This window comes from Devosia sp. Root685 (assembly GCF_001427875.1).
GTDB lineage: Bacteria > Pseudomonadota > Alphaproteobacteria > Rhizobiales > Devosiaceae > Devosia.
Map to the genome: position 1 here is coordinate 563,647 of NZ_LMHK01000001.1, position 457,579 is coordinate 1,021,225.

Here is a 457,579-nt window from a genome sequence, read left to right on the forward strand (position 1 = left end):
GCGGCTGACGGCTTCTGCGCCATCGGAAATGCCGCGAAGGCCGAGGAGCGGCACGCCGAACATCTGGCAGGCGCGCTTGACCGCATGGGTTTCCATATCGACCATATCCTCGGCGATCGCAGCATAGGCCTTGCCAGTCACGACATTGCCGCCGGTCGATAGGGTCGCCGGGGCGAGGCCGGCGATGGGCGGCACCAGATCGAGCGTTGGCGGCAGGTCCGTCAGCGGTGTCACGCCGCGCGGAAAACCGAGGGCCGAGGCGTCCATGTCGCGATAGGCGACGGAAATCGCCTGATAGACGCCGAGTTGTTCAAGCCGGTTGGACCCGGCCGAGCCGAGGCAGACGACCAGTCCTGGCAGGTCGTCGCGCCGTTCCATCAGGGCTCTCGTCGTTGAAACGGCCGCTTCGACCGGGCCGATGCCGATCATGACGGGCTGGATGCGCGCGGCCAGATGCGGGCCGAATTCGGCCTTGGCGGCCATCAGGTACAGAATAGTCATGTCTCACCCTAACATGGCTGCCATGCCGCTCAAGCGCTGGTCGTTACCGGTTATGTAACGGAATGATGACATATTGAACCATGCTCCCGGTGTTTTGGGGAGCGGGAAGGCAGGCGTATCGTGCGTTTCGCAGTCATCAGTGGGTCGAGAGAGTGGACAGAAGCGGCGCCTGAACGGGCCATGCCGCAGCGGGCCGTGGAAATCGAAGACGTGCAATACGAAGCGCGCCGCCGTCTCAGGGCGCTGAAGATCGAAGAATGGCGCGTCCGGGAATTCGTCACTGGAACGCCGGTGCCCGACAATATCCGGCACGTCGCCATGCAGATCGAATATGCCGCCCAGGCCATCGGCCGGCTTTCGCCGATCCCGGCCGATTATGCCGACGACGTCTATTGGCCGCGCGTCTGGTAGCAGACAAAGCAGGAGCGGCGGATGGCCACTCCTGCGACTATTCTCATCCCAAAAACCTGACGGCGCTCAAGCAGCGATCTTTTTGGCGCGTGGCGCGGCGCGTTTGCGCGCAGGCTTGATGGTTTTGGCTGCATCGGCGGCAATTTCGGCCACAGCCTTGAACCAATAGCTCTGATCCTGCCCCTCGGGACGCCCATCGGCCTCCCACAACTGATAGGCGCGGTTCTGGATGTCGTCCTGCATGGTGCTCTCCACTTCAAGCGTAACCAGAAGCGAGCGTGACGCGATAGGGTTAATTCCCTGTTACGGGTCCTAAGCACCTGAGGCGGCTAGAGGACTATCCGGCAATCGAGAGGAATCGCGCTCGCGCCTGGCGCCGGAAAACTGGTGATCTCGACGGGATTCGAACCCATGACCCCCGGATTAGGAATCCGGTGCTCTATCCTGCTGAGCTACGAGACCAGCCGGGATTGGACCTACCAGCGGAGGCCGCAACATGCAAGATGGGGCCCCGCGAGGACGCTGACGTGACCAAGATCGACCCCTTTATTTTCTATCCAGACGCGCGGTTCAACGAGGCAGCGGTCGCCCGGCCGGGCGATGCGGCTCTGCTCGATATCGGGCGGCGCCTGCTGGCCGCGGCGGCGGAGGCGCGGGCCTATGGGCTTGCGGCGGCCCATATCGGGGTGGTGGCGCCGGTTGCGGTGATCAGCCTCGGCAATCCTGCGGTGCGGGACTATCGCCTGCTCTACAATCCGCGGGTTCTTTCGATTGCTGGCCCAGAGGAGACTGGCCCGGAAGGCTCGGTGTCCATGCCCGGTATCGAGGTCGAGGTGTTGCGCGCCCAATGGGCGGTGATCGCTTTTGACGATGCAGCGGGGCAGGGGCAGGAACTGGCCTTGTCGGGCTTTGCTGCCCGCGTGGCGCAGCACGAGATCGACCAGGTGAATGGCGTGTTCTTTCTCATAAAGATCTCGCGGCTGAAGCGCGAGGCAGCCATTCGGCGGTTTGCCAAGCTTGGCCGCCGCTGAAGATCAATCCCATCGCAAAGGTTGATCCCTGATCGTGGCTCCGCTAAACGGAGCGCACAAACCAAGGAACAGACATGCGCGCGGAAATTGAAAAAGCCGTTGCCGAAATCGAGCAGGTTCTGACCCTGCTGAGGAGGCATCTTTGACTGGGATACTGCACAACTTCGCCTCGACGCGCTAACCGCGCAGACTGAATCCCCCGACTTCTGGAACGATCCGGAAAAAGCCCGCGTGACCATGCGCGAGCGCGACGAACTCGATGTCGCGGTGAAAGCCGTGCGCGAATTCGAAACCGGTATTGCCGACAATGTCGAACTGATCGAACTCGGTGAAGCCGAGGGCGACGCCGATATCGTGCGCGACGCGGAAAACGCGCTGCTTGAGCTCAAGCAGTCAGCGCGCCGCCAGCAGATCGAAACGCTGCTTTCGGGCGAAGTCGATTCCAACGACTGCTATGTCGAAATCCACTCCGGCGCCGGTGGCACCGAGAGCCAGGATTGGGCCAACATGCTGTTGCGCATGTATACCCGCTGGGCCGAGCGCCGGAAGTTCAAGGTCGATGTGCTGGAAATGCACGACGGCGAAGAAGCCGGCATCAAGTCCGCGACCATCCAGATCAAGGGCCACAATGCCTATGGCTGGCTCAAGACCGAAAGCGGCGTGCATCGCCTCGTTCGCATCAGCCCCTATGACTCGGCCGCGCGCCGGCACACCAGCTTTTCGAGCTGCTGGGTTTATCCGGTGGTCGATGATTCCATCGAAATCGAAATTCGCGAAGCCGACCTCAAGGTCGACACCTATCGCGCCTCGGGCGCTGGCGGCCAGCACGTCAACACCACGGACTCGGCCATCCGCATCACCCACGTGCCCTCGGGCATCATCGTGGCGTGCCAGCAGGAACGCAGCCAGCATAAGAACCGTGCGACGGCCATGGCCATGCTGAAATCGCGTCTCTACGAGATGGAATTGCAGAAGCGCGAAGAGGCGGCCAACGCCCAGTCGGCCAGCAAGACCGATATCGGCTGGGGCCACCAGATCCGCTCCTACGTGCTGCAACCCTATCAGATGGTGAAGGACCTGCGGACCGGCGTCGAAAGCGGCCAGCCTTCGGTCGTGCTCGATGGCGATCTCGACGAGTTCATGGAAGCCGCCCTGGCGCAGCGCGTCGGCGTGGCTACGGACGTGGCGGGCGACTAAGCGTCTCCCCACCGCGCTCGCTAACACCCCCTCCCAACCTCCTCCCTCAAATCGCTCCACTGGAGCGATTTGCCCTGCGGGACGGGTCGGAGCCCATCAAGGGGGAGGTGCCATATCGAGTTTGGGTAAACTATCTGCCAGACACTCAATCCCTTCACCTCCCCCTTGATGGGGGAGGCTGGGAGGGGGTGGAGCGGCAAACTCGAAATACGAAATTACCCCAGCACCGCCACCAATCTCTTCCCAGCATCCAGAAACGCCTTGGGATTGATCGCCTCGTCGGCCTTGCGGATTTCAAAGTGCAGATGCGGCCCGGTCGAGCGGCCGGTCGAGCCGACCTTGGCGATCGGCGTGCCGGTGTTCACCGCCTGACCCTCGCGGGTCAGATAGCCGCTCAAATGCGCGTAGCGGGTGACGAGTCCATTGTCGTGGGTGACTTCCACCACCATGCCATAGCCCGATCTGGTGCCGACATAGGTGACGATACCAGCCGCCGCGCTCATCACGGTCGTGCCGCTCGGCGCGGCAAAGTCCATGCCCGAGTGGAAGGCGCGGGAGCCGGTGAACGGGTCCTTGCGATTGCCGAAATTGGAGCTCTGACGGAAATTGCCCGATATCGGCATATGGACCGGCGCGGTGTCGAGACTTTCGCGCGCTGCCTTGTAGCGCAGCAGCGCCGACATGACGGCGTTGGCATCGTCGAGCATGGGCGTGCCGTTGAGTTCGTCGGTCGCCGGCAATAACGGGCCGCCCATGGCGTCAGCGTCAGGGTCGGGGAGGGCGAAGGGAATACCCAGCCCGCGCATTTCCGTAGCGATTTCGTCGGCGCGGGTCGAGGCGACCGCGGCAATGCCGTGCATGGCCATCTGCGTCTCGCCCATCATGCGCTCAAGGCTGAGGGCCGTGGCATCGACATCGGGATTGCCCGTCATGCTGGCAAGAGGCGTCGTACCGGTGATTTCGGCTGTGGGCAGGTCGGCGGCGGCGATCCCCAGGGAATCGGCCTTGTCGACCAGGACTTTTACCAGCTGGTGCTGTTCGAACAGCATTTCCTGCTGCTGGGACAATTCCTGCAATTGCAGGTTGATGTCGCCCGTCTGAGCAAAACTGCGCGAATGCAGCCGGTCGATTTCGACCCGCATCTGCGCGATCCGATCCTCGTAGGCGCCAATGACTTCGTCGGTGCGGCCGTTGAGCAGGCGGGCAATGTCGGGTGAGAGATAGAGTGCCGTGCCGGTAAAGACATTGCCGGCAAAGAGGAGGGCGAACATGCCGTAGAAAATGCCGGGGTGAATGCCCCGCATCGGCGGCTTGCCCTGGCGCTTCCGGTCTCTGACCCCAGCCGTGGTGACCACCTTGCTTTCCTCACGCTGCGAACACTTATGGTAAGCAGACTATGAGCGAGCATGGTTAAGAAAAACCGAAAGCCCGCAGAGGTTTCAGGTGGCTTCCAGTTCCGCGAGCGCCGCGAGCATCTTGGCGGCGTGGCCCTTGATGCGCGTTGCCCGGATGATGCGCTCGACCTTGCCATCGGCGCCGATGATGAAACTGGTGCGGATCAGCCCCATGAATTCGCGGCCATAGAGCTTTTTGAGCTGCCAGAGCCCAAAGCCCTCGATCGCCAGATGATCGGGATCGGCAGCGAGCGGCACTTTGAGCCCATATTTGGCGCGGAATTTCTGGTGGCTCGGTATCTCATCGGGCGAAATGCCGACGAGCACGGCGCCATGGGCCGCGAATTCCGGCGAGAGGTCGGAAAACTCGATGTTTTCGTCGGTGCAGCCGCCCGAATCGTCTTCCGGATAGAAGTAGAGTACGACCCGCTGGCCACGCTGGGCGGACAGGGTGAAGCTGCTGCCATCGTCGCGGGAGAGGGTGAAGTCGGGGGCAGGGTCGCCCTGTTTCAAATGCGCCATGATCCACTCGCCTTTGGAAGCCGACCAATAGAGGGTGTCAGCGCCACAATCCAGCCGGTATCATTGGGCATTGCAGCCGGCGGGCGGATGATTCTTGGATGAATTAGCACTGTTTAAGATGTGTTGAGGTACATATCTGAACGAGCCGAATAAACCGCGATGCGCAGGCCGTCTTCTTTTGCATCTCAATGCACCTTTGGGTGACCCTGATCTGGATAGACGTGAGCGAGTGACAATTTCGGCAGATCAGCCCGCGCCATCGCCGCCGCCTGCTCCTCCCGTTGCACCGCGGCGCCGGAAACGGCGAATCCTCGGCTGGGTCCTCGGCGTTCCCGCTGCCATTCTGCTGGTGCTTTATCTCGTTCTGCTCATAACCCCAATCCGCCTGCCGTTTTCCGGCGATGCGACGCGGGGATTCGTGCAGTCCATGCTGCCGGCCACCTCCACGCTTGAAATGGGCGATCTGGCCATTGCCGTTGAAAATGGCGTCTGGCCCGTCGTGCGATTTTCGCCCGTCGTGCTCACCGATACGCTGTCGGGCTCGCGGATCGCCATGGAAGCGCTGGAGGTCGGCTTTTCGCCCCTGCGCGCGCTGATGGGGCAGCCGGGCGCCTCGATCACGGTGGTGGGGCCGCATCTGCAGGTTGTGCAGGATTTGCATGGCCCGCGCCTCGCGCGCATGGAGATCGTCGAAGATCCGGAAGGCGGCGTACCGACGCTGCGGGTGCTCGAGGGCGATCAGGCCTATTCCCCGGTTGGTATCGGCACCGAGGGACTGCACCTGGGTGCAGACGGCACCAAGCTGCGCTCGGACAATGACTGGCTCGTCTACAATCTCGAAGCCATGGAAGTGGCGATCGACGATTTCGTCGAACTGACCGAGCAGGGGCGTTTTTCCAAGCTCATCGTGCGCGACGCCACCATAGACATGACCGATTCCGTCTATGGCCTTTATCGCCGGTTTGACGATGTCGAACTCGAAGTCGGACCTTCCCCCGATGGACGGCAGACGACGGGCGAATTTTCGGCGCGGATCGGTGGGCGGACTGTCACCGGCACGATCGATCGCCTGGTGGAGGAAGACGGCACCTCGCGGCTCAAGGTCGATGCCACCAATATCGACTTTGCCGCCATGCTGCCCTTCATCGACGATGCGACCAGCATGGCCGCGATGCGCGGCACCGGTGCGCTTTCCATCGATATCGGCTTCGATCCGGCCGGCGGCAAACTGGTCGATGGCACTTTCCGCATCGATTTGACCGGCATCGATCTGCGCATCGGCAAGGACTATTTCCCGGTTGTCGGTTCGATCATGGAAATCGACTGGAATCCCGATCTTGGGCAGTTCCGGCTTGCCGATTCCGCCATCCAGATCGGGCAGAGCAAAGCCCGCATTTCCGGCATTTTCGCCATGGGGCTCGATCAGAAATATGGGCCGACCATCGGCATATCGGTGCACGCCACCGATGTGGCGCTGCAACCCAATGACATGGCAGCGCCCGAGCAGCCGTTCGACACCATGGATTTTTCCGGCTGGTCCGCACCGCTCTATGGCGCGGTCGGCATAGACCGGTTCGTCGCCAAAAAGGGCGATGCCGTCATCGAAACCGCCGGGCGCATGGATATGCTGCAGTCCGGCTTCGGCGTCGATATGACCGTGGCCGGCAAGGGTGTAACGGCCGACGATATCAAGCGCATCTGGCCCTATTTCATGGGCGGGGAGAGCCGCGACTGGTTCGTGGCCAATGTCACCGGCGGGCATGTGGTCGAGGGGCGGCTGGAGTTCGATTTCCCTGTCGGCACGCTGTCGGCCGACGGCACTGCCAAAGCGATGCCGAAAGACGCGATGGATATCAACATCGTCGGCGAAGGTGTCGTCGTCCGGGCGACCGAGGCGATGGATCCGATCGCGCTCGATGGCCTGACGCGCTTGCAGGTCAACGGCACCAAGACCACGATCTCTGCCGATGGCGGCAATATCGACACCGATCAAGGCACCATCGCCGTCCGGCGCCCGGCCATGATCTTTGACAGTTCGGATCCCGAGGAGAGCATTTTCGAGGTGTCCGGCAGTCTCGGCGCGCCGATTCCGGCTTTGCTCTCGCTGGGCACCCAGCTTCAGCCGGGAGCGCTCGCCCAGCTGGGCCTACCAATCGACCTCGCCGCCATTACCGGCAATATCGACTTTGGCCTCGTTGCGACCATCGGCCTGCCCGCTGAAGAAACGGGCAAGGAGATGGACATCGACTATGCGGCCAACGGAACCATCAGCAATTTCGCCAGCAGCGCACCGATCCAGGAGCGCACGATCGGCAATGGGCAGCTGACCTTTTCGGCGACGCAGGACAGCTATCAGCTCGGCGGCACCGCCGAGATCGACGGCATGGCCGCCGACCTTGCCGTCACCGGCACGCCGACGACCGCACCGCTATTCCAACTGGGTTCGACCGTTGAGGTTGCCGATCTCGCCAAGCTCGGCTTCGATGCCTCCCAGTTCCTCTCGGGCAAGGTGCGTTTCGTGGCCGAGCCGGCGGCAAACGGCACGATGAAAATGTCCGTGGACCTCGTGGATGCTGGCCTCACGATCAAGGATCTCGGGCTCCGCAAGGCGGCGGGCACGCCGGGCAGCCTCACGGCCACCGTGAAAATGGACGGCGAGGTGACCCATCTCACCGATATCAGCCTCGGTTTTGGCGCGGTGCAGCTATCGGGCAAGCTCGATTATCACGCGACCGATGGTCTGGTGATGGCAGAATTCGACAAGGTGGCCCTTAGCGCCGGTGATAGCGCGCAGCTAATCTTAAAACCCAATGGCAGCGGCTTTGACGTGCAAATCCGCGGGGCGCAGCTGGACCTCAAACCCTTGCTCAGCCGCTTCTTCAGCCTCGGGGAAGGCAGTGGCGGGGTGCAGACGACGCAGATCAACCAGGCGATCAACCTCGACGTACAGCTCGACCGCGCCATCGGCTTTTATGCGACCACCGCCTTCAACGTCGATCTCGACCTGAGCCTCCGCGGTTCCGACCTGCGGCGCGCGACGGTTTCGGCGCAGTTCGGCGAGGGCAATGGGCTATCGGTTACGACCAATCCCGCGCCCAACGGCAGAACCCTCTCGGTCGCCTTCAACGATGCCGGCACGGTCCTGCGTTTCGTTGGTGTTTATTCCCAGCTGGCCGGGGGTAGCGGCAGTCTGGTGCTGACCACCGACCGCGAGGCGAATGCGGAAGGCGGGCGCTTGTTGATGCACAATTTCGCTATCGTCGATGAAGCCAATGTCGCGCAGATCCTGGGCAATCATTCGGATTCGCGCGCCGCCATCGCCCGTAGTAATCGCCTCGATTTCGACGCCGCCGAGGCCGATTTCATCCGCCGCAGCGATCGCGTTGAGGTCACGCGCGGCGTGCTTTCAGGCAGCACGGTCGGCGGCACGATGCGCGGCTTCATCTACACCAACAATCGCCAATACGACCTGACCGGCACCTATGTGCCGCTCTTCGGCCTCAACAACGCCTTCCAGCAAATCCCGCTTCTCGGGCCATTGCTGGGTGGTCGCGACGGCGAGGGCCTGGTCGGCGTCACCTTCGCGGTGCGTGGGCCGCTCGATAATCCGCAGTTCCAGATCAACCCGCTGTCCCTGCTGGTGCCGGGCGCGTTCCGCGAGCTGTTCGAGTTCCGCGCACGGGAATTGCCCCCGGAATGAATCGCTCCGGTGCGCATGGCGCACCCCCACCTAACCTCCCCCCTCATAGGGGGAGGGATCTGCCGGTGGCGCTCCGATATTGAGGCAAAAACCGCTGCGTTCCTCCCCCTTGTCAGGGGGAGGCTAGGTGGGGGTAGCGGCAATAGCTGAGAGTGGAGATCAGATCGGCTTGATCAGCGCATGGCGCTTCTTGCCGACCGAGAGTTTTATCACCCCCTCGGGCAGCAGCGCGTTTTCGCCCAAATTCAGCTTGTCATCGTCAACGCTCGCATCGTTGACCTTCACGGCCCCCGAAGCGATGTGGCGGCGCGCTTCGCCGTTCGAAGCGGCCAGACCGGCCGTCACCAGCGCATTGAGAATGCCGATCCCCGAATTCAGTTCGGCATGCGTCACTTCCGCCGTCGGCAGCGACAGGTCGATGGCGCCGGATTCGAAGGTCGCCAGGGCCGTTGCCGCCGCCTGAATGGCCGCATCGCGGCCGTGGACGATCGCCGTCACTTCCGTCGCCAAGATCTTCTTGGCTTCGTTGATCTCGTTGCCACCGAGCGCGCCGATGCGTTCGATTTCCGAAATCGGCAGACGCGTGAAAATTTTCAGGAATTTTACGACGTCGGCGTCTTCGGTGTTCCTGAAATACTGCCAGAAATCATAGGGCGAGAACAGGTCGCCATTGAGCCAGACGGCGCCAGAAGCCGATTTTCCCATTTTCTCACCAGATGACTTAGTGAGCAGTGGGGTGGTCAATGCATAAAGCTGCGGCCCGCCCATGCGATGGCTGAGGTCCACACCATTGATAATGTTGCCCCACTGGTCCGACCCACCCATCTGCAACACGGTACCATAGCGCCGGTTGAGTTCTGTGAAGTCATAACCTTGCATGATCATGTAGTTGAATTCGAGGAAGCTCAGCGACTGCTCGCGGTCGAGGCGCAGCTTTACTGAATCGAACGAGAGCATGCGGTTGACCGAGAAGTGGCGGCCAACGTCGCGCAGGAATTCGATGTAGTTCAGCTTCAAGAGCCAATCGGCATTGTTCACCATCATGGCGGGGTTAGAACCGCCATAGTTGAGAATATTGCCGTAGACGCGCTTGATGCTCTCGATGTTCTCGGCGATCTGCTCGACGGTGAGCAGCTTGCGCTGATCATCGCGGAAGGACGGATCGCCCACCATGGAGGTGCCGCCGCCCATCAGGCTGATCGCCTGGTGACCGGTTTCCTGCAGCCAGTAGAGCATGGTGACGGTGATCAGATTGCCGATATGGATCGACGTCGCCGTCGCGTCATAGCCGACATAGCCGGTGATCTTGGAGGTCAGCGCAAGCTTGTCGAGACCCTCGGGATCGGAAATCTGGTGGATGAAGCCGCGCTCGTCGAGGACGCGGAGGAAATCGGATTTGTACTTGGTCATTTTGCGATCCAGAAATGTCTTCTTCTTCGCCGCGTCATTCCATCCTTCCCCGCGTCATCCCCGCCCCGGATCAAGTCCGGGGTAAACTAGCGGGGATCTCCGGCATATGCCGAAAGGGGGATTCCCGCTTGCGCGGGAATGACGTCGTGAATGCAAATGTCGCGGTGCTGGGAATGACCGCAGGTAGAATGCGCCCTGAAGAGTTTGTTTGAGAACTCGCTGGGGCGAGTCAGGTGGCGTGGTTTTCGAGAACCGGAGCGCAGCGTACATATGGTACGTGAGCACCGGAAGCGGAGAAAATCGCGTCAGATGGCCGACCCAGTAGAGTTCCCAAACGGGCTCTAGCGCCCGCCGCCGTCCGCGATCTCCTGACGGCGACGGTCGAGATATTGCGCACACCGTGTCGTCAGTTCGTCGATTTTGCCTTCGTAGAAGTGGTTGGCACCCTCGACGATCTGTTGATCGATGGTGATGCCCTTCTGGGTCTTGAGCTTGTCCACGAGCTTTTGGACCGAGGTGGGCGGCGCCACGCGGTCCTTGTCGCCATGAATGATCAGGCCAGAAGACGGGCAGGGGGCCAGGAACGAGAAATCGTAGAGGTTTTCCGGCGGCGACACCGAGATGAAGCCTTCGACTTCCGGACGGCGCATAAGAAGCTGCATGCCGATCCAGGCGCCGAACGAGAAGCCGGCGATCCAGCAGCCGCGCGATTCGCGGTTGATGATCTGCAGCCAGTCGAGCGCTGCGGCGGCGTCCGAGAGTTCGCCGATGCCGTGGTCGAACACGCCCTGCGAGCGGCCGACGCCACGCGAGTTGAAGCGCAGGACCGAAAAGCCGCGTTCGGCGAACATGTAGAACAGGTTATAGACGATCTGATTGTTCATCGTCCCGCCGAACTGCGGATGCGGATGCAAAACGATCGCTATGGGCGCGTTCGGTTCCTTGCCCGGCTGGTAGCGGCCTTCGAGGCGGCCCTCGGGGCCATTGAAGATAACTTCAGGCATGGTGTCTTTTCCGGCCTTTTTCGGCTCTGTCACTAAGTTGATCCGAGTGTTCAGGATTACTTCCCGCGCGGCTTGACTAAGCGCGGGAGCCTCCCTAAAACATGGGTCGAAAAAACCAGTTTAGAATGGTTCGAAATTCGGTTTTTGGCCGCAAGCGGCCGTGTTGAGCGCCCCTTGTAATGAAGTTGGGCGGCAAATTTCAAGAAGTGTTTGGTTTGCGGGATGCTTCGGCGTCCCGTTCCGGGCATGGAAGGCATGTTGGGGGCGCAACCCCAAGAAGGCAAATGGCGAAAGAGAGCATCTATCTCGATCACAATGCCACCGCTCCGCTTCGTCTGGAAGCGCGCGCGGCGCTCCTTGCTGCGCTCGATTTGACGGGCAATCCGTCCTCCGTTCACGCCCATGGCCGCAAGCTGCGCGATCTCATCGAGACCGGTCGCCAGCAGGTCGCGCGCCTTGCCGGCGCCGAAACCCGTCAGGTCGTCTTTACCGGCTCGGCCACCGAAGCCCTCACGCAAGCCATCGTCGGCGGCGCGCGCACCTTCTCAGCAGGCGCCGTGGCGATCAGTGCGGGGGAGCATGCTGCGGTCGCCAAGGCGGCCGACGCCACGGGCCTGCCGGTGTGGACAATCCCGCTTCTGGCCGATGGGCGTATTGATCTCGATCAACTTCGCGCCGCTTTGCAGCGCGCGGACGACGAGGGCATCACGCTCCTCGTCGCGGTCCATTGGGTGAACAACGAAACCGGCGTCATCCAGCCGATCGGCCCGATTTCCGCTCTCGTCGGTCCCACCCGCCATACCCTCGTCATTGATGCGGTGCAGGCTCTGGGCAAGCTCGATCTGGATTTTGCGGCTTCCGCTGCCGATATGATGGCAATCAGCGGCCACAAGATCGGTGCGCCGGCCGGCATCGGCGCGCTGTTGGTAAAAGGTCACGCCGATACGGTGCGGCTCATTCCCGGTGGCGGGCAAGAGCAGGGGCGCCGTGGCGGCACGGAATCGGCGGCACTGATCAGCGCTTTCGGTGCTGCGGCTGCGGCCGAACGTTTGAATATGGAAGCTGTCTCCGCGCTGACCGGGTGTGTTGAAGACGGGTTGAAGGCTTTGGCGCCCGATGTGGTGATCTTCGGCGAAAGCGCCGAACGCGTTGGCAATGTCGTCAATTTCGCCGTCCCGGGCATCCGGAATGCCACGGCGATGATGGCGCTGGACTTGGCTGGCCTGTCGGTTTCCGCCGGCTCGGCCTGTTCGTCGGGCAAGGTCGGCGCAAGCCATGTGCTTCTGGCCATGGGCGTCGAGCGCGACCTTGCCGATTGCGCCTTGCGCGTGAGTTTCGGCTGGAACTCCAAGGCAGAAGATGCCGAGGCGTTCCTGGCCGGTTTTGAAACGATCCTTGCCCGCCACAAGCGGACGGGACAAGCGGCTTAGGCTGCTGGGAATAAAAATGTTCGCGGCGGCCTTGAACCGCCGAGGGACGAAAAGGAGAGCCTGATGGCGGACTACGGTATTCCAACGTTGAAGGAAGAGATCGATCGGGAAACGGTCGAACAGGTGCTGGCGCTCGACGTCGACAAATACAAGTACGGCTTCGAAACCGATATCGAATCCGACGTGTTGCCGCCCGGCCTCACCGAGGAAACGGTCCGCTTTATCTCTGCCAAGAAGGACGAGCCGGAATGGATGCTCGAATGGCGTCTAGACGCGTTCCGGCGTTTCCAGACCCTCGAAGAGCCGACCTGGGCCAAACTGCACTATCCCAAGATCGACCTTCAGGCGATCAGCTTCTATGCGGCTCCAAAGTCCTTCAAGGGCCCCAAAAGCCTTGATGAAGTCGATCCCGAACTCCTCAAGACCTATGCCAAGCTCGGTATTCCACTGAAGGAACAGGCGATTCTCGCCGGCGTCGAAGGCGCCGCTGAATCCGTCGGCACGCCCTTTGGCGCCAATGTGGCCGTCGATGCCGTGTTCGACTCCGTTTCGGTCGTCACCACGTTCCGCGAAGAGCTGGCCAAGGTCGGCATCATCTTCTGTTCGATCTCGGAGGCCGTGCGCGAGCACCCCGAGCTCGTCAAGCAGTACCTCGGCTCGGTGGTCCCGGTTTCGGACAACTACTATGCGACGCTGAATTCCGCCGTCTTTACCGATGGGTCCTTCGTCTACATCCCCAAGGGCGTTCGCTGCCCGATGGAGCTGTCGACCTATTTCCGCATCAACGAAAGGAATACCGGCCAGTTCGAGCGCACGCTGATCATCGCCGACGATGACAGCTACGTCTCCTATCTCGAAGGCTGCACCGCACCCTCGCGCGACGAAAACCAGCTCCATGCTGCCGTCGTCGAGCTGGTCGCCCTCGACAATGCCGAAATCAAATACTCCACCGTCCAGAACTGGTATCCGGGCGACAAGGACGGCAAGGGCGGCATCTACAATTTCGTCACCAAGCGTGGCGATTGCCGTGGCGTCAATTCGCACATTTCCTGGACGCAGGTCGAAACCGGTTCGGCCATCACCTGGAAATATCCGAGCTGCATTCTGCGCGGCGACGGTTCGCGCGGCGAATTCTATTCCATCGCCATTTCGAACGGCTACCAGCAGGTCGATAGCGGCACCAAGATGATCCATCTGGGCAAGAACACGTCGAGCCGCATCATCTCCAAGGGTATCGCCGCCGGCTTCTCGGACAATACCTATCGCGGCCAGGTCTCGGCCCACGCCAAGGCGAAAAACGCCCGCAACTTCACCCAGTGCGACTCGCTGCTCATCGGCGACAAGTGCGGCGCCCACACGGTTCCCTATATCGAGAGCCGCAACGGCACCGCCGTCTTCGAGCACGAAGCGACGACGTCGAAAATTTCCGACGACCAGATGTTCTATTGCCTGCAGCGCGGCCTCAACGAGGAAGAAGCTGTGGCGCTGATCGTCAATGGCTTCGTCCGCGATGTGCTTCAGCACCTACCGATGGAGTTCATGGTCGAAACGCAGAAGCTGATTTCGATCAGCCTCGAAGGCAGTGTTGGATGAGCCAGGCCACCCGTCCAGTTGTAAGCCTTTCGGAGCTCTCTCTCGAACCGTTCGAGCAGGGAACTCTATATAAAGGCGCCGACGCCTCTGTTGCGCAGCAACTGGGGCTGAAGGCACTGGGCGCACGGTACAACGAGATTCCGCCCGGCAAGTCGAGCTGCCCCTTCCACAACCACCACGTCGAAGAAGAGCTCTTCATCGTGCTGGAAGGCGAGGGGACCTATCGCTTCGGCACCGAGCGCTATTCGTTTAAAGCTGGCGACGTGCTTGGCGCGCCGACCGGCGGCCCGGACACGGCACACCAGATCCTCAATACCGGATCGGTGACGCTGAAATATCTGGGCGTGGCCAACAATGCCGATACCGAAGTCTGCGAATACCCTGACTCGGGGAAATTCCAGGTGACGAGCCGCTCTTCGGCCGATCGTCGCCTGCGCCACTGCGGCCGCGAAGGCCAGCATCACCTTGATTATTGGGATGGCGAGCCGGGCGCCTGAGGCGCTGCCAGCAATCCCTTCCGCAATTGGAGAAGAAATATGACCACTCCCGTTCTTGAAATCCGCAACCTGCACGCTCGTATCGAGGAACGCGAAATCCTCAAGGGTGTGAACCTCGTCATCCCGCAGGGTCAGGTCCATGCCATCATGGGCCGCAACGGCTCGGGCAAGTCGACGCTGAGCTATGTGCTCGCCGGCAAGGAAGACTATGAGGTCACCGAGGGCGAGATTCTGCTCAACGGTGAAAATATCCTCGAGATGGAACCGCATGAGCGCGCCGCAGCAGGCCTGTTCCTCGCCTTCCAATACCCGATCGAAATCCCGGGTGTTGCGACCATGACCTTCCTCAAGGCCGCCATCAATGCCCAGCGCAAGGCGCGCGGCGAAGGTGAACTGACGACGCCGGAATTCATGCGCGCCGTCAAGGAGGCCGGCGCCCAGCTCAACGTCGATAGCGACATGCTCAAGCGCCCGCTCAATGTCGGTTTCTCGGGCGGCGAAAAGAAGCGCGCCGAGATCATGCAGATGGCACTCCTCAAGCCATCGCTAGCCGTGCTCGACGAAACCGATTCCGGCCTCGACATCGACGCGCTGCAGGTCGTGTCCAAGGGCGTCAACGCGCTCCGCGACGGCAAGCGTTCCATGCTCGTCATCACCCACTACCAGCGCCTCCTGAACCACATCGTGCCCGACGTGGTGCATGTGTTCGCGGATGGCAAGATCGTCGAAAGCGGCGATAAGGACCTGGCGCTGCAGCTCGAAGCCAAGGGCTATGCCGACTATGACGGTCAGGCGGCGTAACACACCATGCGTCAGACCTTTCCTGTCCGCCTCGGCGCTGCCGAGGAATCCCTGATCGCCCAGCTCAAGGCTGCCGGAGCCGATCAGGCCGCCGAGCGCGTCACCGTGGCTGGTCTGCCGACCCGTCGCGTCGAGAGCTATCACTATACCGATCTCAAAACCCTGCTGCGGGCCATCCCGCCGCTGGCACAGGCGGCCAACGAGGCCACGGGGACCGCTCTGCGCGTTCCGGGCGCCTATGCCCTCTCGATCGTCAACGGCGCGGTCCAGCACGCTGCTACGGCGCCGGAAGGCGTCAAAGTGGGCAAGACCCACGGCGGCGTTCTCACCAACCGCGATGACGTCATTGTCAGCGTCAGCAATGCGCTGACAAAAGACACGCTCAGCCTCGACCTCAAGGGCGCCATCGAACAGGTGGTCCAGATCGACCATCGCATCGAAGGCGAAGCCGGCCATGTCGCCGACGCCACGAAGATTTTCGTTGCCGACGACTCCTCTGCCGTCATCCTCGAAACTTTTTCGGGCTCCGATGCCGCCCACGTAGGCAACCACGCGACCTACCTCGCGCTCGGCAAGAATGCCGTCGTCACCCACGTCACCATCGACCTCAGTGGCCGCGCCACCTCGCATTTCGCGACCAATGAGTATCATCTCGCCGATGGCGCGCAGCTGCGCACGCTGATCATCCATGCCGGTTCGGGCCTTGCCCGCACCCACCTCTTCCCGAAGATGGAAGGCGAGGGCGCGCATGCCGACGTGACCGGGCTCAACCTCGTGTCGGACGGTCAACACTCTGATATCACGATGGAAACGCTGCACGCCGTGCCGCACACGTCCTCCCAGCCACTGTTCAAGTCCATCACCCGCGGCCGCTCCAAGTCCGTGGTGCAGGGCAAGCTGATCGTCGCCCGCGACGCGCAGAAGACCGACGCAAAGTTCATGCATCAGGGCCTGATGCTCTCGGACGATGCGGAAATCCTCTCCAAGCCCGAACTCGAAATCTATGCCGACGACGTCGTCTGCGGCCATGGTTCGACCTGCGGCAAGCTCGATGAAGATAGCCTGTTCTACCTCCTCAGCCGCGGTATTCCCAAGGCCGAGGCAGAGACCATGCTGGTCCGCGGTTTCATCGCCGAACTCATTGATCCGGTTGAAGACGAAGCGCTGAACGAGGCCTTGCAGGGCATCGTCGACGGCTGGCTGCTGGGCGAAAAATAGACATTGGTGGCGCTCGATTGCGCCACGACCACAGCACAGCACCTCCCCCTTGATGGGCTCCGATCCGTCCCGAAGGGAAAACTGCTCCAGTGGAGCAGTTTTAGGTGAGGAGGTTGGGAGGGGGTGGCGAGAGCCACGATATCGGGGCTTCATACCCCCACCCTTGATCCCTCCCCACAAGGGGGAGGGTGACGGCTGAAACACCGCGGTTCACTAGGACCAATAAGATGACCCTCGACCTCGAAAAAGTGCGCGCCGATTTTCCGATCCTGTCGGAAGTGATCCACGGCCATCGCCTGGTCTATCTCGACAGCGGCGCTTCGGCGCAGAAGCCGGTGCAGGTGCTCGACCGGATGGATTATGCCTTCCGGCACGAATATGCCAATGTTCACCGTGGCTTGCACACGCTCGCCAATCGCGCTACCGACGCCTATGAAGCTGGCCGCGAGAGCGTCAGGCGCTTCCTCAATGCCGGCCGCGTCGAAGAGATCATCTTTACCCGTTCGGCGACCGAGGCGATCAACCTTGTCGCGCAGTCCTTTGCCGGGCCGCGCATCGGGGCAGGGGACGAGATCGTCACCACGATCATGGAGCACCACTCCAATATCGTGCCCTGGCATTTTCACCGCGAGCGCAAGGGCGCCGTCATCAAGTGGGTCGACGTTCGCGACGACGGCAGTTTCGATATCGACGCCTTCGAAGCCGCGCTGTCCGACAAAACGCGTATCGTCGCCGTTACGCACATGTCCAACGTCCTGGGCACGGTGACGCCCATTAAGACGATCGTTGAAATCGCTCACGCTCGCGGCATTCCCGTGCTGGTCGATGGCTCGCAGGGCGCGGTGCACACCAAGGTAGACGTGCGCGATCTCGACGCCGATTTCTACATCATGACCGGCCACAAGCTCTACGGCCCGACCGGCATCGGCGTTCTCTATGGCAAATACGACCTCCTCGCCGAAATGCAGCCCTATCAGGGCGGCGGCGAGATGATCGATACGGTGACCCTCGACACCGTCACCTATAACGAGCCCCCCCACCGCTTCGAGGCCGGCACGCCGCCCATCGTTCAGGCGATCGGCCTTGGCGCGGCGCTGACCTATATGGAAACGCTCGGCCGCGAGAACATCGCCGCGCATGAGCATGACGTGGCGGAATACGCCCACGAAAAACTCAGCCGCATCAATTCGCTGCGCCTTATCGGCACGGCGCCGGGCAAGGGCGGCATTTTCTCCTTCGAGATCGCGGGCGCCCATGCCCACGATGTCGCCACCATTCTCGACCGTTACGGCATCGCCGTCCGTGCCGGCACCCATTGCGCGCAGCCGCTGCTGAAACGATTTGGCGTCACCTCTACCTGCCGGGCCTCCCTCGCCCTATATAACGGCAAGGACGATGTTGACGCGCTGGTCGATGGCATTGAGCGCGCCCGTAAATTTTTCGCCTGAGCGAGACCGAAATGAGCGAAGACACAACGACTGAAATCGACACGCGGGTCCAGCCGACCATGCCGGAAAACCTCGGCGACTCGGAAGTGACGCGCATCACCACCGATCTCATCGGCGCGCTGAAGACCGTCTATGATCCGGAAATCCCCGTGGATATCTATGAGCTGGGCCTGATCTACAAGGTCGATCTCGACGACGACCGCAACCTGACCATCGACATGACGCTGACGGCGCCGGGCTGCCCGGTCGCGGGCGAAATGCCCGCCTGGGTCGAAAACGCCGCCCGCGGCGTCGAAGGCATTCAGGACGTCAAGGTCAACATGGTCTTCGATCCCCCGTGGGACGCGAGCCGCATGAGCGAAGAAGCGCAAGTTGCGTTGAACTGGTGGTGAGATGGACCGGCCGCCGCTAGAGGGGCTGGTCGAGACAGCGCTTTACGTCACCGACGTGCAGCGCAGCCGCGACTTCTATGTCCGGATTTTTGGTTTCGAGCCCATGGGTGGCGACGAGCGCATCCAGCCGCTGGTGGTGAAGGAGGGGCAGGTGCTGCTTCTCTTCAAGCAGGGCGCGACGCTGAAGCCGATTCCTATCGGCGGCGGTTTCATTCCGCCTCACGACGGCGGCGGGGAACAGCATTTCGCCTTCGGCATTGAGTTGGAAGCCTATGACGATTGGAAAACCTTCCTTCAAGGCTTACATATAGAGTTAGAGAGCGAGGTTGCCTGGCCCAATGGCGGGCGCAGCCTTTACTTCCGTGATCCGGATCGTCTCGTGGTCGAACTTGTCACCCGCGGCGTCTGGAAGAATTTTTAGGAACCAACCATGGCCTTCAAGATCATGTCGCTGTCCGATGCGGCAGCCGAGCGCATCAAGGAAATCATGGAAGATTCCGACAAGCCGGTTATCGGCCTGCGTGTTGGCATCAAGAATGCGGGCTGTGCTGGCGTGGCCTATACGATGGACTATGTCAGCGAGCCGCTGAAGGGTGACGATCACGTCACCGATCGCGGCGTCGATGTCTGGGTCGATCCCAAGGCGACCATGTACCTCCTTGGCACGGTGATGGATTTTGAAGAGAGCAAGATGTCTTCTGGCTTCACCTTCAAGAACCCCAACCAGACCGGCGCCTGCGGCTGCGGCGAGAGCGTCACGCTCAAGGCTGCGGACCTGAAGGCCATCGCCGACGCGCGCGCTACGGCCTAACGCCGCAGTCGCATATTGCAGCAGTAGACCTCACCATGAGGACGACTTGAGCATCGGCGATTGCCTAGATCGAGCGTTTGTCCTAACACCACGGCATCATGCCCAAAACGCTCCCATCTGCTTACACCATCATCCCTCCCGGCCGCCCGCTTTCGGGGCGCGTTTCGCCTCCGGGCAGCAAGTCCATCACCAATCGCGCCTTGCTGCTGGCGGCTCTCGCCAAGGGCACGAGCCGGCTGACGGGCGCGCTGAAAAGCAAGGACACGGTGCTGATGGCCGAGGCCCTGCGCCAGATGGGCGTTGGGGTCGAAGAGCCTGATGCCACAAGCTTTTTGGTGACGAGCAGCGGCACGCTGACGGCGCCGGGCGCCCCACTTTTTCTCGGTAATGCCGGCACGGCGACGCGCTTTCTTACCGCCGCTGTCGCGACCATTGACGGCACCGTTGTCGTCGATGGCGACGAGGACATGCGCCTCCGCCCGATCAAACCGCTGGTCGATGCGCTGCGCTCGCTCGGTATCGATGCCGAAGCGCCGACCGGCTGCCCGCCGGTGACCATTCGTGGCACAGGCAGTTTCGGCAAAGGTAGAGTGGAGATCGATGCTTCGCTCTCCAGCCAATACGTTTCGGCGCTCTTGATGGCCGCACCCTTTGGCGATGGGCCTATCGAAGTCGCCCTGGCCGGACAGGATATCGGCGCCCGTGGCTATGTGGATTTGACGCTCGCGGCCATGCGCGCTTTCGGCGCCAGGGTCGAGGAGACTTCGCCGGGCACCTGGCAGGTCGAGCCGACCGGCTATGCCGCGACCGATTTCCACGTCGAGCCCGACGCTTCGGCCGCCACCTATCTCTGGGGCATCGAAGCGCTGACTGGCGGCAAGATCGATCTCGGCGTTGTCGCCGATGCCTTCACCCAGCCCGATGCCGCCGCGCAGGCTGTCATCGCCCAGTTCCCGAATATGCCCGCTGTCATCGATGGCTCGCAGATGCAGGACGCGGTGCCCACCATGGCGGTCGTTGCCGCTTTCAACAATCAGCCCGTCCGCTTCGTCGGTATCGCCAATCTGCGCGTCAAGGAAACCGACCGCATTCGCGCCGTTGCCAACGAACTCAACCGCATCCGGCCCGGTCTCGCCAAAGAAGAAGGCGACGATCTGCTCGTTGCCTCCGATCCGGCTCTGCTGGAAGCGTCCCAACGCAACGTCACCTCGCGCATCGAGACCTATCACGATCACCGCATCGCCATGAGTTTTGCGCTCGCGGCGCTGCGCATCGGCGGCGTGACCATTTTGGATCCGGCCTGCACCGGCAAAACCTATCCGGACTATTGGGAAATGCTGGCTTCGCTCGGCGTCGAACTGGTTCCAACCGCCTGACCGCAGTCAACGTCACCCACAGCGTTATTCCCGCTTTCGCGCGAATGACATCGTGGGTGGGCGATGGTGCGGGGGATGCGCCGCTTAGGCGGCGGTGACGCCGCCCCGGTTTTCGCCGTTGATTTCAGCAAGGCTCTCTTCGGTCAGGACGCGATTGCGGCCGGCATGCTTGGCCGCATAGAGGCAGCGATCCGCGCGCTCGATGAGCGAACCAGCCGTATCCGAAGCGTGGAAGGCCGCGATGCCAAAGGACGCGGTGATGCGGCCCAGCTTCTCATTGGTCGAACGCTTGAGCAATTCCTTGCCATGAATGGCCTGGCGCACGTTCTCGGCAACGATGGTCGCGCCCTTGAGATCGGTATTGGGCAGGATGGCGACGAATTCCTCGCCGCCATAGCGCGCAGCCAGATCGCGGCCCTTGATATTGGACTTGATGGTCATGGCCACAAGCCGCAGCACCTGGTCGCCGGTCTGGTGGCCATAGGTGTCGTTAAAGCTCTTAAAATGGTCGATATCCATCAGGATCAGGCAGAGTGGATTGCCGGTCTGCCGCGCTTCGGCAATGGCGGTGCGCAGACCCTCGTCAAAGCTCTTGCGGTTGGCAATCTTGGTCAGCGGATCGAGCAGGGACTCGCGGCGCACGTCGTCGAGATCGCGCTGCAAGGCGGCAATGTCGTCGCGCGATGCCTCGAGCTTTTGCTCCAGCAGGCGGTTCGTATCCTGCATGCGACGGGTTTCGGTCAACAGGCGCGCCGCCAGAGCTTTGAGATCCTGCGGTTCGATGTCCCGTTCAAGATCGCCTTGGGCCGACTGTAGCGAACCCGAATAGGCATTGGCCGTCGTCATGGCGTGGTCGATGGCCACATGGACCGCCTCGATGCGCACCTGCATGCGCTCGGACACGGTCGACATGCGGTCGTTCACGTCGGACTTCAGGAATTCGTTGTAGAGCGTTTCGGCAAGGCTTGCCGAAGGGGATTCACCGGACGCGAAAATGGCGTTGATCCGGTGGTTCAACGTGGGGTTGACGCCGGTCGCATAGGTATAAAGCAGCTCATAGAACTGCGGGTAGGGCGGGATACTGCTCTTCTTGAGAAGATCGAGCGCTGAATTGGCATAGCCCAGCGCTCGCTTAAATTCGTGATCCGACACAGACTACCCCGCGCCCCGTTACGCCGACCACCGGCCCTGAACTCTACCTTAAAGTCATCCACAAGTCATAACGGCTGGTAACACACCGTGTCGACCAACAATTTTTCGAAAACTGACAGTATTTTACTCAGATTCCTGTTCGGCAGTGCGCGTTGGCCGAAGCAAGAAGGCCGGAATAGGACCCGCATCGCCAAAGGGCGAATCGGTCAAGGCATTGGAAACGGGAGCGGGAACGTCTTTCGGACGCCGACGGGAGTTCCGTGCCGGCGCCTTTTCGGGCACCGTCGCGGGCGCTGGCGCTGGCGCTGGATCGGAGACTTCCGTCTGGCTGGTGCGGGTCGCCGCCTTGCGACGGGATGGACGAGCCGAACGCGCCGGCGCTTCTTCTTCTTCGTTCTGGCTCGATGCAACAGGCGCTACGTCGAGCCATTCGATCGGCTTTTGAATCAACTTGAGAATAGCATCGAGATGCTTCTCGTCGCCCGGGCCGACGAAAGTATAGGCGGTACCCGCGCGGCCGGCGCGGCCAGTGCGGCCGATGCGGTGCACATAGTCCTCGGCGTGCACCGGCACGTCAAAATTGAACACATGGCTCACCGCGGGAATATCGAGACCGCGTGCGGCAACGTCGCTGGCGACCAGCAATTTCAGATTGCCGCCCTTGAAAGCGTCGAGCGTTTCGGTACGGCTCTTCTGGTCCATGTCGCCATGCAGACCCCCGGCGCTATAACCATGGCGCTCCAGCGAGCGGGCGAGGGTCGCCACGTCGCGCTTGCGATTGCAGAAGATAATCGCGTTGGTCAGGCCTTCGGCAGCATCGACACGGGCGCGCAGCATGGCGCGCTTCTGGTCGGGGCGCGAGGACACTTTCACCAGCTTCTGGTCGATGGTGTCGGCCGTAGACGCCGTGCGGGAGACCTGCACATGCACCGGGTCCTTGAGGAAACGCTTGGTCAGCCGCTCGATCTGCGGGTCCATGGTCGCCGAGAACAGCATGGTCTGGCGACGCGGCGGCAGGCGCGAACAGATTTTTTCGATGTCGTCGATAAAGCCCATGTCGAGCATGCGGTCGGCTTCGTCGATGACGAGGATTTCGACGCCGGTAAGCAGGATCTTGCCGCGATCGAATTGATCGAGCAGGCGGCCGGGGGTGGCGATCAGCACGTCCACGCCGCGATCGAGCTTCTTGTTCTGATCTTCGAAGGACACGCCGCCGATGATCAGCGCCATCGAGAGGCGATGGTTCTTGCCGTACTTTTCAAAATTCTCGGAAACCTGCGCCGCGAGTTCGCGCGTCGGTTCGAGAATGAGCGTGCGGGGCATGCGGGCGCGGGCGCGTCCGGCTTCAAGTAGCGTGAGCATGGGCAGCACGAAGGATGCCGTCTTGCCGGTGCCGGTCTGAGCGATGCCGATCAGGTCCTTCTTCTGGAGAAGGTGCGGAATGGCTTGCGACTGGATTTCAGTGGGTCGCGTATAGCCGGCCGCTGCAACAGCGTCGGTAACTTTGCTCGAAAGGCCAAGGCCAGAAAAATCGTCGGTCAACGTCAGAGATTCCACTCGCGGGTCGTCCGGGTGGCCGTGCGAACCGAAATGTTCGGTACGGCGCACCGCGGAAATCATATGCAAGGCCCGTGCGTTGGTTCTGTGGCCCTAGACCCAATGTCGAATGGAGCGTCAGATACTTGTTTTTCTGCGCGGGCCCGTTGCCGGGCAGAGAAGATGCAAAAAAGAAAAAACAGGCAATCCGGCAAACCTTGCGGCGCGGACCATAGCGCAAAGCCCTTGCGTGTCAACGGTGTTGGCCGGTTTTCGGCTAAGCGCGGACGCTTAGCTCACCTTTGCCGAGCTGGCCCGCGCCACTACACGCGGTGTAACCACGAAGTGTTCGGAATGAGAACGGCCATCAATACGCTCGATGAGCAGGCGCGTTGCTTGCAAACCTAGCACTTCGCCGGACTGATCAATGCTGGTGAGCCGGTTTTGCGAAAATTCACAAAAGACCGTGTTGTCGTAGCCAACGATGGCAATGTCCTCGGGGATCGACAGGCCGAGTTCGGTCGCGACGCTGATCGCTTCGAATGCCATGAGGTCGGTCCAGCAGAAGATGGCATCTGGCCGGTCCTTGCCTTCGAGCAGGCGGCGGAGGATCAACTGCACCTCGCGCAGCACCTGCGGCGCGCGGACGATATTGATGGAGCCGCCCAGGCCCTGCTCGGTCAGCTCCAGCCGATAGCCCAGTTCGCGCTGATTGATCACCGTCGAAACGGGCGCCGCGAGGCTGAGCATGGCGATCTTCTTGTGGCCATTCTGGCAGAGGTGCCGAACGGCCAGCCGCCCCCCGAGCTGATCGTCGTTATTGACCGTGTCGAAGCGGGCATCCTCAAGGTCATGGTGCCCGATGGCGACCAGTGGAACGCGGTCGGCAATGTCGTTCAGCCGCTCATTCGTCTCATTGGGCCCAATCAGAACCAGGCCATCCATCTGGCGGTCGATCATTGCTTCAACCAGAGATGAAGCCGAGACGCTAACCCCTTGCATGGCCTGATATCGCGTGCGCTCCAGCGCCGAATTCACGCCCGCAAAAATGTCGGCGAAAAACGGGTTGCGCAGATCGGGAAAGACGAGGCCCAGCGTGTAGGTGCGCCCGCGCAAACCACGCGCTGAAGCCAGCGGGCGATAATTGAGCTTGTCCATCGACGCCTGCACCTTGGCGCGCAGGGCGTCGCTGACGCCATAGGCATCGCGCAGAACCTTCGACACTGCGGCCACCGATACCCCGGCATCGCTGGCAACTTCGCGAATGGTAATGCGCGGCGTTCTCGCCGGGCTCTTATTGGTCATGACGTCCTCCGCCTCACTCTTCGCACCTAATCCAAAAAAAGCCTATTGCGAAGTTCGCAAAAATGTAGAACGCTACACGTAGAACAGTTTACAGTCGCGCCAAGCGGCTTGAGGAGACGACCACGTGCTGAATGAAACCACGGCAGAGCTGGCTTCCAGCTCACGAGCTTCCACACGCGCATGGACTGCAAAGATGGTCCGTCCGCTCGTTGACAAAGGTGTCGGCACCCCGGCGAGCTTCGTTGCCAAGACCTTCACGCTCGACACAGTCTCCGGCGCTGAAATCCTCGATATCACCGCGCTCGGCCTCTACGTCGCCTTCCTCAATGGCAAGCGTGTCGGCAACGATGTGCTGACGCCGGGCTGGACGGCCTATGACGCGCGTTTGAGCTACCAGACCTACGATGTCGGCTCGCTGCTCGTTGCCGGTGAAAACCGTATCGAGATCTGGCTCGGCGATGGCTGGCTGCGTTCGCAGCTGATGTGGGGCAAGCACCCGATCTACAACACCTGGGGCAGCGAGATTGCCGCTCTGGTTGAGCTGCGCGGCCGGGCAGGGGATGCCGATCCGATCCTCGTCACCGACGCCTCCTGGGAAAGCGGCGAATTGCCGATCCGCAAGTCCGGCATCTATTTCGGCGAGACGTTTGACGCCCGTATTGCCCCGACTGTGTCTGGCGCGACCGCCGCGATCGATTTCGACCATGCGCGCCTCGTCGCCCATGAAACCACCCCAGTGCGCGAACTCGACGCGCTGACCGCGGTCAAGACCTGGACCGATGCCGAAGGCCGTATTGTTTTCGACTTCGCCCAGAACGTTGGCGGCTATGTCGCCATCTCGGTTGCTGGCGCTGCCGGCGCCACGGTCGTCATCGAGCACGCCGAAGTGCTCGATAAGGACGGCAATTTCTACAACGTCAATTACCGCACCGCGGAAGCAACGATCACCTATGTCCTCAAGGGGCAGGGGACCGAAACCTATCGTCCGCACTTCACCTTCCAGGGTTTCCGTTACGCCCGCGTCGCCATCACCGGCGATGCAAAGCTCGTCGACATCAAGTCGCTCCCGATCAGCTCGGTGACCGAGCAGAAGGCGACCTTCACCTCCGGCAATAAGCTGGTGAACCGCCTCTTCCTCAACACGCTCTGGAGCCAGCGCGGCAACTTCATCGAAGTGCCGACCGACTGCCCCCAGCGCGACGAGCGTCTGGGCTGGACCGGCGATGCGCAGGTTTTTGCCGGCACGGCCGCCTATCTCGGCGATGTGCAGACCTTCTTCCACAAGTGGGTGCGCGACCTGATGGTCGATCAGCGCGAAGACGGCGCCGTTCCGCACGTCTGCCCCGATCCGACCCGCATGCAGCCCGAATTCTATCCCGGCTTCTACGGTTCGACCGGCTGGGGCGACGCCATTTATCAGGTGCCGTGGCAGCTTTATCTCCACTATGGCGACACCGCGTTCCTCAAGGAAACGCTGCCGTCCATGATCAAGTGGGTGGATTTCGTCTGGTCGATCAGCGATGGCCCGATCGTGTCGCCGCCGCGCGAATGGGGCGCCCGTGGCTTCTCGTTCGGCGATTGGCTGCAGCCCAAGGGCCCGAGCGCCAAGCCGCTGCCGACCATCGGCGACGATGCCGCCGCAACGATCTATCTCCACATCGCCGCCAAGCAGGTTGCCGAGATCGCCACTATTGTCGGCGACACCGCGAGTGCTGCGCGCCTCGGCAAGATGGCCGATGCGGTAAAGACCGCCTTTGCCAGCGAGTTCATCACGGTTTCCGGCCGTCTCGCTTATGACGACCAGACCTCCTACGCTCTGGCCATCGTCCACGACCTGATCCCGGCCGACAAATACGAAGCGGCCAAGGGCTATTTCAAGAACACCATCGACCGCGCCGATCGCCGCATCGGTACCGGTTTTATCGGCACCCCGGCGCTGCTGCCGGCGCTGATCAAGATCGGCGAATGGGCCCTCGCCAGCGAAGTCTTCCTCCAGGAAGAAGTTCCCGGCTGGCTCTACCAGGTGAAGATGGGCGCGACGACGATCTGGGAACGCTGGGATGCGATCCAGGAAGATGGCTCGATCTACAATCCGCAGATGAATTCCTACAATCACTATGCCTATGGCGCCGTCTGCCAGTGGCTGCTGGAAGGTGTTGCGGGCTTCCGTCCCGACGAGAAGGATCCGGCGTTCAAGACCGTGGTGTTCGAACCGCGGATCCTGCCCGAATTGTCGCCGGTCAATGCCGAGCACGATAGCCCCGCCGGCACGATCCGCGCCGCCTGGACCATCAGCGGCGAAGCGGTTCGCTACGAGATCGAAGTGCCGGCGGCGAGCCGCGGCGTGCTTCGTCTTGCGGCCGCCTATCGCGATGCGACGCTCGATGGCCAGGCCATCGCCACGGGCCAGGACGCTGCTCTTTCGTCCGGCAAGCACGTCGTGACCTTCAACTATGCAGCACCGAAGCGCGAGGAGCGCCAGAAGTCGCTGGTCAACGCCAACACGCCGTAAGGCGCGTCTCTGAGTTAACTAATGCCCACAAAGTGTGGGCCTTTGGGAGGTAGACTATGACCAAGACCAAACTTTTCGCCCTGACCGGCGCCAGCCTGCTCGGCCTGATGATGACGGCAAATGCCGTCAACGCTCAGCAGTCCGGCTATCTGTCGTTCCTCATCGATAACGGCCCGCAGTCGGTTGCGGTCGCTGAAGCATGGGTGGCTGCCTTTACCGAGCAGAACCCCGATGTCACCATCGACATCGAAGTGCGCCCCGGTGGCGGCGAAGGCGACAACATCGTCAAGACCCGCCTCGCGACCGGCGCCATGGCCGATGTGTTCTTCTACAATTCGGGTTCGCTTTTCCAGGCGATCAACCCGGTGCAGAACCTCCTGCCGCTGACCAACGAGCCCTTCCAGGCCGCGATCCAGGACAGCTTCAAGTCCGTGGTTTCCGCTGGCGGCGAAGTCTACGGCGCGCCTTTCGCTCCCGCCATGGGCGGCGGCATCTTCTACAACAAGCCGATCTATGAAGAGCTTGGCCTCGAAATTCCCAAGACCTGGGACGAGTTCATGGCCAACAACGAAAAGATCAAGGCTGCCGGCAAGACTGCCGTCATCCAGACCTATGGCGAAACCTGGACCTCCCAGCTCTTCGTTCTGGCCGACTTCTACAACGTCCTCACCGAAGTGCCTGACTTTGCCGAAAAGTTCACTGCGGGCGAAGCCAAGTTCGCCACCACTCCGGCAGCAGTCCGTGGCTTTGAAAAGCTGCAGGCCGTCTATGACGGCGGCTATCTCAACGCCGACTTCGGCGCTGCCACCTATCCCGATGGCCTGCGCATGGTTGCCACGGGCGAGGGCGCTCACTATCCGATGCTGACCTTCGGCATTGGCGCGATCGCCGAAACCGTGCCGGATCACTTGGCTGACGTCGGCTTCTTCGCCCAGCCGGGCGACAATGCCGAAACCAACGGCCTGACCACCTGGATGCCGGACTCGATCTACGTTGCCAAGTCGACCACCAGCCCGGATCTGGCCAAGGCATTCGTTGCTTTCGTCGCTTCGCCTGAAGGCTGCGATATCCGCAACGAAGCTGTCGGCGCCACCGGTCCATACATGATCGACGGCTGCACCCTGCCTGCCGACGTGCCGCCTGCCGTGTCCGACATGCTGCCCTACTTCCAGGAAGGCGGCCATAACGGTCCGGCTCTCGAGTTCCTCTCGCCCATCAAGGGCCCGGCGCTCGAGCAGATCACCGTCGAAGTCGGCTCGGGCATCCGCCAGGCCGCTGACGGCGCTGCGCTCTACGACGAAGACGTGCGCAAGCAGGCACAGCAGCTCGGCCTTGCCGGCTGGTAATCGTCTCTGACCCTGCTCAGGCTCCGGAAGGGTTTCCCCTCCGGAGCCTCGGCGCATTGCGAGGTTCCTCCATGACAGCATCAGCTGTTCCTGCGCTGAAAATACAGCGTAGGTCCCTTTACCCCGGCTGGTTCTATGCACCGGCTGCGGTAGTCTATTCCGTGCTGTTCCTGGCGCCGACCCTTGCGTCGCTCTATTTCAGCCTGACGCGCTGGACGCTGTTCGATGCCACCTTCATCGGCTTCGACAATTTCGCGCAGTTCTTCCGCGAGCCGTTCCTTATCCAGGGTCTCGTCAACACGGTGATCTACGCCGTGATCACATCGGGCCTCAAGGTTGTGGTCGGCATGATGCTGGCCGTGATGCTGACGAGCCAGATCATGGCGCGCGGCTATCTGCGCTCGGTGATCTTCTTTCCCGTGCTGGTGTCCACCATCGGCGTCGGCATGACCTTTACGGTGCTGATGCATCCGACCCTGGGCATGATCAACCAGTCACTGGCGTTGATCGGCATCAAGGGGCCGGGCTGGCTCGTCGATCCCAAGCTGGCGCTGTTCTCGGTTGCTCTGGTTGACGTCTGGAAGGGCGTCGGCCTTGCCACCGTCATCTATATCGCCGGTCTCGTCGCCATCCCCAAGGATTACTACGAAGCCGCCCGCATCGATGGCGCGACCAAGCTGCAGAACTTCTTCTATGTGACCCTGCCGCTCAGCCGTCCGGCGACCGCCACGGTGATCACTCTCTCCTTTATCGGCGGTCTCCGCACCTTCGACCTGATCTGGGCCATGACCAAGGGCGGGCCGGGCTTTGCCTCCGATACCGTCGCTTCGGTGATCTACAAGCAGTATCAGGCGGGCTTTTATGGCCTCTCGACGGCAGGCAATGTGGTGCTCTTCATCCTCATCGCCGTACTCGTCGTACCGCTGACCATGTTCCTCAATCGCAAGCAGGGCTTCGAATGAGATCGCGCGCTTCCCTCTTCGGCGGCATTGCCGCCATCGCCGCAACGTTCGTGGTCTTCGTGATCCCGTTCCTGTTCATCATCCTGATGGCCTTCAAGGACAAGCAGCAGTCCGCGCTGCGCGACTTCTCCTGGCCCAACGGGTTCCATCTCTTTGAAAACCTCTATGAGGTGATCAAGACCCGCAACTGGATGATGATTACGGCCTTCATCAACTCCTCGCTGATCACCGTCGTCAGCGTCACCCTTCTTATTGTCCTCGCGGCCATGGTTGGCTTCGTCCTGGCCCGCCGCAAGACGAAGTGGAACGGGTTGATCGAGTTTCTTATTCTCGCCGGACTGATGATCCCCCCGGCTGTGGTGCCGACGATCTGGCTGCTGCAAGGTCTAAAACTCTTCGGCACGCTGCACGGCATGATCCTGATCCAGGTAGCCTATAATCTGCCGTTCTCGATCATTTTGTACCGCGCCTTCATCGCCACCATTCCGCGTGAGCTGGACGAGGCCGCCGTGATCGACGGGGCACGGCCCTTGGACGTGTTCTTCCGCATCATCCTGCCGCTCCTCTGGCCGGTGACGGTGACCAATATCGTGGTGCAGTCGGTCGGCATTTTTAACGACTTCACCAACCCGCTCTACTACCTGCCGGGCAACCAGAACGCGACCGTGCAGCTGACGCTCTATAATTTCCAGAGCCAGTTCAGCACGGCCTACAACCTGCTTTTCACCAATATCCTGCTCATCACCATTCCGCCGCTCATCGTCTTCATGTTCTTCAACCGGCAGATCGTCGCCGGCATGACGGCCGGCGCGGTCAAGGGGTAGGGCGATGACAATTCTCAACGGGGAGATCTGACCATGGCCGGTTTGGAACTCAAGAATATCCAGAAGACCTACGGCAAGGTCGAGGTCATCAAGGGTGTGGACCTGACCATCAAAGACGGCGAATTCGTCGTCTTCGTCGGCCCCTCGGGCTGCGGCAAGTCCACCTTGCTGCGCATGATCGCGGGCCTTGAAGACATCACCGGTGGTGAACTCTATATCGGTGACAAGCTCTGCAATGATGTCGAGCCGCGCGACCGTTCCATCGCCATGGTCTTCCAGTCCTATGCGCTCTATCCGCATATGACCGTCTACGACAATGTCGGCTTCGGCCTCAAACTCGCCAAGACGCCGAAAGACGTCCGCGATCAGAAAATCCGCGAAGCCGCGCGCATCCTCAAAATGGAACACCTGCTTGATCGCAAGCCCGGCCAGCTCTCCGGCGGTCAGCGCCAGCGCGTCGCCATCGGCCGCGCCATCGTCCGCAAGCCCGAAGTCTTCCTCTTCGACGAACCGCTCTCCAATCTCGACGCCGCGCTCCGCGTCGATACCCGCATGGAGATCGCAAAGCTCCACGCCGATCTCGGCGCCACCATGGTCTACGTCACCCACGATCAGGTGGAAGCCATGACCCTCGCCGACAAGATCGTCGTGCTCGATGCCGGCGTCGTCCAGCAGGTCGGCAGCCCGATCGAACTCTACCAGCGCCCGACCAATCTCTTCGTCGCCGGCTTCATCGGCTCGCCGAAAATGAACTTCGTTGAAGTCACCGTTGAGGCCGTCGATGCGGACAGCATCACGGTCACCAGCAAGGATGTCGCAAGTCTTCGCGTTCCGGCGCGAACGGAGGGTGTCGATGTTAACAGTCTGCTAACATTAGGTATCCGTCCGCACGACCTATTGCCCGCCAATAGTGGTGCCATTGTCGGCCGCGTCAGCCTTGTCGAACGGCTCGGCAATGAGACGATTGTCAATATTGAACTGGCCTCCGGCGCCCCCTGGCTCGCCGTCCTCGATGGCGATCAGGCCCTCCGCGTCGGCGAAAGTCTCGCCCTCGCCGCAGAGCCAGCCAAGGCAATTCTCTTCGACAAGGACGGCAAGGCGCTGCTGGCGCCGATCGCCTAAACAATTCAACCACTTACCTTCTCAAAAGGGCTCCGGCAATGCCGGGGCCCTTTTTGCATTGGCCTGTCGAAATCGCGAAACATCAAACGTCGTCAGTCTGTTAGCGCAACGATCCGCTGACACATCCTGTCACGGAATGAGGCTAGATCGTTCCCACTTGCCGCCACGGCCCCTAGGGAGGAAAGTGCTCCGCCCGGCCGAAATGACCTGAAATTTCAGAGGACTAAGCAATGCGTCCCTTTCATCATCTTCTGGCGAATAACCTCGTGGCCAATGTCACGAATTACACCGTCTGGTTCGCCGTAACCTTTTGGGTTTTCATCGAAACCCAGTCGGTCTTCGCCACCGGCATGATCGCCGGCATCTATCTCGTCTTCACCGCCGCCTTCGGCTTCTGGTTCGGCTCGATCGTCGATCACAATTCGAAAAGGCTCGCCATGCTGGGCTCGAGCGTGGCCTCGGGCCTTTGCTATGTCGCCGGGCTCGCAATGGTACTGGCCGCACCGGCCGGGGCTTTCGAAAACCCATACGGACCCTATCTCTGGCTCTTCATCCTCACCGTGATGCTCGGGGTCATTGCCGGCAATATCCGCTCCATAGCGCTGCCGACGCTCGTCACCATCCTCATCCCCGAAGACAGCCGCGACAAGGCCAATGGCCTCGTAGGCATGGTGGGTGGCATCGGTTTCCTCACCACTTCTGTCATCTCCGGTTTCCTTGTTGCCTTCACCGGCATGCTGGGCGTGATGATCCTCGCGCTGGCTGCGACCGTCCTCGCTTTCGTGCACCTATCCTTCGTCAAGGTGGACGAGGGCAGGGCGCCCGTCGATCCGGATGTGCCCGCCGAACCCAAGCGCGTTGACATCGCCGGCACCATTGCCGTCATCGCCGCCGTTCCCGGCCTTTTTGCCCTTATCTTCTTCGCTACGTTCAACAATTTCCTCGGCGGCATCTTCATGGCGCTGCTCGATGCCTATGGATTGTCGCTGGTCTCGGTGGAAGTCTGGGGCCTGTTGTTCGGCGTTCTTTCGACCGCGTTCATCGCCAGCGGCATCATCATTGCCAAAACCGGGCTCGGCAAAAATCCGCTGCGCACGCTGCTGATGGTCAATGTCATCACCTGGTCCGTGTGCTGCGTTTTCACGCTGCAATCGTCCATCTGGCTCCTGGCGGTCGGGTGTTTCGTCTGGATGCTGCTGGGCCCCTATGCCGAAGCTGCCGAGCACACGACCCTCCAAAAGGTGGTGCCGCTCGAACGCCAGGGCCGCGTTTTCGGCTTTGCGCAATCGGTCGAACAGGCAGCCTCGCCGCTGACGGCATTTCTCATCGGACCGCTGACGCAGTTCGTGGTTATTCCATTCATGACGGATGGGGCAGGGGCCCAGTCCATCGGTTCCTGGTTCGGCACCGGCCCGGCCCGCGGCATTGCCCTGGTGTTCACCGTCGCCGGGTTTATCGGCCTCGCCGTCACCATCCTCGCCTTCAATTCGCGATATTATCGACAATTGTCCGCGGCCTATGCCAATAACAAGGACGATGACGACAATGGCGGAGCGGCCGTCGCCAACCCCGCCTGATCGTCGCGTTTACGCCGGCAGCGCGTCTGCCGGCGTTTCCTTCGTGGTCTTCGGCGGGAAGGCCAAAGCCAAGGCGGCCGCGGCGAGCCCGACAGCGGCCGAAGCCACATAGAGCCAGTGGTAATCACCAAAAGTATCGAACAGCCAGCCGCCGCCGAGGGGCCCAAAAGCCATGCCGATCGACGAGGTCATGGTGATACCGCCGAGCACCGTGCCCATGACATTGGGACCGAAATAGTCGCGCGCCAGCACCGAATAAAGCGGCATCACGCCGCCATAGACCAGCCCCAGCACCACGGCCAGCATATAAAAATGCGGCAACTCGCTGACATAGATATAGCTATAAATTCCAATGGCTTGCAGCGCCAGGCCAGCGACGATAACCCGCTTGACGCCAATCCTGTCAGCCAGGACACCGAAAATGAGGCGGCCAAAAAGTCCCGCGAAACCTTCCACGCTATAGATGCTGGCCGCCGCCAGCGCCGAGGCGCCGCAGAGCATGGCATAGCTTACCGTGTGAAAGATCGGGCCCGAATGGGCGGCACAGCAGAGAAAAAACACGCCGGCCAGGATGAAGAATTGCGGCGTGCGGAAAATGGCGGCCATATTGGTCGGCTGAGGTTCGGCCGGTGCAATGTCACTGCCCGGCGACGGCGCCTCGGCCATCACCGCGGGTGCACGGCGGATCAGGAAAGCGGCCGGAATAATGAGTGCCGCTGCGGCAACCGCCGTCATCATCATGGCATTGCGCCAGCCGTAATTGGCGATCAACACAGTCGCCAGCGGCGTAATGGTCATCGGTGCAATACCGCCGCCGAGCGAGACAAGTGAGACCGCCAGGCTGCGATGCTTATCGAACCAGCCGAGCGTCGTCGCGATCAAGGGCGCAAAGAAGGCGCCGCCGGACGCGCCGACCAGCCCGCCATAGGCAAACTGAAACACCAGAAGATCATTGGCACGACTGGCAATAAAGAGACCGAGTCCCAAGAGGACTGCCGCGACCAGGACCACGGGACGCGCACCGATCCGGTCGGTCAGCGTGCCCCACAGAAAGCCGGCAACGCCCATGACGATGAAACCCACCGTCATGGCGCCGGAAATGCCCGCTCGGGTCCAGCCGGTTTCTTCCGCGATTGGCTGCAAATAGACAGGCAGGGCGAACATGGCGCCCATCGCCAGACAAGTGATCACCGCGCCGGCGGCGACGATGACCCAACCATAGTTCCGTTCCATTCCGAAGGTCCTCCACAAGGAATATGCCTTCGCGACGAATGAGGCGCCGAGATTTCAACACGCACAAGGAAAAATCGCAGGAATGAGCCGCGATCAGCGCCCAGACTTATCCACGCCGTCGTCGCAGCTGGTATTGTGGCAGCTCAAAAAAGCCCGGTTTCTCGCGCTTGCGTATACAAATAAGTTCCATAATATATATTATGCGAACTATGGACATACCCCTGTCCGTTTCCACTTGTGTCTATTTGATGAGAACGCAGCAAAAGCTCATTTGGCCTTGGAGCCTACGGGACGACGGCTTGTTGCTAATTCACCGATGCCGCCGCCGCGCTCTCATGCCAGTCTGTAGCGAGGCGTGAATGCTACGCTCGCGATCTTTGGCAAATTGCGCGGGCCGCCGCAGATGAATCGGTGGGGCTTGAGATTGGTGGCGTTCGACCTGGTACGTCGCGTCTCGAGACGTGCTCGATCGTTGGGACAAAACTGGAGACACTCCTGCAGCAGTCTGCCGGCGCCTTGTTCGTCACGGCACCAGACGCTGTTGGCTGGCCCCTGCCCCAGCGACTTCCACATGGACCATTGGCGCGACAACACCTGTGACGACGCTTGCATTGCTAGCCTCGCTATTTCTTTGCCGCTTCGATTGCCGTCATTGTTCATATTAGGTAGCTTCTGGCATGACCAATTTCGCGCTCAAGCCTGCCCGTAAGGAACGTCTCGCCGATACTGTCTACGGCCAGATTTTGGCCGAGATTACCTCGGGCAGATTTGCTTCGGGTGACAAGCTGCCCTCCGAGGCGGAGCTGTCGTTCAGCTTTGCGGTGTCCCGCCCGGTCGTGCGCGAGGCGCTGCTGCGGCTGACAACTGATGGCCTCATTCAGTCGCGCCGCGGGGTCGGCACCTTTGTATCGACGCAGCCCTCGACGCGCTTGACCGAGCTGGCCAACACAACCGAGATTTCAAGTTTTCTGCGCTCGTTCGAGCCGCGCATCGTGCTCGAAGTCGAAGCCGCGCGCCTTGCCGCGCAGCGGCGCACGCGTGCCGACCTTGATCGCGGCCGCCAGGCCATCGAGGCCTTGCGCGATGCCATTGCCGCCGGAAAGCTGGGGCAAGAGCAGGACATCGAGTTTCACGATGCCGTGGCGCGTGCGGCTGGCAATGACTATTTCTGTGACCTGTTGAATGATCTGCGCCAGCCGGTGACCGAGACGATGAATATCGGGCTGGAACTGGCGCGCGAGCGCTCGGCCGGGCGGCGGCTGCGCATTATCGAAGAACATACCCGCATTCTCGACGCGATTGCCGCCGAAGACAGCGACGCCGCCGGAAGCTACATGAAATATCATCTCATGCAGGCTCGGGCGGCGGTGCTAGATGCACGGCATCTGGAAAACAGCCAGGCGCTGGACAACGCCCAAGGCTGAGAAGTCAGTGCAGGATTTGCGCCAAAAACTCGCGGGCGCGGTCCGTTTCGGGCTTGGCAAAGAAGGTTTCGGGGGCCCCTGACTCGATGATGTTGCCTTTATCCATGAAGATGACCCGATCGGCGACCTGACGGGCGAAGTTCATTTCATGGGTGACGCAGATCATGGTGGCGCCTTCCCTCGCCAATTCTACCATAGTATCAAGCACTTCGCGCACCATTTCGGGATCGAGCGCCGAGGTCGGTTCGTCGAACAGCATGACATCTGGGTTCATCGACAGGGCGCGGGCAATGGCGACGCGCTGCTGCTGGCCACCAGAAAGCTGGGCGGGATATTTGTCCGCCTGTTCGGGGATATGCACACGCTTGAGGAAGCGTTCGGCCGTCGCCCGCGCTTCGTCGCGCGACATGCCTTTGACCTTCATCGGGGCGATCATGCAATTCTCGATGACTGTCATATGCGGGAACAGGTTGAAATTCTGGAACACCATGCCGGTCCGCCGCCGCACGGCGTCGATGGACTGACGCGCGGCGGTCAGTTCGATGCCGCAGACCACCAGTTCGCCGGACTGATGCTGTTCCAGTGCGTTGAGGCACCGGATCAGCGTCGATTTGCCCGAGCCCGAGGGTCCGCACACCACAATGGTTTCGCCCTTGACGACATCAAGGTCGATATCCCTGAGCGCCTGGAAGCCGGCAAAGAACTTGCTGACTTTCCGGGCGCTGACCACGCTATCGCTTGCACTCATCGTAAAATTCCAACCTGTCGCAGTCGTTACTGGATTTTGGGATCAAGCTGGCCCGACGCGTAGCGCTGCGCCATATCGGCCATGGTGATGACCTTGATCTTGCTGGCGTGACCGGCCGTGCCGAACTCTTCGAGGCGCTGGCGGCAGAGCGCGGTAATAGCGTCCATGCCGGGCTTCATCATGTTGCGGATGTCGAATTCCTTGGGGTCTTCATGCAAAACCCTGCGGATCTGGCCAACAAGCGCCATGCGGTTGTCGGTGTCGATATTGACCTTGCGCACACCATGCTTGATGCCGCGCTGGATTTCCTCGATCGGCACGCCCCAGGTCTGTTTGATGTCGGCACCGTACTTGTTCATGATGTCCTGCAGCTCCTGGGGAACCGAGGACGAGCCATGCATCACCAAATGGGTGTCCGGCAGGCGCCGGTGGATTTCCTCCAGCCGGTCCATGGCCAACACATCGCCGTCGGGTTTGCGGCTGAACTTGTAGGCGCCATGGGAGGTGCCCATGGCGATGGCCAGCGCATCGACCTTGGTGGCCTTGACGAAGGCAACGGCCTGATCCGGATCGGTCAGCAGGCGCTCGTCATTGCGGCTCTCCAGCTTGCCCAAGACGCCAATTTCGCCTTCGACCGACGCACCCATGAAATGGGCCATATTGGATACCGAGGCCGTGACACGGACGTTGTAGTCGTAGTCCGACGGGGTCTTGGCGTCGGCCAGGAGCGAGCCATCCATCATGACCGAGCTGAACTTGTGCTGCAAAGCGGTGGCACAAGTGGCTTCGCTATTGCCGTGATCCTGATGCACGACCATCGGAATATGGGGGTAGAGCTTTTCAAGCGCGGCGAACAGATGCTCGATCATGACGTCGCCAGCATAGGCACGCGCCTTGGTGCCGACCTGCAAGATAACCGGCGCGTCGACCGCATCGGCGGCAGCCAAAACGGCCAGCATCTGCTCCATGCTGGTGACGCTGAATGCGGGAACGCCATACAGGTGTTCAGCGGCATGATCGAGAAGCTGGCGAAGAGTGATGCGGGACATGATTTCAGCCTTGTTGGGATTGTGGCCCCGCATCAGCGACGCGGGACCGAAAGGGATTAGAAGCGGGGCAGTTCGTCATTGGTGATGCCGAGCCATTGCTGCTGGGCAGCCTGGATTTCGCCCGAGTTCCACAGCAGCATGATCTCGGTATTCAGCCACTGGTGCAGGTCGGCATCGCCACGGCGTACGCCGATACCCATTGGCGACTGGCGCACTGCGAACTTGCGCTGGAACTGGTCAGTCTCGGCGTTGATGGCATTGGCAGCGGCGACACCGGAAACGATGGCATCGACCTGACCGGCAAACAGCGCCTGGTTGGTGGCGGCGTCATCGTCGAAGCGCTGGATATTGGTGCCTTCCACGGCCTTTTCGGTGATGATCGTGTCATTGGTGGTCGAGCGGGTTACGCCGACGCGCTTGCCTACGAGATCGTTCAGCGTGGCAATTTCTGCAGAGGTCGGCGCGATCACCATCTGCTCATCGACATAGATGGCATTGGTATACATGATCGCCTTGGCGCGCTCGGCGGTGATCCCCAGCGAGGATACAACGATATCAACCTTGTTGCTGGTCAGGTTCGGAATGCGCGACTGGGACACCTGATCGAGGATTTCCAGTTCGACGCCCAGATCGCGGGCGATCAGGTTGGCGATGGCGACGTCGAAGCCAGCCGGCTTGAGGTCGGCATCGGTCATGCCATAGGGCGGGGTCGACAGCGAAATGCCGACCACGATCTTGCCACGCGCCACGATCTCATCGAGCGTATTGGTGGCCTGCGCCATGACGGCGCTCGACATGACCATGGTTGCGGCGGCAGCTAAGGCAAGGTTACGAGCTATGCGGATCATCAGGTTTCTCCTCCGGTGATGATGGTTCAAGCGCTCAGCCGTCTTTCGAGACTGCGGCTGAAGAGCGTGATGGGGAAGCAGACGAGGAAGTAGAACAGCGCGGCCGTCAGATAGACCTCGAGCGGCTTGAAGGTGGCATTGCTGACGATCTGCGAGGTGCGCGTCAGTTCCACAATGCCGACCACCGAGGCCAGCGAGGTGTTCTTGATGAGCTGCACGAAGAAGCCGACCGTCGGCGGCGTGGCGATGCGAATGGCCTGCGGCACGATGATGTAGCGCATGGCATGGGCCCGGCTGAGGCCCAGGGCGTGGGCGCCCTCGCGCTGGCCGACCGGCACGGACTGAATGGCGCCGCGCCAGATATCGCCCAGAAATGCCGCCGCGTAGAACGAGAAGGCCACGGCAATGGCGGTCAGCGGCGCAATCGAAAAGCCGAGATAGGTCGTTCCGAAATAGGCGATGAACAGAGTGACCAGCAGCGGTGTGCCCTGGACGACAAAAATATAGAACTGCGCGATGCGGCTCAGCACCGGATTGCTCGACACCCGCATCAGGGTCAGCACCGAGCCCGCGATCGAGCCGCCCACCAGGGCAATGGCAGCCAATCCGATGGTCCAGCCGAGGCCGGTGAGCATGAACAGGACGTGGTTGAAGCTGAACTGTTGAAACATGGCTCAGCGCCTCAGGAACTTGAAGGGAAAGAGGACACGTTCCAGCACCGTCATGCCGCCCTTGAGTGCGGCGACGAGGCCGACATAGATCACCGCGATAACGAGGTAGATTTCCATGTTGCGCAGGGTGAGGCCCTGGATGTCATTGCCGGTGCCGGTCAGTTCAGGCACCGAAATGGCCGAAACCACGCTCGATGACAGCAACAGTAGGATGAACTGGGCCACCAGCGAGGGGAACACCGAGGACAAAGCTGGCTTGAGCACGACGTAACGGAAGATGGTGAGCGGGGACATGCCAAGCGCCCTGCCCGCTTCGATCTGACCCTTGCCGATCGACTGGATGCCGGCCCGGATGATCTCGCTGGTATAGGCGCCGCCATAGATCGACATGGCGAGGATTGCCGCGCTGATGGGTTCGAGTCGCAGGCCCAGCGCCGGCAGACCGAAATAGATCAGGAAGACCTGAACGATGAAGGGCGTGTTGCGGATGACTTCGACATAGGCCAGCACGGGCCAGCGCAAAAACTTGTTGCCGGCTAAGGTCAGCACCGCGGCCAGAACGCCGATGATCAGTGCGAAGACCATGGCCGCCAGCGAAATCTGCGCGGTCAGCCATACGCCTTTGATCAGCAGATCGCTGCGGGCAATGACGCCACTGAAATCGAGAGCGTTCACAATGCCACCAATGACCCTGTCTGGGCAAAGCGCCCATAAGCGGGCGCGAACTGTTCGCCGGCCGGCATCATGGTGACGCCATCCTGCCAAGCCGCATGCCCGGTCCAGGCCGTCGCGTGGGCATCCGTGAGGGCATTGAGTTCGTCCATCAGTGCCGGGGCCTCGTTGACGAGCGCGGCCTCCATGGCATCGAGATCGGGGAAGCGCGAGAAAGCTGCGGCCCAGATGGCGCGGCCGGCAAGATAACCGCTGGCGCCGGACCGGAAGGCATAGGTCAGCAGATGGATGAAGTCGCGCGGCGTCGCGCCGGCGCTGAGCAGCACCCAGGGGCGATGAATACCCGCCGCCATGCTGTCGAACCGTGCCTGCACCGCCGCTGCGCCCGGACCATGGGGATCAGGCACATTCACGACCTCGGTGGGCGGCTCGAGCTTATAAAGCTCGACACCATCGGGATTCATCACATCGGCATCGCCCAGGGCTTGCAGCACCAGCGCAACGCGACGGGCGGCAAAAGCCTCAGGTGTTTCCGAAGGAAAGGGATAGACTAAAAATTCCAACACGAAGGGAATGTCGTTGTCGCGGCAGGCCTGCTTGACGCTATCGAGATAGTCTAGCTGGTGCGCCTTGACGTCATCGCTGACATCGGAGCGATACCAGAGGTTGACCTTTACGGCATCGCCGCCGATGCGGCGGATGACCGATGGATCCCAGAAGGGAATATTGGAGGATTTGCGGCCAGTTTCGGTCACTTCCCAGGTTGCCCATTCGGTGGCTACGAGGAGACCCTTACGCGGCGAAAGACCATCGACCGCGGCGGCATAGCCGAGCGGCGGATCGATCAGAACGGCCGAAGCCTTGGGAGCCAGATGTTTGCCCAGCAGGCGCTTGACCGCGGACACATCGGCATAGGGGGCGTGATCGAGACCGAGCGCAGCCTTGATCGGATTGACGATGGGGCCGGTCTGGTCCATCGCCAGCATCTTGAAACGGCCTTGGTCATCGGCCAGCCGACGCAGACCCCAGAGCTTGCCGGGCGTGATATTCATGAATTGCTCCCGTTCAGCAGGGCGTTGACGGCGGCGCGATCCGGGATGCTTTCCCAGCCGCTGCCGCGTGCGCATTTTAGGGCTGCAGTGGCGCCGGCGAAGCGCGCGGCGCGTTCGACATCGAGTCCCTCGGCAAGGCCGAGAGTATAGGCGCCGTGGAAAATATCGCCTGCGCCATTGGTATCAATAGCGACGACCGGAAAGGCCGGGACGTTGCGCACCACATCGCCGTCGAGCCAGAAAAATCCGTGTTCACCATCGGTCACGGCCACAACGCCGCGGCAATGAGCACTGGCGTAACGCAGGCCAGCCTCGATATCGGCGGTATCGGCCAGCCGGGCCAGACAGGCGGACGAAAAGACAACGTGGTCAGGCAGATTGAGCAAGCGCCGCACCGCGTCCATGTCGCCAACATCGGCATCGAGCACACTGACAATGCCACGCGCCCGCGCCGCCTCGAACACCGCTGCGGCACCCTCCCACCAGCTATAGTCGGCAAGGACGCCGTGCACGCCCTCGAGCTGCTCCAAGGGAAGCCAATCGGCCTCGTCGCCAAGATCGCGGCCGATAAAGCCAAAGGCCATGCGGTCCCCGCCGGGCGATACAAGAACGGTACCGATCGGGCTGACGCCGCCTTCGACGCGACGCACCGCTTCCGTCTGGACGCCGACAGCGTTGAGACGCGTCAATATCTGGTCGCCCGTTTCATCCTGGCCCAGACGGCCCCAATAGATGGTTTCGGCACCAAGAACGGCTGTTGTATAGGCGGCGGTTGCCGCGATACCACCACCAGTGCGACGCACATCGGTGGCGCGGATTTTGGTTGGCGCGGTCGGCAAGACGGGCAGGTACACAATCGTGTCGAGGAAGGCATTACCCAATGTCACGATACGACGGCTCGACATAATCACGTCTCCATGACCCTGCGGTCATTTCACAATTGGGCAAGCCGAAAGCGCTTCCGCGCCAGGCGATGGCGCGACTTGAGCAGGGCTGGCTTTGTGCAATCCTCAGCAGGCTCCTTGTGGCCCGCTCGCTATTTGTCCGGACCTTAGACGTCGCTTGACATGTAGTCAATAAAATTTACAAGCTATCGAAAGAGCCGCAATCAGGCTCATTTTTCTCAGCAGGAGCCTATGCATGACAACGCTGAACCGGGCCATTGCGCGGGTGACGAGGCGCATCGAGGAGCGGTCCGCCGAGTCGCGGGGCGCCTACCTCGATCAGGTCGCGGTGAGCCTTGAGAACGGACCGCGACGCAATCACCTGAGTTGCGGCAACATCGCTCATATAGCAGCCGCCTGCGTTCCGGGTGAGAAGCGTGCACTGCTCGCGCCGAAGGCCATCAATGTGGGCATCGTCACGTCTTACAATGATATGGTTTCGGCCCATCAGCCCTTCGAGGCCTATCCCGCGCTGATCAAAAGTGCCGTGCGCGAGGTTGGTGCAGTGGCGCAAGTGGCGGGCGGCGTCCCGGCCATGTGCGACGGCATCACCCAGGGGCAGGACGGCATGGAGCTTTCGCTGTTCTCACGCGATGTCATTGCCATGTCGACGGCCATTGCCCTGAGCCACGACGCCTTCGACGCCGCGCTCTATCTTGGGGTCTGCGACAAGATCGTGCCGGGCCTCGTCATCGGCGCCCTCACCTTCGGGCATCTGCCGGCTGTATTCGTGCCCGCAGGGCCTATGCCGTCCGGCCTGCCCAACAAGGAAAAGGTGCGGGTGCGCCAGCTTTATGCCGAAGGCAAGGTCGGCCGCGCGGACCTGCTTGAGGCCGAGGCGAAGTCCTACCATTCGGCGGGCACCTGCACCTTTTACGGCACTGCCAATTCCAATCAAATGCTGATGGAAATCATGGGTATGCACCTGCCCGGCTCAAGCTTCGTCAATCCCAACACCCCTTTGCGCGATGCGCTGACCAAGGCCGCCGCGCTGCGCGCAGTGACCCTGGCCGAACCCGGGCATGGGCACACCCCGATCGCGCAAATCCTCGACATACCAGCCTTCGTCAACGGCATTGTCGGGTTGCTGGCCACCGGCGGATCGACCAATCATACCATGCACCTGATCGCCATGGCGCGCGCGGCCGGCATCATCCTGACCTGGGACGATTTCTCTGATCTTTCAGACATCGTGCCATTGCTGGTGCGCGCCTATCCCAATGGCTCGGCCGATATCAACCATTTCCACGCCGCCGGTGGCATGGGCTTCCTGATGCGAACACTGCGCGATGCGGGCTTGTTGCATGACGATGTCACCACGATACTGGGTGAGGGACTGGCGGCCTATACGCAGGAGCCTTTCCTCGAAGACGGCGAACTGGTCTGGCGCGACGCCGCCACCGAAAGCGGCGACGACGGCGTGCTGCGCCCGGCCGTCAATCCGTTCGATCCGAGCGGCGGATTGAAGCTGCTCGACGGGGCGCTGGGCCGCGCCGTCATCAAGGTGTCGGCCGTCGCGCCAGAGCATCAGCGCGTCGAGGCCCCTGCCCGCGTCTTCCATTCTCAGGCCGCCCTGCTCGACGCCTTCAAGGCCGGTGAGTTGACCGAAGATTTCATTGCCGTCCTGCCCTATCAGGGGCCCAAGGCCTGCGGCATGCCCGAATTGCACAAGCTGACGCCGGCCCTTGGCGTGTTGCAGGACCGCGGCCTCAAGGTCGCCCTCGTTACCGATGGGCGAATGTCCGGCGCTTCGGGCAAGGTTCCCGCCGCCATTCACGTCACCCCCGAAGCGGCCGACGGGGGCCCTATCGCGCTTTTGCGCGACGGCGACATGCTGCGCCTCGACGCCACCAGTGGGCGTCTCGACGTGCTGGTCGATCCGGCGGAGTTCGCCAGCCGCACCACACCGCCGCCGCCCTATCGCAACCAGCGAGGTGCCGGCCGCGAACTTTTCACCAAGCTGCGCGGCATGGCCAGCGGCGCTGAGACAGGAGCCAGCATTGTCGCATAGCACCATCCTGAAGATCGTTCTGGGCAATATCGACGGCCAGGCCGTCGAGGCCTATCGCCTGTCGGCGGGCGGTACCAGCATCGAGGTCATGACCTTCGGGGCCATCCTGACCCGGCTGACCCGGCCCGACCGCACCGGCAAAATCGACGATATCGTGCTCGGCTATGACGATCCGGCCGACTATGTGACCAAGCCGGGCAATTCCGGCGCCATTTGCGGCCGCCATTCCAACCGAATGGCAGACGGCCGCTTTGTGCTCGATGGCAGACCCTATGACTTGCCCCGCAACAACGGCGCCCACCACCTGCATGGCGGCATGCCCGGCTTTGGCAAGCGCTTCTGGAGTGCCCACCCTCATCCCGAGAACAACAGCGTCGAATTCCGGCTCCACAGTCCGGACGGCGACCAGGGCTATCCCGGCGCGCTGGATGCCAGCACCACCTATCGCCTCTCAGAAGAGGGCACGCTTTCGATAACAATGCGCGCGACAAGCGATCGCACCACCGTGGTCAACCTGATCTATCACGGCTATTGGAATCTGGGCGGGCATCGAAGCGGCAGCGTCGAGGGACAGATGCTGCGGATCGCCGCGGATCGCTATACGCCGGTCACGCCGGACAAGATTCCGACCGGAGAAATTGTCGCGGTCGCCGGCACGCCTTTCGACTTCACCACGGCAAAGCCGATCGGCCGCGATATCGCCGCGGCCTGGCCAGGCGGCGGCTATGACCACAATCTATGCCATACCGATTTCGATGGCACGATGCGGCTTTCGGCCGAAGCCCATGACCCCGCGAGTGGCCGCGCCCTGAGCATCCGCTCGAACCAGCCGGGCGTGCAGCTCTATACGGCCAATCACTTTGCCGATGCGCCCACGCCGGGCAAGGGCGGCGCGCTCTATCAACGCTATGCAGGCTTTGCGCTGGAGACGCAGAACTTCCCTAATGCCCCAAACGTGCCGGCCTTCCCCTCCTCTGTGCTGCGCCCCGGCGAAATCTATGAGCACCGCATGGACATTGCCTTTTCAACGGTCGCGCTATGAGCCTCCGCTGGGCGCTGCTCGGCGCCTCGACAATTGCCCGGCAGCGCATGGTTTCGGCCATTCGCGCTGTCGGAGGCACGATCGTTGCGGTGCAGTCGGGCGACCTTGACCGCGCCAGCGCTTTTGCCGCCGACTTCGCCCTGCCACTGGCCGTGACCGACATCAGGCACGCGCTGTCGGGCGCCGATGCCGTTTATATTTCCAGCACCAATGACCGCCATTGTACTCAGGCTCTGACGGCGCTGGCTGCCGGCTGCCATGTGCTTTGTGAAAAGCCGGTCGCCACCAGTATCGAGGATGCACGCGCCATGGTAGCGGCAGCCGAGACAGCGCGGCGGGTGCTGGCGGTCAACCACCACCTGCGGCACAATGGGGTAAACCGGGCCATACGCGAACAAATGCGCGCGGGCGCGGTCGGCCAGGTTCGCGCCATCATCGTCAGCAATGGCGGCTGGCTGCCCGAAGAGCTGCGCCGCTGGCGGTTGAGTGGCGAAGGGTCGGGCATAGCGCTCGACAAGACCGTGCACGACGTCGACTTATTGCGCTTCCTGCTGGGCACCGAGCCGATAGCCGTCAATGCCTCGACCAGCGGTCCGCCAGACCAGCCGGCACAAGCCATCATGGGCGTGCTGGAATTTGACGGTGGTGTCCTGGCGCAGTTCTATGACGACTTCAACGCCCCTCATGGCCAGACGCGCATCGAGGTCATCGGCGACCGAGGGCGTCTCATTGCCGAGGACTGCCTCTCGGGCCGGCCAGCCGGCACGCTCGGCATTTCGGACGCCAACGGCACGCGGCCACTGCCTGTCGATCACGAAAACCCCTATGCCGAAGTGATCCGCGACCTGCATCGCGCCATTGCGGCAGGCACTCCCCCTGCGGCCTCAGGCCGCGACGGCGCCATAGCCCTATCCGCGGCTCTCTCCGCTATCCGCTCGGCTCGAACCAGCGGCCGCCTCGCCATCGAAAGCATCGCATGACCCAATACACCACCACTCTCGAGGTCTGGTTGGCCCAGCATTCCGAGGAACGCCTTGCCTCCGTCATCGCCACTATTGCCAGGGCAGGCGCGGAGATTGCCACGCTGATCCGTGGGGGCGCATTGACCGGCGCCCTGGGCAGCGCAGGTGCCGTCAACGTTCAGGGCGAAACGCAGAAGCGCCTGGACGTGCTCGCCAACGACATCTGCAAGGCGCACCTTGCGGCCAATGCACCGGTTGCCGCCATCGCCTCGGAGGAGGAAGACCACGCCGTGGTTTTCGAGCATCCCGATGCGGGCTTTCTGGTCGCCTTCGACCCCCTCGACGGATCGAGCAATATCGACGTCAATGTGACCGTCGGAACGATCTTTTCCATTCTGCCAGCGTCACCATCAGCCTCAGGCGACGCCACCTTCCTGCAGCCGGGAACACGGCAGCTCGCGGCTGGATATATCGCCTATGGACCACAGGTCGTGCTGGTGCTCGCGCTGGCTGGAAGGGCCGTTCAGTTCACCGCGGACGCCGAGAGCGGCGCGTTCGTCCTCACCCACGAAAGCCTCAAAATCCCGCCCGGCAACCGGACGATCGGCGCCAATGTCTCGAATTTGTCGCGCTGGTCACCCGCGCTTGCCAAAGCGCTTACCAAGCGCCTCGACAGCGGCGACTATAACATGCGCTGGGTCGGCTCGATGGTCGCCGATATTCACCGCGTCCTGCATCAGGGCGGGATGTTTCTCTATCCCGAGCAGTCAGACCGCCCCAATGGCAAGCTGCGGCTGCTTTACGAATGCAACCCCATCGCCTTGATCATCGAGAGTGCCGGAGGCGCTGCCGGCGATACCTTGCAGCTGACCCCGCAACACCTGCATCAACGTGTCGGGTTCATGGCAGGCGACACGAATGAGCTTACATCGTTGATTTCGGCGCCGGAAAACTGTGATCCCTGAGCAATCGGATCACCTGGTTGCCCAAGTGATCTACAGCCCTGACTGGATCATGTCGCGGATTTTGGCTGCTTTCTCGAAGTGGTCCAGTTCGTGGGTCTTGATCCACCACTCGGCGGCTTCCATGAGCAGATCGGGATCGTCATTCCGGTTCGCGAAGAAGGCGTAGAAAGACAGTCCGACGCCCTCGCCCTTCCTGGCGATCTTGTCGGTGCAAACGGCAATGGCTTTTTGCCTGAGGCTGGCGCGCATGGTTGGTCCTTTCTGTGGTGCTCAGACATGGCGCAACGCCGGCCAGAACCTGTCAGTGGGAATCTGCATTGCTGGCGCTTTCCACAGGAGCCCTTGTCGCGCGCCGCCCTCTATGATGGCCGAAACGATTCTCCGGATATTCGCCCATGCAGCCCTCTCGCGACATTTCCCGCCTCATCGAAATCATGGCCGCGCTGCGCGATCCCGAGAGTGGTTGCCCGTGGGATCTCGAACAGGATTTTTCCACGATCCGCCACTATACGATCGAGGAAGCCTACGAGGTGGCTGATGCCATCGAGCGGCAGGATTTTCATGATCTCAAGGAAGAGCTTGGCGATCTGCTGCTACAGCCCGTTTTCCATGCGCAGATGGCCAAGGAAGCCGGACATTTCGATATTGGCGATGTCGTCTACGCCATCACCGAAAAGCTGATCCGCCGGCATCCGCATGTCTTTGGCGATATCATCGCGGACAGTGCCGCCGGCGCCCAGGTCAATTGGGAGGCGATCAAGACGCAGGAACGCGCCGCCAAAGCTGCCCGGCGCGGCGATGAGGTTACCTCGGTGCTCGATGATGTGCCGCAGGTGCTCCCTGCCCTGGCCCGCGCCGAAAAGCTGACCAAGAAGGCCGCCAAGGTTGGCTTCGATTGGCCGGATTTTGCTTCTGTCATGGCCAAGGTCGAGGAGGAAGTCGCCGAGGTGGCCGAGGCGCAGCAGGCGGACGACAATGCAGCCGTGCATGAGGAGATCGGCGACCTGCTCTTTGCCGTCGCCAATCTGGCGCGCCATGCTGGCGTCGATGCTGAAGCGGCGCTTCGAGACGCCAATGCCAAGTTCACGCGCCGGTTTCACTATGTCGAAGCGCGCTGCCGCGAAGATGACATCGAGCCCGGCGCTGCCGGACTCGATCGTCTCGACGGCTACTGGAACGAAGTCCGCGCCGCCGACAAAGCTAAGTAGCTCTTAGAGGTCCGACAGTGCGATCCGGCCGTTGAAGCGCTCAAGAAACGCCGTCTTGTGCCGCGGATCGACGCGGACGACGTAGTCCATGCCCTTTTCGGTCGGTTCGTCGCGCGAAACGACTTCCACATGCGAGTGGAGCCAGCCGATATCGCTGCCGGCGCTATGGGGTATGTGGACGTGATAGGTGCGGCTCTGCTCGCCCAGCGAGCGCTCGATCAGCTTGAGCAGTTCCTCGATGCCCTGCCCGGTATGGGCCGACACCGGCATGCTGGTCAGCACCTTGCCCGCGGGCGCAGCGGCCGCTAGAGCCAGCGCGGGTTCTTCGAGCAAATCGATCTTGTTCCAGACCTCGATGATCGGCGTTGATTCCGAGGAAACGCCGAGCTCGTCAAGGACGGTTAGAACATCCTGCGCCTGGCCCGAGTGATCGGGATTGGCGATATCGCGCACATGGAGAATAATGTCGGCATCAACCACTTCTTCGAGCGTCGCCCGGAAGGCGGCGACGAGATCGTGCGGCAGGTCGGCGACGAAACCAACGGTATCGCTGAGCATGACTTCGCGACCGTGTGGCAGTTCGATTTTTCGGACTGTCGTATCGAGGGTCGCAAAGAGCAGGTCTTCCGCAAACACCCCTGCCCCGGTTAACCGGTTGAACAGCGTCGACTTGCCCGCATTGGTGTAGCCTACCAGTGCAACGACGGGAATGGCGGCACGAAGACGCTGTTGACGCTGTTGGGTGCGCGTCTTCTTCACCTTGTCGAGGCGATCTTCCAGAAGCACGATACGGTCGGTGATCTGCCGGCGATCGCTTTCGATCTGGGTTTCGCCGGGGCCGCCCATAAAGCCCGTACCGCCGCTGCCGCGCTGGCGTTCAAGGTGGGTCCAGGAGCGCACGAGGCGCCCCTTCTGGTAATTGAGATGGGCAAGCTCGACCTGCAACACACCTTCGCGGGTCGCGGCACGTTCGCCGAAAATTTCGAGGATCAGCGCGGTGCGGTCGAGGACCTTGGTATGGGTCTCGCGCTCGAGATTGCGCTGCTGGATGGGCGACAAAGCCGCGTCAACCAGCAGGAGTTCGATGTCTTCGGCCTTCACCTTGGCGGCAATGGATTCGACGTGCCCGGCCCCCAGATAGGTGGCCGGACGAATTTCGCGGACTTTCACGACATCTGAGAAAATGACGTCGAGCCGGATCGCCCCAGCCAGGCCCTCGAACTCGGCCTGGCGCGCTTCAAGGCTATGATAGGACGACTTTCCACGCACATCGGGACAGACTAGCCCCACTCGTGTCGGCTGTTCCTGCCGGTCGATATAGGGCTTCGGGCCGCCCGGAAGGCGGCCATCCTCGTCGTCAAAATCGTCCATATGGTCCGTCAGTCGTGGTCGTTGTTCTGCTCGGGATCGAACAGCTGGATCGGCGCGCCCGGCATGATCGTCGAGATGGCGTGCTTATAGACCAGTTGCGACTGTGCGTCACGACGCAGCAACAGGCAGAAATTGTCGAACCAGGTGATCACGCCCTGCAGCTTGACGCCATTCACGAGAAATATCGTGACCGGCACCTTTTGCTTGCGAACGTGATTGAGAAAGGAATCCTGCAGGTTTTGCTGCTTTTCACTAGCCATTTTAGGCCTCTTACCGCGGCATTTATTGTCGCTGTTGTTTCGCAATCGCTTGCGCCCGGGCCTCTGAAGACTGCCGCCCAGTCTCCATCCCCCGGAATTATCATACATTTCTAACTATGCCACAAATCGGTTGTCCTGCCTACCCGCGGCAAGTGCATGGCACACCGCCATTTTCATATCAGTGTCAAAGCCCCAGCGATTTGATCTTGCGATGCAGGGCGCTGCGTTCCATGCCGACAAATTCGGCGGTCTTTGAAATATTGCCGCCGAATCGCTCGATCTGAGCCAAAAGATATTGCCGTTCAAAGACTTCGCGAGCATCGCGCAGTGGCAAGCTCATCAGGTGCGCCGAAGCATCGGTGTCGCCAACGGTCGGCAGAACCTCACCGATATCCGAAGGCAGCATGCTGGCCGTGATCACGCCATCCTCGGGCTGCTGATCCTTCATCAGGATGAGCAGGCGCTCGATGGAATTGCGCAATTGCCGCGCATTGCCCGGCCAATCCTGCGCCTGCAAGACGGCAATGGCATCCTCGCCGATGGTCATGCGCTGCAGATTGTGCATACGGCAGATCTGCTCGATGAAAACGCTGACCAGTGGCGGAATGTCTTCGCGGCGCTCTTTCAGCGGCACCAATTGCACCGGCACGATTGCGAGGCGATGGAAGAGGTCCGAACGGAATTCGCCACTTTCGGTCAGCGCCGAGACGTTCTGCGAGCTCGAAGAGATGATCCGCACATCGATAGGCACGGCCTGGGCCCCGCCGACGCGGTTGAAGCGATTCTCGACCAGCGTCCGAAGGAGAGCCGTCTGCACCTGGGCCGGCAGCGTCGTGACTTCCGAGAGATAGAGCGTGCCGCCATGGGCACGTTCGAGCGCACCGACTTCGACCTGCAACAGGCCGGACTTGTCACGAGCCTCGCGACCGAAGAGGACCACCGACACTTCATCGGGCGCATAGAGAGAGGCGTTGATCTCGACAAAGGGCGCGTCATTCCGCGGACTGCGCTGATGGATCAGGCGCGCCACGAGCCCCTTGCCTGCGCCTGAAGGGCCAGCAATGAAGATACGCGAATTGGTCGGCGCCGACTTGTCGATAAGACCGCGCACGTGCTGCAGCGAGGGCGAGCCGCCGACCATGTCGGCGCTCTTGGACGCCGAGCGTTCCTTGAGTTCGGCCACTTCGCTGCGCAGGCGCGTTGCTTCCATGGCCCGCTGGGTCACATGCAGCAGCCGGTCGATCTTGAAGGGCTTCTCGATATAATCGTAAGCGCCGCGGCGGATGGCCGAAACAGCGGTTTCGACATTGCCGTGACCGGAGATCATTACCACGGGCATGTCGGGGTGCTGGCTCTGGAAAACGTCCAGAAGCTGCAACCCGTCGAGCCGCGAACCCTGCATCCAGATATCGAGGAAAATCAGGCTCGGCCGCCGGCGGGCGATCTCGTTGAGGCCGCTATCCGCGTCATGCGCCTGGCGCGCCTCGAAACCTTCGTCTTCGAGAATGCCGGCAATAAGTTCGCGGATATCGTCTTCGTCGTCGATGATGAGAATATCTAGAGCCATCTACTTCTGGACAATCGCTGGCACCAGCGACTCCTCCTCTTGGGTCAATTCGGGCTCGACTTGGACCGAATCGTCCTTTTCATTTGTCTTTTGCGGGGCGCGCAGGGGTAGCGTGAAGGTCACGCAGGCACCCACCCTGCCCTGTTCGTCGGGTTCGGCGTCGATCAGTTCCACGATCCCGCCATGTTGCTCGATGATCCTTGCAACGATGGCGAGACCCAGTCCGGTTCCCTTTTCCCGTGTCGTCATATAGGGCTCAAGCAACCGTTGCCGGTTTTCCTTGGGCCAACCCTTGCCGTTGTCGGAAACCGACACGCGGGCATGATTGCCCTCGTAATGCGCTTCGACCCTGATACCCGGCTGCCAACCCGAGCCCACGTCCAGCCCCTCGAATGCCTCTACGGCATTCTTGATCAGGTTGGTCAGCGACTGCGATACCAGCCGCGTGTCGAACCAGGCATAGATCGCTTCATCGGGCAATTCTGTGGCAATGGCAACTTCGGGCAAGCGTACGCTCTCGAGAAAAACAGCTTGGCGGATCGTGTCGGACAGGTCCGCGCGCTCCGGCGCCGCCTCCGGCATGCGGGCAAAGGCAGAAAATTCATCCACCATGCGGCCAATATCGCCCACCTGACGGACGATCGTATTGATGCATTTATCGAAGACTTCCCGGTCATCCTCAAGCTTGGAGCCATAGCGGCGGCGCAGGCGCTCGGCCGATAGCTGAATCGGGGTCAGCGGGTTTTTGATTTCGTGGGCAATACGACGCGCCACATCGGCCCAGGCGCTGGTGCGCTGCGCCGATTCGAGGTCGGTAATATCGTCGAAGGTCAGCACATAGCCCTTTGACTCGGTTATCGAGCCCTCGCGGGTGAGCTGGATCTGATAGATGCGCCGGTTGGTCTCATTGCCGAGCTGGATCTGATCGCGGACCTGCCCGCGCCGGGCGGAACGCGCTTTTTCGATAGTCGGGGCGATTTCGGGCAGGATGTCTTCCATCTTCTCGCCCATCATCTCGATTTCGGTCTTGTCGAGCATCTGGCAGGCCCGCGCATTGACGAGCGTCACCGCGCCAAAGGGATCGAGACCGACGATGCCGGCCGACACGCCTTCCACCACAGCCTCGGTAAACTGACGGCGCTTCTCGTTGACCTCGTTGGCCATCAGCAGCTCTTCACGCTGCGTCTTGAGCTGCTCCGTCATGCGGTTGAAGCCGTTGGAGAGGTCGCGCAGATCGCCCCGGCCCTGTTGAACCGGCACACGCACATCGAGGTCGCCGCCGCTGACCCGCCGCGACGCAATCATGAGGTTCCGGATCGGATCGACGAAGCGATTGGCGAGCGCGATACCGATCCAGAGCGCCGCCAGAAGCAGCACCACGACCAGGCCCACATACATGATGGTAAAGGTGATCTGGAAGACGAGGCGATTGGATGCGTACTGACGATATTCCGTGATATTATCGTCAGTTAGACGCATATATTGAAGTACTTCCGCATCCACCGGGCGCGCCACGAAGAGGAAAACGTCGTCATAGCCGCGCAGCTTGATGACCGAACCGACAAGGTTGGTGCTGCCCGGCGAAACCTCCGTGGGTATGCCTTCGACGACGCCATGGGCGATGTCCGCCGGCAGTCGGGGATAGCCTCCAGAGACATTGATCTGCGCACGCAAGATCGTGTTACCCTCCCCGTCTATCAACGAGGTGAAGGGCAGCGATCTGGTTACGGCCAAAGCTCTCAGGATGCGCTCAAACCGGGAAGGATCGGCCACGAAGGTCTCGTGGGATTGCTCCAGCTCCGTCGCGACCCAGATGATGTCGTCGCGCAGCACCTGAGCATGCTCGAGCATATAGGAGCGAGCCACGAGCCGGCTGCTTTCCACCATGGAGCGGGTGCGTTCGGAGAACCATTGGTCGAGGCCCTGGTTGAGGGCGATTGTCGCAACGATAGCCACCAGAATAGCGGGAATGCCGGCGACCAGCGCAAACATGGCGACCATGCGCATCTGCAAGGCCGAGCCCGGCACGCGCTGCAATCTTGCCTGCACGAGCAGGACTGCCTCCGTCACCACCAGCGCCAGAACCAGCAAGACCAGAATGCCGGTGACCACCCAGATCACCGTCCAGATTTCGGCCGAAGGCTCGATATTGGTCGTGCCGGAGAGGATGAGGAACGACACGGAGGACAGGAGCACCGAGGCGGACACGACAACAAAGCCAAGCACGCGCAAGGGACCATTCCCCTCGGCGGAGAACATTGAACGTCCCAGGGTCGTCCTCGCCGCGGATTTGGCGGGGGCGTCGATGTCTCGGCTAACCGCCTCAGTCATGCAATACTCAGAGTTCTCCGGCTTTCCTGTTCCAGCAAAGACACCACGGCGCAACGCAAAATGAGCGTGAATGCTGCTTTAGGCCGCAAAGCCTGACCCAATTCGGCGGACCCTTCAAGATAATTGTTGCCGAAATGTGACAGTGCGCCTCAGGATGGGCAGAAGTTCGCCACTGGACAACGGTATCGGGCAAGGGCAAAGAGGGCGAAATCCCCCGCGAGCCAATCGTGACCGCCCCTTCCTTCACCAGTACCGATACGGCCAGCCTCAAGGGCATGGCCATGGGCATTTTTGCCTATACGCTGTTCGCCGTGCATGACGCCTTTATCAAGGGCATCATCCACGCGCTGCCGGCTGTCCAGATTCTCTTCGTGCGCGGCGTGATCATCGTCATCCTGTGCATGGTCATCGGGCGCAGCTTCATGTTCGGAAGGCTCTGGGCATCGGCCAATCGCGGCATGATCCTGGGCCGTGGTCTTCTCACGCTTGCCGCCTGGGTCATGTATTACAGCGCCGGCCGCGATCTCCAACTCGCCGAGATGACGACGCTTTACTATTTCGCGCCCGTGCTCACCACCGTTCTGGCCGCCATTTTCCTCAAGGAGCGGCTGACGCTGGCCCGTGTCGGCGCTGCGTCGATCGGCTTTTTCGGCGTTATCGTGGCGGCCAATCCCGGCGGCTTTACCCTGAGCTTGCCGGTTGTCATGGTGCTGCTTGCGGCGCTGAGCTGGTCTATCGCTATGATCCTGATGCGGACGATTTCGAAGTCCGACAGCGCGCTGGTGCAGGTTTTTGCGCAAAACCTCATCCATGCCGTCGTCATGGGGATCGTCAGCATCCCCTTCTGGCAGGGTATGGCACCTTCGGAGTTTCTTTTCGTTCTCGCGGCGGGCCTGATCGGCGGCGCGGCTCAGTTCATCCTCGTCGAATCCGCCAAACTCGTCCCCGCCAGCGTTCTCGGCACGGTGGAATATGGCGCGCTGATCTGGGCTTTCGTGTTCGGCTATCTCTTCTGGGGCGAAACGCCCCTGCCCTCAGTCTATGCCGGCGCGGCTCTGGTCATCGCGGCTGGGTTCGTGCTCGCCTGGACCGAGCATCGCACCCGCCGCGAGCAGATGCGGCGCTAGTTTTAATTGCGCCGGCTATGCTTGACGATTTCGATCGAGTGCGTGCGGATTTTCTTGCGCAGCGTATTGCGGTTGAGGCCCAAAAGGTCCGCCGCCTTGATCTGGTTGCCGCCACAGGCATTGAGCGCCATGGCGATGAGCGGGGCTTCCACCCGGTCAATCACGCGCTGATAGAGCCCGGCCGGCGGCAGGTTCGGCTCATATTCGCGCAGCAACTGCCCGACATGGCTTTCCACAGCCGTTGAGACATCCACCGGCCCCGAAGCGGCCGTGACGCTCGGGCGATCGGCGATATTGAGTTCGTTCTGCACGATCTCAGCCGAAATGCTCTCGTCGGCATATAGGGCCGACAGGCGACGCACGAGGTTTTCGAGTTCGCGAATGTTTCCGGGCCAGGAATAGTTCTGCATCAGCCGAATGGCTTCGGACGACAGCGTCTTGGGCGCCTCGCCCTCGCGTTCCGCGGCGCGCAGGAAGTGCTGCACGAGGTCGGAAATGTCGTCGATGCGCTCGCGCAGCGGCGGCAGGCGGATCGGCACGACATTGAGGCGATAGTAAAGATCTTCGCGGAACAGGCCCTGCCGGATCATCTGGCTGAGGTCGCGGTGCGTCGCCGCGACGATGCGCACATTGGTCTTGATGGCGTTGCGGCCACCGACCATGGTGTATTCGCCCTCTTGCAACACACGCAGCAGACGCGTCTGGGCGTCCATCGGCATATCGCCGATTTCGTCGAGAAACAGCGTGCCACCCTCGGCCTGCTCGAAGCGGCCGGATGAGCGCGTATTGGCGCCGGTAAACGCGCCCTTCTCGTGACCGAACAGTTCGGCCTCGATCAGGTCGCGGGGAATAGCCGCCATGTTGATGGCAACGAACGGCCCGTTGCGGCGCTTGCCGAAGTCGTGGAGCGCCCGCGCCACCAATTCCTTGCCCGTGCCGCTTTCGCCGGTGATCATCACCGTAAGGTCGGTCTGCATCAGCCGCGCGAGGGCGCGATAGATGTCCTGCATCGCGGGCGAACGGCCGACGAGTGGCATCGTATCGCCGGCTTCCTCGACCTTGCGCTCGGCATTGACCGGCTTTTTGGCATCGGCCAGTGCCCGCGACACGACCGATAGCACTTCGGTAATATCGAAGGGTTTCGGCAGGTACTCATAGGCGCCGACTTCCGACGCCCGGATCGCCGTCATGAAGGTGTTTTGGGCGGACATCACGATCATCGGCAGATCGGGGCGCAGCTTCTTGATCTTTGGCATCACCTCGAAGGCATTGCCGTCGGGCATGGCGACGTCGGTGATGAGGACATCGCCCTCGCCGCGGCTCACCCAGTTCCACATAGTGGAAATATTGCCGGTCGGGCGCACTTCGTAGCCGGCGCGAGTCAGCGCCTGGTTGAGCACCATGCGGATGGCGGCATCGTCGTCAGCGAGCAAAACGACATGGCTCATTTCGTCGATACCTCATACGAACTTTGTTGGAAGGCGCCGCTGGCAACGGGCAGCAAAATGCGAAAACGCGTCCGGCCCGGACGGCTATCGCAATCGATCACCCCGCCATGGTCGCCCACGATTTTTGCTACGAGCGCGAGGCCCAGGCCCGAACCGTTGGTCTTGGTGGTCACGAAGGGGTCGAAGAGGAATGGCAGCGTATCGGGCGACACGCCTGGCCCATTGTCCTCGATGACGATTTCGAGCGGCAGCGAAATGCGCTCCGCCACGCCAGCCACGCTGATACGGATGCCAGGCCGAAAAGCGGTCGATAGTCGAATTTCCGGTTTCTGTGTTCTTTCAAGCGCTTCCGAAGCGTTCTTAACGAGGTTCAGGAAGACCTGGATAAGCTGGTCGCGATTGCCGAACACGGGCGGCAGTGACGGATCATACTCTTCGTAAAAGGTAATGCCCCGCGCCACGCCATTGCGCGCCAGCAGTTTCACCCGGTCGAGCACGACGTGAATATTGATCGGCTCACGCTCCATCGGGCGCTCGTCGCCGAACACTTCCACGCGGTCGATCAGACCGACAATGCGGTCCGTCTCTTCGCGGATCAGGCGAGCAAGCGGTACCTCGTCGCTCGAAACCGTCTGCTCCAGCAGCTGAGCAGCGCCGCGGATGCCCGACAGCGGATTCTTGATCTCATGCGCCAACATGGCCGCAAGGCCGGTCACCGAACGCGCCGCGCCGCGCGACACCATCTGCCGGTCGATCTTGTCCGCCATGGTCCGTTCCTGGATCAGAAGGGCCACGCGGCCGTCCACATCCGAGAGGGGACTGGCGAAGACATCGGCGACACGCTCGTCCCCGAAACGGGAAGAGCCGATGCGCACACGATATTCCGTCATGGGCGCGCGGCGCTGCACGACCGTTTCGACCAGCGAAATGATCGGCGAGCCGAAGGCGATAAGGTCATCGAGCTTCTGCCGCGTCAGCACGCTCAGCGAGGCGCCAAAGAAGGCCTCCGCTGCATAGTTCACGAACTGGATCTGGTGCTGCTCATCGAGAACGATGATCGGCTGCGGCAGGGCCTGCAGGACCGCGCGGGACGGAAGCGTATCGGGGGCCGATATGGCAGCACTCATGCGGCCACTCTCCATTCAGGCGAAAAGACCCGGCCGATAAGGTCGAGGACCGCGGCGGGTTGATCATTGTTCAAAAGGGCATTGCGGGTTGGTTTGTCGAGTTCGAGATTGGCCGCCTCGGCATACCAGTCGAGATGTTTTCGCGCGGCGCGCGAGCCGACTTCGGTGCCGTATTCGACCAGCATGTCTTCATAGTGAGACTGGATCAGGGCGATCAGCGCCGCGCCCTGCGGCGCCTCCTGTGGCGTCTCGCCGGCAAGGACGGCGCCAATCTGGCCGACGCGCCAGGGCTGTCCCTGCGCCCCGCGCCCAAGCATCACCGCTGCCGCGCCGGACTGCTCCAAAGCAATCGCCGCGCTTTCTGCATCGACGATGTCGCCATTGACGATGACAGGCACGGGAATCGCTTCAACAACGGCCCGCACCAATTCCCAGCGAGCCGTGCCCTTGTAGAACTGCTGCCGGGTCCGGCCATGGACGGTTATCATCTGCGCGCCTGCATCGACGGCCATGCGCGCGATCTGCGGCGCGTTGAGGCTCTCGTCGTCCCAGCCAAGGCGCATTTTCACCGTGACCGGCAGACTGGTGGCCCCCGCAACCGCCTCGACGATGGCCAGCGCCTGGTCCGGCACCCGCATCAGCGCCGAACCGGCATAACCATTGGTCACGCGCTTGGCGGGGCAGCCGAAATTGATATCGACGATATCCGCCCCCGCTCCTTCGGCGATGCGGGCACCCTCGGCCATCCAGCCGGCCTCGCAGCCGGCCAGTTGTACCATGTGCGGCAGGTCGCCGGCGCGGCGGAGCTTTCGCACCATATCGGCATGGCCGGTGCCCAGCGCGGCACTGGCGATCATTTCGGACACGACCATGCCCGCCCCATGCCGCTCCGCAATTTCGCGGAAGGGACGGTCGGTGATTCCGGCCATCGGGGCAAGGAAGGCGCGGTTTCGGACAGCATGCCCGCCAATGCTCAATGTAAAGGCATTACCCGACAATGATTGCCCCAGAAATGGTCAATTTAGGGAAGGTGCCCGCACAATAATCATTTTGCGGCCGTGCGCAACTGTTAAGGCCCCTTCATGGGGTGGGAACCAGCGCTGCTCTTGCCGCATGCCAAGGCGGAGGCTAGACCAATCAGACACATGACGGTCCGAGTTCCCCTGCCTATATGTCTACACGCCCAAAATTCATAGCCGCCATTATTGTTGCCGCCGGAAAAGGCGAGCGTGCGCAAACAGGGGATTTTTCCGAACCCAAGCAATATCGCCGCCTCGGCGGACGCCCGGTTCTGGCGCGTACCATCGACGCTTTCCTCGCACACCCTGGCATTTCGGCTGTGGTTCCGGTCATTCATCCCGACCACACGGCCCTCTATGAGGCTCTGGGGCTCGAAAACGAGCGGTTGCGCGAGCCTGTTCCGGGCGGGGCCAGCCGCCAGGCGTCGGTTCTCGAAGGGCTCAAGTCTATTGCCGCGGCCCGGCCCGATCTCGTGTTGATTCAGGATGCGGCTCGGCCTTTCGTCACCGTCGAACAGATCGACGCCGTGATATCGGCCCTCGCCTCTCATGACGGCGCTCTGCCGACGCTGCCGCTGACGGACACGATCAAGCGCGCTCCAGACGGCCAATTGGTACTGACTACCGAAGACCGCCGCACGCTCTTTGCCGCCCAGACCCCGCAGGGGTTCCGCTTTGGGCAGATGTTCTCCGCCCATATGCGCGCCGCCAGTGTGCGCCGCGATTTCACCGATGACGCCGAGATCGCCGAATGGGCCGGCCTTCGCGTCGCCATGACCACGGGCGACCGCAACAATTTCAAGATCACGCATCCGGAAGACTTTCGTCGGGCAGAGCGGCATATTTCAGGAGACAAGGCCATGGAAACCCGCGTCGGCACCGGCTTTGACGTTCATCCATTCGAGCCCGGCGATGCCGTCTGGCTCGGCGGTGTGCGGATCGAGCATACGGCCAAGCTGGTTGGTCACTCAGATGCCGACGTTGCCCTTCACGCCCTTACCGATGCCATTCTGGGCTCGATCGGGGAAGGCGATATCGGCGTGCACTTCCCGCCCACCGACATGCAATGGCGCGGTGCCGCGTCTACGGTTTTCCTCAAACATGCCGGCGACCTCGTCGCAAAGCGCGGCGGACGAATTGTCAATCTCGATGTGACGATCGTTTGCGAGGCACCGAGGATTGCCAAACACGTTCCGGCGATGTGCACTGTCATTGCCCAGACTCTGGGGATTACTCCGGATCGGGTGGCGATCAAGGCGACAACGAGTGAGCGGCTCGGCTTTACCGGGCGGGAGGAAGGTATCGTGGCCATGGCAAGTGCAAGCGTCGAAGTGCCGAGGGATGCATAAATGGCAAAATCCCCCGAACCCAGCATAGGCAAACGCATCATCGACCTGCTGCGTGACAGCGACAAGACCATCGTCACGGCCGAGAGCTGCACCGGCGGCCTCATCGCCGCCGCTCTCACCGATGTCCCCGGCGCTTCTGCGGCGCTTTATGGCGGTTTCATCACCTATTCCAACTCTGCCAAGTCCCGCATGATCCAGGTGCCGCAGCGCCTGATCCATGACTACGGCGCCGTGAGCAATCAGGTCGCCCGCGCCATGGCCGATGGCGCCCGCAACACCGCTCGTGTCGATGTCGCCGTGTCGGCCACCGGCATTGCCGGCCCCGACGGCGGCAGCGAGAAAAAACCGATTGGCCTTGTCTATGTGGCCGTTTCGACCGATCTCGCCACCGTCGTCATCGAGCATCGTTTCGGCGATATCGGCCGCGACGAGGTGCGCAAGGCAACGGTTGCAGCGGCGCTGGACCTGGTATTGCAGGTGCTCACGAGCGACGAAGACTAGCGGCCGCAGGTGCTGTCGAGACGTGGCACCAGCCATTCCAGGGCCGGCACGATGGCTTGTTGCCAACTATCCCAATAGTGGCGCCCGGGTCCGACCCGCAGGCTGCTATCTGCCTTGGTGGTCACGAGCAGATTGTGGAAAGCCGCATTGGCTTCGATGAGATCGGGGAAATCATTGTCCCCTATAGCGAGATAAAAATCTGGTTTCTCCGCCATGGACCTCACGCTGTTCGCTCGCGTGAACACATTGGCGGCATTGAACCGCGCTGTGTCGAACGGCGTCCCGAACACATTTCCATAGAGATCAGGAATCCAGCGGCGCGGATCGTTGGTCTGCATGGGCCGGTGCAGTGCTCCCGAAAAGCTCATTGCCGCCACATAGGTCTGCGGATGGTTGATCGCCTGCAGCAGCGCGCCCGCGCCGCCCATGGATACACCACCGATCGCCCTGCCCTCGCGACAAGCCGCCGTCGGCACACTCGCATCGATTGCCGCGACCAGATCGGTGGCAAAAGCGGTATCGATCAGGCCGAGCCCGCCGGGGTCGGGATTATCGACATACCAGCTGTCGCCCGCGCCCGGCGCCACGACCACCATCGGCGGAATGTGTCCATCGGCGATCGCCCGATCGAGAATCGGCCCGAGATTGCCCCAGGTAAACCAATCTCCATCCGCGCCGGTCAGGCCATGCAGGAGATAGACCACCGGCCAGCGCTCGCCTTCCGCCGGAAACGGAAAGGGCTTGTAGAGCGCGTAGGGTATCGTCCGTCCCAAAGTCGGGCTCGGCGCCTCCAAATCATATTCAACAATTCCGGCAGCATTCGCCGGCACGGCAAAGGCCAGCAGCGCCGCAAAAGGGGCACACAACTCCATTCGCATATCTTTCCCCCGAAATTGCGAAAAGGTTTTCTCAATTCCAGTACGATGCCGCCGGCTCGCGTTAAGTGCAAGAGCCAGCGGCTGGGAAACTTTTGGGAAAATGCGCCCGGCGCTTAGGCGCCGTAGCGCTGATCGGCCTCATCGACAAAGGCCTGCATGATCTCGTCCTGCTTTGCCGCAAAAGCCGGCTCGGCAACAGCCGCGATCAGCGGGTTGGAGATCTTGAAGTCGATCTCGAAGCGCACGCGCGTGCCCTGCCCTTCAGGCTCGAAGCTCCAGATGCTGTCGAGATAGGCGAAGGGACCATCGACTGCCTTGGCCGCGATAGTCAGCGCCTCAGGATCGACCGTCACACGGCTCGTATAAGCTTGCGTAATCGGCCCAAAACTCAGCGTCATCCGGGCCAGGCGCACATCCCGTCCCCGCGCCGCCGGGTCAGGACGCACGTCCATCGCCTTGCAATTCGCGATGAACTCCGGGTAGCGCGCCAGGTCGGCCACGATGTCAAACATCGCGCGCGGCAAATGCGGCACGTGCCGCTCGAAGAAGCGCTTCATCAATGCCCCAGCTTGGCCAGACGTGCGGCCTTCAGTTCAGCGAAGTCTTCGCCGGCGTGGTGCGACGAACGCGTCAGTGGGCTCGACGACACGAGCAGGAAACCCTTGGCATTGGCGACGGTGGCGTAGGATTTGAATTCTTCCGGCGTCACGAAGCGCTGCAACGGATAGTGCTTCTTGGTCGGCTGCAGGTATTGGCCGATGGTCAGGAAATCGACTTCGGCCGAGCGCAGGTCGTCCATAAGCTGCAAAACTTCGTTCCGCTCTTCGCCAAGGCCGACCATGATGCCGGATTTGGTGAAGATCGACGGATCGAGTTCCTTCACCCGCTGCAGCAGGCGGATCGAATGGAAGTAGCGGGCGCCGGGACGCACCTTGAGATACTTCGACGGCACGGTTTCGAGATTGTGGTTGAAGACGTCGGGCCTGGCCGCGACGACGATCTCCAGCGCGCCATCCTTGCGCAAAAAGTCCGGCGTCAGGATTTCGATCGTGGTTTTTGGCGTCGCTGCACGAATGGCGCGGATGACGTCGGCAAAGTGCTGTGCACCGCCATCGGCGAGGTCGTCGCGGTCCACCGAGGTGATCACGACGTGCTCAAGCCCGAGCTTGGCCACGGCCTTGGCGACGTTTTCCGGCTCATGGGGATCGAGCGCGGTCGGCATGCCGGTGCGCACATTGCAGAAGGCGCAGGCGCGGGTGCAAATCTCGCCCATGATCATCATGGTCGCGTGCTTCTTGCTCCAGCACTCGCCGATATTGGGGCAGCCGGCTTCCTCGCACACCGTGACGAGATTGTTCTCGCGCACGATCTGCTGGGTTTCCTTGTAGATCGGCGAGCCGGGCGCCTTCACCCTGATCCAGTCGGGCTTGCGCAGCACGATGCTGTCGGGCCGATTGGCCTTTTCCGGGTGGCGCGGTTTGGCGACCGAATTGTCGATGAGCGTGACCATGATAGTCCTGTCTGGGGCTTTCCCCTATATCGCTCCCAAGAGCGGCCGGTTCAACCCGGCCTTAGTGATAAGCAGGCTTGCACGAAAGCTAGCCTAAGACCTCTGAAATCTCGGTCCAGTCGCCCCCACGCGACGCCGAGAGAATGCTGGTTTGCACCAGCGCCAGCGAGCCGAGATTGTCCTGGCCGGAGCTGAAACCGACCGGCACAATGCCACTCTCGATCACCGAGGCAATGGCATTGAGCGTGCCGGTGCGATCAGGAAATTTCACCGCGTCGAGCGGTATCGGCGCGGGCTTCTCGTCGAGCTTTTGCAGCGTGACGACATCAGGCCCAGCCACATTGCGGAAATGATCGCGCGAGCTCCAACGGATCTGTCCCTCCGCCGCGTCCATCACCCATTCGCCGGCCCAAGGCGTCACCGGGCCTGAATTCATCCAGCTGGCGCGATAGGAAACCATCGTACCCCTGGAGAATTCGATCAGCGCGACGCCGCTCGGATGGAAATGGAACGGGCTGCCCGGCGGGTTCCAGGTGCGGCAGGAGAGCCGGACCGGTTCGTCGTTGAGCACATAGCGCATCAGGTCGAAGTGGTGGATCGACATGTCCGCAAGCAGCGGGTCGGGCATGTCCCAATAACGATAGCCCTGGCTCGGCCCGTGCCGGCGGAAATCGAGCGACACCATGTTCATGGCGCCAAAGGTGTTCCTGGCAATCAGCTCTGCGGCCGCAATCGGTGCCGGCTGATGGCGATAGTTCTGGCTGACCATCAGCACCCTGTCCTGAGCCTTGGCGAGAGCCACCAGTTCCTTGCCCTGGGCAATCGTGGTGGTGAAGGGCTTTTCGACGATGACGTTATAGCCGAGTTCAAGACAGCGCTTGACCACCGGATAATGCGCCTCGGTGCGCAGCGTACAGATCGCCAGCACCGCGTCCGTGCGCTTGGCAGCCTCATCAAGGCTCGAGAAACACAGTTTCGGGTCGATCCCCAGCTCGGTCTGTACCCGGGCCGTGGCATCGAGGCTGGTGTCCACATAGCCCACCATCTCAATAGTGGGAACTTTGGGGATAACTTCCTTGGTCCAGCTAAAACCCCAGTGTCCGAGGCCGATCTGAATTGCTTTCACCATGTGGATAACTCCTCTGGTTTTTCGAACCCGCCGTCCTATCACCGGGTCATTCCCGCGAAAGCGGGAATCCCTCTTGTGGCTCTCCGCGGAGATTCCCGCTTTCGCGGGAATGACACCGTGAAGGAAGCGAACAATCAGATGTTCAGCGCGCGCCCGTAAGCGTCGAGCACGCTTTCCTTCATCGTTTCGCTCAGCGTGGGATGGGGAAAGATGGTGTGGATGAGGTCTTCTTCGGTGGTTTCAAGGTTCATCGCGATGACGAAACCCTGGATGAGTTCGGTCACCTCAGCACCAATCATGTGGGCGCCAAGGAGTTCCCCAGTTTTCGCATCGAAAATGGTCTTAACGAGGCCATCGGGCTCGCCCAGCGCGATCGCCTTGCCATTGCCCACGAAGGGGAAACGGCCAACCTTGATCTCGCGGCCGGCTTCCTTGGCCTTGGCTTCGGTCAAGCCCACGCTCGCCACCTGCGGCTCGCAATAGGTGCAACCCGGCACCTTCAGCTTTTCAAGCCCATGCACCTTCATCCCGGCGATTTTCTCGACCGTGATGACGGCTTCATGCTCGGCCTTGTGCGCCAGCATCGGCGGGCCGGCGACGTCGCCGATGGCCCAGATGCCGTCCACATTGGTCTTGCCATAGGCGTCGATGACGATGGCGCCGCGCTCGGTCTTCACGCCGACCGTTTCGAGGCCCAGGCCTTCGATATTGCACATGACGCCAACAGCCGAGATCAGCTTGTCGCCGGCGATCTGCTGGGTTTTTCCATCTTTGGTTTCGACGTGAGCGACGACGCCGTCCTTGGTCTTCTCGACCTTGGCGACCTTGGCTTCGGTGAGAATCTTGATGCCGCGCTTTTCCAAGCGCTTGCGGGCCAGAGCCGAAATCTCGGCATCTTCCACCGGCAGGATCTGCGGCAGCAGCTCGATCACGGTCACCTCAGCGCCGAACGAGCGGTAGAACGAGGCGAATTCGATACCGATGGCACCCGAGCCCATGACCACCAGCGATTTCGGCATTTCGGCCGGCTTCAGCGCCTCGAAATAGGTCCAGATCTTGTCGCCATCAGGCTCGATGCCGGGCAGCACGCGCGGACGCGCGCCGGTCGCGACGATGATGTTCTTGGCCTTGTAAGTGCCCTCGCCGAGCGCATTCTTCGGCACGGGACCCTGCGGCTGCACGATCGGCTTCTTGGATGGCGCAACCTTGATCTCACCTGGCTTGGTGATCGTCGCCTCGCCCCAGATGATGTCGATCTTGTTCTTCTTCATCAGGAACTGCACGCCATTGTTCATCTGCGCTGCAATAGCGCGCGAACGTTTGACGATGCCGTCGATATCGAAGCCGAACTTTTCGGCGCTCAGGCCATAGTCCTTGGCATGGCCCATATGGCCGTAGATTTCGGCAGAGCGCAGCAGCGCCTTGGTCGGGATACAGCCCCAGTTGGAGCAGATGCCGGCCATGTGCTCACGCTCGACAATGGCCACCTTCATGCCAAGCTGCGCGCCACGGATGGCAGCAACGTAACCGCCGGGACCGGCGCCGATGACGAGAAGATCGTATTGGTCAGCCATAAGGGCCTCCGAGATATTTAGGGCGGGTCAGAGACCCAGCATTGATTTAACGACCGGAACCAGCCCTGTGCCGATGGCGCGGGTATTGGCAGGATCGAGATGAACCCCGTCGAGCGGATCGGCATGGGCCACTTCGGCGGCGTCGAAGAATTCAGCGCCATATTCGGCGGCGCGCGTTCGGTAATAGCCGGCCATCAGCTTTGACTCGGCAATGGCAGCGTCTCCGCCAAAATGCACGCCCATTTCGGCATGCTTTGTCGGCACCAGATGCGGCGGGCTGACGATCAGCAGTTTTGGCATGATATCGCCGGGCTGCACGAAATGGCCCCGCACCACCTGCATCAACTTGCGAATGCCATAGGAAGCGGTGATCGCCCGTCCATGGATCGCAGGCTTGAGGTCATTGGACCCCAGCATGATGATGACGATGTCGAGCGGCTTATGCGTATCAAGCAAGACCGGAAGGATGCGCGCACCATTGCGGTCGGATGAAGCCGAGCCATCATCGAACGAGGTGGTGCGACCACCAAGACCCTCGGCAATAACGCGAACATTGCCCCCAAGCCCCTGTTCCAACACAGTCGGCCAGCGGTTCTCATAGGCATGCCGCAGCCCATCGGGCCGCGGATTTGCGCCATAGGTCAGGCTGTCGCCATAGGCAAGGATGGTTTTCATGCGCCCTGCCCTAAGCCAGCATCATCACCGGGTTTTCGATCAGGCCCTTAAAGACGCCGAGCAGTTCCGCACCCAGCGCGCCATCGACGGCACGGTGATCGCAGGAGAGCGTTACCGTCATGAACTGCCCGATCTTGATCTGTCCGTTCTCGGGATAGACGCGCTCTTCGCCGGCGCCGACCGCCAGGATCGTGCCATGCGGCGGGTTGATCACGGCGGCAAAGTGCTTGATGCCGAACATGCCGAGATTGGACACGGAAGACGCGCCACCTTGATATTCATGCGGCGCCAGCTTCTTGGACTTGGCGCGCGTCGCCAGATCCTTCACCTCTTCCGAGATTTCGCGCAGGGTCTTGGTGTCGCAAGACTTCACCACCGGGGTGAAAAGACCGCCCGGCACGGAGACCGCAACCGCAACGTCCGAACGCTTGTGATAAAGAATCGAGTCCCCGGCCCAGGTCGCATTGGCGGCCGGTACGCGCTGCAATGCAACAGCCCATGCCTTCATAACGAAGTCATTGACCGAGAGCTTATAGCCCGGCTTGCCGTCCTTGCCCTTGGGGGCCGACGCATTAATCTGCTCGCGCGCCGCCATCAGGGCATCGATCTTGCAATCGAGCGTCAGATAGAAGTGCGGAACGGTCTGCTTGGATTCAGTCAGGCGCGCGGCCACGACCTTGCGCATGCCGTCATTGGGGACGACTTCGTAGGAGCCTTCCTCGTAAAGCGCCATGACCTGGTTCTTGCTCATGCCGGTGGCAGGAGCGGCCGCCGGAGCACCAGCAGCAGGCTTGCTTGCGCCCTTGCCGGACTTGGCCGCTTCCACGTCCGACTTGACGACGCGGCCCTTCGGGCCCGAGCCGGCGATGCTGGACAGATCGATACCAGCATCCTTGGCGAGGCGTTTTGCCAATGGCGAGGCGAACACGCGTCCGCTTTCCGATTTCGCCGGAGTTTTTGCGGCAGCCGCCGGAGCGCTGGAGCCGCTATTGGCATTCGGCGCGGCCGGTGCAGGCGCAGCGGCCTTCGGCGCTTCAGGAGCGGCAGCCGGTGCAGCCTTGGGCGCTTCCGCCTTCGGCGCGGCGGCAGCGACGGCGCTGGCGTCTTCGCCTTCCTGCAGCAGCACGGCGATGACGGCGTTGACCTTCACACCCTCGCTGCCTTCGGCAACAAGAATCTTACCGATCTTGCCCTCGTCCACGGCCTCGACTTCCATCGTGGCCTTGTCTGTTTCGATTTCGGCAATCACGTCACCAGAGGAGACCGAGTCGCCTTCCTTGACGTGCCATTTGGCGAGCTTGCCCTCTTCCATCGTGGGAGAGAGCGCCGGCATGGTGATATCGATAGGCATACCGGGTCTCCTTACGAGCGATAGGTCACGGCATTCACAGCCGCGATCACTTCGTCAACATGGGGCAGTGCCAGCTTTTCAAGGTTCGCGGCATAGGGCATCGGAACGTCCTTGCCGGTCACGCGCAGCACGGGCGCATCAAGATAGTCGAAAGCCTGCTCCATGACACGGGCGGCCAGTTCGGCGCCGATGCCACCCTGCGGCCAGCCTTCTTCGACGGTCACGAGACGACCGGTCTTCTTGACCGATTCAATCACCGTATCGCTGTCCATCGGGCGCAGCGTGCGCAAATCGATGAGTTCGACATCGACGCCGGCGGCAACCAGCTTTTCCGTCGCCTGGGTCGCGTAGCGCATGCCCATGGAGAAGGAGACGATCGTCACATCCGCACCCTTGCGGGCGATGCGTGCCTTGCCGATCGGCAACACAAAATCGTCCATCTTGGGCACGAGGCCGGTGGAACCGTACAAAATTTCGTTTTCGAGGAAGACAACCGGGTTCGGCGAACGAATGGCGGCTTTGAGGAGGCCCTTGGCGTCAGCCGCGCTATAGGGCGCGATCACCGTAAGGCCCGGAACGTGGCTATACCATGCCGAATAGTCCTGGCTGTGCTGGGCGCCAACGCGCGACGCGACGCCGTTCGGGCCGCGGAACACCATCGGCGCCTTGACCTGCCCACCGGACATATAGAGCTGCTTGGCAGCCGAGTTGATGATCTGGTCGATTGCCTGCATGGCAAAGTTCCAGGTCATGAATTCGACGATCGGCTTCAAACCGGCAAAAGCCGCACCGACGGCGAGACCGGCAAAGCCGTGCTCGGTGATCGGGGTGTCGATGACGCGCTGCGGACCGAATTCCTGCAGCAGGCCCTGGGTCACCTTATAGGCACCCTGATATTCGGCGACTTCTTCACCCATGACGAAAACGTCAGGGTTGGCACGCATTTCTTCGGCCATGGCTTCGTTCAGCGCCTGGCGAACGGTCAGCTCGACCATTTCCACGCCTTCCGGCAGGTCCGGATCAGCCTGGGCTTCAAACTTGGGCGCGGCCGGAACGGCAGCAGCGGGAGCCGCGTCATTGGCCTTCTCGGCAGCAACGACCGGGGCCTCAGCCGGCTCGGGCGCGGTTTCCTTGACCGGCGCAGCGCCAGCACTTTCGCCTTCGGCCAGAACGAGCGCGATCGGGGTGTTCACCTTCACGCCCTCGGTGCCTTCGGCCACGAGGATTTCGCGAACCACGCCTTCGTCGACGGATTCGACTTCCATCGTCGCCTTGTCGGTTTCGATTTCGGCCAGCACGTCGCCGGACTTGACGCTATCGCCGACCTTGACCAGCCACTTGGCGAGCTTGCCCTCTTCCATCGTTGGCGACAGGGCGGGCATGAGGATTTGAGGCATATCAGCTCTCCAGAATGGTATTGCCGGGCATGGGGGCCACGCGGCGAAGTTCGAATTGTTCGGCAAATTGCGCGGCGGGCAGCACGCGCCAATCGTTGAGGGAGGCAGCGTCGGCGACCGGCGCCACAGCCTGGCGCTGGTTGACCGCCCAGCCACTGAGGATCAGGCCAAGGATCATGAAAACCAGGCACGCAATAACTGCGCGCTTGTAGATCGCCGCCTGCACTTCGCCGCTGAGCCCGGCCCAACCGGCAATGCGATCAAACCGCCACCAGCTGAAAACCCAGTCGCGCCAGCCGGGGCCGGTCGCGGTGGGGATTCGGCTGATAGAAACCGCCTGCCCGGCTGCAAGCAGACCGGACAGAACAGCGAACAGCATGATGACGCCGAGCAGGATGCTCATCGTGCGTTAGGCCTTGATCGTGATGTCAGTCCACAGCTCCGAGGCATCGGGCTCCGGATCATTGGTGGCAAAATCCGCCGCTTCCGTGACCACGGCACGAATGTCGGTCTCGATCTTCTTGAGATCGTCTTCCGTGATGACACCGGCCTCAAGCAGACGCGCCCGGACCTGTTCGATCGGATCGCGTTCCTGGCGGTATTTGGTCACTTCATCCTTGGAGCGATATTTCGCCGGGTCGGACATGGAGTGGCCGCGATAGCGGTAGGTCAGCATTTCGAGGATGTAAGGGCCATTGCCCGAACGCGCATGTTCGATGGCGCGCTTGGCGGCGTCATAGACCATGCGAACGTCCATACCATCGACCTGCTCGCCCGGAATGTCGAACGACGCGCCGCGCATGGAGAAGTCGGTGGTTGCCGCGGCGCGCTCGATCGAGGTGCCCATGGCGTATTTGTTGTTTTCGATCACGAAGACAACAGGCAGCTTCCAGAGCTTGGCCATGTTGAAGCTTTCGTAGACCTGGCCCTGGTTGGCCGCGCCGTCACCAAAGTAGGCAAGGCTCACCGAACCATCGCCCTTGTACTTCGAAGCGAAGGCAAGACCCGTCCCGAGCGACACCTGCGCGCCAACGATGCCGTTGCCGCCATAGAAGCGGTGCTCGTTGGAGAACATGTGCATCGAGCCGCCCTTGCCTTTCGACAGGCCGCCCTGGCGTCCGGTCAATTCTGCCATCACACCCTTGGGGTCGAGGCCCATGACCAGCATATGGCCGTGGTCGCGATAACCGGTGATCTGGGCGTCCTTGCCCTTTTCCGAGGCCATGGTGATGCCGGTGACGACAGCTTCCTGGCCGATATAGAGGTGGCAGAAGCCGCCGATCAGGCCCATGCCATACATCTGGCCGGCCTTTTCCTCAAAACGCCGGATCAGCAGCATTTCGCGGAAGGCGTCGAGGTCCTGTTCACTGGTGAACTGAGGGGCATTGGGCTGCGTCTTGGCCGAAGTGGCCGTCGCCTTGCGCGCCATGGGTGGGGCTCCCGTATAGAATGGAATTTGCCGCTTGGCCCGATCAGGCCACTTCTCGCACTATAGCGCAAGCGAATGACAGATAAAATTGCCCGGAAAGGGTAACGGCATGTGGGTTAGAGCGTTGAATCTGCTTGTATAATCTTGATTAACTGATCATCGATTAATTCTTGGAATTTACCAGAAATAGGTTTACCCGTCGCCGGATCGACCATGATCAGGATGTCATCCGCATTGGCCATATTGAGCAGCGCCCTTGCCCGCTCCGTCACGATATCAGGATCGAGATGGCGCGGATTCATCAGCGAATTGCGGTGGCGGAAGCTGTCGATCTCAGCCTGCAGGGCCGAAGAACGATCCTTGAGCACCTGAATATCGGCGTGAATTTCGTCGCGGCCTTCGATGCCGAATTGGCCGCTGATAGCCGAATAGCCGAGATAGCCCTGAAAAGCCAGGAGCGCCACGGCTAGGGCCAAAGGACGCCAGAATGGTGGGCGTTTAAGTCTGGTGGGCATGTACGGACCGGTCTAGGGGTCTTCACTATGCCGCACGAGGAATTAATACGCGGTTTAGCTATTCCGCCGCGACCCGCGCCGGCAGGCTGCCTTCCTCGAACAGCGCGCTGACCGATTCCCCATTGTTGATGCGCCGCATGGCCTCAGCCAGGGCCGGCGCCACCGACAAAACGGTCAGTTTGCCATGGGACTGCCGCGCCGCATTGGGCAGCGTATTGGTGCAGACAATCTCGATCACATCGGGCTCGGCTGCCAGTCGCGCAACCGCATCGCCGCCGAAAATCCCATGCGTGCAAGCGACCCGCGCCGAGCGCGCTCCGTTGGCGCGCAGGTGTTTCAGCAATTCGAGGATCGAGCCGCCGCTGGCGATTTCATCATCGAGGATGATGACATCCTTGCCCCGCACCTCGCCGATAATCGCCGAGATGTGCACCTGGGTATCGTTGATCCGCTCCTTGGCGCCCGCCGCCACCGGCGTGCCGAGGCCACGCGCAAAGGCAGCGGCCGTCTTGGCATTACCAAGGTCGGGAGAGACGACAACCGTGTTGCTCAGATCAAAGCGCCGGAAATGCGCGGCCATTTCGTGCAGCGCATGGAGGTGGTCCACCGGCACACTAAAGAACCCATGCACCTGCGGGGAATGCAGCGTCATGGTCAGAACGCGATCGGCGCCTGCGGTCTTGAGCAGATCGGCAACCAAACGGCCACCGATCGAAATGCGCGGCGCATCCTTCTTGTCGGAGCGCGCGTAGGAATAGTGCGGAATGACCGCCGTGATCCGCGCCGCCGAAGCGCCGCGCGCCGCGTCGAGCATCAGCAGCAGTTCCATCAGGTGCTCCTGAACCGGCGCGCTCAGCGTCTGGACCAGAAATACATCCTGTTCGCGGCAATTGGCCTGCAATTGCACTTCGATACAGTCGTTGGAAAAGCGCTTCACCTGCGTCGGCAGCAGCGGCACGCAGAGATCAGCGCATATCTCCCTCGCCAGTTCGGGGTGCGCGCTACCACTGAACACAGCAATCTGGTTCATGCGACGTCCTCGGCCTTTGGCGAGCAGGATTATGCGGCGGTCTTAAACTACGCAGCCTCAGAGCGCAACGTAGTCGATCTCCTGGAACTTTGCGACTTCGGGCACCCAGCGATCCCGCACGAAGGCGACGTGATCGGGGTGCACGTTGTAGCCGTCATAGGCGGCCTGGTCCGCGAACTCCATCGAGAAGCCATAGGCATAGTCAGCCTTGGGGCTGACCTGCTTCAGGCGCTCGAATTTTTTGACGCCGGGAATGGCTTCCAGCACCAGGGCGTCGCGGAGAAACGCCGCCTCGGCCTCCGAGCCCGCCGCATGCTTTAGGCTAAAGACAACGGTGTGACGGATCATCACTCGGCTCCAACGGCTTCATTGGCAGCGATCGCTGCCATGTTGACGATGCCGCGGCTGGTCACCGACGGAGCAAGAATATGCGCCGGCGCGCGCGTACCCATCAGGATCGGACCGACCGCCAGAGCGTTGTTCATTTCCTTGAGCAATGTCATCGAGAGGTTCGCCGCATCGAGATCGGGGAAGATCAGGAGGTTGGCTTCGCCCTTCAGCACCGTTTCCGGCACATAGCGTTCGCGCAGTTCCTGGTTGAGCGCCAGGTCGCCCTGCATTTCGCCCTCGACGATCAGGTCCGGAGCCGCGGCCTTGAGCTTTTCATAGACCTCGCGCATCTTGAACGCGCTGTCGCCATCGCGCGAACCGAAGTTCGAATAGCTCAAGAGCGCCATACGCGCCTCGATGTTGAAGCGCTTGAGATGCTCCCGCGCCTGCAGCGAAATGCTGACCAGTTCATCGGCCGACGGGTTCTGGTTCACATAGGTATCGGCAAGGAAAAACGCCCCGCGCGGCATGATCAGCATGGAGAGCGCTGAAACATCGCTGACGCCGTCCTGCAGCCCGATGATCGAGCGGATATCACGGACGTGCTTGATGTAGCGACCCTGCAAACCACAGATCAGCGCGTCGGCTTCGCCACGCTTCACCGCCAGCGCGCCGATCACCGTGGTATTGGTGCGCACGATGGTGCGGGCGGTGTCCGGCGTGACGCCATTGCGGCCCACCAGCGAATGGAAGTGGCTCACATAGTCGCGATAGCGCGGATCGTCTTCGGGATTGATCACCTCGAAATCGCGGCCAGGCTGGATACCCAAACCGAAGCGCTCGATGCGCGCCTCGATCACGGCCGGACGGCCGATCAGGATCGGGCGGGCAATCCGCTCTTCCAGCAGCACCTGTGTCGCGCGCAGCACCCGCTCGTCTTCGCCATCGGCAAAGGCGATGCGCTTGTTCTGGCCCTGTGCCCGATCGATGATCGGTTTCATCACGAGGCCCGAGCGGAACACGAAGCGGTTGAGCTGGTCCTGATAGGCATCCCAATCGGCGATCGGGCGCTTGGCGACACCCGATTCCATCGCCGCCCGCGCCACGGCCGGCGCAATCCGCAGGATCAGGCGCTGGTCGAAGGGGTTAGGAATGATGTGGTCCGGTCCGAACACGGCCGGCGCGCCCGAGGGCGAGACTTCAAGACCCGGCTCATGCGCCAGCTTGGCAATGGCGCGAACCGCCGCCAGCTTCATTTCTTCATTGATCGTCGTCGCATGCACATCGAGCGCGCCACGGAAAATGAAGGGGAAGCAGAGGACGTTGTTGACCTGGTTGGGATAGTCCGAACGCCCGGTGCAGACCATGGCATCGGGCCGTGTCGCCTTGGCCAGCTCGGGCATGATTTCGGGGTTGGGATTGGCCAGCGCCAGGATCAGCGGCTTCGGCGCCATCTTTGCCAGCATTTCCGGCTTCAGCGCGCCGGCGGCCGAGAGGCCCAGGAACACGTCGGCGCCCTCGATCACTTCGGCCAGCGTCGTTGCATCGCTCTGGCGGCGGAACTGGCCGCGCCACTTGTCATTGACGTCGTTGCGCTTGTGCGTAACGAGGCCGTCTTTGTCGGCAACCCAGATATTTTCGTGCTTGGCGCCGAGCGCCACCAACACGTTGAGGCAGGCAATAGCCGCGGCCCCTGCCCCCGAGGTGCAGATCTTTACGTCTTCGATCTTCTTGCCGGTTAGTTCGAGCCCATTGAGCACGGCCGCACCGACGATGATCGCCGTGCCGTGCTGGTCGTCATGGAAAACCGGGATCGGCATGCGCTCGCGCAGTGTCTCTTCGATCTCGAAGCAATCCGGTGCGCGAATATCTTCGAGATTGATGCCGCCAAATGTCGGCCACAGCGGCGCCACGGCGTCGATGAATTTTTTCGGGTCGATCTCATCGATTTCGAGGTCGAACACGTCGATACCGGCGAACTTCTTGAAGAGGACAGCCTTGCCCTCCATCACAGGCTTGGAGGCCAGCGCGCCGATATTGCCAAGGCCCAGCACGGCCGTGCCGTTAGAGATCACCGCCACAAGATTTTGCCGCGACGTATAGCGCGCAACGGTCTCGGGATTCGCTGCGATTTCCTCGCAGGGGGCCGCCACGCCGGGCGAATAGGCGAGCGCGAGGTCGCGCTGATTGCCGAGCGGCTTCAGCGGTTGGATTTCAAGCTTGCCGGGTTTCGGAAATTCATGGAAGTGCAAAGCAGCATCGCGCAGAACCTTGCGTTGCTCATTTGGATCAGTCGACACACTTTCCTCCGGCGAGAGCTTATACCGGGCCGTACGTGCCACCAATCAGCGCCGAAGGAAAGAGGCGCAGGCTCTTGTGGGGCCAAGAAATGCCGCCTCCCCGCCCCCAAATTGCCCGACTCGCGATCAAGCTGCGTCGGTAACGATTTCCGAGGGATCGTTAAGGTCCGAATAGCTCGCCGGGGTCGAAGCCAGCGCCAGCGCCAGTTCCTTGAACGCCCCGACTTTGAGGGCCGGCGCGAAGATGTAGCCCTGCGCCTGAATGACCCCGCGCGAGCGCAGATAGATCGCCTGCGCTTCGGTTTCGACACCCTCGGCCACGATCTCGCAATCGAGATCCTTGGACATGGCGATCAGCCCATCGAGCACCGGCACCTGCGTCGTGCCCGGCTTGATCATGTCGACGAAGATGCGATCGATCTTGATCACATCAACGCCGAGCGTCGCGATATAGGCAAGGTTCGAATGGCCCGTGCCGGCATCGTCCATAGCGATGCGCGAACCGAGCGCATGGAGGCCGGAGATAACGCTGTTCACGGCCAGCGAGTTTTCGAGCGGGCGGCGCTCGGTGATTTCAAAGACCAACTGGTCGTAGGAGATTGGCGAATTGCCGAAGATCGCCTGCACGTCATCGACGATGCCGACATCGCGGAAGTGGCCCTCGAAGAGATTGATGGAAATCTTCAGGCCCGGAATCTTCTGCGAGAGATCGCTGAGGTCGTAACGCACCTGCTGCATCAGCGAGAGCGTCATCGGAATAGCCATGCCCGATGCTTCGGCATAGTCGATGAAGACACCCGGCGGCACCACTTCGCCACTCGGCTTTTCCCAGCGGCACAGCACTTCACACCCCATGAGCCCGCCCGTGCGCAGGTTGATGACCGGCTGGTAATAGGGCTTGATTTCGTTACGGCCGATAGCGCGTTCGAGATCGAACGAGGGTGTCCGCGAGCGACGGGCATAGCGCAGCGTCAGCAGCAGCAGGCCTCCACTGACGAGGCAACCGAGAACGGTGAAGAGCACGTCGAGATCGGCATAGCCTGCCCGCGCTTCGGCGAAAGGCAGCAGATAGCGAATCTTGATCGGCAGTTCGCCGGCAAAGCTCTGCACCGCCAGATAATCCCCGCGCGCCGCCTGACGGTCGAAATCGACAGAAGCGCCCAGCGAAAGAACCGGCAGGCCGCTCGTCAGAGCAATATCCAGCATGGCGCCGTCAGGCAGGTTGTCAGTCAGCGATTCTTGCGTCGTGGCCATCAGCGGCGTAAAAGCCGAAACGCGGCGCACCCCGCCGAGGGTCTGCGTGACCTTGAGGGCCGGCATCACCATTTCGGCAAATTTGACGACGGTGATCGTCTCGGTGAGCCCCGGCACCGGCAGAGATTCCGAGAGCGGCGAATAGGCGACGTTGCGACCATAGGCGTCGCAATATTGTACCCCATCCATGTTCTCGACGAGGATCTGCTTCACGTTGAAACTGTTGTCGATTGCCGTCTGGGCAAAGCCGCTAAATGTCGGCGTGCAGAAAGACGGACTATCGGAAATCACCTGCCGCAGGGCCGTTACGGCATTGGCGGCGTTATAATTGATCTCGGAGCTGAGCGCATCGATCCGCGCCTGCAGCGCCGCGACTTCCTTGTTCCGGACATAGGCGTCGAGCAGATAGTCGACCGAGACTATGGGGACAAAGGCCAGTAAGGCGCCCAGCAACATAAGAACGTGCGAGAACTTCGCCTTCACCGGCCATATCCACTTCTGTCAGCTCTATCCCATTGTTAACGTTGCGATCTTAAAGACCCGTTAACCAGGATTTTAGCCGCCGGTGGAAACGAAAAAGGCAGGCCTTGCAGCCTGCCTTTTAAAGAAAATTCTCGCTGACAAATCAGCTCTGGACGTTGAGGCGGATGCTCAGTTCGCGCATCTGCTTAGCCGAAGCCGGGCTCGGCGCGCCCATCAGCAGGTCTTCGGCCTGCTGATTCATCGGGAATGCCGTGATTTCACGCAGGTTCGCAACACCGCAGAGCAGCATCACGATACGGTCGATACCGAAAGCCGCGCCACCATGCGGCGGCGCGCCATACTGGAAGGCGCGGTAAAGGCCGCCGAACTGCTCTTCGACTTCCTCGCGCGACTTGCCGGTCAGTTCGAACGCCTTGACCATGGTCTCGGGCTCCTGGTTACGAATCGACCCGGAGGCGATTTCAAAACCATTGCAAACCGCGTCATACTGATAGGCCTTGAGCGAGAGCGGCTCGGCCGAGTTCAGCCCTTCGAGGCCCCCCTGCGGCATCGAGAACGGGTTGTGCGCGAAGTCGATGCGCTTTTCTTCCTCGCTCCATTCGTAGAACGGGAAATCGACGATCCAGCACAGCGCGAACTGCTCGGTGTCGACCACGCCGAGATCGGTACCGACCTTCGTGCGGGCTTCGCCGGCGAACTTGTAGAATTTTTCAGGGCGACCAGCGACGAAGAACACGGCATCGCCGTCCTCAAGGCCGAACTGGGCCCTGATCGCCGCGGTGCGCTCTTCGCCAATGTTTTTGGCGATCGGGCCGGATCCAGCGCCGTCCTTAAAGAAGATATAGCCAAGGCCCGGCTGACCTTCACCCTGTGCCCAGGCGTTCATGCGATCGCAGAAGGCGCGGCCGATCGGCTCGGCGCCCGCCTTGTTCTTGGCCGGAACCGCCCAGACTTCCACCTTGGAGTCGGCTTCGATCTGGTTGGCGAAAACCTTAAAGCCCGAACCGGCAAAATGCTGGGTCACAGCCTCTATTTCGATCGGGTTACGCAGATCGGGCTTGTCCGAGCCGTATTTGCGGATCGCCGTGTCATAGGGAATGCGCGGCCAGCTTTTGGTCACGCGCTTGCCGTCGGCGAATTTCTCGAACACGTTGGTGATCACCGGCTCGACGGTGTTCCACACGTCTTCCTGCGTCACAAAGCTCATTTCGAGATCGAGCTGATAGAATTCGCCCGGCAGACGGTCGGCGCGCGGATCTTCATCGCGGAAGCACGGCGCAACCTGGAAATAGCGGTCGAACCCGGCAACCATCAGCAGCTGCTTATACTGCTGCGGCGCCTGCGGCAGCGCAAAGAATTTGCCGGGGTGAATGCGGCTCGGCACGAGGAAGTCGCGCGCGCCTTCCGGCGAGGAAGCCGTCAGGATCGGGGTCGAAAACTCGGTAAAGCCAGCCTCACCCATGCCGTTGCGCATGGCCGAGATGACCTTGGTGCGCTTGAGAATGTTGGCGTGCAGCTTTTCGCGGCGCAGATCGAGGAAGCGGTAACGCAGGCGAATATCTTCGGGATATTCGGCGTCGCCAAAGACCGGCAGCGGCAGTTCCTTGGCCACCGACAGAACTTCGATTTCGCGGATGAATATCTCGATGGCGCCGGTCGCGATGTTGGTGTTCTGCGCCGCGGCATCGCGCAGCTTCACTTCGCCATCGATGCGCAGCACCCATTCGGAGCGCACTTTTTCAGCGTCGGCGAAAGCGGCGGAATCAGGGTCGATCACGCACTGCGTAATGCCATAGTTGTCGCGAAGGTCGATGAACAGCAGGCCGCCATGGTCGCGGATGCGATGGACCCAACCGCTCAGGCGCACATTCTTGCCGGCATCGTCCGCCGTCAGAGCGCCACAGGTGTGGGTGCGGTAGCGATGTGTCGTCATTTTCAAACTCGAAAAAATGCAAAAAAGGGCCGGATTCTTGGGCGGGAAAAGCGCATGGAGCACCCCGAATGTCAAGCGCCGGGCCTTTCCAGCCACGTGGCGGAAATCCGAGGTGGAGCAATCCTTCAGCACCTGCTAGGAACGATATTGACTATTTTGAGACGGTATTCATATGGACCTGATTGTTTCCACAGAGGCGCTCTCGGCATTTTGCGAGCGTGCAGCCCAGTTTGATTTCGTGACGGTGGACACCGAATTCCTCCGCGAAACCACCTATTGGCCGCGTCTCTGTCTCATTCAGGTAGCGACCGATGACGAAGCCGTCCTCATCGATCCCCTGGCCGATCACCTCGATCTCAAGCCGTTCTTTGCGCTCCTCGCCAATCCATCGGTCACCAAGGTGTTCCATGCCGCAAGGCAGGACATTGAAATCTTTGTAAAACTGACTGGTGCCGTGCCGCACAATATCTTCGACACGCAAATCGCCGCCAGCGTTTGCGGCTTTGGCGATAGCGCGTCCTATGACAGCCTCGTGCGCGCCATCTGCAAGGTCGAACTCGACAAGTCCTCGCGCTTCACCGACTGGTCGGCCCGCCCGCTGTCGGAAAAGCAGCGTCTCTATGCTCTGGCCGATGTCACCTATCTGCGCGACATCTATCGCGAGTTGCGCAAGCAGGTCGAACAGACTCGCCGTTGGGATTGGGTCGAAGACGAGCTCACAGTCCTCCGCAGCATCGAGACCTATGTCGTCCAGCCCGAAGAGGCGTGGGAACGGCTCAAGATGAAGATCAACCGCCCGCGCGATCTCGCCGCCCTCAAGGTGCTTGCAGAATGGCGCGAGCGCAAAGCGCAGACCACGGATCAGCCGCGCAGCCGTGTCTTCAAGGATGATGCGCTATTCGATCTCGCCGTGCAGCGTCCCGTGACGGCCGATGCATTCGACAAGCTGCGCGCCGTGCCCCGCGGCTTTGGCCGCAGTTCCGCCGCGGCCGAAATCATCGAACTCCTCAAGGGCGTCGAGGCCCTGCAAAAGGCGGACCTCCCCGTCCTGCCCGAACGCTATCGCGGCCCCTCACCCAAGGGCGCGGTCGGCGATCTCATTCGCGTGTTGCTGAAGTCCGTCGCCGAACAGCACGGCGTCGCCGCGCGTATCCTCGCGACCTCCGATGACATCGACGCCCTCGTGCTCGATGACGAGGCCGACGTCCCTGCCCTCAAGGGCTGGCGCCGCAAGCTCTTCGGCGAAAAAGCCCTGGCGATCAAGCACGGCCGCATCGGTCTCGCCGCCACCCGCAAAGGCGTCATCGAATTCGCGGTCACTCAGACGGAAGCGGCTGAGTAATCCTCAGCCGACCTCGACCCGCGCCTCGGCGTGATCGGCGAAGCTGGCGAACTGGCTCAGCCGGTTGCGCAGGTGCTCGCCGTTGAGGAAGGCAAAGTCTTCCGGCAGTTGCAGCACCAGAACATCGCCATCGAGCCGGAAGCGAATACGCGGCAGGATGCCGGGCATGGCCGCCGTCATCGGATAGGCGACGCGGAACAGCGTGCCGATCAACCGGCCGCGCTTGATCATCTCGGGCGAAGCCAGCGGGATCAGCATATTGGCCGATTTGCTCTTGAGCCCGTCATAACGCACCGAAATGGCGTGAGCGAGCACGGCGCGGCCGGGGTGATCGACGCCAGTCAGCGAACCATAAGCGACCGAATCGACGCTTTGCGGTCCGCGGTAGTCGGGATGCGCGCGCCAGCCGATATCGGCCAAAAGGCAAGCCACCTGCCGCAGCCGGCTTTCCTCGGCCGTTTCGACAATGCCGGCCGCCACGAAATACTGGGCGCTGAATTCGACCAGGTCGGAGGCATGCGCCGGGGACCGCGAGCGCAGCACCGACAGTTCCTCGGCGCCCTGGATCAGCGGATCGACTGCCTGCTCCGCCTCGGAAAGTAGCCCATGGAGATAGCCTTCGCGCACACCCAGCGCTGAGAAGACGACGCTGTCGAACTTGCCGGCTTGCAGCACTTCGGCCAGCACTGCCGCGCCGAATGGCACCAGTTCGCGGCGCGAATTGCTGACACTTCCGGAACCGGGATAGGTTTTTAGCGACTCGGCCGCGATGATCTCCTCGCAGACCACAATCATCTCGGCCGCGGGCACCACATAGTCCTGCACCATGTGCAGCGGGTAGTCGCGCAATTCGAGATGGAGTTTTGCGAGCGAGCGCCAGGTGCCGCCTATGGCTGCGAACTGTCCACCGGGCTCTATGTCCGCGAGCAGCGACTTCTTGAGTTTTTCGCGCACCAGCGCCGCCGCCTTCTTGGGCGACCCATCGGCATCGTCCTGCAAGCGAATGACGCCAAGCTCATGCGATTGCCCGTCAGCATCGCGACCACTGGTGATGACTGACAGCTCAAGGCTGCCGCCGCCGAGATCGCCAACGACACCGGCAAATCCCGGGATACCGGCGACCACGCCAAGCGCGGCAAAGTGCGCCTCCTCCTCGCCCGAAAGCACCCGAACGGGCGCTTCCATGATCGCCTCCACGGCCGAGACGAATTCCTGCCGATTGGCGGCATCACGCACCGCCGAAGTGGCCAGCACATGGACCTGGCCGACGCGCATCATCCGCGCCACCAGCGCGAAGCGCTTGATGGCGTCGAGCGCTTTTTCGACATTGGCGTCGGCGAGCCGCCCGCTCTGGGCAATGCCCCTTCCGAGCGCGCAGGCCGATTTTTCGTTGTAGAGCGGTGTCAGCGAGCGGGCATGACGCTCATAGACGACAAGGCGAACGGAGTTTGACCCGATATCAAGGACAGCGACCGGCTGGGCGCCCTTGAGACGGCCCTGGGCCGTAGGATCGGCGTCTACGCCCCAGAATTGTGTCAAACTCAGCCCTCGTCGTCTCCAATACCGGCGCTGCCGCGTCCGGACAGTGACGGATTGGTCATGAAATAGTCGTGCGCATTGAAGGGCTCCGCACCCTCGGCAACGCGCAAGCGATGGGAACTGCCATCTGGCAAGACTTCCCAACTTTGCTGATTGTCCTTCAAATAGGCAACTAGCGTTCTGTCAAGAATTTGCTTGTGCACGGTTCTGTTGAGAATCGGCACCATCACCTCGACGCGCCCGTCGAGGTTCCGTCCCATCAGATCCGCCGAAGAAATATAGACCAGCGCCCGCGGCGAGGGCATGGTTTCGCCACTGCCAAAGCAATAGATGCGGCTGTGTTCGAGGAATCGCCCGACCACCGATTTCACCCTGATATTGTCAGAGAACCCCGGAATGCCGGGCCTGAGACAACAGATGCCGCGCACGATCAGATCGACCTTCACGCCGGCCTGGCTCGCGTCGTAAAGCGCATCGATCACCTGCGGATCGACAAGGGAATTCATCTTCAAAAGGATGGAAGCGGGCTGGCCGGAGCGGGCGAATTCGATTTCGCGGGCGATATTGTTGACCAGCGTCTCACGCAGGTTGACCGGCGAAACCGCAATGGTTTCGAGTTCGGTCGGCCGCGCATAGCCGGTGATGAAGTTGAAAACGCGCGCTACATCGCGCGTGATCGCCGGATCGATCGTGAAATAGCTGAGGTCGGTGTAAATCTTGGCCGTGATCGGGTGATAATTGCCCGTGCCGATATGGCAATAGCTGACGAGCTTGCCCTTTTCGCGCCGCACCACCTGGCTCAATTTGGCGTGGGTCTTGAGCTCAATGAACCCGAAAACCACCTGCGCGCCGGCGCGCTCGAGGTCACGAGCCCAGCGGATATTGGCTTCCTCGTCGAACCGCGCCTTCAATTCGACCAGACAAGTCACCGACTTGCCGGCCTCGGCTGCCATCACCAGCGCCTTGACGATCGGGCTGTCCGAGGAGGTGCGATAGAGCGTCTGCTTGATCGCCACCACGTCCGGATCGCGCGCCGCCTGCATCAGGAATTGCGCGACGACGTCAAAGCTCTCGAACGGATGGTGGACGAGAATGTCCTTGGCCCGGATCGCGGCAAAATTGTCGCCATTATAGTCGCGAATGCGCTCGGGAAAGCGCGCGATATAGGGGGGGAATTTGAGGTCCGGCCGCTCGACATCGCAAACCTTGCGCGCGTCAGCGAGGCCCAGGAAGCCGTTCACCTCAAAGACGTCCGCATCCCTAATGCTTAGCTGCTCGCCGATCTGGCGCTGTAGCGCACGCGGCATCGAGCGTTCGATTTCGAGCCGGATCACCTGCCCGCGCCGGCGCTGCCGCAGCGCGCTTTCGAACTCCACCACGAGATCGGCCGCTTCGTCATCGATTTCGATTTCGCTGTCGCGGATGATGCGGAACGCACCCGAGCCGACGACCTGATGGCCCGGAAACATCTTGTGGAAGAAGAGCTTGACCAGCGTATCGATGGTCACGACCTCCGTCCGCCCTTCCGAAACCAGTTCGGACGGCAGGGCGATGAAGCGGTCGAGATTGCCCGGAATGCGCACCAGCGCCGTCAGCGGCTGATCGCTGTCCGGACGCTTCAGTTCAAAGGCGAGCGCCAGCCCCAGATTGGGAATGAAGGGGAATGGATGCGCCGGATCGACCGCAATCGGGGTCAGCACCGGGAAAATTTCTTCGCGGAACAGCTTTTGAAGATAAGCGACTTGCTCTTCGCTGAGATCGTTGGATTCGTGGATGACGACGTTCTGCGCGAACAATTCCTCGCGCAGCGTTTCCCAGTGATCCTGCTGGTCGCGCTGCAGATGCTGCGCCAGCGTCGCAATTTCCTCGAGCTGCTCGGCAGGCGTCAGCCCGTCCGCGCTCTGCTTGGTCAGGCCCGCGCGGATTTGCCCTTTTAGGCCGGCGACGCGCACCATGTAGAATTCGTCGAGATTGTTGGCCGAGATCGACACGAAGCGCAGGCGCTCGAGCAGCGGGTGCGCTTCGTTGCCGGCCTCTTCGAGCACGCGCATGTTGAACTGTAGCCAGCTCACCTCACGGTTGACGAACCGCGCCGGGCTGGTTCGCAACGCCTCGACATCCGGCCCAGCGCCTTCTGCCTCGGTGATCTCGCTCATGTCATTCATCGCTTGAAGGGTCCCAGTCCTGTTGGCCGCCACCCTCGCGCTCCGCCTCCCGGAGCGCCAGGGCTTCTGTTGCAATCGTTCGGGTAATGGCCGTTCCTCTCGCAAGGGCAAGCCGGTCCATGCGGTCGGCCAAAACAGCCACTTCCTCGGGGCTGCGTTCCATCCGCGCCACGAGATAGTGGATGATTTTGGGGTCGACCTTGATCTGACGATCGCCGAAAAGTTTGGCGAACATGTGTGACAGTTCTATGTCGTCGCTGACCTCAAGCCGAAAGGCCGGAGCCCTTCTTACACGCGACCGCACATCGTCCGTCTTGAGCGGCCACTTGGCAATGTCATCGCGCGCCGTCAGCAGCAGCGTCCGGTTGCCGCGCATGGCCTGGTTGAGCAGATGAAAGAGGCTCGGCTCGTCATAGCCCTGCCGATCCACATCCTCGATCACCAGCGGCCCGCGCCCATCCGCTTCCGCGATGGCGGTGATCGTTTCCGGCGTCACCATGGGCGCATGGCTGCGATCGGCAAAAATCCGCGCCAGATGCGATTTCCCGGAGGCGGGCGGACCGATCAGCAGCGTGACGGCATCGGGCCAATGCGGCCAGGCGCCGATTCGTCCGTGGGCCAGGGCATTGCCTTCCCCCACCAGAAAATCGTCCGCGGCATGGGATGGCGTATGCTCGAACTCGAGCGGCAGTTGCCGCAACCTGTCGTTACGCAGAGGGGTTACCACCCTGGCCACCGTGGGTTGATCCGAGATAGAGGCTGCTCCCCTTATACTTGCGAATGCCGTAGCGCACGAGCACCCCGCCGATCGCCGCCAGCGGCACGGCGAGCAATAGCCCGACAAAGCCGAACAAGGCGCCGAATGCCAGCAGCGCAAACATCAGCCAGACCGGGTTGATGTTGATCGAGCCGCCCACGAGCTTGGGATAGAGCACATTGCCTTCGACGAACTGCCAGCCCATGAAAATGGCAAAGACCAGCGCCACCATCCACCAGTTGGGCCAGAACTGCACGGTGGCGATACCCATGGAGAGGGCAAAGCCAACGCCGAACCCGACATAGGGAATAAAGCTCAGGAGCCCGGCAATGAGGCCGACGGCCAAGCCATAGTTGAGGCCAACAAGGGAGAGCGCGCCCGCGTAAAATACCGCGTCGATCACCAGCACACCGCCCTGCCCGCGGATCACGCCGGCCATGGAGCTGTCGATATCGCGCAGAATGCCCAGAATCTCCGGGCGCTGCTTTCGCGGCAGCAGGTCATGCAGCCCGCGCACCATGCTGTCCCAATCGAGCAGCAGATAAAAGGCAACGACCGGGGTAAAGATGGCAAAGCCGATCACACTGATCAGCGTCATGCCCGAAGCGAGGATTTCCGAGGTGACGACACCGGCAAATCCCACAACCTGACCCAGCATATCCGAAACCGTGCGCTCCACCTGCGCGGCTCGCTCCGGCCCAAGCCACTGGTTTAGCTCCGGCGCCCATTTACGCACCATGGCCTCGAGATCGACCGCATAGCCCGGCAGGCGCTGCACCAGCCCGACAATCTGCGTTGCGACCATCGGAACGATCATGACGAAGATGCCCGAGATAATGGCGATGACGCACAGCAGCACGACCGCCGTAGCCCAGCCGCGGTTGAAACGCCACTTCTGAAGCTGGGTCACCAACGGATTGAGCAGATAGGCCAGCGCCGCGCCAACCACGAATGGCAGCAGGATGCCGCGGAAGATCCAGAGAGCCAGGATCAGGAAGACGAAGAAGCCGATCCAGATCAGCACTTGATTTCTAAGGTTCATGGTGCCGGGCGGCCCTTGCGTCTGACTATTCAAGAAGCTATCAGGCCTTCAGGCAAAATGAGCAGAAAGCGAATATCACTTTCGGCTTACGAAACCGCCACGAAAAACAAAGACCTGGAGCATTCAGCGATTCGATTATCGCATGAAAAGCTCTAGCGGCCAGCACCGTTAAGTTCAACCAGACCGGGTCTCGGTAGCCAAAGCGTTCCCGATATCCCCAGCAATGGCTTTAGGCTCATGTCCGACGCGCAAAACCTGCCATCAAACGGCCTGTCATACAAGCAGGCGGGTGTCGATATCGACGCGGGTAACGCGCTGGTCGAGGCCATCAAGCCCGCCGTGCGTTCTACCCGCCGCCCCGGCGCCGATGGCGAAATCGGCGGTTTCGGCGGTCTTTTCGACCTCAAGGCCGCTGGCTTCACGGATCCTGTGCTCGTCGCCGCCAATGACGGTGTCGGCACCAAGCTCAAGATCGCCATCGATACCGGCAAGCACGACACCATCGGCCAGGACCTTGTCGCCATGTGCGTCAACGATCTCGTCGTTCAGGGCGCCGAGCCGCTGTTCTTCCTCGATTATTTCGCGACCGGTAAGCTCGATGTTGCGCAGGGCACTGCCATTGTCGAGGGCATAGCCCATGGCTGCCGCCTCGCCGGCTGCGCGCTGATCGGCGGGGAAACCGCCGAAATGCCGGGCATGTACCACGGCAATGACTATGACCTCGCCGGCTTTGCCGTCGGCGCCGCCGAGCGCAACGCCCTCTTGCCGCGCAAGGATATTGCCGCCGGGGACACGCTCGTTGCCATCGCTTCCTCCGGCGTTCACTCCAACGGCTATTCGCTGGTCCGCAAAATCGTCGATCTCTCCGGCCTCGCCTGGACCGCCGACGCGCCTTTCGAAACCGGTAAGACGCTGGCCGAGGCGCTCCTCGAACCCACCCGCATCTACGTCAAACCGCTCCTCGCCGCCCTCAAGGCCGGTCTCGGCATCAAGGCGCTGGCCCACATTACCGGCGGCGGCTTCATCGACAATATTCCGCGCGTCCTGCCTGATGACCTCGCAGCCGACGTCGACCTCGATGCCGTCACCGTGCCGGCCGTCTTCGGCTGGCTCGCCAGGGTTGGCGGCATGAGCGAACGCGAAATGCTCCGCACCTTCAATTGCGGCGTCGGCATGCTCGTCGCCGTCACGCCCGAAGACGCCGAAAAGCTCGTCGAGCACCTGACCGCCTCCGGTGAAACCGCAGCCATCGTCGGCCAGTTGACCCCGCGCACGGACGAACCCGTCACCTTCCGCGGGAAGCTCGCGCTCTGACCATGTTGAACCCGGGCCGTCTGATCATCATCGCGGGACTGCCCGGGACCGGAAAATCGACTCTCGCCCAAGAACTTAGCGCCCGCTTCCAGGCGGTCATCTATTCCCCCGACGATTGGATGGATGCGCTCGGCATCAATCTCTGGGACAGTGCCATCCGCGATGCCGTCGAACGCCTGCAATGGCAACAGGCGCAACACATCCTGCGTCTCGGCGGCACCGCAATCATCGAGTGGGGAACCTGGGCCCGTTCCGAACGTGACGCGTTGCGAAACGCCGCCCACGCCCTCGGTGCCAAAGCAGAACTACACTTCCTCGATCTCCATCCCACCGTTCTTCACGAGCGCATGACAGCACGTGGTCGCGAAAATCCGCCCATGACACTGGAACAGCTTCAGGCCTATTCCGCCGCGATCGAACGGCCTACGCGCGAAGAACTCGCCCTCTACGACGCACCATCGGAGCCGCTTTCATGACCCGTAAAAAAGTCGGCGTCCTCATCTCCGGCCGCGGCTCGAACATGTCCGCGCTGATCGAGGCGTCGAAAGCGCCGGATTACCCCGCCGAGATCGTCGGCGTGCTCTCCAATAGAGCTGCAGCACCAGGCCTCGCAACCGCCCAGCAGCACGGCATCGCCACGGCTTCGCTGGCACAGAGCAAGTTCTTGAGCCGGGAAATGTTCGAGGACATGATGACCCAGATCCTTGAAGGCTGGGAGGTCGATTACGTCTGTCTCGCCGGCTTCATGCGTATCCTCGGCGAAGATTTCGTGCTCCGCTGGCAGGGCCGGATGGTCAACATCCACCCCTCCCTCCTGCCCCTCTATAAAGGCCTCGACACCCATGCCCGCGTGCTGGCCGCTGGGGACGCCGAGCATGGCTGCACGGTCCATTTCGTCACGCCGGGCCTCGATGAAGGCCCAGCCATCCTGCAAGCCCGCGTCCCGGTCCTCCCGGGCGATACGCCCGAGACGCTGACCGCCCGCGTGCTCGTCGAAGAGCACAAGATCTATCCTCAGGCCCTGGCCATGCTCGCCCGCGGCGAGGTTTCGCTCTAAGCCGCAGACAGGGCCCGGCCCTCACGCCGCAAAACGACGACCTGCGCGATCAACCCGACGACGAAGGCCAGCAGTAGCGCACCATGCGCCCCCAGCACGATGGGCGAACTCACGCTGGCGGCAATCGGGGCGCCATCAGGCACGCGGGTCAGCGTTTCCGTCACTGTCGGCACCAGCAGCAGCAAGACGCTGAAGCTGAGGCTGACGGTTTCGATGTAGCGCCGCGCGCGTCCCAAAAATGCCAGCCGATGAACGCCATAGCCCAGCGCAATCACCAACAGTGTCAGGCCGCCGATGGCGTAGCTCACCGGCTGTTTTGCCACCAGAAATGCCGTGGCGCCGCCCAAAACCATCGACGCAAAATAGATCGCACCCGGCACCGAGCGCGGCACGATGCGTCCATGCCGCGCCAGCATATAGATGGCCATGGCGAGCGCCGGCAGGCTGCCGAGCGTATGAAACCAACCGATGGGAGAAATGCCGAACATTTTTGGTCCTTGTGTCGCAGGGAGACGCCGAAGCGCCGATGTATCTACTAGTTGGTAGGTAATATTGTGAAATGTGAGCCTCGCGGCCTACTTGATGAAGCGCTCCACAAGCGGACCGACGATCATCTCGAATACCGCCGCATTGCCATGGGCCCGGCTGGACAGCATGGCCCCGTGCACCGTTGCGACGAAAACTTCCGCTTCTATCTCGGGCTCATGCACCATGCGCAGGCTCCCCTGCTCCAGACCATCCCGGAACACATTCGTCAGCCACGCGGCCAGCGCCCGGAAATGTGCCCGCACCTCGGCCGCCACCTCTTCGGGCAGAGCCGGCATCTGGCTGGCCAGCAACGCGCAGACACAGAACGGCTCCGAGCCCGAGGCAATGCAAGACTGCCAATAGCCCGTATAAGCCCGCAGTTTTTCGGCCGGGTCGGCAATGGCCTTGTCCAGGTGCCCGAGCCCGTCCAGGGCCTCCCGCCGGTAACGTTCCACCAGAACCCGAACCAATTGTGCCTTAGTCGGAAAATGGTGGTGAATGCTGGCCTTGCGAATGCCGACAATGCTGGAAATATCCGCGTAGCTGAACCCGTCATAGCCGCCCGACAGAATGAGCGGGCGCGTATGGCGGAGGATTTCTTCGGCAGTGTTGGAAAGATCGGTCATGCCGTTTACCTACCTTCTAGTAGGTATATCGTCAATCCCCTAATCCGGCCAGGGTTCCAGGCGTAGTTCCGGCCAAAGCGCCATCGAGCGCGCCGCCTTGCCTTCATGCGTCGCCCGATTGCGCAGCACAGGATTGGGCGTCAGCCGGAACGAGAACAGGTCATCGAGCCCGAAGGGCGCGAAAATGACGATTTCCCCCCTCTCGATCCGCGCCGCAACCGCGTGGGTTTTGGTCGCAAAATAGAGCAGCATGTCAGCGCTGCAATTGAGCATGGGATAGACCAGCCCGAATTTTTCGGGAAACCACAGATGCACCCGCGCCTGGTTGCGCACCTCGACCGGAATCGGGCTCTCCGAAAAATAGGCCTGCGCCCGGCGAATGACCCGGTCTTCCGCCTCGTAACTTCGATCCGAGGGGTCGAAATACACCAGATCGGCGTCCTTGATGCCCCGGTGACGCGGGCGGCCAGTCAGGGCGTTCCAGACCATGTTGTAAATTGCGCCGGAGCCAAGCAGCGGGTCGGGCAGACCAAGCTCGTTCAACCCGGTCAAAAACGCCATCAGCGTCGCATCGCCTTCAATCAGTTCGACCAGTACCCGACGCTGCGTCGCCGCATCCGCTCCTGCATATTTCAGATGATCCACCATGCACTCCCCCGCCCCAACTGAAGCTGCTGGAACCTGCTGACAGCGCCTGTCAGCAAGCTCATGCTTCTTGCAGCAAGGGCGGCAGGCCCATCACCGCAATTGATGCCTTTCATCGTCAAAATCGGTTCGACCTTTGTTCCCCTGAGGCGTAGCGTGCCGGCCGTCAACTTAATGAGGCCCTGCGATGAGTCTGCGTGACTGGCTCCTGATCATTCTACTAGGCGCCATTTGGGGCTGCTCCTTTGTTTTCAACGCTGTGCTGATCCGTGAAATCGGCCCCCTTTGGGTGACGTCCCTGCGCGTCGCCATTGGCGCTCTCGGCTGCTGGCTATTTCTTTTCGCGCGCCGCAAGCCGGTGCCTCGCGATCCCAAGCTCTGGCTGCAGCTGGGCGCCCTGGGGCTCCTTGCCTATGCCATTCCCTTCGCGCTGTTTCCGCTGGCCCAGGCCCATCTCGCCAGCGGCGTTGCCGCCATCATCAATGCCCTGACGCCTATGGTCACAGCCGTGCTGTCGCATTTCTGGATCGGCGGCGAAAAAGCGACCCCGACCAAGTTTACCGGCGTCGCCATCGGCTTTGTGGGTGCCGCAATTCTGGTTTCACCGGCCCTTGCAGCCGGTGGCTCGTCCCAACTCTGGGCGGTGGGCGCCTGCCTTGGCGCCACCCTTTGTTACGGCCTCTCGCTCAACATCACGCGCAGCTACAAGCATGTGGAGCCGACGGCCTTCGCCGCCATCGCGCTGACCGGCGCCGCCATTGTCGCCACCCCCGTGGCCTTCTTCGCCGAAGGCGTTCCGGTGATTACAAAAGCGGAAACCTGGGCGGCAGCCTTGGCCATCGGACTCCTGTCGACCGCCTTCACCTTCCAGATCATGTACCGGATCCTGCCCCGCGTCGGCGCCACCAATTTCGCCACGACGACCTTCGTCGCCCCCATTTCCGCGCTGCTGATCGGGGTGACGGTGCTGGGCGAGACGATCCTGCCGGTCCAGATCCTGGGCATGCTGGTGATCTTCTTCGGCCTTCTGTTCATCGATGGCCGCATCCGGCAGATCTGGCGCCGCGCGACCGTCTGAGTGTCGGCGTGGAACTCCTCCGCCTGGCCGCCGTTGGCCCAGATGGAGGAGTGCCATGCCAGACCCCAGACCAGACATCGACCCGCGCCCGATCCCCGAGATCATCCCCCAGCCCGAGCCGCCGCAACCGCAGCCGATAAACCCCTATCCACCGGGGCCAGAGGAAATTCCCCCGCCGGACCAGCCGATCGAAGAGCCTGTGCCTTCCCCTGCGCCAGAGATTCCGCCCGAACCGGGATACGAACCGCGCATGCTAAAGGCCGGATAATCTTTGGGAGTTAGCCTTCGTAGCCTTCCACGACGACGAAATCGAGCACGGCCGCATTTTCGCGCATCGCGATCCCGCCCTGATATTCCGCCGAATCATAGGCCTTGAGCGCGGCCTCGTAGCTCGGAAATTCCACGACAACGGTGCGCTGACGCGCCGTGCCCTCGGGAATGGCGTGGCGTCCCCCGCGTACGAGGAAACGCCCATCATGGCCGGCGAGAAAGGGGCCGACAAAAGCTTGATAGGTTTTGAACTGTTCGGGATCGATCACATCAACCCGAACCACCCAATAACCCTTTGCCATATCCCCTCCTGACTGACCTCTATTCGATGCCGAGTTTCTTCTTCATCAGATCGTTCAGCGCCTGCGGATTGGCTTTGCCGCCCGAAGCCTTCATCGCCTGACCAACGAACCAGCCGATCATGGTCGGCTTGGCCAGAACCTTGGCCACCTGATCGGGATTGGCTGCAATGATTTCATCAACGATCTTTTCGATCGCACCGAGATCGGTCACCTGCTTGAGGCCGCGACGCTCGACGATTTCGGCCGGAACGCCCTCGGGCTCCTCGGCGATGAGAATCTGCAGCACGTCCTTGCCGCCCTTGGAGGAAATCGTACCGCCGGCAATCAGGTCAACGAGACCAGCGATCTGGGCCGGCTGTAGGTGCGTTTCCCACACGGCGAGGCCCTGGCTATTGGCAAAGGCCGCCACATCGGCATTGAGGATATTGGCAACGGCCTTGCCATCGCGCTTGCTGCCGCCAAAGGCGACGCAGGCCTCAAAATAGTCAGCCGTTTCGCGGTCGAGCGTCAGCACCATGGCGTCATAGGCGGTCACGCCATAGTCGGCGATGAAGCGCGCCTGCTTCTCGTCCGGCAATTCGGGCAAGTGCTTGCCGAGCTCGGCGATGAAAGCATCGTCGAATTCGAGCGGCAGCAGGTCCGGGTCGGGGAAATAGCGATAGTCGTGCGCTTCTTCCTTCGAACGCATCGAGCGCGTTTCGCCCAGTTTCGGGTCGAACAGCCGCGTTTCCTGATCGATCGAGCCGCCGTCTTCCAGAATATCGATCTGGCGACGCGCTTCATATTCGATCGCCTGACCGGCAAAGCGGATGGAATTGACGTTCTTGATTTCGCAGCGCGTACCGAATTCGCCGCCGGGGCGGCGCACCGAGACGTTCACGTCGGCGCGCATGGAGCCCTGCTCCATATTGCCATCGCAGGTGCCGAGATAGCGCAGGATCGTGCGCAGCTTGCCCAGATACGCCTTGGCCTCTTCGGACGAGCGCAGATCGGGCTTGGACACGATTTCCATCAGTGCCACGCCCGAGCGGTTGAGGTCGACAAAGCTCATGTTGGGGTGCTGATCGTGGATCGACTTGCCCGCGTCCTGCTCGAGATGCAGGCGCTCGATGCCGATCTCGATCTGCTCGCCATCGACGTCGAGTAGAACCTGGCCCTCGCCGACGATCGGGTCCTTGAACTGGGAAATCTGGTAGCCCTGCGGCAAGTCCGGATAGAAATAGTTCTTCCGGTCGAACACCGAGCGCTTGTTGATCTTGGCCTTGAGCCCAAGGCCGGTGCGCACGGCCTGACGCACGCATTCCTCGTTGATCGTGGGCAGCATGCCCGGCATGGCCGCATCCACAAAGCTCACATTGGCATTGGGCGGATTGCCGAAGGCCGTCGAAGAGCCCGAAAAGAGCTTGCTCTCACTCGTGACTTGCGCGTGCACTTCCATGCCGATGATCACTTCCCAATCCCCGGTCGAACCGGAAATCAGGCGCTTCTTGTCAGGGGTGCGGGTGTCGACGAGGGTCATACTTGGGCGGGTCCTATGCCGCTTTCAGAAGAGGCTTCCGAAAGCGTATTTTATCGAGTTCATAGTTCAGGCTGGCAGAGAACTTCATACCGCGCCAGACCGGATCATATCCCTGGCGTTGGTAAAATCGCACTGCCCCGGCATTGCCGGCATAGGTCTCAAGTTCAGCATAATCAAGACCATCTAAGGCGATAGCCGCTTCAAGCGCTGCAAGCAAGGCCGCACCGATCCCCTGGCCCTGTGCTCCATGCGCCACCCACAGATCGGAAATGATCTCGTCGCCGAATTCGCGAGCGCCCCATCCGAGTGGGCGCGCAAAATCGGTCGCCACGAGAATTGTTCCCCAATAACCGGCGCAGAATTCCTCGAAATCGCGTTGCAGTATTGCAGGATCGGTACGCCCGGCGTCGTGGACGGCAAACTCGCTATTGCGCCAGGAAGAAAAACCTATTTTACCGAGCGTCTTGGCTTCTTCTGCTTTGGCCGCCCGGATGATCAATCAATATCTCCGGCAAAAGGTCGAAGCTGCTTTTCGAGGTGCACGCTGGTGAACGGATCATGCCCGCCGCGCGGCTCGCCGCGCAGAGCCAGGATATGATAGCCCTGCCGCTCATAAAAGCGCACGGCCCGCACGTTGTCGGCCGGGGTTTCGAGATGCACCATGCTGGCCCCTTGCAGCTCCAGCATGGTTTCCATGCGGTTGAGCAGGCTCGCGCCGATGCCGTGGCCCTGCATGTCGGGCATCACGAAAAGATAGGGTATATAGCTCCGCCGCGCGGAGCGGGAACACCAGCCGACCACGATGCCATCGATGGTGGCCACAATCGTGTTCTGCCAATTCGTCCCGGAGGCCTGGGAAAGCCGGGCCCGCTCGCTTTCGCGCTGTCCGGGCCGTTCGTCCAAAAGCGGACGAATACCGGTGTCCCAGGCGGCAAAGGCAATGTCGGCCATGCGTGGGGCGTCCGAGATTTCGGCCTTCCGAATTTCGATCACCGCCACGCCCAACTCCCGTTACGCTTCAGTTACGCCCAATATTATCGCGCCCGGCGACGCGCGGCGATAATGCCCTTTTCGTAGTTCACATTCCAGTCGATCAGGGTTCGCCACAAGAGTTCGGCCTGATCTTCATCCAATTCAAGATCGCCGCTGCGCGTGCGAACCTTGGAAATGATCGACTCGATCCGCTGGGGATCATAGGCCTCGTGCGGATCGGTTTTGATCTCGGCCATTCTTGTCACATAGCGATGACGCTCAGCAAGCAGGGTCAGCAGGGCCTGGTCGATACGGTCGATCTCGGCCCGCACGTCATCCTTGCTTTCACATTGGGCGGGCAGTTTGGCGGCAGCGGTCACGGTCTATCCTCAAAGTCTGGCGTCTGTTGCTGGTTTGCACCGCCATGGCCACGATTTCAACCGCTCCTTTCGGAGATTCTGGACGCCGCGTCGCGGCGGCGATAAACAATGGGTCATGTCTAGCCAGTTTGAGATTGCCTAAGTCCCCGTCCAATCGCGACGGGGCTGAATGAACCGACCAGCCGCCGAGCGTGATGCCGGCGGATGGCTTTGTTTGTTCGCGCGCGAGCAAAGCTCAGCGCGCCTGCTCAGGCTTCAGACTATCAATGGATATTTCCCGAGACGAACAGCGCGTGCTCCATGCACTCGCACAGGGCGGCTATATCACCGCCATCAAAGATGAACGCGGCAAGATCGCCGCATTCGAATTCATCAACCGCGAAGGTTGGCCCATCGGCGGCTTCACGCCCCTCCTCTTCTCCAAACTCAAGGCGAAGAAGGCCATCAAATCGCAAGGCGGCAAGCCCTATCGCATCACCAAACGGGGGTTGGAACTGGTGAGAAGCCAGCTGGATAACCGGTAGGAAGGAAAGCCTGCCCTTCGTCCCACTCTGACCAGTAGTCCTCATGGTGAGGCGCTTTGCAGAGCAAAGCCTCGAACCACGAGGGCGTGCCCCGATACCCAAGTGCCACACCCCGATGATGAGCTGCCGGGCGCCATTTCGCGCAACATGATCCGCACGAGCACCGTGGATCCGAAAACGAAAGGCCGAGACAATGTCCCGGCCTTTCTCATTCCCGCATTCGAAAGATTCAGTGCTTGGTCACTTCGCTCAGCGCCGCGGCGATGTGTTCCCATTCGGCGCTGACGCTTGCCGTCGCCCGGCGCTTGCCGGCGCGGCGATACCAGTAGTCGGCATTGCCCATATCGGCCTCGATCCAGTGCATCAGCGCATGCACCCAATCAAAGGCCGGCACGCCTTCCATCGCCTGGACGATGTTGTGTGCTTTTTCCCATTCGGGACCGACGCGCAGCTCGCCCTTCTTCAGCCACCAAAGTGCCTGCAGGGGCATGCCCATTTCCTTGGGCGGTTCCGACCAGTCGAGCGTCGTGAAAATATCTATGGCCATCGGCAAAGTTCCTGTCGGCCCGGACGCTGCCGCAGGGCGCGTCACTACCAGTTTCAACTTGTACATGGGGCGCAAATAGTGCGGAACGGCGGCGCAATCAAGCGCCACCATTGCCCAAGGTCTGTTCTGCTCACCACCAACGCGTGGGCGCGAAGTCGGTGCCGGTGCTCTTTTCGATGACGCGCGCCGCTGCAAACAGCGTCTCTTCGTCGAACGGCTTGCCGATCAACTGCAGCCCCAGCGGCAGGCCCTTGCCATCCTTGCCCGCCGGCACGGCGATGCCCGGCAGCCCGGCCATGTTCACCGTCACGGTGAAGACGTCGTTGAGATACATGGCCACGGGATCCGCCGCCAAAGCCTCGTCGCCGATGGCAAAGGCGGCCGACGGCGTCGCCGGAGTAAGAATCGTGTCGACGCCGGCATTGAACGCGTCTTCAAAATCCTTCTTGATCAGCGTGCGCAGTTTCTGCGCCTTGACGTAGTAAGCGTCAAAGTAACCCGCGGAGAGCACATAGGTGCCGATCATGATGCGGCGTTTCACCTCGCGGCCGAAGCCGGCGGCGCGGGTGAGTTCATAAAGATCGGTGATGTCCTTGCCGGAAACGCGCAGGCCATATTTTACGCCATCATAGCGGGCGAGGTTGGACGAGGCTTCGGCCGGCGCCACGATATAGTAGGCCGGTAGGGCATATTTGGTGTGCGGCAGCGAAATGTCCTTCACCGTCGCGCCTTCGGCCTTGAGCCATTCGAGGCCCTGGTTCCACAGCGCCTCGATCTCGGCCGGCATGCCGTCCATGCGATATTCGCGCGGCACGCCAATGACGAGACCCTTGACGCCACGCTCGACGGCAGCGGCAAAATCGGGAACCGCCAGATCGACGCTGGTCGAATCCTTGACGTCAAAACCGGACATGGACTGGAGCATCAGCGCCGCGTCTTCCACGGTGCGAGCGATGGGGCCAGCCTGATCGAGCGAGGAGGCGAAAGCCACCGTGCCCCAGCGCGAGCAGCGGCCATAGGTCGGCTTAATGCCCACAGTGCCGGTGAAGGCGGCCGGCTGGCGGATCGAACCGCCGGTATCGGTCGCAGTCGCGCCGGCGCAAAGCCAGGCCGCAACAGCCGAAGCCGAACCGCCCGAAGAGCCGCCCGGCACCAGATTGGCATTGCTGCCTGCGGCGCGATAGGGATTGACCACCGAACCATAATAACTGGTCTCGTTGGACGATCCCATGGCGAATTCGTCCATGTTGAGTTTTCCAAGCATCACGGCGCCATCGCGCCAGAGATTGGCCGTCACGGTCGATTCGTATTCGGGCTTGAAACCATCGAGAATGTGGCTCGCAGCCTGGGTGTGCACGCCCTTGGTCGCAAAAAGGTCCTTCACCCCGAGCGGAATGCCTTCGAGCAGCCCGGCCTCGCCTTTGGCAAGTTTCGCGTCGCTAGCCCGAGCCATGTCGCGCGCCTGATCGGGCGTCGTCGCCACATAGGCATTGAGCTGGTCATTGGCCGCGTCGATGGCACCGATATAGGCCTCGGTCAGCTCCAGAGCGGAAAAACTCTTGGTCTTGAGGCCCTTGCGGGCATCGGCGAGGCTCAGCTTGGTCAGTTCAGTCAACGGTAATCTCGCTCAGATTGTCGCAGCGCGTATAGATGGTTGTGCCTGACGGCACCGTGACGTCGGCCGATTCCGCATCTTCGGGCTCAAAATTCATGGCCCATGTGATGTCGGCGGAAGACGCCACCTGTATCTCGGTTTCCGAATACGGCGTTACGGCCAGGATGTCAGGATAAATTTCGCCCGGCAGCTCGCAGATCGCATCAATAAACAGATGCGACGAGCCCTCGCGGCTTTTGACGTCGAAGAAATTGCATTGGAATTCCATCGACTGGATGCCCTTGGAAAAATCCAGGGCCAGAAAATCGAGGTCCATGAACGCCTCGATGCCCTTGTCCTCGATCATGCCACACGCCTTGGCGTCGCTGACATAGATTTTGGTCTGGTCGATCCTGAGGTCTTCCTGCGCCAAGGCAGGCACTGTCAGGGCCAAGAAGGAAACAAGGGCGAGGCGGATCATGCCGCCTTCTCCTCGTCGAGTCGCAGCTCGAAAAACGCCGACCACTCGCTATCGGGGTAATCAAGGAACGGTCCACGCGTCACGAATCCGTAACGCTCATAGAGCCGATGGGCTTCGAGCATGCCGTCGCCGGTGCCGGTTTCCAGCATCACGACCGGCATCCCCCGTTCCCGCGCCAGCGCAACGATCCGCTCCAGCAATTGCCGGCCAACGCGCTGCCCCCGCACTTCGGGCACGGTGAACATGCGCTTGACCTCGCCGAGCTCGGGCCCATGCGTCTTGAGCGCCCCCATACCCACCGCGGCACCAGCTTCGTCCCGCGCCACAAATAACGTCGTGTCGCTGTCGGCCATCTGCTCGACCGTCATCTTGAATTGAAACTCAAGCGGCGAGAGCGGCAGAAGATGATCATTAAGGCGCGCAACCAGCGCCCGCACATCGTCCTGAAGCGGGGATTCGACGGCGATCGAAATCGCCATTTCTATTCGACCACCTTGGGCACCATGAAGAAATTGTCCTCCGTCAGCGGCGCGTTCTGAACGATTCTCTCGGGATAACCGCCATCGGTCACCACGTCATCGCGGCGGCGCAGCTGCATCGGGGTCACCGACGTCATCGGCTCGACGCCATCAACGTTCACTTCGCCGAGTTGTTCGACAAAGCCCAGAATGGCGTTGAGCTCGTCCTGATAGCTGGCGACTTCCTCCTCTTCGATACGAATACGGGCAAGGCGCCCGATGCGCTTGACGGTGGCAGCGTCGACAGACATGGCAAACTCCAGCGAATATTGGCCTTCTTTGCCGCTTCATTAGCAATGCGGCGGCCCAAAAGACAATGAAAATGCCTTATGTGTGAGATCAGACTTCCATAGCCATTCCACGCTCCAGCGCAATAAGGCCCGTCCCATCGAGCCGATCGCGCAGCGCGTCGAAGGCCGCATCCACCTCCAGTTCGGCTCCGGCCAGCGCAATCAGCCGCGGCGCAGCACGATCCAAAAGCCTCCCACCGCGTTCCGCCAGCCCCTCGCCGATCAGCACCACCACCGCCTGCCCCAGCCAGCGCCCGCTCGCCGCGAAGGCGCCCTTTGCCAACACCAACGGCGCCTCCCCATCGGCATCGACCACCAGCGCACCCTGCCCCAGCCCGACCACCGCCGGCTGCCGCATGGCCTCATCCACTTCAAGCATCCGCAATGGCGCCCGCGGCTTCCATTCGGCATTCACGCCGCCCACCACCTCGGCAAACCTCACGACGATATCCGCCCCGCTCACCAGCTCCGCCCGATCCACGCCGGGCAAAGCGCCCTCGCCCTCCACGACCGCAATCGCCCCCGCCGCATGAATGCGAAACGTGTCGTCTCCGAACCAGGTAAGTTTCATTTGGTAGTCCCATCGCCAAAGTCTGCCCATGAGCCTATAGGACAGACCGATCCACAACCGCGAGCCCCATGTGACCGAGACCGAACCGCTAGACGCCATCCCGCCCACGGGAAAAATCCTCGGCCTCGATCTTGGCACCAAGACCATCGGCGTCGCGGTATCGGACGGCATGCGCTATTCGGCCACCCCGCTCGAAACCATCAAGCGCACGAAATTCACCCAGGATGCCGAGCGCATCATCGCGCTCGTCGCCGAGAACAATGCCGTGGCCCTGATCCTCGGCCTGCCGCTCAATATGGATGGCACCGAGGGCCCGCGCGTCCAGTCGACCCGCGCCTTCGCCCGCAATCTCGCTCAAAAACTTGCCCTGCCGATCGCCTTCTGGGACGAGCGCCTCTCGACCGCGGCAGTCACTCGCATGATGATCGATGCCGATCTTCGCCGCGACCGCCGCGCCGAGGTCGTCGACAAGCTCGCCGCCAGCTACATCCTGCAGGGCGCGCTCGACCGGCTACGCCGCTAGCCGCCGCACCGTCACCGGCGCCTCGCCAAACAGTTTTCGAAACGCCCGCGAGAACGCCGCCTCGGATTGGTAACCGCTGGCTTTCGCAATGCGCGACACCGGTTCCCCCGTATCGACCAGCTTTAGCCGCGCCAGATGCAGCCGCCATTGTGCGAGATAGGTCATCGCCGGCTGCCCGACGAGCTCGGTAAACCGCGCCGCAAAGCCCGAGCGCGACATGCCCGCTTCCCGTGCCAGTCCCGCCAATGACCAATCCGCCTCCGGCCGCCGATGGATCAGCGCCAGCGCCCGTCCAATCTGCGGATCGCGAAGCGCCGCTAGCCAACCCTGCCGCGCTTCGGGCGCCATATCGAGCCATTCGCGGATCGCCTGGATCACCAGAATATCCGCCAACCGCGTCATCACCGTTTCTCCGCCCGGCCGCAGCGACGTTGCCTCGCGCGCAATCAGCCCCAGCGTGCTCTGCACCCAGGCATCCAGCGCCTCGTCCCAGGCCTGAATGAGAATTTTTCGCGGCAAGAGATCCAGCAGCCGCTTCCCCGCCACATGGTCAAATTGCACCACCCCCGCCATGGCCCGCACCAGTTCGCCACCGCCACCCAGCGTCATGATCTCATAGCGCTCGCTGATCTTGTCCACGGGCAGGTCAAACAGCGGCACGCTCGCCACGCCCGATCCGCTCAGCAGCCGAAATTCCTGCCCATGCGGCAGCACCAGCATGCTCCCCGCCTTGAGCACGATTTCCTCGCCATCCACCTCGGCCACGCCCTGCCCCTCGGTAACGATGACGAACATCATCGACTCGATAAGCCGCGGCATATCCATGCCCCAGGGCGCCGTCATTGTGGCCCGGCAATAAAGCGTCCCGGTGAGGCGCAGCATGTGCAGCACCTCGCCAAGCGGATCGGAAAGCGGGGCCGGCTGAAAACAATCCATGGTAATACCGTCAGTTTGGACGATCTGCAAAATAGTGCGGACTTAACGTGATTGATAGTCCCAAACACCGCCCCAAAATCTCCCCTGTCATCAAGAGGAGCTTTTTCACCATGACAACCGACACCCCCGTTCTCGTCATCGGCGCTACCGGCAAGACCGGCGCCCGCGTCGCCGCCCGTCTCGCCGCCCTTGGCCATCCCCACCGCGGCGTCTCGCGCCGTTCCGAACCAGCCTTCGATTGGGAAAAGCCCGAAACCTGGGCTCCCGCCCTCGAAGGCATGAAGAGCGCCTACATCACCTACGTGCCCGATCTCGCCGCCCCCGAAGCCCATGAAAACATCCGCCGCTTCGCCGACCTCGCCAAAACGGCAGGCCTCAAAAAACTCGTCCTCCTCTCCGGCCGCGGCGAACACGGCGCCGAACTCTCCGAAGATCGCATTCGCCAAAGCGGCCTCGATTTCACCATCGTCCGCGCCAGCTGGTTCAACCAGAATTTCGACGAGGGCTTTTTCCATTCCTCCGTCCTCGAAGGCGTCATCGCCCTGCCCGCCGCCATGCGCCTCGAACCTTTTATCGATCTCGACGATATTGCCAACGTCGCCGTAGCCGCGCTCCTCGATAACAAGCACAATGGCGAAACCTATGAACTCACCGGCCCGCGCCTGATGACCTTTGCCGACGCCGCTGCCGAAATCGCCGCGGCCAGCGGCCTCCCGGTCAGCTACGTCCCCATCGACGGCGCCACCTTCCACGCCGCCCTCCTGCCCGCCGTCGGTCCCGAGATCGCCGATCTGATGACCAATCTCTGTGCCGAAGTTTTCGACGGCCGCAACGAACACCTCGGCGATGGCGTGCAGTGCGCCCTCGGCCGTCCCCCGCGTGATTTCTCCGACTATGTGAAAGCCGCCGCCGCTCGCGGCGCCTGGCGCAAGGCCGCGTGATGCTCCTTTTCACCCAGCGCCGCGCCGTCGCAGCCTGAAACTCCGGCGCCGGCCCCACCGGCCGGCGCCACCCAACAAAACGTTGAAAATTCAATCATGGGTTGAACGTGTCGCCCCCCTCGGATAGACCGCAGCAAATCTGAAGGGATCCGAGCATGGCCGACACGCCCGCCAGCACCTCCGGCGACTTCCCCCCGTTCCGCCAACGACACCTCATTTCCATTGCTGATCTCAAACAGCACGAAATAATCGACCTGCTGGACCGCGCCGAGCGCATGGTCCCGGTCAGCCGGCAGGAGCGCAAATCGCTCCCCACTTTGTCGGGCAAAACCCAGATCAATCTCTTCTTTGAAGCCTCGACGCGGACCCAGTCCTCCTTCGAGATCGCCGGCAAACGCCTCGGCGCCCTCGTCGTCAACATGTCGGTCAAAACCTCCTCGGTCTCCAAGGGCGAAACCCTCGTCGATACCGCCGCCACGCTCAACGCCATGCGCCCCGATGTGCTGGTGGTGCGTCACGGCGCAGCCGGCGCGGTGGAACTCCTCTCCCAAAAAGTCGGCTGCTCCGTCATCAATGCCGGCGACGGCGCCCATGAGCATCCGACCCAGGCCCTCCTCGACGCGCTGACCATCCGCCGCCACAAGGGCCGCATTTCCGGTCTCACTGTCGCCATTTGCGGCGACATCGCCAATTCCCGCGTCGCCCGCTCCAATCTGCTGCTGCTCGGCGCGCTAAACGTGCGCACCCGCGTCATCGCCCCGCGCAACCTGCTGCCCCCCGGCATCGAACACCTCGCCACCGAAGTCTTCACCGACATGGAGCAGGGTTTGCAGGGTGTCGATGTCATCATGATGCTGCGCCTCCAGCATGAGCGCGCCAGCGGCAAGATGATCCCCTCGGTGCGCGAATATTATCGCTTCTATGGCCTCGACGCCGAAAAGCTCGGCTGGGCCAATCCCGACGCCATCGTCATGCATCCCGGCCCAATGAACCGCGGCGTCGAGATCGATCCGGCCATCGCCGATGGCGCCCGCTCGGTCATCACCGACCAAGTGGAGATGGGCGTCGCCGTCCGCATGGCCGTCCTCGACGCTCTGCTCTCGGGAGACCAGGCATGACAAAACCCGTTCTTATCGAAAATGCCCGCATCGTCGATCCCGCCTCCGGCACCGACCAGCGCGGCGCCGTGCTTATCGAAGATGGCCGCATCACCGATCTCGCCCTCGATGGCCCCGTTGGCGTACCCGATGGCGCCGAGGTCATCAATGCCAATGGCCTCGTCCTAGCCCCCGGCCTCATCGATATGCGCGTCTTCACCGGTGAGCCCGGCTGGGAATATCGCGAAACCCTCGCCTCGGCCGGCGAAGCCGCTGCCGCGGGTGGCGTCACCTCTTTCGTCATGATGCCCGACACTATGCCCGCCGTTGACGACGGCGCCGTGGTCGATTTCCTCGTTCGCCGCGCCAAGGCCACCTCGAAGGTCAACATCCTCCCAGCCGCAGGGATCACCAAAGGTCTCGCCGGCAAGGACCTCACCGAATTCGGCCTGATGCGCGAAGCCGGCGCCGTCTGCCTCACCGACGGCCGCAATTCCATCCAGTCCACCGCGCTGCTGCGCACCGCCATGTCCTATGCCGCCAATTTCGACATGACGATCGTCCACCACACGGTGGACTTGAGCCTTGCCGGCGAAGGCGTCATGAACGATGGCCTCTTCGCCACCGTGCTTGGCTTGAAAGGCCTTCCGCGCGAAGCCGAAACCATTCCGCTGTCGCGCGATCTGCAACTCGCCGCCCTGACCGGCGTCCGCTACCACGCCGCGCAAATCTCCACCGAAGGCTCGGTCGAAATCGTCAAGGCGGCCAAATCGCGTAACGCCCGCATTACCGCCGGCGTTTCGATCAACAATCTCTGCCTGAATGAAAACGACATCGGCCGCTACCGCACCTACTTCAAGCTCGGCACGCCGCTCCGCAGCGAAGACGACCGCCGGGCCGTCATCGAGGGCCTCCGCTCCGGCGTCATCGACACGATCCATTCCGATCACGATCCGCAGGACAGCGAAGTCAAGCGCCAGCCCTTTGCGGAGGCTTCCAATGGCGCCATCGGCCTTGAAACCCTCCTTGCCGCCGCACTCCGCCTCGTCCATTCCGACGAAGTCCCGCTGCTCACGGTCCTGAAAGCCATGACCAGCCGCCCGGCCGAAATCCTCGGCCTCGAAGCGGGCCGCATCGCCAAGGGCGCCCCAGCCGATCTGATCCTCGTCGATCTCGACTATCCCTGGCAGGTCAACGAGAACGAGCTCCACTCCCGCTCAAGAAACACCAGCTTCGAAAACGCCCGCCTCGCCGGCAAGGTCATGCGCACCTTGGTCGGCGGCGAAACCGTGTTTTTGCATCAGGATTGAGAGCCACCGAACCTCCCCTCGCCCCTTGCGGGAGAGGGACCGAATAAATCCGCGTTCAGCGGAATTATTCAGGGTGAGGGGTATTCTCTCCTCCGCAAAAAGCTCCAAGTATGGGACGCGGAAGGAATACCCCTCATCCCAACCGAATTCGCAAACGCGAATTCGGTGGCCCTTCGAGCTACTCCTCCCACCAGGGGAGAAGGAAAGAAGGCCTGGGCTCACCACAGACTATTCGTCCTACCCCACCCAAACGGTACAAAAATGACCCTCTCCATGTATTCGGCTTCAGTGCCGGTCTTCTCGCGCATGCTCAAGAACCTGCTGGCCGTTTTCGAAAAAGCCGAGGCTTTTGCCGCCGAGCAGAACATCGACCTCCAAAGCCTGGTCGAAACCCGCCTTGCCCCCGACATGATCCCATTGAGCGGCCAGGTGCAGATCGCGACCGACGGCGCCAAGGGCGTCTCCTCGCGCCTCGCCCAAAAGCCGATCCCAAGCTGGGCCGACGACGAAGTGACCTTCGCCGACCTCAAGGCGCGCCTCCAAAAAGGCATCGACTATCTCGCGACCTTTTCGCCTGAAGATTTTATCGGCTCCGACGACCGCACCGTGACCATCAAGATCGGCGGCCAAGACACCGAACTCACCGGCGAGACCTACCTCCTCAACCGCGGCCTGCCGAATTTCTATTTCCACGTCACCACCGCCTACGACATCCTCCGCCACAAGGGCGTGCCGATCGGCAAGCGCGATTATCTGGGCTAAGCACGCTCCGCCTATCCACGGTGTCATTCCCGCGAAAGCGGGAATCTCTGTTTCAGAGCCAACGGAGATCCCCGCTTTCGCGGGGATGACACCGAGCTAGGGATAGACTTTCCTCAACTCCCCATCATCGGGCTCTTGCCCCTTCCCGGCCCCAGCGCTACTTCTTCCAGTAATAGGGGAGAAACCATGCCGATCGATATCCTGCCGCTCATTTTGGCGCTCGTCCTTGGCTATCTCTGCGGGTCCATTCCCTTCGGCCTGATCCTCACCCAGGCCGCCGGCCTCGGGGATATCCGCAAGATCGGCTCGGGCAATATCGGCGCGACCAATGTGCTGCGCACCGGCAATCGTCCCGTTGCCGCCGCCACGCTCGTGCTCGATGCCCTCAAGGCCGCCATTCCCATTCTCGTCGCCCGCCATTTTTGGGGCGAAGATGCCGCCATGCTCGCTGCCGTGGGCGCTTTCCTCGGCCATTGCTTCCCCGTCTGGCTCGGTTTTAAGGGCGGCAAGGGCGTCGCCGTGATGATCGGTTCGCTCCTCTCCCTCGCCTGGCCCGTCGGCCTGATCTTCTGCGCCGTCTGGCTACTGATTGCCTACACGCGAAAGATGTCGTCGTTGGCCGCGCTCACCGCCGCGGCCACCGCACCGATCTTCGCCTATGTCATCGTTGGCGATCGCCTGGCCCTAACCGTCCTCGGCCTCGCGCTCCTTCTCTTCTTCCAGCACCGCGAAAACATCGCGCGGCTGCTCAACGGCACCGAGTCGACCATCGGCGGCGACAAGAAGGCGAGCTGAAAATGGGGGCCCGCGTGACGCCCACGCTCACGCAGGCCCAACGCATCGCGTGGCTGCGCCTCGTGCGCAGCGACAATGTCGGCCCCGTCACCTTCCGCCAGTTGGTCAATCGCTTCGGCTCGGTGGAAGCGGCGCTCGACGCCCTGCCCGCGCTCATGCGCGGCGCCGGCCGCCCCCTGCGCATGACCACCCAGGCCCAGGCCGAAGATGAGATCGCCGCGCTTGACCGTCTTGGCGCCCGGATCGTCGCCATGGGCGAAGCCGATTATCCCGATCACCTGACCCATATCCCCGCCGCCCCGCCAATCCTGACCATTGCCGGGGGGCGGAATCTCGACTGGCGCCGCACCGTCGCCATCGTCGGCGCCCGCAATGCCTCTGCCGCCGGGGCCAAGATGACGCGCCTTCTGACCACCGATCTCGGCGAAGCGGGCTATGTCGTGGTTTCGGGCCTTGCCCGCGGCATCGACACATCAGCCCACCGCGCCAGCCTCACCACCGGCACCATTGCCGTCCTCGCCGGTGGTCTCGATTGCATCTATCCCGACGAGAACATTCCCCTCGCCAGCGAAATCCTCGGATATGGCGGCGCCCTCGTCACCGAAATGCCGCTCGGCTGGGAGCCGCGCGCCCGCGATTTTCCAAGGCGTAACCGTCTCGTTTCCGGTCTGTCGCTCGGCACCGTCGTCGTCGAAGCCGCCAAGCGTTCCGGTTCGCTCATCACTGCCCGCCTCGCCCTCGAGCAAAACCGCGACGTCTTCGCCGTTCCCGGTTCCCCGCTCGATCCCCGCGCCGAGGGCGGCAATGCCCTCATTCAGCAGGGCGCCAAGCTCATTACTTCAGCCGCCGACATCATCGAGAGCATCGGCAGCGCCGATCCCCGTCGCACCATGCTGTTCGAGGCCGAGTGGCAACCCGATCTCAGCCCCATGGCCGACGCCGCACCCGGCGCCGACGAGCGCTCTCAACTTCTTACGGCCCTCTCGACCACACCGACAGATGTCGAAGAACTGCTGGCTCAAACCGCGATCGCGCCCCAGGCCATGCAAATTCTCCTCCTCGAACTGGATCTGGCCGGGCAGATCGAATGGTCCTCAGGACAGCTTGTCGCGCTCCGCGGCGCTTGAACACAATTGCCCCCCCGTTGACACCGCCGTTCCGCTTCACCATGTTGCGCGCTCTCAGTTACAGCGTTGCGGAACGGGTCATCCATGAAGGTCGTCGTCGTTGAAAGTCCGGCTAAAGCCAAGACAATCAACAAGTATTTGGGCTCGGGCTATGAAGTCCTGGCCAGCTTCGGCCATATCCGCGATCTGCCTGCCAAGGACGGTTCGGTGCGTCCGGACGAAGATTTCGCCATGTCGTGGGAGGTCGATACCGCCTCCAAGAAGCGCGTTTCCGACATTGCCAATGCCCTCAAGGGCGCCGATGGCCTGATCCTCGCAACCGACCCTGATCGCGAAGGCGAGGCCATTTCCTGGCACATTCTCGACGTCCTCAGGCAAAAGAAGGCGCTCAAGAAAGACACGCCGGTCCAGCGCGTCGTCTTCAACGCCATCACCAAGGATGCCGTCACTACGGCCATGGCGAATCCGCGCGATGTCGATATGCCGCTGGTCGACGCCTATCTCGCCCGCCGTGCCCTCGATTATCTCGTCGGCTTCACCCTCTCCCCGATCCTCTGGCGCAAGCTGCCGGGCTCCCGCTCGGCCGGCCGCGTGCAGTCCGTGGCCCTGCGCCTCGTCTCGGATCGCGAAGCCGAAATCGAAAAGTTCAAGGCCGACGAATATTGGTCCGTCGAGGCCTCGCTTTCCCAGGGCGGCAAGGGCTTTGTCGCCCGCCTCTTTTCCGTCGATGGCAAGAAGACCGACAAGCTCGACATCAAGACCGGCGACGATGCCGCGGCGCTGAAAAAGCTCATCGAGGCTGGGCAGTTCAACGTTTCCAACGTTGAAAAGAAGCCGACCAAGCGCAATCCCTATGCGCCCTTCACCACCTCTTCGCTGCAGCAGGACGCCTCCTCGCGCTTGGGACTTTCGCCCAGCCGCACCATGCAGATCGCCCAGCGCCTCTACGAAGATGGCCTCATCACCTATATGCGTACCGACGCCGTGCAGATGGCCCCAGAGGGCATTGCCATGGCCCGTTCGGTGATCGGCAAATATTACGGCGACGAATATCTGCCGGAAAAAGCGCGCATCTATCAGTCCAAGGCCAAGAACGCCCAGGAAGCGCACGAGGCCATCCGCCCGACGGATATGTTCAAGCGCCCCGAGCAGCTCTCGCTCGATGCCGATCAGGCAAAACTCTACGGCCTCATCTGGCGCCGCACCCTCGCCAGCCAGATGAAATCGGCCGAGATCGACCGCACCACCGTCGACATCGCCGTCAACGTGCCCGGCCGCAAGGTCGAACTGCGCGCCGTCGGCTCCGTCGTCACTTTCCCCGGCTTCTTGAAACTCTATGGCGTCGAGGTCAAATCCGACGAAGAGACCGAGGACGAAGACAGCCGCGAATTGCCCCCGCTCAAGGTCGGCGACAAGCCCAGCCTTGAAAAGGTAGAGATCGAGCAGCATTTCACCCAGCCGCCGAGCCGTTATACCGAAGCGAGCCTGATCAAGAAGATGGAAGAACTCGGCATCGGCCGTCCTTCCACCTATGCCGCGACGCTGACCACCCTCAAGGATCGCGACTATGTCCGCCTCGAGGGCAAGGCCCTGCACCCCGAAGATCGCGGCCGCATCGTCACCGCCTTCCTCGAAAGCTTTTTCAGCCGCTATGTCGAATACGGCTTTACCGCCGGCCTCGAGGAGCAGCTCGACGAGATTTCCGACGGCAAGCTCGATTACAAGCAGGTCCTCCGCGACTTCTGGAAGGACTTCAACGGCAATGTGGAAGAGATCAAGGATCTCCGCGTTTCCGAAGTTTTGGATGCGCTCAACGATCTCCTCGCCAGCCGCATTTTCCCGCCCAAGGAAGACGGGTCCGACCCGCGCCTCTGCCCCACCTGCGGCACCGGCAAGCTCTCGCTGAAACTGGGCAAATTCGGCGCCTTCATCGGCTGCTCGAACTATCCCGAGTGCAAGCACACCATGCAGCTGTCCGACGCGGCCAATGGCCAGTCTTCGGAAGCCGCCGCCGGCGAAGGCGTTCTCGGCACCGATCCTGAATCGGGCGAGGAAGTGCATCTGAAATCGGGCCGTTTCGGCCCCTACGTCCAGCTCGGCGAAGGCAAGGAGCCCAAGCGCTCCTCCCTCCCCAAGGGCTGGGAGCCGGGCGCGCTGACGCTCGAAAAAGCCCTGCAGCTTCTCGCACTTCCGCGCGAAATCGGCCTCCACCCTGAATCGGGCCTGCCCATCGTCGCCGGCCTCGGCCGCTACGGTCCCTTCATCCTCCACGATGGCAAATATGCCAACCTGCCTGACGTGGAAGAAGTCTTCACCGTCGGCCTCAACCGCGCCGTCGATCTCCTCGCCCAGAAAGCCGCTGGCGGCTTCAAGCGCGGCGGCGGCGCGGCGGTCGCGGCCATCCAGACGTTCGAGCACGACAACGGCCCCATCACCGTCCGCGCCGGCCGCTACGGCCCCTATGTCAATCAGGGCAAGGTCAACGCCACCATCCCCAAGGACGTAGCGCCCGAAGCGGTCACTCTTGATCAAGCCGTCGAATGGATCACCGCCCGCGCCGCGGCCACCGGCACCAAGGTAAAAAAGGCTCCGGCGAAGAAAACCGCCGCGAAAAAGCCGGCGGCGAAGAAAGCAGCGGCGGATGATAAGCCAGCGGCAAAGAAGGCACCGGCCAAGAAGCCCGCTGCGAAAAAAGCCCCGGCGAAGAAAAGCACGGTAACCGACGAAGACGTGCCGTTCTAAGGCATCGAGGAACACCCCCTCCCAGCCTCCCCCTTGATGGGGGAGGTTGGGAGGGGGTGGAGCCCAACACGCTAAACCCAGCCCTACCCCATCGTCCTCCCCACCAGCCCCAGCCAATTCTCCAGCGCAATCTTGTTCACCAGCGCCTCGCCATAGCCCTTGTCCAGCAACGCCTGCAGCAGCTTTGGCACGCCCGTGACATCCTTGATCGGCGCGGGTATCACCGCACCGTCAAAATCGCTCCCCAGCGCCACGCCATCCTCGCCCAGCGCCTCGACCAGCGCATCGACATGGCGAACCATCAGGTCGATCTCCATATCCGGCTCCATCTTGCCATCCGGCCGCAAAAACCCGGTCGCATAATTGAGCCCAACGACACCGCCACTCTCGCGGATCGCCGCCAGCTGCCAGTCCATCAGGTTGCGCGTCGAAGGACAGATCGCGTGCACATTGGAATGCGTCGCCACCAGCGGCTTGGTCGAGATCGCCGCCACATCCCGGAAACCGGCGGCATTCAAATGCGAAAGATCGATCATCACCCCCATCTGGTCGCAGACCCGCACCAGTTCCTTGCCGGCATCGCTCAGTCCCGGCCCGATATCGGGATCGGCATTGTGCTTGAACGGCACGCCCGTCCCGAACGCATTGGCCCGGCTCCAGGTGATCCCCAGCGACCGGAACCCCGCCGCATAAAGCACTTCGAGCGCATTGAAATCGGTGTCGATCGCCTCGGCGCCCTCGTGGTGATAGATCGCCGCCAGCTTTCCCGCCGCAATCGCCGCCCGCAATTCCGCCGCGCTCCGGCACACCGCCAGCGATCCCGCTTTTTCCAGCCGGAACATCAGCGCCGCCATGGCATTGGTCGAGCGCTGCGCCTCGGCGATATCCAGCTCAGGCGGCAATTTCCCGCCCGAAGTCGTCGGGCTCGCCGCCACAGCAGTCAAATTCGTCTTCAGCGGCGGCGGGAACATGGCAAAGAACCCGCCCGCCATCCCCGCCTCCCGCGCCCGCGGCAGATCGATATTCGCCTCGGGCATGCCGTTCGTAAACAGCTCCACCTTATTCGGCCGCGGGTCATCCAGCAGCCGCAATAGCGTATCGTTGTGCCCGTCGAAAAATGGAATGGTCATGGAATCGCCTTGGGTTTTGGCGACTATTCAATGGAGTTTGCGAGGCTTGGGCAAGCACCCCCACCTAGCCTCCCCCTGGTAGGGGGAGGGACAAGATCGGGCTTGTCGCAAAGTAAGTGAGCCACCGGCAGATCCCTCCCTACCAGGGGGAGGCTAGGTGGGGGTAGCTCCCATCCATTCGAGCACAGCTCTCATGGCTTTCTCACCTCAAATCACTCCGGTGGAGTGATTTGAGGTGAGAAATTGGCAAACCGTCACCAATCCCCTACATATCCCTCAACATGACCACCAAAAAACCAAAACCAAAAAACACCTCGGGCCCCAAGCGCAGCGCACAGCCGCGCGCCGGGGAACTGCCCACCCGCGAGCAATTGCTCGAAGCCCTGGCGCAGGACGCCGATATCAAGGGCAAGCGCGACCTCGCCAAAGTCTTCGGCATTCGCGGCGACATGCGCCGCCCCTTCAAGGCCATGCTGGCCGAACTCGAAGGCGATGGCGTCATCACGCGCACGCGAAAAGCGCTGCGCCGCACCGCCGCCCTGCCCCATGTGACCGTCCTCGATATTCCATCCGACGCCGATCCAGACGCGCTCCACGCTTTCCCCGCCCAGTGGAACGATGAAGAAGGCGAAAAGCCGCGCGTCGAAGTGCTGGTTGGCAAGGACTCGCGCGTCGTCCCGGCCCCCGGCGATCGCATTCTCGCCCGCATCGATGCCGGCGAAGATGAAATCCCGCACTATACCGCCAAGCCGATGAAAGTGCTCGGCAAGCCCCGTCGCGGCCAGATCGGCATTATCCGCATGGACGATGAAGGCGCCCGCCTCATCCCCATTGATCGCAAGCAGAAGGAAATGCGCGTTCCCCTCGGCGATCTCGGCGAAGCCAAGGACGGCGATCTGGTGGAGGTGGAAGTCAAGCTTTCCGGCCGCCTGATGATCCCGCGCGCCCGCGTCACCTCCGTCATCGGCAACCCCGCCTCTGAAGGCGCGGTGTCGATGATCGCCATCCACAATCTCGAAATCCCCTACAAATTCCCGACCAGCGTCATCCGCGAGGCCGAAGAGGCCAAGGAAGCAACGCTAAAAGGCCGCGAAGACTGGCGTGACCTACCGCTGATCACCATCGATCCGCCCGACGCCAAGGACCATGACGACGCGGTTCACGCCGCGCCCGACGAGGATCCGAAAAACCCCGGCGGCCATGTCGTCACCGTGGCCATCGCCGATGTCGCCGCCTATGTTCGCCCCGGCACATCGCTTGATCGCGAAGCGTATCTGCGCGGCAACTCCGTCTATTTCCCCGATCGCGTCGTGCCCATGCTGCCCGAGCGCATTTCCAATGAGCTGTGCTCGCTGAAGGAAGGCGTGCCTCGCGCCGCCCTCGCCGTGCGCATGGTGCTCAATGCCGACGGCCACAAGATCAGCCACACCTTCCATCGCATCCTGATGCGCTCGGCGGCAAAACTCAGCTACCAACAGGCCCAGGCTGCCATCGACGGCAATGCTGACGACAAGACCGGCCCGCTGCTCGAACCCATCCTGCGCCCCCTCTGGGACGCCTATGACGCCATGGCCGGTGCCCGCGACAGGCGCGGTCCGCTGGACCTGGACTTGCCTGAACGGAAAATCATTCTCGACGACAAGGGCATGGTCGCGGACATCCGCATTCCCGACCGCCTCGAAGCCCATCGCCTCATCGAAGAGATGATGATCGCGGCCAATGTCGCCGCCGCCGAAACGCTCGAACAAAAGCGCAGCGAACTGCTCTATCGCGTCCACGACGAACCGAGTTCGGAAAAGCTGCAGAGTCTGCGCGACTTTCTGGGCAGTCTCGATATCGCGGTCAAAAAATCCGACAGCGTGCGCGCATCCGATTTCAACGGCATCCTCGGCCAGGCCCGCAAGGCCGGCAATGTCGAACAGGTCAGCGAAATGGTGCTGCGCAGCCAGGCGCAGGCTGAATACTCCGCCGAGAATTATGGCCATTTCGGTCTCAACCTCGACCGCTACGCCCACTTCACCTCGCCCATTCGCCGCTATGCCGATCTCATCGTGCACCGTGCCCTGGTAAAGGCTCTTGGCCTTGGCGACGATGGCCTCACCGAGCAGGAAGCAACAAAACTTCAGGGCATCGCCCAGCACATCTCGGCCACCGAGCGCCGCGCCATGCTGGCCGAACGCGAAACCTCGGATCGTCTTCTCGCCCAGTTTCTGGCCCAGAAAATCGGCGCGCGTTTCGAAGGCCGCGTTTCCGGCGTCACCCGCTCCGGCCTCTTTATCCGCCTCCTTGAAACCGGCGCCGACGGCTTTATTCCTGCCTCCACTCTGGGCGAGGATTACTACCGCTATGTCGAAGAGCGCCAAGCCATGATCGGCGAGCGCGGCGGCGAAACTTTTACGCTTGGCGACCGCGTCACCGTGCGTCTTCTCGAAGCGGCACCGGTAGCGGGCTCGCTACGCTTCGAACTTCTCTCGGAAGGCACCCGCGGCAATCCGCCATCTGGCAGGCGCCCACAAAAGCGCCCATCTAAGAGCTTCGGTCCCAAGGGCCGGAGAAAGAGGTAGTTCCATGAGCGAGAACGCCACAACTCTCGAACAGCGCAGCGTCGGCCAGGCCATGTGGCGCGGCACGCTTTGCCGCTGCCCCCATTGCGGCCAGGGCAAGCTGTTCCGCGCTTATCTCAAAGTCGCCGACCAGTGCGACGTCTGCGGCGAAGAACTCAAGCACCACCGCGCCGACGACTTCCCGCCCTATATCGCCATCACCATCGTCGGCCACATCATCATCTTCCTGATGCTGCACATGGACATGACCTATCACGTCCAGCCGATCACCTATGTCATCACCATGATTCCCCTCGCCATCGTCCTGCCGCTGGCGATTCTGCCCTCCACCAAGGGAGCCATCGTCGGCCTGCAATGGGCCACCCGCATGTATGGATTTGGGGTGCCCAGCAGGGCAGATTGATCCGGTGGATCAATCTGAGGCCTGAGACGCGCCCACAAGACCAATCGACATTTTTGAGTGGGGCTCCCACCCCCTCCCATCAATGAGGAGGTGTCACCGAATTTGCTATGCGAATTCGGTTGGGGACCGTGGGTTTGGCAAAATACTGGCTCAAAACTCGATACGACACCTCCCCCTTGATGGGGGAGGATGGGAGGGGGTGGCGGCAATCACCGGCCCCTCGTCATCCCACTTGCTCCTTCACCTTGCCCCTCGGCCTGAACCTCAGCGCCGACCACTCCTCATCGAGCGCCACAGCGCGCACCGGCCGCAGCCCCTCGACCTCCAGCGGCCCCCAGCCAACATCGCGTGTCAGGCCCGCCTCCTTGCCCGCCGCGCCCTTCCTGTAAGCCACCCAGAGCAGCCCATCCGGCGGCAGCTCGGCCAGAATCCGCGGCACCATGGCCTCCACCTCCGCGGGCCCGGCAAAACACGCCAAAACCCCGTCATAATAAGAATCACCATGCACCGGCTCCACCTCGGCACCGGCGGTGATTTCCTCGGCGATTTCGTGTGGTACATTGATCAGCCAGAGCTTGGTCCCGGCCTTGATCTGCAGCCGGCGCAGCAATTCGGTCGGTGCGGTCATCTCGCTGTCTCCATTCCCCTCTATATGCTTGACAACTTCCCGCAAATCCGTAGGTTGCGCCCAAATTCCGGCGCTGCCTTGGCTCGCGGCGCCTTTTCGTTTTTACAAGGACTACGAAAATGGCAAAAGCCGCCACCATCAAGATCAAGCTCGTGTCGACTGCCGATACCGGCTACTTCTACGTGACCAAGAAGAATGCCCGTACCCAGACTGAAAAGCTGGCGTTCAAGAAGTACGACCCGGTCGTCCGCAAGCATGTCGAATTCAAGGAAGCCAAGATCAAGTAATCTGGTCCGACTTCCATGCGTTTGAAAGGCCCTGCACATCGTGCGGGGCCTTTTCGCATTTGCGGTAACCAATTCGCCCAACGGGCACGCTCGACGCCAACAGTCTGTTAGCATCGCGTAACGTATTGATCACGTATTGGAAAAGTGAGTGGCTGGTCCGGAGCGGTACGTCGAAGAGGCCACTCTCACCGCGTCCGGACCAACCGCCCTACGGAACTCAGGAGTTGCGGCGGACCTGAGAAAAGCCGTAGGGAGCTCTGAGGCATCAGTCGCTTACGCGCCGTCGCCTGTCTGAACTCACCCTATCTTGGGCCACCGGAAACTCAAGAAAATCCAGTCAAAGGCGACTGATAACCGTTTGTTAATTATAACAGATAACCCTAATAGGCGGCATTTTATCAAGCCGCGTCGAGGATGACCCGATTGCGGCCCTCGCGCTTGGCGCGATAGAGCGCCAGGTCAGCCCGCTTGATCAAGCCTTCCGAGGTATCGGCGAGACTTTCGTTGAACGAAACGCCGACGGAGACAGTCACCGTCAACGGCCTCTGACCGTTGATTTCAAAGGTCTTTTCGCCGACAGCCTGGCGCACGCGCTCGGCCACCAGCTCGGCATTGCTGACATCGGTATCGGGCATCAGCACCACGAATTCCTCGCCACCGAAGCGGCAAGCCAGGTCGACCCCGCGGATATTGCGTTTCATCCGCGCCGAGAATTCCTTGAGCACCAGGTCACCCACGTCGTGACCATAGGTGTCATTGACCGATTTGAAGTGGTCGATATCGAGGATCATCACCGCCAGATTGCGGTCCTGCTCCTGTGCCTTGTTCAGCAAGATATTGAGATGTCTATCGAAATAGCGGCGATTGTAGAGGCCGGTCAGATCATCCGTCACCGCCATAGCGATAGAATTGTTGACGCTTGCGCGCAGTTCCATCGCATAGCGATGCCGCCGGATCTGCGTGCGCACCCGCGCCTTCAACTCGTTCCGCTCGATCGGCCGGCTGATGAAATCGTTGACCCCCAGATCAAGCGCCCGCACCACGCGCGGCTTGTCGCCGTCGTCGGCCATCAGAATGATCGGCAGGTTGCGCGAATGCTCCACGGTGCGGATTTGCGATGCGACGCGCAGCGGGTCGAAATCGTTGAGCGACATGCTGACCAGCGCCAATTCATATTGCGCGCCAGACACTTGGAACACGGCGTCAGCCGGTTCGAGCAGAATATCGACCTTATGTTCTTCCGAGAGATAGCTCTGGACGCGCTCCGCGTGGCGCCTGTCGATGTCGATGATCAACACCTGCCCGCCCTGCGCGGAAATCGTGTCCATCGCCCGCAGTGCATCCTCTATGGCCAATTGCTGGCCAGTCAGGGCACGCGCACGCAATTCATCCGTCAGCGATTTAAGCCGCGCCAGGCTTTTGACGCGCGCCATCAGCTGCACGTCGTCGACTGGCTTGGTCAGAAAGTCGTCCGCCCCGGCCTCGAGCCCCTTCACCCGGTCAGAGGGCTGATCGAGGGCAGTGATCATCAGCACCGGCACGTGGTGCGTGCGTGGATTGGATTTGAGCAGACGGCAGACTTCAAAGCCATCCATCACCGGCATCATCACATCGAGCAGGATGATATCGACGTCGGTTCCTTCAAGAATTTCAATCGCTTCGGGCCCGGAGCTGGCGGAGAGCACCTCGAAATATTCAGCGGTGAGCCGCGCTTCGAGCAGCCGAACATTCGTCGGAATGTCGTCGACAATCAGAACGCGCGCCGTCACCGCATATCCCCCAAACAAACCAAATCATCCCGATGCCGAACCGGCGACCGGGAGAAGTCAGCCGGAACGTTGCGTGTCCCGGTGCCGTCAGGCAGGCCCAATATATTCGGCAATGGTTTCCAGAAAGTGAGCCACAGAGATAGGTTTGGATATGTAACCCTCGCAGCCGCCTTGTAAAATCCGTTCTTCATCGCCCTTCATCGCAAATGCCGTAACGGCGATGACGGGAATATGGGCGAGCTGTTCGTCGTCCTTGAGCCATTTGGTGACAACAAGGCCTGACACTTCGGGCAGTTGGATATCCATCAGGATCAGGTCGGGCATATGCGCCCGCGCCAGATCCAGTGCCTCAAGGCCATTGCGGGTCTGAATAACCCGGTAGCCACGCGATTCGAGCAGATCGTTGAAGAGCTTCATATTCAGCTCGTTGTCTTCCACGATCATGACTGTCTTGGACATTGGTCCTCACTTGCGTGCCTGTGGCACCGGTAATTTCCCCGGTCCCAGCACCACGGCCCTTCGCTTCCCCATTGCTATGGGGTAACATTCAATCCGTTACAAAACCTCAAATGAGGCCAATACTTGCCACTCGCGAAACCGTCATCGTTGAACCTCGAAGAAGTCGCCGGGGCCTGCCTCGGTTACCTTGCCGAAAATCCCGATGAACTGCTGGCTTTCATGCAGCATGCGGGGCTCGATCCGCAATCTCTTCGTTCCGCGATCGGCACGAAGCGGCTGCAAACCGGGCTCATCGACTACTTTGCCGCAAACGAACCGATTCTGCTCGCTCTCTGCGCAAATGCCGGCATCAACCCGGAATCGTTCATGCACCTTTGGCACAAGCTCAACCCCAACGGATAAGCCGAGGCGATGGACTGGCTGTGCCGCGATTGCCTCAATTCCGGAACGGCGGCGGCCGAACCCCGCCGCTGCCCGCAATGCGGCTCGCCCCGAATCCGCAGCCATTCCGAGCTTTTTGGCCTCTCCATCGCCCATGTCGATTGCGACGCCTTCTATGCCTCGGTCGAAAAGCGGGATGACCCGAGCCTCCGCGATCGTCCGCTGATCATCGGCGGCGGCGTGCGCGGCGTCGTTTCCACCTGCTGCTATATCGCCCGCCAGTCCGGCGTCCGCTCGGCCATGCCCATGTTCAAAGCGCGCGAACTCTGCCCCGACGCCGTGATCATCAAGCCCAACATGGCCAAATATGTCGAGGTCAGCCGCCAGATTCGCCGCTATATGGACGCACTGACCCCGCTCGTCGAACCCATCTCCATCGACGAAGCTTTTCTCGATCTCACCGGCACCGAGAAGGTTCACAAATCGCCCCCTGCCCTAACCCTGGCGCGTTTCTCCCGCACCATCGAACAGGAAATCGGCGTCAGCATTTCCGTCGGTCTCAGCCACAATAAATTCCTCGCCAAGGTCGCTTCCGATCTCGACAAGCCCCGCGGCTTCGCCGTCATCGGCGCCGAGGAAACGCTTTCTTTCCTTGCCCCCAAGCCGATCAGCCTGATTTTTGGCGTTGGCAAGGTTTTCTCCGAGACGCTGAAGAAAGACGGCTACCATACGATCGGCCAGTTGCAGGAGGCCGACCCGATCCAGCTCATGCGCCTCTATGGCGAATCGGGGGCACGCCTCGCGCGCCTCTCCCGCGGGCAGGACAGCCGCCGCGTTTCCATCGATGGCGAGATGAAGACCGTTTCCTCCGAAACCACCTTCAACAACGATCTCGCGACCCTCGAAGAGCTCTCCACCGCGCTCCTCCAGTGCTGCGAACGCCTCTCCGAGCGCCTCAAAGCCAAGAACATCGTGGGCGACACGGTGACGCTAAAGCTCAAGACATCAGGATTTAAGTTGCGCACCCGCGCCCGACACCTGATGATGCCCACACAGCTCGCCAATGTGCTCTATGAGGCAGGCTTGAACCTCCTGCAGCGCGAGGCCGATGGCACGCCGTTCCGCTTGATCGGCATCGGTATTTCGGGCATCGAAGCGGCCGACGGGTCCGATCCCTCGGACCTTCTCGAACCGCAGGTTGCCCGCAAGGCGGCAGCGGAACGGGCCATGGACCGCGTGCGCACCCGCTTTGGCCGCACCGCAGTTGTCCGCGGCAAACTCTATACCAGCCGGCCCGAAACCAGTTCGGCCCCGGCATCCGAAGAAGAAGCAGAAGACCTGGAAGGCAAGACCAGATGACCGATCCGATCCAAAAGCTCCGTGAATATGGCTACGAGCTGCCCGCCCCCAAGGCGCCGGTGGCAAGCTATGTGCCCGTCACCCGTAGCGGCAATCTCCTCTATGTCTCGGGCCAGATTTCGGCAGGCGAGAACGGCGTGGTGGAAGGCCGCCTGGGCGACACGATGAACGTCCAGCAAGGCGGCAATGCCGCCGAACTCGCCATCCTCAATGTCCTCTCACACATCGTATATTCCGCCGGAATTCCGCTCCAGGACATCAAGAAGGTCCTCAAGCTGACCGTTCTCGTCTGCTCCGACAATGAATTCACCGAGCAGCACCTCGTCGCCAATGGCGCATCGAACCTCTTGGTCGGCATTTTGGGCGACAAGGGCAAGCACGCCCGCGCCGCCTTTGGCGTGACCTCGCTGCCGTTTGGCGCTGCCGTTGAAATCGACGCCGTGGTCGAAGTCTGATCCAGCTGTAATCGCACTGTCACGGAGGCGTGCGAACTCCACGCCTCCGATTTCACGGCAGATTTCTCATGACCGAACCGCTCTTTCCCCGCCCCGTGGCCCATCGCGGCCTGCACGACCGCGCCAATGGCGTCATCGAAAACAGTGCCAGCGCCTTTGCTGCGGCCATCGCGGGCAATTTCGCTATCGAATGCGACCTGCAACTCACGAGCGACGGCCATGCGGTTGTCTTCCACGATGAAGACCTCGAGCGCCTGACCGGCGAAACCGGTCTCGTCAGCGACCGCACTCTCGCCGAAATGGCTGATCTGAAACTACTCGACAGCGCCGCCGGCGACCGCCCACAGACCTTCGACGCCTTCCTCGAGCAAATCTCCGGCCGCGCGCTCCTCCAGGTCGAACTCAAGCACCAGCCGAGCCTCGAAGCGACCCGCCGCCTCGCCACCGTCGCGGCTGAGGCCATCGCCAAATATTCCGGCCCAACCACCGTCGAATCCTTCGATCCGCGCCTCATCACCCTCATTCGCGAATACGGCTTTACCGGCCCGCGCGGCATCATCACTTATGACTACGAGGGCGAGGACTATCCCCCGGGGATCACCGAGGACGAGCGCTACACCATGCGTCACCTCCTCCACTGGCACGAGACGCAGTTCGATTTCATTTCCTGCGACAAGAGCGCTTTGACGCTCCCCGCGATCACATTCTGGCGCGCCCTTGGCAAGCCGGTGACCGCCTGGACGATCCGGTCTAAGGTTGAAGCGGAGGCTGCGGCCCCCTACATCGACCAGATTGTGTTCGAAGGGTTCAACCCGGATAGTGCCTCCTAACGAAATCTCCGCCACCATCCATCCCTCGACGGCCTCCATTCCGGCCGAACAGTGGAACTCTCTTGTGCCGGGCACCGATGGGGTGCCCGACAACCCGTTCCTCGATCACGCTTTTTTCCTCGCGTTAGAGGAATCAGGCTGTGCCACCGGCCGCACCGGCTGGATGCCGCAGCATATCCTCATCAAGGACGAAACCGGCGCCGCCGTTGGCCTCTTGCCGCTGTTCCTCAAAACGCATTCCATGGGCGAATATGTCTTCGACCACGGCTGGGCCCAGGCGCTCGAACGCGCCGGCGGCCACTATTATCCAAAGCTACAGGGCTCGGTCCCTTTCACCCCGGTGACTGCGCCAAAACTGCTCGTACCCTCAGAGAGCCTCGAAATCCGCGCCGCCCTGCTCTCGACCGCCGAAGAGCTCGCCCGCCAGCGCAATGCCTCGTCGGTTCACCTCACCTTCTTGCCTGACGACGATGCCGCCACGGCCACCGCCTCCGATTGGCTGAGACGCGTCGATACCCAGTTCCACTGGCACAATGACGGCTTTCCGAGCTTTGACGCCTTCCTCGAAACCCTCTCCTCGCGAAAGCGCAAGGTGATCCGTCGCGAGCGCCGCGACGCCCTGGCAGACGGAATCACCATCCGCTGGCTCAGCGGCAGGGATATCGAGGAGCACCACTGGGACGCCTTCTTCGATTTCTACGAGGACACCGGCGCGCGCAAATGGGGGCAGCCCTATCTCAACCGCAAATTCTTCTCCCTGCTCGGCCAATACATGGCCGATCGCGTCCTTCTTGTCCTAGCCTATGAAGGCGACGAACCCATTGCCGGCGCCATCAATTTCATCGGCAAGGACCGGCTTTATGGCCGCAATTGGGGCGCCACCCGCGACGTGCCCTTCCTCCACTTTGAAGTCTGCTACTATCAGGCCATCGACTACGCCATCGCCCATGGCCTCAGTGTTGTCGAAGCCGGCGCGCAGGGCGAACACAAGCTGGCGCGCGGCTACACCCCCGTCGCCACCCATTCCGCCCACTGGATCGCCCATCCCGGGCTTCGCGAAGCCGTTGCCGACTATCTCGACGCCGAGCGCCCCGCAGTCGAGCGGGAACAGGAGGCGCTGGAAGGGTTTAGCCCATTCCGGCGCGGCGAACGGCTGGAGCGTTAGCCCCAGACAATCGAGTGTGTTAAGCAAGCCTGTCCAATAGCGCAGGAGACCCGGGACCAATGGATTTTTGGGACGTCGTAGCCTTTTTTCTCGAAGCCCTTCTCGTCTTCGTGGTGGCAACGACGCTGTTCGACACCCTGCATTGGCTCCTGCACCGCTGGGAGAATTCGAAGATCCCGCTGCTGCGGACTTTTTCGTCCTGGCACTGGGTCCACCATAAATTCCTCGGCCTCGATATGCAGATCAATCCGGCCTATGCGCGCCAGAACATCTGGCTCCACGTACTGCCGGAATATCTGACCTCGATGGTTGCCATCGCCCTCTTTCTCATCGCTATTCCGTGGCAGCCAGTCGCGGTCGTCGCAGTCGTTCGCACCGTCATGTTCGTCATGTCGCTGCGCGAGGAAGGGCTCGATTACAATCACATGTCGATGGATCGCGTGGGCGGCAAACAGGGGCTGTTGTGGGTCAACAACAATTACCACGCCATGCACCACGTCTATCCGCACAATTTCTTCTCCTCCTTCGCCAACACTTTTGACCTGCTCGTCGGCACCACATGCCAGATCGAGGGTCGCCGCTTCCTCGTCACCGGCACAGGCGGCGCCTTCGGTTCCGCCATGGTCAAGGCGCTCGAAAAGCGCGGCGCTATCGTCGAAATCGCCAAGTCCGGCGTCGACTTTTCCGCTGGGAGCTACGCCGGCATGGACGAGAAGCTCACCCGCGCCGATGTCCTCGTCCTCTCCCACGGCGCCAAGACCGACGATTGCTGGAACGCCAACTACGTCACTTTTCGCGACCTGATCGATCGTTTTACCGTCATCGGAAAAGACCGTCTCATGGCACCCGAAGTCTGGGCCCTCGGCTCGGAAGTGGAGTTCCACGGCGATATGGGCCTCGAAGAGCTTCGCGACTATTCAAGCTCGAAGCGCGCCTTCGCGGCACGCGCCCGTCAGTACTATCGCTCCGACGACCTTATCTACCGCCACATCGTGCCCTCCTCCTTCACCTCCGCCATGGGTAAGGGCGCGATGTCGGCGGAAACGGCGGTCAACATCGCGCTGTTTTTCATCACGCGCGGCGTAAAATATGTTCCCGTGACATTGACGGGCCTTGCCGTTCTCAACTTCTTCCGCTTCCGCTATGCCAACAATGCCGGCGACGAAACGCTCTCGCCGGCGGAATAATCTGAGGGGCCCATGACCTACGATCCCACCAATATCTTTGCCAAAATCCTCAAGGGCGAGCTGCCCTGCCACAAGGTCTACGAGGACGACACTGCCCTGGTGATGCTGGACATTTTCCCGCAATCGAGGGGCCACACGCTGGTCATTCCCAAGGCCGCGTCGCGTAACCTTCTTGATGCTGATCCCGCAGCCCTGGCCGAGGTCATGCCGCTGGTGCAGCGCGTCGCAAGGGCAGTCCAGACCGCCACCAAGGCTGACGGCCTGCGCCTAGCACAATTCAACGAAGCCCCGGCCGGCCAGACCGTCTTTCACCTGCATTTCCACCTGATCCCCGCTTATGAAGGCGTGGCCCTCGGCGCCCACGCCGCCACCCGCGCCGACGACGGCGAACTGGCGGCCTTGGCCAAGGAGATCGCCGCCGCTCTCTAGCGACCGAAAATGCCGCCCTCGCGCGGCACCCGCCCGCTCCGACAGATGTCACCCCGGGGAAGGCCGGGCCCAGCCCGAAATCGCTCCGAGTATAGGAATCGCTCGACTTTTGAGGGGTGTGCGCCCGCCGGGTCGGCACTCCCGGGCGGCACTAGACCGGTTTTCCAATGGCTCGGGCGCGGGTCTATCTAACGGGTATCATCCCAAAAGTCTGAAGACTCTTGTGGAACATAGGTGGAACACATATAGTCGTTCCGTCTATGTTCCGATTCTGGGGTGGCCGGGCGATGCTGACGCGCAAACAACACGAACTTCTCATGTTCATTCATGAACGCATGAAGGAAAGCGGCATTCCGCCATCCTTCGATGAAATGAAGGACGCGCTCGATCTTGCTTCCAAATCCGGCATTCACCGGCTGATCACCGCGCTTGAAGAGCGCGGCTTCATCCGCCGCCTGCCCAACCGGGCCCGTGCGCTGGAAGTGGTAAAGCTTCCCGATTCGATGAACCCCTCGCTCGGCGGCCGCAAGGCTCGTTTCGAGCCTTCCGTGATCGAAGGCACTCTGGGCAAGGTCGCCTCGCCCCCAGCGCGCAGCAATGACGATTATGCCCGCCCCATTTCGATCCCCGTCATGGGCCGCATTGCCGCTGGTACGCCGATCGAGGCGATCCAGAGCCATTCCCACACCATCGCCGTCCCCCCCGAAATGCTCGGTGCCGGCGAACACTATGCGCTCGAAGTGCGTGGCGACTCGATGATTGAGGCCGGTATTTTCGATGGCGATACGGTGCTGATCAAGAAGCAGGACACTGCATCGACGGGCGAGATCATCGTCGCCCTGGTCGATGACGAGGAAGCCACCCTCAAGCGCCTCCGCCGCAAGGGTAATACCGTCGCCCTCGAAGCCGCCAATCCCGCCTACGAAACCCGTATCTTCCCGCCTGACCGCGTAAAAGTTCAGGGCCGGCTCGTTGGTCTCCTGCGGAAATATTGATGGGCGTGGCCGCCACACCTGAAGCGGTGATGGCGGCTTATGCCGACCTGATCAACCGGCACGATTTTGCGCTGCTGGTTCCCCTGATCGATCCGGAAGCCAGCTTCTGGTTCAGCTCCGGCACCTATCAGGGCCGTGATGCAGCGCGCCAGGCCTTCGAACGCACCTGGCAGCGTCTCGCCAACGAAACCTATTGGCTCGAAGACCTCACCTGGATCGCCAAAAGCGCGGAAGCCGCCAGCTGCATCTATCGCTTCCACTGGCGCGCCACCATCGAGGGCGAAGCCGCGGAAGGCATGGGGCGCGGCACCACGGTTCTTGCCAGAGACGAGAACGGCTGGCGCATCGTTCATGAGCACCTCAGCGCTTTTCCGGAATAAAGTGACCAGCTTTGGAAGGTCCAGCGTTCCCTGGCGGCGCGCCCATCGACCGGGCTGGTTTCACGAAGCGGACAAAATGGCAAAATTTAAGCCGATTTTTAGCGCCGTCGCGCATCCTTTAGCCTGATATCAGGCTGCCTAATTGGAGCGAGGACCGCGATGCGCATCAGCACGATCACCAATTTGGCCTATGTCTTGACCGTAGGCCTGACCTTGTTGTCGGGCGGCTCCTTCATCATTGCAACGCACTACGCTGATCGCGAGCGCGACGCCCTCGACCTGGCGTGGAAGGTCGATGAGAGCGTCGAAGGGCTGGGCCGGGCCGCCGAACTGACAACTGAGGATGCCCGGCTATACGTATTTACCGGCGAGCCGCGTTACCTGGACAGGTTTCAGGCCGCTCTGAGTGAAGAACGTGAGCGGGAACGCGCCGTTCGCCTGCTGCGAGAAAAGGGCCTGCCCGACGAAGAATTGGCAGCGCTCCGCACAATCGAGGCAGACGCGGAAATTCTGGATGCAATCGAAGAGGCCGCAGTCTCGGACTTCACCAACGGAGCGGCAGACCAGGCCCGAGCCGCCCTCTTCTCCCCCGAGCACGAAGAAGCCCAGCTTGGCCTCTTGAGCAGCGTTCGCCAATTTGTCGATCTCGTTTCAGCGCGAACCCGTGGGCAAGTGGAACAGGCGAGCACGCAGGCAGGTTTTTGGGGCACGGTCGCCAAATCCACCCTCGCTTTGACCGCGCTTGTCTTCCTCTGCGTGCTCTATTTCGTCCTGACGCGCCGCGTCACCCGGCCCTTGCTGCGCATGAGCGACGTCGTTCGACGCCTGGCTCGGCAGGACTACGACGTTCAGCTTCTGGCTCATGGCCGTCGCGACGAGATCGGCGACATGAACGAGGCGATTCAGGTATTTCGCGACAATGGTTTGGAACGCGAGCGTCTGGATGCCGAGCGGCGTCAGGATCAGCAGACCAAGGACCAGATCCTTCAACTCATGCACCGCCTTCAGGCCTGCCGCCAGGAAGGCGAGCTCGCGCCCGTCGTGTCCTTGTTTGCTTCGCAGCTCTTTCCGGACCTGTCGGGCCATCTCTTTGTGATGAACACGGGAAGGACGGCGCTGAGTGCCAAAAGCAGCTGGGGCACACCCACCCTATCCGGCGAGGAGTTTTCAACTCTCGAATGCTGGGGGATTCGAAGAGGCAGAGCACATTTGAGTGACGGGGCAAATAGCGATGTCAGATGCCTGCACCTGGCGGAACGCGACGAAAGCTCGGCTCTCTGTGTCCCGCTCTCCGCGCGCGGAGATACGGTGGGCGTCCTCTATTTTGAAGAAGCCGACGGCAGCGCCGCCCTTGGCAAGGCACGAACATATGTCGAACTGATCGCCGAAAATTTGGCGCTGGCGATCGCCAATCTTCAATTGCGCGATCGACTGGCCAATCTCGCGGTGAGAGATCCGCTGACCGGATTGCTCAATAGGCGGTCGCTGGACGAAAATCTGGCGGATCTCATGAAGGGAGACAAAGACGATCCGGCATCGCTGATGATGATCGATATCGACCATTTCAAGCGCTTCAACGATCAATTCGGACACGACGCCGGCGATTATGTCATGGGTCAGGTTGCCGCCATTATCACCAATGTCGCCGGACAAGCCGGCATTACGCATCGATATGGCGGCGAGGAATTCGCTGTCATATTTCGTGAGCAAGACGGAACCGCAGCCCTTCAGAAAGCGGAAGCGATCAGGCACGCCATCGAAACAGCGCCGATCGACTATCAGGGGCAACCTCTGGGAGCCGTGACGGTTTCCATCGGCGTCGCCACGACGGAGGACAATCGCCCCAAAGCGACCCTGATGCAACGAGCCGATGCGGCACTTCTAGAGGCCAAATCCAGCGGCAGAAATGTCGTTGTTTGCGACTGGTCCGGCCGCGCAAACAGGCGTCTCGCATAAAAAGAACTGGGCGCCGCATGTGGCGCTGGCCGCTAGCGGATGTTGATCACGACCTTGCCCTTGGCCCGCCCCTTTTCGACGTAATCGATGGCGTCGTTGGTCTGCGCGAAGGGGAAAACCCTATCGACCACCGGCCGGATAATGCCCGCATCGAGCAGGGCAGAAATCTGCGCAAGCTGAGCGCCGTCGGCCCGCATGAACAGGAACGCGTAGCGCACGCCCGCCTGCCGCGCCTTCCGGCGAATGCCCGCGCTGATCAGGCGCAAGACCAGCCCGAGAAAGGGGTTGAGGCCATATTCGCGGGCAAATGCCGGATCGGGCGGCCCCGAAATGGAGATGGCGATGCCGCCCGGCTTGAGGATGCCGATCGACTTGCCGAGCGTTTCAGTATCCTGGCTGTTGAGCACAAGATCATAGCCGGACAGGATTTTGGTGAAATCCTGCGTTTTGTAATCGATGACGATGTCGGCGCCGAGACCTTTGACGAGATCCGCATTGGCAGCGCTGGCCGTGGTGGCGACCCAGGCGCCCAGATGCTTGGCGAGTTGAATGGCGAATGTGCCGACGCCGCCAGACCCGGCCTGGATGAACACTTTCTGGCCTTTGCGAACCTTGCCGATTTCGACCAAAGCCTGCCACGCGGTCAGCCCGACCAGTGGAATGGACGCTGCTTCCTCCATGCTGAGCGAGGATGGCATGATCGCAAGATCGGCTTCGTCGACGGCGATCTGCTCGGCATAAGCGCCGATACGCATGTTGCGTGGGCGTGCATAGACCGCATCACCAATGCCGAAGCGTTGCACCTTTGCCCCGATACGAACCACCGTGCCGGCAATGTCGTGGCCGAGCACCAAAGGCGGCTTATAGGGCAGGATAGCCTTGAACTCGCCATCGCGGATCTTGACGTCGAGCGTGTTGACCCCGGCCGCATGGATTTGCACCAGAACATCGGTGTCGCCCATGACGGGCTCTGCGACCTCGCCAAGGCGGAGCGCAGATGACTTGCCGTACCGGTCGAGGATGAATGCTTTCACGGCTGGTACTCCTCTTCAGGCCTTGGTGCGGTAGCGTTCGGCCGGGACCGCATTGGCGAAACTGGGTGGCAAGGCGCGGCGGGCCGTCTCAAAAGCGTTCCACAGGGCGGCGTCGGCCAGCGGCGGAATGGTCACGCCTTCTTTCAGATCAAATCCCACCAGGGCGGCATCGACCAGATCATCCACTTCCATGACATTCTGGAGACTGGCCACATCGACGCCGGACCGGTCCCAGATGGCCGTCCGCGTTGCTGCGGGAAGGACCGCCTGAACATAGATCCCCTTTGGACCCACTTCAGCGGCCAGACCCTGCGAGAAGCTCAGGATATAGGATTTCGTCGCCGCATAAATACCGGGGAAATATTCCGGCACCAGTCCCACGACAGAGCCGATATTGACGATGCTCCCCTCTCCCCGTTCGAGCATTCCCGCCAGTGCGGCCGAAGCGAGCAAGGTCGGCACCGTGACATTAAGCTGGATCAGCCAATCCAGATCGTCCGGCTTGGCGGTCGCAAATGTCCCCGGCAGGGAGTCGCCGGCATTGTTGATGAGCAGATCGACCGGGCCGCCCGAACGGAGCCGGTCTTCCACCGCCTTGAGTGCCGTCGCATTGGTGAGGTCTGCGGTCAGTACCTCCACCGCGACCGAATGGGAAGCCCGCAGGTCTGCGGCCAGCGCCTCGAGCTTGCCGGTCGAACGCGCGACAAGGACGAGATCGTAGCCGCGCGCTGCGAGGCGACGCGCATAGCTGGCGCCAATGCCGGCCGATGCGCCGGTGATGAGTGCTGTAGACATGACTAACCCTGTTGAAGACGGAACGGATCGATGCGACATAGATGATGACCATCATCCAGAAGTCAAGATGATGACAATCATCTAGATTGGAGTTTCTTGTGGGCACCAGCCAGGAACAAAAGACCCAGAGCCGGGCGGCGATCGTCGCGGCGGCGTCAAAGCTTTTCAGGGAGCGCGGCATCGAAGCGGTGAGTGTGGCCCAGATCATGGAGGCGGCGGGCCTGACGCATGGAGGGTTTCCCCGCCACTTCGCCAACAAGCAGGAGCTCGTCAACGCGGCTCTTGCGGCGGCGGCCGAGGAACAGCAGGCCAGCGGGGCGCAACCATTTGATTTTGAAACGTTTGCGCAGTCGTACCTGACGCCGCAGCATCGGGATCACCCCGATCGCGGTTGTGTCTTTGCAGCGCTCGGCGGCGAAATCTCGCGCGCCCCTCTCGAAACGAAGCAGGTGCTGGGTGAGAAGGTAAAGCAGCATATCCAGGCATTCGGCGATGACGCCGCCAACCGGGCCGACGCCATCGGGCGCTGGTCGACCCTCATAGGCGCCATGGTCCTGGCGCGCCTCGCCGAACCGGAAGAGCTGTCAGACGAAATCATGAACGCCGCGCGGAAGTTTGTGGGCCTCGACGGCTAGATCACTTCGCTTTTCGTCCAATGCACCCACAAACTCGATTGTCGCCCCGGCTTTAGGCCGGGGCCTGTCTCGAGCTCCCAGGATTGGTTCCCGCTGCGAGAAGGCCGGAGCAGCGGCCACGGTGGCCAAACGAAGAGTGTCCGCATAACAGCCAACGGCTAGACCACGATATTGATAGCTTCGCTCCGAACGAACCAACGACGTGCCGAAGCGCATGGAGGTCTCCTCCACCACCCAAAATCCAAATCTCTCCCCGCTCTCTTCCTCTCGCCGCTGCCCCTTGCGGCTGGCGCCTCCCGCGCTCGAACCAAAACTTATCCCCGCCCCCCGGGTCCCATGCCAATATTCACCCATTCCGCCAGTCACGCGGCCCCAACGCAGGGCCGGGCGGAATGGCCGGAGGAGAGGGGCGCCTTTCCGGCCGGGGATATGAATGCGGCAGCCACACCTGCAATCAGGGGTGACGCCTGAACCGGACCCGCTGGCAAAATCCGGAACCGTGACGGGCGGCCTTTGGCTCCCATTTATTAAACAGACCGAGCCAATGGCCGCCCGTTACCCGTGCGTCCGCGACGCCAAAAGGCCGGGCGGCACCTCGTGCTGCCCGGCCTTTTTGATTTATTCATCGATGCCTCGAGCGCAAGTCGGCCCAGGCTGAGTCGAAAATGTCGGCTTCCGAGAACCGGCGCGGAGCGTACATCAGTACGTGAGCACCGGAAGCGCAGGAAGCTGGCATTTGCAGGCCAGCCTCGGCCGACTTGCGCCGATCTAGTGGTTGTCGCGCGGCACGCCTTCTGTCTGGGCGATCCGCTGATACTTTTCGGCGGGCTTCAAAATCGCACCGTCGCCAAGCTGGCCGACGATACCGCGCTGGATTTCCTGCCACGGCGTCTGGTGCTTGGGGAACTTGTACCCACCAGCCGCTTCGAGCGCGGCGCGACGAGTCGCGATTTCCTCGGCCGAGATCAGGATATCGGCCTCGCCCTTGTTGAGGTCGATGCGCACCTGATCACCGGTCTTGAGAATGGCCAGATTGCCCCCCGCAGCCGCTTCCGGCGAGGCGTTGAGGATCGAAGGCGAACCCGACGTACCCGACTGGCGCCCGTCGCCGATGCAGGCGAGCGAGTGGATGCCCTTCTTGATCAGGTAGTCGGGCGGCCGCATGTTGACGACTTCCGCCGCACCGGGATAGCCGATCGGGCCCGCGCCGCGCATGAACAGCAGCGTGTTTTCGTCGATATCGAGCGAGGGGTCGTCGATGCGGTGGTGATAATCCTCAGGACCGTCGAAGACCACCGCCTTGCCCTCGAACATGCCCGGATGCGCCGGATTGTTGAGGTAGCGATCGCGGAATTCGGACGAGATCACTGATGTCTTCATGATGGCGCTGTCGAACAGGTTGCCGCGCAGCACGAGGAAGCCCGCTTCGGTCTTGAGCGGATTATCGAAGTGGCGGATGACCTTGTCGTCCTGAATCACCGTGTTGCGGCAGTTCTCGCCAATGGTCTTGCCGTTGACGGTCGGTGCGTTCTCGCGGATCAGGCCCTGCTTCATCAGTTCGTTGACCACCGCCGGCACGCCGCCGGCATGGTAGTAGTCCTCGCCGAGATATTCACCGGCCGGCTGCAGGTTCACCAGCAGTGGCACCTTGTGGCCATAGGTCTGGAAGTCCTGCAATTCGAGCTCAACGCCGATGTGCTTGGCAATCGCCTGGATGTGGATCGGCGCATTGGTCGAGCCACCGATCGCCGAATTGACGACGATAGTGTTGATGAAATTGTCTTTGGTCAGAATGTCCGAGGGTTTCAGATCCTCGTGCACCATGTCGACGATACGCTTGCCGGTGCGATAGGCCATTTCCTGGCGGTCGCGATAAGGCGCCGGAATAGCGGCCGAACCCGGCAGCTGCATGCCGAGCGACTCGGCCAGCGAGTTCATCGTCGTCGCCGTGCCCATGGTGTTGCAATAGCCGGTCGACGGCGCCGACGACGCAACCAGTTCGATGAACTGCGCATAGTCGATTTCGCCAGCCGCCATCATCTGACGCGCCTTCCAGACGATCGTACCGGAACCGGTCCGCTCGCCCTTGTGCCAGCCATTGAGCATCGGACCGACGGAGAGAGCGATGGCCGGAATGTTGACAGTCGCCGCGCCCATAAGCATGGCCGGTGTGGTCTTGTCGCAGCCAATGGTCAGCACCACGCCATCGAGCGGGTAGCCATAGAGCACTTCGACGAGGCCCAGATAGGCAAGGTTACGGTCAAGGCCCGCAGTCGGACGCTTGCCGGTTTCCTGGATCGGGTGAACCGGGAATTCGATGGCGATACCGCCCGCCTCACGAATGCCCTCACGCACGCGCTCGGCCAAGACGATATGATGACGGTTGCAGGGGCTCAGGTCCGAACCGGTCTGCGCAATGCCGATAATCGGCTTGCCCGATTGCAGCTCTTCGCGCGACACGCCGAAATTCATGTAGCGCTCAAGATAGAGCGCGGTCATGTCCGGATTGTCCGGGTTGTCGAACCAGGCCCGCGAGCGCAGTTTCTGCGGCGCGCCGGCGCCATTGTCAGTCGTCATCGTCAAAATCCTTTTCCGTCCGCCGGGGCGAACCGTGGGGCCTGCTTGACCCCGTTCTATCACGGCCAACGCCGCTGTGAACGGCCCTCAACGAAAAAATCATACAATTGATTGCGGAAGCGCAATAGACCCCACATGTGCCGGAACGCTCTGAAAATCTTACCAATCGAGGAGATTGGCGCCTCTTGCTCGCGTAGCCGGTGCAGCGGAACGCCCTGTTCAGAGCGCACGAAGCCCATTAGGGTCGCGCCGCATTCTGAAAGCGCCGTCGAGGAGAGTTTGGCTTGAGCGAATCTATTGCGTGGATTGCCGTCGATTGGGGCACATCCAATCTCAGGGGCTGGACGATCGATGGGCAGGGTAACGTCCTCGCCTCTCGCAGTTCGCCCAAGGGAATGGGCAAGCTCACCCGCGAGGAATTTCCTGCTGCGCTGGGCGAACTGCTGTCCGACATCGATCTCACCGGCCCTACGGACGTGGTGGTCTGCGGCATGGCCGGCGCCCGCCAGGGATGGCTTGAAGCACCCTATCTCGAAGCGCCGACTGACCTGCGCGGCCTCCTCAAGGGTGCCGTTCGCCCCGATAGCGGGTCGGACAAGCTGAAGGTCTCGATCCTGCCCGGCGTTTGCCAGAAGCAGGGTGCCGACAATGTCATGCGCGGCGAAGAAACCCAGCTTCTCGGGCTCGCCAGTACCCTGCCCGGTTATGCCGGTCTCGTCTGCATGCCCGGCACGCATTCGAAATGGGCGCTGCTCGATGGCACCCGGATCGAGCATTTCACCACTGCCATGACCGGCGAAATGTTCGAAATCCTGTCCACGCATTCGGTGCTGCGCCATTCGCTCGGCGGCGACCTCGATAGACCCGAACGCGCCGAAGGTTTCGCTGCCGGCGCCAAGGATGGTCTCGACCACCCGGCAGATCTCCTTGGTCAGCTTTTCCGCGTCCGCGCCAGCGCCCTTGTTTCGGGCCGCCAGCCCGCCTGGTGCGCTGGCTATCTCTCCGGCCTTCTTATCGGCACCGAAATCGCTGCCAACCGCCACCAGATCGGTAACGAACCGGTTCCGCTGATCGGTTCGCACGTGCTCTGTGCCCTCTATGGCCAGGTTCTGGAAATGGCCGGCGCTACCGGCCGCCCCGTCGATGCTACCGCTGTCGTGCTGGCAGGTCTCAAAGCCGCCCGCGACGCTGCCTAAGGAAAAAAACCATGTCCCATCGCCACATCATCGCGATCCTCCGCGGCATCACCAATGAAGAAGCCGTGCCGGTTTGCACGGCTCTCGTCGAGGCGGGTATCACGCTCATCGAAGTGCCGCTGAATTCGCCCAATGCGCTCGAAAGCATTTCGCTGGCGGCCAAGGCGCTGTCCGACCGGGCCGAGATTGGCGCCGGTACGGTGCTCACCGAAGAAAACGTGCGCGCCGTTGCTGCCGCCGGCGGCACCTTCATCGTCTCGCCTGACACCAATGAAGCCGTCATCGCCGAGACGGTGAAGCTCGGCCTAAAATCCTATCCGGGCGTGTTCTCGCCGAGCGATGCCTTCAAGGCGATCCGGACCGGCGCAACCGGGCTAAAATTCTTCCCGGCTGAAGTGCTGGGGTCGAAGGGCATCAAGGCCATGAAGGCGGTGCTCCCGCCTAATCTGCCCCTCTATGCAGTCGGCGGCGCCAATCCCGACAATTTCGACGAGTTCTTCGCCGTAGGCTGCGCCGGCTTCGGCCTCGGCACGTACATTTATAAGCCCGGTATGAGTGTCACTGAAGTTTCCGCGCGCGCTGCCACGGCCGTCGCAGCCTATGACAAGGGAGCCAAGGCATGAGCGATACGGCACGCCTTTTTATCGATAGCAAATGCGAATTGGGCGAAGGTCCATTCTGGCATGGCGAACGCCAGCAGCTCTTCTGGTTCGACATCAACGAGCAGTCGCTTTTCGCCGCCAATGCGGCAGGCGAAATCGAGGAAAGCTGGCTCTTCAACGAAACCGTGGCCGCTGCGGCGATCATCGACAGGGACAGGCTGGCAGTCGCCAGTGAGAACGGGCTGATCGAGTTCGATCTCCGCGTCGGCGGCATGAACCGTCTGCTCGACATCGAGCGCGACGTGCCGGCCAACCGCACCAATGACAGCCGCGTCCATCCGTCCGGCGCGTTCTGGATCGGCACGATGGTCAAGGAAGAAGGCCCCAAGGAAGGCTCGGTCTATCACTATCGCGCGGGCCAGTTGACCAAGATCATCGAGAATGTCGCCATTCCCAACGCGACCTGTTTTTCGCCCGATGGCCGCATTGCCTATTTCACCGACACGCCGACCAAGAAAATCCTCAAATGCGCCACCGATCCCGCGACTGGCCTACCGGCTGGCGAATGGGAACTGTTTGCTGATGTTTCAGACCACCGCGGCTATCCAGACGGCGCCGTCGTCGATAGCGAAGGCTATCTCTGGAATGCCCGTTGGGGCGGGAGCTGCGTGGTTCGTTTCGCGCCCGATGGCTCGATCGATCGCGTCGTGGAAGTCCCGGTCAGCCAGGTCACCTGCCCCGCTTTCGGCGGCAAGGACCTCAAGACGTTGTTCATCACCACCGCAGCCAAGACGCTGACCAAAGAGCAGCTTGCTGCCGAAAAAGTGGCTGGTGGCGTTTTTGCCATCGAGGTCGACGTTCCCGGCCTTCCCGAAACTCCCATAAAGCTCTGAGCCTCAGCCATGTCCATCAGTCCCACCCTCGGCGTTTGCTACTATCCCGAACACTGGCCCGAAGAGTGGTGGGACAAGGACGCGGCCCGCATGGCCGAAGTCGGCATCAAATATGTCCGCATCGGGGAATTCGCCTGGTCGCGGCTCGAACCCACGCCGGGCAATCTGCAGCTCGACTGGATGATCCGATCCATGGATGTGCTGGGCAAGCATGGCCTCAAGGTTATCGTCGGCACACCGACCGCCACGCCACCGCGCTGGATGGTCGACAAGCACCCCGACATGCTGGCCGTCGATGCTCGCGGCCAGCGCAAGGGCTTTGGCTCGCGCCGCCACTACGACTTTTCTCACCTGCCCTATCGCGACGAGTCGGCGCGCATCACGCAGATTCTTGCCGATGCCTTGAGCGATCATCCAGCGCTCGGCGGCTGGCAGACCGACAACGAATATGGCTGCCACGGCACGACCTATTCCTATTCGCCGGCCGCCCTCGAAGGTTTCCGCAAATGGCTCGCTATCCGTTACGGATCGATCGAGGCGCTGAACCAGGCCTGGGGCAATGTCTTCTGGTCGATGGAATACAATCGCTTCGATCAGATCGAGCTGCCGAACCTGCTGATCACTGACCCCAATCCGATCCACGATCTCGATTTCCGCCGCTATTCGTCCGATCAGGTCAGCGCCTTCAACAAGGTGCAGTACGATATTCTCAAGGCCAAACGGTCAGACCTGCCGGTCATCCATAATTTCATGAGCCGCTATACCGAGTTCGACCATTACGACCTGGCCGAAACGCTCGATGTCGCGAGCTGGGATTCCTACCCCATCGGCCACCTCGCCGTCAGCGACGAGACCGAGGAGATGAAGCGCCAGTACATGCGCCAGGGCGACCCGGACAATGCGGCCTTCCACCACGACCTCTATCGCACCGTCGGCCATGGTCGCTGGTGGGTCATGGAGCAGCAGCCCGGCCCGGTAAATTGGGCAAAATTCAATCCCGATCCGCTGCCAGGCATGGCCCGCCTCTGGGCCTGGGAAGCGTTCGCGCACGGTGCTGAGGTGGTCTCCTATTTCCGTTGGCGTCAGGCGCCGTTTGCGCAGGAGCAGATGCATGCAGGCCTCCTGCGGCCTGACAGCGAACCGGCTCCCGCCTATGGCGAAGCGAGCCAAGTGGCGCAGGAACTCAAGCTCACCGGTCTCGATGGCCCGGTGGGCAAGGCCCGCGTTGCGCTGGTCTTTGACTATGACAGCGAATGGGCCTGGGAGGTGCAGCCGCAATCTCAGGGTTTCAAGCACGGCGCCCATGTGCGCGATATCTACGCTGCCTTCCGCAAGCATGGCGTCGATATCGACATTCTCTCGCCCAAGGCCAGGAGCTTTGCCGGCTACGATATCGTCGCGATCCCGGCTCTATTCGCCTGGACCGACGAGCTGCGCGAGGCCGTGGCCAGCTTTGAAGGCCACCTTCTTATAGGTCCGCGCTCGGGATCGAAGACCAACAACTTCTCCATCCCAGCCCGCCTTGGCCCCGACCTGTCGCCCAACCTGCTCGATGCCCGCGTCACGCGGGTGGACAGCATTCCGGCCCATGTCTCGGTCACCGTAAAGGGGGGCGGCTCGACGCGTCTCTGGCGTGAAAAGGTTGAGACGCGCGGCGAAGTGGTGATGGAAGACAATGAGGGCGTGCCGGTGCTGATCTCGCAGGGCAAGCTGTTCTATCTCACCGCCAGCGGCGATCGGGCCTTGATGCAGCGCATCGCCGATTATCTGATTGCCGAGGCCGACCTGGCGATCCTCAGCCTGCCGGCCGGTGTTCGCGCCCGCAGCCGCGGCGGCTTCCGCATCTATGTAAACTATTCGGCCAGCACCGCCACGCTCAGCCCCGCAGCGGACGAGAGCGGCTATGTGATTGGCGAAATGGAAGTGCCGGCCGCGGGCGTTACCGTGGCAAAACTCGCCACGGCCGGTTGAGCGTTTCAATGGCCGGGCGGATCTCGAACCGCCCGGCCGCTGCATCCCAGCGAAGCCATTGCACGCCGCCACGGGCCAGGTCCCGCGCACTGATGATCTGGCCGGAAGCCCCGCATCCCTTGGGTGCTGAAATCCGGGCGATGACCAGGCTCTGACCGAAACAATCCTCGGCGAACGCAGCAGAGTTGCGGATCACGGCGATGCTGAATTTCTCCGTCTTCACGATACAACCAAGACTGTCGCAACGGGTCCCGGAATGGATCGGGGCGATCTCGGTCTGATAGTATTGGCTCCAGACATCGACGGCAAAACTGCCGGTGCGACCGGTGACGAGACCGAGGCCCGCCCCATCGCGGACGGCGACAGCTTGCGTCGTATCGGCAATCAACACATCGGGCCGGGGGGCAAAGCCCAGTAGCAATATGACGGGCAACAGGATCGCCGGAGCCAACAGGCGCCAGCGCCCTTCGATGAAGGCGAACCAGCCCAAAGCGGCAAGGCCCGCCAACAGCGTCCATCCCGCGAGAATGGGGTTTCCAGTGAGCGCCGTGCTCCAGCCTGCGACAAGTTCGGCGACATCCACCATGCGGTCGATATTCCAGCCCATCAGTTTTAGAAACGGACCATCCAGCCCAAAAGGCATGGCGAGAATGGCGAGCACGCCGAACCACATGATGAGACTGACGAAAGGCAGCGCCAGCACATTGCCGAGCACGCCGAGCGGTGCCGTCTGCTGAAAATGATAGGCCGAGAAAAGCAGCGTGGCGGCTCCGGCGACAAAGCTGGTCCATGCCGTTGCAGAGATGAAGCGTAACGCCCGCTCGACGCTTCCCCCGTTTCCCGGAGGTGAAAGGCGCGGCAGCTCGTAGATGCCGATGAGCGCCACGACCGCGGCGAAGGACAGCTGGAAACTGGCCCGGAAGACGCTGGCCGGATCAATGAGGATGATCACCAGGGCCGCGATGGCGACATTGCGCATGGTCAGAGCACGGCGCCCCGCGAGGACTGCGCCAAAAATGAGAGCGAGCATCAGGGTCGAGCGGAAGGCCGGTACATTGTCCATGCCACCGGCGAGAAGCAGATAGCCAAAGGCGGCAGACAGGCCGGCGATCGCAGCGATCTGCTTGTTGGGCCAGGTCAGCGCCATGGGCAGGCTCGCCAGAGCCAGACGCAAAAGCCAGAAGATACCGCCCGCAACGATGGACAGGTGGAGCCCTGAGATCGAATAGACATGGGCGAGACCGGAAGCTGCCATGACATCGCGGGTTTCATCGCTGATGGCGCTTTGGTCGCCCATCATCATGGCACGGCCAATCGCCGCGCTGGCCCCCTCCAGCGCCAGATCGATCCGCTCGCCGATGTGATTGCGCAGCGCCTGCACCCGGCGCGCGATATCACCGTCGTCTCCCGGCTGTATGAGTTCGACGGCGCCGATGGCGTTGCCATAGGCGCCGATGCCGGAGAAATAGGCATGGAACTGCCCATCAAAAGCGCTCGGCAGGATAGGCCCCGGCACGGGCGCCAACCGTATCCGCGCCTCGATCACGTCGCCGACCTCCACCTTCGGCTCCGGCGGCAGGAGGATACGCGCCCGCTGGATCGGTAGCGCCCGGGAATCATCGATCGGACGCATGGAAGAGACGATGGCGCGGATGCCATTTGCATCGGATGACAAGACCTCATCGACCCTTGCCTCATAGGTCCCGTAAGCAGGTACCGCCAGCATGACGGTGCCGAAGGCCAAACCATGCAGCGCGAGAAGACAAAAACCGAGCCATGCCGCGCTCAATTGGGTCGCCACGCGCAGGCCAGCAAGCGAATGCGACAGACCCGCCAGAACCAGACATCCGGTTACGCAAAGCGAACCGATCAAGTAGTGAAGTGCCTGCGGTTCCGCGGGAAGCAGCGCGTAGGCGACAAGGCCGAAGATGAGGCTGAAGGGCAAAAGTACGAAGAGGCGCCGTTGCTCAGCAGCTTCGGTTACGGTTTTTGAAAAGGACTGCCAGACAAGCGCGGGCCGGCCAGCCAGATGCCCGCGCCGCGGACGTGCAATGCCCGCTGCCGCCAATGCAATCTGTCCTCCGCGCGTCCCCTGCCCCTGCACCCTGCGCCCCTACCCTTGCGCTCAAGCCCGCCTATGCTACACACGGCCCGAAATTCCCTCAATTCGTTCCGGTTATCATGTCCCAGGTTGTTACTCGCTTTGCTCCTTCCCCTACCGGGTACCTGCATATCGGCGGCGCCCGTACGGCCCTGTTCAGTTGGGCCTATGCCCAGAACAAGGGCGGCAAGATGCTGCTGCGCATTGAAGATACGGACCGCGAACGTTCGACCGAGGCCGCTGTCGTCGCCCTGATCGATGGCCTCAAGTGGCTTGGCCTTAACTGGGAAGGCGAGCCAATCAGCCAGTTCGCCCGCGCCTCGCGCCACGCAGAGGTTGCCCATGAGCTCGTGAAGATGGGCCATGCCTATTATTGCTATTGCTCGCCCGAAGAGCTCGACCAGATGCGCGAAGAAGCCCGCGCTGCCGGCAAGCCGCCGCGCTACAACGGCTATTGGCGCGACCGCGATCAGGCCGAGGCACCGGCCGGCATTTCCCCGGTGATCCGCATCAAGGCGCCGCTGACCGGCGAAATCGTGGTCAACGATCACGTCCAGGGCAAGGTCGTGTTCAAGACCGAAAACCTCGACGATTTCATCATCCTGCGCTCTGACGGCACGCCGACCTATATGCACGCGGTGGTGGTCGACGACCATGACATGGGCGTCACCCACATCATCCGTGGCGACGACCATCTGACCAATGCCGCCCGCCAGATCATCATCTACAACGCTATGGGCTGGACCGTGCCGGAGATGGCACATATTCCGCTGATCCACGGCCCGGATGGCGCAAAACTCTCCAAGCGCCACGGAGCGCTGGGTGTCGAAGCCTATCGCCAGATGGGCTATCTGCCCGCCGCAGTGCGCAACTATCTCGCCCGCCTCGGCTGGAGCCATGGCGACGAGGAAATCTTCTCGACCGAGCAGATGGTGGAGTGGTTCAGCCTCGAAGCCCTCAACAAGGGCGCGGCGCGTTTCGACTTCGTCAAGCTTGAGAACATCAACGGCCACTATATCCGCGAGGCCGATCCGACCTATCTCTACAACGTCATGATCGAGACGGCCAAGGAAGTGGGCCGCGAAGAGGACGCCAAGGGCCTGATGGCGAACCACAACACGGTCCTCGCCGCGCTGCCCGAATTGCAGCCGCGCGCCAAGACGGTGCTGGAGCTGATTGACCTGGCGCAGTTCATCTACGCCCTGCGCCCCATCACCCCCGACGCTGCCGCCGCAGCCTTGCTGACGCCGGAAGCCAAGGTGGTTCTTGCCGGTATTGCCGAAACGTTAGGGGGCCTTGCCGATTGGTCAGTGCCGGCCATCGACGCCGCCATGCGCGAACTGGCCGAAGCCAAGGGTCTCAAGCTTGGAAAGCTGGCCCAGCCACTACGCGCGGCCCTTACGGGACGCACGGTTTCGCCCGGAATCTTCGAGGTCATGGTGCTTATCGGCCGTGAAGAATCGATGGCACGTTTAAGTGACCAAATTGCTTAAGCCACGGGCCGGCAGAGGGTAACGTCTACTTACCTATCGGTTGCTTCGGCGGGGCAAAAACTGATACCTCTGCGGTCATCAATCGGCACCGCTGGAGGTGCTGCCCCGCTTCACCTCCCTTCCCTCGGAGCGTGGGCAAAACGAGGAGAGCTCAATGACCGAAAAAGTCGCCAAACTCATCGTCGGAGACCAGACCGTCGAATTTCCAATCCTGAGCGGAACGGTGGGTCCGGATGTCGTCGACATTCGTTCGCTCTACGCCAAGACGGGCCTGTTCACCTACGATCCGGGCTTCACCTCGACGGCTGCCTGCGACAGCGCCATCACCTATATCGATGGTGACAAGGGCGAACTGCTCTATCGAGGCTACCCGATCGAACAGCTTGCCGAGAGTTCCAACTATCTCGAAGTCTGCTACCTGCTGCTCTACGGCGAATTGCCGTCTGCCGCGCAGTTCAAGGAATTCGAACAACTCGTGACGAACCACACCATGGTTCACGAGCAGATGCACTATTTCTACCGTGGCTTCCGCCGCGACGCGCACCCGATGGCGGTGATGACCGGCGTCGTCGGCGCCATGGCAGCGTTCTACCATGACTCCACCGATATCAACGATCCGCAGCAGCGCGAGATCGCTTCGATCCGCATGATCGCCAAGATCCCGACGCTTGCGGCGATGGCCTACAAGTACTCGATCGGCCAGCCTTTCGTGTATCCGCGCAACGATCTCGATTACGCCTCGAACTTCCTCCACATGTGCTTCTCGGTGCCGGCGGAAGAATACAAGGTGAACCCGGAAATCGCCCGTGCGATGGACCTGATCTTCACCCTCCATGCCGACCACGAGCAGAACGCGTCCACCTCGACCGTTCGCCTTTCCGGCTCGTCCGACGCCAACCCCTTCGCCTGCATCGCTGCGGGCGTCGCCTGCCTCTGGGGTCCCGCTCATGGCGGCGCCAACGAAGCCGCGCTCAACATGTTGCGCGAAATCGGTACGGTCGATCGTATCCCGGAATATATCGCCCGCGCCAAGGACAAGAACGATCCGTTCCGCCTGATGGGCTTTGGTCACCGCGTTTACAAGAACTACGATCCGCGCGCCAAGGTCATGCAGCAGACCGCGAACCGCGTTCTCGACCTCCTCGACGTCTCGAACAACCCGACCCTTCAGGTTGCAAAGGAACTCGAACGGATCGCGCTTTCGGACCCGTACTTCGTCGACCGCAAGCTTTATCCAAACGTCGATTTCTATTCAGGCGTCATTCTCGATGCCATTGGCTTCCCGACCTCGATGTTCACCGTACTATTCGCTGTCGCCCGCACCGTTGGCTGGATCAGCCAGTGGAAGGAAATGATCGGGGACCCGCAAAAGAAGATCGGCCGCCCGCGCCAGCTCTATAATGGCTCGGTGGCGCGCGACTATTCCGAGATCGGCGCTCGCTGATCCCGTCGCTGAAATGAAAATGACCCCGCCTCGGCGGGGTCATTGCTTTTTGGGGCCATGGAGGCGGTTTAGGGAGCGTCGCGCCAGTGATGCAGCACCCGCTCCGCCGCTTTCACGCGTGGGTCTTCATCGGTGCCGTTTTCCATCAACTGCCGGATCCGTGCAAAGCCCTCGAGCTGGATTGGGCCGGCAGCATCATCGAGATGGCTGCGAACGGCGGCCACCAATATGTCGGCATCAGGCTCAAGCTGCAGAATTTCGGGCACCAGCGGCTTATCCAGCAGAATATTGGGCAGCGAGGCGTATTTGACCTTGTACCTCACCCACAAGCGCGCCTGACCCTTGTCGGCGACATAGGTGGTCACCATGGGCACCCCGGCGAGCGCCAGTTCGAGCGTTACCGTCCCGGTGGCGGCGACGGCAACGACAGCGCTCGCCATGGCCGCAGCCTTGCGCTCTTCGCCGGTGACGACATCGATTTTGGCCGGCCAGTCAGCGACGCGCTCTTTCACCGAGGCTTCGAGCCGGCGGGGCGTGGGCAATACGAAACCGCTGACCCGGGGATGAGAAGCAAGATTTTCAACGACCGCTCGCATCATTGGCAGGTGGCGCCGCAATTCACCGTCCCGGCTACCGGGCAAAAGCAGCATCGGTCCGCGCTCCGGAATGGCGGAGCGGAACGACAGGGCGTCGGTGGCGGGATGGCCGATATAGTGGGTCTCTGGCCCATTGGCGCCGCGCATGAACGCTGGCTCGAAAGGCAGAACGGCCATCACTTCGCGGAAGTGCGGCTTCAGGTGTTGCGCCCGCTCCGGTTTCCAGGCCCAGACCGCCGGCGCCACGCATAACAGCACCGGAATACCCGGAGCAGCCTTATAGACCTGCTTGGCGACGATGGAGGAGAAGACCTGTGCATCGACGAGGACCACCACGTCGGGCCGCGTACGGATGATGGTTTTGGCTACCTGCCGGGCACGCCATAAAAGCTTGGGAAGTCGCGGAAGCACATCGGCCCAGCCCATGACCGACAGCTCGTTCATGTCGAAGAGCGATTTGATGCCAACGGCAGCGAGCGCGTCGCCACCGACGCCGCTGACCGTCACGGCTACCCGTTCGCGCAGCCTGCTCACCAGATCAGCGCCGATTCGATCTCCCGAAGCCTCGCCGGCCAGAACGAAAAGACGCAGTTCGGACGACACTTATTCTTCTTCCGAGCCAGCGCGCGGCAGGCAAATGGGCCGGTCCTTGGCGGAGGTGATGAATGACACCACGTCCTGCACCAGGCTTGCATCCTTGAACATCACGGCTGCGTCGTCGACGCGCTCGCGCAAGGTGCCTTCGCTTGAAAAGATCATGCGATAGGCAGCACGAAGCGTATGGATGGATTCGCGCTCGAAGCCCGAACGCTTTAGGCCGACGAGATTGAGACCGGCAAGGCGTGCCCGGTTGCCGAGAGCCATACCATAGGGAATGACATCGGCATCGATCATGCTCTGCGCACCGATAAAGGCATGCGAGCCAATGCGCACGAACTGATGCACAGCGCACATGCCGCCAAAGCGAACATAGTCGCCAATCACGGCATGGCCGGCTACGCCAACATAGTTCGCCAGAACGACATTGTTGCCGACGTGAGCGTCATGCGCGACATGGCTGCAAGCCATCAGCAGGCAGTCATTGCCGATCTTGGTCAACATGCCGCCGCCTTCGGTACCCGGATTGATGGTTACCGATTCGCGGATCGTGCAGCGCTCGCCAATCTCGAGGCGTGACGCCTCGCCGTGGAATTTCAAATCCTGAGGCTGGTGGCCGACGGACGCAAAGGGGAAAATCCTGGTGCCGGCGCCGACGGTGGTGTGGCCTTCGACGACAACGTGGGAGATCAACTCCACATTGTCGTGGAGGACCACATGCTCGCCCACGATGCAGTAAGGACCAACCTTCACACCGGCCCCGAGCCGGGCACCGCTGGCGACAACAGCTGTCGGATGAACGAGGATTCCGCTCACTCGGTCGCCTCGACAATCATGGCAGTGAGCTCGGCTTCGGCGATCACAGCGCCGTTCACCTTGGCTTCTGCCTTGTAGCGGCCCACTGTGCGGCGCCGATGCAGCTTGGAGATGTGGTATTCGATCGTGTCGCCAGGGCCTGCCGGCTTGCGGAACCGCGCATTGTCGATGCCGAGCAACATGACGATGCTCTTGCTGGCGTTCTCGGTCGCATCGTACTTGATGACGATGGCACCCGCCGTCTGCGCCATGCCCTCAAGGATCAGCACGCCGGGGAAGATCGGATTGTTCGGGAAATGACCCTGAAAAATCGGCTCATTGAAGGTAACATTCTTGATACCGACTGCCGACTCGTCGCCGTTGATATCAACGATACGGTCAATCATCAGCATGGGATACCGATGCGGCAGAGCCGCGAGGATATCCATGATGCTCATTGCGTCGAGTTCGGTCGCTGCGCTCACCGTTTCCGTCATCCCCGCTTGTCCCCCTTGGCCAATTTCCGCAATGTGGCGAGTTCCCGCCAAAAATCCTTAAGCTCCTGTGCCGGCGCACCGCCAAGTTTGGAGCCGGCCGGCCAGTCCTTGGTCACTGCGGCGCGGCCGAAAATAGTCGTCCCTGCGCCGATACGCAAATGGCCGGAGGTACCCACGCCGCCGCCCATCAGGACGCTGTCTTCCACAATCGTAGAGCCGGAGAGACCGCTCTGAGCCGCGATCAGACAATTGCGGCCAATGCGGCAATTGTGCCCAATCTGTACCTGATTATCGACCTTCGTGCCTTCACCGATAACGGTGTCGCCGAGAGCACCGCGATCTACGGTGCTGTTTGCGCCGATCTCGACGCGATCCTGGATAATGACGCGGCCCAATTGAGGAATCTTGCGATTGGTCTGGCCATGATCGAGCCATCCGAAGCCCTCAGTGCCGATCCGGACACCGGAGTGGAGGACGACGTCATTGCCCAGATGCGCACAATCCACAGTGCAATTTGCAGCAATGATACTGTTGCGACCGATGGTTACGCCGGGGCCGATAACCGTATTGGCCCCGATGATCGTGCCGCGCCCGATTTCGACGCCATTGCCGATAACGACGTTCGAACCAATGGTAACGTCACGTTCGAATATTGGCGCCCCGAGGTCTTCCCGGCCACCCGCAATGGCGGACCTGGTGCTATCCGGATAAAGGCGGTCCAGAATTTCGGTGAATAGATTGTGTGCCCGCGGCGCGACTATGGCCACGGCGCCCGCCGGGACGCTGTCCCGCAATGACGGATGCACAATTACAAAGCCCGCTGCCGTTCGGCGCAATTCATCGACATATGAAATATGCGCGGCAAGAGCGAGATCGCCGGAACCGGCGAGTTCGAGCTCGGAAACGCCACCGATGATGCGGTCAGCCCCTGCAAGCCCTGCGGCCAGGTCGGCATGTCCGAGTTCGGTCAGCAGCGCGCCAACAGCAATCGGTCCGGCAAAGCGGTGAAATCGAGTATCGACCATGAGATCACTTCAAAAGAAAAGCCGCGGAGCTACCGCCCCGCGGCTGATGACTTCTTTCACGTTGCCCGTATTAGAGCAAGGTCTGAAGCGTGATCTGGAAGACCTGAGTGCGGTCCGCCGTCGATTTGTTGAGCACGTGCGAGACGTCGCCGCGCAGAGGGCCGAACGGCGAGTCCCAGATAAGGGACGCACCGATGGAGGTCCGCAACGGCGTATCCTGGCTTGCAGGATCGAGCGCGCTCGTGCCGGTACCAGGCAGGCCATCAATCCAGGCAGCATCGGCCCAGAGAGCACCGCTGAGACCATAGCTTTCCGGAAGAGCCGGGATCGGGAACTCGATCTCGGCCGACACGGCTGCGTACATGGTGGCGCCCAGGAATTCGCCATTCTGCAGACGCGGACCCACGCCGCGACCTTCGAAACCACGAATAATGGTAGCGCCCGGCATGAAGGCTTCGACAGCGTGCACAGAGCCGCCATCGAGGCTGTTGACCACGCCGGCCTGACCACGAACACTGGCAACGATACCGCTATCGTCAAGCACCGGCATGAAATAACGGCCGCGCGCTTCGGTCTTCAGCAGATTGTGGTCCCAGCCGATATACTGCTGGGTGAAGGTTGCGTAGAGACCCTCAGTCGGCGACTTGAGATCGTCGAGGCCGTTCCAGGCCAAGGTGTAGCCGATAAAGGCCTTGTTGAATTCCTGACCGTCATTGACCAGAGCCGACTTGTACTGCGGATTATCTTTCACATCCGAGATAGTCTTGCGCTCATAACCGCCGAAGAACGAGGCATTGAGTGCACTGGTGATCGGCACGCCGAAGCGGAGCTGGCCGCCCGTCGACTGCGAACCGTAGAAGCTCGACGTCGTTTCGTCCGAAATACGGTGATAGGCATCAACGCCGGCCGACACCTTGAGCCCCATGAAACGCGGCTCGGTGAAGGAGAAGTCGAAGGTACGGCCCGACTGCGACGCGCCGATGGCGGCGCGCAGGTACTGGCCACGACCAAGGAAGTTGCGCTCGGTCAGCGAGACTTCACCCAGGATACCATCGCTGGTCGAATAGCCGGCGCTGGCGCCGTATTCACCCGTCGAGGTTTCGGTCACGTTGATGTTGAGGACAACCTTGTCCGGCGAGGAACCGGGGGCCGTCGTCACTTCGACGTTGGAGAAGAAGCCAAGATCCTGGATGGCCTGACGGCCACGGACAACCATGGAGCGGTTGAACGGATCGCCTTCACCAAAGGCCAGTTCGCGACGAACCACGAAGTCGCGGGTCTTGGTATTGCCGGTGATGTTGATGCGCTCGACATAGATGCGCGCGCCTTCATCGACCAGATAGGTCACGTTGAAGGTGCCCGTAGCGACATCGCGATCGAGGCGAGCACGAACGTCTGCGAAGGAATAACCCTGAGTCGTGGCCTCGTAAGCCATGTTCTCGATGGTCTTCTGCAGGTTCGAAACGGAGTACTGGGCGCCCTTGCCGGTCTGGACGGTCGAGCGCAGCACATCGGTATTGAGACCATTGATGCTGGTTTCGATACCAACATTACCAAACTGGTAGCGCTGGCCTTCGTTGACCGTGAAATTGACGAAGTACGCGTTGCGCGCAGCATCATACTCGGCAACCGAGGTCACCTGCGCATCGGGATAACCGCGGTTCGCATAGTAGAGGCGCAGACGCTCACGATCGACCGCCAGCTTCCGCTCGTCATAGGTATCGTCGCGGAGGAGCCAGCTCAGGAGGCCAGTCTCCTTGGTCAGCATGGCACCCTTGAGGTTGCCGCCGCTGATCGCGTTATTGCCGGTGAAGTTGATCGCTGCGATGCCCGCACGCTCACCTTCATTGACCTGGAAAACCACGCGGACACGGCCATCGGCGGTCGGCTCGGTGCGCGACGTAACCGTCACGCCAAGGAAGCCGTCGCGATCATAGGCCTGACGGATGCTTTCAACGTCAGAAGCAACGCGCTGATTTGTGTAGATGCCGGAGGCAGAGACATCGACCATCGCCAACAGCTGAGCATCGGAGAAGCGCCGGTTACCCTCGAACAGAACCGAGCCAACCAACTGCTCCTGAGCCTGCGCAGCGACGACGCCCAGCACGGGGATCCCGGCACCGACCATTGGGCTCGCACCCATAATCGCGATCACCGAGACAGCGCCACGCAACAGCTTGGGGTTAATCATATTGTTATTGCCTTCTGCGACCTGCCCGGAGAATCGTCATACGCCGCTCCCCCAAGCTAACTCCATTGGAGTGTTTTACTGTTTTTTTAACCACGGACAAGCGGTAAGCCCGGACGCAGTTAGCAATTCATTGGCACGCGTGTATTCGTGCAACACCTTGCGAACCAAGGTTAACCAAGGTTTAGCGCAAGATGCCAAAATGGTCGAAAACCGTGTCGTTGAACAGGGTAAAAACCATCAGCCCCAGCACCAGCGCAAAGCCGAAGCGAAATCCGATCTCCTGAACACGCATGCTCAGGGGTCGTCCGCGAACGGCTTCGATCAGATAGTACATGAGATGGCCGCCGTCGAGCATGGGAACGGGTAAAAGATTGAATATCCCAATGTTCAGAGACAGAAGCGCCATCAGGTTTATGAGCGCGATGACGCCCAGCGTCGCCACTTCCCCCGAAACCTTGGCAACTTTCACCGGCCCGCTCAGCTGTTGAACATCCCCTTTGCCGACGAAAAAATCGCCCAGGAACGCGCCAGTGCGCTGCACGATGAAGCGGATTTCCTCCACCGTCATGCCTATGGCCTCGACCGGACCCGGCCTATAGAGCTCGACATCGGCCTCTTCGATATCGCGGCTCACGCCGATCCGACCGATGCGCTGGTCATTGCCGAAGCGATCCTGAATCACCACGGGTTCCGGCACCAGGCTGAGGGTCTGATTCCCCGCATTGCGTTCGATTTCGATTACGACTTCGCGGGCAGGACTGGTCGCCACGTAGCGCTGAAAGTCCTCAAAGCCGCGCACCACATAGCCGTCCACCGACAGAACTTTGTCGCCAGGCTCGAAGCCGGCCGCCTCTGCAACCGATCCGGCAATGACCTCGCCGATGACGGCGGGAACGGTCTGGCGCCCGTAGCCGAGCAGCAGCGCATATAGAATCAGGAACGTCAAAAGCACGTTGGCGATCGGGCCGGCCGCGACGATGGCAATGCGCTGCCAGACGGATTTATGGACGAATAGCCGGGGCGCCAGTTCCGGATCACGAAGTTCCGGCGCATCGGGGTCAGGAATGCTCGATGCGTTCATATCCCCAGCGAAGCGGACATAACCCCCGAGGGGAATCGCCGAAATCTTCCAGCGCGTGCCGTGGCGGTCGTTCCAGCCAATGAGTTCGCGGCCAAAGCCGACGGAAAAGGCCTGAATGGCGACCCCGTTCCAACGGGCAACAAGATAGTGTCCCATCTCGTGGACAAAGACGATGACCGTCAGTACCGCCAGAAACGGAACGGCGTAGGACAGGAGCCAGTACACAAAATCAAACATCGTCATTCCGGGAGTGAGGCAGACGCATTGTCTGGTCGGTGATCACCAATAGAGCAGTCCCTCGGCCACCGAGCCAATGCCGCCGTGCAATGCACCAATGATCAAGACCAGAATGATGCCGAATGTGAGGCTATCGAGCCGATCCATCAAGCCGCCATGGCCGGGGATAATGTCGCCGCTATCCTTGATCCGGAAATGCCGCTTCACCGCGCTCTCGCAGAGATCGCCAAGTTGACCAAGGATACTGATCGACAAGGAGATCAGGAGGCCTATCCACCATGGAGAATCGGTCAGGACGATCCAGACCAGCAGGCCCGCGCCCGAACCAAGGGCCAGGCCCCCGAGGGCACCGGACCAGGTCTTTGAGGGGGAAATGCCGGGAGCCAGCTTTTCGCCGCCAATCTGGCGGCCGGTAAAAAAGGCGGCGGAATCAGTCATCCAGACGACAGTGCCGAGGAAAATGCCGGCCCAAATGCCAGCGATCCCCTCGCCTCGCATCAGCACTGCGGACAGAATCAGCAGACCGAACAACATCAGGCCGGCGGCGCGCCAGACGAACAATTCGCGTCCCATGAAAGCGGCAACGACGCAAGCGAGCGCGATTGTTCCGATCAGCCCCCAAATGCCCAGCAAAGGAAAGACCAGGCCGGAGAGGGCGACCAGACCGATCAGTGCCATGCCTGGAACCGTCAGAGGCGCGCGGAAAACCATGGTTTCCCATTCACGATAGGCGCCGGCATAGACCGCCCCCACCACGCCCGAGAAGAAATAGCTGCCGAGATAAAGTGCCGTCGCCGTAACGGCGATCAGTACCATGGCCGACGCGAAACGTGGGCCGACATCGGCCCAATTGCGACGTTGGGATTCAGGAGGCTTGGGTGAAGGTGCGCCTGGCTCCGTCAACTCCCGGTCGCCCCCAGACCACCATAACGCCGATCGCGCAGCGAGTAAGCCTCGAGAACGCGCAGGAAACTGGCCTCGTCAAAATCCGGCCAATTTTCGGGGACGAAGACCAGTTCGGCATAGGCTGATTGCCAGAGCAGGAAATTGGAAAGGCGCTGTTCGCCGCTCGTGCGGATGATGATGTCGGGATCCGGCAAATCCACGGTATAGAGCGCCCGGGAAATTGCCGCCTCGTCGATATCGGCTGGATCAATGCGACCTTCGGCTGCATCCTTTGCCAGGCGCCGCACGGCGTCGGCAATTTCGGCACGGCCGCCATAGTTGAAGGCGACGACGAGGACGAGGCCGGTATTGGATGCCGTCTTGGTTTCAACGTCCTCGATGAGACGAACGAGGGACGGCTCCAGTCCGACCCGGGCGCCGATGATGCGGATACGGACATTATTGCGCATGAGCCGCTGCAAATCGGAGGCAACAAAACGCCGCAACAATCCAAAAATGAACGAGACCTCTTCGGCCGGGCGCGTCCAGTTTTCGGATGAAAAGCTGAAGACCGTCAGATAGCCGACGCCGTGCTTGATGCAGGACTGCACGAGGTTACGGAGCGCATGCACGCCCTCGACGTGGCCCTCCGTGCGACGCTTGCCCCGGGCTTTCGCCCAACGGCCATTGCCATCCATGATCACGCCCAGGTGAACCGGAATGCGCAGGCCCGAACCAAGGTCCGGGCTCATTTTTGCGGCGGTCTCGCTTGCCATCAACGCCCCTCCCGGCGGCGTTCCATGCCGGTCCTTAGACCTGCATGATTTCCTGTTCCTTGGCCGCCACGATCGCGTCGATCTCCTTGACGGCGTCATCGGTCGCCTTCTGCACGAGCTCAGTCTGCTTCTTGGCGTCATCCTGGCTCATGTCGCCGTCCTTCTCCGCCTTTTTCAAGGCGTCCATGCCATCGCGACGAATATGGCGCACGGCGACGCGGGCCGCCTCGGCATAGGTATGAGCGACCTTGGAAAGCTCCTTGCGGCGCTGCTCGTTGAGCTCGGGCAGAGGAACGCGGATGACCTGACCCTCGCCCATCGGATTGAGGCCCAGCCCGCTATCGCGAATGGCCTTTTCCACAGCGTTTGCCAAACCGCGGTCCCAGACCTGGACGGAGAGCATCCGCGGCTCGGGAACGGTCACAGTGGCGAGCTGGCTGAGCGGCGTGCGCGAACCGTAAGCCTCCACAGTCACGGGCTCGAGCAAGCTAGCACTGGCGCGGCCGGTGCGCAGACCAACCAGTTCGTCCTTGAGCGAGCCGATCGACTTCTGCATGCGGTTCTTGATGTCGGTGAGATCATAGGCCATTGCCGAGGTCCTTCCAGTCACTTGGCGCTGCCAGCGTGGGGCGCGCTTCTCTATTAAACTCGCACCGGAAAGGTGCAATGGGCGAAAACCGCCCTGCCCTAAGCCGGATCGCCAACGCGTGTAGACAGGCCCTTGCCTTCCAGAATGCCGGAAAGGCCAGCGGCCTCGTCGAGCGCGTATACAATAATGGGCATGTGGCTGTCGCGAGCAAGGGCGAATGCAGCGGTATCCATCACCTTCAGATTGCGGGCGATGACTTCATCATAGCCGATCTGCGAATAGCGGACGGCATCGGGGTTCTTCTTCGGGTCGTCGGAATAGACGCCATCGACCTTGGTGCCCTTGAGCACGACGTCGCATTCGAGCTCGATGGCGCGCAAGGTGGCCGCGGTATCGGTGGTGAAGAACGGATTACCGGTGCCGCCGCCGAGGACGACGACGAAGCCTTCTTCGAGCGCCTGCTTGGCATCGCGCGCGGTAAAAGTATCGGCCACGGACGGCATGGTCGCGGCGCTGAAGGGCTTGGACTTTACGCCCTGGCGGGTAATGGCGTTGGAGAGGGCGAGAGCATTGATCATTGTGCCCAGCATGCCCATCAGATCGGCAGTGACGCGATCGGTGCCGTCGGCAGCGCCGGCCATGCCGCGGAAGATGTTGCCACCACCAACGACGATGGCAACCTGAATGCCGGAGCGCGCGGTGTCGGCGATCTGCTTGGCCACGGCCTGAAGAAAGGGCGGCTCGATGCCGAAGGAATTATCTCCCGCCAGCGCCTCGCCCGACACTTTGAGCAGGATGCGCTTGTAGCTCGACGCCATCGGAAGACCTCATGTGAGACTGCGGGCTCGCGACTCTGCAAGACCTTCGGGACACTAGGGCAAAACTGCCGCAAGCTGAAGGCTACGCCACGCAGGAAGTAAATGTAAAATTACGAAGCTCGATCCAGCCGCACTGGAGAGCGTTGGACGGGCCTTGCGGCCCGCCCAAAAATATCAGGCCTTGATGCCTGCAGTCGCCGCGACTTCGGCTGCGAAGTCGGTCTCGACCTTTTCGATGCCTTCGCCGAGCGCGTAGCGCACGAACTTGGTCAGCTTGATCGGGGCGCCAACGTCCTTCTCGGCCTTCTTGATGGCGTCGGCGACCTTGGTCTCACCGTCGATCACGAAGGTCTGAGCGAGGAGAGTGACTTCCTCGTAGTACTTGCGCAGGCGGCCTTCGACCATCTTCTCGGCGATGTCGGCGGGCTTGCCCGATTCCTTCACCTGTTCGAGGATAATGGCGCGCTCACGGGCCACGACGTCCTGATCCAGCTCGCTGGCATCGATCGCCAGCGGATTGGTGGCGGCGATGTGCATTGCAAGCTGCTTGCCGAGAGCGGACAGAGCGGCCTTGTCGCCGGTGGACTCGAGCGCGACCAGAATACCGATCTTGCCGAGGCCCGCCTTGACGGCGTTGTGCACATAGCTTTCCACCACGCCATCGGACACCGAGACGGTCAGCGTGCGGCGCAGGTTCATGTTTTCGCCGATCTTGGCGATGGCTTCGGTCAGTTCGGCCTTGACCGAGTGACCAGCGCCGGGGAACGGCATTTCGCCGAGCTTGGCGACATCGCCATCAGCGTCGAGGGCAAGCTTTGCCACCGAGCCGACGATGTTCTGGAACTGTTCGTTGCGGGCAACGAAATCGGTCTCGGAGTTAACTTCGACAACAGCGGCCTTGGTGCCGTTGGTGGCAACGCCAACCAGACCTTCAGCAGCGACGCGATCGGCCTTCTTGGCGGCCTTGGCGAGGCCACGGGTGCGCAGCCAATCGACGGCAGCTTCCATGTCGCCATTGGTTTCGGCCAGGGCCTTCTTGCAGTCCATCATCCCGACGCCGGTCGAGTCGCGGAGCTGCTTAACCAGTGCAGCAGTGATTTCCATGGGTTCACCTTTCGGCGGCCCCAGATCGGGGCCGCATAGTTTCGTTCAAACGATTCCGGACATACCGGACTTAGTTGACAGCTGCGCCTTCGGACGGAAGATCTTCAGCCGGAGCTTCCGAAGAAGCGCCGAGATCCTGACCAAGGGAGCTCGAAGAACGGCCGATGCCGTCGAGCGCAGCGCGCGAGATCAGCGAAACATAGAGTTCGAGAGCGCGGCTGGCGTCATCATTGCCGGGGATGGCGTAGTCGACAACGTCGGGATCGCAATTGGTATCGACGATGGCAACGACCGGGATACCCAGACGACGGGCTTCCTTGATGGCGTTGGCTTCCTTGTTCGTGTCGATCACGAAGAGGAGCGAGGGAACGTTGCCCATGTCCTTGATGCCGCCGAGGTCGCGCTCAAGACGCTCCTGCTCGCGGGACATCATCAGGCGCTCTTTCTTCGTGCGCAGGTTCAGGTCGTCTTCGCTCATCGATTCCAGTTCGCGCAGACGCGAGATGGAGTTCGAGATCGTCTGCCAGTTGGTCAGCGTGCCGCCGAGCCAGCGGGAGTTGACGTAGTACTGAGCGGACTGCTTGGCAGCTTCAGCAACCAGCGGAGCCGCCTGGCGCTTGGTGCCGACGAAGAGCACGCGGCCGCCATCGGCAACGGTGTCGGACACGAGCTGCAGGGCGCGGCTGAGGGCCGGCACGGTCTGGGACAGGTCGAGAATGTGAATGTCGTTGCGAACGCCGAAAATGAAGCGTTCCATCTTCGGGTTCCAGCGGTGCTTCTGGTGGCCGAAGTGCACGCCTGCTTCGAGGAGCTGGCGCATGGAGAATTCTGGCAGAGCCATTTGGTATTCCTTTACCGGTTGATGCCTCCACGAAGCCTTGCGACGGTTGTCCGCCACCGGATGGCCATCCAAAAATGGAAAGCCTGCTTCGTGTGTGAGATCGCGCCAGCCAAACTGCTGGACGCGTGGGCGATATAAGCGAACTATTCCCCGAGCGCAACCCGCCACGGTCACTCACGGGATCGTCAACGAACCGATCCGTGGATTGGTCGTTGGTTCTTCATGGACCCGCGCCCAGACGTGGGGCTACAGGGTGAGAGCCCCTGAGCGGGGGAGGAAGAGCTTTGCGCTTACCTCCTCCGCGTTGTTTTGCCCCTTGCTCTAGTGGAACCGGACATCGGTGATCCCGTCCAGGGCCTTGATGCCCCCGGCGATTTCGGAATTGACGGCGTATTTGCCGGACAGTTCGATTTCATATTCACGCGCACCCGCATCGCGAATGACCACGAAACTGACAGTGCTATTGCCGCCACGCTTCAATTGCGCGCTTACCGGTCCGAGGGCTTTCTCATTGGCCGTAAAAATGGTCAGGCGACGGTCGATGCTTTCGGCCAGGCCTTCGATCGGCTTTGCGCCATTCAGCCGCAGGCTGATGCCTTCGGCCCGTTCCTCCGCCGCAACTTCGAGGATTACTGAATTGCCCGGCTGAAGAATTGCTCCGAATTGGCTGATCTGCTCGGAAAAGGCGACGACCTCAAAGGTGCCGCTCTGATCCGAGAGGCTGAGGATCATCATCGGCGTGCCCTTTTTCGTACGCCTATCGTTACGCGACGAGATGGTCCCCGCCATGCGGCCAGCGGAGGCGCCGTCCCTTACGGCACGTTCGAAATCGCTCCAGCGCTGCACGCGTAGCCGTTCGAAGAGATCGGAATAAGCGTCGAGCGGATGGGCCGAAAGGTGGAAGCCGATGGCAGAAAGTTCGCGATCGGCACGCTCGGTCGAATTCCATGCGGGAACGCTGGTTGGCAGGCGGAAAGGTTCGGGCTCGCTTGAGGCGAACATGTTCCATTGGCCTTCATTGCGCTCGGTGGTCAGGGCCTGGGCCGTCCCAACGACCTGATCCATGGCGGCGAAGGCGATTTCGCGGCGTTCAACGAGAGCGTCAAAAGCACCGGCATTGACCAGGGTTTCGAGCGTGCGCTTGTTGATGGCCTTGGGATCGACGCGACGGGCGAAATCGCCCAGGTCCTTGAAGGGCTTGTCGCCGCGAACCTCGACGATGTGCTCGGCGACGGCGCGGCCGACACCCTTCACGGCGGAAAGGCCGTAATGGATGCGGTCTTCTTTCACCGAGAACACGACTTCGGAGGCGTTGACGCAGGGCGGGACGACTTCGATCTTTTTCTTGCCAGCCTCGCGGCGGAAGTCCGAGAGTTTGTCGGTCTGGGCCATATCGAGCGTCATCGAGGCCGCATAGAATTCGTGCGGGTAATGCTGCTTGAGATAGGCCGTCTGGTAGGACACCCAGGCGTAAGCGGCGGCGTGGCTCTTGTTGAAGCCATAGTTCGCGAATTTTGCCAGAAGGTCGAAAATCTGGTCGGCCAGCGCTTCGCTGACGCCCTGAGGACCGGACCCCTCGCGGAAGCGGACGCGCTGGTTGTCCATCTCCGCCTTGATCTTCTTACCCATGGCGCGGCGGAGCATGTCGGCTTCGCCGAGCGAATAGCCTGATAGAAGCTGGGCGATCTGCATCACCTGCTCCTGATAGACGATGATGCCATAAGTTTCGTCGAGCACTTCGCTGAGCTTGGGGTGGGGATAGGCCACTTCTTCGCGGCCATGCTTACGGTCGATGAAGCTCGGGATATTGTCCATCGGACCAGGCCGATAGAGCGCGTTCATAGCGATAAGATCTTCGATGCGGTCGGGCTTGAGATCCATTAGAGCTCGCCGCATGCCGCCACTTTCAAACTGGAAGATGCCGTAGGTATCGCCACGGGCGTAGAGATTATAGGTCGCCGCGTCATCGATGGGGATGGTGTCGATATCGAGATCGATACCGCGCTTGCGCACCATTTCTACGGCGTATTGAATCGTGGTGAGGGTTTTGAGACCGAGGAAGTCGAATTTGACCAGGCCCGCTGGCTCAACCCACTTCATGTTGTATTGCGTCACCGGCATGTCGGAACGCGGATCACGATAAAGCGGCACGATGTCCTGCAGCGGGCGATCGCCAATGACGATGCCGGCGGCGTGGGTCGAGGCGTGCCGATAAAGACCCTCAAGCGATTTCGCGATTTCGACGAGCTGACCGACAGCCTCGTCCTCCTCGGCCATCTGCTTGAACTGCGGCACCTCGTTCATGGTGCGCTCGACGGTCCAGGGATCAGCCGGATTGGCTGGCACCATCTTGCAGATGCGATCTACCTGGCCATAGGGCATCTGCAGCACGCGACCGACGTCGCGCAGCACGGCGCGCGCTTGCAGCGAACCGAAGGTGATGATCTGGGCGACCTGCTCGACGCCGTATTTGTTCTGAACGTACTGGATAACTTCTTCGCGCCGGTCCTGGCAGAAGTCGATATCGAAGTCGGGCATCGAGACGCGCTCAGGATTGAGGAAGCGTTCGAATAGGAGATTGTAGCGCAGCGGATCGAGGTCGGTAATCGTCGTGGCATAGGCCACGAGCGAGCCGGCACCGGAACCGCGGCCGGGACCAACCGGAATACCCTGCGCCTTGGCCCATTGGATAAAGTCGGCCACGATGAGGAAGTAGCCGGGGAATTTCATCTTCTCGATGACGTTGAGTTCGAAATCGAGGCGCTCGCGATATTCCTGTTCGGTCTTGCCGGGCCCCGGGCCATGGGCGGCCAGGCGCTTGTCGAGACCGGTAACCGAAATCTCACGCAAGGCGGCGGCTTCGGCGGCAACGACGGCTTCTTCGGTGTCGTGCGAACCGGCGGCGAATTTGGGCAGGATCGGGCCGCGGGTGCGCGGACGATAGGCGATGCGGCGGGCAATCTCGATGGTGGAATCGAGCGCTTCGGGGAGATCCGAGAACAGCTCGATCATCTCCGCGCGGGTTTTGAAGTAATATTGGTCGTTGAGCTTTCGACGCTCGGTCTGAGCGAGGACGGAACTGCCGGCGATGGCGAGCAGCGCGTCGTGCGCTTCATATTCTTTGGCGGACTTGAAAAAGGGCTCGTTGGTGGCGACGAGCGGAATACCCTTGCGATAGGCATAGTCGATCAGGCGTGGTTCGACTGATGCTTCCTGGCCGCGGCCATGGCGCTGCAATTCGATATAGAAGCGATCGCCAAAAACGTCCGCGAGACGGTCGAGGCGACGGATAGCGTTGGCATCCTGCCCATGGGCGAAGGGCATGTCGATGGCGCCTTCCGGGCCACCCGAGAGACAAATCATGCCGGCCAGCGCGTCAGGCGTCAGCCAATCGAGTTTGGCGCGGGCAAGGCCATTTTCGCCCTGCATATAGGCGCGGGAGACAAGGCGCGAGAGATTGGCAAAGCCCTCTTCGGACTGCGCCATCATGACCACGCTGGATTTTCCGGTCCAGGCGACGTGGCCACGCTCGCTGACACGCTCCTCGGCAGCGGCGAAATCGATAGCAAGTTCGACGCCGATCAGCGGCTGGATGCCCTTTTTCGTCGCCTTTTCGGAAAATTCCAGGGCGCCGAAGAGATTGGCCGTATCGGCCAGGCCAAGCGCCGGCTGAGCGTCGGCGGCGGCAAGTTTGAGAATCGCCTCAAGCTGTACAGCCCCTTCAAGGAGCGAGAAAGCCGAGTGAACGTGTAGGTGGATGAAGCCGGGGCCGCGCATAAAAATCTCCTGAAAGGAGTCTTAGCCTGTCGGGGCCAGAGGTCAAATCACCCTCGACCCAATCCACAGGCGATCAAGCCGCCAAATTCGTCAGCAAATCCATCCAGGTCAGCGAGCCGATAGTGAAGGCGCCGAGGGTCACGAAGGCGGCGAAGTCCTTGAAGAAATCAATCATCTTTAGCTCCCTTGTTGCTATAATGTTCTTATATGTTTTCTCTTTGTTCCGGTCTAGTGGGATGATCGGGGAAAGCGGGGACAGGGTTAACGCGTTAGGGATTCGTTAGAAGGCGTGTCGCGACGTGCGATGCACGCGCGGGATTCGGGACGTGCAGAAGGGCCGGACGGCCTGGGGCCTCCGGGCTTTTCGGGGTGGACGGACCTCGGAGCGGCATTCGCCTCGAAGTGTTTTAGTTTAGTGAAGCGGATACCGCTCCGAGGCGCCCTTTTTTCGGGCGGAACTATCGGCGGCTTTTGATCGCTCGTCGCAAGCAGGCCAGCCCCGAACGTGCATGGGAGACGATCCCCTGCCGGGCCCCCTCGCTACTGTCGTCTGCAGACCGTCCATGCGAGGTTGGATGGAGGGAAGATAGAGGAGATTTTTGGGGCGGGGATAAGTAGGATAGATTTTGGCGTGCCGAATATCCATTAGTCCTCATGGTGAGGTGTCCCGGGCCTGGCCCGTGGCCTCGAAGCACGAGGGCGTGGCACTGCATCACCGGGCACGTCCTCGTGGTTCGAGGCTACGCTGCGCTTCGCACCTCACCATGAGGCCTACTTGTGCGTCGATAAAACGTTAAACGATCACGGGGGGATGGATGGGGGTGCGGCAAGCACCGGCCAAGTAGGCCCCCTCACCCGCCGCTTCGCGGCGACCTCTCCCCCAAAGGGAGAGGTGAAGAAAGAGTGCCGACGGCAAGCGGGGCGAATGCCGAGAGATCGCTAACCGAGCGACCTAAAGACTATGCGGAACGACCTTGCCGTCCTTGATAGTCACGATGCGGTCGGCGCGTTTGGCGAGGTCGTGATTGTGCGTGGCGATGAGGGCGGCGGCGCCTTCGGTGCGGATGAGGCTTTGCAGGGCCTGGAATACGAGATCGCTGGTGCTCGGATCGAGATTGCCGGTGGGCTCGTCGGCGAGGATGACGCGGGGGTGGTTGGCGGCGGCGCGGGCGATGGCGACGCGCTGTTGTTCGCCGCCGGAGAGTTCGGCCGGGCGATGGGCGGCGCGGGGGGCGACGCCGAGGATGTCGAGAAGCTCCATGGCGCGTTTGTCAGCGTCGGCCTGGGATTTTCCGGCGATCAGTTGCGGCATGGTTACGTTTTCGAGCGCTGTGAACTCAGGCAACAGGTGGTGGAACTGATAGACATAGCCGACCGTATTGCGGCGCAATTGGGTGCGGCCGCGATCGCTCAGCTGACTGGTCTTATGGCCGACGATTTCGACCTCGCCCTCCTGCGGGCTTTCGAGCAGGCCGCAGAGATGCAGGAGCGTCGATTTGCCGGCGCCCGAGGGGGCGACGAGGGCGACCAGTTCGCCGCTTTCGACGACGAGATCCGCTTGGTCGAGCACGCGCACCTTGGTCGCGCCTTCGCCGTAGTGGCGATGGACGCCGGAGAGACGCAGAAACGGATCACTCATAGCGCAGCGCCTCGACGGGATCATATTGGGCCGCGCGCCAGGCGGGATAGAGCGTGGCGAGGAAGCTCAGGCCAAGCGCCATGATGACCACCACGGTCACTTCGGTCGGGTCAGTCTTGCTCGGCAGGGCCGAGAGGAAGAAGACCTCGGGCGGGAAGAGCGCAACGCCCAGCGTGTTGGAAATGGTCGAGCGGATGGCCTCGGCATTGGCGGCGACGATAAGGCCGAGCACGAGGCCGCTCAACGTGCCGACGACGCCGATGGTCGTGCCGGTGATCGAGAAGATGCGCATGATGGCGCCGCGGGTGGCGCCCATGGTGCGGAGCACGGCGATGTCCTTGCTCTTGTCCTTCACCAGCATGACGAGGCTCGAAATGATGTTGAAGGCAGCGACGAGGACGATCATCGAGAGGATGGTGAACATCACCACGCGCTCCACCTGCAGGGCGGAGAAGAAGGTCTCGTTGCGCTGCTGCCAATCGGTGAGGATGAACGGCCGGATATTGGTGGCCGCAGCCAGACGCTCGCGCATCAGGGGAATCGCGTCGGGGTTATCGATGAAGATTTCGGCGGCGGTCGCCTGATAGATGCGCTCGTAGGCGGCGTCGATCTCTGCGTCCGACGCCATGGGATCGAGCGGGCCTTGGCCGGGCTTCAGCACGTCTTCGTAGAGCTTGAAATAGTCTTGCGCCGTCTTCAGCGGCATATACATGAAGAGGCTGTCGAACTCGACCATGCCGAGATTGAAGATGGTGCGGACGGGGTAGGACTTGATTTGCGGGGTCGAGCCGAAGGGCGTCATGGCGCCGCTATCGGGATTGATGATCTGCACCTGATCGCCCAGGCCGACGCCAAGCGTCTGGGCCAATCGGTAACCGATGGCGACCCCGTCGTTTTCATCCCAGCTATCGAAACCGCCCTGCTCTGCCGAATTGAACAGCAGATCGAGCTTTTCGAGGTTTTCCGCATCCATGCCGCGCACGGAAACGCCGGTCGAGCCGCCGCGGCCGGAGGCGAGAACCTGACCTTCGACATAGTAGACGGCGAATTTGACGCCCTGGACTTCCTCGAGGGTTGCCACGGCGTCCTTGTAGTCGGTGAATTTGCTCTCGATGGGGAAGGCCGTGAAGTGGCCGTTGAGCCCCAGGATCTTGGTGAGCAATTCGGCTCGAAAGCCGTTCATGACCGACATGACGACGATCAGCGTTGCGACCCCGATCGCCACGCCGACCATGGTGAGGCTGGCGATCACCGAAATGAACGCCTCCTTTCGCCTCGCGCGCAAATAGCGCCCAGCAATCATCCATTCAAACCGGGCGAAGGGCCGAGTGGATCGGCCGGCCGGGGCTTGCTGCGCGCTGCTGATGGTCAAATGTCGTTCATCCGCTGAGGTTCGATCAGGCTTTTCACACGCTCGACCAGATTGGCGAGCGGCAGCGTCTCGCGCTCGCCAGTCTTGCGATGTTTGATCTCAACTTCGCCCGATTTAAGGCCGCGTGGCCCAAGGATAATCTGGTACGGGATGCCGACGAGATCGGCGGTTGCGAACTTCGAACCGGCAGGCTGGTCGCGATCGTCATAGAGCATATCGAGGCCGGCCGCAGTCAGCTCGCCATAGAGCTTGTCGCAGGCGGCGTCCGTGTCGGCATCGCCGGCCTTGAGATTGATCAGAACCGCTTCGAAGGGCGCGACGGAGACCGGCCAGATGATGCCGTTTTCGTCATGGCTGGCTTCGATGATGGCGGGCACGACACGGGTCAGACCGACGCCGTAGGAACCCATATGGACAATGGTTTCCTTGCCGTCATTGCCGGTGACCGATGCCTTCATCGGCTCGGAATATTTCGTGCCGAAATAGAAGATGTGGCCGACTTCGATACCCCTGGCGGAGACGCGCTTGTCTTCCGGCACACTGGCTTCGTATTCGGCGTGATCGACCATTTCCTCGGTCGCGGCGTAGAGCGAGGTCCAATCGTTGAAGATCGGCTTGAGGTCACCGCGGAAATCGACGTCCTTGCCCGGAATTGGCTTATCGAGCAGGTCACGATGGCAGAAGACCTGGCTTTCGCCGGTTTCGGCCAGGATGATCCATTCGTGGCTGAGGTCGCCGCCGATGGGACCGGTATCGGCGCGCATCGGAATGGCGGTGAGGCCCATGCGGGCATAGGTGCGCAGATACGCGACGAACATACGCTCGTAGGCGGCGACGGCGCGATCCTTGTCGAGATCGAAGGAATAGGCGTCCTTCATCAGGAATTCGCGGGAGCGCATGGTGCCGAAGCGAGGACGCACCTCGTCGCGAAACTTCCACTGGATGTGGTAGAGGTTCAGCGGCAGGTCCTTATAGGACTTCACATAGGCGCGGAAAATGTCGGTGACCATTTCCTCGTTGGTCGGGCCATAGAGGAACTCGCGCTCGTGGCGATCCTCGATGCGCAGCATTTCTTTGCCATAGGCATCGTAGCGGCCCGATTCGCGCCAGAGATCGGCGGATTGAATGGTCGGCATGAGAAGCTGGACAGCGCCTGCGCGGTTCTGTTCCTCTTCAATGATCTTCTGGACCTTCATCAGCACCTTGTAGCCGAGCGGCAACCAGGAATAGAGGCCGGAGGCCTGCTGACGGATCATGCCGGCGCGCAGCATAAGCCGATGCGAGACGATCTCGGCTTCCTTTGGAACGTCGCGCAGAACCGGCAGAAAATAGCGGGACAGGCGCATGGGAAACTCCGAAATTCTTGGCTTCGACTCAGACTTTTGTTGATGCCCACTCAGAGCCCAACCGTCCATACGATTCAAGCATGCAAGCTATGCAGAATCTGCGTGACAGGAAGAAAATGTGTTGTTAGGGTCCCGTCACAATAAAGACACGGCGGTTCAACCGCTAACGATCGACAACGTCAAGGGAGGAGCGTTGGCCGCACGCTGTAGAGCGAGCCTAAGACCAACGTATTGTCGATTCAACTATAAAGCAGGGCCTTTGTGCCCTGCTTTTTTATTTCGGAATCAAGACGTAATGGCTGACTCTGAAAGTTTCGCACGAATTGCCCTAACCCTGCCCGGCGCAACGAGCGGGCCGCATTTTGACCGCACGGCTTTCAAGGTGAAACGCACTTTTGCGACACTGGCGGCCAATGGACTGAGTGCAAACCTGAAATTCACGCCGGACGAGCAGGAATTCAAATGTCAGCTCGCTCCCGAAGTCTTTAAAGCCATCGACAATGGCTGGGGGCGGCAGGGCTGGACGACGATGTGGCTGAGCGCGGCGACGGATGAAGATGTCGCGGCGGCGCTCGCCATGGCGCATGTTCACGCGGTGGGTGTGGCGAAGAAGCGGTAGGGGCTGCGGACCGACGCCCTCGCCTCGTGGCTTTCCCGCTTGTTGGGAGAGCGACGGACATGGGTGATCACAATCTCTCCTCCAAGGGCGAGGTGATGGGCCTCCCTACCCCAGATCATTTCTCTTTTGCTCTGCAACGCCCGTTCAAGAGGCCTCATGGTGAGGTGCTTTGCGCAGCAAAGCCTCGAACCACGAGGTCGAGCGAGTGGAGACCAGCTGCCACGCCCTCGTCCTTCGAGGCTACGCTGCGCTCCGCGCCTCAGGATGAGGTCTACTTTTGTTTCAGTTCTTAGGTGAAACGACTACCGATTCCAGTAGGCCATCAGCGTTTCGTTGGTGAGGGCCCAGAGCAGCAGGGCTGTGAAGACTATGGCGAGGCCGGTGGCTACCAGCAGTTTTCGACCCATTCGTGGAGCGACCGGCGAGCCGGGGTCGGCGCCGCGCACAAGCGCTTCGCCGGTTTCGTGATGGCTCCGCGCGCCGATGGGCAGCACTGCGACGAAGCAGAGCCACCAGACGACGAAAAAGACGGCAGCGATCGATCCCCACTGCATGACGTCAGACCCTGTGCACGAAGACGTTGACGTTGGGCTTGCGGCCCCAGAACGCGTTTACTTCGTTGCGGATGGACTTGAAGAGTGCCGAGCTGAAAACATCAGGGTCCGAGCGGCGCTTGGGCGGCAGGCTCTTGATGAGGTTGGTGACGGTTTCTTCCACCAGCTCAACCAGCGATTCGTCTTCGGTTTCCGGCAGGCCTTCGACGACATAGTCGGGGCCGGAGACGACATGGCCACTCGAATTGACGGCAAGGCTGACGATGATCATGCCGCCGAAGGAGAGACGGCGGCGACCCTTTACGCCCGATTCCTCGGGCGTGCAGAGCACGAGGCCATCGAGATAGAGTTCGCCGGTGCGCACTTCGGCCGGATAGGCCATGGGCTCTGGGAAAAGCCGGACCATATCGCCGTTGCGCGCTTCGCAGACATTGGGGATGCCTTCTTCACGGCCAAGCTTGGCGTGGGCGGCGAGATGGGTCGCTTCGCCGTGGACCGGCACGAGAACCTGCGGCTTTACCCAGGAATAGAGACGGCGCAGTTCGTCGCGGCGGGGGTGGCCGGTGACGTGAACAAGCGCGTCATTCTGGGTGATGATCTCGATGCCCTTGTCGATAAGAAGGTTCTGGATGTCGATGACTTCGCGCTCATTGCCCGGAATGGCCCAGGACGAGAAGATCATGCGGTCGCCGGCATTGAGATCGATAACGGGGTGTTCGCCGCGGGCGATGCGGGCAATGGCGGCGCGGGCTTCGCCCTGGCTGCCGGTGCAGATCAGCACGCATTTGTTGCGCGGAATCGTCTTGTAGGCGTCCTGATCATGGAGCGTCGGCAAGCCTTCGAGCATGCCGAGTTCCCTAGCGATGCCCATGATGCGGTGCAGCGAGCGGCCGGAGAGAACAACCTGGCGGCCGGCTTGGTGGGCGGCGCGGACGATGGAGACGACGCGGCCGACGTTCGAGGCAAAGGTGGTGACGGCGACGCGATTAGGCGCCTCGGCGATGAGAGCGGCGAGCGTAGCGCCGATTTCGGCTTCGCTCGGGCTTTCACCGTCCTTGAGGGCATTGGTGGAATCGCAGACCAGCGCCAGCGGCAGGTCGGATTCGGCGCCGATGGCCTTGAAGCGCTCGACATCGGTCGGGGCGCTGACGACGGGGGTCGGATCGAGCTTCCAGTCGCCGGTATGCAGCACGCGGCCGACCGGGGTGGTGATCAGAATGCTGTTGGATTCGGGGATCGAGTGGGCGACGTTAATCGCCTCGATGGTGAAGGGGCCGATTTCAAACGGCTTGCGGGGACGCATGATGCGCACGTCGACGTTTTCGACGATGCCATCCCCTGCCCGCTTGGCGGCCAGCATGGCGGCCGTGAAGGGCGTCGCATAGACCGGCTTGTCGAAGACGGGCCAGAGATCGAGCACCGCACCGTAGTGGTCTTCGTGGCTGTGGGTGAGGATCAAGGCGAGCACGTCATCTGCATTTTCCTCGAGAAATTCGGGGTTTGCCATGATGAGTTCGATGCCCGGCAGGTCCGGCCCGCCGAAGCTGACGCCGCAATCGACGACGATCCACTTGCGGGATTTTTCGGGGCCAAAGCCATAGGCACCCATATTCATGCCGATCTCGCCGACGCCCCCGAGGGGTACGAAAACGAGTTCATCCCTTTGGTTCTTAGCCATGGGTTTTCTTTTTCCTTTTTGCGCGCGGCGCCTGGCGATCTTTGGTCGCTGGTCGTCGCGCAGATGTTGTGGTCAGCTTCGGGCGCTGGCCGTTGCCCCAAAATGCACATCGCCGGCCGTGATCACGATCCGCGCGCCATCGTCGTCGCGCATGACCAGCCGACCGGACTGATCGATGGTTTCAAAAATTCCTCGCCGCACAACACCGTCCTGCGAGACGGCGACCGGGGCACCAATGCCCGCGGCCGAACCGCGCCACTGGTTTAAAACCTCAGTGATTCCAGCGCCTTCGTTCCAGAGGGCGAAGGCATCGACCCAGGCTTCCGAGAGTGCTTCGAAGACATCTTCGGCACTGCGTTCGTAGCCAAGATCATTGAGGCTGTTAGCCGGATAGGGCAAACCGGTGGGCGCGGCAATGACATTGACGCCGATGCCGATGACGATTGCGTGGCGCCCGTCCGGGGTTTTGCCCATTTCGAGGAGGATGCCGGCGATCTTTGCGCCATCGGCGAGAACGTCGTTGGGCCATTTGAGCGCGACGCGGCCGGAGCCGTTCATGGCGTCGGCGCCATCGATGCCGATGCGGACGGCGCCTTGCGGCAGGATTTTCGCGAACGCGTTCTGCATCGCGACGCCGGCGACAAAGCCCAGCGTTGCCAATACGTTAGGGTCTGCATCGGGGATGATGAGGAGGCTGGCGGCCAGGTTGCCGGAGGGGCTTTCCCAGGCGCGACCGCGACGGCCGCGACCGGAGGTCTGCTTGAGCGCAGCGAACCAGATGCCGCCCTGATCACCCGCGGCGGCGGCCGCGAGCGCTTCTGAATTGGTGGACCCTATTTCATCGAACCCGGCCAGCCGATATCCGGCAGACCGGGCCTTTGGGCCGAGTGAAAACTCGGCCACCTAGAAGAGGCTTCCTGCGGCAATGTGTGCCCAATTGGTTAGCAGACTGCCAACACTGAAGTAGTACGTAACGACCAAAAAGGCACTGACTGCGAGAATGATGTTGAGCTCATTCGGAACCGCGATGAAGACCGACTTCGGTTCGTCGAAGTACATCGTCTTGACGACGCGCAGATAGTAGTACGCGCTCACAGCCGAGGCCAGGACACCGATGACCGAGAGGACATAGAGGTTGGCTTCGATGGCGGCGAGGAAGACGTGCCACTTGGCAAAGAACCCGGCGAGCGGCGGCATGCCGATCAGCGAGAACATCAGGATCGCCATGATGGCAGCGACGAACGGACGCGTCTGGGCGGCGCCGGCGAGGTCTTCGACGTTTTCGACGTAACCATCTTCGGTGCGCAGCGACAGGATGCAGGCGAAGAGGCCGGCAGTCATGGTGACGTAGATGGCCATGTAGATCGCGACGCCTTCGACGCCGACCTGGGTGCCTGACGATAGACCGACGAGGGCGAAGCCGACGTGGCCGATCGAGGAATAGGCGATCAGGCGCTTGAGCGAGCGCTGGCCGATGGCAGCGAAGGCTGCGAGGACCATGGAGGCGATCGAGAGGAAGATCACGACCTGCTGCCAATCGTGCGAGATCGGCTGGAACGTATCCATGACCAGACGGATCATCAGCGACATGGCGGCCACCTTGGGCGCCATGGCGAAGAAGGCCGTCACGGGAGTCGGGGCGCCTTCATACACGTCCGGCGTCCACATGTGGAACGGCACGGCCGAAATCTTGAAGGCGACACCGGCAAGGAGGAAGACCATGCCGAAGATCAGGCCGATGGAGCGGCCTTCCATGGCGATGGCGCCGACGATCTCGGTGAGGTTGGTGTGGCCGGTGAAGCCATAGACCAGCGAGGCGCCGTAGAGCAGCATGCCCGAGGAGAGCGCGCCGAGGACGAAGTATTTCAGACCCGCTTCCGAGGCGCGCTTGTCGTCGCGCTTGATGGCGGCCATGACGTAGAGCGCCAGGGACTGCAGTTCGAGACCGATATAGAGGCTCATGAGGTCGTTGGCCGACACCATGATCATCATGCCCAGCGTCGCGAGGACAGCCAGGATGGAATATTCGAACTTGTGGACGCCGTTTGCCTCGGAATTGGGCATGGCGAGGATGAGCGAAAGCGCGGCGCCGCCGAGAACCAAGAGCTTCATGTAGCGGCCGAAGGCATCGGCGATGAAGACGCCGTTGAACAGCACGCCATCGGCGGGGTTCAGGAGGATCATCAGGCCAGCGGCGGCCATGAGCAGGACGGCGAGCCAGGAGATGAGGGCCGACTTCTCCTTGTTGATGGCGACGCCCAGGATCACAAGGACCAGGGCGCCGACTGCCATCAGCAGTTCGGGATAGGCAGGCGCAACGCTCGCGAAATCAATAACGTCAGAGTTCACGGTGCTCTCCTAGTGCGCAGCAGGCTCGGCCGCATGGTCTGCGGCCGGCGCGGCCTCGCCCGTGGGCGCGGCGTATTCGAGGGGGGCCCTTGCGTCGGCAAGGGAAACGGCGGGGTCGAGGCCAATCGAGGTGGCGTAATGCGACACCAGATTGTTGACCGAGGCGGCCGTCGTATCGAGGATCGGCGAGGGATAGAAGCCGAACACGATGATCATGACGATCAACGGGTAGAGAATGATCTTTTCGCGCAGGTTCAGGTCGAGAATGCCCTTGAGGCTTTCCTTGGTGAGCGCGCCGAAAATGATGCGGCGATAGAGCCACAGCGCATAGCCGGCCGAGAAGATCACGCCGAAGGCAGCACCGAACGCAACCCAGGTATTGACCTGGAAAACGCCGAGCATGGTGAGGAATTCACCGACGAAGCCCGACGTGCCGGGAAGGCCGACGTTTGCCATGGTGAAGACCATGAAGGCGAAGGCATAGCGCGGCATGCGCTCGACAAGGCCGCCATAGGCGGTGATGTCGCGGGTGTGCATGCGGTCATAAATGACGCCGACAGCAAGGAAGAGCGCGCCGGAGACCAGACCATGCGAGATCATCTGGAACATGGCGCCCTGGATGCCGAGGGCGTTGCCCGCAAAGATACCCATGGTGACGAAGCCCATGTGGGCGACCGACGAGTAAGCGATGAGCTTCTTGATGTCGGTCTGAACGAGGGCGACCAGCGAAGTGATGATGATGGCAGCGACCGAGAGCACGAACACGAAGTTCGAGAGCTGAGCCGAGGCATCGGGGAACATGGGTAGGGAGAAGCGCAGGAAGCCGTAGCCGCCAAGCTTTAGGAGGATTGCCGCCAGAATGACGGAACCAGCAGTCGGGGCTTCGACGTGTGCTTCAGGCAGCCAGCGATGGAATGGCCACATCGGCATCTTGACGGCCAGCGAGGCGAAGAAGGCCAGCCAGAGCCATATCTGCATGCTTTCCGGGAACTTGTGGGTCAGGAGGCGCGAAATGTCGGTGGTGCCGGCATTCCAGTACATGGCCATGATGGCCAGGAGCATCAGGACGGAGCCGATGAAGGTGTAGAAGAAAAACTTGTAGCTCGCCTGGATGCGGCGCTTGCCGCCCCAGATACCGATGATGAGGAACATCGGCAGCAGGGTGCCTTCGAAGAAGACATAGAACATGGCGAGATCGAGCGTGGTGAACACGCCGATCATCAGGACTTCCAGGATCAGGAAGACCAGCATGTATTCCTTGACGCGCTTGTCGATGGCTTCCCAGCTCGCGAGGATACAGAACGGCATCAGAAGAGCCGAGAGCACCACGAAGAGCACGGAAATGCCGTCGACGCCGACGCGATAGCCGATGCTGTCGCCCAGCCAGGGATAGTTGACGACGAACTGGAAGCCCGGATTGGAGGGGTCGAACGCCGCCCAGATCCAGAGCGAGAGGGCGAAGGTGACGAGGGTCGTCACCAGAGCCGTCCAGCGGATCGCTGATACCGCGGTCTTTGGCGTGACGAGAACCAGTGCCGCGCCGAGGAGCGGCAGGAAGGTCACGATAGTGAGGATAGAGTTCTCGAAGGTCATCAGATCAGTCCCCCGGCCGCGATGGCCCAGGTCAGCAGCGCCGCAATGCCGATCAGCATGGCGAAGGCATAGTGATAGAGATAGCCGGACTGGAGTTTTACGACCCAGGAGGTGACGTTCTGAACGCGACGGCCGAGGCCCTCGGCGATCTTGCCGTCGACCAGCCAGTCATCGAAACCATGCCAGATGGCGCGGCCGATCCAGAGCGCGGGGCGCACGAAGATCGTGTTGTAAAGCTCGTCGAAGTACCACTTGTTCAAGAGGAACTGGTAAAGCCCCGGATTGGCGGCCGCGAGCTTGCCCGGGATATCCGGACGCTTGATGTACATGTACCAGGCGGCGACGAAGCCGATGATCATGGACACGGTGGCGCTCCACTTCACCCAAAGCGGCACATGGTGCGCAGCTTCGATGATCTCGTGGTCGACAAAGATCGAACCAGCGAAGAAGTGCTCGATGTGTTCGACCTCGTGGAAGAACATGCCGTAGAACACGACACCGGCGAGCACCGCACCCGCAGCCAGCACATAGAGCGGCACCAGCATGACGTTGGGCGCTTCATGGGCATTGTCATAGGCCGAGCCGTGATGGCCATGCACATCATGGGCGTGGTCGTCGGCGAGCGGCTCATCATGGCTATCGCCATCGTGAGCGTCGACATGGTGACCATGGCCATGCTGCGCGTCGCGCGGCGAGCCGTGGAAGGTCAGGTGCACCAGACGCCAGGAATAGAAGCTCGTGAAGAGAGCCGCGATCACCAGGAGCCAGAAGGCGAAGCTGCCGATATTGCCACCGACCGCATAGGCCGATTCAATGATCGAGTCCTTGGAGAAGAAGCCGGCGAAACCGAAATTGGTGCCCGGAATGCCGACGCCGGTGAGAGCGAGGGTACCGATCATCATCATTGCATAGGTGATGGGGATCTTCTTCCGGAGGCCACCCATGTTCCGCATATCCTGTTCATGGTGCATGGCGTGGATAACAGCGCCGGCGCCCAGGAACAGCAGAGCCTTGAAGAAGGCGTGCGTGAAGAGGTGGAAGACACCGGCCGAATAGGCCCCTGCCCCAAGCGCGACGAACATGTAGCCGAGCTGCGAACAGGTCGAATAAGCGATGACGCGCTTGATGTCGTTTTGAACGAGGCCGACGGTCGCCGCGAAGAAGGCGGTGATAGCACCGATGACGATCACGACATTCAGAGCGAAGGGCGAGAGTTCGAACAGCGGCGACAGGCGGGCGACCATGAAGACGCCGGCGGTGACCATGGTTGCGGCATGGATAAGCGCCGACACCGGGGTCGGACCTTCCATGGCATCCGGAAGCCAGGTGTGCAGCAGGAACTGCGCCGACTTGCCCATGGCGCCCATGAAGAGCAACAGGCAGATGACGGTCATTGCATCGAGGTTCCAGGAAAGGAACCGGATGACCGGCAGGCCGGTGGTCGAGAATTCGTCGGCAGCATGGAAGGCGCCGTCGAAATCGATGTGACCGAGGACGAGGAAGGCGCCAAAGATGCCGAGCGCGAAGCCGAAGTCACCGACGCGATTGACGATGAAGGCCTTCATGGCGGCAGCGGTTGCCGAGGGTTTTGTGTACCAGAAGCCGATGAGCAGATAGGACGCGAGGCCCACGCCTTCCCAGCCGAAGAACATCTGCAGGAAGTTGTCGGCCGTCACCAGCATGAGCATGGCGAAGGTGAAGAGCGAGAGATAGGCGAAGAAGCGCGAACGATGCGGATCGTCGCTCATGTAGCCGATCGAATAGACGTGAACGAGGGCCGAAACCGTGTTCACGACCACCAGCATGATGGCGGTGAGCGTATCGACACGCAGGGTCCAGCGCAGGTCCATGTCGCCGACCTGGATCCAGCGCATGACTTCGACCTTGAGCACGGCCGCATGGCCATCGCCCACGGCGCCGGCAAGGCCATCACCAAAGGCGACGGGAATGAACACGACCCAGCTCAGTACGGCTGCGATGATCAGCAGACCGGACGTGAGGAACTCGCTCGGCCTGTGACCGATGGTCCGGCCCAAAAAGCCGGCAATAAGCGCCCCGATGAGGGGCAGGAAGACAATCGCCTGAATAATCATAGCGTTAAGCCTCAGCCCTTCATCATATTGGCGTCTTCAACCGCGATGGAGCCGCGGTTGCGATAGAAAATGACCAGAATGGCCAGACCGATGGCCGCTTCAGCAGCAGCCACGGTGAGGATCATCAGCGCGAAGACCTGGCCCTGCAAATCCTGCAGATGGGCGCTGAAGGCCACGAAGTTCAGATTGACCGCAAGCAGGATCAATTCCACCGACATGAGAATGACGATGACGTTCTTGCGGTTGAGAAAGATGCCGAACACGCCGAGCGTGAACAGGATGGCTGCAACGGTCAGGTAGTGACCGAGCCCGATTTCCAAGCCCATGATAAACCCCTATAGCCCCTGACCGCTTTTGACCTTGACGACCTTCAGCGTCTCGCTCGCCTGACGAGCAACCTGCTTGATCGGATCCTGGCGCTTCGCCGACGCGCGGTGACGCAGCGTGAGCACGATGGCACCAATCATGGCGACCAGCAGAATTGCGCCTGCCCCCTGGAACAGGAAGAAATAGCGCGTGTAGAGCACCAGACCGAGCTGGCGCGTATTGTCCATCGCCGCATCGATCGGCAGACCCGAACCACTCGCGACTTCTGGCGAGATGAAGAAGCTGCCCGCAACGAGCAGCAGCTCGAGGAACATGATCAACCCGACCAGAATGCCGATGGGCGCATATTGCAGCATGCCCTGGCGCATTTCAGTGAAGTCGATGTCGAGCATCATGACGACGAAGAGGAAGAGCACGGCGACCGCGCCCACATAGACGACGATCAGGATCAGCGCCAAAAACTCGGCGCCGGCCAGCATGAACAGACCCGCCGCATTGACGAAGGTCAGAATGAGAAACAGCACCGCATGCACGGGATTGCGCGCCGAAATGACCATGAAGGCCGAGACGACAGCAACCGCCGCGAAGAGGTAGAAAAAGAATAGTGGAAGGGTCATCCTCTTCCCTCTCAGCGGTAAGGTGCGTCGGCTGCAAGGTTGGAGGCGATTTCACGCTCCCAACGATCGCCGTTTGCAAGGAGCTTCTCCTTCGAGAAGTAGAGCTCTTCGCGCGTTTCGGTTGCGAATTCGAAGTTCGGGCCTTCGACGATGGCATCCACCGGGCAGGCTTCCTGGCAGAAGCCGCAATAGATGCACTTCACCATGTCGATGTCGTAGCGCACGGTACGGCGGGTGCCGTCGTTCTGGCGCGGGCCGGCTTCGATGGTGATGGCCTGGGCCGGGCAGATGGCTTCGCAGAGCTTGCAGGCGATGCAACGCTCTTCGCCGTTGGGATAACGGCGGAGAGCATGCTCACCGCGGAAACGAGGCGACACCGGACCCTTTTCGAAGGGATAGTTGATGGTTGGCTTCGGCGCGAAAAAGTAGCGCATGGCCAGGAAGAAGGCCGATACGAACTCCTTCAGGAGCAGCGTGTTGACGACTTGGGCGGCGCGCATCAGACGATTCCTCCGTGCCAACCCCAGCCCGTGAGCTTGAGGACGAAGGCAACAATCACGACCATGATCAGCGAAAGCGGCAGGAACAGCTTCCAGCCGATCCGCATGAGCTGGTCATAGCGGTAACGGGGCACGATGGACTTGGCCATCGCGAACATGAAGAACACCAGGCTCAGCTTGATGAAGAACCAGATGACACCCGGAATCCAGGTGAAGGGCGGCAGATCGATCGGCGCAGCCCAGCCACCCATGAAGAGGATGACGGTCATGGCGCACATCAGGAGGATCGAGATGTATTCGCCAAGCATGAAGAGCATGTAGGGCGATGCCGAATATTCGGTCATGAAGCCGGCGACGAGTTCGGATTCACCTTCCGCCAAATCGAAGGGCGGGCGGTTGGTTTCGGCGAGGGCCGAAATGTAGAAAATCACGAACATCGGGAAGAGCGGAATCCAGAACCAGTTCAGGAACGAGAGCCACGGCACGCCGAGCATGTGGGCGAGGCCCATCTGCTGCTGGGCGACGACGATGTCATTGAGGTTCAGCGACCCGACGCAGAGCAGGACAGTGATGATGACGAGGCCGATCGAGACTTCGTAGCTGACCATCTGAGCGGCGGCGCGGAGCGAGCCGAAGAAGGGGTACTTCGAGTTCGAGGCCCAGCCGCCGATGATGACGCCATAGACGCCGAGCGAAGAAATGCCGAGGAGATACAGAATGCCAATGTTGATATTGGCCATGGCCCAGCCATTGTCGACCGGCACGACGGCCCAGCCGGCGAGAGCCAGCGTGGCAGTCAGGAGCGGGGCGAGCAGGAACAGGGCCTTGTCGGCGCCGGCCGGAATGATCGGCTCTTTGAAGACGAACTTCAGCAAGTCAGCGAAGGACTGCAGAAGGCCGAAAGGGCCGACGACGTTGGGACCGCGGCGCATCTGGACGGCAGCCCAGATCTTGCGGTCGGCGAGAAGGATGAAGGCGGTGAAGACAAGCAGGGCAACCAGCAGGGCCAGCGCCTTGTAGATGAAGCCGATCTGCACACCCCAACCGAGGAAGGGGATGCCGAGCAGATAGTCGAGGGCCGAGTTGACGAAATCCATTGTGGTCCCCTACTCCGCTGCCTGCCGGAGACCGGCAGCGAGCGCAGCGCATTCACCCATGACGGCGGAGGCGCGTGCAATCGGGTTGCTGAGATAGAAATCAGCGACGGCCGAACCGAACGGCGCCGAGCGCGTCATGATCGTCGCATTCGCATAGGTGCTGAGCGCCGCAAAGTCACCTGCCTCGATCTCGTCAACGCGTGCCAGATGCGGGAATTCGGCATAGAGGGCCGCACGCAGCTGGACGAGCGAGTTGTACGGAAGCGGCTTGCCGATGGCGCCGGACAGGGCACGGAAAATGGCCCAGTCTTCCTTGGCGTCGCCGGGCGGAAACACGGAACGGGCGGTCTGCTGGACGCGGCCTTCGGTGTTCACATAGGTGCCCGACTTTTCGGTATAGGTCGCGGCCGGCAGGATGACGTCGGCGCGGTGCGCCGCATTGTCGCCGTGCGAACCGACATAGACGACGAATGCCTTGCCCATGGCGGACATGTCGTATTCGTCGGCGCCGAGGAGGAACAGGACGTCGAGTTCGCCCTTGCCGGCCAGAGCGATCTGGTCAGCCGAGCACACGCCGCCGTCATGCGGCACGAAGCCGATGTCGAGGCCACCAACGCGACTGGCCGCGTTGTGCAGCAGCGCAAAACCGTTCCAGCCTTTGGCGACATTGGCGCCGGTGGCGAGCTTGGCGGCGAGGGCGATAACGTCGCGGCCGACCTGCTTGCCGAGAGTGGCATGCGAGACGGCGGCTTCGCCGACGATAATGATCGGGCGCTGGGCCTTGGCGAGGATTTCGCCGAAGGAGCCCTTGCCGGCGGCCACGTCAACGAGGGTCTCAAAGCCTTCGCCGAGATAATCATAGGTGTAGGTAAGGTCGGCGCGTTCGCCGATCACGCCCACGGGGATGTTCTTGGCGCGCCAGGTCTTGCGGATGCGCGCATTGATGAGCGAGGCTTCCTTGCGCGGATTAGCGCCGATGATGAGAACGGCGTCGGCTTCTTCGATACCGGCAATGGTCGGGTTGAAGATGTAAGCCGAGCGCGGCATCGAGGGATCGATACCCGACATGGCAGGACGCACGTCGGTCATGCCCGAGCCGATGGAGGCCAGCAGGCCCTTGAGGGCGTACATTTCTTCGACGGCTGCGAGATCGCCAGCGATGGCGCCGACCTTGTTGCCGGCCTTCTTGACACGGGTGGCAACAGCCGAGAGAGCGTCTTCCCAGGTGGTGGCCTGGAGCTTGCCGTTCTTGCGGACATAGGGGCGATCGAGGCGCTGGTTCTTGAGGCCATCCCAGACGAAGCGGGTCTTGTCCGAGATCCACTCTTCGTTGATGGCTTCGTTGACGCGCGGCATGATGCGCATGACTTCGCGGCCACGGCTATCGACGCGGATGGCCGAACCGACGGCATCCATCACGTCGATGGATTCGGTCTTGGTCAGCTCCCACGGACGGGCGTTGAAGGCATAGGGCTTGGAGGTCAGAGCGCCAACCGGGCAAAGGTCGATGACATTGCCCTGGAGCTCGCTCGACAGCGCCTTTTCGAGATAGGTGGTGATCTCGGCGTCTTCGCCGCGGCCAAGCAGACCCATTTCGGCAATGCCGGCGACTTCGGTGGTGAAGCGGACGCAACGCGTGCAGTGAATGCAACGGTTCATCGAGGTTTTCACCAGCGGCCCGATATACTTGTCTTCGACAGCGCGCTTGTTTTCATGGAAGCGCGATTTATCGACGCCATAGGCCATGGCCTGGTCCTGAAGGTCGCACTCGCCGCCCTGATCGCAGATCGGGCAATCGAGCGGGTGGTTGACCAAGAGGAATTCCATCACGCCTTCACGGGCCTTTTTGACCATGGGCGTGTTGGTGAACATTTCAGGCGGTTCGCCATTCGGGCCAGGACGCAGGTCCTTGACCGACATGGCGCACGAGGCCTGCGGCTTTGGCGGGCCACCCTTGACCTCGACGAGGCACATGCGGCAGTTGCCCGCGACCGAGAGACGATCATGGTAGCAGAAGCGCGGAATTTCCGCGCCCGCAGCTTCGGCAGCCTGCATCAGGGTGTAGTAGTCTGGAACTTCGACGAGCGTGCCGTCGACCTTAATAGTGGCCATTGCCCTACTCCGCAGCGATGGACGGAACGGCGCCGTCGCTGGTGGAAGAATACGTGTACTGGTCGATACGCGCTTCGATGACATCACGGAAGTTGCGGATCAGGCCCTGAACGGGCCAAGCGGCCGCGTCGCCGAGGGCGCAAATGGTGTGACCTTCGATCTGCTTGGTGACCGAGAACAGCATGTCGATTTCGCGCTTCTGGGCACGGCCTTCGACCATGCGCTCCATGACGCGCATCATCCAGCCGGTGCCTTCCCGGCATGGCGTGCACTGGCCGCAGCTCTCGTGCTTGAAGAAAGCAGCGATGCGCCAGATGGCACGGATGATGTCGGTCGACTTATCCATAATGATCATGCCGCCGGTGCCGAAGGACGACTTCTTCTCGCGAAGGCCATCAAAGTCCATGACGGCGTCCATCATGTCTTCGCCGCGCACGACGGGGCACGAAGCGCCACCCGGAATGACGGCAAGGAGATTGTCCCAGCCGCCGCGGATGCCGCCGCAATGCTTTTCGATGATGTCCTTGAAGCTTTCGCCAAGAGCTTCTTCGAAGGTCGCGGGCTTGTTCACATGGCCAGAGACCATGAACAGCTTGGTGCCGACATTGTTCGGACGGCCGATCGAGGAGAACCAGGCGCCGGAGCGGCGCAGGATTTCCGGGACGACGGCGATCGACTCGACATTGTTGACGGTGGTGGGGTTGCCATAGACGCCCATGCCGGCCGGGAATGGCGGCTTGAGACGGGGCTGGCCCTTCTTGCCTTCGAGCGATTCCATCAGCGCGGTTTCTTCGCCGCAGATATAGGCGCCGGCGCCGTGATGGACGATGATGTCCAGATCCCAGCCGTGGATATTGTCCTTGCCGATCAGCTTGGCGTCGTAGGCTTCCTGAACGGCTTCCTCGAGGCGCTGACGCTCGCGGATGAATTCACCGCGGACATAGATGAAGGCCAGATGCGCATCCATGGCGCGGGATGCGATGAGGCACCCCTCGATCAGGTGATGCGGATCGTGGCGCAGGATTTCACGGTCCTTGCAGGTGCCGGGCTCGGATTCGTCAGCATTCACAAGCAGATAATGCGGACGGCCATCGCTGACCTTGGGCATGAAGCTCCACTTGAGACCCGTGGGGAAGCCGGCGCCGCCTCGGCCGCGCAGACCAGAACCCTTGACCTCGTTGGTGATCCAATCGCGGCCCTGATCGAGAAATTCCTTCGTACCAACCCAGGAGCCGCGCGCCCGCGCGCCTTCAAGCCGCCAGTCATGCTGGCCGTAGAGATTGGTAAAAATGCGGTCTTTATCAGCGAGCATTAGCGCGGGTCCTTCCCGAACACCTTGCGATATTCCTCAACCCCGCCGCGGGCGAGGACTTCGGCCTGTTGCAGCCAGTTGTCACGCGTAACGCGACCCTTGAAGTTGAGGCTCGATTCAAGAGCAGCGATCTGTTCCGGCGTCATCGCGGCAACCTGGCTCCACTTGGTGATGCCAACGGCGTTGAGCTTGCCTTCGAGAACCGGACCGACGCCCGAGATCAGCTTGAGATCGTCGGCGGGACCTTCCTGCTTCTGGAAGATCGGCGTGGGGCCGCCGGTCTCGGCCGTCGGGCTCAGGCCTTCGGCGGGAGCGGCGACGACCTTCTTGGCCGACTTCTTCACAGAAGTGGCAGCAGCATCCCCTGCGGGCGCTTCAGCCGATTTCTTGCCCGGAGCCTTGCCCGCATCGATCTTGGCGGCCTTGGATTCAGCACCGACGGCGTCTTCGCGCATCTCCTTGGCGGGCTTGCCATTGGCCTTGGCAGAGGCATTGGCGGCCTTGCGCTCGCCCTCGGCCTTGGCCTGGGAAACCTTGGCTTCCTTGGGCGTGCCCTTGAGAGCCGGAGCGGATTCTTCCGAAACGTCCTTGGGCTTGGCGGCCGTGGTCGGCGCGGCTGCCTTGGCGGCCGTGGTCGGCGCGGCTGCCTTGGCGGCCGGAGCCGGCGCAGCGGCAGGAGCCGGAGCGGCAGCAGGTGCGGTGCCTTCCGGCGCCGGAGGCGGCACGAACTTTTCGCGCTTGGCGGTCGGCGTTTCGAGAAGGGTCGTCTGACCGCCTTCGGCTGCGGCATTCAGGCGTTCGATCTGGGTGCCGGGCTTGATGGTGTCGCCCTTGCCCGCGTGGAAGGCATCGATGATTTCTTCGAGGCGAGTGGCCGTCAGGTCTTCGTAGGTGTCGTGATAGATGGTGACCATCGGCGCGTTGACGCAAGCGCCGGCGCATTCGACTTCTTCCCACGAGAGCGTGCCATCTTCGTTGAGATGGTGAGGATCGTGATGGATCTTGCTCTTGCAGACCTCGATCAGCTCCCCTGCCCCACGCAGCATGCACGGGGTGGTGCCGCAGACCTGGACGTGAGCACGGGTGCCGACGGGCTGAAGCTGGAACTGGGTGTAGAACGTCGCGACTTCGAGCACGCGGATATAGGCCATGCCGAGCATCTCGGCGACCTTTTCGATGGTCGCGCGGGAAACCCAGCCGTCCTGATCCTGCGCACGCATGAGCAGCGGAATAACAGCGGATTGCTGACGGCCAGCCGGATAAAGCGCAATGCGCTTTTCCGCCCAGGCCTGGTTAGCATCACTAAAGGCGAAACTTGCCGGCTGAACCGACTCGTCTGCAAGGCGTCGCACGGACATCAGCGATCAACCTCTCCGAACACAATATCAATCGACCCGAGGATCGCCGTTACGTCTGCCAGCATGTGGCCGCGGCAGAGCCAATCCATAGCGCTCAAATGGGCAAAGCCCGGAGCGCGGATATGACAGCGATAGGGCTTGTTGGTGCCATCGGACACCACATAGACGCCGAACTCGCCCTTGGGCGCTTCGACGGCGGCGTAAATCTCGCCGGCGGGCACCTTGTAGCCTTCGGTGTAGAGCTTGAAGTGATGGATCAGTGCTTCCATCGACTGCTTCATCTCACCGCGCTTGGGCGGAACGACCTTGCCATCGACCGAGGCCACAGGGCCCTTGCCTTCAGGCGCGTTCAGCTTTTCGACGCACTGCTTCATGATCTTGTTGGCCTGCCGCATTTCTTCCATGCGGATCAGATAGCGGTCGTAGCAGTCGCCATTGGAGCCGGTCGGGATATCGAAATCCATCTCAGCATAAGCGTCATAGGGCTGGGCCTTGCGCAGGTCCCAGGCGGCGCCGGAGCCGCGAACCATGACACCGGAAAAACCCCTGCCCCATGCCTCTTCGAGCGGGACGACGCCGATATCGACGTTGCGCTGCTTGAAGATGCGGTTGTCGGTAAGAAGGGTGTCGATGTCGGCCAGCGCCTTGGGGAATTCGTCGCAGAAGGTGCCGATATCATCGACCAGCGCTTGTGGCAGGTCCTGATGGACGCCACCGGGACGGAAATAGGCGGCGTGCATGCGGGCGCCGGAAGCGCGCTCATAGAACACCATGAGCTTTTCGCGCTGCTCAAAACCCCAGAGCGGCGGGGTCAGCGCGCCGATGTCCATGGCCTGCGTAGTCACGTTCATCAGGTGGGCGAGGAGACGGCCGATTTCGGCATAAAGCACGCGGATGAGCTGGCCACGGCGCGGCACTTCGATGCCGAGCATGCGCTCGACGGCCAGGGCAAAGGCATGCTCCTGGTTCATCGGGGCCACGTAATCGAGGCGATCGAAATAGGGAATCGCCTGGAGGTAGGTCTTGTATTCGATCAGCTTTTCGGTGCCGCGATGCAGCAGGCCGACGTGCGGATCGACACGTTCAACGAGCTCGCCATCGAGCTCGAGAATCATGCGCAGCACGCCGTGGGCCGAGGGGTGAACCGGGCCGAAGTTGATCGTGAAATTGCGGACGTCGACTTCTGACATCAGTTCTTCGCCTTCTCGTCACCGGGCAGCACGTAATCCGTACCTTCCCAGGGTGACAAATAATCGAACGAGCGGAATTCCTGGGCGAGCGCGACCGGCTCATAGACCACGCGGCGGCGCTCTTCGTCGTAGCGCACTTCCACAAAGCCGGTGAGCGGGAAGTCCTTGCGCAGCGGATGGCCATCGAAGCCATAGTCCGTGAGGATGCGGCGCAGATCTGGGTGCCCAGAGAACAGCACGCCGTAGAGATCGTAGGCTTCGCGCTCGAACCAGTCGGCACCGGCAAAAACGCCAGTGATCGAGGGAACGGGCGTTGCCTCGTCGGCCTGAATTTTCACGCGGATGCGCTGGTTCAGGTGGGGGCTGAGGAAGTGATAGACCACGTCGAAGCGGAATTCGCGCGAGGGATAGTCGGCGCCGCACACATCCACAAAGGAGATGAAACGGCATTTCGCGTCGTCACGGAGGAAGGTGACGATATCGACGATGGAATCGCGCTCTGCGGTGATGGTCAGATCGCCGAAGGCGTTTTCAAAGCCCGTGACGGCCTCGCCGAGGGAAGCAGCAATGTGCTCGCCCAGGGCGACCAGCGGGTGGACTTCGATAACGGGCTCGACGGTTTCAACAGTGTCGGTCATGGCCGGGCCCTATCGCTCGATCGTGCCGTCGCGGCGGATTTTCTTTTGCAGCAAGAGAATGCCGTAAAGAAGCGCCTCGGCGGTCGGAGGGCAGCCGGGGACGTAGACGTCCACCGGCAGGATGCGATCGCAGCCGCGCACCACCGAATAGGAATAGTGATAATAGCCGCCCCCATTGGCGCAGGAGCCCATGGAGATGACATAGCGCGGCTCGGGCATCTGGTCATAGACCTTGCGCAGAGCGGGCGCCATCTTGTTGGTCAGCGTGCCAGCGACGATCAGAACGTCGGACTGGCGCGGCGAAGCGCGCGGCGCAGTACCGAAGCGCTCGATATCGTAACGCGGCATCGACATCTGCATCATCTCAACGGCGCAGCATGCCAAACCGGTCTGCATCCACATCAGCGAGCCGGTGCGTGCCCAGGTGATGAGCTGCGACACGGTGGTGACGAGAAAGCCCTTGTCGGCCAGCTCGTTGTTCACACCAACAAAGAACGGATCGTCGGCGCCAACGGGCTTGCCGGTTGCCGGATCGAGAGCGCCGGTGGGACGGGAGGTCACCAGCGTCGCGTTGGAGGGGCTCAATCCCATTCCAGAGCTCCTTTGCGCCATTCATAAATAAAGCCGACGGTCAGCACGCCGAGGAAGGCCATGACCGACCAGAAGCCGAACCAGCCAATATCGTGGAACGCCACGGCCCAGGGGAAGAGGAACGCCACTTCGAGATCGAAAATGATGAAGAGAATCGACACCAGATAGAATCGGACATCGACCTTCATGCGCGCATCGTCGAAAGCATCGAAACCGGCTTCGAAGGCCGAGAGCTTTTCCGGATCCGGCCGGCGATATGCCACCAACCACGGCGCGACCAGAAGCGCGCCGCCGATTACGGCAGCAAGTCCGATAAAGAGAAGGATTGGCAGGTAATTGCTGAGCAAGTCAGTCATGCGGCAGCCTAAGGTTCGAGCCGGTCGGAGGGTCCCGGCGATCCGCGAGGCGAGCAAGCAATTGGGGCGAGCCGACCACCGCGTCAGTTGATGGCTAGGGCTTAGACCTTCCCCTAAATGGTTTCAAGGGAAAGAAAATATGACCTGAAAAATCATATATCTAAGCCGCATGGCTGTGAAAGCTTATGGCTATAGAGAGATGAGTTTGGCGTAAATATTGGCGTGCGCAATGCGAATTTTGAAACGCGCGCCAAGCACAAGTGCCGCTCAATGTGCCGTGAATAAACGAAAACGGCGAGTCGATACCGACTCGCCGCTCGCAAAGATTGAGGGATGACGGGCTGACCCGCCAGCCAAATCTTAGAAGTGGTAGAACACGCCGACGGTTGCCTTGGCCGACTCGAAGAACGAGTCGGGGCCGACAGCCGAGAAGTCGCCCTGACCAACGAGTTCACCGCGGACGGTGATCGCATCGGTCACTGCGAATTCAACGCCACCACCGAGCTGGTAGACGCCTTCGGAACCGCCACCAGCGGTCGAAACGCCAACGCCACCGATGGCGTAGACGAGAGCGGCGTCGGTCACGACAGCACCAGCGCGCACGTTGGCGAAGAATTCGCCGCCGGAGTTGACGCTGTTCCAGGTGTAGTCGCCGGTGACTTCAACGCCGAGCAGGAACGGATCGACGGGGATGAAGTTCACGCCGACGGCAGCACCGATGACGCCGTAGGTGGAGCTAACGGTGTGGTTGGCATAGTCATTGGTGCCAGTCCACTGACCACCGGCGCGAGCACCGATGTAGAGGCCTTCCCAATCAAAACCGGCAGCCTCATAGATCGGCTGGGGAGTGGTCGGGATGATCAGGTCCGCTGCCGAGGCGGCGGCGGTACCGAGAGCGGCGATCGACACGCCGATAAGCAGAGAACGAAGAGTCATTTGAAGCCCTCGAAGATTTTCGTTGGTAACTCACGATAACCTGACAGAGGCACAGACGGCCCGCAATGGGTGCGGCCATCACATCGCCCAAACCGTGTCGGCTTTTCGACAAGTGTAGCCAATCCACAACACCGGTCGCCGCTCGCGTTAAGACGCTGGTAATAAACGCAAACGGCGAACCGGATACCGGTTCGCCGCCTGGGTTTGCAAGATTAGTCCGCAACGGCCTGAGCCGTCGCGAATAAAATCGTCTTAGAAGTGGTAGAAAACGCCAACAGTTGCCTTGGCCGTTTCGAAGAACGGATCAGCAGCGCCATTGTTGGAGAAGTCGCCCTGACCAACGAGTTCACCGCGAACGGTGATCGCATCGGTCACTGCGAATTCAACACCACCACCGAGCTGGTAGACGCTTTCGGTCGCGTTGTTGGAGGTCGAAACGCCGACACCGCCGAGGGCATAGACGAGAACCGAGTCGGTCACGACAGCGCCAGCGCGGAGGTTCGCGAAGAATTCACCCGAAGACGTCTGGTTGTTGCCCCAGAGGTAGTCAGCAGTGACTTCAGCGCCGAGCAGGAACGGGTCGGCCGGCAGGAAGTTCACGCCGACAACGCCACCGACAACACCGTAGGTGGTGTTGTTGGCCTGGTTGGCATACTGCTGACCAGCAGTGTTACCAACGAACTGGCCGCCAGCGCGGACACCAGCATAGAGGCCGGACCAGTCGAAGCCAGCAGATTCATAGATCGGCTGAGGAGTGGTCGGGATGATAAGATCGGCAGCCTGAGCGCCACCAACCATGAGTGCAGCGGCAGCAACGCCGAGCGAGAGAGAACGTACAAACATATCTTGCACTCCCATAGAGTTAACCGTAGTCGACCGGACTAATGACTCAAGGGAGAAAAAGAGGCAACCCCGCGCCAACACATATTGGGCGGTGCAGATAAGTTTTAATGACCAAAACCACCGAGTGTTGCCTTTACGCCTCGGAATTGGTCCACTTTGATACAAATTGACGCATTCGGCCTTGGATCAGCGTCCTAAATTGTGATCGGACACCAGCCCAAATGTGGCTGTTGAACGGCAAGCTGCCACATTGTTGCCCGAAATGCAAATGGCCCCGCAACAATTGCGGGGCCATCTTCGGGAGATTCGGCCGGATTCGCCGATTTCGTGGGCGAATCGTGTCTGGAAAGCGGTCAGAAGTGAAAAGCGGCGCTATTTCAAAAATGAAAAGCGGCGCCGACCGTGAACTGATCTTTGGGATTGCCGCCATTGAGCGGGAAACCGTGAAGGTATTGTGCCCGAACCGAGACATTGTCGGTGACGGCCAGTTCGACACCGCCGCCAAGCAGGGCGTCATCTTCCTCGGGCACGCCGAGATCGATGCCGTAACCACCAGCCGCGTAGACCACGACATTATCGGAAACGACGAGACCCGCGCGGCCGAGGATCTGGCCATAGCTGGTATTGTTATTGCCGCCGGTAATGCCCTGCACCGCAACTTCGGCACCGAGGAGGTAGAAGTCGAACTGGGCATTCACGCCAGCCATGACGCCGGCACCATATTGCATGCCGCCGACATCGCTATTCTGGATGCCGCCATAGACACCGGTATAGAAGCCGTTCCAGTCAAAGCCGGCAGCTTGCTCATAGACCGGCAATTCGGCCGGCGTGCTCGTGGGCACGGTAATCAAATCGGCAGCGAACGCCGAGCCCGACATCAGGGCTGTGGCGAGCGTTGCCAGGGCGATCTTGTGAGACGAGCGCATCGCGTTTCTCCTTAGCACTACGACCAGCAGGTGAGCGGAAAACGGGAGAATGATCCCAGCGTTCCACTGCTGCTCTTCATGACCGCCGGGCGATGCAGATGTGCAACACCAGAGATTTGCGGCCGAGGGCGAAGATTGCCAGCCAATCCGGCCACACCCCGTCCATTGCGGGGCCAAAACAAGGCACCGGGCCGCCGTTGCCCAAGGGCCACACCGGGCTCAGGCGGCGGGGAGTTCTCCGACCAGTACCGGCTCGGTGCGATAGACGTCCGGGAACAGTTCCTCCAGGGCCGCGATCTTGGGAAGATCGTTCCGCACGATGTAGGGCCAGGTCGGGTTGAGCGTCAGGAAATCCTGATGGTACTGCTCGGCCGGGTAGAAGGCTTCGAAGGGCTCAAGCGTGGTGACGATCGGGCCCGCGAAAAGCTTGGCGGCGTCCAGCTGGGCGATATAGGCCTTGGCGACGGCAGCCTGATCCTCGTTTACGGGGAAAATCGTCGAGCGATATTGCGTGCCGCGGTCCGGGCCCTGGAAATTGAGCTGGGTCGGATTGTGGGCAACGGAAAAGAAAATCTGCAGCAGCTTGCCGAAGGTGACGATCCGCGGGTCATAAGTCACCTGCACCGTCTCGGCGTGACCGGTGTCTCCCCTGGTCGTCCGGTCATAGGTAGCGGTATCGGCGGCCCCGCCGGAATAGCCCGACACCGCATTAGTGACACCCTTCACGCGCTGGAACACGCCCTGCACGCCCCAGAAGCAACCGCCCGCGAATACGGCGACGGCGGAGGCGGCTGAATCAACCAGGTCCTTGTCGGGCGGCGGGATGACCACCGGCTCTTCCTGGGCAAGGACCACGCCGGGTCTTGCCGCAAAGCCGAGAAGTGACAAGGCAGCAATTCCGCCAAGCAGGCTGCGGCGCGAGAACGCAAAATCGGGAAAACGTGGCAACATTGGAGCACCTTCCTGCTGGCCATTCTACCAGCAGATACGGCGGCCGCATCCAATCGGTTACACACAAAGAAGAGAGCAACAAAAAAGGCGCCCGATGGGCGCCTTGGGTGGCCACCCCTAGAAAAAGGGTGGCGCGAGAGACGGGGCTCGAACCCGCGACCTCCGGCGTGACAGGCCGGCGCTCTAACCAACTGAGCTACTCCCGCATCGGCGAACCGCTTGGCCCGCTGAACGTGACGCTGATGTACCCAGCGCCCCTCTTTAAGTCAAGCGCCCCTTTCCGCATCCGGCATAAAAACTTCACAGAGGCGTCCGAGGCTGTGGAAAACTATTATGCATCAAGTCACAAGCCGCGTTCTCTCAACAAAAACACGAGCATGCGCGCTCCCGAAGGGCATCGGTCGGGGCGTCTATGGCTGAGATGGAAGAAGGTTGCGGTTTTCGCCGGTGGCATTGGGAGCCTGCGGCGTCTGACTTTCCGTTTCGTCCTCTCCGACGGGGCGGAGACAGCGCGGAAACGGAAACTGGTGGGCGATGACGGACTCGAACCGCCGACATTCTCGGTGTAAACGAGACGCTCTACCAACTGAGCTAATCGCCCGTCCGGCACAATGGCCTGGAACGGCGCTCTGATTAGGGCCCCTGCCCTCACCCGTCAACAGGCAATTTGCCGATGGGCGCGCGGGACTGTGGGAAGCGGGTGGGCATTTGTGTTCCGCGGGGGCTGCGGCACACTGAAGACGGCATCGGGCATACTGGCAAAACCACTCGATTTTGCTCATTGCTGCGTCTGTCCCGGCAATCCATCTCGCGGAGGCCTGCCATCCTGCGGATAAAATGGACCACCGGGACACGGCCGGTGGTGACGATGGGGAGGGATGCGTGGCGTGCGCGCGGCTCCGGCTGCCCTGCCCCAGCCAAAACAAAACGGCCCCAGCGAGTGCTCGGGGCCGTTTGTTTGAAAGCGCTAAAAGCGGTGCTTTTAGTTGATCGCGTCCTTCAGGCCCTTGCCGGGCTTGAACTTGGCCTGATTGGAGGCCGGAATCTGGATCTCTGCGCCGGTGGCCGGGTTACGGCCAGTCGATGCCTTGCGCTGCGACACGGCGAACGTGCCGAAACCAACGAGACGAACTTCGTCGCCCGACTTAAGGGCGGCGGTGATTGCTTCGAACACTGCGTCAACCGCCTCAGCGGCCTGAGCCTTGGTGATCGTAGCCTTGTCGGCAACGACGCCAACCAGATCGTTCTTGTTCATTGCGTATCCTCACAGTGAATGCCCGCCCTCGCTGGCGAAGCTTGGTGGCGGCAACCCTTGGTCGATTCTAGCTGAAGCGCAAGAGTTTCCGCCGTTTTGGCGAGGTCGAACGGTACGGGAATGTTAATGACGCGGAAATTCGGGACCGACAAGGCCGAAGTATCAGGTTTTCCGGCCTTTCCACCATCATTCCGCCGGGTTTTTTGCAGTGGCGGGTCCCCTTCGGATGCCGAGTATGAGCGGCAGGGCGAGACAATAGATGCCAATGGCCACAATCCAGATCATTCCGGGCCAGTCGTGGCGCACCGAAGCGTAGATGGCGCTGAACAGCAGCGGACCGAAAACCGAGGCAAGGCTGACGATGCTGGCGAGCACGCCTTGAAGCTGTCCCTGGCGGTCGGAATCGACTTGCTGGGTGGTCAGCGATTGCAGCGCGGGCATGCCAATGCCGCCCAGGGCAAAGAGCGGCGCCATGGCGAAAAGCAGCCAGCCGTGGCCGGCAAAGGCGAGGGTGAGCATGGCGCCGGCTTCAAAGGCCATGCCGACAATCAGCGCCCAGCGCTCGCCGAGCCAGGCGACGGCGGGGCCCGTAAGAAAAGCCTGTGCCAGTGCATGGAACACGCCGAAAGCGCCGAGCGACAGGCCGATGGTGAAACCTGAAAAGGCGAACTGATCTTCGCTGAACTGCGCCCAGGCCGTGCCATAGACCGTGCCGACAAAATTCATGATCAGGAAGATGGCCATCAGCGGCACCAAGGCCTTGAAATTAAAGGCCCAGGCGAGTGGCTTGAAGGGATTGAGGGTTTCCCAGGTGAAGCGCGCATCGGCTTTGCCGGGCCTCGATTCGGGGAGGACGAACAGCGCCAGGGCGAAATTGATACCGTTGAGCACGGCCGCGGCGAGGAATGGGGCATGCAGCCACCAATCGCCAAGGATGCCGCCGATGACAGGGCCAATGATGAAGCCGACGCCGAACATGGCGTGGAACAGACCGAAGCGCTGGGCGCGCTCTTCTTCGGCGGTGATGTCGGTGATGTAGGCCGTCGCAACCGCCATGTTGGCGCTGGTGACGCCGGCGATGGCGCGGCCGATGACCAGCATCCACAGATGCGGGGCGAAGGCCATGATGAGGTAGTCGATGGCGGCGCCGGCAAGTGATACCAGCAGGACCGGGCGCCGCCCGAAGCGATCGCTGAGGACGCCGAGAATCGGCGAAAACAGGAACTGGCAGGCCGAATAGAGCGCCAGCATGATGCCGAGCAGAATCGAAATATCCGAGGTATGCCCGACGTCGCGCAAAAGAGCGGGGAGAATCGGAAAGATCAAGCCGATGCCCACGGCATCGAGCATGACGGCGGCGAGGATGACGACGAGGGCCTTGTTCAAGGGAATGCTCCTGTTAGCTCACCAGCCGGTAAAGGGAGGTAGGGTGTTCACGGAGCCGTTACAACCCCAGCTTCCTATGAAGGACGGTGCTGACAGAATTCGACAGGAGGGGGATATCCCCACCTAACCTCCCCCTGGCAGAGGGAGGGACTGGCCGGTGGTTTAGGCGGTCGCGAGCTTGGGTTGTCTTACTGTGGCAAAGAGTGGCGTTGCGAGGAGGTAGAGCGCGGCGCCGACAATCCAGACGGTGCCGATCCAGATGCTCCTGGTGGAAAAGAAGATCGCGGTGGTCAGGACCGGGCCGATAATGCCGGCGAGGCTCATGAGGCTGGCGAGAACGCCTTGCAACTGGCCTTGCTGTTCATCGCTGACGCGGCTGGTGAGCAGCGACTGAAGTGCGGGCATGGCGACACCGCCGAGGGCGAAGAGCGGGGCGACGGCGTAGCCCATCCAGCTTTGATAGGCGAAGGCCATGAGGGTGTAGGCGAGGGTATCGAAGGCGACGCCGATCATCAGAGTGCCGAGATCGCCAAAGCGTTTCGTCAGTGGGCCTACGAGGAAGGCTTGCGCAAGGGCGCCGCTGACGCCGAAGACGGACAGCGAAATCCCCATATGGACCGAATCCCAGCCGAAACGCTCGGCGCCGTAGAGCACCCAGATTGTGCCGGGAACGGCGGCGATCAGGCCAAAGACCACGGAGACAATGACCATGGGCAGCAGGGGTTTGAAGTTCCAGAGCCAGACCAGTGGCGCGAGTGGGTTGAGCTGTTTCCAGTCGAAGATACCGTCGGCGGCCTTGCGGCTTTCGGGGAGCACGAAGAGGGCAACGGCGAGATTGAGGCCGTTAAACAGCGCGGCGATCAGAAAAGGCGAGCGGAGCCACCAGGCCCCCATAACGCCACCGATCACGGGACCTATGATAAAACCCATGCTCATGACGGCGCCGATAAGACCGAAGCGCTGGGCGCGCTGATCGGGCGGCGTGATGTCGGTGATGTAGGCGGATGCAACCGCCATGTTGGCGCTGGTGATGCCAGCCATGGCGCGGCCGACAACGAGGACCCAGCCGAGCGGGGTCAATGCCATGACGAGGTAGTCGATCAGCGTTCCGGCGAGGGACAGCAGCAGGACCGGGCGGCGACCGAAGCGATCGCTAAGCGCGCCAAGTATGGGCGAGAAGATGAACTGCATGACGGCGTAGACGGCGAGCATAGCGCCATAGAGGAAGCCGATATCGCCGCCTTCGGTGAGTTGGGTCAGCAGCTCGGGCAGGATGGGGAAAATCAGGCCGGCGCCAATCGCATCTATGGCGACGGTCGCGAGAATGACGATCAAGGCCTTGTTCATAAGGACCTCCAGAGGTACTTTATCGATGATAAGTTAATTTATCAGCGATAAGCTCCCTTATCATTGATAAGTCAAGAGGGTTTTGCGCATGGCGATTGATCGTGGCCGTATTGTCGATGAGGCCATGGCCTTGCTGAATGAGGTGGGTATCGACAAGCTGACGACGCGAAAGCTAGCGGAACGGCTGGGGGTGCAGCAGCCGGCGCTCTACTGGCACTTTCGGAACAAGTCGGCCTTGCTCGATGCGATGAACAGCGAAATGCTGGTGCGCTATCACACGCATCGCCTGCCCTCGCCCGGCGAGGATTGGGTGGATTTCACCTATGCGACCTCGCGCAGCATGCGGAGAACATTGCTGGCTGTGCGTGATGGGGCGCGGATCGCGGCGGGAACGCGGCCATCGACGACCGATTTTGCGGATGCCGAGCTACAGCTGAAATTTTATGTCGATGCAGGGTTTTCGCCTGAGGAGGCGCTGCACATTTCGATTTCCATGGCACGCTATGTGGTGGGCTATGTGCTCGAGGAACAAGGCGAGCGCGAGCGGATGGAGGAAGAGGTTGGCCAGGACGGCGATCTCGACGCCGAACTGGCGCCATTTCCGATTCTCGCCGAGGCGTTTCGCTCGCTGGAGAAGGATGGATCGATCAACACCGAACAGGCGTTTGAGCGGGGGTTGCGGTATATGGTGGAAGGTATGCGGTTGAGCCTGGCCGCCAAGTGACGGCGTAAGACCTCGATTGTCACCCCGGGCTTGACCCGGGGCCCATCTCCAAATCTCAGGATGGGTCCCGGCCTTCGCCGGGATGACATACAGTGGGTTGCCGGAACTCAACATGAGCCCAAACAAAAACGGCGGCCCGGGGGCCGCCGTTTTCAGTTCATTGGGTCGATCAGTGCGTGACGCTTGCGGTGGAATCGTCGGTGGCCGGGTCGGTCTTGGCGACAGCCGGGGCTTCATCGAAATTCCATTCGATGGCTTCGGGCTTGCGCACCAGGGCACGTTCGATGACTTGGTCCATGCGGCTGACGGGCACGATTTCCATGCCTTCCTTGACGATATCCGGGATCTCGGCGAGATCCCTCACGTTCTCTTCGGGGATCAGCACGGTCTTGATGCCGCCGCGGAGGGCTGCGAGCAGCTTCTCCTTGAGGCCACCGATGGGAAGCACCCTGCCCCGCAGCGTGATTTCGCCGGTCATGGCGACATCATTGCGGACCGGAATGCCGGTCATCACGGAGACGATGGCAGTCGCAAGACCGATGCCGGCCGACGGACCATCCTTGGGCGTTGCGCCTTCAGGCAGGTGGACGTGAATGTCTCGCGTATCGAACATCGGCGGCTTGATGCCGAAGTCGATCGAGCGGGAGCGGACATAGGCCGTGGCCGCCGTCAGCGATTCCTTCATCACTTCCTTGATGTTACCGGTAACGGTCATGCGACCCTTGCCCGGCGTCATCACGCCTTCGATCGTCAGCAGTTCGCCACCAACCGAAGTCCAGGCAAGACCCGTCACCAGGCCAACCTGCGATTCGGCTTCGATTTCGCCATGCGTGAAGATCGAGGCGCCGAGATATTTGGCGAGACGTTCTTCGTCGATGGTGATCGACTTGGTCTTGGTGCGGACGATGTCCGTCACGGCTTTGCGCATCAGCTTGGAGATTTCGCGCTTGAGGTTGCGGACGCCGGCTTCGCGGGTATAGCCGCGAATGACCTTCATCAGCATCTCGTCGCTGAGCACGAACTCGCCATGGGCGACGCCGTTTTCCTTGGCGGCTTCCGGGATCAGGTGCTGCTTGGCGATCGCGTGCTTCTCCTCTTCGGTGTAACCCGAGAGGCGAATGATCTCCATGCGGTCCATCAGCGGGCCGGGGATGTTCAGCGTGTTCGACGTGGTCACGAACATCACATCCGAAAGGTCATAGTCGACCTCAAGGTAGTGATCTGCGAACGTATTGTTCTGTTCGGGATCGAGCACTTCGAGCAGAGCCGAAGACGGATCGCCGCGGAAGTCCTGGCCCATCTTGTCGATTTCATCGAGCAGGAAGAGCGGGTTGGATTTACCCACCTTCTTCAGCGACTGGATGATCTTGCCGGGCATGGAGCCGATATAGGTGCGGCGGTGACCGCGGATTTCGGCTTCGTCACGGACGCCACCGAGCGCCATGCGCACGAATTCGCGGCCGGTCGCCTTGGCAATCGACTTGCCGAGCGAGGTCTTGCCGACACCCGGAGGGCCGACGAGGCAGAGGATCGGGCCCTTGAGCGTGCCGGTACGCGCCTGCACAGCCAGGTATTCAAGGATGCGTTCCTTGACCTTTTCGAGGCCATAGTGGTCTTCGTCCAGCACCTTTTCGGCCAGAGCCAGATCACGCTTGACCTTGGTCTTCTTGCCCCATGGGAGGCCTAGAAGCGTATCAAGGTAGTTACGCACGACGGTGGCTTCAGCCGACATCGGGCTCATGCCCTTGAGCTTTTTGACTTCGCCGTCGGCCTTGGCCCGCGCTTCCTTGGAAAGCTTGGTCTTGGCGATGCGCTCTTCCAGTTCGGTGATCTCGTTGGCGCCGTCTTCGCCGTCGCCGAGTTCCTTCTGGATCGCCTTCATCTGCTCGTTGAGATAGTACTCGCGTTGCGTCTTCTCCATCTGGCGCTTGACGCGCGAGCGGATGCGCTTTTCCACCTGCAGCACGCCGATCTCGCCTTCCATCAGGCCAATCACCTTCTGGAAGCGCTCGATGACCGAAATGGTCGACAGCAGGTCTTCCTTTTCCGGGATCTTGATGACGAGGTGGCTGGCAATGGTATCGGCGAGCTTGGACGGGCTCTCGATCTGACCGACCGCAGCCACGACCTCTGCCGAGATCTTCTTGTTCAGCTTGACGTAGTTTTCGAATTCGCTCTGAGCGGAGCGCGCCAGAGCTTCAAGCTCGATCGCGTCTTCTTCGGGCTCGGGGAGCGGGCTCGCTTCGGCTTCGAAATATTCTTCCGTCTGCAGATAATTGTCGATGGTCGCGCGGCTGAGGCCTTCCACCAGCACCTTCACGGTGCCATCGGGGAGTTTCAGAAGCTGGAGCACAGTCGCGATGGTGCCGGTGCCATAGATCTGGTCCGGAGCGGGATCATCGTCCTGCGCATTCTTCTGGGTCACGACAAGAATGTGCTTGTCGTCGCGCATGACCTCTTCAAGAGCCTTGACCGACTTTTCGCGACCGACAAACAGCGGCACGATCATTCCGGGGAAGACCACGATGTCGCGCAGGGGAAGAACCGGGTAAACCCGGTCCCGGCTTGCTTCGCCGGTGGGATTGACGTCCGACATCATATTTCCTTTCCGGGGCGCGCCGGGAGGAATTGGAGTAGCGCGCCCGTATTGCGACTGCCCAATCCTGAAAGGCTGGGCGATTCAGGTTAATAAATAGGGTGGACGGCCCCCGCCGCAAGTCAATCATTGCGGTTTTGTGACCTATTGCACCACTTCGCACAGGAGGCATGCGCCTTAAGGCAGGAACAGGCGTGTGCCTTGGATACAAAGGGGAATCTGTCTTTTGCTCATTCGGCAGCGCTGTCGCACCCTATAGATTGGGTATGACAGGAAGCTGTGCCATGCTCGGCATCCGTCTATGCCCCGAAAGAGGACCGAAAAAATGGTAACGAAACCCAAACGGATCGACATTCTGGGTGTGGCGACGGCCTCTGGAGCGTCCGTTCGCGGCTGCGGCATGGGGCCGGAGGCGTTGCGCGTGGCGGGGCTGCTTGAGGCGCTGGTCGATCTTGAGCACGCAGTCGCCGACCATGGCGACCTTCGACGGGTGTATCCGCAAATCAGCACCAATCCTTCGAGCTGGCGATTGCCCGAAGAGCGCAAGGCCGACGTGCTCGATCTGGCGGCGCGGACAAGCCAGGCGGGCTGCGACATTCTCGCTGACGGGAACTTTCCGCTTTTTCTCGGCGGGGATCATTCCATTGCCATCGGGACGCTATCGGCGGTTTCGCGTTACAGCGCGGCAAAGGGCAAGCCGGTGCATGTGCTTTGGGTCGATGCGCATGCCGACTACAACACACCCGATACGTCTCCATCGGGCAATCTCCACGGCATGCCGCTGGCGCTCCTTTGCGGTGAGCCGGGATTTGACGATAGTTTCAGGGCCGATTGGCTTGGCAATATCGAGCCGCGCAATGTGACGATCTTTGGCGCCCGCTCGGTCGATCGCGAGGAACGCAAGCTGCTGCAGGCGCGCGGCGTCGATGTGATCGACATGCGCAAGATCGATCAGGTGGGCGTGGTTGGGCTGATGCAGCCGATCATCGAGCGGGCGAAGGCGGCAAATGCCCATCTGCACGTGAGCTTTGACGTGGATGTGGTTGATCCCGCCATAGCGCCGGGTGGTGGCACGCTGGTGCCGGGTGGGCTCACCTATCGGGAGGCGCATCTGATCATGGAAATGCTGCATGACAGCGGCGTCGTCGGCTCGCTGGATATTGTGGAGCTCAATCCGTTCCTGGATCACGGGGGCAAGAGCGCGACGCTGCTGGTGGACCTGGTCGCGAGCCTCTTCGGGTGCTCAATCATGGGGGAAGAGCCGGGGCCGGTGGAGTTTGTGACGGGCGAGGATTAGGGGCGGCCTTCTTCTCCCCTCACATGTTCTCCCGCGTCATTCCCGCGAAAGCGGGAATCTCCCTTCGCCGGAAACAGAGATTCCCGCTTTCGCGGGAATGACGCCGAGCGGGACGTGAGCCAAAGCAAGCCTCAGAGCGCCCAAAACAAAAACGCCGGGTCGTGGGACCCGGCGTTTTGATTTCGGCTCAATGTCGCATCAAGCGGACGCGGGTTCTTCGTCTTTCTGGCGCTCGGCGTAGATGTAGAGCGGACGGACGTCCTTGCCCTTCACCACTTCTTCCGAGATCACAACTTCTTCCACGCCTTCGAGCGAGGGCAGGTCGTACATGGTGTCGAGGAGGATCGCTTCCATGATCGAGCGGAGGCCGCGGGCGCCGGTCTTGCGCTCGATGGCCTTCTCGGCGATCGCCTTGAGGGCGTCTTCGTGGAAGGTCAGTTCGACTTCTTCCATCTGGAAGAGGCGCTGGTACTGACGAACGAGAGCGTTCTTCGGGGCCGTAAGAATTTCGATCAGAGCCGGAATGTCGAGGTCTTCGAGGGTCGCGAGGACCGGGAGACGACCGATGAATTCCGGGATCAGGCCGAAGCGCACCAGATCCTCCGGGGCAACGTCCTTGAGCAGTTCGCCGACGCGACGATCCTGCGGATCCTTGACGGTGGCCGAGAAGCCGATGCCGGAGCCTTCACCGCGAGCCGAAATGATCTTCTCGAGGCCAGCGAAAGCGCCACCGCAGATGAAGAGGATGTTGGTCGTATCGACCTGCAGGAATTCCTGCTGCGGATGCTTGCGGCCGCCCTGCGGAGGCACGGAGGCAACGGTGCCTTCCATGATCTTGAGCAGGGCCTGCTGCACGCCTTCGCCCGACACGTCACGGGTTATGGACGGATTGTCCGACTTGCGGGAAATCTTGTCGACTTCGTCGATATAGACGATGCCGCGCTGGGCCTTTTCGACATTGTAGTCGGCAGACTGCAGCAGCTTGAGGATGATGTTTTCGACGTCTTCACCGACATAACCGGCTTCGGTCAGGGTCGTGGCGTCAGCCATGGTAAAGGGCACGTCGAGAATGCGTGCGAGCGTCTGCGCGAGCAGGGTCTTGCCCGAGCCCGTGGGGCCGATCAGCAGAATGTTGGACTTGGAAAGCTCCACATCCTGATTCTTGGTCGCGTGGTGCAGGCGCTTGTAGTGGTTGTGGACAGCCACGGAAAGGACGCGCTTGGCGCGACCCTGGCCGATGACATAATCGTCCAGCACCTTGCAGATATCGGCAGGTGTTGGCACGCCATCGGAGGACTTGACCATGGAGGTCTTGTTCTCTTCGCGGATGATGTCCATGCACAGTTCGACGCATTCATCGCAGATGAACACGGTCGGCCCGGCGATCAGCTTGCGAACCTCATGCTGCGACTTGCCGCAGAACGAGCAGTACAGCGTGTTCTTGGAGGTTTCGCCGTTCGTTGTCTCTTTGGACATCTAGTCACTCCCGGGGACTTTTGGCCCCCAAAATCAGCGTTATCGGAAACCGTAACGCCGAAGACATAAAGAAAGTCTAAGCCGAAACGACCTTAAAGGCCGTTCCGGCTGTGTGCAATTGCCTGGGGATCACAGTCCACGGCGCATCAGCAATGTGCTTAACGCTGACCAAATCAGGCAGACGCCTCAGGGATAGCGCGCTTTTCGTGGATGGTATCAATCAGACCGAAGGTCTTGGCTTCTTCGGGGCTGAGGAAGCGATCGCGCTCAAGAGCGTTCTCGATTTCCTCGTAGGTACGGCCCGTGTGCTTCTCATAAATCTGATTAAGACGACGCTTCAAACCCTCGACTTCCTTGGCATGAATCAGGATGTCGGTGACCTGACCCTGGAAGCCGCCGGAAGGCTGGTGGACCATGACGCGCGAATTCGGCAGCGAGGTGCGCATGCCCTTTTCGCCGGCTGCGAGAAGCAGCGAACCCATGGATGCAGCCTGGCCCATGACCATGGTGGCCACGGCCGGACGGATGAACTGCATAGTGTCGTAAATGGAAAGGCCAGCCGTCACCACGCCGCCGGGCGAGTTGATGTACATGGCGATTTCCTTCTTCGGGTTCTCTGATTCGAGAAACAGAAGCTGAGCGACGATGAGCGAGGCCATATTGTCCTCGACCACACCGGTCACGAAGATGATGCGCTCGCGCAGCAGGCGCGAATAGATGTCGAAAGCGCGTTCGCCTCGGTTCGACTGCTCGACCACCATGGGAACGAGCGTGTTCATGTAAAGATCGTGCGGATCCCGCATATTTTGCCCCTTGGCCCCCGTCGGCGTCGCGCGGACGGCAGGCTTAGTTGGTTGGCCTACGTCCCCTGCCCCGAACGCGCACATGGCAAGGCAGAAACGCAGGTGAATTTCGAATCGGCGCGACTGGCCGATTGCAGCTATGCCGCCTTAACGGGCGGTAAAGGCACAAATAGGCGGCAATGGGGCCAGCTTCAATAGACCGCCCCCCACGCAATGACACTAAGGTGAATGCCGCGTTCGGGAATCACGCGAATGAGACGGTAACGCCCTTCTTCTTGAAATAGGCCTGCATGAGCTTGCGGCCCTGACGGTTGGGCTGGGCGAGCTTGGCAGTCTCGAACACCGCTTCCTTGGCGCCTTCCTTGGCCATGGCAGCCTTGAGCGCTGCAATGTGCAGGTCGATGTCTTCATTGTCGTTCTTGATCGAGGCGTAGATGGCGTCGATCGCTGCGGAAACGGTGATATCGCTCACGTGCGGATTTCCTTCGTCGCGTTTGGCGCTCTCAAGACATCATTGGGCCGATCTTGCCAAGCATTTTCGGCGCGAATTTGATGTGGCAGGGACAGGCGAAGCCCAGCGCCCACCCCTGCCCGTGGTGCAAAACCTCATCCAGGCCTGAATTCGGGACGCGGCTCGCCGGTTTTGCTGTGGCGGTCGTTTTCGTAGAGCGCCCGAATCTGGATGCGGCAATAGGCAGCGATGGGATCATCGGAAAAGAGCATTTTTGCTTCGTCCATGTCCCTTGCCTCGATCAGCACCACGCCGCCGACAACTTCCTTGGCTTCGGCAAAGGGGCCGTCGGTTTCGGTAAGGCGGACCGGGCGGCGATCGATCACCTGTTCGGTGGCGACATCGACTAAAGGGGAGGCGATGAGCAGATGACCGCCGGCGCGTAGTTTCTGATCATGCTCGATGGTCGCGTCGTCGAGGCGGCGCTTTTCCTCGGGCGAGACTCCGGCGAAAGCGTCGGGGGCGAAATAGAAAAGACAGAGGAATTTCATATTCGGTCTCCGTGGTTGGACAGGGACGCGACGAATGCAGGTTCACAGGCTCGACTATTTTTCTGAGCTTTTTTTCGTGGACCCGCCAGAGGCATTTGCAGAGCCTGTGACACCGCCTAAGGTGGGACAAAAGAAGCCCTACGGACGACCATGGCCGCTATTATCCAAGTCAAGCCGATCACCGACGTTCCCGACATTCGCCGCGCCAGCGCCGGACCGCGCGACCCGAGGTTTTTTCAAAACCCTTACACCTTTTATGCCGAGCGGCATGCGAACGGTCCGGCCTTTTTCTGGGAGCAATATGGGCATTGGTGTTTTGCCGGCTTCAAGGAGGTTTCGGCGCTGTTGCGCGACAAGCGCTTTGGGCGCGAAATCCTGCATGTGGCGACGCGCGAGGAGATCGGCTTACCCGAGCCAAAGCCGCATGTGGCCGATTTTGACCTGACCGAAAAGCACTCGCTGCTGAACCTCGAGCCGCCGGGCCATACGCGGCTGCGCATGCTGGTCAATCGCGCTTTCGTATCGCGGCAGGTGGAGCAATTGCGGCCGCGGATTCGACAATTGGCCAACGAGATTATCGACGGGTTCGAGGGCGCGGAGAGCGTTGACCTGATCAAGGCGTTCGCGGCGCCCCTACCCGCTGTGATCATTGCCGAAATGATCGGCCTGCCGGCCGAGGCGGCGCCGCAATTGCTCAATTGGTCCAACCGCATGGTCACCATGTACATGTATGGCGTGACCTATGAGGCCGAGCTCGACGCCAACAAGGCTTCGGCCGATTTCATGACTTATCTGCGCGACGTGATCGCCGAGCGCCGCCGGGTGCCGCGCGAAGATCTGCTCACCCATATGCTGACGGCCGAACAGGGCGGCGAAAAGCTGAGCGACGACGAGGTCATGTCCACCGCGATCCTGCTGCTCAATGCCGGGCATGAGGCGACGGTGCATACGACCGGCAATGGGGTGAAATCGATTCTCGAAAGCGGGCTCGATCCCCAAACGCTGTTTGCGACGCCCGAACAGGCTGCGGCGACCGTTGAAGAGTGTTTGCGCTTCGATGCGCCGCTGCATCTTTTTACGCGCTATGCACTGATGGATATGGAGGTCGAGGGCATTTCGCTGCGCAAGGGCGATGTCGTCGGCTTGATGCTGGGGGCGGCCAATCGCGATCCCAGCCGATTTGCCGATGCCGGACGGTTTGATCCGTTCAGGACCGATAGCGCCAATGTCAGCTTTGGCGCGGGCATTCATTTCTGCATCGGCGCGCCGCTGGCGCGGATCGAATTGCAGGAGGCCATGTCGGTGCTGTTCCAGCGGCTGCCGAAGCTACGCCTCGCCGAGCAGCCGCTTTACAATGATGTGTTCCACTTCCATGGGCTAGAAAAGCTCATGGTACGCTGGGACTAGGACCAACCGACATTCAGCTGATGCTGGTCTGCAAATGGCAGTTTTCTGCGCTCCCGGTGCTCACGTACCCAAACGTACGTTCCGCCATAGCCCTGCGAGCGTAGCTCTCCGGGCGTTCTTCGCGGCAAAGGTCCACTGGACCTTTGCCAAGGCGCTCATCACTTCTCGAGAACCGCCATTTTCGCCTCAGCCTGAGCTGAATGGCGATCAGTCCTAAAGCGCCGCCAAGACGCCGGGCAGGAGTGGTGGAATATCTTCGCTGATCATGCCCGGTCCGCCGAAGCGATTGGCGGCTTCGGCGTGGAGCCAGGCGCCGGCACAGGCGGCGTCAAAGCCGCTCATGCCCTGGGCCAGGAGGCCCCCGATGATGCCGGCGAGCACATCGCCGGATCCGGCAGTGCCGAGCCAGTTGGGGGCATTGGCATTGATCGCGGCGCGGCCATCAGGCGCGGCGATGACGGTGTCGCTGCCCTTGAGCAGGATAATGGCACCAGAATGCTGGGCGGCGGCGCGGGCGCGTTCGAGCTTGCCGCCGGGCACATTGCCGAAAAGGCGCAGGAATTCGCCCTCGTGGGGGGTGAGCACGACGGGCCGATCGGCATTGGCCTTGATGGCAGCGAAGAGGGTTTCGCTCTCGCTGGCAAAACTCGTGATGCCGTCGGCGTCGAGCACGGTGGCAGCGCCGGAGGCAAGCGTCGCCAGCACCTTGTCTCGCGTCGCCTGGCCGATGCCGGCGGCGGGGCCGAGGACGACGGAATTCACCCGCTTGTCGCCGAGAAGATCGGTGAGTTCGCCGGCATTTTCGGCTGGCTTGAGCATGATGGCTGTTACGTGAGCAGCGTGAACGCGTAACGCCGATGTTTCGCCTGCGAGGGATACGACCCCTGCCCCGACGCGAAAGGCGCCGTGTGCGGCGAGGCGGGCGCCGCCGGTTTCAAACTCGCTGCCGGAGACGACGATGACGTGGCCACGATCATATTTGTGGCCGTCGGCCATGGACTGGGGCATGGCCCAGAGCTCGCGCGTGTTCTGCCAGGCTTTTGGGCTGATGCGGTCGAGAACCGAGTCCGGAATGCCGATATCGGCAAGAACCACTTCGCCGCAATGCTGGCGGCCGGGCAACAGTACATGGCCGGGTTTCAGCCGGAAAAAGGTGATGGTCATATCGGCGATCATGGCGATGCCACGCACGGCACCGCTGGCGCCGTCGATGCCGCTGGGCACATCGACGCTGACGACCGGAAGGGTCGAATTGTTGACCGTGGTGATGATGTCGGCGATGGCGCCCTCGACATCACGATCAAGCCCGGCGCCGAGAATGGCATCGACGACAAGATCGGCGTCCTCGATGTCCTTTTTGTTCGGCGCATCGATGCGGCCGGTCCATTGTTCGGCGGCCACGAGCGCATCACCGCGGAGGGCCTCGCGTTCGCCGAGAAGCCGCACCTGCACCGGCCAGCCGCGCTGCTGCAACAGGCGGGCGACGATGAATCCATCGCCACCATTGTTGCCCGTACCACAAAGGACGAGCACGGAGCGCTGGTAGTAGCGCTCGATAATGGCCTCGGCCACCGCTTTGCCGGCGGCCTCCATCAGGCGGAAGGACCGGACGCCGCCCTCAATGGCGAAACGATCGGCCAGGGCCATTTCCTGAGGCGTGAGAAGGGCATCGGTATGGGCCATGAGTGCCTCGCTGCGAGTCAGTGCTCTTTGTCTTTTAGCCGGTTGGACCGAAAATTGGACAAAGAAACGGCGCGGCGCGCGAATAGACGACGAAAAACGCCGCCCGGCCTTTTGGGCCTCACGGAGACACGAGTAACGGGCGGCCATTGATTCTTCCGAACTATTGTAGAGCGAACCAAAGGCCGCCCGTCACGGATCCGGAGTTTGTGGCGGGTCCGGTTCAGGCGCTACCGCCCGGCCCTGCGTAGGGGCCGCGTGACTGGCGGAATGGGGAGATAATCGCATGAGATCTTGGGGGCGGGGATAAGATGGATAAGCGGTGTAGATTTGGTGTGGCCGTTGGCCGAAATGAGGCGCAAGGCCTTCATCGCGCGACGACCGGATCCGTCAAGCCATTCAGCCTGATCTGGTTCAACTCGGCGACGGAGAAGACGCCGGCCTTGTAGAGCCGGATGTATTCCTCGGACACACTGGAGCCAAACACGAGGACGTCATCGGTGTTGACCGTGACGATGACGCCGGCGTCGTAAAGTGCCCTAATTGGATGGTTCGCGATGCTATCGACCCGGCCAAGCATGACGTTGGACGTCGGACAGATGTTGAGCCGAATTTGATGGTCCGCGAGGAAGCGCATGACCGCGGGCGATTCCGCTGCTGCAATGCCATGCTGCACTTCATCGAGCCCCAATTCTTCGACCGCCTGCCAAACGTCGTCCGCGGTTCCCCATTCTCCCACATGAGCCTTGAGCCGAAGGCCTTTTGCGAGGGCCGCTCTATAGATGGGCTTGAACACACCGATGGGTTGAGCCAGTTCGTCTGCATAGAGGTCGATACTTCGATAGGAGCCTGCCTCCAGCAACGGCTCAGTCCAACTTATGAGGGCGTCGATCGGGCAATGCCGAGATAGTCCCAGTTGGGCGATCCATTCGATTTCAGGTGCCACGCGCTCGTGGATTTCCCGCATGGCCTCCGTGAGTGCCAGGGCGTCCCCATTCCAAAGGGTCAGTGCCCAAACATCTTCCCCGGCTTCAAGGCGCGTAACGCCGTCATCTTTGGCCTGCACGAATGTTGCTTCGAGGGCCAGCATTCGTCCGGCGGCGCCAGGAAAGGCCTCGCCGATCCGATTGGCACTTACCCATTCGTGCATCTCGTCCATGGAGGCCAAAACGCGATCGAGCGGAACAACGTCGATGCCCGTCCTCTCACGGACAAAGCTGCGGCTTCCACCGAGGGTTGCATGCGTATGAAGTTCGCTTTTGGGACACGCAATGAGAGCTTCGCGGTCGTGATTGGCGAGTGCGGCTTCAAATGTCATGACTGTCCCCGCTGGTATGCCGGGCGAGAACAGCATCGCGGTCGCCGACAAGTCAATGACTGCTTCTTGGGATGGCCCAAGTCCGGGGCAAGCAACCGCATCGGGCGTAGTGCTGCTGCGAGGACGCATGACTATGGCAGTTCTCGACCCCATTGCGGTCGCTTCGCTGCTCTGATGTTTCGCCCCATTAGCCGCCGTGGCGTCATTCAGAATTATATCTCACGCTAAGGCCAAAATTACCCTTGAGCCGAACCTTAGGTCATACCTTACAACGACCAGGAAGGGAGTTTGAGATGGATGAGCGTCGTTCAGAAATTCGACTGACAGCATCTGAATGCGCTCGGCGCACGGGCTTGAGTGTCCGGACCCTGCGCATTTACGAACGACATGGCCTGATCAGTCCGCCCCGCACCGGGAAGGACTGGCGTGTCTACGGTGCTAACGAGCTGGCACGGCTCAACGAAATACTGGCTTTGAAAGCGCTTGGCCTCAGCCTGTCGCGTATCGCCGACCTTCTAGATGGAAAGTCAACGGACCTGGGACGGACGCTCGCCATTCAACGGGAAGCTTTAGAAGGCGTTCTTAAACGGGCACATCGCGGCCTCGCGATGATTGGAGCGCTTCAAGACAAGCTTGCCGGGGGCGCGCCCCTCACGCTCATAGATCTCACGAACCTGGCGAAGGAGAGTAGTATGGTAGAACCCACCGAAGACGCGGTAGCTTGGCGGCGATATGAACAGAACCGACCGCGCACCGAAGTGCCGGTCGATCACTCCGTCTACGAAGATTACGCCGGCTGCTATCAGCTGAAGGACGGCCCATATTACATCGTCACCGCTAAAGATGGACGACTTTTTACTAGGGTGGTGGGTCAATCGGACATCGAGATATTCCCAGAAAGCGAGACTGAGTTTTTCATGAAGGCGCTGCCTGTACAGGTGACCTTCGCTCGCGACGCGGATGGTTTGGTCAATAGCCTCACACACCACCAAAACGGCGTAGAAATCCCAGCTGGTCGGGTTGATCCCCAAACCGCCAGGGGAGCCGAAGAGGAACTTCTTGCCCGCATCCATGACAAGGTTCCCTTTGCAAACAGCAAGGCCATTATCCAGCGCATTGTTGCCGAGCATGTTCGAGGTGAACCGGACTATGACGGCATGGCCCCGGCCCTGGCCGCGCTTGCCCGTCAACAAAGCGAGATCGTTCTGGCTGAACTGGCAAGAGCGGGCGACCTGATCGACATATCCTTCAAGGGCGTCTCACAGGCCGGTTGGGACGTCTATGAAGTTTGTTTCACCAACACCAATATGGAGTGGAGCTTCTTTCTAGGGGCTGACGGCAAAGTTGAAGGGCTCTTTTTCAGACCGACTCCGTAACAGCTATGAGCTGCAAGGTAGTCGTTATCGCCTGCGGGACGCCGAGGTTGCCGTAGGGTGCGGCGCGCGGGAGCCGGCTCGTCGCATTTCGGATGTTACCAGCACCGCAAATAAAAAGGGCCCCGGAGGGCCCTTTTCTTTTCGCTCCTCAGGCGCTTAGGCCGAGTAGTACATTTCGTATTCGACCGGATGCGGGGTCATTTCGACGCGGAGGACTTCCTGCATCTTCAGTTCGATGTAGGCATCGATGAAATCGTCGTCCATGACGCCGCCGACCTTGAGGAAGTCGCGGTTCTTGTCGAGGTTTTCCAGCGCTTCGCGGAGCGAGCCGGAAACGGTCGGGATTTCCTTGAGTTCGTCCTTGGGCAGCTCATAGAGATCCTTGTCCATCGGCTCGCCGGGGTGGATCTTGTTCTTGATGCCGTCGAGGCCGGCCATCAGCAGCGCGGTGTAGGCCAGGTACGGGTTGGCCAGCGGATCGGGGAAGCGAACTTCGACGCGCTTCGCCTTGGGGGACTGGCCGAAGGGGATACGGCAGGAAGCCGAACGGTTACGGGCCGAATAGGCCAGGAGAACCGGAGCTTCGAAACCGGGCACCAGACGCTTGTAGGAGTTGGTGGTCGGGTTGGTGAAGGCGTTGATCGCCTTGGCATGCTTGATGACGCCGCCGATGTACCAGAGGCATTCCATCGAGAGGCCAGCATACTGGTCACCAGCGAAGAGCGGCTTGCCGTCCTTCCAGATCGACATGTGGCAGTGCATGCCCGAGCCATTGTCGCCATAGACGGGCTTGGGCAGGAAGGTTGCGGTCTTGCCATAGGCATTGGCAACCTGCTGGACGGCATACTTGTAGATCAGCACGTCGTCGGCCGAGGCGATCATCTGCTTGTACTTGAGGCCAAGCTCGTGCTGGGCGGAAGCCACTTCGTGGTGGTGCTTCTCGATGATGACGCCCATCTGGCCCATGGCTTCGAGCATTTCGCCGCGCATGTCCTGCGCGCTATCAAGCGGAGGAACCGGGAAGTAGCCCTTCTTGATGCCGATGTGGTGACCATTGTTGCCGGATTCGTAGTCGGCATCGTTGTTGGTCGGGAGTTCGGAAGAATCGACCTGGAAACCGACCTTGTAGGTGGTGGTCGAGTACTTCACGTCGTCGAAAATGAAGAATTCGGGCTCGGGACCGAAGACGACGGTGTCGCCGACACCGGTCGACTTGACGAGCGCTTCAGCCTTCTTGGCGATCGAACGGGGATCGCGGTTGTAGGGCTGGTAGGTTGCCGGCTCGAGAATGTCGCAGTTGATGGCGAGGGTCGAGGCGGCGAAGAACGGGTCGATATAGGCCGAGTTCGGATCGGGCATCAGCACCATGTCGGACTCGTTGATGGCCTTCCAGCCAGCAATCGAGGAACCGTCGAACATCACGCCATCTTCAAACATATCGGCGTCGACGACGGACGCATCCATCGTGACGTGCTGCAGCTTGCCGCGCAGGTCGGTGAAACGCACGTCGAGATACTTGATGTTCTCGTCTTTCATGCGCTGGATAATGTCTGCTCCGGTAGTCATCAGGTCTTCCCCTGTAAACGAACTGCTTTGTTGCTGGATTTATGGCGCGACGCTTAGAGCGCGTCGTCGCCGAATTCGCCGGTACGGATACGGATGGCTTGTTCGATCGAATAAACGAAAATCTTGCCATCGCCGATGCGGCCGGTTTGCGCGGCATTGCGGATCGCCTCGATCGCCTTTTCGGCGAGTTCGTCGGGGCAAACCACCTCGACCTTCACCTTGGGAAGGAAATCGACGACATATTCCGCGCCACGATAGAGCTCCGTGTGCCCCTTCTGGCGGCCAAAGCCTTTGGCCTCGGTCACGGTGATGCCCTGCAGGCCAACTTCCTGCAGTGCCTCTTTGACTTCGTCGAGCTTAAAGGGCTTTACGATAGCCTCGATTTTTTTCAACTGTGCCTCCACTGAGCGTCTTAGGCCGTTACCGCCAACCTGTATGCACGGGCCATGCCAGCGTGCCAAAGCATGGAAAACATTAACCGTTGCATGGACTTGGCAAAGCCGGGCGGGGTATGGTCGGGCGGTCACGATAGCACGATTGATCGTTTTTCGCGCTTGCTGCATATTTTTTATGCAGACAATTGCTGCTTTCGGGCATTCCTTGCGCCATAGCTGACCAAAATCTCACCATATGCTCGCGGTCAGGCGCGACCGATGCGGCGGCGCGACATTTAGCCCGCTGCGAGCATATCGCCGGTACGCATGCCTGCCTGTCATTTCCGATCCGGATTTGCTATCGCGCTCCGGCGAAGGAGCATGTTGACCAAAATGACACCACTGGAATGCGTCGAGCTGCAACTGGCCGCTTACAATGAGAGAAATCTCGACCTTTTCCTGACGGCCTTTGCCGAGACGGTCCGTTGCTATCGCCTGCCCGATATGGCCCTGACCATCGATGGCAAGGCAGCAATGAGCGAGTTCTACGCCACGAACCGCTTCGTGCATGAGGGACTGCACGCAAAGGTGCTGAATCGCATGGTGATCGGCAACAAGGTCATCGACCACGAACTGATCCATGGCCTCGGGCCGGAGCCGGTGGAAACATCGGTGATTTTCGTCGTCGAAGACGGCCTTATCGCCCAGGTGTTCTTCCTGCCGGCAAAATCGGCCAACTAAGGCGGGCGCCGGTCGACCAGCGCCGATTTCGCGGATCTTCGCTCCACATCAGGCGGACCCGTGGGAGACATGCGTTAGGCTTTGACTGCCCTCGACACTTCATATAGATGCAACGCCAACCCGGCCGACGGGGACCCTTGCGGGTGTGGCGGAATTGGTAGACGCACTGGATTTAGGTTCCAGCGCCGCAAGGCGTGGAGGTTCGAGTCCTCTCACCCGCACCATAGCGGCCTCGGCCGAATGTGATGAACAATACGGGATAAACCCCAATGCAGGTAACTGAGACCCTCAACGAAGGCCTGAAGCGCAAGCTCAGCGTCACTATTCCGGCTGCTGACCTCGCGTCGCGCCTCGATGCCAAGCTCGCAGAACTCAAGGGCCAGGCCAGCATCAAGGGCTTCCGCCCGGGCAAGGTTCCGACCGCCCACCTCAAGAAGGTCTATGGCCGCTCGGCCATGTCCGAAGTGATGACCGACGCGATCAACTCGACCGTGTCCGACACGCTCGACGAGCGCAAGGAACGCGCCGCAGCCCAGCCCAAGGTTGACCTGCCGCAGGACCAGACGCTGATCAACGAAGTGCTCGACGGCAAGGCCGACCTGGCATTCGAAGTCGAATATGAGATTCTTCCGCCGGTTGCGCTGATGGAGCTCAAGGGCCTCAAGCTGAACAAGCCGGTCGTTGAAGTCACCGAAGAAGAAATCGACGCTGAAGTGAACCGCGTGTTCGCGCAGAACCGCGGCTTCACCGACAAGGGCGACGGCGCCGTTGTCGAACAGGGCGATCGTCTCGGCCTTTCCTTCGTGGGCAAGATCGACGGCGTTGAATTCCCCGGCGGCAAGTCCGATCATGCTCACCTGACCGTTGGTTCGGGCGAGTTTATTCCTGGCTTCGAAGAACAGCTCGTCGGCCAGAAGAAGGACGAAACCCGCACCATCAAGGTCACCTTCCCCGCCGACTACGGCCAGGCCGAACTCGCCGGCAAGGAAGCAACCTTCGACGTCACGATCCTGCATGTCGACGGCCCGAACCAGGGCGAGCTCGACGACGAATTCGCCAAGCGCCTCGGCGTTGAAGACGTCGCCGGCCTCCGTACGGCCGTGAAAGAGCAGATGGAAGCGGCACTCGCCTCCATGAGCAAGCAGCACGTCAAGCGCCAGATTCTCGACGCGCTCGACGAAGGCCACAAGTTCGACGTTCCGGCCCAGCTGGTCGAAGCCGAATTCAACACCATCTGGCAGCGCGTCCAGCATGAAGTTGAAGGCCACGGCCGTTCCTTTGAAGACGAAGGCACGACCGAAGCCGAAGCCAAGGATCAGTATCAGCGTATCGCCGAGCGCCGCGTGCGTCTGGGTCTCGTCGTTGCCGAAATCGGCAACCAGAACGAAGTCCAGGTGACCGACGACGAGCACCAGCAGGCTCTGCTCGCTGAAATCCGCCGCTTCCCCGGCCAGGAACAGCAGGTCTACGACTACTACCGCAAGAACGCTCAGGCCCTCGCCAGCCTCCGCGCTCCGGTTTTCGAGAACAAGGTTGTCGACTATGTCGCCGATCTGGCCGAACTGACCGAAAAGAAAATGTCGCGCGACGAGCTGGCCAAGCTCATTCAGGCCGACGAGAACGACGTGCCGGACGAGCATCATCACTAAGTCGCGCGATGCGACTCATGGTTTAGTAGGGCCGCCTTCGGGCGGCCCTTTCTTTTTGGCCAGTCGGCGGCACTGCACGGTTAACCTGTTATTGCATCGGGGCGAATAGACTTCGCTACGGGATGCAGAACACATTTGGAACCTAGGCGATGGTGCACGGCCAGTTCTTCTTTGCACTCGTCAACCCGATCGTCGCGCTGCTGTTTTCGCTCGGCTTCGCGCTTATCTGGCTACGATGGCGGGACTATAAGCACCTGCCGGTGCTGTCCGCGGGTTTCCTCTGCCTTGGTCTCGGATTTATCTTTTACGACTTCCATATCCTCGTCTGGCCCGAGGGGATCAATGTCGGCGCAAACATTCTTTATGTCGCCACGATAACCCTGGCGTGCAGCAGCACGTTTTTGCGCAAGAACCAGTCGCCGCCCACCCTGCTCTTTCTGGCGGTCATCGTTTCGGGCGCCCTGCCCTTTACCTGGTATTTGCTGGTCGAGCCTTCCATCTTGGCGCGCATCCTGATCACGTCGGCGATTTTCGCGGGAGTGACCAGCATCACCTTTGTCGGCCTGGTTCGCCAAAAGGACAGGACCCTCCCCGACAATCTGTTCGCCGCGGGCATTGCACTGGCATTCTTCATTGCCATTCTTCGTCCCACACTGGTTCTGACCGGGCTGCTCGATATCGAGAGCGCAGGCGGGTTCACAGCATCCGACTATTGGACATCGATCAGGGCGTTTACGCCCATCATGGCCCTTATCGTCGCGACGCTTTTCATCGTCGCCATTGGCCTCGATATCGTTGACCACCTGAAAGGTCAGGCGGATCGCGACTATCTGACCGGCCTTCTCAACCGGCGTGGCTTCGAAACCATGGGAGACGAGGCAGTGGTCCGGGATTTCGCCAATTCCCGCCAGCCCGCCATGCTCGTGGCCGATATCGACGACTTCAAGAAGGTCAACGACACCTTTGGTCACAAGGTCGGCGATGTGGTGATCGTGGCTGTGGCGCGGACATTGGCCAAGCATGGCGAGGCGGTTTTGGCGGCGCGCACGGGCGGCGAGGAATTTGCGCTCTATTACAACGACATCGACCGGGTAGAGCTGCAGGGCATCGCCCGCAAGATTCGGGCCGCGTTGGCGCAGACGCCAATCACGGGGCTGCCGAGCGACTACCCCGTCACGCTCAGCATCGGCCTTCACCTGAGCTATAGCCACGAGAGCCTGTCCGACATGATGACACTGGCAGACCAGGCGCTTTACCGGGCCAAGAGCGAGGGCAAGGATCAGGCGGTGATGACCCCTGTTCGCCTGCACCTCGCGGCGGGAAGCAGATTGCAAACACAGGATCAGGCTTGAGGCGCGGTGGGCGCCCGTTTTGGAAATGGGGCCGTTCAGTCGTTCTCATGGTGAGGGGCGCTAATGCGTCGGGGCATGCCCCCGTGGTTCGAGGCTTTGCTCTGCAAAGCGCCTCACCATGGGGGCTACTGGGGTGAACTAAGGCGCTTCCGCCATCTCCGCGAAGAAAGATTCCGGCCCTTCGACCTCGCGCAGCCGCTTGCCGATGATCTGGAGGAAGCGCGTGCCGACGCCGCGCAGGAAAGCGCGGTCGTGGGAGACGAGGAGACAGGTCGCGCCGTGTTCGGCGATATCAAGCTCGAGCTGTTCCTGACCGGGAATATCGAGATGGTTGGTCGGCTCGTCCAAAAGGTAGAAATTCGGCCGCTGTAGCCGCAGCGCCAAAAGGGCGAGGCGCGCCCGTTGGCCGAGGGAAAGGGCGCGGATAGGCTTATCCTGCCGATCGGGCTCAAAGCCGGCGCCGGCCAGAAGACTGATGCTGCGGCGGTCGCCCTCGTTGTAGCGCGAAACGATGAAGTCGAGTGGCGTCTGCTTGAGCGGTAGCCAATCGAGGGCCTGATCGAGATAGCCGGGGACAATCTGCGGGCTGAGGCGCAAACCATCTACGGCCGCGCCTCCGAGCGCCGCAGCGACTTTGCGCATAAGCTGGGATTTGCCGGTGCCGTTGCGCCCGAGCAGCACGACGCGATCGCCCTGGAAAACATGCAGCTTATCGATGGAAAAGAGCGGACGGCCATCGGGCGTCGCCACGGCCATATTTTCGAAGGCGAGCATGACGCGTGCTTCGGCACCGGAATTGCCCAGCATGACCTTGCCGGTCTTTTCGCGATGGACGGAAACGACCTGATTTTCGATCTTTTCGGCCCGTTCGCGAAGCTGCTTGGATTTGACGGTGAGCAGATCGCTGCCCGAATTGATGCCGATATTGGTGAGTTTGGCCGCCTGTTTACGCAGTTGCGCGACTTCCTTGAGATCGCGGTGGCGCTGTTGCTCGGCCGCCTCGTCGGCCTCTTCAAGGGCGTTGCGGGCGGTGCTATAGGCGATCGGGAAGAAATGTGACTGATCGGGGCGGAGGAACAGCGTGCGGTTGGTGACGCTATCGAGGAATTGCCGATCGTGGCTGGCCATGATGACGATGGTTTGGCGCGGCAGCGCCGCCATCCAGTTTTCGAGCGCCAGAATGCGGCCGAGATCGAGGTGATTGGTGGGCTCGTCGAGCAGCAGCAGATCGGGCTGGGTGACCCAGCCGCGGGCGATCAGCGCCAGGCGCTGCCAGCCGCCGCTCAACTGACCGATGGGTTTTTGCATGAGATCGAGCGGAAAGCCGAGTTCATCGAGCGCTACGTCGGCGCGCCAGCCTTCGCTTTCGCGGTCGGCAACAGGCAGAGCCTCTTCGACGAAATCGCGCAGGGGGATGGCAAGGGAAGCTGCCGGCACATCCTGCGGCACATAGCCGATGGTCAGGCCGCGGGAGCGGGAGAGTTCGCCTTCGCTGAGTTCGGCCTCGCCCACGAAGGCGCGCAGCAGCGTGGTTTTGCCACGGCCATTGGCGGCGACGAGACCGACACGGTCGCCATCGGAAAGCGAGAGGGAAAGATTGGAGAAGAGGACCTGGCCGGAACGGAGGCCGGCATTGCGGAGGCTGAGATTTGCCATCTTGTAGTCTTTCTGGGGGATGGCGCTGCGTCTTAACGCGCGCCTAGTCCATCAATATGCATTCCAAACCGAAGTCAGAATGCCGTGACGGGCAAACCAGAAGGATCAATGACAGAAATATCGTCCGAACCGCGCTGGTCAGCCCTGCAGCTTGAGCCACAGGGCGTAAACGGGGCCACGTTGGCGATGATGAATAAAAACGGTCATGCATCCCTCCCCGTTTCGTGTTGGATGACGAGACAGACCTAATTCAGCGGGCGCATGAAAGCAAGCGTCAGGCGAGATAGAAAACAAGGCTCGCAAGCAAGGTCGCCCCCAAACGCGGGACGTGCAGTTGAGCCAGCCGGTACGCAATACTCAAAAATCCGGCTCTTGGCCAAACGGCAGCAGATGAACCGAAATGGGGCACTAAATACGCAATACTGGGCCCATTTCGGGTTCGCATACGGCAACTCCATACAAAACCGTATGCCCGAACGCTAACAGCGCGCACTTAAGAAAGTGCTTTCAAGAAGCAAACGAGGAGTAAACGCACCGCCTCAAGTTGAAACGCGGTTTTACCGATCGCGCGCCGATCAGCCGGCCGGACGAAGAGCCTTCTGGCCACGGATGCGATCGGCGCAGAAATCGAAGTCTATGAGATAGACCCAGCCATCCTGCGTGGCGCGCACCTGAATGCGTTTTTCATTGGCGACGTTGAGCGAGATATTGGTGTAGCCGCGACGGGCGATTGCTTCGCGGATCTGATGATCCGTCAGGCAGATGGGCAGCTGGGGATAGAAATCGCGCGGCTCATCGCCGAAGTGAAAACCAAAGTTGACCTGCGCCGAGGCCGGCATCGGGGCAAGCGCCAGCGCCGACAGCATCGCGGCAGCGAAAATTTTCTTGACCATGACAGTGCTCCATTTCGACCGATCTTGCCCACCAAACGGGTATGGTGCGCTTTGGCTCCTGAACCCCTTACCAATCGCGTGTTCATTTACCGTTCATTTCGGCCGGTTTCGGGGGAAAAACCGCGGCAAACCGGCGTCCGGATGGCGGTCTACGATATGCTACATAGTCTACCAGCCTGATTCGAATCGACCTGTTGGAAATCCTGTTGCATGCAAGCAGACGATCTCTTTGGCGGCGGGGCCGAGCCCAAGCCGCAAGACCCTAAGCCGGCAAAGGAAAAGACCGCGGCCAAGGCCTCTGCGCCGGCGACGGCGGGCAGCTATAGCGCAGCCGATATCGAGGTGCTTGAGGGGCTTGAGCCGGTTCGGCGTCGGCCGGGTATGTATATCGGCGGCACGGATTCGAACGCCTATCACCACCTCTTCGCCGAGGTGATCGACAATTCCATGGACGAGGCCATTGCCGGCCACGCCACGCGCATCGAAGTGCATCTGGGCGCCGACGGCTATCTGACTGTCACCGACAATGGCCGCGGTATTCCGGTCGAGAAGCATCCGAAATTTCCGGGGCGGTCGACGCTGGAAATCGTGCACACGATTTTGCACGCCGGCGGCAAGTTCGATTCCAAGGCCTATGAGACTTCAGGTGGTCTCCATGGCGTTGGCGTGTCGGTGGTCAATGCGCTTTCCGACGACATGATCGTGGAAGTGGCGCGCGACCAGCAGTTGCACCGAATCGTGTTTTCGCGCGGCAAGGTTGTCACCGATGTCGAGAATATTGGCCGGGTGCAGAACCGGCGCGGGACGACGACACGTTTTCACCCGGATCCGGAGATTTTTGGGCCGACGGCGCACTTTTCGCCGGGCCGCATTTTCCGGATGACGCGGGCCAAGGCTTATCTGTTTGGCGGCGTCGAACTGCGCTGGAGCTGCGACGAGAGCCTTGCCAGCGACGAGGTTCCGGCCAAGGCGGTGTTCCACTATCCCGACGGTTTGAAGGATTTCATGACCGCGCGGATCGAGGGCGAAACGCGCATTGTCGACGATATTTTTGCCGGCAAAACCGGGCGGCCGGGCAGCCATGGATCGGTGGAATGGGCTGTGGCCTGGACCATCGAGGACGGCAGCGTTTCCTCCTATTGCAACACCGTGCCGACGCCCGATGGCGGTACGCACGAGGCCGGGCTGCGGCTGGTGCTGCTGCGCGGGCTCAAGAACTATGCCGAGCTGACCAAGAACAAGGCGGCGGCGAACCTGACGGCGGAGGATGTGCTCGGGCACTGCAATGCCATGCTGTCGGTTTTCGTGCGCGAGCCGGAATTCGTTGGGCAGACCAAAGACAAGCTGGCCTCCGGTGAAGCGACGCGCATCGTCGAGAATGCATTGCGCGATGCGTTCGATCACTGGCTCGGCTCCTCGCCGCTGCAGGCGGGCAAGCTGCTCGATTGGGCCGTGGAACGCGCGGAAGAGCGGCTGCGCCGCCGCAAGGAAAAAGAGATCGATCGCGCCAGCGCGACGCGAAAACTGCGCCTGCCGGGCAAGCTCGCCGACTGTACGCAGAACGCAGCGCAGGGCGCGGAACTGTTCATCGTCGAAGGTGACTCGGCAGGTGGATCGGCCAAGCAAGCGCGTAATCGCTCCAACCAGGCGGTGCTCCCACTGCGTGGCAAGATTCTCAATGTGGCGGGGGCCAGCCGCGAGAAGATGGCGGCGAGCCAGCTGATTTCTGATCTTATTCAAGCGCTTGGATGTGGTACGCGCGATCGCTACACCGAGGATGATCTGCGTTACGACAAGATCATCGTCATGACCGACGCCGACGTGGACGGGGCGCATATTGCCTCGCTCTTGATCACCTTCTTTTTCCAGGAAATGCCGCGGCTGATCGAGAACGGTCACCTCTACCTTGCCCTGCCCCCGCTCTATCGCATCAGCCAGGGCGGCAAGACGCTTTATGCGCGCGACGACGCGCACAAGACCGAGTTGATGGCGACGGAATTCACCGGCAAGAGCAAGGCCGACATCACCCGCTTCAAAGGCCTTGGCGAAATGCCCTATGCGCATCTGCGCGAGACGACGATGTCGCCCAAGAGCCGCACGCTGTTGCAGGTAAAAATTCTGGATGACCATCAGGCGACCAAGACGACGGTTGATCGACTGATGGGAACCAAGCCCGAGGCGCGGTTTGAATTTATTCAGGAAAATGCGGAGTTTGTGATGGATCTGGACGTCTGAGATCTGTCAATCGCGGCCATCCCAGTAGTCCTCATGGTGAGGTGCTTTGCCTTGGCAAAGCCTCGAACCACGAGGGCGTGGCACTGAAGCATTGGAGCACGCCCTCGTGGTTCGAGGGTCGGCTACGCCTCCCACCTCACCATGAGGGCTACTGGGGTGGCAGGTAATAACCTACCGGTTCAGAATCCGGCCGTTCAACACATCGATCTGCATGCCATCGAAGGCCGGAGTCACATTCGCCGGGGTGCTGGCGTCTGTCTGGGCGTAGTCGAGGTCGATGTGCATGTCCGTCAGCACGGCCTGGTGAGGACGGTAACGCTCTATCAGCTCTAGAGTTTCGGGCAGGCTGAGGTGGCTAGGGTGCGGGGTCTGGCGGAGGGCGTCGATGATCCAGATGTCGAGATCGGCGAGGTGGGGTTCGGCGCTGGCGGGGAAGCCGGAGAGGTCGCAGCAATAGGCGGTGCGGGCGATCTTGAAGCCGAGGGAGTCGATGTCGCCGTGGTTTTGCAGGAAGGACTGGACTTCCAGCGTGCCGCCGGGGCCATCTACCTTAAGTAGCTGGCCGGCTTCGATAATGTGGGCGTTGAGGATGGGCGGATAGGCACTGCCGGGGGGCGTCGTGAAGCAGTAGCCGAAGGCTTCGTTGAGGCGCGCGCCGCATTCGGCTGTGAAGTAGACATCGACGCGGCGGCGATTGTGGAGGGCGAGGACGCGGAGGTCGTCGATGCCGTGGGTGTGGTCGGCGTGCTCGTGGGTGTAGAGCACCGCATCGACGCGATCGACCCTTGCGTCGAGGAGCTGTTCGCGCAGATCGACGCCGGTGTCGATCAGGATTCGTGTTGGTTGTTCAATGCCTTGCGTCCAGCCTTCGATGAGGAGAGCGCAGCGGCGGCGGCGGTTTCGGGGATTGTGCGGATCGCAGATTCCCCAATCATTGCCGATGCGCGGGACGCCGCCGGAGGAGCCACAACCGAGGATTGTCGCGATGATCCGGTCGGGTGCGGCCATCGTCAGAGGCCGGATTTGGAGAACAGGCGCGCGAAGTTGGCGGTGGTTTCGGCGGACAGTTGTTCGAGCGAAATACCCCGGAGTTCTGCGACTTTTTCGGCGGTGTGGCGGACGAAGCTGGGTTCGTTCGACTGGCCGCGATGGGGGATGGGGGCCAGGTAGGGGGAGTCGGTTTCTACGATGTAGCGATCGGCCGGGACGAACTTCGCAACGTCTTGAATTTCCTGGGCATTTTTGAAGGTGACGATGCCGGAGAAGGAGATGTAACCGCCCAGAGCGAGGGCGCGTTCGGCGAGGTTGCGGCCAGCGGTGAAGCAATGGAGGACGAAGGGGAAGGCCCCTGCCCGGCTCTCTTCTTCGAGGATATTTGCCATGTCATCGTCGGCGGCGCGGCTGTGGATAACCAGTGGAAGACTGGTGATCCGGGACGCGGCGATGTGGCGGCGAAGGCCGGTTGCCTGAGCCTCGCGCGGGGCGTTGTCGTAGAAGTAATCGAGGCCCGCTTCGCCGATAGCAATGCAACGGGGATGGGCACTTAGCCGGACAAGATCATCCGTTTGTATATGCAATTCCTGATCGGCATTGTGCGGATGCGTGCCGACCGAGCACCAGACGTTCGGGAAACGTTCTGCGATGGCGGTGTATGTGGAAAAGTTATCCACACGTGTTGATATCGTCACCATTCCGGTGACGCCGACGGCGGCGGCGCGGGCCATCACGCCGTCGATATCGGCCGATAGCGCCTCGAAGTCGAGATGGCAGTGGCTATCGATCAGCATGCTTATTCGGCCGGTTTTTCGACGCGCGCGAAGACGCCTTGCGGCACTGGCAGGTCAGTATTGGTTAGCAGACTGTTAGCATCGAGCGCAGCCGATAGCGTCCTTTGGTTATCAGGCACGGCAAGCTGATCGAGAAGACGGGCAGCCGAGGCTGGAACGAAGGCGAGCATCGGGATGGCGATGCGGCGAACGGTGTCGGCGGTGACGTAGAGGACGGTCGCCATGCGGGTCGGATCGGTCTTTTTCAGCGCCCAGGGTTCCTGGCCGGCGAAATAGTTGTTGGCCGACGAGAGCGCCGAAATGAGGGCGCCAGTGGCTTCGTGGACGAGTTGTTCGTCCATGGCCTTTTGGGCGGCGGCGAGGGCCTCGGTGACCTCATTGATGATCGCGTTGTCGGCGTCGGTCAGGGCGCCGAGAGCGGGGACCTTCCCTTCGCAGTTCTTGCTGATCATCGAAAGCGAGCGCTGGGCGAGATTGCCGAGATTGTTGGCGAGGTCGGCGTTGACGCGGTTGACGAGCTTCTCGTTGGAATAGTCGCCGTCGTTGCCGAAGGAGACTTCGCGGAGGAAGAAGTAGCGCACGGCGTCGGGGCCGAAGGTTTCGACCAGTTCGAAGGGGTCGATGACGTTGCCGAGCGACTTGCTCATTTTCTGGCCATCGACGGTGAGGAAGCCGTGTGCGAAGACGCGGTGCTGGACTTCGATGCCGGCGCTCATGAGGAAAGCGGGCCAATAGACGGTGTGGAAGCGGATGATGTCCTTGCCGATGACGTGGAGGTCAGCGGGCCAGAATTTTTTGAACAGTTCGCTCTGTTCATCGGGGTAACCGACGCCGGTGATGTAATTGGTCAGGGCGTCGACCCAGACATACATGACGTGGCCTTCGGCGCCGGGAACAGGAATGCCCCAATCGAAGGTGGTGCGGGAAACCGAGAGGTCCTGCAGGCCGCCTTTGACGAAGGAGATGATTTCGTTGCGACGCTCTTTGGGCGCGATGAAATCGGGGTTCGCTTCGTAGAGCGCGAGGAGCTTTTCCTGATAGGCGGAGAGGCGGAAGAAATAGGTCGGCTCTTCGACCCATTCGACTTCGGCGCCGGACGGGGCGATGCGCTTGCCGTTCTTTTCGGTCAGCTCGCTCTCGTCGAAATAGGCCTCGTCGCGCACCGAATACCAGCCCTTGTAGGTGGACTGGAAAATGTCGCCGTTGTGGCTCGCTTCCATCTTTTTCCAGATGGCCTGCGAGGCGTCATAGTGGCGCTGTTCGGTGGTGCGGATAAAATCGTCGTTGGAAAGGTTCAGCGCTTCGGCGAGCTTTTTGAACTCGGCCGAATTGCGATCTGCCAGTTCGCGGACCGGAATGCCTTCCTTGGCCGCGGTCTGAACCATCTTGATCCCGTGTTCGTCGGTCCCCGTGAGGAAGTAAACTTCCCGGCCTTCGAGCCGCTTCCAGCGGGCGATGGCGTCGGTCGCGATCATCTCATAGGCGTGGCCGATATGGGGGGCGCCATTGGGATAGGAAATCGCGGTCGTGACGTAAAAGGGCTTGGCGGTCATTGTGACTCTGTGGGGATGGCAGTCGTGTTTCGGTGCTTCCTGATGGCGTCGAACAGCACGGACAGCGTCTGTTTCATGTCGAGATTGACGCTGTCGGCCTCGCTCAGAAGCGCATTTGCCTTGTCCCATAGGTCAGTTGCCGAGGCAAGCCGCAACCGCTCGCCCGGCTGCATTGCGGCATTGCGCGCCTCGTCGGAAAGCCAATCGAGAAGGATTTCGCGGGCGAAGGACATGTCCGGTCCCTGCGGATCGGAACCAATGGCGTCGGCAAGCGCGATGGCGGTGCCGGAAGGCAGGCTTTGGGGCGCTTGCAGCCAGGCAATGAGCGCGCCGACGGGGGACTCTGGCGACAGCGCCAGGGTTTCGAAGGCACGACGAGGACGGCCACCGGCAAGGCCGAGGGCGCGTTGCAGGGTTTCGCCGTCGATATCGGGCATGCTGGCGGTGACGATTTCGGCGACATCACTATCGGCAAGGGGACGCAAAGCCAGGTTATGGCAGCGCGACTTGATGGTCGGCAGCAATTGGCCGGGGCGGTGCGAGATCAGCAGGAAGGTCGTATCGGCGGGTGGCTCTTCGAGGGTCTTGAGGAGCGCGTTGGCGGCGGAGGGATTGCAATCGTCGATGGAGTCGAGAATGGCGATGCGATGGCCGGCGCGACCGCGGGTGTGGTGCAGCGCATCGCGGAGTTCGCGCACATCCTCGACCCGGATGATGGTGTAATAGCCTTTGGAGTCTTTTAGCCTGCGACGGAGGACGAAGAGGTTTGGGTGCGAGAGCGCCGTCACCTGTTCCTGAACGCGCTCGGGGCTCTCATCGCCGGTGGCGAGAAGGATGGCGGCGGCGAGTTCGAAGGCGAAGGTGGCCTTGCCGATGCCTTGGGGGCCGTGGAGCATAATGGCGCCCGGCAGGCGGCGGTCGTGGAGTTGAGCCAGGATGGCGCTGCGGGCGGCGTCATGGCCGATGGCGCCGTGCCGCTCTTCGGGGAGCGGCAGGCCGGCAAGCGCGTTGGGATCGGTCACGCCGGAATTCCGCTCTGTAGCTCGGGGAAGCGGGTCTGGACGGTGTTCCAGATTTCGCGCTCGAGGCTTTCTTCGGCCTGATTGGCGGAGAGCACCACGCAGCGCTCGGTATTGTTACGGGCGATATCGAGAAAACCATCGCGCAGGCGTTTATGCCAATCGAGCTCTTCCTTTTCGAAGCGGTCGCCCGTCAGGGCAAGGCCATCTTCGATGGCGCGTTCGGCGACGCGCTTGAAGGCGGTTTCGGGGTCCATGTCGAGGACAATGGTCAGGTCGGGCGTGTGGCCATCGAGCGCGAGGTCTTCGAGGGCGTCGATCAGCCTCGTATCGACGCCGCCTGTCAGGCCCTGATAGGCGCGGGTGGAATCGCAAAAGCGGTCGGAGATGACCCAGGTGCCCTTGGCGAGATTGGGGGCGATCAATTGGGTAACGTGATCGTAGCGGGCGGCGGCGAACAGCACGGCTTCGGCGCCTGAACCCCAGGCTTCGCTGCGGCCTTGCAGGATGAAGGAGCGGATGGCTTCGGCCTTGGGCGTGCCGCCCGGCTCGCGAGTGCGGACTGCCTCGACCGAAACATTGGCCAGATTGGCGAGCAGGCGCTTGACCTGGGTGGATTTGCCCACCCCTTCTCCACCTTCAAAGGTGATGAAGCGAGCCTGTCTGCGATTTGGCGCTTCGAGCATGGGTGGGCTGATTCCTTGGTCCGGTTTCTTTTAGGTCAACTCGGGAGGTGGGGGAAGGTTTGGGCACTCCCACATACCGCTTACCTGGTTAGGTGGTTGGCTCACGGCCGCCGGTACCCCCACCTAACCTCCCCCTGGTAGGGGGAGGGATCTGCCGGTGGCTCACAGACAACGAGATTAACTCGATGCGTCCCTCCCCCTACCAGGGGGGGGTAGGTGGGGGTACAGGAGGCATCGTGCCACGACCTCGTCCTTCGAGGCTCCGCTGCGCTCCGCGCCTCAGGATGAGGTCTACTGGTGTTCAAAGCCAGCCAAGCGCCAACTGCTTCAGCGCGTCCGTCGCGCGGCGGACGAGATCGCCTTGGGGCACGTCTTCGGCGGCGTAGAGGGGGGCGGATTGGACGAGCTGATCGTTGCAGAGGACGCGCAATTCGGCGACTTGCTGGCCGGCGGCAACCGGGGGCAGGAGCGGGCCGACATAGTGGACGCTGGCCGAGAGGCAATCGCGGGAGCCGCGCGGCAGGTAGAGCGCGATTTCGCCTTTGCCGACGAGGCCGACGCTGCCGATAGCGCCGCCATAGACATCGGCATAGGCAACCACGGCACCATCGGGATAGGCCTCGAAACGCTCGAAGGCGCGCGTGCCCCAGGTGAGCAGCTTGCGGCCTTCCTCGGCGCGTTCGCGCATGGAGCCGAGGCCGTGGACGACGGCGACGAGGCGGCGATCGCCCTGGGCGGTGGAGATGACGGCGCCATAACCAGCCGCCTGGGTGTGGCCGGTCTTGAGGCCATCGACGCCGATGCCGACTTCGATCAGGGAATTGCGATTGGCCTGTTTGATGCCGTTCCACTCCATCTCGGGCTCGGAGAAGTAGTGGTAGAATTCGGGGAATTCGCGGATCAGATAGCGGCCGAGGTCGCCGAGATCGCGGGCGGTGGAATATTCGTCGGGATCAGGCAGGCCGGTGGCATTGGTGAAATGGGAATCCTCGAGGCCCAGGTCGCGCGCCAGTTCGTTCATCATCGAGGCGAAGGTGGCTTCGGTGCCGGCGATGCCTTCGGCAAGAATGATGGCGGCATCGTTGCCCGACTGGATGATGACCGAGCGAATGAGGTCTTCGACGCGGATCTGGGAATTGAGGGCGGCGAACATGGTGGAGCCACCCGAAGCCGCGCCGCCGGTGCGCCAGGCATTTTCGGAGACGAAGAACTGATCGTTGAGACTGATGCGGCCCGCGCGAAGCTCGTGGAAGACGACGGCCAGGGTCATGAGCTTGGTCATGCTGGCCGGCTCCAGGCGCGCGTCGGCGTCCTTCTGAAAAATCACCGTGCCCGATTCATAGTCCATCAGCACCGCGAAGCGGGCCTTGGTCTCGAAATTGGCCTGCGCCAGCGCGGGAAAGGCACTGGCGAAAGCGAAGAGCAGGGCGAGAAGCAGTCTCACGGGCGATACCTTGCGTTGCGGCCGTCATGGCCGGTTTCGGCGCGGCTGAAGACCCTAACTTAATAGAGAATTATGTCGCCAAGGCCAAGTTCTCGCGCCAATGCGAGCGCGTCGTCTTTTGTGGCGCCGGGCTTCAAATGGCTGAGTGTGAGACGGGTCGCGTTATGGCCGTTGAGCAGCACCTGCTCTTCATCGACCGCGCCGAGGATAGCGAAGCGTTCGGCCAGCGCTATGGCATTGCGCTGATTGGCGAAAGTGCCGAGGCCGAGCTTGACGGCGCGGCTATCGGCATCGACGCTCTTGGCCCAGGCCTGCAAATCCGGCGTGCCGGCGGCCATGGAATTGACGGCGGCAAAGGCCGAGCCGATGCCGGCATCAACGCTTTGAGGCGTTGCGTCAGCATAGGAGAACAAGCCATTGAAGAAATTCGTCGTCATGCCGACGAGGCTGCGATTGCTCTCGGCCGAGGCGACGCGAATATTGCCGGTGTCGAAATCGTTGGGGCCGGAATAGCTGGCCATGAGGGTGCGGGTGTCATCGCCTTCGAGCGGGGCGGCGCCGACATATTGGACCTGCACATTGGCCGAGCCGTTATTGACATAGCCAAGCATGGCGGCGGCCTGGTGCGAGAGGTCGACAACGCGGCCGGCGACATAGGGGCCGCGATCGTTGATGCGGACGATCAGGGAGCGGCCATTGTCCTGGTTGGTAACGCGGACATAGGACGGCAGCGGCAGGGTCGGGTGCGCGCCAGTGATGGCGTTGGCCGAGAAGATTTCGCCATTTGCGGTGCGGCGGCCATGGAAATCGGAGCCATACCAGGAGGCGGTGCCGGAGGCCTGATAGTTCGGATCGTCCTTCGGCACATAGGTTTTGCCGCGCACGGTATAGGGCTGGCCGACCTGATAGCGGCCACCGCCGCGCGGCGGATTGGGGTCATTGGTGACGCGGGGCGAGACGGAAACGCCATATTCCTTGGAGGTGAAGGCGCCACGCTTGACGGTGGCGCCGAGCCCCCCTGCTCCACCCATGCAGGCAGCAAGGGTCGGGGCGATCAACGCACAGAGGGCGAGGGTGCGGACGAGGTTGCGCCAAGTGGTCACGGTACTTTTTACTCAACACGCTTGGTTCACGGCGCACGTATTTTTGGACGCGCGCGGACAATTCCCCGCAAAATGTCGCCAAGCTGGTTGAGGAGACGTTAATGCTGACAGAGTGTTAGCATTTGAAGCCGCATTGCGCCGATTTAGGTAAACGCGGGGTAAAGCCTGTTTTCGCTCGCGAATTTGACATTGTGGGGAATATGGCCATCATGGGCGGCATGAGCACGGATTTCATTTTCACCCCCCAGACACGCGATGGTCATCGCCTGGCAGGCTGATTGCCTGGTGTTGCTACCTGCCTAAAAGGCAAGAGCGGCACCAGGAGGCTCCAACCAATCCCACATTTTTCATGCCTGACGGCGCCTGCGGATCGCGGGTGCGTTTTGGCATGCCTGTCCCGAGACAATTGCGATGACCTTCAAGTATTCCGTCACCCTCCCCATCAGCGGCGGCAACAAGCTTAGCCGGTTCAAGGACTGGGCCGACCAGCATGTGCCCGATGTGCGCTACAGCCTGCCGCCACAGACGCCGATCAAGACCGAAACCATGACCGTGCGGCTCGCTTCGCTCGAAGAGCGGCAGCGGATGCTGCAGGCCTTCGCACGATCCTCGCAGATGTGAGGGAGTACGATGCCAGCGCTGAGATTTTGCCGGTCTTGTGCCGGTCCGCGCCCGAGGGCGGCACGGCGGTGTCCGTGGTGTCACCGGGACTATGATGGCCCGACCGCCCCGCCCGAGCATCTCTTCGATGCGCCGGGGGGCCGGAACGGATTTGGCAGGAAGGAAACAGGAGACCAGGCGAGATGACGACGCTTTCGCTGAAAGACTGGGCGCAATCGCCCGAGATCATGATCGGGGCGCGGGAGCACCGGCGGCTGACCACCGCGGCGCTGATCGATGTGGAACAGGATTCCGATCAGGTGGACTTTTTGCTCTATGAGCTGGATCGGGCGGTGGTCGTTGAGGACACCATGCTGCCGGCAGACATTGTGCGGCTCGGGAGCGTGGTGAGATTTCGCGTGGCGTCAGGCGAGGAGCACACGATCAAGCTGGTATTGCCCGAGCATGTCACCGGGCGCGATACCTATCGGCTGTCGGTGACATCCAAACATGGCGCGGCGCTTTTGGGCTTGCGGCCAGGGCAGATCATTGCCTGGGTCGATGCGAGCGGCGCGGCGCATAGCGTGGAGGCGCTGAAGGTGGCGAACGCGGGGTGAGCGGGGCGGCGTTTTGCCGCCCCCAGTCTTGAGTTCAGGACAAGAACGGCACCAGCGGCGTGTCGGCCCTGAGATAGAGCGGGTGTTTGGGGGAGCCGTCGGCATTGGTGCCGAAGCACCAGAGGTCGAGTTTGTCGGCGCGGAGGGTGTCGACGAGTTCGCGGCCGGCAGGGGCGAGGGCTTTGTTGAGTTTGCCGTGGCAGAGGACGATGCGCCCTGCCCCGTTGGCGGCGGTGCGGATGGCCGGGAGGTTGGCCGGGGAGACGGCGACCGTGCCGGGGAGCAGCAGGGATTTGGGGTCGGTGGCGCGATAGTCGCCGACATTGCATTTGACCATGGCGGAAAAACCTTCGCGGCGGGCAAAAGTCCATTCGCGAGCGCAGGTGGGGTCATCCACCGTGGCATCGGCGGTGGAGGGGTTCATGCCGATGAAGAGGATGTAGTTTTCCGGAAAAGTGTCGCCCAGCCAGCGGCGCATGAGCTGGCGGTAGCGGCCGTCGGGGCTCATGACGGCATCGCCTGAAACCCCGGCGCCGAGGCGCAGGCGCACCTTGCCGCCGGGATCGTGGCCGGTGTCGCCGAGGTCCAGAGACGTCTGGCTCATGCGGTGAGATCGCTCGGGGGCACGAGGCCGTTGATGAGCGAGGCGGTGGTGATGGTGTTTGCCAAGAGGCAGGCGATGGTCATGGGGCCGACGCCGCCGGGAACCGGGGTGATGGCGCCCGCGACTTCGGCCGCGGAGGCGAAATGGACGTCACCGACGAGCTTGGTTTTGCCTTCGCCCTTTTCGGGAGCAGGAACGCGATTGATACCCACATCAATGACCACGGCACCGGGTTTTAGCCAATCCCCCTTGACCATTTCGGGACGGCCGACGGCGGCGACGACGATATCGGCCTGACGGACGACATCGGCGAGGTTCTGGGTCTTCGAATGGGCGACGGTGACCGTGCAATTGTCCCGCAGCAGGAGCTGCATCATCGGCTTGCCGACAAGGTTGGAGCGGCCGATGATGACGGCGTTCTTGCCTTCGAGATTGCCGAGGTGATCGCGCAGCAGCATGAGCGAGCCGAGCGGGGTGCAGGAGACCGGGCCGGGCAGACCGATCTGGACCTTGCCGACATTGGCGGGAGTGAAGCTATCGACGTCCTTCATGGGGTCGATGGCTTCGATGACCTTGTTGGGGTCGATGTGCTTGGGAACAGGCAACTGCACGAGAATGCCATGAACGGCGGGATCGGCATTGAGCTGATGCACCAGGGCCAGAAGGTCGGCTTCCGATACGTCTTCGGGCAGTTCGTGCTTGAACGAATTCATTCCGACTTCGGCGGTCTGCTTGGCCTTATTGGACACATAGACCTGGCTGGCCGGGTCGTGACCGACGATGACGACGGCGAGGCCGGGGGTGATGCCGTGCTCGGCTTTTAGGCGGGCGACATGACCGGCGATACGACCGCGCAGATTCTCGGCAAAGAGTTTTCCGTCGATGATTTTTGCGGTCATGGTGGCCTCGTTTTCATAGGGATTTAGAGGCGCAGGAGGGTGTTCCCGCGTTTCGGCTTCGACATAAGGGATGTGTCGTGATCCGTCCATTGGTTTGGTGGAGGGATTGGGGCATGGTTTGCATGCATCGGGGGCACGCCCTCGTCCTTCGAGGCTACGCTGCGCTTCGCGCCTCAGGATGAGGACTACTGGGGTGGCGTTGAACGCGTCCGCTAACCGATCTTGATGATCTCAAGTTCCTGGTCACCGAGCATGGCGATGTCGCCGGGGCTTTTGCCGAGGAGGGCTTGGGCGATTGGGGAGGCGTGGGAGATGGTGCCGGATTTGGGGTCGGCTTCGTCTTCGCCGACGATGCGGTAGGTCTGCACGCGGCCATCGTCGCGGGTGAAGGTGACGGTCAGGCCGAAGGCGACGGTTTCGGCGCTGGAGGGCACGGGCACCAATTGGGCCGTGCGGAGGCGTTCGGAGAAATAACGCAGATCGCGGAGCGGGACGGCGGACAGGCGGCGGCGCTCGTTGATGTCTTCATTTGCCTGTGCGGCTTCGAAGGCGGCGCGGGCGGCCTGCACCTGGGCTTCGAGTGCCTTGAGGCCCGCTTGGGTGACGAGATTGAGACCGGGCGGAATGGGGCGATCGGGGAGGACGGATTCCGAGGCGGTTTCAGCACTGTCTTCTTTGGTGAAGGCTACGCTCACGCTGTGGGGACTCCGTCAATGCTGGGGTGGCACGCTCTCGCAGTTCGAGGCGACGCTGCGCGCCGCACCTCACTGTGAGGGCTACTGAACCATGTGAGGTCTAATGGGCGGTCGGGCAAAAGAAAAGACCGTCCGACATCGCTGCCGGACGGCCTTGGGGGACATGATCCGCCGCGCTGTTGAGGGCTTGGGGGACAAGCGGCCAACCACATCCTGCTCACCGGTTTGCATGGGTCGTTTGCCGTGCCGATGAACTGAGTGAAAGATGGTGGGCAATTGCGGCAATAAAAGTACGGCTCACCGAAGTGTGAAGCTGGTCGTGCGTGTCACGCAGGTCCGTTGAGAAGGTGTCATCCCGTCCCTATAGTGAACGGTCAAACCGGCGCGATTCCAATGAGCGCCCGCGGCCCAGTGGCCGGCAGATGAGGATGGTTCATGACGACGATTAGCCCGCCGCGCCTCGAAACCCAGAGCTTTACCGATCCCGAGGCCGCCTGGGAGCATATCGCCCACATCTACTATCGGAACTGCGATTTCATTCGCGACCAGCTGGCGCGCCTGACGCGGGGGGAAATTCCGCAGGGGCGGGTGCGGGCCTGCTACCCGCAGGTGGAAGTGCGCTCGACGAGCTATTCCAAGCATGAAAGCACCCTGCCCTATGGGTATCTGCATACGCCGGGGATTTACCGCACGACAGTGACGGCGCCGGAACTGTTCAAGACCTATTTCCAGGAACAGTTCACCGTGCTGCTGCACAATCATGGCGGCACGATCGATGTGGGTGAATCGGACACCCCGATCCCGCTGCACTTTGCGCTGCCGGCGCATGAGCATGTGGATGGCGCCGCGCTGAATGCGCTTGGTATTCCGCTGCGCGACGTTTTTGACGCGCCTGATCTCGCCAATACCGACGACGAAATTGCCAATGGCACCTATGTGCCGCCGCGGGGTGGGCCTTATCCGCTTTCGGCCTTTACGGCGCCGCGGGTGGATTATTCGCTGTTCCGGCTGGCGCATTATACCGGCACGGCGGCCGAGCATTTCCAGAACTTTGTGATTTTTACCAATTACCAGTTTTACATCGACGAATTCTGCCGGGTGGCGAAGGCGTGGATGGCGGACGGGCACGCGCATTATCAGCGGTTTATCGAGCCAGGGAATGTGTTCACCGACAATGCGCTCACCGGGGGCGCGGTGACTGGATCGCCGCCGCCACGGGCGCCGCAAATGCCGGCCTATCATCTGGTGGGGGATCGCGGGCGCGGCATTACCATGGTCAATATCGGCGTTGGGCCGGCCAATGCGAAGACCATTACCGACCATATCGCGGTGCTGCGGCCGCATGCCTGGATCATGCTGGGGCATTGTGCCGGCTTACGGAATAGCCAGGAGCTGGGCGACTATGTGCTGGCGCATGCCTATGTGCGCGAGGACCATGTGCTCGATGCCGACCTGCCGCTGACCGTGCCGGTGCCGGCGCTGGCCGAGGTGCAGGTGGCGCTGGAGCAGGCGGTGGAGGAAATCACCCAGACCGAGGGGATCGAAACCAAGAAGATCATGCGCACCGGGACGGTGGCGACGTTTGATAATCGCAACTGGGAATTGCGGGATCAGACGGAGATCGTAAGGCAATTGAGCCAATCGAGGGCGGTGGCGCTCGATATGGAGAGCGCGACGATTGCGGCGAACGGGTTCAGGTTCCGGGTGCCTTATGGGACGCTGCTGTGTGTTTCGGACAAGCCGCTGCATGGGGAACTGAAGCTGCCGGGCATGGCTTCGGACTTTTATCGCACGCAGGTCAATCGGCATTTGCAGATTGGACTGAGGGCGATGGAGATTCTCAGGGATCAGCCGGCGGAGCGGTTGCATTCGCGGAAGTTGCGGAGTTTTGCGGAGACGGCGTTTCAGTAAAAGTAGACCTCATCCTGAGGCGCCCGCCAAAGGCGGGCCTCGAAGGGCGAGGTCGTGCCCGGATGTTTCGTGCCACGCCCTCGTGGTTCGAGGCTACGCTGCGCTTCGCACCTCACCATGAGGGCTACTGGTATATTGAAAGAGGCCGGTCGTTTGACCGGCCTCTTCTGTTTCAGTCGCGTTCGAGTAGCGCTTTCCAGATTATGGCGCCGAGGGCGGCGCCGGCGAGCGGGGCGAGGATGAAGAGCCAGACCTGACCGAGGGCGCCGTTTTGGGCGAAGATGGCGGCGGCGATGGAGCGGGCTGGATTGACCGAGGTGTTGCTGACCGGGATCGAAATCAGGTGGATCAGGGTCAGGCCGAGGCCGATGGCGATGGGGCCGAAACCGACGGGCGCATTGCCGTGGGTCGAGCCCAGGATGATGATCAGGAAGAAGGCGGTGAGCACGACTTCGGCGATCAGCACGGAGACGAGGCTATAGCCATGGGGCGAGAGGGCATCGTAGCCGTTTGAGGCAAAGCCACCGGCGACGAAACCGGCCGTGCCCGAGGCGATGGCGAAGAGCACTGCAGCGCCGAGGACGCCGCCGACGAGCTGGGCGACCCAATAGGGCAGCAGGTCCTTGTACTGAAAGCGGCCGGCAATGGCGAGGCCGAGAGACACGGCGGGATTGAAGTGGCCGCCGGAAATGTGGCCGACGGCATAGGCCATGGTCAGCACCGTGAGGCCGAAGGCCAGAGCGACGCCGGCATAGCCGATGCCAAGTTCAGGAATGCCGGCGGCAAGAACGGCGGAGCCACAGCCGCCGAATACTAGCCAGAATGTACCAAATGCTTCGGCAGATAGACGCTTTATCATACCCAAAGACTCCCCAAGTGCAGATGATTCTACATCTGGCATCTTATGCCTGGTTTTTGGGCAGTAAACTCAAATGAAAAGGGCGGACATATTGCCCGCCCCTTCCCCAATCTGCGATTTTGTTTACCGGCCCTTCACGACCGAGTAGCCAGCGTACTTGGCCGAAGAACCAAGCTGCTCTTCGATGCGGATCAGCTGGTTGTACTTGGCCAGACGATCGGAGCGCGAGAGCGAGCCGGTTTTGATCTGGCCGCAATTGAGCGCGACGGCGAGGTCGGCAATGGTGGAGTCTTCGGTTTCGCCCGAGCGGTGCGACATGACCGAGGTGTAGCCGGCGCGGTGGGCGGTATCGACGGCGTTGAGGGTTTCCGAGAGCGAGCCGATCTGGTTGACTTTCACCAGGATCGAATTGGCGGTGCCCATCTTGATGCCCGAGACGAGGCGCGCGGTGTTGGTGACGAAAAGATCGTCGCCCACGAGCTGGACGTTCTTGCCGATGGCGTCGGTCAGAGCCTTCCAGCCATCCCAATCGTCTTCGGCCATGCCGTCTTCGATGGTGATGATCGGGTAGCGGGCGGCGAGATCGGCGAGGAATTTTACGTTTTCTTCGGAGGAGAGCGACTTGCCCTCGCCGACCATCTCGTACTTGCCGTTCTTGTAGTATTCCGTCGCGGCGCAATCGAGGCCGAGGAAGATGTCCTCGCCGGGCTTGTAACCGGCCTTTTCGATGGAGCGCATGATGAAGCCGAGGGCTTCATCGGCCGAGCCGAGGTTCGGCGCGAAACCGCCTTCGTCGCCCACATTGGTGTTGTGGCCTTCGGCGGAGAGACCCTTTTTGAGGGTATGGAAGATTTCCGAACCGATGCGGACGGCGTCGGCAAGGCTTTCGGCGCCGGCGGGCAGGATCATGAATTCCTGCATGTCGATCGGATTGTCGGCATGCTCGCCGCCATTGATGATGTTCATCATCGGGACGGGCAGCACGTGGGCGTTGGGGCCACCGACATAGCGATAGAGCGGCAGTTCGCTCGACTCGGCCGCAGCCTTGGCGACGGCAAGGGAAACGCCGAGGATGGCATTGGCGCCGAGGCGCGACTTGTTCGGGGTGCCATCGAGATCGATCATGGCCTGATCAACGCCGAGCTGATCGAGGGCATCCATGCCCTGAATTTCGTCGAAGATGGCGGTGTTGACGTTTTCGACGGCCTGGGTGACGCCCTTGCCATTGTACTTCTTGCCGCCATCGCGCAGTTCGACGGCTTCGTGGGCGCCGGTCGATGCGCCCGAGGGAACGGCGGCGCGGCCAAAACTGCCGTCATCCAGGACCACATCGACTTCGACGGTGGGATTGCCGCGGCTATCGTAAACCTGGCGACCCTGGACATGGATGATGGACGACATGGAAATTCCCTTCGGGGCAGTTTTCTGGGTGTGGAGCCTGTCTAGACGGGCCGTGTGACAGATGAAAGAGGGGCGCGCAAAAATACTCGCCGCTCAGGTGCGAAGACGGCCATTGGCAACGAGCCAGGCAAGGGATTCTTCCACGGCGGCCAGGGATGAATAGCGCGGGGCGTAGCCGAGGAGACGGCGGCCTTTTTCGATGGAGCAATTGGGGCTGCGGGAGATGTGGTCCCAGGTGGCGTTGGCGTTCTCTTCGGTCTGGCGCGATTTCCATTCTTCCCACGGGGCGAAGGCGAGATTTGGCTCGTGGCCAAAATAGCGGAAGATGGAACTGGCATAGTGGCGAAGGGTGACGGCACCGGGCGAGACGGCGTGAAAGGCTTCGCCGGTGGCGGCGCGCCAATTGGTCATAGCTTGAATAAGCAGGACGGCGATGTCGTCGGCGTGGATGTGGTGGACGGTTTCCATGCCGATATTGGGGAGTTCGAGCCGCTCGCCGCGGGCGATGGTTTCGAACACAGCGAGATCGCCATTGCCGGCGGGATTGAGCGGGGCCCAGCCTTCCCCGACGATGTGGCCGGGGTGGATGATGGTGGCGGGGAAATTTTCGCGGCGGGCGAGATCGAGCAGATAGGCTTCAATGGCGGCTTTCTCGATGCCGTATTCGCCGAAGGGGCGTTTGGTGACGTCTTCCGGTGTCGGGACGACCTCGGAAAGGCCGTGGGTCCAGATGGTGCCGATATGGAGGAAATGCTGCACGTTGCCCTTGAGGGCTTCGACCAACTGGCGGGCGCTATCGAGGGTGAAGCAGATATTGTCGATGACCACATCGCCCTGGAGATTGGCGATGGTGGAGCCGAAACTGCCCTGGCGCTCCAGCGCATCGCGATCGAGGGCGATGCTTTCGACCTGGGACCAGGCGGGGTCGGGCAAATAGGGTTTTGAGGTGCCACGGGTGACGGCGACAACATTGTGGCCGAGGCGCACGAGGCGCGGCACGAGATAGGTTCCGATATGGCCGGTGGCCCCGATAACGACAACGCGTGCCATTGAAATTCCTCTCCCTCGGCTGGCTTGCCTCGTCCTAGCATGAGGACGAGGCGTGGCCAAACCATGTGGTGAGGATCAAGCGGCGACCTCTTCGGTCTTTTCCAATTCAAATCCCTCGTCGATCCAGCCGGTTATGCCGCCGGCCATGATCTTTACGGGGCGGCCGAGTTCGGCGAGGCGCAGGGCGCCGCGGGCGGCGCCGTTGCAGTGGGGGCCGGCGCAGTAGGTCACGAAGAGCGTGTCGGCGGGGTAGTCTTCCATCCTGGAGCGGATGATCTTGCCGTGCGGCAGGTTGATGGCGCCGGGGACGTGGCCGCGGCCGAACATGACGGGGCTGCGGACGTCGAGGAGGACGAAGTCCGGACCCTTGGCGAGGGCGTCGTGGACGTCCCAGCAATCGGTCTCGAAAGCGAACTGGGCGGCGAAATGTTCGCGGGCGAGGACGCTCGGGGCGGCGGGCGTGGCGGCTACGGATGTGGGCATTTGGGTTCTCCTTCGCCTCTTGGATAGGAGCGCCCTGCCCGATTGAAAATTGGCGTGAATGACAATATGCGTAGACATCATGCCAAACTTGACCGGTCCGCTTGTTGTCGCCCTGCTCTACGATGGGCTTTGCACGTTTGAATTCGGCATCGTGACCGAGGTCTTTGGGCTCTCGCGGCCGGAAATGGGAACCGGCTGGTATCGGTTTGCCTCTTGCGCGGTCGATGAAGGGCCGATGCGGGCGCATGGCGGGCTGACGGTGATTGCCGATCATGGGCCGGAGATTTTGGCCGAGGCGGATGTGATCGTCGTGCCGGGGTGGAAGGGTGCGGATGCGCCAGTGCCCGAGGCGCTGGCGGAGCAGTTGCGGGCGGCCCATGCGCGGGGCGCGCGGTTGGCTTCGATCTGTTCGGGGGCGTTTGTGCTGGCGGCGACGGGGCTGCTCTCGGGCGGGACGGCGACGACGCATTGGCGCTATGCGGACAAGTTGCGGGAGCGGCATCCGGATATCACCGTGGATGATGCTTCGCTCTATCGCATCCACGATCGGATCCATACTTCGGCCGGGAGTGCGGCGGGGATCGATTTGCTGATTGAAATGGTGCGGCAGGATTTTGGGGCGGCGGCGGCCAATTCGGTGGCGCGGCGGCTGGTGATGCCGGCGCATCGGGCTGGTGGCCAGGCGCAGTTTCTGGAGCGGCCGGTGGGCGTGCGGGAGGGCACGGAGATCGGGCCGCTCTTGGAGGAGGTTCGGAGGAGTCTCGATGCCGATTGGACGGTGGCGCGAATGGCCGACGAGATGAGGATGAGCCTGCGGACTTTCCTGCGACGGTTTGCCGAGGCGACCGGGCAATCGCCGGGGGATTGGCTGGCAGACGAACGGGTTGGCGAGGCCAAGCGGCTTCTTACTCAGGGCAATCCGGGGATGGAGGATGTGGCTGTCGCGGTGGGCTTTGGAAGCGCGCACACGCTGCGGCATCATTTTCGGCAGAAGGTGGGGATTAGTCCGAGTGAGTATCGGGCGCGGTTTTTGGAGGTGGCGGCGGAGTAAGCGCCACATCTGCCTTGGGGGGAACCTTCTCCCGCAAGGGGGAGAAGGCACTGTGCCACGCCCTCGTGGTTCGAGGCCCCGGGCAAGCCCGGGGCACCTCACCATGAGGACTACTTAATCGGGCTGATGCTCACTTCGACGTCTGCCGAATGAAGCCGAAGGCGATCAGGGTGATGATTGCGGCGAGGATCATGTAGTAGCCCACGGTGTGGAGGCCGTAGGTGGAGGCGAGCCAGGTGGCGATGTAGGGCGCGAAAGAGGCGCCGAAGATGCCGCCGAGGTTGAAGGTGAGCGAGGCGCCGGTATAGCGCACGGCGGTGGGGAACGGCGCGGCGAGTGCGGTGCCGAGGGGGCCATAGGTCATGCCCATGAGGGCAAGGCCGATGCAGAGGAAGCCGAGGACGCCCCAGACGCTGCCCGAGCCAAGGAGCGGCGCCAACAGCAGGCCGAAGATGCCGATCGAGATTGACACGCCAATCATGACCTTGCGCATGCCGAAGCGATCGGCGAGGACGGCGGAGATGGGGATGAAGGCGCCGAAGAAGAGGACGCCGACCATCTGCAGGATGAGGAATTCTTCGCGGCTATAGCCCAGTGCGCTGGTGCCGTAGCTGAGCGAAAACACCGTCATGATGTAGAACAGCACGAAGGTGGCGAGCGCAGCCATGGTGCCGAGCAAGAGGCTCAGCTTGTGGCTCTTGAAGACGTCGAGGAACGGGACTTCGACGCGCTCGGACTTTTCGACGGCTTTGGCGAATTCCGGGGTTTCGGTGATTTTCAGGCGGATGAAGAGGCCGAAAATGACCAGCACGGCGCTGGCGAGGAACGGCACGCGCCAGCCCCAGGACATGAAGGCTTCATCGCCAAGGAAATGGGCGAGGACCAGAAAAATGGTGGTGGCGAAGAAGAAGCCGACCGGAGCACCGAGCTGGGGGAACATGCCGTACCAGGCGCGCTTGCCTTCCGGCGCATTTTCAGTGGCGAGGAGGACAGCGCCGCCCCATTCGCCGCCAAGACCAAGCCCCTGCCCCAGACGGCAGAGCGCCAAGAGCAGCGGCGCGGCAATGCCGATCTGTTCATAGGTCGGCAGCGCGCCGATGAGGACGGTGGAAATGCCCATGGTGAGGAGCGCGGCGACGAGGGTCGCCTTGCGGCCGACCTTGTCACCGAAATGGCCGAAGAAGGCAGCGCCGATGGGGCGCGCGAGGAAGGCGATGGCGAAGGTGGCGAGCGAAGACAGCAGCGCGGTGTTTTCGTCCGTCGAGGGGAAGAAGAGGTGCGGAAAAACGATCACCGCGGCGGTGGCGTAAATGTAAAAGTCGAAGAATTCGATCGTGGTGCCGATCATGCTCGCGGCGAGAACGCGGCGGGCGGAATTCCTCGGCGCGGCCGCCGGGGTCGAGATGCTTGTGGTGGTCATGGTCGTCCGGGATGGTTTTACAATTCAGGCGCGGAAATAGCGCGCCTCCATCCCGATAGTCCGCGCTAGAACCAACGATTGGGTTGGGGAGTACCGCAGAGTACGGTTTGGGGCAAGGGTATTATATTTGTGGGCCTGTGCGTGGGGCTCCACCCCCTCCCGGCCTCCCCATCAAGGGGGAGGTGGCGCATCGAGTCTGGGGGTAGATTTAGCCAAAGTCACTGACCTGGACCTCCCCCTTGATGGGGAAGGATGGGAGGGCGGGCTTGGGTGTTGCCCTTCAGTCCTCGAGTTTGTGGCTGTCGAGGTGTTTTTTGGATTGGGATTTTTCGGTGGTGTCTTTGAGCTTTTCGCTCTTGGTGCGGCCGAATTTTTGGCGGTTGGCTTCGGCGGCCGCGAGCTTTTCGGTGCGGGCTTTGGCTTTCCGGACTTTGGAGAGGGAGATGATTTCGGCCATGAGACGCGCTCCTATGGTGGCAGGAGTGTAGCACAAAAGGTGGCCGCGGCACGACGGGGAGAGATGGGGGAGTTTGGGGGTGTGATTAAAAAAGGGCTCCCGGTTGGGAGCCCTTTTTTTGTTTCTGTGCCACGCCCTCGTGGTTCGAGGCTTTGCTAATCGCAAAGCACCTCACCATGAGGGCTACTGGAAGTTTGCTGCCACTAGACCAACCGGCTCTGTTCCATCGCAGCGGAGATGAAACTCGTGAACAGGGGGTGGGGTTCGAAGGGTTTGGACTTCAGTTCGGGGTGGAACTGGACGCCGATGAACCATGGGTGGTCGGTGCGTTCGACGATTTCGGGCAGCTTGCCATCAGGCGAGACGCCTGAGAACAAAAGACCGTTCTTTTCGAGGAGTTTGCGGTAGTCCATGTTCACTTCGTAGCGGTGACGATGGCGCTCGGAGATGCGGGTCGAGCCGTAGATGTCGGCGACGCGGGAGCCGCGGGTGAGCTGGGCGGGGTATGCGCCGAGGCGCAGGGTGCCGCCGAGATTGCCGGAGGTATCGCGGGTTTCGGTTTCGTTGCCCTTGACCCATTCGGTCATCATGCCAACGATCGGCTCCTTGGTGGGGCCGAATTCGGTGGAGGAAGCAGCCTTGATGCCGGCGGTGTTGCGGGCGGCCTCGATGCAGGCCATCTGCATGCCGAAGCAAATGCCGAAATAGGGCACATCCTTGACGCGGGCAAAGCGGGCCGCCTCGATTTTGCCGGCGGAACCGCGCTCGCCGAAGCCGCCGGGCACAAGAATGCCGTGGACGTGTTCGAGGTATGGTGCCGGGTCATCGCGCTCGAAGACTTCGCTATCGATCCACTGCAGGTTGACCTTGACCTTGTTGGCGATGCCGCCATGGGTCAGGGCTTCCGAGAGCGACTTATAGGCGTCCTTGAGGCCGGTATATTTGCCGACGATGGCGATGTTCACTTCGCCTTCGGGGTTGTGATAGCGGCGGGAGACTTCGTCCCAGGCCGACATGTCCGGTTCGGGCGCATCGGTGATGCCGAGGGCGGCGAGGATTTCGCGGTCGAGGCCTTCGTTGTGATAGGCGACCGGGACATCGTAGATCGAGCCTACATCGAGGCCCTGAATAACGGCGCTTTCGCGGACGTTGCAGAAGAGCGAGAGCTTCTTCTTTTCGCCTTCGGGAATCGGGCGATCGCAGCGCACGAGCAGCACGTCGGGCGCGATGCCGATGGAGCGGAGCTCTTTCACCGAGTGCTGGGTCGGCTTGGTCTTGAGCTCACCAGCCGAGGGAATGTACGGCATCAGGGTGAGGTGGAGATAGCAGGTGTGATTGCGCGGCAGGTCGTTGCCGAGTTGGCGGATGGCCTCGAAGAACGGCAGGCCTTCGATGTCGCCGACGGTGCCGCCGATTTCGACGAGGACGAAATCATAGTCCTCATTGCCTTCGAGGACGAAATTCTTGATCGAGTCGGTGACGTGCGGAATGACCTGCACAGTGGCGCCGAGGAATTCGCCCTTGCGCTCTTTGCTGAGCAGGTCCGAATAGATGCGGCCCGAGGTGATGTTGTCGCGCTTGTTGGCCGCCCGGCCAGTGAAGCGTTCGTAGTGACCGAGGTCGAGGTCTGTCTCAGCGCCGTCGTCGGTCACGAAGACCTCGCCGTGCTGGGTCGGCGACATCGTGCCGGGGTCAATGTTGAGATAAGGGTCGAGCTTCCTCAGGCGGACTTTAAAGCCGCGAGCCTGCAGCACTGCGCCGAGCGCCGCTGAAGCCAAACCTTTGCCAAGGGAGGAAACCACGCCTCCGGTGATGAAAACGTACCGAGCCATGGGCAATCACCATAAGCCTATCATGAGCGATTCGCAGAGCCGATCAGATCGGTCCACACAAAAAGAAGAAGGGGATGTTTCCATCCCCTTTTTCGGCTTTGCCTTTCGGCGTTTTAATTACCGGTTGCGGGAACCGGCGTCTGAGTGCCCGTCGCCGGAGCCGGGGCTTCCGGAGTCGATTCAGGGGTCGCGGCGGGGACCGGCAGGTCGCTGGTCGGCGCAGGAGCCGCAGCTGGTGCAGTCGTTGCCGCCGGAGCGGGCGCCGTTGCAGGAGCCTGGGCGTCGGCAGGAACCGGAAGATCCGAGGTCGTGCCGCCCTGAAGTGCGTTCAGCGCATCGAGAACGTTGGACGGCGCGGTGCCATCTTCATTGGTCGTCGTGGCGCGATCGAGAATGCTCGAGGTGCCACGATCGAATTCGTTGAGGATGGTGAGGCCAATGGCCGTGGCGAAGAACAGGGTTGCCAGGATTGCCGTGGTGCGGGTCAGGAGGTTCGCCGAACCACGCGCCGTCATCAGGCCGCCGCCGCCCCCACCACCGATGCCAAGCGCGCCGCCTTCGGAGCGCTGGATCAGGATGACGCCGATAAGGGCCACAACGATCAGCAGATAGACAACAATAAGGACGTTCGCCATGAGGTCTTGGTCTTCGCGTCAGTCAGAAAGGATGCGGCGTCATACACGCCTAAAACGGCAAAGGCCAGACCGTTGCCATGTTTTTCATGGCAACCGTCCATGCCGTCCGGTCATACCGAGGAGATAATGGTGTAAAAGTCTTTTGCCAAGAGGCTGGCGCCGCCGACGAGGCCGCCATTGACGTTCTCTACCGCGAGAATCTCGCGGGCATTCACCGGCTTGAGCGAACCACCATAAAGAATGCGGAACTCCTGGCCGCGCGGGCCGAAGCGATCGACGAGGCGAGCGCGGATGCTGGCATGCATCTGGGCGATATCGTCATTGCTGGGGGTGCGGCCGGTGCCGATGGCCCAGATGGGCTCATAGGCGATGATGACTTCGTGCTGGCCGGCGCCATCGGGAATGGAGGCGGCAAGCTGGGCGGAGACGACGGATTCGGCCTCGCCGGCATCGCGCTGGGCTTCGGTTTCGCCCACGCAGATGATGGGCTTGAGCCCTGCCCCGATGGCGGCTTCAGCCTTGGCGCGCACCTGATCGTCGGTTTCGCTGTGATCGGCGCGGCGCTCGGAATGGCCGACGATGACGAACTGGGCGCCGGCATCAGCCAGCATATAGGCGGAAACATCGCCCGTGTGGGCGCCAGAGGCGTTGGCATGGCAATCCTGACCACCAGCCATGATGCCGCTCGAAGCGCCCTGCGCCGCAACGGCGGCAATGAGCGTTGCCGGAGGACAGATGACGACAACGGCGCGCGGAGCCTCGCCAGTCGTCAGCAAATGGGCCAGTTCAGTCAGCTCGTCGAGCGACTGGGACACCCCGTTCATCTTCCAGTTCCCGGCGATCAGCGGTGAGATGGTGGTCAATCTAGATACTCCTGCCTCTTGCGCCAAAGTGGGCTTTGCCCTAACCCCGGCTGTCGGAAAGTCTTACTAGTCTCAGGCGACCCCTGCGGTAAAGCCTCAGACCCTAAAACTGGAACGTTCGAAATGCTCGATGGTTTGCGTGGCTTTGCAAAATCCTGGCCGGGAAAAATCCTTGGGGCATTTCTGCTCGTGGGCGTAGCCGGTTTCGGTATCAACAATGTGATCACCGATCTTGGCAGCAATACCGTGGCCCGCGTGGGCGACCAGGAAATTACATCTCGCGAATTTTTGCGGGCCTATCAGAGCCAGGCGAACAATCTCGCCAACCAGATCGGCCGCATTCCGACCGTCGCTGAAGCCGAAGCCATGGGTCTGCCGACCTATGTGCTGATGAACATTTCGCAGGGCGAGGCGATGAATGTGCTCGCCAACCAGCTCGGTCTTGGGGTTTCCGACGACAAGCTGGGGCAGATGCTGCGCACCGATCCGTCTTTCCAGGGGACGCTGGGCAATTTCGATCCGTCGATCTTTACTCAGGTGTTGCAGGCGAGCGGCTGGACCGAATCCGAATATTTCGAAACGCGCGGCAATGAGGCCAAGCGCGAGCAGCTGGTCGGGGCGCTCTTTGCCGGCAAGACCCTGCCCGATGTGGCGCAGGGCCTGATCAACGACTATGCCGGCACGCAGCGCACGATCGACTATATCACGCTGACCGACGCCAATATCGAAACGCCGGCAGCGCCGACTGAGGAAGAGCTTGCGGCTTACCTTACCGAGCACCAGGCGGAATATCGCACCGTGGAGACGCGCAAGGTGCAGATGCTGGACCTGTCGCTGGCTTCGGTTGCCAAGACCAAAACCATCGAAGAAGGCGCGATCGCTGCCGAATATGAGCGCATCAAGGGCACGCTGACGGTGCCGGAAAAGCGCACTATCAAGCAGGTGGTGCTCAACGCCGAACAGCAGGCCGCGTTTGAAGCCGGGCTCGCCGAGGGCAAGGATTTTCCGACGCTTCTTACCGAGAATGGCCTGACAGCGACGAGCCTTGGCACGCTGACGCAGGCGCAGGTGACCGACACGGCGCTCGCGACTGCGGCCTTTGGGCTTGAACAGGGCGGCGTGACTGTTATCGACGGGGTTACCGGCAAGCGCGCTGTGCATGTCTCGGCGATCGAAGCCAGTGGCCAGCCGACGCTGGAAGAAGCGCGAGCGCAGATCGTCACTTCGCTCTCGACCGCTGCGGCGCGCGAGGACATCAACGACATTCTCGACCAGATCGAAGAACTGCGCGCCGCCTTCCGGCCGCTGCCGGAAATCGCCGAGCGTTTCGGGCTCGACCTTTATGAGGCCGATGTCACATCGGGTGGGACGCAACTGCAAATCCTGCCGAACCTGCAGGCCGACGAGCGCACCAAGGTGAGCCAGGCCATTTTCAAGGCGACCGCCGGCCAATTGACGCCGTCGATCCCGCTGGCCGGCAATGCGCATCTGTTCTTCGATCTCGTCGAAGTGCAGCCGGCGCGCGACCAGACTCTGGACGAAGTGCGTACTGACCTGACGGCGACGCTGACGGCCGAGCGGACCAATAATGCGCTGCTCGCTAAGAGCAAGGAAATCGTCGATCAGCTCAAGGGTGGGGCAACGCTCTCCGACCTGGCGCTGTCGCTGAACCTCTTCCCGCAGCTTTCCCCGCCCTTCTCGCGCTTCGGCTCGGACGATGGCAGCATCGACGCCACCATTGCGCAGGCCGCGTTCAACGGCGGACCGGAGCACAAGGGCTCGGTGGTCAGCAGCACCGGCGACTTCCTGGTCTTCGAGGTGGTTGATAACACCGTGCCGACCGAACCACTGGAAACGGCGGCGGCGGACAACCTGCAGAGCGAAGCCAAGAACGGGGTCTATGGCGACTTCGTTTCAGCGGTGCGCGACGATGCGGGGCTGCGGATCAACCAGCAGGCGCTGCAGCAACTGCTTACTCTCAATTACGGCCAATAGAGCCGATCTCCCTCCAAACGGTAGAGACCACGATGGGCGACGATTTTTCCACGCGTTTTGCAGAGCAATATGAAGCCGGCAAATCGCAGATCGTCTGGCGTCGCATCGTGGCCGATCTCGAAACGCCTATCGGCACCTATCTCAAGCTGGCGCAGGAACGGACGCATTCGTTCCTCTTGGAAAGCGTGCAGGACGGGACGACGCGCGGCCGCTATTCGATCATCGGGCTCCTGCCGGACCTGATCGTGCGGGTGGAGGACGGCACGGCGAGGGTCAACCGGCAGGCGCAGCTTGATCCCGATGCCTTCGAGGTGATGGACGCCAAGCCGCTCGACGCGTTGCGTGGGTTGGTGGCGGAGAGCCAGATCGTCGTGCCGGAAGGGCTGCCGCCGCAATCGGCTGGCATCTATGGCTATCTCGGGTATGAGATGGTGCGGTACATGGAAGTGCTGCCGAACGCCAATCCGGACGATTTGCAGACGCCCGAAGCGGTGCTGATGCGGCCCTCGCTGCTGGCGATTTTCGATACCGTCAAGGACGAGCTTTATCTGACGGCGCCGGTCTATGTGAAATCAGGGGTTTCGGCACGGCAGGCGCTGGAAGCGGCGGAAGCGCGGATCGACGATGCGATTGCCCGGCTCGGGCGGGCGCTGCCGGCGACCCCTGCCCTGCCCGATCTGGCGGCGATCGAGGTCACCAGCAACACCTCGCGCGACGAATATTTCGAGATGGTGGCCCGGGCGAAAGAGTACATTTCGGCGGGCGATATTTTTCAGGTGGTGTTGAGCCAGCGGTTTTCGGCTGATTTTACGCTGCCGCCGACGGCGCTTTATCGGGCGCTGCGCCGGACCAATCCCAGCCCCTACATGTATTTCCTCGATTTCGGGGATTTTGCCGTGGCTGGGTCGAGCCCGGAAATTCTGGTGCGAGTGCAGAATGGGGAGGTCACAATCCGCCCCATTGCCGGAACACGGAAACGTGGGGCGACGCCGACGCGGGATCAGGAACTGGCGGCAGAGCTGCTGAGTGATCCCAAGGAACTGGCCGAGCACCTGATGCTACTGGACCTTGGGCGCAATGATGTGGGTCGCGTGGCGGAGACTGGTTCGGTGAAGGTGACCGACAAGTTCTTCCTCGAATATTATAGCCACGTCATGCACATCGTTTCGAATGTGGTCGGGAAACTCGATCCGCAATATGACTTTGTCGATGCGCTTTCGGCGGGGTTCCCGGCGGGGACGGTTTCGGGGGCGCCGAAGGTGCGGGCGATGGAAATCATCGACGAACTGGAAAAATCGCGACGCGGGATTTATGGCGGTTGTGTCGGGTATTTCGGGGCCGACGGGACCATGGACACCTGCATCGTTTTGCGCACCGGGATCGTCAAGGACGGCAAGCTCTATGTGCAGTCGGGGGCGGGAATCGTCGCCGATAGCGTTTCCGAGCTGGAGCAGCTTGAGTGCGAGAACAAGGCGCGTGCCCTTTTCAGCGCGGCAGAAGAAGCGCTACGCTATGCCGGCGAAGCGGGAGTGGGACAGTGAACGTGCGTGTGAATTTTCTTCGATGGCGGGGCTGGTTCTGAAACTGAGATTCCCGCTTTCGCGGGAATGACACTGTGGTTCAGGATAGGCTCCCAAAAGAATGACCAAGACCCTCGTCATCGATAATTACGACAGCTTTACCTACAATCTCGTCCATTTTTTGGGTGAGCTCGGCGCCAAAATTACCGTGCGCCGCAATGACAAGATTACGCTTGAAGAAATTGCCGCGATGGCACCGGAGGCGATTGTGCTGTCGCCCGGGCCGTGTACGCCGACCGAGGCGGGGATTTGCCTTGCGGTGATCGACCGGTTCAAGGGGCAGATCCCGATGCTGGGCGTGTGCCTGGGGCATCAGGCCATGGGTCAGGCGCTAGGCGGCGATGTCATTCGCGCGCCGCATCTGGTGCATGGCAAGACCAGCAAGATCAACCACACCGGCAAGGGGATTTTCCGGGGGTTGAATGCCGGGTTCGAGGCGACGCGGTATCATTCGCTGATCGTCAAGGCCGAGACGCTGCCGGAGGTGCTGGAAGTGACGGCGACGACGGATGATGGGCTGATCATGGGCATGCAGCACAAGACGCTGCCGCTGCATGGGGTGCAGTTTCATCCCGAGAGCATTGCCAGCGAAAATGGCCATGCGCTGTTGCAGAATTTTTTGAATATCGCCCGCGACTTCAACGGGCAGAGGGCGGCATGATGGATATCAAGCAGGCTCTGCATAAAATTTCCGAAGGGCGCGACCTGACGGGCGAAGAAATGCGCGCGGTGATGCGCATCATCATGGCGGGGGAAGCGAGCCAGGCGCAGATTGGCGCTTTCCTGATGGGCATGCGCGTCAAGGGCGAGACCGTGGGCGAGATCGCCGCGGCGGTTTCGATCCTGCGCGAGCAGATGGTGCCGGTTTCGGCGCCCGAAGGAGCGATCGATATTGTGGGGACCGGCGGCGATGGCGTCGGAAGCCTCAATATATCGACGACGACCGCGCTGGTGGTTGCGGCGGCGGGCGTGCCGGTGGCCAAGCATGGCAACAAGGCGCTGTCGTCGCGCTCGGGGGCCTCGCAGGTGCTTGAGGCATTGGGGGTCAAGCTTGACCTGACGCCGGACGAGATCGGCAGCACGATTTCTCAGGCTGGTATCGGCTTCATGTTTGCGCCCAGCCATCATCCGGCGATGCGGCATGTGGGGCCGGCGCGCGGCGAAATGGGGGTGCGGACGCTGTTCAACCTTCTTGGGCCGCAATCCAATCCGGCCGGGGTGCGGCGCTATCTGCTCGGGGTCTATTCGCAGCAATGGGTGGAGCCGGTGGCGGCGGCGCTGTTGGCCAATCGGGCGATCAAGGCGTGGGTGGTGCATTCGAGCGAGGGGCTCGATGAGCTGTCCACCTCGGGGCCGAATTTCGTGGCGCAGATTGCCAATGGCGACCTGCGCAGTTTTGAGCTGCATCCTGAGCAGGTGGGGCTGAGCGTGACCGACCCCAAGGGGTTGCTTGGCGGCGAGCCGGCGGAGAATGCAGCGGCGATGATTGCCCTGTTTGACGGCGCGCCGGGCGCCTATCGTGATACGGTGCTACTCAATGCCGGCGCCGCACTGCTGGTGGCCGATAAGGTGACATCAATTGAAGACGGCATCGCCATGGCGCGCGCGACTGTAGACAGCGGCAAGGCAAAAGACACACTCGCCCGCCTCGTGGCGGTTTCGAACGGACGAGCGCAATGACCGATATTTTGAAGCAGATCGAAGCCTATAAGCGCGAGGAAATCGCGGCGGCAAAATCGATGCGGCCATGGGCGGAGGTTGTTGCCCAGGCGCATGACCAGCCGGCGCCGCGCGGATTTATGAAGGCGCTGAAGGACAAGCGCGCCAAGGGGCAATATGGCCTGATCGCCGAGGTGAAGAAGGCGAGCCCGTCCAAGGGTCTTATTCGCACCGATTTCGACCCGGCCCAGATTGCGCGGGATTATGAGACTGCCGGGGCGGCTTGCCTGTCGGTGCTGACGGACCGGCCGAGCTTTCAGGGATCGCCGAGCTATCTGATCGAGGCGCGGGCGGCGACGAAATTGCCGGCGCTGCGCAAGGATTTTTTGTTCGAGACCTATCAGGTGGCGGAAGCGCGCTCCTGGGGGGCGGACTGCATTCTGATCATCATGGCGGCTGTGGGCGACGACGTGGCGCGCTATCTGCTCGATGCGGCGGAAGAGTGGGGCATGGATGCGCTGGTCGAGGTGCATGACCAGCTTGAACTGGACCGGGCGCTGGCGCTGGATAGCAAGTTCATCGGGATTAATAACCGCAACCTGAGGACGTTTGAGACGACGCTCGAAACTTCTGTGCAGTTGGCGGCGGGGGTGCCGGGCAATGTGCTGCTGGTGAGCGAGAGCGGAATCATGACGCATGAGCATGTGCGCATGCTCGACGAAAAGGCCGGTATCGGCACCTTCCTTGTGGGCGAAAGCCTGATGCGGCAGGACGATGTGGTGGCGGCGACGCGGGCACTGCTGATGGGCGCGCCGGAAGCGGTGCGCGGATGAGCGAGCGGCGCCTGACCCATCTCGATGCCAAGGGCGAGGCGCATATCGTCGATATCGGCGAGAAGGCGATCACGCGGCGGCGGGCGGTGGCCCAGGCGCGCTTGAGCGGCGAGGCGGAGACCATTGCCACCATTTTGGGTGGCGGGCTCAAGAAGGGTGATGCGCTGGCCGTGGCGCGCGTGGCCGGGATCATGGGCGCCAAGAAGACCAGCGACATCATTCCGCTGTGCCATCCGATTCCGCTGACCAAGGTGAGCGTCGAGATCGAGGGCGAGAACGAGACGACCATTCTCATTCGGACCACGGCCGAAACGACGGGGCAGACGGGCGTCGAAATGGAGGCGCTGACGGCGGCGACGACGGCAGCCCTGACGCTTTACGATATGGCCAAGGCGCTCGACCGGGACATGGTGATTTCAGACATTTGCCTCGTGGAAAAATCCGGCGGCAAATCGGGCGATTATCGAAGAGAATCATGAGCCTGCTTCCGGTTGATGAAGCGTTGAATCGCATTCTGGCCGCCGTGCCGGAGGTGGTTGGCGAGAGTGTTGCGCTGGGTGAGGCGGCGGGGCGGGTTCTCGCCGCGCCGGTGGTGGCGCGCCATGACCAGCCGCCGTTTAATGCCAGTGCGATGGATGGCTATGCCATGCGGGCGGGCGATGTGGCCGAGGGCGTTTGGCTCAAGGTGATCGGCATGTCGCAGGCGGGGGCTGGATTTGCCGGGTCCATGGGCCAAGGCGAGGCGGTGCGGATTTTTACCGGGGCGCCGCTGCCGGAGGGCGCCGATACCGTCATCATGCAGGAAGAGGCGGAGCGGAACGGGGATCTCGTGCGGTTCACGGCCCCTGCCCGGCTTGGGCATAGCGTGCGGCCGCGGGGTTATGATTTTGCCGTTGGGCGGACGATCTTGGAGCGTGGCACGCGGCTCGGGGCGTTTCAGCTGGCTGTGGCGGCGGCGGCCAATGCGGGGACTGTGACGGTCGCGCGGCGGCCGAAGGTTGCGCTCTTGGCGACGGGCGACGAGTTGGTGATGCCGGGGACGGCGCTGGGGCCGGATCAGATCGTGGCGTCGAACAGTGTGGGGCTCGCGGCATCGCTGGGGCCCTTTGCCGAGGTGGTGACGGATTTCGGGATTGCGCGGGACAATCGCGCGGAACTCGACGCGGTGCTGGATCGGATTTTTGCCAGCGAGCCCAATGTGGTCGTGACCACAGGCGGGGCGAGTGTCGGGGAGCATGATCTGGTGCAGGCGGCGCTGATCGATCATGGGGTGACGCTCGATTTCTGGCGCATCAATATGCGGCCGGGTAAGCCGCTGATGTTTGGGACGCGGGGCAGGACGCTGATGTTCGGGCTGCCGGGGAACCCGGTTTCGGCCATGGTGACGGCGGAGATTTTTGTGAAGCCGGCGCTGCGGCACTGGCTGGGATTGGCCGATGTGGAGCCGCTGCGGCTGCCGCTCTTGGGACCGACGCCGGCCAATACGGCGCGGCGGCATTTTATGCGGGCGCGGATCGTGGTGCGGGATGGCGTGACTGGTCTGCTGCCGATCAACGAGACGGATAGCGGGCACACCTCGTCGCTGGCGGCGGCGGATGCGCTGATCGTGCAGCCGGAGTTTGACCCGGGGCAAGCGGTGGGCACCATGGTTTCGGCCATCGGGATCGGGGGCTGGTAAGCCCGACCTCACGGAGAGGGCGACTGGTTTTCCGCCGTAGAAGTAGACAAGGCCCCTCACCTGCCGTCTTTGCCTTCGACCTCTTGCCATTCCTGGAAAGACAGGATTTAGTGGAAATGAGGTACGTACATCAGAACGATGCCATGGCGCGTTTCTGATGCTGATTGGGGGGATCGAGATGCAGGGTATTGCCGAACGGGAAGACTATGGGGTGCGGGATGAAGAGGCGCTGAGGCGGCTCTATCCTGCGACGCATGACCTTGCTATTCAGAAATTTCAGGCGAGCCTGGGCCGGCATGCGCAGGAGTTTATCCGGCGGTCGCCATTTCTCTGCATCGGTACGCAGGATATGGCCGGCAGAGCCGATGTCAGCCCTCGGGGGGATCCGCCGGGTTTCGTGAGGATACTTGATCCGTCAACTCTCGCCATTCCCGACCGGCCGGGCAATAACCGGCTTGATAGTCTGTCCAATATCATTGCGAACCCGGTGGTGGGGCTGCTGTTCGTCATTCCGGGCTTTGACGATACCCTGAGGGTCAATGGGCGGGCGAGATTGACCACCGATCCCGACCTGCTCGCCACAATGGTGGTGAACGATCGCGTTCCGACGCTGGCTATCGTGGTGGAGGTGCAAGAAATATTCATGCATTGCGCCAAGGCCTTCCGTCGGTCGCATCTGTGGGACCCGGCATATCGGCAGGACCGCAAGGAAATGCCCTCGTTGATCAAGATCATCCTCGATGAAACGACCGGAGCGCCGGACGAGCAGGCCATGCGGGCGATCGATGATGGGCTGGAAGAGGATTATAAGCGGACGCTCTATTGAGCGGGGGGTAAGTGGCACGCCCTCGTGGTTCGAGGCTTTGCTCTGCAAAGCACCTCACCATGAGGGCTACTGGGGGAGAGGTGTAGAAAGAAAAAGGCCGGGATCGCTCCCGGCCTTTTGGTTTAGGTCTTGTCGGCCGTGGCCTTGGGCTTTTTGGGCTTGGGGAGGGCCTTGGGCTTGGCTGGGCGCGGGGGGACCGCGATCAGTTCGAGCTTGGCTTCCGAGCCCACGCCGACGACTGCGACAGTGACGTTGCCGCCGTTGACGAGTTCGCCGAAAAGGACCTGATCGGCCAGCGGCTTCTTGACGTATTCCTGGATGACGCGGCCGAGGGGGCGCGCGCCCATGCGTTCGTCATAGCCGTGTTCGGCCAGCCAATCGGCGGCTTCCGGGGTCAGGTTGATCGTGACGCCGCGTTCGGCCAACTGGCCTTCGAGCTGCAGCACGAACTTTTCGACGACGCGGCGCACCACTTCGCGCGGCAGCGGCGCGAAGGAGATGATGGCGTCGAGACGGTTGCGGAACTCGGGCGTGAAGGTGCGGTTGATCGCCTCTTCGTCGTCTCCCTGCTCGCGCTTGCGGCCAAAACCGATGGGCGAGCGGGCGAGTTCGGATGCACCGACATTGGACGTCATGATCAGGATCACATTGCGGAAGTCGACTGCCTTGCCGTTGTGGTCCGTGAGCTTGCCGTGGTCCATGACCTGCAACAGGATGTTGTAGAGGTCGGGGTGGGCCTTTTCGATTTCATCGAGCAGCACGACGCAGTGGGGGTGCTGATCGACGCCGTCGGTGAGAAGGCCACCCTGGTCAAAGCCGACATAGCCCGGAGGTGCACCGATCAGACGGCTGATCGTGTGGCGTTCCATATATTCGGACATGTCGAAGCGCAGCAGTTCGACGCCGAGGGTATCGGCCAACTGCTTGGCCACTTCGGTCTTACCCACGCCGGTCGGGCCGGTGAAGAGGTAGGAGCCGATGGGCTTTTCCGGTTCGCGCAGGCCCGCACGGGCGAGCTTGATGGCCGAAGAAAGCGCCGTGATCGCCTGATCCTGACCGAAGACGACCGTCTTGAGGCTCTGTTCAAGGCTCGAGAGCAGTTCGGCATCGGACTTCGACACCGACTTGGGCGGGATGCGGGCGATGGTCGCGACCGTCGCTTCGATGTCTTCCACGTCGATGATCTTCTTGCGCTGGTCTTCAGGCAAGAGCATCTGGCCGGCGCCGGTTTCATCGATCACGTCGATGGCCTTGTCGGGGAGCTTACGATCGTTGATGTAGCGCGCGCTCAGTTCCACGGCAGCCTTGAGGGCTTCGTCCGTGTACTTGATCTTGTGGAATTCCTCGAAGTAAGGGCGCAGACCCTTCACGATTTCGATGGCATCGGGAACGGTCGGCTCGTTGACGTCGATTTTCTGGAAGCGACGGACGAGAGCACGGTCCTTTTCGAAGAACTGGCGATATTCCTTGTAGGTGGTCGAGCCGATGCAACGGATCGCCCCGGAAGCCAGAGCGGGCTTGAGGAGGTTCGAGGCATCGAGCGCACCGCCGGAGGTGGCGCCAGCGCCGATCATGGTGTGGATTTCGTCGATGAAGAGTACCGCATTGGGCATCTTCTCAAGTTCTTTCATCACCGACTTCAGGCGCTCTTCGAAATCGCCGCGATAGCGCGTGCCGGCGAGAAGCGAGCCCATGTCGAGGGCGTAGATGACCGCTTCCTTGAGCACTTCGGGCACGTCGCCTTCGATGATCTTGCGGGCAAGGCCCTCGGCGATGGCGGTCTTGCCGACGCCGGCGTCACCCACATAAAGCGGGTTGTTCTTGGAGCGGCGGCAGAGCACCTGAATGGTGCGGCGCAGTTCGCTGTCGCGACCGATCAGCGGATCGATCTTACCAGCGCGGGCCTTCTCATTGAGGTTGACGCAGAAATCGGCCAAAGCCGAGCTCTTCTTGCCTTCGGCGCCGCCACCTTCGCCATTGCCTTCACCTTCTTCGGTGCCGCGGACCTTGCGGTCTTCGGCGGGGCCGGATTTGGTGATGCCATGGGAGATGAAATTGACGGCGTCGAGCCGGCTCATGTCCTGCTGTTCGAGGAAATAGGCGGCATGGCTCTCGCGCTCGGCGAAAATCGCGACGAGCACGTTGGCGCCGGTCACTTCCTCGCGGCCGGATGATTGGACGTGGATAACGGCGCGCTGGATGACGCGCTGGAACGCGGCGGTTGGGCGCGCATCCTGGCCGTTCTGGACGACGAGGCTGTCCAGTTCCTCATTGATGAAGTCTTCAAGGTCGCTCTTGAGCGCGTCGACATCGACATCGCAGCCATTGAGCACGGCGATCGTTTCGCGGTCGTCGGTCAGGGCCAGCAAGAGGTGCTCAAGCGTGGCGAACTCATGGTTCCGCTCGCGCGCCAGGTTCATCGCCTGATGCAGAGCCTTTTCGAGTCCGCGAGAGAATGAGGGCATCTGATGTTCCTATTGCTTTTCCATCACGCATTGCAGCGGATGCTGGTTCTTGCGTGCCGTATCCATAACGCGGGTCACCTTGGTCTCGGCGACCTCGTAAGGATATACGCCGCACTCACCGACCCCCTTCTGGTGAACGTGCAGCATGATCTGCATGGCGTCTTCACGTGATTTGTTGAAGACGTCCTGCAAGACCAGAACGACGAATTCCATCGGCGTGTAGTCGTCGTTTAGCAGCATAACCCGATAGAGGTTCGGCCGCTTGGTCTTGGGACGCGTCTTGGTGACGGTCCCGGTCTCGAAGCTGTTTCCGCCGTCTCCCTTGCGATCGCCATCATCATCCTTCGGCCCGGCCACAGGCTTTCCGAGGGGCTTCTCGAAGCCTTTTACGGGACGGGCAGACGGAGAGTGGATGGTGGATCGTGTCATATTCATAGCGGCATTTCTGGGAGGAACCGAAGCAGCTCTTCGGACCCATTATGTAGGCAAAAAGGGGCCCGTGTTAAGGGGCACATGATCCCGAAAAGTTGAGCGCCATTATCCGGGCTTCGCCAACACCTTGCCGCAAGCCCAAAGGACAAGGCCGGACGTGACCGGATTGCGACTCCGAGAGAGAAATCGATGGCATTTTACGGAATGGTAACGGGGTGGGCTTATTTTGCATCAATGGCATGGATCGGGCGGGGGCCTCGATCTGCGGGCCGTGTTTCAGTTGCGTACGGGCGTTGTTTGCCCGGTGAGTAAAGTTGGAGTTTCGGGTTGACCTTCCAGGCCATGACCCCTTGGCGCGTTTCGTTTGTCCGCGCCATCGCCGCGATTGCCCTTGTGCTGGGCCTTTCCCTGCACCTTGCGGCCCCGGCGCACGCCATCGAAAACCTCAGGAAATATGCCGGCATCGTGGTCGACGCGAAGTCGGGCGAGGTCCTCTATGAGGAAGCGGGCGACCAAAAGCGCTATCCCGCATCTGTCGCCAAGGTGATGACGCTCTATGTGCTCTTCCAGGAATTGAGCGCGGGCAATCTCAGCCTTTCCACCAAGATGACGGTTTCCAAGCACGCCGCCTCCGCCGTGCCGACCAAGCTTGGCCTTCGCGCCGGATCGACCATTTCGGTTGAGGATGCGATCAAATCGCTGGTGACGCTTTCGGCCAATGACATGGCCCGCGTGATCGCCGAGCACATCTCGGGTACCGAGAGCAAATTTGCCGAGCGCATGACGGCCACGGCACGCGCCATGGGCATGCGCAACACCACCTATCGCAATGCTTCGGGCCTGCCCGATGGCGGCCAGGTGACGACGGTGCGCGACCAGGCGATCCTCGGCATCGCGATCTACCAGCATTTTCCCAACTATTACGAATTCTTCCAGACCACGGCCTTCCGCTACGGCGGCAAGACCTATGGCAACCACAACCGCGTGCTCGGCTATATGGGTGCCGTCGATGGCATCAAGACCGGCTATATCAATGCTGCCGGCTCGAACCTGCTTACGGCCGCCCGCAAGGATAACCGCCACATCGTCATCGTCGCTTTCGGCTTCAACTCGGCTGGCGCGCGCGACGAGAAGGTGCGTCAGCTGGTTGCCAACTATTTGCCCAAGGGGCGCCGCGGCGACTATCTGCAGACCGCCATGGTTCCGCAGCCGGGCCGCCAGGGCAATTCGAATGTGCAGGTTGCCGTGGCTCAGCCCGTACAGCCGGTATTCGTGATGCCGATGCCCCTGCCCGGCTTCCGCCTTGCCGAACTGGCTGCTGCGCAGAATGGCGCGCCGCAGGTCGTCGTGGCTTCGGCAGCACCGGTTCCGGTTGCTGTGCCCACCGATCTCGGCCTTCAGCCGGCCGTGCAGGCTGCCGCCGTTCTTGCTGCACCGACGCAGGCGCCGACCCCGGCTTATCCCAGCCAGGACATTATCGGCGCCTGGCTGAGCGATACTTATAATCTCGGCGCGCCGCCGGCTGCGCTTGGCTCGACCCGCGCTTCGGCGCCGCTGGAGCCGCCGGGCAATGTCGGTTCGGGCGCGGCGCCTGCTCCCATTCCTCCGGCCGAACAGCCTATCGATCTCATGACCAGCGGCACCGTCGATACGGCCGGCCTGTCGGCTGGTGCGTGGATCGTGCAGATCGGCGCTGGTCCTTCGGAAGACAGCGCTCGATCCATGCTGTCGGACGCTGCCGGCAAGGTCGGTGGGCTCGGTGATTTCCGCTCCTATGTCGAGCGCTTCGAAAAGAATGGCCAGGTTTTCTATCGTGCCCGCTTCGTCGGTTTTGGCGACCGGGACGGCGCGACGGCCATGTGCAACCGCCTCAAGGACGCCAATATGGCGTGTCTGGCGATGCAGGGCTGATGCCCTGAAAGAAGAGTGAAGTGGCGGGCCTGTCGCCTGCCGCCTCTTGTGTAAGCAGTTTGGTGCCTGTGTTTGGAGTAGCCCAATGAGCGAACGCAATTCCCTGGTGGAACTGGCCAATTTTATCGGCCGCTCCCCCCTCGCCTCGCCTGACATGAGCGCGCGCAACAAAGCGCTGTCGGGCATGACGGAACGCCTGTTGCCCAAGCAGCGGCGCTCGGTGGGCGATCTGATGAATGTTGTGCTGACCCTGTCGGCCCGCACGCGGCGGATGGTGCAGGAACCGGTGCATATAGACCTCGACGTGTTTGCCCCGGGTGGCAAGCGCGCGCTGGTGATGCGGCTGGGTGAGAAATAAAAAAGGGCGCTATTGGCGCCCTTTTTCTTGATCGGTACCTTTAGGGCTTCCGTGGCTCCCGCTCCACCCCCTCCCATCCTCCCCCATCAAGGGGGAGGTGTCGCATCGAGTTTGCCTCGTGCCCCTCAGACAAGCGCGACGATCTTCTTTTTCTTCCAGACGAACTGGTACCAGGCGGCTTGCAGGAACATCATGCAGGTGAAGCTGGCGGCGTAGGCGATCCAGATGCCGGTAAGGCCCAGGCTGGTCTGGCTGAGCAGAATTGCGCCAGGCAGTTCGATGAGCAAGATGCAGGCGAGCGACAGGAGCATCGGGGCATAGACCGTGCCGCTGGCGCGCATGATGCCGGAGAAAACCACGCTCCAGCCGAAGCACAGGAGGCTCCACAACACCACATGCAGCAGCGTTTCGGCCAGTTCGATCACCGCTGGATCGGTGATGAACAGGGCTATGACGTGCTGGCTGAAGAGATAGGCCAGAATGATCAGGCCGCCAGTGATGATCAGATTGAGCATCAATGCGGTGCGGGTGATGGCGCCGAGCTGGTCAGATTTGCGCGCGCCGATCGCCTGAGCGGCGAAGATCGAGGCCGCGATGCCGATCGACATGGCCGGAAACTGCACATAGCTCATCACCTGCCCGAGCGCGCCATAGGCAGCCGTCGCGTCGGAGCCGAAGCGATTGACGAGGCCAACGACGACGATGCCGGCAATGGAGGAAATGACCATTTGCAGGCCAGCGGGAATGCCGAGCTTGAGAATGAGGCCGAGGAGCTTGAAATCGGGCCTGATCATGGCGCCGAGCAAAATCCTGTCGGGCGCGAGCGGCATGTTGCGCACGCGCATATAGATGAACAGGAAGATCAGCACCGTGAGGAAGCCCGAAATCATGGCGATAGCGGCCGCGTTGACCCCCAATTGCGGCAGGCCGAACCAGCCTTGAATGAGGGCCGGGGTGACCAGGAGACTGACCACCATGGAGAGAACAAGCGAAACCAGGGGCGTGATGGTGTCGCCGACGCCGCGCAGGACGGAGGTGACGACGAGGAACATGAAAAAGCCGGGCATGCCGATCAGGACGATGCGGGCATAGCCGACGGACATGGCGAGGATGTTTTCTGGCGCGCCCAGCACCGTCAGAATCTGTTCGGTCCAGATGCCGCCGACGATGGAGACGAAGAGGCCGAGCACAATCGTGGTCGCCAGCGTGGTGCCGGCGACCTGCTTGACCTTATCAATATTTTTGGCGCCCCAGGCCTGGCCGATCAGAATGGTCGAGCCGGCGGAGAGGCCGATGATGAAGCTCATGAGGAAGAACATGATGGGGAAGAAGGTGGCGGTGGCCGCCAGCGCTTCGACGCCGATCATCTGCCCGACATAAATGGAATTAACCGTTCCCGAGAGGGCCTGAAGAATATTCGAGGCCATGAGGGGAAGCAGAAAGACGGCGAACCGCTGCCAGAGGGGGCGGGTGGAATGGGGGTCCATAGGAACGCTCCAGATAAATGAGTCATAACGGTCGTCACGGCGGCAGGCCCCGAACCGGTTTAACTGAAAGAATCAGCTGGCCGGAGGGACCAATTCACACCTCGAAGACGAGGTGCCGGCTGGACGGGCGCTGGAGGCATGGCAATGACACGCAGGTTGTCTACGCCGCTCCGTGTGGAGCGTCAACGAGGCGATGACGGCGGCGTGATCGGTGAGCGGCTGACGGAGCTGGAGATTGCCGCCCTGCCCCGCGCCGCGTTTGGGTTTGCTGTCCGCTGGATAAACGTTCCCAGACAGTTGCCAGCCGCAGCGCTCTAGGCTAGGACCGTGCCCGTGCCCCTCTGGCGGAATGGTAGACGCAGAGGACTCAAAATCCTCCGCCGCGAGGCGTGCCGGTTCGAGTCCGGCGGGGGGCACCAGTTTTCCCAAATTTGCTGCAAGTGTGCCTTGGGTCCGTGGACCGGAGCAAGAAAAGGGCCCCGCCGTGCGGAGCCCGCTTGGTGCTTAGAAGCGGTAGTTCAGGCCAACCTTGACGCTGTGATAGCGCAGGGTCTCGCGCAGGTCGAATGCAGCGGCTGGCGGGGTGTTGCTGAACACGATCGGATTGCCCAGATCGGTAAAGGCGTATTCGCCGAATACGCTGACCTGATCGGTCAGCTTGACTTCGAGACCACCGCCGAGCGTGTAGCCCACGCGGCCATTGCCGTGGAATGGAAGTGGTCCATTAAAATCCGCGGAAGTGTCGGTCGAGCCGAAAGCCAAACCGCCGTGAGCGTAAAACAGCGTGTTATCCATCGCCACGCCGGCTCGCGCCCGCAGACTACCGGTATATTGCAGGGTCGACTTGATGAGGGCGCCGGCGCCGTTGGTTTCGCCATGCAGATTGGCCCAGGCCAGATCGGCAATGCCGCCGATGACGAAGTTATTGATCTGATAATCGGCGCCAAGCTGAACGCCGAGAAGGCCGCCAGAAGGACTCCCCACCCACGGAAAGCCAGCACCTGCGCTTCCATGATATTCGAACGTGCCGCCGGCATAGCCGCCAAAAATGCCCGCATAAAAACCCGTCCAGTCGGAGGCGATATAGCCATCGGGTTCGGGGACATAGACAACCCCGAGGTCGGCGGCATAGGCAGGCGTACTCACGAGAATAGCCGCCACCAAAAGCGCATTGCGTTTCAAATCAACATCCCTCCAAACGTGTTGTTGGGACTACATTAACCATAAGTCGTCAAAAAATCGTTTACTGGGGGTGGTTTGAAACAGGCCGAACGAAATTACTTACCGCCCGGCAGCGCGTTTACTGTTGATACGCAAGTACACCTACTGACATGGCCGTATGCGCCAACGGCTCGCGCCGATCCGAATTGCAGGGCGCCGATATTTTGCCCCCGGCGGGCTATCCCCGCTCAAACAGCAATCCGAAACGAAGAACCCTGGCATCGACCGAGGCCCATCTTGAAATCTCAGGATGGGCCCCGGCCAAGCGCCGGGGTGACAATGGCGTTTTGGAGGGTTGTCGTTCGGACGTGAAGCCCTTTAGTCCTTCTGTACCGTCATGAACGTATCGATGATGTAGTCCCAGCTCGCGTCGTAGCGGGCGAATTCATTTGGGCAGCGCAGGGCGCGGGCCGCGGGGAGGATGTTGAGGTCGTCGGTCTTTTCGAGCCACTCCATGATTTTGGCCTGGTCGAAGTCGGCAGGGTTCTTTTCGATGGTTTCGAAGACCATGACCATGCCCGGCGTCAGGATGGGACCGTAGGCTTCCATATCCGAACCCATGACCAGACACATCACGTCGTAGTAGCGCTGCTGGCCGAGGCTGTGCTCGTTTGAAAAGATAGCGCGGGTGATATCTTCCGGAGCGCGGGAAAGCTGCTTGAAGAAATAGGCGCCGAGCAGCGCGAGGCGCGAGGGGCGTTCTTCGAACGTGTCGCCCTCTTCATCGGCGCCGATCAGGGTGAGCGCGGCGAACTGGTCGACAGCGTCTTCCTCGCGGCCGGTGATCGGAAGATCGTAAAGCGCGGTCAGGCCGTGACCAAGCTCGTGCAGGAGGATGAAAAGCGTCGTGCCGGTCAACACCGCGTCCTGATCGGCCCAGCGGAACAGGCCGCCTTCGGGGCCTTCGAGTTGCTGATAGGTGTCGTTGTAGAGGACGACCATCTCGTAGCAAAAGGTGATGGCCTGGTCGCTCGGCGACCAGAAGGCATTGGGATAGCCGCAATCGGTAAAGGTGACCGGGACATCGACCGGCAGGGCGATCTGGTCGGCGAGGTCATCGAGAATTTCGGCGAAAATGCCTTCCTTCTCGAATTTTGAGCGGATCAGGCCGGCTTCGCGAATGCTGCTTGGTTCGAAAGTGAGGACGAAACGATGTTCGCCCAGAACTGCGCCAGCGGCGGCCCCCGGGGTCAATGTTTCAGTTTCGACCTCCTGGATGAGGTTAAAATCCTCTGCAATGACCGGTGTCGTGGCCAGACCGGCCAGCAAGCTCAAAAGTGCCAATGAACGCACGAGACGCCCCCTATACTAAAAATCTACCGCCGCACCATAGGGACGAGCCGATGGATGAAAAGGGAAAGACGGGATCACCGTGAAGGTTTTCTTTATGAGGCGGCACAAAGGTTTAGGCCACACGATGGCCGAGCGCACAACCGTCGGCCAGTCCAGCCTAAAAACCCGGCGTGACCGGCTTGGGGAAATTAAGTGAGTCAAAGCGGCGCTGGAGCTGGATGTCGTCGATGCGCCGCTCGATGGTGTTGATCTCTACCTTGTACTGATATTGCTCGCTCTTTTGCGACAGCTCGCGTTGCAGGCAGACCAGCCTTTGCTGGTTGGCCTCGATGGCAGCGGCCGTGTCACCAGCCACCGGAGCGGGGCAAGCGGCCGAGGCCGGGGCGGCGGCGCAGGCGGCGAGCAGGATGGCGAGGGCCAGGCGTTTTGTGGTCATGGTTTCAAGATGGGCGCTTGCCGGACAGTGTGCAAATCACGACGGAGGGACTGGCTGGCCTAGTTACCTGACAGACTTTGTGGCGCGCTGAGGCTCGGGTCGAGGAATTGGCCGTTGCGGCTCGGCTGGGTGACGACGGCGCCGCCATATTGCTGCTGCATCTGGGTCTGGCGCTGGGCCGCGTCGTAGCCCTGGACATCGACGCCGATGACCGAGGTCATGAGGTTCGGTCCGGTGCCGGGCTTGAAGGCTTCCTGAATGCCGGATTCGCCTTCATAGGCCTGCACGCCGGTGCTTGGATTGATCCAGGCCGTGGTCATGCCGGCGGGCGTATTGAAGGGGGTCGGCGGCTTGCCGGCCATGGCTTTGGCCATGAAGTTGGTGAAGATCGGCACGGCGAGGCCGCCGCCGGTCGAGGCATTGCCCATGGACCGGGGGCGATCGTAGCCAACGTAGATGCCGACGGCGAGTTCGGGGGTGAAGCCGACGAACCAGGCGTCCTTATAGTCATTGGTGGTGCCGGTCTTGCCTGCGACCGGACGGTTGAGCGCGCGGGCGGCGGTGCCGGTGCCGCGCTGGACGACGCCTTCGAGCATGGACGTGACCTGATAGGCGGTCATCGGATCGAGAACCTGGGGGCGGTTGTCGAGAATGCGGGGCTCGCCCTGCCCGTGCCAATCCTCGGACGCGCAGCCTTCGCAGATGCGCTCGTCGTGGCGATAGACCGTGGTGCCGTAACGATCCTGAATGCGGTCGATGAGGGTCGGCACGATCTTGCGACCGCCATTGGCGATGGTCGCATAGGCCGAGGTCATGCGCATATTGGTGGTTTCGCCGGCGCCGAGGGACATGGCGAGAACGGGCTGCATATCGTCGTAGATGCCGAACATGCGGGCATATTCCGAGATCAGCGGCATGCCGATGTCGCGCGCAAGGCGCACGGTCATGACGTTTCGGCTGCGCTCGATGCCGCGGCGGAGGGTCTGGGGGCCGTAAAATTCCTGGGCGTAGTTTTCGGGGCGCCAGATGGAGCCGTCGCCATTGCGGATTTCAACGGGGGCGTCGAGGACGACGGAGGCTGGGGTGTAGCCATTGTCGAGAGCGGCGGCATAGACGATGGGCTTGAAGGAGGAGCCGGGCTGGCGGAGGGCTTGGGTGGCGCGATTAAACTCGGATTCGGCGAAGGAGAAGCCGCCGACCATGGCGAGGACGCGGCCGGTGCGCGGGTCCATGGCGACGAGCGAGCCTTCGACTTCGGGCACCTGTTCGAGGGTGAAGATGCCGTCCTTGCCGGCGACGGGGGACACGTAGACGACGTCTCCGACCTTGACCAAATCCTGCACAGGCTTTGAGACCCAGCGGATTTCGGGGCCGGACAGCGTGCCCTCGACGCGTTCGGGGCTCGAGGCGCCATCGACGTCGTTTTCGGGGCGGAGGCCGATGCGGGCTTCGTTGCCGCCAACAGAGAGCACGACGGCGAGTTGCCATTCGGGCACGTCGCTCAACGGTTTGATCTTGGCGACATCGAGACCCCAGTCTTCGCCCAGTTCGATGCTGGCGACCGGGCCGCGGAAACCGCGGGTGTGGTCGTATTCGATCAGGCCATCCATGAGGGCGCGACGGGCATATTCCTGGAGGCGCGGCTCAAGCGTGGTGCGGACCGAGAGGCCGCCACCATAGAGCTGGTCTTCGCCATAGAGTTTGGCCAGTTCGCGGCGCACGTCTTCGGTAAAGTATTCGGCAGCGTAGACCTGGCTGCCGGAAGCGCGCGGGATGACGTTGAGGGGCGCGGCCTTGGCGGCGGCGGCCTCTTCGGGCGTGGCGTAGCCGTTTTCGACCATGCGATCGATCACCCAGTTGCGGCGCTCGATAGCGGCCTGCGGGCGGCGGAAGGGATGATAATTGTTCGGGCCCTTTGGGAGCGCGGCGATATAGGCGGCTTCGGGGAGCGTGAGCTGATAGAGCGCCTTGTCGAAATAATTGAGGGCCGCGGCAGCGACGCCGTAGGAATTGAGGCCGAGGAAAATCTCGTTGAGATAGAGCTCGAGAATCTTGTCCTTGGTGAAGGTCGACTCGATACGGATGGCGAGGATGGCTTCCTGAATCTTTCGATCCCAGGTCTGCTCGGAGGTGAGCAGGAAGTTCTTGGCGACCTGCTGGGTGATGCTGGAGCCGCCGCCCTGAATGGAGCTGTTGCCATCCATGCGGGCGAGCAGGTTGTCGCGCAGCGCGCGGACGATGCCGTCGATGGCGATGCCATTATGGGAATAGAAGTCCTTGTCTTCGGCCGAAAGGAAGGCGTTGACGAGGAGCGGCGGCACGGTTTCGATGGGCTGGAAGAGGCGCCGTTCCCTGGCGTATTCGGCCAGAAGCGTACCGTCGGCGGCGTGGACGCGGGTGGTCACAGGCGGCTGATAGTCCTTGAGGACGGTGTAGTCGGGCAATTGCGCGGAGACGGTGGCGAGATACACGGCGGCCACGGCGACGCCGGCAAGCGCCACGAACATGCCGAAACCAAATAGCCAGCCGAGTAGACGAAACATGCGATCAGATACTCCACGCCATGAGGGGACAGTCCGCCCTACCCCGATTCACGACGGTATTTTCAACAATAGCAGAGCGGGCGCGGGCGCTTAATCACTTTGCTTAGGGTTCGGCTTCGACGCTGTCGAAATAGGTGGAAATGCCGCGCGCTATGGCTTCGGCGGTGCGGTTCTGCCAATCGGATTGGGTCAGATTGGTGATGTCGTCGAGATTGGAGAGGAAGCCCAATTCGATGAGCACGGAGGGCACATCGGGGGCTTGCAGCACGAAGAAATCGGCCTGGCGCACCGGGAAGCGGCGGAGGGCGACGCTCGGTTCGAGCTGGTGCACGATGGCTTGCGCGGCGACATAGGACTGCTTGCGCATTTCGCGGCGCATCAGGTCGAGGAGGATGTCCACGACTTCGGGCGCCATTTGCGGCATGGCAAATCCGGCGATGACGTCGGACTTGTTTTCGCTGTCTGCAAGCACCTTGTCGAGCACGTCGGTGGCGTTTTCATCGCGGGTATAGACGCTGGCGCCGCGGATTTCGGGCTGCTGGAAACTGTCGGCGTGGATGGAGAGGAAAATGTCAGCCTTGTTGGTGCGGGCGAGATCGACGCGCTCTTCGAGGCGAAGGTAGGTGTCGTCCTCGCGGGTCAGAGCAACGTCAAAGCGCCCCGATTGAACCAGAAGCTCCTGAAGGCGCAGGGAGAAGGCGAGGACGATGTCCTTTTCGCGCACGCCATTAGGGGCTTCGGCGCCGCTATCGATGCCACCATGGCCGGGGTCGATGACAACGAGCGGGCGCGTGGCGATGGGGAGTTCGGAGCCGCCGGCAGGGGTGGATTCGGCAGTTGTTTCGGCGACCGCGGCCGACGTCTCCTTATCGCGCTCCACATTGGCGGCGAACGTTGCGGCGTCGGCGGGGATGAGATCGACGACGAGGCGGGCCGGCTGGTCTTCGAAGGGGTCGAGGACGTAGGCCTGTTGCACCTGAACGGGGGCGGCGAGCGTCAGGGTGGTGCGAACGCGGTCGGAGGCGGCCTGTTCCACGAGATAGGACGAGATGAGGGTCGTTTCGGAAGGCTCGCCGCTCGGCACAGGGACGGAAAAGGTGCCGGCGCGCACATCGATGGCCAGACGATCAGGCTCAGAGAGGGAGACGAAGGAGAACTCGGTTTTCGAAGCCAGATCGATGACGAGACGTGCGCGGTCTTCGCCGACGGTGACGCGCACGTCGATGACATTGGGCAGGCCGAGCGGAATGGCTGCGGGCGCCGCCTCCTGCGCGAGGAGCGGCAGGGCTGGCGCCAGAGCCAGAAAGAGCCCGAGAACGATTGAGCGGATGACGCGAAAATTCAAAGCTGGATCGGGCCCCATGCGTGTAGCAAGCCGTGTCACATGCCCTTCGGGCGATTCTGCGGCATTTTTGGCTTATGCGATGATTTGCAACCGGGCGCAAAGAATCGAGCACGGCAAAAAGCCCGATATTCCTCGCATTTAGACTTTCCTGTTGCCAATCTGGCGCAACCACCATACACGCTTATATGAAGGCGCAGGAGTTTCGCGAGCGCCAGCGAGAGGTTCAAAGTTCCTCTTCGCGCCGCTGCGGACCCCCCAGCCGGCCAGTGTGCCACACAAGCACCTGCCCGGAATGAAAGCGGCGATTTTCAACGCCTTCGCAAACGAATTTCGGTCCCTCATGGGGATCGGACGGTGGTGGGCCTTTGGGGCCGCCATCCAATAGGAAGAGGTCATATGGCCCGCAGGCGGACAAAGCGCGACGCGATCGATACGAACGATTGCCGTTTTGCTTCGCCCTTTCTCCCGGCCCTGACCGAATTTGCCGGTGCGCAGAACGTGAGAGGTTCGCGCCCGATTGTTTTCAACACATTCGCCCCGCAACGCGCCGAGCCAGGTTCTCCGGTTCGCCGGCTGACGCCCTTTGGCGCGCGGGTGCGCGGAGTATATTATGGCAACCAAGAGAATGCTGGTGGATGCCATCCACCCGGAAGAAACACGGATTGTCGTCACAGCCGGTAACCGGCTGGAAGAGTTCGACTTTGAATCGGCGTCCCGCCGCCAGTTGCGGGGAAATATCTTCCTCGCCAAGGTGACGCGCGTCGAGCCGTCGCTGCAGGCGGCCTTCGTCGAATATGGCGGCAATCGCCACGGGTTCCTCGCTTTCAGCGAAATCCACCCGGACTATTATCAGATCCCCGTCGCCGACCGCGAAGCGCTGCTCGCCGAAGAAGAGCATGAAGAAGAGCACCACGACGAGACGGTAGACGCCGTCTCCGTGCCTGAAGGCGTGGCAGAAACCGATGCAGAGGCCGATCCTCAGGACGCTGAGGAAGAAAGCCATATCGAGCAGGCGCCGGCCAATAGCGAACCCGTCGAATCGATCGGCGGGGCGGATGCGCTTGAAGAAGTGCCGGAGCGTCGCCAGCGCAGCCAGCAGCGCCGCCACCAGTACAAGATCCAGGAAGTGATCAAGCGCCGGCAGGTGATGCTGGTGCAGGTGGTCAAGGAAGAGCGCGGCAACAAGGGCGCGGCTCTCACCACCTATCTGTCGCTCGCCGGCCGCTATTCGGTGCTGATGCCCAATACCGCGCGTGGCGGTGGCATTTCGCGCAAGATCACGAACGCTGCCGACCGCAAGCGTCTGAAAGAAATCACCTCGGACCTGGAAGTGCCGCAGGGCATGGGCGTCATCCTGCGCACCGCAGGCGCGACGCGCACCAAGGCGGAAGTGAAGCGCGATTTCGAATATCTGATGCGCCTGTGGGAAAGCGTTCGCACGCTGACGCTGCAGAGCCAGGCGCCGTGCCTCGTTTATGAAGAAGGGTCGCTGATCAAGCGGACCATTCGCGATCTTTATAACAAGGACATCGACGAAGTTCTGGTGGCTGGCGACGCGGCTTATCGCGAAGCCAAGGACTTCATGAAGATGATCATGCCGTCCCACGCCAAGAACGTGAAGCCCTATGGCGAAGAGCAGCCGCTGTTCTCCAAATATGGCATCGAAGCGCAGCTCGACCAGATGTTCTCGCCGGTCGTCACTCTGCCCTCCGGCGGCTATATCGTCATCAACCCGACCGAAGCGCTGGTTTCGATCGACGTGAACTCGGGCCGCTCCACCAAGGAGCACAATATCGAGGACACGGCGCTTCAGACCAATCTCGAAGCTGCCGACGAAGTGGCGCGCCAGTTGCGCCTGCGTGACCTTGCCGGCCTGATCGTCATCGACTTCATCGACATGATGGAGAACCGCTCTAACCGAGCGGTCGAGCGCCGTCTCAAGGACGCGCTGAAGGACGATCGCGCCCGCATCCAGGTGGGCCGCATTTCGCACTTCGGCCTCATGGAAATGAGCCGCCAGCGCATTCGCTTCGGCGTTGTCGAAAGCTCGACCCACAAGTGCCCGATCTGCGACGGCACCGGCCTCGTGCGTTCGACCGAAAGCCTGGCGCTGATGATCATGCGCCATGTGGAAGACCACGTTCTGCGCAAGCAGGGCCAGTCGATCAATGTGCGCGTGCCGACCGACGTTGCGCTCTATGTGCTCAACTTCAAGCGCGACACGCTGACGGCGCTCGAAGCGCGCAATTCGCTGTCGATCACCATCACCGCCGACAGCAAGCTGACCGGACACCAGTTCTCGATCGAGAAGGGTGAGACCCGCGTCTCCTCCTATGTCGACCAGCGCGCCGCCAGCCATGTGCGGGTCGATAGCGCCGTGATCGAAGAAATCGACGAGGAAATCGTCGAAGAAGAAGAGATCGAAGAAGAAACCACCGAAGCGCGGCAGGACAATGCCGGCGAAGGTGACGGCAATGGCCGTCGTCGGCGCCGTCGCCGTCGCCGTGGCGGCGCCAATGGCGAACGCAACGAGGAACGGCCGGCGGTGCAGGCGCGCGAGAGCGATGCCGAGACCAGCGAAGAAGACAGCGCTGAAGAAGCCGGCGAGACCGAAGGCGAAGATGGCACCACTGGTGACACTGACGGCGAAAACCGCCGCCGCCGTCGTCGTGGCCGCCGTGGCGGTCGCCGTAACCGTCGCGAAGGCGAAGGCGTCGAGGGTAGCGAAGCTGCTGCATCCGCGGCTGGTGAGGCCAAAGAGGCTGCCATTGTGGACGTGGTTTTGGCTCAGGCCGAAATGACTGACGAAGCCCCTGCCCCCGCTGCTGACCCTCTCGAGGCGCTGGCGGCAGAAGCTCCGGCCGAAAAGCCCAAGCGCAAGCCGCGTACCCGCAAGCCCAAGGCCACCGATGCGGACGCTCCGGTGGAAGTGACCGCCGCTGCGCCAGTTGCGGAAGAAGCGCCGGTTGCCGAAGAGGCGGCCGAAAAGCCCAAGCGCAAGCCGCGTACGCGCAAGAAGGCTGAGCCGGTGGCCGAAGAGGCAGTTGCCGAGGCTCCGGCCGCGGCGGCACCGGAGGCAGCCGCTCCGGCGGAAGAGCCTGCGGCAGCCGAAGTCGTGGAAACGCGGCCGAAGCGCCAGAAGAAGGAACTGCCGCCTGAGGGTGTCGTGGTGTCTTCGAGCGCCAAGCCGGCGGAAGAGCCGGCGCCTGTCGAGGGCGAGGCCGAAGGCGACGCTGAGCCGGACAAGAAGAAGAAGGTCGGCTGGTGGCAGCGCCGGCTGGGTCTCGGCTAGAAATTTAAAGGGCGGCCCTCGGGTCGCCCTTTTTGCCTCATGTCCCGCGCCGCGCGTCTGCTCGACCTCCTGCAATTGCTGCGGAACCGCCACCAGCCGGTGACGGGGCCGGAATTGGCGCGCGAACTCGGCGTGTCGATCCGCACGCTCTATCGCGACATTGCCACGCTGCAGGCGCAGGGCGCCGATATTCAGGGCGAACCGGGGCTCGGCTATGTGCTGCGGCCGGGATTTACGCTGCCGCCGCTGATGTTCTCGGCCGATGAAATTGAGGCCATCGTGCTGGGTTCGCGCTGGGTAGCGGCGCGGGCGGATGACGACCGGCTGAGCGAGTCGGCTCGGCAAGCGATGAGCAAGATTCTTGCTGTGTTGCCGGCTGACCTGCGGGATCGGGCGGAGGCGACCAATCTGCTGGTGGCGCGGATTGGCCTTGAGCCGGCGCAGGTGGATGCGGGGCAGATACGATTGGCCATTCGGAACGAGCGCAAGCTTGTCATTCGCTATGATGATCTGAGCGGGACTGAGACCGAACGGACGATCTGGCCGTTCATGATCGGCTTTTTCGAGAAGGTGCGGGTGGTGGTCGCATGGTGCGAGATGCGCAGGGATTTTCGCAGTTTCCGGGTGGATCGGATCGGCGCGATGACGGTATCCGACGAGCGCTATCCAAGGCGGCGGGCGGCGATGCTGAAGGAGTGGCGGGAGCGCGAGGGTATCGCGCCACCGTGAGCCACTGCCGGAAACTGGCAGTCCCTGCTGCTAGTTGTTCTCCATCGAAAGGAGAACGCCATGCGCACCCTCAATTATATCCTGCTGGCCGTTGCTGACCCCATTGCCAGCCAGAGGTTCTATTCCAGCCTTCTGGGCGTCGAGCCGGTAGAAAGCGCCCCGACCTTTGTCCTCTATGTGTTGCCGAACGGGATGAAGCTCGGGCTCTGGAGCAAGGACGAGATCGAGCCCAAGCCGCTGCCGGTCGGCGGTGTCGAGATAACGTTCAGCGAGGACGATGACGCTGCGGTCCGCGCGACATATGTAGACTGGTCCGGCAAGGCGAAGGTTTTGCAGGAGCCGGTGGCGATGGACTTCGGCTTTACCTTCGTGGTGGAAGATCCCGATGGGCATCGGATTCGGGTCTTTGCGCCGCCAGTAAGTCGCCGTCGAGGCTAGACACGGCGCAGATGCTCCAACACCCGCGGGCTGTCATCCCGGCCTAGCGCCGGGATCCATCTTGAGATCTCAGGATGGGCCCCGGCCTTCGCCGGGGTGACAATCGAGGATGGGAAAGGCTTCAGTCTCGTCGATCAGGCAGTCGGGTAATAGCGATAGACCACGTCGCCATCATCCTGCACCGGGGCATTGTCATCGCGGGTGCCGCCGAGGCGGGTGGAGACGGCCATGGAGCGGTGGTTTTCGGGATCGAAATAGCTGACGAGGGTTGGCAGTTTCAGGGTGGCAAAGGCCCAATCGCGGAGGGCGGCGGCGGCTTCGGTGGCGTAGCCGTGGCCCTCAAAGCCGTCATAGAGGAGCCAGCCGAGTTCCTTTTCGGGGAAGAGCGGGCCATGGTTGATGCCGACCTGGCCGATGCAGGCGCCGGTTTCCTTGACATCAATCATCAGTGCGCCATGGCCGCAAAGCGACCAGAGGGCCACGTCGTGGCAAAACATGCCCCAAGCGCCGCGCAGATCGAAGGGGCCGCCCATATAGACGGAACGTGGCGAGGCCATGAGCGCGGCATAGGCGGGGAAATCTTCCATGCGCAGAGCGCGGAGGGTCAGGCGCGGGGTTTCGAGTGTGGGAATGGTCATGAGCCTGCTGCGAGGAAGGTTTTGAGGCGGTCGAGGGCGAGATCGACGGTGTCGCGCGTGCCGGCATAGCTGAAGCGGACGAAGCCGTGGCCGTTGACGCGATCGAAATCGACGCCGGGGGTGGCGGCGATGCCGGCTTGCTCCAGCATCGATTCACAAAAGGCCAGTGAGTCGTTGGAAAACCTCGATATTCCAGCATAGGCGTAGAAGGCGCCATCGGCTGGTGAGGCGAGGTCGAAGCCGAGGTTTTGGAGGCCGCTGGTGATGGCGGCGCGGTTGGCGGCGTAGCTGGCCTTTTGCTCTTCGGAATAGTCGCGTTCGTTGAGGGCCGCGGTGGCGGCGATCTGGCTGAGGGTGGGCGCCGAGATGAAGAGGTTTTGCTGCAGGATTTCGGCGCGGCGGATCAGCGCTTCGGGCAGCACCATCCAGCCGATGCGCCAGCCGGTCATGCAGTAGTATTTTGAAAAACTGTTGATGACGATGGCATCCGAAGTCAGCTCGAGCGCTGAGACCGAGGGGCCGCGATAATCGAGGCCATGGTAGATTTCGTCGGAGATAAAGGTGACGGCGAGGCGGCGGCAGGTGTCGATGATGTCGGCGAGGCCGGCGCGATCAATGGCGGCGCCGGTGGGATTGGCGGGGCTGGCGAAAAGGAGGCCCTCGAAGGGTTTTTCGCGGTAGGCGGCTTCGATATCGGCGCCGGTCAGGTGCCAGTTATTGGCGGCGGTGACGGGGATTTCGGCATAGTCGAAACCGAGGCCGATGAGCGTGTTGATATAGGCGGGGTAGCCTGGGCGCGTGATGGCAATGCGGGCGCCGGGGCGGAAGGCGGTGTGAAAGGCAAGGATGAAGCCGGCCGACGAACCCATTGTGGCTAGAATCATTTCCGGGTTCACGGAGACGCTGTGTTGCTCGGCATAATAGTGCGAGAGACCTTCGCGCAGGTCGAGGCGGCCCTTGGCGCTGGTATAGCCCTGCGGATCGGGCAAGGCACGGGCGACGGCTTCGATGACCTTTGGGGCCGGCGGATGGCCGGGCTCGCCGAGTTCCAGATGGCAAATGGTCCGCCCCTGCCCTTCGAGCACCTTGGAACGGTTGAGAATGTCCATGGCGAGAAACGGCATGAGGCCGTCGGCTGCGGGGGTCATAGGCGGCTCCTTCTGATCAGCCGGGACTAGCCGGAAGCGCCGTCTCACTCAACAACAATTGAAGCGCGGTTTTAGACTGCGGCAATTGTCCGGTGCCAGATTGGGCGGAGGTCTGCTAGAAGGCCTAGCGTAGAATCTCTGGGAGCGCCCGTCTGATGAATCGTCTGTCTATCGTGCTGGCCGTCGTGGCGGGGATTTTGGCGGGGGCATTGGGCTATTCGCAGCTCAACCGGCCGGCGCAGGAGACGGACACGGTCGCCGTGCGGGCAATCGTCGAGAGCATTCTGAGCGAGCACGAGGCAACGGCCAGTGCGGCGCCGCAGGCCGTGGCCGAGATCGACCCGGCCGTGCTCAATCCGATGATCGAGAATTTCCTGATGAGCGACCCCAAGCTGCTGCAGCGGCTTTCGGTGGCGCTCGACGAAACGCTGCGGACCGAGGAAACGGCCAAGGCGCAGGTTGCCATCACCGATATGCACGACGCGATCTTCAATGATCCGGGCCAGGTGGTCTTGGGCAATCCCGAGGGCGACGTGACGCTGGTCGAGTTCTTCGACTATAATTGCGGCTATTGCCGCGCGGCGCTGCCGGACCTGGCGACGCTTCTGGCGGAAGACCCCAACCTGAAGGTCATCCTAAAGGAATTTCCCATTCTCTCCAATGAATCCATCGATGCGGCGCGCATTGGCGTGCTCGTCGGGGACGCGGATGTCGATTATTGGGCTTTCCACGAGGCGCTGTTTTCGAGCCGCGGCAAGGTGGACAAGGCCGTGGCGCTTGATGCTGCCGGTTCGCTGGGGCTCAATCCGGTCGATCTCGAGTTGAAAATGGGCGAGCCGAGCGTGGCCAAGACTATCCAGACGTCTTATGAAATCGCACAGGCGCTGGGGATCACGGGGACGCCGACTTACATTATCGGCAACGAAATCATTCCGGGCGCCATCGGGGTCGATGACCTGCGGACGCGGATTGCCAATATGCGGGCCTGTGGCCAGTCGGTGTGCAGTTAGCCTGAATCTCGCCCGACTCTGTCTTTAGACGCGCGGAAAGTACCGAGGAGGCTCGCCTTTTCGGTGCATTTCGTGTAACCGCCCTTGCACCGCCGGGAACAGCCGGTGCACAACGCAAAGATCATGGCAAAGCACGTTCTCGTCCTCAATGGCCCGAACCTCAACATGCTCGGCAAGCGCGAGCCCGGAATCTACGGCGCGCAGACCCTGGCCGACGTGGAGGCCATTTGCAGGGCCGCCGGCGACGAATTCGGCCTATCCATAGATTTCCGCCAATCCAATCACGAAGGCGAACTGGTCACCTGGATCCAGGAAACGCTCGGCAATGCCGACGGCATCCTGATCAATCCCGGCGCCTATTCGCATACTTCGGTGGCAATTTACGACGCGCTCAAGGCCGTCTCCCTGCCGGTTGCGGAAGTCCATATCAGCAATATTCATCAGCGCGAGGCCTTCCGGCACCACTCTTATGTGTCGGCAGTCGCCTTTGGCGTCATTTGCGGCTTTGGTACGCTGGGGTATAGATTGGCCCTGGAAGCCATGGCTCAAAAACTCGCATAACGCTTCGACTGGAAGCCGGGAGACCGACAAGAATGACCAAGTCATCGCAGGTGGATCAGGACCTGATCCGCGCCATCGCCGAACTGCTCAATAAGGAAAATCTCGCAGAAATCGAGATCGAGCACGAAGAGGGCTTCCGGGTCCGTGTCACGCGCTCCTATCCGGTCGAAGCACCGGCTTATGCGCCTGCCCCGCAGTATTTTGCGCCGCCGGCAGCGCCAGCCGCGCCCGCAGCAGCGTCGGTCGTTCCGGCCGCTGCCCCCGCCACCAAGGAAGACCTCGCTGCCAATCCGGGCACGCTGACTTCGCCGATGGTGGGCACGGCCTATCGGTCCGCCGAACCGGGCAAGCCGATGTTCGTCGATGTCGGCACCAAGGTGACCGAAGGCCAGACGGTTCTCATCATCGAAGCGATGAAGACCATGAACCAGATTCCGGCGCATCGCTCGGGTACGGTGACCCGTGTTCTCGTCGAGGACGCGCAGCCGGTCGAATATGGCGAGCCGCTCGTCGTCATCGAGTAAGGAGGGACTTTCACGTGTTCCAGAAAGTCCTGATCGCCAATCGCGGCGAAATCGCCCTGCGCATCCTGCGCGCCTGCAAGGAACTGGGTATCCAGACCGTTGCCGTGCACTCGACGGCTGACGCCAATGCCATGCATGTGCGCCTTGCCGACGAAAGCGTCTGCATCGGCCCCAACTCGGCCAAGGACAGCTATCTCAATATCCCGTCCATTCTCGCGGCCTGCGAGATCACGGGGGCGGATGCGGTGCATCCGGGCTACGGCTTCCTCTCGGAAAACGCCCGTTTTGCAAAGATTCTTGGCGAGCACAATGTGACCTTTATCGGTCCGTCGGCGCACCATATCGAAATCATGGGTGACAAGATCACCGCCAAGAAGACGGCGGTTGAGCTGGGCATTCCTGTGGTTCCGGGTTCGGCTGGCGCGGTCGAAACAGAGGCCGATGCGCTCAAGACCGCCAAGGAAATCGGCTATCCGGTTTTGATCAAGGCGACGGCCGGCGGTGGCGGACGCGGCATGAAGGTGGCGCAGACCGAAGCCAATGTGCTCGAAGCCTGGTCGACGGCCCGCACGGAAGCCAAGGCGGCCTTCGGCAACGATTCCGTCTATATGGAAAAGTACCTCGGCAAGCCGCGCCATATCGAAGTGCAGGTGCTAGGCGACGGCCAGGGCAATGCGGTGCACCTCGGCGTGCGCGACTGCTCGCTGCAGCGGCGGCACCAGAAGGTGTGGGAAGAGGCCGGCGGCCCGACCATTGCACCCGAAGAGCGCGACCAGATCGGCGAAGTTTGCGCTGTCGCCATGCGCAAGCTGAAATATTCGGGCGCGGGGACGATCGAGTTCCTCTACGAAAACGGCGAGTTCTATTTCATCGAAATGAACACCCGCCTGCAGGTGGAGCACCCGGTTACCGAGCGCATCACCGGCATCGATATCGTCTATGAGCAGATCAGCGTCGCTTCGGGCGAAAAGCTGTCGATGACGCAGGATCAGGTGCAGTTCTATGGCCACGCCATCGAAGTGCGCATCAATGCCGAAGATCCGCAGACCTTTGCGCCCTCGCCGGGCACGATCACCTTCTATCACCCCGCGGGTGGTGTTGGCGTGCGGGTCGATTCGGCGGTCTATCAGGGCTATAAAATCCCGCCCTATTATGACTCGCTGATCGGCAAGCTGATCGTTTATGGCCGCACGCGCGAGGAATGCCTCAAGCGCTTGAGCCGTGCGATCGACGAGTTCGTGGTGGACGGGGTGAAAACCACCCTGCCCCTGTTCCAGCGGTTGATCAAGCAGCCCGACATCATTGCCGGCAACTATGACATTCACTGGCTCGAAAAATTCCTGGCTGAGAACAAGGTCTGATTTTCTAAAAAAGGGGCGCTCTGCGCCCCTTTCCATTGTGCTGACTGAGCATGGCCCGCCCCACCGATCCTTTCGACATCGAGGTGACGCCCGAACTGATTGTTCGGGCCTATCGCGCCGGCATCTTCCCAATGGCGGAGGATGCGACGGACGACGACCTGTTCTGGGTGAGCCCGGAACTGCGGGGGATCATGCCGCTCGATGGCTTTCATGCTTCCAATAGCCTCAAAAAGGCCATGCGGAAATCGGGCTGGGATATTCGCGTCGACACGGACTGGGACGGGATCATCGAAGGCTGTGCGACGGTCGGGGAGGATCGTTCCACCACCTGGATCAATGGGACCATCCGGGCGGTCTATGGCGAGCTGTTCCGGCGCGGAGTGGCGCATACGGTGGAAGTCTGGGACGGGACCGACCTCGTGGGCGGGCTTTATGGGCTGGCCATTGGCGGCGCGTTCTTTGGGGAATCCATGTTTCACCGGCGGACCGACGCCAGCAAGATGGCCATGGCGCATCTGGTCGGGCGGCTGAATGCCGGCGGGTTTCAATTGCTCGACACCCAGTTCGTAACGCCGCATCTGGCTTCGCTCGGGGGCGTGGAAATTTTGCGCGCGGAATATGAGGACAAGCTGGCGGCAGCGCTGACGGTCAAGGGAAAATGGGGAGCCTTGGATGAATCCGCGTGAGCGACTGCCGCACCAATTGAAGTCTTTGCAGGCCCGGGAATGGGAGCCGATCACGATCGGGGAGTCGAAGGCTTCGGTCTGGCGGATCGCCATGGGCGAGAGTGCGTTGTTTTTGAAGGCCGAGCCAGCGCATGACTTGAGCGAAATGGCCGACGAGTTGTTGCGGCTCGACTATCTTGCCGAGATGGGATTTCCGGCGCCGCGGGTGGTCGATCATGTCATTGGCGACGACTTCAACTGGCTTCTCATGACGGCGGTAAAAGGCAGGGATTTGACTCACCTGGGGGACGAACCTCAGGTTTTGATTCAAGTGCTGGCGGACGGATTGAAGCGGCTGCATGCGCTTGATCCGGCCAATTGTCCGTTCGATCATTCGCTTGCCCGGCGGCTTGCCGATGCCGAAGCCAATGTGTTGGCGGGACGGATCGACGAGACGGATTTTGACGACGAGCGGAACGGCTGGACGGGCCAGCAGGTGTTCGACTGGCTGGCGAGCAACCGGCCGGAAGAGACGAGCCACGTGGTGACGCATGGCGATGCGTGCCTGCCCAATTTTCTGGCGGATGGCAATCGGTTCGGCGGGGTGGTCGATTGTGCGCGGCTCGGTGTGGCGGATCGCTGGCAAGACCTGGCGCTGGCGTGCCGAAGCCTCGAATTCAATGGCGGCAAGGATTTTGTGGAAGAGTTCCTTGCCGCCTATGGGGCGGAGTTCGATGCCGAGCGCTATGCGTTTTATTGCGCGATGGACGAGTTGTTTTAGTTTTAGCCTCCACTCGCCCGCCCTCGTGGTTCGAGGCTGCGCTGCGCTTCGCGCCTCACCATGAGGTCTTCTGACTAGTGCACGTCTAGAGAGTTCAGTTCCTGAGCCTCAAGACCAGCGTCTCGGGCGCCGCCAATAGCATTTGGTTGTCATTCGACACGGTCGAGAAAGATTATCGCTGGTCCGGCGGGGGAACGTTGGTGCTGGTTTTGCACTCGATCAGCCAGACATCGTAGACGGGGTGATCGACAGCGTTAAGAGCCGGGCTATCGGCGAACATCCAGCCCGTGAAGATGCGCTTGGCGGTGCCATCGAGCGAGCGTTGATCGACTTCGAGGAAGGCGGAGGTGCGCTGGAGCGTATCCGTCGCGGGGCGATCGTAGCAGGCGCGTGGGGTGATCTCGAGGGCGCCAAAAAGTACGGTCTCGCCGATATAGACGTCAAAGCGCGTGATGCGGCCGGTGATCTTGTCGAGGCCGGCAAGGGTCGCGACAGGATGAGCCATGGGCTGGGCGCTGACGGGCGCAACGGCAAGCGCCAGCCCGAAGAAGGCCAGCGCTGCGAAAAGGCGGGAGAGGACGCGCAGAGGCATGGGCCCTTATTCGGGCGACCAGGCCTGATAGTCGCCAGTGACGCGCGGACGCTCGCCGCTTTTGAGAAGGCTGCCATCAGGACGATAGGCTTCAGCGGTGCCGGTAAGGTTGGCCTGATGCGGCTTTTCCCAGGCGCGCGGCTTGTAGTTCGCGTCGGTCGGGACAACGTCGGTGCGGTGGTGCATCCAGCCGTGCCAGCCGGGCGGAATAGCCGAGGCGTCGGCGTAACCGGCATAGGTCACATAGCGCCGGTTGGCCTTCTTGTCCTGATAGTAACGGTTGCCGAATTCATCGGAGCCGACATAGTTGCCGAAGCGCTTGATCCAGAGACGCGTTCCCCAGGTCTGGCCACGCCACCAGGCGAAGATTTCAGTGAGGAATTGCTTGGTATCAGACTTGGCCACGAGACGATTCCGCTCAACAGGAACGATATGTCTGGCGGTTTATCACGCGCGCCGCGAGGAGCCTAGACCAAAGCGACGCATTTTGGCTGCAACTTGGCGCGAGGGATGTCTGGTTCACCGACCTGCCCCCTATTTCCCGTCACAGGACAGGTCTAAGCTGGAACTTCGGCCAGCGAGAGGAGACAGCCATGACCGTACGTCTCAATCCCTATATCAGCTTCCACAAAAATGCCCGCGAAGCGCTTGCCTTTTATCATTCCGTTTTCGGCGGCGAGATGCATCTGTCCACTTACGCCGAGGGTGGCATGCCGCACGATCCGGCCGAAGGGCAGAAGATCATGCATGGGCAGCTCGACGCGCCCAATGGCATGACGCTGATGATCTCGGACGCCCCGGCGGGCATGCCCATACCCAACCAGAGCAATATTTCCGTATCACTGAGCGGGGACGACGAGACCTTGCTGCGTGGCTACTGGAATGGCCTGGCCGCTGGCGGGCAGCCGACGATGCCGCTGGAAAAGGCGCCCTGGGGCGATACTTTTGGCATGCTGGTCGACAAATTCGGCGTGAGCTGGATGGTCAACATCGCGGGCCAGCGGGGCTGACCACACAAAGGCAGGTCTTCGGGCCCGCCGCCCCTTTTCTCGATCACATTTGCGTCGCGCAGGCGAACCCACGCACTGCCGCGGCGTTGTGCCGTCATCTCGCACAGACAGGGAGATGTGAAATGGCACAGATGCATCACCGCGGCGAACTGGTGCCGCAGGAAACCAATTTCGACAATGCCGACCAGGCGGGTATCGCACAGCCCTATAGCCAGAGCGAAATCGAGGACCTGCTCTATGGCGACGACCGGCCGGTCAACGCGCGGCTGGCGCGGCTGCGCGAAATGCTCGAGGAGTCAGCCATTCGCGAAAGCGGCGACTGGGGCGATGAAGACCCCGCTGCCATGCTGGACGAAATCGACCGGGCTATTGAAGAGCTGAGTGGAGATCGCGAGGCCAGCGACGACAATCAGGGTATCGAAGATGTCGTGCTGGACGATCCGGCAAACCATTCCCATGCGCTTTCGCCCGACGATGTGGAAGCGCTGGAAGCACTTGCCGGCGAAAGCCTCGAAGATGAGGAAGACGGCTTTTACAATGAAGACGAAGACGGCCCAGCAGACGATGACCACTGGGCCGGCAGCGAGGAATTTCGGCACTAGTTTTTACGCACATCTCCGGAAACCTGCTTAGGGCTTTTGCGCGCCGCTGGTGGCGAGGTAAATCGAATAGACCGAGGTGGTGGCGGTGATGAAAAGCCGGTTGCCCCTAGGGCCGCCGAAGGTGAGGTTAGCGACGCCCTCGGGCACGTTGATGCGGCCAAGTAGCGTGCCATCAGGCGCGTAGCAATGCACGGCGGGGCCACCGCTGGTCCAGACATTGCCGTGGACGTCCACGCGCATGCCATCGGGCACGCCACTGGCGAGCGTGCAGAAATCGCGCCCATTAGCGAGCGTCTTGCCATCCAGCACATCGAAAACGCGAATGACGCGCGGGTGGTCGAGCTTATGACTGGAGCCGGAATCGGCGATGTAGAGGCGTTTTTCGTCGGGCGAGAAAGCGAGGCCATTGGGCTGCCGGAAATCGGTGGCGATGGCAGTCAGGGAGCCGCTATCAGGATCAAGGCGATAGACGTTGTGGGTTGCCTGTTCGGGTTCGGCCTGAAAACCTTCATAATCCGAGAGAATGCCGTAGGTGGGGTCGGTGAACCAGACGCTGCCGCTCGAATGCACCACGACATCATTGGGTGAATTGAGGCGCTTGCCCTCGAAGCGGTCGGCGAGGACGGTAATAGTGCCATCGTATTCGGTGCGGGTGACGCGGCGGAGGCCGTGTTCGCAGGAGACGAGGCGGCCCTGGCGGTCGCGGGTATTACCGTTCGAGAAGTTGGAATCTGCGCGAAACACCGAGACAGTGCCGTCGGGCTGGTAGCGCATCATGCGGTGGTTGGGGATGTCGCTCCAGAGCAGATAGTCGCCATCCCTAAACCAGACCGGACCTTCGGCCCAGCGGCTGCCGGTATGGAGCTGCTCGAGCTGGGCGCTGCGAATGATGAGATCGCGATACCGCTCATCGATGACTTCGTGGACTGAACCGGACATTTTCTTCCCCTCCGACGGCAGGAAAGATGTGCCCTGCCAAGACCCTGCCGCAAATGTGGCGGACAAGGCAGAGGCGACCATAGTTGGGGGCAAAGCGAGCGGCAATGCCGAAGCGGAGCGGATTAACCTCACATCAGGCTCGCCGTGAGATTTTGGCGGCAACCGGCCCCACGAGCCCAAAAAGGATTCCCAATGAAAACCTCGTTTTTTCGTATCGCCGCCATCGGTGTCGCCCTTTCGGCCACGATCGCCATTGCCGGATGCTCGATGATGGGCATGGGCGGTAGCGCTGCGCCGACTGCCCTTGCCTCTGGCCTGACGGCCCGCATGGACCAGCCGGGCGCCCGGCTGGATCGGGCGCAGGCCGTCAACCTCGTCAATGCTTACCGCTCGACGCGTGGCGTTCCCGCGCTTGTTGCAGATAGCGGGCTTGATGGTACGGCGCAGGCTCTGGCCAACCAGTATGCGCAGACCGACACGGCGCCAGCGACGCCGCAGGGCCTGACCGTGATGAAGCTCAGCGCAGGCTATGCCACCTTTGCCGATACGTTCTCGGGCTGGCGCAATAGCCCGGCCGACGCGGCGGGTCTGGTGGCGCAGGGCAGCAAGGCTGGTCTCGGCGTGGCGTACAGTGCGGCGTCGGGCTACGGCGTTTACTGGGTGCTCGTCGTTGGCAACTGAGCTGATCGATGCCAGGGGGCTGAAATGCCCCCTGCCCGTGCTGAAACTGGAAAAGAAGCTGGACGGATTGGCGCGGGGCAGCGGGCTGACGGTGCTCGCGACCGATCCGATGGCGGCGATCGATATTCCGCTCTATTGCCGCCAGCGGGGGCATGCTTGCGTGGCGAGCACGGAGGGGAATGTGCTGCGGTTTGAGATCGTGGTGGGCTGAAGGGCCGAGTAACGCACCGTGGCGCGCCCTCGTGGTTCGAGGGTCGGCTGCGCCTCCCACCCCACCATGAGGGCTACTGGAAATTGGGAGCGGCGCTCCAAACTATCTGAAAACAGGCCGCGGGCGGGGATAGGGAATGCCGGAATTTGTCGTTAGGTCGAGGCCCGGGCGGAGGCTGGGTTCGGTGTTGGCCGCCACGTCCTGAACCGGAAAAGCCGCGACGTGGGCGGGACGCGGGCGCGGCAGGACGATGCCGGTGCGCATACGGCCGAGGTCGGTGGCGACGTGTTCGATAGCGGCGATCGTGTCCGTGAGATAGCTCGGCTGGCCTTTCAGACCCATGGGGAAAGCTGCTTCCTGGGCCTTCACATATTCAGCGGCGCTCTTGCCGCAGATATTGGGGCGCATATCGACCGGCGCAGCGCCGACGGCATTGGGCAGGTTGAGGATGTTCTGGCCGGTGCCCGAAGCCGAGCCGGAAAGGCCCTTGAGAAGGAGTTCGGCGGCGCGTTCGTTGCGATCGCGGCCCGAAGAGCCGCCCAGGACCACAGCCATGAGGCGGCGGCCATTGCGATCGACATCGGCCACCACATTAAGGCCGGAGGCGCAGACATAACCGGTCTTCATGCCGATGGCGCCGGGAAAGGTGGTGAGCAGGTTGTTCTGGGATTCCAGCTTCTGGCCATTGATGCGCACGACGCTGGTGCGGAACATCTGCATGTATTGGGGAAAGCTCTGCTCGATATAGAGCGAGAGAATGGCGAGATCGCGGGCGCTCATTACCTGCCGGGGATCGTGGAGCCCGTTCGGATTGACGAAATGGGTTGCCGTCAGCCCCATGCGCTTTGCCACATCGTTCATCTTGGCGACGAAATTGGCCTCGTTACCCCCGATGGTTTCGGCGATGGCCACCGCCATGTCGTTCGCCGACTTGACGATCAGGATATAGAGCGCGTCTTCGAGCGAAACCGAGGTATCGACCTTGAGGCCGGAACGGCTGGGGGCCTGGCTCAGCGCGTATTTGGAAAGCGTCACCGGCGTCTGGAGAGTCACCGTGCCCTTGGCGATCTCCTCGAAGGCGACGTAGGCCGTCATCAGCTTGGTCAGCGACGCCGGATGCCAGGGCTGGCCGGCATCTTCGGCGTAGAGCACCTGCAGGGTGTCGCGATCGATGAGAAGGAGCGGGGTCGCCCATGCCGGAACCAGGCTGGCGAGGCTCAGGACAAGGGCAATGGCGATACGGCGCAACAACAGCACTGGGGAATCTCTTAAGCAGATCTTACGGGGGCGCGGCCACTCTTAGCAGCGTCCTCCTGAAGCCTCAAGAAATGGGGCAAAGTTTGACGGGACCGTGAACGGGCTGCTGACGCATCTTGTCGCGGAGAAGCGAAATCGTGGCATCCGAACCGTTGGGGATCCTGCCATGACCACTTTTGTTACCATTCTCACGCCCGGCTATGCCGATTGGGAAACCGCGCTGCTCAATGCTGCGGCCCGCAGCTACTATGGGGTAAACACGCTTTTCGCCTCGCCGGATGGCGAGGAGGTCGTGTCCTCGGGCGGGCTTCGGGTGACGCCCAACATGGCTGTGGCCGATATCGATGTCGAAGAAATCGACGCGGTTTTGGTCAATGGCGGCACGATCTGGAGCACGCCTTGCGCGCCGGATATTGCCGATCTGTTGCGCCGGGCACACGCTGCGGGGAAGACCATAGGCGGAATTTGTGACGGGACACTGGCGCTGGCCCGGGCAGGGTTGCTCGACAATGTGCCGCATACGGCCAATGGGCCGGAGAGCCTGCCCGATACCGGTTACAAGGGCGTATCGCACTATCGGGATCAGCCGCACGCGGTACTGTCGGGCAAGATCGTGACGGCGCCGGGCACCGCGCCCGTCAGTTTCATGGGCGCGGTGTTTGAAGCGCTCGGGATGCGCAATGGCGATATGGACTTTTATCTCGGGCTTTATGGCGCCGAGCATAAGGCGGCCTAAACAGGCAGCATCAGGATCGTGTTGCGCTTGATGGTCGCCGTCAGCGGCAGGTCGGCGGAGGACTGGCCGACGCTGAGGGTGAATTCGCCGGATTCGACGAGCCAATGTTTGGCTTCGGCGCGGAAAAAGGCGAAGGAGCGGGCGTCGAGAGTCAGCGTTACCTCGCGGCTCTCGCCGGGTTCGAGGGCCACCTTGGCGAAGGCTTTGAGTTCCTTGGCCGGGCGCGGTGACGACGCTTCTGGGTCCGAGACGTAAAGTTGGACGACCGTCGAGCCGGCGCGGGCGCCGGTATTGGTGACGGTGAGCGTTGCGGTTACGTCGCCGTCGGCTTCGAAATTTCTGTCATCGACCGTGAGGTCGCTGAGGGCAAAGCTTGTGTAGCCGAGGCCGAAGCCGAAGGGATAGAGCGGGGTCATGCCGAGGCGATCGTAGTGGCGGTAGCCGACGAAAATGCCTTCTTCGTAGCGGACCTTGCCTTCGAGGCCCGGATAGACTTCGCGGTCCTGGCTATGGGCCGGGTTATCGGCCCAGCGCACCGGGAAGGTTTGCGGCAAGCGGCCGCCGGGTTCGGCTGATCCGGTGAGGACGTCGGCAATGGCGTTGCCAGCTTCCTGGCCGGGATACCAGGCTTGGACGACGGCGCGGACCGAGTTGATCCAGGGCATTTCGATGGGACCGCCGGTTTGGAGGACCACGACGGTGTTCGGGTTAGCCGCGGCGACGGCGGCGACCAGTTCGTTCTGGCGGCCGGGGAGTTCGATGCCGGGGAGATCGCTGCCTTCGGTGTCCCATTCGCCATTGCGGCCGATGAAGACCACGGCGGTATCGGCATTGCGGGCGGCGCGGACGGCTTCGGCAATATCGGCGTCGCCGAGCGGCAGGCCGATGCCACAGGCGAAGGCGGCAAGGCCGAGGGTGGCGAAATCCTTGGTGACGAATTCTATGGTCACGTCATAGGTGCGACCGGCTGCGAGGTCTGCGGTGCCCACGACTTCGTCGCAGCCTTCTTCGAAGAAGGTCCGGCCCTTGGTCCAGTTGGTCCAGGCGTCGGCGACGAGTTTTCCATCGACAAATACCTTGGTGAAGCCGGCGGAGTAGATGCCGACGCGGTGGGTACCGGATTTTTCGGGGGTGTAGGTGGCGCGGATGCGGGCGGAGAAATGCAGGGGATCGACCTTGCCTTCGGCCACATTGCCGATCCAGAAGGCCTGGGCGTCTTCCTGCGTGCCGATGTGGACGGGCTCGCCTTCGAGCTTTTCGTTGTTGAAATATTCGACGGTGAGGGTCCCGCGAAGGAGTGGCTCGAAGCGGTCATTGCCGCAGCCCGTGGCGTAGGTCAGTTGATCCTCGCCGAGCTGAGCGACAAGGCCCTCCCAAGGCGAGATGCGATAGTGAGCGTTGAGCTGGGCGCTGCCGCCTCCCATGATCTGGGCGCGCTTGGCATTGGGGCCGATGACGGCGATGCGGCTTTCGGGCTTCAGCGGCAGGGTGCTGTTGTTTTTGAGGAGGACAGCGGCTTCGGCACCGGCGCGGCGGATCAGGGCGCGGTGTTCGGGGCGGTCGTTGGCCTGTTCCTGATGGGGGCGGTGATCGTCGAGCGAGCCGACGCGCTCCATGAGACGCAACATTGCGGTTACGCTGATGTCGAGCGTTTCGGCGGAGACTTCCCCAGCGTTTACGGCGTCGATCAGTTTCGGGCCGCGGTCGCGGGCTGGCCCGGGCATTTCGAGGTCGAGGCCGGCATTGACGGTTTCGGCGGTCGAATGGGAGCCGAACCAGTCGGACATGACGATGCCGTCAAAACCCCATTCGTTGCGGAGGACCGTGGAGAGGAGCCAGTTGTGTTCGGAGGTGAAGGTGCCGTTGAGGCGGTTATAGGAGCTCATGACGCCCCAGGTGCCGGCCTTTTTCACCGCCCATTCGAAGGGGATGAGATAGATTTCGCGGAGGGAGCGTTCATCGATTTCGCTCGACATGGTCGTGCGCTCGATCTCGCTTTCATTGCCGACGAAATGCTTGATGGTGGCGCCGATCCCCTGCCCTTGCAGGCCCGTGATGTAGCCGACGGCGAGTTCGGCCGAAAGGAATGGGTCTTCGGAATAGCATTCGAAATTGCGGCCATTGGTGACCGAGCGGTGGATGTTCACCGTAGGGGCGAGCAGCATATGTGCGCCCTTGGATTTTACCTCGTCCGCGAGGGCAGCACCGATTTCTTCGACCAGCGGAACATTCCAGGTGGCGCCGATGGCAATGCCGACCGGGAAGCTTGCCGATTTGACACCACCGATGAGCGAGCCGCCACCGCGGGCGCCATTGGGGCCATCGGTCACGCGGAGCTTGCCGACGCCAAGGCGCGGTACGGCCGGAACGGACCAGAAATCCTCGCCGGACAGGATGGAGACCTTCTCCTCAAGCGTCATTTCAGACAAAAGCTGCTCGATGCGATCGCTCACCGTATTCTCCTCCGGCATAGTCATTGGCGCGAAAAGACAGGCCCCGAGGGAGCCTGTCAATCGGTCCACCTAGGGTAATTCTACTCAGCGCGGTGCGATTGGCGCTTTCCGCAGGCGACCCCAGAGGACGAAAAGCGAGAGGGCCAACAGGACGAGATTAACCGGCAGGACCTGGAATTCGCCGCGCGAGGAATGAAGGGCGATGGCGAGGATTTGAATAATGGAAAAGCCGAGCGCCGCGAGTGGTGTCAGCTTGGGCGCGATGCGTGTGGCAGCCGGCAGAATGATGCCGATGGCGCCCAGCACTTCCATGGTGCCGATGAAGCGGGTCAGCAGTTCGGGATAATCACCGGCATAGGACATGCCCGAGGCGACCAGAGCGTCGATCGGCTGTGTGAGCTTCATGAAGCCCGCCATAACGTAGACGGCGGCGAGGATCACCTGCGCCGCCCAAAGCCCGATATTCCATTTGTTCATAGCTTGTCTCCCCCTGCTGACGACATGTCGCACCGGGCCGACCGGTCTGCGGCTTATGCTGGTCTGCAAACGGCAGTTTTCTGCGCTTCCGGTGCTCACGTACCTTAAATGTACGTTCCGCTCCGGTTCTCGAAAACAACCATTTTCGCCACAGCTTAAGCCGCAGTTCGGCCGGCCCTCTAGTCACAACTAGTAACTGTGTTTATATTAGTGCCCAAGTACCCGCAATAAGGAGGCACAGCCATGTCACTGACCGATACATCCCAGCACTCGAACTGCTCTGCGATGTCCGATGTGCTGAGCCGGATTGGCGACAAATGGAGCGTGATGGTTGTCGGCATGTTGAGCCGCAATGGCACGCTGCGGTTCAACGAACTCAAGCGCCTGATCAATGGCGTGTCGCAGCGCATGCTGACGCTGACTTTGCGCAATCTTGAGCGCGATGGGCTCGTCAGCCGCACGATCTATCCCGAGGTGCCACCGCGGGTGGAATATAGCCTGACGGAAATGGGCAAGACACTGCAGGGGCCGATCAACGCGCTCTGGGACTGGACGGCCGATAACCATCACTCGATCATCGATGCTCGCGATATCTACGATCAGCGGCTGCATGCGGTGGAAGCGGCAGAGCCACGCAAGATTGCCTATGCCCGCGGGCAGTAACACCCGCTAGCTGTCATCCCGGCGAAGGCCGGGATCCATCTTGAAAACTCAGGATGGGCCCCGGCCTTCGCCGGGGTGACAATCGAGTTTAGATAAATCCCACCAAAAGGCCCAATGGCCTCAGGTTTCCGACGGCGCCATGTGGACGAAGCGGTCGGTTTCGCGTTTGCCGGCTTCCAGCACTTCGCGGCGGGCTTCGGCGCGGCGGCTGAAGGGTAGGTTCAGGGCGGCGACGAGGGCGCGGTATTCCTGGCGAGCGCTGGTGTGGGACATGGACGGCACGCCGCCCAGGAGTTCGTCGTCCAGCGGATCGAACACGGTCATGCCGGTGGCAAAGAGCGAGCGGAAGATCACGCGCTCGGCTATGCCATCGGAGACGCGGCAGCCGAGGCGCATGGCGATGCGCTCGAGCATGGTCTGCACCTGCCGCATGTTTCGCGACGAGAGCATGGAAATGCGGTTGCGCACGAGCACCCAGTCGATGGTACGGCCGTCGATGGAGAGCCGCTCGGAGCGGGCGCGCTGCACGAGGCGGGCATAGTGGCTCAACTCGCGCGGCTCGCCGGTGACCGGATCGACATGGGCCATGACGTTGAGGTCGATGAGGCTGTCATTGACCGGGGTGACCAGCGTATCGGCCAGCGAATGGGCGAGGCGCGTCAGGTTGGTATCGAAGCCGGGCGTGTCGATGACGATGAATTCGCTCGATTGTTCCACCTCGGCGATGGCCTGGCGGAAAAGGTCGAATTCGACGCGGTTATTTTCCTTGAGGGAATCGCCGCGGGCCAGAGGCAGGTGGAAATGGGTGGTGTGCGGCAGGCTGAGGCCACGCTGGCGGGCCCAGTCGCGGCGATTGCGTACATAATGGGTCAGCGTCTGCTGGCGGCTATCGACGTCGATCGAGGCAACCTTGTAGCCCTGATAGAGCAGATAGATAGCCAGATGGAAGGCCGTGGTCGATTTGCCCGACCCACCCTTCTCATTGCCAACGACGATGACATGCGCCGCCTGTCGAACCATCACGCCCCCAAATCAGTCGCAGGATTCTCGACTCTTCACGCCTTATGCACAAGCGGGACGAACATTAACAATCGTTAAACGATTAATGCGACGCGATTTCAGGCCTACAAAAGGCCGAGGCGCGCGAGTTCGGCGGCAATCTCTACGGAGTTTTCCGCATCATTGGCCGCAATATCGGGCGGTGCATCCTTGGGTTGGAGGTAGCGCCAGCCCTGGAAGGGGCGTTTGGGGTAAGGAATCGTACGGATGAGCTCGGGCGACATGATGATGTCGCAGTAATTCTTGCCTTCAGCGTCGGTATAGGACGCCAGCCGCTGAATGACCTGCCGGCAGACGATGGCACCGGCGATGACCCAATAGATCGAGCCCTGGCCTTCCATTTCTGCGCCGCGCTTGGGCATCATGCGGGTGCGATGGACGTGGACGTCTTCACCGTAATCCGCGCCCCACCAATGGGCGCGCTCGTCGCGGTAGCTTTCCAGCTCCTCGAAGCTGGAAACGCCGACGCAGAGTTTGACCATGTGGATCATGCGAGGGTTCCGGGAGCTACCCGACCCTGAATGACATCGATCTCGTCGTCGTCGACGATCCATGGCTCGTGGAGAGCCAAAGCGAGCCAAGCCTGGAAGGCGGGCAGGCTGTAGATGGCTTCGACATAGCCGGCGGCGGTGTCGGAAATGGGCAGTGCATAGGTGCGGAGACGCGTTGCGAGGGGCGCGAACATGGCGTCGGCGGCGGAAAAGCTGCCGAAGAGGAATGGGCCGCCGGAGCGCGCGAGGAAATCGCCCCACAATTGTTCGATGCGGTGAAGATCCTTGCGAACGAGATCCGGATCGACCTTGCCGGGATGGGAGGCGCGCAGGTTCATCGGAGCATTGCTGCGCAGCGCCATGAAGCCTGCATGCATTTCCGAAGCCGCCGAGCGCGCAAGGGCGCGGTCGCGCTGATCGGCTGGCCAGATGTGCTTTTCGGGATATTTGTCCGCGAGGTATTCGATGATCGCGAGGGTCTCGGCGATGGCGAGATCGCCATCGATCAGCACCGGCACTTTTCCGGTGGGCGAGCGGGCCGCGAGCGTTTCGCGCCAGCCTTCGCCCGAGAGCATCAGCACCTCGTCTTCGAAGGGGAGATCGAAATGGCGCAGCACCAGCCAGGGGCGCAGCGACCAGGACGAATAGTTGCGATTTCCGATGAGCAGTTTCATGCAAAAGACCTTGCTGCAAAAGGAAGGGCGCCCTGTGGCAAGGGCGCCCTTCCCTAAATCTTTTCGGTACGGAACTCCAGCTAGACGCCGGCGACCACCGAGATAACGAGCCCCATCGAAAGAAGGGCGACGAGGGCCCAGCTTATAGAATGCCAGGCCAGGGTCTTCGGTTGACTGCGCATTTTGCCGCTCCTTGTCAGCCGTCACGCCGACCCGCTCAGGACGCTTCGAGGGGCCGGTCAGCAAGCGTTAACTGTGTCACGTAACCTTTGCAAGTGACCCATCTGCAACAGTGCACAACCGGTTTTGGATCCTAAAAAAGTCCGAACCAGAGACCGGCAATGCCCAAAAAGGCGAAGAATCCAATGACATCGGTGATGGTCGTGACGAAGACGGCGGAGGCGATTGCGGGGTCCGCCTTGAAGCGATCGAGGGTGAGAGGAATTAATATTCCAGCGGTGCCCGCGACGACGAGGTTGATGATCATCGCCATGGCGATGACGATTCCCAATTCCACATTGTTGTAGCGCCCCCAGGTAACGAGGCCGATGAGAATGGCGAAGATCACGCCATTGAAAAAACCCACCACCATTTCGCGGCGAATGAGGCGGCGCAGACGGCCGCCTTCGAGTTCACGCATGGCAATGGCGCGCACGGTGATGGTCATGGTTTGCGCGCCCGCATTGCCGCCCATGGAGGCGACGATGGGCATGAGAACCGCCAGTTCAACCATATGCTCGATAGTGCCGTTGAAAAGGCCGATGACGAGCGAAACGAGAACGGCAGTGACGAGATTGACCGCTAGCCAGGGCGCGCGGCTGCGCACCGTGTCGAAAGTGGTGTCGGACACGTCTTCATCGCCGATACCAGCAAGGAGCTTGATATCCTCGTCAGCCTCTTCGGTGATGACGTCGACCATGTCGTCGATGGTGAGCACGCCGACCAGACGCCCGCTTTCGTCCACAACGCCGACTTCCACAAGGTCATAGCGCTCGAAGGCGCGGGCGGCCTCTTCCTGATCCTCGGCCGCATCGACCAGAACCAGGGTGGTGTTCATGATCGATTCGATTTTGGTGGCGCGCGGCGAGCGCAGCACACGATCGAGCGGCAGCGTGCCGAGCACCTTGAAGCCGGCATCCACCACATACATCTGGTAGAATTCATCGGGCAGGTCGCGCTCGGCGCGCAGATAGTCGATCATCTGCCCGACCGTCCAGAACGGCGGAATGGCGATGAATTCGGTCTGCATCCGCCGGCCGGCGGAATCTTCGGGAAAATCGAGGCTGCGCTTGAGGCTCAGGCGCTCGAAGGTCGGCAGGGCCGAGAGAATTTCGTTCTGGTCCTCCTCTTCGAGGTCTTCCAGAATCGCCACCGCATCGTCGCTATCGAGCCCGGAGACACCGCGGGCGATTTCGGCGTTGGGCAAGGCTTCCATCAGTTCGAGGCGGATGCTCTCGTCAACTTCGGTCAGCGCGGAATAGTCGAACCGGTCCCCGAGGAGGCGCACGAGAGCCAGACGCTCGTCGTGATCGAGCATTTCGAGCACGTCACCCACGTCGGCGGTGTGGAGAGGCTCCATGACCAGCGCGACATCTTCGGCGCGGCCGGCAGCGAGGAAGGCCCTTAAGCGTTCGAGCCAAAGCAGACTGATACGATCGTCCGCATCGCGGAACGCGCTGGTGTCCATCTCGGCCTCGGTGCCGAGCTCGGTTTCGAAATCGCTGCTCATCGGGAGCCCTTTGTGTGTCCTGGGGGTTTCAGGGGCAAGGCAAGCAGTAGCCAATCAGCAATAAAGGCGCCAGACTGCGATTGCGAAGTTTCTTCCAATTTCGCGCCGGTTGAAGCGTTTGTGTCCGGCGCGATGCAAGGATGGAGTGGGTCATGTCGAGCCAGAGCAATTTCGATCTCGCCTTCGACCGAATCGTGGCGCTGGCGAATGCCAGGGGGCTGACGGACATCGTCCTGTCGACGAGCTACGGCAGCCCTGCCCTCAAGGTCAGAGACCGCACTTTTGTCAGGCTCCTCGATGAAGAGACGATCGTGCTGCAATGTCCCTTCGAACAGAAGGTGCTGCTGATGGAGATTTCGCCGGCCATCTATTTCGAAACCGATCACTATGTCGGCCATGACGCGGTGCTGGTGCGGCTGGCGGCGATCGACGACGAAGAGCTCAGCCTGCGGCTGCAGGATGCCTGGCAATTCAAGGCACCGCAGGGCGGAGAACCGCCCGGGAAAGAGGAAGACTAGGGAATGACGCCATCTACGCGCCTCAACTGCTCCTGCGGGCAGTTCGAAATGGTTGTTACCGGGCAGCCATTCATTGCCACCGAATGCCACTGCAATAGTTGCCGCGAGGCAGGCGGGCGCATGGCGGGGCTCCCCCTGGCGCGCCCAATGCTGGAAGAAAACGGCGGCACGCGTTTTGTGCTCTATCGCAAGGACCGGGTGGAGATCACCAAGGGCACGGACCTGCTGCGGGGCCATCGGCTGAGTTCGTCCGCGCCGACGCGCCGGGTGGTGACGACATGCTGCAACAGCCCGGTATTTCTCGAATTCAAGGGCGGGCACTGGCTGAGTCTTTACTCAAGCCTCTGGCCGCCAGGTCAGGCGCCGCAGCCGGATATCCGGACCGTGACCGGCGATCGCAGTGCGGAGATCGCGCTGGACGATTCGATTCCGTCCGGGCGTTGGCAGACCATGGGGTTTTATGGAAAACTTCTTACCGCCTGGATCGCCATGGGCTTCAAGGTGCCCAATATCGACATCAAGGACGAGGTGGTGACCTGAACCCGGACCCTCGGAAAACAAAAAAGCCGCCCGAAGGCAGCTTTTTGTTTCATCCCCTAGGGGTGAATGGTGCGGTCGAGAAGACTCGAACTTCCACGCCTTGCGGCACAGCGACCTCAACGCTGCGCGTCTACCAATTCCGCCACGACCGCACATCTGTGGTAGAAGCTTCAATCGCCGAAGCGCCTGAAGCGAGTGGGGATGTAGCAAAGGACTTGGCGAACCTCAAGCACCTAAATCGAGATTTCTTTCAGGCCTGTGGAGAGTCGCAAAAAATCAGCCGTGCTTGTAGACCTTTTCCGTGACGAGCACGCGAAGCTGTCCATCCTCGACATTCACCTCGCCGCGGGCGATGAGCGTATGATTGGCGTAGATGGAGAGCGGATCGTTCTCGCCCTGCTCCAGTTCGATCACAGCGCCGCGGCCCATGCGCAACAGATGGTGGATCGGCATGGTGGTCGCGCCGAGTTCGACGGTGATATCGACTTCAATATTGTCGAGGGTGTTCATAAATAAGGGTCTCGCTCGCGGAATGCCGGGGGCTTCGTGAATTAAGGATTGCTCAGGCTTGGTTATGGAAGTCTTAACGACAGGTGACGAGGCGTGCCAAATTCGTTCGAAATTGCATCGAGCGGACCAGCGGCCGGTCGATTGGGTGCAGTTCGAGGGTCTCATGGACTATGAACGCACTCTGGCGGCGATGGAGAATCGTGCAGCACTCGTTGCGGCCGGTGAAGCGCCCGAGGCGGTTTGGCTGCTCGAACATCCGCCGCTTTATACGGGCGGAACGTCGGCACGGTCGGAAGACCTGATCGATCCGCGGTTTCCCGTCTATCCGGCGGGACGTGGCGGGCAATATACCTATCATGGCCCCGGACAGCGCGTGGCCTATGTGATGCTCGACCTGACCCAGCGCGGGCGCGACATTCGCTGCCTCGTCAAAGGCCTGGAGCAATGGGTGATCGACACGCTTGCGGCGCACAATATCAAAGGGGAGCGGCGCGAGGGTCGCGTCGGAGTCTGGGTGCAGCGCCCGGACAAGGGGTTTGGGCGCGAGGACAAGATTGCCGCGATTGGCGTGCGCGTGCGCAAATGGGTGACCTTCCACGGCATTTCGCTCAATGTGGATCCCGATCTCCGGCACTATGATGGAATCGTGCCTTGCGGCATTACCGATCAGGGCGTGACCAGTTTTGAGGATCTGGGTCAGTTGATTTCGATGGCGGAGGTAGATTCCGTGATGCGCAGCACATTCGAGACGATCTTTGGCCCGACCACCCATGCGTCCGGCGCACTTGCCAGCGTGGCCTGACAGAATAATTTGCAGCTATCCCGAATCGAGGAGCCCGGCATGACCACGGACGACCTGAAACGCCTTCTCACCCGCCAGACACTGTTCCGGCTCGACGCCATCCTGTCGCCCCGCCTCGTGCCGATTCTCTATGCGCTGGGCCTGGCTTCCATTCTGCTGTGGGCCGTCAGCCACTTCTTCTTCCGTTTCGGCAGCAGTTTTGGCGATGGGCTTTGGGGCCTGCTTGAAATTGCGGTGTTCGGTCTTGCCGCGATCGTTGCCCTCCGTATTGGCTGCGAAGCGCTGCTGGTGTGGTTCAAGACGCATGAGGCAACGGGCGAGACTGTCAACCGTTCGCGCTATTCGGCGTCCTTGCTGGACGAAGTGCGCGACGCCATTCGCGATCTGGCCGAGCATGGCGAAGCGACCGACTATGCCGAGGCGGACGAATATTACACGCCGGCCACCGAACCACCGCCGCAGGTGACGCCAGAGGGCGATATCAGGCGGGAGCCTTCGAGCATAGCGGGCGAGCCGTTCAAGCCCAAGCGCACCGCCAAGCGGACGCCGCCCACGACATAAAAAAAGGCCGCCGCGGATCGCTCCGGGCGGCCTGATTGTTTCGGGCTTTTGGCCTTACTTCTTGTTGACGCTCCAGGCGCCCGGACCGGCAAAGATCAGGTAGAGGAAGACGAAGCAGAACAGGATTGCCGCGTCGCCGCCATTGTTGGCGGGGAAGAAATTGGCCGGGGCGTGGGCCATCCAATAGGCGACGGCCATCGTGCCGGAGGCCAGAAAAGCGGCCGGACGAGTGAAGAAACCGATGGCGATCAGCGCCCCGGTGATGATTTCGATCAGGCCGGAAATCCAGAAAATCGAGAATGTGGGCGGCGCGAATTCGGCAGCGGGGAAACCCAGCAGTTTTTGTGTGCCATGGGCGAGGAACAGCAAAGCCGTCATGATGCGCAGCACGGCGAGGGCCTGCGGCGCATAGGCGGAGAGACGATCGGACATATAAACACTCCCGTGTGCGGCGCCGAACTGACGCCAGGGGAGAGACGCCTATCGCAACCCGCTGGTTCCAGAAAGTGAACATTTGGTAACGCACTGTTCGCTGTTTGCGATGTTCAAGAGTGCGTGTCCACCGCTCGTGGAAGGTCTGCCAAGCCCCGTGCGAGGGGCAGTCACATTGCGTAACCGTCAAACATTCTGTATGACGCGCCATCCAAAGCAATTCCGGACTTTCGCACGCGCATGACTCAGGCGCCCAAAATCGGTTTAGTCAGCCTCGGCTGCCCCAAGGCGCTCGTCGACAGCGAACGCATCATGACGACCCTGCGCGCGCAGGGCTATTCGTTCAGTCGCGACTATGCCGGCGCCGATATCGTGCTGGTGAATACCTGCGGATTCCTCGACAGCGCCAAGAAGGAAAGCCTTGAGGCGATCGGCGAAGCGCTCAACGAAAACGGTCGCGTTATCGTTACGGGTTGCCTTGGCGTCGAAGAGAGCATGATCCGCGAGACGCACCCCAATGTGCTCGCGATCACCGGTCCGCATCAGTACGAAGACGTTGTCTCGGCCGTGCATGACCATCTGCCGCCGGTGCCGAACAAGTACATCGATCTGGTGCCGGAGAGCGGGCTGAAGCTGACGCCGCGGCACTATGCCTATTTGAAGATTTCCGAAGGCTGCAACAATCGCTGCTCGTTCTGCATCATTCCGCAGATCCGCGGCGATCTGGCTTCGCGCCCGGCGGCCGGCATTCTGGGCGAGGCCGAGGGGCTGATCCGCTCAGGCGCCAAGGAACTGCTGGTGATCTCGCAGGATACCAGCGCCTACGGGCTCGACCTCAAATATGCGACCTCGAAATATCGTGGCCGCGACGTGAAGGCGAAGTTCTACGATCTCGCCAAGGAACTGGGCGAGCTGGGTGCGTGGGTGCGTCTGCACTACGTGTACCCCTACCCCCATGTCGATCCGGTAATGGAGCTGATGGCCGAAGGCCTCGTCCTGCCCTATCTCGACATTCCGTTCCAGCATGCTTCGCCGAACGTGCTGAAGGCGATGCGGCGCCCGGCGCATCAGGAAAAGACGCTCAATCGTATTCTCGATTGGAAGCGCCAGGTTCCTGACCTGACCGTTCGCTCCAACTTCATCGTCGGCTTCCCGGGCGAAACCGAGGAAGATTTCGAAATGCTGCTCGACTTCATCGAGGAAGCCGAAATCGACCGCGCCGGCTGCTTCAAGTATGAGCCCGTGACCGGCGCCACCGCCAATGAACTCGAAGGCATTGTGCCCGACGAGGTGAAGGAAGAGCGCTTTGCCCAGCTGATGGAAGTGGCGCAGAACGTCTCCTTCCACCAGTTGCAGAAGAAGGTCGGCCGGACCATCGACGTGATCGTCGATGACGTTCGCCCCGAGGGCAATGTCGCTATTGCGCGCTCCAAGTGGGATGCGCCGGAGATCGACGGCCAGGTGATCGTCAGCAACGCCACCGGCATCAAGATCGGCGACATCGTTTCGGTGAAGGTGACCGACAATGATGAATATGATCTCTTCGCCGAACCGGCGACGGCCTGAGACCGGCGACTTACACAACATCCCCGCGCAAGCGGGGATTTTTCTTGCGTAGATTTCATGGAACTGAGCGCAGAGACGAGCCAGGGGACAAGGTCCAGCTGGGGAACGGCAGGCGGCGTTGCCGCTGTGTTCATCTGGTCGATGACGGCGCCGATCGTGGCATCGGCTGTCGGAGTTGATCCATTCCTATATGTCGGGCTCGGCGATGGTGTCGGGGCGCTGGTTTTCATCGCCATGTGGATTGCCCGACGCCACAATCCCCTGCCCGAGCTCAGAACCGTGCCCGTCTGGCTCTATCTCCTGGGCATTATCGGCATTGGCGGCCATAACCTGACCTGGGTCGCGGCGCTGCAGCAGGCGCCGCCACTTGAGGCGACATTGATCATCTATACCTGGCCGCTTCTGGTGGTGGTTCTCACGACGATCTCGTTGGGGCAGCGGTTTCGGTGGTTCCATGCGGTTGCGGGCGGGTTGGGGCTGGCCGGCATTGTCACGCTGCTTCTCGGCAAGGGGCTGGCGGTCGGTACTTTCCATCTCATGCCCGGTCACTTCTGGGCTGTGATCTCAGCCGTCACCTGGGCTGTTTTTTCGGCCATGGCGGCGCGCTATCCCTCCAGCAGCAGCAATTTCCTCGGCGTCATCTTTGGTGCCAGCGCCATCATCAATGGCTCTATCTGGCTGTTCGGTCTCGGCGCTCCCCCTGCCCCGGTTTCGAGCCTTGTTATCGTTGCTTCGGCCGCAATCTTTTTCGCGCTCGCCTATGCCATGTGGGATTTCGGCATGAAGCAGGGCAATGCGCAGCTTATTGGCGTGTTCAGTTTCCTGACCCCGGTTCTGACTGCGATCTATCTCGTTGCGCTCGGGATTGCCGAACTGACACCCTATCTCGTCTTGTCCTTGATGCTGGTGGTGTCGGGTATCGGCGTCGCCAAATATGGCGCGAAACTGAAACTTCGGCCCTGACCAGCCGAAACAAAATCGCGCTTTAGCGGCAGCAAGAGCAACGGCTTACCCCTGCTTTTGCGGCGCGTAAATTAGTCATCCGAGCCAAGCATTTAGCGCTTTACGACCGAAAAGCGGCATCGCATCACCTGTGACCAATGCCTTCGCTTTCACGGAAATAGCGCCACGATGAACAAGCTCCTCCTCTCCGCCGTTGCGGCGCTCGCTCTTGCCAGCAGCCCGGTTCTGGCCCAGCCCACCGACATTCTCAACGCTTCCTACGACATTGCCCGCGAGCTTTTCGAAGCCGAGAACGCCGCCTATGCGGCGACCGGCGCGACCGTCACCATCAACCAGTCGCATGCCGGCTCTTCGGCCCAGGCGCGCGCCGTGCTCGAAGGCCTCCAGGCCGACGTCGTCACCTTCAACCAGGTGACCGATATCCAGAAGCTGGTGGAAGGCGGTTATGTGTCGGAAGACTGGACCAGCGAATTCCCCAATAATGCTGCGCCCTTCTATTCCTTCCCGTCTTTCCTCGTCCGCTCGGGCAATCCCAAGGCCATCAAGGACTGGGGCGATCTCGCGGCCGAAGGCGTGCAGGTGATCTTCCCGAACCCCAAGACGTCGGGTAACGGCCGCTATACCTATCTCGCTGCCCGCGCCTGGGCGACCGAGGAATATGCCGGCGACGAAGCCAAGATCGAGGAATTCCTCACCAAGCTTTTCGCCAACGTTCCGGTCTTCGAAACCGGCGGCCGCGCAGCCACCACCGCCTTCACCGAGCGCCAGCTGGGCGATGTGCTGGTGACCTTCGAGGCCGAAACCCTCGCCGTCGTGAAGCAGCTCGGCGCCGACAAGTATGAAGCCGTCGTCCCGTCTGTGAGCTTCCTCTCGGAATTCCCGGTGGCGATCGTCGATAAGGTCGTCGATGCCCGTGGAAGCCGTGATCTTGCCAAGGCTTATCTCGATTTCCTCTTCACGCCAGAAGGCCAGGAAGTGGCAGCTGCCAATTTCCACCGTCCGCAGGATGAGGCCGTTGCCGCCGCGCATGCCGCGACCTTCCCGGAAATCCGTCTTGTGACCGTCGAAGACGCTTTCGGCGGCTGGGACAAGGTTGCCGCCGAGCACTTTGCTGACGGTGGTCTGCTCGACAGGGTTTTCGTCAACCAGTAACGGCCTCGGCTCAAGCAGTTTGCGGCGCGACTTCGGTCGCGCCGTATCGTATTTCGGGGGATATATGGCACAGCATCGCAGCAAGCACCTGCTGCCCGGTTTCGGGCTGTCCATGGGCATTTCGCTGTTCTATCTCACGCTCGTGATCCTGCTTCCCCTCGCCGCCATGCTGCTCAAGGTCGCAGGCATGGGGTTCCCTGAGTTCTGGCGGATCATCAGTTCGAATCGTGCGCTGGCGGCCTATCGGGTGACGTTCAGCTCGGCCTTTTTTGCTACGATCATCAATGGCGTGGTGGGGCTGCTGCTCGCCTGGGTCCTGACGCGGTATCGCTTTCCGGGGCGGCGCATTCTCGATGCTCTGATTGATCTGCCCTTTGCCCTGCCGACCGCCGTGGCGGGGCTGGTGCTGGTGACCCTCTTTGCGGAAACGGGCTGGTATGGGCAATTGCTCGAGCCAAATGGCATCAAGGTCAACTACACTCAGCTCGGAATTATCGCTGCCATGACGTTCACCTCCATTCCCTTCGTGGTGCGCGCCGTGCAGCCGGTGCTGGAAGAGGTCGATATCGACTTTGAAAACGCGGCGATAACGCTGGGCGCCTCGCGCTGGCAGGTTTTTACGCGGATCATCTGGCCGACAATCCTTCCCGCCTTCATTGGCGGCTGCGTGCTTTCCTTTGCGCGGTCGCTGGGCGAATTTGGCGCGGTCGTTTTCATCGCCGGCAACCTGCCGGGGCTCACGGAAATCGTCTCGCTGCTGATCTTCATCCGGCTCGATGAATACAATTATGAAGGCGCGGCGGCGCTCGCCTTCGTGCTGCTGGCCGTGGCCTTCCTGACGCTGATCGCGACGAACCTGCTGGCTGCCTGGCAGGTTCGCTATGTCGAGAGGAAGACCTGATGAGCCAGACGGCAGGGCGCAGTGCAGGCGCAAATGTTCTTATCGGGCTGTCGTTTCTGTTCGCCGCCGTGGCGCTGGTCGTGCCGCTGGCGCTGATCTTCAGCTTTGCGCTGCGCGAGGGGCTTGGCGCCTATTTCAGCGCCATCCTGAAGCCCGACACGCTGCATGCGATTCTTCTTACCGTTGTTACGGCCGTCATCGTCGTGCCGATCAATATGGTGGTCGGTGTGGCGCTGGCCTGGCTCGTGACGCGCTTCAAGTTTCGCGGCCAGCAATTGCTTATTGCCGTCATCGAACTGCCGGCGGCTGTCAGCCCGATCGTGGCCGGCATCGTCTACCTGTTTCTCTATGGCAATCAGGGGCTGCTTGGGCCGCTGCTGCAGTCGAGCGGATTGCAGATCATGTTCACCCCGCTCGCCATCGTGATGGTGAGTTTGTTCGTTACTGCGCCCTATGTGGCGCGCGAACTGGTGCCGCTGATGCGGCAGCAGGGGACGGATGACGAGGAAGCGGCTTTGTCGCTTGGCGCCAATGGCTGGCAGATGTTCTGCCGCGTTACGCTGCCCAATATCCGCTGGGGCCTGGTCTATGGCGCGGTGCTGACCAATGCGCGGGTGATGGGGGAATTCGGCGCCGTCTCGGTAGTGTCCGGTTCGATCCGCGGGCAGACCAATACGCTGCCGCTGCAGATCAATCTGCTGTTCAACGATTTCAATATCGCCGGCGCCTTTGCCGCGGCCTCGACGCTGGCGCTGATCGCGGTGATTACTCTGGTGCTGAAATCGGCGCTTGAGACTTGGGAACGCCGCTAGCGGCTTTCGCGGGCCGCTAGACAAGAATACGCTTGAGCCGGAGCCTTGGCGCCCCTAAGCGAGGGGCAGGATTTGCAATGCACACGACTCATATCGTTCCCCTGCCCCATCGCCCTGCTCTGGAACTGGGGCCACGTCCGCTCATCATGGGCATTCTCAACGTTACGCCGGACAGTTTTTCGGACGGTGGGTTGCATGCCACGCTCGATCACGCCGTGGCGCATGCGCGCGCTTTGCTCGATGAAGGCGCCGATATCATTGATATCGGCGGGGAAAGCACGCGGCCGGGCTCGGAAACTGTGGCGGTGCAGGCGGAACTGGATCGCGTCATTCCGGTCATCGACGCGCTGCGGGCTGCCGAGATCGTAGCGCCGATTTCCATCGATACCTACAAACCCCTGGTGGCCGATCAGGCGATCCAGGCGGGGGCCGATATTATCAATGATGTCTATGGTTTGCAGGGAGCGCCGGAAATGGCGGAGGTCGCAGCGCTTTATGGCGCGCCGGTGATCGCCATGCATTGGGACAAAAGCTGGGACGCGGAGACACTGCCGCTGCCCGCGATGATCGCGTATTTTGCCAAGACACTGGCGATTGCCGATGTGGCGGGACTGTCGCGGACGCAGCTGATCCTCGATCCGGGGTTTGGGTTTTCCAAGACGCTGGCGCAGAATTATCAAATCCTGCGGCTGCTGCCGGAGTTGGCGGAGGCCTATCCGGACCATGCCGTGCTGGTGGGCACCTCGCGAAAATCGATGATCGGCAAGCTTCTGGACAATCAGCCGGACGAGCGGCTGCCCGGGACCATAGCGACTACAGTGCAAGGCTATGAGCGCGGCGGACACATCTTTCGCGTGCATGACGTCGCGGCCAATCGCGATGCCCTGCGCGTGGCTCAAGCTACCCTTTACGGCCCCTAATTTTTGAGGACCATTCAATGACCGCAGCTTTTACGGGCGACCGCATCATTCTCCGCGATCTCGGCTTTTATGGCTATCACGGCCTCTTTGCCGAGGAGGAGCGGCTGGGTCAGCGCTTCTTCGTCGATCTCGAATGCGGGGTAGACCTGACCGCGCCGGGTGAGACGGATGCGATCGGGCATACGGTTTCCTATGCCGACATCTATGATGTGGTGAAGGCAACATTTGAGGGCCAACGGACCAAGCTGATCGAGGCGCTGGGCCAGAATATCGTCACGGCCCTGTTCGAGCGGTTTGGCGATATCAACTGGATCGTCATTCGCATTCGCAAGCCCGAGGCGCCAATTGCCATGGTGCGCGGGGAAGCGGCGATCGAGTTGCATCGCGTGAGGCAAGCGTGATGGCGAGAGCGTGGCTGAGCCTCGGGGCAAATATCGGCGATCCGCCGGCGCAGCTGTTGGACGCCATTCGACTGCTCGATGCGCACCCGAATATCCGGGTGGTCAAGCAATCGTCGGTGATTGCGACAAAGCCTTGGGGCAAGACGGATCAGCCGGATTTCGCCAATATGGCGGCGGAGGTCGAGACCGACCTCGAGCCCATCGACCTGCTGCATGTGGCGCTCGATACCGAGCGCGAAATGGGGCGCGTTCGGCACGAGGTCTGGGGACCGCGGCTGATCGACGTCGATATCATCGCTTATGAGCGGATCGAGATGCAGACGGGACGGCTGACGCTGCCGCATCCCCATGCGCATGCGCGCGATTTCGTGCTGGTGCCGTTGCGCGATATCTCGCCGGAAACGGCGGAGTGGATCGCGGCGCGGGCTTAGGCCCGCAACGCTTCCACAACGGCCACGGCCGTGTCGAACTCCACGCGACGCTTGGCGCGGCGGGTCATGGCTTCTTCGTCTGCGCCCCAGAGGCGGATTTGGTGGTCTTCGTCGACGTGAGCCGCGGTCCAGATCTGATCGGCGGAGAGCAGTTGATGCAGCAGGGCGATGGCGAGGAGGCCGGAGCCGGTGATGCCGGTGATGGAGACCAGCGCCGTCAGCGAGAGAAGGCCCTGCTCTTCCAGCGCGGCGTCGAGCTTGGTCAGCGTTGAAGCCGGCTGGGGCTGGTGGATGATGCCGATGGTGGGCTGGAAGGCCACGTCGAAATGTCGCGCCAGCGTGACCAGCGCCCCGTCCCAGTGCAATTCCTGATCGTCGACCAGTTCCTGCGGGGTATCGGCGCGATAGAGGAGGAGGTCGTTGCCGGCGAATTTGCCGATTTCCGAACGGAACGCCGGAACGTTCTCTTCGCCGCTTTCGACGGCCGAATTGATCAGTCGCACCATGGGCATGGTGGTGGGATCGACGTATTTGTCCTGCGCTGACCATTCGCTGGCCATGGCCTGGGCGATGGAAACCGCCGGCACGATCACCGGTAGTTTGCGGCCGGGCGTGCGGGTCTGCTTGCCATCGAGGGTGACGACGTAACCATCATCGGTGCGCGCGACATCGACGGCTGTGTAGAAGCGCTTGGGCAGGTCGATCGGGTTGATGTGCTGCGCCTGACCGTAGCCAAACTCCTGATTTTTCAGGGCTTCTTCCAACTGGTCGCGCATGTCAGTATTCCAGTACTTTCTTGATGGCGAGCGGCAGGTCGGCATAGGTGTCGACCAGCACATCCGCACCGGCAGCGAGCAATTCGCTGTCGTCGTGATGACCCCAGGTGACGCCGATGGCCTTGGCGCCGGCGGCCTTGCCCATCTCGATATCGAAGGTCGTGTCGCCGATGATGACCGTGTCACGCGCGTCGGCGCCGGTTTCGGCCATGGCACGGAGCATCATGCCCGGATGGGGCTTTGATGGATTGTGGTCCGGCGTCTGCAAGGTGACGAAATGGCCGGCAATGCCATGGAGTTGCGTCAGGCGGTGTACGCCGTTGAGGCCTTTGCCAGTGGCGATGCCGAGTAGCGTATCGGGCCAGGTGGCGAGGAAATCCAAGGCTTCTCGGGCGCCGGGGAAGAGGCCCTCGCGTCCCTCGGCCTGCACCAGCGAGGCGCGATAGCGGCTGCGATAGTCTTCAGCCATTTGCTCGGCTTGCGGCGTCACATCGGTGCCGAGAAGCCGCGCGATGGCAACCGGTAGCGACAGGCCGATGACCCGGCGCGATTGCGTCGGGGTCGGTGGCGTCAGGCCGGCTGCTTCGAAAGTCGTGGTCATATGTTCGACGATCAGGGCCTCTGTGTCGATCAGCGTCCCGTCCATGTCGAACATGATGAGTTTCACGCGCCGTTCTCCGGATCGATATCCTGAACATCGTAGCGGTCGGCATCGAAGCCCAACGCGTCCCAGCTTTCACGCATGTGTGGCGGCAAAGGTGCTGAAATATCAAGGCGTTTGCCATTGCGCAGCGGCAGGGCGATGCGGCGGGCATGGAGGTGCAGGCCCTCGCCGAGGCCGGGAGCCGGCATCCAGTTTTCGATGTTGAAGTAACGCGGATCGTCGATGATCGGCGTGCCGAGCTGGGCCATGTGGACGCGGAGCTGATGGGTGCGACCGGTGACAGGCTTGAGCGTGACCCAGGCAAAGCGGCGGCTGGCGGTCTCGGTGGTCGAGTAATAAGTCGAGGAATGGACGGCGCCGGGAGCGCCATTTTTCACCACAACCATCTGCTCGCCGTCTTCAGTCACCCGCTTGGCGATGAAGCAGGAGATTTCGCCCTGGCGCGGCGTCGGGTTGCCGGCGACGAGAGCCCAATAAATCTTGCGCGCCGAGCGCGACATGAAGACCTTGCCGAAATGGGTCGCCGCCTGGCCGGTCTTGGCGACGACGAGGCAGCCAGAGGTGTCGCGGTCGAGGCGGTGCACCAGGCGCGGAGCTTCGCCGAGCTTGTTGGGCAGGCTCTTTAAGAGGCCATCGAGATGGCGGGCCGTGCCGCTGCCACCCTGCACGGCGAGGCCGTGAGGTTTGTTGAAGACATAGAGGTCATCATCCTCATAGAGGATCAAGTCCTTGAGAAACCTTGCATCTTCATCGTTGACCTTGGTGGGGCGAACGGTGCCGGGGTCATCGACCGGCGGAATGCGGATGGACTGGCCAGCGGCAAGGCGCGTGCTGGTCTCGGCTTTCGCCTTGTCGACCTTGACTTCACCATTGCGGATCAGCTTTTGCAGGCGGCCGAAACCGACCTGGGGGAAATGCCGGGCAAACCAGCGATCGAGACGCATGCCGTCTTCGTCTGCTGTGACTTCCCGATGTTGAACGCCACTCATGCGGGGCTGCCTCTGGTTATCAAAAGGCCGAGATATAGGCCTATGAGACAAACTACAACTGACAAGGCGACATAGGTGATCGCCGCGAACAATTCGCCGCGCTCGATGAGAACGATCGTGTCGAGCGAGAACGAGGAGAAAGTAGTGAAGCCACCGAAAATTCCGATGGCCACAAAGAGCCTTAGCTCATGTTGGTGGGCGGGGAGAAATTTGGCCATGAAGCCGACAAAGAGGCCCATGGCGATGGAGCCGATGATGTTGATCAAGAGGGTCGCGAGCGGGAAGCCCATGGGCCAGAGGCGGCCGATGATGCTCGAAAAGCCGTAGCGGGCCATGGCGCCGAGGGCGCCGCCGGCGCCGACTAGGAGGAAGCCGTACATCGCTAAACCTCAGTCTTTCCTGGCTTTTTCGGCGCGAAGGCGGGCGAAATAGTCCATGCGTTTTTTCAAATCGCGCTCGAAACCGCGCTCGACGGGTTGATAAAACTGTTGTCTACCAAGGGTTTCGGGGAAGTATTCCTGACCGGAAAAAGCGTCGGGAACGTCGTGGTCGTATTGGTAGCCGTCGCCATAGCCTTCGCCCTTCATCAACTTGGTGGGGGCGTTGAGGATGACCATGGGCGGCATGGGCGAACCAGTTGATTTCGCTAGGGAAATTGCGGCCTTGAAGGCGGTGTAGACGGCGTTGGATTTGGGCGCGAGGGCGAGGTAGACGACGACCTGAGCGAGGGAGAGTTCGCCTTCGGGGGAGCCGAGCATCTGGTAGGCGTCGCGGCCGGCGATGGCGAGGGGGAGCGCTTGCGGGTCGGCATTGCCGATGTCCTCGGAAGCCATACGAATCAAGCGTCTAGCGAGGAAAAGCGGGTCTTCACCGGCATCGATCATGCGGGCGAAATAGTAGAGCGCGGCGTCTGGATCGGAGCCGCGAATGGTTTTGTGCAGCGCCGAAATGAGGTTGTAGTGGCCCTCCTGCGCCTTGTCGTAAATGGGGGCTCTACGCTGCACTACGGTTAGCAGACTGTTAGCATCGAGTGTCTCATCAGGCTTGGCAGATGCTAAAATCTCCTCGACGAGGCCGAGAAGGGCGCGACCATCGCCATCGGCAAGGCCGAGGAGGGTGTGGCGCGCTTCGTCAGTGATCGGCAAAGTCGACCCGACGAGGCTTTCAGCGCGACTGAGGAGCAGCGCGAGATCGTCGGCTGTCAGCGATTGGAAACGCAGGACCTGGCTGCGGGAGAGAAGCGCGGCGTTGAGCTCGAAGGACGGGTTTTCGGTGGTGGCGCCGACGAGGACGACGGTGCCGTCTTCCATGACAGGAAGAAAGCTATCCTGCTGGGCGCGGTTGAAGCGATGGATCTCGTCGACAAAGAGCAGCGTCCGGTGGCCGGAGAGGCGTTCGAAGCGGGCCTTTTCGAAAACCTTTTTCAGGTCGGCTACGCCGGAGAAAATGGCAGAGATCTGCTCGAAGCGGAAACCGATCTGGTCGGCGAGGAGGCGCGCCACGGTGGTCTTGCCGGTGCCGGGAGGGCCCCAGAGGATGAGCGAGCCGAGGCGGCCGGAAGCGAGCATGCGGGTGAGCGTGCCATCGGGGCCGAGGAGATGGGATTGGCCGATCACCTCATCGAGGGCGCGCGGGCGCAGCTGGTCCGCGAGGGGACGGGCCTTGTCGGTTTCGTTGGGATCGGCGGCGAAGAGATCGGACATGGGGGCTCAATAGCAAATTGTGCGGCGAGTGGCACGCGGCTTCGTTCAAGTGTTGCCTTGGCTCGAGTTGCGCGTTCAACTGTGGCTAGAGGAAGAGGGATTGCACATGATTGGTCGTTGGGTTGCCGCTTTGGCGCTGGTTTGTCTGTCGGGTTCGACTGTCGTGGCTCAGGAGGATGCCATTGGAGCGCCGGGACCGTTTGTGCTCGAGGGGACGAGCTTTGAACTCGCTTGGACGAGCCACCCGACGGACGCGTTCTACAAGCAGGAATATGTGCCCGAGGGGCAGACGGTGGAAGCCTATGATCAGATGTTCATGGTGGATGTGCTGACCAATGGGGTTTCGGTCGGGGATGCTGCCGGCACGATGATCAAGGGTTTGCAGGAGCGCAAGGCGAGCGACCCGGTGGTGAATTTCGACGTGATGCAGAACGAGGCGACGGGGGAAATGATCCTCGACTTCATGCTCAGCGACAGCAGCGGCGAGGCAGTGATCGTCGAGTGGAACGCCTATCGCTATGTGCCGCTGGAGGATGGGGTGGCGATGTTCGGGATCAGCCGGCGTGGATATGGCGATGGGGCGAGTGAGTTGCTGAGGGGATTGAAGGAAACGCGGATGAAGACGATCCAGGCGCTGGCGGAGTTGGAATTGCCGGAAGTGGGGGTGGAGTAAGGGGGTAGCGGCGGGGGTTGAGGGGGTGATTCAAGGGGACGGTGTTTGTGACTCCACCCCCTCCCATCCTCCCCCATCAAGGGGGAGGTGAAGGGACCGCGGTTTACTCTGGATGGTGCCCTCACTCGATGCCGCACCTCCCCCTTGATGGGGGAGGATGGGAGGGGGTGGCGGGGACTGAGGGAGCGAGAAATCTCGAAGACCTCACCATGAGGGCTACTGGGGTTTCCTCTCTACTGGTGCTTCCAGCTCGTGCGGAGCCTTCGGGTCGGGCCCGAGGGGGGGGGGCCTATCCGCTGACTATGGCTCTACTCACCCTTCCGTCCCGCTGCAGGATGATTTGCCAGGTGCGCATCCGTTGCGAAGCTGTGGCGCTGAAGGTTTGGGCGTCTTTGATGTCGGTGTCGTTGAGCTGGAGGATGACATCGTCGACCTGGAGGCCCATGGCTTCGGCGGGGGAACCGGCGGCGATGGCGGTGATGAGGACGCCGGTGGCGTCGTAGGGGAGGTTTTTGGATTCGGCGAGGGCCGGGTCGAGCTGGCGGACCGTGACGCCCGAGAAGCGGGAATCGGCGGAGATGGTGGCGGTGGCGTTGCCGGCTGGTGCGGGGGCAGCTTCGACCTGGAAATCCAGCGTGTCGGTTGACGTGCCGCGCAGGCGTTCGAGTTTGGTGGTTTGGCCGATCGGCTTGGTTGCCAGGCGGAAATTGAAGGCGCTGGGGTCGTCTACGCGCTGGCCATCGACGGAGAGGACGACGTCGCCGGACTGGAAGCCGGCGCGGGCGGCGGGGCCATCGGGGGCGACTTCGGTGATGAGGGCGCCGTGGGGCGCATCCATGCCGAGGCTATTGGCGATGTCGGAATCGACGGCCTGCATCTTGGCGCCGAACCAGGGGCGGACAATGGCGCCGCCGGTGACGCCGGCCTCGGCGACGAGCTTGGCCATATTGGCGGGGATGGCAAAGCCGATGCCGACGGAGCCGCCGGACTGGGAATAGATGGCCGTGTTGATGCCGACCAGGCGCCCCTGCATATCGACCAGAGCGCCGCCGGAATTGCCGGGATTGATGGCTGCGTCGGTCTGGATGAAGAATTCGTAATTGGAGCTTTCGACGCCGGTGCGCGCGAGGGCCGAGACGATGCCGGAGGTAACGGTCTGGCCGACGCCGAAGGGATTGCCGATGGCGAGGACGAGATCGCCGACAAGCAGCGCGTCGCTATCGGCAAAGGTGATGGCGGGGAAAGCCACGCCGCGGGTATCGCGGACACGAAGAACGGCAAGATCGGTCTGTTTGTCTTCGACGACGACATCGACGGCGAATTCGCGACCGTCGCTCAAAGCGATGCGAACGTCGGTGGCGCCGTTGATGACGTGGGAATTGGTGAGGATGACCCCTGCCCCATCGACGATGACGCCGGAGCCGAGCGAACGGGATTCGCGCGGGCGGGACTGGAACTGATCGCCGAAGAAGCGGGAAAAGAACGGATCATTGGCGAAGGGGGAAGCCGCCTGGGACTCGATGCGGGTCGCGTAGACATTGACCACCGAGGGCGACACCGCCTGGACGATGGGGGCGAAGCTGAGCTGCACCTGCGGCTGGCTGGACGGCACCGCGCGCGGCGCCGAAACAGGCGGTGGCGTTTCGATCTGTGCCTGAGCCTGTTGAACCTGGGCCTGCCCCGGTGCGTTCCAGGGAGAGAAGGCCAGTGTGCCGCCGATGGCGATGACCGCTACGGCGACACCCGAAAAGACGAGCGTTCGCAGAGACATGGGTAAACTTTCAGCTACCTGTTCAGAGCCGTTTGGCTCACAGAATGCGACGCGAGCAGAACGCCCGGAATCTGTCATGAAAATGACGCTCGAACATTGTTGTTTCCCTAGGCAAATAAACGTTTGCGCGAGGGGGCACACGGCCCTATATGCAGCGCTCAATTTTCTCGCGTTTTCGAACTGGAAAACACGTAAACGCGGTGAATTTCCTTCACTCTCCAGCCCCGAAAGGCCTGTTGTCCAATGACTGACGAGCCGAAGACCGTTTACGCCAATACCTCCGCGCTGATCGCGGCAGAGGCGCCGGACTTTCCTTCTTTCCTCTTCTCGGAGAAGGAGTTCCACAGGGCTGTGAAAGTCTTCAAGAAGGGCTTTGACGGGCTGCTGACCTATGCGGTGAAGTGCAACCCGTCGCCGCACATCATCGCGCAGCTGCACAAGGAAGGCCTCAAGGCCTTCGACGTGGCTTCGAACACCGAAATGGAACTGGTGCGCGACCATGCGCCCGGCGCCGTAATGCACTACAACAACCCGATCAAGAACAAGCGCGAGATCGAACGCGCTTATGAAGAGTTCGGCGTTCGCAGCTTCACCATCGACCACCCGCAGCAGCTCGACCAGCTCGCTGCTGTCGTCTCGCCATCGCGCGATGTGGAAGTGACCACGCGCTTCAAGGCCGGCAAGGCGCTGAAGAGCTATGATTTCGGCATCAAGTTTGGCGTGATGGAACAGGGCGCGGCCGAAATCGTCACCGCCGTCGAGAAGATGGGCTATACGCCCAGCCTCTGCTTCCATGTCGGGTCGCAGTGCGAAGACGCCTATGCCTATGAGCGCCACATCGCGGCGGCGGCGCGGATCGTTGAAGAAAGCGGCATCGAGTTGAAGCGCCTCAATATCGGCGGCGGCTATCCGGCCCCCTACCCGACCAGCGAAGCGCCGCCGATGGACTATTATTTCGAGACCATCTCGCAGGCTGTTTCCGACCATTTTGGCGACAAGAACAAGCCAGAACTGATCATCGAGCCGGGCCGGTCGCTGGTGACGTCCTCGACCTCGCTGCTGCTGCGCGTGAAGCATCAGCGCGGCGGGCAGTCGGTTTATGTCAATGACGGCGCCTATGGTTCGCTGATGGAAGTGAAGTTCATGCACTTCACCCCGCCGGTGCGCGTTTGGCGCGGGCCGCGTCTCCACGACAATAATGGCGAATTCTCCGAATTCACCATCTGGGGCCCGACTTGCGACAGCTATGACGTGCTGCCGCAGGTGTTCACCCTGCCGGCCGATATCGATGAAGACGACTGGATCGAATTCGGCCTGATGGGGGCGTACACGCAGGCTTCGCTGACCCCGTTCAATGGGTTTGACCGTCGCGACCAGTATTGGGTCGAGGACGTTTATACCGGCAAGGACATGGCGCCGGCTGAGTAAGGTCTTTTGGGATTTTGATAGGGACCCGCCCGGGCTTTGGCTTGGGCGGGTTCTTTTGTTTTTGGGGGGATTCTTTCGCCCAACGGCTGTCATCCCGGCGAAGGCCGGGATCCATCTCGAGATCTCAGGATGGGCCCCGGCCTTCGCCGGGGTGACAGCCGGGGATGGGGCGGGAACGGCGGATAAGCCGAGTCTTTTCGGCAGTTTAGACGTTTTGGTTCGTGGATTGAATCAGGGGGAGAGGTTGATGGACGAGCCACCAGATATTGCCACTTTGGGCCGGCGGATCATGATCGTGGGGCCGACCAATTCGGGGAAATCGACGCTGGCGGTGGCGATCGGGGAGAGGTTGGGGATGCCCGCGAGGCATGTCGATCTTTTCAATCACACGCCCAATACGGACTGGGTTCCGCGGCCCAAGGCGGAGTTTCATGCACTGCATGCGGCGGCGATCGCCGAGCCCGAATGGGTCATGGACGGAAATTATTCCGAGGTTTTGCCAGCCCGATTGCAGCGGGCGACCGGAATCATTGCGATCGATGACTTCCTGGCCCGGCGGTATTGGCGCTATTTTCGAAGGACGTTGAGCCAGAACAGGGCCGGAGCCCTCGAGGGCAATCGGGATTCCATCAAGTGGCATATGATCCACTGGCTTTGGCACACGCGGCGCTCGGGCGGAAAACTGCGGATCATGGCGGAGAACAGTGGCCTGCCCTTGGTAGTCTGCCGCAACCAGCAGGAACTGGACCGGCTCTATCGGGCCTGGGGGCTTACTTTGCCTTTGGCTTGACCAGATTGAAGCGGATCAGGCTTTCGGCGGCGCTGAGCACGGCTTCTTTCGGGGTGTGATAGGGGCGGCCGAGGAGGCGTTCGCCCTTGGAGCCGTCGAAGTGTTTTTCGTTGCCGATGTCGTTGATGATCTGGCGAACGGGGCCGCCGAGGGTCGCGAGGATGCGCATGAGCCAATCGGGGATGGTTTTTATGGTGACCTGGTAGTCGGAATAGGCCTCGCGAAGGGTTGCGGCGACGTCCTCGAAACTTTGATAGGGGCCGGTCGCGAGATAGCGCTGGCCCACGCTTTCGGGATTGCGGAGGGCGGCGAGGTGCATGGCGGCGACGTCGCGGACATCGCTGATGGCAAAGCCGATACGCGGCATGGCGGGGGTGGAGCCATCGAGGAGACCACCGACGAGGCCGAGGGAAATGCTGGTTTCAGGGTCGCTGGCGGGGCCGAGGATGGCGCCGGGGTGGATGGTGGTCAATTGCATGTTCTGGCCGCTGGCGAAGGCCCAGGCGGCCTGTTCGGCGCGAGTCTTGCCGATGCAATAGGCCCAGGGGCGGCGCATCTTGGTCAGATCGGTGAAATCGGCTTCGGTATAGGTGTGCTTGCCGGTTTCGTGGCCATGGCCGTAGCCGACCGTGGCGATGGAGGAGGTCATGATGACGCGGCGCACGCCTTCGGCGCGGGCGAAGCGCAGGACGCGCTCGGTGCCTTCGACGGCGGGGCGGATGACGGTCGAGGGATCTTTGGGTTCTTCGGCTGATATGACCGTTGCGACATGCATGACCGCCGCGACGTCTTCCATGGCATAGGCCCAGCCGGCGTCGTCGAGGAGGTCGGCTTCGACGATTTCGAGGCGATCGCCGGCGCCGGGCGCGAGGAGATCCATGGCGGCCTGGATGGAGCGCAGCTTGCCGCGATTGCGCACGGTGCCGCGGACGCGGTAGCCGGCGCGCAGGAGTTCGCCGATGACGTGCTTGGCCACGAAGCCGGAGGCTCCGGTGACGAGAATGCGGTCCATGAATCTGCCCCCAAATCGCCCCCTGCCCTACACGGTCAAGCCGGTGCGCGGAAGCGGCTTTTGGTTTGTCCGGCGGACATTGAAAAGGCGGCGACAAGAAAATGAGATAAATTAGTCTGAGTGCCGTCGCGCCACTCGTCTAGGAGTGACGGCGGGAATGGCCTGCCGGTTTCGAGAGGAGACTAAAATGCAATTCCTGGTCGCAATTCACCTGCCTGACGACTTCGACCCGTCCAAGGAGGCCCCTTCGACAATCAAGGATATTTCCGCTCTCAACGAGGAGATGATCGCCAAGGGGGTTCGCGTGTTTGTGGGGGGCCTGCAGACCGCCACGCGCGCCAAGACCATCCGCGCGCGCAACAATGGCGGCATGGTGGTTACCGATGGGCCGTTCGTGGAAGCGAAGGAGCATGTCGGCGGTTTTTGGGTGCTCGAATGCGAAAGTTTTGACGAGGCCCTTGAATGGGGGAAGAAGGCGACGGTCGCGTGCCGCGCGCCGGTGGAAGTGCGGCAGTTCATGGAGGTGCCGCCGGAGCGGTTGAAGGCACGGGCGGAAGCGGAGGCGCGGGCGGCGAAGTAGCGGGCTGCGTCATCGGGCCACGACCTCGTGGTTCGAGGCTACGCTGGCGCTTCGCACCTCACCATGAGGTCTACTGGGAAACAAAAAAGGGCGGCCACTGGGGCCGCCCTTTGAATTTGGGAGAAGCGAAGCTTATGCAGCTTCGGATTCTTCTTCGTTGTACTGGACCGGACCGGAATCGAGGCCCTTGGCGTTGACGTCGCGGTCAACGAATTCGATGACGGCCATCGGCGCGTTGTCGCCATAGCGGAAGCCGGCCTTCAGGATGCGGATATAGCCGCCCTGACGTTCGGCATAGCGCGGGCCGAGAACGGCGAACAGCTTTGCAACCTGGCCTTCGTCGCGGATCTGCGCGATAGCCTGGCGGCGAGCGTGCAGGTCGCCGCGCTTGCCGAGGGTGATCAGCTTCTCGACGATCGGACGCAGGTCCTTGGCCTTGGGAAGCGTGGTAACGATCTGCTCGTGCTTGATCAGCGCGGCGGACATGTTGGCGAACATCGCCTTACGGTGGGAAGCGGTACGGCTGAGTTTGCGGCCGCGATTACCGTGTCGCATGGGTTATCTCCTAAAGTCTTGGGCGGCGCCGGATCAATAATGATCTTCGTAGCGCTTAGCGAGGTCATCGATATTCTCGGGCGGCCAATTGGCCACGTCCATCCCGAGATGAAGCCCCATCTGTGCCAGGACTTCCTTGATTTCATTGAGCGACTTGCGGCCGAAATTCGGGGTCCGCAGCATCTCGGCTTCCGTCTTCTGGATAAGGTCGCCGATGTAGACGATGTTGTCGTTCTTGAGGCAGTTGGCCGAACGGACAGACAGTTCGAGCTCGTCGACCTTCTTGAGCAGCGCCGGGTTGAAGGCGAGTTCCGGGACAGCGTCCTGGGCCTTTTCCTTGGTGGGCTCTTCGAAATTGACGAAGACCGAAAGCTGGTCCTGAAGAATGCGCGCAGCATAAGCCACTGCATCTTCCGGCGAAATGCCGCCATTGGTTTCGACGGACAGCGTCAGCTTGTCCTTGTCGAGGCTTTCGCCGGCACGGGTCGCATCAACCTTGTAGCTGACACGGCGCACAGGCGAGAACAGGGCGTCGACCGGAATATAGCCAATCGGCGCGTCTTCCGGACGGTTCTTGTCGGCAGGAACATAGCCCTTGCCGGTATTGACGGTGAACTCGATGTTGATCTCGGCGCCATCATCGAGATGGCAGATCACGAGTTCGGGGTTCAGCACTTCGATATCGCCGGAGACTTTGATGTCGCCAGCGGTCACGGCGCCCGGACCCTGCTTGGAGAGAGTGAGACGCTTCGGGCCTTCGCCACCCATCTTGATGGCGATTTCCTTGACGTTCAGCACGAGGTCGGTGATGTCTTCCCGAACGCCGGGAAGCGACGAGAATTCGTGCAGAATGCCATCGATCTGGATAGCGGTTACCGCCGCGCCCTGAAGCGACGACAGCAAGACGCGACGCAAGGCGTTGCCAAGGGTCAAGCCATAGCCGCGCTCAAGCGGCTCGGCCATAACCGAAGCATGACGCGAGTCAGCGCCATCCGAAACAATCTCCAGCTTGGTCGGCTTGATAAGTTCCTGCCAGTTCCTCTGGATCGTCACGGTATTGTCCTTTCAAATTCGCGGCCTGACGAGGCCGCACCGCCGCAAACACAATAGAACCCCTGGCCCCGGGGCCAGGAGTTTACCAAGTGGTCTAGTCTTTAGACGCGGCGCCGCTTGCGCGGACGGCAACCGTTGTGCGGAATCGTGGTCACGTCGCGGATGGAGGTGACATTGAAACCAGCAGCCTGAAGAGCGCGGAGCGCAGATTCACGGCCCGAACCGGGACCACGCACTTCGACCTCAAGGGTCTTCATGCCATGTTCCTGAGCCTTCTTTGCAGCATCTTCGGCAGCAACCTGGGCAGCATAGGGGGTCGACTTGCGCGAGCCCTTGAAGCCCATCACGCCCGACGAGGACCACGAAATCGTGTTGCCCTGCATGTCAGCGATGGTGATCATGGTGTTGTTGAAGGAAGCGTTCACGTGTGCAACGCCAGACGTAATGTTCTTGCGTTCCTTGCGCTTGACGCGCGTCGTATCAGTCTTTGCCATTCAGGTCCTCTGGGGTATCGGCGCTGCCGTAATGCCAGCAGCTCCACCAAGGATTAAGCGGATCAGGATTTTGGCTTCTTCCCCGTAGGGAACCGGCCAAAATTCTATCCGCCGCGTCCAATTCAAATTGCCAGCCTGCACATGCAGGCCGGAATTACTTCTTCTTGCCGGCGATCGGCTTTGCCGGACCCTTGCGGGTACGAGCATTGGTATGGGTGCGCTGACCGCGGACCGGAAGGCCACGGCGGTGACGCAGGCCGCGGTAGTTGCCGAGGTCCATCAAACGCTTGATGTTCATGGCAACGCTACGGCGAAGATCGCCTTCGACGACATAGTCGCGATCGATCGCTTCACGGATCTGGATCACTTCGGCGTCGGTCAGTTCGTTGACGCGACGCTCAGCCGGAATACCGACCTTGGTAGTGATTTCATTGGCGAACTTTTCGCCGATCCCGTGAATGTACTGCAGCGCGATTACAACGCGCTTGTTCGTCGGGATATTGACGCCAGCAATACGAGCCACGTCTGCTCTCCTTCATTCAACACGCGCCATCGCGGCGGGTGTCATTCAAACAACAAGGGACCGGATTTCGATCCCCAACCAAATGGGAGAACCGAACCCAGCCCAATAATCCATGAGACTGGTGCGGTTCTTTAAGGATTCGACAAGGCGAAGTCAACTGCTTCGCCTTGTCGAAGATTAGTTAGGCAGGGCTGCCTTTATGGCCGCCGTCACCGCATCGACCGGCTCCATGCCGTCTACGGGGCGCAAGAGACCCTTTTCGGCATAGAAAGCCACGAGAGGCGCAGTCTGCTCCTGATAGACGTCGAGGCGCTTGCGCAGCACTTCCTCGTTATCGTCGGCGCGGGCTCCACCCGATTCCTTGCCGCGCTGGATAACGCGACGGACCAGTTCATCGGCATTGGCCTTGATCTCGATGACAGCATCGAGGGCCACGCCCTTGTCCTTGAGCATGCCAGCGAGGGCTTCGGCCTGCGCGATGGTGCGCGGGAAACCATCGAGGATGAAACCAGGCTTGCAATCGTCGGCATCGAGTCGCTCGGACACGATACCATTGACGATTTCGTTGGAGACGAGATCGCCCCGATCGACGATCGCCTTGGCTTCGAGCCCGAGGGGCGTCTTGGCGGCGATAGCGGCCCGCAGGATGTCACCAGTGGACAATTGCGGGATGCCGTAGGCCTCAACCAGAATTTTTGCCTGCGTGCCCTTCCCCGCCCCTGGCGGTCCCAACAGGATCAGTCTCATCGGCGCTTGCCCCCTCCAAGGCGAGATTTCTTCAACAGCCCCTCATATTGCTGGGCCACGAGATGGCTCTGGATCTGGCTGACCGTATCGAGGGTCACCGTCACCATGATCAAGAGCGAGGTACCGCCAATGAACTGGCTGACCGCCAGCTGGCTGAACATCACTTCGGGAATCAGAGCCACCACAGTGAGATAGAGTGCACCGACAACAGTGATGCGCGTCAACACATAGTCGATGTGCTGGGCGGTGCGTTCACCCGGACGAATGCCCGGAATGAAGCCGCCGGAGCGCTTGAGATTGTCCGCGGTCTCGGTCGGGTTGAACACGATGGCCGTGTAAAAGAACGCAAAGAAGATGATGAAGAACGCGAACAAAGCCAGATAAAGCGGCTGGCCACGGCCGAGAAGCGCGGTCACCGTGGTGAGCCAGCTTGGCGCGTTACCCTGAGCGGCAAACGACGCGATGGTCGCGGGCAGCAAGAGGAGCGAGGAGCCGAAAATCACGGGGATAACGCCCGAGGTGTTGAGCTTCAATGGCAAGTGCGAGGACTCGCCCTGGAACATCTTGTTGCCCACCTGACGCTTCGGATACTGAATCAGCAGCCGGCGCTGGGCGCGCTCGAAGAAGACGATCAAGGCGATCACCACCAAAGCGAGGACGATCATACCAAGCGCCGCAAAGCCGGGAATAGCGCCCGTACGGCTGAGCTCCAGGGTCTGGGCAATGGTCGAGGGCAGGTTTGCCACGATGCCGGCGAAGATGATCAGCGAGATGCCGTTGCCGACGCCGCGCGAGGTGATCTGCTCACCCAGCCACATCAGGAACATGGTACCGCCGACCAGCGTAATCACGGTCGAGAGGCGGAAGAACCAGCCGGGATTGAGAACCACGCCCTGGCTGCCTTCGAGGCCCACGGCAATGCCATATGCCTGAACGGCGCAGAACACGACCGCCAGATAGCGCGTGTACTGGTTCATCTTGCGGCGCCCGGCTTCACCCTCTTTCTTGAGGGCTTCGAGGCGCGGCGAGGCCGTGGCGATCACCTGCACGACGATCGACGCCGTAATGTAGGGAATGAGGTTGAGCGCGAAGATGGCCATACGTTCCACGGCGCCGCCGGAGAACATATTGAACATCCCGATGATGCCCTGCTGGCTCTGCTCGAAAGTCGCGCGGAACGCGTCAGGGTCAATGCCCGGAACCGGAATGAAGGTGCCCAAACGATAAACAAGCAGCGCGCCCAGAGTGAACCAGATGCGCTGCTGCAGGGCTTTCGCCTTGGAGAAGGTCGAGAATGAGAGATTGCGAGCTAGCTGCTCGGCTGCGGACGCCATACTTCGCTCCCTAGAGTCTGATATGAGCTGAACGCATCAAATCGGCGGCTCTAAAATTTCGTTGCCGCAGGGATTTCGCGAAAAACGCCTGGCATTTTCCGCCCCTGCTCCGTGGCTTTGAGGCCAGGCGCGCTCGGAGCGCCCAAGGAGCATATAGGACTGCCACCCCGACGCAACAAACCAAAAAGGCGCACCCGACCGCAAGGCCGGGTGCGCAAAGCCAAATTACTTGGCAGCGTACGGGGTCTTCTTCCAGGTTTCCTTGGCCGGGATCAGATCGACCTTGCCACCGGCAGCTTCGACAGCGGCCGCAGCACCCTTGGAAACGTGATCAACCTTGAAGGTAACCTTCTTGGCCGTGAAACCTTCCGCGCCGATCAGACGCACGCCGTCCTTGGGACGACGGATAACGCCGGCAGCGACGAGCGCTGCTGCGTCGACCACGCCCTTAACGTCCAGCTTGCCGCTGTCGATATAGGCCTGGATACGATCGATGCGAACCTGGTTCCAATCCTTGGGGTTCCAAGAATTGAAGCCACGCTTCGGCATACGCATGTGAAGGGGCATCTGGCCGCCTTCAAAGCCGTTGATCGCGACACCGGCACGGGCCGTCTGGCCCTTGCCGCCACGACCACCGGTCTTGCCAACGCCGGAGCCGATACCACGGCCAACGCGAACGCGGACCTTGTTAGCGCCGTCGTTGTCGCGAAGTTCGTTCAAACGAGTCATTGATCGCGCTCCCTCTTACTCGCCGATTACGCGGACGAGGTGCGTGACCTTCTTGATCATGCCACGGACTTCGGGCGTATCAATCAGCTCGCGCTCTTTGTTCATCTTGTTCAGCCCGAGACCGATCAGGGTCGCGCGCTGGCTCTTTTCGCGGCGGATCGGGGAACCGACCTGCTTCACGGTAATCATCTTCTTGTCAGCCATTGTGCTTCTCCGTTCCTACGGGCTCAGGCTTCGACTGCAGTCTCGCCGCGGCGAGCTTGCAGTTCGGAGACCTTGAGGCCGCGGCGGGCAGCCACGGCGCGGGGGCTATCAACGCGCTTGAGAGCGTCGAAAGTCGCGCGGACCATGTTGTACGGGTTCGACGTACCGGTGGACTTGGCGACGATGTCGTTGATGCCCAGGGTTTCGAACACAGCGCGCATCGGGCCGCCGGCGATGATGCCGGTACCGGCAACGGCTGCACGCAGCACGACCTTGCCGGCGCCGTGGCGGCCGGTGATGTCGTGGTGAAGCGTACGGGCGTCACGCAGCGGCACGCGGATCATCTGGCGCTTGGCCTGTTCCGTTGCCTTGCGGATCGCTTCGGGAACTTCACGGGCCTTACCGTGACCGAAACCAACGCGACCCTTCTGGTCACCCACAACGACGAGGGCTGCGAAACCAAAACGCTTGCCGCCCTTAACAACCTTGGCCACACGGTTGATGTGGACCAGGCGATCGACGAACTCGCTTTCGCGTTCTTGAACGTCTCTGCTCATAATGTTTTTCCTCGCCGCTGTTAGAACTGCAGACCGCCCTCACGGGCAGCATCTGCAAGGGCCTTAACACGGCCGTGATAAATGTAAGCGCCGCGATCGAAGATCACTTCGGCAACGCCAGCCTTCACACCGCGCTCGGCGATCAGCTTGCCGACAACAGCGGCAGCTTCAGAAGTGCCGCCGCTCTTGATCGAGCCGCGCACGTCCTTCTCGAGGGTGGAAGCCGCAGCCAGCGTACGACCATTCGCGTCGTCGATGATCTGGGCGTAGATATTCTTGTCCGAGCGGAAAACGCTGAGACGGGCGCGACCAAAGGCACGAGCCTTGAGCGCCTTGCGGACACGAGCCTTGCGGCGGTCTGCACCTTTTGCACTGATAGCCATAGGTGGCGCTCCTTACTTCTTCTTGCCTTCTTTGCGGAAGACCTGCTCGCCGGCGTAACGCACGCCCTTGCCCTTGTAGGGCTCGGGGGGACGCCAGCCGCGGATCTCCGCAGCGACTTGACCGACCTGCTGCTTATCAATGCCGGTGATGACGATTTCAGTCGGAGCCGGCACGGCCAGGGTGATACCCTTGGGAGCCGCATAGATCACTTCGTGGCTGAAACCGAGCGAAAGCTTGACATCCTTGCCCTGCAGCGCGGCGCGATAACCAACGCCCTGGATGGCCAGCTTCTTCTCGTAACCAGCGCTCACCCCGGTGACCATGTTCTGGATCAGCGCGCGGGTGGTGCCCCAGGCAGCACGAGCTTCACGGGTGTCGTTAGCGGGGGTGATGACGATGCCATCCGAACCCTGCTCAATATTGACGATATCCATGAGCGTGAGGCTCAGTTCGCCCTTCGGGCCCTTGGCGGAGACGTCGCGACCATTGATCGTGACCGTAACGCCATTAACCGGGGCCACCGGTTTCTTGCCAGTACGTGACATTCTATATCCTTGAGTAATCGTCTTACCGCGCAGACAATGCGCGTGAAAGTGCCCGAAAACGGAGCCGACCAGCGTTTCCGAGAAACGTTGATCGCGCTCCTATCAGTTTTTGCCGCACTTACAACAGGAAAGTGGAAACCACCCGCCCTCGAAGTGCTTCAATGAGCTTCGGGCCCACACGCATTAGAATACGCGGCAGAGTACCTCGCCACCAACGTTAGCAGCTTTGGCTTCGTGGTCGGCCATCACACCCTTGGGGGTGGAGAGGATCGAAACACCGAGGCCGTTAGCCACCTGAGGAATATTCTTAACCGACGCGTACACGCGGCGGCCAGGACGGGAAACGCGCTCGATGGTGCGGATCACGCCTTCATTGTCCGAATACTTGAGTTCGATTTCGTATTCGGCAGCGCCGTTCTCGAACTTGGTCTCCGAATAGCCGCGGATAAAACCCTCGGACTGGAGAACGTCCAGCACGCGACCACGAAGGGTCGATGCCGGCGTCGAAACGGAATTCTTGCGACGCTCCTGAGCGTTGCGGATGCGGGTCAGCATATCGCCGATGGGATCGGAAAAGCTCATTTATGTCTCTCCTTACCAGCTCGACTTAACCAGACCCGGGATCTGACCCAGGTTGCCCAGCTGACGCAGGGCGATACGGCTCATCTTGAGCTTGCGATAGTAGCCGCGCGGGCGACCGGACACTTCGCAACGGTTGCGAACGCGAACCTTTGCGGAGTTGCGCGGAAGTTCGGCCAGCTTGAGGGTGGCCTTGAAGCGCTCGTCGATGGACAGAGTCTGGTCCTTGACGGTCGCCTTGAGCTCGGCACGCTTGCCAGCATACTGCTTGGCGAGCGCAGCGCGCTTGTTGTTCTTCTCGATGGAGCTGGTCTTTGCCATATCCTGATCCTTTATCCCTTCCCTGCCCGCTTACTGGCGGAACGGGAAGTTGAAAGCGCGCAAAAGAGCACGAGCTTCATCATCCGTCTTGGCCGTCGTGGCAATCACGATATCCATGCCCCAAACCTGATCGATCTGATCATAGTTGATTTCGGGGAAAACGATATGTTCCTTGAGGCCCATGGCATAGTTGCCACGACCATCGAAGGAGTTCGGATTGAGGCCACGGAAGTCGCGGACGCGCGGCAGTGCGATGGTCACCAGACGATCCAGGAACTCGTACATGCGCGTCTTGCGCAGCGTGACCTTCACGCCGAGCGGCATTTCTTCACGGACCTTGAAGCCTGCGATCGACTTGCGGGCATGAGTGATAACCGGCTTCTGGCCAGCGATCTTCTCAAGCTCGGCAGCAGCCGACTTGACCTTCTTGGTGTCGTTGACGGCTTCGCCAACGCCCATGTTCAGAACGATCTTGTCGAGCTTGGGCAGCTCCATGACGTTCTTGTACTCGAACTGCTTGGTGAGTTCGGCACGAATGGTTTCGTCATAGTAGGCGCGCAAGCGCGGAATGTAGACGGTCTCAGCCATCGATCTGGTCTCCGGTCGACTTGGCGACGCGGGTCTTCACGCCGTCCTTGATCTGGAAACCGACGCGAGTCGGCTTACCAGCCTTGTCAGCAACGGCCAGGTTCGACAGGTGGATCGGCGCTTCCTTGGTGAAGATGCCGGAATCCTGCGAGGCAGTCTGCTTCTGATGCTTGCGGACAAGGTTGATACCCTGAACAAGCGCCTTGGTTTCGGTGGGGATCACGGACAGGACCTGACCGGTCTTGCCCTTATCCTTGCCAGCCAGGACGACGACCTTGTCGCCCTTCTTGATCTTGGAGGCCATTACAGCACCTCTGGGGCGAGCGAGATGATCTTCATGTGGTTGCGAGCGCGGAGTTCGCGCGGAACCGGTCCGAAGATACGGGTGCCGATCGGCTCTTTCTGATTGTTAATCAGAACCGCGGCGTTCTTGTCAAAACGGATGACGGTGCCATCGGGACGGCGGATGTCGGTTGCGGTGCGAACGACCACAGCCTTCATTACCTGGCCCTTTTTAACACGGCCGCGCGGAATAGCGTCCTTGACCGAAACGACAATAATGTCGCCGACCGAGGCGTATTTGCGGTGCGAGCCGCCCAGCACCTTGATGCACATAACTCGCTTCGCGCCGGAATTGTCGGCGACGTCGAGATTGGACTGCATCTGGATCATAACTGGATGCCTTCTAGTTGAATCGGCAGCACCGTCACCCGGCGCGCCGACCTAATTGAAATTCTCTTACGCCGCAGGAACAAGCGCCCAGCGCTTGTTCTTACTGATTGGCGCGGTTTCTTCGATCCACACGATATCACCGATCTTGGCCACATTGGCTTCATCGTGAGCGTGATACTTCTTGGAACGACGCACTGTCTTCTTCAGAAGGGGGTGCGTGAAACGGCGCTCAACACGGACCACGATGGTCTTGTCGTTAGCGTCGGAGACAACAGTCCCCTGCAAAACGCGCTTTGGCATGGGTTTTATTCCTTACTTAGCTGCGTTCTGTTGGCCGAGGATCGTCTTGATCCGCGCGATATCGCGGCGGACTTCCTTGACCCGGGCCGGCTTTTCCAACTGCTGGGTAGCGCGCTGGAAACGCAGGTTAAACTGTTCTTTCTTAAGGTCGACGAGCTGATCTTTCAGTTCGTCTGCGGTTTTGCTCCGCACATCACTGGCTTTCATGCTCGTGTCCTTAGTCGACAATGCGCGTAACGATGCGCGTGGTGATCGGCAACTTCATTGCTCCGAGGCGAAGCGCCTCCTTTGCAACGTCTTCGGGTACGCCGTCAATCTCAAAAACGATGCGACCCGGCTTTACGCGTGCCGCCCAGTACTCCACCGAACCCTTACCCTTACCCATTCGGACTTCGGTAGGCTTCTTGGAAACCGGCAGATCCGGGAAAATCCGGATCCAGACACGACCCTGACGCTTCATCTCACGAGTGATAGCGCGACGGGCCGCTTCGATCTGGCGGGCGGTTACGCGTTCCGGCTCAGTGGCCTTGAGTGCGTAAGAGCCGAATGCCAGATCAGTACCACCCTTGGCCAGGCCATGGATGCGGCCCTTGTGGGCCTTACGGAACTTAGTACGTTTCGGTTGCAGCATAATCGTTCAACCTTCTTATGCGCGTTCGCGATCGCGGTCGCCGCGTTCACGACGCGGTTCGCGCTCGGAACGCTGGCCACCATCACCGCTACCTTCAGTAGCGCGACGCTCATGGGCGGACGGATCATGCTCAAGGACTTCGCCCTTGAAGACCCAGACCTTGATGCCGATGATGCCATACGTGGTTTCAGCTTCAGCCGTGCCGTAGTCGATATCGGCGCGGAGCGTGTGCAGCGGCACACGGCCTTCGCGGTACCATTCGGTACGGGCGATATCGGCACCGCCAAGACGGCCACCAACGTTGACGCGGATGCCACCGGCGCCCATGCGGATTGCAGTCTGCACTGCACGCTTCATGGCACGACGGAAAGCAACGCGGCGTTCCAGCTGCTGGGCAATGCCCTGCGCAACCAGCGTCGCATCGGTCTCAGGCTTGCGCACTTCAACGATGTTGATGTGCACTTCGCTGTCGGTGAACTTCTTCACCTTGGCGCGGATCTTGTCGATGTCAGCGCCCTTCTTGCCGATCACGATGCCCGGACGGGCAGTGTGGATCGACACGCGGCACTTGCGGTGCGGACGCTCGATGACGATCTTGGAGACGGCAGCCGCCTTCAGATCCTTCATCAGCGTGGTGCGGATCTTCAGATCTTCCTGGAGAAGCGTGCCGTATTCACCCTTGTTGGCGAACCAGCGGCTATCCCAGGTGCGGTTGATGCCCAGACGGAAACCAATGGGATTGATCTTCTGGCCCATTATGCGGCCTCCTCAACTTGCCGGACGATGATCGTCAGATGCGAGAAAGGCTTCTGGATCTGCGACGACTTGCCGCGGCCACGAGCCATGAAACGCTTCATAACGAGCGAGTTGCCCACAAAAGCTTCGGCAACGACGAGAGCGTCGGTATCGAGGCCATGGTTGTTCTCGGCATTGGCGATGGCGCTCTCGAGCACCTTCTTCACCTGGCCGGAGATGCGCTTGTGGCTGAATTCGAGATCGGCCAGAGCCTTCTCAACCTTCTTGCCACGGATCAACTGCGCGACGAGGTTCAGCTTCTGAGGGCTGATGCGCAGCATGCGCAGGACAGCCTTAGCCTCGTTGTCTTTGAGAGCGCGCTCAGTCTTTGGCTTGCTCATCTTACTTCCTCTTGGCCTTCTTGTCGGCCGCGTGACCGTAATAGGTACGGGTCGGGGCGAACTCGCCAAACTTGTGGCCGATCATGTCCTCGGTGACGCTCACCGGGATATGCTTCTGGCCGTTGTGCACGCCGAACGTGATGCCGACAAACTGCGGCAGGATGGTCGAGCGACGCGACCAGATCTTGATCACATCGTTGCGGCCCGAGCTCAGAGCCTTCTCGGCCTTCTTGAGCATGTAGCCGTCGACGAACGGCCCCTTCCAAACTGAACGGGTCATGACTTACCTGCCCTTCTTCACGTGACGGCTGCGAACGATGAACTGGTCCGTTGCCTTGTTGGAACGTGTGCGCTTGCCCTTGGTCGGCTTGCCCCACGGAGAAACCGGGTGACGGCCACCAGAGGTACGGCCTTCACCACCACCATGCGGGTGGTCGACCGGGTTCATGGTCACGCCGCGGTTGACCGGCTTGCGGCCGAGCCAACGGTTGCGACCGGCCTTGCCGAGCGAGGTGTTGGCGTGGTCCTGGTTGGACACGGCACCAACGGTGGCGAGGCACGAACCATGGACGCGGCGCTGTTCGCCCGAATTGAGGCGAAGGATCGCCCAACCCTGGTCACGACCGACGTACTGGGCATAGGCACCGGCAGAACGGGCGACCTGGCCACCCTTGCGGGGCTTAAGTTCGACGTTGTGCACGATGGTGCCGACCGGCATACGCTCGAGCGGCATGGCATTGCCCGGCTTCACGTCGACAGTGTTCATCGAGGAGATGACCTTGTCGCCGGCACCCAGACGCTGCGGAGCAACGATATAGGCCTGCTCGCCGTCTTCGTAGTTCACCAGAGCGATCCAGGCGGTGCGGTTCGGATCGTATTCGAGACGTTCAATCGTCCCGACTGCGTCGAACTTTACGCGCTTGAAGTCGATCATGCGGTAAGAGCGCTTGTGACCACCACCACGATGGTAGGCAGTGATACGGCCGGTATTGTTACGGCCGCCGCTCTTGGAGAGGCCTTCGGTCAACGACTTGACCGGCTTGCCCTTCCAGAGTTCCGAACGATCGGTCGTAATAAGGGTACGACGGCCTTCGGAGGTGGGATTATAAGTCTTTAGAGCCATTTTGCTGTCTCTTGTCCCTTAGAGGCCGGTCGAAATATCGATCGACTGGCCGTCGACGAGGGTCACGATGGCCTTCTTAACGTCATTGCGGACGCCAACCTTGCCACGGAAGCGCTTCACCTTGCCCTTGCGGACGAGGGTGTTCACTGCCTTGACCTTGACCGAGAAGAGCTGCTCGACGGCAGCCTTGATCTCGGTCTTGCTGGCATCAATCGCCACGTCGAAAACGACCTGGTTGAATTCCGAAGCCATGGTCGACTTTTCAGTCACGACCGGGTTACGGACGATATCGTAAGCGGCAAGCTTGTTCATGCGAACCTCGCTTCGAGCGCTTCGAGCGCTGCCTTGGTCAGGACGAGCTTGTCGCGCTTCAGGATCGAAACAACGTTGATCCCCTGGATCGGCAGCACGTCGATGTTCGGGATGTTACGGGCGGCCAGAGCAAAGTTCTGGTCGACAGTTGCACCATCGATGATCAGCACGTTGGCCCAGTCGAGCTTGCCGAAGGTGGTGCGCAGCGCTGCCGTCTTGGCTTCAGCCTGAGCAACGCTGTCGATAACGATCAGCGAGCCAGCCTTGGCCTTGGACGAGAGAGCATGCTTGAGCGCAAGAACGCGGACCTTCTTGGGAAGATCGATCGCGTGGCTACGCGGGGTCGGACCGAATGCACGGCCACCACCACGGAACTGGGGAGCCTTGCGATCGCCGTGACGAGCGCCGCCGCCCTTCTGCTTCTTGAACTTCTTGCCGGTGCGCACGCCTTCAGACCGGTTCTTCACGTCATGCGTGCCGGACATAGCCTTGAGCTGCTGGTAGCGAACCATGCGGTGCAGGATGTCAGCGCGAACCTCGAGACCAAAGACATCGTCCTTGAGCTCGATCGTGCCGGCGGCCTTACCGTCGAGAGTGGTTACCTTGAGTTCCATTTACTTGCCTTCTCCCGCAGCTGCGGCCTCGAACGAGCCCGGCAGGGCAACATTCGCGGGAGCCGGCTTCTTGACGGCGTCCTTGACCATGATCCAGGCACCCTTGGAGCCCGGAACCGAACCCTGGATCAGCAGCAGACCGCGCTCCACGTCGGTCTTGACGACCTTGACGTTCTGCGTGGTGATGCGACGATCGCCCATGTGGCCCGGCATCTTCTTGTTCTTGAAGGTCTTGCCCGGGTCCTGACGGCCACCGGTCGAACCGATCGAACGGTGCGAAACCGACACACCGTGGGAAGCGCGCAGACCACCGAAGTTCCAGCGCTTCATACCACCGGCAAAACCCTTACCGATCGACGTACCAGTGACGTCGACAAGCTGGCCCTCGGCGAAGTGGTCCGCCTTGAGGGTGGCGCCAACCTCGATGAGGTTGTCAGCATCAACGCGGAATTCCGCGACGTGACGCTTCGGCTCGACCTTGGCGACGGCATAGTGGCCGCGCTCAGCTTTCGAGACATTCTTGGCCTTGGCCTGGCCTGCGCCGAGCTGCAGAGCAACGTAGCCGTCCTTTTCGACGGTCCGCTGAGCTACCACCTGGCAGTTCTGCAGGGCCAGCACCGTGACCGGAACGTGCGAGCCGTCCTCGGCGAAGATGCGGGTCATCCCCAGCTTCTGTGCGATCAATCCAGAACGCATCGGTTATACCTTCTTGTTGGCGCTCTGCCGGGTCATGACTTCAGAGGACCCATTTGGCGGCAGGCGCGGAATTTTTGTTCTTATTCTTAGAGCTTGATTTCGACGTCGACGCCGGCGGCGAGATCGAGCTTCATCAGTGCATCGACCGTCTGAGGGGTCGGGTCCACAATGTCAAGCAGACGCTTGTGGGTCCGGATCTCAAACTGCTCGCGCGACTTCTTGTCGATGTGCGGCGAGCGGTTGACGGTGAACTTGTCGATGCGGGTCGGCAGCGGAATAGGACCGCGAACCTGGGCACCCGTACGCTTTGCGGTGTTGACGATCTCACGGGTCGACGTATCGAGCACGCGATGGTCAAACGCCTTGAGGCGGATGCGGATATTCTGACCGTTCATCTTCTCAAATCCTGACGGAAAAAGATCGCGGCGCGCTTAATCGCGCGCCGCGAATGTCTCAAAAGGCTTACTTGAGGATCGTGGCGACGACGCCCGAACCAACAGTACGGCCACCTTCACGGATAGCGAAGCGGAGCTTCTCTTCCATGGCGATCGGAACGATCAGCTGAACGTTGATGTTCAGGTTGTCGCCCGGCATCACCATTTCGGTGCCTTCGGGAAGCGTCACGATACCGGTCACGTCCGTGGTACGGAAGTAGAACTGGGGACGGTAGTTGCCGAAGAACGGAGTGTGACGGCCGCCTTCTTCCTTGGTGAGGATATAAACTTCAGCAGTGAAGTCGGTGTGCGGGGTCACGGAACCGGGCTTGCAGAGAACCTGGCCGCGCTCAACCTGAGTGCGGTCGATACCACGGATCAGGGCACCAACGTTGTCGCCAGCCTGACCGCTATCGAGCAGCTTGCGGAACATTTCGACGCCGGTAACGGTCGTCTTCTGGGTTGCCTTGATGCCGACGATTTCGACTTCTTCGCCAACCTTGACGATACCGCGTTCGACACGGCCGGTGACCACAGTACCGCGACCCGAGATCGAGAACACGTCTTCGATCGGGAGGAGGAAGGGCTGGTCAACCGGACGTTCCGGCTGCGGGATGTACGAGTCGACAGCAGCCATCAGCTCGAGAACGGCGTCGTGGCCGAGCTTCTTGTCGGAATCTTCAAGAGCGGCCAGAGCCGAACCCTTGATGATCGGCAGATCGTCGCCGGGGAATTCGTACGAGGACAGAAGTTCACGAACTTCGAGCTCAACGAGTTCGAGCAGCTCAGCATCGTCGACCATGTCGCACTTGTTGAGGAACACGACGAGAGCAGGAACGCCAACCTGACGAGCGAGCAGGATGTGCTCACGGGTCTGGGGCATCGGGCCGTCAGCAGCCGACACGACGAGGATCGCGCCGTCCATCTGGGCAGCACCGGTGATCATGTTCTTCACATAGTCAGCGTGGCCTGGGCAGTCGACGTGAGCGTAGTGACGGTTAGCCGTCTCATACTCGACGTGGGCGGTGTTGATGGTGATGCCGCGGGCCTTCTCTTCTGGGGCCGCGTCGATCTGATCGTACGCCTTGAAGGTCGCGCCGCCGGTCTCAGCCAGCACCTTGGTGATCGCTGCGGTCAGCGAGGTCTTGCCATGGTCAACGTGACCGATGGTGCCGATGTTGCAGTGCGGCTTGGAGCGGGAAAATTTTTCCTTACCCATAGCTTTTCTCCAAATTTGTCAGCGCAAAGGCCGACATACAGTTGAGTTTCTTGACTAGCTTGCGCTGGTTTTAGGCGTACTTGGCCTGGACTTCGTCAGCGACAGCCTGCGGAACCTGTTCGTAGTGATCGAACACCATGGAATACTGTGCACGACCCTGGCTCATGGAGCGCAGCGAGTTCACATACCCGAACATGTTTGCAAGCGGCACGAACGCATTCACGACCTGGACAACACCACGGCCTTCAGTGCCCTGGATTTGCCCACGACGGGAGTTGAGATCGCCGATGACGTCGCCCATGTAGTCTTCTGGCGTGACAACTTCAACCTTCATGATCGGTTCGAGAATTTTCGGACCGGCTTCACGAAGAGCCTCACGGAAGCCTGCACGGCCGGCGATTTCGAAGGCGAGCACCGAAGAGTCGACGTCGTGGTAGGCGCCGTCGGTCAGAGTGACCTTAACGTCGACAACCGGGAAGCCGATCAGCGGGCCTGCGCCCATGACCGATTCGACACCCTTCGAAACGCCCGGGACGTATTCACGAGGAACAGCGCCGCCGACGATGGCGTTGACGAATTCGAGACCCTTGCCGACTTCACCGGGCTCAACCGTGATCTTGATGCGTGCGAACTGACCCGAACCACCCGACTGCTTCTTGTGGGTGTAGTCCTTTTCAGTCTTACGCGTGATCGTCTCACGGTAAGCAACCTGCGGCTGGCCGATATTGGCTTCAACCTTGAACTCGCGACGCATACGGTCGACGAGAATATCGAGGTGAAGTTCGCCCATGCCGGAGATGATGGTCTGGCCGGATTCTTCGTCGGTCTTGACGCGGAACGACGGATCTTCAGCAGCCAGGCGGTTGAGGGCGAGGCCCATCTTTTCCTGGTCGGCCTTGGACTTGGGCTCGACGGAGATGTCGATAACCGGATCCGGGAAGATCATACGCTCGAGGATAACCTGCGAGTTGGTCGGCGCCAGCGTATCACCAGTCGTGGTATCCTTGAGGCCGACGATGGCGACGATGTCACCAGCAAAGGCTTCAGTGATCTGCTCACGGCTGTTGGCGTGCATCTGGAACATGCGGCCGACGCGTTCGCGCTTGCCCTTCACGGTGTTTTCCAGGCTGATGCCAGCTTCGAGGTGACCCGAATAGATGCGGCAGAAGGTCAGCGTACCCATGTGCGGGTCGTTGGCGATCTTGAAAGCCAGCATCGAGAGCGGTTCGCTGTCGTCGGCGTGACGTTCGATCGGCTGCTCGGTCTTGGCATCGATGCCCTGGATAGCAGGAACGTCGAGCGGGGACGGCAGATAGTCGATAACGCCGTCGAGCAGGGGCTGCACGCCCTTGTTCTTGAAAGCCGAGCCAGCAAAGACCAGGAAGAACTTGGCACCGATGACGCCCTGACGGAGCAGGCGACGGATGGTGTCGTTGTTCGGCACTTCGCCGTTCAGGTACGCTTCCATCGCAGCGTCGTCCATTTCGACGGCGGCTTCGACGAGCTGTTCGCGGTACTTGACGGCCTTTTCCTTGAGGTCGTCCGGAATGTCGACGACATCCCACTGAGCGCCGAGTTCTTCGTTGCGCCACACCAGAGCATTCATCTCGATGAGGTCGACAATACCCTTGAATTCGGTTTCAGCGCCGATCGGCAGCTGAACCGGAACGCCACGGGCACCGAGACGCGAACCGATCATTTCCACGCAGCGGTAGAAATCGGCGCCGGTCTTGTCCATCTTGTTGACGAAGATGAGACGCGGAACGTGGTACTTGTCAGCCTGACGCCACACGGTTTCGGTCTGCGGTTCAACGCCAGCATTGGCGTCGAGCAGAGCGACGGCACCGTCGAGCACGCGGAGCGAACGTTCGACTTCAATGGTGAAGTCCACGTGGCCGGGGGTGTCGATGATGTTGAAGCGGTGCTGGGTACCGTTGCGGTCCTTCCAGAACGTGGTCGTAGCGGCCGACGTAATGGTGATACCGCGTTCCTGTTCCTGCTCCATCCAGTCCATGGTCGCGGCGCCGTCGTGGACTTCGCCGATCTTATGGGACTTGCCGGTGTAGTAGAGGATGCGTTCGGTCGTGGTCGTCTTGCCAGCATCGATGTGAGCCATGATGCCGAAGTTACGATAGAGATTAATAGGATATTCGCGTGCCATAGGGCGCTCCTACTACCAGCGGTAGTGCGAGAAGGCACGGTTGGCGTCAGCCATACGGTGCGTATCTTCGCGCTTCTTGACGGCCTGACCGCGGCCATTCATGGCATCCATGAGTTCGCCGGACAGGCGTTCACGCATGGTGTTCTCACCGCGCTTGCGAGCGGATTCGATGAGCCAACGGATGGCCAGAGCCTGCTGACGGTCGGTACGGACTTCGACCGGGACCTGGTACGTAGCACCGCCAACGCGGCGCGAACGCACTTCGACGGCCGGACGGATATTGTCCAGGGCGCCGTGGAACACGGTGATCGGGTCCTGCTTGGTCTTGACTTCGACGATTTCAAAAGCGCCGTAGACGATGGACTCGGCAGCGGACTTCTTTCCGTCCTTCATGAGCGAGTTCATGAACTTGGTCAGAACGAGATCGCCATACTTGGCGTCCGGAATAACTTCGCGTTTTTCTGCGCGGTGACGACGGGACATATCTCGATCTCCTTACTTCGGACGCTTCGCGCCGTACTTCGAACGGCGTTGCTTGCGGTCCTTGACGCTCTGTGTATCGAGAACACCGCGCAGCACGTGGTAACGAACGCCCGGCAAATCGCGAACGCGACCGCCGCGGATGAGCACGACAGAGTGCTCCTGCAGATTGTGACCTTCGCCCGGGATGTACGAAATCACTTCGCGCTGGTTGGTCAGGCGAACCTTGGCCACCTTGCGCAGAGCCGAGTTCGGCTTCTTCGGGGTCGTGGTGTACACACGGGAGCAAACGCCACGCTTCTGCGGGTTGGCTTCCATGGCGGGAACTTTGTTCCGCTTTGGCTTGCTGGCGCGTGGTTTGCGGATCAGCTGATTAATGGTGGGCATTGCGCTCTTTCCATCGTCCAAAAATATTCAGTACGGTCTACACACAGCAAACCAAAGTGGCGCTCATCCGAACCCTTCCGGGAGTCGGCGGCGCCCCAATTTGCAGCGGACCAACCCTGAAAACAGGGGCAGTCATGCGCACAAGGATTTGCTTCGTCTAGTTACCCGACAGTGTGTTTGATCGTCCTGGATTCCCGCGCGAGGTGGCAGGGACCCGGTGTGACAATCACGACCGACCGCTAAGGTAGGCGCTGTTTAGAACCGTTGACTCGCTCCGTCAAGGATTCTTTCGCGAAAATATCCGCGGGAGAGCTATGCATTCCGGGAGGTTTGATCGGTTTGACGGCCCATTGGCGCAATGGACGGATTCGCCCGAAGGCGTTCGGCAAGGGTTAACAGAGTCTCATTTTGAGTCACACATGGGAGCCCTGCCCGCTTCACCGACTTGCCTCTCTCTATTGCTGCACCTAACTCTGGGCAGCCTGCCGGAGTTCTCCCACGTGACCGACCAAACACCACGCGCCGCCCTCAAACTCGACATCGTGGTGATCGGCGCGGGACAAGCGGGCTTGAGTTCGGCCTATCATCTCAAGGCATTGGGGCTTGTTCCGCAGCTTGACTTTCTGGTGCTGGACCAGGCGCCGCAGCCGGGGGGCGCCTGGCAGTATCGCTGGCCCTCTCTCACGCTATCGACGGTCAATCGCGTGCATGACCTGCCGGGCATGGGTTTTGCCGAGTTCGCGGGAACGGATGCGAGCGTGCAGGCATCGGTGGCTGTGCCGCATTACTTTGCCGCTTACGAGGAGCATTTCGGGCTTGGCGTGGTGCGGCCGGCTCATGTCAGCGTGGTTTGTGATCGTGGAGAGCGGCTGCGGGTCGAGAGCGACCGGGGGCTGTTTTCGGCGCGTGGAATCATCAATGCGACCGGGACCTGGGAGAAGCCGTATGTTCCGGACTATCCGGGAGCGGCGAGTTTTGGCGGAAGGCAGCTGCATACGCGGGACTATAAAGCTGCCGCGGAATTTGCCGGGAAGCATGTGCTTGTCGTTGGCGGCGGGATTTCGGCGGTGCAGTTGCTTGGTGAGATTTCTCAGGTGACGCGGACGAGTTGGGTCACACGAACGCCGCCGCGCTGGCGCGAGGGGCCTTTCAGGGAAGAAGACGGGCGCGCGGCCGTGGCGCTGGTGGAGGAGCGGGTCCGGGCGGGGCTGCCGCCGAGGGCGGTTGTGTCGGTGACTGGTTTGCCGGTGACGCCGGCGATCGAGGCGATGCGGGAGCGCGGCGTGCTTGAGCGGATGCCGATGTTTTCGGAGATCACGCCGACGGGCGTGCGCTGGGAAGATGGAACGGCGCTCGATGTGGATGTCATTCTCTGGTGCACGGGGTTTCGCAGTGCGCTCGATCATCTGGCGCCGCTGCAGATTCGCGAGGAGAGCGGCGGGATCGTCATGACCGGGCGATTGGCGACGCAGGTGGCCAGGGATCCGCGGGTGCATCTGGTTGGATATGGGCCGTCGGCCTCAACGATCGGTGCGAACCGGGCCGGCAGCGCGGCGGCCCGGGAATTGTCGGAATATCTTGGGCTGGAGCGCAAGAGCTAGGCGTTCGGCCTTTCGATTCTCACCCAGCCCTGTTGGTCGTGGCTGCGCGCCATGGCGTGGACCGTGCGTTCGATTTCGAGGCCATTGGTGAAGTCGACTACCCTGCCCTTTTCGCCTGAGATGGTGCGCAGCAGTTCGTGGCATTCGATGACTTTGAGGTCGTTGAAGCCGAGGCCATGGCCGGGCGCGGGGATGAAGCGGTCGTAGGGTTTGTGGGCGGGTGCGGAGAGGATGGTTTGGTAGCCCTGGGTCGTTGCGGGGCCGGTGGCGCGGTAGATTTGCAGTTCGTTCATGCGCTCCTGATCGTAGACCACGCTACCCGCGGAGCCGAAGATCTGGAGGGCGATGCGGCCCTTGCGGCCCCAGGCGGAGCGATTGACCGATAGGACGCCGCTGATGCTGCCGATCTCGAAGAGCACGCTGGCGATGTCGAAGGTTTCGACGGGGCGGCGGCTGCCATCGACGGTCGGGCGGTCGGGATAGGGTTTTGATTGGTGCGCGAAAACGCGGGTGGGGTTGCCGAAGAGGGTCTGGAGGAGGCTCAGGGGGTGAACGGCGAAGTCGTCGAGGGCGCCATAGCCGGAGCTGATTTCGCTCTTCCAGTAGAACCGGGCTTCGGGATCGGCCATGAAATCCTCGTCCATTTCGACGCGGACGTGGTTGACCGTGCCGATGGCGCCGGTGGCGATGAGGTCGCCGATCTGCCGCACCAGTGGGTTCTGGATGTAGTTGTAGCCGAGAATGGCGACTTTGCCGCTCAAGCGCGCGGCGGATTCCATGCGCTGCGCTTCGGAGAAACCGACAGCCATCGGCTTTTCGCACCAGATGTGTTTGCCGGCTTCGAGCGCGGCGACGGCCATTTCGGCATGGAAGGCGTTGGGGGTGGTGATGGACACCACCTGCACTTCGGGATTGGCGATGAGCTCGCGCCAATCGGCTGTTGCGCGCTCGAAGCCGAATTCTTCGGCGCGTTGGCGGGCGAGGTCAGCATTGGCTTCGGCAAGATGAACGAGGCGCGGCCGGGGGCCGGAGCCGAAGACCGCTTTGACCGAATTCCAGGCCAAGGCGTGGCATTTGCCCATATAGCCGGTGCCGATGAGGCCGACGCCAATGGTGTCTGTCATGTTGTCCCCGAGATGAAGGCGAGGCGCCGAGGGCGCCCCGGGTGATTGCTAGATAGTGCCGCCGAGGGAGCTGCTGAGTTCGGCCAATTCAGCGCCGCCGGCCATCATGTCTTGCAGTTCCTCGGGTTTCAGCTCGCCCTTGCGGGCCGTGCCGAGGGTTTTGCCGCGGTTGAGGACGGTGAAGCGATCGCCCACGGCCATGGCATGGCGGACATTGTGGGTGATGAAGATGATGCCGACGCCGGTCTGGCGGACGCGGTCGATGGTGGCAAGGACATTGGCCGTCTGGCGGACGCCGAGGGCGGAGGTTGGTTCGTCGAGGATAAGGACTTTTGCGCCGAAGTACACCGCGCGGGCGATGGCGACGGTTTGGCGCTCGCCGCCCGAGAGAGTGCCCACGGCCTGTTCGGGCTCGCGGAGGCTAATGCCCATGCGCCGCATTTCATCGAGGGCGACGCAATTGGCCTTGTCCATGTCGAGGAACTGGAAAGGTCCCCAGCCTTTTCGCGGCTCGCGGCCCATCCAGAAATTTCGGGTGACCGACATGAGCGGGATCATCGCCAGGTCCTGATAGACGGTGGCGACGCCGGCGGTCATGGCGTCGCGCGGATTGGCGAAGTCCACTTTCTGACCGTTCATGCGAATTTCGCCCGAGGTCGGCTTGTGGACCCCGGCCATGGTCTTGATGAAGGTGGACTTGCCCGCGCCATTATCGCCGAGGAGGCAATGGCATTCGCCGGGCATGACGGAGACGGAGACGCCGTTGAGGGCGATGACGGGGCCGAACTGCTTCTTGATGTCGATGAGTTCGATGAGGGGTGTATCGGCCATGGCTCAGCGCTCCCCCGTGATCAGGCGACGGATATAGGTATTGAGGATGACGGCGAGGAGCAGGATGACGCCAAGGAAGACGCGGAAGAGCGAGCTTTCGACACCGGCGAAGAACAGGCCCTGCTGGACGACACCGAAGATCAGGGCGCCGAGCGCGGCACCGATGACCGAGCCATAGCCGCCCGTCAGAAGCGCGCCGCCGATGACCACGGCGATGATGGCTTCGAACTCCTTGAGGAGGCCGCGGTCGGCGGCGGCGGAGCCGAATTCCATGACCTGGCAGGTAGCGAAAACCGTGGCGCAAAAAGCGGAGAAGACAAACATGGCGATTTTTACGCGGTTCACCGGGACGCCGACATAGCGCGCGGCCTTAGCGTCTCCGCCGGCGGCGTAGATCCAATTGCCGAAGCGGGTGCGCGTGAGAAGGATATGGGCGAAGATGATGAGGGCCAGGGCCCAGACCATGAGCATGGGAATGCCATCGACCACCGGCTGCCCTGCCCTGTTGCCGGCCTTGAAGGTGTCGATCCAGCCCATATCGGCGAGCCAGACGAAGACGAAGCCAAGAATTTTGCCGCCGAAGAGTGGCGCCAGCCAGTCGCCTGCCGCTGCTTCGCGGACGCCGCCGATAATGGTCTGGCGGGTGGTGGCGATGGAGAAATAGATGGTGAGACCGCGCAGGATATAGAGCGAAGCCAGGGTGACGATAAAGGATGGCAGGCCGGTCTTGATGACGAGGTAGCCATTGGCCATGCCGATCAGCATGGCGACGATGAAGGCGGCGATTATCGCGGCCCACATGGGCCAGCCCAGATGCACGCTCAAAAGCGCGATGACGATGCCGGCAAAACCGATCATCGAGCCGACGGAGAGATCGAATTCACCCGCGATCATCAGGAGGCAAGCGCCGACCGCGATGATGACGAACTGGGCGGAAACCACGCCCCAGTTCATGATGCCATCGGCAGCGAACATGCCGGTGCCCCCGGCAACGATAGCGAAATAGACAAAGACCAGGACTGTGCCGGTCATGGCGCCCAATTCCGGACGCACGAAGGCTCGGCGCAGGCCCGACTGGCGCTGGATGCGCTCGTCGGCGGCCGCTGCACCCGAAGGCTGCTCAACCATTTCTATTACCTTTGCTGAAGTGCCGCACTGGCAACCGGGGCCGCAAAAGCGGCCCCGAGCGCGTAGAGATCAGCGGTACTGACCGGCATACTGCTCGACGAGAGCAATATTGTCCTTGGTGATGAAGCCCGGGCCGGAATTGATCGAATTGCCGGGCACGACGCCATAGCGGGCCAGATTGGTCAGGATGACGACCGGCAGGTAGCCCTGCAGGAAGGGCTGCTGGTCGATGGCAAAATTGATCGTGCCATCCTTGATCGCGGCAGCAATCTCGCTCGAAAGATCGAAAGTGCCGAAGAAGATCGCCCCGGCCTTGCTATTGGCATTGAGCGCAGCAATCGTCGGATGGGCCGAGGTGGGGCCCAGGGTCAGGATGCCGTTGGTGTCCGGATTGGTCTGGAGATAGGCGGCGACCTTGGACTGGATTTCGCCGGGGTCCTGGCCGGCGTCGATCATCTGATTGCCGAGGTCAACGCCGAGCGCGTCGGCAAAGCCCTGGCAGCGTTCGACCGAGGCCGGATTGGTGATGTAGTGATTGACGCAAAGGAAGCTGGTGACGCCAGCGGCCTTGGCCTTTTCGCCGGCACCGAACCCGGCGTCGTATTCAGGCTGGCCGACATGGAGCAAGGCGCCGATTTGCTTGGACTGCTCGACGGTACCCGAATTGATGGTGATCACGGGAATGCCGCGCGCCACGGCGTCGGCGAGCGGTCCGGATAGAACGTCGAAGTCGGCGATGGTCGAGATGATACCGTCCGGATTGGACGCAGCCGCCTGCTCGATGATGCGCGCCATATCGGCAAGGTCGCCCGTCGGCGGATTGCGGTATTCGACGGTCACGCCCATCTGCTCGCCAGCCAAAGCAATGGCGTTCTTGATGGTGTTCCACCAACTATCGGAATCCGGCGCGTGAGACACGAGTACGAAACGCTCGCCCTCGGCTGCGGCCGGGATGGCAACGGCTGGCAATGCAATGGCAGCCAGCGCCAGGGCCGCCAGGCCCTTCGTCAGAATGTTCATCGATTTCCTCCCTTGTGAACCAAGATCACAAATGGCTTATACATTCCATTTTGGATCATTCACGAAACAAACATTCCATTTTTACCTGTCACGGTCAAGCGCGACTTTCGGGCAATAAAAAAGGGGCCCCGGAGGGCCCCTTTCCAATTTGGTAGTCCGAAACCTTACTCGGCGGCGGGAGCCGCGAGACGGGTGGTTTCGGCCTGGCGGCGGCGTTCCTCGAGAATGAGGTCGTCGCGCTTGGACGCGATGAGCTTGGCCTTGGTCTGGCCCGCACCGGTACCGGCCGGGATGAGGCGGCCAACGATGACGTTTTCCTTGAGGCCTTCGAGAAGGTCGGCCTTGCCGGAGACGGCCGCTTCGGTGAGCACGCGGGTGGTTTCCTGGAAGGAAGCCGCGGACACGAAGGAGCGGGTCTGGAGCGAAGCCTTGGTGATGCCGAGCAGAACCGGGTTAGCGGTTGCCGGCTTCTTGCCTTCGCTGATCAGCGCGTCGTTGAGTTCATCGAAGTCGAGCTTGTCGAGCTGCTCGTCCTTGAGGAGGCCCGAGTCACCCGGCAGGACGATTTCGACCTTCTGCAGCATCTGGCGAACGATCACCTCGATGTGCTTGTCGTTAATCAACACGCCCTGCAGACGATAGACTTCCTGGATCTCGTTGACGAGGTAGCGTGCCAGTTCCTCGACGCCCTTGATGGCAAGGATGTCGTGCGGAGCGGGATTGCCGTCCAGAATGTATTCGCCCTTCTCGATAGCGTCGCCTTCCTGGAGGTGGAATGGCTTGCCCTTCGGGATCAGGTATTCAACGGGATCAGCACCATCGACGTTCGGCTCGATGATGACGCGACGCTTGTTCTTGTAGTCGCGACCGAAGCGGATGGTACCATCGATCTCGGCGATGATGGCGTGATCCTTCGGACGACGGGCTTCGAACAATTCGGCCACACGCGGCAGACCGCCGGTGATGTCCTTGGTCTTGGCACTTTCGAGCGGGATACGCGCGAGAATGTCACCCGGGACGACCTTTTCACCCGGCTCGACGTTGATAACGGCGTCAACCGAGAGGAAGTAGCGGGCTTCGCCACCACGATCGACCTTGGCAACCGAACCGCCGCGGGCAATGGCGAGGGCTGGCTTGAGGCCATCACCACGCTGGTTGCCGCGCCAGTCGATGACAACACGCTTGGTGAAGCCGGTCGCTTCGTCGGTGTTTTCCGCAACGGAAATACCGTCGACCATGTCTTCGAACAGCGCTTCGCCTTCGACTTCGGCCAGGATGGGACGGGTGTAGGGGTCCCATTCGGCCAGACGCTGGCCACGACGAACGGTGTCGCCCTCTTTGACGAGGAGCTTGGAGCCGTAGGTCACCTTGTGGGTCGCACGTTCCTTGCCTTCGCCATCGACGATGACGAGAGCAACGTTACGGGCCATGACGACCTGCTTGCCACCCTCGACATTGGCGAGGTTGGGGTTGCGGATCTCGATCTTGCCTTCGGCGCCGGATTCGAGGAACGAGCTATCGACCACCTGTGCCGTGCCACCGATGTGGAACGTGCGCATGGTGAGCTGGGTGCCGGGTTCACCGATGGACTGGGCGGCGATAACGCCGACAGCTTCACCGATATTGACCGGGGTACCACGAGCAAGGTCACGACCGTAGCACGCGGCACAGCACCCCTGGCGGAGATCGCAGGTCAGCGGCGAACGAATGCGGATCGACTGGATGCGCGCTTCTTCGATGATATCGACATGCTTCTCTTCGAGCAGAGTGCCCTTGGGAGCGATCAGGTCGCCAGTCAGCGGGTGGAAGACGTCATCTGCGGTCGTACGGCCGAGAACGCGCTGGCCGATGGAGGCCACGATCTGGCCGGCATCGACGATCGGCTCCATGGTGAGGCCGCGTTCGGTACCGCAATCCACCTCGATGATGATGGCGTCCTGCGCCACGTCAACGAGACGACGGGTCAGGTAACCCGAGTTCGCGGTCTTCAGAGCGGTATCGGCCAGACCCTTACGGGCACCGTGGGTCGAGTTGAAGTACTCGAGAACGTTGAGGCCTTCCTTGAAGTTCGCGGTGATCGGCGTTTCGATGATCGAACCGTCCGGCTTGGCCATGAGGCCGCGCATGCCGGCAAGCTGCTTCATCTGGGCCGGTGAACCACGAGCACCGGAGTGGCTCATCATGTAAACCGAGTTGATCGGCTTCTGACGACCAGTTTCCTTGTCGATCTGAACGGCAGCAATGCCCTTCATCATCTCTTCGGCGATCTTGTCACCGCACTTGGCCCAGGCGTCGACGACCTTGTTGTACTTTTCGCCCTGGGTGATCAGGCCGTCATTGTACTGCTGCTCGAATTCTTCGACCAGCTTACGGGTCTGCTCCACGATCGTGTACTTGGACGCAGGGATAACCATGTCGTCCTTGCCGAACGAAATGCCGGCGTCGCAGGCGTTCTTGAAGCCGAGCTGCATGACGCGGTCACAGAAAATGACCGTCTCCTTCTGACCGCAACCGCGATAAACGGTGTCGATCATCTTGGAGATCATCTTCTTGGTCATCAGCTGGTTCGCGGTGGCGAACGGCACAGCCGGATTCTTGGGCAGAATCTGACCGATCAGCATGCGGCCCGGAGTCGTATCGACGATCTGGGTGATCTGCTTGCCGTTTTCGTCCCAGGCGGGAACACGAGCCTTGATCTTGGTGTGGAGCGTGACGACCTTGTTGTCGAGCGCGTGTTCGAGTTCAGCGTAGGAACCGAACGACATGCCCTCGCCCGGCTCACCCTCTGCCACGATGGACAGATAGTAGAGACCGAGAACAATGTCCTGGCTCGGCACGATGATCGGCTGACCATTCGCGGGATGCAGGATGTTGTTGGTCGACATCATGAGCACGCGGGCTTCAAGCTGAGCTTCGAGCGAGAGCGGAACGTGCACAGCCATCTGGTCGCCGTCGAAGTCGGCGTTGAAAGCCGAGCAGACGAGCGGGTGCAGACGGATTGCCTTGCCTTCGATCAGGATCGGCTCGAATGCCTGGATGCCAAGACGGTGCAGCGTGGGCGCGCGGTTCAGCAGAACCGGGTGCTCGCGGATGACTTCGTCGAGGATATCCCAGACTTCGGGCTTTTCCTTCTCAACCAGCTTCTTGGCCTGCTTGACGGTCGAAGAGAGACCCTTGGCTTCGAGGCGCGAGTAGATGAAGGGCTTGAAGAGCTCGAGCGCCATCTTCTTGGGAAGACCGCACTGGTGCAGCTTGAGGTACGGACCCACGGTGATGACCGAACGGCCCGAATAGTCGACGCGCTTGCCGAGAAGGTTCTGGCGGAAGCGGCCCTGCTTGCCCTTGAGCATGTCGGACAGCGACTTCAGCGGACGCTTGTTGGCACCGGTGATGGTGCGGCCACGGCGGCCGTTGTCGAAGAGAGCATCCACAGCTTCCTGCAGCATGCGCTTTTCGTTGCGGATGATGATGTCCGGAGCGCGCAGTTCAATCAGGCGCTTCAGGCGGTTGTTACGGTTGATCACACGACGATAGAGGTCGTTGAGATCGGACGTGGCGAAGCGGCCGCCGTCCAGCGGGACGAGCGGGCGAAGTTCGGGCGGAATGACCGGAATGATGGTCATGATCATCCATTCGGGCTTGTTGCCCGAAACGATGAACTGCTCGACGATCTTGAGGCGCTTGGCCAGCTTCTTGGGCTTGAGCTCAGTGGTCGACTCGGCGATTTCGACGCGGAGGTCCGCAGCGATCTTTTCGAGGTCGAGATTGAGCAAGATGTCGCGAATGGCTTCAGCGCCGATCTTGGCGGTGAAGCTGTCGGCACCGTATTCGTCCTGTGCATCCAGATACTGCTCTTCGGTAAGAAGCTCGTTCTGGGTGAACGGGGTGAGGCCGGCGTCGAGAACGACATAGTTCTCGAAGTAGAGGATGCGCTCGATATCCTTGAGCGTCATGTCGAGCAGCAAGGCGATGCGGCTCGGCAGGGACTTCAGGAACCAGATGTGGGCGACGGGCGCGGCCAGTTCGATGTGGCCCATGCGCTCGCGGCGAACGCGGCTCAGGGTGACTTCAACACCGCACTTTTCGCAGATGACGCCCTTGAACTTCATGCGCTTGTACTTGCCGCAAAGACATTCGTAGTCCTTCACGGGGCCAAAGATACGCGCGCAGAAGAGACCGTCACGTTCAGGCTTGAACGTACGGTAGTTGATGGTCTCGGGCTTCTTGATCTCGCCGTAGGACCAGGAAAGGATCTTTTCCGGCGAGGCGATGGAGATCTTCATCTGATCGAAGGTCTGCACCGGGACGGCCGGGTTGAACGGGTCCATGACGTGGGAATGATGGTTCATCAATTCTCTCCTCTATCCGCCCCGACCGCAGCCAAGCTGACGGTCGGGTTGGAAGGTGAATGGGGGTGGAAGTGCCGGATTATTCCGCCGCTTCCTGAGGAGGTGCGAGCTCCGCCTGATTGGGGTCTTCCACTTCGCGCATGTCGAGTTCGACATTGAGACCGAGCGAACGGATTTCCTTGACCAGAACGTTGAAGCTCTCGGGGATGCCCGCTTCGAAGGTGTCGTCGCCACGGACGATCGCTTCGTAGACCTTGGTACGACCAGCAACGTCGTCCGACTTGATGGTGAGCATTTCCTGCAGCGTATAGGCGGCGCCATACGCTTCGAGGGCCCACACTTCCATCTCGCCGAAACGCTGACCGCCGAACTGCGCCTTGCCACCGAGCGGCTGCTGGGTAACGAGCGAGTAAGGACCGATCGAACGCGCGTGGATCTTGTTGTCCACAAGGTGGTCGAGCTTGAGCATGTAGATGTAGCCAACCGTCACCTGACGGTCGAACTGTTCACCCGAACGCCCGTCATAGACGGTCGACTGACCCGAAGCCTTGAGGCCTGCCTTCTCGAGCATGACCACGATGTCGGCTTCCTTGGCGCCGTCGAAGACCGGAGTCGCGATCGGCACACCCTTGGAGAGGTGTTCGCCGAGACGGACCAGACCATCGTCGTCGAGATCGGTGATGGCGGTATCGCCAGCAAAGAGTTCGACGATTTCGCCACGGAGCGGCTTCAGATCGCCATTGCGCTGATAGGCGCGGACCATCTGATCGATCTTCTTGCCCATGCCGGCGCAGGCCCAACCCAGATGGGTTTCAAGGATCTGACCGACATTCATGCGCGACGGCACGCCGAGCGGGTTGAGCACGATGTCAACCGACGTACCGTCTTCGAGATACGGCATGTCTTCGACGGGAACGATGCGCGAAACCACGCCCTTGTTACCGTGACGGCCGGCCATCTTGTCGCCTGGCTGGATCTTGCGCTTGGTTGCGATAAAGACCTTGACCATCTTCATCACGCCCGGCGGAAGTTCGTCACCGCGCTGGAGCTTGTCGACCTTGTCGATGAAGCGCTGTTCGAGCAGACGACGGCTTTCTTCATACTGAGCATGGAGAGCTTCCATCTCGGTCATGACCTTGTCGTCTTCGATCGCGAACTGCCACCACTTCGAACGCGGCTGCGCTTCGAAGATGGAGTCATTGAGCTTGGTGCCGACGACATAGCCCTTCGGACCAGCCGTGGCGGCCTTGCCGAACAGCATTTCCTTGAGACGGGCATAGACGTTACGGTCGAGGATCGACTGTTCGTCGTCGCGGTCCTTGGCAAGACGCTCGATTTCTTCGCGCTCGATAGCCATGGCGCGCTCGTCCTTGTCGATGCCGTGGCGATTGAACACGCGCACTTCAACAACAGTACCAGCATCGCCCGGCGGAACGCGGAGCGAGGTATCGCGAACGTCCGAAGCCTTTTCACCGAAGATGGCGCGGAGGAGCTTTTCTTCCGGCGTCATCGGGCTTTCGCCCTTGGGGGTGATCTTGCCGACAAGGATATCGCCCGGCTGAACTTCAGCACCGATGTGAACGATGCCGGCTTCGTCGAGGTTCTTCAGCGCTTCTTCCGAAACGTTCGGAATGTCGCGCGTGATTTCTTCGGGACCAAGCTTGGTGTCGCGGGCCATGACTTCATATTCCTCGATGTGGATCGAGGTGAAGACGTCCTGCATCGCGATCTTTTCGCTCAGCAGAATGGAGTCTTCGAAGTTGTAGCCATTCCAGGGCATGAAGGCGACGAGCACGTTACGGCCGAGAGCGAGATCGCCCAATTCGGTCGAGGGACCATCGGCGATGATGTCGCCCTGGTTGATGTGATCGCCAACGACGACCAGCGGACGCTGATTGATACAGGTCGACTGGTTCGAGCGCTGGAACTTCATCAGATTGTAGATGTCGACGCCCGACTTCGACGCATCGGTTTCTTCCGTTGCGCGAATAACGATACGGGTCGCGTCCACCTGATCGACGACACCCTTGCGCTTGGCAACGATGGCGGCGCCGGAGTCACGGGCCACGATCGGCTCCATGCCGGTGCCCACGAACGGGGCTTCGGCGCGCAGCAGCGGCACAGCCTGACGCTGCATGTTCGAGCCCATGAGAGCACGGTTGGCGTCGTCGTTTTCGAGGAACGGGATCAGCGAAGCCGCGACCGAAACCATCTGCTTGGGGGAAACGTCCATAAGATCGACGTTTTCCTTAGGCGTCAGGCCGTTGTCGCCGGCGTGGCGAGCAACAACGAGGTCGTCCTTGAGAGTGCCGTCCTTGTTGAACTGCACGTTGGCCTGAGCGACGTAGTGCTTGGCCTCTTCCATGGCGGAGAGGTAGACGACGTCTTCGGTCACCTTGCCATCGACGATCTTGCGGTACGGGGTTTCGATGAAGCCGTACTTGTTGACGCGGGCAAAGGTCGAGAGCGAGTTGATCAGACCGATGTTCGGGCCTTCCGGCGTTTCAATCGGGCAGATACGGCCGTAGTGGGTCGGATGCACGTCGCGGACTTCAAAGCCAGCACGCTCACGGGTGAGACCGCCCGGTCCAAGCGCCGACAGGCGGCGCTTGTGGGTGATTTCGGAGAGCGGGTTGGTCTGGTCCATGAACTGGCTGAGCTGGGACGAGCCGAAGAACTCGCGCACAGCGGCGGCAGCCGGCTTGGCGTTGATCAGATCCTGAGGCATGACCGTGTCGATTTCGACCGAGCTCATGCGCTCCTTGATGGCGCGTTCCATGCGAAGCAGGCCAAGACGATAGGAGTTTTCCATGAGTTCGCCGACGGAGCGAACGCGGCGGTTGCCGAGGTTGTCGATGTCGTCGATCTCGCCGCGACCATCGCGCAGGTTCACGAGGGTGCGAACCACTTCAACGATGTCTTCCTTGCGCAGCGTGCGCATGGTGTCGGGAGCGTCGAGTTCGAGACGCATGTTCATCTTGACGCGACCAACGGCCGAAAGGTCGTAGCGTTCGCTATCGAAGAACAGCGACTGGAACATGGCTTCGGCCGTGTCCACGGTCGGCGGCTCACCCGGACGCATGACGCGGTAGATGTCGAACAGAGCGTCTTCACGCGTCTCGTTCTTGTCCACGGCCAGCGTGTTGCGCAGGTATGCGCCAATGGTGACGTGGTCGATGTCGAGGATCGGCAGCTCGTCAAAGCCGAGGTCGACCAGTTTGGTCAGCAGCTTTTCGTCGATCTCGTCACCGGCTTCAGCGTAGATTTCGCCGGTCTTGAGGTTGACGATATCCTCGGCAATGTAGGTGCCGAAAAGGTCGGCATCGACGGCGAGCAGGTGCTTCAGGCCATCTTCAGCCAGCTTCTTGGCCTGACGGGCCGAAAGCTTCTTGCCGCCTTCATGGACGACGTCGCCGGTCTTGGCGTCGATAAGGTCGTGGGTCGGCTTGGCGCCCTTCCACTTCTCGGCGTCGTAAGGCACGCGCCAGCCCTTGTCGGTCTTTTCGTAGTTGAGGGTATTGTAGTAGGTCGCGAGGATTTCCTCGGCGTCCATACCCAAAGCCTTGAGCAGCGAAGTGACCGGAATCTTGCGGCGACGGTCGATGCGCGCAAAGACGATGTCCTTGGCGTCGAATTCGATATCGAGCCAGGAACCGCGGTACGGGATGATGCGGCCAGCGAACAGGAGCTTGCCCGAAGAGTGGGTCTTGCCCTTGTCGTGATCGAAGAACACGCCCGGAGAGCGGTGCATCTGCGAGACGATGACGCGCTCGGTACCGTTGACGATGAAGGTGCCGTTCGACGTCATGAAGGGCATGTCGCCCATGTAGACGTCCTGCTCCTTGATGTCCTTGACGGAGCGAGCGCCGGTTTCTTCGTCCACTTCGAACACGATCAGGCGCAGCGTGACCTTGAGCGGGGCAGCGAAGGTGATATCGCGCGCACGGCACTCGTCGATGTCATACTTGGGCTGTTCGAATTCGTAACGCACGAATTCGAGGCTGGCAGTGTTCGAGAAGTCGGTGATCGGGAAGACCGAACGGAAGACGGACTGAAGCCCTTCATCGCCACGACCGCCCTTGGGCTCGTTGACCATGAGGAACTGATCATAAGAAGCCTTTTGGACTTCGATCAGGTTGGGCATCTCCGTAACTTCGCGGATGGAACCGAAGGACTTGCGTACCTTGCGGCGGCCGTTGAACGTGGTAGCCATGAAAGCTCCTGTTTCTGGTTGTCGCGCCCTACCCTTTCGAGGCATTGCGCTCCATTTTTGCTTTGTTTCGGAGGCAGATATCCAAAGACCCGACTATCAGCCGTCGGCGCTCGGGATATATGCCTGGTAGTCACTTTTCATTCGCACCGTCGAAATCGAAGATGCGTCGTCGCAGTCCAGTCAATGTCGCGCTCAACCCCGCCCACGGACCGATGGGCGTGATCACAGCTTCGTGAGAAACAGCTAAAGCCCCGCGTCGGGCCATGCCCAAGGCGAGGTCAACAGAGGCTTCAAAGTGCCTGCGACATCCAAAATCGTCATAAATTTCCGCAAATTGGCGCCAGAACCCATCCAATCGGCCCAGCGAATCGTTCCGTTAAAAACAGAACAGCGAGATGGCACATATAGCGCCATCTCGCCGATTTCAAGTGCTAAAGCGAACTTACTTGAGTTCGACCTTGGCGCCAGCTTCTTCAAGCTTCTTCTTGATGTCTTCGGCTTCAGCCTTCGAAGCGCCTTCCTTGACGGCCTTCGGAGCGCCTTCAACCAGAGCCTTGGCTTCGCCGAGACCCAGGCCGGTGATGGCACGGACTTCCTTGATGACGTTGATCTTGTTTTCGCCGAAGGAGGCGAGGATCACGTCAAATTCGGTCTTTTCTTCAGCAGCCGGAGCAGCAGCGCCACCGCCAGCAGCAGCGACAGCAACCGGAGCGGCGGCGGAAACGCCCCACTTTTCTTCGAGGAGCTTGGACAGTTCGGATGCTTCCAGAACGGTCAGGGCAGAGAGGTCATCAACGAGCTTGGCGAGATCGGCCATTTTTTACTCTTTCCAGATTGTGTTTCAGTTCGAACAGATAGTTTGGTCGGAACGGCCTTATGCCGCTTCGCTCTTTTCGGCGTGCGCTGCGAGAACGCGAGCAATGCCCGCACCCGGCTGCACGAGGATGGAAGCGATGTTCTGTGCCGGCTGCTTGACGAGACCTGCGAGCTTGGCGCGCAGTTCGTCGAGAGAGGGCAGAGTTGCCAGGGTCTTGACGCCATTGACGTCAAGAGCGGTCGCACCCATTGCGCCACCGAGAATAACGAACTTCTGGTTCTTCTCGGCGAAAGCCGCTGCGATTTTCGGCGCAACGATGGGGTCTTCCGCATAGGCAATCACGGTCGGGCCAGAGAACAGGCCCGAGATGTCCGCGACATCGGTTTCCTTCAGAGCGAGCTTGGCAAGGCGGTTCTTGGCGACTTTGACCTTGCCGCCTGCTTTCTTGACCTGCACGCGCAGATCAGTGAAAGCAGCAACGGAAAGACCAACGTTCTGCGCGATGACGATCGATCCAGCGCCCGCGAGGGCTTCCTGGAGCGAAGCGACAACTTCGCGCTTTTCCGCTTTTTCCATGCTAGTCTCCACTAGACTAGGCCCAGTATGCTTGAGGCATGCAGGGACCATTGCCAATTGCTGCCCCCTCCCCTTTCGGATCGGAGAGCAACGGTTAGGTGCCTGCCAACCAAGCGCCCTTTTGGGCCACTGGTTTAGGTTCGAACCGAAACGAATTTCGGTGTCTCACCCCATCTATTGCTGGCTCCGGAAGGAATTAACGACCGAAAGGTCGACCGGCAGTCTCGGACAGGACTTTGCCCTTCATTGCTGAAGGACGACACCGGGCGGCCGAAACCGCCCGGAATTAGGAATTACTTAGATAGCCGAGGCGGGCTCGACATGGACGCCAGGGCCCATGGTGGAGCTGACGGACACGCGCTTGACATAGGTGCCCTTGGCGCCGGCGGGCTTGGACTTCACGACGGCGTCGGTGAAGGCCTTGATGTTCTGGAGGAGAGCTTCCTCGGAGAACGAGACCTTGCCGATACCGGCATGGATGATACCAGCCTTTTCGACGCGGTACTCGACAGCACCGCCCTTGGCAGCGCCGACAGCACCCTTGACGTCCATGGTCACCGTGCCGACCTTGGGGTTCGGCATCAGGTTGCGCGGCCCGAGGATCTTACCGAGACGGCCGACCAGCGGCATCATGTCCGGGGTAGCAATGCAACGATCGAAATCGAGCTTGCCGCCCTGGATGATTTCCAGGAGGTCTTCGGCGCCGACGATGTCAGCACCAGCGGCCTTGGCTTCGTCAGCCTTGGCGCCACGGGCGAACACGGCGACGCGAACGGTCTTGCCGGTGCCGTTGGGCAGGGACACAACGCCGCGAACCATCTGGTCAGCGTGACGCGGGTCAACGCCGAGGTTCATCGCGATTTCGATGGTCTCGTCGAACTTGGCCGAAGCCTTGGACTTGACGAGCTTCACAGCAGCGTCAAGCGTATAGAGCTTGTTGCGGTCGATGCCTTCACGGCCGGCAGCGACTTTCTTTGCGATCTTTGCCATTCTGATCAGCCCTCGACCTGGATGCCCATGGAACGGGCGGAGCCTGCAATCATCGAAATAGCGGCTTCGACGTTGTCGGCGTTGAGATCAGCCATCTTCTTCTCGGCGATTTCACGCAGCTGAGCCGTCGTGATCGTGCCAGCCGATTCCTTGCCCGGGAGCTTGGAGCCCGACTTCAGGTTGACGGCCTTCTTGATGAAGTAGGTGACCGGCGGCTGCTTCATCACGAAGGTGAAGCTCTTGTCCGCATAAGCAGTGATCACGACCGGAATCGGAGCACCCTTTTCGATCTCCTGCGTGGCCGCATTGAAGGCCTTGCAGAATTCCATGATGTTCAGGCCGCGCTGACCGAGAGCCGGTCCGATCGGCGGGGAGGGTGTTGCGGAACCCGCAGCAACCTGCAGCTTTACGTAGCCAACGATTTTCTTTGCCATCTTTTATCCTCTATGTGCCGAAACCGGCAGTTGAGCCGTGGTGCGGGGTTGATAGACGGCTTGGCGACCGCCATCCCCTTCCACGGGTTTCGGAGCACCTAAGTGCCCCGTTATCCGGCTCGCGCCGGAATTTCCTGGTCGTCTGCTCGAAACGGAGCGATTTTGGCTTCCGCCAAAACGCTGGGTGCGATTTTTGGCTGACGCCAAAAACGCTTAGACCTTTTCGACCTGACCGTATTCGAGCTCCACCGGAGTGGGGCGCCCGAAAATCGAAACTTCCACCTTGAGGCGGGAGCGCTCTTCGTCGACTTCTTCCACGATGCCATTGAAGCTGGCAAAGGGGCCGTCGGACACGCGAACGCTTTCACCAACTTCAAAGCTGATGGAAGGCTTGGGATGCTCAACGCCTTCCTGCACCTGCTGCAGGATCGACATGGCTTCCTTTTCGGAGATCGGCATGGGCTTGTTATCAGCACCCAGGAAACCGGTCACCTTCGGCGTATTCTTGATCAGATGGAACGTCTGATCCGTCAAATCCATCTTCACCAGCACGTAGCCGGGGAAGAACTTGCGTTCCGTATCGACCTTGCGGCCGCGACGGATCTCGACGACCTTCTCGGTCGGCACGATGACGTCGTCGAACAGATGCTCGAGCTTGGTTTGGGCGACCTTTTCCTTGATCGCGTCCGCTACCTTGCGCTCGAAGTTCGAGTACGCCTGAACAATGTACCAGCGCTTGGCCATACCGCCTTGCCGCTCCTCGTTAGTCGCCTGACCCGCTTAGCGGATCGAAAGCATCATAGACACCAGCCACGAGATGACCTGATCGGCGAGCAGGAAGAACAAGCTCGCGAAGGTCACCAGCACCAGCACCATGATGGTCGAGATCACAACTTCGTTCCGGCCCGGCCAAGTGACCTTGGAAACTTCCGAGCGGACCTGCTGAAGAAAGGTGATCGGATTGGTACGGGCCATAGTCGATTCCGGTTGTTTTGGTGCAAAACCAAAGGCCGCGCAGGATTCCCGCACGGCTGGATTGGGGGTATCTATTCAATATCGCCCCGAATTGCAACCGTCATTAACGGGGCGGAAGGCTTTCGCGGGCACGAGGCAAGCGCGCAACAGGCATAAAGCATAATCGAGAAAAACCTGTGGAAGCCTCTTGCTTCCGAATCACGGTTGGATTTGGATTGAATTGCGACCAAACGGTGGCACCGCCGGGGGAGGCATTCCGTGTCTTTCGACATTCAGTCTTGCCAGCTTATGCATTTCGGACCGCACAAGGCCATTGCCGGACGCATCGTCGGCTCGGTTCGCGTGCGGATCGGCGAGGATTTCCTCGGCACCCATACAAACTACACTTTGGACCTTAAAGTGAAGGCCGACATTGGCGCCGCCAGTGCCGATGTCATTCGCCATGCGCTCCTCGGTCATGCGGCGCGCCAGCTCAACAAATTGAAACTGCGCCACCAGCAACGTATGCCGGTGGCGGCCGAATAGGCCAGCCTACAACAAGGCCACCTGCCCCGTTTCCAGATCATAACGCGCCCCGACGATGCGCAGGCTTTGGCTTTTCACCCGGGCGGCGAGAATCGGTTCGGCAGCCTCGAGTCGGGCCACGGCATTGTGCACATTGGCTGAAATGGCTGCACCCAGCGGGTCGGCTGGCGATTGAGCCAGGGCCGTTTCGGCAGCAGGGCGGATCGGCTCGATCATCTCGGGCAAATGGCCCGGCAATTCCAAACCATCGCGGACCACCTTGATCGCCGCATCCACGGCGCCGCAATTGGAATGGCCCAGAACCATGATCAGCGGCGTTTCGAGGAAATTGATCGCATATTCGAGGCTCGCCAGACCGTCGTCGTTAACGAAATTGCCGGCAACGCGGACGACGAAGAGGTCACCCGGCCCCTGATCGAAAGCCAGCTCCGGCGCGACACGGGAATCCGCGCAGCTCAAAATGGCCGCAAACGGCCTCTGGGTGAGCGCACGTGCGGCGCGGCCGGCGGAAAAGTCGGTATGGGTACGTCGCCCGGCGAGGTAGCGGGCATTGCCTTCAACCAGACGCTGCAGGGCCTCGTCCGGCGAGACGGCCGCCTGTTCCTGAGCAAAGGCCGGCAATGCGCTCGCCGTGAGCGCCGCCAGCCCGCCGAACAGGACAGAGCGGCGCGATGGTGCGGATTTCTCCCAAACGCAGTTCAAGCACATATTACATCCCCCAATTTGCCGGGAGCAAATCTGACGCACGGAGATTGCCAAGTGGTGACCGGGCCCAAACTGTGGGTGAACGCGCATCACCCACTTGCACGTCACGCGCTTTGCTATTAGACACACCCTCGCCTGAAGGGGTTTAGCTCAGTTGGTAGAGCATCGGTCTCCAAAACCGAGGGTCGTGGGTTCGAGTCCCCCAGCCCCTGCCAGGCAATAATTTTCCGACATTGTTGGTTTCGTTTTCGCTGGCGGGACGGCTTCGCCTGCCTTTGGGCTTGCCCCGCGAAGATGGGTCGCACTTGTGCAAGGGGCGCGGCGCGGCGACACTGGGCGCATGTTTATTTTCCCTGCTTTGCTCCGGACCCTGGCGATTTCGCTGCTGTTCGGCACACTCTCCGCCATCACCCTCCCCCCTGCCCTGGCTGCGCCGAGTTGCGCGACGGAGGAGTTCGAGGGCGCGCGCTATACCGTTTGCGATGTCGCTGCGGCCGAGGACATTCGACTATTCTGGGACAATGCGGAGGACGCGCCCTATCGGTCTTTTTCCGCGCTGGCGGATGCGCTGAAGAGCGAGGGCAAAGAGCTGCGCTTTGCCATGAATGCCGGCATGTACGACAAGAATTTCAGGCCTTTAGGACTCTATGTCGAAGAAGGCCAGCAGAAGGTGCGCATCAGCACTGCGAACGCGTCCGCAGAAACACAGCCGATGCCTAACTTTCTCAAGAAGCCCAATGGGGTTTTCTTTGTCGATCAGGATGGCAATGCGGACATTTTGACGACTGAGGACTATCTTGCTGCGGGGCTGGAACCACGGATCGCTACCCAATCGGGGCCGATGCTGGTGATCGATGGGCAATTGCACCCCATGTTGATTCCGAACTCGACCGACAAGACGGGGCGCAGCGGCGTTGGGGTTTGCGAGAATGGGATGGTGCGATTTGCCGTCAGCGATGGACGAGTGAATTTTGACGAATTTGCACGGCTGTTTCGCGACCGGCTCGGGTGCGCCAATGCGCTGTTTCTCGATGGCGGGCGTGGTGTGGGGCTTTATTCGCCGGAGATGGGCCGCAACGACTTTTCCTGGCATGGCGGCTACGGGCCGATGTTTGGGATTGTCGAGTAGATGAATCATGGTGGCACGACCTCGTGGTTCGAGGCTTCGCTACGCTTCGCACCTCACCATGAGGTCTACTGGAACGCGCCCTAGCGCCTGCCCTGAGTGACCGAGCTGGCGGCGACGGCGAGGAGGATCAGGGCGCCGACCAGGACCTGGCGGACGTAGCTGTCAACGCTCATTTGCGTGAGACCATTGTCGAGGACGCCGAGGACGATGACGCCGACGACGGTGGCGAGGATGCGCGGTTCGCCGTGGCGGCTCATGGTTGTGCCGAGGAAGACGGCGGCGATGGCATTGAGCATGAGGCCGCTGCCCTGCACCGGATTGGCCGAGGCGACGCGGCTCGCATACATGAGGCCGCCAGCTGCGGCGGCGAGACCCGTCAGCGAGAAGGCGATGAGGCGCAGGCGTTTTACCGCGATGCCGCTGAGGTGGGCGGCCTCCATATTACCGCCGATGGCGTAGAGGCGGCGGCCATAGGTGGTTTGTTCCAGGAGAACCCAGACGGCGAGCACGACAACCACGGCGATGATGGAGAGATTGGGCAGGCTGATGGCCACGCCGCCCCATTCGCCGAGCGGAATGCCGCCGCGGGCGAAATTGCCGAAATCTTCGGGAATGGCGCGACCGGAAATGGTCTTGCCGCCGCTGACGACGAAGGCGAGGCCCGAGAACATGGTCATGGTCGCGAGCGTGGCGATGAAGGGCAGAATGCCGACGAGGCTGACCATGACGCCGTTGAAGGCGCCACCGAGGAGGCCGACGAGCAGCGCCACCGCGACGGAGGCCCAGATCGGCTGACCGGCGGCCATCATCAGCGCCGCGACGATGCCGGCAAGGCTGGCGGCGGAACCGACCGAGAGGTCAAAATCGCCCATGACCATGACCACGGTCATGCCCGCGGCGACCACCATGAGCATCGAGACTTGCTGGGTGATGTTGAGCCAATTTTTTGCGGTCGGGAACGTGCCCGGCAGCATGGCGGAGAAAAAGACCAAAATAGCGACAAAGCCGATGAGCGTACCGTAGCGGCGAATGAAGAGCTGCATGTTCAGGCAACCATGCCGGTGGGCCGGCCGTAACAGAGATTGATGAGATCGTCTTCGCGCAGACCTGCGGCGTCGACAACGGTGGTGATTTCGCCCTGGCGCATGACCGCGATGCGGGTGCTGATACCGATCAGTTCGGGGAGATCGGAGGAGACGAGGATAACGGCGGCCCCCCCAGCGGTGAGTTCACGGACGATGGAATAGATGTCGAATTTGGCGCCGACATCGACGCCGCGGGTGGGTTCTTCGAGGAGCAGCAGGCGCGGATTGCCGGCGACGGCCTTGGCAAAGACAACCTTTTGCTGATTGCCGCCGCTGAGTTCGAGGACGTCCTGCTGTGGTCCCACGACCTTGAGGCGCATATTGGCGCCGAGTTCGGCGGCGAAGCGTTTTTCGCGGTTGGGTGTGAGCCAGATGCCAGCGCGGCTCTGGCGCGTCAAATGGGCCAGCGTGATGTTTTCGAAAATGGGCCGGCGCATGACGAGGCCTTCGGCGCGGCGCTCGCGGGGCACGTAGGCGACGCCGCTTTGCCAGGCGGCGGCGGGCGAGGATGGGGTATAGGGCGCGCCGGCCAAGGTCATGGTGCCGGCGGTCAGCTTGGCGTCACCAAAGATGGCGCGGATCAATTCGCTTTGCCCTGAGCCGGAGAGGCCGGCGATCCCCAGCACTTCGCCTTCGCGTAACGAAAGGCTGACCGGCTTGAGGCCTGGTGTCGCCAATCCGGATGCGGCAAAGACCGTGGCCTCGCGCGGTTGGGACTGCGGCTTGGGATAGGCTTCTTCGACCTTGCGGCCGATCATCATCGAAACCAGATCGTCGTGGGTGATATCGGCCATGGAGCCGCTGTCGATGGAGCGGCCATCGCGGAGGACCGTCGCCTTGTCACAAAGGGCCATGATCTCGTCGAGACGATGGGACACGTAGAGCACGGAACTGCCGGAGGCGCGGATTTCGCGCAGCACGCGGAAGAGGCGCTCGCTTTCGTCGCGGGTAAGCGCGGCGGTGGGCTCGTCCATGACGTAGAGTTTTGCATCATCGAGCAGCGCGGCGGAGATGCGGACCAGCATCTGGTCGCCGAGGCTGAGGGTGCCGAGATTTTGGCTGGGGTTTATGTGGTCGATGCCGAGGCGATCGAGGGCCCGCTGGGCTTCGCGGTTGAGCTTGACCCAATCGACGAAGAGACCGGCACGGCGGGGGTAGCGGCGGCCCATGAAGATGTTTTCCGCCACCGACAGGGTCGGAACGACGTTGAATTCCTGATGGATGAATCGGAGGCCGAGACGATAGGCGGCTTTGGTCGAGTCTATGCTGACGCGTTCGCCGTTGACGGCGATTTCGGCTGTGTCGGGCGCAACGACGCCGGCCAGGATTTTGATCAGTGTCGATTTGCCCGCGCCGTTCTCGCCCATCAGCGCATGGATTTCGCCCGGCGCCACAACGAGGCTGGCCCCGGACAGCGCCGGAACACCAGCATAGGCCTTGGTGACAGATGTGGCGGAGAGAAGCGGAACGGGAGGGGCCATGATTGGCCCCTCCCCTAAACTGTTTTCAGACAAGACGCCAACTACTCAGCGGCGTTGGCAGCGGTGATGAGCTTGGTCGGCACATAGGTCACCGACTGGAGGATTTCCTCGCCGGCCAGCACGCGGGCCACGGCTTCGGCCGTCGTCGCGCCAATGCCGGCAAAGTCCTGAGCGACCGAGGCTTCGAAATTGCCGCCGGCGGCGATGGCCTCGCGGGCCTGGGGATTGGCGTCGATGCCGGTGACGACGATGCCTTCGCCCGAACGGCCGGCGTCTTCAATGGCCTGCAGGGCGCCGAGCGCGGGCTGATCCCATGCCGCCCAGACGGCTTTGATGCTGCCGGGCTCGGGATTGGCAGCGAGGATCGCTTCCATCTTGGCGCGGCTATCGGCAATGCCGCCATCGGACACGTCGGGTGTCACGCGGTCGAGCACCTTGATATCGGGATAATTGCTGAAGACGGCATCTGCGATGACCCCGCGCACCTGCACCGGCGGGAATGCATCGAAGACGAAGAGCACGACATTGCCTTCGCCCTTGATACGATCGGCCACATAAGTGGAAGTTTCGGCGGCCATGGCATAGCCATTGGACGTGACATTGGTAACGAGCAGCGGATCGGCGCCGGCGTCCATGCCGAAAACCGGAATGCCGGCATCCTTGGCGGCCTGGAGGCCGGCGGTTACCTGGGTGGGATCGACATTGATGACGATGGCATCGACATTCTGGACCACCAGGTCTTCGATGCGGCTGATGACGGCGGCGACGTCGCCGGCCGTGTCGATGACATTGACGTCCCAATCGTTCTCGGCGGCGACGGCCTCGAAAGCTTCGACGTAAAACTGGGTGCCCGGCTGCGCCATATAGGGCGTTACGATGGCCACCTTGGCTTGAGCCAGCGCGGCGCCCGTGCCCATGGCGGTGGTTGCGAGAAGAATGCCGGCAAATGCCAGGGCCGATTTATTGAGCGACACGAAAGAGCCCTCCTGCTATCCCCGCCGGCGGGACAGCTGGCGGTTGTTTTCCTTGTGCTTCAAGGCACTATAAGGGGCGCCTGCCGGACAGCAAGCGGGATTTGGGGAGAACGGGCGTGGATTTCTGCCTGATCGGAATCGATGTCGGAACCACGGCAACCAAGGCGACGCTGATCGATGGCACGGGCGCGCAGATCGCCAATTTTGTCCGGCCGCACGCAACCCAGCGTGCTGCCCCAGGCATGGCCGAACAGGCGCCGCAGGACTGGATGGATGGCGCGCTCGGCGCGCTGGAACAGTTTTCGCAAGTGGTCGATCCGTCGCGGGTGATCGGGATCGGGCTGACCTCGCAGGTCAATTCGCATGTTTTCGTCGATGCGCGCGGCGACGCGGTGCGGCCGGGGATTACCTGGCAGGACACGCGTGCGGCCGAAGATGCGGCAAAACTCGACCGGCAGGTGACGGCTGAGCAGAAGACGGCCTGGTTCGGCGGGCCTGTGCCGATCGACGCCAGCCACGCGCTTTCGCGCATGGCGTTTGTGGCGCGCACCGAACCGCAGAACTGGGGAGCCACGCGGCATGTCTTGCTGCCCAAGGATTTTGTGGTGTTGAAGCTTACCGGGGCAATCGCGAGCGATCCTGTGGCGGCGGTTGGACTGGTCAGTAGCGATGGTCGCTATGTTGCTGAATTGCTGGATCTGGTTCCGGGGGCCGCAGCGAAGTTGCCACCGCTCTATCTTTTCCATCACATCGCTGGTCGCGTCGCCGCTGGGCTGCCGTTTGCCGGGGTGCCGGTGACGGTGGGCGCCATGGATGCGTGGGCGGGTATGTTCGGCTGCGGCGTCGTTTCGGATGGCGATGCGATGTATCAGTCGGGGACAAGCGAAATTCCCGGCGTGGTATCGAGCAAGGTGGTGCCGACGCCCGGCGTGATCCTGTTCCCGCCATACGAGGGTATCCGCATGCACGCGGCGCCAACCCAATCGGGTGGCGCTGCGCTGACATGGCTATCGACGCTCTTGGGACGCAGCCCTGCCGAGCTTTCCGCACTGGCCGAAACCTGCGAGCCAAGCACCGGTCTGCCCCTATTCCTGCCGCACCTTGCGGGCGAACGCGCTCCGATCTGGGATAGCGCATCGCGCGGCACATTTGCGCGTCTCGATGCCAGCGCCGGGCCGGCGCAGCTTACGCGCTCGGTTATGGAGGGCGTCGCCTTTTCCGTGCGCTGGGCTTTTGAGGCGCTCAGCCATTCGGCCGGCACGCGAATCGACGTGGCCAATATTGGCGGGGGCGGTTCGCGCTCGGATGTCTGGTGCCAGATCCGCGCCGATGTGCTGGGCATGAGCCTGCAACGCACCGCCGTGCCCGATGCCGCCGCGCTGGGCGCCGCCATTCTGGCGGGCGTCGGTAGCGGCGCTTTCGACGCGCTGGCTCCGGCCGTGCGGCAACTGGTACGGTTCGAGCGGACATTTGAGCCAGATAACGGGCAAGCCTCGCTTTATGCCGAGCGCTTCGAGCATTTCCGCGCGCTTTATGAGACGCTGAAGCCCTTCAACGCGCGTTTTTAGAAATAAGGCCTGTCGAAACGGAATTCTCTCGTTCGTTGCCATGGTGAAGGGCTCGTGCCCTACTGAGCAACTTGAGAGGAGACCAAAATGATCGATCGCCTGAATAGTCTTGCCCCTGCCGTGCTCGGCATATTGCGGATCGTAACTGGCCTGTTGTTCGTGCATTTCGGCCTGCAGAAGCTTTTCAACTTCCCCGTACCCTACCCCATGCCGCTCGATGCACTGACGACCACGGCGGGCGTGCTGGAACTGGTTGGCGGCGCATTGGTGCTGGTCGGCTTTCTCACGCGTCCGGCAGCCTTCATTCTCTCGGGCATGATGGCCGTGGGCTATTGGATCGGGCATTTCCCCATGGGTTTCTTCCCAGCCCAAAACATGGGCACGGGCGCGATCCTGTTCTGCTTCATCTATCTTTATCTGGTCTTTGCCGGGCCAGGCGCCTGGAGCGTGGACGGCCAGCGCAATCTGCCGTGGCGTTGACTTTGCGCCCTTGACCGCCCCATCCGAGAAGCATTGGTCGGCCGATGCTTCTTATCGAATCCAGAAAATGCTCAACCAGAAATGATTGGCCAAAATAGCTGCATGATCTTGGAATGTGCGGGGCCCCTTGGGGCCCGGTGGTGGAGGGGACTGGATTCGAACCAGTGTACGCTAAGCGGTCAGATTTACAGTCTGATGGATTTAACCACTCTCCCACCCCTCCACATTCTCGGGCGAGACAACGAAGCGCTAGGCGTTTCGTCGGGGCGGTTTATCGTTGGCTGTCGCAAAGGTGTCAACACCCTTCAGCCGACCTTGTGCAGAAATCTTGTGATAGATGAAAAAACCAAGCCTATCCCCAAGCCCCACTTGCCTTGTTGTCTGGGTTCGGGATAAGGCATTTTCGGCTCTAGCCCTGCAAGGGCGGGTATAGCTCAATGGTAGAGCAGCAGCCTTCCAAGCTGAATACGCGGGTTCGATTCCCGCTACCCGCTCCAAAATACGCCATATGCAATGGTCGCCGCGCTTGCGGGGCGTGCGGAAAGGCGCTAGGCGCTTTGTCATGAGCTTCAACAAATTTCCGCCCAAGCCCAAATACGATCCCAATGACGGACCGGTTTATCTCTACGGCCTGCACACTGTGCGGGCAGCGCTGGATAATCCGCTTCGCGTCAAGAAAGAACTGCTGGCGACGCCCAATGCCCTTAGCCGGCTGAACGAAATCGGCCAGATCGGCAAGGTGAAGGTACGCGAAACGACGCCCAAGGAGCTTGACCGGCTGCTGGGTGGCGACGCGGTGCATCAGGGCGCGGCGCTGGAAGTCGAGCCAGTGAGCCGCTTCGGCCTCAACGATGTCAAGCAGTTGCGCCTTGTCGTCGTGCTCGACCAGCTTACCGACCCCCACAATGTGGGTGCGATCCTGCGCACGGCGTGTGCCTTTGGCGCCGATGCCGTGATCACCACGGCCCGCCATTCGCCGCAGGAAACCGGCGTCATGGCGAAAGCCGCATCGGGTGCGCTCGATCTGGTTCCGATGATTGAGGTCACCAATCTGGCCAGTGCGATAGAAACCCTCAAGGAGCGCGGCCTTATCGTGCTGGGCTTTGACTCCGATGCCCCTGCCCCGTTGCGGCCCCGCACCGACGACCGGCCGATGGCCGTGGTGCTTGGCGCCGAAGGCAAGGGCCTGCGCCAGCGTACGCGCGAGCTCTGCGACGAAATGGTACGTCTAGACATGCCCGGGCCGATCAAATCGCTCAACGTGTCCAATGCTGCCGCCATCGCGCTGTTCGCCGCCACGGCGGGCAGGCAGGAATGAGCACGTTCGAGCCCTTCGGCATTGCGCTGCGGCTATCGGGCCTCACACTGCCGCAGATCGAGGCCGAAAGGGCGCTCAAGCAGCTTCTGGTGCGTTATGAACCCGAAGATGCCGAAGGCAGCTTTTATGGCCAGGTCGACGTGCCGGTGGACAATGCCATCCGCGCGCTTCTGGAACTGGCCGATCGCACCGGGCCGGTCATCGAAGCCATGCTGGCTGATCGCCGGCTGGGCCGCGCCGTGCTCGACCTCGCCTTCGACTATCCGCAGGAAGGCGAAGCCATGTCGGCTCGCCTCCCCGCCCATGCCGCGGCAGCCATTGCCAAGCATGGCATCGACATCGAGTTTTCGGTCTATCTGACCGATGTCGAGGATGACGACGAGTATTGATATCCGCTCGGCCAAAACCGACCCCTGCCCCAGAAACATTTCTTCTGAATGGCGATAGCGGGATAGTTTCGACTGGCGGCTTTCAGCCGGAAGAACAGAAAAGCAGACTTGCCGTGCGCTAGCAATGTTGGTGCGAAACAACGTTCGTTTGGCGCCTGATTCTATTCAGGGGGCACTGCTTCATCTGCCCTACATCTTAATCTCTAGACCAAGATGAACTTCGCATTTGTCTTCTGGTCGTGAATGATCTCAGGATCGATATCGAAGACATTGCGGATCGTTTCTCGCCTCATGACGTCGTTGGGGGCTCCCTGCGATACCAGCTTGCCGGCCTTGAACATCACGATGTGATTGGCATGGCGAGCCGCCTGGTTGATGTCGTGCAAAACGGCGACAATGGTCTTTTTGCCATGCTTTACGAGCGTGGTGATCAGGTCCATGACTTCGGCCTGATGGGCCAGATCGAGAAATGTCGTGGGCTCGTCGAGAAGCAAAATGTCCGTTTGCTGAGCGAGCGCCATGGCAATCCAGGCGCGCTGCCTCTGGCCACCCGACAGGTTCTCCAGCGGCCTCTCGCGCAGGTCCGCCATCCTGGTCAGCTCCAGTGCCTCGTCACAGGCCTCATCATCAAGAGGTGACCAACGGGCGAGCAGCGTCCTGTGGGGATAGCGTCCCTGCCGTACAAGGTCGAGAACGCTCAGCCCTTCGGGTGCCACCGGCCCCTGGGGCAGCAGGGCGATGCGTCTCGCGCGCTCGCGCGCGCCAAACTGCGATAGCGGTCGGTCATCAAGGAGCACGGTCCCTGACTTCGGGCGCAGGAGTCCCACACAAGCTTTCAAGACCGTCGACTTGCCAGAACCGTTGCGCCCGAGCAGCACGGTAAAGGTGCGTTGCGGAATGGACAGATCAAGTCCTTCGACGATCGTGGCATTATCATAGGCTAGCGTCAGGTTCTTCAGAACAAGGCCGGATGTGGCCTCATTGTCATGCTGGAACATGGCGTCGTCCCCAGAGAAGGTAAGCGAGGAATGGCGCGCCGATCAGTGCTGTAACGATGCCAGCTGGCAGTTGCACCGGAGCAATGATTGTCCGCCCGACCAGATCGGCGGCCATGAGGAGAAGGCCACCGACAAGTGCGGAAGCGGGAATCAAGAGAGCATGTCCCGGACCGACCATTCGGCGGGCGAGATGGGGAGCGATCAATCCGACAAAACCGATCAGCCCGGCGACAGTGACCGTTGCCCCCGAAATCGCCGTGCACAGCAGGATCATTCCTGCACGCACAAGGTTGACGCGTTGCCCGAGGCTTGCCGCGACGTCGTCGCCGAACCGGATCAAGTCGATCTGGCGATAGAACAGGCAGACCAGCGCGATAGGGACGATCAACCATGCCAGAAGCAGGCGTATCTTGTCCCAGTTGGCGTCGTAGATGCTTCCCGCCAGCCAGATCATCAGCCGCTGCACATCAGAAATGTTAGCAAAGGCGATCATGACACTGGTGCCCGCGCTCGCGAACGCGCCAAGGCCTATGCCGATGAGAACGATGCGCGCCGACGAGGTGCCCTTGCGCCACGACAGGAGGAAGACGGCTGCGGCCATCATCGTCGCACCGGCAAAACCTGCCCATGGCAGCACGGTCACGCTGAGGCCGGTGAAGCCGACGATGACTATGCTGCCGGCAAAAGCCGCGCCGGCGTTGATGCCGAGGATACCGGGCTCCGCAAGCGGATTGCGCATCACGGCCTGGGCGATGGTTCCGGCAATGCCCAATGCCATGCCCGCCAGCAGCGCCATTAACGCGCGTGGCAGGCGCAAATCCAGAACGATGATGCGGGCCTCGGCTGTGGCCTCGCCTTTTAAAAGAGCAGCTATGTCGACGTGCTGGTCGCCCAGCATGAGGCTGGCCAGCAGAAGTGCGGGGACCAGTAGCGCGGCAAGACTGATAGCAGGGTATCGCGGTGTCATGCGCCACGCAGCCGGTAACGGGCCAACCAAAGGAAGAAAGGCGCGCCGATCAGGGCCAGGGTGACACCGACAGGAAAGTCCTGGCTGGCGAACAGGCTGTGCCCGAGCATATCCGCTATCACCACCAGCAAGGCGCCACCCACCACGCTATAGGGCAGAATCCAGCGGTAATCGGCGCCCACCAAAAGGCGTGCGACATGAGGCATGACGAGACCGACGAAACCGACGGGGCCCGCAAGCGCAACGGCACTGCCGGCCAAAAGCACCACGAGCACAACGGAAATGGTGCGCCATAGCAATGGGCTCTGGCCGAGTCCGCCTGAGATTTCGGCGCCAAGGCTCAGCGTCGTGAATTGCGCACGCAACAACAGCACGGCAACGAGGCCGATGCCGACAAACGGCGCTACCGCGATGACGTCGCCCACGGTGCGTCCCGACAGGGAGCCCAGGGTCCACAGGCGAACCACGTCAAGGGTCGCCTGGTCGAAGATCAGGACGGCGGTGGTGAGAGATGTCAGAAACGTACTGATCACGGCACCGGCCAAGACCAGCTTCAACGGTGTTGCCCCATTCGGGCCAAGCGAGCCGAGGACATGCACGGCAAAGCCGGCGATAGCAGCGCCGAAAAAGGCGAACCATAGGATGCCGCCACCGGTGGCAGCCCCGACCGCTGGCAAAGCCATGGCCAGGATGACGGCGAAGGCTGCGCCCGCATTGATGCCGAGCAGCCCAGGAGAAGCCAGCGGATTGCCGGTCGCGGCCTGCATCACAGCGCCTGCCGCTGCCAGTGCGGCTCCGACCAGCAGACCTGCCAGGACCCTGGGCAGGCGGAGCATGGTGATGACGAGATGGTCGCGCGAACCATCAAAAGCGAAGATTGCCTCGCCGACCTGCGCAAGCGAGAGCGGGGTTGTACCGATCGCAACGGCCTGCGCAGCGATCACGACACCGAGGCCCAGCAGCACCAGCAGCGCGAGCAGCAGACCGCGATCCCTCCCCACTCCTCTCACTGCCCATTCACGATGTAGCGCTCGATATCATCGAGAACCCGATGTGCCGACGCTACGCCGTGAAAGCCCATCCAGGTGCTCCGGTCCACCCGATAGGCATGCCCGGCCTGGACGGCTGGAAGCATCTGCCAGAACGGATTGGCGAGGGTCGCGGCCTCCAACGCATCGTCCGGCGTCGTGTCATAGCCGCTGACAACGACATAGAGCAGGATCTTGCCATCGAGCTGGGCAAGGTCCTCCCAGCCCGGCCGTTTGAACGATGTGTCGTCGGTCACAGTTTCATAGGCTGTGCGCACAACACCCGCCTCGCGCAGAACCGCATAGGGCCCATAGGCGGCCGGGCCTGAGACATAGACATGGAAACCCGTTGGCGTTATGCGCAGGACCGATACGGCGCCCTCGGGCACGCGCTCGCGCAGGGCCGCAACACGCTCCTCGTATCCGGCGAGCAATCGCACATCCGCTCCCTGCTTTCCGCCAATTTCGGCCAGGACGCGCAGATGGCCTTTCCAGTTGTCGGCGTCGATGAGCGCGGTTGGGGCGATTTTGGCGAACATGCCATAGGATTGGGCGTGCAGAGTGGCGTCGCCAATGATCAGGTCGGGTTTGAGCGCCACGATCCGCTCGAGACTGGGCTGCCGCGCATCGCCGATATCGAGTATCGAGGCCTCTTCCGCAGCATGGCGCAGGGCGTCGTCCTGCGCTGTTGTCAGGGGCGCGCCGACGAGAGGCAGCTCCAGTTCCAGCCCCATGCCCAGATTATAGAAGGGGTCGAGCACGACCACGCGCAATGGCGTCTCGGGCACGCAAATCGGGGCATTGAAGACATTTGCCGAAATCGTTCGGCCCATGCATTGGGCATGGGCCGCGCCAAGTGACAGGCAAAAGATCAGGATTGTGACGATGATACGCAATGACAGGCTCGCATGCTGAAGTTCCTTGGCGACCTTGAGGGGAGCAGCGCCATGCGTCCGCTCCCCCTGGGCTCTAGAACCTGACCTTGAGGTTCACGCCAGCAGTGCGACCTTCACCAAGCGTGGCGGCGATGTTGTTGTCGTTGTAGACGAAGTATTTTTCGTCCAGCGCGTTCTGCACAAAGGCGTTGATCTCCCAATCGTCGGTCTTGTAGCCGGCCTGCAGGTTCAAGATCCATCGCTCGTCGATGTAGTCGTGCGGCAGGCTGCCCAGGCGAGCGAGGTAGCGCGATGTGTATTTGGCATCGGCACCAACATAGATGCCATTGTCGAACGTGTAGCGGCCGCCCAGTGCTAGTGACCATTCGGGCGCTTCGGGGAATGGCAGTCCGGAGAGGTTGCCATATGTGACGTCCTTGAAGTCCTTAAACTCGGTGTGTGCATAGCCGAGCGATGCGAAGACCTCGAAATTCTCGGTGAGGGCGAAGGTCGGCTCGATCTCGAAGCCCCAGGATTCCGACGAGGCCGCATTGAGGATGCGCCGCGTGAGCGGGTCGATGGGATCGAGCTGCATCTGGACCTGCTGGTCCTCATACTTGGTATAGAAGACGTTTGAATTGATGGTCAGCCTGTCATCAAAGAAAATGCCCTTGTAGAAAAGCTCGATGGTTGAGGCCTTTTCGGGATTGTAGCTGTATGGAGCCTTATTGAGGGCATCGTAGCTTGCGCCACCGGTCCGGAAGCCCTCGGAATAGACGATACCTATGGTCTGGGTCTCGGTGAGGTCCTTTGAAAGACCGATCTTGGGCACGAAGTTCAGCTCGTCGAAGGATGCGCCGTAATCGGTCAGCACGGTTGTGGCGCCACCCAAAGGCTGCGTGCGCACGAGATGCTGGGTGATTTCCTGATCCGTGTAGTCGAGCCGCCCACCCACAGTGACCTTCCAGGTGGGAGCGAACTCGTATGTCGCCTCGCCGAAGATGGCGGCATTGAAGGATTTCTGCGTGTTGTGCTGCACCTGATTGCGGCTGATCGCAGGCGTCAGCGGTATCGTGCGGTCATAAAAATTCTTCTCATCCTCATAGGAGAAGTAGACGCCTCCGACAGCACTCCACTGGTCGCGATCATAGTTCAGACGCAGTTCCTGCGCCCCGATCCACTCCTTGTAGTAGCCGTTGTAGGTATTGATCTCACCCGGCGTACCGAAATTGGGAGAGAGGCGTTTCGTATCGGAATAGCTGAAGGTCGATAGCGAGGTCAGCCGCAAGTCGGTGGAAATGTCGTGTGTGACCTCCAGCCCGACATTGTGCACATCGGTTGGGCGGTACTCGATATAGGCCGGGATCTGGTAGTCGCCACGTTCCTCGCCGAAGCTGAAGCCTGATGCGCCCGCCGGACCGCCAATGTCGCGGACATAGGGGTCGTCATGGGAGAACGAATAGCTGAGGAGCGCCCGCGTGTCCGGCATATCGGCTGGTTCAAAAAGAATTTTCCCGCGGAGCTGATAGTAGAGATCGTGCGTGAACTCGTCATACCGGTCATAGTTTGCGAAAGTCGGATAATTGATATCGTTCTTGCTGCGCCGGAACTCGCCTGCAACACGCATGGCCAGCTGATCATTCAGTGGCGTATTGAACATGAATGAGGTGCCGTAGAGATTGCCGGTACCGAGTGTGCCCGATACCTCGCCCTCCTGGTGAAATACCGGATCTGCCGTTTTGATGTAAACTGCACCCGCCATGGCAGCACGGCCGGAGAGCGTCGATTGCGGCCCGCGATAGACCTCAAGTTGCTCGACATCGAAAAGTCCGCTCGCACCGCGCCGCGCGCCGCGAACCGTCTGCTGGACACCGTCAATATAAAGAGTAGCCAGAGGCGCACCACCGGGCACAAGACCTTCGGAATTGACGCCGCGAATGATGAAGCCGGCATCGGTCCAGTCGGCATCCATGACGTTTGCCATACGGCGGAAACCATCCCTGAAGTCCTGAACCTGACTGGCAGCTATCTGTTCCGCAGTGACGATGCCAACGCTCGACGAGGTGCTGGCCAATGTGGTCGCATTGCGCGCGCCGTAGATGATGAGCGGGTCCAGCATGGTGATGCCGGATAGGTCTCCAGCATTGTCCGCGACAATGGCCGAGGCGGGGGCAATTGTAACCGTATTGGCATTGGTGAAGCGGTATTCGAGGCCCGTATCCGAGAGGAGGGTCGCGATTGCCGCGAAGGGAGTCATGGAGCCCCGGACCGGCTTGCCGCTCGCCGAAGCGGCCGCTGTCTCGTCGAAGATTACCGCTATGCCGGTAACCCTGCCGATATCGTTCATGGCCTGACGAACCGGTTTTGCCGGAATATCGAAACTGTAAACCTGCTCGGCCGCGCTCTGCGCCTGTGCCCCGCCTGACGCTAATGTGGCGATTGCGGTTGCCCCGACCATCGTCGCAAGCACAATTGCTGCTTCGCGAGCGATCTTCCTCGTCTTCATCAGATGCCGTTCCCCAAAACAATGAGAAAATGCAGCGATCTCCCGGTGAGATCGGCCGCCTTCTAATGTGTTAACGGAAGCTGAATGGACCTACCCTCATGCATAGATAAAAAAATGCTCTCAGGGTGTGATGAGGACGAGCCTGCCGCCTATGTCATTTATGGTGAAGCCAACCAGGGACTGAATTGCGGCCAGAGCTGCGCCTGTGTCATCGACGGAGAAGCTCCCGCTGACGCGGCGTTCAGCCAGTGCGCCGTCGGGAACCAGGATGCGCCACTCGCGGTAGCGTTCGAGCTGGCGCAAAACATCGCCGAGCCGGGCATTGGTGAATACGATACGTCCGTCATGCCAGGCGAGCCGCTCTGAGGCGTCAATCATTTCCGTCTGGCCGATGCCTGCAGGGCTATAGGTTACACCCTCGCCGGGGGCCAGGACCACGTTCCGGGATGTCGTCGCTTCCGTCACCTGCAAACTGCCGCTCTCGAGGGTGACCGAAACATTTTCATCCTGGATGGCGACATCGAACGTCGTTCCCAGAACGCGCGCCTCGCCATCCCTTGCCCTGACGACAAAAGGCACATCTGAAGGCGTGACGGTGAAGAAGGCCGCCCCACGCAAAAGGCGAACGCCTCGTTCATTGGCTGCCATGTCGACGTCAATGGCGGTGTCAACGTCCAAGACAACGCTGGAGCCGTCCTGCAGCTCGATCGTGCGGCGCTCGCCACGCGCCGTCACATAGTCCGCCTGCATATCCTGAAGCAGGTTGGGTTTTTCCAGCCAGAGCCATGACCCCGCCACAGCGGCGCAAAGGCAGATGATGGCCGTGTTGCGGGCCCTGGCGAGAACCTTCTGCCTTCGCATTCGCCTGACATCATCGAGGTAGGTAGAAAGCGAACTCTCTTCCTCCCGCGCGACATCGGCACCAGGGATTTCAGCGGAAGACCAGAGAGCGCGAACATCATCATAGGCCCGCCTGCGCGCAGGATCGGCCGTTAGCCATTCATCGAAATGGCGGCGATCGGCATCGGAAGGCTTGCCGTTCATTCGCGTGAACCAGGCGACGGCTTCTGCATCCACATTCGACGTGATGCCAAAAGCCTCCTCGTCATCCGCCATAGCCAATCAGCTCTCCGCCAGCAGTAGAACGATGGCGAGACATTCGCCGGTTACCTGGATGCAAAGGCCGGCGCTTGCCTATCGGACGCTCATTATTCCAGCCCCGCGCGACAGACGCGAAGCGCCTTTGCCATTTCGCGTTCCACCATGATGTAGCTCAAGCCCATCGCAGCGGCAATTTCCTCATAGGTGCAGCCATGAACGCGATTGAGCAGAAATACATGCCGGGTGCGTTGCGGCAGAAGGCGTATGAGGCTGTTCACCTGGCGAATATCATATTTGGCTTCGACGATCTGCTGGGGAGTGGCGACGGGGGGCGCATACTGGTCAGCGGTGATCTTGTAAGACAAGGTCCGGTGACGCTTTTCTACCCGCAGGTGGTCGATCGCTGCATTGCTGACACAACGGCTGAGGTAAGACGGGCTCAGGACAACATGTTCCCTGGCTCGCTCCCATACCCGCGCGAAGGCGTCCTGCACGACATCGGCGGCATGGTAAGGGCCGACCTTGCGGATGACCATGCGCTCCAGGCGCCGGCGTTCGGCAGTGAACAGGTTCTCGATTTCTTCGGTTCTGTCCGTCACGACCGCCCAGCTTCCATGCCCACTACCTGCACTTATGCAGGCAGTATACATGGCCGACAGAAAATCTGGAGTACAAAAATCATGTTAAGTCGTTGCGCAGGGTAGTTCCTGCTCGATGTTGCACCGAAACATCAGCTGTGTTCGACTGAACCTGTCGCCAGCAAGGCGCTGTGTTTGCGCATCTTATCGAGCAATTCGGCGTTGCGCACTGTCGGTTCTTTCAAAACACAGGTCGAACAGAGGGCTCCCTCCACCACGGTGTAAAAACGACAACAGCCCCCTCTCGCCCGAAAGGTCCACGAGCCGAGCGCTTTGTTTTGATCGTCATGCAGGGTCAGATCAAAAAAATGCAACTGGCTGTTGTAAAGCGGCGATCCCGAATGCTTGACCACGTGCATGGCATCCGCACGGGCCTGATCGACACACCCAAGGTGTCTGCCGACCTCCAGCCAGACCCCGGCGATGGCATCGGCAACGAGGCGCCAGAGGGCGGCAGGGGCCAGTCCGGTTGCCTGGACAAGCACGTCGACCAGTGGCGTGAAATGCGCTTCGATCCCGCGGCGATAGGCGTCGCAAAGCGCTCCTCGATCGGCAGCAAGGGCTGCGTCTCGGTGATCTGCCAGAGAAGCTTTATCGGTCACGAACCCTTTTGACAGAAAGCGAACATCGGCGCGGCGCACGTCATGACTTTCCCCGTCATGCTCATGACGAGCGGCGAACATGCGCAGGGCCACATTCTTGGGGGAGAGATCAGGAACCAGTCCAGACCCGGCTATGAGCGGGATCGTTGCGAACATGAAAACGTAGCAATAGTCGATCATCATCAACGCAGCACACGTCTTGGCGTCCATGTGGCTGTAGTGGGAACGCTCATACTCCAAAAAGGCAGCGACGGCTGAAGCATCGGCGAAAAACGCCTGTGCCGTTGTCCAGCCATCCTGAATAGGGCCGTGCGTCACACCGAACTCGGTCCAGAACGGTTGATAAAGCTCGATGGCTTGCTCAAAGGGGCTTGCAGAAGAGTCAGTCGAGTTTGGGATAGGGTTCTGGCCGCTCATCATGAACCGCGGGCCTCATTGAAAAATTCAGAATGACAGAAACGTCTACCAAACGGTTTGCTAGGACGCTGTGAGGGGGCGGTACTCATTTATGGCCCCGCTGGCAATAGCCTCTGGGTCACCCGCATAGTCGATGCCACAGCCGCCAAGTCTCATGGCCATGTTGCCCCCTCCGAGCGTTGCTACGGATAAAGAAGAACCTTGCCGCATTGGCCAGATTCCTGCAGCGCAAAGGCCTCGTTGACGTCGGCCAGGGCAAACCGGTGCGTCACGAGCTTGTCGAGCAGCGGTCGCGCCGCGCGAATGCGGTCCATCATGCGCTCGCCCGCCTGGTCATGGTTCCAGTGCCAGCAGCCGAAGATATCGACGCCCTTGCCAGTGATGCGGTTGACCGGCAAGGCGCCGCTCCAGGTGACGAAAGCCAGCCGCCCTCGGGCCCGCACCAGTTCCAAGACGACCGGCGGCGCTGCTTCATTGTTGCTGGTTTCGATTGCCGCATCCGCGCCATAGCTGCCGGTCAACGCGCGGATCTGCTCGACCAGATCGGGCGCACGCGGATCGAGCACATGCTCGGCGCCGAGCGCCTTCGCCAAATCGACCCGAAACGGACTGAGTTCGAGCGCAATGACGCGCGCGCCGATCGTCCGCGCATTGACGATGGCGCCAAGGCCAACCGCGCCGCAGCCCGAAACGATGAAGGTGTCGGACGCCGAAAGACGCATGCGCTCCATCGCCGTAAAGCTCGGGCCCAAGGCACAGAGCGCCATGGCGGCGTGGTCGGTCTCGATATCGTCCGGCACCGGATAGAGCAGGTAGTCGGGCTTGATGAGATGGTCGGCATAGCCGCCAAGGCCGCAGCTCGACCCGGTCTCCGCCAGAATGTTTCGCTGGTCGGGGCAGTGGATATGCTCGCCCGAAAGACAGGCGGGGCATTTGCCGCATCCCCAGTGCGGCATGGCAATGACGCGATCACCCACCTTGAAGCGAGTCGAGGCGGCGGCATCGACCACAACACCGACGGCTTCATGCCCGAGCTCATGGCCTTCCTTGCCGGCGCGCCAGGATTGCCATTCGGTGCACATGGGGGCCACGAGGATCTTGACCTTGATCACATCGCCCTTGGCTTGTGGGTCCGGATGCTCGGCAACCTTCGCCTCACGCAGGCCGGTGATTTCAACGCTTAGAATTTTCGGCTCCTCCTCAGAAAACCGGGCTGTTAGCCAGCCCTTAGGTCCCGCGCCCTGCTGTGCTGTCGCGCACGATTAATTCCGGGTCGATCATGGTGACCCGTGGTTCCGGCATGCCGTCGGGGGCCGAAATCAGCTGCAGCAGGCGTTCCACGGCAAGTTCGGTCACCATATCGACTTCATATTTGACCGAGGAAATCGGCGTCGCCGCGTGCTCGGCGAATTCGATATTGTCGAAGCCGATGATAGCGACGTCCTTGGGAACACGCAGATTGTTCTTCTGCGTCCAGCGCAGGGCGCCGATGGCGAGGGAATCGTTGGCCGCAAAGATTGCGGTCGGGCGGCTCGCAAGGCTCATCAGCCGGTCCATGGCCCAATAACCGCGGATCACCGAATTGCCGAGGGGGTCGGCGAGAAGCTGCGCATCGATGGTGAGCCCCGCTTCCCCGTGCGCCTGCGTATAGCCATCGCGCTTTTCGAGATTCCCTAGGGCGTTCGACGTGTCGATGATGCCGATGCGCGTGTGGCCGATATCGATCAGGTGCCGTACGGCTCGATAGGCGCCGCGGCGTTCGTCGATGCAGACGGCATCGATCCCCGCATCCGGATCTGCCACCAGCAGCACAACGGGATAGCCGCGCTGGCGCAGCCGGCGAATATGGTCGAGCTCACGGTGGCTGCGCGGATAGATCAGCATGCCATCGACCTGACGCGAGCGGAACATCTCGATGACGCGCTTTTCTTCCTCGAGGTCATTGTTCGACGTCGCAAACAGCGTCGAGTAGCCTCGTTCGGCGAGCGTGGTTTCGACCGCCTGGGCCACATGGGTAAGGGCAGGGTTGGTGATATCGGTCAGAACCAGGCCAATGGTCTTGGTCTCGCGGCTCACCAACGACTTCGCCACATGATTGGGCAGATAATTGAGCGCCTCGGCCGCCTCGCGGATCAGCAGAGATGTCTCTGCCGGAATGCGCGGGCTTTGTCGAAGCGCCAGCGAAACCGTATTGACCGAAAAGCCGGTGCGGTCCGCGATATCCTTGAGACGAACGGTGGATTTGCCCATGATTTCGACCTATCGGCCCAGCCGCCGACCAGCGCAGACAATGCGATTCGTCAATCGAGGCTGCTGGGGCAAGACAATCGAAATCATGGGCGGCAAAATGAACCGTATGCTCTGGTGACTAGACGCCTTCGGCGCGAAGACGGCGTATCGCCTGATATTGCAGGCAATCGGGATGCATTTCCATCAATTCGATGCGGTTGCCGTCGGGATCTTCAAGCCAGGCCTGGCGATTGCCGTCAAGACCTGCCTTGGGCTCGCTGAGGAGCGTAATCCCTGCCGCCTTGATGCGCTCGCAGGTGGCGTCGAGATCATCGATCGTCCAGCACATATGGGTCATGCCATTGGTGTGCCAGCTCGCCGGGGCACGATCGTTTTCGGCGCCTGGGAATATTTCTAAATACTGCTCATCGGTGATGCGCAGGTACACGAGCCAGGTTTCCCCGTTGTCGTGCTTGAGGCGCAGCATTTCGGGAAAGCCGAGCTTGTTGACGTAGTAGTCGAGCGACTTTTCGAGATCGATGACGTTGATCGCGATGTGTCCGAGGCTGGTGACGCCCTTCATGGTTCCTCCCGCCGACATTGCGGCAATGATTGTCTCCTTCCGCAGGCAACAGCCAAGCGGAGCGCCGACACGATCGCCGGGCTATAGGAACGTTAATACGGCTAGCTAAATCTCGCGGCGTGACGCTGTCAACTGCGAAACGACATCAGTCCCAGTCAGGGCCCCAAGCCGGGTCGATCTCGCGTTGCCCGCGATCGAGCCCTTCGATGACCCGGATTTCCTCCGCGTTCAGCGTCAGTTTCGTTGCCTCAAAATTGCTGCGGATGCGCTCGGCCTTGCCTGAGGTCGGAATGGCGATGTAGCCCTTGGCAAATTCAAAGGCTAAAGCGACCTGCTCCGGCGTCGCCTCATGACGATCGGCAATGTCCACGATCTCCGGCACGCCGCCCAAAATGCCGCGCGCGATCGGCAGATAGCACGTCACGGAAATTCCCTTTTCCGTGCAGTAGTTTGCAAGCTTCTTGTTCTGAAGCAGGGGGTTAAGCTCCACCTGGTTATTCGCAATTCTCAGATCCCCGAGGATCGCCTGCGCCTCCTCCAGCATGGCAATCGTGAAATTCGAAACGCCAACCAGTCGGGTCAATCCCAGCGCATGTGCCTCTGCCAATTGCTCGATATAGACCGGCAGCGGCACCTCGTTGTTGGGCGAAGGCCAATGGATCAGCGTCAGGTCCAGCTGCTCCAAACCAAGTGTTTCGCAACTCTGCCGCAATGACGGCACCAGTGTCCCCTCGCGGAGATTGCTCGTCCTGATCTTGGTGGTCACGAACACGTCCGATCGTGGCAGGCCCGAACGCCGCACCCCCTCGCCTACCTGCGCCTCGGTGCCGTAATCCTGCGCCGTGTCGAGATGTCGATAACCGGTCTCCAGTGCCACGAGCATCGCCTCGACACCCGCCTCGCCATTCCGGCCATAGGTTCCAAACCCCATTGCCGGGATATCATATTGATTTTGCATTACTTTCTCCTCCGCACGTCCCGCCACGATACCAACTCTCGCGAGCCAGCCTAATCACATCCTGCGCTTTCGGCGCGAAAAGACTATTGACGGATCGTCTAAAGCGATCCTAGTTTAACGATAATACTGCTTGCAAGAGCTGACGCGCCGACAGAGCGGAACAACCTGCCGCGGCGTTCAAGGGAGGACGAGCATGACCTTTCGGTGGAGCCGATGGTCACCCCAACTGGCTTTGGTGCCGGCTGGTCTGGTGACGCTGGTCGCCTTCATTGGTGCCATTCTGTGGACGGTCTACCTGTCGCTGACGCGCAGCCGCCGCCTGCCGGAATACGAGATCGATTGGTCCGAATGGGGCCGGCAATACGAGCGCCTGTTCAAGGACAGCGCCTGGCTGATTTCGCTCCAAAACCTCATCGTGCTCGGCCTTGGCAGCGCCCTTGCCATCGTCTTCGGCTTCATCCTCGCCGCCATGATCGACCGGGAAAAACGTGGCGAAAGCATATTTCGCACCGTGTTCCTCTATCCCCTCGCCATCTCGCTCATCGTCACCGGCGCTGCCTGGCGCTGGATGTTTAATCCCGAGCTGGGCGTCGAGCATTTCATCCATTCCATCGGTCTCACCTGGGTTAATGCCAGTTGGCTGGCCCGGCCGGAAACCGCCATGTACGGCGTCATCCTCGCCTCGGTCTGGCAGAGCGCCGGATTTTACATGGCGCTGATGCTGGCAGGTTTGAAGTCCATCAATTCCGAGATCTGGAGCGCCGCCCGGCTCGATGGCGTCAGCCTCTTCCGGCTCTATACCGAGATCATCATTCCAATGATGAAGTTCACCTTCGTCACCTGCGCCATCCTGCTCTCGCTCGGCGTCATCAAGGCCTATGACGTGATCGTCGCCATGACCAATGGCGGGCCGGGCCAGTCGACCTATGTGCCCGCTTATTTCACCATCCAGGCGCTTTCGGCCAAGGGCAATCTCGGCTTCGCCTCGGCCGCGGCCGTGTTGATGCTGCTCATCACCGCAGTCATTTTCCTGCCACTGGTTCTCCTCACCGCCTGGCAACAGCGCCGCTCGGGAGCCCGTTCATGACCGACCTGACCGTCAGCCAAAAATCCCTCGGCGCCGAAGTCGCCGTCCGCAGCGCCCCCTATTTTCCGCGCAAGAAAAAAGCCATCACCGGCCGCTCCATCGCCGTTCTCGTCTTCCTTTCCATCTGCGCTCTCTTCTTCTGCGTGCCGCTCTATGTGGTGATCACGACATCCTTCAAGACCATGGAGCAGATCCGCGAAGGCGCCATGTTCGCGCTGCCCAATGTCTGGACGCTGGAAGCCTGGGATCACGCCTGGAACTCCGCCTGCTCGGGCACCCGCTGCGAGGGCCTCAAGGTCGGGTTCTGGAACTCGGTCTATATCCTCATCCCCTCGCTGATCCTTTCGATCGGCCTCTCCATCGTCACCGGCTATGCCCTGGCCCTCTGGAACGTCAAATGGGCCGGACCTTTCCTCTTCGTCCTCTTCATCTGTGCCTTCGTGCCATTCCAGATCATCATGTTCCCGCTGATCTCGATGACAGCCGCCATGAAGGTCTATGGCAGCATCTGGGGCGTCGCCATCATCCACGCGATCCTTGCCATGCCGGTGCTGACGTTGATCTTCCGTAATTACTACAAGGATATTCCGCAGGAGATCATGAGCGCCGCTGTCATGGACAGCGGCTCATTCTGGAAGATCTTCTTCGAGATCATCCTGCCCATGAGCGGCAATATCCTGATCGTCGTGCTGATCCTGCAGATCACCTCGATCTGGAACGATTATCTGATCGGCGTGACTTTTGGCGGCCTTGGCGGCCAGCCGATGACGGTGAACCTCGCCAACCTCATCACCATCTCGACCGGCACCGTTCGCTACAACGACAACATGGCGGCCGCCCTCCTCACCGCCATTCCCCCGCTCGTCATCTATTTCTTCGTCGGCAAGCTCTTCGTCCAGGGCATCACCGCCGGCGCCATCAAAGGTTGACCTGAATGCCCCGCGTAAGCTTCGAGCACATCACCAAGACCTATGGCCTGATGAAGGTTCTGGACGACCTCAATCTCTCGATCGACGACGGCGACTTTTTGGTCCTCCTTGGCCCCTCGGGCTGCGGCAAGACTACGCTTCTTAATCTGCTCGCTGGGCTGCTCGATGTCACCGATGGCCGCATCATGATCGGCGATCGCGACGTCACCGATCTCGATCCCAAGGATCGCGGTCTCGCCATGGTGTTCCAGAGCTACGCGCTCTACCCGACCAAGACGGTGCATGGAAACCTCAAGTTCGGCCTCTCCGCCAGCAAACTGCCGCGCGAGGAAATCGAAAAGCGCATCGCCTGGGCGGCAAAACTCCTGCAGATCGAGCCCCTGCTCAACCGCAAGCCGGGCCAGCTCTCCGGTGGCCAGCGCCAGCGCGTCGCCATCGGCCGGGCATTGGTGAAGAATGTCGGCGTGTTCCTCTTCGACGAACCGCTGAGCAATCTCGACGCTAAGCTCCGCACCGAGATGCGGCTCGAAATCAAGAAGCTGCACGATCAGCTCAAATCGACCGTGGTCTATGTGACGCACGACCAGATCGAAGCCATGACCATGGCCACAAAAATCGCGGTCATGAATGCGGGCGTTATCCAGCAGTTCGGCACGCCCGACGAAATCTATGAGCGCCCCGCCAATCTCTTCGTCGCTGGCTTCATCGGCTCCCCTGCCATGAACCTGCGTAAGGCAAAACTCAGCACCGCGACCGGCAAGATCGAAGCGGTCTTTGCCTCAGGCGTGCGGCTCGATGTGTCGGATTACCCCTTCGCGCAAACACCAGCCGAAGGCGCCGAGGTGATCATCGGCCTTCGCCCCGAGCATTTCACCCTCGCCGCCAACGGCCCCGTCGCCGCCAGCTTCGACGTACCCGTCCAATATGCCGAGCGCACCGGCCCGGATGCGTCGGCCTATTTCCGCTTTGAAGACGATTTGCTTGCCCTGCGCGTCGAGCCCGATACGGCCGCACGCCTGACGCCCGGAGAGGCCGTTTCCGTCAGCTATTTGAAGGGCAAGGCCAACCTGTTCGACGCCCGAACCGGGCAAAGAATGTAGCAATAAACGACAAGGGAGAGAGAACGTGTCTATCAAGCGACTTGCCGGCGTTGTCGCCGGCCTCATGCTCAGCACCGCTTCGTTCGGTGCCATGGCAACCGACCTAGTCATCTACCATAGTTGGTCTGCCCCGCCGGAGATCGCCGCCCTCAACGTCATCAAGGCCGGCCTCGAAGCCAAGGGCCATACTTGGACCGATATCGCCATTCCCCATGATACCGGCTCCAACGTCAACCTGATGAGCCTGATCACCGGCGGCCAGCCGCCCAACGTGTTCATGGAATCCAATCCCGGCGTTTATCGCGACATCGCCGGCATGGGCCTCGGTTTCCCGCTGACGGAATGGTTCAACGAGCAAGGCATCGTTGAAAAGCTTCCGGCCGCGGTCGCCGCCTCGATCTCGGTCGATGGCGAGATCGTCAAGGTGCCGCAGGCGCTCCATATCGACGGCATGCTCTACTACAATATGGAAGTCGCCAAGGCAGCAGGCGTTGATCCCACTGCCTGGGATTCGATGGACGCCATGTTCGCCGATTTCCAGAAGATCCGTGACGCCGGCTATGCCCCGCTCGCCGTCGGCAGCCAGCCCTTCCAGGTGGGCTACCTCACCCATGCGCTCGTCGCTGCCGTCGCCGGCCCCGATGTCTACAAGAATATCTATGGCGAAGAGGTCGACCCGACCGCACTCGACGATCCGAACTTTGCCAAGGCGCTCGAAACCCTCCGCCTTTTCGCCAATGAAGCGGGCCCCGAAGCGCAGAACCGTCCCTGGAACGAGACCACCAATGAGGTCATCACCGGCAAGGCGCTGATGCAGATCCATGGCGACTGGATGAAGGGCGAATGGCTCGGCGCCAAGAAGGTCGCCGGCACCGACTTCGGCTGCATCGAAATCCCCGGCGCCCAGGCCGTGGTCGTTACTGTCGACGCCTGGGGCCTTCTCGGCGGCCAGGCCGAAGACGTCCAGAATGCCGAACTCGACTTCGCCTCCGTCGTCCTCGATCCGGAATCGCAGGCCAGGTTCGCCGCCGCCAAGGGGTCGACCCCGGTCCGTCTTGACGCCCCGGCCGAAAGCCTCGACGCCTGTTCGACCGAAGTGCTGCGCATCCTCGATGATCCGGCCCAGCAGGTGCAGAACCCGCACAACACAGCCGACGCCGACTGGCAGGATTCGATCTGGAACGTTGTCTTCAACTTCTGGAGCGATCCGAACATGACCGTCGAAGACGCCATCGCCCAGATGCACGAGAACTACGACACCATCCTGGGTTAACCGCCTCCTCCCAGGGTCGGCGACCTTTGGGCCGCCGGCCTCCCTCCCAAAACTTCGAACGGACAGCCCAAATGGACAAGCGCCTGCTTGATGAAGACGAGGTAATGCAGATCTGCTTCGTCACCGACGATGTGGATAAATCCGCGCAATGGTTCGCCGACCTGACCGGCAAGCCCATGCCATCGCTCGGCAAAGCAGCGGAGCCAGAGGAGGCCAAGGCCATTTACAATGGCAAGCCGGCGTCGGTGGGCTGCAAGATTCGCATGTTCAAGTTCGGCAATATCGACGTGGAATTCCTTGAGCCAGGGCCGGAAAAGAGCGCCTGGCGCGATCTTCTCGAAGAGAAGGGCCCCGGCTGCCACCACATCGCCTTTCGCACCCGCAACCTGACCAATCGCAATGCCTATCTTGAAAGCAAAGGCCACAAGCTCCTGCAGCGCGGCGAATTCGACGGCTCGCATGGGCGCTACGCCTATTACGACACGGTCAAGGATCTGGGCGTCATGGTCGAACTCCTTGAGTTCGACAAGGACAAGGAAGCGCAGGCCTAGTACCGGCGCCTCTTCACCTCTCCCTCGGGGGGAGAGGTCGACCCACCTTCGGGTCGGATGAGGGGTCTTTTTTCTTGATGCAGCGCGAGGCAAGGCCCCTCACCCCAACCGAATTCGCAAATGCGAATTCGGTGAGCTGCGCGCCGACCTCTCCACCGAAGGGAGAGGTAAAGGAGCACCATGCCCTACCCCATCGCCTACCAGCTCTACTCCTCCCGCAATTTCCCGCCGCTGTTCGATCAATTCCCTAAGCTCAAAGCCATGGGCTATGATGCCATCGAGCCATGGCTCCCGGCCTACGAAGCGGACCCAAAAGCCTTCCGCCAGGCGCTCGATGATGCCGGCCTAAAATGCTTCGGCTTCCACATGCCGCTCGCCGGCCTCGTCAACGAGCCGCAGCGTTTCATCGACATCGCCCAAACCCTCGGCGCAACCTATCTCATCCCGCCCTATGTCACCGCAGAAGAACGCCAGCCTACCGCCGACTATTGGCGCGGCCTCGGCGAAAAACTCGCGAAAGGCGCCGAGGCCGCGGGAAAACGCGGCCTGACGGTCGCCTGGCACAATCATGACTTCGAGTTTGTTCCTCTTCCCGACGGCACCCGACCCATTGACCACATCTTTGACGCCGGCGGCGATGTGGTAAAATTCGAGATCGACTGCGGCTGGATTGTCCGCGCCCGTGCCGATCCCGCCGCCGAGCTCCGTCGCTTCGCCACCCGCATCGTCGCCATCCAGACCAAGGACACGGCGCCCCTCGGCACGAAGGAGGACGACGGCTGGACCGCCACCGGCGATGGTATCATCGACTGGGCCGCCCTCGTGCCACTCTTCCGCGACACCAAAGCCGACCACATTGTCACCGAACACGACAATCCCAGCGACTGGCAGCGCTTCGCCCGCCGCTCCATCGAACACCTTAAGGGATTGGGCCTATGACCGGCACACCGACGCTCGAAAGCCTTGCCGAGGAGCAGCAGGCCATAGTGCTTCTCCGGTTCGACTATGAAACCGCTTGGCAACTCGGGGCCCTGATGCAAGCTGAAGCCGCTGCCCGGCAGCTCCCCGTCGCCATCGAAGTCACCCACGGGGAGACCGTCGTCTTCTTCAGCCTCTTGCCCGGCGCCACGCCCGACAATCCGGACTGGACGCGCCGCAAGCGCAACGTTGCCCTCCGTTTCCACCAGTCTTCGCTCTACATGCGGCTCCTCTGCGAAAAGCACGATTGGGAGTTCTCCCAGCGCTTCCGCCTTTCGACGGAGGATTACGCGGCGAGCGGTGGTGGTGTACCAATTGCCATCGAGGCGACCGGCGTCGTCGGTTCGGCTTCGGTCAGCGGCCTGCCCGATGTCAAAGACCATGCCCTTGTTGCCAAGGCCTTGCGCCAGATCAGAACCAAACAGGGAGCACAATGATGGAAACCGAACTTCATTGGTCAAAGCCGAAAGGCTTCGTCCCCAATTCCCGCTTTCCTCTCCTCGTTCACCGCGGCGCCGTCCCTGGCGGCGGCGAAGACGCGCTGATCGCCCGCTTCCGCGAAAATGGCTGGCTCAACAACTGGCGCTATCCCGGCGTCTATACCTATGCCCATTTCCATTCGACCACCCATGAATGCCTCGGCTGCGCCGGCGGCTGGATGGATGTCGTGCTTTTCGGCGAAGGCGGCGTGCGCGTCCGCGTCGAAGCCGGTGACGTTATCGTCCTACCCGCCGGCGTCTCCCACATCATGGTCGGCCATTCAGACGACGTCATGATGGTCGGCGGTTATCCCGATGGCCGTGACTGGGACAATATCGAGGAAGCCAGGCTCGACGATGCCAGCTTCCGCGCCGCCGCCAAGCGCATCATGATGCTGCCAATCCCAAGCCGCGATCCCGCGACCGGTAGTCCCATGCAGGAGTGGATCGACGCACCGTCCTCGGTCGATGCCGACCTCAACGACTTCCGCGATAATCTCGACCGCTAAGAGACCAAAGCATGAGCTTCTCCTTCCCGCGCCGCGGCCGCACGCTTTCCACAGGCCAGAAAGCCGTCCTCGAAGTCATCGACCTCTATGGCGATCGCCGCACGGTGTTTACCGCCGACGAAGTGATCGAAGCGCCAAACTGGTCGCCCGATGGTCAATGGCTGGTCTTCAACGCCGGCGGTCAACTTTTCCGGATCAGCCCCGAGGGTGGCACGCCGAAACATATTCCGACCGGCGATCTCAACGACCTCAATAACGACCACGTCCTATCGCCCGATGGATCGACCATCTATGTCAGTTCCGATGATGGTCACCTCTATGCTGTGCCCTTCGAAGGGGGCGAACCGCGCCGCGTTTCCAACCAGCACCCGACGCCCCACCACTATTATCTGCATGGCATCTCGCCCAATGGCGAAATGCTAACCTATGTGGCGGTTGAAGCGCCTCAAGGGCAACAAAAAGTTAACATTTTCATCATTCCTGCAGCCGGTGGACCTGACACACGCCTCACCGATGTGACCGTCCCCAATGACGGCCCGGAATACTCGCCCGACGGCCGTTGGATCTATTTCAACTCCGAACTCTCAGCGAAAAAGCCCGGCCACGCACAGATTTTCCGCATGCAGCCGGACGGAACCGGCGTCGAACAACTCACCTTCGACACCCGCGTCAACTGGTTCCCCCACATCTCCCCCGGCGGCCGGCACGTCGCCTATCTGAGCTACCCAGAAGACACTGTCGGCCACCCTCCCGATAAACACGTCCTCCTCCGCCTGATGACCCTCGATGGCACCGAACAGACTGATCTTGCGGCCTTTTTTGGCGGACAGGGAACGATCAACGTGAATTCCTGGGCCCCCGACAGTCGAAGATTAGCTTTCGTTTCCTACCCACTCGGTCATTAGTTCGACCTCACAAGTGGAGGGTGTTCGCCGGCATAGTGAGGGCGCTCTGACTTCGACCCGTGGCAGGGCGGTGTTTTCAGCCTAGGCCTTACTGGAACGAGCGAGACGTGCGCGCGAGCAGGATGACTGGAAGAATGCCGATAGCGACGATCATCAGCGCCGCTAGTGCAGCATCTTCATAGGTGCCACGCGCGGCTTCGCCATAGAGCAGCGTGGCCAGGCTTTCGAAATTGAGCGGGCGGAGCAGCAGCGTTGCGGGCAGTTCTTTCATGCAGTCGACAAAAACCAATAGGCCCGCAGCGATCACTGCGGAGCGCGAGAGAGGCAGGTGAATACGCAACAGTGTACCGCTGGCCGACTGTCCCATCGTTCGCGACGCGTGATCGTAAGCAAGCGGAATGCGGCTCAGGCCTGCTTCTATGCCCCCGATGGAAATGGCCAGAAAGCGTGCGGCATAGGCGTACACAAGTGCCGCACCCGAGCCGAGGAGAAGGAGACCGCCCGGCAGCCCGGTCCAGGCATGCCAGATGCTGCCTAGAGTACGATCAACTGCGGCAACGGGCACCAGAATGCCGATGGCCAGCACCGTTCCGGGAACCGCATAGCCGAGTGAGGCAAGACGCATGGTGGCGCCAGCCCAGGATGTCGCATAAAGCCGCGCGGCATAAGCAACGGCAAAGCCGATGCAGAGGATCGCAATGGTCGCAATGGCCGAGACGCTGACGGTATTAACCGTGGCCCGAAGCAGTGAGACGGAAAGGCCTGCAAATTCCAGGCGGCGGATCGCAGCCACGATGAGATAAAGCGCAGGACCGGCAAAGCCGATGACGATGGGTGCCGCGCCCAGCGCAAAGGCAACACATGCAGCAGGTCCACGTAATGGTTTGCGCTGCATCTGTCGCGCATTCTGTGCTGTCGAGGCAAAGCGTTGATTGCGGCGCGCCCCCCGCTCCAGCATCAGCAAGGCGAGGACGATGACCAGCATGCCGATGGCGATTTGCGCGGCACCGGCGAGGTCCGTCCGCACGATCCAGGTCGTGTAGATAGTGGCCGTCAGCGTGCGCACACCTAGAAACTGGGACGCTCCGACATCATTGAGCACTTCCATCAGGGCAAGCGACACACCGACCGCTATAGCCGGGCGCGCCAGCGGCAGGGCTACGCGCCAGAAAATACCCGAGCGGGGCACGCCCAGCATCCGCGCTACTTCGGTGACATTGGCGGCCTGGGTCAGGAACATGGCCCGAGCGGTAAGGTAGACATAGGGATAAAGAACAAAGCCGAACACCATAACGGCGCCCCACATGGTCCTTATGTCTGGCAGTCGAAATTGGCGGGGGCTCGAATAGCCCAAGACCCAGCGCAGCACCCCCTGCACCGGTCCGAGCGGATTGAGAATATCGAGATAGGCGTAAGCCATGATGTAGGTTGGCACTGCCAAGGGCAGCAGCAGCGCCCAATCGAGGAAGTGCCGGCCGCGAAAATCATAGGCGGTGACGATCCAGGCCGCGCCAGTGCCGACGAGGGTGGAGATCAGGCCCGCTCCGGCCAATAGGACGAGCGTATTCCAGGTCGCCTGCGGCAGGACGAACTGAATGATATGCCTCCAGAGCCCTCCGGTATCCGCCACAGCCGTGGCGGCAATTGCCAGAATGGGTACGAGCGCGAGAGCCGCCGCGGCAAATGCCACGGCGGCCCAGAGGCTGATGTCGATTTTTGGACGCCTCTTCAGGCGTCCCTGGGCGATATCGGCCATCGTGATTACTTTAACCGCCGGGGTCCCTGGCCTTAGTTTCCAAAGGTGTCGAAGTTGACTTCGTCCACGAGCTCGCTGGCGCGGGCGCGGAAGGGAAGCACTTCAGTCAGCGACTGGCTGTCGGGCTGCAGGGTACCAAATGCCGCGATGATTGGATGCACCTCGGCCGTTGCCGAGACCGGATATTCGAAATTGGCCTCTGCATAGAGCTTCTGAGCGGCGTCAGACACCAGGTATTCGAGCAACTGGATGGCTTCATCGCGATTGGGCGCATGGGCGGCGACGGCAGCGCCGCTGACATTGACCAGAGTGCCGCCCCCTTCGAAAGTGGGCAGGATGACCTTGACCGCATCAGACCAGGCCTTCTGCTCGTCACCGCCCGCACCGCTGGCCATCAGGCCAAAGTAGTAGGAATTGGCGACGGCAATGTCGCAGACACCAGCCGCGATGTCGCGTGCGCCGTCACGATCGCCACCGGCGGCAGCACGGGCCTGATTGGCCTTGATCCCCTCGAGCCAGGTCTTGGTGGCTTCCTCGCCATGCTTGGCGAGATAGGCTGCGAACATGGCCGTGTTGTACGGATGCTGGCCAGAGCGGATGCAAAGTTTGCCACGGAACGCTTCGTCGTCGAGCTGTTCGTAGGTGATGCTGTCGAGATCGAGTTCTTTTGCGGCATAAACGACGCGGGCGCGGCCCGACAGTGCAAACCAGTTGCCATCAACATCGCGCAAGGATGCGGGAATTGCGCCCTCGAGAACTTCGGACTTGACCGGCTGGGTGACACCAGCATTCACGAGATCAATCAGCGCACCGAAATCCACGGCCATCAGCAGATCGGCGGGCGAGCTTTCGCCCTCGGCCTTTACGCGCTCAATCAGGCCACTTTCAAGAAACACCGTGTTTACGGCGACGCCGGTCTCGGCAGTAAAGGCATCGAGAATCGGCTGAATGAGGCCAGGTTCCCGCGTCGTGTAGATATTGACCTCCTGGGCCAATGCCGGAACGGCGGCAGCCAATACAATAGTGCTCACGAGGCAAAGGGGCTTGAAGCGGGTGCGCATGTTCGATCTCCCAAAGTGACATGATCGGGACACACGGAAATTCCGTATCATCCCCTCCTGAGGGAGCTAAGGCCATAGCGGACACAAGAAGTCAAGTTATTCTGACCCACCTTAGAATAGATCTAAACTATTGATCGCGCTCGACAATCAGGACCCCTTCGGGTCTTCAGGAAAAATCATGATCTCGTCCGCATTTACGGCGACGAACACATCGTCGCCTTGCCGCACATCGTGCCGCCCCGTCCCGCGCATGATCAGTGGATCGTCAATACCTTCCACAGAGATGATCAATTCTTCGATCTCTCCGAGTATCGAGCGATGCACGATGCGCGCTGCGACGCCGGTTGAGGCGAGGCGGATGGATTGAGGCCTCACCAGCACTTTGGGTACCCCGCTCATTGCCGGCGCTGCAAACAGCCCCAGCGGAGTATCCAGCACATTGTCCAAGAGCCGGGCTGGGATGGTGTTCATCCTGGAAAAGAAGTTCGCCGTGTAAACGGACCAGGGCGCGTCATAGATGCGCTCCCCCGAACCAACTTCCACCAACCGCCCCTTTTGCATAAGGGCCACCATGTCGCCAATCGCCAGAGCTTCTTCGGGATCGTGTGTCACCACGACGGCCGTCATTCCAAGATCGCGGACGATGGAAAGCGTTTCCTGTCGCACCTTGTCCCGCAAGCCGCGATCCAGATTGGAGAAAGGTTCGTCCATCAGCAAAAGACGCGGTTGAGGCGCAAGGGCGCGAGCAAGCGCCACGCGCTGCTGTTCGCCGCCTGAAAGCATGTGCGGATACCGATCGGCCAGGGCCTCGATACCGATCCGACCCAGAATGTCGCCGACGCGCTGCAGACGTTCGCTACGCGGCAGTCGATCAAGGCCAAAGGCGATATTGGCGCGCACGGTGAGGTGCGGGAAGAGCGCATAATCCTGGAACATAAAGCCAATGCGGCGATGTTCGGGCTCAACGAATATGCCCCCGCCGGAGACCGGCGTACCACCCACGGTTATCGTGCCGTGGTCAATCGTCTCAATGCCGGCAACAGCACGGAGAAGAGTGGATTTTCCGCAACCCGAATGGCCGACAAGGCAGAGTACCTGCCCGGTCCCCAATTCGAGGGAAACATCGTCGAGTGCGGCAATGTACCCGAACTGGCGCGTGACACCGGAAAGGACAAGCATGGAATGGGCCGAATTCATGCCCTGCTAGTGGCGGCGCACTATGCAACTTGTCAAGTGGAGCAGGCTTGATCGTGCCCTTTGAGAAAAGCACAGTTGTGCGGAAGCGCTATCGCCTAACTTGAACGGCTGGCGGCCCATTGACACCCATAGTCCAAAAAAACGTGCAAACGCTCCGCGACAGGTGCGCGGCCCATATCGGTCGTTCAGACCGCGTCGCCAATTTCCTAAAAGCAGTCGGTCCGCAAAAATCGACGCCATGGCGATAACGGGGTGGTTTGCGGACTGGCAGCTTTTAGGAGAAAAGGCATTACAGCGGAAATGGCGTGTTTACTTCTGCTGTGCGGCCCACCGCAGGATGTCAGTTGCAAACATCGCGCCTAAAACGCGTGCTACGTTTTTGCCGTCGCGGAACATCATCATCGTTGGAATGCCCCAGATAACCAGACGGGCATCGTGGTCGGCGGTGATGTCATAGACGCCGGGGATTGGATCGCTGTCGGAGTAATGCTGGCGGGTGTGGGGATTGTTCAGGTATCAACGCGCGAATTTCGTGATCGACCTGCAGCTAATCTCGGAACTTGAAATGGCCAGCGGAATATCTTGGGCGATACCTTCGGGTGAATATCTACATTGAGCCTGCAAGGGTTCGAGACGGGGCAGTAAGACCCCGCCTCCCTTTCAGGGCGTTTCAGGAGACCAATGCCCAATCGCTGCCAACTGCGATGGCCCCGCCAGCGCGCTGGCGAAGATCATAGGCTGACCGTACGGCGTCCTCCTTGATCTTCGCGACATCAAGGCCAATAAGCACGCCACCACGCTTCATGATCCGGCCATCAGCGATAACGGTATCGACATTGGCGGCGCGCGCCGTACGACCGATCATGCCTTCGACGTTTCCGTAGGGAACCATGTTGAGATCGTCGGCCCGCACCAAGACGATATCGGCGCGCTTGCCAACCGTCAGAGATCCCGTGATGCCATCGAGACCCAGTGCTTTAGCGCCGTTGATCGTACCCATTTTGATAACGTCGGGGAAATTGACAGGCTGCAGCCCCTCAGTGTCGGTCCCATTGTAAGGGATGCCCATGTACCAAGCCGTCGACATGGATTCGAACATGTCGATAGGCGCGAGTGCGTTGGCGTCGAACGAGAGCGAAACGTTCACGCCATCGTTGAACATGTGGACCAATTGCTGCGCCTGGTAGCCGCCATTGCCCAATCGGAACTCAGAATGCACCGAGTAGCTAAGCGAAGCACCGGTCTCCCGCATGGCAGCCCGATCCTCGGGCCTGGCATGCACAAAGTGCACGATCAGGGTTTTGGGGCCGAGGTAGCCCCAGTCTTTCATGGGAACGACACCATAGCTGTAGCGCCCCTGCCCGGCATGCATGGCGACAAGCAGATCGCGCTCAAATGCCCAGTCCATTTCCTGACGGAAAAGAGATTCCGACAATGTGGCTGGACCGCGGGAATTGATGCCGAACGTGGTCAGGTTGTCGAGCGGTGAGCTGGCGCCGAACCACTCATCGTGAACCTTCCCTGCCAATTCCAGATCGATCAATTGTTCCTTGTCCAGACCATCCTTGTGGCCAAAGCTGAACAGAGCACGCATGCCAGCATCGCGATGTGCGCGCAGTTCCGCGTCGACCGTATCCGCCGACATCACGTGGTGGCAGTAGTTGTGCAGGGTCGTAATCCCGGCATTCAGACTCTCCGCCATCGCCAACATGTCGCTGGCGTAAAAGTCGGCAGGCGTCATGTGCGGCACGAATGCACCCTTGACGCCGAAATACTCGAAACCCGGTGCCAACAGGTTACGCATGATGCTGGTCCAGATGTGGAAATGGGTGTCGATCATCCCGGGCATGACGATCATTTTGGAGGCGTCGATTACCTCTGCAGACGGCGCTTCGATATCGGCGCCTATGGCGACGATGACGCCATCTTTCACATGAATATCTGCTCCCTCGATGTTACCCAAAGCATCGTCGACGGTGACGACCGAGCCTCTCTTGATGAGGTATTCGCCACGATCTGGAAGGGCCGAAGAGGTGCCCGCTTCCTGTGCACGTACATTCGACGGTTTCAAAATCGCAGGCGCAGCCAAGCCGATCAGACCTGCCCCTGCGACGCCGCCGGCGCCGAGTAGCAAGGAGCGGCGTGAAAGCCTGGGTTGGATCGGCTCTCCGCAGCAGTCGCAGGGTTCGTTGTTGGTATGCACGGTCATATTCACTCCTCTTGAGTTCGCGCCCATACGTTGCCGATGCGCTCGAACTCAAGAATGCTCATATTCTCATGTCTGATTTTCACCCCGTGCATGCCATAGAAGTGAACACCTACGTAGACCCAATAACAGATTGATATTACGCGATTAGTTTTGTCCTTTGATCAAAATTTGGCCAACATATGGGCAGATAATAATCATCCTACGTCATATCTTTTAGCGTACAAGATGCCTGCGATGCTTAGTGCGTGTCGAAAACTCGTTGGCATTCAGCAACTGCTTGGCGGGTTGCCGCACGTTCATCGTCCGTGGGGGATGTCGGATCCACGGCAGTCGGGAGCGCTCCGAATCTCATAAGGCACGCCATGAGTACAAGTCGTGCTTTGGTCGCTGTGAGATTAGAGCCTGCCAGAACGTACGGCGAATGGTCGGTGAAACCTTCGGGTGCCCCCCTCCCTACCCTGACGACGGGAATGCCGGAAAAGATGGCTCGCTGAATCAGTGTCTCGACCGTGCGTGAAGGCTGATGCCCGTACGGAACCAGGCCCTCGGCAACGAACCCAGACAAGCGCCCCAGAGCGAGCTTATGCTCTATGCGTGCCAAGATGTCAGTGCGCTCATCCGGAAGCGTATCGAATGCTTCTTCGGAATAGCCAGGTTCCTTGATTATGGACACCGAAGGGATCGCGGCCTCCGAGAGCTTTGCTGGGCCTTCCAGAATGACCACCGGGATACGGGTGAGGCGGCCATCGTGTCCTCGCACAACCGCCTCGACGCTCGCCGGCATCTTGCTGAGACTAACTTCAGAAGTCGCCGTGTGCCGGTAGGCCGGCACGTACGGAATCCATACTTTGCCCTTGTGTGTCACCTGTCCGAGAATCCCCCCATGCCCCCCAGTTGCTCGATACCCACCGGGGCGCGCGTCAACCTTGGTGACCTCACGTGCCGCGAATATCTGTTGTTCCTGCAGGAGGACCGTGCCGCAGCGGTTGTGCCCATCTTCATTCTGCCAGGCATCCGAGGTGAGGTAGGCAACGCTGTCGACGATATTCTTGGGGCCGTCGGCACCGATTTCACCCTGAGCCCGCTGCGCCGCACAGCCGCAAATGGGGAGGTTGGTGTCGATGAGGAGGTTGAACCAATAGAGGGTCTCCTCGATCTGTGGACTGCCTTGGGTCCACAATAGGCCATCGTATTGGCCGCTGTCGGCAATGGCCTGTACCCGGTTGGTGATCTGAGCCAACGAAGTTCGAGGTGGGGAAACGCTCAGGTGGTAGGGGCGGTAAGCGAAAAAGTCCCTGCCTCTTTTCTCGTGATCAATGTCGCCTTCGCTTATGTCACTCCGATCCTGCTGCGGCAGGCCCTGGGTGTAGCCGGCAGGCGGAAGCACGCGATGAAAGTCCACATCGGCCAATTCAGAAATCAGGCCAGCTGTTCCGCTGTCGTTGATCCCGATGCGGTCGATCTCGTCGAAGCTCCTTGCCCCGTTCGGAAAGAAGGACTGGCGGGCTTTGTCCGCCGGTGCTCCGGGGAAGGCACCATCATCCTCCCACGCAGTGCCATCGGCTTGCGTCGCCATGTAGGGCAATGGGTAGAGGCCGTCGGCGGGATCGAGCGCAATCTCATATACCGGCCGAGCAGTTTCATCCGTTGGCGCAGTGGCGAAGGTGCCATCGGCATGGATATATCCATGCGGGGGACCGTAGAGATGGGCAGCGTCGGACTCCAGCGGATGCGCTGAGTGCTGTTCAACATAAACCTTGGCGGGCGCCGCGAGCCGCTGCGGGCGCAAGGCGTCGTACTTCAGAGGCTTGCCGTCACGTCCAAGGCGCAACGCCAGGCCGAGCCGATCGCGTTCCTTGTTTGACGTGACCAGAGGCGGCGAATTCTGCACCGTGGCAGTGGGCCCTGCCATGTGGGCAATACGTTTGCGACCGTGCTCTGTCATCTTCAAGTCTCGCTATTTCTTCAATTCTGCTACGGGCCGGGGGACGCAGAACCGCGCCCCCCATACTCGACTTATCGTTTAGACGGCGGGTACATCGGTCGTCGTCGGGGCATAGTCGCCGCCAGCACGCTTGCGAATGTTATAGAGCGACTCGATCGCGTCTTGACGGACCTGATCCACATCCATCGAGACCACCTTGCCCCTCCACTTAACGAGGACGCCGTCGACGATGACGGTATCGACATTTTGGCGCATTGCCGAATGAACGATCATCCGGTCCAGCAATTCGGAGCCGGGCCCCATGTTGAGGGAGTTGGCGTCGAGCAGAACAATGTCCGCCTTCTTGCCTGGCGTAAGTGTCCCCGCCTCCTCCGCAAGCCCCAATGCCCTCAGACCATTACGCGTCCCCATCTCGAGACACTGAGCCGCGGTGATGGAAGCCAGCTTTTCCGAGGGCTTTTCGAATTCGGGGGCTATCAGCGCGAAAGCCAGGCGCATCTGCTCGAACATCGAGGTGGGATTGAGCGACGTGGCATCGCAGGAGAGGGTCAGATTGCCGCCACCGTGGAGGAGAAGCAGGGCCTGCTCTCGCACAAACCCACCTCGCAGGTTCCTGAACTCGCTGCCGAACGAAATGGACACCGACGCCCCCTTCTCGATGATCAGCTCCCGGTCTCTCTCCGTCAGCAGAACGCCGTGCACGAAGATGTTGCGCTCGTTGAGTACACCGCCTTCATCCATCTGGGCTGGCGACGTGATGAACGCCGGTGACTGGCCAGAGTGAACGACAATCGGCAGCCCCATTTCGAAGGCCATCTTGTAGTCGTCGATCCGACGGTCAACGTCCATCGGCGCCGGCACTGCTCGGCCGGCGAGTCCGAGCGACATTCGACCAGTTCCATCACGACCGGCGTGACTGAAGAACTCCTGGTGAATGCGGCGGAAATCATCATGATCCAACGTCTGATCTAGTGGCGTGGGATCGAAGCCGCCATAGGCGTATTGGCCGCGGAGGCCGCTTTCGAGCATGGCCCGGATTTCGCCGTCAGCATGCTCTGGAGAACGCACGTTGTGAGCGTAATTCAGGACTGTCGTAATGCCGGCGTCTGTTGCTTCAGCCAGTGCGAGCCGGGTGGCGACGTAGTAGTCCTCGGCCGTGTGATGCGGACCAAGCTCGTTCTTCAGCGTGGAGTAGCCATGATCAGGTGTGATCAGGTTTTTGAACAGCGAGTTCCACATATGCCAGTGGGTATCTGCCATCCCCGGCATGGCGATCTTGCCGGTGCCATCGATGCGCGTTGCACCCGGAGCCTCGACCGTCTCACCAATGGCGACAATTTTGCCGTCACGGACGTGGATAGCCCCCTTCTGAAGAAGGCCAACAGTGTCGTCCACGCTGACAACACCGACATTCTCGATCACGAACTCCCCACTTGGTGCCGGGACCTCGTCAGCCGCAGGGATGACGCTCTCCGCCGCCACCGGCGCCGCGACTGCGGCACCGACAAGGCCCAACAGACCACCTTTCAGAAGCGAGCGGCGCCTTAAAACTGAAGTGATGTCCTTGCCTGTATTCTCGTCGCATCCGTCGCACATATGGATCTCCTTCCCACGTTGGATGTTGAATTCCGCTCCCCTTCCGACATGGCGGAGGCATGCCCAGCGCCTATTGATCCGACGTCTGATTAAATGGAAGAAAGTGACCCCGCCGAAACTGCGTTCCGGCGGGGTGTCTCAGGCCGAAGCCGTCTGTCTGCGTCGTTTGAACGCGCCCCAGACCGCCCAAGCCACCAGAGCCAGAACGATCACCATGATGGTGCCGCTGATTGGCCGCTCGAACAGGATGGCGACGTTGCCCCGCGACTGGATCATGGCACGCTGGAAGTGCTCTTCCATTAGCGGTCCCAGCACGAAGCCCAGAATGAGCGGCGCCAGTGAGAATCCGAGAATGCGAGCCACGTAGCCAAACAGACCGAAGGCAACGACAAGGACGACATCGAACGGGCTATTGTTGATGCTGTAAACGCCGATGCAGATGAACATCGAGATAGCGGGGAACAGGAACTTGTAAGGAACCCGGAGAATAGACACCCACAAGCTGATCAGCGGAATATTGAGAATGAGGAGGATCAGGTTGCCGATCCAGAAGCTCATCACCAAACCCCAGAACATATCGGGACGTTCCGCCATGAGGCTTGGACCAGGCGTGATCCCATGCATGATCAGCACGCCCAGGAGCAAAGCCATCATTGCGCTACCAGGGATGCCCAATGTCAGCGTCGGGATGAAGGCAGTCTGGTCCGAAGCATTGTTGGCGGACTCTGGAGCCACCACGCCCTCAATCGCGCCGTTTCCGAACTCGCCAGGGTTTTTGCTGATCTTGCGCTCAACGGCATAGGACATGAAGGCGGAAACCGTGGGGCCCACGCCGGGCAGAATACCGAAGAACGCGCCAATGCCAGTTCCGCGAAGCATGGCGCCAATCGAACGCCGCCAGTCCTCCCGTGTTGGAATCATCGATCGGAGCGTTACGTGCTGGACCTCGCCAGGCTTTACCGCCCTGATCGAAACGATCAGTTCGGAAAGACCAAATACGCCCATTGCCACGGCGACCAGACTGATACCGTCGGAGAGCTGGATCAGGCCAAAGGTATAACGCGGCATCCCGGAATAGAGGTCGAGCCCTACCGATCCCAAGAACAGGCCCATGCAGACCATGGCGATGCCTTTTACAGCGGATCCCTCCGACACCGCCGTTGCCGCGATCAGCCCGAGGGCCATGAGTGCGAAATATTCCGCCGAACTGAACTGCAGCGCTACACTCACGATAAGAGGCGAGGCCACCATCATCAGGATGATGCCGACGCTCCCGGCAAAGAACGAACCGATCGTTGCCATGAACAGCGCAACGCCGGCCCTGCCCTGCTTGGCCATGGGGTAGCCATCAAGACACACGACAGCCGAAGAGGGTGTGCCTGGAACATTGAGCAGGATCGATGCGGTTGAGCCACCATAGGCACTGCCGTAAAACAGACCAGCCAGCATGATGAGGCCGGTGGTCGGCTCCAAGTAGAAGGTGAGCGGGAACAGCATCGACATCGTCGCGAGCGTGCCGATGCCGGGCAGTACGCCGACCACCATTCCGAGAAAGACGCCGACGAAGCAGTAAAAGAGGTTTGTGGGCGTAACAGCGGAACTGAGTCCGATCTGCACGTTGCCCAAGAGATCGCCAAGAATGTCCATCAGAACGGCCACTTCGCGTAGGGGACAGGCATATTGAGGCCGATCTTGAAGATCAGGACCGCGATAGCCACCAAGCTGACGGCGAGCACCAGTTTGGCCTTCCAGCCAAGTTTGGTGTCCCCGGCAGCAGTAATGAGGACCAGACCGACGATAGCCGGGACCAGCCCGAAGTGCTGTATGAGTATCGAGAAGGCGATACCGCCTCCCAAAACGGCTATGGCAGGACGCACTTCAAATACTGGCATGACGCCCGGGCGGCGGAGCGCGGGAACGCCGATGGCGATCCCACAAAGTACGATCAGCGCGCCAATCGCGACCGGGAAAAAGCCCGGCCCCATGCTCACCAGAGTTCCCAGCGGATAATGGACTATTCCGTAGATCACCACGAACAATCCGAATGACGCCAGGAGTCCTCCTCCAATCAGATCGCGGTGATCCCGCACCTGTGACATTTAACCCTCCAAATTCTGGGATCAATTGCCCCTCGACACGATCCCGTGAGAGATTTTTAATGTGACGTCTGATTAAATGTCAACGCGTTTTAGGTCTCCCGTTGAGGCGTTGTCACCATATTTTCTGCCAGCAAAACACCACATGCGTGCGTCATCCCGATTGACACAATAGTCAGATGTCATCTTATATGCGCGAAACAGCTCCTAATGGAGCCAGGGATGAGGAACAATGACCAAACCGCGTATCATCGTTGGAATTTCCGGAGCATCGGGCGCTATTTACGGCAAGCGGTGCTTGGAAATTCTGCGCGATGCGGGTGTCGAATCGCATCTGGTGATTTCAAAGAGCGGTGTGCTGACCATTGAACAGGAGTTGGGATGCTCGGCCAACGAGATTAAAGCCCTCGCCGACGTCGTGCACGCTCCAGGCAATATCGGGGCGAGTTGTTCGAGCGGGTCGTTCAAAACACTGGGCATGATTGTCGCGCCTTGCTCAATGCGGAGCCTCGCGGAGATCGCCACTGGGGTAACGTCCAGTCTCTTGACCAGGGCCGCCGAAGTGACGCTCAAGGAACGGCGTCGTCTAGTGCTACTGGCCCGCGAGACGCCGCTCACACTAACCCACCTGAGAAATATGCAAAGTGTGACCGAGATGGGGGGCATCGTGATGCCCCCGGTGCCCGCACTTTATGCTCACCCGAAGTCCATCGACGAGATGGTCGACCACACCGTTGGCCGAGCGTTGGATCTCTTCGACCTTGATGTCGGACTGGTTCGTCGCTGGAACGGTCTGACCACCCCTTAACGCTTGGGCGCAGCAGGCAAATGCCTGCCGCGTCTTCTTTATACCAGATAATCAGACGTATGATTTTTAACGCACGGAGAAAACAATGAGGGTTATTATTGCCGGCGCCGGCATTGCTGGCCTGACCCTTGCCTGTAGGCTGGCCCAGGATGGCATTATTCCAGAGGTCTATGACGCAGCGCCACGTCTTGATCCAATCGGGCTCGGCGTCAATATTCTCCCGCATGCGGGTAAGGCGCTGCAGCAGATTGGCGTCTTCGACGCCATGGCAAAGCGCAGCGTGCAAACCTATGAGGCGACCTTTTTTAATCGCTTTGGCCAACATATTTATTCCGAGCCGGCTGGACTGAGGGCCGGATACGACCTGCCGCAATACTCAGTCCACCGTGCTGACCTGCACGAACCTCTTCTTGAGCGCTTCGAGGCTCTAGCGGGTCCCGGGCGCCTCAAGCTTGGCCATCGCTGCGTCGGCTTCGAACAGACGTCAGACAGCGTCACCGCATTTTTTGAAGATACGATCAGTGGCGACATGTTGCCCGCTGTCACGGGCGATATCCTGATTAGCGGCGAAGGTATTCATTCGCGCATCCGGAAACAGTTGCGCCCCCAGGAAGGTGATCCGGTCTACTCGGGGGTGAACATGTGGCGTGGAGCCACTGTCCACAAGCCCTTCCTCCAGGGTGCAAACATGACCCGCGTGGGTTGGCTGGCAACCGGAAAGCTTGTTCTCTACCCCATCCGGAACGATGTCGACGGGCAGGGCAATCAGCTGATCAACTGGGTGGTCGAATTGGAGACGCCACACTACAAGCCCAAGCGCGATTGGAACAAGGAAGGCGATATCAACGACTTCATTGCGCATTTCGAAGACATGAAGTTCGATTGGCTTGATATTCCGTCCATGCTGCGCAGTACCGAACGCATTCTGGAATACCCTATGGTCGACCAGGATCCCCTGCCGTTCTGGACCGCGGGCCGCGTGACGCTGATGGGCGATGCCGCGCATCCAATGTATCCTCGTGGTTCCAATGGTGCCTGTCAGGCGATCGTTGACGGCATCAGTCTTGGCAATGCGCTTCTGTCTGAGAGTGACCCGCTCGACGCACTCAAGAAATATGAGGCTGAGCGTCTGCCGGTGACGACACAGGTGGTTCTGAGCAATCGGAAAGTCCCACCGGACATCATCTTGCAGGAGGTTTACCGTCGAACCGGGGATAAGCCGTTTGAGAGCATCGACTCGGTCATTTCTCCCGAGGAATTGGCGGCTCTTTCCAACAATTATAAGCAGATCGCGGGTTACTCGCGCGAACAGATTTCGGCAAGCTGAAGCGCGACAAGAAAGCATGACCATGACCAAGCAAATTCGGCACGACACGCCTTACCGCGACCTTCGGGAGTTTCTTCAGCGCATTGACAGTCTTGGGGAGCTCAAGCGCATTTCCGGCGCCACCTGGGACCTGGAGATGGGTTGCATCGCGGAGCTCATCTATCACAACGACCAGGAGAACCCTCCGGCCATCCTTTTTGACGATATTCCAGGATATGAGGGATTTCGTTGTGTCAGCGGTCTGACCAATTCCAGTCAGCGTCTTGCAGTAACCCTGGGGTTTCCGCTTTCAACCAAGCCACTCGATATCGTGCAATCGTATCGCGATCGCATGAAGCAGCACGAGCCCATTCCGCCGCGGGTCGTGCCGAAAGAGGACGCACCGATCTTTGAGAATGTGTTGTCGGGTGACGACATCGACATCCTGAAGTTCCCGGTACCCAAGCTCCACGAACTCGACGGCGGCCGCTATGTCGGAACCGACGACCTGGTGATCATGAAGGATCCCGACGGCGGGTGGATCAATATCGGCACGTATCGCTCCATGGTCCATGATGCCAAATCCGTTGGTCTGTGGACCTCTCCCGGCAAACAGGGACGCCAGATCAGGGACAAGTATTTTGCCAAGAATGAGCCCTGCCCAGTCTTGATCTGCGTTGGCCACGACCCTCTGCTGTTTCTGGCTTCAGGTAACGAGATCGCTTATGGCTTGTCGGAATACGACTATGCCGGCGGTCATCGCGGAATTCCCTTTGACGTCGTCGAGAGCGAGGTTCACGGCCTGCCCATGCCGGCCTTCGCCGAAATCGTCATCGAGGGCGAAATCCACCCTGGTGATGTGCTTATGGAAGGCCCCTTCGGCGAATTCACTGGGTACTATGCCTCAAATCCTAGTCCCCAGCCGGTCGTTCGCATTCAGCGCATCTACCATCGCGATAATCCGATCATGACGATGGCATCACCCATGCAACCACCTTCCGATTTCAGCTTTTCCAAGTGCGTGACCAAGTCAGGTATGATCTGGGATGAAATCGAACGGGCCGGTCTTTCCGGGGTGAAGGGTGTCTGGTGCCATGAAGCTGGCGGCGCCAGAATGTTCAACGTGGTGTCGCTGAAGCAGGCTTATCCCGGGCATGCAAGGCAAGCCCTACATCTGGCGGCAAGTTGCCAGTCTGGCTCCTATATGGGGCGGTTCGTCGTTGTCGTTGATGAAGACGTGGACCCCACCAACACCTTTGACGTCCTCTGGGCCATCAGTACCCGTTGCGATCCCGGTGTCGATATTGAGTTCATTCGCCGCGCATGGTCAGGCCCGCTCGATCCGATGCTCAATGCCGATGGCACCAATTCCCGGGCGCTGATTGACGCGTGTCGACCATTCGAACGCCTGAAGACCTTCCCATTGGTTGCGAGGGCGTCAGACGCACTGCGTGAAGAGATCGCGGCCAAGTTCAAGGATCAGTTGCACTGAGCGGCGCGGTAAAACAATCTGATGAGACGCTATGGGCATTTGCAATGGCACTCTATGCCAGCGCCGGCATGCAGGAGCGTCTCATCCAATGGCAGGACGAAGCAGGCGCCGACGTCTGCATTGTCCTCGCCTTGCTCTATGCCCAGCAAAATGGAATTGCCGTCGACGACAAGACGATCGCAGAACTTGAAGCCCTGGTCTCGCCATGGCGAGTGTCGGTCGTTCAGCCGCTGCGGGAAGTTCGGCGCTACCTCAAGCCCGCTGGCTTAGACAGCGCCGAAATTGAAGCCTTGAGATCGAACATCAAAATGTCCGAACTGGCCGCAGAACAGCACGAACTCCGCCTTCTCGCCGGCGCACTCTCGGCGCTCCCAGCCGACCTCCACCGTACGGAGCCGCCGCTGCCCGTCTACGCAAAGCATTTGGGCGCCGGGATTCCGCGCTGGCCAGAACTGACGTCCGCAATGAAAAACCTCGATCGCGCGGGTATCGTTAAGCCGGCTGAGGAACCGTAGAGAAGCGGGCTTCATGCCGATTGATCAGCTTGTCGAGGGTGGACATTAGCCACTGGCGGTCGTCATCGGGCAACGAGGAGAGAAGAGCATTCATCACCCGAGCGGCCGACGATGCTGCGGCCTGGAAGAGGTCGCGTCCTTCCGGCGTAATCACCAATGTCCGGCGCCGCTTGTCAGCGGTGTCCACTGACTTGCTGATCAAGCCCCTCTCCACAAGAAGCCTGACAACGAGTGCAACGGTCGAGCGGTCGACGGCGATCAGGCGCGCCATGGTAATCTGGTCCACCGGTCCGCACTGGCGGACAACGTGGAGCAACCCGTATTGGGTGGGCGTAAGCTGCTGATCCCTGCACTCTTCGACGAAGAGCGCTTCGGACTTCTGGTGAAGGCGGCGGATCAAGATGCCGGGGCGCTGCAGGAGGGCCGAAATCTTGGCCTGGTAGACCAACATCTGCTCGCCAGAAATGTCGTCGTCTATCGACTTGCCCAACAGGCTGAGGAAGCGCTTCTGGTCCTTTCGCGACAGACTGTCGAGGAGCCTCTCTATGGATCTTTGCGCCGGGGCTTGGAGCTTCTCGATGAGCTCCCTGCCTTGCGTGGTTATCGCAAGAACGCGTCGACGCCGATCGGCGGGGTCGAAGCCGCGGTTAATCAGCCCCCTACTCTCCAGCAGTTCGATCACCAATCCTGCGGTTGACCGATCGAGGCCAATCAATCTGGCAACAGTGATCTGATCCAGATCGTCTATGGCGCTGAGTGTGTACAAAACGCCGAACTGAGTAGTAGTGATAGAGAATTCGACGCAAGCTTCATTGAAGATTGACTCCGAAATCTGCCTCAAACGACGGACCTTGAACCCTGGCCGACTATATAGAGCCTGCAGGCGACCTTGCAGCTCTTTATAAATGTCCTCTTCCGACAGGTCAGCCATAGACGACAAGTTCCTCCACGCCACGGCGCCACATTAGGAATTCAGGCCCGCGATGCAATTAAATTCGTCAGTGTTCCTATTTTTTCAATGGTGACGACTACGGTTTCTCCGCCCTGCAGAAACTCTCGCTTTGCAGCGCCGACACCGGCCGGTGTGCCCGTCAGGAGAAGGTCACCTGGTCGCAAGGTGAGATTTCGCGAGAGGTGAACGATCTGCTCGGCAATCGAGAAGGTCATTTCGGACGTCGAGGAGTTCTGCTTGGTGGTCCCGTCGATCTGGAGCCTAATTGCGAGCGACTGCGGATCAGCCACGTCCTTGGCAAGCGTGATGGCCGGCCCTAAGGGGAGCGAGCCGTCAAATGACTTGTGAGACAGCCAGTCGAACTTGAAAGGTGAACCATCAGGGGCGTTCCGTCGGGACAAGTCTCTTGCCGAGAGATCATTCGCGATCGTGTAGCCCAGGACGTGCTCGAGTGCGTTTTTCATTGTCGCATTGCGGCAGCTCTTGCCAATGACCACAACGAGCTCTGCCTCCCAGTCCACCTCTTGGGATTCACTGGGCAGATGGATCGTTGCCCCTGGGTGCGTGATGCTCTGGGCGGCCTTTATGAAATGCCAGGGTTGCTCACCCAAAGTGTGCGGATCCGCCGGCGGCGGCCGGTTGTGCAGAGCCGCCATTTCAGCCGAGTGGTCCCGGTAGTTTGCGCCCGCACAGAAAACAGTGCCATGTCCCGAAACGGGAGCCCTCAACGAAACGTCAGCAAGCGGTATTCCATCTTCAAGCTTCAGGCTGAAAAGCCGGCCCTCGACCATCGGCCAGTCATCAAGGACGCCCTGCATCGTTGAGAGTTTGTCATCTGCAAGAATGGAGGCAAGGTCGAAAACGTGGTCCTCGAACAGAAGCCCAGTCCGGTTGGTGTTTTTTTGGCGGTAGACGACAAGTTGCATGCTGACGGCCTTAAGTGACAATTGTTGGGTCGAGCACGACTTTGCCGAGAGTACCGGGCTCGCCGGCAAGTTCGTGCGCCGCTGCCGCCTGCTCCAAAGGGAAGGTGGCGGCGATCAAGACATCAAATCCGCCGGTCGCCGCCAGCTTGAAGCTCTCGGCGACGTCGGCAGGGCCTGTAGCCGTAGAACCCATTATGGTGATCTGGTTGAGATAGAGATGGGCGATATCCAACGGGACAACGCCGCCGCCATGGCTTCCAACACTGACCAGGCGCCCTCCCCGGCCAATGCTTGCGAACGCCTTGTGAAAAAGTTCGGGCTCACCGATATTCTCGCAGACTACATCAACCCCGCGGCCGTCGGTGATCTCCTTCACCCGCGCTGTTAGATCCTCGCGCCTGTAGTTAACTCCAAACTCGCCACCCAGAGCCATCGCCGCAGCGACACGATCGTCACCACCAGCAGCAACAATCACTCTTGCACCGAGATGCCTGGCAACCTGAACGCTGGCGCTGCCGAGCGCACCGGCCGCCCCCATCACCAATACCCACTCTCCAGGCTGAACGCTCGCTTTTCCCCTCAGCATATGGAAAGCTTGAGGCGCATGGCGCATGACAATGCTTGAAGTCACGAATGGAAGCCCATCGGGCACAGTGTGGGCGCTATCCGCTGGTGCGCGAACATATTCGGCATATCCGCCCCAGCAATCCACACCCAGCATGATGATCTTGCCATTGGGAGCGCGTCCAACCCGCGAAGACAAGGCGACTCTGTCGCCCAATCGGACATTTCCGACATCCGGCGCGACGTCGACAACAATACCTGCTGGATCTACACCCAGGACATGCGGAAGTGGCGGCTGTCGCACATATGATCCTGAGCGAACAGCCAGATCGAGGGTCCGATTGACAGTGACGGAATGAACTTCGACCAGAATTTCGCCTGACCGCAGGACAGGAACAGGCACTGTTCGTGAGCGGAGTACCTCAGGCCCTCCGGTCTCCTCAAGCAATGCCGCCCGCATAGTTTTGGGAACAGAACCAATCATTGGTGGCGCTGCTTCTTGAAATCTTCGGTCGGAGGGACGCCCCAGCTCATCGACTCCGACTGCAGCCACACGCGCGGCCGCTGCGGAAAATCCTGATGCCATGGCCGGGGCACATAGTGACCAAGTGCCTCATCCTGCATTTGGTCCAGTTCGCAGTAATACTCGATGATATGGTCGTCGGCGTCGCGATGGTAGGCGAACATGTTGTGGCCAACGCTGTGGCGGCCGGGTCCCCAAATAATCTTGCCACCGTTTTGACCCACGAGATCGCAGGCACGACGGAGGTGTCCTGCATCCTGCAATTCGAAGGCGATATGATGCATCCGGGACGAGCGCCCCTGGATGAAATTGGCCGTATGGTGGTCTGCGTTGCATCGCATGAAGACAAAGTAGTCCTCGATCCAGTCGGATTCCCGGAAGCCGAGCACAGTCCTGTAGAATTCCACCACCTTGGCGATGTCAGTCACGATGAAGGCTATATGGCCGAACTTCAGCGGTGAAATGCCAACCTGTTTGCGAGCATCAACCAGTCGTTCCCACCCTTTGAACAGAACGATCTCTGTGCCCTTTGGATCACGAAAGGCGAGGACTTCCTGCGCTGTGGGCAAGGAATCCGAGCGCGCTTCGCTGGCGATACCGTGAGCCTGGAGAGCCTTGGCGACTTCGGCAAAATTCACGTCCGACGAAACCTCGAACGATAGAGCCTTGCAGTCGGCGATGTCACTCTCCTGCATCTCAATCGCCAATTGACCCGCCCTGCTGGCCAGGTAGGCCTTGCCACGTTCGCGAGCGACGACGTTGAATCCGACAAGATCGGTGTAATACGCCAGCTGGCGCTCCAGGTCTGGCGTGTGCAGGAGGGCATGGCCAAGTCGGCGAGCCTGCACAATGCAAGTCCAAGGGTACGCGTTCTCCAGCAGCTTCTTCTCGATCACTTCCTAAACTCCAAGACGAACCTCCCCTGGGATTTCCCCAGGGGAGCAGTGGCAAACTTATTCTGTGACCTTGATACCAGCGTCGACGACGACCTTACCCCAACGCTCGCGTTCCACGGCCAGGTAGTCGACCATGTCCTGGGCGCTGCCACCGACGGGGTGCATGCCCAGATTGCTGAAGCGTTCAGCGACGGCCGGCAGGGCGATCGCTTCGTTGATTGCGCCATTGATGAACGAGACGAGCTCGTCCGGTGTACCCGGAGGCGCCGTGACAGCATTCCAGGTGTCCGAGACAAAGCCTTCGTAGCCGAGTTCAATGAGCGTCTGCACTTCGGGCAGCTCCGCCAACCGCTCCGCGGAGCTTACGGCGAGGATCTTGCCGGTGCCATCATGATGAAGGCGCAGCGCGGATTCGAGCTGCATGAACATCATGTCCACGTGTCCCGCCACAATGTCGGTGACGGCCGGAGCGGTGCCACGATATGGCACATGAACCAGCTCGATGCCGGCCATGCTCTGGAGCAGCTCAGCGCCGAGATGCGGCGTCGTTCCGATACCCTGCGAAGCGTAGGAGATAGTGTCGGGCGCAGCCTTGGCCTTCTCGACAAAGGCCTCCATCGTATCGAGACCAAGCTTGTTCGAGACCACGATCGTGTTGGGAATCGTGTTGAGAATGGCGACTGGTACGATGGTGTCAGGATCGAAGGTGAGGCTGTCATAGATCAGCCGGTTGATGGTCAGCGGGGCGGGTCCTGAAACCATGATCGTGTAGCCATCCGGATTGGCGCGCGCCAGAGCGTCGGCCCCGACATTGCCGCCTCCACCCTGACGGTTCTCGACAACGACGGGTTGCCCCCACTTCTTGTGCAGTTCCTCTGCAACGAGCCGGGCAGCGACGTCGATCCCGCCACCGGCTGGTGCTGCGACAATGATGTTTACCGGTTTTGTCGGGTAATCCTGAGCCAGGGCTGGCGAGGCTGCGATCGACAATACGGTGGCAACGGCAAGCAACAATTTGGTCCGCATGGACTCCTCCCCTAAAAGGTAGCATCACCATATCAAGGCGATTTCTGGTGACAAGATATTAATCAGATATCTGATGATATTTTAAGAGAAATGTAGCCCAATCTAGTCGATTAAATGGGCTTGTTGCTCGTAGCGTCGTCAGACAACGCTCATTTATCGCTACTCCGCGTCAGCCTGACGGGATGGGTGAGCGTTCGCAAATGCCTCAAGTGCCGCACAATTCTCGGCAATGGCATTGAGCCGGCTCCATCTGGCAATTTCGAGACCAAAGCGTGAGGCGGAAAACAGCTGTGGAACCAGGCAGACATCGGCCAGCCCCGGCTGATCACCGAATGCGAACCTGGTGTGAGGGGAGTTCCGCTGTAATAGCAATTCACACGCATCCAGGCCCTCGCCGATCCAACGTTGGCACCAGGCATCGAGACCCTTCTGATCCTGCTCGAATTCTGTCCGGAGATAGTCGAGGACGCGCAGATTCTGCAGCGGGTGGATGTCGCACGCGATGGCTTGGGAAAAACCCCGTACCTGCGCCTTCGCCACAGGAGTGTTCGGCAAGAGCGCGGGCATGGGGTATGCCTCGTCAAGCCATTCGATGATGGCCAGGGACTGGGTCAAAACCACACCGTCGATCTCAAGTGCCGGCACTAGGCCCTGAGGATTTACGGTCAGGTATGCTGGCGATTTCTGTTCACCCCCACCACGGCGCAGGTGCACAAAGTGGGTCTCCGGCGTTACCCCCTTAAGATTGAATGCGATACGGCAACGGTATGCCGCGGAGCTGCGAAAGTAGCCGGAAAAACGCATTACTCTGGCCTCCCAACTGTCATGCTGACCGGAGAGAGACCGTCAATCTCACCGACAAGCACATTGCCCGTTTCAACTGCGCCGACCCCGGCCGGCGTACCCGTGAAAATCAGGTCCCCGGGCTGCAGATGGTAGTATCTTGAAAGATCCGCGATGATTTCCGGGACTGACCAAACCAGGTCGCTGAGGTGCGCATCCTGACGTGTCAGGCCATCGACGGTGAGACTAATTCTCTGTGAACCAACGGGGCCAAATTCGTCATTTCGGGTGATCTCGCCAATCACGGCCGATTGCTCGAAATCCTTCCCCAAGTCCCATGGTCTGCCTTTGGAGCGAGCGTCAAGTTGAAGGTCGCGACGCGTCATGTCCAGGCCGGTGGCGTAGCCGAATACGTAATTCAGGGCGTCAGCGGAATTGACGCGAAAAGCCGGCGCGCCAATGGCTAGAACCAGTTCCATCTCATAGTGGTAATTGCTCGTGCCCGGGGGGTAGGCAATCGTGCTGCCGCTGGGCATGAGGGATAAGGCCGACTTCAGGAAGTAGAAGGCAGCCTCTCGATCCACCTCCACCCCCATTTCTTTTGCGTGTTCGACATAGTTCCGGCCAACGCAGAAAATTCGATGCACCGGGTATGTATTCTTCTCACCCTTGATGGCCGCCTGCGGCCAGGATGGTGAGGGAAAGAGAGCGGAATTGGTCATCATATTCTTGTCCTTGTGGAGTTCGTAGGGAGCTGATTTTCGGCTGTCACTGAGAGGTCAGTCCCAGTAGCCAAGCATCGCGTCCTCCTGTTTGCGTTGTAGCTGGCTCGGCGGGTTCGTGGTGATGCCAGTGGGCGTCAATCGCTCTTAGAAAATCTCGGGGGACATCGGCGATGCGGCCCCCATTGCCGAGTTCGATTGCCCCGGACCAGACCGCTTTTGCCCTGAGAAGAACCGTGTCCACGACGGTAGCGGGGCTTTGGGAAAGGTCGACGGCCTCAGCATGCCAACCTATCCCCGGCAAGTCGCGCCATTCGACATTGAGATGCACCTCAGAGTGCTTGAACAGGTACCGCAATGCATGCGGAGGAAGCGTCTCGGCGTCCTGAATCTCACCATCGAACAGATCGAGCGTTTCGCGCCAGGATCGGGGCATCCCTACCCTGATACCCTCCAGGGCGTGTGAAAATGCGCGAGCCTGATACGAGATGCGTGCAATGGTCTCCCGGCGGGACTGTCCGGCTCGACCGGGTTCCTCAAGCTGGCTGTCGGAGAGTTCGTTGATACGGCGGGCCAGATATGCCGTGCCCCGCCGGGCCCAGAGCAAGGCGTCGGCCGGCGCTTCCGGGGCGTCGTATCGCGCTCCGACGCCCTGCCGCGCGACAAGTTCGGCCCGGGCCTGCGCTTCCAACTGATCTGCCATCGTCAGTCAGCCGGCGTAAGGACATGTGTTCTGGCAAAGTTCAGGCGCTCCATGATGGGTGCATCCGAGAACCTGAAAAGATCAAACTGCGTTTCAGCCTGTAGCGACCATGCCACCCATGATGGAACCACGAAAAGGTCGCCGATATCGAGTTTGTGCTCAACACCGCCCATGACCACGGAGCCGGAGCCTTCAAAGACCTGAAAGACGCTGGAACCCACCTCATGTCTGGCGGGGGTCTGAGTTCCGGCGCGCAGGCGATGAAACTCTGCTCGAATGGTCGGCATCACATCGCCACCCGTCGTCGGGTTGACGTATCGCACCGCAGCGTGCCCCTGCTCAACGGTGGCCGGTTGACCTTCGTCTTCGAGCAGAAGCTGCTCGGTCAACGCCCTGTCGGTGAATTCCCAACGATAAGCACCTATTGGTGAGCTGACCGTGTCCTGCAGACACGACAGCGGCCGAAGTCCAGGATGTCCCCAAAGTCGCTCTGATCTTGAGAAGCGCGGTGTCGCGTAGTCTGTGACGCGTTCAGAGCCGAACTCGAAAAAGCCGACGTCGTTCTGATATGAGAAGGGGATATCCAAGCCATCGATCCACGCCATGGGCTGGTCAGTCTCGTTGTGATGGCCATGGAAATGCCAACCTGGCGTCAGCAGAAAGTCACCGCGGCTCATGCGAACCGGGTCACCATTGACGACAGTCCAGACCCCCTCCCCTTCAACAACAAAACGAAACGCGTTTTGGGCGTGCCTGTGCTCTGGCGCGGTCTCTTTCGGTCCGAGATATTGAATGGCTGCCCACAGCGACGGGCTGATGTAGGGGCGCCCACCCAACCCGGGATTCCCTAGGCCAATTGCCCGACGTTCTCCACCCCTGCCGACGGGAACCAGATCTCCGGAACGCTGCGCAAGCGGAAAAAGCCGTGACCACTTCCAGACATGCGGCACAGCCTTAGGCGCTGGATGCCGGGGCATTAGATCATCTATCTGCGTCCAGAGCGGCATCAGGTGCTCGGCTTCGAAGTCACTGTAAAGCTTCTTAAGCGCCTCCTGTTCCTCGGCGCTTGGGGTGGTTGAATTGTTTTGCGGATCCATGATTTCCTCCCATCGTCATATCATCAGATATCTGACGATATTTGCATGGTCAATCGGTCCCTTGCGCGCACAGCCTTTTGACGCTGCAGCAGCCAACGATTAACTCCCCACCCTCAGAGCCATAATTAGAGGTCGCTATATTGTGTAGCGGGCGGATCGGAATTTCCAAATCCGGGCTCACGGGGGCCGCCAAGCCGCTGTCTGTACGGCGTGGCGACCTGAACTATCATCGAAGCTTATTCTCAATAATCGTTGTGCTCCCCGCTTCAAGGCCCGTTCGCAACACGTCATTCGCCACGCGAATTGTGCCCGTGTAACCGTTCGGCGTGTGTGCAATCAGAGCGGTCAGTTGGCCATCCTGCCACTCAAAATCCAGTGTAACGCCGCCGCGGGCGCGGACGCCCTTCAGCTTGCCTGACGGCCAAAGTGCGGGCAGCGCGGGCAGGAGGACAATTTCCTCCGCACCGGACTGGACCAGCATTTCGAGGATGCCTGCTGCGCCCCCGAAATTGCCATCAATCTGGAAAGGCGGATGGGCGTCGAACAGGTTGGGATAGGTCCGGTCGGGGTGGATCAGCCGCGCCAATATCTCGTGGGCATGGTTGCCATCGCGCAATCGGGCCCAAAGATTGAGCCGCCAACCGAGCCCCCAGCCTGTCGCATCGTCCCCCCGAATAAGGAGCGAGGTGCGCGCGGCCTCGGCAAGCGCCGGTGTGGTATCGAGCGAGATCTGCTGGCTCGGGTATAGGCCATAAAGATGCGAGACATGGCGGTGGTGCCGATAAGGAGCCTCGAGGTCCCAATCCTCCAACCATTCCTGCAATTGGCCCGCTCCGCCGATGCGATCGGGTGGCAGGCGCTCATGGGCGGCCTTCGCTTCTCCGGTCATTGGGTCTACAACCCCCAATTGCGCCGTGGCTGCAAGATAGGCATCGAAGAGGTCGCGCAGGATTTGGTTGTCCATGGCCGGCCCGGCGCAGAGCGTGGTCCCGTGGGGGTGCGGATTTTCTGGCGATAGAGACGGATTGGTGACCAGATAATTGGTGTTCGGCAGCGGTTGGAGAATGTCCAGCGCGAAACGGACCGCCCCGGCGAGAGACGGCAAGACGCGCTTCACCAGATCATCCGGGCCGCCGGCGAAGACAATGTGATCCCATAGCTGGACGCATAGCCACGCGCCGCCGGTGGGCCAAAGCCCCCATTGTGCAGCGTCGATTGGTCCGGTGGCGCGCCACAGGTCAGTATTGTGATGCAGAACCCACCCTCGCGCGTCGTAGTGACGACGGGCTGTTTCGGCACCTGAGATGGCGAGGTCCTCAACCAGGTCTATCAGCGGTTCAAAGCACTCGCCCAGATTGGCGGGATCGGCCAGCCAGTAGTTCATCTGCAGATTGATATTGGCCGTATATTTGCTCTCCCAGGCCGGGATCGTGTCTTTGTTCCAGACGCCTTGCAGCGTTGCCGGCTGGGTGCCGGGGCGGCTGCAGGACAGCATCAAATAGCGGCCGTATTGCACATAGAGGGCCGCGAGTGCGGGGTCGGCGCCGAGGTGAAACTGGGCGACGCGCTCATCGGTTGGAAGGTCTGGGCGCCCCGAGCCAAGCTCGACGTCCAGACGATCAAACAGTTTTTGATGGGCGAGGACGTGATCGGCGCGGATCGTCGCGTAGTCTTTGCGTGAGACTGCCTGGCGGCGCCTGGCTATGCTGTCGCCCGGGTCTCCTGAAACATCGTCAAAACGGCGGAAGGAGGTCGCGATGTCGAGGATCACGACGGCCGCGTCGGCGCCCCGGACCAGAAGTCGCCGGCCCCGGCGCTCGGCAAACCCGCCTTCGAGGCGCAGATCGAGGCCAATCGCGAAGCGTAGGGCGGCCTCGACGCCCTCCTTTCCAAAGTTCCTGCCGCGATAGTCCAGACCGAAGGCATCCCCGTCCAGCCACTCACCGGCCTGGGGACTGTCCAGATTGATCTCGAAGTCCAGCGCGCCGGCACGGGATGACTCCACCCTGAAGACCAGCACGTCATCGGCCGCGGAGATAAAGCACTCGCGCCGGAAGCTGGCAGCATCGTCGGTGAGGCCCGCGCCCAGAAGTTGGTAACCGGACGAGACAATGGCTGTCTTCAGATCCAGTGTCCTGCGATAGCTACCCGGCACGGCCTCGTGATTGAATTCAAGAAAGAGATTGCCCGCAGGCTGAAAGCTCATCTGCTTGAGTGGCTGCGCCATCAGGCCCTCATTGGCCAGAGCCTGAGCTTCAGCGTAACGGCCCGCAAAAATCAGAGATCGCACTTCGGCCAGGTTTGGCGCCGCAGAGGGATTGATGGGCTGGTAGGGGCCGCCCGACCACAGCGTGGCTTCATTAAGCTGGACGTCTTCCCGTCCCACCCCGCCATGGACCATGGCGCCAAGTCGCCCGTTTCCTACGGGCAGCGCTTCGGTCCATTCCCGAGCAGGATGGCGATACCAGAGTTCCAGATCAGACATAGTTTGCCTCGTAACGTTCCAATGTTTGCCGCAAAGGGGACTGCCCCCCTGCGGCCATGGCCAAAAGTCGTCCATTGGCCTCCACATCCGCGCTGTGCAGGACCCGGAGGTGCTGCACCCAATGTCAGCTTCCGATTTGCGTAGGTGATGCGGGACCGCCCGTCATGAAGCAGCAGACAGCTTCAGGCGCTGACCGCTGCTTTCGAAGAACAAAGCCCGCTCGGTCCGGAGGCCCACCGACACCTGGTCGCCGGACGTGATACCGGTTTGTTCGCGTGCCTCCACGATCAGGGCTTCGCCGGATTTGGTGGTGCCATAGAGATAGCGCGTGCCGCCCAGGTTTTCGATCACATCGGCGGTGATAGTCAATTGCGGGCCGTCGCCGCCGAAGACGAAATGTTCGGGCCTAATGCCCACGACCATGTCCTGAGTGGAAGGCGCACCGGAAATGGCAAGCGTGGGACCGGCCTCGAGCTGGACGGAGCCATTGGAAGGGCTGGCGCGCAGGAAGTTCATCCGAGGCGAGCCGATGAAGCCGGCGACAAACAGGTTTTGCGGGTCCTCGTAAAGCCCGTCGGGCGTACCGACCTGTTCGATCTTGCCGGCGCGCATCACCACGATCTGGTCGGCCAGCGTCATGGCCTCGGTCTGGTCATGGGTGACATAGATCATCGTCGATTTGAGCGTATTGTGCAGCTTGGCGATCTCGACGCGCATGGAGACTCGCAGTTCCGCGTCGAGATTGGACAGGGGCTCGTCGAACAGGAAGACTTCGGGATTACGCACGATGGCCCGGCCGATGGCGACACGCTGGCGCTGCCCGCCCGATAGCTGCGCTGGCCGGCGCTTGAGCAAGGGCTCGATCTGCAGGGTCGCCGCGGCTGCCGCCACGCGCTGGGCGATAGCCGGCTTGTCGAGCTTGGCCATGCGCAGCGAGAAACCGATATTTTGCTCCACCGTCATGTGCGGGTAGAGCGCATAGTTCTGGAACACCATGGCGATGCCGCGCTGGATCGGATCGGCGTCGTTGACGCGGCGGCCGTCGATGATGACATCGCCCTTGCTGATCGGTTCGAGGCCCGCGACCATGCGCAGCAGGGTCGACTTGCCGCAACCGGATGGTCCGACAAAGACCGTGAAGCTGCCGTCGGCGATCGACAGGTTCAAGGTGTCGATGACTTCCAGAGAACCGTAGCTTTTGCTGACATTCTTGAGTTCTACGCTTGCCATGATTTCCTCCTGGCGGGGGGCATGCACTGCCCTTCGATTTTGATGGTAGCGGGGCCTAACCCTTGACCCCGCCAGAGGTCAGGCCCGACAGGATGAAGCGCTGGCCCAGTAGATAGACCACGATGACCGGCAGGATGGTCAGCAGGATATCGGCACTGACCAGGTTCCAGTCCTGCTGGAACTGGCCGAAGAAATTGTAGACTGCCAGCGTCATCGGCCAGTTGGCACTACTGTTGAGGTAGTAGAGCGGGAAGATGAAATCGCTCCAGACGCCGAGGAAGTTAAGGATGGCCGCCGTAGCCAGCACCGGTGTCAGCAGTGGCAGGATGATCAGGAAGAACAGCGACAGCGGCTTGCAGCCATCGACGATGGCGGCCTCGTCCAACTCCTTGGGAATGGTTTCGATGAAGCCGTAGATCAGGAAAACCGTGAATGGTATCTGCGTGGCGGCATAGAGCAGGATAATGCCTAGCCGCGTGTTGTTCAGGTTGGTGAACTGCATCACCGATGTCAGGGTGAAGTAGTTGATGGGCAGGGCAATGCCCATGATGATGAACAGGTAAAGAAACCGCCGGCCACGGGTCCTGGCGCGAGACAGGACATAGGCGGCCATGGCCGAGACCAGCGTGGTGATCGCGGTGGACGCCGTGGCGTAAAGCAGGCTGTTGAAGAAACTGGTCCAAAGCTTGCCCTGGGCGATGACCGTCGAGAAATTCTCGAAATGCCATTCGGTCGGCAGCTCCATGCTCATGGCACTGGCCTGGGCCCGCGATTTGAAGGCGTTGACCGCGATCAGATAGATCGGGATGACCATGACCAGGCTAGCCAGAATGGCCATCGAATGCGCGCCGGCCGCCTTGAGGTTCTTGTTTGCCATCTGAGGTCCCCGCTATCGAGTGGGTTTGCGTTCGAGCAGACGGATGACGAAGTATCCGGCCACGGCAAGTATGACGAAAAGGACGCTTGATATGGCCGTGCCCAGGCCGAAGCGTCCCTGAGAGAAGGCCTTGAAGATTTCGGTATAGATCACCTCGGTGGCGTAGCCGGGGCCGCCATTGGTCAACGCGTAGACGATGTCGAAGACACGCAGCCCATGCAGCACGTTGAGCACGGTGACGACGACAATGGCCGGCATCAGCATGGGAATGGTGACGTGCCGGAAACGGGCCCAGGCCCCTGCCCCGTCAATCTTGGCGGCCTCGTAATATTCCTTGGGAATTGTCTGGAGGCCGGCCAGCAGGATCACCGTAATGAAGCCAACGCCCTTCCAGGTGTCGACGCCGATGATCGAAAAAAGTGCGATCCGCGGATCCACCAGCCATTGCAGGGCGAACCCGTCGAGCCCGACGCTGCGCAGGAACGAATTCAGCAGCCCGGTTGCGGGGTTCAGGATGGACTTGAAAATCAGGGCGACGATCAGAGTGGGCAGCACCACCGGCAGATAGATGAGCACGCGATAGAGGTTGACGAAGCGCTTGACCCCTTCATGCAGCAACACGGCAAGACCGAGGCCCAGCACGGTCTTGAGCGCGATGCTGACGACGGCAAAGATCATCGTATTGGCGAGGTAGGTGAGATAGCGTTCCTTGGGGGAGAATATCCTGGCGTAATTGTCCAGCCCGATGAAATTGACCTCGGTGGAGTAGCTGTTCCAGTCGGTGAAGGAATAGCCGATGCCGCCAATGCTGGGGACAATGAAAAAGGTCAGATAAAGAACCAGAGCCGGCAGCACGAAATAGGCCGGATATGGGCCACGCAGCATGATTTTCTCCCAGGGCTTGAGCAGCTCCCCGCCCCTTCGGGCGGAGAGCCTTGGTCTGGATGGAGGCGTGGTCTATTGCCAGGCGGGATCGCGGGCCGTGCGGGCCAGATCAGTTCGCCGGCTATCGATGCTGCTCAACACGTCGGCGGGCTGCATGGCGCCGGTGAACATGGCCGTGAGATCCTTGCCCACGTCCATCCATTGCGCATTCGCATAGGTCACCGCGGTCTGGTAGACCGTTCCACGGGCATCCTTGTAACGGTCCATGAAGGCCTGCGTCTCCGGCGACAACTTGCTCGTGAGACCCGGGAACGGCAGGTTGTTGAACTGCGGCGAGTGGTCAATGAAATACTGCATGTTCTCGGGCTGGGTCAGAAACTGCAGGTATTGCTTGGCGGCGTCGGCATGGGGCGAGGTGGCCGAGACGAACTTGGTGGGACCGGCAGGATTGATGTTGAGCTGCTGGTTGTCGCCAAGCGGTATGAGGAAAATCCCGTAATTGTTGGCATCAATGTCGGGGAAGTCATTCTTCATTTGCTGGATGAAGCCGTTCGCGGCCAGCACCATCGCCGCGTCGCCCTCTGCCATAACCTTGCCGGATTCCGAATAGGCATCCGAAAGGGCGTTAGTGCCGAAGCAGCCCGAGTCATAGAGGTCCTTCAACTGGGTCAGGACTGTGAGCATCGCTTCGTTTTCCGAGAACGTGGCCTGGTTGGCATTCAGCGCTTCCGCCAGGCCCGGCGTGACTTTTTCGTAGTGCGGCCCCAGCTCGAAGAACCACAACACATGGTGCCACCCGTCGGAAACCGGCTCGTAGATGGGCTGTATTCCATTATCCAGCAGGGTCGTGCAGATCGTCTTGAGCCCTTCGAACGAAGTGGGCGCCTCAAGGTTGAACCGGGCAAAGATTTCCTTGTTGTAGTTGACGACCGGGGGGCCGCCCAGCGTGTCCCAATAGGTCAGGCCATAGAGCTTGCCGTCGACGCTGGCCTGCGCCGCCACCAGCGGATCTTCCAGCTTTGCCCATGGCTCGTTTGACAGGTCCAGGGCGTTCTTCTCGACATTGTACTGTAGCTGCAAGTCGGTAACGCCGCTCTGCCCGCCAAAGATATCGGGCGCCTCCCCCGAATTAAGCTTGGTGCGCAACACGCTGAAATACTGGTCGGACGGGATGATCTGGTAGTCGATATGGATGCCGGTCTGTTCCTCGAACTTCTTGCCCAGTTCGAGTTCGGCATCCGCTACCCAGCCCTGGCTGGCCAGATAGGTCAGCGTAGTGCCCTCTGCGTTTGCCGGCGTGATGCCGATGGCAGCCATAGCGAGCGCGCCAAACGCGGCCGAGGCCAAAGCCTGTGCAACGATTCTGCTTCTCATGGTCGTTCCTCCTCAGGATGTGCAATTTGCACGGTTCAGCCGCCGGCCCCCTCATGACCGATGACTGTCTTCAACGGCCGCTAATGCGCGGCGATAGCGACGAAACTTCCCCCTCTGTGGTCCGCCAGAAGAAGGGTTCAAAACTCTCAAAGCCCAGATCGGCGATTTCGGCGAGCCGTTCGACGGTCCGATCGCCGGAGGCGTCCACCCAGGTTCCGATGCGCATGGATTTGGCGCTGGCGCTCATAGATACCCTCAGGCCTCGATGGTGACGCGCTGGCGGGTCCTGGCGCTTTCGATGGCACCAAACACCATGGCCAGGCTCTTGATATTGTCCGATGCGGCCGATTCCGGGCTTCGACCGGTCTCCACCGCGTCGAGAAAATCGGCAATCACGCTTTCATGCTCACGCGTGACGCGGTCATCGTCCCAGGCGGGGATAGCCACTTCGCGCAGGGGACGGAAAAAGCCTTCATCCCCATCGACGACATGCGCCGTGACCGTGTCTTCGCCATCCCAGAGCAGGGTTCCCTTGCTGCCCACGATCCGCCAGCCGGCCTCCCAACTCGTATTGGCGCCCTCGGCCGCCCAGGAACCGCGATAGGTAAAGGTGATATCGTCCTCGAATTCGAAAATGGCATTGGCGACCGCCCCGTGGCGGTACCAGGACCCGGCGGGATTGGTCTCCTGGCAATAGACCGCCGTTGCATTGCGCCCGGACATGTAGCGGGCCGCGTCGAATGTGTGGATCGCCATGTCGAGCAACAACACATGTTCCATCTCGTCGCGGAAACCGCCGAAATGGGCGCCGATGAAGAAGTCGCAATGGAGCGCGCTGACCCGGCCGATCATGCCCTTGGCCAGCACCTTGCGGATGCGCCTGATGCTGGTCTTGAAGCGACGGTTCTGCGTGACCGCATGGACCAGCCCCGAGCGGTTGGAGATGTCCAGCAGCGCTTCCGCATTCTCAAGCGTATCGGCCATGGGTTTTTCGGTCAGTACATGGCAGCCCGCCGCCAGGGCATTGGTTACGATATTCTTTCGAGCCATCGGAACGGCGACATCGAAAAGCATGTCCGCAGGCGTTCCGGCCAGGGCAGCGTCGAGATCGGCATAGATGGGCAGGTCCGGTGAGCCCAGGCTGGCGCGCAGCGCGGCAGCGGCCTCAATATTGGCGTCCACCAGCGCGACGATGGATAGCCGCTGCGCAAGATCGGGCTGCGCTACCGCTTTCAGCCACCCGGCACCCATAACTCCACAACCCACCAGAATGGCTCGTTTCAAAGATCGCCTCCCAAACGCTTACGTCATTGTAGATTATTTTTCTAATGTACTGTAAGCGATTACAACGCTATGTGTGGGTACGTTCCTGTGTCAACACCAAAGTGAGACCCAGAGAGGCGGAAAATAATGAGAGGAATTTCCCGGCTGGCCCGCGAGCTCAAGCTCTCGTCAGGCACTATTTCCCGTGCTCTCAACAACAAATCAGGCGTCAATCCCGAGACCAGGCGCAAGGTCCTCGCAGCTGCCGAGCGTCTTGGTTATGAACCCAATCAAGCAGCCAGAACGCTGGCGTCGGGGCGCACGGGGTCGATCGGCTTCATGATCGATCTCGATCGGGATTCCGTGTCCAATGGCGACAGTTTTTTCATGGGTGTATTCGATGGCGTGCAGACCGAGCTGGCTCTGCATGATCTCGATCTGCTCGTCCTGCCCTGCCCAAGCCGGCAGGACAAGTTCGCCTACCTGGACAAAATGATCTCGCGCCAACAGGTCGACGGCATGATCCTTTCCGAGATCGAATCCGACGATGCACGCATAGATTATTTGAAAGAGGCCGGCGTGCCCTTCGTTACGCTGGGGCGCACGACATCCAATCAGCACTATTCATGGGTGGACCTCGATTTCGAGGGGGTCGCACAGGTGGCTGTCGATCGTCTGGTGTCTCTGGGCCACCGCCGCATCGCCATCACGGTACCTTTCGGCAAAGTAAATTTTGGTCGCGTGTTCAAGACTGCCTTCGCTGAGCGTCTAGCCTTTCATGGCTTGGAATTTGACTCTCAACTGGTGTTTCAAACCGGTATCGGAGAAGAAGACGGCTACCACCTCGTCGACCCCATGATTGACCGACCCGATCCGCCCACGGCCGTTCTGCTCATTTTCGATGCTACAGCGATAGGCATCTACCGGCGACTCTCCGAGCGCGATCTCGCGCCCGGCACCGATTTCTCCGTCATCGGGCTGCGTGACGAGGCCTCGGTGCGTTACCTGCGACCGGGCCTGACGAGCTTTGACGTATCCCTGCACGACGTCGGTCGCGAGCTTGCCAGGGCTCTGCTCCCGCAGGTATCGGGAGGGGCACCTGCGATGGTCGACCTAATCCAGGTCAAGGTGCCCATGGAGTTGAAGGCTCGCCAGAGCGACTGCCCCGTGGCCTCGCGGGCCATACGGGACCCGCTGCTTCTGAACGGCGGGTAAATAGCTGCCCCCGTGTTCTCTGCCGCCGGGTTATCTTGCCTGCTATTCTTCGGCCGCTGACGAGGCGTTTGCCGAGTTCTTCAGGTACCGCTCGAAGAAGGCAGCCAGTTTGCCATAGGCGAAGCGCGTGAGCGTGCGGCTTTGCTTGGCCCAGGCATGCCCCGTTCCAGGAAGAGTGACCAGCTCGAACGTCTTGCCTTGATCGATCATCTTCTCGACGAGCGCCATCGTGTCGGCATAGAGCACGACCTCGTCCTTGGTGCCATGGATGATGGTCAATGCATCCGCAAGGCCCGCGCTGTGGAAGAGCGCCGATTGCGCGCGGTAGCGCTCGATATAGTCCTCGCCTTCGGCGAGACCCATGATCCAGCCCTGCTCGGGATAGGCGTGCCAGACATTGGTCGCAGGCGCCCCAGCGAAGCCAGCGGCGTAAAAGCCCGGTTTCTTGAACAGGGACATCAGCGTCATCAGGCCGCCATAGCTCGAACCCCAGAGGCCGACGCGCTTGGGGTCGGCATAGCCGAGGCCGGTCAGTGTCGAGACACAATCGGCAATGTCTTCGATATCCTGGGTGCCATAGCTGTTCAGCATGGCCCGGTTCCAGTCGCGTCCACGGCCGAAGCTGCCACGGATTTCGGGACTAACGACGACGAAACCGCGGGAGGCGAGGTATTGATCGATGCCCCAACTCGGATGCGCGGCGCGACCGCCCCACTGGTTGAGGAGGCCATCGGAATAGACCGAGCCGACCACCATTGGATGGGTACCGTTGGGCTCGAAACCATGCGGGAGCATGACGCGCGCCATGAGTTCGGCGCCATCGACATGGCTCTTGAATGGGACATAGCGCACTTCCGCCCAGCGCCTTTCAGCAAAGGCGGGCAGCGGCGAATGGGTCACTTGCGCTGGGTCGCTACCCTCCATGGGCTGCACGAACAGTTCGGGCGGCGTCATGTCATCGCTGAAGAGATCGGCAAAGACGCTGAAATCAGGGGCAAAGCTTGGGACGTGAATACCGGCGAGTCCGGTCAGGCGCGAAACGGCGCCGCCAGTCAGCGCCACTGAATAGACGTGACGTTCGGCCGGATGCGCCTCGTTGGCGATGAAGTAGATTTTCCCCTTGGAAGCATCGAGGACAAATTCCGCGATCTCCCAGGGCCCGGAGGTGATCGGCTCAAGCGCGGCGCCTTGTTCGGGCAGACGATGCAGATGATTGAAGCCGTCGCGATCGGTCAGGACGATCAGGCCTTTGTCGCCGGGCGCGAATGCAACCTGCCAGTCGGGCCGAATTTTTGCCGGGTCATGCGCCGCATAGAAGACGCTGCGGGCGCCGTTGCGCGTGTCGAACATGAAGATGGTGTGGTTTTTGATCGACAGGTCGCTGCTGCTGATGAAAAGCGCATTGCCGTCCTGGGACAGGCCATAACCCCAAATGGCATCTTCGGCGTCGGGCCGATCGAACCAGGTTACCGTGCCGCCTTCGGCCTTGACGATACCAACGCGCCGGCGCGTGAGGAGATCGCCGGGGAAGGAGCGCACAAACCGGTCTCTGCGCGCTTCGCCGCGGGAATCGCAGGCAATCTCGATCTTTCGGGTATTGGTGTCGTCTGCTTCGACGAAGACGAGATTTCCGTTGGCCGCCCATTGGAAGGATTCGACACCGACGAAGGTGGAACCGGCCACCAGGGTCTTTGGCTGAGCGGTTGTGTCGGCTTTGATGGCCATCAGCGCGTTGCCGGACAAAAATGCCAGGGTGGCACAATCCGCAGATGCAGCAATCGCGCTGACATTCGGTGTCCCGATCGCCAGCGGATGGACGGTGCCATTTTCCAGAGCCAGATAAAGCTGCCCCTGGAGGACGAAGGCCAGGCGACCTTCGCTCAACCAGGCCAATTCTGAAATCCCGGCAGGCTCACCGCTGGTGCGTCCGGCCCCGAGATGGGTCAGGCGCCGCTGGGTTTTCGTGTCGCTTTTCCAGATCCAAATGTCCCGAAAGGTATGACCGACGTCATTCCAAAGGAATGCGAGACTTTTGCCGTCGGCTGACCAGGACGCAGCGGTCGGCAGCGTGCCGATAATGCTGGGCTCGCTATAGAGCGTTTCGAAGGTCAAGGGTGCGGCAGAAGGCTCGATGATCATGACTATTCTCGCGAAGCAGACGATACTAAAAGCTCAGGCCGACTTGGGGTTGAGGTCGGTCTTATAGATTTCGCCGTTCTTCATGATCAGGCGCAGGTTCTTTTCGGGCTCGGTGAGCACAGAAATATCCTTGAGCGGATTGCCGTCGACGATGAGGATATCGGCAATGGCGCCCGGCGCGATGACGCCGAGATCACCAGAACGCTGCACGATTTCGGCATTGATCGAGGTTGCGGATTTCAGCACATCCACCGGACGCTGCACGCGGGCGCGGATGGTCAATTCCTGCAGCTGGGCGAATTCCATGTCGCCCATGAGATCCGTACCGAAGCCGAGTTTCACGCCGGCATCCTCACAAAGACCCAGCATGACGATGCCGGCATCGTTGACCATGTTGAGCTTCTGCATGACATAGGGCGACAGACCCAGGCGCTCGCCGTGCTGGGCTGTGACCTCGTAGGCGACGAGCGTCGGCACGACGAACGCGTCTGCGGCGGCGACCATGGCGGCGGTCTCTGCATTGATCAGATTGGCATGCTCGATGGTGCGTACGCCGGCCCGGATCGAGTGGGCGATGGCGGCGCTTTCATAGGCGTGAGCGCAGACATATTTACCGCGCACGGATGCTTCCCGCACCACAGTGCGGATTTCTTCTTCGCTGTACTGGGGCACGTCGATGGCATCGGTGGGCGACCCGACGCCACCCGATGCCAGCACCTTGATATGGTCTGCGCCCTTGCGCAATTCGTTGCGCACGACGCTGCGGAGGTTTTCGGTTCCCTCGACGATGCGGCAGGTGAAGTAGAAGGCGCTCGAATTGAGGTCGATATCGAGGCTTTCATCGGTCGTGCTGCGATGGTCGCCATGCCCGCCGATCTGGCTGAGCGCGGGACCGCCGACGAATAGCCGCGGACCTGGAATATAGCCCTGGGCAATGGCGTTGCGAATGCCGACATCGCCGCCGGCCACGTCGCGCACGCTGGTGAAACCGCGATCGAGCATCTTGCGGATACGGGGGACGGCGCGGGCCGTCATCTCGGTCAGCGGAATATTGCGATCGTGCTCGGCGACCAGGTTAATGGCAAACACATGCGCGTGGGCATCGATAAGGCCCGGCATCAAGGTGCGCCCGCCGACGTCATATTCGGTGACGCCCTTGCCGGAAATCGACTGGTCGGTGACCGCCTCGATGCGCCCATCCACGACGAGAACGTTCATGCCCGGAATGGCCTCGTCACTGCGCCCGTCAAAGAGCGTAGCGTTGGTAAAAGCAATGGCTGCCATGTAATTTCCTCCGGCCGAGCACGTGCATACCGGCTGCAAACAGCCAGTTTTCGGGCGCTAATGTGTCGGCATCGTCACTAGCTGTAAAGTCGTTTGATCAAAAAATCACAAACTGGCAATTCCGCGCTTCCGATGGGGCGTCTCCAACGTTTTACACAGTTGGGATCGTTGACAGCGCCCCAAGCCGCCTTCTAGTATCCGCACGTTTGATCAAATGCTCAGATCGTGATTTTCGGGCTTTAGGGGAAGCATTGCCGGGAAATCCTTGAGGGTGAAGGGAACTGCCGGATTGGCAGAAAGGGAAAAAATGACACATCGGACATCTGCCAGGATGGCCTTGGCCGGGCTGACGCTCGCCTTGATGAGTTCTGCAGGCGCTTTCGCGCAAGACGCGCAGACGGGCGGTACATTGCGTGTTCTTGGTACAGCCGAGGTCGATCGCTTCGACACGGTGCCGCCAGCGACGGCCGACACCGGCAGCTTCTTTCGCGCCACGACGCGACAGCTGATCAATTTTGCGGCGTCCACCGATCCGGACGAGCAGATCGCGCCACAGGCGGACCTTGCCGACAGCGTGCCCGTGCCGACCGACGAAGGCCTCACCTATACGTTCAAGCTGCGCCAGGGCGCCAATTGGGATGCTCCCGATGGCGCGCGCCAGATCGTTGCGGGCGATGTTGAGCGCGGCTTCATGCGCCTCTGCAACCCCTTCATCCCGGCACCCGCCGTCTCTTATTTTGAAGACCTGATCGTCGGCTTTGCCGATTTCTGCGCCGGCTTTGCCGGTGTGGAGCCCACGGCGGAAGCCATGAAGGCCTATATCGAGGCGGGCGCTGTTGCCGGCATCGAGACGCCCTCGGACGATACGGTCATTTTCCGCCTCAAATATGCGGCCAACGATTTCATTTATCTGCTGACCCTGCCGGTCACGACCCCTGCGCCGGTGGAAGTGCTCGATTACCTGCCCGACAGCCCGGAATATCGTGAAAACTATATTTCCAACGGTCCCTATACGATCGAAGCCTATGTGCCGGACACGCAGGTCACCCTGACGCGCAACCCGGCATGGCAGGCCGAGAGCGATCCGCTACGCAAGGCCTATGTCGACAAGATCGAAGTGATCGCCGGCGTGCAGCCCGATGCCGCGATGCAGCAACTGCAGTCCGGCGACGGCGACATGCTTTACGACATCAACGTTCCGCCCGTTACCGTGCAGATGCTGACCATGCAGGGCGACGACAAGATCTCGACCCTGGCCGAGGGTTCCTCGCGCATGATCTGGATCAATACCGTGTCGGAGAACAATGACGGCGCATTGCGCAATCCGCTGGTGCGTCAGGCGCTGAATTATGCCGTCAACAAGGCTGCCATCGTGCAGCAATTGGGTGGCCCCGAATTCGCGACCCCGCTCAACGGCATCTTCCCGCTCGGCATTCTGGGTCACCACGACTTCGCGCCCTATCCGACCCCCGACAATCAGGGTGACGTCGCAAAGGCGCGCGAACTTCTGGCAGAAGCTGGATATCCCGATGGCCTGTCGCTGAAGATGCCATTCCGCAATGCCGGCAATGGCGCTGCCGAAGCTCAGGTTCTGCAGGCTAGCCTCGAAGAAGCCGGCTTCAAGATCGAACTGGTGCCCACGCCGCCATCCGACTTCTATCCGCGCCTGATCACCAATTTCGACAATGCGCTGAACGGCGTCTGGGACCTTGTTCCCTCCGGCTGGTCGCCGGATTGGCCGGGTGGTGCGGCGCGCTCCATCTTCCAGCCGCAATATAGCTATGACGGCACCCACGGGACGTTCAACTTCTCGGACTACAACAATGATGCGGCCAACGAAGTGGCGGCCAAGGCATTGGCGACGTCCGACCTCGCAGAAGCTGCCAAGCTCTGGAACGAGGTCGACGAAATCGTCATGGCCGATCCTCCGACCGTGCCGCTGATTTCCCAGACCACCGTTCTCTATCACGGTGCGGGCGTGCAGAACTTCCTGCCCTATGCGGCAGGCGGCAATGGCGACTGGACCAATGTCTGGCTGAGCCGCTGATAGCGACCATCCAAGTCACATGGGGGCCGGCATCCAAATTGCCGGCCTCCTGAATTCTGCTCCTTGGCAACCCATCCGCTTATGACCGTTCTCTCCGTTCGCAACCTGAACATCGACATCCCCACCGGGGACGGACACGTCCATGCCGCCCGCGACGTTTCGTTCGATGTGGAAGCTGAAGAGCTCTTCGGCATTGCCGGCGAATCCGGATCGGGCAAGAGCGTCCTGTCCCAGGCCATCATGGGGCTGCTGCCCGGCGCCGTCATCTCGGGCGAGATCCTGTTCGAAGGCCGCAACCTGCTGACGCTTTCCCCGCGGGAAATGCAGCGTTTGCGTGGCAATCGCATCGCCATGATTTCGCAGGACCCGCTCTCGAGCCTCCATCCGTTCTATACGATCGGCGCGCAGATCACCGAGGCCATCCATACGCATCGCAAGGTCGGCAAAGCCGAAGCCTTGGCCGAAGCAATCGAAATCCTCGGGCGTGTCGGCATTCACGAGCCGGAAAAGCGCGTCCACGATTACCCCCATCAGTTCTCGGGCGGCATGCGCCAACGCGTCATGATCGCCATGGCCATCGTGCTGCGCCCGGCCCTCCTCATCGCCGACGAACCCACCACAGCGCTCGATGTGACCGTGCAGGCGCAGATCATCAACCTGCTCAATCAGATGCGCCGCGAGTTGGGCACGGCGATCATCATGGTCACGCACGATCTCGAACTGCTGTCTTCCATCGCCGACCATGCCATGGTCATGTATGCCGGCAACCGCATGGAACTGGGACCGGGCGAGGCCGTGCTCACCGCCCCCGCCCATCCCTACACCCTGGGACTGCTGCGCTCTTCGCCCAGCCACGAATCCCGCGGCGCCCTGCCCTCCATTCCCGGCCAGCCGCCCAGCCTTCTCATTGAACAAAAGGCCTGCGCCTTTGCCCCGCGCTGTCCGGCCGCCATGGATATATGCCGCAGCGAGCGGCCGCCCCTGCGCGACTTCGCCGATGGCACGCGCTCGCTCTGCTGGCTGGAGAACAAGGCGGCGCATACTGCTACCGCTCTTCCCGCCGCTCCAGGCGAACCCGAGGCACCCACGAAGAGCAGCGACATCGTCGTCAGCGTTTCCGACGTTCGGCTGACCTATGGTGGCCGGTCCCTCTTTGGCAAAAACCCCGGCCTCGAAGTGCTGAAAGGCGTCAGCCTTGAACTGACGCGCGGCACCACGCTGGGCATTGTCGGTGAAAGCGGCTGCGGCAAGTCGACCCTTGCCCGCATCATCGCGGGTCTCCTGCCGCCCACATCCGGCGATGTGTCCATCGAAGGCAGAAGCGTCATCGATCTCGATCGGGCCAGCTGGGTCGACATGCGCAAGCGCGTGCAGATGGTGTTCCAGGACCCCTTCGGCTCGCTCAATCCGCGCCGGCGCGTCGGATCGATCATCGGCGATCCTTTCCGCATCCAGAATGTCGCCCATGGTGCCGAGCGGAAGACTAGGGTTCGCGACCTCATGGAAATCGTCGGGCTCAATCCCGAGCACTATAATCGCTTTCCTTCGGAGTTTTCCGGCGGCCAGCGGCAGCGCATCGGCATTGCCCGCGCCTTGGCCCTAAACCCCTCGATCATCATCTTCGATGAGCCGGTTTCCGCTCTCGATGTGTCGATCCAGGCGCAAATCCTCAACCTGATCGGCCGGCTGCAACGCGAACTTGGGCTGTCTTATCTCTTCATTTCCCACGACCTGGCGGTCGTCAGGCATGTCAGCTCCGAGATCATCGTGATGAAGGCTGGAGAAGTGGTCGAGCGTGGCGACACCGAGACGCTCTATCACCAGCCACAACACCCCTATACCCGCGAATTGCTGGCGGCAGCCGACCCCAACTATCGCAAGAGCGGCGGCGAGTTTGCAGCGCCCCTCTCTCAGGGAGTGACGCCATGAACCCCGAAATCAAGCAGCGTGGCTCATTGGAACTGACCCTGCGCCGGCTCCTCTCGGACCGCGCCGGACTGGTATCGATGGTATTCATCATCGCCCTCGTCGTGGCGGCTGTCGGTGCCGATGGAATTGCGGCGCTGACCGGTCACTCGGCGACTGCCCAGTTCCTCGCCACCGGCCTTACGCCCACGGGCCTGCCAGTACCGCCCAGCGGAGAATTTCTGTTCGGCACCGATCAGTTGGGGCGTGACGTGCTCGTGCGCCTCGCCCATGGCGCCCGGATATCACTCGCCATCGGCGTCGTCGCCTCGCTGCTGGCTGCCATCATCGGCGTAACCGTCGGGCTCGTGGCGGGTTATTTCGGCGGCTGGATCGATGTCGTGCTGGGGCGTCTCATGGATCTCGTCATGAGTATCCCCGTGCTGCTCTGCATGCTCTCGCTCGTGGCCGTGTTCGGGCCAAGTATGACCCTCAGCCTCATCGTCATCGTGTTCTTTTCCTGGACGACGATGGGCCGTGTCATCCGCGGACAGGTGCTGTCCCTCAGGGAACGCGAATTCGTGCTGGCATCCCGCTCGATGGGCGCAGGGCACCTCTCGATCATGTTCACCGACATCCTGCCCAATCTCGGCGCGCCGATCATCATCTACACAACCATGATGGTCCCCACCTCGATCATTTTCGAGGCCACCCTTTCCTTCCTCGGTCTCGGCATCGTCCCGCCGGCACCGAGTTGGGGTGGCATGCTGGCGGAGGCCGCCAACAACTCCATCTACATGTTCGCCTGGTGGCTGGTGCTCTTCCCGGGTCTAGCGCTGCTTTTCACTACGCTGTCCTTCAACATCCTGGGCGATGCCCTGCGCGACGCGCTCGACCCGGCCAGCATGCGAAACAAGGTGCAGAAGAAAAAGAAGCAATCCGCGGGAGCTGCGTCATGATCTCCTTCATCGCCAGCCGGATCGGTTTTGCTGCGCTTGTGCTGATCATGCTCAGCGGCTTTGTGTTCACCCTCTTCTTCGTCGCGCCGGGCGATCCCGCGCGCATCGTTGCCGGCGAGCGCGCTACCGAGGCGCAGGTCGCCATGGTGCGCGAAAATCTAGGTCTCGACCGCCCGATCATCGAGCAATATGTCAGCTTCGTCGGCCGCAGCCTCAGCGGCGATCTCGGCTATTCCTACCGCAATCAGCAGCCCGTTCTCGAGCTGATCAAGAACCGCATGCCGGCGACCATTTCGCTGTGCGTCGGGGCCGTCATTCTCTGGCTCTTGATGGGTATTCCCATCGGCATCATGTCGGCGCGCCGGCCGGGAAGCCTTGCCGACCGCATAGGCCAGGGGTTTGTCCTGATCGGCGTCAGCTTCCCATCTTTCGTGCTGGGCATGGCGGCGCTGTACTTCCTCTATTTCGTGCCACGCCAGGCCGGTTTCACCCTGTTCCCGCCAGGTGGCTATCGGCCGTTCCTCGACAATCCCGGCCTTTGGGCCTGGCACCTGATGCTGCCCTGGTTCACGCTGGCGCTAACCTCGGCCGCCATCTATGCGCGATTGACGCGCGGACAGCTGCTCGAAGTGCTGGGCGAAGACTATATCCGCACGGCCCGGGCTAAAGGCCTGTCCGAGCGCAAGGTCGTCTACAAGCATGGCGTGCGCTCGATCTTCTCGCCCCTCACGACTCAGCTCGGCGCCGACATCGCGGCGCTTCTCGGAGGCGCTCTGGTCACCGAGCAGGTCTTCGGCCTTCAGGGCATCGGCTCGCTAGCCGTCCAGTCGGTGCAGACCCAGGATCGACCCGTGATCATTGGCGTCGTCATGCTGGCCGGCTTCTTCATCGTCATCGCCAACCTGATCGTGGATTTTCTCTACATCCTGCTCGATCCGCGCATTCGGACCTGACCATGAACCACACCCAGGACACTCTGTGGACACGCACGGCGCGACTGCCGGCGGAATCCGACACCGCGCTTCCGCAGGCAGTCGATGTCGCGATCATCGGCGGCGGCTTCACCGGCATGACGGCCGCGCGCGAATTGCTGATCGCCGGCCGCTCCGTCGCAGTATTGGAAGCCGGCAAGATCGGAGCCGGTGCCAGCGGCATGAATGCCGGTTTCGTGGTTCCGAACTTTGCCAAGGCGGACCCCAATGCCGTCCGGGCAAAACTGGGAACCGAGCGCGGCAATGCGCTGCTTCGCCTTGTGGGCGATGGTGCCAATGCGGTGTTCCGAACCATCGAAGAGGATGGCATCAGCTGCGATGCGCGCCAGACCGGCTGGCTCAATCCCGCCTATGGGGCAGCGAGCGCCGAAATGCTCAAGGCCCGCGCCGCCCTCTGGCGCGAACTGGGGCGGCCGGTCTCGTTTCTCGATGCCGACCAAACCCACCAGCAGACGGGAATGGACATCTACGCGGGTGCGCTGCTCGATGAAGAAGGCGGCACCATTCACCCGCTCGACTATCTTCGTGGGCTTGGTCAAAGCGTCAGGCGCCGGGGCGGCACCGTGCACGAAGGACAATGCGTAGAAAAGGTCATCCGCGACGGCGCAGGCTGGCGCCTCACCATGCGCTCGGGCGCGACACTCACTGCCGCCAAGGTGCTTTTGTGCACCAATGCCTTTACGATCGGCGCGGCCTCGCGCATGGGCCGTTCGGCCGTGCCCCTGAGGGTCTATCAGATCGCGACGACGCCGGCCGATCCCGCCACGGTCAAACGGATCGCCCCCGACGGCAGGCCCGTCGGCGATACGAGACAAAACCTTTTCACCTATCGGCTCGACCGGGACAATCGCCTGATCAGTGGCGGCATGGCCGCTATTCCTTTCGGGGCATTTGACCGGCTCGGGCGCGCCGTTGCCGACCGCCTCAGCAAAGAGCTCGACCTGCCGCAGGCGGTGACCCCGGAAGTCGTCTGGACGGGCGTCGCCGCCATGACGCCCGATTTCCTGCCGCGCCTCCACCAGCTCGGCGAGGGATGGTTTGGCGGCATTGGCTGCAATGGACGCGGCATAGCGATGACGGCCCAGCTCGGGCGGGTTCTGGCCCACGCCGCCCTGGGGGAAAGCCTCGACCATCTGCCTATCCCGGTGCGGCCGCTCCGCCCCCTGCCCTTTCACCAATTCACGCCAATCGTCGCTTCGGCCGCCCTTATCCAGGCTCGCCTGAAGGACAAGCTGGCCAAATGACCGAACAGCATAGCGGCCACGAATGCCGTCAGGATTTATAACATGAAGCAACTCGCCCGCCGCATCACTGGGACGTCCAAAAAATCCTTCGGCATGTATGCGCGCGCCGCCGCCAGCGGCCGTGACGACCTGATCCATATGGAACTGGGCAAGCCCTTTGCCGACACGCCCCAGCATATCAAGGACGCGACCATCGCCGCCATTCAGGCCGGCAAGGTCCACTATTCGGACCTGCCCGGCATTCTACCCCTCCGCGAGGCTATTGCGGCCAAACTCGCCCGTCAGAACGGCATGGACGTCACGCCCGACCAGGTCGTGGTGACCAATGGCCTGACCCATGGCTCCTATGCCGCCCTCATGGCTTTCATTGACGAAGGCGACGAGGTGATCCTGCTCGAACCCTATTACCCCCAACACATCGGCAAGATCGAGCTGGCGGGGGGCGTGCCGGTGCAAGTGCCTCTCGACGCAGCGAACGATTATGCCATCGACGCGGCTGCGATCGAAGCCAGCATCACCGATCGCACCAAGATGATCGTCCTGATCAACCCATGCAACCCGACCGGCCGCGTCTATACGCGCGAAGAGCTGACGGCGCTGGCCGATATCGCCATCCGCCACGACCTGATCGTGGTGTCGGACGAGGTCTATGAAGAGATCGTCTATGACGAGGCCGAACACATCTCTATTGCCGCGCTTCCCGGCATGGCCGAGCGCACCGTCACCCTTTTCGCCTTCACCAAGAGCTACGCCATGGACGGCTGGCGCATCGGCTATCTGGCCGCTCCAAAGGCGGCCATTGGCGCGATCCTCAAGATCACCGCCAATGACGTAACTCATGTGAACACCTTCATTCAGGAAGGCGCCCTAGCCGCGCTCAGTGGCGACCCGGCCGTGCTGGCGGAACTGATCGCGGATGACCGGGCCAAGCGAGACCGCGTCGTCACCCGTCTCAATCAGATTTCGGGGGTAACCTGCCCCTGGCCGCAGGGCACCATCTATGCCTTCCCCGACATTTCCGCGCTCGGCCTGGCAGCCCAGAATATGGCCGAACGCCTGATGGACGAGGCGGGCGTCGTCGTCGAGGCCGGAAGCTTTTACGGCGCGGCCGGCGAGGGACGCCTCCGGCTATGTTTCGGGGCCTTGTCGCTGGACGAGATCGATCGGGCTCTGGACCGCGTGGCAGCCTTCGTCAGGGGCCTCTGAACCTGGCATTTCCGAGTTGCGGTTAGTGTCCGTTGCTCATACTAGCAAAGACCATAAGGTCAGCAGCACTTGGGAAAGGATATTCGATTGCTCGAAAGCAAGTTCTCAACCGGCGAGCTGAAACCAGTTTCTTCGCGAAAGACTGTACACGACCTCGTCTATGAGCAATTGCGCGATGCCTTGATGTCGGGCGCGTTCGAGGCCCGGAAATCCTTCACGATCGCTTCCCTGTCCGAGCGATTTCACACATCGCACATGCCGGTGCGCGAGGCGCTGCGGCGGCTTGCGTCCGAGAATGCCCTGAGCATTTCCGCATCCGGCACGGCCTATGTTCCGGCCATCACGGCCCCGGAGCTGCGCGACATCACCCTGGCGCGCATGATCGTTGAAGGCGCCACCGCGCGCATAGCCGGCCCCTTGCTCACGCAGGACGACGTCGTCGCCCTTGAGCAGATCCTCAACCACCACCGCGCCAGCGCCAGCGCGGGAAACAATATCGAAATGACCGCTGCAAACCGCGCCTTCCATTTCCATATCTACCGCGCCTCGGGCAGCGTCGTGTTGATGAGCCAGATCGAAAATCTCTGGCTGCGCTCGGGACCCTATGTTCGCTTTCTCTCCGACAGGATGAGCGAACTGCTCAAGACCGAGCATCGCTCGGGCTTTACCGACCAGCATGCCGCCATGATCCATGCCATCAAGAATGGCGACTGGAAGGCTCTGGGCGATGCCTGTGAGGCCGACATTCGAGCCTCCCAAGATTTGCTGCTCGATATTCTTGCAGCCGAAGACAGCACGACCAATACACCGTAAGCCAAGTGCCCCTTTGCACGCCAAACCGGGCGCAGCACCCTTACACGCTACTAAATCCCGTGATCATACGATCACGCACTGACAGCCGAGGTTACAAATATGTCGACGGACCGTTGGGCGATCTCGTCCGGATCGAAATTCGAGAAGCTGGCGGGCTATTCGCGCGCGGTCGTCGATGGCGAGTGGGTTTTCGTGTCTGGCACGGCTGGCCATAATGCGGACGGCTCCATCTCGCCCGACCCGGAAGAGCAGACGCGCCAGTCGCTTCGCACCATCGCCAAGGCTCTTGACCAAGCCGGCGCCACCCTTGCCGACATCGTCCGCCTCAATGTCTATATCGCCGAACGGCAGGATGTGATGACGGTCTCGAAAGTGCTGGGCGAAACCTTTTCGGATCCACGCCCCACCAATACAACGATCATCTGCGGCTTCCCGGTCGAAGAGATCAAAGTCGAGATCGAGGTCACCGCCCGCAAGCGCGGAGACTGATCGCACGGCCATGGGCGTCGTTAGGGCTTTGGACCAGCGCGAGCAGGCCATAAGCGGGCGTTCCTTGGCGGGCTAGCGCAGATCACCGTATCGGCCTGCCCGCAGCGTCGAAACGATGGAGGCGCTCTTGGAGCGGTGAGACACGCAGCACCTCGCCGCTTTTCACCGTGGCAGTGCCATCCACCCGCACCACGACCGGCTCCGCCTCGCCCATATCGAGATAGACATAGGCATCGGAGCCCAGGTTCTCGGCGTGGATCACGGTCCCTTCCCAAATGCCGTCGGGCCGAATTGTCATGTGCTCGCCGCGAATTCCAAGGGTAGCGCAGCCATAGGCCTCCACCTTCGGACCGGTCAAAAAGTTCATCTTCGGCGAACCGATAAATCCGGCCACGAAGAGACTGGCGGGATGCTCGTAGAGTTCGAGCGGGGTACCGACCTGTTCGATGAGGCCATCGCGCAAGACGCAGATGCGGTCGGCCAGGGTCATGGCCTCAACCTGATCGTGGGTGACGTAGACCATGGTCACCTGGTCCATGTCGGCATGGAGCCGGGCGATCTCGATACGGGTCGCCACGCGCAGTGCGGCGTCGAGATTGGACAGCGGCTCGTCAAACAGAAAAACCTTGGGGTCGCGGGTGATGGCCCGGCCGATGGCGACGCGTTGCCGCTGCCCGCCCGATAGCTGCTTGGGCAAGCGGTCGAGATAGGGCCGGATTTGCAGCATGTCGGCCGCTTTTTCAACGCGCCTGCGGATGTCTTCCTTGCTGTGACCGCGTTCGAGCGTCAGGCCGAAGGCCATATTGTCGTAGACGCTCATATGCGGGTAGAGCGCATAAGACTGGAACACCATGGCGATGCCGCGTTTGGCTGGCGCGACGGCATTGACCCGCTTGCCGTCAAAGATCATGTCGCCGGAGGTGATATCCTCGAGCCCCGAAATCAGGCGCAGCAGGGTAGATTTGCCGCACCCAGAGGGGCCGACGAACACCATGAACTCGCCCTTCTCAATTCTGAGGTCGATCCCCTTGATGACGTCGAAGGCACCAAAGGACTTGCGGAGGTTTTTCAGTTCGATCGAAGCCAATTGTGCCTCCTCAGGTTAGGGTCGAAAGGCCAAGGCGGTCGAAGAGTTCGATAGGGGCGCCGTAGCCGGCCAGGGTTTCCCGCATCAAGCGCCGCATGCGGGCAAGCTCGTCCGGCCGTTCTTCAACCAAATTTTGGACCTGGCCCGGATCGGCCACCCGGTTGAACAGCAACGGTTCACTGTCGAGCGGCCTTCGATCCGTCGGCCCGTCTTCGGTGAACGGTATCTTCCACTGCGGGATATCCACATTGGGCATGAACTGGCCCTGGTCCACGGGTTTGTCCGGCGCGATGATGGTCGTTGGGACCATGGATGAATAGGCAAACAGCGGCTTGCTGCGGTCAGGCGGCTGGATGAGCGTCCATTCGCCGTCGGTGCAGCAAAGGCCATTGCCGAAAATGCCATAGAGAACCGCCTCGCGCCCCTCTAAACCCCCGTCCGCCATGAGCGGCAGGACGGAGCCAGAATGCGTGCCCGGTGGTAGGTCGATCCCCGCAGCGTCGAGAACGGTGCCGAAAATATCGAGCGTACTGGTCAACCCGGTTACCGCGCGACCATCAGCCTTGTGGCGTGGATCCCAGACCAACAGCGGAATATTGGCGTGGCTGTCGAAGTGCGGATACTGCTTGCCGAAGCCGTGTCGCTCGCCCAGGTCATGACCGTGATCGGTGGTGACGATGACGATCGTGTCGTCCCAGAGTTTGAGATCGTCCATGGTCTGCATGAGCTTGCCGAACCAGTGGTCGGTCATGGTGATCTTGCCGCCATATTGAGAGCGGATATAGGCAAGCTCCTCCTCACTTGTGGTCGAGAGGAATTCGGCTTGGCTGGCGGCATTCTGATAAGGTGGCCAGAGCGTGTATTTGTCCCGATCCGTCCCCTGGCCATACATGGACGCGTAGGGCTCAGGCACGTCGAAGGGTTCGTGGACGTCGAAACATTCCACCTGCAGGAAAAATGGATTGTCCTGCTTGGGGGCCTTGAGCCAGTCGCAGGCGCCGTTCATCACCTTCGCCGAGAAATAGTCCTTCTCATCCTTGAATTCGGCGATGTTGGAATAGTAGCGGTGACCATAACCGGGGCGCCACTTCTCCACATTATGCACCCATTGCGGCAGGTCGGTATCGGGCAGCAGCGGCTTCCAGAAGTCGAGCTCATGCCCGCGCACCAGTTCGGCGCTCTGGAAACCCTGGATGTAGCCGTTCGCCGACTCTTCCCAGTAGTGATAGTGATCCGTGACCATGCCGGTGGAATAGCCGGCCTTTTCGAGCAGTTTGGGCAGACGTAGGTCAAACGGCTCCAACGGCCCCCAGGGGCGCCACTGCAGGTTCATGGTGCCGGAAAACATTTCGCGGCGGGCAGGCATGCAGGGCAGACTGCCGGTGAAGTGATTGTCGAAGCGCCAGGCGCCGCGATCGACGAAGGCCTGCATGTTCGGCGTCGCATATTCCGTGCCGCCATAGGGCGAGAGGGCATTGCGGTTGACGCTATCGATCAGCACAAGAATGATATTCATATGGAAAGCCAGTACGGGAATGAGGGTCCGGGCGAAGGGGCAAGGCCCCTCCGCCATCAGGTTTTGACGGCGCCGGCCGAAAGGTCAGACACGAGCTTGCGCTGGAGGAACATGAAGATGATCAAGGTCGGCAGGGTGGATACGACAGAGGCTGCCATCACCAGGTTCCATTGGGTGGTATATTCCCCGAAGAACCCCGCGAGCCCGACTGGAACCGTCTTGTTCTCGTCCGAGGTCATGAGCGTCAGCGCGAACAGGAACTCGTCCCAGGCCGATACGAAGGCATAGACGGCCACGGTGACGATGCCGGGCCAGGCGACCGGAAGGATAACCCGGAAGATGATCTGCAGGGTCGTGGCGCCGTCGATGCGGGCTGCGTCGTCAAGGTCACGCGGGATCGTATCGAGATAACCGAGCAGCATGTAAATGCAGAAGGGCAGGTTCACCGCGATATAGGAAATGACCAGCGCCAGCGGATTGTTGATCATGCCCAGCGAGAAGAAGGTCGCATAAAGCGGAGTGATCAGGATGACGAAGGGGAAGAGCTGCGTCGCGATCACCATGATCAGCAGCGTCTGCCGCCCACGAAACCGCCGGTTTCGCGAGAAGCCATAAGCCGTGACCATGGAAATGACCACCGCGACGATTGTGGCGACCGTGCAAACCACGAGGCTATTGCGCAGATAGGTCGGGAATGGCGACCCCTCGAGCAGCATAGCGTAGTTGTCGAGCGTGAAGGTGGTGATCAGCTGGAAGGTGCGGGTGAAAATCTCCGATTCCGGACGGAAGGAAATCAGCACCACCCAGATGAAGGGGAAAGCCAGGATCAGCAGGAGACCGACACCGAGGACAACGGTGACGAGATCGCGGACCGGATGGCTATTGATGGATTGATTTGCCATGACGCGCCTCACTTTTCTCGGAAGATCACGAAGAAATAGATGAGGGCGAAGGCGAACATGATGAGGCTCATGACGACGCCGACGGCTGCGCCGGCACCCATGCGATAATCGACGAAGGACGTCGTATACATCTGGGTGGCGAGCACCTGAGTATAGTCGCCGGGCCCACCACGGGTCGCGAGCCACACATAGACAAAATTGTTGAAGGTCCAGATGGTGGTCAGGAGCGTGATCACCGCCAGCACCGGCTTCAACAGCGGCAGGACGATGCGCGTCTGAATCTGGAATTCATTGGCGCCGTCGATGCGCGCCGCTTCGCGTAATTCACTGGGGATGGACTGCAACGCGGCGAGGATGGTGATGACGACGAACGGCAGTTCGCGCCAGATCAACATGGTTTCGATGGCGCCCCAGACCGTCGAGGTGCGGGCAAGGAAGGGGATGCCCTGCTCGATCGCGCCGATGCCGACGAGGAATTGATTGACGACGCCGTAGCGCGCGTCGAGCAGCCATTTCCAGGCTGCGACGGCCACCACGGGCGGGGTGACCCAGGGCACGAGGATCAGCGAGCGCACCAGCCAGCCAAGTTTCCAGCGAGAGAACACAGTGGCGTTGAGCAAAAGTGCAAGACCAAGGCCCAGGACCAGACGCAGCACCACCGTGACCACGGTCAGCCACACCGTGGTGTTGATCAGCGACTGGCCGGTCGATGGATCGGTGAGCACTTCGGCGAAATTGTCGAAACCGACCCACCGGCCTTCGCGGCCAAGGTCGAACAGGCTTAACTCCTGAAACGCCAGGGCGATATTGTAGATAGCCGGGCCGGCAAAGAAGAAGGCAAGAATGAGCATGGCCGGAAGGACCAGCAGGTAGGGCTCCAGCTTCTTGCCCCAGACATGCGCCGGCTCTTCAGCCGGCGCGCTGGTTGGTAGAACGGACATGGCCGCGATATTCCTTGGGAAAGGTCAGGACTTGCCGCGCGTCAGCAGCGTCTGCAATTCGTCGAGTACCAGTTGGCTCGCTTCTTCCGGCGAACGCTGGCCGGAGAACACCGCGCCGAACTCACGATTGATAAGGCCGGTCATGCTCGAAACCGCGATGGGCGACGAAATATAGCGCTCGAACGTCTGAGCCTGCGGCAGCATATCGACATAACCCTGCTCGTTTTCGGGGAAATCGAGCACATCGAGGACCGATTTCTGCGCCGGATATTGGTTGTAGGTCTTGAAGGTTTCCGGGCTCAGGAGATAGCGAACGAAAGCCCAGGCTTCCTTCGGATGCTTGGTATTGGGATTGATGCCCAGAGCGCGACCGCCGAGGTGGGAAATGCGCTTTTCGCTACCGGCCGGGATCATGCCGGTGAGCAATGGCATTTCGGACTGTCCCTGCGCGGCCCTGAATGTCTGGGGCGGGAAGAAGGTGATCGCACAATCGCCGCGGCCAAGGCCGCCGATCAGCTCGGGATCGCCCCAGCTGTTGACGGTGATCAGGCTTTCCGGCGCCGTTCCCGATGCAAAGAAATTGTTGAAATAGGTCATCGCCGCAGCAATGTCCGCGGCAGTCGCGGTGATCTCCCAAACGCCGGGCGAAGTCTCGTCGATGAGCGTCGAGCCATTGGACCAGAGGTAGTAGTTGACCAGGGTCCACATACCGCTATCGGGCGAGCTGCCGGCTGGGAAGCAGAGGCCAAACTGGCCATCGCTATTGCTCAGGGCCTGCGCAGCGCTCGTCAGCTCTTCCCAGGTGTCAGGGTGTGTTACGCCTGCCGCTTCCAGCAAATCCGGACGATAGGCCATCGCGAAGGTGTCGGCCGACCAGGGCATGCCGTAGATCTTGCCATCGAGCGTTGCGAGTTCAAGCGCGAGGAAATCGTCGATACCAGATCCTGGAGCGTCGGCCTCGATCAATGGCCCGAGTTCGAGCAGAAGGTTGGACTTGGCGAGGTCGCGCGTCCAAACGAACGCCATGTGCTGGATGTCCGGACCGGCGCCGGCGGGCACTTCGCGAGCCAATTGCGCCAGCGTGTCGCCGCCAGCCATGGTCTCCATCCGTACCTGGATATCGGCATTGTTTGCATTCCACGCGTCGATGGCCGACTGAAGGCCTGCCGTCTCGGTCGGCGGGTCGAACTGGCGGAAGATCAGATTGACCTGATCCTGTGCCAGGCTCGGAGCCGAAAGTGCGACAAGGCACGTACTCATCAGCGCCGCGCGCCGCCAAGCTATATTCTTCATTGCATTCCTCCACCCGGGCGTGACGCCCTGACCGTTGACATCGGCTATCTGTTTTTGGCAGCCTGTCTCGATATGCGAAATCCGATCGACGCCCTTCCTCAGGTCTCATTCGGGTATTGGGTATCGCGCCGGTACGTGGCACCGAAATCGCAGATAGACAGCTCCTCCGATCACATTGAGTACAGCCGATAGGCTGGACGTCAAATGCAAAGGTCGGATACGTTATGCGTATTTTGCATAGGAGGGCAGGCTTTGCGCGAGCTCAGGCAATTCGTCGAAGTGGCTAGCCGGCATTCGATTTCAGCGGCCGCCAAGCATCTCAACATATCGCAGCCAGCCCTCTCCCGAGCGATCCAGAAACTCGAAGACAGCTATGGCGTTCCCCTGTTCGTGCGCAACGGCGCCGGTGTTTCGCTCAGCCCATATGGCTCGGCCCTTTATAGCCGCGCTGTGAGGGTACTCCCAGCCCTTGATGAGGCACGCGAGGAGATTGAACAGCTGCAGGGCCGCGCCAAGGCCGCGATCCGGATCGCGTCCGGCGATCTGTGGGGCCTGACCATTCTCCCGGAGGTGACCCGCGAATTTGCGCTGACCCATCCGCAGGTGGTGGTGCATGTCGAAATCGCCGACGAAGGCGTTCGACTCGAAGGCCTTCGCAACGGCATCTACGACCTGGTTTTCGGCACGTTTTCGACGCGCTACAGCCCATTGGTGAAAGTGGAATTCCAACCGCTCGTGCGCCAGGCGACCTTTATCTACAGTGACCAAGACCATCCCTTGCGGCAACACGAGCTTGTCAGCCTCGAGGAAATGCTCGCCCATCGCTGGATCAGTCCGGGCTACGAAGACGATGCCGGGCCGGGCAGCCTGGGGCGACAGTCGCGCGATTTTGCGGCTCGGGTCGACACGATGATGAATGCACTACTGCTCCTACGGCGCTCACCCTTCCTGATGTCGGCGTCCAGCGGCTTTCAAAGCCTCTTCAGGACATTTGGGATTGAGGCGCTCAATATCGGCGATGCCGGGAGGGCGGACGATTCCGGCGTTATCATCCCCTCTCGTTCGCTCGAACGCCCAGCAGTACGCGATTTTTTGCAGGTGGCTAAACAGACCGTATCCAAACTGCGCCTGCCCGTAGTCGAGTAGGTTCTGACCAGGGCGGATCAGCGGCCTCAATTTTATGCCCGTGAAATCCGGAATGCGAAGACCAATGGAACCGGGCCGCTGCGGGAGATTGCAGCGGCCCGGATGAGGCCCGCTTAGCGCCCGGGAGGACGCGGAGGAAAAGCGAGCTATTGGTCGATGACGATGACGTTCCAGGATGCTGGCTTGAGCTTGGCCGTGAGCTGCTCTCCGGCCAGCTCGACCACGTCGATTTCGCCGGGAACGATGTTGTCGGGATCGTCGGCCGAGTTGACGGCCTTGAGATTGTCATTGGCCAGCTCATGGGTGTGGCTGATGCGCCGTCCCTGGCCCAGGCCTTTGAGCAGCACCGTCAGGTCCATGGTCTCGGTCAGGTGGCGGTTGGCGGCAATGATGGTCGTGCGTCCGGTCTTGGGGTCATTGATGACCGTCGAGAGCAGGTAAGGCACGTCATGCCAGGTCTTGGCTTTGTAGCTGGGGCTGTCCACCACCTGTTGCAGCACCTGGCCGTGACCATATTTGCTCGCCAGCGACAGTGGCCAGAAGATGGTCTGGCGCCATGCCGGGCCGTTGTCGACCGTCATGATCGGCGCAATGCAGTTCACCAACTGGGCGAAGCAGGCGACCTTGACGCGGTCGGCGTTGTTAAGCAGCGCCTGCATAGCCCCGCCGATCAGCAGTGCGTCCTCAACCGTATAGGCCTCTTCGAGAATGGTGATGCGCTCGGGCCATTCGCCCGGGACCGCGCGCTTCTCCTCGATCGGCCAGCGGGCGCCGATGTTCCACTCGTCAAAGGACAGCATGATCCGCTTCTGGCTGCGCTTCTTGCCGGCGACGGCGTCGCACATCGCCACCATTTCCTTGATGTAGCCGTTCATCTGGTCGGCCCAAGCGAGGTATTCGGACGTGTCCTTATGGTCGTCCTTGAAATACATGTGCGGGGCAATGAAATCGACGTAGTCGAACGCATCTTCCAGCGCGATGCGCTCCCATTCGCCATAATAGGGCATGCTGCGCGCCGCCGAAGGCGCGAGCGTCAGCTGGGTGTTGGGGTCGATCCACTTGATGGCCTTGGCCGTTTCGGTGGCGATGCGCGCATAGGTCTCGGCCGAGTGGGCCGCAATCTGCCAGTGCCCGTCCGGCTCGTTGCCGAGGCACCAGACCTGCACCTTGTGCGGCTCGGCATAGCCATGTTCGATACGCAGATCGCTCCACTGGCTGCCGCCCTTGTGGTTGCAATATTCGACATATTCGCGGGCGCTGTCGAAGCCCTCGGATTCAAGGTTGATCGCCAGCATGGGCTCGACATCGGCGAGTTTGCACCAGTCGATGAATTCATTGGTGCCGACCTGATGCGTTTCGATGGTGAAGCGTGACAGGCATAGCGTACGTGGCCGCTCCTCCCGCGGACCGATGCCGTTTTTCCAATTGTAACCTGAGAGGATATTGCCCCCCGGATAGCGCACGATGGTGACGCCGAGTTCCTTGACCAAATCGATGACGTCGTGGCGGAAGCCTTTTTCGTCGGCGGTCGGGTGGCCGGGTTCGTAGATACCGCCCAGAACCTGGCGGCCCATCTGCTCGATGAAATTGCCGAAAATGCGCCGGTCGATGTCGGAAAGGACGAAGTCGGCACTGACGGTTACGGATGCTTTGACCATAGACTTGGCGCGCCGCAGCGCTCCTCCTTGAAGGCTTAATTGATGACGATGACGTTCCAAGACGCAGGCTTGAGCGTGGCACTGACGGTCTCACCGTCAACACGCACCGAGGCGATGGTGCCAGGCCGGATATTGTCCGGATTGTCCCTGGTATTGGTGGCCTTGAGATCGTCATTGGCGATCTCGTGCGTGGCGACGACGCTGCGCCCTTCCCCCAGCCCCTTCAGCGCCACCGAGAGCTCCATCGGCTCCTTGAGGTTGCGGTTGAGCGCGAAAATCACGGTCTGGCCGGTCGCATCATCATGCAGCACGGTCGAGACCAGATAGGGCATGTCGGCCCAGGCCTTGGTGGCCGTCTTTTCCGAAGACACCACCTGCTTCAGGATCTTGCCATGGCCATATTTGCTCGCCAGTGCGAGCGGCCAGAAGATGGTCTGGCGCCAGGCCGGGCCGCCATCTTCGGTCATGATCGGGGCGATGACGTTGACCATCTGCGCAAAGCAGGCGACCTTCACGCGGTCGCCATTGTTGATCAGGGTCTGCATCGTGCCACCGATCAGCAGCGCATCCTCGACCGTGTAGACATCCTCGATGATGGGCAGCACATCGGGCCATTCACCCGGCTTGGCCTTCTTGTCCTCGGGCTTCCAGCGCGCCGCGATGTTCCACTCATCGAAGGACAACATGATGCGCTTGGAGGACCGGCGCTGTCCGGCCACCGCGTCGCACATGGCCACGGTTTCCTTGATATAGGCATCCATCAGCTCGATATTGGCGAAGAACTCCATCGTGTCCGGGTCGTTCTTGAAATAGGTGTGCGGGGCCAGGTAATCGATATAATCGAAGGCGTCCTCGAGAATGGTCCGCTCCCAGTCCCCATAATGGGGCATGTTGCGATTGGACGAGGCCGAGGCGGCGACCTCGATTTCGTGGTCGATCCATTTGATGATCTTGGCGGCTTCGGCAACGATGCGGCCGTATTCCTTGGCGCTCTTCTGGGCGATCTGCCAAAAGCCGTCAGGTTCGTTGCCGATGCACCAGAACTTGACGTTGTGCGGTTCCTCGTAGCCATTGGCCCGCCGCTTGTCGCTCATCGTCGTGCCACCGGGGATGTTGCAATATTCGACGTGTCCCCAAGCTCCGTTCAGGTCACGCGAGGCCACATTAGTGGCCAGCATGGGCTCGATGCCGGTCTTTCGACACCAGTCGATGAAATCGTCCGTGCCCATCTGGTTGGTCTCAGTAACGAAGCGGGAGAGCTCGAGGCGCCGCGGGCGGTTTTCCTTGGGGCCGACCCCATCTTCCCAGTTGTAGCCGGAGAGCATATTGCCGCCCGGATAGCGGACGATGGTGACCCCCAGTTCCTTGACCAGTTCCATCACGTCCTGGCGGAAACCGTGTTCGTCGGCGGTTGGGTGGCCGGGCTCATAAAGGCCGCCATAGATGCAGCGGCCCATATGCTCCGCGAACTGGCCGAAAATCCGCCGGTCGAGGTCGGACAGGACGAAGTCCTTGTCCACAATGACGCTGGCTTTAGTCATAGCAAGGCTCCTGGCGCTTCGGGCGCATTCGTCAAATGTCTCGGGGTTGGCCGGCCGCTCCCAGGCGGCCGGCGCCGGTTCGGCTAGCGCAGTCGCGCCAGATAGGTGTTCACGCGTTCCTCGGCGGCGGCGATGCCGTCGTCCATGGATTTCTGCCCCTGGAAGATGGCCAGCAGTTCTTCGCCGATGAAGGGCATGATGATGCGCTGCTGCAGGACATCCTTGGGAATGTGCTGGGCGATCGACGGCACGGACGCAAAGTCCAGGCGATAGGGCATGGATGTGAATTCCGGGCTGGTCATGAGCGAGGTGCGCATCGGCAGGTGGCCGGTGCGAGCCCAGTGAATGTTGTTGTCGAAAAGGAACTTGAGGAATTTCAGCGAGGCTGCACGCTTTTCAGGCGTAGCGGCGCCGCCCTTCAGCATCACCCACGAATGGCTGGCGGTCCACACGGCCGGCTCGCCAAAAACGGCCGGGAAAGGATGGGCCACGTAGCCATCGAGCTGGCCGCCCGTCTGCTCGCTCAACCGGACCAGATCGCCGATCTGCCAGGTGCCGCCGAGCATATTGCCCGATGCACCACCAGAGAAGTCGGTGAACGCGGTAGCCCAGTCCGGCTTGATGACCATCAGGCCTTCATCGATCATGCTTTTGAGCAGCGTGATGGCCGATTTGGCCGCCTCGGAATGCAGGTCGATGACCTTGATCGAGTCGGGGAAAAGCGGCGTACCGTTCTGGAGCATCAGCGTATAGAGCGTGCGGGCAGCGCTGGTGGGATCGAGCGTCAGGGCCAGATAGGGTTTGCCGGTGGCTTCCTTGAACTGACGGGCCTGAGCCAGCAGTTCGTCGGCGGAGGTTGGATAGACCGGTGCATTGACTTCGCCAAGGCCCGCTTCCGCCATCAGGCCCGAATTGGTGTGCCACAGCCAGGTGACGAAATCCTGCGGCAGGGCGTAGATCTGGCCATCGATCGTCACGTTCTCACGCGGGCCTTCGGCGATATCATCGACGTCGATGCCGGCCTCCCCAAGCGCGGCATCAAGCGGCTCGATCAGGCCGCGGTTGACGAAGTTGATGAGCATGTCGCCATGCATCACCGAGATATCGGGCACGTCGCCCGTGGCGATACGGCCCGCCAGCTGCTCGTAATAGGGACCCCATTCGACGATCTCGGGCACAACCTTGATGTCGGGGTTCTCCGCATTGAAGATATTGGTCAGCGTCGTGATCACGCCGCATTCGTTGGACGGCAGCGACGGATCCAGGTTGGTGCCGAAATCGGCCTCGCAGGCCCCGAAAAACCGGGCAAACCGTACCTCCGTCTGCGCCTGTGCTCCCGTGGTGGTCAGGAGCGCGGCAACAATGCCGAGCATAGATAGCGCCTTTAGTCGCTTCATGACGAACCCTCCCTTGGGTCTTGTTGTGCCGCCTGTGGCGGCCCTCTGGCACGGCTAACCGCGCTTATCGGATGGCGGCGCCGGCGACGGCGCGCACCACGTATTTCTGGAAGAAGATGTAGAGGATCAGCATGGGCAGGCCGGCAAAGACCGACTGCGCCATCAGGTAGCCAAGACCTTCGGACTGATCGATATTGGTCTGGGTTGCAGCTAGTCCCACCGTCAGCGTGTACATTTCGGGCCGCGTCGCCGAGATCAGCGGCCAGAGATAATCGTTCCAGGTGCCGAGGAAGGTGAATATCCCCAGGGTCGCCATAGCCGGCACGGCCAGCGGCAGCGCAATGGCCCAGAAAATCTTGAACCGCGAGGCATTGTCGAGCCGTGCCGCCTCTTCGATCTCGGCTGGAATAGCGCGAAAATAGGCGGTCATCAGGAAGATGCCGAAAGGCGTTGCGATGCCCGGAATGATCAGCGCGGCGTAAGTGTTGTGCAGGTCAAATGCGTTGAAGAAGCTGTGCAGCGGCACGATGATGGCCTGGCCCGGAATGGCCAGCCCCACCAGCGAGAAGATGAACACCGCATTCCGGCCAGGAAACTCGATCCGGGCAAAGCCGTAGCCGGCAAGGCACGAAACGATCAGCACCAGAACGGTATGACTCAGCGAGACGATCAGGCTATTGCGGAACCAAGTGCCCAGCGCTGAAGTCTTTGTCAGGTCGATGTAATTCTGGATGGTATAGGGCGCACTGAACACGGCACCGGGGTTCACCACCAGCTCGGTATTGTTCTTCAGGCTCACCCCGGTCACCCACACCAACGGCAGCAACCACAGGATGGCGAGCAGGATCACCGCGATCAGTGCTAGACGCTCGCCCAGGGGCATTCCAACCGTCTTGCCAGCTGTGGCCATGACTAGAACTCCTGCTTGCGGCGGCTGGCCCAAAACTGCAGGCCGGCGGCGATGACCATGATGACGAAGAGCACCTGCGCCGCGGCCGAGGCGAAGCCCGCAGTCCATTGACGGAAGCCAGACTCGTAGATGAACTGGACCATGGAGCGGGTGCTGTTATTGGGGCCGCCGCCGGTCATGAGGTTGATCTGCCCGAAGACCTGGAAATGGGCGATGATCTGGATGATGATCACGAGCACCACAGTCCGCCAGATCGAGGGGATGGTGATGGACCACAGGGTCTGCCAGGGCGAGGCATTGTCCAGCTTGGCCGCCTCGTAGATTTCGCCCGGCACCTGCTGCAGGGCTGCAAGGAACAGCACCATGGGCAGGCCTATGCCCCACCAGACGGTGGTGACCGCAATGCCAACGAGCGCCAGGTTCGGGTCTTGCAGAATGCCGATGCCGCCGACGCCGATGGCATTGAGAAAGTTGTCCAGAAGACCCTTCTGCGGCAGATACACGCCGCGCCAAATCAGTGTGACGATGGTCACCGAAAGCACTGTGGAGCCGAAGAACAGCGTGCGTAGCACGGCGCTCCACCAGGTCTGCCGGTTCAGCACCAACGCAATCAGAAGCCCCAGGATCACCAATGGTGGAACTGTTATGGCAACAAAGACGAAGGTATTGACCACCGCCCGGCGATAGATCTGGTCTGCGAACAGCTGCTGGTAGTTCTCAAGGCCGATATATTCCGAGAAGCCCGCGAACAGGTCGTAATAGTTGAAGCTCATCCAGAATCCCCAGGCCATGGGGAAAAGCAGGAAGGTGACGTAGAGGATCAGGAAAGGCGCAATGAACAGCAGTTCCGGCCAGTGCCAGGTCCGCAGCTTTGGCGCGCGCGCACCCGGTTGAGAGGTTCGGCTCATGGCGCCACCTCGGCATGGTGCCCCCTGCCCGCTGCGTCGAACACATGCGTACGGGCGCTATCGACGGAAAAGCGAACTTGGTCGCCGAAGGTCAATGCGCTCGTGTCGCCATCCTCGCCGACCACGGCCTGGCCGCCGGGCAGCATGGCATGGATGATGGTTTTATCGCCCAGCCGCTCAACAACATCGACTTTGGCGGCAATGGTGCCGTTTGCATCAACGCGCAGCGCCTCGGGACGAATTCCCAGCGTTAACGGACCCGACAGGCCTGCAGCAGGCACGCCCGTGGGGATCATCGTCTCGCCCACACGGACATGGAGCTTGCCGCGAACCGCTTCGGTGTTGGACACATCGAGGAAATTCATCGCCGGCACGCCGACGAACGACGCGACAAAGCGCGTCGCCGGACGCCGATATATATCGAGGGGCGCGCCCACCTGCTCGATCTTGCCATTGCTCATGACCACGATCTTCTGCGCCATGGTCATGGCCTCGATCTGGTCATGGGTCACAAAGACCATGGTGGCGCCCAGGGTTTGGTGCAGGCGCGCGATCTCGACGCGGGTGCGGGCACGCAGCATGGCATCGAGATTGGACAATGGCTCGTCGAACAGGAAGACTTCGGGGCTTTTGACGATGGCCCGGCCAATGGCCACGCGCTGGCGCTGGCCGCCCGACAGCTGGCCGGGCTTGCGATCAAGCAGCGTCTCGAGCTGGAGAATGCGCGCAGCCTCGGCGATCTTGGCCTCGATCACCGATTTTTCGGTGCCGATATTGCGCAGGCCGAAGGCCATGTTCTGCGCTACCGTCATATGCGGATAAAGCGCGTAGCTTTGAAACACCATGGCCACGCCACGCTGGCCGGGCGGCAGGTGTTCCACACGGCGATCCCCGATATGGATTTCGCCCGCCGTCACCGCCTCAAGGCCGGCAATCATTCGAAGCAGCGTGGTCTTGCCGCAACCGGAGGGCCCGAGAAAAACGACGAACTCGCCGGAATCGATCGCAAGCGAAAGGTCAGCAATGGCCTCGTAGCTGCCGAACTTCTTGTTGATGTTAACGAGATCAATTCTCGACATTGAATCCCCCCTGTCAGCGGCCGGCGAAATATGTCGCCGGCGCCAGACGACCGCCTTTTGGATGGGGGGCGATTGCTGCCCTCTCTCGGCCGTTGAAGGAACTACATCATAAGCGATTCATTTTTGCAAGCGCTTGCAAAAAACTTTTTGGAAGCACGCTTTCGTGTCATCCAGCGACCCGATTTGACACGACGGAATTGCGCTCGACAATGGCCACGGGGACCAGCTTGATCTGGCGCGTCCGCTCGCCGGAACGGATTTGTTGCACCAGCATGCCGACGGTATTTTCGATCAGCGCCGTCTTGTCTTGCCGCACGGTCGTCAACCGATACGGCGGCCAGGAGGCCAGTTCGATGTCGTCGAATCCGACCACCGAAATGTCGTCCGGGACGCGCAAACCGAGTGCCCTGAAACCATCGATAGCGCCAATGGCGGTGATGTCGTTAGCACAGAAGACGCTATCGGGCGGCACGTCGAGACTGGCGAGCCGCTGCGCGGCATCGAAGCCCCCTTGATAGGTATAGTCGCCGGTTTCGCGAGCGTGGAGCTGGTGGCCGCGCTCGGTAATCCGGCCGACAAAGCCCGCCTCGCGCTCCTGGGTGGTGTAGATATGCTCCACGCCGGCGATATAGGCGAGACGGGTAAGTCCTCGATCAAGCAGGAAATTCGCGACGCTCCTGCCGCCCTCGACATTTTCGCAACGCACCGAACTCAGGCTCTCCGAGGCCAGTGTTGAACGATTGAACAGCACCACCGCGGCTCCGGCCTTGAACAGCGTGTCGCCCAGGCGATCGGCTTCGGCAATCGACGCGATGATGACGCCATCGACCTTGGACTGCACCAGGCTCGGCCCGACATCATCGACAGTCACGTCACCCCAAACGGTCGTCAGCATGGTACGAAAACCGGAGCTGGCCAGCCGGCGGCTTAGCGCATCTATGACCTCGGGATAGTAGGGGTTGCGGATGTCCCCCATGACCAACCCAACAATGCCCGAGCGCTGGGTCGCCAGGCTGCGCGCCACGAGGTTGGGCGTATAGCCGAGCTTTTCGGCGGCTTCCATGACGCGGGATCGCGTCTGCTTGGAAACCGAGGCGCCCGGAGTAAAAGCCCTGGAAACCGCGGAAATTGAGACGCCGGCGAGGTCGGCGACATCCTGGGCGGTCGTTGCCCGCGTTGCACCGTGTTCACTCATGCGATCCCACCTCCTTCGTGTTAGGAACTGCGGATAAAGCAGAGTTTTGCAGGCGCATGCAATATGACGACGATACCTATCGTCCGCCGTCAACCGCGAAGTTCTGCTTGGTGATGTGCTGGCTGTCGTCCGCCAAGAGGAAAAGCACCATGCGCGCAATGTCGTCGGGCACGACGGTTTCGCGGATGCATTGCGCGTTGAGCACTGTCTCCTGGCTTCGCCGATCGAACCAGAGGCGCTTCTGTTTTTCCGTCATCACAGCGCCGGGAGTGATGACGTTAACACGGATATTGTGCTGTCCCACCTTGTGCGCCAGGGAGCTCGTAAGCCCGATGATGCCTGCCTTTGCGGCGGAATAGGCCTGTAAATCCAGGGTTCCCTTGACCCAGGCGAGCGAGCTCATATTCACGACGGAACCGCCGCCGCTGGCTTCCAGATAGGGCAGAACCGCCTTGGTGCAGAAGTAGACATGCCGCAGGTTGACGTTGATGGCCCATTCGAATTCGGCGGGGCCGGTTTCCTCCATCGGGCGCCGCAGGTCATTGGCGGCATTATTGACGAGGCCCTTGATCGGGCCGAGCTCGACCGCCACACGCTCGATTGCCGCCTTGGTTGCGTCGAGATCAAGCAGGTCACAGTTTATGAAAACCGGCCGCGGATAGCCCTTGCCGACAACCGACTCCACCAGTGTCTGACCCTCGGAAACCGCGACGTCGATGAAGGCGACCGTCGATCCGCTGCGGGCCAGGTTCTCGACGATAGCGGCGCCGATGCCGCTCGCCCCGCCGGTCACGATCACCGTTCTCCCTGCCAGACTTGGATAGACTGCGAATGCCACGAAGACCTCCCGGTGTTCTCTTTGCCCAATCCTTACCAGTATTTTGCAAGCGCTTGCAATACATCTCGCTTTGGATAACATTCGTAGCGTCCGAGGCTTCAATCCGCAGTGACCCATGTACATTCAGCCAAAGCTTTTCATCGGCGGTTCAGCCCGCCTGCCCCGCGATACGCCGGTCTTTAACGTGATTAATCCTGCCAACGAGGCTGTATTGGGCAGCGTCGCCAGCGCCGGCAGCCAAGACGTCGCCGACGCCCTACGTGCAGCCGAAGCCGGCCAGGGCATATGGGCCGCTGCCAGTCCGTGGGAGCGATCCGCCGTGCTGCGCCGCGTATCCGCGCTCATCCACGAACGGCGCCAGTCCATCGCCACGACCATTACGCTTGAAACGGGCAAGCCCTTGGCCGAATCCCTTGCCGAAGTACAGAACGCCGCGGATCATTTCGACTGGTGTGCGGACGAGGCCCGCCGCGTCTATGGCCAGACAGTGGAAGGTCGCGGGCCCAATTCGCGCTTCGATATACGGCGCGAGCCGGTGGGCGTGGTTCTCGCTCTTACGGCATGGAATTTTCCCCTCAGCCTGCCTGCCCGCAAGCTTGCCAGTGGCCTTGCCGCCGGCTGCGCCATTATCCTGCGCCCAGCCAGCGAGGCCCCGGCCTCCGCTGCTGCTCTCGTTGCCTGCTGCCATGATGCAGGCGTCCCGGCCGGCGTAGTCAACCTGCTGTTCGGCGAGCCCGACGCGGTAATTGCGCCGCTGATCGCCTCTCCAAAGGTGCGTAAGGTCAGCTTCACCGGCTCGACACACGTCGGCCAGATCCTCATTCGCCAATGCGCCGATACTTTGAAGCGCCTCACCATGGAACTCGGTGGACATGCACCCTTCATCGTTCTCGATGACGCCGACGTGGACGCTGCGGCCAAAGTCGCGGTGGCGTCGAAATTCCGCAATGCCGGCCAGGTCTGCACCGCTCCCAGTCGCTTCTACGTGCATGAGGCCGTGATCGACCATTTCACCGAACGCTTTGTCACGGGCACACAAGCCATTCGCCTCGGCGATGGCCTGGCGCCGGATACCGACATGGGCCCGCAAATCAGCCCGCGGCAGCGCGAACGGGCCGAAAGGCTGGTTGCCGATGCCGTGGGCAAGGGTGCACACATCGCTGCCGGGGGACGCAGGCCTGACGGGCGCAATCGCGGCTATTTCTTCGAACCCACGGTGCTCGTCGATATTCCCCAAGATGCGCAAGTGCTGAGCGAAGAGCCATTCACGCCCATCGCCGCCATTGTGCCCATACAATCGGCCGACGATGCCATCGCCCGCGCCAATGGATTGGAATATGGCCTCGCCGCCTATCTCTTCGGCCGCTCCGAGCGCCAACTCGACCATGTCGCGAGCAAGCTCGAGGCCGGCATGGTTGGGGTCAACACCGCCATGGTGTCGACGGCCGAAGCCCCATTTGGCGGCATCAAGGCCAGCGGCTCGGGCCGCGAAGGCGGTAGCGAGGGCATCACCGACTACCTCAACACCAAGTTCATTCACCGCCAGAGCGCCTGATCCATGTCCAAACCCCGCAAGACCGTTCAATCGCTGCGCAGTCAGCTCTGGTTTAATGCTCCCAAATCGGCCGGCGACCACAAGCGCCGCCGCATCCGCCAGGCCGGCTTCACCACCGAGGATTTCAAGGACAAGCCGGTCATCGGCATCCTGTCCACCTGGTCCGATTTCAACACCTGCCACGCCCATTTCCCGCAGCGAATCGAGGAGATCAAACGCGGCATCTGGCAGGCAGGTGGCTTTCCCGCCGTCATTCCCTTGCAGAGCGTTTCGGAAAGCTTCTCGCGACCCACCGCCATGCTCTATCGCAATTTCCTCGCCATGGAGGCCGAAGAGGCCATTCGCTCACATCCCGTCGATGGCGTGGTCCTTCTGGGCGGCTGCGACAAGACAACGCCAGGCCTCGTCATGGGCGCAGCCTCGGCCGGCGTCCCCGCAATCTATGTCCCCGCAGGCGCAATGCTGCGCGGGCATTGGCGGGGCGCTACGCTTGGCACCGGTACCAGCACCTGGCAGGCCGAGGCCGACTATCGCGCGGGACTTCTGACCCAATCCGAATGGGAAGACCTCAGCCAGTCGAGCGTGCGCTCCACCGGCACCTGCAACACCATGGGCACGGCCTCGACCATGACCACATTGGTCGATGTGCTGGGCCTATCCTTGCCCGGCGCCAGTTCCATCCCCGCGATCGATGCGGAACACGCCCGCATGGCCAGCGCAGCCGGCAGACGAATCGTCGAGATGGTTTGGGAAGACCTCACGCCCAAGGATATCGTCTCGACGGCCTCGCTCCGCAATGCGGTGATCACCGACATGGCGATCTCCGGCTCGACCAATTCGCTGATCCACCTTGTCGCAATGGCCGGGCGGCTGGGGCATGACCTTTCGCTTGCCGATTTCGGCGATGCCAGCGAAGGCATTCCGGTGGTCTGCAACTTGATGCCGGCCGGGCAATATCTGATGGAAGACTTCCATTTCGCCGGCGGCATTCGGGCCCTGCTCGGCGTTATCGCCGAACATCTCGATCTCTCGGTCATGACAGCGACGGGCCGCACGCTGAGCGAGGAAATCGCGGGCGCCAAGGTATGGAACGAGGACATTATCCGTCCGCTCGACAAGCCGATTTATCCCACCGGCGCCCTCGTGGTGCTCAAGGGTTCACTGGCGCCCCGCGGCGCCGTCCTCAAACGCTCTGCAGCGTCTCCCGAATTGCTCAGGCATACCGGTCCGGCCGTAGTGTTCAAAAGCTACAAGGATCTGCATGACCGCATCGATGATCCGGCGCTCGAAATCACCCGGGACAGTGTGCTGATCTTGCAGAATGCCGGCCCGATCGGCGCTCCGGGAATGCCCGAATGGGGCATGCTGCCCATTCCCAAGCGCCTTCTCGCCGAAGGCGTCCGCGACATGGTCCGCATTTCCGATGGCCGTATGTCGGGCACCAGTTTCGGCACCTGTATCCTGCATGTTTGCCCGGAATCCCATATCGGCGGTCCGCTAGGGCTGGTGCGCGATGGCGACTTGATCCGCCTCGACGTCGATGCCCGCCAACTCGACCTCCTGGTCGATCCCAAGGAACTCGAAGCGCGCCGCGCTGCATGGCAGGCGCCAAAGCCGCATTACGAACGCGGCTATGGCGCCCTCTTTTCGCGCCATGTCACCCAGGCCGATCAAGGATGCGACTTCGACTTCCTTGCCGATGGCGAGGCAACGCTGGATCCCGAGGTGCACTGAGCGCTTCGGGATCCCCCATCAGGCCTGCTCGCGGAAGCGCGAGTAGATCGTCAGCTTCTCGGTGGCCCCGCTCAGAATCGCCCCGGCGTCCGAGGCAACGCCCAGGAAGTCAAAACCGTCGGCAAAAGGCGACGCGGCATGGGTCGAAGCATAGCCCAGCGTTCCGCTGGATTTGCCCGCCGCACGGATTGCTGCTGCGCCACGCAACATGGCTTCGCGCACCTCCGGATGGTTCGGGTTACCCAGATATCCCATGTTTGCCGCCAGATCATTGGGCCCGATGAACACGCCGTCGATGCCATCGATCAGCGCGATATCCCCGATGACAGCCATAGCCTCCGGCGTCTCGATCTGTACGACCACCGCAATCTGCTCTGCAGCCTGGGCAAGCCCTTCACGACGCCCATAGGCCGTGGCGCGCGTCGTACCGGCCACCCCGCGGATGCCGTGGGGCGGATAGCGCGTTGCCGCCACCGCCGCTTTGGCCTCCTCGACGTTCTGCACGTACGGAAACATCAGCGATGCGACGCCCGCATCGAGCAGGCGCTTGACCATCACCGGCTCGTTCCACGGGACGCGCACGACGACGGGTGCCCCGACCCCCGCCGCACGCAAGTGGTCAATCACCAGCAGGAAATCGTTGGGCGAATGCTCCATGTCGAGCAGCAACCAGTCAAAGCCGATACCAGCGAAAATTTCCGTCACGGTCGGACTACCCGTCGTCAGCCAGCCGCCGATTTGCCTTTGGCGGCCCAGCAACCTCTGCTTGAAGCTATTGATGATCATATCGGCCACTTTTGCCCTCCTCTTTGTGAGTAGGATAGAGCCTTTGCAAGCGCTTGCAAGCAAAAGGTTCACCGCTGCCATTCCGGATTTCGGAGCCCATGGCGCTGGCCGCAGAACCCTGTAAGCTCTCGGAAAACTTTCTGACGGCACTATCAGACAGGGCGGCGTGAATGCTTGAGACGTCGATATCTGGTTTGTTTTTGGTCCCGCTGACTGAACGTCACGCGCCGGCGCTTTACGAACTCGTTCAGCAGAACCGCCGCCACCTGACGGCGCACGGAGACTACAAGGATTTAGTCGCTGCCCCGTTGGAAAGCTTCTCGACGGAGCTGGCAGAACCGGCCAACAGAAACCTGCGGTTCGGAATTTCGCTGCAAATGCAGTTGGTTGGCCGCATAGACCTCATTCCGGTCGATCCGCCGCGTTACGGTTTGGGCTACTGGTTGGCCCAGACTGCGACTGGAAAGGGATATGCAACGGCCGCCCTGAAAGCCCTGCTTGAGTTTGCAAGCATCGAGTTGCAAGCCAGCGACATTTTTGCCGGTGTCACCCACGGCAACTTGCGTAGCGCGGCAGTGCTGGAACGCGCTGGCTTCGTGCCTGTCGAAACCTTCGAAACGTACACGCGCTTCCACCGGGCGTTGGTTTAGATGTTCCCCAAAAGCGACCGCGTGGATTTGTCGTCTCGGCTGATGCCGGGCGGCTTCTCGCCACGCAGTGCGGCTTCCGAGCGTCATAAAATGACGCCCGGAAAACGGATCACCCCACCCCGGGGGTGTAGCGAGCCAATGCCTTGATCACCTGCTTTGCGGTTATCCGGCCAATTTGCCGGCCATCCTCGTCGATGACACCGACCCATTCATGCTCGGCAAAAAGCGGCAGCACGTCTTCGCACCGGGCGTCTTTGGAGACCGATGCCACGCAGGGGTCGTATTCGCCCCTGTCCATGATCGAGCGCACGTGGATCGCGCGCGCCTTGTTCACCTCGCGCACGAATTCCTCAATGTGCTCATTGGCCGGGCGAAGCACGATGTCTTCGGGCTTGCCGACCTGCTGCACCGCGCCATCCCTCAGCACGGCGATGCGGTCGCCGATCTTGAGCGCTTCGTCGAAGTCGTGGGTGATAAAAAGGATGGTCTTGCCCAGCGTCTTTTGTAGCTCGATCAGCTGATCCTGCATGCCGGAGCGGATCAGCGGGTCGAGCGCCGAAAAGGCCTCGTCCATGAGGATGATCTCGGTGTCGAGCGCCAGGGCCCGCGCCAGACCCACGCGCTGCTGCTGGCCGCCCGAGAGCTGCCGCGGTCGCGATTGCTCGTAGCCGGAGAGGCCGACGGTCTCTATCCACTTGGCGGCCGTTTCAAGCCGTTCCGCCTTGCCGACCCCACGCACTTCGAGCCCATAGGCGACATTGTCGATCACCGAGCGATGCGGCATGAGGCCGAACTTCTGAAACACCATGGCGACTTGCGTGCGCCGATAGGTCCGCAGCTGGTCGAGACTCATCTTGAGCACATCCACGCCGTTGACGACGATCTCGCCCGAGGTTGGCTCGATCAGCCTGTTGACGTGGCGGATCAGCGTCGATTTGCCCGAGCCCGACAATCCCATGACCACGAAAATCTGGCCCTTGGCGATATCGAGCGAGACCTTGTCGAGGCCGACGACGTGGTTGGTTTCAGCCTGTACTTCGGTCTTGGACTTGCCCGATTGGAGCAGGGCCAGCGCGCCCTTGGGGTTGTCGCCAAATATCTTGGTGACGTTGCGCATCGCGATGGCGAGTTCGCTGGCAATGGTGCCTGGCTTGATGTCTGGCATGGCGTTCATTAACGGACCTCCGCGAGGCCAATGCGACCCTGCAGTTGTTTGCCGAAAGATTGCGTGACGCGATCGAAGATGATCGCGAGAGCGACGATACCGAGCCCGGCAAAAAGACCGCGGCTCACCTCGAGCCGGCCAATGCCTTGCAAGACCTGGTAGCCCAGTCCCCCTGCCCCGATCATCGAGGCGATGACCACCATGGCCAGCGCCATCATCGTCGTCTGGTTGATGCCTGCGAGGATGGTCGGGAGCGCGAGCGGAATCTGCACGCCGAAAAGGCGCTGCCGGGGATTGGTGCCAAAGGCACGGCTCGCTTCCATGACCGCCGGATCGACCGAACGCAGGCCAAGATCGGTGAGGCGCACCAGAGGCGGGGCCGCATAGACGATAGTGGCGATGAGCGCGGGGATCTTGCCCGGGCCAAAGATCATCACCGTGGGGATGAGATAGACAAAGCTCGGCAGCGTCTGCATCAGGTCGAGCACCGGCGTCACGATATTGCGCACATGGAGCGAACGGCTCATCCACACCCCCGCCGGGATGGAAACCAGAATGGCGGTAATGGTCGCCGAGATCATCAGCGCCATGGTGGTCATGGCATCCTTCCATAGATCCATCACCCCCAGAAAGAGGAGCGACAGAAGTATGATCAGCGGCAGCTTCCAGTTGCGGGTGGCCAGCCAGCCGATGCCGGCGAGAATGGCCATGATCAGCCACCAGGGCGTGGCGATCAGCAGATCTTCGATGGCCTTGAGCAGCATCAGCAGCGGATAGGCCGCTGCTTCGAATTCACTGCCCCAATTGCGCACGATCCAGCTCAGGCCATCGTCGATGGCCCGGCGCAGCGGGCGGGTGTCAATCAGTTCGGGAAACACGTCATTCTCTTTTCAGGATTGAACGCGCGATGCCGGAAAGCGTGCTTGGGCGCATTCGGGCATCACGCGGAAAATGGCCGGGTCGCGACCCGGCCATCTCGGATTTTAAGGTGAGATAAAATTAGCTCAGGTTCGCCTTGACCTTGTCGGCAACCTCGGCCGGAACCCAGGTCGACCACAGCTCTTCCTTGGTCTTGAGGAAGTTCACGGCCGTAGCTGCAGCATCGGCCTGGTTTTCCTCACCATAGACCAGCAGTTCGCTGATCTCGGCATTGGTCAGGCCAACCTTGGAAAAGTAGTCGGCAATGGCGGGCGCATCGTCCCGCAGCCATGCGGCGGCACCGACGACCGCAGGCGAAGACGGATAGGCCGTCACACCGGCAGGCGTATCGCAATCAGGGTCGGTATTGCAGACATAGACATCGGGCAGAGTTTCGCCGAGGTCGAGTTGCACGGCATCATATTTGCCGAGGATTGCGGTGGGGCCCCAATAGTAGAAAAGGATGGGTTCCTCACGGGTGAAGGCACGCGCGATGGAAGCGTCCAGCGCCCCGCCTGAGCCCGGCGAGAAGAGGTTCCAGGTCCCGTCCATATCGAACGCTTCGAACAAAGCCGAGGTCGACAATTCGCAGGCCCAACCGGGCGGACAGGAATAAAGGCGCCCCTGATCGGGCTGCTCGGGATCTGCAAAGAGGTCCGGACGGGCAATAACCGCCTCGGCAGTGGTCAATTCGGGATGGGCTTCCTGCACATAACGCGGAATGAACCACCCCTCGACCGTACCGTCGGTAATGGCATCGGCAAGCTGCACGACATCGCCGGCGGCAACGCCTTCGGCCCACGGCTCTTCGATGGCACTGGTCCAGAGTTCTGGCGCGACGGCAGGCGTGCCGCGGATCAGCATGGACGACGATGTGGGAACCGTGTCGCCAGTCACAATCTCGACGCTGCAGCCAAAGCCGGTTTCGAGAATGGTGGCGTGAATATGGGCCAGCGCGGCGGCGGAGGGCCAGGTCATTTCGGCGATGTCGATCGTGCGATCGGTGCCGCAAGAAGCGCCGCTGTCTTCCTGCGCAATGGCATTCGGTGTGGCAAAAGAAAAAAGGGCGAGCGTCATCGCGGCGGCAATGCCACCGGATTTGTAAATCATCAGGTCTGCTCCAGCAGTCTTATGGATGCGCAGACCGTAGAAAGTACGAACCCCTATGTCAAATCGCCCGTTACTTGCTCAATAAAACTAAACAACACAAATGACGATTTGCAGACAATCTCAAATCAACTTGCAGATTAAGTTGAAATTTCCGATTTTTCTTCGCATAAGTTGCGACGTGAAATTACAAATAACTCACAATGCAAGTAGAAAATATTTCGCCTTACGATCAGAGGACCGATCAGGCCCGGATTTCGGCGCCTTTTTGCCGCAATGGAGATTGGCGCGGGCGAAATTGATTTCTTGGGCAGCCCAAACTTGGCCGAGCCAAGGACCAAACCCGCCGCCGCGGGCAACCGAGCCGCAAAATTTTCGGGCATTTCACCGGGCGAACAAATCGGATTTTCCGCAAGAGAATCCGTTTCTGCCGTTAAGCCACTGTAATATCTAGCCTACCGCAACGTGCACGCGCTCGATTATGCGCCTGATTTCGGGACGGCAGGAACCGCAATTGGTTCCGGCTTTGGTACAGCGACCGACGGCCTCGACGGTATCGCAGCCCTCCCCGGCGATGGCGGCGGCGATGGTGTTGGCCCCCACCGAGAAGCACGAGCAGACGATCGCGCCCTTGTCCGGCATGTACGCTCCCGGTCGTCCGGCGAGCACGGCGGAGGCGGAAAGGCCTTCGGCGTGTAGCAATTCGGTCGCCCATTGCCGCGAGACGATGACCGGATCGGGCGAGGCATAAAGCGCCAGGATCAGCCGTCCACCCTCGAGCACGGCGTAACTGCGCCTGCCTGAACGCTCATCGACCAGACTTCTCATGCGCGCCGCCGGTGGCAGATCGAAACTAGTGCGCAGCCAGGCTTCCCAGTCAGCCGGTTCGTCGAACCAGGCAAGTTCGCCACGTGTCCCGCCCATGGTTTGGGCCACGGCCCAATAGAGACCAGTGAGCTTTGGCGGCTGCGCGGATACAAAGAAGCCGTAGAGGCGCACCCGGACCGGCTCGATGTGGCATTGGGCCATCTTGAGGGCCGGCTGGCCGGAAACGGGGTCGGTTTTGGAGCGCACCAGGGCGTCGATGCGGCCGTTCGAGGAGAACTGATCGGTCCAATGCATGGGCACGAACAGTTGGCCGCGCGGTTGGCGATCGGTGACGATGGCCCGCAGAATGGCGCTGCCCTGGCCATTGCCGACCCGCGCCAGCGTCGCGCCCCTGATGTTGAAGCGGCTGGCATCGGCCGGATTGATTTCCACAAAGGGCTCGGCGTAGTGCGCCGAGAGCCGCGCCGCTTTGCCCGTTCTGGTCATGGTATGCCAGTGATCGCGCACCCGGCCGGTATTGAGAACCAGGCTGCCCGGAGAAGTTGGGATCACCGGCGGCGGCGCAACGGGGACGAAGCGCGCCTTACGATCGGGGGTGAAAAAATCGCCATCGCCGAACATGCGGGCCATGGGCTTGCCCCGCACGGGCCATTGCGTGGGGGCGATACTGGCATAGTCGGCACCAACCAGACCCGAGAGATCAAAGTCGCGCTTTCCGTCGTTTTCGAAAGCGGAGAGCGCGACGTGTTCCGCAAAAATTTCGGCGGGCGAGGAATAGCGGAAGGCAGCGCGGAAGCCGAGGCGCTGGGCGACCTCCTTGATGATCCACCAATCGGGCCGCGCGTCTCCCGGCAGAGCCAGAAACGGCCTCTGGCGCGATAGCCGGCGCTCGGAATTGGTGACGGTGCCCTCTTTCTCGCCCCAGCCCGCAGCGGGCAGGCGCACATGGGCTTCCACTGCGGTGTCGGTACGGGCATTCATGTCGGAGACGACGACAAAGGGACAGGCGCGCAGCGCCGCGCGAACGCCATCGGCGTCGGGCATGGAATCGACCGGGTTGGTCGCCATGATCCAGACAGCCTTGATCTCGCCTCGCGCCATGGCGGCAAAGAGGTCCACCGCCTTGAGGCCGGGCTTGGTGGCAACCGAACTCGTGCCCCAGAAACGGCCGACGCGCTCGATGGCTTCCTCGGTGAAATCCATATGGGCGGCCAGCATATTGGCGAGCCCGCCAACCTCGCGGCCACCCATGGCATTGGGCTGGCCGGTGACGCTGAACGGCCCCATACCCCTGCGGCCGATGCGGCCGGTAAGAAGGTGGCAGTTGATGATGGCGTTGACCTTGTCGGTGCCGGCGGCAGACTGGTTGACGCCCTGCGAATAGACGGTGACTGCCTTTTCCGTCGCGGCGAACCACTCGTAAAAGCGGGCAATGTCCTCTGCGGGCGCACCTGACGCAGCGGCCACGCGTTCCAATGGCCAGTCTTCGGCCACCATTAACGCCGCCTCGGCGCCGCTCGTGTGCTGGTCAACGAAGCGTTGGTCGGCAAAGCCGTTGCGGGACAGGTGGGCGAGAAGCCCGACGAACAACGCGCTGTCGCCATCCGATTGGATCGGCAGATGCAGGTCGGCAATGTCGGCGGTTGCCGTGCGCCTCGGGTCGATCACCACGACCCGCATGTCGGGGCGGCTCGCCTTGGCAGCGGCGATGCGCTGGTATAGCACCGGATGACACCAGGCGAGGTTCGAGCCGACCAGCACAATGAGATCGGCAAGTTCGAGGTCTTCGTAATTGCCCGGGACCGTGTCCGAACCAAAAGCACGCTTGTGACCCGCCACCGATGAGGCCATGCAGAGGCGCGAATTGGTGTCGATATTGGCGCTGCCGACAAAGCCTTTCATCAGCTTGTTCGCGACATAATAGTCTTCGGTCAGCAACTGCCCGGAGCCGTAGATGGCGACCGAGTTGGGGCCATATTCGTCAATAGCCGCCCGAAATTTCGCCGCGACAAGATCGAGCGCCTCGTCCCAGTCGGTCCGCCTGCCATTGATTTCAGGGTGCAGTAATCGCCCGTCGAGCGAGAGCGTTTCGCCAAGCGCCGAACCCTTGGAGCAGAGGCGCCCAAAATTGGCAGGATGATCGGGATCCCCTGATATTGCGACTGAGCCGTCAGCTTGCGGCGTCGCCAGAACGCCACAGCCGACCCCGCAATAGGGACAGGTTGTCTTGACGGTCGTCGTGGAACTTTGGGCAATCATGCAGCACGTTTCGTTGCGGAGTTGAGGAGGCCGTTGCAGGTGTGGCGGTTAACCAGCGACGCTGCAACGGCCTCCATAGGGTCCATGGGGGCACTCCCCTGATAGGCTTGACCGAAGACCAGCATGTTGCGCTTGTCCGCGGTCGGTGTGCGCTGCTTCAGAAGATCGAAGAACCAGGGGCCATCGCCGGTTTCGCCATAAAGGACGGCGCCGACAATGCGATCGTCCTGCAGCACCAAGCGCTTGTAGACACCGCCCTCCTCGTCCTGCAGCACGATCTCCTCGTGGCCGTCGCGGCTCGCAAAATCCCCCGCCGAGTAGATTGAGATGCCGGTGACCTTGAGCTGGGTTGCCGTCTCGACGGGCTGGAAGCTCGCCGCCCTGCCCGCAAGCGTATCGGCCAACACCTCGGCCATGTCGTAAAGCGGCGCAACGAGGCCATAACAGACGCCATTGTGCTCGACGCATTCGCCCAGAGCGAAGATATGCGGGTCCGAGGTCCGCATCTGGTCATCGACCACGATGCCGCGCTCGACATGAATACCCGCATCCGTCGCGATGCGCGTTTCGGGCCGAATGCCCACCGCCATGACCACGATATCGGCCGGGCAAAGCCGCCCATCGTCGAGCACCACCGCCTCGGCCTTGCCGTGGCCGACAATCGCCGCGGTCTGCGCGTTGCAGAGCACTTCGATGCCGCGGTCTTCGAAGGCGCGTTGCAGCATGCGGCCGGCGACGGCGTCGAGTTGGCGGTTCATCAGGTGCTCCGCCGCGTGGATCACGGTCACCGCCATGCCGCGCAGGCGCAAGGCCGCGGCGGCCTCGAGCCCGAGAAGTCCGCCGCCGATCACCACGGCGCTGGTTCCGGGCCGGGAAGCCACTGCGATCATGGCCTCCACATCGTCGAGATCGCGGAAGGCCAGGACGCCGGGAAGCTCCTTGCCGGCGATGGGCAGGATGAACGGCGCCGAACCCGTTGCGATCACCAGTGTGTCATAGGGCGTTTCACCGCCGCGGGAGATCACCAGTTTGCGGTGCCGATCAATTGCCGTGACATGTTCGCCGAACCGGGTCCGGACGCCATGACGGGCATACCAGGCCGCGTCATGGGTCACGGCTTCCTCAAACGTCTTTTCTCCAGCCAGCACCGGGGACAGCATCAGGCGGCTATAATTGCCGCGCGGCTCCGCCCCGAAAAGCGTCACCTCATACTGTCCCGGCGCCTTGGCGAAGATGTGCTCGAGGGCGCGGCCGGAGGCCATGCCGGCCCCGACCACGACCAGTCTATGCCTGGTTGTCATGCGGGCTGCCCAACCGGCTGCCGGTCGATGCGCCGCACGGCAAGGTGCATCCACAGGAAGGCCGCGGCTACCAGTACGAAGATCGCGACGAAGCAGCTCGACCAGATGCCGGTGACATCATTGAGATAGCCGAACAGCAGCGGCAGGATGAAACCGCCGAGCCCGCCGATCATGCCCACCAGCCCGCCGACTGCGCCGACGTTTTGCGGATAATAGACCGGGATATGCTTATAGACGGCCGCCTTGCCCAGGCTCATGAAGAAGCCGAGCACGAAGACCAGCCCGACGAAAGCCCAGGGGCTCAGCGCAAAATGCAGCGAGACCGGACCATTGATGCCCGCGACGACGAAATCGGATGCCGGCAAGGCAAGGATAGCGGTCACCAGCAAGGACACACCAAACGTCCAGTAAAGCACGGTGCGCGCCCCGACGCGGTCCGATAGCGTGCCGCCATAGGCGCGGAAAATGCTGGCGGGCACCGAATAGAAAGCGGCGACCATGCCCGCCGTCGCGATGTCGAAACCGTAGACGCCGATCAGATAGCGCGGCAGCCAGAGCGTCAGAGCGACGAAGGCGCCGAACGCGAAGAAATAATAGAGGGCGAAGCGCCAGACCTGCACATTGCGCAGCGGGGCGAATTCACCGAGGAGGCTTTTTGGCTGATAGCTTTCCTTCCGCCGCTGCACGATCACCGGATCATCTTCAGTCGTGAACCAGAAGACCACGGCCATGATGGCCAGCGCGGCGGCCCAGATCAGCGCAACCGACTGCCAGCCCCATGAGAGCATGACGAACGGCGCGAGGAACTTGGTGACCGCAGCGCCCACATTGCCGACGCCGAAAATGCCGAGCGCGGTGCCCTGCTTCGAGGCCGGATAGAAGCGCGACACATAGGCGACACCGACCGCAAAGGAGCCACCAGCGAGCCCGACGCCAAGCGCGGCCAGCAGGAACTGCTCATAGGTCTGGGCAAACGACAGGAGAAAAGTCGCAAGCGCCGCGGCCAGCATGGTGATCACATAGACGATGCGGCCGCCCATACGGTCGGTCAGCACGCCGAGCAACACGCGCACCAGCGATCCGGTCAGCACCGGCGTGCCGATCAAGAGGCCAAATTGCGTCTCGCTCAGCCCGAGCTCGGTCTTGAGCCCGACGCCGATAATGGAAAAGATGGTCCAGACCGCAAAGCAAACGGTGAAGGCCACCGTGGACATTGTCAGGGCGCGGGTGGGTTGCGCCGAGGAAGTCGATTGCATGGGTGTCATGCCTTTCATCCCTACAAAAACAAAAAGCTGCCAATGAATGCGCGGCCCGGTTTTGAACCCGGTCGCAAATCCATTGGCAGCTTTGCCTGTGGCATCCGTCATTGGATGCCCGATCAAACGGCTCGCTAGAGCAGTCTCGGGGATATCTATGCAGCTAGTGTGCCAAGTCGATATTGGCGGCGAAACCCATGAATTTCAGTGGTTTACCGATTTTCTGGCCGCAGAACCCAAAGGTGTCGCGCACAAATCGGCGCCACAAGCCCATAAATTATGCATTTTCACGAGATGCAAAACGAACGTGCAGAACCCTACAAAACCGTTCCGTCTGCCGCAAAACCGGCGGTGATCAGATCGCGTCCGAAGATCGAAGTATCGCGCGGCACGAGGCGCACGACGCTGTAGCCGCGGCGAGCAAGCTGATCGAGGAAGATGGGCAGCATGTCCACGGTGCGCTGGTGAATGTCATGGAACAGAATAATACCGCTGCCGCGCGCTTCGAGGCGGCTGAGCGTGCGCGTAGCCACAGCGGCGGGCGTGTCCTTAAAATAGTCCTTGCTGTCGATATCGACATCGAGAACCACCGCGCCGCTCTGGATGAGGCCGGTGCGCAAAAAGCCGGTCTGCGACAAATAGGGGAAGCGGAAGAAGGGCGAGAGCTTTTGCCCGCCGCCGGCAAGTGCCGCCGAAACCGCCTCCTCACCCTTGACGATTTCCTCGATCGCTTCCTGCCGGGTTAGACCCGCAAGATTGACATGGCCATAGGTGTGGCTACCCACGGTGTGACCGGCGATAGCGACGCGCTGCGCCAGTCGCGGATTGGCCTCGGCCGAGGAGCCGAGCATAAGGAACGTCGCCTTGACGCCATAGTCGGATAGCGTTGAAAGGATCGTTTCGGTCTTGCCGGCGCGCGGACCATCGTCGAAGGTCAGTACCACCTCGCCGGGTTTGAGGATGATATCGGCCGTGGTCGAAACGGGGAGCGTGCGCCCGCCGATATTGCGCGGCGCGAAGATTTCGCTCGGCAAGGGCTGCTCCATTTTCAACACGGCCGGCACGGCGATCGCCGAAGTTTTCAACGTGTCCACCACAGGCGTAGCGGTCAGCCGTTGCGGGCTTACCGGCTTGGCACAACCACCCAGCATGATGCCGGACACCAGAAGGCAGAGCAGAAGGCGGGAGGGCAGCACGATGAGCACTCAACATCATATGAATCTGAGCGCGAGAATTTGCGATTATGGTTAATTTTCCCCTCGCGAAAACTTAAGAAGAGCTTACCGATCAGAGGGTTAGTGTTGCCGAGAGCCCTGAACCAAAGGGAAAACCGGTAGACCGGCTCCAAAAAAACGTTAGCGTGCCGCTGTCTTGCGAGGGGGAATCGCCATGCATGCTGGCTCGCCGACGGTCGCGCCGACCGGACGGAAAGAATTTTTGCAGCCCATCATGGCGGGGACGCTCGCGGCCATTGTCGGCTATGCGAGCACCTTTACGCTCGTCCTTGCTGCACTGACCGCCGCGGGCGCTTCGCCGCAACAGGCCGGTTCGGGCCTCTTCTCAGTTTGCCTCGCGCTTGGCGTGCTCAATATCGCCGTGGCATTTCGGGCCAAGGTGCCGATCAGTTTTGCCTGGACCACGCCCGGCGTCGCGTTTCTCTTGACCGTAGGCGAGCCAGTCGGCGGCTTTCCGGCCGTAGCCGGCGCATTCCTCGTGACGGCTGCACTGGTGGTCCTGACCGGCCTCCTGAAACCCCTGGCGCGCCTGATCGCTGCCATTCCCGCAGCCATTGCCAATGCCATGTTGGCCGGCATGCTTCTTACACTCTGCCTCGCGCCCGTTACGGCCCTGGCCGAAGCGCCCTTGCTCGCCGCGCCCATTCTCCTCGCCTGGATGCTCGGCTTGCGGTTTGCGCGGCGCTATGCCGTGCCGATTGCGGTCGTGGTCACCGGCATCGTGCTGGCCCTGACGACGCACCTGCCCGAAGGCGCGCTCGACGGCACCTGGCCCATGCTGCTGCCGGTGATGCCGGAATTCACCTGGGACGCCATCATCCGCATTGGCCTGCCGCTCTATGTCGTCACCATGGCCTCACAAAATCTCCCGGGCATCGCGGTGATGAAAGCCAATGGCTATTCGCTCGCCCCTGCCCCCATTTTCGTAATGACCGGCATTGCCAGCGGCCTCACCGCCTTGTTCGGCGGGCAGACGATCAACCTAGCCGCCATTACGGCGGCCATCTGCGCGGGGCCCGAGGCACATCCCGATCCGCAGAAGCGTTGGCCGGCGCCGGTGGCGGCCGGTAGCGTCTATATCTTGCTCGGTCTTGCGGCGAGCCTTGCCGCTGCTTTCATTGCCGCCTCGCCACCCATCCTCATTCAGGCCGTCGCGGGCCTCGCCTTGCTCTCGAGCCTCGCCTCGGCCCTTTCCGCTGCGCTGGCGCACGAGGGATCGCGCCTGCCGGCAATTCTCACCTTTGTGGCCACCGCATCGGGAATCACCATTTTTGGCATTGGCGCGCCCTTCTGGGGCCTTGTGGGCGGCATCGTGCTATTGCTGCTCCTGCGCCAGCCTGCGCAAAAATGAGCAGAATCTTCGGCCTGATACTGGCCGGCGGCGAGGGCTCGCGCCTCGGCGGCGTGCGCAAGGCCGACCTGAGAATCGGCGGCGTGCGGCTCCTCCAACGTGTCGCCGGCGCCTTCGAGGGCAAGGTGGCGGAGCTGTTCGTCGCCTCGGGCCAGATCGACGTTTCCGACCTGGCTCTCACCAGCCTCCGCGACGAGAGCGCGATATCCACGGGGCCGCTGGCGGGTATCAGGGCCGCCGTTCGTCATCTCGAAAAGACATTCGATTCCGGCGACATGCTGGTGAGCGTAGCGGTCGATACGCCCTTTCTCCCGCCGGATTATGTGGAACGGCTGAGCCAAGCCGCCGCAAAAACCGGCGCTGCCTACGCCGCATGGGGCGAAAGCATCTACCCAACCAATAGCGCCTGGCAGCTGACCGCGCTCTCTGATGCCCTTGAAGCGACAAGCGAATCTGCCGGACCTAAGGCGATTCTGCACAAGCTGGGCGCTGCGCGGGTCGATTGGTCCGCAAATGCAGCGGTCGATCCCTTTGCCAACATAAATACGCTCGATGACCTGATAGCCTTGCAGCGCCGGGCCATTCGCCTGGGGATATGACACATTTATTCACAGGCTCGGCAATAAGGGCTTGGCAAACCAGATGGGTTTGGGTACACGGACCTCGCCTTCGACGCCGAAGGCCATACCGAAGTGTTCCGCGATAGCTCAGTTGGTAGAGCGTTCGACTGTTAATCGAATGGTCGCTGGTTCGAGTCCAGCTCGCGGAGCCATTCGGGTCTTTTGAGACCCGCGCCTCCCAAACATCTTTGAGTGCACAAATTTTGCGCAATTGAGCGCGCAAAGGTTGCTGCCCTCGCCCTTGAGGAGTAGGACGGGCAGTCCCTCCTGGAATGCCTCTCATGACCACGCAAACGAGCAGCCCTGCCGCAACGGCGGGCCACCAAACCGCCCTGACCATCATCTTTGCCGTCAGTGGTGCGCACCTCCTCAACGACCTGCTGCAATTCCTGCTGCCGGCGCTCTATCCGCTGCTCAAAGAAAATTACGGGCTCAACTATCTGCAGATCGGCCTCTTGACCCTCGGCCAGCAGATCACCGCCTGCTTCCTGCAGCCGCTCTTCGGCCTGCGTGGCGATCTCAAGCCCAATCCCTATAGCCTCGCCATATCGCTCGTTATCGTCACCATGGGCGTGCTGGGCCTCGCCTTCGCCAATGGCTTCACCTGGCTCTTTGTGGCTGCCGTGGTGATGGGCACGGGTTCGGCGCTATTCCACCCGGAAGCCTCGCGCGTGGCGCGCATGGCTTCGGGCGGCAAGCTCGGCTTTGCCCAGTCGCTGTTCCAGGTCGGCGGCAATCTCGGCACCGCTTTCGGCCCGCTCGCGGCCGCGCTTATCCTCATTCCCATGGGCCAGCAGACCACCGCCTGGTTTCTGATTGCCGGCTGTGCCGGCATTGCGCTGCTGGTCTATGTTGGCCGCTGGTTCGTCGAGCACCAGCGCCAGGCGGCCTCGCGTCCGGCCGTGGCGCACAAGAAGCCCGCACTATCGCGCAATCGCCTCATCGTCGCCTTTGTGGTCATCGGTGCGCTGCTGCTCAGCAAGTTCATCTATATCGAAGGCCTCAAAAGCTATTACGCCTTTTTCCTCATGGAAAAGTTCAACCTGTCGGCTCCAGAGGCGCAGATCTATCTCTTCCTGTTCCTCGGCTCGGTGGCGGCCGGCACCTTTATCGGTGGACCGATCGGGGATCGCTATGGCCGCCTCTCGGTAATCTGGGTCTCGATACTCGGCGCCCTGCCCTTCACCCTCCTCCTGCCCTATCTCGATCTCTGGGGCACCGCGGCCATGAGCATCATGACCGGTCTCGTGCTTTCCTCGGCCTTTTCGGCCATGGTGGTTTATGCGCAGGAGCTGGTGCCGGGTAAGGTCGGCATGATTGCCGGTTTCGTCTTCGGCTTCGCCTTCGGCATCGGGGCGCTGGGCGCTGCGGCCATGGGGGCGATGGCGGACTGGATCGGCCTTATTCCCGTCTTCCAGATTTGCGCCTTCCTGCCGGTTCTTGGTATTCTTACTATCTTCCTGCCCAAAACCGCAGAATTGCACCCCGAAGCGAAGGAGAAGCTGGCATGAGCGACAAAATCGATCTCGACAATGAAAGCCAGATCACGCTGACGCGAAAGATCGGCGCCAATGTAAGCGACGTCTTCTCCGCCTGGACCGATCCAGCCCTGATCGAACAGTGGCAGGTCGATGAGGCCGAATTCGACGCTTCCAAGGGTGGCGAATATCATTTCGTCACCTACGCAGACGAGGACGACGATGCCGACCACGAGGTCACCGGCGAAATCCTCGATTATGTCGAAGACAAGCGGCTGGTCATGTCCTGGGTGCATCGGGACGCGGAGAGCGAGGAAGAACTCCTGTTCGTGCTCGACATAACCTTCCGCGCCATCGATGACGACAATACCGAGATCACTCTTGTCGAGCGCGGCCTGCCCCATGCCGATCCGCAAACGCGCATCTTCTCGATGGAAGCCTGGAGTTCGGCCCTCGAACAACTGGCTGAGGTAATGGAAGAAGTTTTGGACTGAACCGATCGCCGCTGCCGGGGTAGTACCGGAAAGCATCGGAGCAGACCCTTGGACCAACCGACGAGTCTTGTCTGGCTGCGCAATGATTTGCGCCTCAGCGACAACCCTGCGCTTTTCGCGGCCCGCAAGAGCGGTGACAGGGTTGTCGCGCTTTATATCCACGAGACAGATGAGGATGTTCGGGCGCCGGGCGGCGCGGCACGCTGGTGGCTGAACCGAAGTCTCGAATCCCTCGGCCAGGCGCTTGGGACGCTGGGCATTTCGCTGCTCGTCCGTTCGGGCAAGGCGGCCACCGTGCTCGACCAAGCTATCGCCGCGGAGGGCGTGCAGTCGGTCCACTGGAACCGGCGCTACGCCCCCGGCGAGCGGGAGGTTGACCAGGAGATCAAGACCGGCCTGCGCGAACGCGGACTCAATGCCTCCTCGTATGCCGGAAACCTCTTGGCAGAGCCATGGACCATCGCCACGGGCCAAGGGAAACCCTATTCGGTCTTTTCGCCCTATTGGAAAACGCTGAAAGATTGCCGGATCGAGCAGCCGCTGCCGGCGCCGGAAAAACTTGATGGGGCTGTCGCCGCCAAGAGCTATGACAGCGACTATCGCGCGCCAAAATGGTCGGAAAAATTCGAAGGCCAATGGACAATCGGCGAAAGTGCGGCGCAGCAGGCGCTGCATGACTTTCTCGACGAGCGCCTCGAAGACTATCCCGAAGGCCGCGACTTTCCGGGGCGGGACGTCACTTCCCGTCTGTCGCCCCATCTCCGCTTTGGCGAAATCACCGCGAGGCAGGTCTGGTACGCAACGCTTGCGCGCATTGAGCTCGAACCGGAGGTTAAGCCATACGCCGATAAATTTCTCTCTGAACTGGCCTGGCGCGATTTCAGCTATCATCAGCTCTATCATCGCAGCGATATCGCCACTGTCCCGATGCAGGAAAAATACACCGCCATGCGGTGGTCCCAAGCGGACCAAGCCGAGGCCGCCTGGCAGCAGGGGCAGACCGGCATTCCAATCATCGACGCGGGCATGCGCGAACTCTGGCAGACCGGCTATATGCACAATCGCGTCCGTATGTTGGTCGCATCTCTTCTCACAAAGAATCTGCTTATTGACTGGCGGCGAGGCGAGCGCTGGTTCTGGGATTGCCTTGTCGATGGCGACGTCGCCAACAATCCGGCAAGCTGGCAATGGGTGGCTGGCTGCGGCCTCGACGCAGCGCCCTATTTTCGGATTTTTAACCCCGTCACCCAGGGCGAGCGCTTTGACGAGGCCGGCGATTATGTCCGCAAATGGGTACCCGAATTGAAGGCCCTGCCCGACAAATGGATCCATGACCCGGCGAGTGCACCGGAGTCGATCTTAAGAGAGGCCAGCATCACGATCGGAAAAACCTATCCGCTACCGATCGTAGACCTCAAAGCCTCACGGCAGCGGGCGCTTGAACGGCAGGGCGAGTTGTAGAAAAAGAAACTGTGTTTATAGGCTCTGCCAGCCAAGGGTTTCGTTCCATCGCATAAGACCGAAAAGTCCTGCCACCGCCGATGTTTGACCCTTGTTCGTGACGGGCCGGCCCCATACCTTGCTTACTCAGCAACAAGAGTCACCGACGACCATGGCCAAGCACGACGATCTCATTTCCGCCATCGGCAACACGCCGCTTATCCGCCTCAACCGGGTTTCGGCACTGACGGGATGTGACATCTGGGGCAAGGCCGAGTTTCTCAATCCGGGCCAGTCGGTCAAAGACCGCGCGGCGCTGTTCATCATCCACGATCTGGTCAAGTCCGGCGCGCTGAAGCCGGGCGGTACGATTGTCGAGGGGACCGCCGGCAATACCGGCATCGGCCTGACGCTGGTGGCCAATTCGCTTGGCTTCAAATCGGTGATCGTCATTCCCGACACCCAGAGCCAGGAAAAGAAGGACGCCCTCCGGCTCTATGGCGCGCAACTGATCGAAGTGCCGGCCAAGCCCTACAAGAACCCCAATAATTACATCAAGATTTCCGGGCGCCTCGCGGAAAAACTCAACCGCGAGCTGCCCGAAGGTGCGGTCTGGGCCAACCAGTTCGACAATGTCTCGAACAAGCGCGCCCATATCGAAACCACCGGCCCTGAAATCTGGCGCCAGACCAATGGCCGGATCGACGGCTTCATCACCGCAGTCGGCTCGGGCGGCACGTTGGCCGGCGTTGCCGAGGCGCTCCGGTCGCGCAATCCCGACATCAAGATCGGTCTCGCCGATCCCGAAGGCGCCGCTCTTTACGAATACTACGCCAATGGCACGCTGAAGTCGGAAGGCAATTCGATCACCGAAGGCATCGGTCAGGGCCGTATCACCGCCAATCTCGAAGGTTTACAGGTGGACCTGCCTTACCGCATCTCCGACGCGGAAGCCCTGCCCTATATCTTCGATCTGCTCGAATATGAGGGCCTGTGCCTCGGCGGCTCGAGCGCCATCAATATCGCCGGCGCCGTGCGCATGGCGCGCGATCTCGGGCCGGGCAAGACCATCGTCACGGTGCTCTGCGATTACGGCAACCGCTACGCCAGCAAGATCTTCAACCCGCAATTCCTGCGCTCGAAGGATCTCCCGGTACCCGCCTGGATGGACGACCGCGCGCCGATCGACATCTCGGATATCATCGAGGCGGAGCCGGCCTGAGGCCGGCTTCCGTCCACGCGGGATTGTCGAACAGCCATCGGCTGATAGAGTGTCCGCTCACAAGGTGAGAGGGCCCCGTGTTCGGCATTGATGATATCCTGCGCGCCATAGTCGCCGATCTGCATCTGGTTGCCGCGATCATGGCGGCGATTTATTTGCTGGCCTTTGTTTGCGCCGTGCGGGAAATCTTCAATTCCCGAACCTCGCAAGGGTCGATCGCCTGGCTGATTTCGCTGGCGCTGCTGCCGTTTCCCACGGCCTTCCTCTATATGATCTTCGGCTGGAAGTTTTTCGACGACTACGCCACCGACCGGATCAAGAATGGCCGCGCCGATCGGCCCCTGCGTGCCAAGGACCTGGCACTGATCGACCGGGAATCGGATGCCCAATGGCCTGTGCAGGTTCAGGTTTCGGAGCTGCCTTTCCTTAAGGGTAATGACGTCGAGTTGCTGATCGACGGAACGGCGACTTTCGATTCCATCTTTGCCGGTATCGAGGCGGCGGAACACTATCTGCTGGTGCAGTTCTATATCGTCCGCGACGACCGGCTGGGCCAGCAATTGGCGGAGCGGCTGATCGCCAAGGCCAGAGCCGGCGTCGAGGTTCGGTTGCTCTATGACGATATCGGCAGCACCGGCATGCCGAAGCGGTTTCGCACGCAGATGCGGGACGCCGGCGTCAAGGTTGCCGGTTTCAACCAGCGCCACAAATTCCTGCGCGTCTATGGCCCAACCCGGATCAACTACCGCAACCATCGCAAGATCGTGGTGGCCGACGGCAAACATGCCTGGGTGGGTGGGCATAATGTGGGCGTCGAATATCTCGGCGAAAATCCCAAGTTTGGGCGTTGGCGCGACACACATGTGCGCGTTTCGGGGCCAGCGGCGCTAGGTTGCGCCCTGCTCTTCCGCGAGGATTGGGAGTGGGCGACCGGCGAGTGGCTGCCGGCGACCCCGCCCAAGGACATCGACACGCCCGGCGACCAGTCCGTGCTGGTCATGGGCAGCGGTCCCGCGGACAAGCTCGAAGAATGCGCGATCGCCTATGTCGATCTGATCGGCCGGGCGCGAAAGAGGCTGTGGATCGTCAGTCCCTATTTCGTGCCGGATACCGATATCCGGACGGCGCTCTTTGCGGCGCGACTGCGCGGTGTCGATGTGCGGATCATGCTGCCGGACAATCCGGACCATGCGCTGGTCTGGCTCGCCAGCATCGCCCATGCCGATGCTATGGTGGAGCACGATATCGCGGTCTATCGCTATACCGATGGGTTCCTGCACCAAAAAGTGGTGCTGATGGATGATGACATCGCGACGGTCGGCAGCGTCAATTTCGACAACCGCTCCTTTGCCATCAATTTCGAGATTACGCTCTGGTTTAACGACGACCGGGCAATTGCCGATGTCGAAAACATGCTGAATGAGGATTTCAAGGCGTGCCGGCAGGTCAGTCTGGCCGAAGTCTCGACGCGGCCGGTGACGCTCTATTTCCTCACCCAGGCCGCCCGCCTGTTCTCGCCCCTGCTTTAGCGAATGGGCGGCGCGTAAAGGAGGCCGCCATTGCTCCAGAGCGCATTCTGGCCGCGCAGCATGGCAGCGCCGGTTTGCGGGCCAAAATGGCGGTCGAAAAGTTCGCCGTAATTGCCGGCGGCGCGGATGGCATCGGTCATGAAGCTCGCGCGCAGGCCAAGAGCTTTGCCGAAATCACCCTCGACACCCAACAGGCGGCGAACATCGGCCGAACGGGCCGCGGTCAGGGAGTCGATGTTGAGGCTCGTGACGCCGACTTCTTCGGCCGTAATGAGCGCAAAAATGGTCCAGCGGACGATTTCGAACCACTGGTCATCGCCCCCGGGAACGACCGGGCCCAGCGTTTCCTTGGAAATGCGTTCGGGCAGGATGCGATGCTGGGAGGGATCAGTCAGCTCACGCCGAATGGCCTGCAACTGGCGGCCGGAAGCGGAAATCACATCACACATGCCGGCCCGGTAGGCGACGATGAGATCGGCGATGTCTTCATAAACGACATCGGTATAACTGGTCTGGTTGGAGAAGAAGAAGTCGTCGAGCGCCTCGACCGCGTCTGACGTATCGACCACGCAGACGCTCACATTGTTGAGCTCATAAGCCGAGACCACGCTGAGCGATTGCGGAACGAGAAACCCCTGCCCGTCAAAGAAGCTGGGCGTGACATAGCGGGCGCCGTAGCGCAGATCACGGCCGGCGGTCCAGGCGCCGTTGCGCATGAGGACATCGACGGCCCCCGTCTGCAACGGAGCGAAACGCGCTTCGCCGCGGAAGGCGCGAAATTCTATGAGATCTGGATTGCCGAAAACGGCGGCGGCAAGAGCGCGGCAGAGGTCCACATCAAAGCCGGACCAGCGGCCATTGGCGTCTTGCTGGGCAAAGCCGGCGAGTGGATTGCTCGAGCCGCAGACGAGAAAACCGCGCTCGCGCACCGCCTCGAGCGTCTGTGCCTGCACCGGCCAGACAAGGCCCGCCCATGCCAGCGCCAGCACGAGCAATAATGGCTTTACGCGACGAATAAACATGCCGGCCTTCTTCCAACGGATCGGCATTGTGGCAGGCAAAAGCCACGGGTCAAGCCGGTCTCGGCTCGGACCCGTGGATATCAGCGCAAGTTCCTAGTGCAGGATCTGGCTAAGGAACAGCTTGGTCCGCTCATGCTGCGGGTTCGAGAAGAACTCTTCGGGTTCGTTCTCCTCGATGATCTGCCCCTGATCCATGAAGATCACGCGATTGGCCACCTGGCGGGCAAAGCCCATTTCGTGGGTCACACAAATCATGGTCATGCCTTCTTCGGCCAGGCTGATCATCACTTCGAGCACTTCCTTGACCATTTCGGGGTCAAGCGCCGATGTCGGCTCGTCGAACAGCATGATCTTCGGCTGCATGCAGAGCGAGCGCGCGATGGCGACGCGCTGCTGCTGACCGCCCGAGAGTTGGCCGGGGAATTTGTTGGCTTGCTCGGGGATTTTCACGCGCTCGAGATAATGCATGGCGGTCGCCTCGGCCTCGGCCTTGGGAATGCCGCGCACCCAGATCGGAGCGAGCGTCAGGTTTTGCAGAATGGTCAGGTGCGGGAAGAGATTGAAGTGCTGGAACACCATGCCCACCTCGCGGCGCACCTCGTCGATGCGCTTGAGGTCGGCAGTGAGCTCCGTGCCATTGACGATGATCTGGCCTTCCTGATGCTCTTCGAGGCGGTTGATGCAGCGAATGAGCGTCGACTTGCCCGAGCCCGACGGCCCGGCGATGACGATGCGTTCGCCCTTCATCACTCGCAGGTTGATGTCGCGCAGCACGTGAAAATCGCCATACCACTTGTGCATGTTGACGACGTCGATGGCGACCTCGGTGGTGGATACCTGCATATGGCGGGTATCGATTTCCCGTTCGACGATAGTTTCGGAAACCTGAGACATGAAGCTACCTCTTGTAGCCAGTGTTGAGACGTCGCTCCATGTAGATGGAGTAGCGAGACATGCCGAAGCAGAACACCCAGAAGACCATGGCGGCAAAGATATAGCCGGTGGTCGCGGTGTTGCCGGATTGCCATTCGAGCGCGGTGTCGTTTTTCGTCTTCACCGCTTCGAGCAGATCCTTCATGCCGACAATGTAGACAAGGGACGTATCCTTGAACAACGAGATGAAGTTGTTCACGATGCCCGGGATCACGTGCTTGAGCGCCTGTGGCAGGATGATGAACCACATGCGCTTCCAGTATCCCAGCCCCAGGGCGGACGCTGCTTCATATTGGCCGCGGGGAATAGCCTGGAGGCCGCCGCGGACAACTTCGGCCATATAGGCGGAGGTGAAGAGCGTAACGCCGACGATCGCCCGAAGGAACTTATCGACCGTCATGCCTTGTGGCATGAACAGCGGCAGCATGATCGAGGCCATGAACAGAATGGTGATCAGCGGCACGGCGCGGATGAGTTCGATGAACCCGACGCAGACGGTCTTGATGATGGGCAGTTGCGATTGCCGGCCAAGTGCCAGAATGACACCGAGCGGGAATGACAGGGTAATGCCGATCACCGAAATGATCAGCGTCACCAGCAGCCCGCCCCACTTTTCGGTCGGGATGACCTTGAGGCCGAAGACGCCGCCCGCCAGCAGGAAGTAGCTGACGATCGGATAGACCACGATGAAGAGGACGGCATTTGTCCGCTTGAAAGGGGCTTTTGGGATCAATAGCGGCACGAAGAGCAGCGCGCCCAGCGCGAAGACGATGTTCGGGCGCCAATGCTCGGGGATGTCGTAGAAGCCGTAAATGAAGAATTCCATTTCGGCCGCGATATAGGCCCAGCAAGCACCGGCATTTTCCATGCGGCACTGCTCGACCGTGCCATTCGGCCCCACGGCATTGCCGATGAAGAAGCCGAAAAGCGGCGGCACGATCCAGGCCAGAAACAGCAGGCCAAGAATGGTCAGACCGGTATCGAGCGGGGTCGAGAACAGGTTCTTGCGAGCCCAGGCCACAGCGCCAGTGGTGCGATGGGGGGCCGGTCTGGCTGACACCATGTCAGAACGAACGAATCCAATGTCGGTCATGGCGGCCTCCTATCTTTCCACCAACGCGACACGGGCGTTGTACCAGTTCATGAACATTGAGGTCAGCAGCGAGAAGGTCAGATAGACCAGCATGACCATGGCGATGCACTCGATGGCGCGGCCGGTCTGGTTGAGCGAGGTCCCGCCAAAGACGTTGAACAGCTCCTGATAGCCAATCGCAGCGCCCAGCGAAGAATTCTTCGTCAGGTTGAGATACTGGCTGGTCAGCGGGGGGATGATGACCCGCATTGCCTGCGGGATGATGACCAGACGCAGCCGGTCATTTTCCTTGAGCCCCAGAGATTGGGCCGCTTCGGTTTGACCATGATTGACGGCCTGGATGCCGCCGCGCACCGTCTCGGCGATGAAGGCCGCCGTGTAGATGGTCAGGCCGAACAAGAGAGCCGCAAATTCGGGCGGAATCTGCAGGCCGCCCTTGAAATTGAAACGCTCCAGGACCGGAATTTCAAAGCTGACACTCGCGCCGCTGACGGCAAAAACGACAGTGGGAACGATGATCAGGATGGCGAGCCCGGTCAGGAAAACCGGAAAGCGCTGCCCGGTCGCTTCAAGCCGGCGTTTTGCCCAGATGCGCAGCGCAATGACGGCGGCGATGGCAAGA

The 457,579-nt window shown here is 61.2% G+C and carries 433 protein-coding genes, 10 tRNA genes and 1 pseudogene (2 of these 444 running past the window's edge); 162 read left to right on the forward strand and 282 right to left on the reverse strand.

The genetic code is table 11. The features are described from left to right. On the reverse strand, positions 1-501 hold the 5' portion of the coding sequence (locus ASD83_RS02730) for a 5'-methylthioadenosine/S-adenosylhomocysteine nucleosidase (RefSeq protein ID WP_056307707.1). 108 nt of this gene lie to the left of the window's left edge; the window shows 501 of its 609 coding nt (coding positions 1-501); the start codon lies at positions 499-501; its stop codon lies off the left edge, out of view. Positions 502-681: 180 nt separating this feature from the next. Here ASD83_RS02730 and ASD83_RS02735 point away from each other — a divergent pair, with 180 nt between their 5' ends. After that, positions 682-912 (forward strand): hypothetical protein, encoded by a 231-nt coding sequence (locus ASD83_RS02735; protein ID WP_056307709.1) that lies wholly within the window; start codon positions 682-684, stop codon positions 910-912. Between the two features lie 66 nt (positions 913-978). Here ASD83_RS02735 and ASD83_RS20575 read toward each other — a convergent pair whose 3' ends face one another. Next, positions 979-1,155 (reverse strand): DUF2934 domain-containing protein, encoded by a 177-nt coding sequence (locus ASD83_RS20575; RefSeq protein ID WP_082560917.1) that lies wholly within the window; start codon positions 1,153-1,155, stop codon positions 979-981. A gap of 142 nt (positions 1,156-1,297) precedes the next feature. Further along, positions 1,298-1,374, reverse strand: a tRNA-Arg gene (locus ASD83_RS02740). A gap of 65 nt (positions 1,375-1,439) precedes the next feature. Here ASD83_RS02740 and ASD83_RS02745 point away from each other — a divergent pair. Both ASD83_RS02745 and prfB read left to right on the forward strand, forming a co-directional pair. Then, positions 1,440-1,943 (forward strand): peptide deformylase, encoded by a 504-nt coding sequence (locus tag ASD83_RS02745; RefSeq protein ID WP_162249117.1) that lies wholly within the window; start codon positions 1,440-1,442, stop codon positions 1,941-1,943. A gap of 74 nt (positions 1,944-2,017) precedes the next feature. Next, positions 2,018-3,140 (forward strand): peptide chain release factor 2 gene (gene prfB, locus ASD83_RS02750; protein ID WP_156385714.1). Its coding sequence is split into 2 segments (ribosomal slippage): positions 2,018-2,086 and positions 2,088-3,140, totalling 1,122 coding nucleotides; the frame shifts between segments, so codons are not numbered across the junction. 215 nt (positions 3,141-3,355) lie between these two features. On the opposite strand, the gene ASD83_RS02755 is transcribed toward prfB, so the two are convergent. Together ASD83_RS02755 and ASD83_RS02760 are read right to left on the reverse strand one after the other, a co-directional pair. Continuing rightward, complete coding sequence (locus ASD83_RS02755) at positions 3,356-4,495, reverse strand: M23 family metallopeptidase (protein ID WP_156385715.1); 1,140 nt, start codon at positions 4,493-4,495, stop codon at positions 3,356-3,358. Between the two features lie 84 nt (positions 4,496-4,579). After that, positions 4,580-5,056 (reverse strand): peroxiredoxin, encoded by a 477-nt coding sequence (locus ASD83_RS02760; RefSeq protein ID WP_056307716.1) that lies wholly within the window; start codon positions 5,054-5,056, stop codon positions 4,580-4,582. A gap of 229 nt (positions 5,057-5,285) precedes the next feature. Between ASD83_RS02760 and ASD83_RS02765 the strand changes: the two genes are divergently transcribed. After that, positions 5,286-8,756, forward strand: coding sequence for an AsmA-like C-terminal domain-containing protein (locus ASD83_RS02765; protein ID WP_056307717.1), 3,471 nt, complete (start codon positions 5,286-5,288; stop codon positions 8,754-8,756). A 159-nt stretch (positions 8,757-8,915) separates the two neighbouring features. Here ASD83_RS02765 and tyrS read toward each other — a convergent pair whose 3' ends face one another. Together tyrS and ASD83_RS02775 are read right to left on the reverse strand one after the other, a co-directional pair. Further along, a complete protein-coding gene (gene tyrS, locus ASD83_RS02770; protein WP_056307719.1) occupies positions 8,916-10,166 on the reverse strand; it encodes a tyrosine--tRNA ligase in 1,251 nt (416 codons plus the stop codon). 341 nt (positions 10,167-10,507) lie between these two features. Continuing rightward, positions 10,508-11,170, reverse strand: coding sequence for an alpha/beta hydrolase (locus ASD83_RS02775; protein ID WP_056307721.1), 663 nt, complete (start codon positions 11,168-11,170; stop codon positions 10,508-10,510). A gap of 284 nt (positions 11,171-11,454) precedes the next feature. Here ASD83_RS02775 and ASD83_RS02780 point away from each other — a divergent pair, with 284 nt between their 5' ends. From ASD83_RS02780 to aroA, 10 genes are all read left to right on the forward strand, one after another. Continuing rightward, the gene (locus tag ASD83_RS02780) at positions 11,455-12,600 is read left to right on the forward strand and encodes a cysteine desulfurase family protein (protein WP_056307723.1); all 1,146 of its coding nucleotides are present in this window, start codon (positions 11,455-11,457) and stop codon (positions 12,598-12,600) included. 63 nt (positions 12,601-12,663) lie between these two features. After that, the gene (gene sufB, locus ASD83_RS02785; RefSeq protein WP_156385716.1) at positions 12,664-14,193 is read left to right on the forward strand and encodes a Fe-S cluster assembly protein SufB; all 1,530 of its coding nucleotides are present in this window, start codon (positions 12,664-12,666) and stop codon (positions 14,191-14,193) included. Further along, the gene (locus tag ASD83_RS02790; protein WP_056307725.1) at positions 14,190-14,690 is read left to right on the forward strand and encodes a cupin domain-containing protein; all 501 of its coding nucleotides are present in this window, start codon (positions 14,190-14,192) and stop codon (positions 14,688-14,690) included. Before sufB ends, ASD83_RS02790 begins: the two co-directional genes overlap by 4 nt. 39 nt (positions 14,691-14,729) lie before the next feature. Continuing rightward, on the forward strand, positions 14,730-15,491 hold the full coding sequence (sufC, locus tag ASD83_RS02795; protein WP_056307726.1) for a Fe-S cluster assembly ATPase SufC: 762 nt from the start codon (positions 14,730-14,732) through the stop codon (positions 15,489-15,491). A gap of 6 nt (positions 15,492-15,497) precedes the next feature. Next, on the forward strand, positions 15,498-16,709 hold the full coding sequence (gene sufD, locus ASD83_RS02800; RefSeq protein WP_056307729.1) for a Fe-S cluster assembly protein SufD: 1,212 nt from the start codon (positions 15,498-15,500) through the stop codon (positions 16,707-16,709). Positions 16,710-16,936: 227 nt separating this feature from the next. Next, a complete protein-coding gene (locus ASD83_RS02805) occupies positions 16,937-18,157 on the forward strand; it encodes a cysteine desulfurase (protein WP_056307731.1) in 1,221 nt (406 codons plus the stop codon). Between the two features lie 59 nt (positions 18,158-18,216). Continuing rightward, positions 18,217-18,549 carry an SUF system Fe-S cluster assembly protein gene (locus ASD83_RS02810; RefSeq protein ID WP_056309810.1) on the forward strand — a complete coding sequence of 111 codons (333 nt, stop codon included), beginning with the start codon at positions 18,217-18,219 and terminating at the stop codon, positions 18,547-18,549. A gap of 1 nt (position 18,550) precedes the next feature. Further along, on the forward strand, positions 18,551-18,970 hold the full coding sequence (locus ASD83_RS02815) for a VOC family protein (RefSeq protein WP_056307733.1): 420 nt from the start codon (positions 18,551-18,553) through the stop codon (positions 18,968-18,970). Positions 18,971-18,979: 9 nt separating this feature from the next. Continuing rightward, positions 18,980-19,360: a HesB/IscA family protein gene (locus tag ASD83_RS02820; protein WP_056307735.1), complete on the forward strand. Its 381-nt coding sequence runs from the start codon at positions 18,980-18,982 to the stop codon at positions 19,358-19,360. A 98-nt stretch (positions 19,361-19,458) separates the two neighbouring features. Next, positions 19,459-20,736 carry a 3-phosphoshikimate 1-carboxyvinyltransferase gene (gene aroA / locus ASD83_RS02825; protein WP_056307737.1) on the forward strand — a complete coding sequence of 426 codons (1,278 nt, stop codon included), beginning with the start codon at positions 19,459-19,461 and terminating at the stop codon, positions 20,734-20,736. Positions 20,737-20,820: 84 nt separating this feature from the next. On the opposite strand, the gene ASD83_RS02830 is transcribed toward aroA, so the two are convergent. The 3 genes from ASD83_RS02830 to ASD83_RS02840 form a co-directional block, all read right to left on the reverse strand. Continuing rightward, on the reverse strand, positions 20,821-21,888 hold the full coding sequence (locus tag ASD83_RS02830; RefSeq protein WP_056307738.1) for a GGDEF domain-containing protein: 1,068 nt from the start codon (positions 21,886-21,888) through the stop codon (positions 20,821-20,823). 123 nt (positions 21,889-22,011) lie between these two features. Then, positions 22,012-23,430: a DEAD/DEAH box helicase gene (locus ASD83_RS02835; protein WP_056309812.1), complete on the reverse strand. Its 1,419-nt coding sequence runs from the start codon at positions 23,428-23,430 to the stop codon at positions 22,012-22,014. A 285-nt stretch (positions 23,431-23,715) separates the two neighbouring features. Further along, positions 23,716-24,729: a LacI family DNA-binding transcriptional regulator gene (locus ASD83_RS02840; protein WP_056307741.1), complete on the reverse strand. Its 1,014-nt coding sequence runs from the start codon at positions 24,727-24,729 to the stop codon at positions 23,716-23,718. Positions 24,730-24,922: 193 nt separating this feature from the next. On the opposite strand from ASD83_RS02840, the gene ASD83_RS02845 reads away from it, so the two are divergent. The 6 genes from ASD83_RS02845 to ASD83_RS02870 all read left to right on the forward strand — a co-directional run bounded on the left by ASD83_RS02845 (position 24,923) and on the right by ASD83_RS02870 (position 33,072). Further along, positions 24,923-27,241, forward strand: a complete 2,319-nt coding sequence (locus tag ASD83_RS02845; protein WP_056307743.1) for an alpha-L-rhamnosidase — start codon at positions 24,923-24,925, stop codon at positions 27,239-27,241. Positions 27,242-27,297: 56 nt separating this feature from the next. After that, a complete protein-coding gene (locus ASD83_RS02850) occupies positions 27,298-28,587 on the forward strand; it encodes an ABC transporter substrate-binding protein (RefSeq protein WP_056307745.1) in 1,290 nt (429 codons plus the stop codon). A 71-nt stretch (positions 28,588-28,658) separates the two neighbouring features. Continuing rightward, a complete protein-coding gene (locus ASD83_RS02855) occupies positions 28,659-29,549 on the forward strand; it encodes a carbohydrate ABC transporter permease (RefSeq protein WP_056307747.1) in 891 nt (296 codons plus the stop codon). Next, positions 29,546-30,373, forward strand: a complete 828-nt coding sequence (locus ASD83_RS02860) for a carbohydrate ABC transporter permease (RefSeq protein WP_056307749.1) — start codon at positions 29,546-29,548, stop codon at positions 30,371-30,373. The genes ASD83_RS02855 and ASD83_RS02860 overlap by 4 nt, the downstream gene beginning before the upstream one ends. 33 nt (positions 30,374-30,406) lie before the next feature. After that, complete coding sequence (locus ASD83_RS02865; protein ID WP_056307751.1) at positions 30,407-31,495, forward strand: ABC transporter ATP-binding protein; 1,089 nt, start codon at positions 30,407-30,409, stop codon at positions 31,493-31,495. Positions 31,496-31,725: 230 nt separating this feature from the next. Continuing rightward, complete coding sequence (locus ASD83_RS02870; protein ID WP_056307753.1) at positions 31,726-33,072, forward strand: MFS transporter; 1,347 nt, start codon at positions 31,726-31,728, stop codon at positions 33,070-33,072. 9 nt (positions 33,073-33,081) lie between these two features. Here ASD83_RS02870 and ASD83_RS02875 read toward each other — a convergent pair whose 3' ends face one another. Then, complete coding sequence (locus tag ASD83_RS02875; protein ID WP_056307755.1) at positions 33,082-34,305, reverse strand: MFS transporter; 1,224 nt, start codon at positions 34,303-34,305, stop codon at positions 33,082-33,084. 677 nt (positions 34,306-34,982) lie between these two features. Between ASD83_RS02875 and ASD83_RS02880 the strand changes: the two genes are divergently transcribed. Next, positions 34,983-35,729 (forward strand): FadR/GntR family transcriptional regulator, encoded by a 747-nt coding sequence (locus tag ASD83_RS02880; RefSeq protein ID WP_056307757.1) that lies wholly within the window; start codon positions 34,983-34,985, stop codon positions 35,727-35,729. Positions 35,730-35,733: 4 nt separating this feature from the next. Here the strand turns inward: ASD83_RS02880 and ASD83_RS02885 are convergent, their stop codons facing one another. The 7 genes from ASD83_RS02885 to ASD83_RS02915 are packed head-to-tail and all read right to left on the reverse strand — an operon-like array spanning position 35,734 to position 41,674. Then, the gene (locus ASD83_RS02885; protein ID WP_056307759.1) at positions 35,734-36,477 is read right to left on the reverse strand and encodes an amino acid ABC transporter ATP-binding protein; all 744 of its coding nucleotides are present in this window, start codon (positions 36,475-36,477) and stop codon (positions 35,734-35,736) included. Between the two features lie 26 nt (positions 36,478-36,503). Continuing rightward, a complete protein-coding gene (gene fba / locus ASD83_RS02890) occupies positions 36,504-37,526 on the reverse strand; it encodes a class II fructose-bisphosphate aldolase (RefSeq protein WP_056309814.1) in 1,023 nt (340 codons plus the stop codon). 56 nt (positions 37,527-37,582) lie between these two features. Next, complete coding sequence (locus ASD83_RS02895; RefSeq protein WP_056307761.1) at positions 37,583-38,374, reverse strand: transporter substrate-binding domain-containing protein; 792 nt, start codon at positions 38,372-38,374, stop codon at positions 37,583-37,585. 26 nt (positions 38,375-38,400) lie between these two features. After that, positions 38,401-39,045, reverse strand: coding sequence for an amino acid ABC transporter permease (locus ASD83_RS02900; RefSeq protein ID WP_056307763.1), 645 nt, complete (start codon positions 39,043-39,045; stop codon positions 38,401-38,403). A 3-nt stretch (positions 39,046-39,048) separates the two neighbouring features. Beyond that, positions 39,049-39,720, reverse strand: a complete 672-nt coding sequence (locus ASD83_RS02905; RefSeq protein WP_056307765.1) for an amino acid ABC transporter permease — start codon at positions 39,718-39,720, stop codon at positions 39,049-39,051. Beyond that, entirely contained in the window at positions 39,717-40,769 is a 1,053-nt protein-coding gene (locus ASD83_RS02910; protein WP_056307767.1) for a tagatose 1,6-diphosphate aldolase, read from the reverse strand. Before ASD83_RS02910 ends, ASD83_RS02905 begins: the two co-directional genes overlap by 4 nt. After that, positions 40,766-41,674: a PfkB family carbohydrate kinase gene (locus ASD83_RS02915; RefSeq protein WP_056307769.1), complete on the reverse strand. Its 909-nt coding sequence runs from the start codon at positions 41,672-41,674 to the stop codon at positions 40,766-40,768. Before ASD83_RS02915 ends, ASD83_RS02910 begins: the two co-directional genes overlap by 4 nt. 235 nt (positions 41,675-41,909) lie before the next feature. On the opposite strand from ASD83_RS02915, the gene edd reads away from it, so the two are divergent. The 4 genes from edd to ASD83_RS02935 are packed head-to-tail and all read left to right on the forward strand — an operon-like array spanning position 41,910 to position 46,693. Further along, the gene (edd, locus tag ASD83_RS02920; RefSeq protein WP_056307771.1) at positions 41,910-43,724 is read left to right on the forward strand and encodes a phosphogluconate dehydratase; all 1,815 of its coding nucleotides are present in this window, start codon (positions 41,910-41,912) and stop codon (positions 43,722-43,724) included. After that, positions 43,714-44,766, forward strand: a complete 1,053-nt coding sequence (locus ASD83_RS02925) for an aldose epimerase family protein (RefSeq protein ID WP_056307772.1) — start codon at positions 43,714-43,716, stop codon at positions 44,764-44,766. The genes edd and ASD83_RS02925 overlap by 11 nt, the downstream gene beginning before the upstream one ends. Then, positions 44,763-45,746, forward strand: coding sequence for a Gfo/Idh/MocA family protein (locus ASD83_RS02930; protein ID WP_056307775.1), 984 nt, complete (start codon positions 44,763-44,765; stop codon positions 45,744-45,746). Before ASD83_RS02925 ends, ASD83_RS02930 begins: the two co-directional genes overlap by 4 nt. Beyond that, positions 45,743-46,693 (forward strand): class 1 fructose-bisphosphatase, encoded by a 951-nt coding sequence (locus ASD83_RS02935; protein WP_056307777.1) that lies wholly within the window; start codon positions 45,743-45,745, stop codon positions 46,691-46,693. The genes ASD83_RS02930 and ASD83_RS02935 overlap by 4 nt, the downstream gene beginning before the upstream one ends. A gap of 30 nt (positions 46,694-46,723) precedes the next feature. On the opposite strand, the gene ASD83_RS02940 is transcribed toward ASD83_RS02935, so the two are convergent. Then, positions 46,724-46,942 (reverse strand): DUF6500 family protein, encoded by a 219-nt coding sequence (locus ASD83_RS02940; RefSeq protein WP_056307778.1) that lies wholly within the window; start codon positions 46,940-46,942, stop codon positions 46,724-46,726. Between the two features lie 146 nt (positions 46,943-47,088). Between ASD83_RS02940 and mazG the strand changes: the two genes are divergently transcribed. Beyond that, positions 47,089-47,901 (forward strand): nucleoside triphosphate pyrophosphohydrolase, encoded by an 813-nt coding sequence (gene mazG, locus ASD83_RS02945; protein ID WP_056307780.1) that lies wholly within the window; start codon positions 47,089-47,091, stop codon positions 47,899-47,901. A 3-nt stretch (positions 47,902-47,904) separates the two neighbouring features. On the opposite strand, the gene hflX is transcribed toward mazG, so the two are convergent. The 4 genes from hflX to ASD83_RS02965 all read right to left on the reverse strand — a co-directional run bounded on the left by hflX (position 47,905) and on the right by ASD83_RS02965 (position 53,430). Then, positions 47,905-49,272: a GTPase HflX gene (gene hflX, locus ASD83_RS02950; RefSeq protein ID WP_082560923.1), complete on the reverse strand. Its 1,368-nt coding sequence runs from the start codon at positions 49,270-49,272 to the stop codon at positions 47,905-47,907. An 8-nt stretch (positions 49,273-49,280) separates the two neighbouring features. Continuing rightward, positions 49,281-49,532, reverse strand: a complete 252-nt coding sequence (hfq, locus tag ASD83_RS02955) for an RNA chaperone Hfq (RefSeq protein ID WP_056307782.1) — start codon at positions 49,530-49,532, stop codon at positions 49,281-49,283. Between the two features lie 184 nt (positions 49,533-49,716). After that, the gene (locus ASD83_RS02960) at positions 49,717-51,099 is read right to left on the reverse strand and encodes a sigma-54-dependent transcriptional regulator (protein WP_056307783.1); all 1,383 of its coding nucleotides are present in this window, start codon (positions 51,097-51,099) and stop codon (positions 49,717-49,719) included. Beyond that, on the reverse strand, positions 51,100-53,430 hold the full coding sequence (locus ASD83_RS02965; RefSeq protein ID WP_082560924.1) for a sensor histidine kinase NtrY-like: 2,331 nt from the start codon (positions 53,428-53,430) through the stop codon (positions 51,100-51,102). Between the two features lie 227 nt (positions 53,431-53,657). Between ASD83_RS02965 and ASD83_RS02970 the strand changes: the two genes are divergently transcribed. Then, on the forward strand, positions 53,658-54,557 hold the full coding sequence (locus ASD83_RS02970; protein ID WP_056307787.1) for a DMT family transporter: 900 nt from the start codon (positions 53,658-53,660) through the stop codon (positions 54,555-54,557). Positions 54,558-54,559: 2 nt separating this feature from the next. Here the strand turns inward: ASD83_RS02970 and ntrC are convergent, their stop codons facing one another. Genes ntrC through dusB form a run of 3 tightly spaced genes read right to left on the reverse strand, consistent with a single transcriptional unit; the run spans position 54,560 to position 58,130 of the window. Continuing rightward, complete coding sequence (gene ntrC / locus ASD83_RS02975) at positions 54,560-56,005, reverse strand: nitrogen regulation protein NR(I) (protein WP_056307789.1); 1,446 nt, start codon at positions 56,003-56,005, stop codon at positions 54,560-54,562. Beyond that, positions 56,002-57,132 carry a two-component system sensor histidine kinase NtrB gene (locus ASD83_RS02980; RefSeq protein WP_056307791.1) on the reverse strand — a complete coding sequence of 377 codons (1,131 nt, stop codon included), beginning with the start codon at positions 57,130-57,132 and terminating at the stop codon, positions 56,002-56,004. The genes ntrC and ASD83_RS02980 overlap by 4 nt, the downstream gene beginning before the upstream one ends. After that, positions 57,129-58,130 carry a tRNA dihydrouridine synthase DusB gene (gene dusB, locus ASD83_RS02985; protein WP_056307793.1) on the reverse strand — a complete coding sequence of 334 codons (1,002 nt, stop codon included), beginning with the start codon at positions 58,128-58,130 and terminating at the stop codon, positions 57,129-57,131. The genes ASD83_RS02980 and dusB overlap by 4 nt, the downstream gene beginning before the upstream one ends. Before the next feature lie 173 nt (positions 58,131-58,303). Here dusB and ASD83_RS02990 point away from each other — a divergent pair, with 173 nt between their 5' ends. Beyond that, positions 58,304-59,500 carry a bifunctional 2-C-methyl-D-erythritol 4-phosphate cytidylyltransferase/2-C-methyl-D-erythritol 2,4-cyclodiphosphate synthase gene (locus tag ASD83_RS02990; RefSeq protein ID WP_056307795.1) on the forward strand — a complete coding sequence of 399 codons (1,197 nt, stop codon included), beginning with the start codon at positions 58,304-58,306 and terminating at the stop codon, positions 59,498-59,500. Beyond that, complete coding sequence (locus tag ASD83_RS02995) at positions 59,501-60,001, forward strand: CinA family protein (protein WP_056307796.1); 501 nt, start codon at positions 59,501-59,503, stop codon at positions 59,999-60,001. Here ASD83_RS02995 and ASD83_RS03000 read toward each other — a convergent pair. The 16 genes from ASD83_RS03000 to aspS form a co-directional block, all read right to left on the reverse strand. Continuing rightward, on the reverse strand, positions 59,998-60,873 hold the full coding sequence (locus tag ASD83_RS03000) for an alpha/beta hydrolase (RefSeq protein ID WP_056307798.1): 876 nt from the start codon (positions 60,871-60,873) through the stop codon (positions 59,998-60,000). The two genes, ASD83_RS02995 and ASD83_RS03000, sit on opposite strands and share 4 nt — an antisense overlap. A 119-nt stretch (positions 60,874-60,992) precedes the next feature. Beyond that, entirely contained in the window at positions 60,993-61,436 is a 444-nt protein-coding gene (locus tag ASD83_RS03005) for a type II toxin-antitoxin system RatA family toxin (RefSeq protein WP_056307799.1), read from the reverse strand. Next, positions 61,436-62,389 carry a lipoyl synthase gene (gene lipA / locus ASD83_RS03010; RefSeq protein WP_056307801.1) on the reverse strand — a complete coding sequence of 318 codons (954 nt, stop codon included), beginning with the start codon at positions 62,387-62,389 and terminating at the stop codon, positions 61,436-61,438. The genes ASD83_RS03005 and lipA overlap by 1 nt, the downstream gene beginning before the upstream one ends. 88 nt (positions 62,390-62,477) lie before the next feature. Continuing rightward, positions 62,478-63,518: a Gfo/Idh/MocA family protein gene (locus ASD83_RS03015; RefSeq protein ID WP_082560926.1), complete on the reverse strand. Its 1,041-nt coding sequence runs from the start codon at positions 63,516-63,518 to the stop codon at positions 62,478-62,480. A 134-nt stretch (positions 63,519-63,652) separates the two neighbouring features. After that, a complete protein-coding gene (gene lpdA / locus ASD83_RS03020; protein WP_056307806.1) occupies positions 63,653-65,092 on the reverse strand; it encodes a dihydrolipoyl dehydrogenase in 1,440 nt (479 codons plus the stop codon). Between the two features lie 27 nt (positions 65,093-65,119). Then, positions 65,120-65,767, reverse strand: a complete 648-nt coding sequence (locus ASD83_RS03025; protein WP_056307807.1) for an SGNH/GDSL hydrolase family protein — start codon at positions 65,765-65,767, stop codon at positions 65,120-65,122. A gap of 10 nt (positions 65,768-65,777) precedes the next feature. Further along, positions 65,778-67,118 (reverse strand): pyruvate dehydrogenase complex dihydrolipoamide acetyltransferase, encoded by a 1,341-nt coding sequence (locus ASD83_RS03030; protein WP_056307810.1) that lies wholly within the window; start codon positions 67,116-67,118, stop codon positions 65,778-65,780. Positions 67,119-67,129: 11 nt separating this feature from the next. After that, positions 67,130-68,515, reverse strand: a complete 1,386-nt coding sequence (locus ASD83_RS03035; protein WP_056307812.1) for a pyruvate dehydrogenase complex E1 component subunit beta — start codon at positions 68,513-68,515, stop codon at positions 67,130-67,132. 1 nt (position 68,516) lies between these two features. Beyond that, complete coding sequence (locus ASD83_RS03040) at positions 68,517-68,918, reverse strand: hypothetical protein (RefSeq protein ID WP_056307814.1); 402 nt, start codon at positions 68,916-68,918, stop codon at positions 68,517-68,519. 6 nt (positions 68,919-68,924) lie between these two features. Beyond that, positions 68,925-69,944 (reverse strand): pyruvate dehydrogenase (acetyl-transferring) E1 component subunit alpha, encoded by a 1,020-nt coding sequence (pdhA, locus tag ASD83_RS03045; RefSeq protein WP_056307816.1) that lies wholly within the window; start codon positions 69,942-69,944, stop codon positions 68,925-68,927. A 116-nt stretch (positions 69,945-70,060) separates the two neighbouring features. After that, positions 70,061-70,459 carry an FtsB family cell division protein gene (locus tag ASD83_RS03050; protein WP_082560927.1) on the reverse strand — a complete coding sequence of 133 codons (399 nt, stop codon included), beginning with the start codon at positions 70,457-70,459 and terminating at the stop codon, positions 70,061-70,063. Positions 70,460-70,517: 58 nt separating this feature from the next. After that, entirely contained in the window at positions 70,518-71,489 is a 972-nt protein-coding gene (locus ASD83_RS03055) for a ribose-phosphate diphosphokinase (protein WP_056307819.1), read from the reverse strand. Positions 71,490-71,546: 57 nt separating this feature from the next. Further along, entirely contained in the window at positions 71,547-71,837 is a 291-nt protein-coding gene (locus tag ASD83_RS03060; protein ID WP_056307821.1) for a Dabb family protein, read from the reverse strand. Continuing rightward, positions 71,837-74,161 (reverse strand): NADP-dependent malic enzyme, encoded by a 2,325-nt coding sequence (locus ASD83_RS03065; RefSeq protein ID WP_413813478.1) that lies wholly within the window; start codon positions 74,159-74,161, stop codon positions 71,837-71,839. Before ASD83_RS03065 ends, ASD83_RS03060 begins: the two co-directional genes overlap by 1 nt. A gap of 84 nt (positions 74,162-74,245) precedes the next feature. Further along, positions 74,246-75,856 carry an EAL domain-containing protein gene (locus ASD83_RS03070; protein ID WP_156385719.1) on the reverse strand — a complete coding sequence of 537 codons (1,611 nt, stop codon included), beginning with the start codon at positions 75,854-75,856 and terminating at the stop codon, positions 74,246-74,248. A 142-nt stretch (positions 75,857-75,998) separates the two neighbouring features. After that, positions 75,999-77,789 (reverse strand): aspartate--tRNA ligase, encoded by a 1,791-nt coding sequence (gene aspS / locus ASD83_RS03075; protein WP_056309817.1) that lies wholly within the window; start codon positions 77,787-77,789, stop codon positions 75,999-76,001. Positions 77,790-77,961: 172 nt separating this feature from the next. Between aspS and rnd the strand changes: the two genes are divergently transcribed. After that, positions 77,962-79,131 (forward strand): ribonuclease D, encoded by a 1,170-nt coding sequence (gene rnd / locus ASD83_RS03080; RefSeq protein WP_056307827.1) that lies wholly within the window; start codon positions 77,962-77,964, stop codon positions 79,129-79,131. Between the two features lie 3 nt (positions 79,132-79,134). On the opposite strand, the gene ASD83_RS03085 is transcribed toward rnd, so the two are convergent. The 4 genes from ASD83_RS03085 to ASD83_RS03100 are packed head-to-tail and all read right to left on the reverse strand — an operon-like array spanning position 79,135 to position 84,634. Next, entirely contained in the window at positions 79,135-80,670 is a 1,536-nt protein-coding gene (locus tag ASD83_RS03085; RefSeq protein WP_056307829.1) for a Ppx/GppA phosphatase family protein, read from the reverse strand. Between the two features lie 2 nt (positions 80,671-80,672). Further along, entirely contained in the window at positions 80,673-82,835 is a 2,163-nt protein-coding gene (locus tag ASD83_RS03090; RefSeq protein WP_056307831.1) for an RNA degradosome polyphosphate kinase, read from the reverse strand. Next, a complete protein-coding gene (locus ASD83_RS03095; RefSeq protein WP_156385721.1) occupies positions 82,828-83,562 on the reverse strand; it encodes a hypothetical protein in 735 nt (244 codons plus the stop codon). Before ASD83_RS03095 ends, ASD83_RS03090 begins: the two co-directional genes overlap by 8 nt. Beyond that, positions 83,543-84,634, reverse strand: coding sequence for an AI-2E family transporter (locus ASD83_RS03100; protein ID WP_056307835.1), 1,092 nt, complete (start codon positions 84,632-84,634; stop codon positions 83,543-83,545). Before ASD83_RS03100 ends, ASD83_RS03095 begins: the two co-directional genes overlap by 20 nt. A gap of 237 nt (positions 84,635-84,871) precedes the next feature. Between ASD83_RS03100 and purM the strand changes: the two genes are divergently transcribed. Genes purM through purN form a run of 3 tightly spaced genes read left to right on the forward strand, consistent with a single transcriptional unit; the run spans position 84,872 to position 87,005 of the window. Beyond that, complete coding sequence (gene purM, locus ASD83_RS03105; RefSeq protein WP_056307837.1) at positions 84,872-85,948, forward strand: phosphoribosylformylglycinamidine cyclo-ligase; 1,077 nt, start codon at positions 84,872-84,874, stop codon at positions 85,946-85,948. Positions 85,949-85,950: 2 nt separating this feature from the next. After that, positions 85,951-86,424, forward strand: a complete 474-nt coding sequence (locus tag ASD83_RS03110) for an AAA family ATPase (RefSeq protein ID WP_056307839.1) — start codon at positions 85,951-85,953, stop codon at positions 86,422-86,424. Further along, positions 86,421-87,005, forward strand: a complete 585-nt coding sequence (gene purN / locus ASD83_RS03115) for a phosphoribosylglycinamide formyltransferase (RefSeq protein ID WP_056307841.1) — start codon at positions 86,421-86,423, stop codon at positions 87,003-87,005. The genes ASD83_RS03110 and purN overlap by 4 nt, the downstream gene beginning before the upstream one ends. Here the strand turns inward: purN and ASD83_RS03120 are convergent. The 3 genes from ASD83_RS03120 to ASD83_RS03130 all read right to left on the reverse strand — a co-directional run bounded on the left by ASD83_RS03120 (position 87,002) and on the right by ASD83_RS03130 (position 88,807). Then, positions 87,002-87,493: a hypothetical protein gene (locus ASD83_RS03120; RefSeq protein ID WP_056307843.1), complete on the reverse strand. Its 492-nt coding sequence runs from the start codon at positions 87,491-87,493 to the stop codon at positions 87,002-87,004. The genes purN and ASD83_RS03120 overlap by 4 nt on opposite strands. An 87-nt stretch (positions 87,494-87,580) precedes the next feature. Then, positions 87,581-88,159 (reverse strand): TetR/AcrR family transcriptional regulator, encoded by a 579-nt coding sequence (locus ASD83_RS03125; RefSeq protein ID WP_056307845.1) that lies wholly within the window; start codon positions 88,157-88,159, stop codon positions 87,581-87,583. A 39-nt stretch (positions 88,160-88,198) separates the two neighbouring features. Further along, complete coding sequence (locus ASD83_RS03130) at positions 88,199-88,807, reverse strand: nucleotidyltransferase family protein (RefSeq protein ID WP_156385723.1); 609 nt, start codon at positions 88,805-88,807, stop codon at positions 88,199-88,201. Between the two features lie 184 nt (positions 88,808-88,991). Between ASD83_RS03130 and ASD83_RS03135 the strand changes: the two genes are divergently transcribed. Then, positions 88,992-89,882 carry a DMT family transporter gene (locus ASD83_RS03135; protein WP_056307847.1) on the forward strand — a complete coding sequence of 297 codons (891 nt, stop codon included), beginning with the start codon at positions 88,992-88,994 and terminating at the stop codon, positions 89,880-89,882. 278 nt (positions 89,883-90,160) lie between these two features. On the opposite strand, the gene ASD83_RS03140 is transcribed toward ASD83_RS03135, so the two are convergent. The 5 genes from ASD83_RS03140 to ASD83_RS03160 are packed head-to-tail and all read right to left on the reverse strand — an operon-like array spanning position 90,161 to position 93,325. Beyond that, on the reverse strand, positions 90,161-90,454 hold the full coding sequence (locus ASD83_RS03140; RefSeq protein ID WP_056307848.1) for a DUF1330 domain-containing protein: 294 nt from the start codon (positions 90,452-90,454) through the stop codon (positions 90,161-90,163). A 19-nt stretch (positions 90,455-90,473) separates the two neighbouring features. Then, on the reverse strand, positions 90,474-91,973 hold the full coding sequence (gatB, locus tag ASD83_RS03145; protein WP_056307850.1) for an Asp-tRNA(Asn)/Glu-tRNA(Gln) amidotransferase subunit GatB: 1,500 nt from the start codon (positions 91,971-91,973) through the stop codon (positions 90,474-90,476). 13 nt (positions 91,974-91,986) lie between these two features. Beyond that, positions 91,987-92,472, reverse strand: a complete 486-nt coding sequence (locus ASD83_RS03150) for a GNAT family N-acetyltransferase (RefSeq protein ID WP_056307852.1) — start codon at positions 92,470-92,472, stop codon at positions 91,987-91,989. Continuing rightward, positions 92,469-92,972, reverse strand: coding sequence for a GNAT family N-acetyltransferase (locus ASD83_RS03155; RefSeq protein ID WP_156385724.1), 504 nt, complete (start codon positions 92,970-92,972; stop codon positions 92,469-92,471). Before ASD83_RS03155 ends, ASD83_RS03150 begins: the two co-directional genes overlap by 4 nt. 35 nt (positions 92,973-93,007) lie before the next feature. Next, positions 93,008-93,325, reverse strand: a complete 318-nt coding sequence (locus ASD83_RS03160) for a chorismate mutase (protein ID WP_056307857.1) — start codon at positions 93,323-93,325, stop codon at positions 93,008-93,010. A 266-nt stretch (positions 93,326-93,591) separates the two neighbouring features. Here ASD83_RS03160 and ASD83_RS03165 point away from each other — a divergent pair, with 266 nt between their 5' ends. Next, positions 93,592-93,849, forward strand: coding sequence for a YjhX family toxin (locus tag ASD83_RS03165; RefSeq protein ID WP_056307859.1), 258 nt, complete (start codon positions 93,592-93,594; stop codon positions 93,847-93,849). A 229-nt stretch (positions 93,850-94,078) separates the two neighbouring features. Here ASD83_RS03165 and ASD83_RS03170 read toward each other — a convergent pair whose 3' ends face one another. The 6 genes from ASD83_RS03170 to ASD83_RS03195 form a co-directional block, all read right to left on the reverse strand. Beyond that, positions 94,079-94,396: a hypothetical protein gene (locus ASD83_RS03170; RefSeq protein WP_056307861.1), complete on the reverse strand. Its 318-nt coding sequence runs from the start codon at positions 94,394-94,396 to the stop codon at positions 94,079-94,081. Between the two features lie 130 nt (positions 94,397-94,526). Further along, complete coding sequence (gatA, locus tag ASD83_RS03175) at positions 94,527-96,011, reverse strand: Asp-tRNA(Asn)/Glu-tRNA(Gln) amidotransferase subunit GatA (protein ID WP_056307863.1); 1,485 nt, start codon at positions 96,009-96,011, stop codon at positions 94,527-94,529. Next, complete coding sequence (locus ASD83_RS03180; RefSeq protein WP_056307865.1) at positions 96,004-96,471, reverse strand: hypothetical protein; 468 nt, start codon at positions 96,469-96,471, stop codon at positions 96,004-96,006. Before ASD83_RS03180 ends, gatA begins: the two co-directional genes overlap by 8 nt. Next, on the reverse strand, positions 96,468-96,950 hold the full coding sequence (locus ASD83_RS03185) for a GNAT family N-acetyltransferase (protein WP_056307867.1): 483 nt from the start codon (positions 96,948-96,950) through the stop codon (positions 96,468-96,470). Before ASD83_RS03185 ends, ASD83_RS03180 begins: the two co-directional genes overlap by 4 nt. Before the next feature lie 2 nt (positions 96,951-96,952). Further along, on the reverse strand, positions 96,953-97,240 hold the full coding sequence (gene gatC / locus ASD83_RS03190) for an Asp-tRNA(Asn)/Glu-tRNA(Gln) amidotransferase subunit GatC (protein WP_056307869.1): 288 nt from the start codon (positions 97,238-97,240) through the stop codon (positions 96,953-96,955). Between the two features lie 88 nt (positions 97,241-97,328). Beyond that, a complete protein-coding gene (locus ASD83_RS03195) occupies positions 97,329-97,850 on the reverse strand; it encodes a hypothetical protein (RefSeq protein ID WP_056307872.1) in 522 nt (173 codons plus the stop codon). Between the two features lie 70 nt (positions 97,851-97,920). Between ASD83_RS03195 and ruvX the strand changes: the two genes are divergently transcribed. Continuing rightward, complete coding sequence (ruvX, locus tag ASD83_RS03200) at positions 97,921-98,373, forward strand: Holliday junction resolvase RuvX (protein ID WP_082560929.1); 453 nt, start codon at positions 97,921-97,923, stop codon at positions 98,371-98,373. Here ruvX and ASD83_RS03205 read toward each other — a convergent pair. Beyond that, positions 98,362-99,309, reverse strand: a complete 948-nt coding sequence (locus ASD83_RS03205) for an AraC family transcriptional regulator (RefSeq protein ID WP_056307876.1) — start codon at positions 99,307-99,309, stop codon at positions 98,362-98,364. The genes ruvX and ASD83_RS03205 overlap by 12 nt on opposite strands. Positions 99,310-99,419: 110 nt before the next feature. On the opposite strand from ASD83_RS03205, the gene ASD83_RS03210 reads away from it, so the two are divergent. From ASD83_RS03210 to topA, 7 genes are all read left to right on the forward strand, one after another. Next, a complete protein-coding gene (locus ASD83_RS03210) occupies positions 99,420-100,250 on the forward strand; it encodes an SDR family oxidoreductase (protein ID WP_056307878.1) in 831 nt (276 codons plus the stop codon). A 155-nt stretch (positions 100,251-100,405) separates the two neighbouring features. Further along, a complete protein-coding gene (locus ASD83_RS03215) occupies positions 100,406-101,368 on the forward strand; it encodes an aspartate carbamoyltransferase catalytic subunit (protein ID WP_056307880.1) in 963 nt (320 codons plus the stop codon). After that, positions 101,365-102,657 (forward strand): dihydroorotase, encoded by a 1,293-nt coding sequence (pyrC, locus tag ASD83_RS03220; RefSeq protein ID WP_056307882.1) that lies wholly within the window; start codon positions 101,365-101,367, stop codon positions 102,655-102,657. The genes ASD83_RS03215 and pyrC overlap by 4 nt, the downstream gene beginning before the upstream one ends. 261 nt (positions 102,658-102,918) lie before the next feature. Further along, the gene (locus ASD83_RS03225) at positions 102,919-103,419 is read left to right on the forward strand and encodes a DUF1993 family protein (RefSeq protein ID WP_056307884.1); all 501 of its coding nucleotides are present in this window, start codon (positions 102,919-102,921) and stop codon (positions 103,417-103,419) included. Between the two features lie 186 nt (positions 103,420-103,605). Further along, positions 103,606-104,214 carry a glycerol-3-phosphate 1-O-acyltransferase PlsY gene (plsY, locus tag ASD83_RS03230; protein ID WP_056307886.1) on the forward strand — a complete coding sequence of 203 codons (609 nt, stop codon included), beginning with the start codon at positions 103,606-103,608 and terminating at the stop codon, positions 104,212-104,214. Between the two features lie 14 nt (positions 104,215-104,228). After that, positions 104,229-105,341 (forward strand): DNA-processing protein DprA, encoded by a 1,113-nt coding sequence (gene dprA, locus ASD83_RS03235; RefSeq protein WP_244489085.1) that lies wholly within the window; start codon positions 104,229-104,231, stop codon positions 105,339-105,341. An 84-nt stretch (positions 105,342-105,425) separates the two neighbouring features. Beyond that, complete coding sequence (topA, locus tag ASD83_RS03240; protein ID WP_056307890.1) at positions 105,426-108,083, forward strand: type I DNA topoisomerase; 2,658 nt, start codon at positions 105,426-105,428, stop codon at positions 108,081-108,083. A gap of 83 nt (positions 108,084-108,166) precedes the next feature. Here topA and ASD83_RS03245 read toward each other — a convergent pair whose 3' ends face one another. After that, positions 108,167-109,213 carry a dipeptidase gene (locus tag ASD83_RS03245; RefSeq protein WP_056307891.1) on the reverse strand — a complete coding sequence of 349 codons (1,047 nt, stop codon included), beginning with the start codon at positions 109,211-109,213 and terminating at the stop codon, positions 108,167-108,169. A 281-nt stretch (positions 109,214-109,494) separates the two neighbouring features. Here ASD83_RS03245 and rnr point away from each other — a divergent pair, with 281 nt between their 5' ends. Together rnr and ASD83_RS03255 are read left to right on the forward strand one after the other, a co-directional pair. Beyond that, positions 109,495-111,777: a ribonuclease R gene (gene rnr / locus ASD83_RS03250; RefSeq protein ID WP_056307893.1), complete on the forward strand. Its 2,283-nt coding sequence runs from the start codon at positions 109,495-109,497 to the stop codon at positions 111,775-111,777. A gap of 4 nt (positions 111,778-111,781) precedes the next feature. Next, positions 111,782-112,180: a DUF983 domain-containing protein gene (locus ASD83_RS03255; RefSeq protein ID WP_056307895.1), complete on the forward strand. Its 399-nt coding sequence runs from the start codon at positions 111,782-111,784 to the stop codon at positions 112,178-112,180. 223 nt (positions 112,181-112,403) lie between these two features. Here ASD83_RS03255 and ASD83_RS03260 read toward each other — a convergent pair whose 3' ends face one another. Beyond that, positions 112,404-112,808 (reverse strand): hypothetical protein, encoded by a 405-nt coding sequence (locus ASD83_RS03260; protein ID WP_056307897.1) that lies wholly within the window; start codon positions 112,806-112,808, stop codon positions 112,404-112,406. Between the two features lie 119 nt (positions 112,809-112,927). Here ASD83_RS03260 and rpmG point away from each other — a divergent pair, with 119 nt between their 5' ends. Then, positions 112,928-113,095, forward strand: a complete 168-nt coding sequence (gene rpmG / locus ASD83_RS03265) for a 50S ribosomal protein L33 (RefSeq protein ID WP_035078862.1) — start codon at positions 112,928-112,930, stop codon at positions 113,093-113,095. A gap of 398 nt (positions 113,096-113,493) precedes the next feature. Here the strand turns inward: rpmG and ASD83_RS03270 are convergent, their stop codons facing one another. Together ASD83_RS03270 and ASD83_RS03275 are read right to left on the reverse strand one after the other, a co-directional pair. Then, positions 113,494-114,864: a PleD family two-component system response regulator gene (locus ASD83_RS03270; protein WP_056309820.1), complete on the reverse strand. Its 1,371-nt coding sequence runs from the start codon at positions 114,862-114,864 to the stop codon at positions 113,494-113,496. 87 nt (positions 114,865-114,951) lie between these two features. Continuing rightward, positions 114,952-115,323 carry a response regulator gene (locus ASD83_RS03275; protein WP_056307899.1) on the reverse strand — a complete coding sequence of 124 codons (372 nt, stop codon included), beginning with the start codon at positions 115,321-115,323 and terminating at the stop codon, positions 114,952-114,954. A gap of 147 nt (positions 115,324-115,470) precedes the next feature. On the opposite strand from ASD83_RS03275, the gene ASD83_RS03280 reads away from it, so the two are divergent. From ASD83_RS03280 to ASD83_RS03325, 10 genes are all read left to right on the forward strand, one after another. Next, the gene (locus ASD83_RS03280) at positions 115,471-115,725 is read left to right on the forward strand and encodes a DUF3572 family protein (protein ID WP_056307901.1); all 255 of its coding nucleotides are present in this window, start codon (positions 115,471-115,473) and stop codon (positions 115,723-115,725) included. A 9-nt stretch (positions 115,726-115,734) separates the two neighbouring features. Beyond that, the gene (locus ASD83_RS03285; RefSeq protein WP_056307903.1) at positions 115,735-117,063 is read left to right on the forward strand and encodes a DNA polymerase IV; all 1,329 of its coding nucleotides are present in this window, start codon (positions 115,735-115,737) and stop codon (positions 117,061-117,063) included. Beyond that, the gene (locus tag ASD83_RS03290) at positions 117,060-117,518 is read left to right on the forward strand and encodes a RidA family protein (protein WP_056307905.1); all 459 of its coding nucleotides are present in this window, start codon (positions 117,060-117,062) and stop codon (positions 117,516-117,518) included. Before ASD83_RS03285 ends, ASD83_RS03290 begins: the two co-directional genes overlap by 4 nt. A 68-nt stretch (positions 117,519-117,586) precedes the next feature. Continuing rightward, positions 117,587-118,348: a glycerophosphodiester phosphodiesterase family protein gene (locus ASD83_RS03295; protein ID WP_056307907.1), complete on the forward strand. Its 762-nt coding sequence runs from the start codon at positions 117,587-117,589 to the stop codon at positions 118,346-118,348. Continuing rightward, complete coding sequence (locus ASD83_RS03300; protein ID WP_056307909.1) at positions 118,338-119,513, forward strand: GNAT family N-acetyltransferase; 1,176 nt, start codon at positions 118,338-118,340, stop codon at positions 119,511-119,513. Before ASD83_RS03295 ends, ASD83_RS03300 begins: the two co-directional genes overlap by 11 nt. Before the next feature lie 59 nt (positions 119,514-119,572). Further along, positions 119,573-120,700, forward strand: a complete 1,128-nt coding sequence (locus ASD83_RS03305) for a hypothetical protein (protein WP_056307911.1) — start codon at positions 119,573-119,575, stop codon at positions 120,698-120,700. A 12-nt stretch (positions 120,701-120,712) separates the two neighbouring features. Further along, positions 120,713-121,129: an HIT family protein gene (locus tag ASD83_RS03310; RefSeq protein ID WP_056307913.1), complete on the forward strand. Its 417-nt coding sequence runs from the start codon at positions 120,713-120,715 to the stop codon at positions 121,127-121,129. A gap of 287 nt (positions 121,130-121,416) precedes the next feature. Next, a complete protein-coding gene (lexA, locus tag ASD83_RS03315; RefSeq protein WP_056307915.1) occupies positions 121,417-122,124 on the forward strand; it encodes a transcriptional repressor LexA in 708 nt (235 codons plus the stop codon). Further along, positions 122,124-122,504, forward strand: coding sequence for a YybH family protein (locus ASD83_RS03320; RefSeq protein WP_244489086.1), 381 nt, complete (start codon positions 122,124-122,126; stop codon positions 122,502-122,504). The genes lexA and ASD83_RS03320 overlap by 1 nt, the downstream gene beginning before the upstream one ends. Positions 122,505-122,663: 159 nt before the next feature. Next, entirely contained in the window at positions 122,664-124,460 is a 1,797-nt protein-coding gene (locus tag ASD83_RS03325; RefSeq protein ID WP_056307917.1) for a diguanylate cyclase, read from the forward strand. A 32-nt stretch (positions 124,461-124,492) separates the two neighbouring features. Here ASD83_RS03325 and ASD83_RS03330 read toward each other — a convergent pair whose 3' ends face one another. Next, the gene (locus ASD83_RS03330) at positions 124,493-125,494 is read right to left on the reverse strand and encodes an NADP-dependent oxidoreductase (protein WP_056307919.1); all 1,002 of its coding nucleotides are present in this window, start codon (positions 125,492-125,494) and stop codon (positions 124,493-124,495) included. Positions 125,495-125,509: 15 nt separating this feature from the next. After that, positions 125,510-126,289, reverse strand: coding sequence for an SDR family NAD(P)-dependent oxidoreductase (locus tag ASD83_RS03335; protein WP_056307921.1), 780 nt, complete (start codon positions 126,287-126,289; stop codon positions 125,510-125,512). 98 nt (positions 126,290-126,387) lie between these two features. Here ASD83_RS03335 and ASD83_RS03340 point away from each other — a divergent pair, with 98 nt between their 5' ends. Further along, complete coding sequence (locus ASD83_RS03340) at positions 126,388-126,924, forward strand: TetR/AcrR family transcriptional regulator (protein WP_056307923.1); 537 nt, start codon at positions 126,388-126,390, stop codon at positions 126,922-126,924. Between the two features lie 768 nt (positions 126,925-127,692). On the opposite strand, the gene ASD83_RS03345 is transcribed toward ASD83_RS03340, so the two are convergent. Then, complete coding sequence (locus ASD83_RS03345) at positions 127,693-129,501, reverse strand: IlvD/Edd family dehydratase (protein WP_056307925.1); 1,809 nt, start codon at positions 129,499-129,501, stop codon at positions 127,693-127,695. Positions 129,502-129,785: 284 nt separating this feature from the next. Between ASD83_RS03345 and ASD83_RS03350 the strand changes: the two genes are divergently transcribed. Genes ASD83_RS03350 through ASD83_RS03365 form a run of 4 tightly spaced genes read left to right on the forward strand, consistent with a single transcriptional unit; the run spans position 129,786 to position 134,163 of the window. After that, positions 129,786-130,697, forward strand: coding sequence for a 2-dehydro-3-deoxygalactonokinase (locus ASD83_RS03350; protein WP_056307927.1), 912 nt, complete (start codon positions 129,786-129,788; stop codon positions 130,695-130,697). 11 nt (positions 130,698-130,708) lie between these two features. Further along, a complete protein-coding gene (locus ASD83_RS03355) occupies positions 130,709-131,320 on the forward strand; it encodes a 2-dehydro-3-deoxy-6-phosphogalactonate aldolase (RefSeq protein WP_056307931.1) in 612 nt (203 codons plus the stop codon). Then, positions 131,317-132,192 (forward strand): SMP-30/gluconolactonase/LRE family protein, encoded by an 876-nt coding sequence (locus ASD83_RS03360; RefSeq protein ID WP_056307933.1) that lies wholly within the window; start codon positions 131,317-131,319, stop codon positions 132,190-132,192. Before ASD83_RS03355 ends, ASD83_RS03360 begins: the two co-directional genes overlap by 4 nt. 9 nt (positions 132,193-132,201) lie before the next feature. Further along, on the forward strand, positions 132,202-134,163 hold the full coding sequence (locus tag ASD83_RS03365; protein ID WP_056307935.1) for a beta-galactosidase: 1,962 nt from the start codon (positions 132,202-132,204) through the stop codon (positions 134,161-134,163). Here ASD83_RS03365 and ASD83_RS03370 read toward each other — a convergent pair. Next, entirely contained in the window at positions 134,132-136,231 is a 2,100-nt protein-coding gene (locus ASD83_RS03370) for a ComEC/Rec2 family competence protein (RefSeq protein ID WP_056307937.1), read from the reverse strand. The two genes, ASD83_RS03365 and ASD83_RS03370, sit on opposite strands and share 32 nt — an antisense overlap. A gap of 110 nt (positions 136,232-136,341) precedes the next feature. Here ASD83_RS03370 and gltX point away from each other — a divergent pair, with 110 nt between their 5' ends. Both gltX and gltA read left to right on the forward strand, forming a co-directional pair. Next, on the forward strand, positions 136,342-137,757 hold the full coding sequence (gene gltX / locus ASD83_RS03375) for a glutamate--tRNA ligase (RefSeq protein ID WP_156385866.1): 1,416 nt from the start codon (positions 136,342-136,344) through the stop codon (positions 137,755-137,757). Positions 137,758-137,911: 154 nt separating this feature from the next. Beyond that, the gene (gene gltA / locus ASD83_RS03380; protein WP_056307941.1) at positions 137,912-139,201 is read left to right on the forward strand and encodes a citrate synthase; all 1,290 of its coding nucleotides are present in this window, start codon (positions 137,912-137,914) and stop codon (positions 139,199-139,201) included. A 68-nt stretch (positions 139,202-139,269) separates the two neighbouring features. On the opposite strand, the gene ASD83_RS03385 is transcribed toward gltA, so the two are convergent. The 16 genes from ASD83_RS03385 to proS all read right to left on the reverse strand — a co-directional run bounded on the left by ASD83_RS03385 (position 139,270) and on the right by proS (position 159,367). Continuing rightward, complete coding sequence (locus tag ASD83_RS03385; protein WP_056307942.1) at positions 139,270-140,400, reverse strand: lipid-A-disaccharide synthase; 1,131 nt, start codon at positions 140,398-140,400, stop codon at positions 139,270-139,272. Further along, complete coding sequence (gene lpxA, locus ASD83_RS03390) at positions 140,401-141,210, reverse strand: acyl-ACP--UDP-N-acetylglucosamine O-acyltransferase (protein ID WP_082560931.1); 810 nt, start codon at positions 141,208-141,210, stop codon at positions 140,401-140,403. Beyond that, a complete protein-coding gene (gene fabZ / locus ASD83_RS03395; protein ID WP_056307944.1) occupies positions 141,207-141,686 on the reverse strand; it encodes a 3-hydroxyacyl-ACP dehydratase FabZ in 480 nt (159 codons plus the stop codon). Before fabZ ends, lpxA begins: the two co-directional genes overlap by 4 nt. Next, positions 141,683-142,711, reverse strand: a complete 1,029-nt coding sequence (gene lpxD, locus ASD83_RS03400; RefSeq protein ID WP_056307946.1) for a UDP-3-O-(3-hydroxymyristoyl)glucosamine N-acyltransferase — start codon at positions 142,709-142,711, stop codon at positions 141,683-141,685. The genes fabZ and lpxD overlap by 4 nt, the downstream gene beginning before the upstream one ends. A 70-nt stretch (positions 142,712-142,781) precedes the next feature. Further along, the gene (bamA, locus tag ASD83_RS03405) at positions 142,782-144,902 is read right to left on the reverse strand and encodes an outer membrane protein assembly factor BamA (protein WP_056307949.1); all 2,121 of its coding nucleotides are present in this window, start codon (positions 144,900-144,902) and stop codon (positions 142,782-142,784) included. 181 nt (positions 144,903-145,083) lie between these two features. Further along, positions 145,084-146,220: an RIP metalloprotease RseP gene (gene rseP / locus ASD83_RS03410; protein WP_244489087.1), complete on the reverse strand. Its 1,137-nt coding sequence runs from the start codon at positions 146,218-146,220 to the stop codon at positions 145,084-145,086. Positions 146,221-146,262: 42 nt separating this feature from the next. Then, positions 146,263-147,123 carry a phosphatidate cytidylyltransferase gene (locus tag ASD83_RS03415; protein WP_274532558.1) on the reverse strand — a complete coding sequence of 287 codons (861 nt, stop codon included), beginning with the start codon at positions 147,121-147,123 and terminating at the stop codon, positions 146,263-146,265. Further along, the gene (locus ASD83_RS03420) at positions 147,120-147,881 is read right to left on the reverse strand and encodes an isoprenyl transferase (RefSeq protein WP_056307954.1); all 762 of its coding nucleotides are present in this window, start codon (positions 147,879-147,881) and stop codon (positions 147,120-147,122) included. The genes ASD83_RS03415 and ASD83_RS03420 overlap by 4 nt, the downstream gene beginning before the upstream one ends. 34 nt (positions 147,882-147,915) lie before the next feature. Beyond that, a complete protein-coding gene (frr, locus tag ASD83_RS03425; protein WP_056307956.1) occupies positions 147,916-148,470 on the reverse strand; it encodes a ribosome recycling factor in 555 nt (184 codons plus the stop codon). A gap of 98 nt (positions 148,471-148,568) precedes the next feature. After that, the gene (gene pyrH, locus ASD83_RS03430) at positions 148,569-149,288 is read right to left on the reverse strand and encodes a UMP kinase (RefSeq protein ID WP_056307958.1); all 720 of its coding nucleotides are present in this window, start codon (positions 149,286-149,288) and stop codon (positions 148,569-148,571) included. 174 nt (positions 149,289-149,462) lie between these two features. Then, complete coding sequence (gene tsf, locus ASD83_RS03435; protein WP_056307960.1) at positions 149,463-150,392, reverse strand: translation elongation factor Ts; 930 nt, start codon at positions 150,390-150,392, stop codon at positions 149,463-149,465. Between the two features lie 70 nt (positions 150,393-150,462). Then, positions 150,463-151,233 (reverse strand): 30S ribosomal protein S2, encoded by a 771-nt coding sequence (rpsB, locus tag ASD83_RS03440; RefSeq protein WP_056307963.1) that lies wholly within the window; start codon positions 151,231-151,233, stop codon positions 150,463-150,465. Between the two features lie 321 nt (positions 151,234-151,554). Further along, a complete protein-coding gene (gene dnaE / locus ASD83_RS03445; RefSeq protein WP_056307964.1) occupies positions 151,555-155,010 on the reverse strand; it encodes a DNA polymerase III subunit alpha in 3,456 nt (1,151 codons plus the stop codon). Positions 155,011-155,962: 952 nt separating this feature from the next. After that, positions 155,963-156,649 carry an ABC transporter ATP-binding protein gene (locus ASD83_RS03450; protein WP_056307966.1) on the reverse strand — a complete coding sequence of 229 codons (687 nt, stop codon included), beginning with the start codon at positions 156,647-156,649 and terminating at the stop codon, positions 155,963-155,965. After that, positions 156,642-157,952 carry an ABC transporter permease gene (locus tag ASD83_RS03455; RefSeq protein WP_056307968.1) on the reverse strand — a complete coding sequence of 437 codons (1,311 nt, stop codon included), beginning with the start codon at positions 157,950-157,952 and terminating at the stop codon, positions 156,642-156,644. The genes ASD83_RS03450 and ASD83_RS03455 overlap by 8 nt, the downstream gene beginning before the upstream one ends. 65 nt (positions 157,953-158,017) lie before the next feature. Beyond that, positions 158,018-159,367 carry a proline--tRNA ligase gene (gene proS, locus ASD83_RS03460; protein ID WP_056307970.1) on the reverse strand — a complete coding sequence of 450 codons (1,350 nt, stop codon included), beginning with the start codon at positions 159,365-159,367 and terminating at the stop codon, positions 158,018-158,020. Positions 159,368-159,662: 295 nt separating this feature from the next. On the opposite strand from proS, the gene ASD83_RS03465 reads away from it, so the two are divergent. Beyond that, a complete protein-coding gene (locus tag ASD83_RS03465) occupies positions 159,663-159,986 on the forward strand; it encodes an MmcQ/YjbR family DNA-binding protein (RefSeq protein WP_056307972.1) in 324 nt (107 codons plus the stop codon). A 302-nt stretch (positions 159,987-160,288) separates the two neighbouring features. Here the strand turns inward: ASD83_RS03465 and ASD83_RS03470 are convergent, their stop codons facing one another. From ASD83_RS03470 to tet(30), 26 genes are all read right to left on the reverse strand, one after another. Then, complete coding sequence (locus tag ASD83_RS03470; RefSeq protein WP_056307974.1) at positions 160,289-160,540, reverse strand: DUF1467 family protein; 252 nt, start codon at positions 160,538-160,540, stop codon at positions 160,289-160,291. A 4-nt stretch (positions 160,541-160,544) separates the two neighbouring features. Next, on the reverse strand, positions 160,545-162,218 hold the full coding sequence (locus ASD83_RS03475; protein ID WP_056307976.1) for a ribonuclease J: 1,674 nt from the start codon (positions 162,216-162,218) through the stop codon (positions 160,545-160,547). A 72-nt stretch (positions 162,219-162,290) separates the two neighbouring features. After that, entirely contained in the window at positions 162,291-163,121 is an 831-nt protein-coding gene (locus tag ASD83_RS03480) for a biotin--[acetyl-CoA-carboxylase] ligase (RefSeq protein WP_056307978.1), read from the reverse strand. After that, a complete protein-coding gene (gene nuoN / locus ASD83_RS03485) occupies positions 163,122-164,567 on the reverse strand; it encodes an NADH-quinone oxidoreductase subunit NuoN (protein WP_056307980.1) in 1,446 nt (481 codons plus the stop codon). A 9-nt stretch (positions 164,568-164,576) separates the two neighbouring features. Next, positions 164,577-166,160 carry an NADH-quinone oxidoreductase subunit M gene (locus ASD83_RS03490; protein WP_056307983.1) on the reverse strand — a complete coding sequence of 528 codons (1,584 nt, stop codon included), beginning with the start codon at positions 166,158-166,160 and terminating at the stop codon, positions 164,577-164,579. Further along, a complete protein-coding gene (gene nuoL, locus ASD83_RS03495; RefSeq protein ID WP_056307986.1) occupies positions 166,160-168,253 on the reverse strand; it encodes an NADH-quinone oxidoreductase subunit L in 2,094 nt (697 codons plus the stop codon). The genes ASD83_RS03490 and nuoL overlap by 1 nt, the downstream gene beginning before the upstream one ends. A gap of 11 nt (positions 168,254-168,264) precedes the next feature. Beyond that, positions 168,265-168,573, reverse strand: coding sequence for an NADH-quinone oxidoreductase subunit NuoK (nuoK, locus tag ASD83_RS03500; protein ID WP_056309826.1), 309 nt, complete (start codon positions 168,571-168,573; stop codon positions 168,265-168,267). Positions 168,574-168,588: 15 nt separating this feature from the next. Then, entirely contained in the window at positions 168,589-169,197 is a 609-nt protein-coding gene (locus ASD83_RS03505) for an NADH-quinone oxidoreductase subunit J (RefSeq protein WP_056307988.1), read from the reverse strand. Positions 169,198-169,208: 11 nt separating this feature from the next. Continuing rightward, on the reverse strand, positions 169,209-169,697 hold the full coding sequence (gene nuoI / locus ASD83_RS03510; protein ID WP_035078977.1) for an NADH-quinone oxidoreductase subunit NuoI: 489 nt from the start codon (positions 169,695-169,697) through the stop codon (positions 169,209-169,211). After that, positions 169,697-170,794, reverse strand: a complete 1,098-nt coding sequence (nuoH, locus tag ASD83_RS03515; protein WP_056307990.1) for an NADH-quinone oxidoreductase subunit NuoH — start codon at positions 170,792-170,794, stop codon at positions 169,697-169,699. Before nuoH ends, nuoI begins: the two co-directional genes overlap by 1 nt. A 9-nt stretch (positions 170,795-170,803) precedes the next feature. After that, positions 170,804-172,906 carry an NADH-quinone oxidoreductase subunit NuoG gene (gene nuoG, locus ASD83_RS03520; protein ID WP_056307992.1) on the reverse strand — a complete coding sequence of 701 codons (2,103 nt, stop codon included), beginning with the start codon at positions 172,904-172,906 and terminating at the stop codon, positions 170,804-170,806. A 4-nt stretch (positions 172,907-172,910) separates the two neighbouring features. Next, positions 172,911-174,218 (reverse strand): NADH-quinone oxidoreductase subunit NuoF, encoded by a 1,308-nt coding sequence (gene nuoF / locus ASD83_RS03525; RefSeq protein ID WP_056307994.1) that lies wholly within the window; start codon positions 174,216-174,218, stop codon positions 172,911-172,913. Then, positions 174,218-175,576, reverse strand: a complete 1,359-nt coding sequence (nuoE, locus tag ASD83_RS03530; protein ID WP_056307996.1) for an NADH-quinone oxidoreductase subunit NuoE — start codon at positions 175,574-175,576, stop codon at positions 174,218-174,220. Before nuoE ends, nuoF begins: the two co-directional genes overlap by 1 nt. Further along, positions 175,576-176,766, reverse strand: coding sequence for an NADH-quinone oxidoreductase subunit D (locus tag ASD83_RS03535; protein WP_056307998.1), 1,191 nt, complete (start codon positions 176,764-176,766; stop codon positions 175,576-175,578). Before ASD83_RS03535 ends, nuoE begins: the two co-directional genes overlap by 1 nt. Next, a complete protein-coding gene (locus ASD83_RS03540; RefSeq protein ID WP_056308000.1) occupies positions 176,766-177,404 on the reverse strand; it encodes an NADH-quinone oxidoreductase subunit C in 639 nt (212 codons plus the stop codon). Before ASD83_RS03540 ends, ASD83_RS03535 begins: the two co-directional genes overlap by 1 nt. 9 nt (positions 177,405-177,413) lie before the next feature. Next, positions 177,414-177,995 (reverse strand): NuoB/complex I 20 kDa subunit family protein, encoded by a 582-nt coding sequence (locus tag ASD83_RS03545; RefSeq protein ID WP_056308002.1) that lies wholly within the window; start codon positions 177,993-177,995, stop codon positions 177,414-177,416. Next, on the reverse strand, positions 177,986-178,351 hold the full coding sequence (locus ASD83_RS03550) for an NADH-quinone oxidoreductase subunit A (RefSeq protein ID WP_056308005.1): 366 nt from the start codon (positions 178,349-178,351) through the stop codon (positions 177,986-177,988). Before ASD83_RS03550 ends, ASD83_RS03545 begins: the two co-directional genes overlap by 10 nt. A 360-nt stretch (positions 178,352-178,711) precedes the next feature. Next, positions 178,712-179,287, reverse strand: coding sequence for an outer membrane protein (locus ASD83_RS03555; RefSeq protein WP_056308006.1), 576 nt, complete (start codon positions 179,285-179,287; stop codon positions 178,712-178,714). A gap of 252 nt (positions 179,288-179,539) precedes the next feature. Next, positions 179,540-180,130, reverse strand: coding sequence for an outer membrane protein (locus ASD83_RS03560; protein WP_056308009.1), 591 nt, complete (start codon positions 180,128-180,130; stop codon positions 179,540-179,542). A gap of 377 nt (positions 180,131-180,507) precedes the next feature. Further along, positions 180,508-181,056 carry an outer membrane protein gene (locus ASD83_RS03565; RefSeq protein ID WP_056308011.1) on the reverse strand — a complete coding sequence of 183 codons (549 nt, stop codon included), beginning with the start codon at positions 181,054-181,056 and terminating at the stop codon, positions 180,508-180,510. Positions 181,057-181,275: 219 nt separating this feature from the next. After that, entirely contained in the window at positions 181,276-182,007 is a 732-nt protein-coding gene (gene msrA, locus ASD83_RS03570) for a peptide-methionine (S)-S-oxide reductase MsrA (RefSeq protein ID WP_056308013.1), read from the reverse strand. A 129-nt stretch (positions 182,008-182,136) separates the two neighbouring features. Continuing rightward, positions 182,137-182,213, reverse strand: a tRNA-Asp gene (locus ASD83_RS03575). 319 nt (positions 182,214-182,532) lie between these two features. Next, positions 182,533-182,608 (reverse strand) — tRNA-Val (locus tag ASD83_RS03580). A 381-nt stretch (positions 182,609-182,989) separates the two neighbouring features. Beyond that, positions 182,990-183,262: an HU family DNA-binding protein gene (locus ASD83_RS03585; RefSeq protein ID WP_035079006.1), complete on the reverse strand. Its 273-nt coding sequence runs from the start codon at positions 183,260-183,262 to the stop codon at positions 182,990-182,992. A gap of 186 nt (positions 183,263-183,448) precedes the next feature. Beyond that, complete coding sequence (gene tet, locus ASD83_RS03590; protein ID WP_413813487.1) at positions 183,449-184,654, reverse strand: Tet(A)/Tet(B)/Tet(C) family tetracycline efflux MFS transporter; 1,206 nt, start codon at positions 184,652-184,654, stop codon at positions 183,449-183,451. A 156-nt stretch (positions 184,655-184,810) separates the two neighbouring features. Continuing rightward, positions 184,811-185,995, reverse strand: coding sequence for a tetracycline efflux MFS transporter Tet(30) (tet(30), locus tag ASD83_RS03595; RefSeq protein WP_082560932.1), 1,185 nt, complete (start codon positions 185,993-185,995; stop codon positions 184,811-184,813). A gap of 88 nt (positions 185,996-186,083) precedes the next feature. Between tet(30) and ASD83_RS03600 the strand changes: the two genes are divergently transcribed. Next, positions 186,084-186,719, forward strand: coding sequence for a TetR/AcrR family transcriptional regulator C-terminal domain-containing protein (locus tag ASD83_RS03600; RefSeq protein WP_056308017.1), 636 nt, complete (start codon positions 186,084-186,086; stop codon positions 186,717-186,719). 169 nt (positions 186,720-186,888) lie between these two features. Here the strand turns inward: ASD83_RS03600 and lon are convergent, their stop codons facing one another. Next, complete coding sequence (lon, locus tag ASD83_RS03605; RefSeq protein WP_413813479.1) at positions 186,889-189,318, reverse strand: endopeptidase La; 2,430 nt, start codon at positions 189,316-189,318, stop codon at positions 186,889-186,891. Positions 189,319-189,640: 322 nt separating this feature from the next. Between lon and rocF the strand changes: the two genes are divergently transcribed. Further along, positions 189,641-190,612, forward strand: a complete 972-nt coding sequence (gene rocF, locus ASD83_RS03610) for an arginase (RefSeq protein WP_056308019.1) — start codon at positions 189,641-189,643, stop codon at positions 190,610-190,612. A gap of 198 nt (positions 190,613-190,810) precedes the next feature. Here rocF and clpX read toward each other — a convergent pair whose 3' ends face one another. The 4 genes from clpX to ASD83_RS03630 all read right to left on the reverse strand — a co-directional run bounded on the left by clpX (position 190,811) and on the right by ASD83_RS03630 (position 193,893). Continuing rightward, positions 190,811-192,088, reverse strand: coding sequence for an ATP-dependent Clp protease ATP-binding subunit ClpX (clpX, locus tag ASD83_RS03615; RefSeq protein ID WP_056308021.1), 1,278 nt, complete (start codon positions 192,086-192,088; stop codon positions 190,811-190,813). 173 nt (positions 192,089-192,261) lie between these two features. After that, positions 192,262-192,891 carry an ATP-dependent Clp protease proteolytic subunit gene (locus tag ASD83_RS03620; RefSeq protein ID WP_056308023.1) on the reverse strand — a complete coding sequence of 210 codons (630 nt, stop codon included), beginning with the start codon at positions 192,889-192,891 and terminating at the stop codon, positions 192,262-192,264. Positions 192,892-193,135: 244 nt separating this feature from the next. Next, positions 193,136-193,363, reverse strand: a complete 228-nt coding sequence (locus ASD83_RS03625; RefSeq protein ID WP_056308025.1) for a hypothetical protein — start codon at positions 193,361-193,363, stop codon at positions 193,136-193,138. 134 nt (positions 193,364-193,497) lie between these two features. After that, the gene (locus tag ASD83_RS03630) at positions 193,498-193,893 is read right to left on the reverse strand and encodes a YciI family protein (protein ID WP_056308027.1); all 396 of its coding nucleotides are present in this window, start codon (positions 193,891-193,893) and stop codon (positions 193,498-193,500) included. Between the two features lie 150 nt (positions 193,894-194,043). Here ASD83_RS03630 and ASD83_RS03635 point away from each other — a divergent pair, with 150 nt between their 5' ends. Next, entirely contained in the window at positions 194,044-195,300 is a 1,257-nt protein-coding gene (locus ASD83_RS03635; RefSeq protein WP_056308029.1) for a cytochrome P450, read from the forward strand. 213 nt (positions 195,301-195,513) lie between these two features. Here the strand turns inward: ASD83_RS03635 and ASD83_RS03640 are convergent, their stop codons facing one another. Further along, positions 195,514-196,983 carry a bifunctional ADP-dependent NAD(P)H-hydrate dehydratase/NAD(P)H-hydrate epimerase gene (locus tag ASD83_RS03640; protein WP_056308031.1) on the reverse strand — a complete coding sequence of 490 codons (1,470 nt, stop codon included), beginning with the start codon at positions 196,981-196,983 and terminating at the stop codon, positions 195,514-195,516. 364 nt (positions 196,984-197,347) lie between these two features. Further along, positions 197,348-198,427, reverse strand: a complete 1,080-nt coding sequence (locus ASD83_RS03645; RefSeq protein WP_200946447.1) for a hypothetical protein — start codon at positions 198,425-198,427, stop codon at positions 197,348-197,350. Positions 198,428-198,591: 164 nt separating this feature from the next. On the opposite strand from ASD83_RS03645, the gene ASD83_RS03650 reads away from it, so the two are divergent. Then, complete coding sequence (locus ASD83_RS03650) at positions 198,592-199,674, forward strand: MerR family transcriptional regulator (RefSeq protein ID WP_056308036.1); 1,083 nt, start codon at positions 198,592-198,594, stop codon at positions 199,672-199,674. A 156-nt stretch (positions 199,675-199,830) separates the two neighbouring features. On the opposite strand, the gene glnA is transcribed toward ASD83_RS03650, so the two are convergent. Together glnA and ASD83_RS03660 are read right to left on the reverse strand one after the other, a co-directional pair. Continuing rightward, complete coding sequence (glnA, locus tag ASD83_RS03655; RefSeq protein ID WP_056308038.1) at positions 199,831-201,240, reverse strand: type I glutamate--ammonia ligase; 1,410 nt, start codon at positions 201,238-201,240, stop codon at positions 199,831-199,833. A gap of 53 nt (positions 201,241-201,293) precedes the next feature. After that, on the reverse strand, positions 201,294-201,632 hold the full coding sequence (locus tag ASD83_RS03660; RefSeq protein WP_035079039.1) for a P-II family nitrogen regulator: 339 nt from the start codon (positions 201,630-201,632) through the stop codon (positions 201,294-201,296). 363 nt (positions 201,633-201,995) lie between these two features. Between ASD83_RS03660 and ASD83_RS03665 the strand changes: the two genes are divergently transcribed. From ASD83_RS03665 to ASD83_RS03680, 4 genes are all read left to right on the forward strand, one after another. Continuing rightward, positions 201,996-202,355: a nuclear transport factor 2 family protein gene (locus ASD83_RS03665; protein WP_210168342.1), complete on the forward strand. Its 360-nt coding sequence runs from the start codon at positions 201,996-201,998 to the stop codon at positions 202,353-202,355. 139 nt (positions 202,356-202,494) lie between these two features. After that, positions 202,495-202,579 (forward strand) — tRNA-Leu (locus tag ASD83_RS03670). Positions 202,580-202,624: 45 nt separating this feature from the next. After that, positions 202,625-204,004 (forward strand): trigger factor, encoded by a 1,380-nt coding sequence (tig, locus tag ASD83_RS03675; RefSeq protein WP_056308039.1) that lies wholly within the window; start codon positions 202,625-202,627, stop codon positions 204,002-204,004. Between the two features lie 149 nt (positions 204,005-204,153). Beyond that, positions 204,154-205,356, forward strand: coding sequence for a GGDEF domain-containing protein (locus ASD83_RS03680; RefSeq protein WP_056308041.1), 1,203 nt, complete (start codon positions 204,154-204,156; stop codon positions 205,354-205,356). A 138-nt stretch (positions 205,357-205,494) separates the two neighbouring features. On the opposite strand, the gene ASD83_RS03685 is transcribed toward ASD83_RS03680, so the two are convergent. After that, on the reverse strand, positions 205,495-207,012 hold the full coding sequence (locus tag ASD83_RS03685; RefSeq protein ID WP_056308043.1) for an ATP-binding cassette domain-containing protein: 1,518 nt from the start codon (positions 207,010-207,012) through the stop codon (positions 205,495-205,497). A 575-nt stretch (positions 207,013-207,587) separates the two neighbouring features. Next, positions 207,588-207,905, reverse strand: coding sequence for a hypothetical protein (locus ASD83_RS03690; protein ID WP_056308045.1), 318 nt, complete (start codon positions 207,903-207,905; stop codon positions 207,588-207,590). Positions 207,906-208,115: 210 nt separating this feature from the next. Between ASD83_RS03690 and parE the strand changes: the two genes are divergently transcribed. Next, positions 208,116-210,140, forward strand: a complete 2,025-nt coding sequence (gene parE / locus ASD83_RS03695) for a DNA topoisomerase IV subunit B (RefSeq protein ID WP_056308048.1) — start codon at positions 208,116-208,118, stop codon at positions 210,138-210,140. 171 nt (positions 210,141-210,311) lie between these two features. Here the strand turns inward: parE and ASD83_RS03700 are convergent, their stop codons facing one another. The 7 genes from ASD83_RS03700 to ASD83_RS03730 all read right to left on the reverse strand — a co-directional run bounded on the left by ASD83_RS03700 (position 210,312) and on the right by ASD83_RS03730 (position 217,732). After that, positions 210,312-211,148, reverse strand: a complete 837-nt coding sequence (locus tag ASD83_RS03700; protein WP_056308050.1) for an MBL fold metallo-hydrolase — start codon at positions 211,146-211,148, stop codon at positions 210,312-210,314. Between the two features lie 2 nt (positions 211,149-211,150). Further along, positions 211,151-211,927: a TatD family hydrolase gene (locus ASD83_RS03705; protein WP_056308052.1), complete on the reverse strand. Its 777-nt coding sequence runs from the start codon at positions 211,925-211,927 to the stop codon at positions 211,151-211,153. A 2-nt stretch (positions 211,928-211,929) separates the two neighbouring features. Continuing rightward, a complete protein-coding gene (gene metG / locus ASD83_RS03710) occupies positions 211,930-213,480 on the reverse strand; it encodes a methionine--tRNA ligase (protein ID WP_056308055.1) in 1,551 nt (516 codons plus the stop codon). Then, complete coding sequence (locus tag ASD83_RS03715; protein ID WP_056308057.1) at positions 213,477-214,502, reverse strand: AAA family ATPase; 1,026 nt, start codon at positions 214,500-214,502, stop codon at positions 213,477-213,479. Before ASD83_RS03715 ends, metG begins: the two co-directional genes overlap by 4 nt. Further along, positions 214,499-215,185, reverse strand: a complete 687-nt coding sequence (tmk, locus tag ASD83_RS03720; protein ID WP_056308059.1) for a dTMP kinase — start codon at positions 215,183-215,185, stop codon at positions 214,499-214,501. The genes ASD83_RS03715 and tmk overlap by 4 nt, the downstream gene beginning before the upstream one ends. Positions 215,186-215,486: 301 nt before the next feature. Then, positions 215,487-216,629 carry a D-alanyl-D-alanine carboxypeptidase family protein gene (locus tag ASD83_RS03725; RefSeq protein WP_244489088.1) on the reverse strand — a complete coding sequence of 381 codons (1,143 nt, stop codon included), beginning with the start codon at positions 216,627-216,629 and terminating at the stop codon, positions 215,487-215,489. Between the two features lie 59 nt (positions 216,630-216,688). Next, positions 216,689-217,732 carry a septal ring lytic transglycosylase RlpA family protein gene (locus ASD83_RS03730; RefSeq protein WP_320409095.1) on the reverse strand — a complete coding sequence of 348 codons (1,044 nt, stop codon included), beginning with the start codon at positions 217,730-217,732 and terminating at the stop codon, positions 216,689-216,691. Positions 217,733-218,143: 411 nt separating this feature from the next. Here ASD83_RS03730 and ASD83_RS03735 point away from each other — a divergent pair, with 411 nt between their 5' ends. Further along, positions 218,144-218,353, forward strand: coding sequence for a hypothetical protein (locus ASD83_RS03735; protein ID WP_056308064.1), 210 nt, complete (start codon positions 218,144-218,146; stop codon positions 218,351-218,353). Positions 218,354-218,535: 182 nt separating this feature from the next. Beyond that, positions 218,536-218,949, forward strand: coding sequence for a GreA/GreB family elongation factor (locus ASD83_RS03740; protein WP_056308066.1), 414 nt, complete (start codon positions 218,536-218,538; stop codon positions 218,947-218,949). A 34-nt stretch (positions 218,950-218,983) separates the two neighbouring features. Here ASD83_RS03740 and ASD83_RS03745 read toward each other — a convergent pair whose 3' ends face one another. From ASD83_RS03745 to greA, 3 genes are all read right to left on the reverse strand, one after another. Next, positions 218,984-219,553, reverse strand: a complete 570-nt coding sequence (locus ASD83_RS03745; protein ID WP_056308068.1) for a DUF1643 domain-containing protein — start codon at positions 219,551-219,553, stop codon at positions 218,984-218,986. Then, on the reverse strand, positions 219,550-220,452 hold the full coding sequence (gene folD, locus ASD83_RS03750; RefSeq protein WP_056308069.1) for a bifunctional methylenetetrahydrofolate dehydrogenase/methenyltetrahydrofolate cyclohydrolase FolD: 903 nt from the start codon (positions 220,450-220,452) through the stop codon (positions 219,550-219,552). The genes ASD83_RS03745 and folD overlap by 4 nt, the downstream gene beginning before the upstream one ends. A 212-nt stretch (positions 220,453-220,664) precedes the next feature. Next, on the reverse strand, positions 220,665-221,147 hold the full coding sequence (gene greA / locus ASD83_RS03755; protein ID WP_056308071.1) for a transcription elongation factor GreA: 483 nt from the start codon (positions 221,145-221,147) through the stop codon (positions 220,665-220,667). A 435-nt stretch (positions 221,148-221,582) separates the two neighbouring features. Here greA and ASD83_RS03760 point away from each other — a divergent pair, with 435 nt between their 5' ends. Beyond that, complete coding sequence (locus ASD83_RS03760; RefSeq protein WP_056308073.1) at positions 221,583-223,058, forward strand: AMP nucleosidase; 1,476 nt, start codon at positions 221,583-221,585, stop codon at positions 223,056-223,058. Between the two features lie 172 nt (positions 223,059-223,230). Here ASD83_RS03760 and aqpZ read toward each other — a convergent pair whose 3' ends face one another. From aqpZ to ASD83_RS03780, 4 genes are all read right to left on the reverse strand, one after another. Then, positions 223,231-223,917 carry an aquaporin Z gene (gene aqpZ / locus ASD83_RS03765; protein WP_056308075.1) on the reverse strand — a complete coding sequence of 229 codons (687 nt, stop codon included), beginning with the start codon at positions 223,915-223,917 and terminating at the stop codon, positions 223,231-223,233. A gap of 123 nt (positions 223,918-224,040) precedes the next feature. Beyond that, a complete protein-coding gene (gene eno / locus ASD83_RS03770) occupies positions 224,041-225,318 on the reverse strand; it encodes a phosphopyruvate hydratase (protein WP_056308077.1) in 1,278 nt (425 codons plus the stop codon). A gap of 93 nt (positions 225,319-225,411) precedes the next feature. Beyond that, on the reverse strand, positions 225,412-226,368 hold the full coding sequence (locus tag ASD83_RS03775) for an NAD-dependent epimerase/dehydratase family protein (protein WP_056308079.1): 957 nt from the start codon (positions 226,366-226,368) through the stop codon (positions 225,412-225,414). A gap of 75 nt (positions 226,369-226,443) precedes the next feature. Continuing rightward, on the reverse strand, positions 226,444-226,851 hold the full coding sequence (locus ASD83_RS03780) for a rhodanese-like domain-containing protein (protein ID WP_056308081.1): 408 nt from the start codon (positions 226,849-226,851) through the stop codon (positions 226,444-226,446). Positions 226,852-226,930: 79 nt separating this feature from the next. On the opposite strand from ASD83_RS03780, the gene ftrA reads away from it, so the two are divergent. Then, positions 226,931-227,902, forward strand: a complete 972-nt coding sequence (gene ftrA / locus ASD83_RS03785; protein WP_082560933.1) for a transcriptional regulator FtrA — start codon at positions 226,931-226,933, stop codon at positions 227,900-227,902. Between the two features lie 130 nt (positions 227,903-228,032). Here ftrA and ASD83_RS03790 read toward each other — a convergent pair whose 3' ends face one another. The 5 genes from ASD83_RS03790 to tpiA all read right to left on the reverse strand — a co-directional run bounded on the left by ASD83_RS03790 (position 228,033) and on the right by tpiA (position 233,109). After that, positions 228,033-229,322, reverse strand: a complete 1,290-nt coding sequence (locus tag ASD83_RS03790; protein WP_056308086.1) for an MFS transporter — start codon at positions 229,320-229,322, stop codon at positions 228,033-228,035. 280 nt (positions 229,323-229,602) lie between these two features. Continuing rightward, positions 229,603-229,779 (reverse strand): DUF4169 family protein, encoded by a 177-nt coding sequence (locus tag ASD83_RS20580; protein WP_082560934.1) that lies wholly within the window; start codon positions 229,777-229,779, stop codon positions 229,603-229,605. Between the two features lie 203 nt (positions 229,780-229,982). Then, complete coding sequence (locus tag ASD83_RS03795) at positions 229,983-231,611, reverse strand: CTP synthase (protein ID WP_056308088.1); 1,629 nt, start codon at positions 231,609-231,611, stop codon at positions 229,983-229,985. A 113-nt stretch (positions 231,612-231,724) separates the two neighbouring features. Next, positions 231,725-232,246: a preprotein translocase subunit SecG gene (gene secG, locus ASD83_RS03800; protein ID WP_056308090.1), complete on the reverse strand. Its 522-nt coding sequence runs from the start codon at positions 232,244-232,246 to the stop codon at positions 231,725-231,727. Between the two features lie 110 nt (positions 232,247-232,356). After that, entirely contained in the window at positions 232,357-233,109 is a 753-nt protein-coding gene (gene tpiA / locus ASD83_RS03805; protein WP_056308092.1) for a triose-phosphate isomerase, read from the reverse strand. 123 nt (positions 233,110-233,232) lie between these two features. Between tpiA and ASD83_RS03810 the strand changes: the two genes are divergently transcribed. The 8 genes from ASD83_RS03810 to ASD83_RS03845 all read left to right on the forward strand — a co-directional run bounded on the left by ASD83_RS03810 (position 233,233) and on the right by ASD83_RS03845 (position 241,680). Beyond that, the gene (locus ASD83_RS03810) at positions 233,233-235,104 is read left to right on the forward strand and encodes a peptidylprolyl isomerase (RefSeq protein WP_056308094.1); all 1,872 of its coding nucleotides are present in this window, start codon (positions 233,233-233,235) and stop codon (positions 235,102-235,104) included. A 32-nt stretch (positions 235,105-235,136) separates the two neighbouring features. After that, complete coding sequence (gene trpE, locus ASD83_RS03815; protein ID WP_056308096.1) at positions 235,137-236,645, forward strand: anthranilate synthase component I; 1,509 nt, start codon at positions 235,137-235,139, stop codon at positions 236,643-236,645. Positions 236,646-236,745: 100 nt separating this feature from the next. Beyond that, positions 236,746-237,345 (forward strand): anthranilate synthase component II, encoded by a 600-nt coding sequence (locus tag ASD83_RS03820; protein WP_056308100.1) that lies wholly within the window; start codon positions 236,746-236,748, stop codon positions 237,343-237,345. Next, entirely contained in the window at positions 237,342-238,364 is a 1,023-nt protein-coding gene (gene trpD, locus ASD83_RS03825; RefSeq protein WP_056308101.1) for an anthranilate phosphoribosyltransferase, read from the forward strand. The genes ASD83_RS03820 and trpD overlap by 4 nt, the downstream gene beginning before the upstream one ends. After that, a complete protein-coding gene (gene trpC / locus ASD83_RS03830) occupies positions 238,361-239,176 on the forward strand; it encodes an indole-3-glycerol phosphate synthase TrpC (RefSeq protein ID WP_056308104.1) in 816 nt (271 codons plus the stop codon). Before trpD ends, trpC begins: the two co-directional genes overlap by 4 nt. Next, a complete protein-coding gene (moaC, locus tag ASD83_RS03835; RefSeq protein WP_056308106.1) occupies positions 239,173-239,655 on the forward strand; it encodes a cyclic pyranopterin monophosphate synthase MoaC in 483 nt (160 codons plus the stop codon). The genes trpC and moaC overlap by 4 nt, the downstream gene beginning before the upstream one ends. Then, a complete protein-coding gene (gene glp / locus ASD83_RS03840) occupies positions 239,652-240,854 on the forward strand; it encodes a gephyrin-like molybdotransferase Glp (protein ID WP_056308108.1) in 1,203 nt (400 codons plus the stop codon). Before moaC ends, glp begins: the two co-directional genes overlap by 4 nt. Positions 240,855-241,011: 157 nt before the next feature. Further along, complete coding sequence (locus tag ASD83_RS03845; protein WP_413813480.1) at positions 241,012-241,680, forward strand: pyridoxamine 5'-phosphate oxidase family protein; 669 nt, start codon at positions 241,012-241,014, stop codon at positions 241,678-241,680. A gap of 122 nt (positions 241,681-241,802) precedes the next feature. On the opposite strand, the gene clpA is transcribed toward ASD83_RS03845, so the two are convergent. Continuing rightward, positions 241,803-244,145: an ATP-dependent Clp protease ATP-binding subunit ClpA gene (clpA, locus tag ASD83_RS03850; RefSeq protein WP_082560935.1), complete on the reverse strand. Its 2,343-nt coding sequence runs from the start codon at positions 244,143-244,145 to the stop codon at positions 241,803-241,805. Between the two features lie 9 nt (positions 244,146-244,154). Then, on the reverse strand, positions 244,155-244,574 hold the full coding sequence (gene clpS / locus ASD83_RS03855; RefSeq protein WP_082561055.1) for an ATP-dependent Clp protease adapter ClpS: 420 nt from the start codon (positions 244,572-244,574) through the stop codon (positions 244,155-244,157). Between the two features lie 330 nt (positions 244,575-244,904). On the opposite strand from clpS, the gene ASD83_RS03860 reads away from it, so the two are divergent. Both ASD83_RS03860 and ASD83_RS03865 read left to right on the forward strand, forming a co-directional pair. Further along, positions 244,905-246,488 carry a serine hydrolase gene (locus tag ASD83_RS03860; RefSeq protein WP_056308112.1) on the forward strand — a complete coding sequence of 528 codons (1,584 nt, stop codon included), beginning with the start codon at positions 244,905-244,907 and terminating at the stop codon, positions 246,486-246,488. A gap of 85 nt (positions 246,489-246,573) precedes the next feature. After that, a complete protein-coding gene (locus tag ASD83_RS03865) occupies positions 246,574-246,846 on the forward strand; it encodes a hypothetical protein (protein WP_056308114.1) in 273 nt (90 codons plus the stop codon). 125 nt (positions 246,847-246,971) lie between these two features. Here the strand turns inward: ASD83_RS03865 and ASD83_RS03870 are convergent, their stop codons facing one another. Beyond that, on the reverse strand, positions 246,972-248,333 hold the full coding sequence (locus tag ASD83_RS03870) for an MATE family efflux transporter (RefSeq protein ID WP_056308116.1): 1,362 nt from the start codon (positions 248,331-248,333) through the stop codon (positions 246,972-246,974). A 335-nt stretch (positions 248,334-248,668) separates the two neighbouring features. Here ASD83_RS03870 and ASD83_RS03875 point away from each other — a divergent pair. Continuing rightward, positions 248,669-248,752: transfer RNA gene (locus ASD83_RS03875), tRNA-Leu, on the forward strand. 85 nt (positions 248,753-248,837) lie between these two features. Here ASD83_RS03875 and ASD83_RS03880 read toward each other — a convergent pair. The 5 genes from ASD83_RS03880 to ASD83_RS03900 form a co-directional block, all read right to left on the reverse strand. Next, positions 248,838-249,515, reverse strand: a complete 678-nt coding sequence (locus ASD83_RS03880; protein WP_056308118.1) for an outer membrane protein — start codon at positions 249,513-249,515, stop codon at positions 248,838-248,840. A gap of 357 nt (positions 249,516-249,872) precedes the next feature. Continuing rightward, complete coding sequence (locus ASD83_RS03885; protein ID WP_156385728.1) at positions 249,873-250,847, reverse strand: DUF4344 domain-containing metallopeptidase; 975 nt, start codon at positions 250,845-250,847, stop codon at positions 249,873-249,875. 157 nt (positions 250,848-251,004) lie between these two features. Beyond that, the gene (locus ASD83_RS03890) at positions 251,005-251,283 is read right to left on the reverse strand and encodes a hypothetical protein (protein WP_056308122.1); all 279 of its coding nucleotides are present in this window, start codon (positions 251,281-251,283) and stop codon (positions 251,005-251,007) included. A 59-nt stretch (positions 251,284-251,342) separates the two neighbouring features. Further along, complete coding sequence (locus ASD83_RS03895; protein ID WP_082560936.1) at positions 251,343-253,826, reverse strand: penicillin-binding protein 1A; 2,484 nt, start codon at positions 253,824-253,826, stop codon at positions 251,343-251,345. Between the two features lie 103 nt (positions 253,827-253,929). Then, positions 253,930-255,171: an N-acetylmuramoyl-L-alanine amidase gene (locus tag ASD83_RS03900; RefSeq protein WP_162249118.1), complete on the reverse strand. Its 1,242-nt coding sequence runs from the start codon at positions 255,169-255,171 to the stop codon at positions 253,930-253,932. Positions 255,172-255,781: 610 nt separating this feature from the next. Between ASD83_RS03900 and ASD83_RS03905 the strand changes: the two genes are divergently transcribed. The 3 genes from ASD83_RS03905 to ASD83_RS03915 are packed head-to-tail and all read left to right on the forward strand — an operon-like array spanning position 255,782 to position 259,630. After that, positions 255,782-258,463, forward strand: coding sequence for an Rne/Rng family ribonuclease (locus ASD83_RS03905; protein ID WP_056308127.1), 2,682 nt, complete (start codon positions 255,782-255,784; stop codon positions 258,461-258,463). 39 nt (positions 258,464-258,502) lie between these two features. Continuing rightward, on the forward strand, positions 258,503-259,192 hold the full coding sequence (locus ASD83_RS03910) for a helix-turn-helix transcriptional regulator (protein WP_056308129.1): 690 nt from the start codon (positions 258,503-258,505) through the stop codon (positions 259,190-259,192). 60 nt (positions 259,193-259,252) lie between these two features. Beyond that, a complete protein-coding gene (locus tag ASD83_RS03915) occupies positions 259,253-259,630 on the forward strand; it encodes a VOC family protein (protein ID WP_056308131.1) in 378 nt (125 codons plus the stop codon). Positions 259,631-259,764: 134 nt separating this feature from the next. Here ASD83_RS03915 and ASD83_RS03920 read toward each other — a convergent pair whose 3' ends face one another. Together ASD83_RS03920 and ASD83_RS03925 are read right to left on the reverse strand one after the other, a co-directional pair. Continuing rightward, entirely contained in the window at positions 259,765-260,268 is a 504-nt protein-coding gene (locus tag ASD83_RS03920; protein WP_056308134.1) for a GNAT family N-acetyltransferase, read from the reverse strand. Continuing rightward, positions 260,265-261,416: a pyridoxal phosphate-dependent aminotransferase gene (locus ASD83_RS03925; protein ID WP_200946449.1), complete on the reverse strand. Its 1,152-nt coding sequence runs from the start codon at positions 261,414-261,416 to the stop codon at positions 260,265-260,267. The genes ASD83_RS03920 and ASD83_RS03925 overlap by 4 nt, the downstream gene beginning before the upstream one ends. Positions 261,417-261,571: 155 nt before the next feature. On the opposite strand from ASD83_RS03925, the gene ASD83_RS03930 reads away from it, so the two are divergent. From ASD83_RS03930 to ASD83_RS03955, 6 genes are all read left to right on the forward strand, one after another. Next, positions 261,572-262,426: a DsbA family protein gene (locus tag ASD83_RS03930; RefSeq protein ID WP_056308136.1), complete on the forward strand. Its 855-nt coding sequence runs from the start codon at positions 261,572-261,574 to the stop codon at positions 262,424-262,426. Positions 262,427-262,549: 123 nt separating this feature from the next. Then, positions 262,550-262,987 carry a type II 3-dehydroquinate dehydratase gene (gene aroQ / locus ASD83_RS03935; RefSeq protein ID WP_056309839.1) on the forward strand — a complete coding sequence of 146 codons (438 nt, stop codon included), beginning with the start codon at positions 262,550-262,552 and terminating at the stop codon, positions 262,985-262,987. 32 nt (positions 262,988-263,019) lie between these two features. Next, on the forward strand, positions 263,020-263,511 hold the full coding sequence (gene accB / locus ASD83_RS03940; protein WP_056308138.1) for an acetyl-CoA carboxylase biotin carboxyl carrier protein: 492 nt from the start codon (positions 263,020-263,022) through the stop codon (positions 263,509-263,511). Between the two features lie 14 nt (positions 263,512-263,525). Next, entirely contained in the window at positions 263,526-264,872 is a 1,347-nt protein-coding gene (accC, locus tag ASD83_RS03945; protein ID WP_056308139.1) for an acetyl-CoA carboxylase biotin carboxylase subunit, read from the forward strand. 50 nt (positions 264,873-264,922) lie between these two features. Then, on the forward strand, positions 264,923-265,558 hold the full coding sequence (aat, locus tag ASD83_RS03950) for a leucyl/phenylalanyl-tRNA--protein transferase (protein ID WP_056308142.1): 636 nt from the start codon (positions 264,923-264,925) through the stop codon (positions 265,556-265,558). Further along, entirely contained in the window at positions 265,545-266,318 is a 774-nt protein-coding gene (locus tag ASD83_RS03955; protein ID WP_082560937.1) for an APH(3') family aminoglycoside O-phosphotransferase, read from the forward strand. The genes aat and ASD83_RS03955 overlap by 14 nt, the downstream gene beginning before the upstream one ends. A 172-nt stretch (positions 266,319-266,490) precedes the next feature. On the opposite strand, the gene ASD83_RS03960 is transcribed toward ASD83_RS03955, so the two are convergent. Together ASD83_RS03960 and ASD83_RS03965 are read right to left on the reverse strand one after the other, a co-directional pair. Beyond that, positions 266,491-266,910 (reverse strand): DUF2155 domain-containing protein, encoded by a 420-nt coding sequence (locus tag ASD83_RS03960; RefSeq protein WP_056308146.1) that lies wholly within the window; start codon positions 266,908-266,910, stop codon positions 266,491-266,493. Between the two features lie 6 nt (positions 266,911-266,916). Beyond that, positions 266,917-267,315, reverse strand: a complete 399-nt coding sequence (locus tag ASD83_RS03965; protein WP_056308148.1) for an NADH:ubiquinone oxidoreductase subunit NDUFA12 — start codon at positions 267,313-267,315, stop codon at positions 266,917-266,919. A 188-nt stretch (positions 267,316-267,503) separates the two neighbouring features. Between ASD83_RS03965 and ASD83_RS03970 the strand changes: the two genes are divergently transcribed. Together ASD83_RS03970 and ASD83_RS03975 are read left to right on the forward strand one after the other, a co-directional pair. Further along, positions 267,504-267,920 (forward strand): VOC family protein, encoded by a 417-nt coding sequence (locus tag ASD83_RS03970; RefSeq protein ID WP_056308150.1) that lies wholly within the window; start codon positions 267,504-267,506, stop codon positions 267,918-267,920. A 122-nt stretch (positions 267,921-268,042) separates the two neighbouring features. Further along, positions 268,043-268,522 (forward strand): hypothetical protein, encoded by a 480-nt coding sequence (locus ASD83_RS03975; protein WP_056308152.1) that lies wholly within the window; start codon positions 268,043-268,045, stop codon positions 268,520-268,522. Positions 268,523-268,549: 27 nt separating this feature from the next. Here the strand turns inward: ASD83_RS03975 and ASD83_RS03980 are convergent, their stop codons facing one another. Beyond that, complete coding sequence (locus tag ASD83_RS03980) at positions 268,550-269,461, reverse strand: SMP-30/gluconolactonase/LRE family protein (protein WP_056308154.1); 912 nt, start codon at positions 269,459-269,461, stop codon at positions 268,550-268,552. Positions 269,462-269,653: 192 nt separating this feature from the next. On the opposite strand from ASD83_RS03980, the gene ASD83_RS03985 reads away from it, so the two are divergent. Both ASD83_RS03985 and ASD83_RS03990 read left to right on the forward strand, forming a co-directional pair. Next, the gene (locus ASD83_RS03985; protein WP_056308156.1) at positions 269,654-270,142 is read left to right on the forward strand and encodes a CAP domain-containing protein; all 489 of its coding nucleotides are present in this window, start codon (positions 269,654-269,656) and stop codon (positions 270,140-270,142) included. Next, positions 270,132-270,353, forward strand: a complete 222-nt coding sequence (locus ASD83_RS03990; RefSeq protein WP_056308158.1) for a sulfurtransferase TusA family protein — start codon at positions 270,132-270,134, stop codon at positions 270,351-270,353. The genes ASD83_RS03985 and ASD83_RS03990 overlap by 11 nt, the downstream gene beginning before the upstream one ends. 102 nt (positions 270,354-270,455) lie before the next feature. Here the strand turns inward: ASD83_RS03990 and ASD83_RS03995 are convergent, their stop codons facing one another. Then, positions 270,456-271,610 carry a D-alanyl-D-alanine carboxypeptidase family protein gene (locus ASD83_RS03995; protein WP_162249119.1) on the reverse strand — a complete coding sequence of 385 codons (1,155 nt, stop codon included), beginning with the start codon at positions 271,608-271,610 and terminating at the stop codon, positions 270,456-270,458. A 166-nt stretch (positions 271,611-271,776) separates the two neighbouring features. On the opposite strand from ASD83_RS03995, the gene ASD83_RS04000 reads away from it, so the two are divergent. Then, positions 271,777-272,346, forward strand: a complete 570-nt coding sequence (locus ASD83_RS04000) for a DJ-1/PfpI family protein (protein WP_056309841.1) — start codon at positions 271,777-271,779, stop codon at positions 272,344-272,346. Here the strand turns inward: ASD83_RS04000 and ASD83_RS04005 are convergent. Then, positions 272,343-274,817 carry a beta-glucosidase H gene (locus ASD83_RS04005; RefSeq protein WP_413813481.1) on the reverse strand — a complete coding sequence of 825 codons (2,475 nt, stop codon included), beginning with the start codon at positions 274,815-274,817 and terminating at the stop codon, positions 272,343-272,345. The two genes, ASD83_RS04000 and ASD83_RS04005, sit on opposite strands and share 4 nt — an antisense overlap. Before the next feature lie 66 nt (positions 274,818-274,883). Beyond that, positions 274,884-275,276, reverse strand: a complete 393-nt coding sequence (locus ASD83_RS04010; RefSeq protein ID WP_056308163.1) for a DoxX family protein — start codon at positions 275,274-275,276, stop codon at positions 274,884-274,886. A 243-nt stretch (positions 275,277-275,519) separates the two neighbouring features. Here ASD83_RS04010 and ASD83_RS04015 point away from each other — a divergent pair, with 243 nt between their 5' ends. Further along, positions 275,520-275,939, forward strand: a complete 420-nt coding sequence (locus ASD83_RS04015; protein ID WP_056308165.1) for a winged helix-turn-helix transcriptional regulator — start codon at positions 275,520-275,522, stop codon at positions 275,937-275,939. A 120-nt stretch (positions 275,940-276,059) separates the two neighbouring features. On the opposite strand, the gene ASD83_RS04020 is transcribed toward ASD83_RS04015, so the two are convergent. The 4 genes from ASD83_RS04020 to mgtE form a co-directional block, all read right to left on the reverse strand. Then, positions 276,060-276,959, reverse strand: coding sequence for a division plane positioning ATPase MipZ (locus ASD83_RS04020; protein WP_056308167.1), 900 nt, complete (start codon positions 276,957-276,959; stop codon positions 276,060-276,062). 104 nt (positions 276,960-277,063) lie between these two features. Beyond that, positions 277,064-277,489, reverse strand: coding sequence for a DUF1489 family protein (locus tag ASD83_RS04025; RefSeq protein ID WP_244489090.1), 426 nt, complete (start codon positions 277,487-277,489; stop codon positions 277,064-277,066). After that, positions 277,486-278,163, reverse strand: coding sequence for a glutathione S-transferase family protein (locus ASD83_RS04030; RefSeq protein WP_056308169.1), 678 nt, complete (start codon positions 278,161-278,163; stop codon positions 277,486-277,488). The genes ASD83_RS04025 and ASD83_RS04030 overlap by 4 nt, the downstream gene beginning before the upstream one ends. A 313-nt stretch (positions 278,164-278,476) precedes the next feature. Beyond that, positions 278,477-279,892 (reverse strand): magnesium transporter, encoded by a 1,416-nt coding sequence (gene mgtE, locus ASD83_RS04035; protein WP_082560939.1) that lies wholly within the window; start codon positions 279,890-279,892, stop codon positions 278,477-278,479. Between the two features lie 152 nt (positions 279,893-280,044). On the opposite strand from mgtE, the gene ASD83_RS04040 reads away from it, so the two are divergent. After that, positions 280,045-280,410 carry an MmcQ/YjbR family DNA-binding protein gene (locus ASD83_RS04040; RefSeq protein ID WP_056308171.1) on the forward strand — a complete coding sequence of 122 codons (366 nt, stop codon included), beginning with the start codon at positions 280,045-280,047 and terminating at the stop codon, positions 280,408-280,410. 3 nt (positions 280,411-280,413) lie between these two features. Then, positions 280,414-280,950 (forward strand): GFA family protein, encoded by a 537-nt coding sequence (locus ASD83_RS04045; protein ID WP_056308174.1) that lies wholly within the window; start codon positions 280,414-280,416, stop codon positions 280,948-280,950. A gap of 67 nt (positions 280,951-281,017) precedes the next feature. Here ASD83_RS04045 and ASD83_RS04050 read toward each other — a convergent pair. Then, positions 281,018-281,102 (reverse strand) — tRNA-Leu (locus ASD83_RS04050). A 124-nt stretch (positions 281,103-281,226) separates the two neighbouring features. Beyond that, positions 281,227-281,460: a FliM/FliN family flagellar motor switch protein gene (locus ASD83_RS04055; protein ID WP_056308177.1), complete on the reverse strand. Its 234-nt coding sequence runs from the start codon at positions 281,458-281,460 to the stop codon at positions 281,227-281,229. Positions 281,461-281,524: 64 nt separating this feature from the next. On the opposite strand from ASD83_RS04055, the gene lipB reads away from it, so the two are divergent. Continuing rightward, positions 281,525-282,262 (forward strand): lipoyl(octanoyl) transferase LipB, encoded by a 738-nt coding sequence (gene lipB / locus ASD83_RS04060; RefSeq protein ID WP_056308179.1) that lies wholly within the window; start codon positions 281,525-281,527, stop codon positions 282,260-282,262. 39 nt (positions 282,263-282,301) lie between these two features. Next, on the forward strand, positions 282,302-282,823 hold the full coding sequence (locus tag ASD83_RS04065) for a DUF4282 domain-containing protein (protein ID WP_056308181.1): 522 nt from the start codon (positions 282,302-282,304) through the stop codon (positions 282,821-282,823). A 54-nt stretch (positions 282,824-282,877) separates the two neighbouring features. Here the strand turns inward: ASD83_RS04065 and ASD83_RS04070 are convergent, their stop codons facing one another. Continuing rightward, complete coding sequence (locus tag ASD83_RS04070) at positions 282,878-283,255, reverse strand: DoxX family protein (RefSeq protein WP_056308182.1); 378 nt, start codon at positions 283,253-283,255, stop codon at positions 282,878-282,880. Positions 283,256-283,495: 240 nt separating this feature from the next. On the opposite strand from ASD83_RS04070, the gene rimO reads away from it, so the two are divergent. The 8 genes from rimO (at position 283,496) to folK (ending at position 290,401) form a co-directional block, all read left to right on the forward strand. Next, positions 283,496-284,821 (forward strand): 30S ribosomal protein S12 methylthiotransferase RimO, encoded by a 1,326-nt coding sequence (gene rimO, locus ASD83_RS04075; RefSeq protein ID WP_056308185.1) that lies wholly within the window; start codon positions 283,496-283,498, stop codon positions 284,819-284,821. A gap of 57 nt (positions 284,822-284,878) precedes the next feature. Further along, complete coding sequence (locus ASD83_RS04080) at positions 284,879-285,784, forward strand: DMT family transporter (RefSeq protein ID WP_056308187.1); 906 nt, start codon at positions 284,879-284,881, stop codon at positions 285,782-285,784. A 168-nt stretch (positions 285,785-285,952) separates the two neighbouring features. After that, positions 285,953-286,936: a sulfate ABC transporter substrate-binding protein gene (locus tag ASD83_RS04085; RefSeq protein ID WP_056308189.1), complete on the forward strand. Its 984-nt coding sequence runs from the start codon at positions 285,953-285,955 to the stop codon at positions 286,934-286,936. Positions 286,937-287,000: 64 nt separating this feature from the next. Then, entirely contained in the window at positions 287,001-287,837 is an 837-nt protein-coding gene (gene cysT, locus ASD83_RS04090; RefSeq protein WP_056308191.1) for a sulfate ABC transporter permease subunit CysT, read from the forward strand. Then, positions 287,837-288,649, forward strand: a complete 813-nt coding sequence (cysW, locus tag ASD83_RS04095) for a sulfate ABC transporter permease subunit CysW (RefSeq protein WP_056308193.1) — start codon at positions 287,837-287,839, stop codon at positions 288,647-288,649. Before cysT ends, cysW begins: the two co-directional genes overlap by 1 nt. A gap of 77 nt (positions 288,650-288,726) precedes the next feature. Beyond that, on the forward strand, positions 288,727-289,569 hold the full coding sequence (folP, locus tag ASD83_RS04100; RefSeq protein WP_056308195.1) for a dihydropteroate synthase: 843 nt from the start codon (positions 288,727-288,729) through the stop codon (positions 289,567-289,569). 17 nt (positions 289,570-289,586) lie between these two features. Further along, a complete protein-coding gene (folB, locus tag ASD83_RS04105; protein ID WP_056308197.1) occupies positions 289,587-289,970 on the forward strand; it encodes a dihydroneopterin aldolase in 384 nt (127 codons plus the stop codon). After that, entirely contained in the window at positions 289,970-290,401 is a 432-nt protein-coding gene (gene folK, locus ASD83_RS04110; protein WP_056308199.1) for a 2-amino-4-hydroxy-6-hydroxymethyldihydropteridine diphosphokinase, read from the forward strand. The genes folB and folK overlap by 1 nt, the downstream gene beginning before the upstream one ends. Here the strand turns inward: folK and ASD83_RS04115 are convergent. The 5 genes from ASD83_RS04115 to ASD83_RS04135 are packed head-to-tail and all read right to left on the reverse strand — an operon-like array spanning position 290,398 to position 294,533. Then, positions 290,398-291,177, reverse strand: coding sequence for an ATP12 family chaperone protein (locus ASD83_RS04115; RefSeq protein WP_056308201.1), 780 nt, complete (start codon positions 291,175-291,177; stop codon positions 290,398-290,400). The genes folK and ASD83_RS04115 overlap by 4 nt on opposite strands. Position 291,178: 1 nt before the next feature. Then, a complete protein-coding gene (locus ASD83_RS04120) occupies positions 291,179-291,844 on the reverse strand; it encodes an HAD-IA family hydrolase (RefSeq protein WP_056308203.1) in 666 nt (221 codons plus the stop codon). Further along, a complete protein-coding gene (locus ASD83_RS04125) occupies positions 291,841-292,830 on the reverse strand; it encodes an RluA family pseudouridine synthase (protein ID WP_056308205.1) in 990 nt (329 codons plus the stop codon). Before ASD83_RS04125 ends, ASD83_RS04120 begins: the two co-directional genes overlap by 4 nt. Then, positions 292,827-293,210, reverse strand: coding sequence for a fluoride efflux transporter CrcB (gene crcB / locus ASD83_RS04130; protein WP_056308207.1), 384 nt, complete (start codon positions 293,208-293,210; stop codon positions 292,827-292,829). The genes ASD83_RS04125 and crcB overlap by 4 nt, the downstream gene beginning before the upstream one ends. A 9-nt stretch (positions 293,211-293,219) precedes the next feature. Further along, positions 293,220-294,533, reverse strand: a complete 1,314-nt coding sequence (locus tag ASD83_RS04135; RefSeq protein ID WP_056308209.1) for a replication-associated recombination protein A — start codon at positions 294,531-294,533, stop codon at positions 293,220-293,222. Positions 294,534-294,639: 106 nt separating this feature from the next. Here ASD83_RS04135 and ASD83_RS04140 point away from each other — a divergent pair, with 106 nt between their 5' ends. Further along, complete coding sequence (locus ASD83_RS04140) at positions 294,640-295,206, forward strand: hypothetical protein (protein ID WP_156385734.1); 567 nt, start codon at positions 294,640-294,642, stop codon at positions 295,204-295,206. Between the two features lie 289 nt (positions 295,207-295,495). On the opposite strand, the gene ASD83_RS04145 is transcribed toward ASD83_RS04140, so the two are convergent. After that, positions 295,496-296,977: a Do family serine endopeptidase gene (locus ASD83_RS04145; protein WP_082560941.1), complete on the reverse strand. Its 1,482-nt coding sequence runs from the start codon at positions 296,975-296,977 to the stop codon at positions 295,496-295,498. A 243-nt stretch (positions 296,978-297,220) separates the two neighbouring features. Between ASD83_RS04145 and ASD83_RS04150 the strand changes: the two genes are divergently transcribed. Next, positions 297,221-298,405, forward strand: a complete 1,185-nt coding sequence (locus ASD83_RS04150; protein ID WP_056308213.1) for a hypothetical protein — start codon at positions 297,221-297,223, stop codon at positions 298,403-298,405. 247 nt (positions 298,406-298,652) lie between these two features. Then, a complete protein-coding gene (locus ASD83_RS04155; RefSeq protein ID WP_056309851.1) occupies positions 298,653-299,195 on the forward strand; it encodes a hypothetical protein in 543 nt (180 codons plus the stop codon). Here the strand turns inward: ASD83_RS04155 and ASD83_RS04160 are convergent. Continuing rightward, positions 299,176-300,207, reverse strand: a complete 1,032-nt coding sequence (locus tag ASD83_RS04160; RefSeq protein ID WP_056308215.1) for an NAD-dependent epimerase/dehydratase family protein — start codon at positions 300,205-300,207, stop codon at positions 299,176-299,178. The two genes, ASD83_RS04155 and ASD83_RS04160, sit on opposite strands and share 20 nt — an antisense overlap. A gap of 187 nt (positions 300,208-300,394) precedes the next feature. On the opposite strand from ASD83_RS04160, the gene ASD83_RS04165 reads away from it, so the two are divergent. Next, a complete protein-coding gene (locus ASD83_RS04165) occupies positions 300,395-300,787 on the forward strand; it encodes a YciI family protein (protein ID WP_056308217.1) in 393 nt (130 codons plus the stop codon). Between the two features lie 132 nt (positions 300,788-300,919). Here the strand turns inward: ASD83_RS04165 and rplQ are convergent, their stop codons facing one another. The 31 genes from rplQ to rpsL all read right to left on the reverse strand — a co-directional run bounded on the left by rplQ (position 300,920) and on the right by rpsL (position 319,565). Next, on the reverse strand, positions 300,920-301,342 hold the full coding sequence (gene rplQ, locus ASD83_RS04170; protein WP_056308219.1) for a 50S ribosomal protein L17: 423 nt from the start codon (positions 301,340-301,342) through the stop codon (positions 300,920-300,922). 33 nt (positions 301,343-301,375) lie between these two features. Continuing rightward, the gene (locus ASD83_RS04175; protein WP_056308221.1) at positions 301,376-302,395 is read right to left on the reverse strand and encodes a DNA-directed RNA polymerase subunit alpha; all 1,020 of its coding nucleotides are present in this window, start codon (positions 302,393-302,395) and stop codon (positions 301,376-301,378) included. Positions 302,396-302,496: 101 nt separating this feature from the next. After that, positions 302,497-302,889: a 30S ribosomal protein S11 gene (gene rpsK / locus ASD83_RS04180; RefSeq protein WP_056308223.1), complete on the reverse strand. Its 393-nt coding sequence runs from the start codon at positions 302,887-302,889 to the stop codon at positions 302,497-302,499. Between the two features lie 154 nt (positions 302,890-303,043). Then, the gene (gene rpsM, locus ASD83_RS04185) at positions 303,044-303,412 is read right to left on the reverse strand and encodes a 30S ribosomal protein S13 (protein ID WP_056308225.1); all 369 of its coding nucleotides are present in this window, start codon (positions 303,410-303,412) and stop codon (positions 303,044-303,046) included. 177 nt (positions 303,413-303,589) lie between these two features. Further along, entirely contained in the window at positions 303,590-304,159 is a 570-nt protein-coding gene (locus tag ASD83_RS04190; RefSeq protein WP_056308227.1) for an adenylate kinase, read from the reverse strand. After that, positions 304,156-305,493 carry a preprotein translocase subunit SecY gene (secY, locus tag ASD83_RS04195; RefSeq protein ID WP_056308229.1) on the reverse strand — a complete coding sequence of 446 codons (1,338 nt, stop codon included), beginning with the start codon at positions 305,491-305,493 and terminating at the stop codon, positions 304,156-304,158. Before secY ends, ASD83_RS04190 begins: the two co-directional genes overlap by 4 nt. Positions 305,494-305,718: 225 nt before the next feature. Then, positions 305,719-306,222 carry a 50S ribosomal protein L15 gene (gene rplO / locus ASD83_RS04200; protein WP_056308231.1) on the reverse strand — a complete coding sequence of 168 codons (504 nt, stop codon included), beginning with the start codon at positions 306,220-306,222 and terminating at the stop codon, positions 305,719-305,721. A 15-nt stretch (positions 306,223-306,237) separates the two neighbouring features. Continuing rightward, entirely contained in the window at positions 306,238-306,426 is a 189-nt protein-coding gene (gene rpmD, locus ASD83_RS04205; RefSeq protein WP_056308233.1) for a 50S ribosomal protein L30, read from the reverse strand. Positions 306,427-306,449: 23 nt separating this feature from the next. Then, positions 306,450-306,983, reverse strand: coding sequence for a 30S ribosomal protein S5 (gene rpsE / locus ASD83_RS04210; RefSeq protein ID WP_056308235.1), 534 nt, complete (start codon positions 306,981-306,983; stop codon positions 306,450-306,452). A 20-nt stretch (positions 306,984-307,003) separates the two neighbouring features. Continuing rightward, complete coding sequence (gene rplR, locus ASD83_RS04215; RefSeq protein WP_056308237.1) at positions 307,004-307,366, reverse strand: 50S ribosomal protein L18; 363 nt, start codon at positions 307,364-307,366, stop codon at positions 307,004-307,006. Between the two features lie 12 nt (positions 307,367-307,378). Then, on the reverse strand, positions 307,379-307,912 hold the full coding sequence (rplF, locus tag ASD83_RS04220; protein ID WP_056308240.1) for a 50S ribosomal protein L6: 534 nt from the start codon (positions 307,910-307,912) through the stop codon (positions 307,379-307,381). A 183-nt stretch (positions 307,913-308,095) separates the two neighbouring features. Next, a complete protein-coding gene (rpsH, locus tag ASD83_RS04225; protein WP_056308241.1) occupies positions 308,096-308,494 on the reverse strand; it encodes a 30S ribosomal protein S8 in 399 nt (132 codons plus the stop codon). A gap of 12 nt (positions 308,495-308,506) precedes the next feature. After that, positions 308,507-308,812, reverse strand: a complete 306-nt coding sequence (gene rpsN, locus ASD83_RS04230) for a 30S ribosomal protein S14 (protein ID WP_056308244.1) — start codon at positions 308,810-308,812, stop codon at positions 308,507-308,509. 30 nt (positions 308,813-308,842) lie between these two features. Beyond that, positions 308,843-309,400: a 50S ribosomal protein L5 gene (gene rplE / locus ASD83_RS04235; protein WP_056308246.1), complete on the reverse strand. Its 558-nt coding sequence runs from the start codon at positions 309,398-309,400 to the stop codon at positions 308,843-308,845. Continuing rightward, complete coding sequence (gene rplX / locus ASD83_RS04240; protein WP_056308248.1) at positions 309,393-309,704, reverse strand: 50S ribosomal protein L24; 312 nt, start codon at positions 309,702-309,704, stop codon at positions 309,393-309,395. The genes rplE and rplX overlap by 8 nt, the downstream gene beginning before the upstream one ends. Continuing rightward, positions 309,704-310,072, reverse strand: a complete 369-nt coding sequence (rplN, locus tag ASD83_RS04245; protein ID WP_056308250.1) for a 50S ribosomal protein L14 — start codon at positions 310,070-310,072, stop codon at positions 309,704-309,706. Before rplN ends, rplX begins: the two co-directional genes overlap by 1 nt. A gap of 66 nt (positions 310,073-310,138) precedes the next feature. Beyond that, entirely contained in the window at positions 310,139-310,372 is a 234-nt protein-coding gene (gene rpsQ, locus ASD83_RS04250; RefSeq protein ID WP_056308252.1) for a 30S ribosomal protein S17, read from the reverse strand. A gap of 12 nt (positions 310,373-310,384) precedes the next feature. Further along, complete coding sequence (gene rpmC / locus ASD83_RS04255) at positions 310,385-310,579, reverse strand: 50S ribosomal protein L29 (RefSeq protein ID WP_056308254.1); 195 nt, start codon at positions 310,577-310,579, stop codon at positions 310,385-310,387. Between the two features lie 10 nt (positions 310,580-310,589). Continuing rightward, positions 310,590-311,003: a 50S ribosomal protein L16 gene (rplP, locus tag ASD83_RS04260; protein WP_035080838.1), complete on the reverse strand. Its 414-nt coding sequence runs from the start codon at positions 311,001-311,003 to the stop codon at positions 310,590-310,592. A gap of 15 nt (positions 311,004-311,018) precedes the next feature. After that, positions 311,019-311,759, reverse strand: a complete 741-nt coding sequence (gene rpsC, locus ASD83_RS04265; RefSeq protein ID WP_056308256.1) for a 30S ribosomal protein S3 — start codon at positions 311,757-311,759, stop codon at positions 311,019-311,021. After that, entirely contained in the window at positions 311,759-312,139 is a 381-nt protein-coding gene (gene rplV / locus ASD83_RS04270; RefSeq protein ID WP_056308259.1) for a 50S ribosomal protein L22, read from the reverse strand. The genes rpsC and rplV overlap by 1 nt, the downstream gene beginning before the upstream one ends. A gap of 1 nt (position 312,140) precedes the next feature. Then, on the reverse strand, positions 312,141-312,419 hold the full coding sequence (gene rpsS / locus ASD83_RS04275; RefSeq protein ID WP_056308261.1) for a 30S ribosomal protein S19: 279 nt from the start codon (positions 312,417-312,419) through the stop codon (positions 312,141-312,143). A 3-nt stretch (positions 312,420-312,422) separates the two neighbouring features. Continuing rightward, a complete protein-coding gene (rplB, locus tag ASD83_RS04280) occupies positions 312,423-313,262 on the reverse strand; it encodes a 50S ribosomal protein L2 (RefSeq protein ID WP_056308263.1) in 840 nt (279 codons plus the stop codon). Positions 313,263-313,280: 18 nt separating this feature from the next. Continuing rightward, entirely contained in the window at positions 313,281-313,574 is a 294-nt protein-coding gene (locus ASD83_RS04285; RefSeq protein WP_056308265.1) for a 50S ribosomal protein L23, read from the reverse strand. Then, positions 313,571-314,188: a 50S ribosomal protein L4 gene (gene rplD, locus ASD83_RS04290; protein ID WP_056308267.1), complete on the reverse strand. Its 618-nt coding sequence runs from the start codon at positions 314,186-314,188 to the stop codon at positions 313,571-313,573. The genes ASD83_RS04285 and rplD overlap by 4 nt, the downstream gene beginning before the upstream one ends. Continuing rightward, on the reverse strand, positions 314,189-314,884 hold the full coding sequence (gene rplC, locus ASD83_RS04295; protein WP_056308269.1) for a 50S ribosomal protein L3: 696 nt from the start codon (positions 314,882-314,884) through the stop codon (positions 314,189-314,191). A gap of 86 nt (positions 314,885-314,970) precedes the next feature. Further along, the gene (rpsJ, locus tag ASD83_RS04300) at positions 314,971-315,279 is read right to left on the reverse strand and encodes a 30S ribosomal protein S10 (protein WP_056308271.1); all 309 of its coding nucleotides are present in this window, start codon (positions 315,277-315,279) and stop codon (positions 314,971-314,973) included. A 67-nt stretch (positions 315,280-315,346) separates the two neighbouring features. Continuing rightward, entirely contained in the window at positions 315,347-316,537 is a 1,191-nt protein-coding gene (gene tuf, locus ASD83_RS04305) for an elongation factor Tu (RefSeq protein WP_056308273.1), read from the reverse strand. Between the two features lie 70 nt (positions 316,538-316,607). Next, positions 316,608-318,698 (reverse strand): elongation factor G, encoded by a 2,091-nt coding sequence (fusA, locus tag ASD83_RS04310; RefSeq protein ID WP_056308275.1) that lies wholly within the window; start codon positions 318,696-318,698, stop codon positions 316,608-316,610. 12 nt (positions 318,699-318,710) lie between these two features. Continuing rightward, entirely contained in the window at positions 318,711-319,181 is a 471-nt protein-coding gene (rpsG, locus tag ASD83_RS04315) for a 30S ribosomal protein S7 (RefSeq protein ID WP_056308277.1), read from the reverse strand. Positions 319,182-319,193: 12 nt separating this feature from the next. After that, positions 319,194-319,565: a 30S ribosomal protein S12 gene (gene rpsL, locus ASD83_RS04320; RefSeq protein ID WP_035080811.1), complete on the reverse strand. Its 372-nt coding sequence runs from the start codon at positions 319,563-319,565 to the stop codon at positions 319,194-319,196. A 500-nt stretch (positions 319,566-320,065) separates the two neighbouring features. Here rpsL and ASD83_RS04325 point away from each other — a divergent pair, with 500 nt between their 5' ends. Beyond that, the gene (locus ASD83_RS04325; RefSeq protein WP_056309853.1) at positions 320,066-321,166 is read left to right on the forward strand and encodes an NAD(P)-binding domain-containing protein; all 1,101 of its coding nucleotides are present in this window, start codon (positions 320,066-320,068) and stop codon (positions 321,164-321,166) included. On the opposite strand, the gene ASD83_RS04330 is transcribed toward ASD83_RS04325, so the two are convergent. From ASD83_RS04330 to secE, 12 genes are all read right to left on the reverse strand, one after another. After that, positions 321,163-322,290 carry a Gfo/Idh/MocA family protein gene (locus tag ASD83_RS04330; RefSeq protein WP_056308279.1) on the reverse strand — a complete coding sequence of 376 codons (1,128 nt, stop codon included), beginning with the start codon at positions 322,288-322,290 and terminating at the stop codon, positions 321,163-321,165. The two genes, ASD83_RS04325 and ASD83_RS04330, sit on opposite strands and share 4 nt — an antisense overlap. Positions 322,291-322,338: 48 nt before the next feature. Next, positions 322,339-323,121, reverse strand: a complete 783-nt coding sequence (locus ASD83_RS04335; protein ID WP_056308281.1) for an ATP-binding cassette domain-containing protein — start codon at positions 323,119-323,121, stop codon at positions 322,339-322,341. Positions 323,122-323,124: 3 nt separating this feature from the next. Continuing rightward, a complete protein-coding gene (locus tag ASD83_RS04340) occupies positions 323,125-324,249 on the reverse strand; it encodes an ABC transporter permease (RefSeq protein ID WP_056308283.1) in 1,125 nt (374 codons plus the stop codon). Between the two features lie 69 nt (positions 324,250-324,318). Next, positions 324,319-325,269, reverse strand: coding sequence for a sugar ABC transporter substrate-binding protein (locus ASD83_RS04345; protein WP_056308285.1), 951 nt, complete (start codon positions 325,267-325,269; stop codon positions 324,319-324,321). Between the two features lie 164 nt (positions 325,270-325,433). Continuing rightward, a complete protein-coding gene (rpoC, locus tag ASD83_RS04350; protein ID WP_056308287.1) occupies positions 325,434-329,618 on the reverse strand; it encodes a DNA-directed RNA polymerase subunit beta' in 4,185 nt (1,394 codons plus the stop codon). Between the two features lie 79 nt (positions 329,619-329,697). Beyond that, entirely contained in the window at positions 329,698-333,831 is a 4,134-nt protein-coding gene (gene rpoB, locus ASD83_RS04355; protein WP_056308289.1) for a DNA-directed RNA polymerase subunit beta, read from the reverse strand. A gap of 442 nt (positions 333,832-334,273) precedes the next feature. After that, positions 334,274-334,648 (reverse strand): 50S ribosomal protein L7/L12, encoded by a 375-nt coding sequence (gene rplL / locus ASD83_RS04360; protein ID WP_056308291.1) that lies wholly within the window; start codon positions 334,646-334,648, stop codon positions 334,274-334,276. Positions 334,649-334,705: 57 nt separating this feature from the next. Next, entirely contained in the window at positions 334,706-335,224 is a 519-nt protein-coding gene (rplJ, locus tag ASD83_RS04365; protein WP_056308293.1) for a 50S ribosomal protein L10, read from the reverse strand. A 297-nt stretch (positions 335,225-335,521) separates the two neighbouring features. After that, positions 335,522-336,214: a 50S ribosomal protein L1 gene (gene rplA / locus ASD83_RS04370; protein ID WP_056308295.1), complete on the reverse strand. Its 693-nt coding sequence runs from the start codon at positions 336,212-336,214 to the stop codon at positions 335,522-335,524. A gap of 5 nt (positions 336,215-336,219) precedes the next feature. Further along, positions 336,220-336,648 carry a 50S ribosomal protein L11 gene (gene rplK, locus ASD83_RS04375; RefSeq protein WP_056308297.1) on the reverse strand — a complete coding sequence of 143 codons (429 nt, stop codon included), beginning with the start codon at positions 336,646-336,648 and terminating at the stop codon, positions 336,220-336,222. A gap of 213 nt (positions 336,649-336,861) precedes the next feature. After that, positions 336,862-337,392, reverse strand: coding sequence for a transcription termination/antitermination protein NusG (nusG, locus tag ASD83_RS04380; protein ID WP_056308299.1), 531 nt, complete (start codon positions 337,390-337,392; stop codon positions 336,862-336,864). Positions 337,393-337,428: 36 nt separating this feature from the next. Beyond that, positions 337,429-337,623, reverse strand: coding sequence for a preprotein translocase subunit SecE (gene secE / locus ASD83_RS04385; RefSeq protein WP_056308301.1), 195 nt, complete (start codon positions 337,621-337,623; stop codon positions 337,429-337,431). A 258-nt stretch (positions 337,624-337,881) separates the two neighbouring features. On the opposite strand from secE, the gene ASD83_RS04390 reads away from it, so the two are divergent. Further along, on the forward strand, positions 337,882-338,148 hold the full coding sequence (locus ASD83_RS04390) for a hypothetical protein (RefSeq protein ID WP_156385735.1): 267 nt from the start codon (positions 337,882-337,884) through the stop codon (positions 338,146-338,148). 6 nt (positions 338,149-338,154) lie between these two features. Here the strand turns inward: ASD83_RS04390 and ASD83_RS04395 are convergent, their stop codons facing one another. Then, positions 338,155-338,856 carry a carbonic anhydrase gene (locus tag ASD83_RS04395; RefSeq protein WP_056308306.1) on the reverse strand — a complete coding sequence of 234 codons (702 nt, stop codon included), beginning with the start codon at positions 338,854-338,856 and terminating at the stop codon, positions 338,155-338,157. Between the two features lie 136 nt (positions 338,857-338,992). Here ASD83_RS04395 and ASD83_RS04400 point away from each other — a divergent pair. Next, positions 338,993-339,068: transfer RNA gene (locus tag ASD83_RS04400), tRNA-Trp, on the forward strand. Between the two features lie 125 nt (positions 339,069-339,193). Further along, a complete protein-coding gene (locus ASD83_RS04405; protein WP_082560943.1) occupies positions 339,194-339,982 on the forward strand; it encodes a phosphodiester glycosidase family protein in 789 nt (262 codons plus the stop codon). Between the two features lie 80 nt (positions 339,983-340,062). Here ASD83_RS04405 and ASD83_RS04410 read toward each other — a convergent pair whose 3' ends face one another. The 3 genes from ASD83_RS04410 to ASD83_RS04420 are packed head-to-tail and all read right to left on the reverse strand — an operon-like array spanning position 340,063 to position 343,522. Next, positions 340,063-341,025 (reverse strand): ABC transporter permease, encoded by a 963-nt coding sequence (locus tag ASD83_RS04410; protein ID WP_056308308.1) that lies wholly within the window; start codon positions 341,023-341,025, stop codon positions 340,063-340,065. 2 nt (positions 341,026-341,027) lie between these two features. Beyond that, positions 341,028-342,548, reverse strand: coding sequence for a sugar ABC transporter ATP-binding protein (locus ASD83_RS04415; protein ID WP_056308310.1), 1,521 nt, complete (start codon positions 342,546-342,548; stop codon positions 341,028-341,030). Positions 342,549-342,589: 41 nt separating this feature from the next. Then, the gene (locus tag ASD83_RS04420) at positions 342,590-343,522 is read right to left on the reverse strand and encodes a substrate-binding domain-containing protein (protein WP_200946451.1); all 933 of its coding nucleotides are present in this window, start codon (positions 343,520-343,522) and stop codon (positions 342,590-342,592) included. A gap of 116 nt (positions 343,523-343,638) precedes the next feature. Here ASD83_RS04420 and ASD83_RS04425 point away from each other — a divergent pair, with 116 nt between their 5' ends. After that, positions 343,639-345,090 carry a xylulokinase gene (locus tag ASD83_RS04425; protein WP_056308313.1) on the forward strand — a complete coding sequence of 484 codons (1,452 nt, stop codon included), beginning with the start codon at positions 343,639-343,641 and terminating at the stop codon, positions 345,088-345,090. A gap of 87 nt (positions 345,091-345,177) precedes the next feature. After that, positions 345,178-345,570, forward strand: coding sequence for a DoxX family protein (locus tag ASD83_RS04430; protein WP_056308315.1), 393 nt, complete (start codon positions 345,178-345,180; stop codon positions 345,568-345,570). 138 nt (positions 345,571-345,708) lie between these two features. Here the strand turns inward: ASD83_RS04430 and ASD83_RS04435 are convergent. Next, a tRNA-Tyr gene (locus ASD83_RS04435) sits at positions 345,709-345,793 on the reverse strand. A 200-nt stretch (positions 345,794-345,993) separates the two neighbouring features. Between ASD83_RS04435 and ASD83_RS04440 the strand changes: the two genes are divergently transcribed. The 3 genes from ASD83_RS04440 to ASD83_RS04450 all read left to right on the forward strand — a co-directional run bounded on the left by ASD83_RS04440 (position 345,994) and on the right by ASD83_RS04450 (position 347,277). Next, positions 345,994-346,067: transfer RNA gene (locus tag ASD83_RS04440), tRNA-Gly, on the forward strand. A gap of 65 nt (positions 346,068-346,132) precedes the next feature. Then, entirely contained in the window at positions 346,133-346,888 is a 756-nt protein-coding gene (gene rlmB, locus ASD83_RS04445; RefSeq protein WP_056308317.1) for a 23S rRNA (guanosine(2251)-2'-O)-methyltransferase RlmB, read from the forward strand. Then, positions 346,885-347,277, forward strand: a complete 393-nt coding sequence (locus ASD83_RS04450; RefSeq protein WP_056308318.1) for a hypothetical protein — start codon at positions 346,885-346,887, stop codon at positions 347,275-347,277. Before rlmB ends, ASD83_RS04450 begins: the two co-directional genes overlap by 4 nt. Before the next feature lie 203 nt (positions 347,278-347,480). On the opposite strand, the gene ASD83_RS04455 is transcribed toward ASD83_RS04450, so the two are convergent. The 12 genes from ASD83_RS04455 to ASD83_RS04510 all read right to left on the reverse strand — a co-directional run bounded on the left by ASD83_RS04455 (position 347,481) and on the right by ASD83_RS04510 (position 360,179). After that, positions 347,481-348,275 (reverse strand): ABC transporter ATP-binding protein, encoded by a 795-nt coding sequence (locus tag ASD83_RS04455; protein WP_056308321.1) that lies wholly within the window; start codon positions 348,273-348,275, stop codon positions 347,481-347,483. Next, on the reverse strand, positions 348,262-349,242 hold the full coding sequence (locus ASD83_RS04460) for a FecCD family ABC transporter permease (RefSeq protein ID WP_056308322.1): 981 nt from the start codon (positions 349,240-349,242) through the stop codon (positions 348,262-348,264). The genes ASD83_RS04455 and ASD83_RS04460 overlap by 14 nt, the downstream gene beginning before the upstream one ends. Continuing rightward, the gene (locus ASD83_RS04465) at positions 349,239-350,243 is read right to left on the reverse strand and encodes a FecCD family ABC transporter permease (protein ID WP_244489093.1); all 1,005 of its coding nucleotides are present in this window, start codon (positions 350,241-350,243) and stop codon (positions 349,239-349,241) included. Before ASD83_RS04465 ends, ASD83_RS04460 begins: the two co-directional genes overlap by 4 nt. A 5-nt stretch (positions 350,244-350,248) precedes the next feature. Then, positions 350,249-351,166 carry an iron-siderophore ABC transporter substrate-binding protein gene (locus ASD83_RS04470; RefSeq protein WP_244489094.1) on the reverse strand — a complete coding sequence of 306 codons (918 nt, stop codon included), beginning with the start codon at positions 351,164-351,166 and terminating at the stop codon, positions 350,249-350,251. Between the two features lie 73 nt (positions 351,167-351,239). Beyond that, on the reverse strand, positions 351,240-353,651 hold the full coding sequence (locus ASD83_RS04475) for a TonB-dependent receptor domain-containing protein (protein WP_056308329.1): 2,412 nt from the start codon (positions 353,649-353,651) through the stop codon (positions 351,240-351,242). A 120-nt stretch (positions 353,652-353,771) separates the two neighbouring features. Continuing rightward, entirely contained in the window at positions 353,772-354,767 is a 996-nt protein-coding gene (locus tag ASD83_RS04480; RefSeq protein ID WP_056308331.1) for a FecR family protein, read from the reverse strand. Positions 354,768-354,859: 92 nt separating this feature from the next. Then, positions 354,860-355,351 carry an RNA polymerase sigma factor gene (locus tag ASD83_RS04485; protein WP_056308332.1) on the reverse strand — a complete coding sequence of 164 codons (492 nt, stop codon included), beginning with the start codon at positions 355,349-355,351 and terminating at the stop codon, positions 354,860-354,862. 131 nt (positions 355,352-355,482) lie between these two features. Next, entirely contained in the window at positions 355,483-356,412 is a 930-nt protein-coding gene (locus ASD83_RS04490; RefSeq protein WP_056308335.1) for a ferric iron reductase, read from the reverse strand. A 179-nt stretch (positions 356,413-356,591) separates the two neighbouring features. Next, positions 356,592-357,521 carry a zinc-dependent alcohol dehydrogenase gene (locus ASD83_RS04495; protein WP_244489095.1) on the reverse strand — a complete coding sequence of 310 codons (930 nt, stop codon included), beginning with the start codon at positions 357,519-357,521 and terminating at the stop codon, positions 356,592-356,594. Between the two features lie 115 nt (positions 357,522-357,636). Next, positions 357,637-358,659 (reverse strand): LacI family DNA-binding transcriptional regulator, encoded by a 1,023-nt coding sequence (locus ASD83_RS04500; RefSeq protein ID WP_056308337.1) that lies wholly within the window; start codon positions 358,657-358,659, stop codon positions 357,637-357,639. 118 nt (positions 358,660-358,777) lie between these two features. Next, a complete protein-coding gene (locus tag ASD83_RS04505) occupies positions 358,778-359,221 on the reverse strand; it encodes a VOC family protein (protein WP_056308340.1) in 444 nt (147 codons plus the stop codon). A 145-nt stretch (positions 359,222-359,366) separates the two neighbouring features. Continuing rightward, complete coding sequence (locus ASD83_RS04510; protein ID WP_056308342.1) at positions 359,367-360,179, reverse strand: aldo/keto reductase; 813 nt, start codon at positions 360,177-360,179, stop codon at positions 359,367-359,369. A 193-nt stretch (positions 360,180-360,372) separates the two neighbouring features. Here ASD83_RS04510 and ASD83_RS04515 point away from each other — a divergent pair, with 193 nt between their 5' ends. The 9 genes from ASD83_RS04515 to ASD83_RS04555 all read left to right on the forward strand — a co-directional run bounded on the left by ASD83_RS04515 (position 360,373) and on the right by ASD83_RS04555 (position 367,990). After that, complete coding sequence (locus tag ASD83_RS04515) at positions 360,373-361,266, forward strand: carbohydrate ABC transporter permease (protein WP_056308344.1); 894 nt, start codon at positions 360,373-360,375, stop codon at positions 361,264-361,266. Continuing rightward, positions 361,263-362,195, forward strand: coding sequence for a carbohydrate ABC transporter permease (locus ASD83_RS04520; protein ID WP_056308346.1), 933 nt, complete (start codon positions 361,263-361,265; stop codon positions 362,193-362,195). The genes ASD83_RS04515 and ASD83_RS04520 overlap by 4 nt, the downstream gene beginning before the upstream one ends. Before the next feature lie 5 nt (positions 362,196-362,200). Then, on the forward strand, positions 362,201-363,295 hold the full coding sequence (locus ASD83_RS04525; RefSeq protein ID WP_056308347.1) for an ABC transporter ATP-binding protein: 1,095 nt from the start codon (positions 362,201-362,203) through the stop codon (positions 363,293-363,295). 25 nt (positions 363,296-363,320) lie between these two features. After that, positions 363,321-364,568 carry an ABC transporter substrate-binding protein gene (locus tag ASD83_RS04530; RefSeq protein WP_156385739.1) on the forward strand — a complete coding sequence of 416 codons (1,248 nt, stop codon included), beginning with the start codon at positions 363,321-363,323 and terminating at the stop codon, positions 364,566-364,568. Positions 364,569-364,639: 71 nt separating this feature from the next. Then, the gene (locus ASD83_RS04535) at positions 364,640-365,119 is read left to right on the forward strand and encodes a VOC family protein (RefSeq protein WP_056308349.1); all 480 of its coding nucleotides are present in this window, start codon (positions 364,640-364,642) and stop codon (positions 365,117-365,119) included. 180 nt (positions 365,120-365,299) lie between these two features. Next, complete coding sequence (locus tag ASD83_RS04540) at positions 365,300-366,058, forward strand: sugar phosphate isomerase/epimerase family protein (RefSeq protein WP_056308351.1); 759 nt, start codon at positions 365,300-365,302, stop codon at positions 366,056-366,058. After that, a complete protein-coding gene (locus tag ASD83_RS04545; RefSeq protein ID WP_056308353.1) occupies positions 366,055-366,534 on the forward strand; it encodes a heme-degrading domain-containing protein in 480 nt (159 codons plus the stop codon). The genes ASD83_RS04540 and ASD83_RS04545 overlap by 4 nt, the downstream gene beginning before the upstream one ends. After that, positions 366,534-367,085 carry a cupin domain-containing protein gene (locus ASD83_RS04550; RefSeq protein WP_056308354.1) on the forward strand — a complete coding sequence of 184 codons (552 nt, stop codon included), beginning with the start codon at positions 366,534-366,536 and terminating at the stop codon, positions 367,083-367,085. The genes ASD83_RS04545 and ASD83_RS04550 overlap by 1 nt, the downstream gene beginning before the upstream one ends. Positions 367,086-367,096: 11 nt before the next feature. Beyond that, a complete protein-coding gene (locus ASD83_RS04555; RefSeq protein WP_056308357.1) occupies positions 367,097-367,990 on the forward strand; it encodes a TolB family protein in 894 nt (297 codons plus the stop codon). Positions 367,991-368,078: 88 nt separating this feature from the next. Here the strand turns inward: ASD83_RS04555 and ASD83_RS04560 are convergent, their stop codons facing one another. From ASD83_RS04560 to ASD83_RS04595, 8 genes are all read right to left on the reverse strand, one after another. Continuing rightward, positions 368,079-369,746, reverse strand: coding sequence for an ABC transporter permease (locus ASD83_RS04560; protein WP_082560946.1), 1,668 nt, complete (start codon positions 369,744-369,746; stop codon positions 368,079-368,081). A 32-nt stretch (positions 369,747-369,778) separates the two neighbouring features. Beyond that, positions 369,779-370,807: an extracellular solute-binding protein gene (locus ASD83_RS04565; RefSeq protein ID WP_056308360.1), complete on the reverse strand. Its 1,029-nt coding sequence runs from the start codon at positions 370,805-370,807 to the stop codon at positions 369,779-369,781. A gap of 147 nt (positions 370,808-370,954) precedes the next feature. Next, a complete protein-coding gene (locus ASD83_RS04570) occupies positions 370,955-371,986 on the reverse strand; it encodes an ABC transporter ATP-binding protein (RefSeq protein ID WP_244489096.1) in 1,032 nt (343 codons plus the stop codon). A gap of 688 nt (positions 371,987-372,674) precedes the next feature. After that, positions 372,675-374,213 carry an amidohydrolase family protein gene (locus ASD83_RS04575; protein ID WP_162249120.1) on the reverse strand — a complete coding sequence of 513 codons (1,539 nt, stop codon included), beginning with the start codon at positions 374,211-374,213 and terminating at the stop codon, positions 372,675-372,677. A gap of 238 nt (positions 374,214-374,451) precedes the next feature. Continuing rightward, entirely contained in the window at positions 374,452-376,158 is a 1,707-nt protein-coding gene (locus ASD83_RS04580; protein ID WP_056308366.1) for an asparaginase domain-containing protein, read from the reverse strand. A 78-nt stretch (positions 376,159-376,236) separates the two neighbouring features. Beyond that, positions 376,237-377,754, reverse strand: a complete 1,518-nt coding sequence (locus ASD83_RS04585) for an amidohydrolase family protein (RefSeq protein ID WP_056308368.1) — start codon at positions 377,752-377,754, stop codon at positions 376,237-376,239. A 138-nt stretch (positions 377,755-377,892) separates the two neighbouring features. After that, entirely contained in the window at positions 377,893-379,401 is a 1,509-nt protein-coding gene (locus ASD83_RS04590) for a tripartite tricarboxylate transporter permease (RefSeq protein ID WP_056308370.1), read from the reverse strand. After that, complete coding sequence (locus ASD83_RS04595) at positions 379,401-379,853, reverse strand: tripartite tricarboxylate transporter TctB family protein (protein WP_056308373.1); 453 nt, start codon at positions 379,851-379,853, stop codon at positions 379,401-379,403. Before ASD83_RS04595 ends, ASD83_RS04590 begins: the two co-directional genes overlap by 1 nt. 229 nt (positions 379,854-380,082) lie before the next feature. Between ASD83_RS04595 and ASD83_RS04600 the strand changes: the two genes are divergently transcribed. The 4 genes from ASD83_RS04600 to ASD83_RS04615 all read left to right on the forward strand — a co-directional run bounded on the left by ASD83_RS04600 (position 380,083) and on the right by ASD83_RS04615 (position 383,971). Continuing rightward, positions 380,083-380,658, forward strand: a complete 576-nt coding sequence (locus ASD83_RS04600) for a UbiX family flavin prenyltransferase (protein ID WP_056308374.1) — start codon at positions 380,083-380,085, stop codon at positions 380,656-380,658. An 85-nt stretch (positions 380,659-380,743) separates the two neighbouring features. Continuing rightward, positions 380,744-381,985 (forward strand): flavin-dependent oxidoreductase, encoded by a 1,242-nt coding sequence (locus ASD83_RS04605; RefSeq protein WP_056308376.1) that lies wholly within the window; start codon positions 380,744-380,746, stop codon positions 381,983-381,985. A gap of 22 nt (positions 381,986-382,007) precedes the next feature. Then, the gene (locus tag ASD83_RS04610) at positions 382,008-383,456 is read left to right on the forward strand and encodes a UbiD family decarboxylase (protein ID WP_162249121.1); all 1,449 of its coding nucleotides are present in this window, start codon (positions 382,008-382,010) and stop codon (positions 383,454-383,456) included. Next, a complete protein-coding gene (locus ASD83_RS04615; RefSeq protein ID WP_274532573.1) occupies positions 383,453-383,971 on the forward strand; it encodes a TIGR02444 family protein in 519 nt (172 codons plus the stop codon). Before ASD83_RS04610 ends, ASD83_RS04615 begins: the two co-directional genes overlap by 4 nt. On the opposite strand, the gene ASD83_RS04620 is transcribed toward ASD83_RS04615, so the two are convergent. The 16 genes and pseudogenes from ASD83_RS04620 to ASD83_RS04690 form a co-directional block, all read right to left on the reverse strand. Then, complete coding sequence (locus ASD83_RS04620) at positions 383,949-384,902, reverse strand: MarR family winged helix-turn-helix transcriptional regulator (protein WP_056308382.1); 954 nt, start codon at positions 384,900-384,902, stop codon at positions 383,949-383,951. The genes ASD83_RS04615 and ASD83_RS04620 overlap by 23 nt on opposite strands. Before the next feature lie 41 nt (positions 384,903-384,943). Beyond that, positions 384,944-385,849 carry a fumarylacetoacetate hydrolase family protein gene (locus tag ASD83_RS04625; protein WP_056308385.1) on the reverse strand — a complete coding sequence of 302 codons (906 nt, stop codon included), beginning with the start codon at positions 385,847-385,849 and terminating at the stop codon, positions 384,944-384,946. A 10-nt stretch (positions 385,850-385,859) separates the two neighbouring features. After that, a complete protein-coding gene (locus tag ASD83_RS20585; RefSeq protein ID WP_082560948.1) occupies positions 385,860-386,999 on the reverse strand; it encodes a quinone oxidoreductase family protein in 1,140 nt (379 codons plus the stop codon). Then, the gene (locus tag ASD83_RS04635; protein ID WP_056308389.1) at positions 386,894-387,832 is read right to left on the reverse strand and encodes a VOC family protein; all 939 of its coding nucleotides are present in this window, start codon (positions 387,830-387,832) and stop codon (positions 386,894-386,896) included. Before ASD83_RS04635 ends, ASD83_RS20585 begins: the two co-directional genes overlap by 106 nt. A gap of 57 nt (positions 387,833-387,889) precedes the next feature. After that, positions 387,890-388,858, reverse strand: a complete 969-nt coding sequence (locus ASD83_RS04640; RefSeq protein ID WP_056308391.1) for a Bug family tripartite tricarboxylate transporter substrate binding protein — start codon at positions 388,856-388,858, stop codon at positions 387,890-387,892. Positions 388,859-389,017: 159 nt separating this feature from the next. Beyond that, positions 389,018-389,662: a maleylacetoacetate isomerase gene (maiA, locus tag ASD83_RS04645; protein ID WP_056308394.1), complete on the reverse strand. Its 645-nt coding sequence runs from the start codon at positions 389,660-389,662 to the stop codon at positions 389,018-389,020. After that, positions 389,662-390,366 carry a fumarylacetoacetate hydrolase family protein gene (locus ASD83_RS04650; RefSeq protein WP_320409096.1) on the reverse strand — a complete coding sequence of 235 codons (705 nt, stop codon included), beginning with the start codon at positions 390,364-390,366 and terminating at the stop codon, positions 389,662-389,664. The genes maiA and ASD83_RS04650 overlap by 1 nt, the downstream gene beginning before the upstream one ends. Positions 390,367-390,409: 43 nt before the next feature. Continuing rightward, entirely contained in the window at positions 390,410-391,066 is a 657-nt protein-coding gene (locus ASD83_RS04655) for a maleylpyruvate isomerase N-terminal domain-containing protein (protein WP_056308396.1), read from the reverse strand. Between the two features lie 2 nt (positions 391,067-391,068). Continuing rightward, positions 391,069-392,163, reverse strand: coding sequence for a cupin domain-containing protein (locus tag ASD83_RS04660; protein WP_056308397.1), 1,095 nt, complete (start codon positions 392,161-392,163; stop codon positions 391,069-391,071). 226 nt (positions 392,164-392,389) lie between these two features. Beyond that, complete coding sequence (locus ASD83_RS04665; protein ID WP_082560949.1) at positions 392,390-394,648, reverse strand: glycosyl hydrolase family 95 catalytic domain-containing protein; 2,259 nt, start codon at positions 394,646-394,648, stop codon at positions 392,390-392,392. Between the two features lie 162 nt (positions 394,649-394,810). Continuing rightward, complete coding sequence (locus ASD83_RS04670; protein ID WP_056308399.1) at positions 394,811-395,878, reverse strand: ABC transporter ATP-binding protein; 1,068 nt, start codon at positions 395,876-395,878, stop codon at positions 394,811-394,813. A gap of 55 nt (positions 395,879-395,933) precedes the next feature. Continuing rightward, positions 395,934-396,755 carry a carbohydrate ABC transporter permease gene (locus ASD83_RS04675; protein ID WP_056308401.1) on the reverse strand — a complete coding sequence of 274 codons (822 nt, stop codon included), beginning with the start codon at positions 396,753-396,755 and terminating at the stop codon, positions 395,934-395,936. Between the two features lie 12 nt (positions 396,756-396,767). Beyond that, the gene (locus ASD83_RS04680; protein ID WP_056308403.1) at positions 396,768-397,640 is read right to left on the reverse strand and encodes a carbohydrate ABC transporter permease; all 873 of its coding nucleotides are present in this window, start codon (positions 397,638-397,640) and stop codon (positions 396,768-396,770) included. Between the two features lie 72 nt (positions 397,641-397,712). Continuing rightward, on the reverse strand, positions 397,713-399,014 hold the full coding sequence (locus tag ASD83_RS04685; RefSeq protein ID WP_082560950.1) for an ABC transporter substrate-binding protein: 1,302 nt from the start codon (positions 399,012-399,014) through the stop codon (positions 397,713-397,715). A 106-nt stretch (positions 399,015-399,120) separates the two neighbouring features. After that, a pseudogene (locus ASD83_RS20870) lies at positions 399,121-399,261 on the reverse strand (sugar phosphate isomerase/epimerase); the annotation flags it as partial. Positions 399,262-399,269: 8 nt separating this feature from the next. Continuing rightward, complete coding sequence (locus tag ASD83_RS04690) at positions 399,270-400,298, reverse strand: Gfo/Idh/MocA family protein (protein ID WP_082560951.1); 1,029 nt, start codon at positions 400,296-400,298, stop codon at positions 399,270-399,272. Positions 400,299-400,424: 126 nt separating this feature from the next. Between ASD83_RS04690 and ASD83_RS04695 the strand changes: the two genes are divergently transcribed. Then, positions 400,425-401,492: a substrate-binding domain-containing protein gene (locus ASD83_RS04695; RefSeq protein WP_056308409.1), complete on the forward strand. Its 1,068-nt coding sequence runs from the start codon at positions 400,425-400,427 to the stop codon at positions 401,490-401,492. A gap of 42 nt (positions 401,493-401,534) precedes the next feature. Here the strand turns inward: ASD83_RS04695 and ASD83_RS04700 are convergent, their stop codons facing one another. Next, a complete protein-coding gene (locus tag ASD83_RS04700) occupies positions 401,535-403,631 on the reverse strand; it encodes a prolyl oligopeptidase family serine peptidase (protein ID WP_056308411.1) in 2,097 nt (698 codons plus the stop codon). A 33-nt stretch (positions 403,632-403,664) separates the two neighbouring features. After that, a complete protein-coding gene (locus ASD83_RS04705) occupies positions 403,665-404,915 on the reverse strand; it encodes a metal-dependent hydrolase family protein (RefSeq protein WP_056308413.1) in 1,251 nt (416 codons plus the stop codon). Positions 404,916-405,222: 307 nt separating this feature from the next. Here ASD83_RS04705 and ASD83_RS04710 point away from each other — a divergent pair, with 307 nt between their 5' ends. The 8 genes from ASD83_RS04710 to ASD83_RS04745 all read left to right on the forward strand — a co-directional run bounded on the left by ASD83_RS04710 (position 405,223) and on the right by ASD83_RS04745 (position 414,570). After that, positions 405,223-406,962: an ABC transporter substrate-binding protein gene (locus tag ASD83_RS04710; RefSeq protein ID WP_056308414.1), complete on the forward strand. Its 1,740-nt coding sequence runs from the start codon at positions 405,223-405,225 to the stop codon at positions 406,960-406,962. A gap of 63 nt (positions 406,963-407,025) precedes the next feature. After that, entirely contained in the window at positions 407,026-408,891 is a 1,866-nt protein-coding gene (locus ASD83_RS04715; RefSeq protein WP_244489097.1) for an ABC transporter ATP-binding protein, read from the forward strand. Further along, the gene (locus tag ASD83_RS04720; protein ID WP_056308418.1) at positions 408,888-409,826 is read left to right on the forward strand and encodes an ABC transporter permease; all 939 of its coding nucleotides are present in this window, start codon (positions 408,888-408,890) and stop codon (positions 409,824-409,826) included. Before ASD83_RS04715 ends, ASD83_RS04720 begins: the two co-directional genes overlap by 4 nt. Continuing rightward, positions 409,823-410,779 carry an ABC transporter permease gene (locus ASD83_RS04725; protein ID WP_056308420.1) on the forward strand — a complete coding sequence of 319 codons (957 nt, stop codon included), beginning with the start codon at positions 409,823-409,825 and terminating at the stop codon, positions 410,777-410,779. The genes ASD83_RS04720 and ASD83_RS04725 overlap by 4 nt, the downstream gene beginning before the upstream one ends. Before the next feature lie 2 nt (positions 410,780-410,781). Next, a complete protein-coding gene (locus ASD83_RS04730) occupies positions 410,782-412,062 on the forward strand; it encodes an NAD(P)/FAD-dependent oxidoreductase (RefSeq protein WP_056308422.1) in 1,281 nt (426 codons plus the stop codon). Positions 412,063-412,104: 42 nt separating this feature from the next. After that, positions 412,105-413,268, forward strand: a complete 1,164-nt coding sequence (locus ASD83_RS04735) for a pyridoxal phosphate-dependent aminotransferase (RefSeq protein WP_056308424.1) — start codon at positions 412,105-412,107, stop codon at positions 413,266-413,268. Positions 413,269-413,355: 87 nt separating this feature from the next. After that, positions 413,356-414,081: a GntR family transcriptional regulator gene (locus ASD83_RS04740; protein ID WP_056308426.1), complete on the forward strand. Its 726-nt coding sequence runs from the start codon at positions 413,356-413,358 to the stop codon at positions 414,079-414,081. Positions 414,082-414,180: 99 nt separating this feature from the next. After that, positions 414,181-414,570, forward strand: a complete 390-nt coding sequence (locus tag ASD83_RS04745) for a RidA family protein (protein WP_056308428.1) — start codon at positions 414,181-414,183, stop codon at positions 414,568-414,570. Positions 414,571-414,652: 82 nt separating this feature from the next. On the opposite strand, the gene ASD83_RS04750 is transcribed toward ASD83_RS04745, so the two are convergent. From ASD83_RS04750 to ASD83_RS04770, 5 genes are read right to left on the reverse strand one after another with little or no spacing between them, the layout of a single operon-like run. Further along, positions 414,653-415,657 (reverse strand): ABC transporter ATP-binding protein, encoded by a 1,005-nt coding sequence (locus tag ASD83_RS04750; RefSeq protein ID WP_056308429.1) that lies wholly within the window; start codon positions 415,655-415,657, stop codon positions 414,653-414,655. A gap of 10 nt (positions 415,658-415,667) precedes the next feature. Further along, a complete protein-coding gene (locus tag ASD83_RS04755; RefSeq protein ID WP_056308431.1) occupies positions 415,668-417,173 on the reverse strand; it encodes a sulfatase in 1,506 nt (501 codons plus the stop codon). Between the two features lie 56 nt (positions 417,174-417,229). Then, positions 417,230-418,075, reverse strand: coding sequence for a carbohydrate ABC transporter permease (locus ASD83_RS04760; RefSeq protein WP_056308433.1), 846 nt, complete (start codon positions 418,073-418,075; stop codon positions 417,230-417,232). Positions 418,076-418,083: 8 nt separating this feature from the next. Then, complete coding sequence (locus tag ASD83_RS04765; RefSeq protein WP_082560953.1) at positions 418,084-419,016, reverse strand: carbohydrate ABC transporter permease; 933 nt, start codon at positions 419,014-419,016, stop codon at positions 418,084-418,086. Positions 419,017-419,040: 24 nt separating this feature from the next. Then, positions 419,041-420,309, reverse strand: coding sequence for an ABC transporter substrate-binding protein (locus ASD83_RS04770; protein ID WP_056308435.1), 1,269 nt, complete (start codon positions 420,307-420,309; stop codon positions 419,041-419,043). Positions 420,310-420,561: 252 nt separating this feature from the next. Here ASD83_RS04770 and ASD83_RS04775 point away from each other — a divergent pair, with 252 nt between their 5' ends. Next, positions 420,562-421,455 (forward strand): LysR family transcriptional regulator, encoded by an 894-nt coding sequence (locus tag ASD83_RS04775; RefSeq protein WP_056308437.1) that lies wholly within the window; start codon positions 420,562-420,564, stop codon positions 421,453-421,455. Positions 421,456-421,601: 146 nt separating this feature from the next. Here ASD83_RS04775 and ASD83_RS04780 read toward each other — a convergent pair whose 3' ends face one another. The 8 genes from ASD83_RS04780 to ASD83_RS04815 all read right to left on the reverse strand — a co-directional run bounded on the left by ASD83_RS04780 (position 421,602) and on the right by ASD83_RS04815 (position 430,981). Next, positions 421,602-423,113 carry an alpha-N-arabinofuranosidase gene (locus tag ASD83_RS04780; protein WP_056308439.1) on the reverse strand — a complete coding sequence of 504 codons (1,512 nt, stop codon included), beginning with the start codon at positions 423,111-423,113 and terminating at the stop codon, positions 421,602-421,604. A gap of 35 nt (positions 423,114-423,148) precedes the next feature. Further along, the gene (locus ASD83_RS04785) at positions 423,149-424,654 is read right to left on the reverse strand and encodes an alpha-N-arabinofuranosidase (protein ID WP_056308441.1); all 1,506 of its coding nucleotides are present in this window, start codon (positions 424,652-424,654) and stop codon (positions 423,149-423,151) included. An 83-nt stretch (positions 424,655-424,737) separates the two neighbouring features. Next, the gene (locus ASD83_RS04790; protein WP_082560954.1) at positions 424,738-426,051 is read right to left on the reverse strand and encodes an extracellular solute-binding protein; all 1,314 of its coding nucleotides are present in this window, start codon (positions 426,049-426,051) and stop codon (positions 424,738-424,740) included. A 64-nt stretch (positions 426,052-426,115) separates the two neighbouring features. After that, positions 426,116-426,961: a carbohydrate ABC transporter permease gene (locus ASD83_RS04795; protein ID WP_056308445.1), complete on the reverse strand. Its 846-nt coding sequence runs from the start codon at positions 426,959-426,961 to the stop codon at positions 426,116-426,118. 2 nt (positions 426,962-426,963) lie between these two features. Further along, complete coding sequence (locus tag ASD83_RS04800) at positions 426,964-427,869, reverse strand: carbohydrate ABC transporter permease (protein ID WP_082560955.1); 906 nt, start codon at positions 427,867-427,869, stop codon at positions 426,964-426,966. Next, the gene (locus ASD83_RS04805) at positions 427,866-428,948 is read right to left on the reverse strand and encodes an ABC transporter ATP-binding protein (RefSeq protein ID WP_056308446.1); all 1,083 of its coding nucleotides are present in this window, start codon (positions 428,946-428,948) and stop codon (positions 427,866-427,868) included. Before ASD83_RS04805 ends, ASD83_RS04800 begins: the two co-directional genes overlap by 4 nt. A gap of 166 nt (positions 428,949-429,114) precedes the next feature. Beyond that, positions 429,115-430,143, reverse strand: a complete 1,029-nt coding sequence (locus ASD83_RS04810) for a LacI family DNA-binding transcriptional regulator (protein ID WP_056308448.1) — start codon at positions 430,141-430,143, stop codon at positions 429,115-429,117. 76 nt (positions 430,144-430,219) lie between these two features. Then, on the reverse strand, positions 430,220-430,981 hold the full coding sequence (locus tag ASD83_RS04815) for an SDR family NAD(P)-dependent oxidoreductase (RefSeq protein ID WP_056308451.1): 762 nt from the start codon (positions 430,979-430,981) through the stop codon (positions 430,220-430,222). Between the two features lie 115 nt (positions 430,982-431,096). On the opposite strand from ASD83_RS04815, the gene ASD83_RS04820 reads away from it, so the two are divergent. Beyond that, on the forward strand, positions 431,097-432,536 hold the full coding sequence (locus tag ASD83_RS04820; RefSeq protein WP_056308453.1) for an NAD-dependent succinate-semialdehyde dehydrogenase: 1,440 nt from the start codon (positions 431,097-431,099) through the stop codon (positions 432,534-432,536). A 3-nt stretch (positions 432,537-432,539) separates the two neighbouring features. Then, entirely contained in the window at positions 432,540-434,270 is a 1,731-nt protein-coding gene (gene araD, locus ASD83_RS04825) for an L-arabinonate dehydratase (RefSeq protein WP_056308455.1), read from the forward strand. Positions 434,271-434,288: 18 nt separating this feature from the next. Here the strand turns inward: araD and ASD83_RS04830 are convergent, their stop codons facing one another. Beyond that, entirely contained in the window at positions 434,289-435,056 is a 768-nt protein-coding gene (locus tag ASD83_RS04830) for an HpcH/HpaI aldolase family protein (RefSeq protein WP_056308457.1), read from the reverse strand. Positions 435,057-435,226: 170 nt separating this feature from the next. On the opposite strand from ASD83_RS04830, the gene ASD83_RS04835 reads away from it, so the two are divergent. Beyond that, entirely contained in the window at positions 435,227-435,706 is a 480-nt protein-coding gene (locus tag ASD83_RS04835) for a GNAT family N-acetyltransferase (RefSeq protein WP_056308459.1), read from the forward strand. A 109-nt stretch (positions 435,707-435,815) separates the two neighbouring features. Here the strand turns inward: ASD83_RS04835 and ASD83_RS04840 are convergent, their stop codons facing one another. The 7 genes from ASD83_RS04840 to ASD83_RS04870 form a co-directional block, all read right to left on the reverse strand. Next, positions 435,816-436,880, reverse strand: coding sequence for a quaternary amine ABC transporter ATP-binding protein (locus ASD83_RS04840; protein ID WP_244489098.1), 1,065 nt, complete (start codon positions 436,878-436,880; stop codon positions 435,816-435,818). Beyond that, positions 436,880-437,749 carry an ABC transporter permease gene (locus tag ASD83_RS04845; protein ID WP_056308462.1) on the reverse strand — a complete coding sequence of 290 codons (870 nt, stop codon included), beginning with the start codon at positions 437,747-437,749 and terminating at the stop codon, positions 436,880-436,882. The genes ASD83_RS04840 and ASD83_RS04845 overlap by 1 nt, the downstream gene beginning before the upstream one ends. 121 nt (positions 437,750-437,870) lie before the next feature. Further along, positions 437,871-438,899 (reverse strand): glycine betaine ABC transporter substrate-binding protein, encoded by a 1,029-nt coding sequence (locus tag ASD83_RS04850; RefSeq protein WP_056308464.1) that lies wholly within the window; start codon positions 438,897-438,899, stop codon positions 437,871-437,873. Positions 438,900-439,346: 447 nt separating this feature from the next. Continuing rightward, positions 439,347-441,983: a nitrate reductase gene (locus ASD83_RS04855; protein ID WP_056308466.1), complete on the reverse strand. Its 2,637-nt coding sequence runs from the start codon at positions 441,981-441,983 to the stop codon at positions 439,347-439,349. Continuing rightward, positions 441,980-443,284: an NAD(P)/FAD-dependent oxidoreductase gene (locus ASD83_RS04860; RefSeq protein ID WP_082560957.1), complete on the reverse strand. Its 1,305-nt coding sequence runs from the start codon at positions 443,282-443,284 to the stop codon at positions 441,980-441,982. The genes ASD83_RS04855 and ASD83_RS04860 overlap by 4 nt, the downstream gene beginning before the upstream one ends. Then, positions 443,281-444,558, reverse strand: coding sequence for an MFS transporter (locus ASD83_RS04865; RefSeq protein WP_056309870.1), 1,278 nt, complete (start codon positions 444,556-444,558; stop codon positions 443,281-443,283). Before ASD83_RS04865 ends, ASD83_RS04860 begins: the two co-directional genes overlap by 4 nt. A 299-nt stretch (positions 444,559-444,857) precedes the next feature. Beyond that, a complete protein-coding gene (locus ASD83_RS04870; RefSeq protein ID WP_156385743.1) occupies positions 444,858-445,736 on the reverse strand; it encodes a polysaccharide deacetylase family protein in 879 nt (292 codons plus the stop codon). A 193-nt stretch (positions 445,737-445,929) separates the two neighbouring features. On the opposite strand from ASD83_RS04870, the gene ASD83_RS04875 reads away from it, so the two are divergent. From ASD83_RS04875 to cls, 8 genes are all read left to right on the forward strand, one after another. Next, the gene (locus ASD83_RS04875) at positions 445,930-447,126 is read left to right on the forward strand and encodes a benzoate/H(+) symporter BenE family transporter (RefSeq protein WP_200946455.1); all 1,197 of its coding nucleotides are present in this window, start codon (positions 445,930-445,932) and stop codon (positions 447,124-447,126) included. Beyond that, a complete protein-coding gene (locus tag ASD83_RS04880; protein WP_056308469.1) occupies positions 447,123-447,725 on the forward strand; it encodes a molybdenum cofactor guanylyltransferase in 603 nt (200 codons plus the stop codon). The genes ASD83_RS04875 and ASD83_RS04880 overlap by 4 nt, the downstream gene beginning before the upstream one ends. A gap of 97 nt (positions 447,726-447,822) precedes the next feature. Then, positions 447,823-447,898 (forward strand) — tRNA-Asn (locus ASD83_RS04885). A 129-nt stretch (positions 447,899-448,027) separates the two neighbouring features. Beyond that, positions 448,028-449,257 (forward strand): MFS transporter, encoded by a 1,230-nt coding sequence (locus tag ASD83_RS04890; RefSeq protein WP_056309874.1) that lies wholly within the window; start codon positions 448,028-448,030, stop codon positions 449,255-449,257. Further along, a complete protein-coding gene (locus ASD83_RS04895) occupies positions 449,254-449,718 on the forward strand; it encodes an SRPBCC family protein (protein WP_056308471.1) in 465 nt (154 codons plus the stop codon). The genes ASD83_RS04890 and ASD83_RS04895 overlap by 4 nt, the downstream gene beginning before the upstream one ends. 48 nt (positions 449,719-449,766) lie before the next feature. Continuing rightward, on the forward strand, positions 449,767-451,179 hold the full coding sequence (locus ASD83_RS04900) for a cryptochrome/photolyase family protein (RefSeq protein WP_056308472.1): 1,413 nt from the start codon (positions 449,767-449,769) through the stop codon (positions 451,177-451,179). A gap of 151 nt (positions 451,180-451,330) precedes the next feature. After that, entirely contained in the window at positions 451,331-452,380 is a 1,050-nt protein-coding gene (locus ASD83_RS04905) for a cysteine synthase A (RefSeq protein WP_056308475.1), read from the forward strand. A gap of 77 nt (positions 452,381-452,457) precedes the next feature. After that, complete coding sequence (gene cls / locus ASD83_RS04910; protein WP_244489100.1) at positions 452,458-453,909, forward strand: cardiolipin synthase; 1,452 nt, start codon at positions 452,458-452,460, stop codon at positions 453,907-453,909. Here cls and ASD83_RS04915 read toward each other — a convergent pair. The 4 genes from ASD83_RS04915 to ASD83_RS04930 form a co-directional block, all read right to left on the reverse strand. Further along, a complete protein-coding gene (locus tag ASD83_RS04915) occupies positions 453,906-454,931 on the reverse strand; it encodes an amino acid ABC transporter substrate-binding protein (protein WP_162249123.1) in 1,026 nt (341 codons plus the stop codon). The two genes, cls and ASD83_RS04915, sit on opposite strands and share 4 nt — an antisense overlap. A gap of 93 nt (positions 454,932-455,024) precedes the next feature. Beyond that, positions 455,025-455,825, reverse strand: a complete 801-nt coding sequence (locus tag ASD83_RS04920) for an amino acid ABC transporter ATP-binding protein (protein ID WP_056308479.1) — start codon at positions 455,823-455,825, stop codon at positions 455,025-455,027. Positions 455,826-455,829: 4 nt separating this feature from the next. Then, positions 455,830-456,957, reverse strand: coding sequence for an amino acid ABC transporter permease (locus ASD83_RS04925; RefSeq protein ID WP_056308481.1), 1,128 nt, complete (start codon positions 456,955-456,957; stop codon positions 455,830-455,832). Between the two features lie 9 nt (positions 456,958-456,966). Then, on the reverse strand, positions 456,967-457,579 hold the 3' portion of the coding sequence (locus ASD83_RS04930) for an amino acid ABC transporter permease (protein WP_056308483.1). The gene runs 578 nt beyond the window's last position; the window shows 613 of its 1,191 coding nt (coding positions 579-1,191); its start codon lies beyond the right edge, outside the window; the stop codon is at positions 456,967-456,969.

Bases quoted from the DNA above. Each gene is read 5' to 3' on its own strand.
- folB (WP_056308197.1), top strand. From the start codon at position 289,587: ATGACCGCAGCTTTTACGGGCGACCGCATCATTCTCCGCGATCTCGGC.
- ASD83_RS03630 (WP_056308027.1), bottom strand. From the start codon at position 193,893: ATGAAATTCCTCTGTCTTTTCTATTTCGCCCCCGACGCTTTCGCCGGA.
- mgtE (WP_082560939.1), bottom strand. From the start codon at position 279,892: ATGAGCAGCGATTTCGAAACCGAGCTCGGCACCGAGGCCGAGATGGAC.
- rplE (WP_056308246.1), bottom strand. From the start codon at position 309,400: ATGGCTGAGACCGTCTACATTCCGCGCTTGCGCGCCTACTATGACGAA.
- ASD83_RS04535 (WP_056308349.1), top strand. From the start codon at position 364,640: ATGGACAAGCGCCTGCTTGATGAAGACGAGGTAATGCAGATCTGCTTC.
- hflX (WP_082560923.1), bottom strand. From the start codon at position 49,272: ATGGACGATTTTGACGACGAGGATGGCCGCCTTCCGGGCGGCCCGAAG.
- ASD83_RS04540 (WP_056308351.1), top strand. From the start codon at position 365,300: ATGCCCTACCCCATCGCCTACCAGCTCTACTCCTCCCGCAATTTCCCG.
- ASD83_RS02870 (WP_056307753.1), top strand. From the start codon at position 31,726: ATGCGTCCCTTTCATCATCTTCTGGCGAATAACCTCGTGGCCAATGTC.
- ASD83_RS03555 (WP_056308006.1), bottom strand. From the start codon at position 179,287: ATGACTCTTCGTTCTCTGCTTATCGGCGTGTCGATCGCCGCTCTCGGT.
- ASD83_RS04785 (WP_056308441.1), bottom strand. From the start codon at position 424,654: ATGACTAAAGCCAGCGTCATTGTGGACAAGGACTTCGTCCTGTCCGAC.
- tyrS (WP_056307719.1), bottom strand. From the start codon at position 10,166: ATGACCAAGTACAAATCCGATTTCCTCCGCGTCCTCGACGAGCGCGGC.
- ASD83_RS03635 (WP_056308029.1), top strand. From the start codon at position 194,044: ATGGCCGCTATTATCCAAGTCAAGCCGATCACCGACGTTCCCGACATT.
- edd (WP_056307771.1), top strand. From the start codon at position 41,910: ATGACAACGCTGAACCGGGCCATTGCGCGGGTGACGAGGCGCATCGAG.
- ASD83_RS02735 (WP_056307709.1), top strand. From the start codon at position 682: ATGCCGCAGCGGGCCGTGGAAATCGAAGACGTGCAATACGAAGCGCGC.
- frr (WP_056307956.1), bottom strand. From the start codon at position 148,470: ATGGCCTATGATCTCACCGACATCAAGAACCGCATGCAGAAGTCGATC.
- ASD83_RS03475 (WP_056307976.1), bottom strand. From the start codon at position 162,218: ATGGCTAAGAACCAAAGGGATGAACTCGTTTTCGTACCCCTCGGGGGC.
- ASD83_RS03225 (WP_056307884.1), top strand. From the start codon at position 102,919: ATGACCCTCTCCATGTATTCGGCTTCAGTGCCGGTCTTCTCGCGCATG.
- rpsC (WP_056308256.1), bottom strand. From the start codon at position 311,759: ATGGGCCAGAAGATCAATCCCATTGGTTTCCGTCTGGGCATCAACCGC.
- ASD83_RS04575 (WP_162249120.1), bottom strand. From the start codon at position 374,213: ATGACCGTGCATACCAACAACGAACCCTGCGACTGCTGCGGAGAGCCG.
- mazG (WP_056307780.1), top strand. From the start codon at position 47,089: ATGCAGCCCTCTCGCGACATTTCCCGCCTCATCGAAATCATGGCCGCG.
- rplV (WP_056308259.1), bottom strand. From the start codon at position 312,139: ATGAGCAAGCCAAAGACTGAGCGCGCTCTCAAAGACAACGAGGCTAAG.
- ASD83_RS03740 (WP_056308066.1), top strand. From the start codon at position 218,536: ATGACGACGCTTTCGCTGAAAGACTGGGCGCAATCGCCCGAGATCATG.
- ASD83_RS02910 (WP_056307767.1), bottom strand. From the start codon at position 40,769: ATGAATATCACGCCCGGCAAGCTCTGGGGTCTGCGTCGGCTGGCCGAT.
- ASD83_RS03030 (WP_056307810.1), bottom strand. From the start codon at position 67,118: ATGCCTATCGATATCACCATGCCGGCGCTCTCTCCCACGATGGAAGAG.
- ASD83_RS02995 (WP_056307796.1), top strand. From the start codon at position 59,501: ATGGCAAAATCCCCCGAACCCAGCATAGGCAAACGCATCATCGACCTG.
- ASD83_RS04080 (WP_056308187.1), top strand. From the start codon at position 284,879: ATGGAACTGAGCGCAGAGACGAGCCAGGGGACAAGGTCCAGCTGGGGA.
- rlmB (WP_056308317.1), top strand. From the start codon at position 346,133: ATGAGCTTCAACAAATTTCCGCCCAAGCCCAAATACGATCCCAATGAC.
- ASD83_RS04745 (WP_056308428.1), top strand. From the start codon at position 414,181: ATGTCGACGGACCGTTGGGCGATCTCGTCCGGATCGAAATTCGAGAAG.
- ASD83_RS03195 (WP_056307872.1), bottom strand. From the start codon at position 97,850: ATGAAACTTACCTGGTTCGGAGACGACACGTTTCGCATTCATGCGGCG.
- ASD83_RS03645 (WP_200946447.1), bottom strand. From the start codon at position 198,427: ATGCGTCCTCGCAGCAGCACTACGCCCGATGCGGTTGCTTGCCCCGGA.
- ASD83_RS03585 (WP_035079006.1), bottom strand. From the start codon at position 183,262: ATGAACAAGAACGATCTGGTTGGCGTCGTTGCCGACAAGGCTACGATC.
- ASD83_RS03735 (WP_056308064.1), top strand. From the start codon at position 218,144: ATGACCTTCAAGTATTCCGTCACCCTCCCCATCAGCGGCGGCAACAAG.
- folP (WP_056308195.1), top strand. From the start codon at position 288,727: ATGCACACGACTCATATCGTTCCCCTGCCCCATCGCCCTGCTCTGGAA.
- rplA (WP_056308295.1), bottom strand. From the start codon at position 336,214: ATGGCAAAGATCGCAAAGAAAGTCGCTGCCGGCCGTGAAGGCATCGAC.
- ASD83_RS04700 (WP_056308411.1), bottom strand. From the start codon at position 403,631: ATGATCATCGAGCCTTCTGCCGCACCCTTGACCTTCGAAACGCTCTAT.
- nuoG (WP_056307992.1), bottom strand. From the start codon at position 172,906: ATGGCCACTATTAAGGTCGACGGCACGCTCGTCGAAGTTCCAGACTAC.
- lexA (WP_056307915.1), top strand. From the start codon at position 121,417: ATGCTGACGCGCAAACAACACGAACTTCTCATGTTCATTCATGAACGC.
- ASD83_RS04055 (WP_056308177.1), bottom strand. From the start codon at position 281,460: ATGAACACCCTCGACAATATTGAAGTCGATATCACCGTCGAACTCGGC.
- cysT (WP_056308191.1), top strand. From the start codon at position 287,001: ATGGCACAGCATCGCAGCAAGCACCTGCTGCCCGGTTTCGGGCTGTCC.
- ASD83_RS03325 (WP_056307917.1), top strand. From the start codon at position 122,664: ATGCGCATCAGCACGATCACCAATTTGGCCTATGTCTTGACCGTAGGC.
- ASD83_RS04720 (WP_056308418.1), top strand. From the start codon at position 408,888: ATGAACCCCGAAATCAAGCAGCGTGGCTCATTGGAACTGACCCTGCGC.
- ntrC (WP_056307789.1), bottom strand. From the start codon at position 56,005: ATGAGCCATGTCGTTTTGCTCGCTGACGACGATGCCGCCATCCGCATG.
- lpdA (WP_056307806.1), bottom strand. From the start codon at position 65,092: ATGGCTGACCAATACGATCTTCTCGTCATCGGCGCCGGTCCCGGCGGT.
- ASD83_RS04620 (WP_056308382.1), bottom strand. From the start codon at position 384,902: ATGGCTGACCTGTCGGAAGAGGACATTTATAAAGAGCTGCAAGGTCGC.
- ASD83_RS04145 (WP_082560941.1), bottom strand. From the start codon at position 296,977: ATGTCTCTGCGAACGCTCGTCTTTTCGGGTGTCGCCGTAGCGGTCATC.
- ASD83_RS03550 (WP_056308005.1), bottom strand. From the start codon at position 178,351: ATGACTGACTTGCTCAGCAATTACCTGCCAATCCTTCTCTTTATCGGA.
- ASD83_RS02935 (WP_056307777.1), top strand. From the start codon at position 45,743: ATGACCCAATACACCACCACTCTCGAGGTCTGGTTGGCCCAGCATTCC.
- nuoF (WP_056307994.1), bottom strand. From the start codon at position 174,218: ATGCTCGCTGATAAAGACCGCATTTTTACCAATCTCTACGGCCAGCAT.
- ASD83_RS04510 (WP_056308342.1), bottom strand. From the start codon at position 360,179: ATGCAAAATCAATATGATATCCCGGCAATGGGGTTTGGAACCTATGGC.
- ASD83_RS03470 (WP_056307974.1), bottom strand. From the start codon at position 160,540: ATGCAGTGGGGATCGATCGCTGCCGTCTTTTTCGTCGTCTGGTGGCTC.
- rpmC (WP_056308254.1), bottom strand. From the start codon at position 310,579: ATGAAAGCCAGTGATGTGCGGAGCAAAACCGCAGACGAACTGAAAGAT.
- nuoI (WP_035078977.1), bottom strand. From the start codon at position 169,697: ATGCGCGCCGCCCAAGTCGTCAACACGCTGCTCCTGAAGGAGTTCGTA.
- ASD83_RS03040 (WP_056307814.1), bottom strand. From the start codon at position 68,918: ATGAGCATCCTGCTCGGCGTCATCATGCTGTTCGCTGTTCTGTCCGGT.
- ASD83_RS04890 (WP_056309874.1), top strand. From the start codon at position 448,028: ATGACCACGCAAACGAGCAGCCCTGCCGCAACGGCGGGCCACCAAACC.
- rpmD (WP_056308233.1), bottom strand. From the start codon at position 306,426: ATGGCTGACAAGAAGATGATTACCGTGAAGCAGGTCGGTTCCCCGATC.
- ASD83_RS02860 (WP_056307749.1), top strand. From the start codon at position 29,546: ATGAGATCGCGCGCTTCCCTCTTCGGCGGCATTGCCGCCATCGCCGCA.
- accB (WP_056308138.1), top strand. From the start codon at position 263,020: ATGACCAAGTCATCGCAGGTGGATCAGGACCTGATCCGCGCCATCGCC.
- ASD83_RS03745 (WP_056308068.1), bottom strand. From the start codon at position 219,553: ATGAGCCAGACGTCTCTGGACCTCGGCGACACCGGCCACGATCCCGGC.
- ASD83_RS03210 (WP_056307878.1), top strand. From the start codon at position 99,420: ATGACAACCGACACCCCCGTTCTCGTCATCGGCGCTACCGGCAAGACC.
- rpmG (WP_035078862.1), top strand. From the start codon at position 112,928: ATGGCAAAAGCCGCCACCATCAAGATCAAGCTCGTGTCGACTGCCGAT.
- fabZ (WP_056307944.1), bottom strand. From the start codon at position 141,686: ATGACGGAAACGGTGAGCGCAGCGACCGAACTCGACGCAATGAGCATC.
- ASD83_RS04865 (WP_056309870.1), bottom strand. From the start codon at position 444,558: ATGAAAGGCATGACACCCATGCAATCGACTTCCTCGGCGCAACCCACC.
- ASD83_RS02915 (WP_056307769.1), bottom strand. From the start codon at position 41,674: ATGTCGAGCCGTCGTATCGTGACATTGGGTAATGCCTTCCTCGACACG.
- parE (WP_056308048.1), top strand. From the start codon at position 208,116: ATGCAAGCAGACGATCTCTTTGGCGGCGGGGCCGAGCCCAAGCCGCAA.
- ASD83_RS03960 (WP_056308146.1), bottom strand. From the start codon at position 266,910: ATGCCTCTGCGCGTCCTCTCCCGCCTTTTCGCAGCGCTGGCCTTCTTC.
- ASD83_RS03780 (WP_056308081.1), bottom strand. From the start codon at position 226,851: ATGCCCACATCCGTAGCCGCCACGCCCGCCGCCCCGAGCGTCCTCGCC.
- bamA (WP_056307949.1), bottom strand. From the start codon at position 144,902: ATGATTAACCCCAAGCTGTTGCGTGGCGCTGTCTCGGTGATCGCGATT.
- ASD83_RS04505 (WP_056308340.1), bottom strand. From the start codon at position 359,221: ATGAAGGGCGTCACCAGCCTCGGACACATCGCGATCAACGTCATCGAT.
- araD (WP_056308455.1), top strand. From the start codon at position 432,540: ATGTCCAAACCCCGCAAGACCGTTCAATCGCTGCGCAGTCAGCTCTGG.
- ASD83_RS04710 (WP_056308414.1), top strand. From the start codon at position 405,223: ATGACACATCGGACATCTGCCAGGATGGCCTTGGCCGGGCTGACGCTC.
- ASD83_RS03420 (WP_056307954.1), bottom strand. From the start codon at position 147,881: ATGGCAAGCGAGACCGCCGCAAAAATGAGCCCGGACCTTGGTTCGGGC.
- gatC (WP_056307869.1), bottom strand. From the start codon at position 97,240: ATGTCTGTCGACGCTGCCACCGTCAAGCGCATCGGGCGCCTTGCCCGT.
- ASD83_RS04695 (WP_056308409.1), top strand. From the start codon at position 400,425: ATGAGAGGAATTTCCCGGCTGGCCCGCGAGCTCAAGCTCTCGTCAGGC.
- ASD83_RS04155 (WP_056309851.1), top strand. From the start codon at position 298,653: ATGGACGAGCCACCAGATATTGCCACTTTGGGCCGGCGGATCATGATC.
- pyrH (WP_056307958.1), bottom strand. From the start codon at position 149,288: ATGGCGTCGAGCTACAAGCGCATCCTGCTCAAAGTGTCGGGCGAGGCG.
- ASD83_RS03215 (WP_056307880.1), top strand. From the start codon at position 100,406: ATGGCCGACACGCCCGCCAGCACCTCCGGCGACTTCCCCCCGTTCCGC.
- ASD83_RS03285 (WP_056307903.1), top strand. From the start codon at position 115,735: ATGGACTGGCTGTGCCGCGATTGCCTCAATTCCGGAACGGCGGCGGCC.
- ASD83_RS04025 (WP_244489090.1), bottom strand. From the start codon at position 277,489: ATGATCCACATGGTCAAACTCTGCGTCGGCGTTTCCAGCTTCGAGGAG.
- ASD83_RS03275 (WP_056307899.1), bottom strand. From the start codon at position 115,323: ATGTCCAAGACAGTCATGATCGTGGAAGACAACGAGCTGAATATGAAG.
- gltA (WP_056307941.1), top strand. From the start codon at position 137,912: ATGACCGAAAAAGTCGCCAAACTCATCGTCGGAGACCAGACCGTCGAA.
- ASD83_RS02865 (WP_056307751.1), top strand. From the start codon at position 30,407: ATGGCCGGTTTGGAACTCAAGAATATCCAGAAGACCTACGGCAAGGTC.
- ASD83_RS03035 (WP_056307812.1), bottom strand. From the start codon at position 68,515: ATGCCTCAAATCCTCATGCCCGCCCTGTCGCCAACGATGGAAGAGGGC.
- ASD83_RS03120 (WP_056307843.1), bottom strand. From the start codon at position 87,493: ATGTTCGGCATTTCTCCCATCGGTTGGTTTCATACGCTCGGCAGCCTG.
- glnA (WP_056308038.1), bottom strand. From the start codon at position 201,240: ATGACTACCGGAGCAGACATTATCCAGCGCATGAAAGACGAGAACATC.
- ASD83_RS04920 (WP_056308479.1), bottom strand. From the start codon at position 455,825: ATGTCTCAGGTTTCCGAAACTATCGTCGAACGGGAAATCGATACCCGC.
- cysW (WP_056308193.1), top strand. From the start codon at position 287,837: ATGAGCCAGACGGCAGGGCGCAGTGCAGGCGCAAATGTTCTTATCGGG.
- eno (WP_056308077.1), bottom strand. From the start codon at position 225,318: ATGTCGTCCATCATCCATGTCCAGGGTCGCCAGGTTTACGATAGCCGC.
- rpsE (WP_056308235.1), bottom strand. From the start codon at position 306,983: ATGAGCAGAGACGTTCAAGAACGCGAAAGCGAGTTCGTCGATCGCCTG.
- ASD83_RS04585 (WP_056308368.1), bottom strand. From the start codon at position 377,754: ATGTGCGACGGATGCGACGAGAATACAGGCAAGGACATCACTTCAGTT.
- ASD83_RS03360 (WP_056307933.1), top strand. From the start codon at position 131,317: ATGAGCGATACGGCACGCCTTTTTATCGATAGCAAATGCGAATTGGGC.
- rpsK (WP_056308223.1), bottom strand. From the start codon at position 302,889: ATGGCAAAGACTGATACGACGCGCGTCAAGCGCAAGGAACGCAAGAAC.
- aspS (WP_056309817.1), bottom strand. From the start codon at position 77,789: ATGACGACACATCGCTACCGCACCCACACCTGTGGCGCTCTGACGGCG.
- ASD83_RS04605 (WP_056308376.1), top strand. From the start codon at position 380,744: ATGAGGGTTATTATTGCCGGCGCCGGCATTGCTGGCCTGACCCTTGCC.
- ASD83_RS02850 (WP_056307745.1), top strand. From the start codon at position 27,298: ATGACCAAGACCAAACTTTTCGCCCTGACCGGCGCCAGCCTGCTCGGC.
- ASD83_RS03910 (WP_056308129.1), top strand. From the start codon at position 258,503: ATGTCCCGCGCCGCGCGTCTGCTCGACCTCCTGCAATTGCTGCGGAAC.
- ASD83_RS04125 (WP_056308205.1), bottom strand. From the start codon at position 292,830: ATGAGTGGCGTTCAACATCGGGAAGTCACAGCAGACGAAGACGGCATG.
- ASD83_RS04730 (WP_056308422.1), top strand. From the start codon at position 410,782: ATGAACCACACCCAGGACACTCTGTGGACACGCACGGCGCGACTGCCG.
- ASD83_RS03915 (WP_056308131.1), top strand. From the start codon at position 259,253: ATGCGCACCCTCAATTATATCCTGCTGGCCGTTGCTGACCCCATTGCC.
- ASD83_RS03140 (WP_056307848.1), bottom strand. From the start codon at position 90,454: ATGGCAAAGGGTTATTGGGTGGTTCGGGTTGATGTGATCGATCCCGAA.
- glp (WP_056308108.1), top strand. From the start codon at position 239,652: ATGAGCCTGCTTCCGGTTGATGAAGCGTTGAATCGCATTCTGGCCGCC.
- ASD83_RS04030 (WP_056308169.1), bottom strand. From the start codon at position 278,163: ATGAAACTGCTCATCGGAAATCGCAACTATTCGTCCTGGTCGCTGCGC.
- sufB (WP_156385716.1), top strand. From the start codon at position 12,664: ATGGCGGACTACGGTATTCCAACGTTGAAGGAAGAGATCGATCGGGAA.
- rpoC (WP_056308287.1), bottom strand. From the start codon at position 329,618: ATGAACCATCATTCCCACGTCATGGACCCGTTCAACCCGGCCGTCCCG.
- pdhA (WP_056307816.1), bottom strand. From the start codon at position 69,944: ATGGCGCGCAAGGCGACGGCCACTTCGGCCAAGACGCAGCCCAATGCC.
- rplC (WP_056308269.1), bottom strand. From the start codon at position 314,884: ATGCGTTCTGGATTGATCGCACAGAAGCTGGGGATGACCCGCATCTTC.
- ASD83_RS03700 (WP_056308050.1), bottom strand. From the start codon at position 211,148: ATGGCCGCACCCGACCGGATCATCGCGACAATCCTCGGTTGTGGCTCC.
- ASD83_RS03060 (WP_056307821.1), bottom strand. From the start codon at position 71,837: ATGATCCGTCACACCGTTGTCTTTAGCCTAAAGCATGCGGCGGGCTCG.
- ASD83_RS04610 (WP_162249121.1), top strand. From the start codon at position 382,008: ATGACCAAGCAAATTCGGCACGACACGCCTTACCGCGACCTTCGGGAG.
- ASD83_RS02960 (WP_056307783.1), bottom strand. From the start codon at position 51,099: ATGGCTCTAGATATTCTCATCATCGACGACGAAGACGATATCCGCGAA.
- tsf (WP_056307960.1), bottom strand. From the start codon at position 150,392: ATGGAAATCACTGCTGCACTGGTTAAGCAGCTCCGCGACTCGACCGGC.
- aroA (WP_056307737.1), top strand. From the start codon at position 19,459: ATGCCCAAAACGCTCCCATCTGCTTACACCATCATCCCTCCCGGCCGC.
- ASD83_RS04895 (WP_056308471.1), top strand. From the start codon at position 449,254: ATGAGCGACAAAATCGATCTCGACAATGAAAGCCAGATCACGCTGACG.
- moaC (WP_056308106.1), top strand. From the start codon at position 239,173: ATGAGCGAGCGGCGCCTGACCCATCTCGATGCCAAGGGCGAGGCGCAT.
- ASD83_RS02840 (WP_056307741.1), bottom strand. From the start codon at position 24,729: ATGACCAATAAGAGCCCGGCGAGAACGCCGCGCATTACCATTCGCGAA.
- ASD83_RS04735 (WP_056308424.1), top strand. From the start codon at position 412,105: ATGAAGCAACTCGCCCGCCGCATCACTGGGACGTCCAAAAAATCCTTC.
- metG (WP_056308055.1), bottom strand. From the start codon at position 213,480: ATGACCGCCAAGCCCTTTTACGTCACGACCGCGATTTCCTATCCCAAT.
- ASD83_RS04810 (WP_056308448.1), bottom strand. From the start codon at position 430,143: ATGAGTGAACACGGTGCAACGCGGGCAACGACCGCCCAGGATGTCGCC.
- folD (WP_056308069.1), bottom strand. From the start codon at position 220,452: ATGACCGCAAAAATCATCGACGGAAAACTCTTTGCCGAGAATCTGCGC.
- ASD83_RS03320 (WP_244489086.1), top strand. From the start codon at position 122,124: ATGGGCGTGGCCGCCACACCTGAAGCGGTGATGGCGGCTTATGCCGAC.
- ASD83_RS04560 (WP_082560946.1), bottom strand. From the start codon at position 369,746: ATGGCCGATATCGCCCAGGGACGCCTGAAGAGGCGTCCAAAAATCGAC.
- ASD83_RS03540 (WP_056308000.1), bottom strand. From the start codon at position 177,404: ATGACCGACACTGTTGAAACCGTCGAGCCCGTTATCGAAGTCCACCCG.
- clpX (WP_056308021.1), bottom strand. From the start codon at position 192,088: ATGTCCAAAGAGACAACGAACGGCGAAACCTCCAAGAACACGCTGTAC.
- hfq (WP_056307782.1), bottom strand. From the start codon at position 49,532: ATGGCTAGTGAAAAGCAGCAAAACCTGCAGGATTCCTTTCTCAATCAC.
- ASD83_RS04850 (WP_056308464.1), bottom strand. From the start codon at position 438,899: ATGATTTACAAATCCGGTGGCATTGCCGCCGCGATGACGCTCGCCCTT.
- aqpZ (WP_056308075.1), bottom strand. From the start codon at position 223,917: ATGATAAAGCGTCTATCTGCCGAAGCATTTGGTACATTCTGGCTAGTA.
- rseP (WP_244489087.1), bottom strand. From the start codon at position 146,220: ATGTTTGATTTTGTGTACTGGCTCCTGTCCTACGCCGTTCCGTTTCTG.
- ASD83_RS04335 (WP_056308281.1), bottom strand. From the start codon at position 323,121: ATGGCCGATACACCCCTCATCGAACTCATCGACATCAAGAAGCAGTTC.
- ASD83_RS02930 (WP_056307775.1), top strand. From the start codon at position 44,763: ATGAGCCTCCGCTGGGCGCTGCTCGGCGCCTCGACAATTGCCCGGCAG.
- ASD83_RS03690 (WP_056308045.1), bottom strand. From the start codon at position 207,905: ATGGTCAAGAAAATTTTCGCTGCCGCGATGCTGTCGGCGCTGGCGCTT.
- ASD83_RS02900 (WP_056307763.1), bottom strand. From the start codon at position 39,045: ATGTTTCAACAGTTCAGCTTCAACCACGTCCTGTTCATGCTCACCGGC.
- ASD83_RS04705 (WP_056308413.1), bottom strand. From the start codon at position 404,915: ATGGCAGCCATTGCTTTTACCAACGCTACGCTCTTTGACGGGCGCAGT.
- aat (WP_056308142.1), top strand. From the start codon at position 264,923: ATGGCCCGCCCCACCGATCCTTTCGACATCGAGGTGACGCCCGAACTG.
- ASD83_RS03125 (WP_056307845.1), bottom strand. From the start codon at position 88,159: ATGACCGATCTTTCCAACACTGCCGAAGAAATCCTCCGCCATACGCGC.
- ASD83_RS03680 (WP_056308041.1), top strand. From the start codon at position 204,154: ATGGTGCACGGCCAGTTCTTCTTTGCACTCGTCAACCCGATCGTCGCG.
- ASD83_RS04570 (WP_244489096.1), bottom strand. From the start codon at position 371,986: ATGCTTGTCCTTTCCGGTGTCACGCGCCAGTTCGGGTACATTGCCGCA.
- rplP (WP_035080838.1), bottom strand. From the start codon at position 311,003: ATGCTGCAACCGAAACGTACTAAGTTCCGTAAGGCCCACAAGGGCCGC.
- tuf (WP_056308273.1), bottom strand. From the start codon at position 316,537: ATGGGTAAGGAAAAATTTTCCCGCTCCAAGCCGCACTGCAACATCGGC.
- ASD83_RS04525 (WP_056308347.1), top strand. From the start codon at position 362,201: ATGCCCCGCGTAAGCTTCGAGCACATCACCAAGACCTATGGCCTGATG.
- rocF (WP_056308019.1), top strand. From the start codon at position 189,641: ATGGTAACGAAACCCAAACGGATCGACATTCTGGGTGTGGCGACGGCC.
- aroQ (WP_056309839.1), top strand. From the start codon at position 262,550: ATGGCAAAGCACGTTCTCGTCCTCAATGGCCCGAACCTCAACATGCTC.
- rpsL (WP_035080811.1), bottom strand. From the start codon at position 319,565: ATGCCCACCATTAATCAGCTGATCCGCAAACCACGCGCCAGCAAGCCA.
- ASD83_RS03545 (WP_056308002.1), bottom strand. From the start codon at position 177,995: ATGGGATTGAGCCCCTCCAACGCGACGCTGGTGACCTCCCGTCCCACC.
- ASD83_RS03845 (WP_413813480.1), top strand. From the start codon at position 241,012: ATGCTGATTGGGGGGATCGAGATGCAGGGTATTGCCGAACGGGAAGAC.
- ASD83_RS04455 (WP_056308321.1), bottom strand. From the start codon at position 348,275: ATGTTCCAGCATGACAATGAGGCCACATCCGGCCTTGTTCTGAAGAAC.
- ASD83_RS04780 (WP_056308439.1), bottom strand. From the start codon at position 423,113: ATGGTCAAAGCATCCGTAACCGTCAGTGCCGACTTCGTCCTTTCCGAC.
- ASD83_RS04115 (WP_056308201.1), bottom strand. From the start codon at position 291,177: ATGCGCGACCAGTTGGAAGAAGCCCTGAAAAATCAGGAGTTTGGCTAC.
- ASD83_RS03895 (WP_082560936.1), bottom strand. From the start codon at position 253,826: ATGTTTCGTCTACTCGGCTGGCTATTTGGTTTCGGCATGTTCGTGGCG.
- ASD83_RS04450 (WP_056308318.1), top strand. From the start codon at position 346,885: ATGAGCACGTTCGAGCCCTTCGGCATTGCGCTGCGGCTATCGGGCCTC.
- secY (WP_056308229.1), bottom strand. From the start codon at position 305,493: ATGGCGTCCGCAGCCGAGCAGCTAGCTCGCAATCTCTCATTCTCGACC.
- ASD83_RS03795 (WP_056308088.1), bottom strand. From the start codon at position 231,611: ATGGCTCGGTACGTTTTCATCACCGGAGGCGTGGTTTCCTCCCTTGGC.
- ASD83_RS02990 (WP_056307795.1), top strand. From the start codon at position 58,304: ATGTCTACACGCCCAAAATTCATAGCCGCCATTATTGTTGCCGCCGGA.
- ASD83_RS04410 (WP_056308308.1), bottom strand. From the start codon at position 341,025: ATGCAGCTCTTCATTCGCCGCTACGGTACGCTCATCGGCTTTGTCGCT.
- ASD83_RS04755 (WP_056308431.1), bottom strand. From the start codon at position 417,173: ATGAATATCATTCTTGTGCTGATCGATAGCGTCAACCGCAATGCCCTC.
- ASD83_RS04395 (WP_056308306.1), bottom strand. From the start codon at position 338,856: ATGTGCTTGAACTGCGTTTGGGAGAAATCCGCACCATCGCGCCGCTCT.
- ASD83_RS03820 (WP_056308100.1), top strand. From the start codon at position 236,746: ATGACCAAGACCCTCGTCATCGATAATTACGACAGCTTTACCTACAAT.
- rplD (WP_056308267.1), bottom strand. From the start codon at position 314,188: ATGGAACTCAAGGTAACCACTCTCGACGGTAAGGCCGCCGGCACGATC.
- ASD83_RS02965 (WP_082560924.1), bottom strand. From the start codon at position 53,430: ATGACTGAGGCGGTTAGCCGAGACATCGACGCCCCCGCCAAATCCGCG.
- ASD83_RS04160 (WP_056308215.1), bottom strand. From the start codon at position 300,207: ATGGACCGCATTCTCGTCACCGGAGCCTCCGGCTTCGTGGCCAAGCAC.
- ASD83_RS03005 (WP_056307799.1), bottom strand. From the start codon at position 61,436: ATGAAGCGCTTCTTCGAGCGGCACGTGCCGCATTTGCCGCGCGCGATG.
- ASD83_RS04590 (WP_056308370.1), bottom strand. From the start codon at position 379,401: ATGGACATTCTTGGCGATCTCTTGGGCAACGTGCAGATCGGACTCAGT.
- ASD83_RS04550 (WP_056308354.1), top strand. From the start codon at position 366,534: ATGGAAACCGAACTTCATTGGTCAAAGCCGAAAGGCTTCGTCCCCAAT.
- ASD83_RS03170 (WP_056307861.1), bottom strand. From the start codon at position 94,396: ATGGCCATAGATATTTTCACGACGCTCGACTGGTCGGAACCGCCCAAG.
- rplO (WP_056308231.1), bottom strand. From the start codon at position 306,222: ATGACTCGTTTGAACGAACTTCGCGACAACGACGGCGCTAACAAGGTC.
- nuoE (WP_056307996.1), bottom strand. From the start codon at position 175,576: ATGTCCGTGCGACGCCTTGCAGACGAGTCGGTTCAGCCGGCAAGTTTC.
- trpC (WP_056308104.1), top strand. From the start codon at position 238,361: ATGACCGATATTTTGAAGCAGATCGAAGCCTATAAGCGCGAGGAAATC.
- fba (WP_056309814.1), bottom strand. From the start codon at position 37,526: ATGTCCCGCATCACTCTTCGCCAGCTTCTCGATCATGCCGCTGAACAC.
- ASD83_RS04010 (WP_056308163.1), bottom strand. From the start codon at position 275,276: ATGAACAAATGGAATATCGGGCTTTGGGCGGCGCAGGTGATCCTCGCC.
- ASD83_RS04655 (WP_056308396.1), bottom strand. From the start codon at position 391,066: ATGGCAGATCAGTTGGAAGCGCAGGCCCGGGCCGAACTTGTCGCGCGG.
- ASD83_RS04725 (WP_056308420.1), top strand. From the start codon at position 409,823: ATGATCTCCTTCATCGCCAGCCGGATCGGTTTTGCTGCGCTTGTGCTG.
- ASD83_RS03490 (WP_056307983.1), bottom strand. From the start codon at position 166,160: ATGACCTTCGAGAACTCTATCCTCACTATCGTGACCTTCCTGCCGCTC.
- lpxD (WP_056307946.1), bottom strand. From the start codon at position 142,711: ATGGTCGATACTCGATTTCACCGCTTTGCCGGACCGATTGCTGTTGGC.
- purN (WP_056307841.1), top strand. From the start codon at position 86,421: ATGACCCGTAAAAAAGTCGGCGTCCTCATCTCCGGCCGCGGCTCGAAC.
- ASD83_RS04915 (WP_162249123.1), bottom strand. From the start codon at position 454,931: ATGTTTATTCGTCGCGTAAAGCCATTATTGCTCGTGCTGGCGCTGGCA.
- ASD83_RS04790 (WP_082560954.1), bottom strand. From the start codon at position 426,051: ATGAAGCGACTAAAGGCGCTATCTATGCTCGGCATTGTTGCCGCGCTC.
- ASD83_RS04065 (WP_056308181.1), top strand. From the start codon at position 282,302: ATGACCACGGACGACCTGAAACGCCTTCTCACCCGCCAGACACTGTTC.
- ASD83_RS04650 (WP_320409096.1), bottom strand. From the start codon at position 390,366: ATGATGACCAATTCCGCTCTCTTTCCCTCACCATCCTGGCCGCAGGCG.
- secG (WP_056308090.1), bottom strand. From the start codon at position 232,246: ATGGCGAACGTCCTTATTGTTGTCTATCTGCTGATCGTTGTGGCCCTT.
- ASD83_RS04070 (WP_056308182.1), bottom strand. From the start codon at position 283,255: ATGTCCGATCGTCTCTCCGCCTATGCGCCGCAGGCCCTCGCCGTGCTG.
- rnd (WP_056307827.1), top strand. From the start codon at position 77,962: ATGGACCTGATTGTTTCCACAGAGGCGCTCTCGGCATTTTGCGAGCGT.
- ASD83_RS04855 (WP_056308466.1), bottom strand. From the start codon at position 441,983: ATGATTGCCCAAAGTTCCACGACGACCGTCAAGACAACCTGTCCCTAT.
- ASD83_RS03760 (WP_056308073.1), top strand. From the start codon at position 221,583: ATGACGACGATTAGCCCGCCGCGCCTCGAAACCCAGAGCTTTACCGAT.
- topA (WP_056307890.1), top strand. From the start codon at position 105,426: ATGAAGGTCGTCGTCGTTGAAAGTCCGGCTAAAGCCAAGACAATCAAC.
- ASD83_RS04685 (WP_082560950.1), bottom strand. From the start codon at position 399,014: ATGAGAAGCAGAATCGTTGCACAGGCTTTGGCCTCGGCCGCGTTTGGC.
- ASD83_RS04165 (WP_056308217.1), top strand. From the start codon at position 300,395: ATGCAATTCCTGGTCGCAATTCACCTGCCTGACGACTTCGACCCGTCC.
- ASD83_RS02880 (WP_056307757.1), top strand. From the start codon at position 34,983: ATGACCAATTTCGCGCTCAAGCCTGCCCGTAAGGAACGTCTCGCCGAT.
- ASD83_RS03000 (WP_056307798.1), bottom strand. From the start codon at position 60,873: ATGGAGTTGTGTGCCCCTTTTGCGGCGCTGCTGGCCTTTGCCGTGCCG.
- ASD83_RS02760 (WP_056307716.1), bottom strand. From the start codon at position 5,056: ATGGCGCATTTGAAACAGGGCGACCCTGCCCCCGACTTCACCCTCTCC.
- ASD83_RS03050 (WP_082560927.1), bottom strand. From the start codon at position 70,459: ATGCCCACCAGACTTAAACGCCCACCATTCTGGCGTCCTTTGGCCCTA.
- ASD83_RS04830 (WP_056308457.1), bottom strand. From the start codon at position 435,056: ATGATCATCAATAGCTTCAAGCAGAGGTTGCTGGGCCGCCAAAGGCAA.
- ASD83_RS04665 (WP_082560949.1), bottom strand. From the start codon at position 394,648: ATGTCTGATCTGGAACTCTGGTATCGCCATCCTGCTCGGGAATGGACC.
- fusA (WP_056308275.1), bottom strand. From the start codon at position 318,698: ATGGCACGCGAATATCCTATTAATCTCTATCGTAACTTCGGCATCATG.
- rplK (WP_056308297.1), bottom strand. From the start codon at position 336,648: ATGGCAAAGAAAATCGTTGGCTACGTAAAGCTGCAGGTTGCTGCGGGT.
- ASD83_RS03185 (WP_056307867.1), bottom strand. From the start codon at position 96,950: ATGGCGATTTCGATCGCCGTCGAATCCCCGCTTCAGGACGATGTGCGG.
- ASD83_RS03790 (WP_056308086.1), bottom strand. From the start codon at position 229,322: ATGACCACCACAAGCATCTCGACCCCGGCGGCCGCGCCGAGGAATTCC.
- maiA (WP_056308394.1), bottom strand. From the start codon at position 389,662: ATGCGTTTTTCCGGCTACTTTCGCAGCTCCGCGGCATACCGTTGCCGT.
- rpsG (WP_056308277.1), bottom strand. From the start codon at position 319,181: ATGTCCCGTCGTCACCGCGCAGAAAAACGCGAAGTTATTCCGGACGCC.
- ASD83_RS03205 (WP_056307876.1), bottom strand. From the start codon at position 99,309: ATGGATTGTTTTCAGCCGGCCCCGCTTTCCGATCCGCTTGGCGAGGTG.
- ASD83_RS02940 (WP_056307778.1), bottom strand. From the start codon at position 46,942: ATGCGCGCCAGCCTCAGGCAAAAAGCCATTGCCGTTTGCACCGACAAG.
- ASD83_RS04640 (WP_056308391.1), bottom strand. From the start codon at position 388,858: ATGCGGACCAAATTGTTGCTTGCCGTTGCCACCGTATTGTCGATCGCA.
- ASD83_RS03090 (WP_056307831.1), bottom strand. From the start codon at position 82,835: ATGAATGACATGAGCGAGATCACCGAGGCAGAAGGCGCTGGGCCGGAT.
- ASD83_RS03565 (WP_056308011.1), bottom strand. From the start codon at position 181,056: ATGCGCTCGTCTCACAAGATCGCCCTGGCAACGCTCGCCACAGCCCTG.
- ASD83_RS03970 (WP_056308150.1), top strand. From the start codon at position 267,504: ATGACCGTACGTCTCAATCCCTATATCAGCTTCCACAAAAATGCCCGC.
- ASD83_RS04480 (WP_056308331.1), bottom strand. From the start codon at position 354,767: ATGGCGGATGACGAGGAGGCTTTTGGCATCACGTCGAATGTGGATGCA.
- ASD83_RS04765 (WP_082560953.1), bottom strand. From the start codon at position 419,016: ATGTCCGTTCTACCAACCAGCGCGCCGGCTGAAGAGCCGGCGCATGTC.
- ASD83_RS04580 (WP_056308366.1), bottom strand. From the start codon at position 376,158: ATGACAGAGCACGGTCGCAAACGTATTGCCCACATGGCAGGGCCCACT.
- ASD83_RS02895 (WP_056307761.1), bottom strand. From the start codon at position 38,374: ATGATCCGCATAGCTCGTAACCTTGCCTTAGCTGCCGCCGCAACCATG.
- ASD83_RS03920 (WP_056308134.1), bottom strand. From the start codon at position 260,268: ATGACCATTCCCACACTCGAAACCCCGCGCCTGACCCTCCGCGCTCTG.
- ASD83_RS02805 (WP_056307731.1), top strand. From the start codon at position 16,937: ATGACCCTCGACCTCGAAAAAGTGCGCGCCGATTTTCCGATCCTGTCG.
- ASD83_RS04285 (WP_056308265.1), bottom strand. From the start codon at position 313,574: ATGAACAAGCTTGCCGCTTACGATATCGTCCGTAACCCGGTCGTGACT.
- ASD83_RS02855 (WP_056307747.1), top strand. From the start codon at position 28,659: ATGACAGCATCAGCTGTTCCTGCGCTGAAAATACAGCGTAGGTCCCTT.
- ASD83_RS04660 (WP_056308397.1), bottom strand. From the start codon at position 392,163: ATGGATCCGCAAAACAATTCAACCACCCCAAGCGCCGAGGAACAGGAG.
- ASD83_RS04045 (WP_056308174.1), top strand. From the start codon at position 280,414: ATGACGCCATCTACGCGCCTCAACTGCTCCTGCGGGCAGTTCGAAATG.
- ASD83_RS03295 (WP_056307907.1), top strand. From the start codon at position 117,587: ATGACCGAACCGCTCTTTCCCCGCCCCGTGGCCCATCGCGGCCTGCAC.
- ASD83_RS04405 (WP_082560943.1), top strand. From the start codon at position 339,194: ATGTTTATTTTCCCTGCTTTGCTCCGGACCCTGGCGATTTCGCTGCTG.
- ASD83_RS04880 (WP_056308469.1), top strand. From the start codon at position 447,123: ATGAGCAGAATCTTCGGCCTGATACTGGCCGGCGGCGAGGGCTCGCGC.
- ASD83_RS04800 (WP_082560955.1), bottom strand. From the start codon at position 427,869: ATGAGCCGAACCTCTCAACCGGGTGCGCGCGCGCCAAAGCTGCGGACC.
- ASD83_RS03890 (WP_056308122.1), bottom strand. From the start codon at position 251,283: ATGACCACAAAACGCCTGGCCCTCGCCATCCTGCTCGCCGCCTGCGCC.
- ASD83_RS04875 (WP_200946455.1), top strand. From the start codon at position 445,930: ATGCATGCTGGCTCGCCGACGGTCGCGCCGACCGGACGGAAAGAATTT.
- nuoH (WP_056307990.1), bottom strand. From the start codon at position 170,794: ATGGATTTCGTCAACTCGGCCCTCGACTATCTGCTCGGCATCCCCTTC.
- ASD83_RS04595 (WP_056308373.1), bottom strand. From the start codon at position 379,853: ATGTCACAGGTGCGGGATCACCGCGATCTGATTGGAGGAGGACTCCTG.
- clpS (WP_082561055.1), bottom strand. From the start codon at position 244,574: ATGACACGATCCACCATCCACTCTCCGTCTGCCCGTCCCGTAAAAGGC.
- ASD83_RS03980 (WP_056308154.1), bottom strand. From the start codon at position 269,461: ATGTCCGGTTCAGTCCACGAAGTCATCGATGAGCGGTATCGCGATCTC.
- plsY (WP_056307886.1), top strand. From the start codon at position 103,606: ATGCCGATCGATATCCTGCCGCTCATTTTGGCGCTCGTCCTTGGCTAT.
- ASD83_RS03505 (WP_056307988.1), bottom strand. From the start codon at position 169,197: ATGACCCTTCCACTATTCTTTTTCTACCTCTTCGCGGCGGTTGCTGTC.
- ASD83_RS03110 (WP_056307839.1), top strand. From the start codon at position 85,951: ATGTTGAACCCGGGCCGTCTGATCATCATCGCGGGACTGCCCGGGACC.
- ASD83_RS03165 (WP_056307859.1), top strand. From the start codon at position 93,592: ATGGATATTTCCCGAGACGAACAGCGCGTGCTCCATGCACTCGCACAG.
- ASD83_RS03015 (WP_082560926.1), bottom strand. From the start codon at position 63,518: ATGGTGAAAGCAATTCAGATCGGCCTCGGACACTGGGGTTTTAGCTGG.
- ASD83_RS03620 (WP_056308023.1), bottom strand. From the start codon at position 192,891: ATGCGGGATCCGCACGATCTTTACATGAACACGCTCGTTCCCATGGTG.
- purM (WP_056307837.1), top strand. From the start codon at position 84,872: ATGTCCGACGCGCAAAACCTGCCATCAAACGGCCTGTCATACAAGCAG.
- ASD83_RS04925 (WP_056308481.1), bottom strand. From the start codon at position 456,957: ATGACCGACATTGGATTCGTTCGTTCTGACATGGTGTCAGCCAGACCG.
- rplJ (WP_056308293.1), bottom strand. From the start codon at position 335,224: ATGGAAAAAGCGGAAAAGCGCGAAGTTGTCGCTTCGCTCCAGGAAGCC.
- ASD83_RS04135 (WP_056308209.1), bottom strand. From the start codon at position 294,533: ATGTCCGATCTCTTCGCCGCCGATCCCAACGAAACCGACAAGGCCCGT.
- ASD83_RS04520 (WP_056308346.1), top strand. From the start codon at position 361,263: ATGACCGACCTGACCGTCAGCCAAAAATCCCTCGGCGCCGAAGTCGCC.
- ASD83_RS04140 (WP_156385734.1), top strand. From the start codon at position 294,640: ATGATTGGTCGTTGGGTTGCCGCTTTGGCGCTGGTTTGTCTGTCGGGT.
- ASD83_RS03930 (WP_056308136.1), top strand. From the start codon at position 261,572: ATGAATCGTCTGTCTATCGTGCTGGCCGTCGTGGCGGGGATTTTGGCG.
- dnaE (WP_056307964.1), bottom strand. From the start codon at position 155,010: ATGCGCGGCCCCGGCTTCATCCACCTACACGTTCACTCGGCTTTCTCG.
- rplR (WP_056308237.1), bottom strand. From the start codon at position 307,366: ATGGCTATCAGTGCAAAAGGTGCAGACCGCCGCAAGGCTCGTGTCCGC.
- ASD83_RS03810 (WP_056308094.1), top strand. From the start codon at position 233,233: ATGCTCGATGGTTTGCGTGGCTTTGCAAAATCCTGGCCGGGAAAAATC.
- ASD83_RS03025 (WP_056307807.1), bottom strand. From the start codon at position 65,767: ATGAAAACCATCCTTGCCTATGGCGACAGCCTGACCTATGGCGCAAAT.
- ASD83_RS03865 (WP_056308114.1), top strand. From the start codon at position 246,574: ATGAGCGAACGCAATTCCCTGGTGGAACTGGCCAATTTTATCGGCCGC.
- ASD83_RS03925 (WP_200946449.1), bottom strand. From the start codon at position 261,416: ATGACCCCCGCAGCCGACGGCCTCATGCCGTTTCTCGCCATGGACATT.
- ASD83_RS04500 (WP_056308337.1), bottom strand. From the start codon at position 358,659: ATGGGCAAATCCACCGTTCGTCTCAAGGATATCGCGGACCGCACCGGC.
- ASD83_RS04085 (WP_056308189.1), top strand. From the start codon at position 285,953: ATGAACAAGCTCCTCCTCTCCGCCGTTGCGGCGCTCGCTCTTGCCAGC.
- ASD83_RS03130 (WP_156385723.1), bottom strand. From the start codon at position 88,807: ATGGTGGATCATCTGAAATATGCAGGAGCGGATGCGGCGACGCAGCGT.
- ASD83_RS04600 (WP_056308374.1), top strand. From the start codon at position 380,083: ATGACCAAACCGCGTATCATCGTTGGAATTTCCGGAGCATCGGGCGCT.
- ASD83_RS04760 (WP_056308433.1), bottom strand. From the start codon at position 418,075: ATGGCAAATCAATCCATCAATAGCCATCCGGTCCGCGATCTCGTCACC.
- ASD83_RS20575 (WP_082560917.1), bottom strand. From the start codon at position 1,155: ATGCAGGACGACATCCAGAACCGCGCCTATCAGTTGTGGGAGGCCGAT.
- ASD83_RS04005 (WP_413813481.1), bottom strand. From the start codon at position 274,817: ATGCCGGAGGAGAATACGGTGAGCGATCGCATCGAGCAGCTTTTGTCT.
- ASD83_RS04040 (WP_056308171.1), top strand. From the start codon at position 280,045: ATGTCGAGCCAGAGCAATTTCGATCTCGCCTTCGACCGAATCGTGGCG.
- ASD83_RS03255 (WP_056307895.1), top strand. From the start codon at position 111,782: ATGAGCGAGAACGCCACAACTCTCGAACAGCGCAGCGTCGGCCAGGCC.
- ASD83_RS03535 (WP_056307998.1), bottom strand. From the start codon at position 176,766: ATGTCAGAAGTCGACGTCCGCAATTTCACGATCAACTTCGGCCCGGTT.
- ASD83_RS04860 (WP_082560957.1), bottom strand. From the start codon at position 443,284: ATGACAACCAGGCATAGACTGGTCGTGGTCGGGGCCGGCATGGCCTCC.
- ASD83_RS03365 (WP_056307935.1), top strand. From the start codon at position 132,202: ATGTCCATCAGTCCCACCCTCGGCGTTTGCTACTATCCCGAACACTGG.
- sufC (WP_056307726.1), top strand. From the start codon at position 14,730: ATGACCACTCCCGTTCTTGAAATCCGCAACCTGCACGCTCGTATCGAG.
- ASD83_RS03305 (WP_056307911.1), top strand. From the start codon at position 119,573: ATGGATTTTTGGGACGTCGTAGCCTTTTTTCTCGAAGCCCTTCTCGTC.
- ASD83_RS04905 (WP_056308475.1), top strand. From the start codon at position 451,331: ATGGCCAAGCACGACGATCTCATTTCCGCCATCGGCAACACGCCGCTT.
- proS (WP_056307970.1), bottom strand. From the start codon at position 159,367: ATGCGCCTGTCCCGCTATTTTCTGCCGGTTCTGCGCGACGTTCCAAAG.
- ASD83_RS04670 (WP_056308399.1), bottom strand. From the start codon at position 395,878: ATGGCAAGCGTAGAACTCAAGAATGTCAGCAAAAGCTACGGTTCTCTG.
- ASD83_RS04805 (WP_056308446.1), bottom strand. From the start codon at position 428,948: ATGTCGAGAATTGATCTCGTTAACATCAACAAGAAGTTCGGCAGCTAC.
- ASD83_RS04415 (WP_056308310.1), bottom strand. From the start codon at position 342,548: ATGGCCCCTCCCGTTCCGCTTCTCTCCGCCACATCTGTCACCAAGGCC.
- nuoL (WP_056307986.1), bottom strand. From the start codon at position 168,253: ATGATTATTCAGGCGATTGTCTTCCTGCCCCTCATCGGGGCGCTTATT.
- clpA (WP_082560935.1), bottom strand. From the start codon at position 244,145: ATGCCCTCATTCTCTCGCGGACTCGAAAAGGCTCTGCATCAGGCGATG.
- ASD83_RS20580 (WP_082560934.1), bottom strand. From the start codon at position 229,779: ATGGCCGAAATCATCTCCCTCTCCAAAGTCCGGAAAGCCAAAGCCCGC.
- sufD (WP_056307729.1), top strand. From the start codon at position 15,498: ATGCGTCAGACCTTTCCTGTCCGCCTCGGCGCTGCCGAGGAATCCCTG.
- folK (WP_056308199.1), top strand. From the start codon at position 289,970: ATGGCGAGAGCGTGGCTGAGCCTCGGGGCAAATATCGGCGATCCGCCG.
- ASD83_RS03975 (WP_056308152.1), top strand. From the start codon at position 268,043: ATGGCACAGATGCATCACCGCGGCGAACTGGTGCCGCAGGAAACCAAT.
- ASD83_RS04330 (WP_056308279.1), bottom strand. From the start codon at position 322,290: ATGACAGACACCATTGGCGTCGGCCTCATCGGCACCGGCTATATGGGC.
- lipA (WP_056307801.1), bottom strand. From the start codon at position 62,389: ATGGTCACGCTCATCGACAATTCGGTCGCCAAACCGCGCCACCCGGAA.
- gatB (WP_056307850.1), bottom strand. From the start codon at position 91,973: ATGACCCTCGTCGACACCCGCACCCCTGACAAGAAGCGCCTGATTTCC.
- ASD83_RS03600 (WP_056308017.1), top strand. From the start codon at position 186,084: ATGGCGATTGATCGTGGCCGTATTGTCGATGAGGCCATGGCCTTGCTG.
- ASD83_RS04345 (WP_056308285.1), bottom strand. From the start codon at position 325,269: ATGAACATTCTGACGAAGGGCCTGGCGGCCCTGGCGCTGGCTGCCATT.
- ASD83_RS03665 (WP_210168342.1), top strand. From the start codon at position 201,996: ATGTTGACCAAAATGACACCACTGGAATGCGTCGAGCTGCAACTGGCC.
- ASD83_RS03245 (WP_056307891.1), bottom strand. From the start codon at position 109,213: ATGACCATTCCATTTTTCGACGGGCACAACGATACGCTATTGCGGCTG.
- ASD83_RS04015 (WP_056308165.1), top strand. From the start codon at position 275,520: ATGTCACTGACCGATACATCCCAGCACTCGAACTGCTCTGCGATGTCC.
- ASD83_RS04340 (WP_056308283.1), bottom strand. From the start codon at position 324,249: ATGGTTGAGCAGCCTTCGGGTGCAGCGGCCGCCGACGAGCGCATCCAG.
- ASD83_RS04460 (WP_056308322.1), bottom strand. From the start codon at position 349,242: ATGACACCGCGATACCCTGCTATCAGTCTTGCCGCGCTACTGGTCCCC.
- lipB (WP_056308179.1), top strand. From the start codon at position 281,525: ATGGAAGTCTTAACGACAGGTGACGAGGCGTGCCAAATTCGTTCGAAA.
- ASD83_RS04770 (WP_056308435.1), bottom strand. From the start codon at position 420,309: ATGAAGAATATAGCTTGGCGGCGCGCGGCGCTGATGAGTACGTGCCTT.
- ASD83_RS03335 (WP_056307921.1), bottom strand. From the start codon at position 126,289: ATGTCTACAGCACTCATCACCGGCGCATCGGCCGGCATTGGCGCCAGC.
- msrA (WP_056308013.1), bottom strand. From the start codon at position 182,007: ATGTTGCCACGTTTTCCCGATTTTGCGTTCTCGCGCCGCAGCCTGCTT.
- ASD83_RS03465 (WP_056307972.1), top strand. From the start codon at position 159,663: ATGGCTGACTCTGAAAGTTTCGCACGAATTGCCCTAACCCTGCCCGGC.
- ASD83_RS04020 (WP_056308167.1), bottom strand. From the start codon at position 276,959: ATGGTTCGACAGGCGGCGCATGTCATCGTCGTTGGCAATGAGAAGGGT.
- ASD83_RS03290 (WP_056307905.1), top strand. From the start codon at position 117,060: ATGACCGATCCGATCCAAAAGCTCCGTGAATATGGCTACGAGCTGCCC.
- ASD83_RS03455 (WP_056307968.1), bottom strand. From the start codon at position 157,952: ATGATTGCTGGGCGCTATTTGCGCGCGAGGCGAAAGGAGGCGTTCATT.
- ASD83_RS04625 (WP_056308385.1), bottom strand. From the start codon at position 385,849: ATGCAACTTGTCGTCTACCGCCAAAAAAACACCAACCGGACTGGGCTT.
- ASD83_RS04680 (WP_056308403.1), bottom strand. From the start codon at position 397,640: ATGCTGCGTGGCCCATATCCGGCCTATTTCGTGCTGCCGGCTCTGGTT.
- ASD83_RS03985 (WP_056308156.1), top strand. From the start codon at position 269,654: ATGAAAACCTCGTTTTTTCGTATCGCCGCCATCGGTGTCGCCCTTTCG.
- ASD83_RS03775 (WP_056308079.1), bottom strand. From the start codon at position 226,368: ATGGCACGCGTTGTCGTTATCGGGGCCACCGGCCATATCGGAACCTAT.
- ASD83_RS04190 (WP_056308227.1), bottom strand. From the start codon at position 304,159: ATGAGACTGATCCTGTTGGGACCGCCAGGGGCGGGGAAGGGCACGCAG.
- ASD83_RS03180 (WP_056307865.1), bottom strand. From the start codon at position 96,471: ATGATCCGCCTCGCCCTTGTTTCCTTCTTGGCCCTGACAGTGCCTGCC.
- ASD83_RS20585 (WP_082560948.1), bottom strand. From the start codon at position 386,999: ATGGCATCAGGATTTTCCGCAGCGGCCGCGCGTGTGGCTGCAGTCGGA.
- ASD83_RS04000 (WP_056309841.1), top strand. From the start codon at position 271,777: ATGACCACTTTTGTTACCATTCTCACGCCCGGCTATGCCGATTGGGAA.
- ASD83_RS03955 (WP_082560937.1), top strand. From the start codon at position 265,545: ATGAATCCGCGTGAGCGACTGCCGCACCAATTGAAGTCTTTGCAGGCC.
- ASD83_RS02780 (WP_056307723.1), top strand. From the start codon at position 11,455: ATGGCGAAAGAGAGCATCTATCTCGATCACAATGCCACCGCTCCGCTT.
- ASD83_RS03870 (WP_056308116.1), bottom strand. From the start codon at position 248,333: ATGGACCCCCATTCCACCCGCCCCCTCTGGCAGCGGTTCGCCGTCTTT.
- ASD83_RS02790 (WP_056307725.1), top strand. From the start codon at position 14,190: ATGAGCCAGGCCACCCGTCCAGTTGTAAGCCTTTCGGAGCTCTCTCTC.
- pyrC (WP_056307882.1), top strand. From the start codon at position 101,365: ATGACAAAACCCGTTCTTATCGAAAATGCCCGCATCGTCGATCCCGCC.
- nusG (WP_056308299.1), bottom strand. From the start codon at position 337,392: ATGGCCAAGCGCTGGTACATTGTTCAGGCGTACTCGAACTTCGAGCGC.
- ASD83_RS03100 (WP_056307835.1), bottom strand. From the start codon at position 84,634: ATGAACCTTAGAAATCAAGTGCTGATCTGGATCGGCTTCTTCGTCTTC.
- ASD83_RS04515 (WP_056308344.1), top strand. From the start codon at position 360,373: ATGACCTTTCGGTGGAGCCGATGGTCACCCCAACTGGCTTTGGTGCCG.
- ASD83_RS04150 (WP_056308213.1), top strand. From the start codon at position 297,221: ATGACTGACGAGCCGAAGACCGTTTACGCCAATACCTCCGCGCTGATC.
- lon (WP_413813479.1), bottom strand. From the start codon at position 189,318: ATGATGTCGGACGTCAATCCCACCGGCGAAGCAAGCCGGGACCGGGTT.
- crcB (WP_056308207.1), bottom strand. From the start codon at position 293,210: ATGTACGGCTTCCTCCTAGTCGGCGCCGGCGGCGCCCTCGGCGCCATG.
- ASD83_RS03560 (WP_056308009.1), bottom strand. From the start codon at position 180,130: ATGTTTGTACGTTCTCTCTCGCTCGGCGTTGCTGCCGCTGCACTCATG.
- ASD83_RS02775 (WP_056307721.1), bottom strand. From the start codon at position 11,170: ATGCCTGAAGTTATCTTCAATGGCCCCGAGGGCCGCCTCGAAGGCCGC.
- ASD83_RS04840 (WP_244489098.1), bottom strand. From the start codon at position 436,880: ATGAACGCCATGCCAGACATCAAGCCAGGCACCATTGCCAGCGAACTC.
- trpE (WP_056308096.1), top strand. From the start codon at position 235,137: ATGGGCGACGATTTTTCCACGCGTTTTGCAGAGCAATATGAAGCCGGC.
- ASD83_RS02815 (WP_056307733.1), top strand. From the start codon at position 18,551: ATGGACCGGCCGCCGCTAGAGGGGCTGGTCGAGACAGCGCTTTACGTC.
- tig (WP_056308039.1), top strand. From the start codon at position 202,625: ATGCAGGTAACTGAGACCCTCAACGAAGGCCTGAAGCGCAAGCTCAGC.
- rplX (WP_056308248.1), bottom strand. From the start codon at position 309,704: ATGGCCTCCAAGATCAAGAAGGGCGACAAGGTCGTCGTCCTGGCTGGC.
- ASD83_RS04430 (WP_056308315.1), top strand. From the start codon at position 345,178: ATGATCGATCGCCTGAATAGTCTTGCCCCTGCCGTGCTCGGCATATTG.
- rplL (WP_056308291.1), bottom strand. From the start codon at position 334,648: ATGGCCGATCTCGCCAAGCTCGTTGATGACCTCTCTGCCCTGACCGTT.
- ASD83_RS03055 (WP_056307819.1), bottom strand. From the start codon at position 71,489: ATGAACCAGATTGCTGTGTTCAGTGGTAGCGCGCACCCCGAACTGGCG.
- rpoB (WP_056308289.1), bottom strand. From the start codon at position 333,831: ATGGCTACCACGTTCAACGGCCGCCGCAAGGTACGCAAGTCCTTCGGT.
- ASD83_RS04565 (WP_056308360.1), bottom strand. From the start codon at position 370,807: ATGCGCACCCGCTTCAAGCCCCTTTGCCTCGTGAGCACTATTGTATTG.
- ASD83_RS03685 (WP_056308043.1), bottom strand. From the start codon at position 207,012: ATGGCAAATCTCAGCCTCCGCAATGCCGGCCTCCGTTCCGGCCAGGTC.
- ASD83_RS03310 (WP_056307913.1), top strand. From the start codon at position 120,713: ATGACCTACGATCCCACCAATATCTTTGCCAAAATCCTCAAGGGCGAG.
- ASD83_RS03905 (WP_056308127.1), top strand. From the start codon at position 255,782: ATGGCAACCAAGAGAATGCTGGTGGATGCCATCCACCCGGAAGAAACA.
- ASD83_RS02845 (WP_056307743.1), top strand. From the start codon at position 24,923: ATGGTCCGTCCGCTCGTTGACAAAGGTGTCGGCACCCCGGCGAGCTTC.
- rplN (WP_056308250.1), bottom strand. From the start codon at position 310,072: ATGATCCAGATGCAGTCCAATCTCGACGTCGCCGACAATTCCGGCGCG.
- ASD83_RS04545 (WP_056308353.1), top strand. From the start codon at position 366,055: ATGACCGGCACACCGACGCTCGAAAGCCTTGCCGAGGAGCAGCAGGCC.
- rplF (WP_056308240.1), bottom strand. From the start codon at position 307,912: ATGTCACGTACTGGCAAGAAACCGGTGGCCCCGGTTAATGGCGTTACG.
- ASD83_RS03345 (WP_056307925.1), bottom strand. From the start codon at position 129,501: ATGACGACTGACAATGGCGCCGGCGCGCCGCAGAAACTGCGCTCGCGG.
- ASD83_RS02820 (WP_056307735.1), top strand. From the start codon at position 18,980: ATGGCCTTCAAGATCATGTCGCTGTCCGATGCGGCAGCCGAGCGCATC.
- trpD (WP_056308101.1), top strand. From the start codon at position 237,342: ATGATGGATATCAAGCAGGCTCTGCATAAAATTTCCGAAGGGCGCGAC.
- ASD83_RS02810 (WP_056309810.1), top strand. From the start codon at position 18,217: ATGCCGGAAAACCTCGGCGACTCGGAAGTGACGCGCATCACCACCGAT.
- ASD83_RS04675 (WP_056308401.1), bottom strand. From the start codon at position 396,755: ATGGCAAACAAGAACCTCAAGGCGGCCGGCGCGCATTCGATGGCCATT.
- ASD83_RS02875 (WP_056307755.1), bottom strand. From the start codon at position 34,305: ATGGAACGGAACTATGGTTGGGTCATCGTCGCCGCCGGCGCGGTGATC.
- rnr (WP_056307893.1), top strand. From the start codon at position 109,495: ATGACCACCAAAAAACCAAAACCAAAAAACACCTCGGGCCCCAAGCGC.
- ASD83_RS04835 (WP_056308459.1), top strand. From the start codon at position 435,227: ATGCTTGAGACGTCGATATCTGGTTTGTTTTTGGTCCCGCTGACTGAA.
- ASD83_RS04795 (WP_056308445.1), bottom strand. From the start codon at position 426,961: ATGGCCACAGCTGGCAAGACGGTTGGAATGCCCCTGGGCGAGCGTCTA.
- ASD83_RS03705 (WP_056308052.1), bottom strand. From the start codon at position 211,927: ATGCTGATCGATAGCCACTGCCATCTCGACTTCGAGGCGCTATCGGCC.
- ASD83_RS04555 (WP_056308357.1), top strand. From the start codon at position 367,097: ATGAGCTTCTCCTTCCCGCGCCGCGGCCGCACGCTTTCCACAGGCCAG.
- ASD83_RS03260 (WP_056307897.1), bottom strand. From the start codon at position 112,808: ATGACCGCACCGACCGAATTGCTGCGCCGGCTGCAGATCAAGGCCGGG.
- ASD83_RS03640 (WP_056308031.1), bottom strand. From the start codon at position 196,983: ATGGCCCATACCGATGCCCTTCTCACGCCTCAGGAAATGGCCCTGGCC.
- rpsH (WP_056308241.1), bottom strand. From the start codon at position 308,494: ATGAGCTTTTCCGATCCCATCGGCGATATGCTGACCCGCATCCGCAAC.
- ASD83_RS03450 (WP_056307966.1), bottom strand. From the start codon at position 156,649: ATGAGTGATCCGTTTCTGCGTCTCTCCGGCGTCCATCGCCACTACGGC.
- ASD83_RS04820 (WP_056308453.1), top strand. From the start codon at position 431,097: ATGTACATTCAGCCAAAGCTTTTCATCGGCGGTTCAGCCCGCCTGCCC.
- ASD83_RS02885 (WP_056307759.1), bottom strand. From the start codon at position 36,477: ATGAGTGCAAGCGATAGCGTGGTCAGCGCCCGGAAAGTCAGCAAGTTC.
- ASD83_RS02980 (WP_056307791.1), bottom strand. From the start codon at position 57,132: ATGAGTGCTGCCATATCGGCCCCCGATACGCTTCCGTCCCGCGCGGTC.
- tmk (WP_056308059.1), bottom strand. From the start codon at position 215,185: ATGCTCGAAGCGCCAAATCGCAGACAGGCTCGCTTCATCACCTTTGAA.
- rplQ (WP_056308219.1), bottom strand. From the start codon at position 301,342: ATGCGACACGGTAATCGCGGCCGCAAACTCAGCCGTACCGCTTCCCAC.
- ftrA (WP_082560933.1), top strand. From the start codon at position 226,931: ATGCCAAACTTGACCGGTCCGCTTGTTGTCGCCCTGCTCTACGATGGG.
- ASD83_RS04475 (WP_056308329.1), bottom strand. From the start codon at position 353,651: ATGAAGACGAGGAAGATCGCTCGCGAAGCAGCAATTGTGCTTGCGACG.
- rpsS (WP_056308261.1), bottom strand. From the start codon at position 312,419: ATGACCCGTTCAGTTTGGAAGGGGCCGTTCGTCGACGGCTACATGCTC.
- rpsB (WP_056307963.1), bottom strand. From the start codon at position 151,233: ATGGCTCTGCCAGAATTCTCCATGCGCCAGCTCCTCGAAGCAGGCGTG.
- ASD83_RS03135 (WP_056307847.1), top strand. From the start codon at position 88,992: ATGAGTCTGCGTGACTGGCTCCTGATCATTCTACTAGGCGCCATTTGG.
- ASD83_RS03650 (WP_056308036.1), top strand. From the start codon at position 198,592: ATGGATGAGCGTCGTTCAGAAATTCGACTGACAGCATCTGAATGCGCT.
- rimO (WP_056308185.1), top strand. From the start codon at position 283,496: ATGACTCAGGCGCCCAAAATCGGTTTAGTCAGCCTCGGCTGCCCCAAG.
- rpsN (WP_056308244.1), bottom strand. From the start codon at position 308,812: ATGGCAAAGACCAGCTCCATCGAGAAGAACAACAAGCGCGCTGCGCTC.
- rplB (WP_056308263.1), bottom strand. From the start codon at position 313,262: ATGGCTCTAAAGACTTATAATCCCACCTCCGAAGGCCGTCGTACCCTT.
- rpsQ (WP_056308252.1), bottom strand. From the start codon at position 310,372: ATGCCAAAGCGCGTTTTGCAGGGGACTGTTGTCTCCGACGCTAACGAC.
- secE (WP_056308301.1), bottom strand. From the start codon at position 337,623: ATGGCCCGTACCAATCCGATCACCTTTCTTCAGCAGGTCCGCTCGGAA.
- ASD83_RS03355 (WP_056307931.1), top strand. From the start codon at position 130,709: ATGTCCCATCGCCACATCATCGCGATCCTCCGCGGCATCACCAATGAA.
- rpsJ (WP_056308271.1), bottom strand. From the start codon at position 315,279: ATGAACGGTCAGAATATCCGCATCCGCCTCAAGGCGTTTGACCATCGC.
- ASD83_RS04490 (WP_056308335.1), bottom strand. From the start codon at position 356,412: ATGATGAGCGGCCAGAACCCTATCCCAAACTCGACTGACTCTTCTGCA.